Annotated in this window: 445 protein-coding genes, 6 tRNA genes, 2 pseudogenes and 1 riboswitch (2 of these 454 cut by a window edge); of the genes and pseudogenes, 239 read left to right on the top strand and 214 right to left on the bottom strand. The window is 71.6% G+C overall.

The window, feature by feature from the left end:
• Positions 1-235 carry the start of a cation:proton antiporter domain-containing protein gene (locus DEI88_RS14830; protein WP_220038138.1) on the bottom strand. 1,220 nt of this gene lie to the left of the window's left edge, so only the first 235 of its 1,455 coding nucleotides appear in the window; the start codon lies at positions 233-235; its stop codon lies off the left edge, out of view.
• A gap of 325 nt (positions 236-560) precedes the next feature.
• On the opposite strand from DEI88_RS14830, the gene DEI88_RS14825 reads away from it, so the two are divergent.
• The 16 genes and pseudogenes from DEI88_RS14825 to DEI88_RS14755 all read left to right on the top strand — a co-directional run bounded on the left by DEI88_RS14825 (position 561) and on the right by DEI88_RS14755 (position 17,358).
• On the top strand, positions 561-1,988 hold the full coding sequence (locus DEI88_RS14825; RefSeq protein WP_502866984.1) for an aldehyde dehydrogenase family protein: 1,428 nt from the start codon (positions 561-563) through the stop codon (positions 1,986-1,988).
• A complete protein-coding gene (gene rfaE2, locus DEI88_RS14820) occupies positions 1,985-3,538 on the top strand; it encodes a D-glycero-beta-D-manno-heptose 1-phosphate adenylyltransferase (RefSeq protein ID WP_111071852.1) in 1,554 nt (517 codons plus the stop codon). Before DEI88_RS14825 ends, rfaE2 begins: the two co-directional genes overlap by 4 nt.
• Positions 3,535-4,440 (top strand): glycosyltransferase family 2 protein, encoded by a 906-nt coding sequence (locus DEI88_RS14815; RefSeq protein WP_111010664.1) that lies wholly within the window; start codon positions 3,535-3,537, stop codon positions 4,438-4,440. Before rfaE2 ends, DEI88_RS14815 begins: the two co-directional genes overlap by 4 nt.
• A 77-nt stretch (positions 4,441-4,517) precedes the next feature.
• Positions 4,518-4,712, top strand: coding sequence for a DUF2795 domain-containing protein (locus DEI88_RS14810; RefSeq protein ID WP_111010710.1), 195 nt, complete (start codon positions 4,518-4,520; stop codon positions 4,710-4,712).
• A gap of 141 nt (positions 4,713-4,853) precedes the next feature.
• Complete coding sequence (locus DEI88_RS14805) at positions 4,854-5,294, top strand: MarR family winged helix-turn-helix transcriptional regulator (RefSeq protein WP_111010668.1); 441 nt, start codon at positions 4,854-4,856, stop codon at positions 5,292-5,294.
• 142 nt (positions 5,295-5,436) lie between these two features.
• Positions 5,437-6,081: an MBL fold metallo-hydrolase gene (locus DEI88_RS14800; RefSeq protein WP_111071851.1), complete on the top strand. Its 645-nt coding sequence runs from the start codon at positions 5,437-5,439 to the stop codon at positions 6,079-6,081.
• Positions 6,082-6,145: 64 nt separating this feature from the next.
• Positions 6,146-6,823, top strand: a complete 678-nt coding sequence (locus tag DEI88_RS14795) for an HAD family hydrolase (protein WP_111010670.1) — start codon at positions 6,146-6,148, stop codon at positions 6,821-6,823.
• Positions 6,735-7,103, top strand: a pseudogene (locus tag DEI88_RS16470) (DUF2382 domain-containing protein); the annotation flags it as partial. The gene DEI88_RS14795 and the pseudogene DEI88_RS16470, both read left to right, overlap by 89 nt.
• 20 nt (positions 7,104-7,123) lie before the next feature.
• Positions 7,124-7,309, top strand: coding sequence for a DUF2382 domain-containing protein (locus tag DEI88_RS14790; RefSeq protein ID WP_111071849.1), 186 nt, complete (start codon positions 7,124-7,126; stop codon positions 7,307-7,309).
• Positions 7,310-7,358: 49 nt separating this feature from the next.
• On the top strand, positions 7,359-7,847 hold the full coding sequence (locus tag DEI88_RS14785; protein WP_258370119.1) for a GNAT family N-acetyltransferase: 489 nt from the start codon (positions 7,359-7,361) through the stop codon (positions 7,845-7,847).
• 8 nt (positions 7,848-7,855) lie between these two features.
• On the top strand, positions 7,856-8,845 hold the full coding sequence (uriH, locus tag DEI88_RS14780) for a uridine-preferring nucleoside hydrolase UriH (protein WP_111025768.1): 990 nt from the start codon (positions 7,856-7,858) through the stop codon (positions 8,843-8,845).
• Between the two features lie 59 nt (positions 8,846-8,904).
• Entirely contained in the window at positions 8,905-9,879 is a 975-nt protein-coding gene (locus DEI88_RS14775; RefSeq protein ID WP_111071942.1) for a ribokinase, read from the top strand.
• Positions 9,880-9,937: 58 nt separating this feature from the next.
• Positions 9,938-10,900 carry an SDR family NAD(P)-dependent oxidoreductase gene (locus DEI88_RS14770; protein WP_111071848.1) on the top strand — a complete coding sequence of 321 codons (963 nt, stop codon included), beginning with the start codon at positions 9,938-9,940 and terminating at the stop codon, positions 10,898-10,900.
• Between the two features lie 161 nt (positions 10,901-11,061).
• Positions 11,062-15,498 carry an RHS repeat-associated core domain-containing protein gene (locus tag DEI88_RS14765; RefSeq protein WP_146246057.1) on the top strand — a complete coding sequence of 1,479 codons (4,437 nt, stop codon included), beginning with the start codon at positions 11,062-11,064 and terminating at the stop codon, positions 15,496-15,498.
• Positions 15,499-16,749: 1,251 nt separating this feature from the next.
• Positions 16,750-16,926, top strand: a complete 177-nt coding sequence (locus tag DEI88_RS14760; protein WP_181441208.1) for a hypothetical protein — start codon at positions 16,750-16,752, stop codon at positions 16,924-16,926.
• A gap of 183 nt (positions 16,927-17,109) precedes the next feature.
• Positions 17,110-17,358 carry a hypothetical protein gene (locus DEI88_RS14755; RefSeq protein ID WP_111010675.1) on the top strand — a complete coding sequence of 83 codons (249 nt, stop codon included), beginning with the start codon at positions 17,110-17,112 and terminating at the stop codon, positions 17,356-17,358.
• A 121-nt stretch (positions 17,359-17,479) separates the two neighbouring features.
• Here the strand turns inward: DEI88_RS14755 and DEI88_RS14750 are convergent, their stop codons facing one another.
• On the bottom strand, positions 17,480-17,695 hold the full coding sequence (locus DEI88_RS14750; RefSeq protein ID WP_111071846.1) for a hypothetical protein: 216 nt from the start codon (positions 17,693-17,695) through the stop codon (positions 17,480-17,482).
• A 24-nt stretch (positions 17,696-17,719) separates the two neighbouring features.
• On the opposite strand from DEI88_RS14750, the gene DEI88_RS14745 reads away from it, so the two are divergent.
• Positions 17,720-17,920, top strand: a complete 201-nt coding sequence (locus DEI88_RS14745; RefSeq protein WP_111036171.1) for a hypothetical protein — start codon at positions 17,720-17,722, stop codon at positions 17,918-17,920.
• A 1,403-nt stretch (positions 17,921-19,323) separates the two neighbouring features.
• Here DEI88_RS14745 and DEI88_RS14740 read toward each other — a convergent pair.
• Genes DEI88_RS14740 through DEI88_RS14730 form a run of 3 tightly spaced genes read right to left on the bottom strand, consistent with a single transcriptional unit; the run spans position 19,324 to position 21,314 of the window.
• Positions 19,324-19,446, bottom strand: coding sequence for a hypothetical protein (locus DEI88_RS14740; RefSeq protein ID WP_258368635.1), 123 nt, complete (start codon positions 19,444-19,446; stop codon positions 19,324-19,326).
• 42 nt (positions 19,447-19,488) lie between these two features.
• Positions 19,489-20,373 carry a glycosyltransferase family 2 protein gene (locus tag DEI88_RS14735; protein ID WP_258375023.1) on the bottom strand — a complete coding sequence of 295 codons (885 nt, stop codon included), beginning with the start codon at positions 20,371-20,373 and terminating at the stop codon, positions 19,489-19,491.
• Positions 20,374-20,432: 59 nt separating this feature from the next.
• Complete coding sequence (locus DEI88_RS14730) at positions 20,433-21,314, bottom strand: manganese catalase (protein WP_111010678.1); 882 nt, start codon at positions 21,312-21,314, stop codon at positions 20,433-20,435.
• Positions 21,315-21,687: 373 nt separating this feature from the next.
• Between DEI88_RS14730 and DEI88_RS14725 the strand changes: the two genes are divergently transcribed.
• Genes DEI88_RS14725 through DEI88_RS14715 form a run of 3 tightly spaced genes read left to right on the top strand, consistent with a single transcriptional unit; the run spans position 21,688 to position 23,620 of the window.
• Entirely contained in the window at positions 21,688-22,539 is an 852-nt protein-coding gene (locus DEI88_RS14725; RefSeq protein WP_111071844.1) for a hypothetical protein, read from the top strand.
• Complete coding sequence (locus DEI88_RS14720; RefSeq protein ID WP_111010680.1) at positions 22,536-23,030, top strand: phage holin family protein; 495 nt, start codon at positions 22,536-22,538, stop codon at positions 23,028-23,030. Before DEI88_RS14725 ends, DEI88_RS14720 begins: the two co-directional genes overlap by 4 nt.
• Complete coding sequence (locus tag DEI88_RS14715) at positions 23,027-23,620, top strand: DUF3618 domain-containing protein (protein WP_111010681.1); 594 nt, start codon at positions 23,027-23,029, stop codon at positions 23,618-23,620. The genes DEI88_RS14720 and DEI88_RS14715 overlap by 4 nt, the downstream gene beginning before the upstream one ends.
• Here the strand turns inward: DEI88_RS14715 and DEI88_RS14710 are convergent.
• Positions 23,574-24,020, bottom strand: coding sequence for a PqqD family protein (locus DEI88_RS14710; RefSeq protein ID WP_111013034.1), 447 nt, complete (start codon positions 24,018-24,020; stop codon positions 23,574-23,576). The genes DEI88_RS14715 and DEI88_RS14710 overlap by 47 nt on opposite strands.
• A 260-nt stretch (positions 24,021-24,280) precedes the next feature.
• Between DEI88_RS14710 and DEI88_RS14705 the strand changes: the two genes are divergently transcribed.
• The 9 genes from DEI88_RS14705 to DEI88_RS14665 all read left to right on the top strand — a co-directional run bounded on the left by DEI88_RS14705 (position 24,281) and on the right by DEI88_RS14665 (position 38,256).
• Positions 24,281-24,904, top strand: coding sequence for an arsenate reductase/protein-tyrosine-phosphatase family protein (locus DEI88_RS14705; protein WP_111071843.1), 624 nt, complete (start codon positions 24,281-24,283; stop codon positions 24,902-24,904).
• Positions 24,897-25,892 (top strand): LCP family protein, encoded by a 996-nt coding sequence (locus tag DEI88_RS14700; RefSeq protein ID WP_258374996.1) that lies wholly within the window; start codon positions 24,897-24,899, stop codon positions 25,890-25,892. The genes DEI88_RS14705 and DEI88_RS14700 overlap by 8 nt, the downstream gene beginning before the upstream one ends.
• A 1-nt stretch (position 25,893) precedes the next feature.
• Positions 25,894-27,360, top strand: coding sequence for a sugar transferase (locus tag DEI88_RS14695; RefSeq protein WP_111071842.1), 1,467 nt, complete (start codon positions 25,894-25,896; stop codon positions 27,358-27,360).
• Positions 27,360-28,154: a WecB/TagA/CpsF family glycosyltransferase gene (locus DEI88_RS14690; RefSeq protein WP_111071841.1), complete on the top strand. Its 795-nt coding sequence runs from the start codon at positions 27,360-27,362 to the stop codon at positions 28,152-28,154. The genes DEI88_RS14695 and DEI88_RS14690 overlap by 1 nt, the downstream gene beginning before the upstream one ends.
• A complete protein-coding gene (locus DEI88_RS14685) occupies positions 28,151-29,203 on the top strand; it encodes a glycosyltransferase family 2 protein (RefSeq protein WP_111049137.1) in 1,053 nt (350 codons plus the stop codon). Before DEI88_RS14690 ends, DEI88_RS14685 begins: the two co-directional genes overlap by 4 nt.
• Before the next feature lie 141 nt (positions 29,204-29,344).
• On the top strand, positions 29,345-31,030 hold the full coding sequence (locus tag DEI88_RS14680) for a tyrosine-protein kinase domain-containing protein (protein WP_111071840.1): 1,686 nt from the start codon (positions 29,345-29,347) through the stop codon (positions 31,028-31,030).
• Positions 31,027-31,938 (top strand): nucleotidyltransferase family protein, encoded by a 912-nt coding sequence (locus DEI88_RS14675; protein ID WP_111071839.1) that lies wholly within the window; start codon positions 31,027-31,029, stop codon positions 31,936-31,938. The genes DEI88_RS14680 and DEI88_RS14675 overlap by 4 nt, the downstream gene beginning before the upstream one ends.
• 1,615 nt (positions 31,939-33,553) lie before the next feature.
• Positions 33,554-37,012 carry an acyltransferase family protein gene (locus DEI88_RS14670; RefSeq protein WP_146246056.1) on the top strand — a complete coding sequence of 1,153 codons (3,459 nt, stop codon included), beginning with the start codon at positions 33,554-33,556 and terminating at the stop codon, positions 37,010-37,012.
• Positions 37,009-38,256, top strand: a complete 1,248-nt coding sequence (locus tag DEI88_RS14665; protein WP_111071837.1) for a PqqD family protein — start codon at positions 37,009-37,011, stop codon at positions 38,254-38,256. The genes DEI88_RS14670 and DEI88_RS14665 overlap by 4 nt, the downstream gene beginning before the upstream one ends.
• On the opposite strand, the gene DEI88_RS14660 is transcribed toward DEI88_RS14665, so the two are convergent.
• Positions 38,216-39,097, bottom strand: coding sequence for an NAD(P)H-hydrate dehydratase (locus DEI88_RS14660; protein ID WP_111071836.1), 882 nt, complete (start codon positions 39,095-39,097; stop codon positions 38,216-38,218). The two genes, DEI88_RS14665 and DEI88_RS14660, sit on opposite strands and share 41 nt — an antisense overlap.
• A complete protein-coding gene (locus DEI88_RS14655; RefSeq protein ID WP_111071835.1) occupies positions 39,084-39,845 on the bottom strand; it encodes a histidine phosphatase family protein in 762 nt (253 codons plus the stop codon). The genes DEI88_RS14660 and DEI88_RS14655 overlap by 14 nt, the downstream gene beginning before the upstream one ends.
• A 130-nt stretch (positions 39,846-39,975) precedes the next feature.
• Between DEI88_RS14655 and DEI88_RS14650 the strand changes: the two genes are divergently transcribed.
• The 3 genes from DEI88_RS14650 to DEI88_RS14640 are packed head-to-tail and all read left to right on the top strand — an operon-like array spanning position 39,976 to position 41,491.
• Complete coding sequence (locus DEI88_RS14650) at positions 39,976-40,560, top strand: RNA polymerase sigma factor (protein WP_111071834.1); 585 nt, start codon at positions 39,976-39,978, stop codon at positions 40,558-40,560.
• Positions 40,557-41,180: an Asp23/Gls24 family envelope stress response protein gene (locus DEI88_RS14645; RefSeq protein WP_146246055.1), complete on the top strand. Its 624-nt coding sequence runs from the start codon at positions 40,557-40,559 to the stop codon at positions 41,178-41,180. The genes DEI88_RS14650 and DEI88_RS14645 overlap by 4 nt, the downstream gene beginning before the upstream one ends.
• Positions 41,177-41,491: a hypothetical protein gene (locus DEI88_RS14640; protein WP_111013048.1), complete on the top strand. Its 315-nt coding sequence runs from the start codon at positions 41,177-41,179 to the stop codon at positions 41,489-41,491. Before DEI88_RS14645 ends, DEI88_RS14640 begins: the two co-directional genes overlap by 4 nt.
• A gap of 21 nt (positions 41,492-41,512) precedes the next feature.
• Here the strand turns inward: DEI88_RS14640 and DEI88_RS14635 are convergent, their stop codons facing one another.
• The 9 genes from DEI88_RS14635 to DEI88_RS14595 form a co-directional block, all read right to left on the bottom strand.
• Positions 41,513-41,644, bottom strand: a complete 132-nt coding sequence (locus DEI88_RS14635) for a hypothetical protein (protein ID WP_258370121.1) — start codon at positions 41,642-41,644, stop codon at positions 41,513-41,515.
• Positions 41,645-41,663: 19 nt separating this feature from the next.
• Positions 41,664-42,290, bottom strand: coding sequence for a hypothetical protein (locus DEI88_RS14630; RefSeq protein ID WP_111071832.1), 627 nt, complete (start codon positions 42,288-42,290; stop codon positions 41,664-41,666).
• Complete coding sequence (locus DEI88_RS14625) at positions 42,287-42,865, bottom strand: DUF6286 domain-containing protein (protein ID WP_111013050.1); 579 nt, start codon at positions 42,863-42,865, stop codon at positions 42,287-42,289. Before DEI88_RS14625 ends, DEI88_RS14630 begins: the two co-directional genes overlap by 4 nt.
• A complete protein-coding gene (locus DEI88_RS14620) occupies positions 42,862-43,251 on the bottom strand; it encodes a hypothetical protein (RefSeq protein WP_111036156.1) in 390 nt (129 codons plus the stop codon). Before DEI88_RS14620 ends, DEI88_RS14625 begins: the two co-directional genes overlap by 4 nt.
• Positions 43,248-43,439, bottom strand: coding sequence for a hypothetical protein (locus tag DEI88_RS14615; protein ID WP_111010714.1), 192 nt, complete (start codon positions 43,437-43,439; stop codon positions 43,248-43,250). The genes DEI88_RS14620 and DEI88_RS14615 overlap by 4 nt, the downstream gene beginning before the upstream one ends.
• A gap of 2 nt (positions 43,440-43,441) precedes the next feature.
• Positions 43,442-43,882, bottom strand: coding sequence for an Asp23/Gls24 family envelope stress response protein (locus tag DEI88_RS14610; RefSeq protein ID WP_111010698.1), 441 nt, complete (start codon positions 43,880-43,882; stop codon positions 43,442-43,444).
• Positions 43,883-44,031: 149 nt separating this feature from the next.
• Entirely contained in the window at positions 44,032-44,271 is a 240-nt protein-coding gene (locus DEI88_RS14605; RefSeq protein ID WP_111013052.1) for a toxin, read from the bottom strand.
• Positions 44,271-44,531, bottom strand: a complete 261-nt coding sequence (locus DEI88_RS14600; RefSeq protein ID WP_111013053.1) for a ribbon-helix-helix protein, CopG family — start codon at positions 44,529-44,531, stop codon at positions 44,271-44,273. The genes DEI88_RS14605 and DEI88_RS14600 overlap by 1 nt, the downstream gene beginning before the upstream one ends.
• 46 nt (positions 44,532-44,577) lie before the next feature.
• Complete coding sequence (locus tag DEI88_RS14595) at positions 44,578-45,282, bottom strand: phosphonatase-like hydrolase (RefSeq protein WP_258368639.1); 705 nt, start codon at positions 45,280-45,282, stop codon at positions 44,578-44,580.
• Positions 45,283-45,424: 142 nt separating this feature from the next.
• Between DEI88_RS14595 and DEI88_RS14590 the strand changes: the two genes are divergently transcribed.
• The 7 genes from DEI88_RS14590 to DEI88_RS14560 all read left to right on the top strand — a co-directional run bounded on the left by DEI88_RS14590 (position 45,425) and on the right by DEI88_RS14560 (position 52,990).
• Positions 45,425-46,609, top strand: a complete 1,185-nt coding sequence (locus DEI88_RS14590; RefSeq protein WP_258374994.1) for a TIGR03364 family FAD-dependent oxidoreductase — start codon at positions 45,425-45,427, stop codon at positions 46,607-46,609.
• A 172-nt stretch (positions 46,610-46,781) separates the two neighbouring features.
• A complete protein-coding gene (locus tag DEI88_RS14585; protein WP_111071829.1) occupies positions 46,782-47,942 on the top strand; it encodes an ABC transporter substrate-binding protein in 1,161 nt (386 codons plus the stop codon).
• A 3-nt stretch (positions 47,943-47,945) separates the two neighbouring features.
• Positions 47,946-48,896, top strand: a complete 951-nt coding sequence (locus DEI88_RS14580) for an ABC transporter permease (RefSeq protein WP_111071828.1) — start codon at positions 47,946-47,948, stop codon at positions 48,894-48,896.
• A complete protein-coding gene (locus DEI88_RS14575) occupies positions 48,893-49,840 on the top strand; it encodes an ABC transporter permease (protein ID WP_111071940.1) in 948 nt (315 codons plus the stop codon). Before DEI88_RS14580 ends, DEI88_RS14575 begins: the two co-directional genes overlap by 4 nt.
• Positions 49,837-50,910 (top strand): ABC transporter ATP-binding protein, encoded by a 1,074-nt coding sequence (locus DEI88_RS14570; RefSeq protein ID WP_111071827.1) that lies wholly within the window; start codon positions 49,837-49,839, stop codon positions 50,908-50,910. The genes DEI88_RS14575 and DEI88_RS14570 overlap by 4 nt, the downstream gene beginning before the upstream one ends.
• 260 nt (positions 50,911-51,170) lie before the next feature.
• The gene (locus DEI88_RS14565; RefSeq protein ID WP_111013057.1) at positions 51,171-51,467 is read left to right on the top strand and encodes a HigA family addiction module antitoxin; all 297 of its coding nucleotides are present in this window, start codon (positions 51,171-51,173) and stop codon (positions 51,465-51,467) included.
• Positions 51,468-51,586: 119 nt separating this feature from the next.
• Positions 51,587-52,990, top strand: coding sequence for an MFS transporter (locus DEI88_RS14560; protein WP_181441207.1), 1,404 nt, complete (start codon positions 51,587-51,589; stop codon positions 52,988-52,990).
• Between the two features lie 3 nt (positions 52,991-52,993).
• Here the strand turns inward: DEI88_RS14560 and DEI88_RS14555 are convergent, their stop codons facing one another.
• Together DEI88_RS14555 and DEI88_RS14550 are read right to left on the bottom strand one after the other, a co-directional pair.
• Positions 52,994-53,473, bottom strand: coding sequence for an NUDIX hydrolase (locus tag DEI88_RS14555; RefSeq protein WP_111036147.1), 480 nt, complete (start codon positions 53,471-53,473; stop codon positions 52,994-52,996).
• 142 nt (positions 53,474-53,615) lie between these two features.
• Positions 53,616-55,139, bottom strand: coding sequence for a hypothetical protein (locus tag DEI88_RS14550; RefSeq protein WP_111071825.1), 1,524 nt, complete (start codon positions 55,137-55,139; stop codon positions 53,616-53,618).
• A 224-nt stretch (positions 55,140-55,363) separates the two neighbouring features.
• Between DEI88_RS14550 and nagB the strand changes: the two genes are divergently transcribed.
• Positions 55,364-56,164, top strand: a complete 801-nt coding sequence (gene nagB / locus DEI88_RS14545; RefSeq protein WP_111013060.1) for a glucosamine-6-phosphate deaminase — start codon at positions 55,364-55,366, stop codon at positions 56,162-56,164.
• Positions 56,165-56,233: 69 nt separating this feature from the next.
• On the opposite strand, the gene DEI88_RS14540 is transcribed toward nagB, so the two are convergent.
• A complete protein-coding gene (locus DEI88_RS14540) occupies positions 56,234-56,656 on the bottom strand; it encodes an organic hydroperoxide resistance protein (RefSeq protein ID WP_111011529.1) in 423 nt (140 codons plus the stop codon).
• 81 nt (positions 56,657-56,737) lie between these two features.
• Positions 56,738-57,184, bottom strand: coding sequence for a MarR family winged helix-turn-helix transcriptional regulator (locus tag DEI88_RS14535; RefSeq protein ID WP_258370124.1), 447 nt, complete (start codon positions 57,182-57,184; stop codon positions 56,738-56,740).
• A 215-nt stretch (positions 57,185-57,399) separates the two neighbouring features.
• Here DEI88_RS14535 and DEI88_RS14530 point away from each other — a divergent pair, with 215 nt between their 5' ends.
• Positions 57,400-58,080 (top strand): hypothetical protein, encoded by a 681-nt coding sequence (locus tag DEI88_RS14530; RefSeq protein WP_111013061.1) that lies wholly within the window; start codon positions 57,400-57,402, stop codon positions 58,078-58,080.
• A gap of 75 nt (positions 58,081-58,155) precedes the next feature.
• On the opposite strand, the gene DEI88_RS14525 is transcribed toward DEI88_RS14530, so the two are convergent.
• Genes DEI88_RS14525 through DEI88_RS14510 form a run of 4 tightly spaced genes read right to left on the bottom strand, consistent with a single transcriptional unit; the run spans position 58,156 to position 62,919 of the window.
• Positions 58,156-59,349, bottom strand: a complete 1,194-nt coding sequence (locus DEI88_RS14525) for a MalY/PatB family protein (RefSeq protein WP_111071939.1) — start codon at positions 59,347-59,349, stop codon at positions 58,156-58,158.
• A 27-nt stretch (positions 59,350-59,376) separates the two neighbouring features.
• Positions 59,377-60,171 (bottom strand): copper homeostasis protein CutC, encoded by a 795-nt coding sequence (locus tag DEI88_RS14520; protein WP_258374993.1) that lies wholly within the window; start codon positions 60,169-60,171, stop codon positions 59,377-59,379.
• The gene (locus DEI88_RS14515) at positions 60,168-61,748 is read right to left on the bottom strand and encodes a M81 family metallopeptidase (RefSeq protein ID WP_111071824.1); all 1,581 of its coding nucleotides are present in this window, start codon (positions 61,746-61,748) and stop codon (positions 60,168-60,170) included. The genes DEI88_RS14520 and DEI88_RS14515 overlap by 4 nt, the downstream gene beginning before the upstream one ends.
• Positions 61,738-62,919, bottom strand: a complete 1,182-nt coding sequence (locus DEI88_RS14510; RefSeq protein WP_111013063.1) for an ROK family transcriptional regulator — start codon at positions 62,917-62,919, stop codon at positions 61,738-61,740. Before DEI88_RS14510 ends, DEI88_RS14515 begins: the two co-directional genes overlap by 11 nt.
• Positions 62,920-63,165: 246 nt before the next feature.
• Between DEI88_RS14510 and DEI88_RS14505 the strand changes: the two genes are divergently transcribed.
• The 5 genes from DEI88_RS14505 to DEI88_RS14485 are packed head-to-tail and all read left to right on the top strand — an operon-like array spanning position 63,166 to position 69,574.
• Entirely contained in the window at positions 63,166-64,980 is a 1,815-nt protein-coding gene (locus DEI88_RS14505) for a peptide ABC transporter substrate-binding protein (RefSeq protein WP_111071822.1), read from the top strand.
• On the top strand, positions 64,977-65,936 hold the full coding sequence (locus DEI88_RS14500; protein ID WP_111011523.1) for an ABC transporter permease: 960 nt from the start codon (positions 64,977-64,979) through the stop codon (positions 65,934-65,936). Before DEI88_RS14505 ends, DEI88_RS14500 begins: the two co-directional genes overlap by 4 nt.
• Before the next feature lie 43 nt (positions 65,937-65,979).
• The gene (locus DEI88_RS14495; protein WP_111011522.1) at positions 65,980-66,900 is read left to right on the top strand and encodes an ABC transporter permease; all 921 of its coding nucleotides are present in this window, start codon (positions 65,980-65,982) and stop codon (positions 66,898-66,900) included.
• Positions 66,900-68,621 carry a dipeptide ABC transporter ATP-binding protein gene (locus DEI88_RS14490; protein ID WP_111071821.1) on the top strand — a complete coding sequence of 574 codons (1,722 nt, stop codon included), beginning with the start codon at positions 66,900-66,902 and terminating at the stop codon, positions 68,619-68,621. Before DEI88_RS14495 ends, DEI88_RS14490 begins: the two co-directional genes overlap by 1 nt.
• Complete coding sequence (locus tag DEI88_RS14485; protein ID WP_220038136.1) at positions 68,618-69,574, top strand: ROK family protein; 957 nt, start codon at positions 68,618-68,620, stop codon at positions 69,572-69,574. The genes DEI88_RS14490 and DEI88_RS14485 overlap by 4 nt, the downstream gene beginning before the upstream one ends.
• Positions 69,575-69,577: 3 nt before the next feature.
• On the opposite strand, the gene DEI88_RS14480 is transcribed toward DEI88_RS14485, so the two are convergent.
• From DEI88_RS14480 to clpS, 7 genes are all read right to left on the bottom strand, one after another.
• Positions 69,578-70,741, bottom strand: coding sequence for an N-acetylglucosamine-6-phosphate deacetylase (locus DEI88_RS14480; protein ID WP_111071820.1), 1,164 nt, complete (start codon positions 70,739-70,741; stop codon positions 69,578-69,580).
• Entirely contained in the window at positions 70,738-71,226 is a 489-nt protein-coding gene (locus DEI88_RS14475; protein WP_258370141.1) for a YrdB family protein, read from the bottom strand. Before DEI88_RS14475 ends, DEI88_RS14480 begins: the two co-directional genes overlap by 4 nt.
• A 5-nt stretch (positions 71,227-71,231) precedes the next feature.
• Positions 71,232-72,089 carry a formyltetrahydrofolate deformylase gene (gene purU, locus DEI88_RS14470; protein WP_111013069.1) on the bottom strand — a complete coding sequence of 286 codons (858 nt, stop codon included), beginning with the start codon at positions 72,087-72,089 and terminating at the stop codon, positions 71,232-71,234.
• 60 nt (positions 72,090-72,149) lie between these two features.
• Entirely contained in the window at positions 72,150-73,487 is a 1,338-nt protein-coding gene (locus tag DEI88_RS14465) for an MFS transporter (protein ID WP_111013070.1), read from the bottom strand.
• A 198-nt stretch (positions 73,488-73,685) separates the two neighbouring features.
• The gene (locus DEI88_RS14460) at positions 73,686-74,117 is read right to left on the bottom strand and encodes a MarR family winged helix-turn-helix transcriptional regulator (RefSeq protein ID WP_111071819.1); all 432 of its coding nucleotides are present in this window, start codon (positions 74,115-74,117) and stop codon (positions 73,686-73,688) included.
• A 56-nt stretch (positions 74,118-74,173) separates the two neighbouring features.
• Positions 74,174-74,662 carry a DUF2017 family protein gene (locus DEI88_RS14455; RefSeq protein ID WP_111013072.1) on the bottom strand — a complete coding sequence of 163 codons (489 nt, stop codon included), beginning with the start codon at positions 74,660-74,662 and terminating at the stop codon, positions 74,174-74,176.
• Complete coding sequence (clpS, locus tag DEI88_RS14450) at positions 74,659-74,937, bottom strand: ATP-dependent Clp protease adapter ClpS (RefSeq protein WP_111011538.1); 279 nt, start codon at positions 74,935-74,937, stop codon at positions 74,659-74,661. The genes DEI88_RS14455 and clpS overlap by 4 nt, the downstream gene beginning before the upstream one ends.
• Positions 74,938-75,030: 93 nt before the next feature.
• Positions 75,031-75,116: riboswitch (ZMP/ZTP riboswitch) on the top strand.
• 35 nt (positions 75,117-75,151) lie between these two features.
• Here clpS and glyA point away from each other — a divergent pair.
• Positions 75,152-76,450, top strand: a complete 1,299-nt coding sequence (glyA, locus tag DEI88_RS14445) for a serine hydroxymethyltransferase (protein ID WP_284183573.1) — start codon at positions 75,152-75,154, stop codon at positions 76,448-76,450.
• A gap of 29 nt (positions 76,451-76,479) precedes the next feature.
• Positions 76,480-77,400, top strand: a complete 921-nt coding sequence (locus DEI88_RS14440) for a bifunctional methylenetetrahydrofolate dehydrogenase/methenyltetrahydrofolate cyclohydrolase (RefSeq protein ID WP_111036326.1) — start codon at positions 76,480-76,482, stop codon at positions 77,398-77,400.
• A 134-nt stretch (positions 77,401-77,534) separates the two neighbouring features.
• Here DEI88_RS14440 and galK read toward each other — a convergent pair whose 3' ends face one another.
• Both galK and galT read right to left on the bottom strand, forming a co-directional pair.
• A complete protein-coding gene (gene galK / locus DEI88_RS14435; protein ID WP_111036135.1) occupies positions 77,535-78,680 on the bottom strand; it encodes a galactokinase in 1,146 nt (381 codons plus the stop codon).
• Positions 78,677-79,780 (bottom strand): galactose-1-phosphate uridylyltransferase, encoded by a 1,104-nt coding sequence (gene galT / locus DEI88_RS14430; RefSeq protein ID WP_111011513.1) that lies wholly within the window; start codon positions 79,778-79,780, stop codon positions 78,677-78,679. Before galT ends, galK begins: the two co-directional genes overlap by 4 nt.
• Before the next feature lie 89 nt (positions 79,781-79,869).
• Here galT and DEI88_RS14425 point away from each other — a divergent pair, with 89 nt between their 5' ends.
• Positions 79,870-80,718 carry a DeoR/GlpR family DNA-binding transcription regulator gene (locus DEI88_RS14425; protein WP_111036325.1) on the top strand — a complete coding sequence of 283 codons (849 nt, stop codon included), beginning with the start codon at positions 79,870-79,872 and terminating at the stop codon, positions 80,716-80,718.
• On the top strand, positions 80,715-81,650 hold the full coding sequence (locus DEI88_RS14420; RefSeq protein WP_111071818.1) for an aldose 1-epimerase family protein: 936 nt from the start codon (positions 80,715-80,717) through the stop codon (positions 81,648-81,650). The genes DEI88_RS14425 and DEI88_RS14420 overlap by 4 nt, the downstream gene beginning before the upstream one ends.
• A gap of 48 nt (positions 81,651-81,698) precedes the next feature.
• On the opposite strand, the gene DEI88_RS14415 is transcribed toward DEI88_RS14420, so the two are convergent.
• The 3 genes from DEI88_RS14415 to DEI88_RS14405 all read right to left on the bottom strand — a co-directional run bounded on the left by DEI88_RS14415 (position 81,699) and on the right by DEI88_RS14405 (position 82,787).
• Positions 81,699-82,016, bottom strand: a complete 318-nt coding sequence (locus tag DEI88_RS14415) for a hypothetical protein (protein WP_111071817.1) — start codon at positions 82,014-82,016, stop codon at positions 81,699-81,701.
• Positions 82,017-82,298: 282 nt separating this feature from the next.
• Positions 82,299-82,502 (bottom strand): cold-shock protein, encoded by a 204-nt coding sequence (locus tag DEI88_RS14410; protein ID WP_111011681.1) that lies wholly within the window; start codon positions 82,500-82,502, stop codon positions 82,299-82,301.
• Between the two features lie 212 nt (positions 82,503-82,714).
• Positions 82,715-82,787, bottom strand: a tRNA-Lys gene (locus DEI88_RS14405).
• Positions 82,788-82,865: 78 nt separating this feature from the next.
• Between DEI88_RS14405 and DEI88_RS14400 the strand changes: the two genes are divergently transcribed.
• From DEI88_RS14400 to DEI88_RS14390, 3 genes are all read left to right on the top strand, one after another.
• A complete protein-coding gene (locus tag DEI88_RS14400; protein ID WP_111011682.1) occupies positions 82,866-83,495 on the top strand; it encodes a DNA-directed RNA polymerase subunit beta in 630 nt (209 codons plus the stop codon).
• A 611-nt stretch (positions 83,496-84,106) separates the two neighbouring features.
• Positions 84,107-84,709, top strand: a complete 603-nt coding sequence (gene sigK / locus DEI88_RS14395) for an ECF RNA polymerase sigma factor SigK (protein ID WP_111011683.1) — start codon at positions 84,107-84,109, stop codon at positions 84,707-84,709.
• Complete coding sequence (locus DEI88_RS14390) at positions 84,706-85,599, top strand: anti-sigma factor (protein WP_111071816.1); 894 nt, start codon at positions 84,706-84,708, stop codon at positions 85,597-85,599. The genes sigK and DEI88_RS14390 overlap by 4 nt, the downstream gene beginning before the upstream one ends.
• A 93-nt stretch (positions 85,600-85,692) precedes the next feature.
• Here DEI88_RS14390 and pstB read toward each other — a convergent pair whose 3' ends face one another.
• The 8 genes from pstB to DEI88_RS14350 all read right to left on the bottom strand — a co-directional run bounded on the left by pstB (position 85,693) and on the right by DEI88_RS14350 (position 94,868).
• On the bottom strand, positions 85,693-86,472 hold the full coding sequence (gene pstB / locus DEI88_RS14385) for a phosphate ABC transporter ATP-binding protein PstB (RefSeq protein WP_111013078.1): 780 nt from the start codon (positions 86,470-86,472) through the stop codon (positions 85,693-85,695).
• A 50-nt stretch (positions 86,473-86,522) separates the two neighbouring features.
• Positions 86,523-87,602, bottom strand: coding sequence for a phosphate ABC transporter permease PstA (gene pstA / locus DEI88_RS14380; RefSeq protein ID WP_111071815.1), 1,080 nt, complete (start codon positions 87,600-87,602; stop codon positions 86,523-86,525).
• Between the two features lie 16 nt (positions 87,603-87,618).
• Positions 87,619-88,569, bottom strand: coding sequence for a phosphate ABC transporter permease subunit PstC (gene pstC / locus DEI88_RS14375; protein WP_111036131.1), 951 nt, complete (start codon positions 88,567-88,569; stop codon positions 87,619-87,621).
• Positions 88,570-88,778: 209 nt separating this feature from the next.
• Positions 88,779-89,900 carry a phosphate ABC transporter substrate-binding protein PstS gene (locus DEI88_RS14370; RefSeq protein ID WP_111036649.1) on the bottom strand — a complete coding sequence of 374 codons (1,122 nt, stop codon included), beginning with the start codon at positions 89,898-89,900 and terminating at the stop codon, positions 88,779-88,781.
• Positions 89,901-90,106: 206 nt separating this feature from the next.
• Positions 90,107-91,057 (bottom strand): NUDIX hydrolase, encoded by a 951-nt coding sequence (locus DEI88_RS14365; RefSeq protein ID WP_111071814.1) that lies wholly within the window; start codon positions 91,055-91,057, stop codon positions 90,107-90,109.
• Positions 91,054-93,219, bottom strand: coding sequence for an RNA degradosome polyphosphate kinase (locus DEI88_RS14360; protein WP_111071813.1), 2,166 nt, complete (start codon positions 93,217-93,219; stop codon positions 91,054-91,056). Before DEI88_RS14360 ends, DEI88_RS14365 begins: the two co-directional genes overlap by 4 nt.
• A 91-nt stretch (positions 93,220-93,310) precedes the next feature.
• Complete coding sequence (gene mshD / locus DEI88_RS14355) at positions 93,311-94,186, bottom strand: mycothiol synthase (RefSeq protein WP_111071812.1); 876 nt, start codon at positions 94,184-94,186, stop codon at positions 93,311-93,313.
• On the bottom strand, positions 94,179-94,868 hold the full coding sequence (locus DEI88_RS14350; RefSeq protein ID WP_181434755.1) for a winged helix-turn-helix domain-containing protein: 690 nt from the start codon (positions 94,866-94,868) through the stop codon (positions 94,179-94,181). The genes mshD and DEI88_RS14350 overlap by 8 nt, the downstream gene beginning before the upstream one ends.
• A gap of 139 nt (positions 94,869-95,007) precedes the next feature.
• On the opposite strand from DEI88_RS14350, the gene DEI88_RS14345 reads away from it, so the two are divergent.
• The 3 genes from DEI88_RS14345 (at position 95,008) to ygfZ (ending at position 97,254) form a co-directional block, all read left to right on the top strand.
• Positions 95,008-95,283, top strand: a complete 276-nt coding sequence (locus tag DEI88_RS14345; RefSeq protein ID WP_111010526.1) for a hypothetical protein — start codon at positions 95,008-95,010, stop codon at positions 95,281-95,283.
• 247 nt (positions 95,284-95,530) lie between these two features.
• Positions 95,531-96,127 carry a heme-binding beta-barrel domain-containing protein gene (locus tag DEI88_RS14340; RefSeq protein ID WP_111010525.1) on the top strand — a complete coding sequence of 199 codons (597 nt, stop codon included), beginning with the start codon at positions 95,531-95,533 and terminating at the stop codon, positions 96,125-96,127.
• Positions 96,128-96,129: 2 nt separating this feature from the next.
• On the top strand, positions 96,130-97,254 hold the full coding sequence (ygfZ, locus tag DEI88_RS14335) for a CAF17-like 4Fe-4S cluster assembly/insertion protein YgfZ (protein WP_111071811.1): 1,125 nt from the start codon (positions 96,130-96,132) through the stop codon (positions 97,252-97,254).
• A gap of 104 nt (positions 97,255-97,358) precedes the next feature.
• Here the strand turns inward: ygfZ and DEI88_RS14330 are convergent, their stop codons facing one another.
• Complete coding sequence (locus DEI88_RS14330) at positions 97,359-98,132, bottom strand: class I SAM-dependent methyltransferase (RefSeq protein ID WP_111036655.1); 774 nt, start codon at positions 98,130-98,132, stop codon at positions 97,359-97,361.
• Between the two features lie 67 nt (positions 98,133-98,199).
• Between DEI88_RS14330 and DEI88_RS14325 the strand changes: the two genes are divergently transcribed.
• Entirely contained in the window at positions 98,200-98,943 is a 744-nt protein-coding gene (locus tag DEI88_RS14325) for a phosphoglyceromutase (RefSeq protein WP_111013084.1), read from the top strand.
• Positions 98,944-99,083: 140 nt separating this feature from the next.
• Here DEI88_RS14325 and DEI88_RS14320 read toward each other — a convergent pair whose 3' ends face one another.
• Both DEI88_RS14320 and phoU read right to left on the bottom strand, forming a co-directional pair.
• Positions 99,084-99,626: a P-loop nucleotide/nucleoside kinase family protein gene (locus tag DEI88_RS14320; RefSeq protein WP_220038135.1), complete on the bottom strand. Its 543-nt coding sequence runs from the start codon at positions 99,624-99,626 to the stop codon at positions 99,084-99,086.
• Between the two features lie 48 nt (positions 99,627-99,674).
• Positions 99,675-100,331: a phosphate signaling complex protein PhoU gene (phoU, locus tag DEI88_RS14315; RefSeq protein WP_111010556.1), complete on the bottom strand. Its 657-nt coding sequence runs from the start codon at positions 100,329-100,331 to the stop codon at positions 99,675-99,677.
• Positions 100,332-100,504: 173 nt separating this feature from the next.
• Between phoU and DEI88_RS14310 the strand changes: the two genes are divergently transcribed.
• The gene (locus DEI88_RS14310; protein WP_111013085.1) at positions 100,505-101,668 is read left to right on the top strand and encodes a sensor histidine kinase; all 1,164 of its coding nucleotides are present in this window, start codon (positions 100,505-100,507) and stop codon (positions 101,666-101,668) included.
• Positions 101,665-102,345 (top strand): response regulator, encoded by a 681-nt coding sequence (locus tag DEI88_RS14305; protein ID WP_111049103.1) that lies wholly within the window; start codon positions 101,665-101,667, stop codon positions 102,343-102,345. The genes DEI88_RS14310 and DEI88_RS14305 overlap by 4 nt, the downstream gene beginning before the upstream one ends.
• 259 nt (positions 102,346-102,604) lie before the next feature.
• Here the strand turns inward: DEI88_RS14305 and DEI88_RS14300 are convergent, their stop codons facing one another.
• Positions 102,605-103,141 carry a hypothetical protein gene (locus tag DEI88_RS14300; protein WP_146246054.1) on the bottom strand — a complete coding sequence of 179 codons (537 nt, stop codon included), beginning with the start codon at positions 103,139-103,141 and terminating at the stop codon, positions 102,605-102,607.
• A 241-nt stretch (positions 103,142-103,382) separates the two neighbouring features.
• Here DEI88_RS14300 and DEI88_RS14295 point away from each other — a divergent pair, with 241 nt between their 5' ends.
• From DEI88_RS14295 to rlmB, 4 genes are all read left to right on the top strand, one after another.
• Positions 103,383-103,865 carry a CarD family transcriptional regulator gene (locus DEI88_RS14295; RefSeq protein ID WP_111010518.1) on the top strand — a complete coding sequence of 161 codons (483 nt, stop codon included), beginning with the start codon at positions 103,383-103,385 and terminating at the stop codon, positions 103,863-103,865.
• 64 nt (positions 103,866-103,929) lie between these two features.
• Positions 103,930-105,186 carry a 2-C-methyl-D-erythritol 4-phosphate cytidylyltransferase gene (ispD, locus tag DEI88_RS14290; RefSeq protein WP_258375022.1) on the top strand — a complete coding sequence of 419 codons (1,257 nt, stop codon included), beginning with the start codon at positions 103,930-103,932 and terminating at the stop codon, positions 105,184-105,186.
• Positions 105,187-105,221: 35 nt separating this feature from the next.
• Positions 105,222-106,637, top strand: coding sequence for a cysteine--tRNA ligase (gene cysS, locus DEI88_RS14285; protein WP_111071809.1), 1,416 nt, complete (start codon positions 105,222-105,224; stop codon positions 106,635-106,637).
• On the top strand, positions 106,634-107,647 hold the full coding sequence (gene rlmB / locus DEI88_RS14280) for a 23S rRNA (guanosine(2251)-2'-O)-methyltransferase RlmB (RefSeq protein WP_111013088.1): 1,014 nt from the start codon (positions 106,634-106,636) through the stop codon (positions 107,645-107,647). The genes cysS and rlmB overlap by 4 nt, the downstream gene beginning before the upstream one ends.
• 15 nt (positions 107,648-107,662) lie before the next feature.
• Here rlmB and DEI88_RS14275 read toward each other — a convergent pair whose 3' ends face one another.
• The 3 genes from DEI88_RS14275 to DEI88_RS14265 all read right to left on the bottom strand — a co-directional run bounded on the left by DEI88_RS14275 (position 107,663) and on the right by DEI88_RS14265 (position 111,069).
• Positions 107,663-108,505: a potassium channel family protein gene (locus DEI88_RS14275; protein WP_258374990.1), complete on the bottom strand. Its 843-nt coding sequence runs from the start codon at positions 108,503-108,505 to the stop codon at positions 107,663-107,665.
• A gap of 63 nt (positions 108,506-108,568) precedes the next feature.
• The gene (locus DEI88_RS14270; RefSeq protein ID WP_111010515.1) at positions 108,569-109,852 is read right to left on the bottom strand and encodes a DUF4032 domain-containing protein; all 1,284 of its coding nucleotides are present in this window, start codon (positions 109,850-109,852) and stop codon (positions 108,569-108,571) included.
• Between the two features lie 116 nt (positions 109,853-109,968).
• A complete protein-coding gene (locus DEI88_RS14265) occupies positions 109,969-111,069 on the bottom strand; it encodes an ABC transporter ATP-binding protein (protein WP_111013089.1) in 1,101 nt (366 codons plus the stop codon).
• A gap of 272 nt (positions 111,070-111,341) precedes the next feature.
• Between DEI88_RS14265 and DEI88_RS14260 the strand changes: the two genes are divergently transcribed.
• Both DEI88_RS14260 and DEI88_RS14255 read left to right on the top strand, forming a co-directional pair.
• Positions 111,342-112,352 (top strand): DsbA family protein, encoded by a 1,011-nt coding sequence (locus DEI88_RS14260; protein WP_181441206.1) that lies wholly within the window; start codon positions 111,342-111,344, stop codon positions 112,350-112,352.
• A gap of 163 nt (positions 112,353-112,515) precedes the next feature.
• The gene (locus DEI88_RS14255; protein WP_111036659.1) at positions 112,516-113,454 is read left to right on the top strand and encodes a 2-deoxy-5-keto-D-gluconate 6-phosphate aldolase domain-containing protein; all 939 of its coding nucleotides are present in this window, start codon (positions 112,516-112,518) and stop codon (positions 113,452-113,454) included.
• Between the two features lie 31 nt (positions 113,455-113,485).
• Here DEI88_RS14255 and DEI88_RS14250 read toward each other — a convergent pair whose 3' ends face one another.
• The gene (locus DEI88_RS14250; protein ID WP_111010511.1) at positions 113,486-114,181 is read right to left on the bottom strand and encodes an NAD(P)H-hydrate epimerase; all 696 of its coding nucleotides are present in this window, start codon (positions 114,179-114,181) and stop codon (positions 113,486-113,488) included.
• 40 nt (positions 114,182-114,221) lie between these two features.
• Here DEI88_RS14250 and DEI88_RS14245 point away from each other — a divergent pair, with 40 nt between their 5' ends.
• The 3 genes from DEI88_RS14245 to DEI88_RS14235 all read left to right on the top strand — a co-directional run bounded on the left by DEI88_RS14245 (position 114,222) and on the right by DEI88_RS14235 (position 118,178).
• Complete coding sequence (locus DEI88_RS14245; protein ID WP_111071807.1) at positions 114,222-115,031, top strand: alpha/beta fold hydrolase; 810 nt, start codon at positions 114,222-114,224, stop codon at positions 115,029-115,031.
• 10 nt (positions 115,032-115,041) lie between these two features.
• The gene (locus DEI88_RS14240) at positions 115,042-116,073 is read left to right on the top strand and encodes an aldo/keto reductase (protein WP_111013094.1); all 1,032 of its coding nucleotides are present in this window, start codon (positions 115,042-115,044) and stop codon (positions 116,071-116,073) included.
• A gap of 230 nt (positions 116,074-116,303) precedes the next feature.
• A complete protein-coding gene (locus DEI88_RS14235) occupies positions 116,304-118,178 on the top strand; it encodes a glycoside hydrolase family 25 domain-containing protein (protein ID WP_111071806.1) in 1,875 nt (624 codons plus the stop codon).
• A gap of 38 nt (positions 118,179-118,216) precedes the next feature.
• Here the strand turns inward: DEI88_RS14235 and DEI88_RS14230 are convergent.
• Both DEI88_RS14230 and msrB read right to left on the bottom strand, forming a co-directional pair.
• Positions 118,217-118,289: transfer RNA gene (locus tag DEI88_RS14230), tRNA-Thr, on the bottom strand.
• Positions 118,290-118,333: 44 nt separating this feature from the next.
• Positions 118,334-118,738, bottom strand: a complete 405-nt coding sequence (msrB, locus tag DEI88_RS14225; protein ID WP_111010507.1) for a peptide-methionine (R)-S-oxide reductase MsrB — start codon at positions 118,736-118,738, stop codon at positions 118,334-118,336.
• A gap of 58 nt (positions 118,739-118,796) precedes the next feature.
• Between msrB and DEI88_RS14220 the strand changes: the two genes are divergently transcribed.
• The 7 genes from DEI88_RS14220 to DEI88_RS14190 all read left to right on the top strand — a co-directional run bounded on the left by DEI88_RS14220 (position 118,797) and on the right by DEI88_RS14190 (position 125,066).
• Positions 118,797-119,294 (top strand): GNAT family N-acetyltransferase, encoded by a 498-nt coding sequence (locus DEI88_RS14220; protein WP_111026293.1) that lies wholly within the window; start codon positions 118,797-118,799, stop codon positions 119,292-119,294.
• The gene (locus DEI88_RS14215; protein ID WP_111071805.1) at positions 119,281-120,468 is read left to right on the top strand and encodes a DUF2332 family protein; all 1,188 of its coding nucleotides are present in this window, start codon (positions 119,281-119,283) and stop codon (positions 120,466-120,468) included. The genes DEI88_RS14220 and DEI88_RS14215 overlap by 14 nt, the downstream gene beginning before the upstream one ends.
• A 108-nt stretch (positions 120,469-120,576) precedes the next feature.
• Positions 120,577-120,879 (top strand): DUF3263 domain-containing protein, encoded by a 303-nt coding sequence (locus DEI88_RS14210; protein WP_111010504.1) that lies wholly within the window; start codon positions 120,577-120,579, stop codon positions 120,877-120,879.
• The gene (locus DEI88_RS14205; RefSeq protein ID WP_111071804.1) at positions 120,876-121,436 is read left to right on the top strand and encodes a LytR C-terminal domain-containing protein; all 561 of its coding nucleotides are present in this window, start codon (positions 120,876-120,878) and stop codon (positions 121,434-121,436) included. Before DEI88_RS14210 ends, DEI88_RS14205 begins: the two co-directional genes overlap by 4 nt.
• A gap of 283 nt (positions 121,437-121,719) precedes the next feature.
• On the top strand, positions 121,720-121,923 hold the full coding sequence (locus DEI88_RS14200; protein ID WP_111010502.1) for a cold-shock protein: 204 nt from the start codon (positions 121,720-121,722) through the stop codon (positions 121,921-121,923).
• Between the two features lie 354 nt (positions 121,924-122,277).
• Positions 122,278-123,897 (top strand): chaperonin GroEL, encoded by a 1,620-nt coding sequence (gene groL, locus DEI88_RS14195; protein WP_111010501.1) that lies wholly within the window; start codon positions 122,278-122,280, stop codon positions 123,895-123,897.
• 254 nt (positions 123,898-124,151) lie between these two features.
• Positions 124,152-125,066 (top strand): endonuclease domain-containing protein, encoded by a 915-nt coding sequence (locus tag DEI88_RS14190; protein ID WP_111071803.1) that lies wholly within the window; start codon positions 124,152-124,154, stop codon positions 125,064-125,066.
• Positions 125,067-125,130: 64 nt separating this feature from the next.
• On the opposite strand, the gene DEI88_RS14185 is transcribed toward DEI88_RS14190, so the two are convergent.
• The 5 genes from DEI88_RS14185 to DEI88_RS14165 all read right to left on the bottom strand — a co-directional run bounded on the left by DEI88_RS14185 (position 125,131) and on the right by DEI88_RS14165 (position 131,444).
• Positions 125,131-126,816 carry a sensor histidine kinase gene (locus tag DEI88_RS14185; RefSeq protein ID WP_111010499.1) on the bottom strand — a complete coding sequence of 562 codons (1,686 nt, stop codon included), beginning with the start codon at positions 126,814-126,816 and terminating at the stop codon, positions 125,131-125,133.
• Positions 126,817-126,879: 63 nt separating this feature from the next.
• Positions 126,880-127,575, bottom strand: a complete 696-nt coding sequence (locus DEI88_RS14180) for a response regulator transcription factor (RefSeq protein ID WP_111010498.1) — start codon at positions 127,573-127,575, stop codon at positions 126,880-126,882.
• A gap of 118 nt (positions 127,576-127,693) precedes the next feature.
• A complete protein-coding gene (locus DEI88_RS14175; RefSeq protein WP_111013100.1) occupies positions 127,694-129,385 on the bottom strand; it encodes a DNA repair helicase XPB in 1,692 nt (563 codons plus the stop codon).
• A 48-nt stretch (positions 129,386-129,433) separates the two neighbouring features.
• Positions 129,434-131,197, bottom strand: a complete 1,764-nt coding sequence (locus DEI88_RS14170; RefSeq protein ID WP_111071802.1) for a helicase-associated domain-containing protein — start codon at positions 131,195-131,197, stop codon at positions 129,434-129,436.
• Positions 131,198-131,225: 28 nt separating this feature from the next.
• Complete coding sequence (locus DEI88_RS14165; protein ID WP_111010495.1) at positions 131,226-131,444, bottom strand: hypothetical protein; 219 nt, start codon at positions 131,442-131,444, stop codon at positions 131,226-131,228.
• 217 nt (positions 131,445-131,661) lie between these two features.
• Here DEI88_RS14165 and DEI88_RS14160 point away from each other — a divergent pair, with 217 nt between their 5' ends.
• On the top strand, positions 131,662-132,039 hold the full coding sequence (locus DEI88_RS14160) for a cold-shock protein (RefSeq protein WP_111013102.1): 378 nt from the start codon (positions 131,662-131,664) through the stop codon (positions 132,037-132,039).
• A gap of 2 nt (positions 132,040-132,041) precedes the next feature.
• Positions 132,042-132,743, top strand: coding sequence for a DUF3027 domain-containing protein (locus DEI88_RS14155; RefSeq protein ID WP_111071801.1), 702 nt, complete (start codon positions 132,042-132,044; stop codon positions 132,741-132,743).
• Positions 132,744-132,851: 108 nt separating this feature from the next.
• Here DEI88_RS14155 and serC read toward each other — a convergent pair whose 3' ends face one another.
• Positions 132,852-133,970, bottom strand: a complete 1,119-nt coding sequence (serC, locus tag DEI88_RS14150) for a phosphoserine transaminase (RefSeq protein WP_111071800.1) — start codon at positions 133,968-133,970, stop codon at positions 132,852-132,854.
• A gap of 128 nt (positions 133,971-134,098) precedes the next feature.
• On the opposite strand from serC, the gene DEI88_RS14145 reads away from it, so the two are divergent.
• From DEI88_RS14145 to DEI88_RS14120, 6 genes are all read left to right on the top strand, one after another.
• A complete protein-coding gene (locus DEI88_RS14145; protein WP_111010491.1) occupies positions 134,099-134,791 on the top strand; it encodes an iron-dependent transcriptional repressor DtxR in 693 nt (230 codons plus the stop codon).
• 355 nt (positions 134,792-135,146) lie between these two features.
• Complete coding sequence (locus tag DEI88_RS14140; RefSeq protein ID WP_146246053.1) at positions 135,147-136,310, top strand: C40 family peptidase; 1,164 nt, start codon at positions 135,147-135,149, stop codon at positions 136,308-136,310.
• Positions 136,311-136,649: 339 nt separating this feature from the next.
• Complete coding sequence (locus DEI88_RS14135; RefSeq protein ID WP_111010489.1) at positions 136,650-137,144, top strand: HNH endonuclease; 495 nt, start codon at positions 136,650-136,652, stop codon at positions 137,142-137,144.
• A gap of 179 nt (positions 137,145-137,323) precedes the next feature.
• The gene (locus DEI88_RS14130) at positions 137,324-138,796 is read left to right on the top strand and encodes an MDR family MFS transporter (RefSeq protein WP_111071933.1); all 1,473 of its coding nucleotides are present in this window, start codon (positions 137,324-137,326) and stop codon (positions 138,794-138,796) included.
• A 102-nt stretch (positions 138,797-138,898) separates the two neighbouring features.
• Positions 138,899-138,970 (top strand) — tRNA-Arg (locus DEI88_RS14125).
• Positions 138,971-139,250: 280 nt separating this feature from the next.
• Entirely contained in the window at positions 139,251-139,844 is a 594-nt protein-coding gene (locus DEI88_RS14120; RefSeq protein ID WP_146246052.1) for a hypothetical protein, read from the top strand.
• 127 nt (positions 139,845-139,971) lie between these two features.
• Here the strand turns inward: DEI88_RS14120 and DEI88_RS14115 are convergent, their stop codons facing one another.
• From DEI88_RS14115 to DEI88_RS13915, 41 genes are all read right to left on the bottom strand, one after another.
• Positions 139,972-140,136, bottom strand: a complete 165-nt coding sequence (locus tag DEI88_RS14115; protein ID WP_181441204.1) for a hypothetical protein — start codon at positions 140,134-140,136, stop codon at positions 139,972-139,974.
• Between the two features lie 44 nt (positions 140,137-140,180).
• Complete coding sequence (locus tag DEI88_RS14110) at positions 140,181-140,618, bottom strand: hypothetical protein (RefSeq protein ID WP_111071797.1); 438 nt, start codon at positions 140,616-140,618, stop codon at positions 140,181-140,183.
• Positions 140,619-140,629: 11 nt separating this feature from the next.
• Positions 140,630-141,118, bottom strand: a complete 489-nt coding sequence (locus tag DEI88_RS14105) for a hypothetical protein (RefSeq protein ID WP_111071796.1) — start codon at positions 141,116-141,118, stop codon at positions 140,630-140,632.
• Between the two features lie 8 nt (positions 141,119-141,126).
• A complete protein-coding gene (locus DEI88_RS14100) occupies positions 141,127-141,669 on the bottom strand; it encodes a hypothetical protein (RefSeq protein ID WP_111071795.1) in 543 nt (180 codons plus the stop codon).
• A 42-nt stretch (positions 141,670-141,711) separates the two neighbouring features.
• Positions 141,712-142,485, bottom strand: coding sequence for a M15 family metallopeptidase domain-containing protein (locus DEI88_RS14095; RefSeq protein WP_111071794.1), 774 nt, complete (start codon positions 142,483-142,485; stop codon positions 141,712-141,714).
• A 68-nt stretch (positions 142,486-142,553) separates the two neighbouring features.
• The gene (locus DEI88_RS14090; protein ID WP_181441203.1) at positions 142,554-146,315 is read right to left on the bottom strand and encodes a beta strand repeat-containing protein; all 3,762 of its coding nucleotides are present in this window, start codon (positions 146,313-146,315) and stop codon (positions 142,554-142,556) included.
• Between the two features lie 2 nt (positions 146,316-146,317).
• Entirely contained in the window at positions 146,318-147,769 is a 1,452-nt protein-coding gene (locus DEI88_RS14085; RefSeq protein ID WP_111071791.1) for a hypothetical protein, read from the bottom strand.
• Between the two features lie 3 nt (positions 147,770-147,772).
• Complete coding sequence (locus DEI88_RS14080; protein WP_111071790.1) at positions 147,773-148,747, bottom strand: hypothetical protein; 975 nt, start codon at positions 148,745-148,747, stop codon at positions 147,773-147,775.
• 13 nt (positions 148,748-148,760) lie between these two features.
• Positions 148,761-149,630 (bottom strand): phage tail family protein, encoded by an 870-nt coding sequence (locus tag DEI88_RS14075; protein WP_111071789.1) that lies wholly within the window; start codon positions 149,628-149,630, stop codon positions 148,761-148,763.
• Positions 149,627-152,377 (bottom strand): phage tail tape measure protein, encoded by a 2,751-nt coding sequence (locus tag DEI88_RS14070; protein WP_111071788.1) that lies wholly within the window; start codon positions 152,375-152,377, stop codon positions 149,627-149,629. Before DEI88_RS14070 ends, DEI88_RS14075 begins: the two co-directional genes overlap by 4 nt.
• A gap of 90 nt (positions 152,378-152,467) precedes the next feature.
• Positions 152,468-152,776 (bottom strand): hypothetical protein, encoded by a 309-nt coding sequence (locus DEI88_RS14065; RefSeq protein WP_111071787.1) that lies wholly within the window; start codon positions 152,774-152,776, stop codon positions 152,468-152,470.
• Positions 152,777-152,865: 89 nt separating this feature from the next.
• Entirely contained in the window at positions 152,866-153,309 is a 444-nt protein-coding gene (locus DEI88_RS14060) for a hypothetical protein (protein WP_111071786.1), read from the bottom strand.
• An 88-nt stretch (positions 153,310-153,397) separates the two neighbouring features.
• Positions 153,398-153,904 (bottom strand): phage tail tube protein, encoded by a 507-nt coding sequence (locus DEI88_RS14055; protein WP_111071785.1) that lies wholly within the window; start codon positions 153,902-153,904, stop codon positions 153,398-153,400.
• Positions 153,905-154,004: 100 nt separating this feature from the next.
• Positions 154,005-154,418 (bottom strand): DUF3168 domain-containing protein, encoded by a 414-nt coding sequence (locus DEI88_RS14050; protein ID WP_181441202.1) that lies wholly within the window; start codon positions 154,416-154,418, stop codon positions 154,005-154,007.
• Complete coding sequence (locus DEI88_RS14045) at positions 154,415-154,873, bottom strand: hypothetical protein (RefSeq protein WP_111071783.1); 459 nt, start codon at positions 154,871-154,873, stop codon at positions 154,415-154,417. Before DEI88_RS14045 ends, DEI88_RS14050 begins: the two co-directional genes overlap by 4 nt.
• A complete protein-coding gene (locus DEI88_RS14040) occupies positions 154,873-155,232 on the bottom strand; it encodes a DUF6093 family protein (protein WP_111071782.1) in 360 nt (119 codons plus the stop codon). Before DEI88_RS14040 ends, DEI88_RS14045 begins: the two co-directional genes overlap by 1 nt.
• 45 nt (positions 155,233-155,277) lie before the next feature.
• Positions 155,278-155,739, bottom strand: a complete 462-nt coding sequence (locus tag DEI88_RS14035; RefSeq protein WP_111071781.1) for a head-tail connector protein — start codon at positions 155,737-155,739, stop codon at positions 155,278-155,280.
• Positions 155,739-156,629, bottom strand: a complete 891-nt coding sequence (locus DEI88_RS14030; protein WP_181441201.1) for a P22 phage major capsid protein family protein — start codon at positions 156,627-156,629, stop codon at positions 155,739-155,741. Before DEI88_RS14030 ends, DEI88_RS14035 begins: the two co-directional genes overlap by 1 nt.
• Before the next feature lie 47 nt (positions 156,630-156,676).
• Positions 156,677-157,303: a hypothetical protein gene (locus DEI88_RS14025; protein WP_111071779.1), complete on the bottom strand. Its 627-nt coding sequence runs from the start codon at positions 157,301-157,303 to the stop codon at positions 156,677-156,679.
• 43 nt (positions 157,304-157,346) lie between these two features.
• Positions 157,347-158,189, bottom strand: a complete 843-nt coding sequence (locus DEI88_RS14020; protein WP_284183564.1) for a VG15 protein — start codon at positions 158,187-158,189, stop codon at positions 157,347-157,349.
• The gene (locus tag DEI88_RS14015) at positions 158,134-159,489 is read right to left on the bottom strand and encodes a phage portal protein (RefSeq protein ID WP_111071777.1); all 1,356 of its coding nucleotides are present in this window, start codon (positions 159,487-159,489) and stop codon (positions 158,134-158,136) included. The genes DEI88_RS14020 and DEI88_RS14015 overlap by 56 nt, the downstream gene beginning before the upstream one ends.
• Positions 159,489-161,264: a terminase large subunit domain-containing protein gene (locus tag DEI88_RS14010; RefSeq protein ID WP_111071776.1), complete on the bottom strand. Its 1,776-nt coding sequence runs from the start codon at positions 161,262-161,264 to the stop codon at positions 159,489-159,491. The genes DEI88_RS14015 and DEI88_RS14010 overlap by 1 nt, the downstream gene beginning before the upstream one ends.
• Positions 161,248-161,616, bottom strand: a complete 369-nt coding sequence (locus tag DEI88_RS14005) for a P27 family phage terminase small subunit (protein WP_111071775.1) — start codon at positions 161,614-161,616, stop codon at positions 161,248-161,250. Before DEI88_RS14005 ends, DEI88_RS14010 begins: the two co-directional genes overlap by 17 nt.
• 41 nt (positions 161,617-161,657) lie before the next feature.
• On the bottom strand, positions 161,658-162,230 hold the full coding sequence (locus DEI88_RS14000) for a bifunctional DNA primase/polymerase (RefSeq protein WP_111071774.1): 573 nt from the start codon (positions 162,228-162,230) through the stop codon (positions 161,658-161,660).
• A 277-nt stretch (positions 162,231-162,507) separates the two neighbouring features.
• Positions 162,508-162,723 carry a hypothetical protein gene (locus tag DEI88_RS13995; protein WP_111071773.1) on the bottom strand — a complete coding sequence of 72 codons (216 nt, stop codon included), beginning with the start codon at positions 162,721-162,723 and terminating at the stop codon, positions 162,508-162,510.
• 2 nt (positions 162,724-162,725) lie between these two features.
• Positions 162,726-162,947: a hypothetical protein gene (locus DEI88_RS13990; RefSeq protein ID WP_146246048.1), complete on the bottom strand. Its 222-nt coding sequence runs from the start codon at positions 162,945-162,947 to the stop codon at positions 162,726-162,728.
• A 17-nt stretch (positions 162,948-162,964) separates the two neighbouring features.
• Positions 162,965-163,201 (bottom strand): HNH endonuclease, encoded by a 237-nt coding sequence (locus DEI88_RS13985; RefSeq protein ID WP_146246047.1) that lies wholly within the window; start codon positions 163,199-163,201, stop codon positions 162,965-162,967.
• 77 nt (positions 163,202-163,278) lie between these two features.
• Positions 163,279-163,470 (bottom strand): hypothetical protein, encoded by a 192-nt coding sequence (locus DEI88_RS13980; RefSeq protein WP_146246046.1) that lies wholly within the window; start codon positions 163,468-163,470, stop codon positions 163,279-163,281.
• Between the two features lie 403 nt (positions 163,471-163,873).
• On the bottom strand, positions 163,874-164,866 hold the full coding sequence (locus DEI88_RS13975; protein WP_284183510.1) for an IS481 family transposase: 993 nt from the start codon (positions 164,864-164,866) through the stop codon (positions 163,874-163,876).
• 257 nt (positions 164,867-165,123) lie between these two features.
• Positions 165,124-165,951, bottom strand: a complete 828-nt coding sequence (locus DEI88_RS13970) for a hypothetical protein (protein WP_111072583.1) — start codon at positions 165,949-165,951, stop codon at positions 165,124-165,126.
• A gap of 287 nt (positions 165,952-166,238) precedes the next feature.
• Positions 166,239-166,721, bottom strand: coding sequence for a hypothetical protein (locus DEI88_RS13965; protein WP_111072582.1), 483 nt, complete (start codon positions 166,719-166,721; stop codon positions 166,239-166,241).
• A gap of 18 nt (positions 166,722-166,739) precedes the next feature.
• Positions 166,740-167,996, bottom strand: coding sequence for a replicative DNA helicase (locus tag DEI88_RS13960; protein WP_181441278.1), 1,257 nt, complete (start codon positions 167,994-167,996; stop codon positions 166,740-166,742).
• Positions 167,996-168,793 (bottom strand): phage replication protein O, encoded by a 798-nt coding sequence (locus DEI88_RS13955; protein WP_111072580.1) that lies wholly within the window; start codon positions 168,791-168,793, stop codon positions 167,996-167,998. Before DEI88_RS13955 ends, DEI88_RS13960 begins: the two co-directional genes overlap by 1 nt.
• A complete protein-coding gene (locus DEI88_RS13950) occupies positions 168,790-169,296 on the bottom strand; it encodes a hypothetical protein (RefSeq protein WP_111072579.1) in 507 nt (168 codons plus the stop codon). The genes DEI88_RS13955 and DEI88_RS13950 overlap by 4 nt, the downstream gene beginning before the upstream one ends.
• On the bottom strand, positions 169,293-169,769 hold the full coding sequence (locus tag DEI88_RS13945) for a hypothetical protein (RefSeq protein WP_111072578.1): 477 nt from the start codon (positions 169,767-169,769) through the stop codon (positions 169,293-169,295). The genes DEI88_RS13950 and DEI88_RS13945 overlap by 4 nt, the downstream gene beginning before the upstream one ends.
• Entirely contained in the window at positions 169,766-170,218 is a 453-nt protein-coding gene (locus DEI88_RS13940; protein ID WP_146246106.1) for a hypothetical protein, read from the bottom strand. Before DEI88_RS13940 ends, DEI88_RS13945 begins: the two co-directional genes overlap by 4 nt.
• Positions 170,219-170,276: 58 nt before the next feature.
• Positions 170,277-170,669, bottom strand: a complete 393-nt coding sequence (locus DEI88_RS13935; RefSeq protein WP_111072576.1) for a hypothetical protein — start codon at positions 170,667-170,669, stop codon at positions 170,277-170,279.
• Positions 170,669-170,935: a hypothetical protein gene (locus DEI88_RS13930; RefSeq protein ID WP_111072575.1), complete on the bottom strand. Its 267-nt coding sequence runs from the start codon at positions 170,933-170,935 to the stop codon at positions 170,669-170,671. The genes DEI88_RS13935 and DEI88_RS13930 overlap by 1 nt, the downstream gene beginning before the upstream one ends.
• Positions 170,936-171,104: 169 nt before the next feature.
• The gene (locus DEI88_RS13925; RefSeq protein ID WP_111072574.1) at positions 171,105-171,419 is read right to left on the bottom strand and encodes a hypothetical protein; all 315 of its coding nucleotides are present in this window, start codon (positions 171,417-171,419) and stop codon (positions 171,105-171,107) included.
• Positions 171,420-171,674: 255 nt separating this feature from the next.
• Positions 171,675-171,875 carry a hypothetical protein gene (locus DEI88_RS13920; RefSeq protein ID WP_111072573.1) on the bottom strand — a complete coding sequence of 67 codons (201 nt, stop codon included), beginning with the start codon at positions 171,873-171,875 and terminating at the stop codon, positions 171,675-171,677.
• A complete protein-coding gene (locus tag DEI88_RS13915) occupies positions 171,872-172,144 on the bottom strand; it encodes a helix-turn-helix transcriptional regulator (protein WP_146246105.1) in 273 nt (90 codons plus the stop codon). The genes DEI88_RS13920 and DEI88_RS13915 overlap by 4 nt, the downstream gene beginning before the upstream one ends.
• Positions 172,145-172,222: 78 nt before the next feature.
• Here DEI88_RS13915 and DEI88_RS13910 point away from each other — a divergent pair, with 78 nt between their 5' ends.
• Together DEI88_RS13910 and DEI88_RS13905 are read left to right on the top strand one after the other, a co-directional pair.
• Entirely contained in the window at positions 172,223-172,720 is a 498-nt protein-coding gene (locus DEI88_RS13910) for a helix-turn-helix domain-containing protein (RefSeq protein WP_111072571.1), read from the top strand.
• Positions 172,721-172,741: 21 nt separating this feature from the next.
• The gene (locus DEI88_RS13905; protein WP_181441277.1) at positions 172,742-173,116 is read left to right on the top strand and encodes an ImmA/IrrE family metallo-endopeptidase; all 375 of its coding nucleotides are present in this window, start codon (positions 172,742-172,744) and stop codon (positions 173,114-173,116) included.
• Here the strand turns inward: DEI88_RS13905 and DEI88_RS13900 are convergent, their stop codons facing one another.
• Positions 173,117-174,484: a hypothetical protein gene (locus tag DEI88_RS13900; protein ID WP_146246104.1), complete on the bottom strand. Its 1,368-nt coding sequence runs from the start codon at positions 174,482-174,484 to the stop codon at positions 173,117-173,119.
• 459 nt (positions 174,485-174,943) lie between these two features.
• Between DEI88_RS13900 and DEI88_RS13895 the strand changes: the two genes are divergently transcribed.
• The 3 genes from DEI88_RS13895 to DEI88_RS13885 all read left to right on the top strand — a co-directional run bounded on the left by DEI88_RS13895 (position 174,944) and on the right by DEI88_RS13885 (position 176,309).
• Positions 174,944-175,441, top strand: coding sequence for an ImmA/IrrE family metallo-endopeptidase (locus tag DEI88_RS13895; protein ID WP_146246103.1), 498 nt, complete (start codon positions 174,944-174,946; stop codon positions 175,439-175,441).
• Positions 175,428-175,901 carry a hypothetical protein gene (locus tag DEI88_RS13890; protein ID WP_111072566.1) on the top strand — a complete coding sequence of 158 codons (474 nt, stop codon included), beginning with the start codon at positions 175,428-175,430 and terminating at the stop codon, positions 175,899-175,901. Before DEI88_RS13895 ends, DEI88_RS13890 begins: the two co-directional genes overlap by 14 nt.
• A 153-nt stretch (positions 175,902-176,054) precedes the next feature.
• Positions 176,055-176,309, top strand: coding sequence for a DUF3263 domain-containing protein (locus DEI88_RS13885; protein WP_258375156.1), 255 nt, complete (start codon positions 176,055-176,057; stop codon positions 176,307-176,309).
• A 72-nt stretch (positions 176,310-176,381) separates the two neighbouring features.
• Here DEI88_RS13885 and DEI88_RS13880 read toward each other — a convergent pair whose 3' ends face one another.
• Positions 176,382-177,674: a tyrosine-type recombinase/integrase gene (locus tag DEI88_RS13880; RefSeq protein WP_258375155.1), complete on the bottom strand. Its 1,293-nt coding sequence runs from the start codon at positions 177,672-177,674 to the stop codon at positions 176,382-176,384.
• A 107-nt stretch (positions 177,675-177,781) separates the two neighbouring features.
• On the opposite strand from DEI88_RS13880, the gene DEI88_RS13875 reads away from it, so the two are divergent.
• The 12 genes from DEI88_RS13875 (at position 177,782) to nadE (ending at position 187,425) form a co-directional block, all read left to right on the top strand.
• Positions 177,782-177,876, top strand: a tRNA-Arg gene (locus tag DEI88_RS13875).
• 254 nt (positions 177,877-178,130) lie between these two features.
• Positions 178,131-178,562: a hypothetical protein gene (locus DEI88_RS13870; RefSeq protein ID WP_111072565.1), complete on the top strand. Its 432-nt coding sequence runs from the start codon at positions 178,131-178,133 to the stop codon at positions 178,560-178,562.
• Positions 178,559-178,771 (top strand): hypothetical protein, encoded by a 213-nt coding sequence (locus DEI88_RS13865; protein WP_111010487.1) that lies wholly within the window; start codon positions 178,559-178,561, stop codon positions 178,769-178,771. Before DEI88_RS13870 ends, DEI88_RS13865 begins: the two co-directional genes overlap by 4 nt.
• A gap of 108 nt (positions 178,772-178,879) precedes the next feature.
• Positions 178,880-179,128, top strand: coding sequence for an SNARE domain-containing protein (locus DEI88_RS13860; protein WP_146242886.1), 249 nt, complete (start codon positions 178,880-178,882; stop codon positions 179,126-179,128).
• 64 nt (positions 179,129-179,192) lie between these two features.
• Positions 179,193-179,810: a VanZ family protein gene (locus DEI88_RS13855; RefSeq protein ID WP_181441276.1), complete on the top strand. Its 618-nt coding sequence runs from the start codon at positions 179,193-179,195 to the stop codon at positions 179,808-179,810.
• Between the two features lie 327 nt (positions 179,811-180,137).
• A complete protein-coding gene (locus DEI88_RS13850; protein WP_111072563.1) occupies positions 180,138-181,091 on the top strand; it encodes a nucleoside hydrolase in 954 nt (317 codons plus the stop codon).
• Positions 181,092-181,206: 115 nt separating this feature from the next.
• Positions 181,207-182,550 carry an ABC transporter substrate-binding protein gene (locus tag DEI88_RS13845; RefSeq protein WP_111010484.1) on the top strand — a complete coding sequence of 448 codons (1,344 nt, stop codon included), beginning with the start codon at positions 181,207-181,209 and terminating at the stop codon, positions 182,548-182,550.
• A 7-nt stretch (positions 182,551-182,557) separates the two neighbouring features.
• Positions 182,558-183,559 (top strand): carbohydrate ABC transporter permease, encoded by a 1,002-nt coding sequence (locus tag DEI88_RS13840; protein WP_258375154.1) that lies wholly within the window; start codon positions 182,558-182,560, stop codon positions 183,557-183,559.
• Complete coding sequence (locus DEI88_RS13835) at positions 183,556-184,479, top strand: carbohydrate ABC transporter permease (protein ID WP_258372030.1); 924 nt, start codon at positions 183,556-183,558, stop codon at positions 184,477-184,479. Before DEI88_RS13840 ends, DEI88_RS13835 begins: the two co-directional genes overlap by 4 nt.
• Positions 184,476-185,435, top strand: a complete 960-nt coding sequence (locus DEI88_RS13830) for a ribokinase (protein ID WP_111072562.1) — start codon at positions 184,476-184,478, stop codon at positions 185,433-185,435. The genes DEI88_RS13835 and DEI88_RS13830 overlap by 4 nt, the downstream gene beginning before the upstream one ends.
• Positions 185,436-185,451: 16 nt before the next feature.
• Entirely contained in the window at positions 185,452-186,534 is a 1,083-nt protein-coding gene (locus DEI88_RS13825) for a LacI family DNA-binding transcriptional regulator (RefSeq protein WP_111036676.1), read from the top strand.
• A 54-nt stretch (positions 186,535-186,588) separates the two neighbouring features.
• Entirely contained in the window at positions 186,589-187,425 is an 837-nt protein-coding gene (gene nadE, locus DEI88_RS13820) for an NAD(+) synthase (RefSeq protein ID WP_111013127.1), read from the top strand.
• 347 nt (positions 187,426-187,772) lie between these two features.
• Here nadE and DEI88_RS13815 read toward each other — a convergent pair whose 3' ends face one another.
• From DEI88_RS13815 to DEI88_RS13805, 3 genes are all read right to left on the bottom strand, one after another.
• A complete protein-coding gene (locus DEI88_RS13815; RefSeq protein ID WP_220037261.1) occupies positions 187,773-187,913 on the bottom strand; it encodes a hypothetical protein in 141 nt (46 codons plus the stop codon).
• 148 nt (positions 187,914-188,061) lie between these two features.
• Positions 188,062-188,319 (bottom strand): hypothetical protein, encoded by a 258-nt coding sequence (locus DEI88_RS13810; RefSeq protein ID WP_111072561.1) that lies wholly within the window; start codon positions 188,317-188,319, stop codon positions 188,062-188,064.
• Positions 188,320-188,369: 50 nt separating this feature from the next.
• Complete coding sequence (locus tag DEI88_RS13805; protein ID WP_111072560.1) at positions 188,370-189,635, bottom strand: kynureninase; 1,266 nt, start codon at positions 189,633-189,635, stop codon at positions 188,370-188,372.
• Positions 189,636-189,832: 197 nt separating this feature from the next.
• Between DEI88_RS13805 and DEI88_RS13800 the strand changes: the two genes are divergently transcribed.
• The 3 genes from DEI88_RS13800 to DEI88_RS13790 all read left to right on the top strand — a co-directional run bounded on the left by DEI88_RS13800 (position 189,833) and on the right by DEI88_RS13790 (position 194,468).
• Positions 189,833-190,279: an MDR/zinc-dependent alcohol dehydrogenase-like family protein gene (locus DEI88_RS13800; protein ID WP_111072559.1), complete on the top strand. Its 447-nt coding sequence runs from the start codon at positions 189,833-189,835 to the stop codon at positions 190,277-190,279.
• 589 nt (positions 190,280-190,868) lie between these two features.
• The gene (locus DEI88_RS13795; RefSeq protein ID WP_111013131.1) at positions 190,869-191,165 is read left to right on the top strand and encodes a DUF4190 domain-containing protein; all 297 of its coding nucleotides are present in this window, start codon (positions 190,869-190,871) and stop codon (positions 191,163-191,165) included.
• Between the two features lie 141 nt (positions 191,166-191,306).
• Complete coding sequence (locus DEI88_RS13790; protein WP_258375153.1) at positions 191,307-194,468, top strand: GH92 family glycosyl hydrolase; 3,162 nt, start codon at positions 191,307-191,309, stop codon at positions 194,466-194,468.
• On the opposite strand, the gene DEI88_RS13785 is transcribed toward DEI88_RS13790, so the two are convergent.
• A complete protein-coding gene (locus DEI88_RS13785) occupies positions 194,419-195,492 on the bottom strand; it encodes a LacI family DNA-binding transcriptional regulator (RefSeq protein WP_258375152.1) in 1,074 nt (357 codons plus the stop codon). The genes DEI88_RS13790 and DEI88_RS13785 overlap by 50 nt on opposite strands.
• Positions 195,493-195,707: 215 nt before the next feature.
• Between DEI88_RS13785 and DEI88_RS13780 the strand changes: the two genes are divergently transcribed.
• From DEI88_RS13780 to DEI88_RS13760, 5 genes are all read left to right on the top strand, one after another.
• The gene (locus tag DEI88_RS13780; RefSeq protein WP_111072558.1) at positions 195,708-197,021 is read left to right on the top strand and encodes an ABC transporter substrate-binding protein; all 1,314 of its coding nucleotides are present in this window, start codon (positions 195,708-195,710) and stop codon (positions 197,019-197,021) included.
• 28 nt (positions 197,022-197,049) lie between these two features.
• Positions 197,050-197,928: a carbohydrate ABC transporter permease gene (locus tag DEI88_RS13775; protein WP_111010462.1), complete on the top strand. Its 879-nt coding sequence runs from the start codon at positions 197,050-197,052 to the stop codon at positions 197,926-197,928.
• A gap of 158 nt (positions 197,929-198,086) precedes the next feature.
• Positions 198,087-198,908 carry a carbohydrate ABC transporter permease gene (locus tag DEI88_RS13770; RefSeq protein ID WP_111072595.1) on the top strand — a complete coding sequence of 274 codons (822 nt, stop codon included), beginning with the start codon at positions 198,087-198,089 and terminating at the stop codon, positions 198,906-198,908.
• On the top strand, positions 198,908-200,284 hold the full coding sequence (locus DEI88_RS13765) for a glycoside hydrolase 5 family protein (protein WP_111072557.1): 1,377 nt from the start codon (positions 198,908-198,910) through the stop codon (positions 200,282-200,284). Before DEI88_RS13770 ends, DEI88_RS13765 begins: the two co-directional genes overlap by 1 nt.
• Before the next feature lie 22 nt (positions 200,285-200,306).
• Complete coding sequence (locus DEI88_RS13760) at positions 200,307-203,348, top strand: alpha-mannosidase (RefSeq protein ID WP_111072556.1); 3,042 nt, start codon at positions 200,307-200,309, stop codon at positions 203,346-203,348.
• A 72-nt stretch (positions 203,349-203,420) separates the two neighbouring features.
• Here DEI88_RS13760 and solA read toward each other — a convergent pair whose 3' ends face one another.
• Complete coding sequence (gene solA, locus DEI88_RS13755; RefSeq protein ID WP_111072555.1) at positions 203,421-204,638, bottom strand: N-methyl-L-tryptophan oxidase; 1,218 nt, start codon at positions 204,636-204,638, stop codon at positions 203,421-203,423.
• Between the two features lie 202 nt (positions 204,639-204,840).
• Between solA and DEI88_RS13750 the strand changes: the two genes are divergently transcribed.
• The 4 genes from DEI88_RS13750 to DEI88_RS13735 all read left to right on the top strand — a co-directional run bounded on the left by DEI88_RS13750 (position 204,841) and on the right by DEI88_RS13735 (position 209,785).
• Positions 204,841-206,388, top strand: coding sequence for an ABC transporter permease (locus tag DEI88_RS13750; RefSeq protein ID WP_111072554.1), 1,548 nt, complete (start codon positions 204,841-204,843; stop codon positions 206,386-206,388).
• Between the two features lie 161 nt (positions 206,389-206,549).
• On the top strand, positions 206,550-207,224 hold the full coding sequence (locus tag DEI88_RS13745; RefSeq protein WP_111036711.1) for an ABC transporter ATP-binding protein: 675 nt from the start codon (positions 206,550-206,552) through the stop codon (positions 207,222-207,224).
• 191 nt (positions 207,225-207,415) lie between these two features.
• Positions 207,416-207,799 (top strand): DUF2267 domain-containing protein, encoded by a 384-nt coding sequence (locus tag DEI88_RS13740; RefSeq protein WP_111036712.1) that lies wholly within the window; start codon positions 207,416-207,418, stop codon positions 207,797-207,799.
• 24 nt (positions 207,800-207,823) lie between these two features.
• Positions 207,824-209,785 carry a dipeptidyl-peptidase 5 gene (locus DEI88_RS13735; RefSeq protein WP_111072553.1) on the top strand — a complete coding sequence of 654 codons (1,962 nt, stop codon included), beginning with the start codon at positions 207,824-207,826 and terminating at the stop codon, positions 209,783-209,785.
• Positions 209,786-209,859: 74 nt separating this feature from the next.
• Here the strand turns inward: DEI88_RS13735 and DEI88_RS13730 are convergent, their stop codons facing one another.
• Complete coding sequence (locus DEI88_RS13730) at positions 209,860-211,224, bottom strand: MFS transporter (protein WP_111010456.1); 1,365 nt, start codon at positions 211,222-211,224, stop codon at positions 209,860-209,862.
• Positions 211,225-211,370: 146 nt separating this feature from the next.
• On the opposite strand from DEI88_RS13730, the gene DEI88_RS13725 reads away from it, so the two are divergent.
• Positions 211,371-211,859, top strand: a complete 489-nt coding sequence (locus tag DEI88_RS13725; protein ID WP_146242888.1) for a hypothetical protein — start codon at positions 211,371-211,373, stop codon at positions 211,857-211,859.
• Between the two features lie 31 nt (positions 211,860-211,890).
• On the opposite strand, the gene DEI88_RS13720 is transcribed toward DEI88_RS13725, so the two are convergent.
• Positions 211,891-212,841 carry a glycoside hydrolase family 16 protein gene (locus DEI88_RS13720; RefSeq protein ID WP_111072552.1) on the bottom strand — a complete coding sequence of 317 codons (951 nt, stop codon included), beginning with the start codon at positions 212,839-212,841 and terminating at the stop codon, positions 211,891-211,893.
• Between the two features lie 257 nt (positions 212,842-213,098).
• On the opposite strand from DEI88_RS13720, the gene DEI88_RS13715 reads away from it, so the two are divergent.
• The 9 genes from DEI88_RS13715 to DEI88_RS13675 all read left to right on the top strand — a co-directional run bounded on the left by DEI88_RS13715 (position 213,099) and on the right by DEI88_RS13675 (position 222,812).
• The gene (locus DEI88_RS13715) at positions 213,099-214,631 is read left to right on the top strand and encodes a carboxylesterase/lipase family protein (protein ID WP_111072551.1); all 1,533 of its coding nucleotides are present in this window, start codon (positions 213,099-213,101) and stop codon (positions 214,629-214,631) included.
• A gap of 34 nt (positions 214,632-214,665) precedes the next feature.
• Entirely contained in the window at positions 214,666-215,739 is a 1,074-nt protein-coding gene (locus DEI88_RS13710) for a PrsW family intramembrane metalloprotease (RefSeq protein ID WP_111072550.1), read from the top strand.
• A gap of 40 nt (positions 215,740-215,779) precedes the next feature.
• Positions 215,780-217,483, top strand: coding sequence for an adenosylhomocysteinase (locus DEI88_RS13705; RefSeq protein WP_111072594.1), 1,704 nt, complete (start codon positions 215,780-215,782; stop codon positions 217,481-217,483).
• Entirely contained in the window at positions 217,480-218,838 is a 1,359-nt protein-coding gene (locus tag DEI88_RS13700) for an amidohydrolase family protein (protein WP_349775204.1), read from the top strand. Before DEI88_RS13705 ends, DEI88_RS13700 begins: the two co-directional genes overlap by 4 nt.
• The gene (locus tag DEI88_RS13695; RefSeq protein WP_258375151.1) at positions 218,835-219,332 is read left to right on the top strand and encodes a cupin domain-containing protein; all 498 of its coding nucleotides are present in this window, start codon (positions 218,835-218,837) and stop codon (positions 219,330-219,332) included. The genes DEI88_RS13700 and DEI88_RS13695 overlap by 4 nt, the downstream gene beginning before the upstream one ends.
• Before the next feature lie 190 nt (positions 219,333-219,522).
• The gene (locus DEI88_RS13690; protein ID WP_111072548.1) at positions 219,523-220,164 is read left to right on the top strand and encodes a hypothetical protein; all 642 of its coding nucleotides are present in this window, start codon (positions 219,523-219,525) and stop codon (positions 220,162-220,164) included.
• A 100-nt stretch (positions 220,165-220,264) separates the two neighbouring features.
• On the top strand, positions 220,265-221,098 hold the full coding sequence (locus tag DEI88_RS13685; RefSeq protein ID WP_111072547.1) for an ABC transporter substrate-binding protein: 834 nt from the start codon (positions 220,265-220,267) through the stop codon (positions 221,096-221,098).
• 14 nt (positions 221,099-221,112) lie between these two features.
• Positions 221,113-221,979 carry an amino acid ABC transporter permease gene (locus tag DEI88_RS13680; protein ID WP_111013209.1) on the top strand — a complete coding sequence of 289 codons (867 nt, stop codon included), beginning with the start codon at positions 221,113-221,115 and terminating at the stop codon, positions 221,977-221,979.
• Positions 221,980-222,134: 155 nt separating this feature from the next.
• Positions 222,135-222,812, top strand: coding sequence for an amino acid ABC transporter ATP-binding protein (locus tag DEI88_RS13675; RefSeq protein ID WP_258368615.1), 678 nt, complete (start codon positions 222,135-222,137; stop codon positions 222,810-222,812).
• 120 nt (positions 222,813-222,932) lie between these two features.
• Here the strand turns inward: DEI88_RS13675 and DEI88_RS13670 are convergent, their stop codons facing one another.
• Positions 222,933-224,414, bottom strand: coding sequence for a DHA2 family efflux MFS transporter permease subunit (locus DEI88_RS13670; protein WP_111072546.1), 1,482 nt, complete (start codon positions 224,412-224,414; stop codon positions 222,933-222,935).
• 96 nt (positions 224,415-224,510) lie between these two features.
• Here DEI88_RS13670 and DEI88_RS13665 point away from each other — a divergent pair, with 96 nt between their 5' ends.
• Complete coding sequence (locus DEI88_RS13665; protein WP_181441275.1) at positions 224,511-225,167, top strand: TetR/AcrR family transcriptional regulator; 657 nt, start codon at positions 224,511-224,513, stop codon at positions 225,165-225,167.
• A 124-nt stretch (positions 225,168-225,291) separates the two neighbouring features.
• On the opposite strand, the gene DEI88_RS13660 is transcribed toward DEI88_RS13665, so the two are convergent.
• The 7 genes from DEI88_RS13660 to DEI88_RS13630 all read right to left on the bottom strand — a co-directional run bounded on the left by DEI88_RS13660 (position 225,292) and on the right by DEI88_RS13630 (position 231,853).
• The gene (locus DEI88_RS13660) at positions 225,292-226,272 is read right to left on the bottom strand and encodes an NAD(P)H-quinone oxidoreductase (RefSeq protein ID WP_111036695.1); all 981 of its coding nucleotides are present in this window, start codon (positions 226,270-226,272) and stop codon (positions 225,292-225,294) included.
• A gap of 24 nt (positions 226,273-226,296) precedes the next feature.
• Positions 226,297-226,995 carry a DUF6766 family protein gene (locus tag DEI88_RS13655; protein ID WP_111026258.1) on the bottom strand — a complete coding sequence of 233 codons (699 nt, stop codon included), beginning with the start codon at positions 226,993-226,995 and terminating at the stop codon, positions 226,297-226,299.
• Between the two features lie 40 nt (positions 226,996-227,035).
• Positions 227,036-227,917: an aldo/keto reductase gene (locus DEI88_RS13650; protein WP_111072544.1), complete on the bottom strand. Its 882-nt coding sequence runs from the start codon at positions 227,915-227,917 to the stop codon at positions 227,036-227,038.
• A 127-nt stretch (positions 227,918-228,044) separates the two neighbouring features.
• Positions 228,045-229,892: a gamma-glutamyltransferase family protein gene (locus DEI88_RS13645; RefSeq protein WP_258375150.1), complete on the bottom strand. Its 1,848-nt coding sequence runs from the start codon at positions 229,890-229,892 to the stop codon at positions 228,045-228,047.
• On the bottom strand, positions 229,889-230,434 hold the full coding sequence (gene soxR, locus DEI88_RS13640; protein ID WP_111010444.1) for a redox-sensitive transcriptional activator SoxR: 546 nt from the start codon (positions 230,432-230,434) through the stop codon (positions 229,889-229,891). The genes DEI88_RS13645 and soxR overlap by 4 nt, the downstream gene beginning before the upstream one ends.
• 46 nt (positions 230,435-230,480) lie before the next feature.
• Positions 230,481-230,993: a DUF6264 family protein gene (locus tag DEI88_RS13635; protein ID WP_111010443.1), complete on the bottom strand. Its 513-nt coding sequence runs from the start codon at positions 230,991-230,993 to the stop codon at positions 230,481-230,483.
• Positions 230,990-231,853 carry an HpcH/HpaI aldolase/citrate lyase family protein gene (locus tag DEI88_RS13630; RefSeq protein WP_111036696.1) on the bottom strand — a complete coding sequence of 288 codons (864 nt, stop codon included), beginning with the start codon at positions 231,851-231,853 and terminating at the stop codon, positions 230,990-230,992. The genes DEI88_RS13635 and DEI88_RS13630 overlap by 4 nt, the downstream gene beginning before the upstream one ends.
• Before the next feature lie 78 nt (positions 231,854-231,931).
• Between DEI88_RS13630 and DEI88_RS13625 the strand changes: the two genes are divergently transcribed.
• A complete protein-coding gene (locus DEI88_RS13625) occupies positions 231,932-235,756 on the top strand; it encodes an ATP-binding protein (RefSeq protein ID WP_111013152.1) in 3,825 nt (1,274 codons plus the stop codon).
• A 669-nt stretch (positions 235,757-236,425) separates the two neighbouring features.
• Here the strand turns inward: DEI88_RS13625 and DEI88_RS13620 are convergent.
• Positions 236,426-237,019, bottom strand: a complete 594-nt coding sequence (locus DEI88_RS13620) for a CDP-alcohol phosphatidyltransferase family protein (RefSeq protein WP_111013153.1) — start codon at positions 237,017-237,019, stop codon at positions 236,426-236,428.
• Between the two features lie 106 nt (positions 237,020-237,125).
• Entirely contained in the window at positions 237,126-237,623 is a 498-nt protein-coding gene (gene mscL / locus DEI88_RS13615) for a large conductance mechanosensitive channel protein MscL (protein WP_111010439.1), read from the bottom strand.
• Between the two features lie 146 nt (positions 237,624-237,769).
• On the opposite strand from mscL, the gene DEI88_RS16400 reads away from it, so the two are divergent.
• Positions 237,770-237,922, top strand: coding sequence for a hypothetical protein (locus DEI88_RS16400; protein ID WP_349775213.1), 153 nt, complete (start codon positions 237,770-237,772; stop codon positions 237,920-237,922).
• A gap of 62 nt (positions 237,923-237,984) precedes the next feature.
• Here the strand turns inward: DEI88_RS16400 and DEI88_RS16465 are convergent.
• Both DEI88_RS16465 and DEI88_RS13605 read right to left on the bottom strand, forming a co-directional pair.
• A pseudogene (locus tag DEI88_RS16465) lies at positions 237,985-238,077 on the bottom strand (FmdB family zinc ribbon protein); the annotation flags it as partial.
• 1 nt (position 238,078) lies between these two features.
• Complete coding sequence (locus tag DEI88_RS13605) at positions 238,079-238,669, bottom strand: 5-formyltetrahydrofolate cyclo-ligase (RefSeq protein WP_111010538.1); 591 nt, start codon at positions 238,667-238,669, stop codon at positions 238,079-238,081.
• 103 nt (positions 238,670-238,772) lie between these two features.
• On the opposite strand from DEI88_RS13605, the gene galU reads away from it, so the two are divergent.
• The 6 genes from galU (at position 238,773) to DEI88_RS13575 (ending at position 243,561) form a co-directional block, all read left to right on the top strand.
• Positions 238,773-239,663, top strand: coding sequence for a UTP--glucose-1-phosphate uridylyltransferase GalU (gene galU, locus DEI88_RS13600; RefSeq protein WP_111010437.1), 891 nt, complete (start codon positions 238,773-238,775; stop codon positions 239,661-239,663).
• A gap of 42 nt (positions 239,664-239,705) precedes the next feature.
• Positions 239,706-240,365, top strand: coding sequence for a GNAT family N-acetyltransferase (locus tag DEI88_RS13595; RefSeq protein WP_111010436.1), 660 nt, complete (start codon positions 239,706-239,708; stop codon positions 240,363-240,365).
• Between the two features lie 93 nt (positions 240,366-240,458).
• A complete protein-coding gene (locus DEI88_RS13590; protein WP_146246101.1) occupies positions 240,459-241,661 on the top strand; it encodes a DUF3040 domain-containing protein in 1,203 nt (400 codons plus the stop codon).
• Positions 241,662-241,744: 83 nt separating this feature from the next.
• Positions 241,745-241,817, top strand: a tRNA-Ala gene (locus DEI88_RS13585).
• 202 nt (positions 241,818-242,019) lie between these two features.
• Entirely contained in the window at positions 242,020-242,436 is a 417-nt protein-coding gene (locus tag DEI88_RS13580; protein ID WP_111072541.1) for a VOC family protein, read from the top strand.
• Between the two features lie 87 nt (positions 242,437-242,523).
• The gene (locus tag DEI88_RS13575; protein ID WP_111072540.1) at positions 242,524-243,561 is read left to right on the top strand and encodes an amidase domain-containing protein; all 1,038 of its coding nucleotides are present in this window, start codon (positions 242,524-242,526) and stop codon (positions 243,559-243,561) included.
• A gap of 77 nt (positions 243,562-243,638) precedes the next feature.
• On the opposite strand, the gene DEI88_RS13570 is transcribed toward DEI88_RS13575, so the two are convergent.
• Positions 243,639-244,955 (bottom strand): hypothetical protein, encoded by a 1,317-nt coding sequence (locus DEI88_RS13570; protein ID WP_258375149.1) that lies wholly within the window; start codon positions 244,953-244,955, stop codon positions 243,639-243,641.
• Positions 244,956-245,005: 50 nt separating this feature from the next.
• A complete protein-coding gene (locus DEI88_RS13565) occupies positions 245,006-245,461 on the bottom strand; it encodes a MaoC/PaaZ C-terminal domain-containing protein (RefSeq protein WP_258368596.1) in 456 nt (151 codons plus the stop codon).
• 127 nt (positions 245,462-245,588) lie between these two features.
• Here DEI88_RS13565 and DEI88_RS13560 point away from each other — a divergent pair, with 127 nt between their 5' ends.
• Positions 245,589-247,016, top strand: coding sequence for a maltokinase N-terminal cap-like domain-containing protein (locus DEI88_RS13560; protein ID WP_181441274.1), 1,428 nt, complete (start codon positions 245,589-245,591; stop codon positions 247,014-247,016).
• 65 nt (positions 247,017-247,081) lie between these two features.
• On the opposite strand, the gene DEI88_RS13555 is transcribed toward DEI88_RS13560, so the two are convergent.
• Both DEI88_RS13555 and DEI88_RS13550 read right to left on the bottom strand, forming a co-directional pair.
• Complete coding sequence (locus tag DEI88_RS13555) at positions 247,082-247,579, bottom strand: DUF2510 domain-containing protein (protein WP_181441273.1); 498 nt, start codon at positions 247,577-247,579, stop codon at positions 247,082-247,084.
• A 122-nt stretch (positions 247,580-247,701) separates the two neighbouring features.
• A complete protein-coding gene (locus DEI88_RS13550; protein ID WP_181441272.1) occupies positions 247,702-248,748 on the bottom strand; it encodes an LLM class flavin-dependent oxidoreductase in 1,047 nt (348 codons plus the stop codon).
• Positions 248,749-248,824: 76 nt separating this feature from the next.
• Between DEI88_RS13550 and DEI88_RS13545 the strand changes: the two genes are divergently transcribed.
• On the top strand, positions 248,825-249,181 hold the full coding sequence (locus DEI88_RS13545) for a TraR/DksA family transcriptional regulator (protein WP_111072539.1): 357 nt from the start codon (positions 248,825-248,827) through the stop codon (positions 249,179-249,181).
• A 236-nt stretch (positions 249,182-249,417) separates the two neighbouring features.
• A complete protein-coding gene (locus tag DEI88_RS13540) occupies positions 249,418-249,894 on the top strand; it encodes a TIGR02611 family protein (RefSeq protein ID WP_111010429.1) in 477 nt (158 codons plus the stop codon).
• Between the two features lie 154 nt (positions 249,895-250,048).
• On the opposite strand, the gene DEI88_RS13535 is transcribed toward DEI88_RS13540, so the two are convergent.
• Positions 250,049-251,338 (bottom strand): MFS transporter, encoded by a 1,290-nt coding sequence (locus DEI88_RS13535; RefSeq protein ID WP_111072538.1) that lies wholly within the window; start codon positions 251,336-251,338, stop codon positions 250,049-250,051.
• A gap of 117 nt (positions 251,339-251,455) precedes the next feature.
• Here DEI88_RS13535 and DEI88_RS13530 point away from each other — a divergent pair, with 117 nt between their 5' ends.
• Both DEI88_RS13530 and DEI88_RS13525 read left to right on the top strand, forming a co-directional pair.
• Positions 251,456-251,878, top strand: a complete 423-nt coding sequence (locus DEI88_RS13530; RefSeq protein WP_111026248.1) for an ArsR/SmtB family transcription factor — start codon at positions 251,456-251,458, stop codon at positions 251,876-251,878.
• Positions 251,875-253,569 (top strand): DUF7059 domain-containing protein, encoded by a 1,695-nt coding sequence (locus tag DEI88_RS13525; RefSeq protein WP_502866972.1) that lies wholly within the window; start codon positions 251,875-251,877, stop codon positions 253,567-253,569. Before DEI88_RS13530 ends, DEI88_RS13525 begins: the two co-directional genes overlap by 4 nt.
• 104 nt (positions 253,570-253,673) lie before the next feature.
• Here the strand turns inward: DEI88_RS13525 and DEI88_RS13520 are convergent, their stop codons facing one another.
• Together DEI88_RS13520 and DEI88_RS13515 are read right to left on the bottom strand one after the other, a co-directional pair.
• On the bottom strand, positions 253,674-254,537 hold the full coding sequence (locus DEI88_RS13520; protein WP_111013161.1) for an NAD-dependent epimerase/dehydratase family protein: 864 nt from the start codon (positions 254,535-254,537) through the stop codon (positions 253,674-253,676).
• Between the two features lie 555 nt (positions 254,538-255,092).
• Positions 255,093-256,121 carry an LLM class flavin-dependent oxidoreductase gene (locus DEI88_RS13515; protein WP_181441270.1) on the bottom strand — a complete coding sequence of 343 codons (1,029 nt, stop codon included), beginning with the start codon at positions 256,119-256,121 and terminating at the stop codon, positions 255,093-255,095.
• Between the two features lie 141 nt (positions 256,122-256,262).
• On the opposite strand from DEI88_RS13515, the gene DEI88_RS13510 reads away from it, so the two are divergent.
• Positions 256,263-258,830 (top strand): DEAD/DEAH box helicase, encoded by a 2,568-nt coding sequence (locus DEI88_RS13510; RefSeq protein WP_111072585.1) that lies wholly within the window; start codon positions 256,263-256,265, stop codon positions 258,828-258,830.
• 14 nt (positions 258,831-258,844) lie between these two features.
• On the opposite strand, the gene DEI88_RS13505 is transcribed toward DEI88_RS13510, so the two are convergent.
• From DEI88_RS13505 to DEI88_RS13485, 5 genes are all read right to left on the bottom strand, one after another.
• A complete protein-coding gene (locus DEI88_RS13505) occupies positions 258,845-259,753 on the bottom strand; it encodes a hypothetical protein (protein ID WP_146246099.1) in 909 nt (302 codons plus the stop codon).
• 138 nt (positions 259,754-259,891) lie between these two features.
• Positions 259,892-260,413 (bottom strand): ribonuclease H family protein, encoded by a 522-nt coding sequence (locus DEI88_RS13500; protein WP_111072536.1) that lies wholly within the window; start codon positions 260,411-260,413, stop codon positions 259,892-259,894.
• An 88-nt stretch (positions 260,414-260,501) separates the two neighbouring features.
• Complete coding sequence (locus DEI88_RS13495; protein WP_146242892.1) at positions 260,502-261,095, bottom strand: hypothetical protein; 594 nt, start codon at positions 261,093-261,095, stop codon at positions 260,502-260,504.
• Positions 261,096-261,148: 53 nt separating this feature from the next.
• A complete protein-coding gene (locus DEI88_RS13490; RefSeq protein WP_111072584.1) occupies positions 261,149-261,982 on the bottom strand; it encodes an aldo/keto reductase in 834 nt (277 codons plus the stop codon).
• Positions 261,983-262,257: 275 nt separating this feature from the next.
• Positions 262,258-263,466, bottom strand: a complete 1,209-nt coding sequence (locus DEI88_RS13485; protein WP_111036704.1) for an MFS transporter — start codon at positions 263,464-263,466, stop codon at positions 262,258-262,260.
• Between the two features lie 578 nt (positions 263,467-264,044).
• Between DEI88_RS13485 and nrdH the strand changes: the two genes are divergently transcribed.
• The 7 genes from nrdH to DEI88_RS16460 all read left to right on the top strand — a co-directional run bounded on the left by nrdH (position 264,045) and on the right by DEI88_RS16460 (position 269,804).
• Entirely contained in the window at positions 264,045-264,278 is a 234-nt protein-coding gene (nrdH, locus tag DEI88_RS13480) for a glutaredoxin-like protein NrdH (RefSeq protein ID WP_111010420.1), read from the top strand.
• A 65-nt stretch (positions 264,279-264,343) separates the two neighbouring features.
• On the top strand, positions 264,344-264,760 hold the full coding sequence (gene nrdI / locus DEI88_RS13475) for a class Ib ribonucleoside-diphosphate reductase assembly flavoprotein NrdI (protein ID WP_111010419.1): 417 nt from the start codon (positions 264,344-264,346) through the stop codon (positions 264,758-264,760).
• 17 nt (positions 264,761-264,777) lie between these two features.
• Complete coding sequence (gene nrdE / locus DEI88_RS13470; protein ID WP_111036705.1) at positions 264,778-266,883, top strand: class 1b ribonucleoside-diphosphate reductase subunit alpha; 2,106 nt, start codon at positions 264,778-264,780, stop codon at positions 266,881-266,883.
• 129 nt (positions 266,884-267,012) lie between these two features.
• Positions 267,013-267,987: a class 1b ribonucleoside-diphosphate reductase subunit beta gene (gene nrdF, locus DEI88_RS13465; protein ID WP_111010416.1), complete on the top strand. Its 975-nt coding sequence runs from the start codon at positions 267,013-267,015 to the stop codon at positions 267,985-267,987.
• Positions 267,988-268,614: 627 nt separating this feature from the next.
• Positions 268,615-268,863: a hypothetical protein gene (locus DEI88_RS13460; RefSeq protein ID WP_284183554.1), complete on the top strand. Its 249-nt coding sequence runs from the start codon at positions 268,615-268,617 to the stop codon at positions 268,861-268,863.
• Positions 268,864-269,128: 265 nt separating this feature from the next.
• Positions 269,129-269,515 carry a hypothetical protein gene (locus DEI88_RS13455; protein WP_284183553.1) on the top strand — a complete coding sequence of 129 codons (387 nt, stop codon included), beginning with the start codon at positions 269,129-269,131 and terminating at the stop codon, positions 269,513-269,515.
• 82 nt (positions 269,516-269,597) lie between these two features.
• Positions 269,598-269,804, top strand: a complete 207-nt coding sequence (locus DEI88_RS16460) for a GNAT family N-acetyltransferase (RefSeq protein WP_111072789.1) — start codon at positions 269,598-269,600, stop codon at positions 269,802-269,804.
• 87 nt (positions 269,805-269,891) lie between these two features.
• On the opposite strand, the gene DEI88_RS13450 is transcribed toward DEI88_RS16460, so the two are convergent.
• From DEI88_RS13450 to DEI88_RS13435, 4 genes are all read right to left on the bottom strand, one after another.
• Positions 269,892-270,293, bottom strand: a complete 402-nt coding sequence (locus DEI88_RS13450; RefSeq protein ID WP_111072790.1) for a cupin domain-containing protein — start codon at positions 270,291-270,293, stop codon at positions 269,892-269,894.
• Positions 270,290-270,583, bottom strand: a complete 294-nt coding sequence (locus tag DEI88_RS13445; RefSeq protein ID WP_111072791.1) for a carboxymuconolactone decarboxylase family protein — start codon at positions 270,581-270,583, stop codon at positions 270,290-270,292. Before DEI88_RS13445 ends, DEI88_RS13450 begins: the two co-directional genes overlap by 4 nt.
• Before the next feature lie 19 nt (positions 270,584-270,602).
• Positions 270,603-271,753 (bottom strand): IS3 family transposase gene (locus tag DEI88_RS13440; protein ID WP_111072811.1). Its coding sequence is split into 2 segments (ribosomal slippage): positions 270,603-271,486 and positions 271,486-271,753, totalling 1,152 coding nucleotides; the frame shifts between segments, so codons are not numbered across the junction.
• An 851-nt stretch (positions 271,754-272,604) separates the two neighbouring features.
• Entirely contained in the window at positions 272,605-272,859 is a 255-nt protein-coding gene (locus tag DEI88_RS13435; RefSeq protein WP_111027578.1) for a hypothetical protein, read from the bottom strand.
• Between the two features lie 485 nt (positions 272,860-273,344).
• Between DEI88_RS13435 and DEI88_RS13430 the strand changes: the two genes are divergently transcribed.
• Positions 273,345-273,830 (top strand): FAD-dependent oxidoreductase, encoded by a 486-nt coding sequence (locus DEI88_RS13430; RefSeq protein WP_220038193.1) that lies wholly within the window; start codon positions 273,345-273,347, stop codon positions 273,828-273,830.
• A gap of 31 nt (positions 273,831-273,861) precedes the next feature.
• Here DEI88_RS13430 and DEI88_RS13425 read toward each other — a convergent pair whose 3' ends face one another.
• Genes DEI88_RS13425 through DEI88_RS13415 form a run of 3 tightly spaced genes read right to left on the bottom strand, consistent with a single transcriptional unit; the run spans position 273,862 to position 278,128 of the window.
• Entirely contained in the window at positions 273,862-274,944 is a 1,083-nt protein-coding gene (locus DEI88_RS13425) for a class I mannose-6-phosphate isomerase (protein ID WP_111072793.1), read from the bottom strand.
• Entirely contained in the window at positions 274,937-277,027 is a 2,091-nt protein-coding gene (locus DEI88_RS13420) for a hypothetical protein (RefSeq protein WP_111072794.1), read from the bottom strand. The genes DEI88_RS13425 and DEI88_RS13420 overlap by 8 nt, the downstream gene beginning before the upstream one ends.
• A gap of 54 nt (positions 277,028-277,081) precedes the next feature.
• Positions 277,082-278,128, bottom strand: coding sequence for a LacI family DNA-binding transcriptional regulator (locus DEI88_RS13415; protein ID WP_111011384.1), 1,047 nt, complete (start codon positions 278,126-278,128; stop codon positions 277,082-277,084).
• A gap of 331 nt (positions 278,129-278,459) precedes the next feature.
• Here DEI88_RS13415 and DEI88_RS13410 point away from each other — a divergent pair, with 331 nt between their 5' ends.
• The 4 genes from DEI88_RS13410 to DEI88_RS13395 all read left to right on the top strand — a co-directional run bounded on the left by DEI88_RS13410 (position 278,460) and on the right by DEI88_RS13395 (position 282,713).
• Positions 278,460-279,497, top strand: coding sequence for an NAD(P)-dependent alcohol dehydrogenase (locus DEI88_RS13410; RefSeq protein WP_111050050.1), 1,038 nt, complete (start codon positions 278,460-278,462; stop codon positions 279,495-279,497).
• Positions 279,498-279,583: 86 nt separating this feature from the next.
• Positions 279,584-280,912 carry an extracellular solute-binding protein gene (locus DEI88_RS13405; protein WP_111072795.1) on the top strand — a complete coding sequence of 443 codons (1,329 nt, stop codon included), beginning with the start codon at positions 279,584-279,586 and terminating at the stop codon, positions 280,910-280,912.
• A gap of 2 nt (positions 280,913-280,914) precedes the next feature.
• Positions 280,915-281,814, top strand: coding sequence for a carbohydrate ABC transporter permease (locus DEI88_RS13400; RefSeq protein WP_111014174.1), 900 nt, complete (start codon positions 280,915-280,917; stop codon positions 281,812-281,814).
• Positions 281,814-282,713: a carbohydrate ABC transporter permease gene (locus DEI88_RS13395; protein ID WP_111011388.1), complete on the top strand. Its 900-nt coding sequence runs from the start codon at positions 281,814-281,816 to the stop codon at positions 282,711-282,713. The genes DEI88_RS13400 and DEI88_RS13395 overlap by 1 nt, the downstream gene beginning before the upstream one ends.
• Positions 282,714-282,760: 47 nt before the next feature.
• On the opposite strand, the gene DEI88_RS13390 is transcribed toward DEI88_RS13395, so the two are convergent.
• The 3 genes from DEI88_RS13390 to DEI88_RS13380 are packed head-to-tail and all read right to left on the bottom strand — an operon-like array spanning position 282,761 to position 286,589.
• Positions 282,761-283,231 carry a pyridoxamine 5'-phosphate oxidase family protein gene (locus DEI88_RS13390; RefSeq protein ID WP_111072796.1) on the bottom strand — a complete coding sequence of 157 codons (471 nt, stop codon included), beginning with the start codon at positions 283,229-283,231 and terminating at the stop codon, positions 282,761-282,763.
• Positions 283,228-285,756 carry a phosphoketolase family protein gene (locus tag DEI88_RS13385; protein WP_111072797.1) on the bottom strand — a complete coding sequence of 843 codons (2,529 nt, stop codon included), beginning with the start codon at positions 285,754-285,756 and terminating at the stop codon, positions 283,228-283,230. Before DEI88_RS13385 ends, DEI88_RS13390 begins: the two co-directional genes overlap by 4 nt.
• Positions 285,753-286,589 (bottom strand): universal stress protein, encoded by an 837-nt coding sequence (locus tag DEI88_RS13380; protein WP_111072798.1) that lies wholly within the window; start codon positions 286,587-286,589, stop codon positions 285,753-285,755. The genes DEI88_RS13385 and DEI88_RS13380 overlap by 4 nt, the downstream gene beginning before the upstream one ends.
• 114 nt (positions 286,590-286,703) lie before the next feature.
• Here DEI88_RS13380 and DEI88_RS13375 point away from each other — a divergent pair, with 114 nt between their 5' ends.
• The 11 genes from DEI88_RS13375 to DEI88_RS13325 all read left to right on the top strand — a co-directional run bounded on the left by DEI88_RS13375 (position 286,704) and on the right by DEI88_RS13325 (position 294,328).
• On the top strand, positions 286,704-288,395 hold the full coding sequence (locus tag DEI88_RS13375) for a GAF domain-containing sensor histidine kinase (protein ID WP_111072799.1): 1,692 nt from the start codon (positions 286,704-286,706) through the stop codon (positions 288,393-288,395).
• Complete coding sequence (locus tag DEI88_RS13370; RefSeq protein WP_111014169.1) at positions 288,392-289,015, top strand: response regulator; 624 nt, start codon at positions 288,392-288,394, stop codon at positions 289,013-289,015. The genes DEI88_RS13375 and DEI88_RS13370 overlap by 4 nt, the downstream gene beginning before the upstream one ends.
• Before the next feature lie 84 nt (positions 289,016-289,099).
• Complete coding sequence (locus DEI88_RS13365) at positions 289,100-289,252, top strand: hypothetical protein (protein ID WP_181434991.1); 153 nt, start codon at positions 289,100-289,102, stop codon at positions 289,250-289,252.
• On the top strand, positions 289,249-289,830 hold the full coding sequence (locus tag DEI88_RS13360) for a hypothetical protein (protein ID WP_111011393.1): 582 nt from the start codon (positions 289,249-289,251) through the stop codon (positions 289,828-289,830). Before DEI88_RS13365 ends, DEI88_RS13360 begins: the two co-directional genes overlap by 4 nt.
• Before the next feature lie 107 nt (positions 289,831-289,937).
• Complete coding sequence (locus DEI88_RS13355) at positions 289,938-290,243, top strand: Dabb family protein (RefSeq protein WP_111050044.1); 306 nt, start codon at positions 289,938-289,940, stop codon at positions 290,241-290,243.
• A 119-nt stretch (positions 290,244-290,362) separates the two neighbouring features.
• Positions 290,363-291,130 (top strand): MFS transporter, encoded by a 768-nt coding sequence (locus DEI88_RS13350; protein WP_111072801.1) that lies wholly within the window; start codon positions 290,363-290,365, stop codon positions 291,128-291,130.
• Positions 291,058-291,549 (top strand): MFS transporter, encoded by a 492-nt coding sequence (locus DEI88_RS13345; protein WP_111072802.1) that lies wholly within the window; start codon positions 291,058-291,060, stop codon positions 291,547-291,549. Before DEI88_RS13350 ends, DEI88_RS13345 begins: the two co-directional genes overlap by 73 nt.
• A 78-nt stretch (positions 291,550-291,627) precedes the next feature.
• On the top strand, positions 291,628-292,224 hold the full coding sequence (locus DEI88_RS13340; protein ID WP_111072803.1) for an ArsR/SmtB family transcription factor: 597 nt from the start codon (positions 291,628-291,630) through the stop codon (positions 292,222-292,224).
• A gap of 2 nt (positions 292,225-292,226) precedes the next feature.
• Positions 292,227-292,481, top strand: coding sequence for a hypothetical protein (locus tag DEI88_RS13335; RefSeq protein ID WP_111027567.1), 255 nt, complete (start codon positions 292,227-292,229; stop codon positions 292,479-292,481).
• Between the two features lie 134 nt (positions 292,482-292,615).
• Entirely contained in the window at positions 292,616-293,161 is a 546-nt protein-coding gene (locus DEI88_RS13330; RefSeq protein ID WP_111072805.1) for a YbhB/YbcL family Raf kinase inhibitor-like protein, read from the top strand.
• A 75-nt stretch (positions 293,162-293,236) separates the two neighbouring features.
• On the top strand, positions 293,237-294,328 hold the full coding sequence (locus tag DEI88_RS13325; RefSeq protein ID WP_111072806.1) for a sensor histidine kinase: 1,092 nt from the start codon (positions 293,237-293,239) through the stop codon (positions 294,326-294,328).
• Here the strand turns inward: DEI88_RS13325 and DEI88_RS13320 are convergent.
• Positions 294,307-295,866 (bottom strand): glycosyltransferase family 39 protein, encoded by a 1,560-nt coding sequence (locus tag DEI88_RS13320; RefSeq protein ID WP_146246126.1) that lies wholly within the window; start codon positions 295,864-295,866, stop codon positions 294,307-294,309. The genes DEI88_RS13325 and DEI88_RS13320 overlap by 22 nt on opposite strands.
• A 124-nt stretch (positions 295,867-295,990) precedes the next feature.
• Here DEI88_RS13320 and DEI88_RS13315 point away from each other — a divergent pair, with 124 nt between their 5' ends.
• Complete coding sequence (locus DEI88_RS13315) at positions 295,991-296,563, top strand: DUF2127 domain-containing protein (protein WP_111011401.1); 573 nt, start codon at positions 295,991-295,993, stop codon at positions 296,561-296,563.
• A 248-nt stretch (positions 296,564-296,811) separates the two neighbouring features.
• Here DEI88_RS13315 and DEI88_RS13310 read toward each other — a convergent pair whose 3' ends face one another.
• Complete coding sequence (locus DEI88_RS13310) at positions 296,812-297,477, bottom strand: response regulator transcription factor (protein ID WP_111014193.1); 666 nt, start codon at positions 297,475-297,477, stop codon at positions 296,812-296,814.
• 22 nt (positions 297,478-297,499) lie between these two features.
• Positions 297,500-298,126: a DedA family protein gene (locus DEI88_RS13305; RefSeq protein WP_111014159.1), complete on the bottom strand. Its 627-nt coding sequence runs from the start codon at positions 298,124-298,126 to the stop codon at positions 297,500-297,502.
• 89 nt (positions 298,127-298,215) lie between these two features.
• Between DEI88_RS13305 and DEI88_RS13300 the strand changes: the two genes are divergently transcribed.
• Together DEI88_RS13300 and DEI88_RS13295 are read left to right on the top strand one after the other, a co-directional pair.
• Positions 298,216-298,989: a COG4705 family protein gene (locus tag DEI88_RS13300; RefSeq protein WP_258368762.1), complete on the top strand. Its 774-nt coding sequence runs from the start codon at positions 298,216-298,218 to the stop codon at positions 298,987-298,989.
• Between the two features lie 37 nt (positions 298,990-299,026).
• A complete protein-coding gene (locus tag DEI88_RS13295) occupies positions 299,027-299,776 on the top strand; it encodes an ABC transporter permease (protein ID WP_111027557.1) in 750 nt (249 codons plus the stop codon).
• Between the two features lie 19 nt (positions 299,777-299,795).
• Here the strand turns inward: DEI88_RS13295 and DEI88_RS13290 are convergent, their stop codons facing one another.
• Positions 299,796-300,767, bottom strand: a complete 972-nt coding sequence (locus tag DEI88_RS13290) for a YncE family protein (protein WP_146246127.1) — start codon at positions 300,765-300,767, stop codon at positions 299,796-299,798.
• A gap of 370 nt (positions 300,768-301,137) precedes the next feature.
• On the opposite strand from DEI88_RS13290, the gene DEI88_RS13285 reads away from it, so the two are divergent.
• Positions 301,138-301,788, top strand: coding sequence for a LysE/ArgO family amino acid transporter (locus DEI88_RS13285; protein ID WP_181441300.1), 651 nt, complete (start codon positions 301,138-301,140; stop codon positions 301,786-301,788).
• Between the two features lie 27 nt (positions 301,789-301,815).
• Here DEI88_RS13285 and DEI88_RS13280 read toward each other — a convergent pair whose 3' ends face one another.
• Genes DEI88_RS13280 through DEI88_RS13265 form a run of 4 tightly spaced genes read right to left on the bottom strand, consistent with a single transcriptional unit; the run spans position 301,816 to position 305,502 of the window.
• A complete protein-coding gene (locus tag DEI88_RS13280) occupies positions 301,816-302,442 on the bottom strand; it encodes a response regulator transcription factor (RefSeq protein WP_111072813.1) in 627 nt (208 codons plus the stop codon).
• 38 nt (positions 302,443-302,480) lie between these two features.
• Positions 302,481-303,701 carry a sensor histidine kinase gene (locus DEI88_RS13275; RefSeq protein ID WP_111072809.1) on the bottom strand — a complete coding sequence of 407 codons (1,221 nt, stop codon included), beginning with the start codon at positions 303,699-303,701 and terminating at the stop codon, positions 302,481-302,483.
• A 20-nt stretch (positions 303,702-303,721) separates the two neighbouring features.
• Positions 303,722-304,573, bottom strand: a complete 852-nt coding sequence (locus tag DEI88_RS13270; RefSeq protein ID WP_258370242.1) for an ABC transporter permease — start codon at positions 304,571-304,573, stop codon at positions 303,722-303,724.
• Positions 304,570-305,502, bottom strand: a complete 933-nt coding sequence (locus tag DEI88_RS13265) for an ABC transporter ATP-binding protein (protein WP_111027554.1) — start codon at positions 305,500-305,502, stop codon at positions 304,570-304,572. Before DEI88_RS13265 ends, DEI88_RS13270 begins: the two co-directional genes overlap by 4 nt.
• A 244-nt stretch (positions 305,503-305,746) precedes the next feature.
• Between DEI88_RS13265 and DEI88_RS13260 the strand changes: the two genes are divergently transcribed.
• The 10 genes from DEI88_RS13260 (at position 305,747) to DEI88_RS13215 (ending at position 316,896) form a co-directional block, all read left to right on the top strand.
• A complete protein-coding gene (locus DEI88_RS13260; protein ID WP_111072810.1) occupies positions 305,747-307,102 on the top strand; it encodes a purine-cytosine permease family protein in 1,356 nt (451 codons plus the stop codon).
• A 115-nt stretch (positions 307,103-307,217) separates the two neighbouring features.
• On the top strand, positions 307,218-308,774 hold the full coding sequence (locus tag DEI88_RS13255; protein WP_111072478.1) for a hydantoinase/oxoprolinase N-terminal domain-containing protein: 1,557 nt from the start codon (positions 307,218-307,220) through the stop codon (positions 308,772-308,774).
• Positions 308,771-309,895 carry an S-methyl thiohydantoin desulfurase family protein gene (locus DEI88_RS13250; RefSeq protein ID WP_111072477.1) on the top strand — a complete coding sequence of 375 codons (1,125 nt, stop codon included), beginning with the start codon at positions 308,771-308,773 and terminating at the stop codon, positions 309,893-309,895. Before DEI88_RS13255 ends, DEI88_RS13250 begins: the two co-directional genes overlap by 4 nt.
• The gene (locus tag DEI88_RS13245) at positions 309,892-311,094 is read left to right on the top strand and encodes an S-methyl thiohydantoin desulfurase family protein (protein ID WP_111072476.1); all 1,203 of its coding nucleotides are present in this window, start codon (positions 309,892-309,894) and stop codon (positions 311,092-311,094) included. The genes DEI88_RS13250 and DEI88_RS13245 overlap by 4 nt, the downstream gene beginning before the upstream one ends.
• Positions 311,061-312,149 (top strand): DUF917 domain-containing protein, encoded by a 1,089-nt coding sequence (locus tag DEI88_RS13240; protein WP_111026326.1) that lies wholly within the window; start codon positions 311,061-311,063, stop codon positions 312,147-312,149. Before DEI88_RS13245 ends, DEI88_RS13240 begins: the two co-directional genes overlap by 34 nt.
• Positions 312,146-313,705: a PucR family transcriptional regulator gene (locus DEI88_RS13235; protein WP_258372052.1), complete on the top strand. Its 1,560-nt coding sequence runs from the start codon at positions 312,146-312,148 to the stop codon at positions 313,703-313,705. Before DEI88_RS13240 ends, DEI88_RS13235 begins: the two co-directional genes overlap by 4 nt.
• A 138-nt stretch (positions 313,706-313,843) precedes the next feature.
• On the top strand, positions 313,844-314,617 hold the full coding sequence (locus DEI88_RS13230) for an alpha/beta fold hydrolase (RefSeq protein ID WP_181441266.1): 774 nt from the start codon (positions 313,844-313,846) through the stop codon (positions 314,615-314,617).
• Complete coding sequence (locus DEI88_RS13225; protein ID WP_258370214.1) at positions 314,614-315,366, top strand: esterase/lipase family protein; 753 nt, start codon at positions 314,614-314,616, stop codon at positions 315,364-315,366. Before DEI88_RS13230 ends, DEI88_RS13225 begins: the two co-directional genes overlap by 4 nt.
• 156 nt (positions 315,367-315,522) lie before the next feature.
• Entirely contained in the window at positions 315,523-316,497 is a 975-nt protein-coding gene (locus tag DEI88_RS13220; protein WP_111072474.1) for an AraC family transcriptional regulator, read from the top strand.
• Between the two features lie 120 nt (positions 316,498-316,617).
• A complete protein-coding gene (locus tag DEI88_RS13215; RefSeq protein WP_111011159.1) occupies positions 316,618-316,896 on the top strand; it encodes a GlsB/YeaQ/YmgE family stress response membrane protein in 279 nt (92 codons plus the stop codon).
• 154 nt (positions 316,897-317,050) lie between these two features.
• Here DEI88_RS13215 and arfA read toward each other — a convergent pair whose 3' ends face one another.
• Together arfA and DEI88_RS13205 are read right to left on the bottom strand one after the other, a co-directional pair.
• Positions 317,051-318,586: an arabinosylfuranosidase ArfA gene (gene arfA, locus DEI88_RS13210; protein ID WP_111072473.1), complete on the bottom strand. Its 1,536-nt coding sequence runs from the start codon at positions 318,584-318,586 to the stop codon at positions 317,051-317,053.
• Positions 318,587-318,755: 169 nt separating this feature from the next.
• The gene (locus DEI88_RS13205) at positions 318,756-319,769 is read right to left on the bottom strand and encodes a LacI family DNA-binding transcriptional regulator (protein WP_111072472.1); all 1,014 of its coding nucleotides are present in this window, start codon (positions 319,767-319,769) and stop codon (positions 318,756-318,758) included.
• Positions 319,770-320,031: 262 nt separating this feature from the next.
• Here DEI88_RS13205 and DEI88_RS13200 point away from each other — a divergent pair, with 262 nt between their 5' ends.
• On the top strand, positions 320,032-324,702 hold the full coding sequence (locus DEI88_RS13200) for an Ig-like domain repeat protein (RefSeq protein WP_111072471.1): 4,671 nt from the start codon (positions 320,032-320,034) through the stop codon (positions 324,700-324,702).
• A gap of 126 nt (positions 324,703-324,828) precedes the next feature.
• Here the strand turns inward: DEI88_RS13200 and DEI88_RS13195 are convergent, their stop codons facing one another.
• The 4 genes from DEI88_RS13195 to DEI88_RS13180 all read right to left on the bottom strand — a co-directional run bounded on the left by DEI88_RS13195 (position 324,829) and on the right by DEI88_RS13180 (position 332,021).
• Positions 324,829-325,566, bottom strand: coding sequence for a class I SAM-dependent methyltransferase (locus DEI88_RS13195; protein WP_111072489.1), 738 nt, complete (start codon positions 325,564-325,566; stop codon positions 324,829-324,831).
• Positions 325,567-325,681: 115 nt separating this feature from the next.
• Positions 325,682-325,924, bottom strand: coding sequence for a hypothetical protein (locus DEI88_RS13190; RefSeq protein ID WP_111011163.1), 243 nt, complete (start codon positions 325,922-325,924; stop codon positions 325,682-325,684).
• Between the two features lie 265 nt (positions 325,925-326,189).
• The gene (hrpA, locus tag DEI88_RS13185) at positions 326,190-330,038 is read right to left on the bottom strand and encodes an ATP-dependent RNA helicase HrpA (protein WP_111072470.1); all 3,849 of its coding nucleotides are present in this window, start codon (positions 330,036-330,038) and stop codon (positions 326,190-326,192) included.
• A gap of 81 nt (positions 330,039-330,119) precedes the next feature.
• Positions 330,120-332,021, bottom strand: a complete 1,902-nt coding sequence (locus DEI88_RS13180; RefSeq protein ID WP_111072469.1) for a thioredoxin domain-containing protein — start codon at positions 332,019-332,021, stop codon at positions 330,120-330,122.
• Between the two features lie 166 nt (positions 332,022-332,187).
• Here DEI88_RS13180 and DEI88_RS13175 point away from each other — a divergent pair, with 166 nt between their 5' ends.
• On the top strand, positions 332,188-332,880 hold the full coding sequence (locus tag DEI88_RS13175) for a hypothetical protein (RefSeq protein WP_111072468.1): 693 nt from the start codon (positions 332,188-332,190) through the stop codon (positions 332,878-332,880).
• Positions 332,881-332,887: 7 nt separating this feature from the next.
• Here the strand turns inward: DEI88_RS13175 and DEI88_RS13170 are convergent, their stop codons facing one another.
• On the bottom strand, positions 332,888-333,433 hold the full coding sequence (locus tag DEI88_RS13170) for a TetR/AcrR family transcriptional regulator (RefSeq protein ID WP_111072467.1): 546 nt from the start codon (positions 333,431-333,433) through the stop codon (positions 332,888-332,890).
• Positions 333,434-333,526: 93 nt separating this feature from the next.
• Between DEI88_RS13170 and DEI88_RS13165 the strand changes: the two genes are divergently transcribed.
• Positions 333,527-335,056, top strand: coding sequence for a carboxylesterase/lipase family protein (locus DEI88_RS13165; protein WP_111072466.1), 1,530 nt, complete (start codon positions 333,527-333,529; stop codon positions 335,054-335,056).
• Here the strand turns inward: DEI88_RS13165 and DEI88_RS13160 are convergent.
• From DEI88_RS13160 to DEI88_RS13145, 4 genes are all read right to left on the bottom strand, one after another.
• Entirely contained in the window at positions 335,045-336,097 is a 1,053-nt protein-coding gene (locus DEI88_RS13160) for an NAD-dependent epimerase/dehydratase family protein (RefSeq protein ID WP_181441265.1), read from the bottom strand. The genes DEI88_RS13165 and DEI88_RS13160 overlap by 12 nt on opposite strands.
• A complete protein-coding gene (locus tag DEI88_RS13155) occupies positions 336,094-336,570 on the bottom strand; it encodes a GNAT family N-acetyltransferase (RefSeq protein WP_111072464.1) in 477 nt (158 codons plus the stop codon). Before DEI88_RS13155 ends, DEI88_RS13160 begins: the two co-directional genes overlap by 4 nt.
• 107 nt (positions 336,571-336,677) lie before the next feature.
• Positions 336,678-337,520, bottom strand: coding sequence for a sulfurtransferase (locus DEI88_RS13150; protein WP_111072463.1), 843 nt, complete (start codon positions 337,518-337,520; stop codon positions 336,678-336,680).
• 130 nt (positions 337,521-337,650) lie between these two features.
• A complete protein-coding gene (locus tag DEI88_RS13145) occupies positions 337,651-339,219 on the bottom strand; it encodes an MFS transporter (protein ID WP_111072488.1) in 1,569 nt (522 codons plus the stop codon).
• Positions 339,220-339,348: 129 nt separating this feature from the next.
• Between DEI88_RS13145 and DEI88_RS13140 the strand changes: the two genes are divergently transcribed.
• Positions 339,349-340,011: a TetR/AcrR family transcriptional regulator gene (locus DEI88_RS13140; RefSeq protein ID WP_181434938.1), complete on the top strand. Its 663-nt coding sequence runs from the start codon at positions 339,349-339,351 to the stop codon at positions 340,009-340,011.
• 110 nt (positions 340,012-340,121) lie between these two features.
• On the opposite strand, the gene DEI88_RS13135 is transcribed toward DEI88_RS13140, so the two are convergent.
• The gene (locus DEI88_RS13135; RefSeq protein ID WP_111072462.1) at positions 340,122-341,753 is read right to left on the bottom strand and encodes a dolichyl-phosphate-mannose--protein mannosyltransferase; all 1,632 of its coding nucleotides are present in this window, start codon (positions 341,751-341,753) and stop codon (positions 340,122-340,124) included.
• Between the two features lie 125 nt (positions 341,754-341,878).
• Between DEI88_RS13135 and rsmI the strand changes: the two genes are divergently transcribed.
• From rsmI to DEI88_RS13110, 5 genes are all read left to right on the top strand, one after another.
• On the top strand, positions 341,879-342,700 hold the full coding sequence (gene rsmI / locus DEI88_RS13130; RefSeq protein ID WP_111013991.1) for a 16S rRNA (cytidine(1402)-2'-O)-methyltransferase: 822 nt from the start codon (positions 341,879-341,881) through the stop codon (positions 342,698-342,700).
• 99 nt (positions 342,701-342,799) lie between these two features.
• Entirely contained in the window at positions 342,800-344,377 is a 1,578-nt protein-coding gene (metG, locus tag DEI88_RS13125; protein WP_111011175.1) for a methionine--tRNA ligase, read from the top strand.
• A complete protein-coding gene (locus tag DEI88_RS13120) occupies positions 344,374-345,303 on the top strand; it encodes a TatD family hydrolase (protein WP_111072461.1) in 930 nt (309 codons plus the stop codon). Before metG ends, DEI88_RS13120 begins: the two co-directional genes overlap by 4 nt.
• On the top strand, positions 345,300-346,181 hold the full coding sequence (gene rsmA, locus DEI88_RS13115) for a 16S rRNA (adenine(1518)-N(6)/adenine(1519)-N(6))-dimethyltransferase RsmA (RefSeq protein ID WP_181434940.1): 882 nt from the start codon (positions 345,300-345,302) through the stop codon (positions 346,179-346,181). The genes DEI88_RS13120 and rsmA overlap by 4 nt, the downstream gene beginning before the upstream one ends.
• Positions 346,182-346,277: 96 nt before the next feature.
• On the top strand, positions 346,278-346,724 hold the full coding sequence (locus tag DEI88_RS13110; protein ID WP_111072460.1) for a hypothetical protein: 447 nt from the start codon (positions 346,278-346,280) through the stop codon (positions 346,722-346,724).
• Positions 346,725-346,896: 172 nt separating this feature from the next.
• Here DEI88_RS13110 and DEI88_RS13105 read toward each other — a convergent pair whose 3' ends face one another.
• The gene (locus tag DEI88_RS13105; RefSeq protein ID WP_111072459.1) at positions 346,897-347,637 is read right to left on the bottom strand and encodes an SDR family oxidoreductase; all 741 of its coding nucleotides are present in this window, start codon (positions 347,635-347,637) and stop codon (positions 346,897-346,899) included.
• Between the two features lie 115 nt (positions 347,638-347,752).
• Here DEI88_RS13105 and DEI88_RS13100 point away from each other — a divergent pair, with 115 nt between their 5' ends.
• The 4 genes from DEI88_RS13100 (at position 347,753) to DEI88_RS13085 (ending at position 352,026) form a co-directional block, all read left to right on the top strand.
• Complete coding sequence (locus tag DEI88_RS13100; RefSeq protein ID WP_111072487.1) at positions 347,753-348,700, top strand: helix-turn-helix transcriptional regulator; 948 nt, start codon at positions 347,753-347,755, stop codon at positions 348,698-348,700.
• A 9-nt stretch (positions 348,701-348,709) separates the two neighbouring features.
• A complete protein-coding gene (locus tag DEI88_RS13095; protein WP_111072458.1) occupies positions 348,710-349,774 on the top strand; it encodes an ATP-grasp domain-containing protein in 1,065 nt (354 codons plus the stop codon).
• 203 nt (positions 349,775-349,977) lie between these two features.
• Positions 349,978-351,012: an LLM class flavin-dependent oxidoreductase gene (locus DEI88_RS13090; protein ID WP_111011180.1), complete on the top strand. Its 1,035-nt coding sequence runs from the start codon at positions 349,978-349,980 to the stop codon at positions 351,010-351,012.
• 78 nt (positions 351,013-351,090) lie between these two features.
• Positions 351,091-352,026 carry a 4-(cytidine 5'-diphospho)-2-C-methyl-D-erythritol kinase gene (locus DEI88_RS13085; protein ID WP_111011181.1) on the top strand — a complete coding sequence of 312 codons (936 nt, stop codon included), beginning with the start codon at positions 351,091-351,093 and terminating at the stop codon, positions 352,024-352,026.
• A 65-nt stretch (positions 352,027-352,091) separates the two neighbouring features.
• Here the strand turns inward: DEI88_RS13085 and DEI88_RS13080 are convergent, their stop codons facing one another.
• From DEI88_RS13080 to DEI88_RS13065, 4 genes are all read right to left on the bottom strand, one after another.
• The gene (locus DEI88_RS13080; protein ID WP_111072457.1) at positions 352,092-352,976 is read right to left on the bottom strand and encodes a LamG domain-containing protein; all 885 of its coding nucleotides are present in this window, start codon (positions 352,974-352,976) and stop codon (positions 352,092-352,094) included.
• Positions 352,973-353,932, bottom strand: a complete 960-nt coding sequence (locus DEI88_RS13075) for a S26 family signal peptidase (RefSeq protein WP_146246093.1) — start codon at positions 353,930-353,932, stop codon at positions 352,973-352,975. Before DEI88_RS13075 ends, DEI88_RS13080 begins: the two co-directional genes overlap by 4 nt.
• Positions 353,933-354,002: 70 nt before the next feature.
• Positions 354,003-354,650 carry a hypothetical protein gene (locus DEI88_RS13070; protein ID WP_111072455.1) on the bottom strand — a complete coding sequence of 216 codons (648 nt, stop codon included), beginning with the start codon at positions 354,648-354,650 and terminating at the stop codon, positions 354,003-354,005.
• A gap of 208 nt (positions 354,651-354,858) precedes the next feature.
• Positions 354,859-356,520, bottom strand: coding sequence for a glycosyltransferase family 39 protein (locus DEI88_RS13065; RefSeq protein ID WP_181441264.1), 1,662 nt, complete (start codon positions 356,518-356,520; stop codon positions 354,859-354,861).
• Between the two features lie 105 nt (positions 356,521-356,625).
• Here DEI88_RS13065 and DEI88_RS13060 point away from each other — a divergent pair, with 105 nt between their 5' ends.
• Positions 356,626-357,735 carry a ThiF family adenylyltransferase gene (locus tag DEI88_RS13060; protein ID WP_181441263.1) on the top strand — a complete coding sequence of 370 codons (1,110 nt, stop codon included), beginning with the start codon at positions 356,626-356,628 and terminating at the stop codon, positions 357,733-357,735.
• On the opposite strand, the gene DEI88_RS13055 is transcribed toward DEI88_RS13060, so the two are convergent.
• Complete coding sequence (locus DEI88_RS13055; protein ID WP_111072452.1) at positions 357,726-358,430, bottom strand: DUF4232 domain-containing protein; 705 nt, start codon at positions 358,428-358,430, stop codon at positions 357,726-357,728. The genes DEI88_RS13060 and DEI88_RS13055 overlap by 10 nt on opposite strands.
• 116 nt (positions 358,431-358,546) lie before the next feature.
• On the opposite strand from DEI88_RS13055, the gene DEI88_RS13050 reads away from it, so the two are divergent.
• From DEI88_RS13050 to DEI88_RS13025, 6 genes are read left to right on the top strand one after another with little or no spacing between them, the layout of a single operon-like run.
• The gene (locus DEI88_RS13050; protein WP_111011205.1) at positions 358,547-359,206 is read left to right on the top strand and encodes a winged helix-turn-helix domain-containing protein; all 660 of its coding nucleotides are present in this window, start codon (positions 358,547-358,549) and stop codon (positions 359,204-359,206) included.
• A complete protein-coding gene (locus tag DEI88_RS13045) occupies positions 359,203-360,474 on the top strand; it encodes a sensor histidine kinase (RefSeq protein WP_111072451.1) in 1,272 nt (423 codons plus the stop codon). The genes DEI88_RS13050 and DEI88_RS13045 overlap by 4 nt, the downstream gene beginning before the upstream one ends.
• A gap of 37 nt (positions 360,475-360,511) precedes the next feature.
• Positions 360,512-360,952, top strand: a complete 441-nt coding sequence (locus tag DEI88_RS13040) for a TOBE domain-containing protein (protein WP_111072450.1) — start codon at positions 360,512-360,514, stop codon at positions 360,950-360,952.
• Positions 360,949-361,767, top strand: coding sequence for a molybdate ABC transporter substrate-binding protein (gene modA / locus DEI88_RS13035; RefSeq protein WP_111072449.1), 819 nt, complete (start codon positions 360,949-360,951; stop codon positions 361,765-361,767). The genes DEI88_RS13040 and modA overlap by 4 nt, the downstream gene beginning before the upstream one ends.
• Positions 361,764-362,579 carry an ABC transporter permease gene (locus DEI88_RS13030; protein WP_258375143.1) on the top strand — a complete coding sequence of 272 codons (816 nt, stop codon included), beginning with the start codon at positions 361,764-361,766 and terminating at the stop codon, positions 362,577-362,579. Before modA ends, DEI88_RS13030 begins: the two co-directional genes overlap by 4 nt.
• Entirely contained in the window at positions 362,576-363,655 is a 1,080-nt protein-coding gene (locus DEI88_RS13025; RefSeq protein WP_111072448.1) for an ABC transporter ATP-binding protein, read from the top strand. Before DEI88_RS13030 ends, DEI88_RS13025 begins: the two co-directional genes overlap by 4 nt.
• Positions 363,656-363,709: 54 nt before the next feature.
• Here the strand turns inward: DEI88_RS13025 and DEI88_RS13020 are convergent, their stop codons facing one another.
• Positions 363,710-364,432 (bottom strand): SDR family oxidoreductase, encoded by a 723-nt coding sequence (locus DEI88_RS13020; RefSeq protein WP_111072447.1) that lies wholly within the window; start codon positions 364,430-364,432, stop codon positions 363,710-363,712.
• A gap of 128 nt (positions 364,433-364,560) precedes the next feature.
• On the opposite strand from DEI88_RS13020, the gene DEI88_RS13015 reads away from it, so the two are divergent.
• Positions 364,561-364,977 carry a MerR family transcriptional regulator gene (locus DEI88_RS13015; RefSeq protein WP_111072446.1) on the top strand — a complete coding sequence of 139 codons (417 nt, stop codon included), beginning with the start codon at positions 364,561-364,563 and terminating at the stop codon, positions 364,975-364,977.
• On the opposite strand, the gene DEI88_RS13010 is transcribed toward DEI88_RS13015, so the two are convergent.
• The 4 genes from DEI88_RS13010 to DEI88_RS12995 all read right to left on the bottom strand — a co-directional run bounded on the left by DEI88_RS13010 (position 364,952) and on the right by DEI88_RS12995 (position 369,717).
• Complete coding sequence (locus DEI88_RS13010) at positions 364,952-365,197, bottom strand: MoaD/ThiS family protein (protein ID WP_111072445.1); 246 nt, start codon at positions 365,195-365,197, stop codon at positions 364,952-364,954. The two genes, DEI88_RS13015 and DEI88_RS13010, sit on opposite strands and share 26 nt — an antisense overlap.
• On the bottom strand, positions 365,194-366,231 hold the full coding sequence (gene moaA / locus DEI88_RS13005) for a GTP 3',8-cyclase MoaA (RefSeq protein WP_111072444.1): 1,038 nt from the start codon (positions 366,229-366,231) through the stop codon (positions 365,194-365,196). The genes DEI88_RS13010 and moaA overlap by 4 nt, the downstream gene beginning before the upstream one ends.
• A 135-nt stretch (positions 366,232-366,366) precedes the next feature.
• Positions 366,367-368,142, bottom strand: coding sequence for a GH25 family lysozyme (locus tag DEI88_RS13000; protein ID WP_111072443.1), 1,776 nt, complete (start codon positions 368,140-368,142; stop codon positions 366,367-366,369).
• An 81-nt stretch (positions 368,143-368,223) separates the two neighbouring features.
• Positions 368,224-369,717 carry a glycosyltransferase family 87 protein gene (locus DEI88_RS12995; protein WP_146246089.1) on the bottom strand — a complete coding sequence of 498 codons (1,494 nt, stop codon included), beginning with the start codon at positions 369,715-369,717 and terminating at the stop codon, positions 368,224-368,226.
• 86 nt (positions 369,718-369,803) lie between these two features.
• Between DEI88_RS12995 and DEI88_RS12990 the strand changes: the two genes are divergently transcribed.
• A complete protein-coding gene (locus DEI88_RS12990) occupies positions 369,804-371,174 on the top strand; it encodes a molybdopterin-dependent oxidoreductase (RefSeq protein WP_111072486.1) in 1,371 nt (456 codons plus the stop codon).
• Positions 371,171-371,695, top strand: coding sequence for a hypothetical protein (locus tag DEI88_RS12985; protein WP_111037085.1), 525 nt, complete (start codon positions 371,171-371,173; stop codon positions 371,693-371,695). Before DEI88_RS12990 ends, DEI88_RS12985 begins: the two co-directional genes overlap by 4 nt.
• Before the next feature lie 94 nt (positions 371,696-371,789).
• Here the strand turns inward: DEI88_RS12985 and DEI88_RS12980 are convergent, their stop codons facing one another.
• From DEI88_RS12980 to DEI88_RS12960, 5 genes are read right to left on the bottom strand one after another with little or no spacing between them, the layout of a single operon-like run.
• Positions 371,790-372,494, bottom strand: coding sequence for a class I SAM-dependent methyltransferase (locus DEI88_RS12980; protein ID WP_258375142.1), 705 nt, complete (start codon positions 372,492-372,494; stop codon positions 371,790-371,792).
• Positions 372,491-373,165: a TIGR04282 family arsenosugar biosynthesis glycosyltransferase gene (locus DEI88_RS12975; RefSeq protein WP_111072441.1), complete on the bottom strand. Its 675-nt coding sequence runs from the start codon at positions 373,163-373,165 to the stop codon at positions 372,491-372,493. The genes DEI88_RS12980 and DEI88_RS12975 overlap by 4 nt, the downstream gene beginning before the upstream one ends.
• Positions 373,162-373,950, bottom strand: a complete 789-nt coding sequence (locus DEI88_RS12970) for a glycosyltransferase family 2 protein (protein WP_309146561.1) — start codon at positions 373,948-373,950, stop codon at positions 373,162-373,164. Before DEI88_RS12970 ends, DEI88_RS12975 begins: the two co-directional genes overlap by 4 nt.
• A gap of 5 nt (positions 373,951-373,955) precedes the next feature.
• Positions 373,956-375,203: an NAD-dependent epimerase/dehydratase family protein gene (locus DEI88_RS12965; RefSeq protein ID WP_111072440.1), complete on the bottom strand. Its 1,248-nt coding sequence runs from the start codon at positions 375,201-375,203 to the stop codon at positions 373,956-373,958.
• Positions 375,200-376,141 carry an MTAP family purine nucleoside phosphorylase gene (locus tag DEI88_RS12960; RefSeq protein WP_111072439.1) on the bottom strand — a complete coding sequence of 314 codons (942 nt, stop codon included), beginning with the start codon at positions 376,139-376,141 and terminating at the stop codon, positions 375,200-375,202. The genes DEI88_RS12965 and DEI88_RS12960 overlap by 4 nt, the downstream gene beginning before the upstream one ends.
• 114 nt (positions 376,142-376,255) lie before the next feature.
• Here DEI88_RS12960 and DEI88_RS12955 point away from each other — a divergent pair, with 114 nt between their 5' ends.
• The 5 genes from DEI88_RS12955 to DEI88_RS12935 all read left to right on the top strand — a co-directional run bounded on the left by DEI88_RS12955 (position 376,256) and on the right by DEI88_RS12935 (position 379,697).
• Complete coding sequence (locus tag DEI88_RS12955; protein ID WP_111072438.1) at positions 376,256-377,527, top strand: molybdopterin molybdotransferase MoeA; 1,272 nt, start codon at positions 376,256-376,258, stop codon at positions 377,525-377,527.
• Entirely contained in the window at positions 377,524-377,997 is a 474-nt protein-coding gene (moaC, locus tag DEI88_RS12950; RefSeq protein ID WP_111010923.1) for a cyclic pyranopterin monophosphate synthase MoaC, read from the top strand. Before DEI88_RS12955 ends, moaC begins: the two co-directional genes overlap by 4 nt.
• Positions 377,994-378,605, top strand: a complete 612-nt coding sequence (locus tag DEI88_RS12945) for a MogA/MoaB family molybdenum cofactor biosynthesis protein (RefSeq protein WP_111072437.1) — start codon at positions 377,994-377,996, stop codon at positions 378,603-378,605. The genes moaC and DEI88_RS12945 overlap by 4 nt, the downstream gene beginning before the upstream one ends.
• Positions 378,602-379,138, top strand: coding sequence for a molybdenum cofactor biosynthesis protein MoaE (locus tag DEI88_RS12940; RefSeq protein ID WP_502866971.1), 537 nt, complete (start codon positions 378,602-378,604; stop codon positions 379,136-379,138). The genes DEI88_RS12945 and DEI88_RS12940 overlap by 4 nt, the downstream gene beginning before the upstream one ends.
• A gap of 358 nt (positions 379,139-379,496) precedes the next feature.
• Positions 379,497-379,697, top strand: a complete 201-nt coding sequence (locus DEI88_RS12935; RefSeq protein ID WP_146242912.1) for a hypothetical protein — start codon at positions 379,497-379,499, stop codon at positions 379,695-379,697.
• Between the two features lie 668 nt (positions 379,698-380,365).
• Here DEI88_RS12935 and DEI88_RS12930 read toward each other — a convergent pair.
• Positions 380,366-380,935 carry a TetR/AcrR family transcriptional regulator gene (locus tag DEI88_RS12930; RefSeq protein ID WP_111014066.1) on the bottom strand — a complete coding sequence of 190 codons (570 nt, stop codon included), beginning with the start codon at positions 380,933-380,935 and terminating at the stop codon, positions 380,366-380,368.
• Positions 380,936-381,039: 104 nt separating this feature from the next.
• On the opposite strand from DEI88_RS12930, the gene DEI88_RS12925 reads away from it, so the two are divergent.
• Together DEI88_RS12925 and DEI88_RS12920 are read left to right on the top strand one after the other, a co-directional pair.
• Positions 381,040-381,933, top strand: a complete 894-nt coding sequence (locus tag DEI88_RS12925; RefSeq protein ID WP_111072434.1) for an SDR family oxidoreductase — start codon at positions 381,040-381,042, stop codon at positions 381,931-381,933.
• Between the two features lie 169 nt (positions 381,934-382,102).
• A complete protein-coding gene (locus DEI88_RS12920) occupies positions 382,103-384,031 on the top strand; it encodes an ABC-F family ATP-binding cassette domain-containing protein (RefSeq protein WP_111072433.1) in 1,929 nt (642 codons plus the stop codon).
• 116 nt (positions 384,032-384,147) lie between these two features.
• Here DEI88_RS12920 and DEI88_RS12915 read toward each other — a convergent pair whose 3' ends face one another.
• Positions 384,148-384,594: a hypothetical protein gene (locus DEI88_RS12915; RefSeq protein ID WP_111072432.1), complete on the bottom strand. Its 447-nt coding sequence runs from the start codon at positions 384,592-384,594 to the stop codon at positions 384,148-384,150.
• 3 nt (positions 384,595-384,597) lie between these two features.
• On the bottom strand, positions 384,598-385,092 hold the full coding sequence (locus DEI88_RS12910; protein WP_111072431.1) for a MarR family winged helix-turn-helix transcriptional regulator: 495 nt from the start codon (positions 385,090-385,092) through the stop codon (positions 384,598-384,600).
• 213 nt (positions 385,093-385,305) lie between these two features.
• On the opposite strand from DEI88_RS12910, the gene DEI88_RS12905 reads away from it, so the two are divergent.
• Positions 385,306-385,377: transfer RNA gene (locus DEI88_RS12905), tRNA-Gln, on the top strand.
• A 180-nt stretch (positions 385,378-385,557) separates the two neighbouring features.
• Here DEI88_RS12905 and DEI88_RS12900 read toward each other — a convergent pair.
• Both DEI88_RS12900 and DEI88_RS12895 read right to left on the bottom strand, forming a co-directional pair.
• Positions 385,558-386,961, bottom strand: a complete 1,404-nt coding sequence (locus DEI88_RS12900) for a glycoside hydrolase family 32 protein (protein ID WP_111072429.1) — start codon at positions 386,959-386,961, stop codon at positions 385,558-385,560.
• 36 nt (positions 386,962-386,997) lie between these two features.
• Positions 386,998-387,996 (bottom strand): LacI family DNA-binding transcriptional regulator, encoded by a 999-nt coding sequence (locus tag DEI88_RS12895; protein WP_111072428.1) that lies wholly within the window; start codon positions 387,994-387,996, stop codon positions 386,998-387,000.
• Between the two features lie 190 nt (positions 387,997-388,186).
• Between DEI88_RS12895 and DEI88_RS12890 the strand changes: the two genes are divergently transcribed.
• The 5 genes from DEI88_RS12890 to DEI88_RS12870 are packed head-to-tail and all read left to right on the top strand — an operon-like array spanning position 388,187 to position 392,375.
• On the top strand, positions 388,187-389,464 hold the full coding sequence (locus DEI88_RS12890; RefSeq protein WP_111072427.1) for an ABC transporter substrate-binding protein: 1,278 nt from the start codon (positions 388,187-388,189) through the stop codon (positions 389,462-389,464).
• Positions 389,461-390,426 carry a carbohydrate ABC transporter permease gene (locus DEI88_RS12885; RefSeq protein ID WP_111072426.1) on the top strand — a complete coding sequence of 322 codons (966 nt, stop codon included), beginning with the start codon at positions 389,461-389,463 and terminating at the stop codon, positions 390,424-390,426. Before DEI88_RS12890 ends, DEI88_RS12885 begins: the two co-directional genes overlap by 4 nt.
• Positions 390,427-390,431: 5 nt before the next feature.
• Entirely contained in the window at positions 390,432-391,238 is an 807-nt protein-coding gene (locus DEI88_RS12880; RefSeq protein WP_111072484.1) for a carbohydrate ABC transporter permease, read from the top strand.
• Positions 391,231-392,091 carry a carbohydrate kinase family protein gene (locus DEI88_RS12875; RefSeq protein ID WP_111072425.1) on the top strand — a complete coding sequence of 287 codons (861 nt, stop codon included), beginning with the start codon at positions 391,231-391,233 and terminating at the stop codon, positions 392,089-392,091. The genes DEI88_RS12880 and DEI88_RS12875 overlap by 8 nt, the downstream gene beginning before the upstream one ends.
• Positions 392,088-392,375, top strand: coding sequence for a putative quinol monooxygenase (locus DEI88_RS12870; protein ID WP_181441261.1), 288 nt, complete (start codon positions 392,088-392,090; stop codon positions 392,373-392,375). Before DEI88_RS12875 ends, DEI88_RS12870 begins: the two co-directional genes overlap by 4 nt.
• A 274-nt stretch (positions 392,376-392,649) precedes the next feature.
• Here the strand turns inward: DEI88_RS12870 and DEI88_RS12865 are convergent, their stop codons facing one another.
• Positions 392,650-393,591 carry a LysR family transcriptional regulator gene (locus DEI88_RS12865; RefSeq protein WP_111072423.1) on the bottom strand — a complete coding sequence of 314 codons (942 nt, stop codon included), beginning with the start codon at positions 393,589-393,591 and terminating at the stop codon, positions 392,650-392,652.
• A gap of 120 nt (positions 393,592-393,711) precedes the next feature.
• Between DEI88_RS12865 and DEI88_RS12860 the strand changes: the two genes are divergently transcribed.
• Positions 393,712-394,704, top strand: a complete 993-nt coding sequence (locus DEI88_RS12860; RefSeq protein WP_111072422.1) for a putative oxygenase MesX — start codon at positions 393,712-393,714, stop codon at positions 394,702-394,704.
• 19 nt (positions 394,705-394,723) lie between these two features.
• A complete protein-coding gene (locus tag DEI88_RS12855; RefSeq protein ID WP_111072421.1) occupies positions 394,724-395,758 on the top strand; it encodes a methionine synthase in 1,035 nt (344 codons plus the stop codon).
• A gap of 59 nt (positions 395,759-395,817) precedes the next feature.
• Here the strand turns inward: DEI88_RS12855 and DEI88_RS12850 are convergent, their stop codons facing one another.
• The 4 genes from DEI88_RS12850 to DEI88_RS12835 all read right to left on the bottom strand — a co-directional run bounded on the left by DEI88_RS12850 (position 395,818) and on the right by DEI88_RS12835 (position 400,012).
• On the bottom strand, positions 395,818-397,908 hold the full coding sequence (locus DEI88_RS12850; RefSeq protein WP_111072420.1) for a glycoside hydrolase family 76 protein: 2,091 nt from the start codon (positions 397,906-397,908) through the stop codon (positions 395,818-395,820).
• Between the two features lie 112 nt (positions 397,909-398,020).
• Positions 398,021-398,257, bottom strand: a complete 237-nt coding sequence (locus tag DEI88_RS12845; RefSeq protein ID WP_111014050.1) for a hypothetical protein — start codon at positions 398,255-398,257, stop codon at positions 398,021-398,023.
• Positions 398,258-398,421: 164 nt separating this feature from the next.
• The gene (locus DEI88_RS12840) at positions 398,422-399,330 is read right to left on the bottom strand and encodes an alpha/beta fold hydrolase (RefSeq protein WP_181441260.1); all 909 of its coding nucleotides are present in this window, start codon (positions 399,328-399,330) and stop codon (positions 398,422-398,424) included.
• Positions 399,331-399,430: 100 nt separating this feature from the next.
• Positions 399,431-400,012, bottom strand: coding sequence for a TetR/AcrR family transcriptional regulator (locus DEI88_RS12835; RefSeq protein WP_220038172.1), 582 nt, complete (start codon positions 400,010-400,012; stop codon positions 399,431-399,433).
• Positions 400,013-400,080: 68 nt separating this feature from the next.
• Between DEI88_RS12835 and DEI88_RS12830 the strand changes: the two genes are divergently transcribed.
• Positions 400,081-401,493 (top strand): MDR family MFS transporter, encoded by a 1,413-nt coding sequence (locus DEI88_RS12830; RefSeq protein WP_258375141.1) that lies wholly within the window; start codon positions 400,081-400,083, stop codon positions 401,491-401,493.
• A 60-nt stretch (positions 401,494-401,553) separates the two neighbouring features.
• Here DEI88_RS12830 and DEI88_RS12825 read toward each other — a convergent pair whose 3' ends face one another.
• Together DEI88_RS12825 and DEI88_RS12820 are read right to left on the bottom strand one after the other, a co-directional pair.
• Positions 401,554-402,006: an ester cyclase gene (locus DEI88_RS12825; protein WP_111072416.1), complete on the bottom strand. Its 453-nt coding sequence runs from the start codon at positions 402,004-402,006 to the stop codon at positions 401,554-401,556.
• A 109-nt stretch (positions 402,007-402,115) separates the two neighbouring features.
• A complete protein-coding gene (locus DEI88_RS12820) occupies positions 402,116-402,478 on the bottom strand; it encodes a DUF4267 domain-containing protein (RefSeq protein WP_111010937.1) in 363 nt (120 codons plus the stop codon).
• Between the two features lie 106 nt (positions 402,479-402,584).
• Here DEI88_RS12820 and DEI88_RS12815 point away from each other — a divergent pair, with 106 nt between their 5' ends.
• Positions 402,585-403,130: a TetR/AcrR family transcriptional regulator gene (locus DEI88_RS12815; RefSeq protein ID WP_111010938.1), complete on the top strand. Its 546-nt coding sequence runs from the start codon at positions 402,585-402,587 to the stop codon at positions 403,128-403,130.
• 86 nt (positions 403,131-403,216) lie between these two features.
• Here DEI88_RS12815 and DEI88_RS12810 read toward each other — a convergent pair whose 3' ends face one another.
• On the bottom strand, positions 403,217-404,152 hold the full coding sequence (locus DEI88_RS12810; protein ID WP_111010939.1) for a LysR family transcriptional regulator: 936 nt from the start codon (positions 404,150-404,152) through the stop codon (positions 403,217-403,219).
• A gap of 68 nt (positions 404,153-404,220) precedes the next feature.
• On the opposite strand from DEI88_RS12810, the gene DEI88_RS12805 reads away from it, so the two are divergent.
• Positions 404,221-405,108, top strand: coding sequence for an EamA family transporter (locus DEI88_RS12805; RefSeq protein ID WP_111072482.1), 888 nt, complete (start codon positions 404,221-404,223; stop codon positions 405,106-405,108).
• Between the two features lie 134 nt (positions 405,109-405,242).
• Here the strand turns inward: DEI88_RS12805 and DEI88_RS12800 are convergent, their stop codons facing one another.
• The gene (locus DEI88_RS12800) at positions 405,243-405,986 is read right to left on the bottom strand and encodes an SDR family oxidoreductase (RefSeq protein ID WP_111072415.1); all 744 of its coding nucleotides are present in this window, start codon (positions 405,984-405,986) and stop codon (positions 405,243-405,245) included.
• Positions 405,987-406,068: 82 nt separating this feature from the next.
• Here DEI88_RS12800 and DEI88_RS12795 point away from each other — a divergent pair, with 82 nt between their 5' ends.
• Complete coding sequence (locus DEI88_RS12795; protein ID WP_111072414.1) at positions 406,069-406,518, top strand: MarR family winged helix-turn-helix transcriptional regulator; 450 nt, start codon at positions 406,069-406,071, stop codon at positions 406,516-406,518.
• Between the two features lie 146 nt (positions 406,519-406,664).
• On the opposite strand, the gene DEI88_RS12790 is transcribed toward DEI88_RS12795, so the two are convergent.
• A complete protein-coding gene (locus tag DEI88_RS12790) occupies positions 406,665-408,464 on the bottom strand; it encodes a pectate lyase-like domain-containing protein (RefSeq protein ID WP_111072413.1) in 1,800 nt (599 codons plus the stop codon).
• A gap of 310 nt (positions 408,465-408,774) precedes the next feature.
• Here DEI88_RS12790 and DEI88_RS12785 point away from each other — a divergent pair, with 310 nt between their 5' ends.
• The 5 genes from DEI88_RS12785 to DEI88_RS12765 all read left to right on the top strand — a co-directional run bounded on the left by DEI88_RS12785 (position 408,775) and on the right by DEI88_RS12765 (position 413,710).
• Positions 408,775-409,593: an SDR family oxidoreductase gene (locus DEI88_RS12785; protein WP_111072412.1), complete on the top strand. Its 819-nt coding sequence runs from the start codon at positions 408,775-408,777 to the stop codon at positions 409,591-409,593.
• Between the two features lie 114 nt (positions 409,594-409,707).
• Entirely contained in the window at positions 409,708-409,872 is a 165-nt protein-coding gene (locus DEI88_RS12780; RefSeq protein WP_181441259.1) for a hypothetical protein, read from the top strand.
• Positions 409,873-409,928: 56 nt separating this feature from the next.
• Positions 409,929-410,855, top strand: a complete 927-nt coding sequence (locus DEI88_RS12775) for a glycoside hydrolase family 127 protein (protein WP_181441258.1) — start codon at positions 409,929-409,931, stop codon at positions 410,853-410,855.
• Positions 410,856-410,998: 143 nt separating this feature from the next.
• Positions 410,999-412,228 (top strand): glycoside hydrolase family 3 N-terminal domain-containing protein, encoded by a 1,230-nt coding sequence (locus tag DEI88_RS12770; protein WP_111072410.1) that lies wholly within the window; start codon positions 410,999-411,001, stop codon positions 412,226-412,228.
• 102 nt (positions 412,229-412,330) lie between these two features.
• Positions 412,331-413,710, top strand: a complete 1,380-nt coding sequence (locus tag DEI88_RS12765; RefSeq protein WP_111072409.1) for a hypothetical protein — start codon at positions 412,331-412,333, stop codon at positions 413,708-413,710.
• A 152-nt stretch (positions 413,711-413,862) separates the two neighbouring features.
• Here DEI88_RS12765 and fabI read toward each other — a convergent pair whose 3' ends face one another.
• Positions 413,863-414,630 carry an enoyl-ACP reductase FabI gene (gene fabI, locus DEI88_RS12760; protein ID WP_111072408.1) on the bottom strand — a complete coding sequence of 256 codons (768 nt, stop codon included), beginning with the start codon at positions 414,628-414,630 and terminating at the stop codon, positions 413,863-413,865.
• Positions 414,627-415,709, bottom strand: a complete 1,083-nt coding sequence (locus DEI88_RS12755; protein ID WP_111072407.1) for a hypothetical protein — start codon at positions 415,707-415,709, stop codon at positions 414,627-414,629. Before DEI88_RS12755 ends, fabI begins: the two co-directional genes overlap by 4 nt.
• Positions 415,710-415,863: 154 nt before the next feature.
• Here DEI88_RS12755 and DEI88_RS12750 point away from each other — a divergent pair, with 154 nt between their 5' ends.
• Complete coding sequence (locus DEI88_RS12750; RefSeq protein WP_181434960.1) at positions 415,864-416,574, top strand: SDR family NAD(P)-dependent oxidoreductase; 711 nt, start codon at positions 415,864-415,866, stop codon at positions 416,572-416,574.
• 24 nt (positions 416,575-416,598) lie between these two features.
• Here DEI88_RS12750 and DEI88_RS12745 read toward each other — a convergent pair whose 3' ends face one another.
• A complete protein-coding gene (locus tag DEI88_RS12745) occupies positions 416,599-417,444 on the bottom strand; it encodes a formate/nitrite transporter family protein (RefSeq protein ID WP_111010955.1) in 846 nt (281 codons plus the stop codon).
• Between the two features lie 148 nt (positions 417,445-417,592).
• Here DEI88_RS12745 and DEI88_RS12740 point away from each other — a divergent pair, with 148 nt between their 5' ends.
• The 6 genes from DEI88_RS12740 to DEI88_RS12715 all read left to right on the top strand — a co-directional run bounded on the left by DEI88_RS12740 (position 417,593) and on the right by DEI88_RS12715 (position 424,076).
• Positions 417,593-418,852 (top strand): ABC transporter substrate-binding protein, encoded by a 1,260-nt coding sequence (locus DEI88_RS12740; protein ID WP_111072406.1) that lies wholly within the window; start codon positions 417,593-417,595, stop codon positions 418,850-418,852.
• 37 nt (positions 418,853-418,889) lie between these two features.
• Positions 418,890-419,825 (top strand): carbohydrate ABC transporter permease, encoded by a 936-nt coding sequence (locus DEI88_RS12735; protein ID WP_375334635.1) that lies wholly within the window; start codon positions 418,890-418,892, stop codon positions 419,823-419,825.
• Positions 419,826-419,851: 26 nt separating this feature from the next.
• Positions 419,852-420,724 carry a carbohydrate ABC transporter permease gene (locus DEI88_RS12730; protein WP_111011000.1) on the top strand — a complete coding sequence of 291 codons (873 nt, stop codon included), beginning with the start codon at positions 419,852-419,854 and terminating at the stop codon, positions 420,722-420,724.
• Between the two features lie 104 nt (positions 420,725-420,828).
• On the top strand, positions 420,829-423,267 hold the full coding sequence (locus DEI88_RS12725; RefSeq protein WP_111072405.1) for a glycoside hydrolase family 31 protein: 2,439 nt from the start codon (positions 420,829-420,831) through the stop codon (positions 423,265-423,267).
• Between the two features lie 267 nt (positions 423,268-423,534).
• On the top strand, positions 423,535-423,807 hold the full coding sequence (locus DEI88_RS12720) for a hypothetical protein (RefSeq protein ID WP_111010958.1): 273 nt from the start codon (positions 423,535-423,537) through the stop codon (positions 423,805-423,807).
• Positions 423,804-424,076 carry a YlcI/YnfO family protein gene (locus DEI88_RS12715; protein WP_111010959.1) on the top strand — a complete coding sequence of 91 codons (273 nt, stop codon included), beginning with the start codon at positions 423,804-423,806 and terminating at the stop codon, positions 424,074-424,076. The genes DEI88_RS12720 and DEI88_RS12715 overlap by 4 nt, the downstream gene beginning before the upstream one ends.
• Before the next feature lie 312 nt (positions 424,077-424,388).
• Here the strand turns inward: DEI88_RS12715 and DEI88_RS12710 are convergent, their stop codons facing one another.
• Together DEI88_RS12710 and DEI88_RS12705 are read right to left on the bottom strand one after the other, a co-directional pair.
• Positions 424,389-425,300, bottom strand: coding sequence for a TIR domain-containing protein (locus DEI88_RS12710; RefSeq protein ID WP_181441257.1), 912 nt, complete (start codon positions 425,298-425,300; stop codon positions 424,389-424,391).
• A 611-nt stretch (positions 425,301-425,911) separates the two neighbouring features.
• On the bottom strand, positions 425,912-426,928 hold the full coding sequence (locus DEI88_RS12705; protein ID WP_111072402.1) for a LacI family DNA-binding transcriptional regulator: 1,017 nt from the start codon (positions 426,926-426,928) through the stop codon (positions 425,912-425,914).
• A gap of 48 nt (positions 426,929-426,976) precedes the next feature.
• Here DEI88_RS12705 and DEI88_RS12700 point away from each other — a divergent pair, with 48 nt between their 5' ends.
• Together DEI88_RS12700 and DEI88_RS12695 are read left to right on the top strand one after the other, a co-directional pair.
• Positions 426,977-428,866, top strand: coding sequence for a glycoside hydrolase family 2 protein (locus tag DEI88_RS12700; protein ID WP_349775203.1), 1,890 nt, complete (start codon positions 426,977-426,979; stop codon positions 428,864-428,866).
• A 249-nt stretch (positions 428,867-429,115) separates the two neighbouring features.
• Positions 429,116-429,847: an OBAP family protein gene (locus tag DEI88_RS12695; RefSeq protein WP_258375137.1), complete on the top strand. Its 732-nt coding sequence runs from the start codon at positions 429,116-429,118 to the stop codon at positions 429,845-429,847.
• Between the two features lie 301 nt (positions 429,848-430,148).
• Here DEI88_RS12695 and DEI88_RS12690 read toward each other — a convergent pair whose 3' ends face one another.
• From DEI88_RS12690 to DEI88_RS12645, 10 genes are all read right to left on the bottom strand, one after another.
• Complete coding sequence (locus DEI88_RS12690; protein WP_111072401.1) at positions 430,149-430,700, bottom strand: Lrp/AsnC family transcriptional regulator; 552 nt, start codon at positions 430,698-430,700, stop codon at positions 430,149-430,151.
• A 145-nt stretch (positions 430,701-430,845) separates the two neighbouring features.
• Complete coding sequence (locus DEI88_RS12685; protein ID WP_111072400.1) at positions 430,846-432,006, bottom strand: pyridoxal phosphate-dependent aminotransferase; 1,161 nt, start codon at positions 432,004-432,006, stop codon at positions 430,846-430,848.
• A gap of 44 nt (positions 432,007-432,050) precedes the next feature.
• Complete coding sequence (locus tag DEI88_RS12680) at positions 432,051-432,890, bottom strand: ATP-binding cassette domain-containing protein (RefSeq protein WP_111037333.1); 840 nt, start codon at positions 432,888-432,890, stop codon at positions 432,051-432,053.
• Positions 432,890-433,696, bottom strand: a complete 807-nt coding sequence (locus tag DEI88_RS12675) for an ABC transporter ATP-binding protein (protein WP_111011006.1) — start codon at positions 433,694-433,696, stop codon at positions 432,890-432,892. The genes DEI88_RS12680 and DEI88_RS12675 overlap by 1 nt, the downstream gene beginning before the upstream one ends.
• Positions 433,693-434,904, bottom strand: a complete 1,212-nt coding sequence (locus tag DEI88_RS12670; protein ID WP_111010975.1) for a metal-dependent hydrolase family protein — start codon at positions 434,902-434,904, stop codon at positions 433,693-433,695. The genes DEI88_RS12675 and DEI88_RS12670 overlap by 4 nt, the downstream gene beginning before the upstream one ends.
• A gap of 32 nt (positions 434,905-434,936) precedes the next feature.
• On the bottom strand, positions 434,937-435,689 hold the full coding sequence (locus tag DEI88_RS12665; protein WP_111072399.1) for an N-acyl homoserine lactonase family protein: 753 nt from the start codon (positions 435,687-435,689) through the stop codon (positions 434,937-434,939).
• Complete coding sequence (locus DEI88_RS12660) at positions 435,686-436,585, bottom strand: ABC transporter permease (protein WP_146244089.1); 900 nt, start codon at positions 436,583-436,585, stop codon at positions 435,686-435,688. Before DEI88_RS12660 ends, DEI88_RS12665 begins: the two co-directional genes overlap by 4 nt.
• Complete coding sequence (locus tag DEI88_RS12655; RefSeq protein WP_111010978.1) at positions 436,582-437,514, bottom strand: ABC transporter permease; 933 nt, start codon at positions 437,512-437,514, stop codon at positions 436,582-436,584. Before DEI88_RS12655 ends, DEI88_RS12660 begins: the two co-directional genes overlap by 4 nt.
• Positions 437,515-437,565: 51 nt before the next feature.
• Positions 437,566-439,185 (bottom strand): ABC transporter substrate-binding protein, encoded by a 1,620-nt coding sequence (locus DEI88_RS12650; RefSeq protein WP_111072398.1) that lies wholly within the window; start codon positions 439,183-439,185, stop codon positions 437,566-437,568.
• A 142-nt stretch (positions 439,186-439,327) separates the two neighbouring features.
• The gene (locus DEI88_RS12645; RefSeq protein ID WP_111072397.1) at positions 439,328-440,296 is read right to left on the bottom strand and encodes an amidohydrolase family protein; all 969 of its coding nucleotides are present in this window, start codon (positions 440,294-440,296) and stop codon (positions 439,328-439,330) included.
• Positions 440,297-440,376: 80 nt separating this feature from the next.
• On the opposite strand from DEI88_RS12645, the gene DEI88_RS12640 reads away from it, so the two are divergent.
• The 7 genes from DEI88_RS12640 to DEI88_RS12610 all read left to right on the top strand — a co-directional run bounded on the left by DEI88_RS12640 (position 440,377) and on the right by DEI88_RS12610 (position 448,467).
• The gene (locus DEI88_RS12640) at positions 440,377-441,171 is read left to right on the top strand and encodes an HpcH/HpaI aldolase family protein (protein WP_146246088.1); all 795 of its coding nucleotides are present in this window, start codon (positions 440,377-440,379) and stop codon (positions 441,169-441,171) included.
• 170 nt (positions 441,172-441,341) lie between these two features.
• Entirely contained in the window at positions 441,342-441,833 is a 492-nt protein-coding gene (locus DEI88_RS12635) for a DUF4126 family protein (RefSeq protein ID WP_111072395.1), read from the top strand.
• Positions 441,834-441,968: 135 nt separating this feature from the next.
• Positions 441,969-443,354: an MFS transporter gene (locus DEI88_RS12630; protein ID WP_111072479.1), complete on the top strand. Its 1,386-nt coding sequence runs from the start codon at positions 441,969-441,971 to the stop codon at positions 443,352-443,354.
• A 130-nt stretch (positions 443,355-443,484) separates the two neighbouring features.
• Entirely contained in the window at positions 443,485-445,029 is a 1,545-nt protein-coding gene (locus DEI88_RS12625) for a Mur ligase family protein (RefSeq protein WP_111072394.1), read from the top strand.
• 181 nt (positions 445,030-445,210) lie between these two features.
• Positions 445,211-446,686, top strand: a complete 1,476-nt coding sequence (glmU, locus tag DEI88_RS12620; protein WP_111010984.1) for a bifunctional UDP-N-acetylglucosamine diphosphorylase/glucosamine-1-phosphate N-acetyltransferase GlmU — start codon at positions 445,211-445,213, stop codon at positions 446,684-446,686.
• 8 nt (positions 446,687-446,694) lie between these two features.
• Positions 446,695-447,672 (top strand): ribose-phosphate diphosphokinase, encoded by a 978-nt coding sequence (locus DEI88_RS12615; RefSeq protein ID WP_111037352.1) that lies wholly within the window; start codon positions 446,695-446,697, stop codon positions 447,670-447,672.
• Between the two features lie 6 nt (positions 447,673-447,678).
• Positions 447,679-448,467 carry a putative protein N(5)-glutamine methyltransferase gene (locus DEI88_RS12610; protein ID WP_111037325.1) on the top strand — a complete coding sequence of 263 codons (789 nt, stop codon included), beginning with the start codon at positions 447,679-447,681 and terminating at the stop codon, positions 448,465-448,467.
• An 84-nt stretch (positions 448,468-448,551) separates the two neighbouring features.
• On the opposite strand, the gene DEI88_RS12605 is transcribed toward DEI88_RS12610, so the two are convergent.
• Positions 448,552-449,532, bottom strand: a complete 981-nt coding sequence (locus DEI88_RS12605) for an aldo/keto reductase (protein WP_111072393.1) — start codon at positions 449,530-449,532, stop codon at positions 448,552-448,554.
• Positions 449,533-449,690: 158 nt separating this feature from the next.
• Between DEI88_RS12605 and DEI88_RS12600 the strand changes: the two genes are divergently transcribed.
• Positions 449,691-450,722, top strand: coding sequence for an alcohol dehydrogenase catalytic domain-containing protein (locus DEI88_RS12600; RefSeq protein WP_111072392.1), 1,032 nt, complete (start codon positions 449,691-449,693; stop codon positions 450,720-450,722).
• A gap of 30 nt (positions 450,723-450,752) precedes the next feature.
• Here DEI88_RS12600 and DEI88_RS12595 read toward each other — a convergent pair whose 3' ends face one another.
• Entirely contained in the window at positions 450,753-451,856 is a 1,104-nt protein-coding gene (locus DEI88_RS12595) for a saccharopine dehydrogenase family protein (RefSeq protein WP_111072391.1), read from the bottom strand.
• Between the two features lie 91 nt (positions 451,857-451,947).
• Between DEI88_RS12595 and DEI88_RS12590 the strand changes: the two genes are divergently transcribed.
• Positions 451,948-452,532 carry a TetR/AcrR family transcriptional regulator gene (locus DEI88_RS12590; protein WP_111037321.1) on the top strand — a complete coding sequence of 195 codons (585 nt, stop codon included), beginning with the start codon at positions 451,948-451,950 and terminating at the stop codon, positions 452,530-452,532.
• On the opposite strand, the gene DEI88_RS12585 is transcribed toward DEI88_RS12590, so the two are convergent.
• A protein-coding gene (locus tag DEI88_RS12585; protein WP_309146653.1) for a molybdopterin-dependent oxidoreductase crosses the window boundary here: on the bottom strand, positions 452,519-453,682 show its 3' portion. It continues 567 nt past the right edge of the window; 1,164 of the gene's 1,731 nt are visible here — the last part of the coding sequence; the start codon falls outside the window, past its right edge — the gene reads right to left on this strand; it ends in the stop codon at positions 452,519-452,521. The genes DEI88_RS12590 and DEI88_RS12585 overlap by 14 nt on opposite strands.

Below are 453,682 nucleotides of genomic sequence, written 5' to 3'. Positions count from 1 at the left end.
GCATGCCGCCGTCGAAGAGGATGAAGACCAGCGCGACGCTGACGACGTGTTCGTCGAGCACGCGCGGAACGGTCTCGAGCACGGGGAAGAAGGACGACGCCGCGACCGCGGCGATGAGGAACAGCGCGGGCGACGGGACGCGGATGAGGGTGCTGAGGCGACTCGAGACGACGGCCGCGACCGCGGCGAGTCCGGCGAGCCCGACCGCCAGGGTGAACGCGTCGTCCGCGCTCACGGGCAGCGCTCGGCTCGTGGGGCGAGTGACATGGGATCTCCTCGGGAGGGTCGGTCGACGGATCGCCGACCAGTCTTCCCGGCACACCTCACGCGAACGCTCGTTCACCGTACTCCTCGCCCGCGCACCCGCCGGATGCGGACTCCAGGGCGGGCCGTGGTCGGGGGACAGGCGAGCCGAAGGGGGGCCGCGATCGCGGACAGTCCCGGGACGGAGGAGCAGTGTGGGTACGTGCGGACCGACGCCCGCGCGCGTCGACGATGACGGAACGCCCATGACCGTGCCTTCGGCCGGTCGTCCCCCTGACAGAGGAGCACCCTTGGCCCTGGACACCGTGATCGCCCCCTCCGAGCCCACCGTCGAGGACAGCCTCGCGCCCCGCGTGATCGAGGTGACGAACCCGCGCGACGGCAGCACCGCCTCCCGGGTCGAGGTCGCGAGCCCGGCGGAGATCGAGCAGGCGGTCGTGCGGGCGCGGACGGCGTTCGCGACCTGGTCCCGCACGGCTCCGGGGCAGCGTGGCGCGGTCCTCAAGGCCGCAGCGCTGCACCTGCAGGAGCGTGCCGAGGAACTCGCGGCGCTCAACACCCGCGAGACCGGCAAGGTCCCCGGCGACGCCCTCGGCGGGGTGCAGGCCGGCATCGACACGCTGATCCAGTACGCGGAGCTCGGCCCGCTGCACCGCGGCGAGGTCCTGCGGGGCTCGTTCGGCGCGACGGACACCGCCAAGCCGCACCCCCGCGGCGTGGTCCTCGCGCTGACGCCCTGGAACGACCCGGTCGCCGTCGCGTGCGGGATCCTCGGTGCCGCGATCGTCTCCGGCGACACCGTCGTGCACAAGGGGAGCGAGCGCTGCCCGGCCACGGCGGCCCTCCTCAACGAGATCCTGGCCGAGGCGCTGCCCGAGGGCGTCCTCGTCGGCATCACGGGTGACGCCGCGACGGGCGAGGCGCTGCTCGCCGAGCCCGGCATCGACGTCTACGCGCACGTCGGCTCGACCGCGACGGGTGACGTCCTCGCCGAGATGGCCCTGCGCACCCGTGCCCACGTCATCCGCGAGAACGGCGGGAACGACGCGCTCGTGGTCGACGCCGACGTCGACCCGGCGTGGGCCGCCGGTCAGGCCGCGCTCGGCGCGTTCGCCAACACCGGCCAGATCTGCACGAGCGTCGAGCGCGTGTACGTCCTCCGCGAGGTCGCGGACGCGTTCGTCACCGCGCTCGTCGCCGAGGCCGAGGCGAAGACCGCCGCCGACGCCGACGGCTACGGCCCCCTGGTCGACGAGCGGATGCGCAACGTGGTCCAGTCGCACGTCGACGACGCGGTCGCCAAGGGCGCCCGGGTCCTCACGGGCGGCAGCATCCCCGACGGCGCCGGCACGTTCTACCCCGCGACGGTGCTCGTCGACTGCACGCCCGACATGCTCGTCATGCACGAGGAGACCTTCGGCCCGATCGCGCCCGTGCAGGTCGTCGACGACTTCGACGAGGCACTGCGCCTCGCCGCCGACGACCGCTACGGCCTGGCCGCGACGGTCCTGACGAACGACATGGAGCACGCGCTCCGCGCCGGCGACGAGCTCCCGGTCGGCACCGTCAAGGTGAACGCCGTGTTCGGAGGCGCTCCGGGCGGCAGCGCCCAGCCGCGCGGTGCGTCGGGTGCCGGCTTCGGGTACGGCCCGCACCTGCTCGACGAGATGACGACGACCACGGTCGTGCACCTCGAATCGGCGCCGCGCCGGAGCGACCGGTGAGTGGGGACCTCCGCGTCGTCCGGGAGGTCGTGGACCGCACCCGGGACCGGCGACCGCTCGTCGTCGTGGTCGGGGACGTCATCCTCGACCGCTGGAGCGTCGGTGAGGCCGAGCGGGTGAGCCGGGAGGCCCCGGCGCCCGTCGTGCGCGTCACCGAGGTCATCGACGTGCCCGGTGGTGCCGCGAACACCGCCGTGAACGCGCGGGCGCTCGGCGCGGAGGTCCGCATGGTCGGCCTGATCGGCGACGACGAGGCCGGGAGGATCCTCCGCGCCCGGCTGGCGGCCGACGCTGTCGACGTGTCCGGTCTGGTGCCCGTCTCGCACGGCGTCACGACCTCGAAGGCCCGGGTCGTCGGCGGCGACCGGATCCTCGTCCGCGTCGACGAGATCGCCGATCCCCCGACCGAGCAGGACACGATCGCCCTCGCCCGGGCCGTGACCGCCGGCATCCGCGGTGCCGACGCGGTCGTGGTGTGCGACTACGGGCTCGGGACGACCCCGGAGGCCGTGGTCCCCGCGGTGCTGCGCGACCGTCCGGCCGCCGTGGTCGTCGACGCGCACGACCTCGGCCGCTGGCACGACCTGCACCCCGACCTCGTGACGCCGAACTGTGGCGAGGCCGAGCAGCTCCTCGGCCGTTCCCTCGGGCAGGGGTCCGCACGCCCCGCGGTCGTCGAGGGCCTCCGCGACGCCGTCCTCGCCGCGAGCGGTGCCCGGAACGCCATCGTCACGCTCGACAAGGACGGCACCGTGCTGCTGCCCGGCGACACCGCCGCTGACACCACCCCGGTCCGCACCCGCGCGACGCCGGCGTCCGAGCAGCAGGCGTCCGGCGCCGGCGACACGTTCTGTGCGGCCGTGTCCGTCGCGCTCGCCACGGGGACGCCCCTCGCCGACGCCGCCCGGTTCGCCCAGGCCGCCGCCGACGTCGTCGTCCGCGAGGCCGGCACCTCGATCTGCACCGCCGAGGCCCTGGTCGCCTCGGTCTCCGCCCCGGCCGACACGATCGTCGACCACGACGACCTGGCCGACGCCGTCGCCGCCGCCCGGGCCGCGGGCCGCCGCGTCGTGTTCACGAACGGCTGCTTCGACGTCGTGCACCGCGGTCACACCTCGTACCTGCGGCAGGCCCGTGAGCTCGGCGACCTGCTCGTCGTCGCGGTGAACGACGACGACTCGGTCCGCCGGCTCAAGGGGCCGGAGCGGCCGATCAACACGGCGGAGGACCGTGCGGGCGTCCTCGCGGCCCTCGCGTCGGTCGACCTGGTCACCGTGTTCCCGACCGACACCCCCGTGCCGCTCATCGAGCGCTTGCAGCCCGACGTCTACGTCAAGGGCGGCGACTACTCGCCCGAGATGCTCACCGAGACCGAGGTCGTCCGTGCCTACGGTGGCGAGGTCGTCATGGTCGACTACGTCGCCGAGCATTCGACGACCGACGTCGTCCGCCGCATCCGCGAGTCCGCGCGAGCGGCCGCCGAGCGCGCCGCGGCCGAGACGGTCACCGACGCGGACGACGCCACCACGGCGACGGAGGCGACCCCGTGACGGCCGCACGCTGGTCGGGCGAGTGGGGACGGGCCTCCCGGCCGGCACCGGAGCCCGTGGTCGACGTGCTCGTGCCGACCGCCGGACGGGTCACCGAGCTCGCCACGACGCTCGCCGGGCTCGCCGGGCAGGACGAGCCGACGTTCCGGCTCGTCCTCAGCGACCAGTCGGTCGACGGTGCGCCGCTCGCCGACCCGAGCGTGCAGGCGATGCTCCGCGTCCTGGAGGCCCAGGGCCGCCAGCCGCTCGTCCTGCGGCACCCCGAGCGGCACGGGCTCGCCGAGCACCGGCAGTTCCTGCTCGAGCACGCGACCGCGCCGTACGTGCTGTTCCTCGACGACGACGTGTGGCTCGAGCGCGACTCGATCGCCCGCATGCTCGACGCGATCCGGCAGCTCGGCTGCGGGTTCGTCGGGTCCGCGGTGCAGGGGCTGTCGTACCTCGACGACCGGCGACCGCACCAGCAGACGACGTTCGAGCGGTGGGACGGGCCCGTCGTGCCGGAGGTCATCCGGCGCGGCACGCCCGGCCACGACCGGTGGCAGCTCCACAACGCCGCGAACCTCGCCCACATCGCCGCGGACCTCGACGTCCCGCACGGCGGATGGGTGCCCTACCGGGTCGCGTGGGTGGGCGCGTGCGTGCTGTACGACCGCGCGGTGCTCCTCGACGCGGGCGGGTTCGACTTCTGGCGGGAACTCCCGACGGGCCACGCGGGCGAGGACGTCGTCGCGCAGTGGCGCGTGATGGAGCGCGCGGGCGGCGTCGGCATCGTGCCGTCGGGCGCCGTGCACCTCGAGTCCCCGACGACCGTGACGGACCGGTCGGTCGACGCGCCGGACGTCCTCCTCCCTCCGATCGACGCCGAGCAGGCGCTCGGTGTCGGACGACGGGAGCCCTGAGCCGCACCCGGTCCCTCCCGGGTGACGAACGGGTGGTCGTCCGACCATCCGGTGGAACGAACGACGAGGAGAACCCCATGGCAACGCCGAACCCGATCCAGATCCAGAAGTTCCTGAGCGGGATCGACTACCCCGCCTCGAAGGACACCATCGTCTCGACGGCCGAGAAGGAGGGCGCCGACGACGACGTGCTCAACGCGCTCAAGCAGATCCCGGACCAGGAGTACGACGCGCCGACCGCCGTGTCGAGCGCGGTGTCGGACGTCGACTGAGGCCGGTCCGCTCCGCGAGGGTGCACGACGCGCCGCTGCCGCTCATGGCGTGCGGCGGGTCGTGCACCCTCGTCGTGTCGGTGGTGGCGGGCCGTGCACCCTCGTCGCGCCGTGGTCGTCGGGCGCAGTACCGTCGGACCCATGGACCGGACCGACGACCGCACCGAGGAGCTCGCGGAGCGCCTCCGGGCGGCGATCGGGACCCTCGTCCGCATCGGTCGGGGTCGCGCCGACACGCTCTCGCCGGCCCACGCGGCCACCCTGGGTCACCTCGACCGTGAGGGTCCGATGACGACGGCCGACCTGGCGCGGCGCCGCGGCGTCCGCCACCAGGGCCAGAGCCGTACCGTCATCGAACTGGAGGCCCTGGGTCACGTCGCGCGCACCGCCAGCGCGACCGATGCGCGTGCGTCGGTCATCGGCATCACGGAAGCCGGACGGCTCGCGCTCACCGCGGACCGTCGGGCACGGACGTCGTGGATGGCGCGGGCGATCGACGCCGAGCTCGACCCGGACGAGCGGGCTGCGCTCGAGCGGATGCCCGAACTCCTCGCCCGCATCGCGCAGCACACCGACGGCTGACCTGCACCGCCCGCCTCCCCTCTGCGAGATCGCAGTCGTCGCCGCTTGGACGGTTGCCAGAACGGCGACGACTGCGATCTCCCGGGAGGAAGGTGTACAACATGGTTGTACACTTGACCGACGCCAACGACCAGGAGGACCCATGCGGCTCACGAAGTACAACCATGCGACCGTCGTGCTCGAGCAGGACGACGTGACGATCGTCATCGATCCCGGGACGTTCACGCCCGAGTCCGCCGAGCTCGTGCGTGGCGCGACGGCGGTGCTCGTCACGCACGAGCACTTCGACCACCTCGACACCGACGCCCTCCGCGCCGGGCTCGACGCCGCCCCGGAGCTCCGCGCCTACGTGCCCGAGGGTGTCGCGGACCAGATCGGCGGCGACCACGACGGCCGGGTCGTGACGGTCGGCGCGGGCGACACGTTCACCGTGGGCACCGTCGAGGTGCGGGTGTTCGGCGAGACCCACGCCGTCATCCACCCGGACATCCCGACGATCCCGAACGTCGGGTACCTCGTCGACGGCATCGTCTTCCACCCGGGCGACGCCTACCTCGTGCCCGGGGTCGCCGTGCCGACGCTGCTCATGCCGACGAGCGGCCCGTGGTCGCACATGCGGGAGGCCGTCGACTACGTCCGCGAGGTCCGTCCCGAGCGCGCCATCCAGATCCACGAGCTGCTCCTCAGCGAGCCCGGGCAGCAGTCGACCGTGCAGTTCCTCGGTGAGGACGGCCTCGGCGGCGTGCCGATGTCGATCCTCCCGGTCGGCAAGTCGGTCGAACTCTGACCGGGGGACGACGAGCCTGAGGACACTGACGACGGGGACGACGGTCGAGGAGTTGGCTCGGAGCATGACCGACGACCCCACGACCGCCGTCCTCTTCGACATCGACGGCACGCTCGCCGACTCGAACTACCCCCACGTGGACGCCTGGTGGCGTGCCTTCCACGCAGCGGGGCAGCCCGTCGACGCCTGGCGCATCCACCGCTGCATCGGCATGGACTCGTCGAGCCTCCTCGAAGAGCTCGTGGGCTCCGCGGACTCGGACGTCGCGAAGCAGGCGAAGGAGTTCCACACGGCGTACTACCGGGAGCACTTCCAGGAGCTGCACATCCTGCCCGGCGTGCACGACCTGCTCGAGGAGGTCGCCCGCCGCGGCCACAAGGTCGTCCTCGCGACGAGCGCGCCCGAGGCCGAGCTCGCCATCCTCCGCGAGCTCCTGCAGATCGAGGACACGATCGAGGTCGTGACGAGCGGCGGTGACGTCGAGCAGGCGAAGCCGGACCCCGGGATCATCCAGCTCGCGCTCGAGCGCTCCGGGGCCGATCCCGACCACGCGATCATGGTCGGTGACTCCAAGTGGGACGTCATCGCCGCGGGCCGTGCCGGCGTCGCCGCGATCGGCGTGCTGTCCGGCGGCATCTCCGAGGCGGAGCTCCGTGAGGCCGGGGCCGTGGCCGTGTTCGACGATCCGGCCGCGATCCTCGCCGGGATCGACGACAGCCCCATCGGACAGCTGGGGGCGTGACGACGTGACCGACGTCGACGCAACGCCGTACCCGGACGACCAGGACCCCATCGACGGGACCTCCCTCGCGGGACGCGCGGACCGCATCCTCGACCCGGGCGCTGATGACGTCGCCGTGACCCGGTCGGAGGAGCGGCTCGTCGTGCGCACGGAGGCCGTGCCGGTGCGCCGTGTGCGGATCCGCAAGGTGATCGTGTCCGAGGAGCGGACCGTCACCGTCACCGTGCGGCGTGAAGAACTCCGTGTGGAGGAGGAGCCGCTCGACGGGACCGACGTCGTCGACCGGGCACGGTCCTCCCGATCGGCTCGGCCGACGCACTCGAGCTGGTGTTGCACGAGGAGCAGGTGGAGGTCGTCACCCGCGTCGTCCCCGTGGAGCGCGTGCGCGTGGTCACGGACGTGGTGACCGAGCAGCGGTCACTCACCGAGACCGTCGGGCACGAGGAGGTCGACGTCGTCGACGAGGACCTGACCGACCGGCACTGAGCGGCGTGCGGGTCGGGAGGGCCGCCCGCACCTGCGAGGATGGTCCGTCGTGATCACCATCGAACGCGTCGCGTGGGAGGACCCGCGGGCCGTCGCGCTCCGCGCCGCCATGGACGACGACATGCACGCCCGGTACGGGGTCGGCGACGGCACCGAGGACCCGGCGCGCGCCGCCGAGCGGGAGCGTGCCCTCCACGTCGACCCAGAGACGGTCGTCACGGCGATCCTCGCGGTCGACGAGCGCGGCGAGGCCGTCGGGCACATCGCGGTGCGGTGGCTCGGGGACGAGCTCGAGCTCAAGCGCTTGATCGTGCTCGCGGCGGCGCGCGGGCAGGGTGCCGCCACGGCCCTCCTGGCCGAGTCGGAGGCCGTGGGGCGCGAGGTCGGCGCACACCGGCTCGTCCTGCAGACCGGTGACAAGCAGCCCGAGGCCGTCGCCCTGTACGACAAGACCGGCTGGCGTCGGATCCCGATCTACTGGGGTCCGTACGCGCGCACGATGCCGTTCTCGATCTGCTTCGACAAGCAGCTGGACTGAGGACGGCCATGCCCCAGAAGATCATCCTCGACTGCGACCCGGGCCACGACGACGCCGTGGCGATCCTGCTCGCCCACGGCAGCCCCGAGATCGAGCTCCTCGCCGTGACCACCGTCGTCGGCAACCAGACGCTCGCCAAGGTGACGCGGAACGCGCTCGCCGTCGCACGGATCGCCGGGATCACCGACGTGCCGTTCGCGGCGGGCGCGGACCGGCCGCTCGTCCGGACCATCGAGCACGCCGCCGACATCCACGGGGAGTCCGGGCTCGACGGGCCCGTCCTCCCCGAACCGTCGATCGAGCTCGACCCCCGGCACGCCGTCGACCTCATCATCGACACCGTCATGGCGCACGAGCCGGGCACGATCACGCTCGTGCCGGTCGGTGGTCTGACGAACATCGCGCTCGCCGTCCGCAAGGAGCCGCGGATCGTCGAGCGGGTCCAGCGGGTCGTCCTCATGGGCGGCGGCGTCCACGTCGGCAACATGACCCCCGTCGCCGAGTTCAACATCGCGATCGACCCCGAGGCCGCGCAGATCGTGTTCACGGCGGGCTGGGACGTCGTCATGGTCGGGCTGGACCTCACCCACCAGGCGCTCGCGACCCCCGACGTCGTCGCGCGCATCGCGGCACTCGGCACCGGGCCGGCACGGTTCGTCGACGAGCTCATGGGGTTCTTCGCCGACGCGTACCGCGACGTGCAGGGGTTCGACGCCCCGCCCGTGCACGACCCCTGCGCGGTCGCCCACGTCATCGACCCGACGATCGTCCGGGCCGTGCGGATGCCCATCGCCGTCGAGACCACCGGCACCCTGACCACCGGCATGACCGTCGCCGACCTGCGAGCGCCCGCGCCCGAGGACTGCCGGACCTCCGCCGCGCTCGAGCTCGACCGCGACCGGTTCTGGGACCTCGTCGTCGACGCACTCGAGCGGATCGGCGAGGGCGGCGTGGGGGACGCGGACCCGGTCGCCGTCGCCGACGGGATCGACGCGTGACGGGCCTCCCGGCCGACGGGGCGGACACGGTCGGCACCGCTGCTCCGGATCGGGACGTCCTGGAGGCCCGCGGCCGCGTCGTCGTGGTCGGCTCGCTCAACGCGGACCTGGTCGTCCGGACCGCGCGGTTCCCCCGCGCGGGCGAGACCCTCCACGGCGAGGACCTGCGGATCCTGCCCGGCGGCAAGAGCGCCAACCAGGCCGTCGCGGCCGGTCGGCTCGGCGGCGACGTCGCCCTCGTCGGCGCCGTGGGCGACGACGCGAACGGCCAGCTCCTGCGCGGTGCCGTGGCCGACGCCGGCGTGGACGTCGCCGGCGTGCGCGTGCTCGAGGGCAGCGCGACCGGCACCGCGGTCATCACCGTGGACGCCGCCGGCGAGAACACCATCGTCGTCTCGCCCGGGGCGAACGGGCGGCTGTCCGCCGCCGACGTCGACGCCGCCGACGGTGTGTTCGCGGGCGCGGCCGTGCTCGGACTCTGCCTCGAGGTCGAGATGGAGGTCGTGCTCGCCGCCGCGCGCCGTGCCCGCGACGCCGGGACCACCGTCGTGACGAACCTGTCGCCGTTCGGGCCCGTGCCCGAGGAACTCCTCGCGCTGACCGACGTGCTGCTCGTCAACGAGCACGAGGCCGCGCAGCTCGTGACGCCAGCGGGAGGCACCGCGGCGGACGCGGGGGCGGACGACGGCGCGGCGGACGGCGGTGCGGAGGACGTCGGGCGGCTCGCGGGCCTCCTGGCCGATCGCGGGGTCGACCGCGCGGTCGTGACCACCGGGAGTGCCGGGTGCGTCGTGCTCGACCGCGGCGCGGAACCCGTCCGCGTTCCGTCCGTCCGCGTCGACCCCGTCGACACGACGGGCTGTGGCGACGCGTTCACCGGCGCACTGGCGATGCGGCTCGCGGCCGGAGACGACCTCGTGACCGCTGCTCGGTTCGCGGTCGTGGTCGGCGCGTTCGCCGCCACCCGGCTCGGCGCGCAGTCGTCCTACCCGACACCGGAGGAGCTCGACACGTTCCTGGCCGACCACGCCTGAGACCGCGTTGTCCCCCGGGCGCTCAGGCGACCCCAGCCGGTTCGCGTAGACGAGCGGCATGACATCCAGGTTCCGAGGACAGGTCGTCGTGGTCACCGGGGCGTCGAGCGGCATCGGCCGCGCGACCGCCCACGCCTTCGCCGAGGCCGGCGCACACGTCGTGCTCGCCGCCCGGGGACGCGAGAGCCTGGAGGCCGCGGCCGAGGAGTGCCGGGCCCGCGGAGCCGAGGCGCTCGCCGTGCCCACCGACGTGTCCGACGCCGAGCAGGTCCGGGCGCTCGTCGCGGCGACCATCGCCCGGTTCGGACACATCGACGTGTTCGTCGGGAACGCCGCGCTGTTCGCGTACGGATTGTTCGAGCAGGTGCCGGACGACGCGTTCCGCCGGGTGGTCGAGACGAACCTGTTCGGGCACGTCAACGGGATCCGGGCCGTGCTCCCGCACTTCCGGGAACGCGGTCGCGGGACCTACGTGCTCGTCGGGTCGATCCAGTCGCTCCTGTCCGCGCCCTACCAGTCGGCGTACGTGACGAGCAAGCACGCGGCGCTCGGCCTGGCGGACGTCCTCGGCGACGAGTTCCGCGGGACGGACATCCACTTCCCGGCCGTCCTGCCCTCGACGATCGACACGCCGATCTACCAGCACGGCGCGAACTACACGAACCAGAACTCGTACCCCATGCCGCCGGTCATCAGTCCGCAGCGCGTGGCCAAGGCGATCATGCGTGCCGTCGTGCACCCGAAGCGGAACACGTACGTCGGGCTCGCGCAGGCCGCCCTCGTGCCGCTCGAGTTCGCGCTGCCGCCGCTGTTCCACGCCATCACCCGCCCCGCCGTCGAGATCTTCGCGCTCCGCGGGCACGCGGCACCGAGCGACGGCAACCTCTACGGTCCCGACGACGCGTCGAACGCGACCGACGGCGGGTGGCGCGCGAGTGCCCGGCGGAAGTGGGTGCCCGTCGTGCTCGGCGCCGCTGCCGTCGGGGTCGTCGCGCTCGCGGGCGGTCGTTCGCGGCGCTGACCGCGGGGCCCCGCCTGGTTCGACGCTGGTAGACCCTGACCCCCGGAATGGGGGATCATGACGATCGTTCATGTACCCGTACTGTTCGGAATGTTCTCGCTGGGACGCGCGGGGCTTCAAGGACGCGTCCGGCGATCGGGGTTCTGCCTTTGGGGGCATCCATGCGTGCGTTCGAGTCGTTGTCTGTTCGGGGTCGGATCGGCGCAGCGCTGGCGGTGCTCATCGCGTTGATCGCGGCGCTGTTGGTGGCGGTGACGCCCCCGGCTCCGGCACACGCGGATGCGACGGACACGGGGACTGGTGGTCGGTTCGTGGCGGCGTCGGGCCGGATCTTGGACACGCGGAGCGGGACGGGTGGGTACTCGACGGCGATGCCGGCGGGTGGGTACCGGTCGATCCAGGTGGGTGGCAAGGCGGGTGTGCCGACGTCTGGGGTGGGTGCGGTCGTGGTGAACGTCACGGCGGTGAACATGACCCAGCAGGGTGAGGTGCGTGGCCGGCCGGATGGTTCGACGGCGTCGGCGCTGATGCTCGTCTTCGATGGCGGTGGGTTGGGGACGACGTCGAACACGGCGACGATCGCGGTCGGTGACGACGGGACGATTCAGGTCGCATCGGACGTGGTGACGGATCTCGTGATCGACGTGCAGGGCTACTACACGGCGAACGATGACGGGACGGCGGCGGGCGGGTTCGTTTCGGTGCCGGGCACGCGGATCGTGGATTCTCGGAACGGCACGGGGGTGTCGAAGGCGCAGATCGCGGCGGGCAGTTCGGTGACGTTCCAGGTGACGGGCAACGGTGGTGTGCCGGCGGGTGCGTCGGCGGTCGTTGCGAACTTCATCGTGATCCCGGCGGCGAACGGCGGGTACATCACGCCGTATCCGGCGGGGACGAGCAAGCCGCAGCGGTCGTTGCAGTACGCGGCGGGTGTGCCGACGTCGCTGACGGCGCAGGTGGCGTTGAGCAGTGATGGCAAGTTGATCGTCGCGGATGATGTGAACGCGATCGATCTCGCGGTGGACGTGCAGGGGTACTTCACCGCGACGAACGGCGGTGGGAGCGTGTTCACGCCCGCCGCAGGCACGGTCTACGACACGCGGATCAGCCCGAACACCGCACTGGCGGGGCAGGAGACGCGCGCCATCCCGGTGTCGGGGCAGGCGGGTGTTCCGGCGGTCGGTTCGGGCGTCACCGCGGTCGCGTTGACGCTGACGGCGTTGCATGCCGCGAACAGCGGTGGGAACGCGACTGTGTACGCAGACGGCGCTGCGAAGCCGGCCACCACGTCGATCAGCTTCGCCGGTAATTCCATCCGGACGAACACCGTGATCGTGGCGGTCGGGTCGAACGGCAAGATCGATCTCGGCAACTACAGCTCGGACAGCACGGATTACGTGCTCGAGCTGCAGGGCTGGTACAACGCCTTGCCGACCGGGCCGAGCAAGACGGGCTTGACGGGTAAGCGGCCTTCGGCGACGAATCTGAGCTTCCCGATCGACGACCAGACGAGCGCCCAGGTCGACGTCGGCACCGGCAACCTCCTCATCGCGAACAAGTCATTGATCCTGCCCGGTGTGAAGGCGCCGACCAGCATCGGGGCGGCGTACAACTCCCGCGGCTGGCAGAGCGCGAGCAGTGTCAGCATCGACGCGAACCGGTGGGAGTACGCACTCGACGGCGCCGGGTCGCTCTCGGCCGGCAGCACCGGCGTCATCTACACCGGCGCCGACGGCTCCACATGGCAGTTCACGGCCAACAGCGACGGTACCTACACCTCCGTGGCGGGCCTGCAGGCCACTTTGGTGAAGACTTCCACCGAGTACAAGCTGACGTTCTGGACGTCGGCGCAGGTGGACCACTTCAACCTCAACGGGCAGCCCACGAGCGTCGTTGACAGCAACGGCAACACCGTGAAGATGACCTACAACGGTGCGACGCTCACCGGTGTCGTCACCAGCGCCGGGCCGAGCCTCGCACGTACCGCCGCCGTGTCCTACAGCAACGGCACCACGACGTTCACTCAGACCAACGGTTCCGCCACCCGCTCCTTGCACTACAGCAAGGACGGCAACGGGAACATCACCAGCTACACCGACGCCGACGGCGCCGTCACCAGCTTCGGCTACACCGGTCAGGACCTGACCTCGATCACGGCGCCGACCGGGGCGGTGACGACGATCACGTACGACAGCTCCGACCGCGTCACCGAGGTCGACCAGCAGAACACCTCGGCCGGTTCGCCCGGTACGTCGACGACGCGGCTGACGTACCCGTCGAGCTCGCAGACGCTGGTCGCCGGTCCGGACACGGACGCGACGCAAGCGGTGTCCGCGGTGCCGCACACGACCTACACCGTGGACAGCACCAACCACCTCGTCACGACCGCGGTTGACGCGGCGGGCCGCAGCCGCTCCGCGCAGTACAGCTCCGCGAACATGGCGCCGACGAGCTCCACGGTCGGCACCGGCTCAGGCGCGGGCACCAGTAACTACCAGTACAACGCCAACAGCGGGCAGTCGCTGACGCAGGCGCAGTCGCCCGGCGGCTCGTCGAGCTCCGCGACCTACCACAACACCGGCGCGACCGCCTACCTCCCGGACACGGTCACGGACGGCGCGGGGAACACGCAGAACCTCACGTACGACGGCCAGGGCAACATCAAGACCAGCAGCTCCGGTAGCGGCAGCGATGCGGCGACCGCCACGCTGACCTACAACAGCAACGGCACGGTCGCGACCGCCCTCGCACCCGGGAACGGCTCGAACACCACGAAGTACGGGTACACCAAGCCGGACGGGACGACCGACAACCAGCTCACCACCATCACCCCCGTCACGGGCGTCGGCCTCGGCACGAAGACGTACACCTACGACGCGTACGGTCGCCTCGCGACCGCAAGCGACGGTGCCACCGGCAGCAACGGCACCGCCCGCACCCAGACGTACACGTACGACAACGACGACCGGCTCCTGAGCACCGCCTACTCGGACAGCACCCCGACCGTGACCAACCGCTACGACGGGAACGGCAACCTCCTCACCGTCACTGCGCAGTCCGGCACCCAGACCAACACCTGGGACCAGCTGAACCACATGCTGCGGACGGTGAACACCGCCGGCGGCGGAGCCGAGAACTACAGCTACGACAAGGCCGGCAACGAACTCACCTCGAGCGACTCGTTCGGCACCTACGCGAACACGTTCGACGCGTCCGGCGTGCTCACCAAGACGACCTACCCCGCCAACGGCGGCACGCAGGCGATCAACTACAAGACCGACCCGGAGGGACGCCGCACCGACACCTGGCTGAACGCCAACGCGGACAACAGCACCTGGGGGGTGCACCAGCAGCAGGTCTACGACACCTCTGGTCGCGTCAGCGAGATCAAGGTCTACACGGGCACCGGGAACAGCGACAACAACCTCATCGAGGACACCCAGTACTGCTACAACTCCGCTACCGACACCAGCTCCTGCTCCACCGCGACCGGTACGGACAACGCGAAGCTGCAGTGGACGAAGGACCTCACCGACCCCGGTCAGCTGACCAAGTACAAGTACGACACCGCGGGTCGACTGCTCTCCGCGACCGAGTCCGGTGGCAGCAACGGCAACCTGACGAACACCTACACCTACGACAGCCGCGGCAACCGGCTCTCCGATGTGCACAGCGGTGACAACACCGACTCCCAGCACCAGACCTTCAACGCCGCGAACGAGACGACGAACACCGGGTGGACGTACGACGGCGCGGGGAACCGCACCGCCACCGACTCGGGTACGTACACGTACAACGCGGCCGAGCAGATGACGCAGAGCGACTTCCGCGCCACCACGACCACGTACACCTACGGCGGGTCCGACCAGAACGAGCTCCTGTCGGAGGCCACCGCCGGCGGTGACACGGCCAGCATCACCTACGGCAGGACCGATCCGCAGGGCCAGCCGGAGATCACCCAGTACGCCAAGGATTACGGCTCCGGCCACGTGTTCTCCGACCCCGTCACGGGTCAGCCGCTGCTGCTGACCAGTTCCCGTGGATCGAACAGCCTGTACCTCTACGACGGGCTCGGGAACCCCACCGCCGTGATCGCGTCCGACCCCAACAGCATCACTCCCGCGGCGTACTCGTACGACCCGTACGGGCTGTACAACCTCACCAGCAGCGAGGCGGGTGCGCCAGAGGTGTACGAGAACCCGTATACGTTCAAGGGTGGCATCACCGACGACACCACTGGCCTGACGAAGTTCGGCGCCCGCTGGTACGACGACTACTACGGCACCTGGACCCAGGAAGACACCCTCGACCAGCCCCTCGACCCGAGCAACGCCAACCGGTACGCATACGCCGGCGACGACCCCATCAATGGGACAGACCCGACCGGAGCAGCCGGCATCCCCATGAGTGGCTGCACGGCAAGTCTGCTGGGCCTAGGATTCGGTGCCATCGGGCTCGCGGGCGTCGCCGTGGCGGACGCGGCTGCAATTGTCGGGGGAGTAACGGCGCCAGCAGCAATAGGTATAACCTCTGCAGAGGTTGCGGGCGTAGGCGGTTGGGAAGTGTCGTACAACACTTGGCTTCAGAAGTGTGGCTGAAAGGAGCCCGATGCGTACAACCCTTCACGTAGCGCTGTATGTAGCGGTGGTTGCGTTCATTGGTGCTGCAGTTTTATCGCTGATAACTAGGCAAACGGTGGGGTCCATTGGATTTGGACTAGCGGCCGTTCTGCTTATCGCCTCTGAAATTTGGATTCGTAGTTCGAGGCGCAGCTGATTTCCATAGCTCAGCTGCCAATCGCAAGCCGAAGGCTGCTAGTGCTCAAGCTGAAACTCCAAAATCAGGGAATAGGCACACGCGGACCAATTGTGGAGAGACCTCTTTGCTGTCTCGGGATTTTGCATCATGGTCGCTAGCGCTGTCTGGTATTTACGTCAAGATCCCTAAGGGTGATGGTGGCGTTGTGAGGAATCCCGTAATCGTCTTCGTCGCCGATGTCATGATCCTGGCTGCTGGATTGGCGGTACCGCGACTCAACCCTTACGCCGGCCGCTGAGAGGCTTGTAGACCTCGGCTGCGCTGGGGTTGAGGTTGGTGCGGGTTCGTTGAGTTTCTAGGAGAGCGCTTGTGTTCGCAGCGGGGCTGGACCATCAGTGGTGGGTTCTCATAGCGTTACCAGTGGCGGCCGCCATAGGTTCGTCCATCAATATCTGGCGCAGGAAGAACAAGTCCTGAAGTCCGCAGAGCGCCCGACACTTGTCTTCCGTCCCAACCCAGTGTCGAGGTACGGAATGAGCGTTTGTTCATTCCTTGTGGCCGCGATAGGCGTGTTCACAGTCGTGGCGAACCGTCAACTCGTGGTGCTCGCCCTTGTGATGCTCATCCTCGGCGGCTGGGGTGGCAGCGCTTTCCTGTTCGCTCGAGTACGGTTGTTCTCGCGATACGCTCGATCAGTGGGATTCACCGGAGTCCGGACTATCCCCCGTGAAGCTGTTGTCGACGTGCAGGCGCTTCCCTTCATCGATTGGGTAGATGCAAAAGGCGTCCCGCGGCGATCCTGGCTCCTCACGTTCTTCGGCACGCCATCGGACGGATCGTCCAAGCAACAGCGCAGGACTGCCATCAGAGAACTCGAGGAATGACGGACGCATGAGTAGGTTGCTCGTCGTGACCCCTGTCGAGAGGCGATCCTGATCGAAGCGGCACCGAGCAGCGCCTCCGCAGACCATCGAGGGCTGGCTCGCGGGGCCCGCCCCTCCTCGCAAAGAGGCGTGGCGCGTGTCCCGACAGGTGCCCGGTTGCCGATTGGTACACGGAGGCCCGTGCGTCCAGCGTCCACCAGGATCCGGGTGAACCGACGACAGTCTCTCGAGTTCCTTCTCATCGCGCTTGTTGTTGTGGCGGCCGTGGGCCTCGGTTGGATGATCGCTCCTCTGGCGATTCCCCTTCAGGCGGGGATGTTCACCTGCTATGCGTTCGGATCGCTGCCGGGCATCATCGTCCTGTTCATGCCAGTTCCGCGCTGAGATGATCCAGACCGTCGGGTGGAGTAGACGCCCTAGGGCAAACGGACCGTGGTCAGCGGTGGCACGTCCCCGTGGTCCGAGTACCTGCCCTTCGGATACTCCTACGTCGTCACACAGTACTGTTCTCAGTACGACTGACTGCCGGTCTCCCTCGAGCGCCCTGTGAGTGACAGGACTGTGGCAATGAACAAATTCGTCGAAGTCTCCTTCCGTTACATAGCCCCCTTGCTCATCGCCAGCATGTCGACGATCTTCTTGTTCTCGTCCATCCGAGATATGCAGAATCATACCGGGGTGAAAAGCACTGAAGCGGCCGACGAGTGTGTTGTATGCTGCGTCGCGTTGGCCTTGTCAGTGGCGCTGTTCTTGATTGCGAATTTCACAAAGGCGCGTCATCAATGGCGACCACCGGTCGATGACGAGGAAGAGTGATCGGCGATCGTTCCGTCAACGTGCCGGTGGGGACCGCTATGGATGATCGCGAGCGCCGTCACAGGTGCTCTCTCACCCGCGTCGCTTCGAGCACTTCGCCGTACATTCACGTCGGCGCGGATCAGAACGAGCTGCCCAGCCAGACCACGCCGGGTGCGGACTCGTACACGTACGTGTACGGCATGAGCGGGCAGCTGCAGTCCCAGACCAGCAGCGCGCAGACGTCGTTCTTCTTCGACGATCCGACCGCGGGGCAGGTCCTCGACGCGATCAGCCCGGACCTGCAGGTGGGGTTGTACCTGGTGGACGGGATCGGGAATCCGGTCGGGATCCTCACCGCCGACGGCCAACGCGCCTACACGTGTCGTTCGACCCGTACGGGAACCGGACCGTCGTCAGCGGTGGCACGTCGCCGTGGTTCGAGTACCTGCTCTTCGGCTACAGGTTCGGGATCCGGATCACCGGTGACGGGCTCGTGAAGTTCGGTCTCCGCTGGTACCTTCCATCGCGGGCGGGTGGACGCAGGAGGAACAGTCGAGGGGCTGACAACTGGAGCTATTGACGGTGATCGCGGCGGTCAGTTGGCCAGGGACGCTGCCGATGGAGCAGAAACAGGAACGGTGACCGGTTTGCTTGGACCTGCCGGAAGAATCCTCCCGGAGTTCATCCGGGCATTCAAGTAGGAGTAGAACTTGAACCGTATTGCCGGCATCTACGGGATCATTAGTTTCGTCCTGCTAGCGTTAGTTCCAGTAGCGACGCCACGACCTTTATCATACGGGCCGTACTTTTGGGTCGGGGCAGTCCTATGCCTCGCTCTCGGAATCTTCTTCCTGCTGCGAGATCGAAAACTCAAGAGACGAAAATGACGCTTTTTTGGAGCGATGCGTCGCTGGAGCGGCGCGCCGCCATATCCTTTTGCGGGTGATGACCCCATCAATGCTATGGACCTGACTGGAAGATACAGCTTGCAGCACGCTCTGGTCGTTGCGAGCGCGACTGCGGTAGGTGCTGCACTTGGCGGTTGCGTAGCAAGATCCGCCGTAAGCATCTTCTCTGCGGAGGTGGCGGGATTACCTGATGTGACGGTGTTGCGCTCGTTCATCTGGGTCGGTGGAACCGCCTCCGCGGATCACGCGCCGCGGACGGGCGCGATGTGATGCCGGGCGGAGCGGGCATCGGCCTCAGCGTCGCCCCGTGGATGAGGGACGGCCGAGGCCCCGGATCCGTCCGGGGCCTCGTACTGCGCTCGGTCAGATCGTGGGCGAGTCCTCGTCCAGGTCCTCACCCTCGGCCTGCGAGGGCGCGTCCATGCCACCGTCAACGCTGGTACCTCCCCGTCGCGGGCGGGTGGAAGCAAAAAGACACCTTCGACGCACCCCTCGACCCCGGCAACGCCAACCGATACGCGTTTGTCGGCTGCGATCCCATCAACGGCTCGGCTCCCACCGGTCGTGTTTCGCAGTGCGGCCATGCCGTCACCGGTCCCGCGTTCTCGAGCCTCGGGCTCATCGCCTCCGGTGTCGGTATTGTTGGATCGGTTGCCGCTGAGATCCCGTCCCTCGGATGGTCGCCGGCGCTGGGAGTAGCCGGCGTCATTGGATTTGGAGCGTCAGCATACGGAGTGGCAGATGGGATCGGATCGGTGGCCAGTGCCTGCTAACGGAAGTAAGCGCTATAACTCAATCGTGTGCGCAATCCTCACGCCAGTTCTCGTGATCCTCGCAGTTTTCACCGTTACCTCTGTATCCACTGGGTGGGGTTCATGGGTTGGGTTTCTTACGGCGACGGTCGCGGTGGGAGCGGGGCTGACGTTCCTCCTCGTATTCGGGCCGGCGCAACTGAGGCGACGACGTTAGGCCAGAGTCTCAAGCTGCAGCAGTCCCCGTTCGGTTGCGGGTTCAACTCGGACCGACACGTACGAGGCCCCGGATCCGTTCGGACCCGGGGCCTCGTGCTGCTCGGTCAGATCGTGGGCGAGTCCTCGTCCAGGTCCTCACCCTCGGCCTGCGAGGGCGCGTCCATGCCACCGTGCGTGGTGGCGTCCGCCTCGTCCTCGCCGCTGGCTTCCGATGTCGTGCGGGCCATGTCGGCCTCCTTCCGTGTGACGGGACGTGTGCCCGTCGAGGGTCACTGCGACGCGGCCGTGGGGGCCGCGTCACCATCCCGATCATGGCCCGGAGTGGTGTCGGTGCCCCGCAGTCTCGGCTCGTGCTCAGGGAGGCCAGGAACCGAGGGGGTCTGACCAGCGGCGACTGGCGAGCCCGGCCACCCGACCGCGCGGCTCGGGACCGCGGGTGCGCGGAGCATCGTGAACCCGCGCCGGAACCACCGGTACCAGGGGAGTCCGGCGCGGCCGTGTGACCCGAGCGTATGGAGCGCCTTGCGCGTGCGGACCGCCAGCCCGCGGCGGTCCCGCAGCGGGTCGCTCGAGATCTCGGCGCGCAGCCCCGGATCGACGACGACGCGCCATGCCGGATCGAGGTGGAGGCTCAGGTCGACGTCGTCGTGGAGCGCCGGGTCACGACGGTCCACGCGTGCGGACACGCGGGTCCAGGCCGCGCGCGTGAACGCGGTGTTCGAGCCGAAGACCGGCGGTCGTGCGAGCGCGAGCCACATGAGCACGAAGTACGCCCGCATGTACGCGAGCTGCCAGAACGCGCGCGGGATCGGGCCGAGGTCCCGGAACCGCCCTGGTCCGGTCACCGCGACCACGCGCGGGTCCTCGAAGGCCCGGAGCGCACGGTCGACCCAGTCGGACGGCAGCACCGAGTCCGCGTCGACGCGGGCGATCACGTCGCCGGAGGCCGCGTCGTACCCGCGTGACGCGGCCGCCGCGATCCCCCGAACCGGCTCATGGAGCACGGTGGCACCGGCCGCGAGGGCGACGGCGACGCTGTCGTCGGTGCTGCCGTTGTCGACGACGATGACCTCGTCGACGGGCACGGTCTGCACCGCGACGGACGCGAGGCACCGTCGGAGCACGGAGGCGTCATCGAGGACGGGGACCACCATCGACACGTGAGGTCGACGGTGGTCCCCGTCACGGCGGCGGCGTCGGCCGCCGGAGCGCGTCACTCCTTGTTTCGCCGGTCCTGCGACAGGGCGGCCTTCTGCTCGACCTTGTTCGGGGTCGGGGTGGTGCCGTAGTAGCGGGCGTCGACCAGCGTGGGCGGGGGCATCGGCACCGAGGTGGTGGGCCCGTCGTGGTACGTGTACTCGCCCTTGCCGTCGAACGAGGGGCCGCTCGCCCAGCGTCCCTCGGCCGCGGCGGCGCCGTCGGAGAAGTTGAGGTACTGGTAGTTGACCTCCTGGTCCTCCTTCTTCTGCGCGAAGTTGCTCGGGACCGGGAAGTCCTCGTAGCCCTCTTCGCGGAGTTCGGCGGCGGCGGTCGCCCACATGTTCTGGTGCATGGTGTCGCGCGCGATGAGGAACGACAGCAGGTCGCGGATCCCGTGGTCGTCCGTCATGTGGTAGAGCCGAGCGGCCTGGATGCGCCCCTGCATCTCCGCGTTCTCGTTCGCCGTGAAGTCGGCGAGGAGGTTGCCACTCGCCGTGATGTACGAGCCCTGCCACGGGTTCCCGTTGCTGTCGACGGGGCGCGCGCCGGCACCGGCGACGATCGCGTGCTGGACGTCCATGCCTCCGATGACGGCGGCGACGGTCGGGTCGTCCTGCACGGCCTCCTTGGTGATGCCGAGCGGGGCCTTCTCGAGCAGCTGGGCGATCATCGTCGCGAGCATCTCGACGTGACCGAGCTCCTCGGCGCCGATCCCGAAGACGAGGTCCCGGTACTTGCCGGGGATGTGCATGTTCCAGGCCTGGAACTGGTACTGCAGCGCGACCGAGATCTCGCCGTACTGGCCACCGAGGACCTCCTGCAGCTTCCGTGCGTAGACGGCGTCGGGCTTGCTCGGCGTGGACTTGAACTGCAATTCCTGCTTGTGGAAGTACATCCTGTGTCTCTCCTTCAGCTCGCGTCGGTGCCGGGCGGGTCCCGGCGCTCACGACGCGTGGACTGGACGGTAGGCCGCGTTCCCTCGCCACCCATGCAGGTTGTCCCCCTCGGACGGGAGGTGCGGTACGCCCCCGCCCCGGCCCTCCCGTCCGGATCTCCGGGAGTCAGCGAGGCCCACCTGGGCGTCCGGGGGACGAATGGTGCGTCATCCGGCCGCCTCGTGGCGGCGGGATGGGCCCAGAACGGGGGACAAGATCCCTGTCCCACCCCTGAGAGTCCGAACGCTCCCAGGCGAGAACGCGCACGGTGGGTGACACGCCAGACCGGGATGACGCCTGTCCTCCCGGACCCGCGAACAGGGAAGGAACGTCATGAGCACATACCCACCGGAGAACGACATCCCGAACGACACCCCGATCTATGACCGGGCCGTGCCGACCGGGTCGCTCGCCGACGACGACCTCATCGACGACGAGCTCGTCGTCGACGACACGACGGACACCACCTACTCCGGCGTCCACGTCCCGTCCTACGGAACGGACAGCGCGAGCGACTCCGGCGGCTCCGGCAAGGCCGACGCCGCCAAGGGCGCAGCCCAGAACGTCGCCGGTGACGCCAAGCAGTCGGCCGCGCAGGTCGCGGGCGTCGCCAAGGAGCAGGCGTCCCGAGTCGCCTCGGAGGCCACGGACCACGCCAAGGAACTCCTCGGCCAGGCGACGTCGAGCCTCAAGGACCAGGCGGGCCAGCAGCAGCAGCGCGCCGCCGGCGGACTCCGCACGATCAGCGACCAGCTGTCGTCGATGGCCGAGAACGCCGACGACGGCATCGCGGGCAAGGTCGTCCGCGACCTCTCGAACCGCGCCGGCAGCGTCGCGGGCTACCTCGAAGGCCGTGACCCGGGCTCGCTGATCGACGAGGTCCGCTCCTTCGCGGCCCGTCGTCCGGGCACCTTCATCGCCATCGCCGCCGGAGCGGGCATCCTCGCCGGTCGCCTCACCAAGGCGCTGACGACGGAGATCAAGCACGAGAAGGAAGCCGAGGCCTTCGGTGGCGCCACCGGCGGCGACTCGTCCTCGTACGACGCCACGTCGACGAGCACCTACTCGACCGCCACCGACACGGACTACGGCACGACCGGCGCTGCGTACGGCACGACGGACCCGGTCGAGACCGAGTACGACCGCGGCACGGGTGCCGGGTACGGCACCGGAGGCGTGGCATGAGCCAGACCACCCCGGGTGGCGTCCCGGGCGGCGTGCCCGGCGCGGGCTACACCGCCGGCGCCACCGCTGCATCGCGACCGAACGAAGCCGCCGAGGAGCGCGCCGCCACGACGCCGCTCGGTGAGCTGCTGACGGACGTCTCGAAGGACCTGTCGAACCTGTTCCGCCAGGAGGTCGCGCTCGCCAAGGCCGAGCTGACCGAGTCGGCGAAGAAGGCCGGCAAGGGCGCTGGGATGTTCGGTGGAGCCGGTCTGACCGCGCTCTTCGCCCTCCTCTTCATCTCCATCGCCGCGTGGTGGGCCCTCGGGTTCCTCGTGAACAACGCCTGGTCGGCGCTCATCATCGCGGTGATCTACGGCATCATCGCCGCGATCCTCGCGATGCAGGGCCGCAAGTCGATGAAGGAGATCCAGGGCGCCCCGCAGACGGTCGAGACCGCCAAGGAGATCCCCGACACCCTCAAGCCGCACACCAACGGGAGGAACGCATGAGCACCCCAGACGAGATCCGCGCCGAGATCGAGCGCACCCGTGGCAACCTCGGGTCGGACGTCGATGCACTCGCCGACAAGGTGAGCCCGTCGTCGATCGCCCACCGCCAGACCGAGAAGGTGCGCGAGCGCATCGGCTCCGTCCGCGACAGCGTGATGGGCACGGTCGACGCCGCCAAGAGCAAGGTCCAGTCCGGCACGAGCAGCGCCTCGGGCTCCGTCTCGGGCGCCTCCGACTCCGCCAAGGGCGCTGCCCGTTCGGCCGTCGGCAAGGCCAAGGGCAACCCGCTCGCCGTCGGCCTCATCGCCTTCGGTGCGGGCTGGCTCGCCTCGTCCCTCATCCCGGCCTCCTCGAAGGAAGAGGACCTCGCCGGCCAGCTGAAGGACCAGGCCGCACCGCTCGTGGACAAGGCCAAGGGCGTGGGGCAGGACATCGCCTCCGACCTCAAGGACACCGCGCAGGAGCACGTGCAGGACCTCAAGGGCACGGCGCAGGACGCCGCGTCGACGGTCAAGGACGAGGCGCAGTCCTCGGCCTCGGACGTCAAGGACAGCGCCCAGAGCGCCAAGGACGACGTGCAGAACGCGTAGTAGTCCCGACGCTCCACCCCCACGGACCGGCCCGGGTGCCGTGGTCAGACCGGATGGTCTCGACCACGGCCCCGGGCCGGTCCGTTCGTGTGTCCGGGACGGGCTCGACCTCGACGAGCCCCGCGGCGGCGAGTTCCCCGAGGAACGCCGCCACCTGCCCCGCCACCGTCTCCGGGTCGACGTCCGGGTACCACCGCGCCACCCGGGTGGCCACGTCCTCGACGGTCGTGCCCTCGTCCAGCTCGGACCAGACGACCGCAGCGCTGCCGGCGAGCACGTGCAGGTCGCACCGTGCGGGATCGGTGACCACCACCCGCTCGGCGTCGCCGACCGCCGCGACCCGCGCCCGTCGGCGGACCCAGCGACGGGGCGGCCCTGCCGTCCGTTCGTCGTCGTCCATGCGGACCTCCCTCCTCGGCTGCGCATGCTAGCGCCGACCTCCCGGTCAGCCGTGGGCGCGCTCCGGGGGGTGAGTCCGCGCGCCGGGCCCTCATCACGGCCGCTCCGGTGAGCGGACGACGGCACCCGCGCCACGGGACGTGAACTGACGGGTGACCCGGTGCCGGGCCTGCCGGACGCCCATCGCGCACGCCCCTGATCGAGCCGCGTCGTGACCATACGGTCACCGCGACCGACCCGATCGAGGAGGGGATCGTCGCGATGACCACACCGCCGTCCACACGCACACGGCCGTCGCCGTGGGAGCGTGCCGCGCCGCCCGAGCCGAGCGACGGGCGGACGCGTGTCGTCGTGGTGTGCGCGGCGAACCTCGCGCGCTCCCCACTCGTCGAGCGTCTGCTGCAGGCCGAGCTCGACGCCCGGGCCCCTGGGCGCTTCGCGGTCTCGAGCTGCGGGGTGCGGGTGCTCGAGCGCGGCGCGATGGTGCCGGGTGTCCGCCGGATGTTGCGCGACCGGGGGCTGGACGCGTCCGGCCATCGGGCGTCACCGCTCCAGGCGACCCGGCTCCGGGGTGCGACACTCGTGCTCACGGCCGAGGAGGCCCACTCCGTCGCCGTGCTCGAGCGCGTGCCGGCGCTGCTCAACCGGACGTTCACCGTGCTCGAGTTCGCGGCGATCGCGCGTCACCACCGCGCACGGGGGCTCGACCCGGCGGGGCTCCTCCAGCGAGCGGGCTCCTTGCGGGCCGCGGTGACGGCGGAGGGCGGCGATCGCGATCTCATCGACCCGGTCGGTCCGGACCCGGCGCGTCTCGGGGCGCTCGAGGCACAACTCGGTGACGCCGTCACGGTGATCGCGGACGCGCTGGCGGCGACCCGTGGCTGAGCGGCGGCAGGTCCTACGACGGGTGTCGTTCGCGGTCGTGATCCTCGTCGTGCTGCCGCTCATCGCGGCGGCCGCGGTCGTGCTGCTGGTGCAGACCGGGTACCGGTCCGACGTCCGGACCCTCGACACCGACCCGTTCCCGAGAGGGGAGCGTCCGGCGGCGTCCCGGGCCTCCGAGAACGTGCTGCTCATCGGCTCGGACACCCGCGGACGCCTCGGCGACATCGCGGGCGGCGGTCCGACCGGGCAGCGCTCGGACACGCTCATGCTCGTCCACCTCCCGGCCGACGGCGACGACGTCCAGGTCATGTCGATCATGCGCGACCTCTGGGTGCCGATCCCCGGGCACGGCGAGGGCAAGGTGAACGCCGCGTTCTCCCTCGGCGGGGTCCCGCTGACGATCCGCACCGTGGAGGCGCTCCTCGACGTCCGCATCGACCACGTCGCGGTCGTCGACTTCGCCGGGTTCGCGGCCATGTCGTCGACGCTCGGTGGTGTCGACGTCGTGTCGCCCAAGGCCTTCACGAGCCGGAACATGCCGGGCTACCGGTTCACGGCCGGCGTCAACCACGTGGCCGGGCAGCGCGCGCTCGCCTTCGTGCGCGAACGGTACGCGTTCCCCGACGCGGACCACCAGCGCGTGCGCAACCAACAGTCATTCCTCCGCGGTGTCCTCGACCGCCTGGCCGACCGGGACGGCCTGCACGACCTCGGCCGGGTGCGGGCGTTCCTGGGTGCGACGGGACGGTCCGTGACGGTGGACCCCGGCCTCACGTTCACCCGCGCGGTGCGCATCGGCTGGCGACTCCGATCGGTCCGACCGGACGACGTGGCCTTCTTCACGCTGCCGACGCTCGGCAGCGGGACGAGCGCGGACGGTCAGTCGATCGTGCTGCAGGACCGGACCGCGGTCGCCGAGATCGGCAGCGCCCTGCGGCACGACACCCTCGGCGACTGGGTCGACCACCACCACACCGAGGAGCGGTGACGTGGCGCACACGATCGCGACGGCCGCGGTCGGCGGACACCGGGAGGCGCGGCCCGGCACCGCGACACCGCTCCCGACCCGGACGATGGCCGCCACCGAGGCCGTGAGTCTGCTCGCCGCGACCCTCGGATCGCAGTTCCTCCGCTTCGGGTTCGACGGGAACGGCGTGCAGATCGGGTTCGTCGGGCTCGACTACACCGAGTTCTCGGTGCTCCTGTCGGGGCTGTGGTTCGTCCTCCTCCTCGTCGTCCGGGCCGGGCGATCCCCCGAGGACCGCTTCGTGTCGTCACCCGGCGCGTTCCGCGACCTCACCCGCACCACGGTCGTCGTCGTGCTCGTGCTCGCCGTGTCCTCCGCGATCACGCAGACGGAGATCTCGCGGGGGTACCTGCTCGTGGCCGTCCCGCTCGGCCTCGTCGCGCTCGTCGCCGACCGGGTGGCCTGGCGCGCGTGGGTCCGTCGTGTGCGCGAGCGCGGCCGGATGTGCCGCTCGACACTCGTCATCGGTCCGTCCGACTCGGTGGCGGCCGTCCGTGACCTGGTCGACCGCGACCCGGGTGCCGGGCTCCGCGTCGTCCGGACGTTGGTCACCGACGGCCCCGTCGGGGCGAGTGCGCGCCGCGCCGGACCCGAGGCGCTGCACGCGCGCGTCGAGCAGCTCGTCGACGAGCTCGGCCCGGACGCGGTGCTCGTCGTCGGCGGTCACGGTGACGAGTTCGCGCGCGAGCTCTCCTGGGCCCTCGAGGCCGACGGTGTCCAGCTGCTCGTGGCGCCGCAGGTCGGACCGGTCGCGACGCAGCGCCTCCAGACGGTCACGCTCGCCGGGCACGCCCTGATCGCCGTCGAACCGCCCCCGCGGTCCGGCCTCCCGCACGTGGCGAAGCGGGCGTTCGACGTCGTGGCGAGTGCCCTGGGGCTCGTCCTCGCTGCGCCCTTCATCGTGCTCGTCGCCCTCGCGGTACGACTCGACAGTCCGGGGCCCGCGTTCTTCACCCAGCAGCGCGTCGGCCAGGGCGGACGGCCGTTCACGATCGTCAAGTTCCGGACGATGGTGCCGGGCGCGGACCGACTGCAGGGCGACCTCCGCGCCGAGAACGAACACGGCTCCGGACCGCTGTTCAAGATGCGGGACGACCCGCGCGTGACCCGGCTCGGCCGCCTCCTCCGGCGCTGGTCGGTGGACGAGGTCCCACAGCTCGTCAACGTCCTGCTCGGTCACATGAGCCTCGTGGGGCCGCGGCCACCCCTGCCGTCCGAGGTGGCGACGTACGGGGACCGGGCACGACGGCGCCTCCTGACGAAGCCGGGGCTGACGGGCCCGTGGCAGGTCGGGGGTCGCTCGGACCTCCCGTGGGAGGACGGCCTCCACCTCGACCTCCTGTACGTCGAGAACTGGTCCCTCATGGGCGACCTGGTCGTCCTGGCCCGGACGGTCGGTGCCGTCCTCCGCGCACGGGGAGCCTACTGATGGTGTCGGGACGCACACCGCTCCTCCGGGTCGCGCCCGACGCCGTCCTGCTCGCCGACGAGCCGCTGTTCCGGGGGGACGTGCGCGACCTCCTCGACGAGGTCGACCGGCGGCGGGGTACCGGTCGGACGCTCGTGACGACACCGAACGTCGACCAGGTGCTCGTGCTGCGGAACGACGAGGCGGCGCGCCGTGCGCACGCGCGGGCGGACCTGCGGACGGTCGACGGCCTCCCGATCGTCGCGTTGGCGCGACTGCTCGGCGACCACACCGTGCGTCGGGTCACCGGGGCGGACCTCCTCGTCGCGTGCAGCGCGGCCTCCGCCGAGCGGGGGTGGCGGATCGTCGTCACCGGTGGAGCACCGGGCACGGCGGTCCGCGCGGCGGAGCGACTCCGGACGCAGCACCCCGGCGCGGACGTCCGGGACGTGCCGTTCCCGGACCTCGTGGGCGGCGAGGACGGCGGCACGGTCGTCGAGCGGCTCCGGGCGATCCGCCCCGACGTCGTCTTCCTCTGCCTCGGGTCGCCGAAGCAGGAGGCGTGGTTCCTCCGGTGGGAGGACGCACTGCCCGACGCGGTCTACGTCGGCGCCGGCGCGGCGGTCGACTTCGCCGCCGGCGCCCGGCGCCGTGCACCCGTGCTCGTCCAGCGCCTCGGTCTGGAGTGGTCGTGGCGGCTGCTGCAGGAACCGCGCCGCCTCGCTCACCGCTACCTGGTCCGGGGCCCGGCGTTCCTGCTCGTGGTCGCGCGGTCGCTCCTGGCCGCACGCGAGCGTCGACCGGACCGGGCATGAGCGCTCAGCCCACGGATTCCGTGCCCGACGTGACCGTCGTCGCCGCGCTGTTCCGGCCCGGTCGGTTGCTCGACGGGTTCCTGGGCCGAGCCGCGGCCCTCCTCACCGCGGGCGTCGAGCTCGTCCTGGTCGACGACGGGTCCGGTGACGGCACCGCCGAGCGCCTCCGTCGGTGGGCGGTCGACCGCCCCGACGTGCAGGTGCTCGAGAACGCGACGAACTCCGGGGTGGCCGCGAGCCGCAACCGCGCCGTCCGGCTCGCCCGCGGTACGTGGGTGTGGTTCGTCGACCACGACGACCGGTGGGAGCCCGGAGCACCGACGCGGCTCCTCGACGCGGCGACCGACGACGTCGACCTCGTCGTGTGTCGGGCCGACTTCCGCACCGACCCGCTCCGCCCCGGCCGGATCGTCGACGGTGTCCCCGTGCCGCGCGTCGCGACCGGTCCCGAGGCGCTCGTCATGCTGCTCGAGGGCACCATCGACGGCTTCCTGTGGTCGAAGCTCGTCCGCCGCTCGGTCCTCGGGGACGCCCCCTTCCCGCACCTGCCGTCGCAGAGCGACGTCGCGGGTCTCGCCCCGGTGCTCGCCGCCGCGCGACGGGTCCGGTTCGTCCCGGACGTGCTCTACCACTGGGTCCACCGTCCCGGCTCGGTCTCGCGGTCCAGGACGCCCGCGCTCGACGCCCTGGAGGCCGCCCACGCCGCCGTCGTCGCGGCCGCGGACTCCATGGCGCCGGTCGACGCACCGGCGCTCGCCGACCCGGCACGCCGCGAGGAGCTCCTGACCTGGTTCACGTGCTGGTTCCGGTGCCGCGCGCTCGTCGTCACGCCGGGGCGCCAGCACGCGCCCTGGTCGGTCCGGCGCGCCGGGGTGCGTCGCGCCCGACGAGCCCTGCACGGTCGTCGGCTCGGTGGCGTCCATCTGCGGTCGACCTCGGTGTGGCTCCTCATGTGGGCGGTCCGCGTCGCACCGCTCCTGGTGGTCGGCGTGCTGCCCCTGCTCTTCGCGGTGCACGACGCCCGGGTGGCCGGACGGTCCCGCGGGTGAGGCCGCGTCCGTGGCGGGTGAGGCCGTGGGGGATCCCACCGCCCGGCGATCGCCGGGAACGTGCGTGCGCCCGGGCGGGCCACCCACGCCGGGACGGAGACTGCCCTGATCCCGCCCCGACCACGACCCGGAGGACCACGCATGGCTCCCGACGCACGTCCCGACGAGCGGACCTCCCGGACCCTGGGCGACTACGTGCGCATGTTCCGGACGTACTGGTTCGGCGCGGTGCTCATCGTCCTGGCCTGCGTCGCCGCGGCCGGTGCGTGGACGCTCACGCAACCGCGGGTGTACACGTCCGAGGCCTCCGGTTTCGTGCGGGTCGCGGGCAACGGCGACGCCAACCTCGACTACGCCGCCGACCAGTTGTCGAAGTCCCAGGCCGAGACGTACGTCGAGCTCGGTGGTTCGCTGGCGGTCGCGAAACGGGTGGTCCGGGCGACCGGCACCAGCGCATCACCGCAGGAGCTGCTCGGCCGCGTGCAGACCCGCCTGCCGGAGGACACGGCGATCATCGACGTCACCGCGAGCGGCGCGACCCCGCGCGAGTCCGCCGACCTCGCGGACGCGTGGATCGCGGGCATGGGGCGGCAGATCGCCGCGATCCAGTCGTCGGGGGAGGCGCTCGCCTCGGCCACGACGAAGCTCGTCCCGTTGGCCTCCGCCACCGTCCCGACGTCGCCGACGTCGCCGGACGTGCGCGCGGCGGTGACGCTCGGGGTGCTCGTCGGCCTGCTCCTGGCGTCGGTGTACGTCCTCGTGCGGCAGGCCCTCGACCGGCGCATCCGCTCGGCCGCCGCGATCGAGGCCGCGTTCGGTGTCCCCGTGCTCGGGACCATCCCGCTCAACCCCGCCCTGACCGACCACCGGCAACTCGTCGACGCCCTGCCGAACCGCACGCCCGAGGAGCGACGGGTCAACTTCGCGACGTCCGAGGCCCTCCGCGAGCTGCGCACGAACCTGTCCTACGTCCACGTCGACGAGCGCCCGAAGGTCCTCGTCGTCACGAGTCCGCTCCCGGGCGACGGCAAGTCGACGATCGCGGCGAACCTCGCCCGGTCCCTCGCCGTGACGTCCACCGGGCGGGTCGTGCTCATCGACTGCGATCTCCGGCGACCCGTGCTGTCGGCGGTCTTCGGCGTGGCCCGGGGCGCGGGCCTCACCGACGTGCTGTCCGGACGCGCGGACCTCGCCGACGTCATGCAGCAGACCGACGACGTCGGCAACCTGTGGATCGTCGGGTCCGGCCGCGTTCCACCGAACCCGAGCGAGCTGCTCGGGTCGCGGATGTTCCGGGACATCCTCGCCTCGCTCGGGGAACACGCGACGGTGGTCCTCGACGCGCCGCCGATCCTCGCCGTCACCGACGCCGTCGTGCTCGCGGCCGGTGCGGACGGCCTCGTGGTGACGGTCTCGGCGCAGGGCACCACGATCGACCAGCTCGGACGGGCGCTGCAGCTCGTGGCCCGGGGTGGGGGGACCGTGCTGGGTGCGGTGCTCAACCGGGTCCCGACGCGCGGGCAGGACGCGCGCGACTACGGCTACTACGGCGGCGCGTACTACGCGGGGGACGACGACGGGTCGGAGTCCGCTCCCGGCACGGACGGCGGCGCGGAACACGGCACGGACGGCGACGCGGAAGCGCGCGCAGCCCGCGGGGCCCGCGCCTCCGGCGGGTCCCGGCTCACGCCCTCCCTGCCCGACCGGGACGTCTCGGTCCCACACTCGCCCGTGGTGTCCCCGTACGATCCGTCCCTCGAGCTCCCCTCGCGGCGGAGCCGGCGGCGGGCGGCCGCGGTCGGTGGGACCGACGACACCCGGCCGTGAGGGCCGCAGCACGGCTGGACGCACGTGCCACCGTCGAGCTGGCGCACGCCGTCGTGGCGGACGCCGCGGCCGTCGCCGGTGTCCCGTTCCTGGTCCTCAAGGGTCTCGGCGCTCAGCACCACGGCCTCCAGGACCGACACCGGGTCCCGGCGGACGTCGACGTCCTCGTGCCACCGCGCGGCGTTCCGGTGATGACCGCCGAGCTCGAGCGCCGTGGGTGGCGCCGACGGCCCGCGGACGCGGACGACGTGACGTTCAGCCGCCACTCCGTCACGCTGTTCCGCAGCGGGTGGAGCTGCGACCTGGACGTGCACGACCGGTTCCCGGGCTTCGGGACGGACACCGACGCGGTGTTCGCCCGGCTCTGGAGGACCCGGTGCGCGCTCGTCGTCGCCGGGGCGTCCGTCCCGGTCCCGGACCTGCCCGAGGCGGTCCTCGTGCAGGCGCTGCACTGCCTCCGGAGCATCACCGTCCCCCGTCACGCGGAGGAGTACGCGCACCTCGTCGAGCGGACGGCCGGCGACGGGACCCCGGCCCTGCTCGCGCCGACCGTCCTCGACGCGGCCCGCGCGCTCGGCGCGGTGCCCGCGGCGCGGCCGTTCCTCACCGACGCGTTCGGCATCGAGCTCGACGACTGGGGTGTGCCCGACCTGCGGTGGCGCCTGCTGACGGCCGCGTCGTCACCCCACGCGCGGCGGCTGCTCGCGCTCGTCGAGGCGCCGTGGCGCGAGCGACTCCGCGTGGTCCGGGTCGCCCTGCTCCCACCACGGGAGACGCTGGAGAAACGGGGACTCGGAGGGCTCGACGGCCTCGGCCTCCTCACGGCCTACGCCCGCCGACTGTGGCGTGGCGTGCGGTTCCTGCCGTCCGCGGCCCGGGAGGCCCGACGCGCGCGGGACCGCGGCTGACGGTCCGGCGTCGGCCTGCTCGGGCGCCGCCTCCAGGCCGCCTCCGCCCGGCGCGTCGGCACGGTCGAGGCGGGGCAACGCGAACGTGAACGTGAGGAGGATCCCGGCCTGCAACCACACGAGGAGGTCGAACGAGAACCCCATCCCGAACCAGAGCAGGACGAGGGCCCGGCCCTGCGCGTCCGCCCGGACGGCCACGACGACGACCACGGCGAGGAACACGGCCAGGCCGACGACGCCGGTGGTGCCGAGCAGGTACACCGGGAGGTCGTCCACCACCTGCAGCCCGTACGTCGTCTCGATGAGGTGGTCAGCGAACAGCCGGGTCTCGCTGCCGAACCCGGTGCCCCAGAGCGACTCGGCCAGGGGACGGGCGAGCAACCGGGGGACCGCGGCGATCGAGGTCGAGCGGTGGATCCAGGAGCCGGAGGACAGGAGCTCGGTCGTGACCGTGGAGATCCCGAAGTCGAGCACGGCCACGATGCCCCCGACGATCGCCGTGAGGACCACGTTCCTGGCCCACCGGCCGATCCCGCGCCGGTGGACCGCGTGCAGGAGGACCCCGAGGACGGCGCAGAGGACCGCGCTGCGGGTACCGGAGAGGAACACGCCGACCGCGGCGACGAGGAGCGCGACGCTCCGGACGGCGCCGGACATGCCGATGCGGTTGCTCCACGCCACCACGACCGCGATCGCCTCGAACGTCCCGAACACGATCGGCTGCCCCATCGACCCCTGGCCGCGTTCCCACACGTCGCCCGTCAGGGGGTTCGGGCGGGAGACCCCACCACGCTGACCCCAGATGGGCGTGGCACCCGTGACCAGGTCGACGGCGGTCCACGCGACCTCGACGGCGGCGATGACGAGCACGGCGATGAGGACGATGCGGAGGCCGCGGGCGTCGAGGTGCGCCGTGACGAGGGCGACCACCACGGCGGTGCCGAAGTACACCGTGAGACGCGAGGTCGAGTACGACCCCGCGAGGAGGGCGCCGACGCCGATCCACACCCAGAGGGCGGTCGGGACGAGGAAGCGCGGCGCGGTCAGGTCCGACACCGCCCCGACCCGGACGACGGCGACGAGCAGGACGACCGCGCAGAGCGCGAAGGCCGGCACCCAGACGGTGCGCGGCGCACTGTTGTTGCCGACCACGGCCGTGACCGCGAGCGTGAGCACGAGTGCCCAGGCGCGCACGGTGGCCGCCGGCACGAGCACGAGGAACGCGACGACGACCAGGAGCCCGGCGGACGCGGCCAGGGCGAGGACGGTGACGGGTGGCACACCGTTTCCTATCGCCCCGGGAGCGCCGCACTCGCGCCCTCCCGAGGGCCAGCGGCCGTCCGGGAGGCCCGGATCACCGCCGCGGCCACCCTCCTGCCGCCGACATGGTCCGGGCCCTCACCGGCACGCCGCGGGTGGCATCGAGGCGGCGCACCGGGTGACGCGGCCTGCCGCCAGGTGAGTCCGCCCCGGGGACGGGTGACCGCGGAGGCGAACCGGGACCGCCCGAGTCCCGGGCGGCCGTGGCCGTGCCCCTCGGGACCGGGCGCGGGGACCGATCATCGGCGGGGTGCGACCGGCAGCGGGGTCGCCCGGGACGAGGGGCGGGGACGCGGTGACGGATCGACCAGGGAAGCGACGCGACGTCCAGGGACTCCGGGCGGTCGCGGTGCTCGCCGTCGTGGCGGACCACACCCTCCACGCACCGCGCGGCGGCTTCGTCGGGGTCGACGTCTTCTTCGTGATCAGCGGGTTCCTCATCACCGGGTTGCTCCTGCGTGAGCACGGGCGGACCGGGACGATCTCGATCGTCGGCTTCACCCGACACCGCATCCGGCGCATCCTGCCGGCGGCGGTCCTCGTGCTCGCCGTGACCGCCGCCGCGACGGCCCTGGTCCTCGGTCCGGCACGGTGGGACGCGGTGCGGTGGGACGCACTCGCGGCGGCCGTCCTCGTCGCGAACTGGCACTTCGCCGCCACGGGGACCGACTACTTCCAGGCAGACGGGCCGACCTCGCCGCTCCAGCACTTCTGGTCCCTGTCGGTCGAGGAGCAGTTCTACCTCGTGTGGCCGTGGGTGCTCCTCGGTGTGCTGACCCTCGCCGCGCGTCGGCGACCGGGCGTCCGCACCGGTCGGACCGCGGTGCCGGCGGCCGTGGCGGTCGCGGTGCTCGGCGCCGCGTCGGTCGCCTGGTCGGCGTACGAGACGGCAGCGTCCCCCACGGTCGCCTACTTCTCGACGCCCTCCCGGGCGTGGGAGCTGCTCCTCGGGGCGGCTCTCGCGGTCGTCGCGCCCGCACTCGAGCACCTGCCGACGGCCGTCCGGCACGTCCTGGCGTGGGCCGGACTCGCCGCGATCGCGACCGCGCTCGCCCTCACCGACGCGGACCGGGGATTCCCGATGCCCGGCGCCGTCCTGCCCGTGCTCGGTGCCGTCGCGGTCCTCGCCGCCGGGATCGGGCGGGACCGTCGGCGGTGGGCACCGCTCACCGATCGGGTGTCCGGGTCCCTCGGCGACCTGTCGTACTCGATCTACCTCTGGCACTTCCCCGTCGTCGTCGTGTTCGGGCCGTACCTGCTGTTCGTGCTCGGCGAGGACCGGCCGGACGTCCAGTGGGTCGCGGGTGTGCTCGCGCTCACCGCGGTGACGTCGGTGCTCGGGTACCACCTGGTCGAGCGGCCGGTGCTCCGGAGCGCGTGGCTCGCCGACCGGGCGGCGTCCCAGCGCCGGCGGCGGCCCTCCCGGCTCGTCTGGTCGGCGACGGCGATCGCGATCACCGGTGCCGTGGTGCTCAGCGCCGTGACCCTGAACGGCGCCCAGGGTGCGGTCGACGTCCGCACGGACGGTGCGGGCGCGGCTGCGGCCGACGGCGGATTGTCCGGCACCGCGTCCGGCGGGTCGTCCGGTGCGCAGGCCGCGCTCAGCCGCGCGATCACCGCCGCGCTGCGGGCCCGGTCCTGGCCGGCCAACCTGACGCCCTCGGTGTCCCGTGCCGCCGACGAGACCCTGCCCGGCAACACGGCGCGCTGCGGCTCGGCCGCTTGGCTCCCGGCCGCCGACTGCACGTTCGGCGACCCCGCTGCGCCGCACCACGCCGTGCTCGTGGGGGACTCCATCGCCCAGGCCTACGTCCCGGCGCTCGCCGCGATCCTCGGGACGGGGGACTGGTCGCTCCGGATCACGTCGATGTACGCCTGCCCCTTCATCGACCGCGAGGTCGGCAACGTCGCGAAGCAGACCGCCATCTGCGCCGACCGACGGGCGAAGGAGGTCCAGGTCGTCCGGGACACCGAGCCGGACCTGGTCGTCGTCGCGAACACGGTCGTCCGCGGAGCCGACCGCAGCACGGGCTCGACGACGAGCGCGGCCGCCTGGAACGAGGCGTTCCGCGCGGAGTTGGAGCAGATCCTCCCCGCTGCGGACCACGTCGTCGTGCTCGCCCCGCCGCCGCCCGACAAGGACATCGAGGACTGCTACAGCAACTTCGCCGGCCCGAGCGCCTGCGTGAGCTCGGTGTCGGCATCCTCCTGGTTGTCCATGGCCTCGGACCAGATCGTCCTGATGAAGGCGCTGCACGGGTCGTTCGTCGACACGCGCCCGTGGTTCTGCGACGACGACGGCGCATGCCCGGCGTTCGTCGGGAACCTGCTCGTCAAGAAGGACCAGGCGCACCCCACCGCGGCGTACGTCGAACACCTCACACCCGTCATCCGCGCCGCGCTCGAGCACGCGGGCGTCCTCGAGACCCCCGCGTCGTCATCGCCCTCACCGTCGGCCACGACCGCCGGAGCGTCCACGCCTGCCCCGGGTGACGACACGGGGGATGCGGACCGCGGGGACGCGACGCCCGGGGTGAACGCCAGGGACCCGCGGGCGACCGACGTCCGGTCCAGCCGCGGTGGCGCACTCCGTCGGTCGTACCGTCCCGCCATGACCACCACCGGCACGGCTCCCCACCGGCTGCTCCCGCGCGGCGCCGACCCGGGCACTGACCCCGGCGCGCACCACGGCCCGGACGCGGACCGGCGGCTCCGCGTGCTCCACGTCCTCGACGCCTTCACCGCGGGCGGCGCGCAGCGCGTCGCGCTCGACCTGGCCGCCTGGACGGGACGGCGCGGCGTCGAGAGCGCCTTCGTCGGCCGTCCGGGGCCCCTGGTCGACCGCGTTCCGCCGCGCGCCGACGTCCACGTCGTGACGGGCGCCGGCCCGCTCGCCGAACTGCTCGGCATCCGCCGCGCGGTGGCGTCCGTCCGACCGGACGTCGTGCACGCGCACCAACGCCGGGGCGCGCTGCTCGCGCGGATCGCGGTGGCCGGCACCGGCGCGCGCGTGGTCGAGCACGCGCACACCTGCCTGCCCCGCGCACGGATGCGGCACCTCTCGTTCCGGAGCGAACGGGTCTTCGCCGTCAGTGAGCAGGTCCGCCGGATGGTGCTCGACCTCGGCACGCCGGCGGACCGCGTCACGTTCGTCGGCAACGTGCCCTCCGCGCTGGTGGACGCGCCGGTGCGTCCCTGGGACGTCCACGCCCCGCTCCGGGTCCTCGGCGTCGGTCGCCTCACCGAGCAGAAGGACCCCCGCCGCTTCGTCCGGGTGGTCGCGGCCCTGGCCCGGCACCGTCCGGTCCGGGCGACGTGGCTCGGCACCGGTCCGCTCCGCGACGACGTGGTGTGGCTGGCGCAGGTGCTCGGCGCACCGGTCGCGTTCCCGGGTGCCGTCGACGACGTCACGGCGGCCCTGGACGCATCCGACGTGCTCCTCATGACCTCGGCTTGGGAGGGCCTGCCGCTCGTCGTGCTCGAGGCCTTCGCCCGCCGTCGGCCCGTGGTCGCGACCGCCGCGGTCGGGTCCCCCGGGGTCCTCGACGACGGCCGCGCGGTCGTGGTGCCCGATGACGCCGACGACGAGACCGTCGCCCACCGGGTGCTCGCCGCGATCGACGACCCAGCCGAGATCCACCGCACCCTCGCGGCGGCGGCCCGACATCTCGACACCGCCGCCCGGCCCGAGCAGGTGTTCGGCCCCGTGCTGTCCGCGTACCGCGCGCTCGCCGGGGCGGGAGACCGGCGGTGACCGGGCCCTCCCTCGGGGCGCTCAGCGTCGCGACCGTCGACGAGCCGATCGTCCTCGACGTCCTCGGCGCCCGGGTGGCGCTCCGCCTGCACGGACTCGACGAGGACGGCCGCGATCGCGTCCTCGCGGACTGGTCCTGGTGCCGGACCCCGCACCGCGCGTCGGCGACGTCGACGACGGTGCACGCCGTGCTCGCGGCACCGGCGCCCGCCCCCGGTGCCGCCGCGGTCCCGGACGGCACCTCCGGGGCCCCGGACGGGCCCGGCTCGATCGTCGTCCGGGCCGCGGACGTGGACACGCTCCGTGACCGCCTCGCGCGGGCCCTCACCCTGCACGCGATCGACGCCCGTGCCGCGGACCTCCTGCTGCTGCACGCCGCCGCGGTGTGTGATCCCGTGACCGGCGCGACGGTGGCGCTCGTCGGACGTTCCGGCAGCGGCAAGACGACGGCCGCGCAGGTACTCGGGCGCACCTTCGCGTACGTCACGGACGAGACGCTCGGCGTGCAGGACGACGGGACGGTCGTGCCGTACCCCAAGCCGTTGTCGGTGGTGCGGGCCGGATCGCCGAAGGCGCAGGTCGGGCCGGACGTCGCTGGTCTCGTCCGGTCGGCGGGACCGGCGCCCTGGCTCGCCGCCGTGCTGCTGCTCGATCGCGATCCGTCCCTGCCGTCGGCGCTGCTCGAACCCGTGCGCGTCACCGAGGTCGTCGAGCCGCTGTTCGGGCAGATCAGCTACCTGTCCCGCCGCGGACGTCCGCTGGCGCGGCTCCGGCGCCTCGTCGACGCGACCGGCGGCCTGCGGGTGCTCCGGTACGCGGAGGCCCGGGACCTCGCGCCGGTCGTCGGTGGCGTCCTCGCCGGCGTGTCGGGGCGTTCGGCGGCCACGCTCGGGGCGGTCCGTGCGGTCACCGAGGCGTCATCGTCCGGACTCGCCGATCCCGGGGCGTCCGTCCGCCGCGCCGCCGTCACGGACTGGGTCGGCGACGGGGACGACGTGCTCGTCCTGCACGCGGACCGGCTCCACGTCCTGCAGGCCGTCGGTGCCGCGGTGTGGACCGCGCTCGCCCGGCCCCGGTCCCTGGACGCCCTGGTGCGGCACGCGGTCGAACGGTTCGGCACCCCCGAGGGCGCGGACGCGTCGGTCCTCGTGGCCCGGGTCGTCGAGGAGCTCCGGGAGTCCGGGCTCGTGGAGACCGGTCCGGCTACGCCCCGTGCTCCACGAGGACCCGCGGCAGCTCCGTGACGAGTTCGCTCGCCAGGTAGCCCATCGGACCGACCTGCACGGCGAGTCGGTCCCCGGCCGCCGCGTGCACGTGGGTCGCCCACACGGCCGCCTGGACGGGGGTGGCCCCCCGTGCCGCGAGGCCCGCGATCGCGCCGGACAGCACGTCGCCGCTCCCGCTCGTGCCGAGACCACCGGTGCCGGTCCCCATGGCCCAGGTCGTGCCTCCCGGTTCGGCGATGACGCTCTGGCAGGAGACGACGGCGCCGAACCGGTCGGCGATCTCGGCGAGGTCGGAGGCCAGGTCGTCCTTGTCGACGTCGCGGCCGAGGAGGCGCCCGGCCTCCGACGTGTTCGGGGTCATGACGAGCCGCCCCCGGAGCGGCGCGAGGTGCTCGGCGACCGACGGGGCGACCCCGAGCGCGAACGCGTCGAGCACGACCACCGTGTCGTCACCGACCAGGCCCGGGAGGCGCCGCACGAGTTCCCGGGTCCCGTCCGGCTCGTCGAGTCCCGGCCCGAGCAGCACGGCGTCCGCGGCGGACAGGTCGTCGCCCGCACCGTCGAGCGCGTCGCCGCGGACGTGGCCGTCGTCGTCCTCGACGAGCGGGACCACCCCGGACTCCGGGATGGCGACGGCGACGTGGGGCGCGACCGACTCCGCGATGGCGAGGGTGAGCCTCCCGGCCCCGACGCGGAGCGCGGCGAGCGCGGAGAGCATGGCGGCGCCGGGCGTGCGCGCGGCCCCGCCGACGACGACCACCTGGCCGCGGCCGTACTTCGAGCCGCCCGGCTCGGGCAGCGGCCAGTCGCGCAGGACGTTCGGGGTGACGATCTGGGATGAGCGGTCAGCGGCCGGCATGGGCGTCCTCGCTTCCGCGGTTGGGGATCGAGCCCTCGTGCTCGGTGACGGGCGTGTCCAGGTCGTCGAGGTGACCGACCGCCGAGAACTCCTCGAGCCGCCAGGGGGCGCCGACGCGGTCCCGGGTCAGGCGCGTGAGCGACGCGTTCGCGACGGTGTGGGTCCGGGCGAAGCCGAGGAGGGCGGCCTCGTCCATCCCCGTGCAGATCGCGACCGTGAGCATGACGACCGCGTCGTGGGCGGCCAGGACGAGGCGCTGCACGTCGTGCTGCGCGTCGACGTCGTGCAGGACGGAGCGGAGTCGGAGCATCACGTCCACCCAGGACTCGCCGCCCGCGGGCCGGTGGTAGTACTTGCCGAGCCAGCGTCGCCGCTCCGCCTCGTCCGGGAACAGGTGGCGCACGCCGGTGCTCGTGAGCAGGTCGAGCACGCCGAGCTCGCGGTCGCGGAGTCGTTCGTCCACCTGCAGGACCGCGGGCACCTCGGCGGTGTCGAGGGCGATCCGGATCGTCTCCTGCGCGCGGTGGTACGACGACACCCAGACGGCGAACGGAACGCTGTCGACCTGCCGGTCGGTCAGCCCCGCCCCGAGCGCCCGTGCCTGCCGCTCGCCGAGCGGGCTGAGCGGCACGTCGGCGTCCCGGTGGTCCACGATGATGCGGTCCTGCCCGGCCCGCTCGGCCTCCGCCGCCGCGACGTTCGCCGTCGACTCGCCGTGCCGTACCAACCAGAGCTCCGTGACGTCCATGCGTCCCACCGTAGGCCGCGACGTCCGCCGGGGTTCCCGGCGCCCGGACAACCCGCCGGGCGGGTGGCAGCATCGGCCGGGAGGCGCGGCACCGGTCCGCCTCGCCCCTCACGACCGGAAGCGGGTGTGCATGGCCGACGCCCCCGATCCCGTCGTGGCCGTGACCCGACCGGTGGTCCTCGAGGACGTGGACGACGGACTCCTCGCCGAACGCGCCGGCGACGGGGACGTCCGCGCGTTCGAGGTCCTGGTCCGTCGGCACGGCCCGCTCCTCCGCGCGGTCGCGTTCCGCGCGCTCGGTCGGACGGACGAGGTGGACGACGTCGTGCAGGACGCCTTCGTCGCCGCCTGGCGACAACTGCCCACGATGACCGACCCGTCCGCGATCCGCGCCTGGTTGCTCCGGGTCGTCGCACGCCGCGCGGCGGACCGGCACCGGGCCTCCCGGCCGCACGGCGAGCTCGACGACGACGTCGCGCTCGAGGAGCAGGCGACCCCCCACCGGATCGTCGAGGCACGGTCGGCGACCGAGGCGATGGCCGCGGTGCTCGCCGACCTGCCGGAACGGCAGCAGCGGTGCTGGCTCCTCAAGGAGGTCGTGGGCGAGTCGTACGAGGAGATCGCGGAGGACCTGGGCGTCCCGGTGTCGACCGTCCGAGGGCTACTCTCGCGGGCACGGAGGACCATGATGAGCCGGATGGAGGCGTGGCGATGACCGATGCAGCGCCGCCCGACGACCCCGCCGTCCTGGCGCTCGAGCCGGACCAGCTCGACGGCCACAGCGTGGACGAGCTCGTCGACTACCTCGACCGCGGCATGGAGCCGCCGGATCCGGCCATCGACGACTCGCCCGCGTGCCAGAACGCGCTCGCGGCGATCGCGCGGCTCCGCGCGGTGTCGACCGCGCTCCTCGAGCAGGAGGGCCGGGTCGCGTCCGACCGGGACGACTCGTGGGTCGGGAACGTGATCGCCGCCATCACGACGGAGGCCCAGGCCGGTCGTGACGTGCCGCTCGCCCCCGCGGCGCCCACCGAACACGCCGCCCTCACCGAGGGTGCGATCCGTGCGCTCGTCCGTCGCGCCGCGGACGGGGTGGACGGGTTGGTCGTCGGACGGTGCTCCCTGCTGGGCGACGTCACCGAACTCGACGCTCCCGTGACCGTCAGCATCACCGCGTCGCTCGTCTGGGGGCGGTCTGTCCGCACGGCCGTGACGGCCCTGCGCCGGGCGGTCGCCCGGGAACTCGCCGCGCACACCGAACTGCGGGTGGCCGGGATCGACGTCGTCGTGCGCGACGTCCACGTCCCTCGGGACGGCCAGGAGGAGGACCGATGACCGGCAGCGGACGACCGGACCTCGAAGCCGAACTCGCGACCCTGGTGGGTGCGGTGCCCGGCGTCGAGCAGGTCTACCGTCGCGGCGTCGTCCGTGCGGCGGCGGCCGGTGCACGTCGACTGGTGGGCGCGGGGGCCACGGACGCACTGGTCGAGGTCAGCCGCGACGGAGTGACCATGACGATCGCCGTCGACGGGATCCGGCCGACCGTCGAGGTCGTCCACGCGGTCCACGACGCGGTCATGGAGCATCTGACGCAGGTCGGCCTCGCGGTCCCCGTGATCGTCGTGCGGGTCGGCCGGATCGGGTGAACGGACGACCCGCAGGGCGGGTCAGCGGCGGCGTCGGGACGCCGCAGCGCGGCGCTGCTTCGCCTTCGCCAGCGCGCGCTGGACCTGGGGGTCGCGCCGCGCGTGGCGGACGATCCCGACGATGACCGGCAGGTACCGGAGCAATGCGAACACGGGGGCCTCGTTCCTCGGGTCAGTCGACCCGTGTGGTCGCGGCGGCCATGCGTGCGCGGAAGCCGCCGGTGAGTTCGATGAGCGCGGGGACCTCGTGGCCGACCGCGCGGTCGAGCCGACGGAGTGCCGACTCGATGACGGCCTGCGCGTCGGTCGGGGCGACCCCGCGCCGGCACGTCGCCGCGATCCGCAGCACCGGAGTGCGTCGGACCCGGTACGTGGTGACGCTACTCGTGACGAGTTCCGGGCGTCCGGACAGCGCGTCGCCGAGCAGGTCGCGAGCGACCGCGGTGTCGATGACGATCCGGTCGCCCTCCTGCCCGGATGCCACCGCCTCGCCGCGGGTCTCGAGCAGCACCGACGTGTGGCCGCCGCCCTGACGGACGATGAACACGACGAGCAGCGCGACGACCACTGCGAGGGCGACGAGCACCGCGATCCCGATCCAGTCGGCGCGGGTCCCGGGGATCGTCGTCGCGGCGTACGCCTGGTCCAGGCCCCGCCGGACCCCGGGTGCGTCACCGCTCCAGGCGTGCGTGACGGCCGGGACCGCGCCGAGCAGGACCCCGACGAGCCCGAGCGCGACGAGCACGATGCCGACGACGAGGAGGAACAGCCGGTTGGCCGCGCGGTTCGTGGCGTTCATGCGCCCACCTTCCCGGTGCGTTCGATGGTGGTGCGCGACCGGAGGGGCGGACGCGCGTCGGAGCGGGCGATCTCGTCGTCGACGGCGGTGACCACGGCCTCCCGGTCGACCGGCAGACCGCTCGTGGGCGTGAGTCGGACCTCGGCGGTCCGGCGCCCGACGGTGACGAGGGTCGCGTCGGGGTCGACGCCCGCGGCGTCGGCGGCGCGGCGCGCGAGCGCCGAGGCGATCACGCGGTCGTCGACGACCACGACGGTGCGGTCGGAGTGGAGCGTGCGTCGCGGACGCCGGGAGGCCCGGAGTGCGACGACGACGAGAAGGACCCCGATGAGGGCCACCACCACGCCGCCGACGATGAGCCAGGCGGCGGCCACCGTGCTCGCGGCGACGAGGGCGGCGCCCATGTCACCCGGGGCGGCGAGCAGCGGCCGCATCCCGAGCATCGCCAGGACGACCTCCGTGCCGGCGTACGCGCAGGCCAGGATGACCAGCACGGCGGTGACGACGGCGGGGACGGCCTTGGACGAGTGCGTCTCGCGGCGGGCGACCCGTCGGAGCAGGTGGTCGGTGCTCATCGGACCCGCCGTTCTGTGCGGATGACCGCGCCGGTCAGATGGAGCGTGACCTGCGCGAGGTGCCGGCCGGTCAGCGCGGGGACACGGTCGCGCAGCGTGCGCTGCGCGGCGGAGCAGCGCTCGACGAGGCTCGGGGCGTCGTCGTCGGCGTCGAGCCCGCGGACGCCGATCGGCGTCCGCAGGATCGCGGCGAGGGCACCCTCTCGGTCCTCGAGGTCCACGTGGACGTGGTCGGCGTCCACGTCGAGCTCCTCCGCCGTCAGCGCGGCGACGACCCGGGACAGGGCGCGCGCGGTGACCCGGGTCCGCCCCGGCGTGTCGGTGCGGTCGGGTCGGACCCCGGTCGAGGTCCGACCCGCCGCGGCCGTGGCGGTGGCGGTCGTCACGAGGACGACCGCTTCCCGCGGACGGCGTCGCTCAGGGCACGGACGTCGAGCTTGCCCTCGGTGATCCGCCCGACGACGGCACCGATGGCCATCGCGGCCGCGACACCGATGAAGGGCCAGAACCCGGCCCAGATCCACACGATCGCCAGTGTCGCCGCGACGAGGATGCCGAAACGCGTTGCGGTCATCGTCACGCCTGCTGCTCGTCGTCGGCCGTCGGGATGTGCACGTCGGTGACCTTGACGTTCACCTCGGTGACCTGGAGCCCGACGTAGTCCTCGATGGCCCCGGCCACGGCGGTGCGGACACCGTCGGCGACGGCCTGCAGGTCGGTCGGGTACTCCGCGACGATGACGACGTCGGCCGCGACCTGGGTCTCGCCGACCTGGACGCTGATGCCCTGGCTGAGGTCGGTGTTGTTCGCCAGGCCGCGGATCGCGCCGATGGCACGGGCCGCTCCGCCGCCGAGCGCGAAGACGCCCGGGACCTCACGGGCCGCGATGCCGGCGATCTTCGCGACGACCGCGTTGTCGATGTCGGTCTTGCCGCCGACCGTGCCGGTGCCGGTCGAACTGAGCGTGGTGGCCGTCGCGGCCGTGGCGGGTGTGGTGGCGCTCGCAGTGGTGGCCATGGTGTTCCTCCCTGTCGTGGGTCCGGACGGACCCGCACTCCGTGGTGCTGCAGGGGAGTCGTGTCGACCGGACCGATCGTCACGTCCGGAGGGCTGGGAGATCGCTCACGGATCGGGGGACGTCGCTCGATCCCGCCGACCGTCCGGCTTCAGTCCACCAGGTCCAGGTATTGGGACCGCGCTGGCATGGCGTGGATGATCAGCTCGTTGCCGCTGTCGAATCGCAACACCACGATCTCCAGGAGTCGCGCGGCGGCGTCGAAACCCAGGCGGAACTCGCGGGCAGGGCTCTCGTCATCGAGCGGTGCCGCATAGACGTACCGCTCCGCCGCATGGACGGCGTCCGTCGCATCGATGCCGTGCTTCCCCGCGGAGCGGTGGACATCCACTAGGCGGCGTCGATCCAGGCGTGGACGGCGGCGCGGATGACCTCCGAACGGCTCAGGTGATCGTGCTCGGCTCGCTGGGTCAACGCCTGGAGGAGTGCCGCGTCCATCCGCACTGGCACGACCGTGCCCGGCCCGTCGCCCACCGGTCGACGCCCGCGGCGGCGGAGCTGTTCCAGCGGGTACCCGGCTTCCGCCTCGGTCGCCCATGCCTCGACCATCGCATCCGTGACCGGAACGCCGTCCACCGTCTCGTTCGACATGGCGTCATCGTATTACGGAATTCCTCCGTCCGCGGGACCGGGGTGTTCAGGCCACGCCGACCCGGGCCTCCCGGCCGGCGAGCAGCGCGGGCACGTCCGCGACGCCGTCGAGCACGTGGTCGTGGGGTTCGGCCTCGAGCTCCGCGCGGGACAGGGCGCCGGTGCACACGCCGACGGCGACCACGCCCGCGTTCCGGGCCGCCCGGACGTCGACGACGGTGTCGCCGGCAGCCAGGACCTGGCGCACGTCCTCCACGCCGAGCAGCTCCATCGCGTGGTGGATCATGTACGGCGCGGGGCGGCCGGCCCGGACGTCGGACGTCGTCACGACCGCGTCGACGGTGTGCGCCGGGCCCCGGCCGACGGTCCAGCCGAGCGAGGCGAGGAGCGACCCCACGACGGGTTCGTCGAACCCCGTGGTGAGCGCGACCCGGACGCCCCGCGCCCGGAGGTCCGCCAGCGCGGCCTCGACGCCTGCCATCGGGACGGGCGGGTCGGCGCGGTACAGGTCGTCGAGGGTCGCGCGGAAGGCGCGGAAGGTCGCGGACACGATCGACGGCGTCGGCTGCACGCCCCCGAGCTCGAGGAGGGCCGTGATCGCCTCCTCCTTGTCGGTGCCCATCCACCGTTGCAGGTCGGCGTCCGCGACGGGCGCGCCGGCATCCTCCACGGCGGATCGCAGGGCTCGGTACACCGCGCCCCGGTCGTCGATCGTCGTCCCGGCCATGTCGAACACCACTGCGCTGATCACGGGCAGAGCGTAGGGGAGCGCTGCGGCGCGGCGACGTCGCGCGCGTGAACGGCAGCCGAACGCGCCAGGGCCGGGATGAACCGTCGGTGAACGCCGCCGCGGACGGTCCTGCGACGCGGGCGCTCGCGGACAGGATCGGGCCGTGGACACGACGACGCCCGACCTGCACGACACCGCCTCCACCGCCTCGGGCGGCCGACCCGACCGGTACGACGTGGTGGTCGTCGGGGCCGGGGTCATCGGCCTCGCGCACGCCGCCGAGGCCGTCGACCGGGGGCTCCGGGTGCTCGTCGTGGAGCGCGACCACCGGGCCACCGGCGCCTCGGTCCGCAACTTCGGGCACGCGTGCGTGACGGCGCAGTCGGGCGACATGCTCGAGCTGGCGCTCGCCGCCCGTGAGCGGTGGCTCCGGCACGCCCACGACGGCCGCTTCCCGGCGGTCGCATCCGGCGCGGTGGCCGTCGCACGGAGCCGGGCCGAACTCGCGGTCCTGGAGGAGCTGGCCGCGTCGCGCGAGCCGGGTCAGGTCCGGCTCCTCGCCGCTCCGGAGACCGTCGACCGGATCGGTGGGGTCGGCGACCCGACGATCGTCGGCGGGGCGTTCCTCCGTGACGACGTCCGCGTCGACCCGCGCGCTGCCGTCGCGGGGCTCGCCGCACTGCTCGCGTCGCGCGGTGTCACGTTCCGGTGGGGCACCGCCTACCTCGGATGGGAGGACGGCCTCGTCCGCACCTCGCGCGGCACGGTCCGGGCGGACCGCACGATCGTCTGCGTGGGGCACGACGTCGACCAGCTGTACCCGGACCTCGCCGAGCAGCACGGGATCCGCCGCTGCGGCCTGCAGATGGCACTCGTGGAACCGCCCACCGGGCTGTCGATCACCCCGGCCGTGCTCACCGGCACGAGCATGCTCCGCTATCCGGCCTTCGCCGAGACCGCCGCGGCGACCGTGCTCCGGCAGGAGATCACCCGCGATCGGCCGGACCTCATCGCCATGGACGCGAACGTCATGCTGACGCAGCGGCCGGACGGCAGCCTGGTCGTGGGGGACAGTCACCGGTACGACGTCACGCTCGACCCGTTCCTCGACGAGGGCGTCAGCGAGACCCTGCTCCAGGACGTCGCGACGCTGCTCGGGGTCGGAGGGTTCCGGGTGCGGCAGCGCTGGATGGGCGTCTACGCGCACGCGCCCGAGCCGTACCTCGTCGCCCACCCCGCGCCCGGGCTCACGGTCGTCAGCGTGACGAGTGGCGTGGGCATGACGATCTCGCACGGGCTCGCGGCCCGCACGTGGGCCGGCCTGGAGGCGCTTCCCGCGCCCGTCTGACGGCCGCGGTCCCCGACACACACGCGCTGTTCCCCATCCGTTCACGGACGGGGCACGAGTGCGTCACCGCCCCGGGTCACGATGACGTTCGTCCAGCGGCCGGTACCCCACGTTCCGACTCCCACACCCGTCCCACCGTGAACGGCCGGTCGCCCCCAGGAAGGGAACACCCGTGCTCTCCAAGCGCTCATCCGCCGGCATCGCGCTGGCCGCCGCGGCACTCGCCGCCCTGACCGGTTGCTCCACCACGAGCAGCGCCGCGACCACCGACTCGTCCGGATCCGCCTCGGCCTCCGGTGACTGGTCGACGGCGACGTCCGCGTCGTCGAACGGTGGCATGGACGCCCTCGTCACGGCGGCCGACAAGGAGGGACAGCTCAACGTCATCACGCTGCCGCCCTCGTGGGCCAACTACGGCAAGATCATCGCCGGGTTCGAGAAGAAGTACCCGGGCATCACGATCAACTCCGCGAACCCGAACGGCTCGAGCGCCGACGAGGTCGCAGCGGCGAAGTCGCAGAAGGGCCAGTCCACCGCCCCCGACGTCTTCGACATCGGCACCGCCGTGCTCAGCCAGAACCTCGACCTCGTCGCGCCGTACAAGGTCGCGAACTGGGCGGACATCCCCACGGGGGACAAGGCCGCCGACGGCGGGTGGTACTACGACTACACCGGCCTCATGTCGATCGGGTACGACTCGTCCGTCATCAAGACCGCCCCGAAGAGCATGAGGTCGCTGCTCGGCTCCGCCTACAAGGGCAAGGTCGCGATCAAGGGCGACCCGACGCAGGCGAACGAGGCCGCGAGCGCCGTCTACCTCGCCGCGCTCGAGAACGGCGGCTCGGCGAAGGACATCCAGCCGGGCATCGACTACTTCGGCAAGCTCAAGGCCGCGGGCAACATGCTCAACGTCCTGCCGACGCAGGCCACCGTCAACTCGGGTGAGACCCCGGTGGTCGTGCAGTGGTCGTACAACAACCTCGCGTGGGGGCCCGCGGGCGGATCGGCCGGCAACCCGAACTGGAAGACGGTGATCCCGAAGGGCACCGCGCTCGGCAGCTACTACAACCAGGCGATCAACGTCGACGCGCCGCACCCGGCAGCCGCGCGCCTCTGGGAGGAGTACATCTACAGCCCGAAGGTGCAGAACCTGTACCTCGCGTCCGGCGCGTACCCCGCCACGCTCGCCGCGATGGAGAAGAACGGCACGGTCGACAAGGCCGTCCTGGCGAAGGTCGGCGACGCACCGAAGAGCCTCGTCCAGCTGTCGAGCACGGAGGCGGCGACCGCGGCCACCCTGCTGACCAGCACGTGGTCCTCGACGGTCCGCTGACCCATGGCCACCGCTGACGCGACCACGACCGCCACGCCGCCCCGTGCGGTGCAGGCGCACGGGGCCGCGCGGGGGCTGACCACCGCAGGCCGCGGCGCCGGGGGAGGACCCCGGCGCCGCGGCGTCGCGTGGCTCGGTCTCACCCCGTTCGCGCTCTACGTGCTCCTCTTCCTCGCCGTTCCCGCGGTCATCGCGGTCGCCAGCGGGTTCTCCACCGCCGCGGGCGTCCCCACGCTCGCGAACCTCCGGGCGTTCACCGATCCGTCGGTCCTGCAGGCCTTCGCCGGTTCGGCCGGGCTGTCCGCAGCGTCGGCGGTACTCGGCACGGCCATCGGCGCCGTTGTGTGCTGGGCGCTGACGACGCTCCGCCCCGACGGGCTCGTCCGGTCCATGGTCGACGCCGCGTCGAGCGTCCTGGCCCAGTTCGGCGGGGTCATGCTGGCCTTCGCGTTCATCGCCACGATCGGCCTCCAGGGCATCGTGACCGTCTGGCTCCGCGGCATCGGGATCGACATCAACGCGAACGGCCCGTTCCTCTACACGGTGGCTGGACTCGTCGTCCCGTACCTCTACTTCCAGGTGCCGCTCATGGTCTTGACGTTCATGCCGGCGCTCGAGGGTCTCGGCGTGCAGTGGGGCGAGGCGGCGGCGACGCTCGGGGCCTCCCGGTCCGTGTACTGGCGCCGGATCGCGATCCCCGTGCTCGCACCCGCGTTCTGGGGCAGCCTGCTGCTCCTGTTCGCCAACGCGTTCTCGTCGTACGCCACGGCCGCGGCGCTCATCGCCCAGGGCGGCATCGTGCCGCTGACGATCCGCCAGGAACTCACGAGCGAGACCATCGTCGGCGTGCAGAACGTCGCCGGGGTGCTGGCGCTCGGCATGGTCGTGGTCATGGTCGCCGTGATGGCGGGGTACTCCGCGCTCGAGCGTCGCGCCTCGCGGTGGCAGCGATGAGCTCGGCACGCGGGTACGGCCCCGCACCCTCGAAGACGGTCGGTACCGTCGTCCTGGTCGTCGTCGGGCTCGTGTTCGCGGTGCCGATCGTCGCGCTGGCGCAGTTCACCCTCCGGCAGGGTGCGGGGGCCGGGCTGACACTGTCGCACTACACGGCGCTCGCGGATCCGGTCAACCGGGCCACGTACCAGCCCCTGTTCGACGGCCTCGTGAACTCGCTCGTCATCGCGGCGATCACCGTCGGCATCGTCCTGTTCGTGCTCCTGCCCGCCCAGATCGTCACGACACTCCGGTACCCCCGGCTTCGGCGCGCGCTCGAGTTCGTGTGCATCCTGCCGATCACCGTGCCGACCGTCGTGCTCGTCGTCGGGTTCGTCCCCGTGTACCAGGTGATCGCGCAGGTCCTCGGGTCGGGTGCGTGGACGCTCGCCTTCGCGATCGGGGTGATCAGCCTGCCGTTCGCGTTCCGGCCCATCGCCACCGCACTCACCACGGTCGACGTCGTCGTGCTCGCCGAGGCCGCTCGATCACTCGGAGCAGGCTGGGCGACGGTCGTCATGCGGGTGCTCCTGCCGAACCTGCGCCGCGGCATCCTCGCCGCGTGCTTCCTCACCGTCACGGTCGTGCTCGGCGAGTACACGCTCGCGTCGTTCCTGTCGCGGACGACCTTCCAGACGGCGCTCGTGCTCATCCAGCAGACGGACCCGTTCGTCGCGGCGATCTTCTCGCTCGCCGCGCTCGTGTTCGGGTTCGTCCTGCTCGTCGTGATCGGCCGCGTCGGGTCGGCCCGACCTGGCGCGCGCCGCATCCGTCGTGGAGCAGGCGGCGCGCCCGGTGCCGGGAGCACGGGCACCGGGTCCAGTGGCCCGGCCGACGCCGCCCTGCGCTCGCACGTCCTCGACGGTGTCGCCGTCGCCGCCCCCACCTCCCAGGAGCCCGCATGACCCGCACCGCCCAGCCCACCCCCACGACGGCGAACCGCAGTGGGGCCACCGTCGAGCTCGACGGCGTCGTGAAGTCCTACGGCGCCCACACCGCGCTCACCGGGTTCTCGCTCCGACTCGAGCCGGGGGAGTTCGTCTCGCTGCTCGGACCGTCGGGGTGCGGCAAGACCACCGCACTCCGGGCACTCGCGGGTCTCGAGGCGATCGACGCCGGCACCATCCGCATCGACGGCCAGGACGTCGCGGCCGTGCCGGTGGAGCGACGGGACATCGGGATGGTGTTCCAGCAGTACTCGCTGTTCCCGCACATGACCGTCCGGCAGAACGTCGCCTTCGGGCTCGAGATGCGGAAGGTCCCCGCGGACGACCGGCGCCGCCGTGTGGTCGAGGCCCTCGACATGGTGCACCTCGCGGACCTCACCGACCGCTATCCGCACCAGCTCAGCGGCGGGCAGCAACAGCGCGTCGCGCTCGCCCGGGCGCTCGTCACGCGGCCCCGGGTGCTCCTGCTCGACGAGCCGTTGTCAGCGCTCGACGCCAAGGTGCGGGTGACGCTCCGCGACGAGATCCGTCGCATCCAGACCGAACTCGGCATCACGACGCTGTTCGTCACCCACGACCAAGAGGAGGCGCTCGCCGTCTCGGACCGGATCGCCGTGATGCACGGGGGCGGGATCGAGCAGATCGGGACGCCGGAGCAGCTGTACATGCGGCCCGCGACGGCGTTCACTGCGGACTTCGTGGGTCAGTCGAACCGGCTCCGCGGGGACCTCCGCGGAGGCGACGTGTTCACGTACGGGTTCTCGCTGCCGAGCATCGACCGCACCCTCGACGACGGGCCCGTGACCGCCTACGTCCGCCCCGAGGACGTCGTGCTCGCCCCGGACGGCGGCCTGTCCGGCGCCGTTCTCACGTCGAGCTTCCTCGGCTCGGTCCGCCGCACGACCCTCCGACTCGATGACGGCACGGCGCTCGTCGTCCAGCACGACGTCGCGCAGCGGCCGGTTCCCGGCGACGAGGTCCACGTCCGCCTGCTCGGGACGCCGGTCGCGGTGGCGCCGCTCGGTTGAACTGCGCCTGCGCCCGGGAGGCGCGGTGTCATCGCGTGCGGCGCCTCCCGTCCGCTGTGCTGCGGGCCATCGACGCCGTACCGCCGGAGCGCCCTGTGTCGGCGAGAGAGCCCGCGATCACGTGCTCCTGTTGGACGTCATCGACCGCGAGGGGCAGTGTTCGATCCGCGTCAACGATCAGTACCGGATCTGTTTCGTCTGGACGGCCGCAGGACCCTCCGATGTCCACATCGCCGACTACCACGAGCGAAGGAACACTGATGTCGAAAGCACATGACCCGATCACACCCGGGGAGATCCTGCGGACCGAGTTCCTCGAGCCACTCGGCATCACGGCGTACCGACTCGCGCAGGCGACCGGGCTCCCGCAGACGCGGCTGAGCGAGGTCATCCGGGGGAAGCGCCGTATCACCACCGACACTGCGCTCCGGCTGTCGCAGGCGTTCGGGCTGTCCGAGCGATTCTGGCTCAACATCCAGAACGACTACGACATCGAAGTCGAGCACGACGAGCACGACGACGAACTCGCCCGGGTCGAACGGCTCGTCCCGGCGTGACGTCGGAGGTCGTACCGCGCGTGGAGATCATGCCGAGCTGGAGGACCGGGCGATCCGCGGTGGGTGAGGACCTTCCGTAGCTGACGATCCAGATAGTTCGCAAAGCTAAACTAGCGACGGTGACCTCCTCCGCTGCCGCGCCCACCCTCAGCGCCCGGCGGCGGACCCTGGCCCTCGTCTCGATCCTCCTGTCGACCCTCACCGGCACCATCGACACCTCGATCGTCAACGTCGCCCTGCCGAAGCTCGCGACCGATCTCCACGTGGCGCCGTCCGAGACCGTGTGGGTCGCGACCGCGTTCCTCCTGGCCGTCGCCTGCTCGGTCCCGGCCACGAGTGCGCTCGGCGACCAGATCGGTCGCCGCCGGTTGTACCTGATCGGCGTCCCCGTGTTCACGTTGGCGTCCCTGGGCTGCGCGCTCGCGCCGACGCTCGCGGTCCTCGTCGCGTTCCGCGTCGTCCAGGGCATCGGGTCCGCGGTGGTCCTCGCCGTGGCGATCCCGCTGATCCGGCGCCTGTTCCCGCCGGAGCGCCTCGGACAGACGCTCGGGCTCAACGCGATGACGGTCGCCATCGGGACGTCGGCCGGACCGACGCTCGGAGGGTTGATCCTCGCCGCACTCCCGTGGCCGTGGCTCTTCCTCATCAACGTGCCGATCGGTGTCGCGTCGTTCGTGCTCGCGCTCGTCGTCCTGCCGAAGGGCGTGCCCGAGCGGGGCGACTACGACTGGCCCGGTGCCGTCTGGGCCGCGGGAGCGATCGCCGCGCTGCTCGTCGGCGTCCGACAGCTCGCCGCGGTCACGACCCTCTGGCACGCGCTGGTGCTCCTCGTCGTGTGTGCCGTGTGCGCGGTGCTGTTCGTGCGTCGTGAGCGGATGGCCGCCCGGCCGCTCATCCCGCTCGGCTTGTTCACCGGCCCGTTCAGTCTCACGGTCGGCACCGCGTGGGCGTCGTTCCTGGGGCAGGGCATCGCGTTCGTCGCCCTGCCGTTCCTGTTCCAGACCGCGTACGGGGCGAGCCCGCTCGAGTCGGCGCTCCTGTTCACGCCGTGGCCGCTCGTGATCGTCGTCGTGGCACCGCTGTCCGGGCGGATCGCGGACCGGGTCCGTCCGGCGGTGTTGGCCCTCACAGGCCTCGTCGTCCTGACGATCGGCCTCGTCATGCTCGCGCTGCTCGGGTCCGCGCCGCCGATCTGGCTCGTGCTCCTGTCCACCGCCGTGTGCGGCCTCGGGTACGGCACGTTCCAGAGCCCGAACAACCGGGACATGATGGCCGCCGCGCCCCTCCGCTACGCCGCGAGTGCATCGGCCGTCCTGAACACGAACCGAACCGTCGGACAGTCCGCCGGGTCGGCCGTCGTCAGCATCGCACTCGTGGTCAGTGGCGCCGCAGCCGGGTCGCTGGCAGCGCAGTCGTCCGCCGCCAGCGGCGTGCTGTGGGTCGCCGTGGTGGCGGCGGCCGCTGCGACGATCCTGTCCGCCGTCAAGCTCCGGGTGACCGCTGCCGTGCCGCTCGGACGCTGAGACTCAGGTCCGGAACACCGCGGCGGGATCGTCGCGCAGCGCGGCTGCCACCCGACTCCGCATGTCGTCCGACATGGCGGGGAGGTCCGACACCGGCGCCCAGGCAGCTTCCGTGTTCTCGCCGTCCGCCGGGAACGGCACGCCCGACACCCACCGGAACCGGAACACGATGTCGATGTACTGCGCGCGATCGCCGTTCGGGTAGGTCATCGGCGCGAGGGTCTGCACCATCGCCAGTCGCTCCGGCACGGCGACGACGTCGGCTTCCTCCAGGACCTCGCGTGCGGCGGCGACCGCGGGTTCCTCGCCGGGGTCGATGATCCCGGTCACCGGTGTCCAGGCTCCGGTGTCGGCACGGCGGACGACGAGGACCTGCTGCTCGTCGCCGTCGCCCCGCAGCACGACGGCGGTCACGCCCGTGAGCCAGAGCAGGTCGGTCCCGACCTTCTCGCGGAGCGCCAGGACGAACTCGGGAGTGGGCATGCCCCCACCGTAACGACCAGGGTGGCAGCGGGCGGACGTCCCGGACGGCCTGTGGACGACGAAGGGCCCGCCGTCCGATGTGGACGACGGGCCCCGCGTCGTGCCTCCCGTCCTGCGGCGGACCGCGGGACGGGAGGACCGACTAGCGTTGCGTGCGCCGGCGAGCGATCCGGAGACCGGTCACGCCGAGGCCGGCCATGAGCAGACCGAGGGCCCACGGCAGGGCCCGGGTCGTCTCGGAGCCCGTGAACGCGAGCTCACCCGTGGCGGTCGTGGCCGTGGGGGTGATCGCCGCGACGGTCGCCGCGTTCGGGACGACCTCGACGGGGAACGCCGTGCTGAACGCGTCGGCCGAGACGGTGAGGTGGTGGGTCGAGGCGTGCGGGAACGTGACGTCAGTGCCACCGAGGCCGTCGTCCGCCTTGACCACGTCGGAGGCGTAGTCCGACGTGACGGTCGGCTCGACGAAGGTGCCGTCTGCCTCGTCGACCTCGTTGCCGTACTGGTCGACGAGGCCACCCGCGACGACGAGGGTGCCGCCCTGGTGGATCGTCGGCGTACCGCCGTCGGTGATCGTGCCGACCGCCCAGGTGCTGCCGTCCGGGTCCTGCTCCACGACCGTGTCGACCTCGGTCGAGATGTGGCCGTCCGGGTCGATGATCCACGAGGTCGTGGTGTCGTCGTCGATCTTCCCCTTGTCGGTCGTGTAGACCTCGACGCCGTACGCTGCGGCGGCCTCGACGTTGACCTCGACGTACTCGGTCGACGTACCGCTGCCGTTGTCCGCCACGACGGTGAAGTCGTAGGTGGTGGCGAACTCCGGCGTGCCGCTGAGCGTGCCGTCCGCTGACAGGGTGGTGTGGTCGGGAAGCTGCGTGTCCGGGGTGTAGGTCGGGTCGTCAGCGGCGGCGTCGGCGTCGTCCTGGTAGAACCAGCCGACGCTGTAGGTCGGGGTGGGGTCGCCAGCGGCGCTGAAGACGTGGGACAGGCTCTGGCCCGCGACGACGGACAGCTCGAGCGGGTCGCTCTGCGAGGTGTGCTCGGAGAACTCGGCGGGGGCGGTGACCGCCGCTGAGGTCACGGTCGCGCTGTCCCCGTCGGTGTCCTCTGCCGTGACGGTGATCGTCGTGCCGTTCTCGGCCGCCGACGGCACGAAGGAGGCCGAGGTCCCGGTCTGGAGCGTCGTACCCGCACTGTTCGTCCACGTGAACGTGGGGGTGCCGGTGAAGCCCGTCACGGTCGCGGTCAGGGGCTTCCCCACCGTGGGGGCCGTGGTGCTCAGCGTCACCGTCGGGGCGGCGACCGGGGTCGGCACGGCCGGGCTCGCGGTGCTGCTCGGGTCCGTCGCGCGCGGTGCGCTCGGCGTGGCCGCGGGGTGGTGGCTCGGGGTGCTCGAGGGAGCCGGAGCGGCCGTCCCCGCCGTCGCGGTCGGGGCGTCGGTCGGCGTGGCCGATGCCGTCGGCGACGCCGAGCTGCTCGGCGACGGCTGGTCCGTGCTCGGCGTGGCCGGAGCGGTCGCGGCAGCGGTCGCGGTCGTCGTGTCGGTGAGCGTGTCGGCCGAGGCCGCCTGGACGCCGAAGACGCCGAGGCCGGTGGTGAGCCCCACGAGGGCGATGGTGGTGCCGACGGCGCAGGCGCGTCGGGTGCCGGAGGTGCTGCGGTGCACGGGTGTTCCCCCAGTTTTCGGTCCGCTGATGCGGACATGTGAATCGACCGAGAATGTCGGGCGTGCTCGGAGCGTAGCGGTATGGGGCCGCTGGCGGAACATCCGTCCAGCCATGCACCCGTTCTGGGGTCAGGACCCGCCGCGGGTAGCGCTGCTCGGTCGCGGGCGACGCTCCCCGATGGACCGCGTCACGGGAGGATCAGGCCGCATAGGCTGGGCCCGTCATGGAGATCATCATCCTGCCCACAGCGGTCGAGGTCGGCCGGATGGCCGCTGCGAAGATCGCGTCCGTCGTGTCCCGCAAGCCGTCCGCCGTGATCGGGTTGGCCACCGGGTCGAGTCCGCAGGACATCTACGCCGACCTCGCCCGGCGGGTGCAGGGCGGGGAGATCTCGTTCGCGCAGGCCCGCGGGTTCGCGCTCGACGAGTACGTCGGGATCCCGCTGGAGCATCCGGAGAGCTACGCCAGTGTCATCGCCCGCGACGTCGTCGGTCCGCTCGGGTTCGACCCCGCGCGGGTCCGGGTCCCCGACGGTCGTGCGGCGGACCTGGAGTTCGCGGCGAAGGAGTACGACGCCGCGATCCGCGCGGCCGGGGGCATCGACGTGCAGATCCTGGGGATCGGCGCGAACGGGCACATCGGGTTCAACGAGCCGACGTCCTCGTTCGCGTCCCGCACGCGCATCAAGACGCTCGCGCCGGCGACGCGCGCGGCCAACGCGCGGTTCTTCGACTCGGTGGAGGAGGTGCCGATGCACTGCATGACGCAGGGGTTGGGCACGATCCTCGAGGCGCGGGAGCTGGTGCTCGTGGCGCAGGGCGAGGGCAAGGCCGCCGCCGTCGCCGGCGCGGTCGAGGGTCCGGTCAGTTCGTTCGTGCCGGGGAGCGCCCTGCAGTTGCACGAACACGCGACGGTCATCGTCGACGAGGCCGCCGCCGCACAGCTGCAGCTCGCCGACTACTACCGCCACGTGTTCGCGAACAAGCCGGCGTGGCAGCGCTTCGACGAGACGCCAACACGCTGATCCGCAGCGGTCCGCTCCCCACCGCGGCTCGTGGCGGTGGGGAGCGGACCGTGCGGCGTCGACGTGGGGTCAGTCGTCCGAGACGCTGATCGTGACCTCGATGTTGCCACGCGTCGCGTTCGAGTAGGGGCAGACCTGGTGCGCCGCGTCCGCGAGGGCCTGTGCTGCGTCGTGCTCCATCCCGGGGATGACGACCTCGAGGTGGACTGCCAGCTGGAACCCGCCCTGCCCGTTCGCGCCGATCTGCACCCGGCCGCCGACGGTGGTGTCGGTGATGGAGACCTTCTGTGCCCGGGCGACGCCCTGGAGCGCGGAGTGGAAGCAGGCGGCGTACCCGGCGGCGAACAGCTGCTCGGGGTTCGCGCCGGCGCCCGAGCCGCCCATCTCCTTCGGGATCGCCATGTCGAGGTCGAGCGTGCCGTCGGTGGTCCGGACGTGGCCGTTGCGGCCTTCGCCGGTCGAGAGCGCTTCTGCGGTGTAGAGGGCGTCCATGGTGTCTCCTGTTCGTGGTCGTCACGCGGCGCGTGACGGGGGTGGGTGGGGCCTCCCGGCCGAGCCGGACGGGAGGCGCGGCTAGCGTGCGCCGGCCGTGGTCGCCTGCATCCCCGCCGTGACGCGGTGCAGGGTGTCGATGAGTCCACGTGCCGTGTCGAGGTCGATCGCCATCCCGCCTGCGATGCACCCGGGCACGTGGGCGAGGTCGGACTGCAGTGCCCGGCCGTGGTCGGTCAGCGCGATCTCGACGACCCGTTCGTCGGCGCGGCTGCGTTCACGCGTGACGAGGTCCGCGTCCGCCATGCGCCGCAGCAACGGTGAGAGCGTGCCGGAGTCGAGATCGAGGTGGTCGCCGAGCGCGCCGACCGTCAGGGGCCCGCGGTCCCAGAGGAGGACGAGCACGAGGTACTGCGGGTACGTGAGGCCCCAGGGGGCGAGGAGTGCGCGGTACGCCTGGGTCGTCGCCCGGGCGGCGTCGTAGATCGCGAAGCAGACCATCTCGTCGACGGGGGCAGGCGTGTCCATGACGTAAGTATTGCACGCAATACAGTTGTGACCGGCCGAACCGCATCCGAGCGATCGGAGAATTGCTCCGAGGCCGACCAATCCACCTCCGTGGGGGCGCCGAACTACCTGCACAGACCGAGCAAATGCTCGAAGCGCTCACCGGCCACCTGCGGCTGGTTCTCCACCCTCAATCAGGGTGTGTTCGGCGTGCCCACAGCAAGGGAGAAGTCATCATGCGTGGATTCACCAAGACCACCGTCACCATCGCCACCGCTGGAGCGCTCGTCGCCGGGCTCGGCGGCTTCGGCGTCAGCGCCGCGAACGCCGCGGCCCCCGCCGTGCACCTCGCCGCGTCGTCGTCGTCGAAGATCCCCGCCCCGGCCGCAGCCGTCCCCGAGATCAAGGGCGGCGACACCGCGGTCGCGCTCGACAGCGGCTTCATGAGCGCGCTGACCTCGCTGAAGCTCACCCCGGGCGTCAGCGGCTCGGCGAAGCTGTCCGGGTCGACCGTCTCCTTCCCGATCACCGGTGGCAGCGTCGTCTACTGGTCGCCGAAGAGCGACTACCGCCCCTACGTGCAGGGCCTCATCGAGCACGACGGCTCGGGCCTGACCCTCAAGGGCGGCTCGACCACCGTGACGCTCGAGAACTTCACCGTCAACCCCGGCAGCTCGAAGCTCTACGGTGACGTGCTCGTCAACGGCAAGCCCGCCGCGACGCAGGCCTACCTGTTCGCCCTGCACGGTGGGACGCTCAAGCCGCTGAAGCTCCAGGGCGACGACGCGATCCTGACCGGCACCACCGTGCACGTGTCGTCGGACGCCGCCGCGCTGCTCAACAAGACGTTCGGCACGACCGCCGTCAAGAGCAACCTCCTCGTGGGTGTCGCGACCATCACGGCGCAGATCAAGTAACACTCCCGGTCCTCCGGGGCATGGACGACGACGGGCCCGGTGCACACGCACCGGGCCCGTCGTCGTGTCCGAGGGTCAGCGCGCGGCGCCGGCCGTCGCGTCGCCGATCCGGCCGAGGGCCTCGCGCAGCGTCTCCTCGGAGCACCCGAAGTTGAGCCGGGCGTGCCCGATGCCGGGCGTGCCGAACTCCGGTCCGTGGCCCAATGCGACCCGTGCTGCGTCGACGAGCGGCGTCGCGGGGTCGTCACCCCACGGCGTGCCGCGGAGGTCCAGCCACGCCAGGTACGACGCCTGCGGTTGCCGGGAGCGCGCCCCCGGCACCACCTCGGGCAGGAGCTCGGCGAGCAGACGACGGTTCGCGACGAGTTCGCCGAGCAGGGTCTCGAGCCACGGCTCGCCGTCACGGTAGGCCGCCGTGCTGGCGAGGTACCCGAGGATGCTCGTCCGCCACTCGACCTCGCGCGGCAGGGCGTCGAACCACGCAGCGGCCCGGTCCGAGGCGCCGATCATCATGGCGCACTTGGTCCCCGCGATGTTCCATCCCTTGCTCGCCGCGGTCACCGTGACCCCGACCCGGGCCGCGTCGTCCGAGGCTGCGAGGAACGGCGTGAAGACCGCGTCGCTGTGCACGAGCGGCGCGTGGATCTCGTCGCTCACCACGACCGCGTCCCACTCGGCGGCGAGCGCGGCCAACGCGGCGAGGGCCTCCCGGCTGTGCACGAGACCGAGCGGGTTGTGCGGATTGCAGAGCAGCACCGTGTGCGCCCCGTCGGCGAACGCGCGGCGCACCCCGTCCAGGTCGATCCGCCAGCCGGCGGTCGTCGGGAACGGCGTCGCGTCGTCGTCGGCGTCCGACGGCGGCAGGAGCGGGACCTCGACCGCGATGCATCCGGCCTCGTCCACGAACTCCCAGAACGGCGGGTACACGGGCGGCATGACGACGACGCCGTCACCGGGCTCCGTCACCTGCCGGAGCACCTCGACCGCTGCGACGGACACGTCGGTGGTCGTGTGCACGAGGTCCGGCTCGACGCGCCACCCCCACCGCCGCTCGGCGAAGTCCGCGAACGCGTCCGGCAGTTCCCGAGAGGACCCCAGGTACCCGGTGTCGCCACCCTCGACGGCCGCGATCATGGCGTCGCGGACGGGCTCGGCGAGCGTGCAGTCCATCTCGGCGACGAACATCGGGATCACGTCCGGCGGGAAGTCGGTGTACTTGCCACTGGTGCGGGTCGCTCGCGCGTCGAAGGGCGAGATCATCAGGCTCATGCCCACAGCCTGGCAGGAACCCCGGCGTCAGCGCACCGCGTCGACCGCGGCCCGCGCCGCCGCCACGACGGCCGGGTCCGTGGCCAGGTGGGTGTCCTCGCCCGCGACGCCCATGGGCACGCGACTCCCTCGCGTCCCACGCCCGGCCACGAGCCGCTTCGCGGAGAGGTGCACGGCCGCCACACCCGCGTTCGCGAACGCGGGGACGTCCTGCGGTGCCACGCCGCTCCCCGCCATCACCTGCACCGGACCGGCCGCGGCGACCATCCGCGTGATGGTCGCGAGGCCCTGCGGCGCGGTCGCGGCACCACCCGACGTCAACACCCGCGTGACGCCGAGCGTCGGCAGGGTCGCGGCGGCGGCGATCGGGTCCGCGGCGTGGTCGATCACGCGGTGCACCGTGACCTCGACATCGGCCCGGACGTCCCGAGCCGCGCTCCGGAGCCGCGCGATCGTCGCGATGTCGAGCATCCCGTCCGGCCCGAGCGCCCCGACGACGACGCCCTGCGCGCCGGAGGCCACGACCGCCCGGACCTCGCGGATCATCGTGGCGATCTCGTCCTCGTCGTACACGAAGTCACCCGGCCGACACCGCACGAGCACGTGCGCGGGGATCCCGACGGTGACCACGGCCTCCACGAGTCCCTGCGCGGGGGTGACGCCGCCGAGCTCGAGCGCCGTGCAGAGCTCGACGCGGTCCGCGCCGCCATCGCGCGCGACGACCGCACCCGCGGCGGACGTGACCGCGATCTCCAGCGCTGGTCGGGCCTCCCGGCCGGGAGGCCCGACCACGGCTGCCGACGTCGGCTGCCGGTCGTTCACTCGTCCGGCCCGGTGAGCGGCACGTCCGAGGCCGGCAGGATGCGCGCCGACAGGTCCGGCTCGGCGGGGAAGGCCCGGTCGAACGGGAACATCGGGCGGCGGATGCGCCGGTGGCCGAGTCGCTCGAGGTCCTGGTCCACGCCGCCGGGGGTGAGGCCGAGCATCCAGTCGGCCGCCATGTCGTACAGCTCGGGCTCGAGGTACCCGATCTTGACGATGACGACGTCAGCCGACCGCGGGTCGAGGTCGAGGTCGGTGAAGTCGTGCTCGTGGTGGTACGGCTTCCGGAGCTCCGTGAGGATCGCGAACACGCTGCCCACCTGCAGGACGACCTCGGTGACGGCGTCCGGATCGCCGTGTCGGACGGCGTGCACCCGCCCGGTCATGGTCAGGGGTCCGGCGTGCCGGTCGTCGACCTCGGCCCCGGCCGTGACGGTCACGGTGGCGCCGACGCCGGCCGCGACGGCGGTACGGATCGCCTCCGGTCCGGGGACGCTGGCGTAGATGACGGTCGGACCGCTCGGTTCGGCGAACTCGGGTCGGGCGAGCAGCTCGGTGAGGCCCCACGTCATGTCGCCCGCGCCACCGGCGGTCGGGTTGTCGCCCGAGTCGGAGATGAAGTACGGGCGGGCGTCGGAGGCCAGCGCGGCGTCGAGGCACTCGGCGAACGAGCCGGTGGGCGCGACGAACGCGAAGTCCTCGCGGGCCTCCCAGAAGCTCCGGGCCAGGCGTTCGGCGCCCGCGGTGACGGCGTCCTCGTCCCATCCGGTGACCACGACGACGGCGCGGTTCCGTGGCTCGTCGGCCCACGCGTACCCGACCCAGATCGCGGCGTCGACGACGCCGTCGGTGGCCTCGACCTCCGGCACGCCGGCGTAGATGTGCGCGGCGGGCTCGATCCGCGTCGAGGTCTGCTCGCCGGGGAGCAGCACCGGCACCGGCACCCACGCCTTCACGGGACGGACGCGCGGGGCGGCCCCGCCGTCGGCGGCGTCGGTGGCGGACGGCAGGGTCGGCTGCGCGGCCAGCAGGTCGACCAGGTTGCGGACCGCCCGCTCCTTCGTGTCGAGGGCGTCCTCGTGCGGCGCCATCCGGTAGCACGTGATGAGGTCGGAGGCGTGGGCCAGCTCCCGCGACACGTTGCCGTGCAGGTCCATCGACGTCGACACGATCACGTCCGGGCCCACGACCTCGCGGATCCGTGCGAGCAGCACCGCCTCGGCGTCGTCGAGGCCCTCGACGGTCATCGCGCCGTGGATGTCGTACCAGAGGCCGTCGATCGCCCCGCTGCCGACGATGGCGTCGAGCCGGGTGGTGATCTCGCCGGCGAGCTCCTCGAACGCGTCCCGCGTGACGATCCCGCCGGGCAGTGCCTTGCCGACGAGCGCACCGCGCCACCGGGCGGCCTCGCGGAGCGGCTGCCCGGCGCGGAGGAACGGGTACCGGTCCATGGCCTCGTCGCCGCGGAGCGGGTGGAACGCCGGGGCCAGCGTCCGGGCCGGTGAGAACGTCGACGACTCGATGCCGAGTCCGGCGACGGCGATGACCGGGAGGGACGGGCTGGGTTCAGGGGACACGGATCCTCCGGTGGTGGTTGGTGGTGGATGCGCCGGCGACGGCGTCGAGGGTGGCCGTGAGGGCGCGTTGCAGGGCGAACTGCCCGGCGCCGACGAGGCCGGCGTCGGCCCCGAGCGATGCCCGCTCGATGGTGAGGTGCTGGGTGACGAGCGGGTGACATCCCTCGTACAGCTGGCTGCGCACGGCCGCGACGAAGGGTTCGACGGTCGAGAGGATGCCACCGAGGTACACCGCGTCGGGGTTGAAGAAGTTGACGTTGGCGGAGAGCACCTCGCCGAGGTACTTGCCCGCACGGCGGACGGCGCGGGTCGCGGCCGGGTGGGCGTCGGTCGCGAGCGCGACGACGTCCTGCGTGGTGGCCACGTCGACGTCGGACTCCTGCAGGATGCGCACGAGGGCCGCGCCCGACGCCACGGTCTCGAGACACCCGGTGTTGCCGCACGAGCACGGGGTGTCGCCGGCCGCGTCGATGCGCACGTGCGTGATGTCCCCGGCCGCGCCGGTCGCGCCCCGGTAGAGCCGGCCGTCGGCGATGATCCCCGCACCGATGGCCGAGCCCGCCTTCACCATGATCGCCTGGCGACGCTCCGGCGGCTGCACCGCGTGCTCGCCGACGGCCATGCAGTTCGCGTCGTTGTCGACGGCCGCCGTGACCCCGAACCGCTCGGCCAGCCAGGCGGCGACGGGGAACCCGTTCCAGCCCGGCATGCGGCTCGGCAGGTCGACGACGCCCGCCTCGACGTCGACGGGGCCCGGGAGGCTCAGCCCGACGCCGCGGAGCGCGCTCCGGCCCCGGCGTGTGGCCAGTTCCTCGAGCACCTCCGCCAGGCGTTCGAGCCCGGGGCGCGGCCCGTCGACCATGGCGAAGGGGATCGTGCGGACGTCACTGAGGCCACCGCCCGGCAGGACGACGCCGACCCGGGCGTGCGTGCCGCCGAGGTCCGCCGCGAGCGCGTACTCGTCGACGCCCCCGAGGCGGAGCACCTTCCGCGGGCGTCCGCCGGTCGACGAGCGGGTGCCCTCCTCGGCCACGAGGCCGTTCGCGATGAGCTGCCCGACCGTGAGCGACACGGTCGACGGCGCGGCGCCGAGGTGCGTGGCGATCTCGGTGCGGCTGGTCGCCTGTCCCGAGGCGATGAGCTCGAGCACGCGGGCACTGAGCTCAGCCACGGGACCGGTCCCGGGGACTTTCTCCAGACATGGTCGAACTATCTCCATCGAGGGTGGGGTGGTGGCGAGTGTACGGCCTTGCGCTGTCGCCCTGGCTTTCCGCAGTTCCGCAGAAACGCAGTTTTTACACGGCGGGACTTCTTTCTCCACCTCGTCAGGCCCTTGACTGTGCAGCAGCACGCGCCACCCCTCCCGATCCCCCTTCCACCCCTGGAGCCGACCGGCCCCGTTCGAAGGAGAACAGCAATGTCCACAGCACGCACCGGGCGTCCCCGCCGCCACTGGGCGCTCGTCGCGGGAGTCGCCGTCGCGGCGTCCGCACTGCTCGCCGGCTGCGCCGGTTCCGGCGGATCGAGCGCGTCGTCGGGTTCCGACACCATCGACTACGCCCTGCCCGCGAACTTCACGCCGAACTGGATCCTGCCGATCGGGACCGCGGCGCACCTCAACACGAACAACGGGTCGATCGCGTCGTCGCTCTGGGAGCCCCTCATCGCGTACGACGGCTCGACGGGCAAGATCGCCTGGAACAAGGCCGGCTCGATCGCCACGGCCGCGGACTTCGCCTCGGACGGCAAGAGCGTCACGATCACCCTCGGCGACCGCCACTGGAGCGACGGCAAGGCGATCACCTCGCGCGACGTCGAGTTCTGGTTCAACGTGATCAAGGCGAACAAGGCCGACTGGGCGAGCTACAACGAGGGCAAGGCGCCCGACAACTGGACGTCCCTGAAGACGATCGACGACCGACACTTCACGATCACGTTCGACAAGGCCTACAACGAGCAGTGGATGCTCGCGAACGAGCTGAGCCTCATCACCCCGCTCCCGCAGCACGCCTGGGACAAGACGAGCGCGAACGGCTCGGTGGGTGACGCCGACCGCACGACCGCGGGTGCGAAGCAGGTGTGGAAGTTCCTCAACGCCGCGGCGAAGGACATCTCCGGGTACGACTCGAACAAGCTCTGGACCACGATCTCCGGCCCGTACGCGATCGACTCGTTCTCGACCTCGGGCAAGGTCGTCCTGACCGCGAACAAGAAGTACGACGGCGGCGAGAAGCCCTCGATCACGACGGTCGACCTGCTGCCGTTCACCACGAGCGACGCCGAGACGAACGCGCTCCGCTCGGGCTCCGTCGACTACGGCTACATCAGTCCCTCGGACATCGACCAGAAGGCCTCGTTCACGTCGAAGGGCTACTCGGTCGAGCCGTGGACGGGGTGGGCGATCACGTACATGCCGTACAACTTCCACAACCCGACCATGGGTCCGGTGTACCAGCAGCTGTACGCCCGTCAGGCCGTGCAGATGTCGATCAACCAGCCGCAGCTGTCCAAGGTCGTGTTCAACGGCACCGCGACGCCGGGCTACGGGCCGGTCCCGCAGGCGCAGAAGTCCGACTTCGTCTCGTCGACCCAGACGGACAACCCGTACCCGTACTCCAGCAGCAAGGCGAAGGCCCTGCTGACGAGCCACGGCTGGACCGAGCAGAACGGCACGATGGTCTGCACCGACGCCGGGTCCGGGAGCTCGCAGTGCGGGGCCGGCGTCGCCAAGGGCACGAAGTTCCAGATGCAGGTGCTGTCGCAGTCCGGCTCGACCGTGACGGACAACATGATGAGCGCGATCCAGTCCTCGCTCGCCAAGACCGGCATCGGCTTCTCGATCAAGACCGCTCCGGTCAACACGGTCCTGTCGCAGACGCCGCAGTGCACCGCCGACCAGGACATCTGCAAGTGGCAGCTGTCGTTCTTCGGGACCGCCGGGAGCTGGTACTTCAACGCGTACCCGACCGGTGACTCGCTGTTCCAGACCGCCGGCAGCGCGAACTTCGGGAACTACTCGAACAAGCAGGTCGACCAGCTCATCTCGGCCAGCACCACGTCGACCGACTCGAGCGCGGTGCAGGACTACAGCGCGACGGTCGCGAAGGACCTGCCGGTGATCTGGCTGCCGAGCCCCGACTACCAGATCTCGGTCGTCAAGAAGGGCCTGACCGGGTTCGACCAGGACTCCCTGGCGAACTTCCACCCCGCGCAGTGGAAGTGGAGCAAGTGACCACTGCGCTCTACATCGCCCGGCGTGTGCTGCAGGCCGTGATCGTGGTGTTCATCGTCACCGTGATCGTGTTCTGCCTGCTGCACACGCTCCCCGGGGGTCCCGCTCGCGGGATCCTCGGGGCGAAGGCCACGAGCCTGCAGATCGCGCAGTTCAACCGCGAGCAGGGCCTCGACAAGCCCCTCGTCGTGCAGTACGTCTACTACCTCGGTACCTTGCTCCGCGGCGACCTCGGCTCCTCGTACACGCTGAACGAGCCGGTCACGCAGCTCATCGTCGAGCGGCTGCCGAAGACCCTGGTGCTGACGATCCTGTCGGCCGTCGTGGCGCTCGCCGTGGCGATCCCGCTCGGCATGTGGCAGGCCGTCCGGCGGAACAAGCCGGTCGACTACGTCGTCACGACCCTCGCGTTCGTGGCGTACTCCACCCCCGTGTTCTTCCTCGGGCTCGTCGTCATCGTGGTGTTCAGCCAGGTCCTGCCGTGGTTCCCCTCGCAGGCCCCGAACGGCAACACGCTCGCCGAGGTCTTCGCCGACCCGGCCGGTCTCGTCCTCCCGGTGGTGACCGGTGCCGCCGCCATGGTCGCCGTGTTCAGTCGGTACATGCGGTCGTCGACGCTCGAGAACCTCCAGGAGGACTACGTGCGCACCGCGCGGGCCGGCGGCGCACGACAGGGTGCGATCCTCCGACGGCACGTCCTCCGCAACTCGCTCACGCCGGTGATCGCGATGCTCGGGTACTACGTCCCGGTGCTCTTCGGCGGATCGCTCGTCGTCGAGCAGCTCTTCAACTACCCGGGCATGGGCCTGCTGTTCTGGAGTGCCGCGCAGTCGTCCGACTACCCGGTGCTCCTCGGCTGCGTCCTCGTCATCTCCGTGGCCACCGTCGTCGGCACGCTCCTGGCCGACGTCATCCAGTCGATCGTCGACCCCCGCGTCAGGGCGGCGACGGCATGACCGGCGACCGGTCCCCGAACCCCCGAAGCAAGGCAGGTCCCGCATGAGCGCCGTCCTCCAACCCGGGCAGACGCCACTGAGCCCGGACTCCGCCGCCGGGCCCGCCGTCGAGGTCGTCGGTGCCACCGGCTTCCGGATCGCGCTGCGCCGGTTCCTCCGCAACCGGCTCGCGGTCGTCGGCCTCGTCGTGGTCGTCCTGTTCGTGCTGTTCTGCTTCGTGGGCCCACTCGTGTACCCGACCGACCAGACGCACACCACGCTGTCGCAGGCGAACCTCCGGCCCGGCGGCGCACACCTGCTCGGCACCGACGCCGTCGGCCACGACGAGCTCGGTCGCCTGATGTACGGCGGGACCGTGTCGCTCCTCGTCGGTCTCGCCGCGGGGCTGCTCGCCACGGTCATCGGCACGCTCTGGGGTGCGATCGCCGGGTACGCGGGCGGATGGGTCGACGCGGTCATGATGCGCGTCGTCGACGCCGGCATCGCCATCCCCGCGCTGTTCATCCTGCTCGTCATCTCGGCGATCTCGACGCCGGACGTCCTCGGGCTCATCGTGATCCTCGGCCTCGTGTCGTGGCTCGTGCCGTCGCGCCTCATCCGAGCCGAGACCCTGACGCTCAAGAACCGCGACTACGTCCTGACACTCCGGGCGATCGGCGGCACGCACGCCCGCGCCGTCATGCGTCACGTGCTCCCGAACTCCGTGTCGACGATCGTCGTCGCCGCGACGTTCCAGGTGGCCGACGCGATCCTCCTCGTCGCCTACGTGTCCTACCTCGGCCTCGGCGTGCAGCCACCCGCGACCGACTGGGGTGGCATGCTCTCGGCGGGCCTCACCGCCGCGTACTCGGGCCGGTGGTGGCTCATCCTGCCGCCCGGCCTCGCCGTGATCCTCGTCGTCTGCGCGTTCAACGCGATCGGCGACGGGCTCCGGGACGCCTTCGACGCGAGAGGACGCGGCTGATGCCGACGACCACCCAGACGACCGTGCCGATCCTCGACGTCGAGGACCTCGACGTCACCTTCGCCACCGAGACCGGCGCCGTGCCCGCGGTGCGCGGGGTGTCCCTCCAGGTCCGGCCCGGCGAGACGCTCGCTCTCGTCGGCGAGTCCGGATCGGGCAAGTCCACGATCGCGCTCGCCGCGATGGGCCTGCTCGCCCCGAACGCCACGCCGAGCGGCCGAGCCGCGGTCGGCGGGACCGACGTCGTCGGCGCGTCCGAGCCGTCGCTCGCGGCACTCCGTGGCCGGACGGTGTCGATGGTCTTCCAGGAACCCGCGACCGCACTCGACCCGCTCACCCGGATCGGCGCCCAGATCGCCGAGGTGATCCGCAACCACCGGCAGGTCACGGCGGCCGACGCCGCTCGCGAGGCCGTCGACCTGCTCCGCCGCGTCGGCATCCCCGACCCCGAGCAGCGCGCCTCCGCGTTCCCGTTCCAGTTGTCGGGCGGCCAGCGGCAGCGCGTCGTCATCGCGATGGCCATCGCGAACGAACCGCGGCTCCTCATCGCCGACGAACCGACCACCGCACTCGACGTGACCGTCCAGGCCGAGATCCTGGAACTCCTCCGCCGCCTCGCCGTCGACACCGGCACCGGGGTGCTGCTCGTCACGCACAACATGGGTGTCGTCGCCGACTTCGCCGACCGCGTCGCCGTCATGCTCCACGGCGAGATCGTCGAGACCGGCAGCGTCGAGGACGTCCTCCTCCGACCGGAGCACGAGTACACGAAGCGGCTCCTCGCCGCCGTGCCGCGGCTCCTCGTGGCGGATCCGGACCGGCCCGCGCCCGTCCCGGACGACGCGTCGACGGTCGGGAGGGACGGCACGCCTCCGGTGGTCGACCTGCGGGACGTCGGGGTCGCCTTCGGTCGTGGCCGCCGCGCCGTGCAGGCCCTCGCCGGGGTCGACATCCGCGTGCACGCGGGGGAGACCGTGGGCCTCGTCGGCGAGTCCGGGTCGGGCAAGTCGACCGCGGCGCGCGTGGCGCTCGGTCTCGTGCTGCCCACCTCCGGGACCGTCGCGCTCTTCGGCCAGGACCTCCGCCGGACGCGAGGGCGTGCACGACGGGCCCTCCAGGGCGGGATCGGGGTGGTCCTCCAGGACCCGGTCGCGTCGCTCGACGCCCGGATGGCGGTCGGCGAGTGCATCGCCGAGCCGCTCCGCGTCCACCGCCGGGGCATGGGTGGTGCCGAACGGGACCGCCTCGTCGCCGAGGCCCTGGACGCCGTCCGGCTGCCCCGTGCCCTGGCCGGACGCGCGCCGCGCGAGCTCTCGGGAGGGCAACGGCAACGCGTCAGTCTCGCCCGGGCCCTCGTGCTCGGGCCGAAGCTCCTCGTGGCCGACGAACCGACGAGTGCCCTCGACGTCAGCGTGCAGGAGGCCGTGCTCGAGGTCATCACCGACCTGCAGCACGACCTCGGGTTCGCGTGCCTGTTCGTGTCGCACGACCTCGCCGTCGTGCAGCACTTCGCCGCACGGGTCGTCGTCATGCGCGGCGGGCGGATCGAGGAGCAGGGCCCCACCGGCCGGACGCTGCTGCACCCCGAGACCGACTACACGCGCCGGCTCCTCGCGGCCGTGCCGGTCCCGGACCCCGTGCTCCAGCGCCGCCGACGGTCGGAGCGACAGGCGGCGCTCGCCGCCGGCTCCGGAGGACCGGTCCCGGGGGAACGCGCGTGAGCCGCACGGACACCGCGGCCCCGGCCCTCCCGACCGATGCGCCACGTCGCCTGCTCGCCGGGATCGACGTCGGCGGCACGAACACGAAGGTGCTGCTGTGCACCGAGGAGCTCGTGGTGCTCGACCGGACCGACGTCCCGACACCGGCGCACGACGGCGGCGCTGCGATCGTCCGCGCGGCGGTCGCGGCGGTGGGCGCCTTGCTCTCGCGGCAGCACGGCACGCTCATCGGCGTCGGGGTGGGCGCGGCCGGTGTCGTCGACGCGGCGAGCGGCACCGTGCTCGTGACCGGCGACTCGTTCACCGGCTGGGCCGGCTTCGGGGTGACCGCAGCGATCGAGGCCGCGCTCGGCGTCCCGGCGACCCTCGACAACGACGTGAACGCGTTCCTCCGCGGCGAGGTCTCGGCCGGCGCCGTGGCGGGGGAGCGCGACGTGCTCGGCATGACACTCGGCACCGGGGTCGGCGGCGCCCTCATCCTGGCGGGCGAGCTGTACGACGGGCCCGGTGGTGCCGCCGGCGAGATCGGTCACGTCCCGGGGTTCGGCGACGCCCGGTGCACCTGCGGGCAGCGCGGGCACCTCGAGACCCTGGCGTCCGCGCGGAGCATCAGCGCGCGCTACGCCGAGCGCACGGGCCGGACCCGCCACGCGCACGAGGTCGCCGCCGCTGCCGAGGCCGGCGACGCCGACGCCCGTGCGGTGTTCGACGCCGCCGGGTGGGGGCTCGCGCGGGCGATCCTCCTGACCGCGGGGATCCTCGACGTCCGGACCGTCGTCATCGGCGGCGGGGTGTCCGCCGCGTGGGCGTTGCTCGAGCCGCCGATGCGCCGGGCGCTCGAGGCCGAACCCCCCGTCAGCGGTGCCGTCGTCCGGGTCGAGCGGGCCCGGCTGGGCAGCGACGCGGTGGCGCTCGGTGCGGCGTCGCGTGCCCGGGCACTCCTGGCCGGCTGACCGTCAGTCGGCGGAGGCCCCGGCCACCGGCACCCCCGCAGCCCACACCCCCGCGACGGTCCAGTCCCCGCGGAACGCGACGACGTCGGCCGCGTACCCGGGTGCCAGTCGGCCCAGGCGCCCCTCGCCGATGGCACCCGCGGGGACGGCCGTGAGCGCCGCGACGGCGTCGACGAGCGACACGTCGGTCTGCGTCAGCGCGATGCGGAGGGCCGCGTCCTGCGTCAACGTCGAGCCGGCGATGGTGTCCGAGCCGGCCACGTGCGCGACGCCGTCGGTCACCCGCACCCCCAGGTCGCCGAGCATGTAGTCGCCGTCGGGGGAGCCGGCGGCCGCCATCGCGTCGGTGATCAGGGCGACACGGCCGGGGGCGGCGCGGAGCAGGATCCGCGCGACCGCCGGCGCGACGTGGACGCCGTCGAGGATGAGCTCGAGCGTCACGCGGTCGTCGGCGATCGCGGCCGAGATCGGCCCGGGGGCACGGTGGTGGATCCCCGGCATGGCGTTGAAGGCGTGGGTGAGCATCGAGGCACCGAGGTCGAAGGCCCGCTGCGCGGTTCCGTGGTCCGCCGTGGTGTGCCCGACCGCGGCGACGACCCCGGCCTCCACGACGGCGGGGATCGCCCGCTCGGCGCCGGGCAGTTCCGGCGCGATCGTGATCTGGCGCAGGACCCCCTCGCCCGCGGTGAGCAGCGCGGCGACGGCGTCCGGCTCCGGGGGGACCAGGTACGCGGGGTGGTGTGCGCCGCGGTTGTCGGGCGACAGGAACGGTCCCTCGAGGTGCGCGCCGAGCACGAGTGGGTCCCGGGCGGCGAGCGCGCGGATCGCGGTGAGGTGGTCGACGAGGACCGGCACCGGGTTCGCCACGAGGCTGATCACCGACCGTGTCGTGCCGTGTGCACGGTGGACGGCGAGTCCCGTCGGGATCTGGTCCGGGTGGTCGTAGGCGCCGCCGCCCCCACCGTGCCCGTGGAGGTCGACGAACCCGGGCGTGATCGTGGCCGTGCCGAGGTCGACGACCTCCTCCGCTGCGGGGGCGTCCGGCCCGCTGCCCGTCGCTCGGATCGTGTCGCCGTCGAGCAGCAGCCACGGGTCCTCGACGATCCCGGACACGTCGACCGCGCGAGCGGCGCGGAGGAGCGTGGTCCGGGCCTCCCCGCCGGTCACGGTGCGGTCTCCCGGCGACCGACGACGATGCCCGACACCGCGGCGACGACGATGAACACGAGTCCGACCCACGGCCGGCCGATGGAGAGCCAGGCGCCGCCCGCGGCGACGATGAGCGCGACCTCGACGATCGTCTTGCCGACCGCGTCCGTCGGGATCGGGGACCGCGGCGAGCGGAAGAAGAACCACACGAGTGCGGCGAACACCGGCGCGCCGACCATGAACACGACGGCGGGGCTCGGGAAGGCCCACGAGATGTAGCCCCAGTACGCGAGCGAGAACAGGCCGAACACCATGACGGCCACCCGGACGACCGTCCAGACGTCGACGCGGGGGCGCGGCCGGGAGGCTCGGGGAGCCCCCGCCGCCGACGTGCGGCCCACGGCGGGTGCGGCGCGGCCTGGAGCGGGGGCGGCGTGGCCCGCGCCGGCTGCGGGCGGTGGGACGTCCTCCCAGTCGACGGGGGACTGCGGCGGGTTCGACATGTCGCTCACCGGAAGATGATCGTGCGGGAACCGCCGTCGAGGAGCACGCGGTCCTCGGCGATCCAGCGGACGGCCTGGGTCAGCGTGCGCGACTCCTCGTCCTGTCCGATGGACACGAGCTGCTGCGGCGTGCGGGAGTGGTCGACCCGGACGACGTTCTGCTCGATGATCGGCCCCTCGTCGAGGTCGCTCGTCACGAAGTGCGCCGTCGCCCCGATGAGCTTGACGCCCCGCGCGTGGGCCTGCCGGTACGGGTTGGCGCCCTTGAACCCGGGCAGGAACGAGTGGTGGATGTTGACCGCACGGCCGGCGAGCGCCGCGCACAGCTCGGGCGAGAGGATCTGCATGTAGCGGGCGAGCACGACGAGCTCGATGTCGTGCTCCTCGACGGCCTGGAGGACCCGCGCCTCCATGGCACGCTTGCTGGCGTCGTCGACGACCGCGCGGTGCTCGAACGGCACGGAGTAGAACGCGGCGAGCTCGCCGAGGTCCGGGTGGTTCGACAGCACCAGGGGCACCTCGATCGGGAGCTGCCCGTTCCGCTGCCGGTACAGCAGGTCGTTCATGCAGTGCCCGGCCTTCGACACGAGCACGAGCGTGCGCAGGGGGCGCCCGACGACGTCGAGCTGCACGGTCATGTCGTACCGCTCGACCACGGGGGCGAGCGCGGCCTCGAACGCCGCGCGCGAGACGGGTGCGAGCACCTGCAGCCGCATGAAGAACGTGTTCGTGTCCTCGCTCGAGAACTGCTGCGACTCGGTGATGTTCCCCTCGGCCGCGACGACGGCGCCGCTCACCGCGTGGACGATCCCGGGGCGGTCCTGGCAGACGAGGGTGAGTGTCCAGTGGGTCGGGTCGGTCACCCGCTCAGCGTATCGGGGCGAGCGGACGGCCCGGGAGGCGCGGCGCACGTCCGCTCCGGGTCAGCCCGCGGCGCTGCGATCCGCCCGCCGCAGTGCCCGGTCGAGGATCGTCAGTGCGGACAGCAGCAGTGCGACGCCGACGATCACCCATCCGAGCAGGTGCAGGTCCGGCGTGGTGGGGCGCTCGCCGAAGACACCGCCGATGAGGGACGACGCCGCGATCGCCCCGATGTACACGCTCGTCCGGGACAGACCCGCCGCGGTGCCGATGTACGACGAGGGCACCTGCCGGTACAGCGCCGCCTGGTTCGAGACCGACGCGAGCCCCTGCGGCACCCCGAACATGGTCGGCACGAGGGCGATGAGCCAGACCGGGCTGCCGGCGTGGAGGCCGAGGAGCAGCAGCCCGCCGACGACCGGGACCGTGGCTGCGATCACGAGTGGCGTCCGGACGCGGGTCCGTCGCGCCACGAGGAACGACACGACGCCGGCGATCACGGCGGAGGGCAGCTGGATGTACCCGGCCTGGTCGCTCGAGTAGCCGGCGACGTCCTGCACCCACTGCGAGAACCCGTACGTCATCGTGTACGCGACCATGTACACGAGGAACAACCGGACGTAGGTGCGGCTCAGCGCGCGGTTCGTGGCGAGGAGCCGTACGTCGATGAACGGCTTGACGGCCCGGAGCTCGCGGAGCACGAGCGCCACGAGCAGCGCGACGGCGACCCCGAGCAGCCACCAGAGGCCGTCGGACAGGTCGAGCAGGAACACGAGCAGCGCGGACACGGTCCCGGTCATGAGGAGCATGCCGGCGGGGTCGAGCGCGGTGAGCACCGGCACCCCGTCGTCGTGGCGGGGCCGCGACGCGTCGGACGGCAGCCACAGCCCCGCGACGACGAACCCGAAGGCGGCGAGGGGCACGTTGACGAGGAAGATCGCGTGCCACCCGAAGGCGGCGATGAGTGCGCCCCCGAGCGGTGGCCCGGCGGCCGCGGAGACCAGGGACGTGATCGAGAGCGCGCCGAGCACGAGCGGCGGGGTCGGCTTGCCGATGCGCTCGGACTGCTGGCGGAGTGTGGTCAGGGCGGCCGGGTAGGCGGACGAGGTCCCGATGCCGATGAGCACGCGAGCGGTGACGGCGCCCCCGAACCCGGTGAGGAACTCGGGCACGAACCCGGCGACGCCGACGATGACGAGCCCCGTGAGGAACACCTTCTTCGGCCCGAACCGGTCAGCGAGCTTCCCCATCGACGGCTGGGCGACGGCGCTCGCGAGGTACAGCGCCGCGACGAGCCAGATCGCCTGCGCGGACCCGATGCCCAGGTCGCGGGAGATCGGCGCGAGCGCGACGGACACCATCGTGGTGTTGATCGGGTTGAGGAGCGGCCCGACGAGCACCGGGACGAGGAGCTTCGGGCCGAAACCGGGGTGGCGCTGCCGTGCGGGGCCGGTGGTGGGGACGGATGCGGTGGACGCGGACGTGACGGCGGCTTTCGGTCGGTGCGGCGAGCGGGAGGTACGGCGAGCTGGAGGTGCGGGGAGCGAGCGGGCGGGGTGGCGGTGGAGCCAGGGCGTGAGCGCGGTGCGGCGCCGGCGTCAGGGGTCGACGAGCGACCCGAGCACGTCGACCGCGCGCTCGACGGCGGCGCGGTCCTCGGCCGGGAGGCCCGCGAGCCGGTCCGCGACGAGGCGCGTGCGGCTCGCGTGGGAACCGGCGCGGGCCTCCCGGCCGGCGGTGGTGAGCTGGACGAGCGCTCGCCGGCCATCCGTGGGATGCGGCTCACGGACGGCGAGACCGAGTTCGACGAGACCCGCGATCGTGGCACCCATCGACTGCGGGCGCACGCCCTCGGCGCGGGCGAGGTCCGCAGTGGTCTGCGGGCCGTCGCGGAGCAGGCGGCCGATCACGGCGGACTGGGTCGGCGAGATCTCGTCGGTCTTGGCGACGAGGAGCGTGCGACGGAACCGGCCGTGCACGGCGATGAGCGCCTCGGCGAGGTCGATGTCGGATGCGCTGCGCTCGGTCACGCGACGACGCTACGCCTGGGAAGCCAGCCTTGCAAGGCAGGCTTCCATTGTGGGGCTCAGTCCCCGTGCCCCTGCAGGGTGACGACGAGGTGTTCCTGCACGTAGCCGAGCCAGTCGTAGACGTCGCGGAGTCCGATCTCGCTCCCGACACCGTCCGGATCGGCGTCGGGGTCGTCCGGGTCGTGGTCGGTGATCCCGAGCCGCTCCGCGACGGTGAGCCGCAGGTCGGTGAGGCAGCGGAGCCACGCCTGTTCGGCCTCCCGGTCGAAGGGTCCCGACGCGCGGCCGGTCAACCAGTCGTGCACGATGCGGGCGTTCTCGGCCTTCTGCGTCTGCAGGTCGACGATCGTGTAGCGGCGGAACTCCGCGGACGCCTCGGGGTCGTCCGGGTACGCGACGGGGAACAGCCGCAGCGCGACCGGATCACCGGCCAGGTCCCCCTGCAGGATCTGCATGAGCTGCGCCGTCAGGCTCTCGAGCACGCTGCGCTCGCCCCGCGACAGCGTCAGATGCACGCCGTCGCGACGTCGGACGAACGGGATCACGTGGCGTCCCTGCCGACCGTCGCCTGCAGACCGAACCCGTGCATGGCCTCGACGTGGCGCTCCATCTCCTCGCGCAGACCGCGCGCGACGACCGCCCTGCCCTCGTCGTTCACCTGTCGCATGAGCCGTTCGGCCTTCTGTCGCGGGAAGCCGAAGTAGGTCTGGAACACGTACGTCACGTACGACATGAGGTTGACCGGATCGTCCCACACGACCGCGACCCAGGGCGCGTCCGAGCGCGTGCGCTCCCGGACGTCCAGGTCGGGCTCGAGCATCGTCACCCCTCCAGGGTCGCACGCGCCCGGTCGCTTCGCCCACTGCTCGTGCAGGCTCGGCCCTCGCGCCCGGGAGGCCTGCCTTGGTACGATCCCTGCTGTCGCGACTGGCGTTGGATGGGTCACCATCGGGGAGCGGCAACAGACACGGATCGCGGCCGTACGCCTGGGCCACGAGACCCGACCGTTCCGTGAACGACCACGAGGAGCCACCGTGTCCATCTCCGAGCCCAGCGCCGCCACGTCCGACCGCCTGCCGTCCACCTTCAACGCCCCGCTCGCCGAGGTCGACCCGGAGATCGCCCGGGTCCTCGAGCTCGAGCTCGGGCGCCAGCGCGATTACCTCGAGATGATCGCGTCCGAGAACTTCGTGCCCCGCGCGGTGCTCGAGTCGCAGGGCTCCGTCCTGACGAACAAGTACGCCGAGGGCTACCCGGGCAAGCGCTACTACGGCGGATGCGAGTTCGTCGACATCGCCGAGCAGCTGGCGATCGACCGGGCGAAGGCACTGTTCGGCGCCGCGTACGCGAACGTCCAGCCGCACTCCGGCGCCCAGGCGAACGCGGCCGTGCTGCACGCGCTCGCCTCCGCCGGGGACACCATCCTCGGGCTCGAGCTCGCGCACGGCGGGCACCTCACCCACGGCATGAAGCTCAACTTCTCGGGGCGGCTCTACAACGCCGTGGCCTACGGCGTCGACCCGGAGACCTTCGAGGTCGACTACGACGACATCCGCGCGAAGGCGCTCGAGCACCGGCCGAAGGTCATCATCGCCGGGTGGTCGGCGTACCCGCGGCAGCTCGACTTCGCGACGTTCCGGGCGATCGCCGACGAGGTCGACGCCAAGCTCTGGGTCGACATGGCGCACTTCGCCGGGCTCGTCGCCGCGGGCCTCCACCCGTCGCCGCTGCCGCACGCGCACGTCGTGTCCTCGACCGTCCACAAGACCCTCGCCGGGCCGCGGTCGGGCGTGATCCTGTCGAACGACGAATCGCTGTTCAAGAAGCTCAACTCGGCCGTGTTCCCCGGGCAGCAGGGCGGGCCGCTCATGCACGTCATCGCGGCGAAGGCCACGGCGTTCAAGCTCGCGGCCGAGCCCGAGTTCAAGGACCGCCAGGAGCGCACCGTCCGCGGCGCCAAGATCCTCGCCGAGCGCCTGACGCAGCCCGACGCCAAGGCAGCGGGCATCGACGTCCTGACCGGCGGGACCGACGTGCACCTCGTGCTCGTCGACCTGCGCGCGTCCGAGGTCGACGGCAAGCAGGCCGAGGACCTCCTCCACGAGGTCGGCATCACCGTGAACCGCAACAGCGTGCCGTTCGACCCGCGGCCGCCGATGGTGACCTCGGGCGTCCGGATCGGCACGCCCGCCCTCGCCACCCGCGGGTTCGGCGACGCGGAGTTCACCGAGGTCGCGGACGTCATCGCGGCCACGCTCATGCCGGAGCCGGACATCGCCGCGCTCTCGGCCCGGGTGAAGGCCCTGACCGCCGCGTTCCCGCTGTACGCGTGAGCGACACCGGCACGGCGGCGGAGCACGAGCTGCCGCCGCTCCCGCGCGACCGCTTCGACGCCGACGGCACGGCGATCCGGGTCGACGGCGCCGCGTTGGCCGCTCGCGTTCGGGGCGAACTCCGGACCCGCGTGGCACGACTGCACGAGCACGGCGTGCGCCCCGGACTCGGGACGATCCTGGTGGGCGAGAACCCCGGTTCGCTGTCCTACGTGGCCGGCAAGCACCGTGACTCGGCCGAGATCGGCATCGAGTCGGTGCGGATCGACCTGCCCGCGACGGCGTCGGCGGCCGACATCCGCGCGGCGATCCTGCAGATGAACGACGACCCCGCGGTCACCGCGTTCATCGTGCAGCTCCCGCTGCCCGAGGGCATCGACCCGACGCCGATGCTCGAGCTCATGGACCCGCACAAGGACGCCGACGGCCTCCACCCGACGAACCTCGGTGAGCTCGTGCTCGCGGTGCCGGGAGGCGCGGGGACGATCGACGCGCCGCTCCCGTGCACGCCGCGCGCCATCGTCGAGATGCTCCGCGCGTACGACGTCCCGATCCGAGGACAGCACGTCACGATCATCGGGCAGGGGCTGACCGTCGGACGACCCCTCGGGCTCCTCCTCACCCGGCTCGAGGCGACGGCCACGCTGACGCACTCGCTCACGTCCGACGTCGCGGCGGAGACCCGACGGGCGGACATCGTCGTCGCGGCCGCTGGTGTCGCGGGTCTGGTGCAGCCCGACTGGGTGCGCCCTGGTGCGGCGGTCATCGACGTCGGGATCACCCGCGTCGTCGACCCCGAGACGGGTCGGGCGAAGCTCCGTGGCGACGTCGACCCCGCCGTGGCGTCCGTGGCCGGGTTCCTGTCGCCGGTGCCGGGCGGCGTCGGGCCGATGACCCGGGCGATGCTCATGAAGAACGTCGTCGAGGCCGCCGAGCGCCACCGGCACTGAGCTCGCCGCGCCGGCCGTCGGCGTCGAACACGCCGATGCCGTTCGAACACCGGGATCCCCGTGTTCGAGCGGCATCACGCGGTTCGATCTCGCTGCTGGTCGGCGCCGTGGGAGCGTCGTCCCGACCGCCGGCGCTACGCGTCGTGCCGGGCACCCTCGTCGGCGTGCACGGTGAACACGGTGGGCGCCGTGTGCCCGGCCGCGGCGAAGGCGGCGGTGACCGCGTCCGCGATCGTGTCCCGGGCCTCCCGGTCGACGAGCGCGATGGCGGCGCCACCGAACCCGCCCCCCGTCATGCGGGCACCGACGGCGCCGTGCTCGAGCGCGGTCTCCACCGCGAGGTCGAGTTCGGCGACCGAGATCTCGAAGTCGTCGCGCATCGACGCGTGCGACGCGACGAGCAGGTCGCCGATCGCGCGTGGACCCTGCTCGCGCAGCGTGCGGACGGTGTCGAGGACACGCTGGTCCTCGGTGACGACGTGCCGGACGCGGCGGAAGGTCTCGTCATCGAGGAGCTCCTGCGCGCGGGGGAGGTCGTCGACGGACAGGTCGCGGAGCGCGGACACGCCCATCACCGAGGCCCCCCGCTCGCAGGACGCCCGACGTGCGGCGTAGCCCCCGGTGGCGTGGGCGTGCTGGACGTGCGTGTCGATGACGAGCAGCTCGAGCCCCGCGGCGTCGAAGCCGAGGTCGACGACCTCTGCCTCGAGCGATCGACAGTCGAGGAACACGGCCGCGTCCTGGCGGCCGAGCAGCGACGCCGATTGGTCCATGATGCCCGTGGGTGCCCCGACCGCCTTGTTCTCGGCCCACTGCCCGACGCGCGCGAGCTCCTGCCGGTCGAGGCCGAGGCCCCACAGCTCGTCGAACGCCAGCGCGACGCCGCACTCGATCGCGGCGCTCGACGACAACCCCGCCCCGACCGGGACCTCGGAGTGGATGAAGACGTCGAGCCCTGTCGCGCCGGACAGGTCCGCCCCCCGGTCCTGCAGGGCCCAGGCGATCCCGAACACGTACGCCGACCAGCCGTCCATGTCGGCAGGGTCGAGCGCGTCGAGTGAGCGCTCCTGCACGCCGCCCTCCGGGTCGAACGACGACGCGACGCGGAGCAGCCGGTCGTCGCGCACGCGGATGTCGGCGACGGTGCGGCGGTCGATCGCGAACGGCAGGACGTACCCGTCGTTGTAGTCGGTGTGCTCGCCGATCAGGTTCACCCGGCCCGGTGCCGAGTACCGCGTGGTCGGCTCCGCGCCGAAGACGCTCTGGAAGTCGGTGGTCATACGCGTTCGATCCCTCCTCGGATGAACTCGGCCTGGGCCTCGGGCACGACGTCGCCGATCCAGGCGCCCATCGCGGCCTCGCTGCCGGCCAGGTACTTGAGCTTCGTCTCCGCACGCCGGGGCGACGTGATCTGCAGCATCAACCGGACGGCGTCGCGGCCGATCGACACCGGCGCCTGGTGCCACGCCGCGATGTAGGGCGTGGGGGAGTCGTAGAGGGCGTCGAGGGCCCGTGTCAGGCGCAGGTGCATGTGCGCGAGCTCGTCCTTCTCGGCGTCGGTGAGGCCGGCGAAGTCGGGGACGTGCCGGTGCGGCAGCATGTGGATCTCGAGCGGCCATCGAGCGGCGAAGGGCACGAACGCCGTGAAGTGCTCGCCCGCGAGGACCACCCGGTCCGACGCCCGCTCGTTCGCCAGGTGCTGCTCGAACAGGTCCGGTCCGAAGCGCTCGATCGACGCCAGGAGGCGCTGCGTGCGCGGTGTCACGTACGGGTAGGCGTAGATCTGCCCGTGGGGGTGGTGCAGCGTGACCCCGATCGCCTCGCCGCGGTTCTCGAACGGGAACACCTGCTCGATGCCCGGCATGGCGGACAGTGCGGCCGTGCGGTCGGCCCACGCCTCGACGACGGTCCGGGCGCGGGACTCGGTGATCGACGCGAACGAGCCGCTCGTCTCCGGGCTGAAGCAGACGACCTCGCAGCGCCCGACGGACCGGTACGTGCGGTTGAGGCCGACCTCGGACAGCGCGGCCACCGACGGTGGCGCGTCGTCGGCCTCGAGGTCGGGACCGAACGAGGGTGACTTGTTCTCGAAGACGGCGACGTCGTACCGGCTCGGGATCTCCGACGGGTTCTCGTCCGTCTGGGGCGCGAGCGGGTCGAGGTTGGCCGGCGGCAGGAAGGCGCGGTTCTGTCGAGCCGAGGCGATCGACACCCACTCGCCCGTCAGGACGTCCTGCCGCATGTGCGCCGTGGCGGGACGGGGGTCGAGCACGCGCTCGTCGATGCGACGCTCGGCGGGCAGCTGCGTGTCCGCGTCGTCGAAGTAGATGAGGTCACGACCGTCCGCGAGGGTCGTCGCCCGCTTGGTGATCCCGCTCACTGGTGTTCCTTCCCATCGGTGGACACCGGGCAACCCTACTCCCGGACGAAGGATTGCGAAACGGAACGGAAGCAGACGAAACTGGTGTGATGACCGACCTGTCGCAGCGGGACCCCGACGCGGCGGAGCCGAGCGCGCTGCCGGCCGTCCTGCGCCACGACCGCATCGTCGAACTCATCGAGGAGGCACCGGGCCTCGTCCGGACCGCCGACCTCGCCGCCGCCGTGGGGACCAGTGCGGTGACCGTCCGCGCCGACCTCGCGACCCTCGATGCCGCCGGCCGGATCCGACGTGTGCACGGTGGTGCCCTGCGCCCGGCGCAGCCCGGGCGCGACGAACGCCCCTACGAGGAGACCGCGGTCGAGCACGCCGCCGCGAAGCGGGCGATCGGCCGGGCCGCCGCTGCCCTCGTCCGGTCGGGGGAGTGCGTCGTGCTCGACGTCGGCACCACGCCCGCCGCCGTCGCCGAGGAACTCGTCGCCCGCCGCGACCTCGTCGACGTCACCGTCGTCACGAACTCCCTGACGAACGCGCTCGTGCTCGAGCGGGCCGTGCCCCGGTTCACGGTCGTCGTGACCGGCGGCACGCTGCGTCCCCTGCAGCACTCGCTCGTCTCCCCGTTCGTCGGCACGGTCCTCCCGATGATCGCCGCCGACCTGGCGATCATCGGCTGCACGGGCGTGTCGGTCGAACGCGGCGTCACGAACGTCAACCTGCCGGAGACCGAGGTCAAGCGCCTGCTCGCCGGAGCGGCTCGGCGTACTGTCGTCGTTGCCGACGGGGCGAAGCTCGGTCGGTCCCACATCGGTGTGGTCGGTGCCCTCGACAGCGTCGACGTCCTCGTGACCGCCGGCGTGCGCGGGTTCGACCTCGCCCCCATCCGTGCCGCGGGCGTCCAGGTGCTCGTGGCGGACGATCCCGAGGAGGACCACGCATGAGCGGAGCACCCACCGGCGGCCAGTACCACCTGCGGCACGCCGGACCCGACGGTGTCGTCGAGGCCGACATCACCCAGGTCGCGGCCGGCATCCGGCAGCTCAGCGTGAACGGATTCGCGCTCACCGAGTCGTTCGGTCCGCACGAGATGCCCGCGGGAGCGTGCGGGATCGTCCTCGCCCCGTGGCCGAACCGCGTCGCCGGGGCGACGTGGCAGCTCGACGGCACGACCCAGCAGCTCGACGTCACCGAGCCGAAGTACGGCAACGCCAGCCACGGGCTCCTGCGCTACGCGCCCTACCGCGTCGTCGAGCAGACCGAGTCGACGCTGGTGCAGGAGGCGACGGTGTACCCGCAGCACGGGTGGCCGTTCCTGCTCGAGACCCGCGTGCATCACGAACTCGTCGACGACGGCCTGCGCGTCACGCACGAGATCGTGAATCGGTCCGATCGCCGTGCGCCGTTCGCCGTCGGCAACCACCCGTACCTGCGGGCGGGGGACGCCCCCGTCGAGGAGCTCACCGTCACCCTGGACGCCGCGACCCGGTTCACGACCGACGAGCACAAGGTGCCGGACGGCTCCGAGCCGGTCGACGGGACCCCGTTCGACCTCCGGGGTGGCCGCGTCGTGGGCGAGAGCGACCTCGACACCGCGTACACGGACGTCGCCGCCGACGCCGAGGGCGTGCGACGGACCACCGTCCGGGCGGCCGACGGCGACGGCGTCGAACTCTGGCAGGAAGCCTCGTTCCCCTACGTGCAGGTGTTCACCTCGCGCGAGTTCCCCCGCGGCGACGGTGTCGGGCTCGCGCTCGCGGTCGAGCCGATGACCGCGCCCGCGAACGCCCTCAACAGCGGCGAGGGGCTGCGCTGGCTCGAACCGGACGAAGCGTGGACCGGCAGCTGGGGCATCCGCCGGGTCTGGTCGCGGTAGCGGGAGCGGTAGCGCTCGCGGACGCGGGGGAGCGGGCGCGGGGGCGGCTCAGGCGCGGCGCATGCGGAGGGCCTCGACCGCGAGGGACTCGGACGGGTAGCGGCCGATCTCGTCGGCCCAGGCGGGGTCGTCCCCGCGGAGCGCCACGAAGGACTTGCGCTGCCCCTTGACGTACCCGAGCACGCGTGTGGGCGTGTGCACCTCGACGAAGTCCGCGCGGATACGACGCGTCGAGACCCGCGCGTTGCGGCGGAGCTCGTCGAGCAGGCGGTCATCGGAGAGCGCGAGGCGCCCCGTGGCCGGGGCCATCGCCCGTCGCGCTCCGCCGGTGGTGCTGGTGTGCGTGTCGTGGATGGGTTCGGTCACGGTGTACCCCGTTCGTCGTTGCTGGTGGTGCCGGTGTCGGGACCCACCTGGTGGATCCGCGAACGACGCTATCGGCGCCTCCCCCTCGAACCACTGAGCGGCAGCTGAACAGTGGACAAGATCAGCCGTGACAGCGCTGAGGAGCGCGTGTACCCCGCTGCGCCCACCTCGGGCGCGTCGCCCGAGGCGCGGGGACGCCGACCGTGCCCCGAGCGGACGCCGCGGGAACGACGAAGCGCGGGCCCCGATGAGGGACCCGCGCTCCGAACAGAGACCGGGAGGTCAGATGACGCGGATGTTCTCCGCCTGGAGCCCCTTCGGGCTGGTCGCGACGTCGAACTCGACGCGCTGGTTCTCCTCCAGCGAGCGGTAGCCGCCCGTCTGGATGGCGGAGTAGTGAGCGAAGAGGTCGCCGCTGCCGTCGTCGGCAGCGATGAAGCCGAAACCCTTCTCGGCGTTGAACCACTTGACGATGCCTGTAGCCATGACTGCGTTGTTTCCTTGTTCTGCTGGTGCGGTACGCGTCTGTTCTGCGCATCGACTGTCCGCCCAACCTACGGCATCCGGCCTGACAACGCGACGGTGGATCCGGTGGATGTGCGTATTTCATCTGCGGGTCACGGTCCCGTCACCCGGACGGAGACACGCGCCGCTGCCGCCACCACTCGGAGGAGCGCCCCGGATCGCGTTCGCGACGGTGGGCCCCGTGGGGCTCGAACCCACGACCCTCGGATTAAAAGTCCGGTGCTCTACCGACTGAGCTAGAGGCCCTCGCCCTCCAGCGTATCGGCCGACGGAGCGCCGTCCCACCTGACCACCGTGTCACCGGTCCCGCCTACACTGACGCCGATGCCACGCGACTACCACCGACCCGTGCAGTTCACCGCCGCCGAGTTCGAGGCCATCCAGGGCGGCAACGACCCGGCGCTCATCAACCGTGTCGCGCACGAGACCGCGACGGCGTTGGTGCACCGCGTCCGCACCGATCCGGACCCCGCCGTCGTCGAGCGCCTCGTGACCTACACGGACGTGCACGGGATCGACGCCCTCGCCGAGCTCTGGGCACGGGTCGGCGCCCACACCCTGCCCGGTGCGCTCTGGCGGATCTACCTCGTCCGCACCCTGATCCGGCAGAACCCGGACGAGGTCGCGTACCTCTTCGAGCGCGGCACCGAGGCGGTCTCGACGATCGACCAGGCCGTCGCGGGCGCGGAGCAACCGACCGGACCGGCCGAGATCGTCACCCTGGCGGACGAGATCCTCCGCGGCCTGTACACCGGCGACTTCGCGGTCGCGCTCGAGCGCGGAGCGGCGTTCTGCCGCCTGACGGCCGCCGGAGCGACGAGCGTCGCGGACGACGCCGACCTCACGGCGGAGGACCGAGCCAGTGAGCTCACCCGTCGTGCGTTGCGCCTGTCCGAACTCGCCGAGGACCTCGCTGCGGCCGCCGGGTTGTGGCGCCGCGACAGCCTCGACTGACCGCGCCGACGCGCCCGGGGCGCGCGCACGTCCTCTCTGCGTGAACACCCGACGGTGGCCAGGGCGCCTTCGCTACACTCGTCCACGTCGGGCCGCAGTAACCCCGGGCTCCAAAATTCGCCGCTCCGAGCGGCCTCGCGCCGAGAGGCGTTTCTGCGGTCCGGCGTCCACGTCACGACGGGCCCGGCGGTTCCCTCCGCCGGGCCCGTCGTCGTTCCCGCGACCCGGATCATCGGGCGTCCGGTGTCGACGACGATCCCGCTGGAGCCTGGGTGCGGGTGCGGGCGCAGGTGTCGACGGGGCCGCAGTCGTTCGACCTGCGCACTGTCGTGTCCGCCGCCCCGGACCTTCTGCCGCCCCGGACCTTCCGCGGCACCCCGCCGGAAGCCCGCCCAATCCGATCCGCGGGGGACGCCGAATCCCTGCTGTGACGGCGGGACGGCCGCTCACCACCGGAACCACCCCGTGCGACCCGGGCCGACGGCCCATTCCCTGCGGGTCGCACGGGGTCCGGTGCCGTCGCCGTCCAGCCGTCATCGACGTACCCGGAACCACCAGCGCGTCGTGGACAACGGCTGCGCTCCGACGCCCTGTGAGGAGGAAAACCTGCGATGCTGACTCTCGTGGAACGCGACACGAACGGCTACGAGGCCCCCTCGTCCCCACTCGTTGCGTCGCCTGACGAACTCCTCACACGCGTCGCCGCTGGCGATCAAGAGGCGTTCGGAGCCCTGTACGACCAGCTCTCGGGCCGCGTCATGGGGCTCATCACGCGGCTGCTCCGAGATCATGCCCAGTCCGAAGAGGTGACGCAAGAGGTCTTCCTCGAGGTCTGGCAGAACGCCAGCCGGTTCGACGCCGCGCGCGGTTCGGCCCCGAGCTGGATCCTGACGATGGCGCACCGACGCGCGGTCGACCGGGTGCGGGCCGCACAGTCCTCGCGTGACCGGGACACGAAGGTGGGCATCCGCGACTTCGAGACGGACTTCGACTCGGTGACCGAGTCGGTCGAGATCCGCATCGAGCACGAGCGGGTCAGCCGGGCGCTCGCCCGCCTCACCGAGTTCCAACGCCAGGCCGTCACCATGGCCTACTACGGCGGCTACTCGCACAGCGAGATGGCCGCGATCCTCGGTGTCCCGATCGGCACCGTGAAGACCCGTCTCCGTGACGGGATGATCCGACTCCGCGACGAGATGGGGGTGAGGTCATGACCGTCCGACCCGACGACGTGGCGCTCATGACGGGTTCCTACGCGACCGATGCGGTCGACGCCGTCGAGCGCGCTGCGGTCGACGCGGCGATGGCCGCATCCGACCCGGTGCGTGCCGAGGTGGACTCGCTCCATGAGACCGCACTGCTGCTGGCCTACGCGGTCGAGCCGGTCGAGCCGCCGCGCGACCTCCGGGCCGCGCTCATGGCGAAGATCGCCACGACGCCCCAGCTCCCGGCGCTGCCGGTCGATGACGCACAGGGCGGCTCGTCCGTGGGTGACCTCGCCGCCGCCGCGCCCGGCTCCGCACAGTCCGTCGCGCCGCAGCCGGTCGCCCGGGAGGCCCGGCACGCGGCCGTCACGGACGTCACCGCCGCCCCCGCCGGCACGGCGTCGGGGACCGCGCGGGTCCGCTGGTACCAGCGTCCGGCTCGCGTGGTCCTGGCCGCCGCCGCCGCGGTGGCCGTGATCGCCGGCGGCACCCTCGGGATCCAGTCGCTCGCCGAGCACGAGACCGGACCCGGACAGGGGCAGGTCCAGGCCTCGACGAAGCTCGACCAGATCTACGCCGCCGCGGACTTCCAGCGGGCGTCGACGACGGTCAAGGGTGGAGGCACGGCCACGGTCGTGTGGTCCGACCAGCTCCGCAAGTCCGCCGTGATCTTCAAGGGCGTCAAGGCCGCGCCCGCCGGCAAGACGTACGAACTCTGGTACATCGGGTCCTCGATCACGCCGGCGGGACTCGTCGGTTCGGTCGACGGTGGCACGACGAGCGCGGTGCTCTCCGGCGCCAAGGCGGCGGGCGACACCATCGGCATCACGGTCGAACCCGCCGGGGGCTCGAAGCAGCCGACCACGAAGCCGATCGTGGCGGTACCCACGAGCGCCTGACGACCAGGTCCAGGACGGACGGGAGGCGGTGCACCTGCTGGTGCACCGCCTCCCGTCATGCGCTCTGCCCCGCGGCGCGCGTGGCCGGGGGGATCACCCGAAGCGGCCCGAGACGTAGTCCTCGGTGGCCTGCACGGTCGGGTTCGAGAAGATGTTCGCCGTCTCGCCGTACTCGATGAGGTGACCGGGCTGGCCGGTGCCCGCGATGTTGAAGAACGCGGTCTTGTCGCTGACTCGGGAGGCCTGCTGCATGTTGTGCGTCACGATGACGATCGTGTAGTCCTGCTTCAGCTCCTCGATGAGATCCTCGATCGCCAGGGTCGAGATCGGGTCGAGCGCCGAGCAGGGTTCGTCCATGAGCAGGACGTCGGGCTGTACCGCGATCGCCCGAGCGATGCACAGGCGCTGCTGCTGCCCACCGGACAGGCCCATGCCGGGCTTGTCGAGGCGGTCCTTGACCTCGTTCCACAGGTTCGCGCCCTGCAGGGACTTCTCGACGATGTCGTCGGACTCCGAGCGGCTGATGCGCTTGTTGTTGAGCTTGACGCCGGCGAGGACGTTGTCCTTGATCGACATCGTCGGGAACGGGTTGGCGCGCTGGAAGACCATGCCGACCTGTCGACGTACGAGCACCGGGTCGACGCCGGGCGCGTAGAGGTCGTCGCCGTCGATGCGGACCTCGCCCTGCACCGTCGCGCCGGGGATGACCTCGTGCATGCGGTTCAGGGTGCGGAGGAACGTCGACTTGCCACAGCCGGACGGGCCGATGAAGGCGGTGACCGTCCGCGGCTCGATCGTCATCGAGACGTCCTCGACGGCCTTGAACTTGTTGTAGTAGACGTTGAGGCCGGAGACCTCGATGCGCTTGGACACGCTGGTTCCTTCTGGGGTGGGTGGTCGGGTGCCGGTTGCCGGGGGAGTGGCTACCGACCGATCTTGGGTGCGAAGACGCGGGCGATCAAGCGGGCGATGAGGTTGAGCAGCATGACGATGAGGATGAGCACGAGCGCTGCGGTCCAGGCGCGGTCGACGAACGGCACGGGGTTCGCGCCCTGCTGCGAGTACTGCGTGTACGCGAACACGGGCAGCGTCATCATCGGGTTGCCGAACAGGTCGTAGTTCATGCTCGTCGTGAAGCCGGCGGTGACGAGCAGGGGGGCGGTCTCGCCGATGACGCGGGCGATCGCCAGCATGACGCCGGTGGTGATGCCCGCGAGGCTCGTGGGCAGCACGACCTTGACGATGGTGAGCCACTTCGGCACGCCGAGGGCGTACGAGGCCTCGCGGAGGTCCATCGGGACGATCTTCAGGACCTCCTCGGTCGACCGGACGACGACGGGGATCATGAGGACCGACAGCGCGACCGACCCGATCGCGCCCGTGCGGGTGCCCGGCCCGACGATGAGCGCGAACAGCGAGTAGGCGAACAGCCCGGCGACGATCGAGGGGATCCCGGTCATGACGTCGACGAAGAACGTGATGCCACGGGCGAGCCAGCCGCGGCCGTACTCGACGAGGTAGATCGAGGTGAGGAGCCCGATCGGCACGCTGATGAGCGTCGCGAGCAGGGTGATCTCGACGGTGCCGACGATGGCGTGCAGTGCGCCGCCGCCCACGGTGATGACGTTGCGCATCGAGTACGTGAAGAACTCGACGTCGAAGCGGTGCAGCCCCTGGGCGATGACGGTCCAGAGCAGCGACACGAGCGGCAGCACGGCGACGATGAACGCGGTCGCGACGAGCGAGGTGACGAGCCGGTCGATCGCCTTGCGGCCACCCTCGACGATCCGCGAGATCACGACGATGAGGACGTCGAACAGGACGGTCCCGAGGAACAGTGCGCCGACGACGTTGAAGTCCGCGACGGTACCGCCCGCGTTGAGCAGGGCGAAGACGAGGCCGAAGGCGATCCAGCTGCCGGCGAGCAGGATCCAGGGGAACGGCTTCGGGAGCTTGCCCGACGCGTAGACGTTGCCGCGGGCGGGGCGGAGCGCGATGGTCATGGTTCTGGCCTTCCCGTCAGACGACGCGCTTGCGGACGATGAACCGCGCGGCGATGTTGATCACGAGGGTGATGGCGAACAGGATCAGGCCCGATGCGACGAGCGCGTTGAGCCGGACGCCGGACGCCTCGCTGAACTGCAGCGCGATGTTCGCGGCGATGGTGCTCGGGTTGAGCGAGGTGAGCACCTTCGGCGTGACGCTGTTCGACACGGACAGCACGATGGCGACCGCGAGTGTCTCGCCCAGCGCGCGCCCGAGGCCGAGCATGATCGCCGAGACCATGCCGGACCGGGCGAACGGGAACACCGACAGCCGGATCATCTCCCAGCGCGTGGCGCCGAGGGCCAGGGCGGCCTCCTCGTTGAGGCGCGGCGCCTGCAGGAAGATCTCGCGCATGACCGCGGTCATGATCGGGATCGTCATGACCGCGAGCACGATCGCCGCCGTCAGGATCGTGCGACCCGTGCCGGACACCTGTCCGGAGAACAGCGGGAACCAGCCGAGGGAGTGGTTGAGGAAGACGTAGAAGGGCTGCACGAAGCGAGCCAGGACCAGGACGCCCCACAGGCCGAACACGACGCTCGGTACGGCGGCGAGCAGGTCGATCACGTACCCGAGCAGGGCGGCCATCCGTCGCGGCGCGTAGTGCGAGATGAAGAGGGCGATGCCGATGGAGATCGGCGTCGCCATGACGAGCGCGAGGAGCGCCGCCCAGACGGTCCCGAAGACGAGGGGACCGACGTAGTCCCAGAAGCCCGTGGCGTCGTTCGGCAGGTCCCCGGGCTTGGCGGAGAACGCCGGGATGCTCTGCCAGACGAGGAACAGGGCGACGAGGGCGAGGACGAGGAGGATGAGCCCGCCGGCCAGGACGGTCGCGGTGGAGAACATGCGGTCGCCGATGCGGACGGTCGCACGCGGCTTCGGGGGCTGCACGGCCTGCGGCTGCGGTGCCGGGGCTGCGGACATGGGGCTCCTGTCGGGGAGGGCGCCGGGGGAGGCGTCGGGTGGGGTGTGCTCGGTGGCTGCGGGGCCGGGAGGAACGGTGCGGGTCGGGTGGACCGCGCGCCGGTCGGAGCCGCTCGCGGTCGGAGCCGCTCGCGGTCAGACCCGTGAACGGGTCCGGCCCAGACGTCCGGTCGGATGGGTGGTGACCGGGCGTCTGGGCTGACACGGTGTCACTTGATGGTGGCGACGGCCTTCTGGACCTTGCTCGCGAGGTCCGAGGACAGCGGGGCAGAGCCGGCCTGCTGCGCGGCGGCCTGCTGGGCGTCCGACGAGGCGACGTAGTCCAGGTACGCCGTGACGAGGCCGGCCTTGCTGCTGTCGCTGTACTGCTGGCACGCGATGGCGTACGAGACGAGCACGAGCGGCCAGGCGCCCTTCGCGGTGTCCTTGCGGTTGATGTCGATCGCGAGGTCGTTCTTCGCGCGGCCCGACACGACGTCGGAGTCCGCGACGACCTTGGCTGCGCCGTCGGCGCTGATCTTGGTGGCGGTGCCGCCGACCATGAGCTTGGCCTTCGAGAGGCTGCCGGCGCCGGAGTCGTCGATGTAGGTGATCGAGTTCGATGCACCACCCATGGCGCTCGCGACACCCGAGGTGCCCTGCGCGCCGTCACCGACCTTGTACGGGTAGGTCTGGCTCGGGGCGGCGTTCCAGACGTCCGACGCGTTCGCCGAGAGGTACTCGGTGAAGTTCTGCGTCGTGCCCGAGTCGTCCGAGCGGTGGATCACGTTGATCGAGGCGGACGGCAGCGACGCGCTCTTGTTGAGCTTGGCGATCGCCGGGTCGTTCCACTTGGTGATCGTGCCCTTGAAGATGCCGGCGACGGTCTCGGCGTCGAGCGTGAGGTTCTTGACGCCGTCGACCTTGTAGGCGATGGCGATCGGCGAGATGTAGATCGGCAGGTCGATGCCCTTGGTGCCGGTCTTGCACTCCTTGAAGTCGCCCGACAGCTCGGTGTCGGCGAGTGCTGCGTCGGAGCCGGCGAAGTCGGCGGCGCCGGAGATGAAGCTCGAGCGGCCCGCGCCGGAGCCCTGCGGGTTGTAGTTGACCGTCACGCCGGACGCCTTCGACTGGAAGCCCGAGATCCAGGTCGTCTCGGCGGTCCCCTGCGCGCTCGAGCCGATGCCGTTCAGGGTGCCGGAGAGGCTGGAGAGGTCCGCGCCCGTCGAGGCGGAGGACGAGGCGCTGGCGGAGCTGCCGCTGCCGCTGCCCTCGTTCGCCGCGCAGGAGGAGAGCACGATCGCGCCGGCGATCGCGATGGCCGCGACCGAACCGATTCGCTTGATGTTCACAGGGGTCCCTTCGGGGATGTCAGGTGCAGGGGCGGCCGGTGGGTGGCCGACCTGCGAGTGACAGTAAGGAAGGGAGGTGACGGGGACGACGCCGCTCGGTGAACGACGGGTGAACGAGCGGGGAACGGGATCGCGGGATCGTGCGGCGCGGTGCCGACCGCGCTATACGTGGATCCGTGTGTGCCCGCTCCGGCACCGCAGGCGCGTCAGTCGTGGACGCCGGACGAGTGGGTCTCGACGGCGATGAGCTCGTCGTCGGCGATGTGCAGCACCGCGAAGTCCCCGGTCGAGAGCATCGCGGCCCGGTGCAGGTCGAAGCGCGAGTCCTCGCCCGAGGTCGCAGCGGCGATGTGCGCGATGATGTCGGGGAGCACCGGGCCGTGCGAGCAGAGCACGGTGGTGCGTCCCTTCCGGAGCCGTTTGCGCACGACCCCCGGCACGTCGCTCTTGCCGTGCTCGTGGGCGTCCTGGCTGATGTCGGCGGTGCTCGTGACGCCGATCTTCGTCCGCGCCGAGAGCGGCTCGACCGTCGCCAGGCATCGCGCGGCCGTGCTGCTCACGATCTTCCGCGGGCCGAAGGCGGCGATCGCCGGCGCGACCTGCTTGGCCTGCGTCCGCCCGACCGGCAGGAGTGGCCGGGTGGCGTCGGGTCCGCTCCACTGGTGCCGCGGCGTGGTCTTGCCGTGCCGGAGGGCGATCATCGCGAACGTCCGGTGCTGGCCCACGGCGGCCCGTTCGGCGAAGCGGTCGAGGATGGCGATGTCGCGCTCGTACGTGAGCATCGACCGTGCGGCGTCGATGTCCACCCACTCGAGCGCGGCGACCTCGTCGTTCGGGTGGAAGGCCCCGGCCCGCTCGATCTCGGTGTCCTTGACCTGAGCCACCCAGTAGTGGACGACCTTGTCGCGGCCGTTCGGGAGCACGTACTCGGCCGTACCGATCGGAGCACCGAGGTGCACGCGGTAGCCCGTCTCCTCACGGATCTCGCGGACCGCTGCATGCGGCACCGACTCGCCCGGGTCCACCTTGCCCTTGGGGAACGAGACGTCCTTGTGGTGCTCGCGGTGGATCAGGAGCACCTGGGGGCCGCCCTCGTGCCGTCGCCAGCACACGGCACCGGCGGCGACCACGAGGCCGTCGGGTGTCGTCTGACTCATCGGGAGGAACGCTTCCGCGCTGAGATCTGGCGCATCAGGCTGTCCTGCAGGTCGAGTAGGGGTTCGCCGTCGTCGTCCACCGCGTGCCGGGTCCACTCGCCGTCGGACTCGAGGTGCCACGAGCTCGTGGTGTCGGCCATCGCGAGGTCGAACAGCCGCTCCATCTCGTCGATGTGCCGCGGCGCGGTGAGTCGGACGAGGGCCTCGACGCGGCGGTCGAGGTTGCGGTGCATCATGTCGGCACTGCCGATGTAGACCGCCGGGTCGCCGTCGTTGTGGAACGAGAAGACCCGCGAGTGCTCGAGGTACCGGCCGACGATGGAGCGCACGCGGATGGTCTCGCTGTAGCCCTCCATCGCGGGCTTGAGCGAGCAGATGCCACGGACCCAGATGTCGATCGGGACACCCGCCTGGCTGGCGAGGTACAGGGCGTCGATGATCTCCTCGTCGACCATCGAGTTCACCTTGATCCGGATGCCCGAGGCCTTGCCCGCGAGCGCGTTCACCGTCTCGGTGTGGATCCGCTTGAGCAGGCCCTTGCGGAGGTGGAGCGGGGCGACGAGCAGCCGCTTGAACTTCTTCTCGATCGCGTAGCCGGACAGCTCGTTGAACAGGCGGGTGACGTCCTTGCCGACCTGATCGTCGGTGGTGAACAGCCCCATGTCCTCGTAGATACGGCTCGTCTTCGGGTTGTAGTTGCCCGTGCCGATGTGCGTGTAGTGCCGCAGCCCGTTCTTCTCCTGGCGGATCACCAGGGCGATCTTGCAGTGTGTCTTGAGCCCGACGAGTCCGTAGACGACGTGCACCCCGGCACGCTCGAGCTTGCGCGCCCAGCCGATGTTGTTCTGCTCGTCGAACCGGGCCTTGATCTCGACGAGTGCGAGCACCTGCTTGCCGGCCTCCGCGGCGTCGATCAGGGCCTCGACGATGGGGCTGTCACCCGACGTCCGGTAGAGCGTCTGCTTGATGGCCAGGACGTTCGGATCGGCGGCGGCCTGCTGCAGGAACGCCTGCACGCTCGTGGAGAAGGACTCGTACGGGTGGTGGACGAGGACGTCCTCGCGTCCGATCGCACGGAACAGGTCGGGCTTCATGTTCGGCTCGTCGGGCTGCAGCTGCACCGCGGTGGTGGGCACGTGCCGCGGGTAGTGCAACTCCGGGCGGTTGATCTTGGCGATCTCGAACAGCCCGCCGAGGTCGAGCGGCGACGGCAGACGGAAGACCTCTTGCTCGGTGACGTCGAGCTCGCGGATGAGCAGGTCGAGGGTCACCGGGTCCATGTCCTCGGTGATCTCGAGGCGGATCGGCGGCCCGAACCGGCGTCGGAGCAGCTCGCGCTCGAGCGCCTGCAGGAGGTTCTCGGCCTCGTCCTCCTCGATCTCGACGTCCTCGTTGCGGGTGACGCGGAACACGTGGTGCTCGACCACCTGCATGCCGGGGAACAGGTCGTCCAGGTGGTTCGCGATGAGGTCCTCGAGCGGGATGAAGCGCAGCCGCCCCGACCCGTCGTCCGGGAGCTGCACGAAGCGCGGGAAGTTCTGCGGCACCTTGAGCCGGGCGAACTCCTGTCGCTCCGTCTTGGGGTTCCGGACCCGCACCGCGAGGTTGAGGGAGAGCCCCGAGATGTAGGGGAACGGGTGGGCCGGGTCGACCGCCAGGGGCATGAGCACCGGGAAGATCTGGTCGGTGAAGTACTCGTCCATCCGGACGCGGTCGGCCTCGACCAGGTCCGACCAGTTCTCGACGTGGATCCCCGCGGCGTCGAGGTCGGGCTTGAGCGAGTCGCGGAAGGCGTGCGCGTGGCGGTCCTGGAGCTCGTGGGCGTCGCGGGCGATGTCGGCGAGCACGTCGAGCGGGGCGCGGCCCACGTTCGTCGGCACGGCGATGCCGGTGTCGATGCGGCGCTTGAGCCCCGCGATGCGCACCATGAAGAACTCGTCGAGGTTCGAGGCGAAGATCGCGAGGAAGTTCGCACGCTCGAGCAGGGGAACCGCGCGGTCCTCGCCGAGTTCGAGCACGCGCTGGTTGAACCGGAGCCAGCTGAGCTCGCGGTCGAAGTACCGATCCGTCGGCAACGACTCGTGCTCGACGCGGACGATCTCGTCGAAGTCGTCGAGATCCGGGGTGACGGATTCGCCGTCCAGCTGCGGCTCGGTTTCCATGGACTCATCCTGCCATCCGGGTCCCCCACGCGGTGGTGGTGGGACGACCTCGTGGAGAACCCAGGGCGAACGGACGACGTGGAGGCGTCGGTCAGGGCGCCCCGTACTGCACGTCCACCGCGTGCTCGGTGAACCCGGTGCGACGGTAGAGCGCGAGCGCCGGGACGTTGTCGCCCTCGACGTAGAGCGCCGCCGCGGTGAGTCCCCGCCCGCGCAGACGCGCCATCCCCGCGCGCATGAGCACGCCGCCGATCCCCTGCCCCTGCAGGTCCGGGCGCACGGCCACGGCGTAGAACTCACCGATGCCGTCCTCGACCTTGAGCCAGCAGGAGCCGGCGAGCCGGGGGTCGTCACCGCGTCGGAGGAGGAGCAGGTCGGCAGCGTCGAACCACGGCTCGCGCTCGCGGTCGCGGAGGTCGTCGAGCGTCATCCGGCCCTGCTCCGGGTGGTGCGCGAACGCGGCGGCGTTGAGGTCGAGCCAGGCGTCCTCGTCGATGCCCGGGCGGAACGCGTCGACGTGCTGGTCGGCCGGGAGGCCCGGGTCGGCCGCGACGCGGACCTCGCCTCCGCCCGCCGCTGCGGTCCCGGCCCCTGCGCTCCCCTCCGTGAGTGGGGCGCGCAGCTGGAGCAGCCGGCGGACGGGGTGCCACCCGGCCCGGGCCGCGAGGGCCTGCGCCGCCGGTGCGTCGCCGTGGGCCCACGCGAGCGACGGAGCCGGTCGGACCGCGAGCGCACGGTCGACGAGCGCGGTCCCGATGCCGCGGCCCCGGGCCTCCCGGCCGACCGCGAGTTCGAGTTCGCCGTCGCGCAGCACCGCGGCCCCTCGGCCGTCGTCGTCGCTGAGGACGCGGGCGCGTCCGGCGCGGACGTCGACGAGGGTCTGGTCGGAGAACGGCGGTGCCTCGCCGTGGGCGGCGGCCTCGGCCGCGAGCGCCCGGACGAGGTCACCCGCTGCGGTGTCAGACACCGTCGCCGGCCAACCGGTCGGCGTCGTCGTCGTACACGTTGAAGCGGTAGCCGACGTTGCGGACCGTGCCGATGAGCGACTCGAGGTCCCCGAGCTTCGCGCGCAGGCGCCGGACGTGGACGTCGACCGTGCGCGTGCCGCCGAAGTAGTCGTAGCCCCAGACCTCGCTGAGCAGCTGCTCGCGCGTGAACACCCGTGAGGGGTGGGTCGCGAAGAAGCGGAGGAGCTCGAACTCCTTGAAGGTGAGGTCGAGCGGCCGGCCGCGCACCTTGGCCGAGTAGCTCGCCTCGTCGATGACGACGCCCGACGCCTGGATCTTCGACCCGGACTGCGCCTGGGAGGCCCGGCCCACGACGAGGCGGATGCGGGCGTCGACCTCGGCCGGGCCGGCGGTCTCGAGCACGACGTCGTCGATGCTCCACTCGCTGTTCACCGCGGTGAGTCCACCCTCGGTCACGACGAGCACGACCGGCGTGGTCGATCCGGTGGTCGAGAGGATCTTGCAGAGGGACTTCGCGCTCACGAGGTCCGTCCGGGCGTCGACGAACATGAGGTCGCTCGACGGCGCGTTGACCAACTGCGAGGCCTCGGCCGGGACATGTCGGATGCGGTGGCTCAGGAGACCGAGCGCGGGCAGCACCTCACCGGGCGCGGTCGAGGTGAGCACCAGCAGCTGGGCCACGGAACCTCCAGGACGGGTCGGGGCGGTCCTCCACATCCTAGTGACGCCCCCGGACGGACCCTGCGCCCGGTCCCGCTCGCGGTCCCGGTCCCGGTCCCGGCACCGTCCGCACGCCCCGCACCGGTGCGATGATGTGACGATGAGCGACACGACACGGACGAGCCGCATGACCACCCTGTCGGTCGTCCCGGTGTGGGTGCTCGCCGTGGTCGGGGCCGTCCTCGTCCTGCTGCTCGCGCACGAGGACCCCTTCGCCTGGATGCTCCTCGTGCTCGTGGGCAGCGTGCTCGTCGGCTTCGTGCTCCAGCTCGCGACCCAGACCAAGGACGGACTCGTGCTCCGCATCAGCGCGGCGTCGTCCGGGGCGTTCGTCGTGGTGCTCGTCGGGACCGTCCTGCTGCTCGTCCGAGCGTGACGGGCGCGACGGGCAGCACGGGCGCCACCGGCCGGACGGGGCCGACGGCCTGACGGATCGCCCGGCCTGCGGCTCGCCGTCCGCGCCGGACGCGGGAGCGTCAGGGCCGCCGCGTAGACTCCGGGCATGGATTCGCTGCTCCCGCTCGAGCTCTTCTACGTGGGTCTCCTCGGGCTCGCGTCGCTCGCCATCGCGTTCACATCGGTCGTCGTGCTCGTCAAGCTCTTCAAGGGTCAGCGCTGACCCGATGATCGACATCCCATCGAACCTCCCGGCCGAGCTCGTCCCGCTGTCCTGGCTCATCGGTGTGTGGGAAGGCACGGGCGTCGTGCACTACCCCGTGGGCGACGACGTCCGTGAGCACGAGTTCGGCCAGCGGGTCAGCTTCAGCCACGACGGCCTGCCCTACCTCAACTACTCGTCGTCCGCCTGGCTCCTCGACGAACGGCAGACGCCACTCACCGCCGAGATGGGCTACTGGCGGCTCGACCGTCCGTCCGAGCCGGGGGACCGCGGTCCCGCCATGCTCCTCGGCGAGGGCGCGATGCCGTTCACCACGGCGCGGAGTGTCGAGGCGCTCCGCAACAACGACGACGGCTTCGACATCGAGGCCTCGATCATCCACCCGACCGGCGTCAACGAGCTCTACGTCGGGCGCATCCACGGGCCCCGGATCGATCTGTCGACCGACGCCGTGATGCGCTCCTCGAACGCCAAGGAGTACTCCGCGGCGACGCGCATGTACGGCCTCGTCGAGGGCAAGCTGTTCTGGGCGTGGGACATCGCGGCGCTCGGGCAGGAACTCACCTCGCACGCCTCCGGGCAGCTCGCCCGGGTCGAGTGACCATGTCGAACGCCGACGGCACCACCTCGCCGGACCGGGAGGGCACCCCCTTCGCGACGCGGGACGGGTACATCGACGACGGCGCGGGTGTCGCGGCGCACTACGGCAACCCGCTCGGCGAACAGCGTCTGCTCGAGCGGGGCCGCGCCGTGGTCGACCTCGGCACGTACGGCGTCGTCACGGTGACGGGCCCGGACCGGCTGTCGTGGCTCAACTCGATGACGACGCAGCTGTTGCTCGGCCTCGCTCCGGGCGTCCCGACCGAGACCCTCGTGCTCGATGCCTCCGGACGGCTCGAGCACGCGGCGCGCGTCGTCGACGACGGCACCACCACCTGGCTCGTGACCGACCCCGGCGACGCCGCACCACTCGCGGCGTGGCTGACGTCGATGCGGTTCATGCTCCGCGTCGACGTGGCCGACCGGTCCGCCGAGCACCGGGTCGTCGGCGCCTTCGCGGACGCGCCCCTGGCCGCGGTCGCCCCCGTCGTCACCTGGACGGACCCCTGGGCCGCGATCGCCGTCGGCGGCTGGAGCTACGCCGACCCGTCCGACCACCCGGGCCGGGACTGGTCGCTCCGTCTCGCCGTGCTCACGCCCGCGGACGCTGCCGCGCTCGCCGCGTCCGACGTGCCCGTCGCGGGCACGCTCGCCCTGGAGGCCCTGCGCATCGCCGCGTGGCGCCCGCGTCTCGCGGACGCCGACGAGCGCACGATCCCGCACGAGCTCGACTGGATGCGTTCCGCCGTCCACCTCGACAAGGGGTGCTACCGCGGGCAGGAGACCGTCGCGAAGGTGCACAACCTCGGGCATCCGCCGCGCCGCCTCGTGCTCCTGCACCTCGACGGCTCCCAGGGGGTCCTGCCCGCGCCGGGCGCCGTGGTCCGGGCGCAGTCCGACGACGCCGAGGTCGGCCGGGTCACCGCGGTGGCGACGCACCACGAGCTCGGTCCGATCGCGCTCGCGGTGGTCAAGCGCACGGTCGACCCGACCGCGGTCCTCGTCACGGACGCCGAGGACACCGTGGTCACGGCAGCGCAGCAGGTGATCGTCCCGCCGAGCGCGGGGGCGACCGCGGACGTGCCCCGGATGCCGCGCCTCGGCGCGGTCCGTCGCCCGACCTCCTGACCCTCGTGCCGTTGTCGGTCCGACGGCGTCTCTGTGTCGGCGGCTGCGCACTCAGTCGGCCGCGGCTCGAAGGGCCCGGCGGCGGCGCGCTGATCCGGCCGCGCTCACGCCGGCGCGACCGCCGACCACGGCACGGTCACCTCGCCGAGGCGCCATCGGGTGACGCCGTGGAGGACCGGCCAGCCCCGGTCGCGCATCGCCCGGACGGTGGCGATCCACCGCTGGCGGGGCCCGTAGGTCCCGAGCGGCGCGGCGACCGCCCACGCGTGGTCGAGGTCCCGCAGGTAGTCGTGCACGCGCTCCCCGGGCACGTTCCGGTGGATGAGTGCCTTCGGCAGCCGTTCGGCCACGATCGAGGGGGCCTCGAGTCCGGCCAGGCGGAGCGACACCGTGAGGGTCTGCGGGCCGCCCCGCGTGACGTCGATCCAGCTCGCGACGCGGCCGACCTCGTTGCACGTGCCCTCGACCAGGACCCCGTCGGGCTGGAGTCGGTCGGTCATGAGCGCCCAGGCGGCCGGGACCTCGTCCTCGGCGTACTGGCGGAGCACGTTGAACGCGCGGATGACGGCGGGGCGACGACCCCGGGGCGTGGGTGTCTCGAACCCGCCGAGCCGGAACGTCACCCCGTCACGTTCGGCGAGCCGGGCGATCCGGACCCGCTCGGGCTCGATCTCGATCCCGGTGACCTCGACGTCGGGCCGGACTCGCACCAGGCGGTCCCGGAGTTCGAGCGTGGTCGTCGGGCTCGCCCCGTAGCCGAGGTCGGCCACGAGCGGATCGTCCGTGCGGCGCAGCACCGGGAGTGCGGCGATCCACCGGTCCACGCGCCGCAACCGGTTCGTGCCGGTGGTGCCGCGCGTGACGTTCCCGATCGGCATCCACCCAGGGTAGGGCCAGGGCGGGCTCGTCCGATCGGGCCTCCGGGCCGCTCGGTAGACTCCGGGCATGACCTCGACACTCGTCCTCCTGCGGCACGGCAACAGCGACTGGAACCAGAAGAACCTCTTCACCGGTTGGGTCGACGTGCGGCTCAGTGAGCTCGGCGAGCAAGAGGCGAAGCGTGCGGGGCAGCTCATCGCCGAGTCGGGGATCGTGCCCGACGTCCTCTACACCTCGGTGCTCACGCGGGCGATCCAGACGGCGGACATCGCCCTGCTCGAAGCCGACCTCGCGTGGCTGCCGGTCAAGCGGAACTGGCGTCTCAACGAGCGGCACTACGGCGACCTGCAGGGCAAGGACAAGGCGCAGACGCTCGAGCAGTACGGCGAGGAGCAGTTCATGGAGTGGCGTCGGTCGTTCGACGTCCCGCCGCCCCCCATCGCCGACGACGCCGAGTGGTCCCAGGCCCACGACCGGCGGTACGCGGGCCTCGGCGACGACCTGCCGCGGACGGAGTCGCTCGCGCTCGTGATCGACCGCCTGCTGCCGTACTGGCAGTCGGACATCGTGCCCGACCTCGCGGCGGGCCGCACGGTGCTCGTCACCGCACACGGCAACTCGCTCCGGGCGCTGGTCAAGCACCTCGACGGCATCTCGGACACCGACATCGCCGGCCTCAACATCCCGACGGGCATCCCCCTGGTGTACGAGCTCGACGACGAGCAGCGTCCGACCGGTCCCGGCCGGTACCTCGACCCGGACGCCGCCGCCGCGGGTGCCGCCGCGGTCGCCGCTCAGGGCAAGAAGTAGGGGCAGCTCCCGGCCTTCCCCCTCCCCGCCGAGATCGCACAACGCGCCGCTCACCTCCAGAGGTGAGCGGCGCGTTGTGCGATCTCGGCGCCCGGACGGGGCGGGTGCCCGGGCGGGCGGGCCGGCCGCAGGCAGGGCCGTCAGGCGCCGAAGTGTCGGCTGATCTCCAGCACCAGTTGCGCGACGTCGAGGGCCGCGCCGGTGTCGACCCGCACGACCGGCCCGAGCCCGACCGGCCCCGCGGCGGCCGCGTGCTCGTCCCAGAAGGCGAGCACGTCCTCCAGATCGCCGTGCGTGGGGTGCCGCAAGGGCGAGCCGGGGTCGTACCGGTCGCGCAGGCGTTCCTCGGCGACCGTCCGGTCGACGTCGCACCAGACCTCGACGAACCGCGGGAACCCGGCGCGCGCCAGCCCCGTCACGAGGTGCTCCCGATCACGCGTCGGGAGCCACACCGCGTCGAGCACGACGCCGGCTTCGACCGCCGCGGCCATGCCCCAGACGGTGTCCATCGCGACGCCGCCCAGTGCTCGCGACGTGATCATCGGGCCCGCGATGTCGGCGAGCGGTTCCTTGACGGCGTCCTTCGACAGGAGCGGGCATCCGAGCACCTCGGCCAGGCCGGCCGCGAGCGTGGTCTTGCCCGATCCCGGGAGTCCGTTGACGAGGATCGCGACGGCAGCCATACGACCATCCTCGCAGAGCCGGGTCGGCCGTCGGCCCGGCGGGTCCGGCTACTCGGCCGCCGCGCCCACCCAGTCGCCGGTCGCCAGGTACTGCACCTTCTTGGCGATGGACACGGCGTGGTCGGCGAAGCGCTCGTGGTACCGGCTGGCGAGGGTCGCGTCGACGGTGTCGATCGTCGCGCCCTTCCAGGTCTCCCCGAGCACGGCGTCGAACACGCTGGCGTGCAGCTCGTCGACCCGGTCGTCCTCGTCACGGATCTCCTCGGCGAGGGTGACGTCCTCGGTCAGGAGCAGCCGCGCGAGCTTGTCGGCCATCGCGACGTCCAGGGCGCCCATGTCGCGGAACGTGGAGCGGAGGCTCTTCGGGACGACCTTCTCGGGGAAGCGGTAGCGGGCGAGCTGCGCGATGTGCTCGGCCATGTCGCCCATGCGCTCGAGCGAGGCGCTGATGCGGAGCGCGCTGACGACGGTCCGGAGATCGCGGGCGACGGGGGCCTGGCGGGCCAGGATGTCGATCGCGAGCTCGTCGAGCGACTGGGCGGCGTGGTCGATCTTCGCGTCGTCGGCGATCACCTGCTCGGCGAGCGCGACGTCCGAGTCGTTGAACGCCGTGGTCGCGCGGTCGATCGCGGTCGCCACGAGCGCGGCGATCTCGGCGAGCCGCTCCTGGACGTCCTGGAGCTCCTGCTGGAACACTTCGCGCATCATGAGCCCTTCCGTCGGCACATCTCACCTGGTGCATCGTCGGCGGATGCCCGAACAGTGTCGGCCGTCCAGGTGAACGGACGGTGACGGCCGACTGAACGGTCGTCGCGGCACCCCCGGTCCTCCGTGGACCGGGGCTGGAGGGGTGCGCGTCCGTCCTTACACTGGCGTCCATGGACAACGCGTGGCTCGTGCCACTGTCGATGCTCCTCGGCGGTGTGTTCGGTGCGGGCGTCGTGGTGTTGGTGATCGCGGCGGAGCGGACCGCCCGGGCGGCCGACGTCGCCGAGCGGCACCTGCCGGACGGCGTCGCGGCGGTGATCGCGACGATGCACAACCCCGCGGTGGTCGTCGACCCGTCGAACACGGTGGTCGCGGCCTCGCCGCAGGCGCTCGTCGTGGGCCTCGTCGTGCGGCGGCGGCTCGTGCACGACGAGCTCGTCGACCTCGTGGACCGGGTGCGCCGCAGTGGCGAGAACGCGACCGAGGACCTCGAGCTGACCCGGGGGAGCCGCGACGCGGTCGGGTACCTCGGGTTCCGGGCGGCGTTGCTCGGGAACCGGTACGTGCTGCTCACCGCCGACGACCTCACCGAGAGTCGACGGATCGACGAGGTCCGTCGTGACTTCGTCGCGAACATCTCCCACGAGCTCAAGACCCCGATCGGTGCGATCGGCCTGCTCGCCGAGACCCTCGTCGCGGCGGCGGACGACCCGGAGCACGTCCGCCGGTTCGCCGCCCAGCTCGTGACCGAGTCCGAGCGGCTCGGCGCACTGACGAAGGACATCATCGAGCTGTCCCGGCTGCAGTCGCTCGACGTCGTCGAGACGAGCGAGGAGGTCGCCGTGGACGGCATCGTGCAGGCGGCGATCGACGCGAACTCGGTCGTCGCCGCGAGCCGCGACATCCAGATCGTCCGCGCCAAGAAGTCGAAGCTCCGGGTCATGGGCGACGCGGCGCTGCTCCAGGTCGCGGTCTCGAACCTCGTCGCGAACGCGGTCAAGTACTCACCGGACCACACCCGCGTCGGACTCGGCGTGCGGCGGGCGGACGGCTTCGTCGAGATCACCGTCACCGACCAGGGGGTCGGGATCCCGGAGGTCGACCTGGACCGCGTGTTCGAGCGGTTCTACCGGGTCGATCCTGCGCGGTCCCGGGCGACCGGCGGCACGGGCCTCGGGCTCGCGATCGTCAAGCACATCGTCGCGAACCACGGCGGCGACGTCCGCGTCTGGTCCCAGCCCGGCCGCGGATCGACGTTCACCATCCGGATCCCGGAAGCCGACCCCGAACTCACATCAGCCCTCGAAGAGCACCTGGAAGAGCAGCAATCGTGACCCACATCCTCATCGTCGACGACGAACCCGCCCTGAGCGACCCCCTGAGCTTCCTGCTGCAGCGCGAGGGCTACGAGACCACCGTGGCCGCCGACGGCCTCGCCGCACTCGCGCAGTTCGACGCCGTGACGCCGGACCTCGTGCTCCTCGACCTCATGCTCCCGGGGCTGCCCGGCACCGAGGTCTGCCGACAGATCCGGACGCGGTCGAACGTGCCGATCATCATGCTCACGGCGAAGGACTCCGAGGTGGACGTCGTCGTGGGCCTCGAGCTCGGTGCGGACGACTACGTCACGAAGCCGTACTCGACCCGCGAGCTCCTGGCCCGGATCCGCGCGGTGCTCCGGCGCCGCGTCGACGACGACCAGGCGGACAGCGGCGTGCTGCAGGTGGGCGCCATCCGGATGGACGTCGAGCGGCACACGGTCACCGTGGACGGCGCCGAGACGCCGATGCCGCTCAAGGAGTTCGAGCTCCTCGAGCTGCTCCTCCGGAACGCCGGGCGCGTCCTGACCCGCGGTCAGCTCATCGACCGCGTGTGGGGGTCCGACTACTTCGGGGACACGAAGACCCTCGACGTGCACATCAAGCGGATCCGCTCGAAGATCGAGCGGACGCCGTCCGTGCCCGAGGTGCTCGTCACCGTGCGCGGGCTCGGCTACCGCATCGAGGCCTGATCCGCCGGTCGCCGGCCGGGAGGGACGGTGCGGGCCCGACCCGCGCCTCCCGGCCGCGCGCGGCCCCGCCTGCCCGGCGCTGCGTCCGCGGCGCTGCCTGCGCGGCGCTGCCTGCGCGGCGCTGCCTGCGCGGCGCTGCCTGCGCGGCGCTGCGTCCGCGGCGGCCGGTCCGATCCGATCCCCGTTCGGCGGGGCGGACGACGCGGCGCCCCCGACCCGGAGGTCGGAGGCGCCGTCGGTGCTGCGGGACGTCGGACCGTCAGCCGACCGGCGTGGCCGTCGAGGTCGGCGTCGGCGTGAGGGTGGGGGTCTGCGACTGCTGCGGGGTGGGCAGGAGCGTGCTGTACTCCTCCATCGCGCCGTTCAGCACGGGGACCGAGATCGACTTGCCCGAGGCGCCGGAGTAGGTGAAGTAGACGCGGGCCAGCGAGCCGGCCTTCGAGTCGAGCTTCGGGAACACGACCTCCTGCGCGGTGGGGCTCGTGCTGCCGAGGTCCACCGAGGAGTTGCCCGGGATGACGACGGTCACGGACTGCCCCGCGTGGTCCTTCGGCTCGATCGTCACGGTGCGCTTGCTGTCCGCGTTGTTCACGAGCGACGCGACGAGCCGCGCCCGCTTGCCGTTCTTGGTGAGGAGGAGGGCGTTGCGCACGTCGACGGCACCGACGGAGGTGCTCACGCCGTCACTCGCGTTGTACCCCTTGGTGGTGCCGGCCTCGGTGAGGAACTCGCAGCCGGCGGTCCCGACGGCGATGGACGCCGCCACGGCGATGGACACGAGAACCCGAGCTCTCACACTTTCCTCCAGGAGTCACGATGCTTGACCGGTGGGACAGCCGTCATGGACGCATCCGAGCTTGGCGCGGTGCGGCTGGGGCCGCTGTCAGCGACCCGCGCGACACCGGATCGCAGCGGGCCCACGGCGACCCGCCCCATCCTAGCGATGGGCGGGGGCACTGCCCGTGCAGCCCCACCGGCCGCCCATTACTCGACAAATGCTTGTGGTAAACTGAAGGTCTCGGAACGGAGCTCAACACATGCAATTCGAGGTCGGCGAAACCGTCGTCTACCCCCACCACGGGGCGGCAACCATCTCTGAAGTCAAGACGCGGATCATCAAGGGCGAGGAGAAGGTCTACCTCAAGCTGCGTGTCACCCAGGGTGACCTGACGATCGAGGTGCCGGCGGACAACGTCGACCTCGTCGGTGTCCGTGACGTCATCGGCAAAGAGGGCCTGGACCGCGTGTTCGAGGTCCTGCGCGCCCCGTTCACCGAGGAGCCGACGAACTGGTCGCGCCGGTACAAGGCGAACCTCGAGAAGCTCGCCTCGGGTGACGTCATCAAGGTCTCCGAGGTCGTCCGCGACCTCTGGCGCCGCGACCAGGACCGCGGTCTCTCCGCCGGCGAGAAGCGCATGCTCGCCAAGGCCCGTCAGATCCTGATCTCCGAGCTCGCCCTCGCCGAGAAGACCGACGAGGACCAGGCCTCGACCGTCCTCGACGAGGTCCTCGCCTCCTGACGCATCCGTGACCCACCGGTCACCCACGACGGCGCCGACGTCCCATGACGTCGGCGCCGTCGCCGTGCGCGCGGTCGTCGTGGTCGCGGCGGGTTCGGGGACCCGGCTCGGGTTCGGCGTCCCGAAGGCGTTCGTGCCGGTCGCCGGCCGTCGGATGCTCGAGCGGGCGCTCGAACCGCTGTTCACGCTCGCCGAGCCCACGTTCGTCGTGGTCGTCGCTCCCGTCGAGCGGCTCGACGAGTGCCGTGCCCTCGTCGCCGACGTCGCCGGACCGGCGGTCGGCCACACGGCGGTCGTGCCGGGAGGCCCCGATCGCCACGCGTCCGTCGAGGCCGGCCTGGCAGCCCTGCCGGACTCCGTCGCCTCGGTGCTCGTCCACGACGCCGCCCGGTGCCTCACCCCGGCCGACCAGGTCGAGCGGGTGTTCCAGGCCGTGCGGACCACGGGCGCGGGGGTCGTCCCGGCGCTCCCGGTGACGGACACCGTGAAGCGCGTCGACGTCCTCGGTCCCGATGACGGCGCCGTCGTCGTCGAGACCGTGGACCGAGCCGCACTCGTCGGTGTGCAGACGCCCCAGGGGTTCCCGCTCGAAGCACTCCGGGCCGCGTACGCGTCCGCCGCCCGCTCCGAGACCGACGACGCCGGGGTGTTCCAGGCCGCGGGCGGCGTGGTGCACGTGGTGGCGGGTGACGCGGACGCCTTCAAGATCACGACCGCCTGGGACCTCCGTCGCGCGGAGGCCGTGGTCGCCGACCGCGGGGCGGACCGGCGGCCGTCGGATTCGCCTGGTCCGGGCCTCCCGGCCGGGGTGCCGGTGGCGGCGCGCGTCGGGCTGGGTGTCGACGTCCACGCGTTCGACGCCGCGGTGCCGTGCCGGGTCGGGTTGCTCGCGTTCCCGGATGAGCCCGGGCTCGCGGGCCACAGTGACGGGGACGCCGTGGCGCACGCGGTGTGCGACGCCCTGTTGTCCGCCGCCGGGCTCGGGGACATCGGCGGTCGGTTCGGGACCGACGATCCCCGCTACGCCGGCGCGTCGGGGACCGTGTTCCTGCAGGGGACGGTGGCGCTCCTGGCCGAGGCCGGTTGGGTGCCGACGAGCGTCAGCGTGCAGGTCATCGGGAACCGGCCGCGGATCGGTGCCCGGCGCGAGGAGATGCAGGACGCACTCGCGGCGGTCGTCGGTGTGCCGGTCGCGGTGTCCGGGACGACCACCGACGGCCTCGGGTTCACGGGCCGGGGCGAGGGGATCGCCGCCATCGCCACGGCGCTCGTGCACAGGGCGACGGGTGCCGACACCGTCCACACGGCGGCCGCCGACTGAGTCACGCGGACGGACGACCCCATAGTCTTGAGGCCGTGACCGTTCGCCTGTACGACTCCCGCGTGGGGGAGGTCGTCCCCTTCACGCCGCTGACCGACGGCCACGTGGGCATGTACGTCTGCGGTCCGACGGTGCAGTCCTCCCCGCACATCGGGCACCTCCGTTCGGCGCTGGTCTACGACCTCTGGCGGCGGTGGCTCGTGCACCGTGGGTACGAGGTCACGCTCGTCCGGAACGTCACGGACATCGACGACAAGATCCTCGACCTCGCGGCCGGCTCCGGCGAGGAGTGGTGGGCCCGCGCCTACCGGTTCGAGCTCGAGTTCGCGGCCGGCTACCGGGCGCTCGGGATCCTCCCCCCGACCTACGAACCGCGGGCCACCGCGAGCGTGTCCGAGATGCAGGCGATCATCACGCGCCTGGTCGAGCGCGGGCACGCCTACCCCGCGGCGGACGACTCGGGCGACGTCTACTTCGACACGGCGAGCTGGCCGGACTACGGAGCGCTGACGCACCAGCGTCGCGACGACATGGTGGACGCCACCGATGCCGATCCCCGGGGCAAGCGCGACCCGCGTGACTTCGCCCTCTGGAAGGGCACGAAGGCGGGGGAGCCCGCATCCGCGTCCTGGCCGTCCCCGTGGGGTGCGGGGCGACCGGGTTGGCACATCGAGTGCTCCGCGATGTCCCGGCGGTACCTGGGTGCGGCATTCGACATCCACGGGGGCGGCCTCGACCTGCGCTTCCCGCACCACGAGAACGAGCTCGCGCAGTCGACGGCGGCCGGTGACGCCTTCGCCACCCACTGGCTGCACAACGGCCTCGTCACGGTCGACGGCCAGAAGATGTCGAAGTCGCTCGGCAACTCGATCTTCGCGGTGGACTTCCTCGCGGCCGCGCGCCCCGTCGTGGTGCGGTACTTCCTGGCGTCGGCGCACTACCGCTCGACGATTGACCACCACGAGGGCTCCCTCGCCGAGGCCGAGGCGGCGTTCGAGCGCATCGCCGGGTTCCTGTCGCGTGCCCGCCGGCGCCTCGTGGACGAGCCCGTGCGCGTGGCCGCCGTCGTCCCCGACGCGTTCGCCGCAGCGATGGACGACGACCTTGCCGTTCCGCAGGCCCTCGCGGTGCTCCACGAGACGGTCCGGGCCGGCAACGCCGCGCTCGACGCCGACGACATCGCCGCGCTCGGCGCCGCCCACCAGCAGGTCACGGCCATGGTCGAGGTGCTCGGGATCGACCCGCTCGCCGACACCTGGTCCGCCGGCCCCGAGGCCTCGGACCGCGCCGCCGGTCCGCTCGCCCAACTCGTCGAGCGGCTCGTCGCCGAGCGCACCGCTGCCCGTGCCGCCCGCGACTTCGCCACGGCGGACCGCGTGCGCGACGACCTCGCCGCCGCCGGCATCACGATCGAGGACACCCCCTCCGGAACCCATTGGAGCATCGCGTGAAGAACACCTCCGGCAAGCGCAAGGGCCGTCCGGGCGCCGTCCGCTCCGGCCGCACCGGCAACAAGCAGGTCGGTTCGGGCGGGCAGGGGCGCCAGGCGCTCGAGGGGCGTGGCCCCACCCCGAAGGCCGAGGACCGGCCGTACCACCCCGCGGGCAAGCGCAAGGCCGCGCAGGAACGGCTCGAGACCGCCCGTCAGCGGCACGGTGCGTCGAGCGCGCCGCAGCCCCGCGCCTCCCGGCCGGCACCGCGGCGGTCGGGTGACGAGTCGGAGCTCGTGACGGGGCGCAACTCCGTGCTCGAGGCGCTCCGCGCGCGGATCCCGGCGAGCACGCTCTACGTCGCCGCCCGGATCGAGGTCGACGACCGCGTCAAGGAGATCCTGGCGCTCGCGACGCACCGCGGTGTGCCGGTGCTCGAGGTCATGCGGCCCGAGCTCGACCGCATCTCGGGCCACGACGCGGTGCACCAGGGCGTCGCGCTCAAGGTGCCGCCGTACGAGTACGCCCACGCGGACGACCTCGTCGACGCGGCCGAGCGTCGTGACCAGGTGCCGTTGCTCGTGGCACTCGACGGCGTGACGGACCCCCGGAACCTCGGCGCGATCATCCGCTCCACGGCTGCGTTCGGCGGCCACGGTGTCATCGTGCCGCAGCGCCGTTCGGTCGGCGTCACGGCCTCGGCGTGGAAGACCTCGGCCGGTGCCGCGGCGCGCATCCCCGTGGCGATGGCGCCGAACCTCACGCAGACGCTCAAGGCCCTGCAGCAGCGCGGGCTGTTCGTGCTCGGACTCGACGGTGACGGCGACGTGCAGCTCGACGAACTCGAACTCGCCGACCGGCCGATCGTCATCGTCGTCGGGAGCGAGGGCAAGGGCCTGTCGCGGCTCGTCACGGACACGTGCGACGCCGTCGTGTCGATCCCGATCTCGAGCGCCACGGAGTCGCTCAACGCCGGGATCGCCGCGAGCGTCACCCTGTGGGAGGTCGCCCGCCGCCGTCGACGGGCCTGACGCTCGGATCCGTCGTCACCGGGACTGCGCTGACGGAGGCGTCGTCCGCGGGGTCGGTGCGGGTGCGGCTGCGGCGGGTGCCGTTGCTGCTGGTGGGGCTGCGGAGGCCACTCCCGCGGTCGGTGCGGTCCGAGCGTCCGCGAGTTCGGCGCGCAGCGCGCGAATCTCGGCGGCGAGCTCGCGGACCTGCCGCTGGGTCACCGCCTGGCTCTCCTCGTCGCGGCGTCCGACCTGGTCGATGATCCAGCTCGCCAGGGTCGCCGTGACGACACCGATGAGCGCGATGCCGCCGATCATCACGGCGGCCGCGATCAACCGGCCCTCGGGCGTCACCGGCACGACGTCGCCGTAGCCCACCGTGGTGATCGTGACGAGCGCCCACCAGATCGCGGCGCCGAAGTCCGTGATCGTCGCGTGCGGGGCGTGGCGCTCGACGTCGAGCATCGCCAGTGCCGCGACGAACACGAGCAGCGCGGTCGTCACCGTCACGTAGATGATGACGCGGCCCCGGACCGCCGTGCCGGTGGTGCGTTGCAGGACCCGGAACAGCTGCACGAGGCGGAGGAGCCGCAGCGGGCGGAGCGTCGGGAGGGCGATCGCCGCGAGGTCGAGCAGGTGGTGGCGGAACCACCGGCCGCGGTGCTCCGCGAGGACGAGCATGACGACGTAGTCGACCGCGAACATCACCCAGGTGGCGTTGATGACGAGATCCGACGGCAGGGCGGCTGCGCCGTGCAGGTCCGCGAGCACCTGGACGGCGAACGCCACGAGGAACGCCACGGCGGCGACCGTGAGCGGCCACTGGCTCATGCGCTGCCAGCGGGCCTGGTCCCACACGCGCTGTTCCTCGGACGTCACGGTCCGACCGTATCGTCGGTGTCGACGCCCACGAGCCGTGTCGTCACCGGTGCACCGCAGCCCTCAGACGTTCGCCCGCCAGTCCTCGTCCTCGTCCTCGTCCTCGAGGGGCAGCGCGATCGAGTTCGTCGGCGGGTCGATGAGCATGCGCTCGTCGCGGCGGTGCCGCAGCACGTCGTTCATGTAGGCCGTGGTGGCCTCGGGCAGCGACACCGACCGCTGCTCCTGCTGCGCCATGTACCAGCGGTGCTCGAGGAGCTCGTGGAACACCTCGGCGGGTTCGAGCCGTCCGCGGAGCTCCCGGGGGATCGCCCGGACCACGGGTTCGAAGACGCGGGACACCCACTCGTGCGCGACCATCTCCTCGTCGAGTTCGTCGCGGCCGTTGCGGGCACGGTAGGCGTCGAGGTCGTTGAGGAGCCGCCGTGCCTGGTTCTCGCCGGCGTCGATGCCGGTGAGCCGGAGCAGTCGCCGCTGGTGGTGGCCCGCGTCCACGACCTTCGGCTGGATACGGACCTGCTGGCCGCCCTCGGTCGTGCGGATCGCGAGTTCCTCGATGTCGAACCCGAGGTCGTTGAGGCGCTCGACCCGGCTGTTGATGCGCCAGCGCTCCGAGGCGTCGAACTCCTCGGACCCGGTCAGTTCCTTCCACAGCGTCCGGTACTGGGCCACGATGCCGTCGGACACCGTGACCGGGTCCGCGTTCTCGTCGAGGCGACCGCCGGCCTCCAGGTCGAGGAGCTCGCCGGCGATGTTGACGCGCGCGATCTCGAGGTCGTTCTCACGCTGCCCGTTCGACAGGCCGCCGGGGTAGAGCTTGCCCGTCTCGGCGTCGACGAGGTACGCGGCGAACGCACCGGCGTCGCGGCGGAAGAGGGTGTTCGAGAGCGACACGTCGCCCCAGAAGAAACCGATGATGTGCAGCCGCACCAGGAGGACCGCCAGGGCGTCGACGAGGCGCGTCGCGGTGTCCGGCCGCAGCGTCTGCGAGTAGAGCGCGCGGTACGGGAGCGAGAACCGGAGGTGCCGGGTCACGAGGACCGGCTGCAGGGCCTCCCCGTCGCGTCCCACGCGGTTCGTGATGACGGCGACCGGGTCCACGCACGGGACGTCCATGCGCTGGAGCGTCCGGAGCATGTCGTACTCACTGCGGGCGAGCTCCTCGCTCGTCTCCTTGACCGCCACGACGTAGCCGCTGAGGTGCACGAACCGCACGAGGTGTCGCGAGATGCCCTTCGGCAGCGCGGCGATCGTGTCGTCGGGCCAGGCGTCGAGCGGGAGGTCCCACGGCAGGTCGAGCAGGCCAGGGTCGACGGTGGCGGCGGTGATGGACATCGAGTCGGGCACGAGGGGGTCGCTTTCGGTGGTGCAGGGTGCGGACGGTACGGTCTGGCCGAACGCCGGGAGCCTGCCGGCCCGCCTTCGTGGGGCGGTCCGGCAGGCTCCCGGTGGTGTCGGTCCGATCAGGCGCTGACGACGGCCTTGTCGCCGAGGCGCTCGCCCGACTCGGTGTCGAACACGTGCACGCGGCCCGGCTGGGCCGTGATGTACACGGTGTCGCCCGCGAAGGGGTGGTGACGGCCGTCGACGCGTGCGACGACGTCGACGCGGCTCCCGGCGGCCTCGCTGTGGCCGTACAGGTAGCCGTCGGCGCCGAGCTCCTCGACGACGTCGACCTGGACCGGCAGGCCCTCGCCCGACTGCGAGACGACAACGTCCTCGGGGCGGACGCCGATGGTGACGTTCGACGACTTGGCGTTGCTGAGGACGTCGCGGTCGACCGCGGCGACCGACGTGCCGAAGCGCACGCCACCGTCGGCGATGTCCGCCGGCAGGAGGTTCATGGCCGGCGAGCCGATGAACCCGGCGACGAACACGTTGTTCGGCTTCTCGTACAGGTCGCGCGGGGTGCCGACCTGCTGGAGGATGCCGTCCTTGAGGACCGCGATGCGGTCGCCCATGGTCAGGGCCTCGGTCTGGTCGTGCGTGACGTAGACGGTCGTGACCCCGAGCCGACGCTGGAGCGACGCGATCTGCGTGCGGGTCTGGACGCGGAGCTTGGCGTCGAGGTTCGACAGCGGCTCGTCCATGAGGAACACCTGGGGCTGACGGACGATCGCACGGCCCATCGCGACGCGCTGCCGCTGACCACCCGAGAGCGCCTTCGGCTTGCGCGAGAGGTACTGCTCGAGGTCGAGGAGCTTGGCCGCCTCGAGGACGCGGGTCGCGCGCTCCTCCTTGCCGACGCCGGCGATCTTGAGCGCGAAGCCCATGTTCTCGGCGACGGTCATGTGCGGGTACAGCGCGTAGTTCTGGAAGACCATCGCGATGTCGCGGTCCTTCGGCGGGATGTCGGTGACGTCGCGGTCACCGATGAGGATCCGGCCGTCGTTCACTTCTTCCAGGCCCGCGAGCATGCGGAGGGAGGTCGACTTGCCACAGCCCGACGGGCCGACGAGGACGAGGAACTCGCCGTCCGCGATGTCGAGGTCGAGGCCGTCGACGGCGGGGCGGTTGCCTCCGGGGTAGAGACGGGTTGCCTTGTCGTAGGTGACGGACGCCATGATGCGTTCTTGCTCCTTCACCGGCAGGTACGTGCCGGACGATCCGTAGTGAGGAACGGTGACCCTGAGGCCCCCGGATGGGCGACATCGACCATCGAGGGACATACAACACGGTTTCGCACGTCGGCGCCAGTGGCGCGGCCGTCGATGGGCCTCCCGACCACGGTCTCCCAGCCCACGCAAGTACACTTCCCAGGTCCGTCCGGGCGGTGCGGGAGGTACCGCGGACGACAGGAGGGCCGGAGGGGCCGGCCCGATCACGGAGGACCGGTATGACGAATCGTCCCGAGGGCGACGAGCCCGCCACGCGGAACGAGCGCCGCGCGGCTGCGAGGATCCGAGCACAACAGGCCAGGGCCCGCCAGAAGCGACGCCAGCGCGGTGTGCGCATCGGGCTGCAGGCGGGCCTCGTCGTCGTCCTCATCGCGATCGTCGCGGTCGTGTCGATCGTGCTCGTCCGCTCGGTGCAGCCGGCCGGTCCGGGGCCCGCGCACATGGCGGGCGGCGGCATCACCATCGGGCAGGGGCTGCGCGCGGTCGGAGCGGGGCGCGGTGACGCCGGCGGCGCGGGGCGTGCCACGTCGAGTGCGTCGGCGTCCGCCGGTTCGAGCGGCACCGCATCGGCGACGCCGAGTGCTTCGGCGACCGGGGACGCCTCGGGTGCGGTCGACGTCGCGGGCACCGTCCACATCACGATGTACATCGACTACCTCTGCCCGATCTGTGGCCAGTTCGAGCACGAGAACAACGCGTACATCCGGGGCCTCGTGACGTCCGGTGCCGCGACCGTCGAGATCCACCCCATCGCGATCCTGACGAACCGATCGCAGGGCACGAAGTACTCGCTCCGTGCGGCGAACGCGGCGGCCTGTGTGGCGAACTCGTCGCCCGACCAGTTCTTCGCCGTGAACCAGGCGTTGTACGCCGAGCAGCCCGAGGAGAACACGAAGGGCCTCGACGACGCACAGCTCCGACACCTCGTGGCGGGCGTGCACGGGATCCGGCACCTCGACGCCATCGAGCGGTGCATCGACACCCAGCGCTACGCCGCGTGGGTGGACGCGCGGACGAACGACGTCCTCACCCACGGGGTGCCCGGCACCGGGCTCCGGCAGCTCACCGGCACGCCGACGATCTTCGTGAACGGCAAGCGGTACGACTACAGCCTGCCGTTCACGAACGCCGAGTTCCGGACCTTCGTCGTGACCGCCGCGGGCAGCACGTACGCGTCCGGCGACGAGACGCCGGCGCCGACCCCGACTCCGACGTCCTCGGCTGGCTGACCCGATCCGCGGGCGGGCGAGCCGATCCTCGGGCGGGCGAGCCGACCCGCGGCCGGCCGCGCCGACCCGCGGCCGGTCGCGCCGACCCTCGGGCGGCTGCCAGGGCGACGGCGTTCGATCGGTGGAGGCGGGCCTCCCGGGCCGCGCCCGGAGGGAGCGCCACATGTCCACGTTCGACGACCGACCGCAGCTCGACGCGGAGCATCCCGTGTTCATCCTGGCGATGGACCACCGGGACTCGCTCGCCAAGCACACCTACCGGATCGCGTCCGGACAGCCCGACGACGAGGACGACATCCAGCGGATCCGGGACGGCAAGATGCTCGTCTACCGGGGGCTGCTCGACGCCCTGACCCGCGGAGCCGACCGAGAGCGCACCGGCGTGCTCGTCGACGAACGCTACGGCGCCGAGGTCGCACGGGCGGCCAAGGCCGCGGGACTCCAGCTCGCGATGCCGATCGAGGCGTCGGGCCACGACTTCTTCACGTTCGAGTACGGCGACGGGGACGACGGGCTGTGGATGCAGCACGTCGAGGAGTTCGACCCCGACCACGTCAAGGTCCTCGTCCGCGACAACCCGGACCTCGACGCCGACGAACGACGCGGGCAGGCCGAACGGCTCGCCGGCGTGACGAGCACCCTGCGCGACGCGGGCCGGTCGTTCCTGCTCGAACTGCTCGTCCCCGGCACGGACGAGCAGAAGGCGTCGGTCGAGGACTACGACCGGGACCTGCGCCCGTCGCTCACCGTCGACGTCATCGGGTTCCTGCAGGAGCACGGCGTGGAGCCGGACATCTGGAAGATCGAGGGCCTCGACCGCCGCGAGGACGCCGAGCGGGTCGTCGCCGCCACGAAGCAGGGCGGCCGGGACAGCGTGCAGTGCGTCATCCTCGGTCGGGACGCCTCGGAGGACGCGCTCGACCACTGGCTCTCGGTGGCCGCACCACTCGACGGGTTCGTCGGCTTCGCGATCGGCCGGAGCATCTGGGAGCAGCCGCTCGGCGACGTCCTGGACCGCGGCCTCGCCGAGGAGGACGCCCAGGACCTCATCGCCGTCACGTACCTGCGGTTCGTCGAGGCGTACCGGGAGGCGCGGGGCTGAGTCCCGCGGGGCGGGTGCGCTCCCGGTCGGGTCAGGTCCGGACGAGCGGCTCCACCGCGGCGAGGTCCGCGCCGATGCCGACGTCGACGAGCACGACGCGTCCCGCGAGGGCCCGCCCCGGACCGCGCAGCAGTCCCGCCTTGACGCCGCCGAACGTGACGGTCACGTCGGCCTCGAGCACGTGGTCGTCCGCGACCGCGCCCGTGTCGGGGTCGATGCCGCTCGGGACGTCCACGGCGACGACGGACGGAGCGCGCTGGTCCCGCGCGAGGTCCCGGATGACGCCCACGGCCTCCCGTGCGGGCGACCGGAGTGCCGTCGAGCTCGTCCGTCCGATGCCGAGCACGGCGTCGAGCACGAGGTCGGCCCGCAGCGCCGCCGCCCGCACCGTCTCGTCGTCGTCCGGGTGCTCGAGGAGGACCGCGCCGGCCTGCTGCGCGGCCGCCGCCCCCGCCTCGTGCACGCGCGACCCGAGGCACAGCACCTCGACGCGGTGACCGCGTGCGGCGAGCGCCGCACCGGCGAACAACGCGTCGCCGCCGTTGTCGCCGCTGCCGACGAGCAGGAGCACGGTGCGCTCGCCGTCGCCGGGGACGACCGCGGGGTCGCCGAGCAGCTCGTCGACCACGTCGGCGAGTCCGGCGGCGGCCCGCTGCATGAGCGGCTCGCCCGCGGCGAGGTGCGGCGCCTCGGCCGCCCGGATCTGGTCTGCGCCGTAGCCGTCCATGCCGCCACGATGCCACGTCGTCGGTAGCCTGGTCCGCGCCATGTCGCTCGTCCCCGAAGCCCCCCGTCCACGCGTCGTCGTCTCGCCGGACGGTCTCGACATCGCCACGTACGACCACGGCGACCCGGACGCCCCCGCGGTGGTCGCCGTGCACGGGTTCGCGTCCTCCGGGCTCCTCAACTGGCACGCGTCGGGGTGGACCCGTGAGCTCACGCGCGCCGGCCACCGCGTCGTCGTCGTCGACCAGCGCGGGCACGGCCGCAGCAGCAAGCCGCACCGGCCGCAGGAGTACTCGATGGACCTCCTCGTCGCCGACGTCACCGCGGTCGTCGACGCCTACCTGCTCGACGACGTCGCGTACCTCGGGTACTCGCTCGGGGCACGCGTCGGATGGCACACCGCGGACCGGATCCCCGACCGGATCAGCCGAGCGGTCCTCGGGGGCATCCCGGACGCGGATCCGATGCGACGGGTCCGGGTCGACCAGGCGCGGGCGTTCATCGAGCATGGCGAGCCCGTCGAGGACCGCGTGACGAACGCCTACCTGACCATGGCCTCCGGGGTCCCGGGCAACGACCTCCGTGCGCTCGTCGCGATGGTCGAGGGGATGCGGGACAGCGTCGAGCCCAGACCGGACAACGCGCCGACGCAGCCGTTGCTCCTGGCGGCGGGGAGCGAGGACGGCATCCTCGCGGCGTCGCAGCGCCTCGCGGCTGCGGCGCCGCGTGCCGAGTTCGTCGAGATCCCGGGCCGGAACCACTTCAACGCGCCGACCTCCCGAGCGTTCCGGGAGGCCGCGATCGCGTTCCTGCAGCGCACCCGCGCGGACGCGGAGGCCACCCAGGGCTAGCGTCCACGACATGGACTACAGACTCCTCGGTAACAGCGGTGCCGCCGTGTCGTCGTTGACGCTCGGCACCATGACGTTCGGCAGTGAAGCCGACGAACCCACCTCACGCACGATCCTCGACGCCTTCGTCGAGGCCGGCGGTACCTTCATCGACACGGCGGACGTCTACTCGGGCAACGAGTCCGAGCGGATCATCGGTCGCTGGCTCGCAGACCACCCGACCGAGGCGCAGCAGGTCGTCATCGCCACGAAGGGCCGGTTCCCCCAGGGCGACGGCCCGAACGACGTCGGCCTCTCGCGCCGCCACCTGACGCGGGCGCTCGACGCGTCCCTCGAGCGGCTCGGTGTCGACTACATCGACCTGTACCAGATGCACGCGTGGGACGCCCTGACGCCGATCGAGGAGACGCTCCGGTTCCTCGACGACGCCGTGTCCGCCGGCAAGATCGGCGCGTACGGGTTCTCGAACTACCTCGGCTACCAGATCACGAAGGCGGTCTACGAGGCGAAGGCGAACCACTGGGCTCCGCCCGTGACCCTGCAGCCGCAGTACAACCTGCTCGTGCGCGACATCGAGCACGAGATCGTGCCCGCGTGCCTCGACGCGAACATCGGTCTCCTGCCGTGGTCGCCACTCGCCGGCGGGTGGCTGTCCGGCAAGTACCAGCGGGACCAGGCTCCGACGGGTGCGACCCGGCTGGGTGAGAACCCGAAGCGCGGCATGGAGGCGTGGGAGGCGCGGAACGCCGACGAGCGCACGTGGGCCGTCCTCGGGGCGGTCGGCGCGGCCGCGGAGGCCCACGGCACGTCGTACTCGCAGGTCGCGTTGGCCTGGCTGCTCGCGCAGCCGGCCGTCACCTCGGTCATCCTCGGTGCCCGCACGGTGGAGCAGCTGCAGGACAACCTGGCGTCGGCGGACCTCGTGCTGACCCCGGAGGAGCTGACGGCGCTCTCCGAGGCGAGCACGCCCCGTATCGACGACTACCCGTACGGCACCGCCGGTGTGGCGCAGCGCGACCGGAAGCTGACCGGGGGCCGCTGAGCGTCCCCCTCGATACCAAGAATCCTCACAGGAAGCGGCGCGGCGTGGCTCGGAGACGTTGTCCGACGTCGATCCGCCTGTCATGCTCTCGGCATCGGTGGGCTGGTTACCCGCTGTCGCGCCGGTCGCTCTCCTGATCCGTGACCGGACGCACCACGAGGCCACGCGCGCTCCCCGGGGGCGGTGCGTGGCTTCGTGCCGTGCAGCGTCCACGTCGACCGAGGGGGACCATGCGGAGCGGACGCAGGCGTCCGGCCCGGCTCACCGCGTTGCTCGTGGCGGTCATCGGCGTGCTCGCGCTCGCCGTCGCGGCGGGTGTGGCCGTCGGGTCCGCACGGTCGTCCCACCTCGCGGCGGACGGGTCGTCCGGTGACCGGTTCACGCCGCTGACCCGCGCCCTCGTGTTCCGCGGCGACGTCGGCACACGACCCGTGGCGGTGCCGGTCGCTGGTCGCGCGGGGGTCGCCCCCGCGGCCGATGCCGTCGTCGTCGACGTCCGCGTCACGGCTCCGACGGACGACGGCTGGGTCCGGGTCACGCCGGCGGGGCAGGACGCACCGGTGGCCACACAGCGCGTCACGGCGGGCACGACCGTCACCGGGCTCGCGACGGTCCGTCTCGTCCACGGTCGCCTCCAGGTCGCGCTGTCGGACGGCTCCGCCTCGGTGTCGGTGATCGTGTCGGGGGCCTACACGAGCGCCGCGCAGGGATCGACGTACCAGCCGGTCGACACCACCAGGGCGTTCCGTGGCACGGTCGGCACGCATCCGGTCCGCGTTCCCGTGGCGGACGGCGTCACGGTGCCCAGGGGCGCCACCGCCGTCGTCCTCGAGGCCACCGTGGTGCACCCGACCGCGCCGGGGTCGTTGCGGGTCGGCCCGGCAGGACGCACGAACCGGATCGGCGTCCAGCAGTTCACGCGCGGGGCCGTCGCGGCGAACGCGGTCGTGGCCCAGCTCGACGACGGCGCCCTGTCCGTCGCGGTGTCGGCCGGCTCGGCCACGGTGACCCTCGACGTGCTCGGCGCGTACGCGCGCTCGGACTCCGGGGCCGTGTTCACCCCGATGACGGCCGTCCGGGCGTACACCGGCACGACGACGGGCGCCGCGACGCAGATCCAACTCGCCGGGGGCGCGGGCGTCCCGGGCGACGCGACCGCCGTGCTCGTCACCGCATCGCTCGAACGATCCGGCCCCGCCGGTGCGCTCCGGGTCGCCCCCTACGGCCGGGACGACGGCGGGGTCGCGCTGGCGTTCACCGCGGGCCGAGCCGTGGCGGGACTCGTGCCCGTCGCGCTCCGACAGGCGTCGGTGCAGGCCGTCGCGTCGGGAGGCGCGGCGACCCTCCACCTGGACGTCGCCGGCTACTTCACGGACGGCTCGGCGCCCTCCGGCCTCGGGAACGACGTCTCGTGGCCGCAGTGCCACCGGGCCCTGCCGGCAGGACAGGCGTTCGCGGTGATCGGTGTGAACGACGGGTCCGGCACCACGACGAACCCGTGCCTCGCCGCGCAGCTCGCCTGGGCGCGGGACTCCGCGGGCGGTGCCGGGCAGCCCCGTGCCGCGCTGTACGTCAACACGGCGAACCCGGGCCGCCACGTGCCGGGCGGTGGCTGGCCGACGTCGAACGTCGATCCCGAGGGGGCCAGGGTCACGAGCGTGTACGGCGTGTGCACGCCCGGTTCCGACGGCGTCGCCTGTTCGTACATGGACGGCTGGGACATCGCGGTCCGCGACGTCGTCGACCGGGGCGTGTCCCATCCGGCGGCGTACCGCTGGTGGCTCGACGTCGAGACCGGTGCCACGTGGCGGGACCCCGCCACGAACGTCGCGGTGCTCGACGGCATGACCGACGCGTTCGCCGCCCGGGGGATCGCCGTCGGGCTCTACTCGACCGGGTACCAGTGGGGGATCATCAGTGGCGGGACCACACCGAACAGCGCCCTGGCCTCGGCGCCGAGCTGGATCGCCACGGGTGAGACCCCGCTCGCCCGGGCGAAGGAGGCGTGCGCCGGGCCGGGCCTCGTCGACGGCGGGGTGGCCATGGTGCAGTACGTTGTCGGGGGTGTGGCGAGCGGACTCGACTTCGACTGGTCGTGCCGCTGACACCGCGGCAGACGGACACCGCGGACGCGGCTGATGGGGGCCGGCAGCGGGACTCGAACCCGCAACCCCCGTATTACAAGTACGGTGCGCTACCAATTGCGCCATGCCGGCTGGCCCGCCAAGTGTACCGACGAGCCGAGGTGTCGCGGTGGAGGTCAGTCCGCCGCGGGGGAGAACCCGAGCGAGATCGAGTTCATGCAGTACCGGTCGCCGGTCGGGGTGCCGAAACCGTCCGGGAACACGTGCCCGAGGTGCGAACCGCAGCTCGCGCAGCGGACCTCGGTGCGCACCATGCCGAGCGTGCGGTCCTCGATGAGCTGCACGGCCTCGGGGCGCACCGACTCGTAGAACGACGGCCACCCGCAGCCCGAGTCGAACTTGGTGCCGCTCTTGAACAGCTCCGCACCGCACGCCGCACAGGTGTAGACGCCGGCGCGCTCCTCGTCGAGCAGCTCACCCGTCCACGGGCGCTCGGTCGCGGCCTGCCGCAGCACGGCGTACTGCTGCGGGTCGAGTTCCTCACGCCACTCGGCGTCGGTCTTCTCCACGTTGTATGCCATGGGTTCCTCCTGGTCGTGACCGCACTCGTGACGCGGTCATGTCATTAAACTCGCACCGATGACCGAGCATTCCGTCCACCGTGGCCGGTGGGACGCCCTGACGACGGACGACCTCTACGCCGTCGTCCGCCTGCGCAACCGGGTGTTCGCGCTCGAGCAGCGCGTGACGGCCGAGGACTTCGACGGCCGGGACCGCGAACCGGAGACGGAACACTGGTGGATCCCCGGCGAGGACGGCGTCGCCCGCGCCTACCTGCGCTGCATCCGGCCCGCCGCGGACGAGGTCCAGCCGGCCGTCGACCTGCCCGCGACCCGGGTCATCGGCCGCGTGGCCACGGCCGTCGAGCACCGCGGACAGGGGCTCGCGCGTCGGCTCGTCGACGCCGTGCTCGCCGCCCACCCGGACGAGGCCTTCCTCCTCCACGCGCAGGAGTACGTCGCCGGCCTGTACGCCGCCGCCGGGTTCGTGCCGTTCGGCGAACCCTACGTCGAGGCGGGCATCCGCCACGTGGGGATGTACCGCGCGGCGGCGGTCGGGGACGATGCTGTCCGCTGACGCACCGGGCCGCGCGGAGCCCCCGCACCAGCCGGAGCCGGACGGCCCCGAGGCCACCCGCCGCCGCTACCGCCACCACGCCGAGCGCATGGTGACCGCTTCGCCGACCTCCGCCCGCTGGGCGACATCGATCGCCGAGGACGACGCCGCCGTCGACCTGCTGATCCGTGTCGCCCCGACCAAGCGGCAGCCCGAGCTGCTCTTCGCCGTCGCGCGCCGCCTGGGCGCCGACCCGACCGACCGGGAGGCCCTCCTCCGGCTCGTCCGCGACGCCCCCGACCGGCTGCTCGCCGAGCTGGCCATGTCCACGACCCAGACGAACGACCCCCGACGCATGGCGCCGGTCGTCCCCGTGCTCGCGGGCATCCCGGGGCCGCTCGCGCTCCTCGAGGTGGGGGTGAGCGCCGGCCTCTGCATCGTCCCGGACCACGCCACCGTCGACGTCGACCGCCTCGACGACACCGTCCGCGTCGCCGAGGCCGCGCGCGAGCCGGAGATCCCGCTCCGGTTCCAGATGCGTCCGGGACCCGCTGCTCCGTCCGACGGGAGGCGCGGTGCGGGCCGGTCCCGTGCCTCCCGGCCGTCGACGGATGACGCCGGGAGCCGGGCCGACGGGACGGGGCCGCGCCGGCCCTCCCAGCTCGACGTGGTGGCGCGGTTCGGGCTCGATCCGGCCCCGATCGACCTGCGGTCCCCCGGGGCGTTCGACCGGCTCGTCGAGTCCGTCCCCGTCGAGGCGACCGACCGTGTCGCGCTCATGCGGCGGGCCGCCGACGCCGTGCGGGCCGACCCGTACACCGCCGTCCGCGGGACCGCCCCGGACGACCTCGACCGCGCGATCGACCTGCTGCCGCGCGGGGCGACGCCCGTCGTGCTCACGCTCGGCACGCTCGTCTACCTGCCGGGCTCGGACCGGCAGCGCGTCGTCGAGCGGCTCCGGGACCGCGGGGTCCGCTGGGTGGCGATGGAGCGGACGGGGTCGCTCCACGACGTCGCCGCGACCCTGCCGCCCGTGGGGGAACTCGCCGAGCGGTGCATCGACCCTGCTGCTCCGTCGGCCTTCGCCACGGTCTCGCTCGACGGGGTCGCCCTGGCGCTCGCCGACGCCCACGGCACGACCGTCACGCCCCTCGGCGCGGACCCGTCCTGGATGCTCGGCGCACCGACGGCCTGATCGGTGTCTTTCCGACCTGCCAGGGCCATGCCAGGGTCCGGCGTGGATGCCGCCCTAGCATGACCGGAGGCCAGCCGACCGGCGAGCCATCCGACCAGGAGGACCGACGTGACCGGATCCCGGACCGACTCCGATCTCTCGGAGCTCGCACGGAGCATCCTCACGTTCGAGCACGATCGGGCGCGGCACGACCGGACGAAGGAAGCCGACATCCGCGTCCGCTTCGACATGTCGCCGGCCCGCTACTATCAGGTGCTCAACCGCGTGATCGACTCCCCGGCCGCGCTCGCCTACGATCCGCAGCTCGTGACGCGACTGCAGCGACTGCGCCGGGCACGGACCAGTGCCCGCGCCGCGCGGTCCTTCGCACCGCCTCGCGCCGACCGTGAAGGGCCCGCAGGACAGCCATGACGAGATACCCCCGAGACCGATTCGACGACGTCGCCGACGGCCCGAGGGTCGGGGCACACCGCGGTCTCCCGAGGCGCGGCCGTGGCTGGATCCTGGTGGCCTGGTCCGCGCTCGCCTGCGCGGTGCTCGTCGTGATCGGCATCGTCGTGCTCGAGGTCGCCAACAACAGCACGCAGTTCACCGACCCCGGGACGACCGGGTCGTCCGCGTCCGCGTCGGCCACGAGCGGAGCGTCGTCCTCGTCGACGACGGCCGCGACCGCCGCGCCGAGCGAGCAGCCGAAGACCATGACGCTCACGGTGCTCAACGGGACCTCCACCGCCGGACTCGCCGCCACCGGCACCGCGACGCTCGAGAACGCGGGTTGGGTGGTCGCGAGCGACGGCAACGCCGGATCCCAGGACGCCTCGCAGACGATCGTGTACTACCAGACGGATGCCGAGGCGGCGATCGCTCGCGGGATCGTCAAGACGCTCGGCGTCGGAACGGTTGCCAAGTCGTCGGCGTTCCCGAACGCGGCCGTCACCGTGGTGCTCGGCGCCGATTACGCCGGCTGACCCGCGACGGGCGTTCCGCCCCACTCGTCGTGCCGTTTGTTGCACGTTTGTTTCGGGCATGTTGAGTTCCGTCGGCCGGGATGAAGAAGTTGGTCCGCACCTCTTGTCGGCGGCGCGTCCGCCGATACGATCTGGAATTGGTCACCCCAGTGATCCGAGGGCGACACCGTGCCGGTGCCTCCACCGCGAAGACCCGGGTGAGGCAGGTATGCGCTCGGACCCGGCGGTCGCGGACCGGTCGCGCCGTCGTCAGTGGCAATGCAACACCGCAGGGAGCAAGAGAATGGCCAACGGCACCGTCAAGTGGTTCAACGCCGAGAAGGGCTACGGATTCATCACCGTCGACGGCGGGGGGCAGGACGTCTTCGTCCACTACTCCGCGATCGACATGAACGGCTACAAGGTCCTCGAAGAAGGGCAGGCGGTCACCTTCGACGTCGGCACCGGCTCGAAGGGTCCGCAGGCCGAATCCGTCCGACCGGCCTGACCTCGGTCGCCGGTCCGCCGGCGACGGTCGTCGACCACCACGCGTCCGAGCGCGTCGCCCCCGACGGGGCGGCGCGCTCGTCGTCGTGTGGAGGGGGCCCCGTGGTGGGGCCCCGACCGGGACTCCGGTGGTGGGGCCCCGACCGGGACTCCGGTGGTGGGGCCCCGACCGGGACTCCGGCGGCGGGGTCCGATGTCGGGCGATGGCGGGCCTCCCGGTCCGCGTCCCGGAACGCGGCATGCCGCGTGAGGTCGCTGTGTTGCACTCGACAGGTGCGAGTGCCAGAATCAGTTGGCACTCAGTTGTACCGAGTGCCAAGACCATTGCGACGTCCGGGAGGGACGAGGAACACACATGGCTAAGATCATTGCTTTCGACGAGGAGGCCCGTCGCGGCCTCGAGCGCGGCCTCAACACGCTGGCCGACGCCGTGAAGGTGACGCTCGGCCCGCGCGGCCGCAACGTCGTCCTCGAGAAGAAGTGGGGCGCCCCCACGATCACCAACGACGGTGTCTCCATCGCCAAGGAGATCGAGCTCGACGACCCCTACGAGAAGATCGGCGCCGAGCTGGTCAAGGAGGTCGCCAAGAAGACCGACGACGTCGCGGGTGACGGCACCACCACCGCCACGGTCCTCGCGCAGGCGCTGGTCCGTGAGGGCCTCCGCAACGTCGCCGCCGGCGCCGACCCGATCAGCCTCAAGAAGGGCATCGAGAAGGCCGTCGCGGCCGTCTCCGCCGCGCTCCTCGAGAACGCCAAGGAGATCGAGACCAAGGACCAGATCGCCGCCACGGCGTCGATCTCGGCCGCCGACAGCACGATCGGTGAGCTCATCGCCGAGGCGATCGACAAGGTCGGCAAGGAGGGCGTCGTCACCGTCGAGGAGTCGAACACCTTCGGCACCGAGCTCGAGCTGACCGAGGGCATGCGCTTCGACAAGGGCTACCTGTCGCAGTACTTCGTCACGGACCCGGAGCGCCAGGAGGCCGTCTTCGAGGACCCGTACATCCTCATCGTCAACTCGAAGATCTCGAACATCAAGGACCTGCTCCCGGTGGTCGACAAGGTCATCCAGTCGGGCAAGCAGCTCCTCATCATCGCCGAGGACGTCGACGGCGAGGCCCTGGCCACGCTCGTCGTGAACAAGATCCGCGGCATCTTCAAGTCCGTCGCCGTCAAGGCCCCGGGCTTCGGTGACCGCCGCAAGGCCATGCTGCAGGACATCGCGATCCTCACCGGTGGCCAGGTCATCTCCGAAGAGGTCGGCCTCAGCCTCGAGAACGCGACGCTCGACCTCCTCGGCCGTGCCCGCAAGGTCGTCATCACCAAGGACGAGACCACGATCGTCGAGGGCGCTGGGGACTCCGAGCAGATCGCCGGCCGCGTCCGCCAGATCCGCGGCGAGATCGAGTCGACCGACTCGGACTACGACCGCGAGAAGCTCCAGGAGCGCCTCGCCAAGCTCGCCGGTGGCGTCGCCGTCATCAAGGCCGGTGCCGCGACCGAGGTCGAGCTCAAGGAGCGCAAGCACCGCATCGAGGACGCCGTCCGCAACGCGAAGGCCGCCGTCGAGGAGGGCATCGTCGCCGGTGGTGGTGTCGCCCTCATCCAGGCCGGCAAGACCGCGCTCGAGGGCCTCGAGCTCACGGGTGACGAGGCGACCGGCGCGAACATCGTCCGCGTCGCGATCGACGCGCCGCTCAAGCAGATCGCGCTGAACGCCGGTCTCGAGCCGGGCGTCGTCGCCGCGAAGGTGCGCGAGCTCGAGTCGGGCTGGGGCCTCAACGCCGCGACGGGTGAGTACGTCGACCTCGTCGCTGCGGGCATCATCGACCCGGCGAAGGTCACGCGCTCGGCGCTGCAGAACGCCGCGTCGATCGCCGGTCTCTTCCTCACGACCGAGGCCGTCGTCGCCGACAAGCCCGAGAAGTCGGCGCCGGTTCCGGCCGACCCGACGGGTGGCATGGACTTCTGATCCACGCCTGACGGTTCCGAACGGGCCGCTCTCCTCCGGGAGGGCGGCCCGTTCGCCGTTCCTCCCTCCTCTCCCTCCGCCGAGATCGCATTTGTTGCCGGTTTGACCCACGGCACACCGGCAACGACTGCGATCTCGGCGGAGGGGGAGTCGGGCCAGGTGTCCGGTCCTCCACCGGGGGAGCCGGGCAGCGGCCGTCCACAGGTCGGGCGCGCACGTGCTCCGCGTTGCGGTACGGCCGGGAGGCTCGGCGCATGACGCGCACGCCGGCCCGCCTCCCGGATCCTTTCCTCGGTCAGGCCTTCCACACGGCTGATGCGGTCCGGAACGGGGTCACTCCGGGTCGGCTCCGTCGGGAGGACCTCGCCGCGCCGACCCGAGGCGTGCGGGTCCCTGCCGAGCTGGACCTGGCGGACCTCTCGGCACGGGTCGCCGCGTTCGGCCTCGTCCTCGGTGAACGGCATCACTTCAGCCACACCACCGCCCTCGCCCTCTGGGAGCTCCCACTGCCGCCCTGGGTCGTTTCCGACGCGACCGTGCACGTGAGCACGGTGGGGGACGGACCGGTCATGCGCCGCACCGGGGTGGTGGGCCATCGCGTCTCGCCACCGTTCGCCGATGTGGTGGCGTGTGCGGGCCTCCCGGCCAGCAGCCCGGTGGCGGCGTGGTGCGAGAGTGCGGGCCTGTTGGCCGAGCGTGACCTGGTGGTGATCGGGGACCACCTGGTCGCGCGGGCGCTCGCCGATCCGGAGCAACTCGAGCGCCGGAGTCGTGAGCGGCGGTCCCGGTGGGCACGGCGGCTCCGGGCCGCGGCCCATCGCGTGCGGCTCGGGTCGGAGTCCCCGATGGAGACGCTCATCCGACTCGTCATCGTCGACGCGGGATTCCCGGAACCCCAGCTCAACATCGACGTGCACAGCCCCGCCGGTCGATTCCTCGGACGGGTCGACCTCGCCTACCCGGACCTCCGGATCGGCGTCGAGTACGACGGCGAGCACCACCGGACGGATCGTGCCACGTGGCAGCACGATGCGACCCGGTCGAACGGCTTCGTGTCCGCCGGATGGCTGATCCTGCACGTCACCGCGCGTGACGTTGCCGACCCGACGGCGTTCCTCCTGCGACTGTCGGACGTGTTCCGCACCCGGGCGTCATCACCACTGCCGTGAGATCGCAGTCGTTGCCGCTCTGATGGACCTCAGAACGGCAACGACTGCGATCTCGCGAGAGGGGTCAGGGGGTGGGGGCGACGTAGTCGCGCGGGAGGAGGGGGAGCCACACGCGGAAGGTCGCACCACCGCCCGGGGTGTCGAACACCTCGACCTCGCCGTGGTGCGCCGCCACGATGCCGGACACGATCGCGAGCCCGAGGCCCGAGCCGCCGGTGTCCCGAGCGCGCGAGGTGTCGGCGCGCCAGAACCGCTGGAAGATCTTCTCGCGGATCTGCGGCGGGATGCCCTCACCGTGGTCGATCACGTCGAGGTGCGCCATGCCCCGGGCCTCGTCCACGCCGATCCCGATCTCGATGGGGTCGTCCTGCGGCGTGAACCGCATCGCGTTGCCCATGAGGTTCGTCACGACCTGGCGGATCTTGTTCTCCTCGGCGAGGACGACCGGCGGCCGCACGGGCAGGACGACGGTCGGCAGCGGGGCCGTGGTCGGCGCGGCCGGGCCGGACTCGATGCCGACGGGACGACCACGACGTGCGCGCAGCCGGGCGAGCGTCTGCCCCGCGAAGGCGATCGGCCCGGTGACGTTCGACGGCGGCGAGGTCGGGGACTGTCCGTTCCGCGCTCCGGGTGCCGCAGGACCGACCCACTGCGGCACGACCTGCGGGACGTTCTCGCCGGTGACGGAGTCGGCGAGCAGGACCTGGATCTCGCGGTCGGGGTTCGACGCCATCGTGTCGAGCGCCGAGTCCCGCGCGATGGCGACGAGGTCGACCGGCCCGAGCTCGAGCGGCTTCGACTCGTCGATGCGGGCGAGCTGCAGGAGGTCCTGCACGAGGAGCCCCATGCGCTGGGCCTCCTTCTCGATGCGCTCCATCGCCTGGGCGACGTCCTCTTCTTTCCGGAGGGCCCCCATCCGGTACAGCTCGGCGTACCCCCGCAGGGACACGAGCGGGGTCCGCAGCTCGTGCGATGCGTCACCGACGAAGCGGCGCATCTGCTCGATCGTGCGTTGGCGGTCCTCGAACGCAGAGTCGATGCGCTCGAGCATGACGTTGAGGGAGTGGTTGAGGCGACCGACCTCGGTGTTCGGGGTGTCCGCACCGAGGCGTTGCGAGAAGTCCCCCGCGGCGAAGCGTGCGGCCGTGGCCTCGACGTCCCGCAGCGGGTCGAACGTGGCGGTGACGAGCAGCTGGGTGAGCATGCCGCCGAGCAGGACGACCGAGATGCCGAACCCGAGGAAGATCACCGTGAACCGCGCGATGGTCGAGTCGGTGCCCTGGCTCGAGACGGCCGCGACGATCGTGTAGTGGTTGCCGGCGGCGTCGGTGGTCGGCGACGTCATCGCGAGGGCCCGCCACTCGTGCTGGCCCTTGTCGTCGACCACGCTGAAGGGGTGGTCGTCGTCGACGTGCGAGCTGCCCACGACCCCGCCGAGGTCCGGCGTGTAGTCGCTCTTCGTGTGACAGGCGATGCCGCCGTCGGGCTTGAGCACGGCGATGTAGGCCGCGCTCTGCAGGGTGACGTTGATCTGGCAGTAGCCCTCGACGCTCGTCAGCTTCTGGCCGTTCAGCGAGGTCTTCGTCGCTTGGACGTCGTTGTCGAGCTGCTTCATCAGGTAGGTGCTGAGCACCGTCATGGTGCCGAGCCCCGCGACGAGCAGCCCGAGAGTCACCAGGAGGACGGTGATCCCGGTGATCTTGGTCCGGAGCGAGATCTCGTTCCACCAGCGGGCGAGGCGTGTGTGCATGCTGCGATCACATTAATCGGCGCGACCCAGCCGCTGCTGGGATCGCGCCGATGACCTGCTGGATCAAGACGCCTTGGCGGCCTTGAGCATGTACCCGAAGCCGCGCTTGGTCTGGATGACCGGCTCGGCCGAGTACTGGTCGAGCTTGCGGCGCAGGTACGAGATGTAGGACTCGACGATGCCGGCGTCGCCGTTGAAGTCGTACTCCCACACGTGGTCGAGGATCTGGGCCTTCGACAGCACCCGGTTCGGGTTGAGCATGAGGTAGCGGAGCAGCTTGAACTCGGTGGGTGAGAGCTCGATCTGCGCCTCGCCGATGCTGACCTCGTGCGTGTCCTGGTCCATCGTCAGCTCACCGGCGCGGATGATCGCGTCTTCTTCGTCGTTCATGGTGCGCCGGAGGATCGCCTTGATGCGGGCGACGATCTCGTCGAGCGAGAACGGCTTGGTCACGTAGTCGTCGCCGCCGACGGTGAGTCCGGTGATCTTGTCCTCGGTGTCGTCCTTGGCGGTGAGGAACAGGATCGGCGACGTGTAGCCCGACGACCGGAGGCGCTTGGTCACGCCGAACCCGTTCATGTCGGGGAGCATGACGTCGAGGATGATGAGGTCCGGCTCTTCCTCGAGCACGGCGGAGATCGCCTGCGCACCGTTGCCCACCGCGCGGACGGCGAAGCCCGCGAACCGGAGCGAGGTGGTGAGGAGGTCGCGGATGTTCGGCTCGTCGTCGACGATGAGGATCTTCGGTCCGTCGGTCATGTGACTCAGTATCTGGTCGTGGCCTCTGGGTTGCCTGGGAACGGATGGGACGCTGTCTGACAGGACGACGGGATTTCCTGGTGCAGACGTCGAGGGGGCGATGACTGTCTGGATCTGCTCACGCGGCCGCTAGGGAATCGGCGTCGAGGATCGTGTACGCGTACCCCTGCTCGGCCAGGAACCGCTGCCGGTTCTGCGCGAAGTCCTGGTCGACGGTGTCCCGCGTGACGAGTGTGTAGAAGGACGCCGGGAGGCCGTCCTTGTTCGGGCGGAGCAGCCGGCCGAGCCGCTGGGCCTCCTCCTGCCGTGAGCCGAAGGAGCCCGACACCTGGATCGCCACCGTCGCGTCCGGCAGGTCGACCGAGAAGTTCGCGACCTTGGACACCACGAGCACGTCGATCGTGCCCTCGCGGAACGCCTGGTACAGCCGTTCGCGCTCGTCGATCGGGGTCGCCCCGGTGATCTCGGCCGCGTCGAGCTGCGCCGCGAGTTCGTCGAGCTGGTCGATGTACTGCCCGATCACCAGGATCTGCTCGCCGCGGTGCTTCTCGATGAGGTCGCGCACGACCGGGGTCTTGGCCGGCGAGGTCGCGGCGAGCCGGTACCGGTCGTCGTCCGTGGAGGCCGCGTACTCGAGGCGGTCCTCGTGGGGCAGGTCGATCCGCACCTCGTAGCACTCGGCGGGGGAGATGTACCCCTGCGCCTCGATCTCCTTCCACGGCGCGTCGTACCGCTTCGGCCCGATGAGCGAGAACACGTCACCTTCGCGGCCGTCCTCGCGCACGAGCGTCGCCGTGAGTCCCAGGCGCCGTCGCGCCTGGAGGTCCGCGGTCAGCTTGAACACCGGCGCGGGCAGCAGGTGGACCTCGTCGTAGACGATGAGGCCCCAGTCGAGGGCGTCGAGCAGGGACAGGTGCGTGTACACGCCCTTCCGCCGTGCGGTGAGGATCTGGTACGTCGCGATCGTGACCGGCCGGACCTCCTTGACGCTCCCGGAGTACTCGCCGATCTCGTCCGGGGTGAGCGACGTGCGGCGGAGGAGTTCGTCGCGCCACTGCCGCGCCGAGACCGTGTTGGTGACGAGGATGAGCGTCGTCGCCTTGGCGGTGGCCATCGCGCCCGCGCCGACCAGGGTCTTGCCCGCACCACAGGGCAGCACGACGACACCGGACCCCTGGGCGAAGAAGCTCTTGACCGCGTCCTCCTGGTACGCGCGGAGGTGCCACTCGGTCTCGTCGAGGTCGATCCGGTGCGGTTGTCCGGGCGTGTACCCGGCGAGGTCGTCGGCAGGCCAGCCGATCTTGACGAGCTCCTGTTTGACCTGGCCGCGCGCCCACTGCTCGAGCTCGACGGCGGTGTCCGACCGGCGGGCGCCGAGCAGCGGGGCGATCCGCTTCGAGCGGGTGACCTCGGCGAGGATCGACGGGTCCGATGCGGTGAGGACCAGCCTCGGCTGCTGCTCCAGCTCCTCCGTCGCGTCGTTCGCGATCGCCGGCGCGTCCGCCGGGTCCTCGCGGCGGATGACGAGACGGCCGTAGCGGCTGACGGTGTCACGGATGTCGACGACGACGCTCTGCGGGACCGGGAACTTGGCGAACCGCTCGAGCGTGTCGATCATCGCGTCGGCGTCGTGGCCCGCGGCGCGGGCGTTCCACAGCCCGAGCCGGGTGATGCGGTAGGTGTGGACGTGTTCGGGGGCGCGCTCGAGTTCGGCGAACACCGCGAGTTCGTGTCGCGCGTCCTCGGCCTCGGGATGCGCCACCTCGAGCAGCACGGTCCGGTCGCTCTGGACGATGAGTGGCCCGTTCATGACCGTCGAGCCTAGCCGCGCCGCGGACGAGACGTCCGGGTCGGTCGGTCAGGCGACGTGCTCGACCGCGACCACGAGGGACAGGGGCAGGGTCCGCTCGACGTCGGCGTGCGTGTCGCGGCCCCGGATCCGGCCACCGCTCACCGACGTCGGCACGATCGTGAACGGGGCCTCGGTGCCGTCGGGCATCCGCACGACGACGCGCACGGCCACCTTGCCGCGCACGGCCAGGTCGATCTGCCGTCCCATCCACTCCTGCGCGGGCTCCTGGTCGCCTCGTCGGGTCGCGGCGCGGAGGCGCTCCACGAGCTCGCGCGCCTGCTCCTCGGGTGTGCGCGCGGTCCGGCGACGAACGGGAGGCCCGGCCGCGTCCGCCACGCGGGCGGCGGGAGCGAGCACGGCCGGGTACCGCTGGTCCTCGAGCGCGGAGACCACGGACGAGGGCGGGTACGGGCTGACGAGCACCGTCGGGGACCGCCGGGCCCAGGCGAGTGAGCGCAGTTCGGCGTCGACGGACACCAGGTCGAGCTGCTCGGCGGGACCCCGCACCACGCTGCCTTGCTCAGCGGCGTGGTCGACGACGATGCTGCCGGCACGGGCGCTGACCTGCTCCACCAGGTAGCGGACCGGCTGGGGCACGTCGGCCGCCGAGAGTCGGCCGAGCGTGTCCAGGACCGTGGTTCCGTCGTACCCCTCGAGCAGTGCGCGGCGGACGCTGTCCTCGGAGATCCGGTAGCGGCTCGCGAGTCCCGGTGCCTCGACGTCGGCCACGGTGCGGAGTGCCGCGTCGTCGGCTGGTTCGAGCGGGCCGGGGGCGATGACGGTGAGGTCGTTCTGCAGGTACACGCCCGGCACGGTCGACGGCAGGTCGGCGCCGGCGTGGTCGATCGCCGCGGTGTCGTCGGTGGTCCGCGCCGCGAACAGGACGCGCCCCGTCGCGGTGACCACGCCGTCGACCGTGATGCCGAGGGCCTCCGCGGTCTCGGCGCTCCGCACGAGTTCCGCGGGGAGCCACTCCGCGCCGCCGGGGTAGGCCCAGCGCCCGAGGGCCTCGAGCCCACGCCAGTCGTCCGCGGCGAGGGCGAGGACCTCGACCACCGGATCACTCAGCGTCGCCCGCCACCGGACCACGAGCTCGACCCACCGGAGGGGCCAGGGCGCCACGAGCCAGCCGCGACCGTCGTCGGTGACGGTCCACGTCGGGCTCGTGGGATCGACGAGCGCGGTCTCGGCGAGCAGGGCCAGCAGGTCCGGGACCCGCACCGGGTCGGCCGCGGCGCGCTCGCCGAGGTGCCGCGCGAGCGGCGCCCCGATCCCGCCCTTCGCGAGCTCGTGCACCTCGTCCGCGGCGACCGCGCGGACCAGTTCGGCGAGTGACGTCAGGGTCGCGAACGCCGTCTCGGCGGCCACCGCGCGCACCCGGTCGACGTCCTGCGGGACGGGGGTCGGGCCTCCCGGCCGGGGAGCGTCGTCCGGTCGCAACTCCGGATGCTCGGCGAGTCGCGCGGCGACCGCGTCGTCGAGCTCTGCTCCATCGGTGAGGCCGAGTGCCACGGCGGGCGCGAGTGCCGCGGGGTCCGCGTCGGCGGGGTGCTGGAGGGCGGCGAGCGTCGCGCGCGGGAGTCGTGCCAGCGCACGGTCGATGACGTCGGGCGTCCGGAGGGCGTCCGCGAGGTCGAAGAAGTCGGCCACGGCCGACGGGCCATGTGCGGCGAGCGCCGCGCCGGGCAGGCGCCGCGCGGCGACGAGCGCGACGAGGTCGTCGTCGGGCATGGCCCGCAGTCGGGCGGCGAGGGCGGCTGCCGTCGTCATCGTCGTGTCCGTCCGCCCCGGAGCGGGGTCAGCGCGCGTCGTCCCGGTTCTCGCGTGCCCGCTTGGTCCAGTTGACCGCGAGCAGCGCGATGATGAGCAGCAGCCCGATCGGGAAGCCGATGAGCGGGAAGGCCTCGACCGTCGGCCAGATGCCCGTGCCGGGGATGGACCCGACCGTGAGCCACGCCACGATGAGCACGAGGAAGCACACCAGTGCGACCGCGATGATCCCCGCGATCATGTACATCAGAATGCGTTCGATACGATTGGCCACCGGGGGCTCGGGCGTCTGCGGGCGCTCCGGGGTCCTGGTCGACTGCGCAGGGCCGGTGGCCTGCGTCCGAACGGGACGCTGTCGCGCGGTTGATCGGGTCTTGGCCACCGGCTCAGGATAGTCGACACAGGATGATCGACAAGGAACGCCGTCCGCGGACACCGCGGACGTCAGATCGAGGAGTGCAGTCATGCCGACCGGCAAGGTCAAGTTCTACGACGAGCAGAAGGGGTTCGGCTTCATCACGGGCGATGACGGCGACCAGGTCTTCCTGCACGCGTCGGCGCTCCCGTCCGGGGTCACCACCGTCAAGGCCGGAGCGCGTCTGGAGTACGGCGTCGTCGCGGGCAAGCGTGGCTCGCAGGCGCTGTCGGTCCGCGTGCTCGAGGAGGGTCCGAGCCTCGCGAAGATCAACCGGCGCTCGGCCGACGACATGGCCGTCATCGTGGAGGACCTGGTGAAGGAGCTCGACCGCATCAGCGGCGACCTGCGCCACGGCCACTACCCGAAGAACGGGTCGCGGACGGCGGCCATCCTCCGTCACGTCGCCGACCAGCTGGACGCCTGACCGTGATCGAGGACCCAACGGGGCTCGCGCGTACCGCGCTGCTCGAGGTCACGCCCGAGGACACCGTCGGAGCGGTCGTCGGCACCGTGGACGAGGGCAACGGCGTGGTGTCGGTGCTGTTCGCCAACACGATGCCCGGCTACCCCGGATGGCGCTGGACCGTCAGCCTGGCGCAGGTCGACGGCGAGGACCCCACCGTGCTCGAGGTCGAGCTGATGCCCGGCGACGGTTCGCTGCTCGCGCCCGACTGGGTGCCGTGGTCGGAGCGGCTCGCCGAGTACCGGGCGACGCAAGAGGGCGATCCGGACGCCGAGGCCGGCGATGCGGAGGACCTGGGCTCGGACGAGGACGACTCCGACGACGACCCTGAGGACGACGACGAGGACGAGTCGGACGAGGACGACGACGACGCGGACGAGGACGACGAGGACCTGCTCGACGACGACGACGACGACGACGACGACGAGGACGACTCCGACGAGGACGACGACCTGGGCGACGACGCGTTCGACGGCGTGGACGTCGAGGAGGCCATCGCCGTCGTCGAAGGTGACGAGGACGACGAGGACTCGGACGAGGACGACGACGACGAGCCTGACGGGGACGGCGACGACGCGGACGGCGACGACTCCGACGACGACGACTCCGACGACGCAGGTCGCACCAGCGCTGGGCATGGCGAGGCGGCGGACGAGGCGGAGTGACGCCGGGCCTCCCGGCCGGATCGGACGCTGCGGCGACCTCTGGTCGGGAGGCGCACGACGGCCCCCGGGATCGGATCCCGGGGGCCGTCGTCGTCCGTCGTGCGGCCGTCAGCCGCGCAGCGCGGCCACCGTGTAGTCGATGGCCTTGATGAGCTGTCGGACGTCGTCGGGGTCGATCGCGGTGAACGTCGCGATGCGGAGCTGGTTGCGGCCGAGCTTGCGGTACGGCTCCGTGTCGACGATGCCGTTCTGCCGGAGCGCGGCGCTGACGGCCTTGGCGTCGATCGCGTCGTCGAGGTCGATGGTGGCGACGACCTGCGACCGGTGTGCCGGGTCGGCGACGAACGGCGTGGCGTAGTCGACGGACTCGGCCCACTCGTAGAGCGCGTTCGACGACTCCTTGGTGCGGATGTCCGCCCAAGCCAGGCCGCCGGACCCGTTGATCCACCGGATCTGGTCGTCGAGCAGCAGGAGGGTCGTGATCGCGGGGGTGTTCAGCGTCTGGTCGAGGCGCGAGTTGTCCACGGCGTTCTTCAGGCTGAGGAACTCGGGGATGTAGCGGTCGCTCGCGGCGATGCGCTCGACGCGCTCGATCGCGGCCGGCGAGAACAGGGCGAGCCACAGACCGCCGTCGGATGCGAAGTTCTTCTGCGGTGCGAAGTAGTAGACGTCGGCGGCACCGGTGTCGAACTGCACGCCACCGGCGGCGCTCGTGGCGTCGACGACGGTCAGCGCGCCGGGATCGCCGGCCGCGCGGACGACGGGGGCCATCACGCCTGTGGAGGTCTCGTTGTGCGGGTAGGCGTAGACGTCGACGCCCTCGACGATCTCGAGCTCCGACCGGGAGCCACCGGGCGCGGTGACGACGTGCGGGGCTTCGAGCCAGGGAGCGGCGACCGCCTTGGCGAACTTCGAGCCGAACTCGCCGAACGAGAGGTTCTCGGCACGGCGCTCGACGAGGCCGAACGCGGCAGCGTCCCAGAACGCCGTCGAGCCACCGTTGCCGAGCACGACCTCGTACCCGTCGGGGATGTCGAACAGCGTCGCGAGGCCCTCGCGAACGCTGCCGACGAGGTTCTTGACGGGCGCCTGACGGTGGCTCGTGCCGAGGATCGTCGCCCCTGCCGTCACCAGGGACTCGAGCTGCGCACCGCGGATCTTGGACGGGCCGCAGCCGAAGCGTCCGTCGGTGGGGAGGAGGTCAGCGGGGATGACGAGGTCTGCCATGGGTCGATCCTAGTGAGCTGGTATCCCAAGCCCGACGGGCGCACGACCCCCTGTGGAGCACTGTCCGGGCCGCGGCATGTGAACAAGTAGGCTGGAGGAGTTGTGCACGTGACAGGGGAGGCGTTCCGGTGACCGATCTCGTCGACACCACGGAGATGTACCTGCGCACGATCCTCGACCTCGAGGAGGAGGCGATCGTCCCCCTGCGCGCACGGATCTCGGAGCGACTCGGACACTCGGGTCCCACGGTCTCGCAGACCATCGCCCGCATGGAGCGCGACGGCCTGGTCGTCGTCTCCGGGGACCGCCACCTCGAGCTCACGTCGGAGGGTCGCCAGCGGGCCACCCACGTCATGCGCAAGCACCGGCTGGCCGAGCGCCTGTTGTCCGACGTCATCGGCCTCGACTGGGCCTTCGTCCACGACGAGGCCTGCCGCTGGGAGCACGTCATGAGCGAGCAGGTCGAGCGTCGGATCATCGAGATGCTCGGCCACCCGACCGAGTCCCCCTACGGCAACCCGATCCCCGGCCTCGACGAGCTCGGCGACGCCCCGGCCGGCCGGTTCCTCGACGGCGTCCGGAGCATCGTCGCCGCGACCGACGGCTCGTCGACGGTGAGCACGGGGACCATCCGCCGCCTGGGTGAACCCGTGCAGTTCGAGCCCGAACTCCTCGCGCAACTCCGTGCCGCCGGGGTCATGCCAGGACGGACCGCGAGTGTGCAGCGCGCCGGAGCGTACGTCGCCGTGCGGGTCGAGGGCGAGGACCAGGGCCTCGAGCTGCCGGTCGAGGTCGCACAGCACGTGTACATCGGCAGCTGACGGCCGGGGATGCCGTCCCCCTCGGCGTACCCCGAGCGGTGCGCTGCGGGGTACCGGGATCGGGGCGCCTACACGACTTCCGGCGGTCCCGCCCGCGCGGCGTCGGAACATGTCAAAACGGCCTCTGACCAGGCTATCTTGATCGAATCGTTACCAACTTGCTCGCAGGCCTCGACACCGTCGGAGGCGTTGCGTACACTCGACGAGTCCCGCAGAGCCTGGAAGCGAGCTGGCGGGAACCGTGGCAGGACGTCTCGAACCCGTCTCCTGCCTGATCGGAAACGATGACGAACGGATGGGGTTGCACCCGACGGCCTCGGTCGCGTGTGCAGTCGAGGCGCCGGAGACAACACTCTTGACGCAGACCGGTTCCACCACGGACGCCCAGCGAGCCGACACCACCACGGGTGCCGCCGCCCGTTCGACCGACATCCAGTTCGCGAGTCGCCGCGAGCGCCGCGCCGCCGAGGCCGCCGCCGCCCGCACGGGGTCGACCGCGCCCGTCGCACCGGTCACGGTCGCCGCGACGACTGCCGCGGCGTCCGAGCAGGCCATCGCCGATGCCGCACCCACCGCCGAGGCCACCCTCGTGGCGGCGACCGAGCCGGCCCCCAAGCCCGCCGTCGCGGCCGGCGCCGCCGTGGTCCGCTCCGTCGACCCGGAGCTCGAGACCCCCATCGCGCCGGTCACATCGTCGTTCGCCAAGTCCCCGGTCGCCACCGCCGCCCGCCGTGCCGCCGCCAGCCGCGCGGCGGTCGCGAGCAGCGCCTCCCGGCCAGCCGCGCGCGGGAAGCGCAAGGTCCTGCCGGTCGCCGTCATGACGATCACGGCGGGGCTCTTCGGCACGATGGCGCTCCCCGCCATCGCCGCGACCGCCCCGCAGCCGACCGCCGGCTCGCAGCAGGCCGTCGCCCAGGGCAACCTCCGCTCGGCGGACAGCCAGTCGCTCACCGTCGCGAACACCGCGGCGCTCGCCGACACCGTCCGCGACGGCTACACCGCGACGGCCCCGAAGGTCGTCGCCCCGAAGGTCACCGCGTCCACCGCGACGACGACGACCACGACGAGCGACACCGCCCTCGCCACGGCCCGCGCGCAGACCGCCGCCTCGTACGCCTCGTACACCGGTCCGAGCGCCGCGGACTACGTCGCGAGCCCGAAGTACCCGAGCTTCAGCCTGTCGCAGGTCGTCTCGGTCGCAGAGCAGTACATCGGCACGCCGTACGTCTACGGCGGTGCGACCCCGGCCGGTTTCGACTGCTCCGGCTACGTCATGTACGTCTACGCCCAGTTCGGCATCTCGCTGGCGCACTCCGTGCCGTTGCAGGACGCCGCCGGCACGACGATCCCGACCTCCGAGGCCCAGCCCGGTGACGTCGTGATCTTCAACACCGAGGCGCACGAGGGCTTCTACATGGGCAACGGCATGATCATGGACGCCCCGAAGCCCGGCGGCTCGGTCAGCATCCGCCCGATCTGGACGACCGACTACCACATCGTCCGCTTCGGCATCAAGTGAACGGACGGGCCCAGGCCCGCTGAACGCACCGGAAACCGGTCCACACGCTCTCGTGTCGGGCCGGTTTCTGGGTTAACCTGGCGACACGGTCCACTCGACCTCGAACGGGAGATCACATGCCAGCCTGCCGCACGACCCGCACCATGGGTCGGCGCGCGCACGTCGACATATGGTCGACCACGACCTGCCGCGTGCCCCAGCACGCGCCCGCGAACTGAGCACCGCCCACCAGGGCGGTGCTCTTCTGCTTCCGGGGTCGGGTCACCCGCTCGAGGACCGAGGGGACCGTGAGCAGCGTCGTCCGCCTGGAAGCCGTCCAGGCACGTCGGAAGGGACCCCATGCGCACTCTCGTCCTCAACGCCGGTTACGAACCCCTCGCGGTGATCTCGTTCCGACGGGCCCTCGTCCTGGTCATGAACCAGAAGGCCACCGTCATCACCGCCGACGCCGACCACCCGGTCTTCGGCTCGACCACGAGCTACGACCGGCCGTCGGTCATCGTCCTCACCCGGTACGTGCGCATCCCGCAGAGCCGGCTCGTCCCCGTGTCCCGCCGCGGGGTGCTGCGCCGCGACGGCAACCGCTGCGCCTACTGCAACCGGCACGCCACCACGATCGACCACGTGCACCCGAAGTCCCGCGGCGGTGCGGACTCGTGGGAGAACCTCGTGGCGTGCTGCCTGGCCTGCAACAACGTCAAGGGTGACCGCACCCCGCACGAGATGGGCTGGACGCTGCGCTTCCGCCCACGTGCTCCGCACGGCACGGCGTGGATCGTGCGCGGCATCGAGCGGCCGCAGCCGGACTGGGACGAGTACCTCGCCGCCGCCTGACCGGACGCGCGTCGGACGGGAGGGACGGGGCCAGCGGGTGCAGGGCCTCCCGTCCGGCGTGTCTGCGGAATGCTGAACCAGCGCTCGGAGTTGCCCCCGAGGTGTCTGCACCCTCTGCACCTCCTGCTCGCTCCGGCGTGGGCCTGCGCTCCGAGCGCGGCCCGATCCTCCTGGCCCTGATGCTCGCGACCGCACTGGTCGCCCTCGACTCCACGATCATCGCGACGGCGTCGTCGTCCATCGCCAAGGACCTCGGGCACTTCCAGCAGCTGCCCTGGCTGTTCTCGGTGTACCTGCTCGCGCAGGCGGTCTCGGTGCCGATCTACGGCCGCCTCGCCGACGTGCTCGGCCGCAAGCGCCTGCTGCTCGTCGGGATCGGCCTGTTCCTGCTCGGCTCGGTGCTGTGTGGCGCCGCGTGGTCGATGCCCGTCCTCATCCTGGCGCGGGTCGTGCAGGGCCTCGGCGCGGGCGCCGTGCTGCCGATCTCGATGACGATCACGAGCGACATCTACACGCTCGAGGAGCGCGCGAAGACGCAGGGCTACCTCGCCTCGGTCTGGGGCATCGCCTCGGTCGTCGGGCCGACCCTCGGTGGCCTGTTCAGCCAGATCGGCGCGTGGCGGTGGATCTTCTGGATCAACATCCCGCTCGCCATCGTCGCCGGCGTCATGCTCATCCGCGCCTACCACGAGCAGCGTGACGCGTCGCAGGACCGGCAGCGCATCGACTACCTCGGCGCGGCCCTGCTCGGCGGCGGGACGACCGCGCTCCTGCTCGGTCTGCTCGAGGGCGGGACGTCGTGGGCCTGGGACGCCCCCGCGTCGTTCGCGATCTTCATCGCCGCCGCGGTCCTCCTGGTCGCGTTCGTCGTGGTCGAGCTCCGCGTCGCGCAGCCGATCTTCTCGCTCGGCCTGTTGAAGCGTCGCGTGGTCGCCGCGTCCACGATCGCGTCGCTCATCATCGGCGTCATCGTGATGGGCCTGTCCACGTACGTGCCGATCTACGCGCAGGACGTCCTCGGGGCGTCGGCCCTCATCGCCGGGTTCGCGCTCGCGGCGCTCACCCTCGGATGGCCGATCTCGGCGTCGCAGGCCGGGCGCTTCTACCTGCGGTTCGGGTTCCGCGTCACCTCGGTCATCGGGTCGACGCTCGTGCTCATCGGTGCGGTGCTCACCATCACGCTCGCCGTGCACTCGTCGATCTGGCTCGTCGCCCTGTTCTGCTTCGTCATCGGCGCGGGCATGGGCCTGACCGCCGTGCCGACCCTGATCGCCGCCCAGTCGTCCGCCACCTGGAGCGAGCGCGGTGCCGTGACCGGCACGAACATGTTCGCCCGCTCGATGGGTTCGGCCATCGGCGTCGCGGTGTTCGGCGCGGTCGTCAACGCGCACGTGCAGCTCAACGCCGCCGGCGTACCCGAGGGCGCCGGGCTCATGACCGCGATGCACCTGGTGTTCGTCGCGATCGCCGCGATCGCCGTCGTGCTCCTGGTCGCCGTGCTGTTCCTGCCGGGGCACCGGCGGGCGGCGCAGGGCGGGGTGGCGTCTGCCGCCGGGGCCGCTGAGGACGCGGAGCCGGCGCTCGGCGCTGCGCCCGCGACCGCAGCTGCGCGGGCCGAGGCCGGGGCTGAGCAGCCGGTGGCGTCCGCGTAGGAGCCGCCCCACCCTCCACATCGATCGGACGGGAGGCGCGGCACCGGCTGGTGTCGCACCTCCCGTCCGTCCGTGGTGGGGCCGGTAGAATGGCTGGCGCCTGCCTCTGTAGCTCAATGGAAGAGCAGTTCCGTCCTAAGGAAATGGTTGCGCGTTCGAGTCGTGCCAGGGGCACCGAAGTAGCGGTGTTGGTGAAGGTTAGTGCACACAACAGTGCACACAGCAGTGATCCGTTCACGACGCGCTCGCCGCAGAAGTGATCTGCGGCGAGCGTCGCGTCCGCTGTCCCCGCTTCAGGGGGTGAGTCCCCGTCATGCTCGGCACTTATGCTTGCGCTGTGAAGATGACGGGGGTCGGCGCGACGGTGCTGATGGTGGCAGCGCTCCTGACTGGGTGCGCATCCGGACATGCGAACGCGGGGCCGACGCATCACCCACACCACCGTGCCGCCGAGGTGGCGACCGTTCAGCCCTCGCTGTTCACGCAGTGCGCGGACATTGCTACGTGGACGGAGAACGTGGCGGGCTCGGCGGATGCAGACGGCTCAGTCCATCCGTCGACGGCGGTGCTGTCGACCGGCACGAACCTCCTCGACCACGCGCGCCCAGAGACTTCGGACGGCCTGGCCGCCGCCGTGAGCGCCCTCGCCCAGCCCACCGATGTCGCCGACCTGTACAACGGCGCGATGGACCAGCTGTCGGCAGCATGCGCGAGTACGGGACTCGGTGACGGGTTCGAGAAGATCGGCGCTGCTGCCACGCCATCACCGACCCCGAGCTCGCCGGAGCACTACACGCTGTCCGTGACGGGTAGCGGTTCCGCGAACGTCGTGTGGACCACGGCGGATGGGTCACAGCAGCACGACGTCACGCTTCCTTGGACGACCACGATCCCGGACGACGGCACGGCGTACTACTCGATCGTCCTCGCTGGCACGTCGACCTCGGGTTCCGCCGCGACGATCGGTTGCTCGATCTCTGAGGACGGGACGACCTTCGCGACGAACACCTCGAGCGGGGCGTACTCCACCGTCTCCTGCTCGAAGTAGCCGCGCGCCACAACGACGAAGAGACCCCCAGAAGCCGCAGCCTGATGCTGTAGCCCCTGGGGGTCTCGTTGTCAGTGCCGGCCGGTCTTGCTCCGGCGCATGCAGTCGAACTCAGCTTGAGGGACGATCATCCCTGTTCGACGGTCGCGAGTGGGATCGCCGGGATCGGCTCGACGTTCGGGAGGAAGTCCTGCTCGAGTTCCAAGTCGAAGACGCCGTCGGACTCCTTCAACACGTCTGGAACGCCCTGCCCCTGGTCATCCGTCACCGGCAGCTCGACGGAATTCTCCATGGGTGGAGACTAGCGTTGTACGGGCGACGGAAGCCAGGGCTACGTCAGTGGCGGCCGCCCCTGCTGCGCCGCATGCGGTCGAACTCAGCGCGGGGAATGGTGCGGTCCATGTCGGGCCACTCGGGCAGCTGCTCGCGGCTGAGGCTGGCGCTCTCGAGCAGGAGGACGCGCAGCTCGCCGGCATGCTCTCGTGCCCGCTGCTCGTTCGCGACCGCGCGCTGGCGGTTCTCTTCTGCCCAGTCCGCGCGGGCCTGTGCTTCGTCCGCGCGGGCCTGCTGCTCGTCGGCTCGCTCGCGTTCGCGGGCGAGGTCCCGGAGGGCTTCGTCGCGCTGCAGCACGATGTCGACGCGGCGCTTCCCCTCACGGGGCGACACGCCTGCTCGGAGCTTCCCGACCACGGTCGCGACCGCTCGGATGACGGAGCCGATGCCGGCTCCGCCGCCGAGCGCTGCGATGAGGACGACGGGGTCGGTCCAGTGCATGCCCTTCCCCCCTAGTAGTACTGCCGGGTGACCGTGTTCTTCGTCCTCCGCCGAAGCGCTGCTCGGAACCAGACCGGGTCTCGGTCTCCGGGCTCGGAGGTGAAGATCACGAGCTCGGCGTAGCGACGAACCATGAACAGGGTTGCGACGACAGCCATGCCGAACGCGGCGAACGTGGCCTGCCCGGACAGAGCACCCGGGAACAGCACGACGGCGTACACCGCGGAGCCCCACCCGGCCGCGTTGTTGCCCACGTACTCGAGCGCCCACAGCCGGGATGCGCGCCCCGCGAGCGCCACCCATCCGGCGGTCATGAGCCAGGCGAAGAGCAGGATGATCCAGCGCTGACCGAGCAGGGTGTCGAACACGTACTGCGAGACGTTGCCGATCGCGAGGACGCCGGAGACGCCGACGAACCCGTAGGCGGCGAGGTCGATGAGCCAGAGCAGGCGTTCCCACCAGACGCGGCGCTGGTTGAGCTTGGGGTCGGTGGCGACCATCGGTCCCCCTACGCGGCGTGCTTCGGGGCGTCGGTGTCCGTCTGGTCCGGGTGGAACGCGGTGAGCCCGTTCGGGTCGACCGTCGTGGACGCGTCGGCCGGAGTGGTCGAGGCGGTGAGGCCGTCACCGGACACGAGTGCGGAACCCACGGACACGGACGTGATGACCGGGACGGTGCCGCTCGCGGTGCTGCCTGCGTCGATGGGGGCCGTACGGATCTGCACCCCGATCTCGGTCGCGATCGACTTCACGATCGCTGTCAGGACGATGATCACCTGTGCCCGCGTGATGTGCCCGGCGAGCGCGTAGGGCAGGACGATGGTGGCGACGACGCCGACGATCTCCGCGCCGGTCTTCGCGATGCCCTGCCACTTCGTGAGGACGAGGGGCAGCCAGTACGCGGTACCGGTGGTGGCGAGGACGACGACGATCTGCAGAACGGTGACGAGGGTCAGCAGGTTGGCCGCGTCGCCCGCGGCGGTGAACACGCCGAGGATCAGGGTGAAGAGGGACAGGATCGACGGGGCGAACTTCTTGAGCGTGAGTTCCATGAGGGAGGGCTTCCTTCGAGATTGGGAGGGGTGACGGGCGGATCAGGACGGGTGCGGGTAGTACTGGCCGTCGTTACCGAGGAACGTCCAGCCGTCGAGCGTCGAGGCGGGCTGCTTGCCGTACTTGATGACCTCGCCCTTCTTGACGAGGTCCTCGACGAGCGCGAGCTGCCGGGCGTTGAGGTTCTTGATGCCGCCCTGCCGCTCGGCGGGGTTCGGGTTCCAGATCCAGTTGTAGGTGCCGCCCTTGATGACGCTGTCCGGCGTGGGCGTGCTGATCAGGATGAGCTTCATGTCGTCTCCATCGATCGGTGCGGCGGCCGGCTTGACCGTCGCGGCGGGTGTTGCGGTAGGGGTCGGCGTCGTTCCCACGGGAACGAGCACGGACGCGCGCGAGCGGTAGGCGTTGAAGTGCCACCACTCGGACGTGCTGAAGGTGCGGCCGGTCCAGATGACGCCGTACAGCGGACCATTCGCGACAAGCCAGGCGTGCTCCGCTGCGGTGAGGGCTCGACCGCCGGGGCCACCGAGGTCCGCGGCTCCCGCACCGTTGGCGGGGTCGTGGGTGGAGTAGTACAGCGCCGCGGCGAGCGCTGCCCATGGTGACCCGTAGGTGAGGTAGTGCTCGTACGCGTCGCGGAGCATCTTCTGCCGGTCTCGGGATCGGATGGCTTCGTTGACGGTGAGGCGGTAGCCGTGCTGGGCGAGGAACAGGTTCAGCAGCCCGATGAGCTGCAGCCCGGCCGACTGCTCCATGTACTGCGGGATGCCGGCGAGCTCTTCGTACTCCGACGTGCCGACGTAGATGTTGGTCATCGCGTTCTTCCTTCGGGAACGGCGAAGGCCCCGCCTGGCGGGGCCTTCGCGTGGTTGGTCGGGTTGCGTCAGCCGATCCGGAGGATCGACGCGGAGACGACCGACGTGTCTGAGGCACCCGTCGTCTGGAACACGGACAGCCCGATCGATCGCGTGCCGTTCGAGTAGATCGGGATGGAGGTGGAGCAGGTGTCCTCACCGGTCGGCATGTCGGCCCGCCCCAGCGCGATCGACGATCCCGAGTCGTTGAGTTGCACGAACGTGCGCCCTGACGCCTTCTTCGTGCCCGACAGTGCCAGCATGATCTGCACCATGTAGAACCCCTTCGCGAGCACGAGGTAGTTCCCGGACTGCGTGACGGACTGACCCTGTCCCGTGTTGGTTTGGGTCAACGACCCGACGGTGGACTGGGATGCGTTCCCGAACGACTGCGTCGTGCGAGTTCCGTTCCAGATGTCCGCGAGCGGGAGCCCGTTGACGTCGAGCACCCTGTTGGTGAACACCTGGTTCGCGGCGAGGTCCTGATCGGTCGCGACTGCGATCGACTTCATCGGGACGGTCATGATGCCCGACGCGCTCGGCCCCACGGTGAGCAGGTAGTCGCCCGACCCATCCGGGTTGTCGGCCGCTTCGAGTCCGAGAGTGACGCCCCAGGTGGTCTTCTTGCCGGGCTCGAGCCGTCCGGCCACCTGGCCCGCGGTGTCCTGGTAGAAGATCAGTCCCTTGGACGTGGTCTCGGTGTGAGCCACGCCCTGCGCCGCGGTCCTGAGCGTCGCGCCCGTGATCGTGATGCCGTCGATCGCGCCGGCCGCGATCGACGACGCCGTGACGGCACCGGCCGCGATCTGGACCGAGGTGATCGAGTTCGCTGCGATCTGGTCCGCGCCGATGCTGCCGGCCTGGATCTGCGCGCCCGTGATCGTGTTCGCAGCGATCTGGCCCGCGGTGATCGTCGAAGCGGCGATGTTCGCGGCGGTGATGGTGCTCGCCGCGACCTGCGCGCCCGTGATCGTGCTCGCGGCGATCTGCGCCGCAGTGATCGTGTTCGCCTTGATGTTCGCTGCGGTGATCGTCGACGCCGCGATCTGGGTGCCGGTGATCGTCGCCGCGGCGATCTGCGCCGCCGTGATGGTGTTCGCCACCAGGCGGTCGCCGGTGATCGTGGTTGCGGCGATGTTCCCACCGGTGATGGTGCTCGCCGCGATCTGCGCCGCCGTGATGGTGCTCGCCGCGATCTGCGCCGCCGTGATGGTGTTCGCCACCAGGCGGTCACCGGTGAGGCTGGCTGCCTTGACCTCGTTCGCGGTGATCGTCCCGGCCACGATGTTGCCGGCGGTGATCGTCGTCGCGGCGATCTGCGCGCCGGTGATCGTGGAAGCGGCGATCTGCGCGGCCGTGATCGTGCTTGCCGCGATCTTCGCCGCGGTCACGGCGTTCGCTGCGAGGGCGTTCGTCGTGATCGCGCCGTCAGCGATGAGCGTCGCCGCCGTCCGCCGGTACACCTTGACCGCGCGGAGCTTGATGTTCGCGCCCGCCGCGCCCTGCAGACCGACGATGAACGAGCCGTACAGCGACCGGTCGTAGGTCGGGGCGGTGACGTTCACCGTGAAGGTCTGCTCCGACGTGGTGACCGACTGCGCAGCGCCTGCGCCGTTGGAGCTCGCGTTGTCCGACGACCGGTACACCCAGACCGTGGGTGTGACCGACGCCGCGACGTCGCTCAGCGCGTTGAACTGGAACACGAGCTGTTCACCCGGCTCGAACGGGATCGGGCCCCGCTGGTAGGTGAACATGAAGAACGACTGCGTCTTGTCGGTCCTCGAGAGGTAGCCGCCGCTGATCGCTGTCGTCGACCCGTAGATGTTCCCCGGGCTCGATGCGGTGAGGTTGACGCCCGTCACCTCGCTGATGGTGGCGAGGTTCTGGAAGTCACCGACCGCGAGCAGGTCCGCGGTGATCGTCCCCGTCTTGATCTGCGCGGCGGTGATCGTGTTCGCGGCGACCTCGGTGGCGGTGATCGTCCCTGCCGCGATCTGCGCTGCGGTGATCGTCCGGCCGGCGATGTTGCCGGCGGTGATCGTGCTCGCGGCGATCTGGGTCGCCGTGATCGTGCCCGATTTGATCGCGGCCGCGGTGACCGAGTTCGCCGCGAGCTCGGAGGCGGTGATCGCCCCAGCGGCGATGTTGCCCGCCGTGATCGTGTCGGCCGCGATCTCCGTCGCGGTGATCGTGCCCGCGGCGACCTCGCGTGCTGTGACGGTGTCGGCGACCATGTTCGCGCCGGTGATCGTCGCCGCAGCGATGTCCGCAGCGGTGATCGTGTTCGCCGCGATCATGTCAGAGGTGATCGTGCCGGACTGGATCCGCGCGGCCGCAATGAAGCCGGACGTGATCTTCCCCGCGTCGATGTTCGCGAAGTTGCCGTCCGCCAGCGTCTGGGGCTGGTAGCTCGTGCCGTCGGAGACGTAGGTCGCGGTGACGACCCCGGTCGACTTGTCCGGCACGACGCGGAACAGGTCGCCAGTTGCCGTGCCCGTCGCGGATGAGGGCACAGTGGTGCCCGAGCGGATCGCGTTCTTCCCGTTCGCCGTCGTCTGCGCCGCACTCGCTGCCTGCGAGGCTGCGGTCGCAGCTTGCTGAGCCGTACCGGCCGCCGTGTTCGCCGCCGATGCCGCCGACGCTGCCGCGGTCGCGACGCCGTCCGTGAACGCCACCCACTGGGAGTTGACGAGGTGCTTCGGGGTGTTCTTCGGGACGCCGTTCGCGTCGTTGCTGGTGTCGACCCAGACGGTGGTAGCGGTCGCGTTCGCCCCGGTCGGAGCGGTCGTCGCCCAGATCGTGTTGGTCCGCCCGTTCGCTGTGGTCTGAGCGGCAGCAGCCGCGTCGCCCGCTGACTTCGCTGCGGCCGCAGCTGCAGTCGCCGCGGATCCCGCGTTCGTCGCATCGGTCTGCGCGTGTGCGGCCGCGGTTGCGGCGTCTGTCGCGGCGTCGTTCGCTGCGTCGGCACCGGACTGTGCCTGCGCGGCCGCGTTGGACGCCGAGTCAGCCGTCGACTGAGCCGCGGCTGCCGCATCGGCGGCATCTCCCGCCTTCGTGGCCGCGTCAGCAGCTGCTTGCCCAGCTGCCCCGGCCTGCTGCCCAGCGGTGGTCGCCGCACTCTGCGCGCCATTCGCGGTGTCGAGAGCCGACTGCGCCTTCGTGCTGGCGTCCGACGCTGCCTGCGAGGCGGTCTGCGCGGCCGTCTGCGCTGCGCTTGCTGCCGTCGAGGCATCGGAAGCCGTTTGTAGGGCGTTCGCGGCGTCCTGCGACGCCTGCCGGCCCGCGGATGCGGCGTCGGCCGCGGCCGCGGTGGCGTCGTCGGCTGCGGACTGCGCCTGCGATGCTGCGGCGGCAGCTGCAGCGCCCTGGGTGGTGGCGTCCTGCGCCGCCTTGGTGGATGCGTCGCCGGCTGCCTGCGCTGCCGCGGCGTTGGTGAGGGCGGTCTGCGCGTTGTCGAGGGCGGTCTGCGCGTTCGCGAGCGCCGTGTCGGCGGCGTCCTGTGCTTCTGCCGCTGCCTCGAGTCCGTCGATACCGGCCTGTGCTGCCGCCTGCGCGGCGGCGTCGGCCTGCGCGGCGGCCGCGGTGACGGCCTCAGCGTTGGCGGAGATCGTTTCGGTGAGGTCGCTCCACGAGTCCGCGATGTCCGCGGCGGTGGACACGACATCGGCGATCGACAGATCGTCACCGGAGCCGTCCGATGGGACGGACGAGTTGCCGAGCTGCGAGGCGGTGCCGAGGGTGGTGACCTCGCGGCGGAGCTGGAAGATCAGCGCGGCGAGGTCAGCAGCCATGGTCAGCCTCCGTAGGTGAATGAGTCGGACCGCTCGAGCTTGAGTTCGGCGGTGGTGTCGGATGGCTGGGACCATCCGACGATGCGGTGTCGGATCTTGAAGTCGCCGACATGGGGGAGGGTGGCTTGCACGAGGATGTCGTCGCCGAGCTGCCACGACCCGATCCGCGCGTTGGTGTGGTCCCGGACCGTGATGGAGTCGACCTGTAGCACGTTGCGGTGCGCGCTGAGCTCCGCGGCGATGCGCTTGTCGAGCGTCCCCGAGCTCTTGACGTCCTTCGCGGAGAGCACGGTGACGCGGCGGAGTCGGCCATCTCGGACCGCGGTGGTGCGACGGAGGGATGCCGCCCCTTCACCTGCCCCGATGCCGATGACGCTGTTCGCGTAGTCGTCGCCGTCGGCGTCCGGCTCGAGCGGGAGCGTGATGTTCTCGCCCTGCACGAACCGGAGGTCGTCGCGGTATCGCCCCACCCGGGGGTAGGACACGACGATTTCGGTGCTGATGGCGTCCCGGGTGGCGTTCCACGAGTGCCGCTCGGTCCAGTCGAAGTTGTTGTCCGACGCCAGAGAGCGGATCTCATCGCCGACGTCGGGCGATTCCCACCATGAGAGGGTGTACGCGCCGCCGTCTTCCTTCTTCGTCGCGGCCGCGGCCTTCTTCGCTGCGTACGCGGCGTCGCTCGCGGCCTTCGCCTGCTTCACGACGGTCTCCTGCGCGTCGGCGGCCGCCTGGCGCTGGTCGATGACGTTCTGCTGCGCGTCGCATGCAGCCGACGCCTGGTCCGCCGACGCTTGCGCCGCGGCGATTTTCGCCTTGTCCTTCGTCTTCTTCGCCGCCGTGAGCGCTGCGTTCGCGGCTGTCCGCTGCGTCACCAGCGTGGAGTACTGCTTGCGGGCGTCGGTGGTGGACTGCCGCAGCGTGGAGAGCTTCGCGTTCTCGGAGGTGTAGGTCGCCTTCGCCGACGTGTAGTTGTCGGTTGCGGTCTGCAGGTCCATGGTCGAGAACGACCCGATTCGCAGCGGCGTGGACCCCGTCACGGTGATGCCGAGGTCCCCGTCGGGGAAGGACTGCACGTGCGCCCACAGGCGACGGACGATCTCGGCTGGGTCGATCTGGGCCAGCTGCCAGGCGTCGAGGAACGGGATCCCGTGGGGGTAGGTGCCCATCGACGAGACGCTGACGGTGCACTCCGAGCCCTTATAGGAGACCTCGGTCACGAGGCCGCGCCAGCGGATCTCGCCGTCCTCCTCGATGTTCAGGATCGTCCCGTACTCGTCGAAGAGCGGCTTCCCGTCCTCAGCGGTTGACCGTCCGAGGTCAGGCGAGATCGTCGCCTCGAACGACCCGGCGGCGGAGAGCTCCCAGGTGGGCGGCCGGCTGATGCTCAGGAGAGGCACATCGAAGTCGAGGAACGCCCTGGTCGTGGCTCGCTGTGCGATGTACCGAACCGTCACGGCTCAGACCGTCCTCTCGGAGAACGTCACCCGCAGGACGACCTGCGCGTTGGAGTCGACCTTGATCGTCCCCTTGTCGGGGGCCCGCTTCGCGTAGAGCGCGAGCTTCGCGGCCTGACCCTGGAACGCCTGCACGCTGCCCTGCGCGGCGACGAGCTGGGTGAACTTCGCGAGACCGTCGTCGGTGTCGAAGTCGTAGCCGACCTCGTCCCCGGTGAGGATCTTCGTCCCGCCCGTCGACGTCTCGATGTCGAACCGCCACGAGCCGTGGGAGTCCTTCGCGGTGGTCAGCGACGCGATGAACGCTTCGACCTGCACGTACGTCGCCCATGAGGGGATCGTGACCACCGGGGCGAACCCGGGCCACAGCACGTAGGCCGTGGAGGTGAGCTCGCTCGTGATCGTGCCGAGGTTGTAGTACGAGTCCGACTGCTGCCGCGGCCGCGCGACATTCCGAAGGTCGGTGATCATCGCCGCGGTGATCGTGCCCGTCGACGCGGGCAGGTCGATCCGCGCGAGGGTGACCGCGGAGTCGTTCTGGTGGCCAGCGAGATCCTGCAGCCGCTTCGTTCCTGCCGGGACGTTCGGCACGACGACGGTCTTCACGTACGCGGCGGTGGTGGGGTCGGCGGGCTCGTTGAACCCGGTGCCCTGCACGAACGGGTCCTGGACCTCGGCCACGAGCAGGTCCGAGCGTCCGCCCGCCGACGTCGTCGCGGCGATGGGCACGACGTCCTCGGTCGGGTTGCGGATCACGTACGTCTGCGAGGGCGATCCGGTCGCCCTGTTGATGACGAGCGCCGCGCCGGCCGAGACCCGGACGGACGTCCCCGGCACTGCCAGGGGCACCACCTTCAGGTCACCGGGCACGACGACGCCCTCAGCGCCGCCGGTCCCAGCGAAAGCGAGCACGCGGCCGACCTCGACGGGCACCTGCGCGCCGCCGCCGATCGCCCACGGGGTGTTGTCCCAAACCATGCTGTCTCTCCTGTCAGGGGCCTGTGTGGGCGTCGCGCCACCGGATGACGGCGCGGGGGTTGCCGAGCGCGGAAGCGCCCCGCATGACGAGCGTGTAGATGCCCGGGGGAAGCGAGGCGTCCATCAGCCGCGACGACGTGGACCGGACGTGGCCCGCCACGGATGCGCCCGCCTGCGTGATGGACCGCACCCATGGGCGGGTGTCGATCACGACCGGCGCGGAGTCGTCGACGAGCTGCAGATCGAAGGCGAACGCGAACTGCCCCAGCACCTCGAACCCGAGGCCGGTGGTGACCGGCCCGTAGAGCTCCACGATCGGCCAGGTCGCGACGTCGCCGGCGACCGTGAATGACACCGTGGCGTCCGCGCGATCACTGGTGGTCAGGGGGAACTCGAGCGGGAACGCGAAGCCACCGGAGTCGCCCGGGACGAGCGAGACCTGCGACGAGTGCTCGTCGCCGTACCAGAGCTTGTCCGCGGTCACGAAGTCCGCTTCGTACGTCATCAGCAGCGCTTCGGGACTGGCGTCCGAGGGAGCGATCTTCCGAGGGCGGCCGAACGCTGATCGGCCGCCCTCGGAGACGAGCTCAGCCATCGCGCCGGGGCTGCGTCGGATGCTGTCGCCGCCCCAGTACCGGACGATGTCGGCTTGACGCTGTGCGAGGTCCGCAAGGGTCGAGCCGCTGAGGCCGAAGGTCAGGCCGACCGTGCGCCCGCCGTGGAAGTCCTCGCCGAACTGCGTGCCGTCGTCGCGGGGGATGCCGGTGTCGTCGTTCGTGATGTCGTAGTCCCCGATGGTCGGGTACTCCCGCAGGTAGATCCCCGAGTCGTCCGTGAACTGGACGTCGGTGCCCGAGTACCGCAGACCCCAGTAGCCGGTCATGCTCGTCCGCCTCTCATCAGGGTCCGGTACTTGAACATCGCGTCGTCCATGTCGCGGCGCTGGTTGCCCGAGCTGAGGAACTGGAACGAGACCGCGCCAGCAGGGACAGACGGAGCTGCTGCCACCGGCTGGTGCGCGTAGAGCACCTGAGGTGGTGCCGGCACGTACGTCGGCACCACAGGTCCGCCCGACGCCATGCGCCCAGCCGTAGCCGGGAGCGTGCCCGCGTTGATCGCCTGCAGGAACGCCCGCCCGTACTTGTTCACCGAGGCGGTCTTGATTACGTACTCGCCGTTCGAAAGCCACATCGGCACGTCGTCCGATGTGCCCGTGCCCGGGCCGTAGACCGGACCGCCCGTGGCGAGCGTGCCCATGCGGCCGGTACCCGACTCAGCCCCGTTCAGGTCGGACAGCTCGGAACGGGCCTGGCGGATCTTCGCGAGCGTGGCGTCGAGCTGCGTGCTGTCCGAGTTGACCTTGAACAGCGTGCTCACCAGTGCGGGGACGGAGTTGACCTTGCTGCGGTACCCGTCCACCGCCCCGCCCGCGCCTCCCGCGTTGTTCGAGAACGTCGTCGCCCACTGCGTCGGCGTGCCGAGGATCTTGTTCGCGTAGTTCTGCGCTGCCTGGCCCGTGATCCCGTACTGACCGAGGGCCTTGATCAGCTCGTTCCGACCGTTCTGCATGGCCGCCGTCGCCTGCGTCTGCGACCCGGTCTGCGCGAACAGCTTGCCCGCGTAGTTCTCCGTGGTCTGGGCGATGGCGTCCACTGCTGCCTGGTTCTTCTGTCCGGCCGCCGTGGTGGTGTCGAAGTCGTCCTTCTGCGCGTTCAGCGCCTTCCCGTTGTCCTTCAGGGACTGCGCGGCGGTGTCGAGAGCGGCCTGAAAGTCGCGCTGAGCAGAGCGTGCGTCGAGGGTGGGAGACGTCAGGTTCTCGAGCGCGTTCGAGGTGTCGGTGATCGCCTGCGTCGCGTCCGTCGCTGCGGCCGTGACCCCTTGCAGCCCGCCCGAGGCGGTGTCGTCGGAGCTCTTGCTGTCGCCGGCAGCCTTCGCCTGGTCCTTGAACGCCTGCTTACCGCGGTCCAGCGACTCGGACAGCTTGGCGATGTTCTCGCCAGCCGTGTGAGCTGCCTCCGACTGTCCGGTGAAGATCCCCGTGAAGGTGTTCGTCTTGCCGATCTTCTTGAGAACCCCGTCGAGAGCGTCCCCACCCTTCAGCACCGCGTCGGTGAGGTCCTTCTGACTGACGCCAGCCTTCAGGGCGGCGGAGTAGGCGTTCTCGCTCGCGAGCTTCTGAGCCACCCACGTTCGCGAGTTGTCTGTCAGCGCCCCGGTCTGCTCATTCAGGGTTTCCTTGAACTCGTCGGCGTCGGCGGCGATCTTCGCCTGCATGTTGGCGTACAGCGAGAAGACGACCATCGCCCCAGTGACGCCAGCAGCCAGGCCACCGATGGCCCCTCCGGCTGACTTCGCCGAAAGGTTGAGCGTCGACATTGCCTCCTTCGCCGCTGCGATCTTGGGTACGAACCCGAGGAACGCAGCACCGCCGAGTCCCACCGCGGCTGTGACGATGCCGATGCCGAGAGCGACTTCCTTCACCGGTCCGGGTGCCGAGCCGTAGGCGCTTGCGAGTCCCGTGATGCCCTGCACCATGTCGCGGAGCACGCCATTCGAGGACGATCCGGTCTCGATGAGATCCGACTCGAAAGCGGCGCGCAGCTTCTTCAGGTCGCCGTTAAGGTTGTCCATCTTCCCGGCGGCCTGCTGGGCGGCGAAGCCGTTGTCGTTGACAGCGGCCGTCCACTTGTCGACCCCCTTCGCGCCGTCCTGCATGAGAACGGTCGCGGCGGTGATCTGTTCGTTCCCGAAGATCTGGCCGAGCGCCTGCTGCCGCGTTGCCTGGTCCAGACCGCCGAGGTGGTCCTTCAGCTGCTCGGCGACGCCGTTGAACCCGAGGAACTGGCCCTTGGTGTTGTAGACGCTGATGCCGTACTTGTTCATCACGTCCGCCGCCTGCTGCGACGGCGAGGTGAGTGACGACAGCATGCCGCGGAGCGACGTGCCGGCCTGGTCAGCGAGGATGCCGTTCTGCGCGAGCTCCGAGAGCGTGCCCACGGTCTGGTCGATGCTGATGCCGAGCGAGGAAGCGACCGGGCCGACGTACTTCAGCCCCTGTCCGAGATCCTGCACGGAGCCGAGCGCCTTGTCGGCTCCGGCGGCGAGCAGGTCGGCGATGTGCGGAACGTCCTGACCCGACAGCTTGAACTGGGTCATCGCGGAGGCAGCGATCGAGGTCGCCTCGGCGACGTCCATCTGGCCTGCTGCAGCGAGGTCGAGCGCGCCCTTCAGCCCGCCACCGAGCTGATCCTTCACCGAGACGCCGGCCTTGGTCAGCTCCGTCTCGGCCTCTGCCGTCTCCTTCGCGGAGAAGCCGATCCCCTGGCCCATGGTGAGGGCAGCCTGGGTGAGCTCCTTCATCTCGCCTGCCGTGGCGTGCGAGAGGGTCTGCACCTGCGACATCTGGGCGTCGAAGTCGGCGAACGTCTTCACGGCGAGCCCGACGCCAGCTGCCGCAACCGTGCCTACGGTGAGGAAGCCCTTCCCGAGACTGTCGATGGCCTCGCGCTTCTGCGCCAGCTTCTCGGTCTCCGACCCGAGCTCCCGCGTCTTCTGCGCGGCAGCCTGCATCCCCGAGATGTACCCGTTCACCTCCGCGACGAGGGAGACCTTCGTGGTGCGGTTCGCCATGATGTGGTCCTTCTCCGGGGATGGTGGGGTGCGCGGGCGGTAGGCCGGCGAAACGGGTCAGCAGGGGAGGTCAGCGCGAGGGCGGCGAAGCTAGCCCTCCACCCGATGCACGCGCCAGTGCATCGATCGCTTCTGCGCGTCCGAGAGCTTCTTGCCGTGCTTCTCGAAGTAGCTGTCCCGCGCCTGACTCAGCGCCAGCTCGGCGTAGTCGACGGTCGGGTACTCGCTTGCCTCGTAGTGCCAGCCGCCGTCGCGAGATGGATCGGCCTCTGGTGAGAGCGCTTCGGACATCGGCTGCCCGTGCGATCCCATGTCCCGTGCCTGTCGCTGGTGGTTCAGCAGTAGCGCGACTTGATGCTCGTCGAACTCCGGCTCCCGGTAGGTCGTCGCGCCGACCATCCGGCCCGTCTCCGGGTCGTAGGCGTACTCGACGAACTCGCGCGGCTCCCACCCCCACAGACGTGCAGGAGCGATGCCGAGACGGGTGGCTAGCTCGAGCTCTTCCCAGAGCCGCCCAGCGCTTTTTTTGCCGCGTCCAGCACCTCCGCGGGCGACTTCTCGTTCAGCGAGTAGACCGTGTCCGTGACCCGCTGGAAGTCGTAGCCGCCGAGTGCGGTGAGCAGGTCGTCCCACTGGTTGACCGGCTTCTTCGGGTCGGAGAGGTCGACCAGCAGCGGCACCTCGTTGTCGTCCTCGAGCAGCACGCCGGACCTGGGTGCGATGTAGAGGACCGCGGCGCGCAGGTTGTACCCGTAGAACGAATCCATCGCGACGCCGAGACGGGCCGGGGAGTGGTCGACGGCGTCCGCCCACTCCGGACCGCTGACCTTACGGAAGCGGAGCGTGTACGTCTTGCCGTTCAGCTGCACGTCGACATCGTCGGTCGGAGCCGGAGATGTCTTCGCCGCCTCGAGGTCTTCAGCGAACCCCATGAGTTGTGCCACCGTTCTCCACCGTGACGAGGGAACCTGGCCGGGGCGACGGTGGAACGCCCCGGCCAGGGGTTGTGCGCAGGGGCCGCTACTCGACGAGCTTGACCTTCGTCTGCGTCGGGGCGGTGATGTACATGCCCTGCGTGATGGTGTCGACGCCGTTCTCCGTCGGGGCGTCCGGACGCTGCACGCCCGCGATCACCGTGATGACGTCCACGACCTGGTCCGCGGCCCAGTCGGTGGCGTTGTCGAGCGCCTTCCGGCGGACGAACCAGCCGGCGGTGTCGCGCGGGTGGATCACGGCTGCCGAGCTCGGGTCCTCCGAGTCGACGTACTTGACCTCGAGCGTCTCGGTCGTCTTGCCGCCACGCGAGAGGTCCTGGCTTAGCGTGTAGCGCTTGTCCTCGACGGTTGCCTGGGTGATGGCGTGGGCGAAGCCGTCCGAGGTGTAGCTGTAGGTGACGTTCTTCGTGGTCGGCTTCCCGAGCGTCGCGACGGAGAGCGGGTTGACGTCCGCGCCGTAGGGCACGAACGCGATCTTGTGGCGACCGTCGGAAGCGGTGGACGCCGGGGTGGGGTCGAGGCCTTCGGCCATGGTGAATCTCCTTCGAGGTGAGGACCCCATGCGGCGGATCCACATGAGGGAGAGACCCGCGGCGCGGGCGATGATGCGGACGGCGAGTGCGCGCGTCCGTTCAGGCGGGGTCCGAGATCAGGTCGAACTCGGCGGCCGCCCAGTACAGGGGAGGGGTGAGGTCGCGGTCGTACTGCAGCGGCTCCGACACCTCGTGCGTGATGCGCCGGCAGACTCGGCCGTCGATCGCCGGGACGAACCCGAGCAGCTGCTGCATCACGGCGTCCGCGAGGACACGCACGTCGGACGGCACCTGCGAGACCGAGTGCACCGTGAACGTGTACGTCTCGACGTCCTGAGGTCCGGTGTAGCGGCCGACGGTGCGGCGTCCGCTGTTCGCCCAGACAGTCACGTAGCGGGTGCGGGGCGAGCCGTCGTCGTTCTCGTCGGCGACACCCTCGAAGACGCGGGGCGCGAGGTCGGCGTGCTCGCGAAGCCGTGCGAGGACGGCGTCGACATGCTCGGTGGCGCTCACAGGATCGTGTTCCTTCCCGTGATGACGGATCGCACGATGCCGCCGAAGGTCAGTGCTTGCTCGGCCTTCTGCAGCGCTTCGTCAAGCAGGCGTTCGAAGTTGGCGGACTCGGCCTCGAGGGCCTGGTCGCCGTAGTGACGGGGGGCGAAGTGGGGTGCGCCGTACTCGACGATGCCGCCGAACGTGCCCTGCTTCTTGTTCCGGTCAGGGCCGATCTCGCAGGAGAGGACCGTGCTGCCGAACCCCTGGAAGCCGACGAAGTCGTACCCGATGGACCCCGGGTAGGCGGCGAGGCCCTTCATCCCAGAGGCGCGGGACTTCCAGTCGTCGCGGACGTTGATCGCGGAGGTCTCAGTGGCGGCGCGGACGTAGGGTCCAGCACTCGATGCGACCTCCCCGAGTGCCTGCGCGAGCTCGTTCAGCTCGTGGAAGTCGACGGTGAACCCGTCGGCCATCAGCTGATCAGCTCCACGGGCAACCGGCGTGCTGTCGCCTGCGTCTCGAAGTGGACGCCGGTGATGCGGAGCTGCTTGCCCACGAGCGCTGCGTCGAGATCCGACGCCGTGATCGCCACGAGGTCGTTGACGCGCAGGTCACCGGTGCCGTCGATCGGTACGGACAGCACCGCCATCTGCTTGACGAGCAGCTGCGCGGCCGCGTCGACTCCGCTGGTGACACCGGAGACGAACCGGAGACGGCACTTGCCCTCCCAGACGGTCTCCATGGGCTGTTCGAGGTCGCCGGACGCGCCTCGCACGGGCTTCCCCGAGGGACGCTGCACGCGGCAAGTCGAACCCATCAGCTGCTCGGCCATTTGACGGCCGCGACGGGTGATCTGTGTTCCGCGCACAGCGCCCTCCTAGTACCAGGGGAACAGGACTTCTTCGGTCGGGGTCGGCACCCATCCGGGCGGGAAGCGATGCGGGGGAAGCCGGGTCGTGGTAATCGTCCCGAGGCCGCCGACGCCCGTGGTGCGGTAGCCGGCGAGCATCCGCTTCTCGGACGCGGTGAGGTACGCACCGGACTCGTCGACCTTCCAGCCCTCGCGGTAGTCGTCCACGCCGCCCGTGGTCTGCGCTTCCCGGTTCTCGTAGACCCGGCCGGCGCAGTAGAGGGTGACGAGCACGACGTCGTCGGGCATCGGGTCGACGAGCTCCCCGTCATCCCTGAGGAACGTCCGCCCTGTCTCCTTGCGGACCAGGGCGGACGCCATCCTCAGGCACAGCGCGGCGCGCTTCGCGTCGTCGCTGCCGTCCGCGATCGGCTCGCTCAGCCAGTCGCCGAGATCGGAGACCCCGGCGAGTGTCGCCGGGGTCCCCATCAGGACGCCATCGTGGCCGAGACCGCCCGGAGCGGGTCGAGGGTGGCCGCGCCGTAGAACGTGTCCACGACCGACTGGTCCTCGAGCTGCAGCGGGTTGTAGTGCTGGATCCAGCGGAGCGCGAACCCGTCCTGCGCGACCGTCGCCGAGTACGCGGCCCCCTGGGGCTGCTTCGACGGGCGGGTGACGTGCGCGAACGCGTCGCGGTGGTACCCGATGCCGAAGTCGTCCGGGAGGGACGGGTCGGCGACGATCGTGAACCCGAAGAGGTTCCCGATGGTCGCGTTGCGCAGCACGTCGCTGGTACCGGACTCGTTGACGCGCTGCAGCAGCTCGTCCTCGAGGGCGGCGGCCTCCATGTCCGCGCCGACGGCGAAGGTGCGGCCGACAGCCGGCACCTTGCGCTTGTTCAGCACGCCACGGGCGTGGATGAGGGCGCTCCGGAAGTTCGAGCCGTCCGGAGCGACGGCCGGGATCGCCTCGTCCGTGGCGATCGCCGTCATCTGCGCGACGAGCGGGGTGGCGAGCTCGTCGACCACCGACTCGGCCTGCGGGATCAGGACCTGCTGGGTCATGTCCTTCAGGGTGAACGTCTCGAAGTCGTCCGGGAGCCGGACGGCGTTGTAGACCTGGTCGTTGAGCTGCACCGGGTACCACTGCTGCCCGAGCTCGTTGAACTGGATCGCGTCGCGGTTCGTGCGGTTGGCCTTGGTGTAGACCTTCGCCTTCCCCGCCGAGACCGGCCCGAGCACGTTGACGGTCTGCCCGACACCCGCGACGAAGTCGGCGTTGAAGTCCTGGCGGACGGTGCGGGGCAGGAGGGACAGCCAGCGCAGGGACGCGAGGGTCGCCCGCGCGGCCTGGACCGGGGTGTAGAGGGTGTTGGCCACGATGGCCCCTTTCAGTTGAGAGATGAGCGCCACCGCGGTCGGTGGCACTAGCGGCGGAAGACGTCCTCCGCGAACTTGTCGACGTCGGCCGTGGGGTCGGTGTCGTCCTTGGTGGGGTCGCCGCCGCCACGCAGCTGCTGACGCGGCGTGTTCGTCGGCGGCTTCTTCGGGCCGCCGAACATGCCGAGCAGTTCTTCTGCGTCGGCGAGCAGTTCTTCCTCGGTGGTGCCCTTGAGTCGGCCGATCAGGCCCTCGGGCAGACCGTGCTTCAGGCCGACTCGGAGACGCAGGTTCTCGGCTTCCAGAGCCGTGACCTTCTCGCCGCTGCCGGCGTTCTCCTTGGCCTGTTGCTCGGCCTTCGCGGCGCGCTCCCGGAGGTTCTTGTTCTCCGAGTTCACCTTGCGGATCTTCTCGCGCACCTTGTCGGCGTCGAACTTGTCGGGATCCGGGTCCGTGTCGTCGCCGGCTCCGGTCTGGTCGCCCTCCTGGGACGTGCCCTTCCCATCGCCGTCGCCGTCACCGTCGCCCGCGCCGCCGTCCGTGTCGGTCGGCTTCGCGCCGTCGTCGCCGTCCACGAAGCGGATGCCTCGCAGCTCGAACGGCGACAGGCCGATGCGGGCCATGCCGTCACGGTCGCAGGACGTGAGTGTGGATCCACCGAGGATGTGCTTCATGCGTGCCCTCCTGGGGCTGTTCGGGCTGCCACCAGGGCAGCGATTACCCGTCCTGTCCGGACTGGGTGGTTCTCGTGTTCCGCACCGAAGGGGAGTCGCGGAAGTCACCGTTCGCGCGCATGCGAGGCAGCACGGATTCCTGGGTGCGGGCGAACCCGGCGGCGTTTGCCTGGCGGGCCGCCTGGTTGTAGGTGTCGATGAAGCCCTGCTCTTGCTTCGTCGGAATCCACTCGCCGTAGACGATCTCGGCGTGGCAACCGCAGTGGGAGTGGAAGTGCATCCCGTCGCCGGCCACAGGGTCGTCACCGGCCGAGGCGCGCGATCGGTAGACCGGGCCACGGGAGCAGAGCATCGCGCAGAATGCGCACGGGTTACCGTCGGAGACGCGCCGCCACCCGATGGCCTGCTGATCGTGCGACGTGGTCAGGTCGATGGTCTCGCGGCCACCCATCAGCACCTGGCGGCGCATCATTCCGGCGAAGCCGTTCCGAGCCGCAGCGAGCGCCGCGGACCCGGACATGCCCGACGCGACGAGGTTCTTCACACGGATGGGGCCAGCCACCAGGAGGATCTGCGCTGTCAGCGCCGAGTCGAACGCGGGTGTCACGATCGGCGACGCATCGGTCCCGATCTCGGCCGTCCGGTACGCGCTGATGTACGCCGACGTCGTCGCCACCGACTGGTCGTAGAACTTCGAAGCGAGGGCCGTGTTCATGGCGAGCCAGTCGATGCTCGAGGCATCGAGGTGGGCCTGTTGCAGCTGGTCCCAGAGGTTCAGGGACACGGCCGCGGCCTGCGCGGCGAGCTGCAGCTGCAGGACGCCGTTCGCCTCAGTGAGCGCTCGCCCCTCCGCCGTTAGGGCCACCGACTTGTCCTCCCAGCGCATCCGCGATCTTCTGGTTCGCGTCCGGGTTGGCGCGCTTGTACTCGAGCCAGGCGGCGGCGACGTCCGGCGTGACGCCGGGGATGCGATCCCACAGCTTCTCTGGCGGGACACCGAGCATTGTCGCGATCTTGCCGAGCGCGTCCGCGGCCTGAGCCATCGACCGGGACTGGTAGTCGGTCCAGTCGACGATGACGCTGAAGTCCCCGGCGTCGTCCTCGCGGCCCTCCACATGCGACGCGAGGCGCAGCGTCTGCGCGTGGGAGTCGCCGAACCCGACCTTCCGCTCGCCCGCCTTCAGGTCGAGCATCGCCCGCGCCTCGGTGATGGCGTCCGCGGAGAGGTTGATCATCTTCCCCGTGAGCGCATGCGCGGGCGTCTGCGACACGGCCGCCAGGGTCTCCACGTCGGTGTCGCCGGCCTTGATCAGTCCGTCCGGGGTGGTCTCGTCGAGCGTGCCGAACTGGACCCCCTCACCACCGGTGAGGATGTCGTTCTGGCGGAGCAGCAGCTTCCGCTTCTCCGCCTCGCTGTCGTCCTTCGGGTCCTCGAGGCCGGTCGCGGTGCGCACCTTCCACGACGAGTGGTGCTGGATGAGCAGCCGGTCGAACGTGGTCTTGTTGATGCGCTTCGCGATCGGGATGAACGGCTCCACCTCGCCAGGAGTGCGCCCCTCGAGGTCGATCTGATTCGAGTACCGGACCGCGGGGGTCACGCCGAGCCCGTGCACCTCGGTCTGGATGAAGGTGAGCTTCCCGTCCTCCATGCCGAGCGTGTAGACCGCCTCTTCGTCCACGACGATGCGGTGATCGCCGCGGACGCGGAGGTAGTACATCGGGTACTCGTCCTCGACGACGTCCTGGTAGACCGCGTGCATGTCCCGCGGGGAGTACCCGCGGATGACGGCGGCGCTCGTAGCCGATGCGCCGGTGCCGACGAGCCCGGGCAGCACCGTCGTGTAGGCGTACCCGTACGCCAGCGCTGCGCGGTGCAGCGCACGCTGGCGCGACTGCATCCGGTTCCGCTGCCACGGCAGCCACATCGCGTCGAGAGCGCGGCCGTTGGTCGACCGGACCGCCTCCGCGACGAGCTGCTGCGCGACCGTGGTCACGACGAGCGTGAGCCACGGGGTCTCCGCGAGGTCGCGCAGGTACTTCTCTTCGAGGTCGGCCTGCTGGGGCACGCGGACCTTCTCGGGGTCCCAGTGGTACCAGCGGTCGATGAGGTCGAGCCTCGTCCTCTCGGCCTGCCACTTCGGGATCAGGACGTTCTGGGCGAGATCCACCACGTCCGCGGGCTTCATCACCAAATCTGGCCCCTGCCCTTCTTCTGTGGTCGGTTGTTCAGGACGAGTCGGCGGACCATGCGGGCACCGACCATGCAGACGGCGAGGTCGATCTTGTTCTTCGACTCGCGGTGGTCCTTCGAGATCGACACGTACCCCTGCACCGGGTAGCGGCGAGCGTTGAGGACGTGGCGGCGGAGACGAGGGTCGGCGTCGTGGGTGAACGCTGCCGACTTGATCTCCTCGAGCGTGAACGCGACGGCCGAAGCGAAGTCGCGGGCGTTGTCCCGGGCGGACATGTCGTACATGACGGCGCTGCCCTTCCCGCCCTTGGTTCCCGACGCCCACACGCGCAGCTGGTGCCGGTAGCGCAGGTGCCACTCGTTGAAGAGTGGGTCCCAGTAGCGGTCCATGGTCTCGTCGTCCAGCACGTGCGACGGGTCCCCGAAGAACCCGACGACGCGGTACCGGTCGAACGCCGACTGCACTGCAGCATCGACAGCCTCGCGCGGTGCGAGCCAGCCGTCGCCGCGCTTCCCGGGCGGCCGCTGCCACATGTTGAGCGTGAACACGTGGCCGTCCGCCATCCGGCAGCCGACGAGCGCCGTGGCGTCATCCGACTTGGAGCAGTCGAGGAACAGCACGACCTCGTCGCCCTGTTCCACCTCGGTGTCCGGGGCTTGCAGCGGGTCCCACTCACCGGGCTCGGTCCACGCATCCTCGGCAGCGGTGATCTGGTTGTACCACTTGCGGCGGGACTCGCTCGGACTGTTCTGTGGGTTCGCGATCGACTTCTTGATGCGCCCCTCCGCGTCGAGCCAGACCGCGTCGCCGCGGACCGATGCGACCACCGACGGGGCCGCCTCGAGCGTGAGAGGGGCTTCGGGCGGTGCCTCGAGCGAGTCGTACATCACGCCGAAGTCCTCGAACGCTGCACGGTCGCCCACCGTCTGCTCGTACGCCTCGCGAGCTCGCTGCCCGACCGAGTCCTCACCCGGTCGGTAGGCGTTGCAGATGTCCAGCATGCGGGCGGGAGAGTCCTTCGCCGACTTCGCCGCGTTCCCCTCGATCGCGCCGGCCATGTCGTGGCCGCCGTTCGAGCCGTTCCAGTTCTGCGTCTCGTTCCGCACGATGAGCGTCGGTCGGCCACCCTCGATCGCCATGACCGAGGCCGTCACGGCTTCGATCTGGCGGGTGTCGCCCATCGCCCAGACGTTGAGCTTGCCGACCTGGATCCCGTAGCGCTTGCGGGCCTCCGCGCTGATCAGCGACGGGAACAGCTTCATCGTGTTCTGCGTCTGCTGCTGCGAGACCGCGACCATCTGGACCCAGGCGTTGGGGTTGTCCCGCCCGATCGGTCGGTCGCCGTCCCAGTGGTCGAAGAGGGTCGGGCCGCACAGGTGCCCGATGCCGAGCGTCCCAGCGACAGGGTCCTTGCCCCAGCCCTTGAGGCGCTGCAGGACGGCCGAGTGGTACAGGAACTGCCCCGACTGGTCCAGAGCGAAGAACCAAAGCAGGAATCGTGCCTGCTCCGGCGTGAACTGCCACGGGCCCTTCTTGCCCTGCAGCCACCGACCGCACCAGGCCATGAACTGCCAGCCGAGCGTGGCCTGCGGCAACCACCAGCCCGCCTTGTCGTCCCACTGCCAGGTCGGGCCGAGCTTCACCGGCTCCCACTGCAGGTCTGCCGGCGGCAGCGTGCGCTCGAGCATGTCCCGGTACCAGGACTCGATCTCGCGGAGCTCGTCGTCTTCGGAAGTCAGCAGCGCGGCGGCGTTACGCGCTCGCGCCATAGGGCACAGCCCATCGCGAGTTCGCCGCGGACCGGTGCTGGTTCGAGGCGGCCTTCTCGCCGTCGTCGGGGAGCTTCAGCCCCCGCAGCAGCTGCGCCATCGCGGCTCGGTGCTGCCGGAGCTCGGACACGAGCGGGTGCGGAACGAGCTGCCCCATGGATCCGCTCACGGTGAGCGGAGCGTCCACGAGCTCGTCTTCCATGCGCACGATCAGGTCAGCCTCAGCGCACGCGGCCCGCAGCACCTCGAGCTCGTCCTGCCTGAGCTCGTACTTCTCGGTCGTCTCCTTCCACAGCTTGCGGCCCTCGGCCTTCAGCATGCGGGGAGCGGGGTTGCGGGTGGTGCCAGCCATGGTGTCCTCCGGGGACGCGAACGTGCGCCACCGGGGCGCGGTTACAACGCCGGCACGACGAGTGGTGCCAGCTGCAGGGGAGCGCCGCGGAAGCGCCTGCCCGTGAGTGCGATGTACCGACCGACCGAGTACCACTCGATCGCTCGCACTCCGTCGCGCACGTTCCGCCCCGGCCCCTCAGGCAGCAAGCCGAACACGTGCAAGCCCTCGCCGGATCGGGACACCTCGACGTAGGTGCCGGGGTTGTCGGCCAGCACCTGACGGGCCCAGTCAGCGAGGTCGCCGTCGACCAGGCAGTGGTCGAGGTCGATGCAGCCGATTCCGTCGCCCAGCACGAACCCGATGCCCTCGCCCTTCGACGACGCCACAGCATCCGCATGCGACGACCACGTGCCCGGGTTCGTCGATGACGCCGACCGGCCGGTGGTCGTGACGGGGCGCTTCGTCTTCGTGAAGCGCACGAACCGCGGCCGCGACTTCATCTCGACGGGCAGGTTGCCGGCGTTCCGGGCTCGTCGGTGAGCCTTGAGGCGGCAGTTCGGCGAGCAGAATCGGGCCCCTGCGCGCATCAGCAGCAGGGAGGAACCGCACTCTCCGCAGCTGCTGGTCGTCATGGGACCAGTGTACCGGGTGAAACGGATAATCCCCGGAAACAAAGGGGAGTAGCGGCACCGGTTGGGGCCGCACAGACGAGGGATCGGCCCGCGAAATCGACCAATTCCGGGTCTGACCAGGGCTTTCTCTGCCGGAAAAACAGAGAGACGGTGCACGCAGGATCGGAATTGCTATCCGGCGGTTTTCGCTCCGCGACGCGGGGGAGTCGCCCCCCACCCGATGTACTAGTACAAATCCGAGGGGCTGTTCACGCTCGACCTCGATGTACTAGTACATTCACTCCGGGGCTTGGACGCCCTCGGGTGCCTGCTCACTGGCCTGGCCGTCGTCCTTGGGCTTCGGCTTGGCTCGCCTCGTCCGCTTGGGCTGGGCTGCAGTGGTCTGCTCAGCGTACCCGCTGGCGGTGAGGTAGTCAGCTGCTCCGCGTGTGACCTCGACTGTGTCGCCCGCGTCGTGTCCGCCGACGGGCATGGTGATCTTGACCGCGGGCATCGCTACTCACTCTCGGGCTGGTCGGGGTGGTGCAGCGTGGCCGCGGTGATGGTGCCCGCTCCGATGCGGGATGCGGTCACGGTGCCTGCGATGATGTGCTCGCCTCTGATGACGCATGCCGCCAGGTCACGAGATGTGATCGCTCCGGATGCGATTGCCTCGCCACTGATCACCCCGCCGTTGGCGAACCCGTGCGGCTCGTCCGCTGCTGCTGCTGTGCGCATGTCCGATCCCTCGCCTGTCATCGCTTCATGCCGGGGTGCGGCTCCTGCGGTCTGCGTCGGAGCTGCGCGTTCGTGGTGTTGCGGGCAGCGGACTCGCGTGCGGTCTTCGCCTTGTGGCACGGGCCAGACAGCCACTGCAGGTTGTCCATGCTGTGGTTGTCGCCCATCACGAGGTGGTCGGCGTCCGTGCCGATGCCGTCGCAGTCCGGCTCGTGGTGCTCGGCTTCACACAGTCCGCGGGCTCGAGTGCGCACCTGACGCCTGATCTCCTGCCAGTTGCTCGGTAGCCGGAGCCGCCGGTCGCTGGTGTGCCACGGCATCGAGTGCTCGCTCAGTCCTGCGTGGGTTCCACGCGGTCGTGGAACTGCTCGTGGGTCAGCTTGCTGTCGGGCAGGTTGGCGACGCTGCTGGCGCACCTGATGCAGTCGACGTCCATGGGCGCGTACGAGCCGTCTTCCGGACCGCTGATCGATCCGTCCGAGTTCTGCACGTTGGCGGGCACTGTTTCGTCGAAGCACTGCACGGTGGATCCTCTCGGACTACAGGGCGGGAGCGGTTACGAGGAAGACGCTGATGCCGGCGATGATGGTGATGAGGACGCAGATGATGATGACGGCGACGGTGTTGTCGCGAGGGTCACGCATGTTGCCTCCGATGAGGATTCCCCGTGGCTCGCACTGCTGCAGCCCGGTGTGTCAGTCGGTCGACGGGGAAGTGCTGGGCGCGCCGAGTGGGCAGGCGGACGGGCGTTCCCATCCCTCGACTGCCCACCCGGCACGGTGTGATCCGATCGGCTACCCGGTGCCCTCGGAGGATCGGTCCGGCCACGAGCGCGGAGCCAGCGCTGTGTGTGGTCCTGTGCGGCACGCCCCCGGAGATTCGAACTCCGGCGCTACGAGGTAGAAGCTCGTTGCTCTTCCGCTGAGCTAGGTGTACTGCCCAGGGAGGTTGGTCAACCGAGTGATCGGTGACCGGTTCCCGATGGCGGTGTGGGGCCGGTGGTGATTGTAGTGATGCAGCCATGCCGGGAGGGCGTTCCGGCGGGCGTGCTCGGTCGGGTAGTGCCGTGAGAACGCCCACCCGTCGGCGAGGGTGCGGTGGAAGCGTTCGATCTTCCCGTTGGTCTGCGGCCGATAGGGGCGGGTCTTCTTCGGCGTGATCTCCAGCTCAGTGCAGGCCTCGCGCCAGGCGTGGGACTTGTAGGCAGAGCCGTTGTCGGAGAGGACCCGCTCCACCCGGACACCGCGTGCGGCGAACCACGACACGGCCCGCCGTAGCACCCCGATCGCGGTCGCTGCTTTCTCGTCGTCGTGGATCTCGGCGTAAGCGACGCGGGAGTGGTCATCGATCACGGTGTGCACGAACGCGGTCCCGATCAGCGGGCCGCGATGCTTGCTGCGGCCCTTACCGGGCGTTGCTGACCGGTTCCGCCCACCTTGCTGTCGGCCGACGTAGCGCCAGCCGCCGCCATCGGGGATGTTGCCGAGTTTCTTCACGTCGACGTGGATCATCGCGCCCGGACGTTCGTGCTCGTAACGGCGCACGAGTTCGCCGGTGCGGATGTCGATGTGGTGCAGCCGGTTCACCCGACAGCGGGTCAGCACGGCGTGCACTGTCGAGGCCGGCATGCCGAGTTGCCCGCCGATCCCAACGGGACCGAGGCGCTTTCGCCAGCGAAGTGCGACGACCTTCTTCACCAGCTCAGGGCGGGTGCGGTTCGGGGACCGGTGCGGACGGGACGAGCGGTCATGCATGCCCTCGGCGCCCATGGCCGCATACCGGTCGGCCCAGCGCTTCGCGGTCGGCCAGGACACGTGGAAGAACAGGGCTGCGTGCCGGACTGGCCAGCCGTCATCGACGATCAGACGACCTATCCGGAGGCGTTGGCGTGGTGTCAGGGCAGCGTTAGCGTGGGACACGAGGACCTCCTGCGGAGAGTGTGTGAACTAGACAGCTCCACTCCACTGCAGGAGGTCCTTCTCACATCCCAACGACTACAGCGAGTCGTCGCAACACAACCAACGTCCCTGGGCAGTACAGCTAGGGGCGCATGTGCCCGGTGAGCGTCGCCGCCATCTGCGTCGGTCACCGGGCCGCTTAACGGCGAATGCCCGCGCCGTTTCCGGGCGGGCATGCGATGTCACGGACAGTATAGCGCCGCGCGACGGCGTCCGTGTCAAGCACCCTTCTGTGTGTCGTGTCGCACCTTGCCGCCGACGGTGCCCTTGAACAACGGGAACACCCCTGCGTCGGGCAGGTACTTCTTCGCGAGGCGGGCCTGCACCCGATCCGCCTTCCGCTTCGCCGCTCCGTCGGCGGTGCGCTGCCTCACCTCGTCGTCGTACTCGGCCTGCGTCCACTGGGTGTGGCAGGTGTCGCACTGGATCTGTGCCTCGCCGCCGAAGCGGTCGACTGGGTACAGCGCGAGGCGGCCCGAGCATCCGGGCTGTGTGCAGCTGACGTCGGTGTACCGAGCCTGCAGCTGCCGGGGCCACTGCGCTGCAGCCTGGTGGACCTCGCTCAGCTCTCGTGCGAAGTACGCGACGTCGTCGGGCGTCTGCCAGCAGATGGACTCGAGGTGCAGCGTCAGCCACGTCGCCAGGATCCCGGACTGGTAGCGCGCCTCCTGCGGACTGATCCCCGACGGGAGGCCGACAATGTTCCCGTGCCCGTTGCGCCAGGCGCGCGCTGCGGGGCCTGGTGCCTGGATGCGCAGCACCTGGGCCCAGTGGATCGCCCAGTGCGCGAGCCTGGCGTAGAGCTCGTTCGCGGCGCTGAACGCGGCCTCGTTCATCGGCAGGGGCGCGTCGGTGCGCTTCACGTGCACGCCGTCGCCTTCGGTCTGCCCGGACTTCATGGGTGTGATCGCGACGATGTGCTCGATCAGCTCGGGCGCGCTGTGTAGCGCGTGTCGTGCTCGTGTGTAGAAGAGCTCGCTGAAGTAGCCGCGGGCAGCGGGTACCTCGGGCCGGTCAGCGGCGGGGCGGGTGGTGGTGTCAGTCACGTGGTGTGGGTCCTTTCGACGTGAGGTGCCATCGGTGGCAGTTGGGGCAGTGGTAGGCGCGGCGCTCGGTCTTCGGCCGGTGCGAGCTGTCGCGGTGTCGGACTTCGGCGAGCGCCATGAGGGCGGAGACGCGGTCTCGGTACTTCCGCTTGCGGCAGCTCATGGCATCTCGCTGGTTGCGACACCGCGGAAGGTGTCGGGTGGAGGGTTGGATCCTTCGCACGAGGTGCACAGCCATCGGTTCGTGGTCGTGTCGCCGCAGTCGGCGCAGTCGGAGACCTTCGGGATCACTCGTGCTCCGGGCAGAGGACGGTCATGGACTCGCCCCTGCGGACGTTGGACGGTGTGTCGACCGGTGCGCCGCACTCGCTGCAGTGCAGGACGACGTGTCCGGTCAGGAGGTTGTGCCGCTTGGCGATGGCGGTTGAGTACGCGGCGTCGGCCGCGTAGTGCGCGCTGATCGCTGCGGTGTACTCCTGCCACCCCTCGGTGCAGTCGCTGGCGTAGTACCGCGCCTGCGCGTCACGCTCCCGGGTTGCTGCGGCGTCACGAGCAGCGCGGAGCGCTTCCAGAGGGACGCGTTCTTCGCTCGGAGACGGATCCGAGAGCAGTTCGGAGACCGCGTCAGTGAGCTTCCGGCGGAGCGGTGACATGTCCCGGCCGAGGAGGTGCCGCTGCGCTGCCTCGGGGAAGTTCCGGACGTTGAAGAGCACCGCGCCGACCGCGCTCTCGATCTGCTCGCGGGTCGGCGTCTGCGTGTGTTCGGTCATGGGCTGCTGTCCCTCTCGTCAGGCCGCGCGAGGCGCGGATGGGTCGGTGACCTGCGAGTGGGTGCCGTCCCACTGCAGGCGGATGATGCCGGTCTCGCCGTGGCGGTTCTTCGCGACGTCGAGGGTGATGTCGAACTCGTTGAGCGTCTGCGTCTGCGGGTCACGCTCGCGGTGCAGCAGGACGACGAGGTCGGCGTCCTGCTCGATCGCGCCGGACTCGCGGAGGTCCGAGAGCTTCGGCTGCCCGGACAGAGTGGCCTCGCTGTTGCGGTTGAGCTGCGACAGGGCGATGACGGGGACGTGGAGGTCCCGGGCGAGGATCTTCAGGCCGCGGGAGAACGACGCGACGGTCTCCTGGCGGCTCGTGCCCGGAGCGCCCTCCATGAGCTGCAGGTAGTCGACGATGATCCCCGACAGTCCGCCGTCGTGCGCGACCTGTCGTGCGTGCTGGCGGATCTCCGCGAGGCCCACGGACGAGCGGTCGTCGATCGCGACGCGGGGCGAGACCCGTGTGCGGTTTGTGCGGATGGTGTCGACGTCGCGCTCGGTGAGCCGGCCGTTCTTCATCCGGTAGAGGGTGATGTCGCTGTTCGCCGCGATGAACCGCTGGTGGAGCTCGTAGCGGCCCATCTCGAGCGACGAGAACGACACCCCGCCGTGCTGCGCGAGGCACTGTGCGAGGTTCTGAGCCACGACGGTCTTCCCGACGCCGGGGCGCGCGCCGAAGACGTACAGCGCGCCCGGGCGGAGGCCGCCGATCATCTGGTTGAGCTTCGGCCAGGGCGTGGGCACGAACTGCGCCTGCTCGGTCATGTACTGGACGGTCTCCTCGACGATGTCCTCGAGGTACGCGACCTTCGATGCGGTCGCGCCCATCGCGTCGTCCAGCAGCCCGTAGGCGAGCTCACGGATCTGCGCCTGGTCGACGTCCCCGCCGATGCTCTGCAGTCGAAGCCCGACGTCGTGCAGGCGACGGCGGAGCGCGTGCGTGGCGACGGTCTCGGCGTGGGTCTCGACGACGGCGTGCGCCCAGCCGGCCTCGTACGCCTGGTCGACGTAGGCGATGTCGATGCCGGGGATCGTCAGCATGGTGATGTGGTCGACCGGCAGGCCCTGCTCGTGGCGGAGGCGCAGCAGGTCGAACACGTCGCCGTGGCGCTTGTCGCGGAAGTCGCGCCCGGTGACCGCGATGCGGTCGAGCGCTCGTCCCTGGGTGTGCATGACCGCGCCCGTCACGGCGAGCTCGGCCCACTGGATGTCGTTGGTGTCGTTCATCATTCCGGTGGGGTGTATTCCTGTCGGCCCGCGTAGGCGGGCTGCTTGCTCATCTGCGGGTGGTCGCGCATGGCGTTCAGCCGCAGCTGGTCGTACTTCTCGCGGAGCTTCGACATCGAGAGGATGTTCGCCCGCCAGAAGGGGTCGTTCGTGGCCCAGCGGATCGCGCGGAGCACCTGGTCGACGGTGTGCTCGTCGCGGTCCAGCAGGAGACGGGCGGCGTCGAGGTTCTTCTTCGTCCGGGCTGGCTTCTTGCCGCCGTTCGCTTCGATCGCCTGCTCGAGCGCTTCGATGATCTGAAGGACGTCGGGTCGGGGAGTCGCGTCAGCGACTTCCGACGAAGAAGTCATGTCTTCAGTAGAAGGAACATCCCGTCGATCGACGGTGTCCTGATCGTCGATCGACGGCGTCATGATCGTCGATCGACGTGCTCCATTCCGTCGATCGACGGACTCGACTCCGTCACGGTCAACCACAGCGCGCCAGGACTGCGTCCGGTCGTAATTACCTCCCAGCCGGTGCTCGGTCGATTCGAGGAATCCTGCCCTCCGCATCGCGGTCGTGGCCTTGTAGACCTGGTCTGCGGTGAGACCGACTTCCTCGCCGATCTGCTCGTTGGACGCTCGCCACCAGGCGATCCCGTCGTCGTCCACGTAGCGCTGTGATCCGTCCGCGATGCGGAAGTGGATGCGCGTCCACACGAGGGCGTTGTTCGCGCCCCCGAGGCGCTGCACGAGGGCAGCGCGGACCATGACGAAGTCGTGTGCGGTGGTCTCGCTCTCCGGGACGCCTGTCACGCGGCGACCTCCCTCAGCACCTGCCTGGCGAGCAACGCGGCGACGTACGGGAACTGTGCTGCCGCGGGCGCAGACGGGATGTCTCCCCGGAGGTCGTGCACGGCGAGCTGCAGGACTGTCTGCAGGGCGAAGAGGATGCTGAACGGACGGATGCCGAGAGCGTTCGCAGGCCCGTCGGGGTCCTCTGGCGTGCGCACACGGTTCGCGGTGTCGACCATGTCGGTGACTGCGGCGAGCGCCGGAACGAGGTCGTCGAGCAGGTCCGTGGGGAGCGTCGCGGGAGAGAAGTCGACGACCTCGAAATTCAGGTGGAAGTCGCCTCCGTCGACCGTTCCGTACCCAGCTCGTGCGAGCTCGTGGCATGCGTCAATCGCATCGTCGCGCGTCCACCGGCCGGAGCTGGTGTCGAGCGCGTTGCCTGCTTCGACGCCTGCCGAGAGCAAGTCGGCGAGCGCTTCGCGAGCGCCCGCTGACAGGTGGCTGGTGATGACGACGTGGCTCATGCGGTGGGGCTCGCTTCCTGCTTCGGGCGGTACGCGAGGCGGACGGCGTAGGCGACCATGGCCTGCATGGCTTCCTCGGTGTCGAAGCGGGGCCAGATGTGGACGTGGATTCCGTTGGCGATGGGGACCCGCGAGAACACGGGGTCGCCGTTGTCGTACTGGAAGAGCTGGGGGACGCTCTCACGGGTGGGAACCCAGGTGCGGTCGGGAATGTCGAGTCCGAGCTGTTCGCACACGAGGCGTGCGAGGTCGTAGCGGAGCATGTCGAGGTAGCTGATCTCCTCGGCGTCCTCGTTCGCTCCCTCTGCTCCGAGCAGCCTGTCGAGGACCATGCCGGTCTGCTCGTTGACTCGGAGATACGCCGCCTTGATCGCGTCGAGGGGCGTGTTCGGCGTGGTGCTGATCGGCGGCTTCGGCACGATCGGCGTGAAGTGGCTGCTGTCGGGCTGGGGCTTGTTGTCGGTGGTGCTCATGCGTGTTGTCCCTTCTGGGCGGTGGAGCCGGTGGAGTTGGCGTCGGTGTAGGGCTGGCGCAGGTGCGCGAGCAGGTCGAGGACGGAGTCGTTGCGCCACGGGCTCGTGCTGTCGGTGTCGTTGACGTAGCGCGCCTCGTCGATGCGCGTGACGATCTCCCGGAGCAGGTCTTCGGCTGTCGGGTCACCTGCGAACCACGACTCGCTCTGCGGGGCGAGCAGCTGCGCCCACACGCGCTGCGCGCAGACCTGACACGCGGTGCGGGTGGCAGTCGGTGTGAGCACCGGGCGGATGCCATGACCGGACAGATACCGGCCGCACACCGAGCCGAGCGGGGCGTCCGACTCCGCCGCGAGGGCGAGCTGCGGCCGGAAGTAGTGCTCGGCGCGGGCACGGTGCGGGCGGGTCCAGCCCTCGGACTGGAAGGTCGACAGCGGGCGGGCGGGCATCAGCGGGTCCGTCGGTCGATCGCGGACACCCACTGCTGCGCGACGATCTCGTTGTCCGTCATCGGGTCACCTCCGACGTCGCGTCGATCATCAGCTCGAGCTCGAGCTGCGCGAAGGGGTCCGGCGCTTCGTCGCCCCGCTTCTGCCAGAAGAAGATCCGGCCGGTGGTGCGGTGCCTCCGTCGGAACCAGTGGTCGGGCATCCGAGCCCACCAGCCGCGGGGGAGCGCTGCGGCGAGCGCTTCGATGGACGTGCGCTCCTCGTCGGTGACGCCCGGGTAGACGAACACGACGAACGTCCTCCGGTCGGGATAGCGGTGGATCTCGCAGGTCCACCGGACCACGGCACCGTCGTCCACGGAGACGTGCACGCGGTGGGTCTTCGCGTCCTTCACGACCACGTCGTAGTCGGCGTACTTGCGGCGCTGCGCGGCCGTCGGCACGAACGGCATCAGCGGGTTCCCTCGAACACATCCGCGACGCTCATCCCGAGCGCCATCTGGGCGCACATCAGGTCGACGACCATGGGCCGCACGCCGAGCCAGATGCGGAGGGTACGGGCGAAGCTGATGCGGGCGCGTCGGGCGAGCGTGAGGGGGCCGATGTGCTGCGAGCGTGCCGCGCGGCGGACGTTGCTGCAGACGGTGAGTGTGGCGGTGCGGGCGTACCGCTGCCTCGAGCGCCGGAGCGCGCGGGCGGGGCTGGCTACGATGGGCATGAGGATGGCTCCTTGCTTCGGCCGGCTCGTGTTGCAGCACGAGCCGGCCGCTCTGGTCAGTGGGTGATGAAGTCGGCGAGCGCCGACACGGCGACCATGACGACGCCGAGTGCGGCGATCACGGTGAGGACGAGGGTCAGGCGTACGGACTCCTGAACGAGACGCCGGATCATGCGGCGCTCGCCGTGTACCCGTAGACGCCGACCGTCTTGCCGGACTTCGCGGACTTCTCGTCGCGGAGCCACTGCAGGCGGGGGTCGAGGCGCTGCACGTCCTTCCGGCGCTTCCGGACGGACTCGGGGTCGCAGTCGGGCCACCGCATGTGCTCGCGGCGTGCTGCGTACTCGGCCACGAGCTCGTCGTCGCGCATGGGGCGGATCGTGTAGAGGTAGGCGACCGCTTCGACGATGCGAGCGCGGGTCGCTGCCGCGGGTACCGCGGCGTGGGAAGTGGGTGGGTCGGACTCTCGGGCGTGCTCGGCCATGAGGTACCTCCGTTCGGTGAGTCGGTTCGTTCTGGTGCGGGTGGGAGCGAGGCGACGGGTTGTCCGGGCCATGGGGTGCCGTGTGCGCCTCGCTCAGCCCCTGGTGGGGCGGACGCTGTGGAGTTGCGCCGATCCGCGGCCTCTCGGGTTCCCCGTGGCTGACTCGGGTAGCGGATGCGACTGCCTGCCCGTGGGCGCGACGAGTAGTGCCCGGGTCAGCGCGAGCGCTGACGGGGCGGAGATGGTGGTGGGGGCCTAGTGCTTCTCGGGCAGGCTTCGGATGTAGGCGCGGACGTCGTCGAGGCGGAACTTCTGCCACTTGCCGCCGTCGTCGACCGGGATGAGCTTCTTCTGGGCGACGAGCTGCGAGACGCCCCACTCCGAGGTCGAGAGGAGGTGCGCGACGTGCTTCTTGAGCAGGAGCTCGGGCGGGTAGGAGATCAGCAGGTCGGTCACGATGCGGCCGCCACTCGGTCCGCTGCGACCGTCGAGTCCTGGCCCTCCTCGAACGGTGGGTTCAGGAGGTCGTGGATCGTCACGTCGAAGTGGTGGGCGATGTAGCCGGCCTCCTCGAGCGTGAAGGACGAGTGCCCGAGCAGTCGGCGCTTGAGGGTAGATTCGGCGATGAAGGTCTCCGCCGACAGGCTGGTGATGGACTCTCCGCGGCTAGCGAGAAGCGCCCGCACTGACCGGGAGACCTTGCGGCTCGGAGCGTCGTAGTTCATGTGGACTACGGTAACCCACTCGAACTACGACAGGTGCGAAATTGGACACGGCGTGTCAAAACTGACACCATTAGGATCGTGCCGAACTACGACATCAGTGACTTGACGAGGCTCGTGGCCTCCAACATCCGCGGACTCATGGCCCAACACGGCGTGAAGCAGGCGGACCTGGCCGCTTCCATCGGCGTCTCGCAGTCACAGTTGTCGAAGATGATCCGCGGCGTCCGCCCGATCGATCTCGACCAGCTCGACGGCATGTGCATGGCACTGGGCGAGGACACCGCTGCGGTGATCAAGCGAGCAGAAGAGACGCTGTCGAACTACGAGACGGTTCCGAACGCACGCCTTCTCTTCGTGGACGACGGGATCCGCCTTGAGGAACCGATCGACACGACCGGTTGGGGGAGCGGGCCCGTCATCCCGAGTCATCCGACTCGCGCATCGGCGCGCGGTGTCGATGTCGGTGCGCTCTCCGATGATGAGCTTCGCGACATCCCGCTACCAACCAAGCGGGACATGGACCTCGCGGCGGGCAACGACCGCACGACGGACGAAGAGGACGACGTCACACCGTAGGGGAAGGATCAGGGGGAGCTGTTGCTGAACTACGACCCGTACGACCACGCGGACGCCCTGGGGCTGCGTGTCGTACACCGCCGGCTCACCACCGGCACCGGGCTCTGGGTGCCCGACTGGAAGGTCATCTTCATCCAGGAGCGGCTGCGCCGTGTGCACGATCGCTCGGCGCTCGCGCATGAACTCGGGCATGCGTGCCTGGGTCACCGGGACGACCGGCCGAAGCATGAGGTCATGGCCGACCGATTCGCCGCGGAGAACATGATCAACCGCGACGAGCTGGTCGACCTCATGAAGTGGTCGCCGGACCCGTCCCGGTGGTCCCTCGAGCTGGGCGTTTCGACGCGGCTGATCCGTGTGTGGTGGAACCTGCACCACGGCGAGATGGCGGCCTAGTCACCCTCGGGTCGGACCGTACGGGCTCCAACCGTTCAAATAGGGCCGGAGGTCGTCCGGATTAGGTGAGGCGAACGCGGGAGCAGCGAGATCACGGAACGGGTCGAGCTCCTCAAGCGTGCTCTCCGCCAACTCGACCCAGCGCCCAAGTTCTTCCGATCCGCGTGTTGCGCGTCGACGAAGCTCGCCGACGAAGTCAGTGAGATCCTGGTACTGCCGCCAAGCGCTCGCGCGCTCGAGTACAAGCGCTCGCTGCTGCTGAAGCCGAAAGCGATCACGCGCTCGTGACATCGCCTGCTCCCACTGGCGCGCTCGGAGCTGCTCAGCCTCCTCAGCGCGACGTTTGCTTGCTAACGCCTCGAGTCGATGGACTTCGATGTAACGGAACACCTCACCCAGGCGATCCTCCACAGGCACGGTCCTCTTGTCGGGCCACTTGCTCGCGTCGAACGTTCCACCCACTCCTGAGACGCGCACCTCGAGTCGTCCGGTCGGCACGAACCAGTAGTTGCGATTGCGCTGCCACGTCGGCAGCTTCTGGATGGCGTCGTATCGCTTGCGGTCGAACTCGCCGCCTCGGTAGTAATCGAATCGCTCGCCACCGCGGCCGGCAATCTCTCGGACCTGCAAGCGCACGACGGTGTCGTGCGCATCGAGCTCCACGTGTCCACTCCACCCCGGCGCGTGCTCCCCGTGTCGTTGCTTGCGCTCGTCCACCTCGCGCGGGTCTCGCACCTTCATGCCCTGCTTCTCGGCGTGGCGAACAATGGCTTCGATGACCCGCGCTGCGCGGGGCAGGGACTCCTTCGTAACGAACTGGTCCGCTCGCACCTCGAGGAATCTCTTTGCTAGGTGACCGAGTCGCAAGCCCGGTTTCACCGACGCGACTTGAGGCTCCTCGACGAGGTCCCAGAACCAGTCGCGATACTCGAGCCGCAGCTTGTTGCGATCCCGCCAGTCTGGGTAGGTGAGGCGCAGCTCCTTGCCACGGGGGCGATGCTCGCTCTTGTTGAACCGCCAGACCAGCTTCGGGTAGTCCACATCGTCCTCGCGACCATCGACATCTAAGTCGCCACCAGCAGCGTCGAGACGGGTGCGTAGGTCGGCGACGGCGTCGTCCGCGGATCCCAAAGATTCTGCGAGGGTGGGCGTCAGTTGAGTAACACGTGCTGCACCCGCCTCGGTCACGGTCGCACGCCAGGAGGCTCCGTGCCCCTCGATGGACACCAATCCGCGACTCGCGAGCGCCTTCGCTGTGATGCGATGCGCGTAGTCACCGGGCGGGTAAGCGTCCTTCGGTGCGCCGTTCGCGACCCAGGTGAGGACGCGAACCTGCTTCTCGTTCAAGAAGTCACTGCTACGCGGCATGGGGACGATTCTCGAACGATACTGACACCGGATGCCACTGTTCAGGCCGAGGCGGGACGGTGCTTCACTGCGGCGCGCCAGACCCATGCCTCGAGCGCGCGCCCTCCGTACTCGAACCGGACGAGGACGGCGTCGGGCGTGCAGGACACGGCGACAGCGTCGACTCGAACCAGGAGGTCCGGTAACTGGATCCACGCGCGGATGGGTGCGAGCCCAGCACCTCTGCTCGGTCCACCGATCGCTTCGTCGGAGAGTGAGTACGGGGTGGCGAGCTCGGGCGGCTGGAAGCGGTCAGCACGACGAGATCCCATGAGACGCAAGTGTTGGTGTGACGACTGACACCGACCTCGTCGCAGGGCCGAGGGGCCCCCGTCCGGCGATTCGAGGCACGGTAGCGGATGGAACAGAAGAGCCGCTGCTAGCGTTGGAGACGACAGAGATGCGGGAGGGAGCACGGCCGTGGCGCTCGTAAAGGACGTTGCAAGAGCGGCTGCTCAACGTGCCCTCGACGACTACTGGGACGGAACGATCCCGGTCAACCCGGCCAGGATCGCGATGGATCTGGGCATGAACGTGTACCGGGCGTACCTCGCCGAGGACCAGTCGGGCATGATCCGCAAACTGGAAAACGAGCCGGCGGAGATCTTCCTCAACGCCAACGAACCTCCACTCCGACAGAACTTTACCTGTGCTCACGAGTTGGGGCATTGGTTCGAGCGGAGGAGCCAGAGCGACGAGGAGTACTCGTTCGTCGATCACCGCAACGCCACACCGAATGACGCTCATGAGTGGTTCGCCGAGCACTTCGCCGCGAACCTGCTGATGCCTACTCGCGAATTCATCACGGCTGCCGACCGCGGCCTCAGCGTTGCGGAGTTGTCCGACTACTTCGTGGTGTCGCAGCCAGCGATCCGCAACCGGCTCCGTGCGCTCAACATGCCCTATGGCGGACGGTGACGCCCTGGGGGACCCGCCTGACGACTGGGAGCCGGACCCCGATTACCTCCCGGACGGCTACGGCGACGAGCCTGAGGAAAACCTGCGGTCGGACGTGTCGAACGAGCTCGGACCGGACTGGGATGCCGACGGTGTCCGGATCGACCCAACCTCGACACCGGTCGACCAGTACGAACGAGCCCGCAACAAGCAGGCGCAAGAGGTCGCGGATCAGGCCGGGCAGAACACCCGATGGCGGCCCGTTCTCTTCTGGACGGTGTACGCGATCGTCCTTGCAGTCGCTGTCGTGAGCGTCGGCGGCATCATCGTCTACATGTTCGTCATGGGTAGGAAGGCCAGCCCCGTAGTGCTCAGCACATGGGCGGGCGGTAGCGTGGCACAGATCGTGGGGTTGATGCTTGTCATTACACGCCACCTGTTCCCGCAGACACACGATCCGATGATCCCGGGTAAGAAGTAGCCGCGTGGCCACGAAGAGCGGCCGCCGGAGGGTACGTCCGACGGCCGCTCACCTCATACCGTAGCGACTCGGCTGCCCGTGCGCCCGGTCCGGGTGCCGCCGTCATGCCGTGCGGGGTCGGGCATGTCGGTAGTCCGAGGGAGACTCCAGCTGATGACTGATCAGGAGATCCAGCTGCTGGACTTCGAGCAGGACCATCCTCGGAACGATCGACGCAAGGAAGCCGAGATCCGGACGACGTTCGGGTACTCCCCGGTGCGCTACTTCCAGATCCTCAATCGGCTGGTGAAGCGAGAGGACGCCGTGGCGGCGTACCCGATGCTGACTCGCCGCCTGCAGCGGATGACTGCTCGAGCGGTCCGGCTCCGTGCAGAGCGCCGATTCGCTACCCACCAGGGTGGTCGTTGACACGTCAACCCCACGAGATTGACGAACGGCTCGCCGTGGTGGGGGAACCACGACGAGCCGCCCGCGATCACCCTAGGCCGTGAGCGCGAAGTGGGATCCGAGCCGTTCCATCGCCTCGCGCGCTGCCGCTGACGTGACGTGCTGGTAGCGCCGGGTCACTGCCTCCGACTGGTGGCCGACGATCTCGCCGATGATCTTCGCGTCCACGCCGAGCTCCATGAGGACCGTTGCGGTCGTGTGCCGTGCCCAGTGCGTCGTCGGCACGTCGGATCCGGGTGCACGCTGCGCCTGCGTGATCAGGCCAGCTTCGAAGAGGATGTCGCGCCACTCCTGCTGGTCTTCCGCGGGCAGGATCGGACTGCCGTCGTCGTGACGCCAGATGAGGCCGTACGGGTTCGGCTTGTCGGCCGCCGCCGTGATGTCGGACCTGAGGGCTGCGGCGAGCGCCGGGATGAGCGGGACGTACCGTGGGCGGCCGGACTTCGGGCGGATGAGGCACAGCCGGCCGACGAGGTGCTGGTACTCGAAGCCGTACGGGATCTTGAACCGCTTCTCGGGGCAGGCCGCGCCACGTTTCCTGCCGCACTCCCATGTGCCGTCGTCGCGTCGTGCGCATCCGTGCTCGGACGGGATCTCGTCGAGCTGCCATTCGACGGCGAGCTCGGGGACCTCGGAGTCGAGGTTGAGGGATGTGATGCGCTGCCCGATGCGTTCGGACTGCCTGAGTCCGGCGAGCAGAGCGACCCACCAGCGAGCGCCCCCGGGCTTGTCGGCGGCCACCTTGAGGATGCGGAGCGCGTCCTCGGTGGACAGAGCGCCGCGGGTGGAGACTGCGGCCTTCGGTGGCTTGACGTCGTTCGCGACGTTGCGAGCGCAGAGCCCTTCGACGCGGGCCGCCTCGAGCATCCCGGAGAGGATGTTGTACGCCTTCAGGGCGGTCGACGACGACCGGCCGGAGTCGGTCACGTTCTTGATCATCGCGTGCACGTCGGAGGGCTTCAGCGTCGCGACCGCACGGCGGCCGAGCACGGGGTAGATCCAGTTCCGCGTGACCGACTCGTAGGACGCCTGCGCGTTCGGCTTCAGCTTCGTCTTCGTCACGGCGTCGAGCCAATGGTCGCCCCAGTCCTGGACCTTCTTCGTCTTGTCGATCGGGGCACCGAACGCGTCGATCTCGTGGAGCTTCGCCTTCAGCTTCTCCCGCGCGATCTCCGCGGTACGGCCGGTGGCGGACAGCTGCCGGCGGCGTCCGTCGGGCGTGAAGCCGTTGTCGACGACTGCGCGCCACAGCTTCCGGGACTCCATCCAGTAGAGACCTCCGTCGCCGTTCCCGCGGCGTCGACCCGCCTTCTTCTTGCCCGCCACGGGCCCTCCAATCCGGTGCACACACGGTGCACACAAGTAACCACAGTTGCTGCGCTTGTGGTTAGCGTAGTTCGCCCTGGCGACATCCGCATGATTCCGGGCATCCGGCCCCGATTTCACGCGAGTTGGACGCTCACGAGCGTAGCAGAATCGTTCCGTCCTAAGGAAAGGGTTGGGGGTTCGAGTCCCTCCAGGGGCACCACCGTCGTCGTCGCCGTGCCGGGATCGAAGGTCCAGCCAGCTCGGTAGCCGGGCCCTTGAGAGGTCCCTCCTCCTGCCCCCAGCGACCCCAGCACACCTCGTCCGCCGGTTTCTCCGACTGATCCGCGCGCTGCCCATGGCTCGCAGGCGCGCTTCCAGGCGGCGAGAGGAGGCTCGAGGAGCGGCCACCACAGATCCGCTCGGGATCCTCTCGAGCGCGAGCGTGCGGGAGCCGTCGACGGAAGCGGCGACATCATGACCGACACCCATCTCCAATCCCTGGCTCTCGCCGGCGTCGTGGCCTCTGGCCTCCCGACTCCGCTCCCCGCCTCGTCGGCGCGGTACACCGTCCCGGCGGTGTTCAACCGTCGTCCCGAACCCATGGAGGCCCAGGCGATCGCCACGAGCAGTGTCCGGAACGCCATGGCGACGGCGGGGTACCCCGAGGTCACGCTCGAGATCGCCGATCGTCGCCTCCTGATCGGTCACACCTCGTTGGACGAGCTCGAGCAGGGTCTCGCGGAGGAGATCGCAACGATGATCGATGAGATCAGCCGGAACGTGGCCGCGGAGAAGCAGCGACGGATCGATGTGGCACAGGGCGAGGCCGAGGACCGTGATGCGCGGGCGAAGGAAGTGACCCGCGCCGCGGAACGGATCTCCTTCACGCCCCGGGGTCGAGCGTGAACGACGTGTACGCGGTCGTGGGCGGCCGCGAGTACCGCCTCGACGTCGTGGCCGATGGCCGGCAGCTCGACTCGTTGGTCAACGACCCTGGTGTGAAGCACGTCGACCTCGACGGGGGCGGCACGCTCGTCTACCAGGGTGGGCCCGGTTGCCCGGTCGTCATCGTGCAGCGGCCCCAATCGCGCTCCACGGCCGACGTCCACCGGTAGGCGATCGACCGGGACCCCGCGATCCGCGCGTGGATCTTCTCGAGCCGAGCAGCACCGCGGCAGCCTCATCTCGAACCGCTCGCCCCCCGAGGATCGCGAGGACGAACCATGAGCGATCTGCCAGCCGGGACCGACGCGTTCCACGATCTGGCGTGGGTGGAAGCCGATGATGGTCTCGACGCGTTCCTCGGAGGACACCTCGTCGGCACGGTGACCCACGAGCAGGGCTTCGCGGCGCGTTCGATCGACGGGACCGTCGAGGGAAGTCACCACAGTGTGGAAGCAGCACGAGCCGAACTCGAAGGCTGGCTCCGATGGGTTCGCGCCCTGTCTGCGCAGCGCCGCAGGAACCATTGACGGCAGCTGCCACGACCTCCGCCCGCGCAGGCACAGCGCGAGCGTCGCCGATAGCCTGCCGTCCGTGGTTCCCGCGTTGCCCGTCGTCATCCCTGCCGCGATCGTCGTCTGGGTGCTCCTGTTGTGGCGGCTGCGGCAGCGCGACCGTCTGACCCTCTCGCGCACGATCACCGCTGGCGCCGCCTGCCTGTTCGGGATCGTGCTGCTCCGGTCGGTGCTGTTCCCCGCCCCGATCGTCCTCGGTGCGGAACGAGCCACGCTCCCGCCATGGCCGGTGTTCGTGCAACTCATCCCGGTGGCGACCGTGCCGCGCGACCCGTCGGGCATGGTCCTCAACATCGTCCTGTTCGTTCCGATCGGGGTGCTCCTGCCGTTCCTCGTCCGGGGATCCGTCATCCGACTCGGGACCATCGCGTTCCTGCTGAGCGTCACGATCGAAGTGGTCCAGCTCGTCGGCGACATGACCGTGAGCACGGGGCGTGTCGCCGACATCGACGACGTGATCGGCAACACCGTCGGGGCGCTCGTGGGGATCGCGGTCGTCCGCCTCCTGTCGCGCGTACCACAGCTCTCGCGCGTCGCGACGCCGTTCGTGTGGTGGCCGAGTCCGGACCCGAGGTCACCGATGCCCGGGAAGCGCGGAGCCTCAGCCCGCTCCCGGTGGGGATCAGGTCTGCACTGATGGATCGCGGTCGGGCGATCCGACCGGCGTGGCCGGATGAGCGACCCGAGCGATCATCGGGTCCGCTTTCCAGGGGCTGAGGCTGGGCGGCTCCTCCTCGGAGTTCGTGCCGAGGGGGCTCGGTCGGAGCTGGTGTGGAAGCGGTCCCCGGAGGAGACGGGATGGCCGAGCCCGCGCGACTGCGGTGATCGACCGGAGTGCGGACGCTGACGCCCATCGAGGTCTCTCGCCCGACCATTTCTAGATCACCCCTTGTCCGCGCCGCGCAACTCGTGTTAACTCGCAGTCAGGAAGCGACGCAACACGAGTTGAACAAGGGAGTTCGCGATGACTCGTCTCATCCTCGACACCGACCTCGCCATGGGTGCCCCGGGCAGCGACATCGATGACGGGTTCGCGCTCGCCCTCGCGGTGGCCGAACCCGAGATCGACCTCGAACTGGTCACCACCGTCAACGGGAACACCGACGTCGAGAGCGCCACGCTCCTGACGCTCGAACTCCGCCGTCGGCTGGGCATCGACGTCCCGGTCGTCAAGGGCGCCCCGACACCGCTCGTCCACCCGGAGCGCCGGCGTGAGCCGTCCCCCGAGGTCGTCAGCACGTACGGGGTCGGCCTGGAGCCCGACCCGGGCCACGCGGCGCACCGGATCATCGAGCACGTGATGGCGAACCCGGGCGAGATCACGATCTGCGCGATCGGGCCGCTGACGAACATCGCGCTCGCTCTCACGATGGAGCCACGACTGGCGTCGTCGGTCAAGGAGATCGTGATGATGGGCGGCGTGTTCCTCGGCACCATGGCCCACCGGAGCATGCCGGGCGAGTTCAACGTCTGGGTGGACCCCGAAGCCGCCGCGACCGTGCTGCGCTCCGGTGCACCGCAGCGGTGGGTCGGTCTCGACGTCACGTTGCAGGTCCGACTCACCCGCGACGACGCTCGTCGTCTCACCGACTCGGGCCGCGACTTCGCCGCCCTCGCGGGCGAATCGACGAACGCGTGGATCGACCACATCGCCGAGCGCGACCCGGGCGACCCGCGCAACCGGGATTCGTGCGCGATGCACGACCCGCTCGCCGTCGCGGCGCTGACGCACCCCGAGTTCCTCACCTGGGTCGACGCCGCGGTCGACGTCGTCACCGGCGACGGACTCGCGCGTGGCGTGCTCGTCACCGACCTCGGGCACGGGCCGGACGCACCCACGCCGAACTGCAGGATCGCGACCGAGGTCGACGTCGCCGCGTTCACCGACCACTTCCTGGGGCGCATCGCCGACCTCTGAGCCGTCGGAGCGCCAGCCCGGCACCCGCTCCGACCGCCGCCCGCACAACCGTCGTCCGCCCCGGGCGCCGGGCCGTTCACCGTACCCACGATCCGCACACCCAATGGAGGGACCAATGCGATCACACGTCCACCACGGCCGTCGTCGGCTGCTCGTCACCGCCGCCGGCGTCATCGCCGGCGCACTCGCCCTGACCGGATGCTCGAGCGGCGGGGGTGCCGCATCCTCCTCGGGGAGCTGGTCCATCCCGTCGAAGGACCCGAAGACCACCGTCAAGGTGCTCAGCATCCTCAGCCTCAAGTCCCCGGACAACATGCAGCCGGTCGTCGACGCGTTCGAGAAGGCACACCCGAACATCACGATCAAGTGGCAGACCGTGCCGTTCGACTCCCTCAACTCGACCGTCGACTCGCACGTGTCGAACAAGGGCGGCGACCCGGACCTCTACTGGGCGGACCAGCCGCGCATCGCCGCGCTGGCCAGCCGCGGTGAGGCCGAGGACCTGACGTCCCAGTTCGGCGGGTACTCGTCGTCGTTCGACAAGGTGTCGTACGAGACGGGCGTCCAGAAGGGCAAGCTGTACGCCCTCCCGATCGCGAACTCGACGCAGCTCCTGTACTACAACAAGGACCTGCTGGCGAAGGCCGGGCTCCCCACACCCTCCGCGTCCACGAGCAGCCGGATGACCTGGCAGGACCTGGCGTCCGACGCGCTGAAGGCCAAGCAGGCCGGCGCGCAGTACGGCATGACGTTCGGCCAGTTCGACCGCTACTACCAGCTCGAGCCGCTGTCGGTCCAGCTCGGAGGTTCGGTCGGGGCGGACGGCAAGGACAACCTGACGCCGGACTTCACCAACAGTGCGTGGGTGAAGGCGATGACGTGGTACCGCTCGATCTTCGCCTCGGGCGCGGCTCCGAAGGGCATGACCGCTGACCAGACCGACCCCGCGTTCCTCGCCGGCCAGGTGGCGTACTCGGTCGAGGGGCCCTGGCTCCTGCCGGAGCTCCAGGCGTCGAAGGTGCACTGGGGCGTGGCACCGATGCCCGCCTTCGCGGACAGCAAGCAGGTCGCGACGCCGACCGGTTCGTGGTCCGTCGCGATGAACCCCTTCAGCAAGCAGAAGGACGCCACCGCGGTGTTCATGAAGTGGCTCGCGGTCGACAACGGCTCGGGCTACATCCGCTACCGGAGCAACCCGGAGCTCGCCGCGAACGTCAAGGGCAAGCAGCTCTACTTCGACAAGCCCGTGTTCCAGTCGGCTGCAGGGGCCGACGCGGCGAAGATCATCAACCACGAGACGTCGCAGACCGCGGTGTCGCGCGTCAAGACGATCGGCTACATCGAGTTCGAGTCCATCATCAACCAGGCCTACTCGGACATCCGGAACGGGGCCGACCCGAAGCAGGCGCTCGACGCCGCGAAGGCGAAGCTGACGACCGCCTGGGCGAAGTACAAGTAGGCCGCCCGTGATCTCGACCACCGACACCACGACCGGGGCGGCCCGCACGCGCCGCCCCGGTCCCCGGACCGCACGCCGGGAGGTCCGCAACCGCTTCGGCACGCCCGTCCCGGTCCGGCGCCGCACCGGCCGCGCGGGCGCACGACGCGAGCTCGTCTGGGGCATCGTGTTCCTCGCCCCCGCGGTCATCGCCCTCGCCGTCCTGCGGGTCGCCCCGACGATCGACGCCGTCGGGTCCAGCCTGCTCAAGGCGTTCCCGGGCGGCCTCATCCCCCCGACCTTCACCGGACTCGGCAACTACGAGTCGCTGTTCGGCGATCCGGCCTTCCTGGCGACGGTCGGCCGCACGCTCCTGTTCAACGTCGTCATCAACCCGCTGCAGATCGTGGTCGCGCTCCTCGTCGCCGTGCTCCTCACGCAGCGGATCCCGCTCGTCGGGCTCTGGCGGACACTCCTCGTCGTGCCGGTGACGATCCCGATCGTCGGCTCCTGCATCGCGTGGGGCGCGGCGTTCAACCCGCAGGGGCCGATCAACGCTGCGATCACCGCGATCGGCGGCGGCACGCAGCCGTTCCTCACCTCGCCGCGGCAGGCGCTGGCCTGCATCATCATCGTCGCGTCCTGGATCGGCATCGGCTACTGGATGATGTTCCTGGTGTCCGGCATCCAGGCGATCCCGGGCGAGCTCTACGAAGCGGCCAAGCTCGACCGCGCCGGCCCCGTCCGGACGTTCCTGCGGATCACCCTGCCGATGCTCCGTCGACAGCTGCTGTTCGTGCTCGTCGCCGACACGGTCGCGAACTTCGTGCTGTTCGTCCCCGTGCAGCTGCTGACGAACGGTGGGCCGCAGGACAGCACCACGCTGCTCATGTTCGACGCGTACCGGACCACCTACGGGTACGGCAGCCAGAACCTCGGCTCGGCCGAGGTGATCGTGCTGACCGTGATCATGCTGGTGTTCGTCGTCCTGCAGTTCCGGCTGCTCCGCGAGGACGGAGAGGACGCATGACGGCCGACAGCGGCATGGTGGGCCTCCCGGCCGCGGTCGCGTCGACCGTGAGCGACGACGTCGCGTCACCCGGAGCACCCCGTCGGCGGCGGTGGTCGACGACCCGCTTCGTGCTGACGGTCGTCGCGATCGTCGTCAGCGCCGTCTTCATGCTCCCGGCGCTGTGGATCCTCATCGGGTCCTTCCGGCCGAACATGGACGTGCTCACGACCATGTCGCCGTTGACCTGGCGCCTGTTCGTCCCCTCGCGGGTGACGGTGCAGAACTACGTCGGGCTGCTCGTCCACGACGGCTTCGGCACGGCGCTCCTCAACTCGGCGATCGTGTGCATCGCGTCCGTCGTCGTCGGGATCCTCGTGTCCGCGGCCGCCGCGTACCCGCTCGCCGTGTACCGGTTCCGCGGACGGAACATCGTCTTCGCCGTCATCGTGATCAGCTTCATGGTCCCCTTCGAGGCGATCGCCATCCCGCTGGCGCAGCAGTTCACGGACTGGGGGCTCGGCAACAGCCTCATCGGTCTGATCCTGCCCGGGATCGGGAACGGCCTGGCCATCTTCAACCTCCGGCAGGCGTTCCTCGGCATCCCGGTTTCCTACCGAGAAGCCGCCATGCTCGACGGCGCGAGCGAGCCGAAGATCCTCTTCTCGTTGTACCTCCGGATGTCCGGTCCGGCGCTGACGAACTCCGCCCTGCTCATCTTCCTTGCGCAGTGGACCTCGTACCTGTGGCCGCTGCTGGTCGTCACCGACGACTCGAAGCAGCTCGCGCCGGTGGCGCTCGCGTCGACGTTCGGGGAGCACAGCGCGAACTACGGCGAGAACTTCGCGGGTGCCGTCCTGCTGTCGCTCGTGCCGGCGATCAGTCTCTTCATCCTGCAGCGGTTCTTCGGCCGGCTGTCGATCGGAAGTGGTGAGAAGTGAGCACGGAAGCGCCGGGATCCGCACACATCATCGTCGTCGGCTCGGCCAACCAGGACTACATCGTGCGGGTGACCGCTCCGCCCGCGCCGGGGGAGACGGTCCTCGCCCAGGACCTCCTGCGACAGCCCGGTGGCAAGGGAGCGAACCAGGCCGTCGCCGCGGCACGGCTCAACGGCGACGTGAGCTTCGTCGCCAGCGTCGGTGACGACCCGGACGGCACCGACCTCCTCCGCGGCCTGCGGAGCGAGGGCGTCGACACCTCGGAGGTCGAGATCATCGACCGCGGTCGGACGGGACTCGCGCTCGTGTCGGTGTACGACTCCGGCGAGAACGCGATCACGGTGGTGCCCGGCACGAACTTCGCGCTCACCGCGAGCCGCGTCGACCGGACGGTGCGACGCCTCGCGGCGGAGGCCGAGCGGGCGATCGTCGTCGTGCAGGCGGAGCTCCGACCGCAGATCATCGCGACGGCGCTCCGGGCGGGGGTGGAGGCGGGAGCGCGGTGCGTGCTCAACCTCGCTCCGTACCAGCGCCTCCCGGACGACCTGCTCGCGGTCTGCGACCCACTGGTGCTCAACGAGTCCGAGGCGACCGCGCTCGTCGGGCGGCCCATCGCAGATCCGGAGCAGGCCGCTGCGGCGGTCCGCACCCTGCTCGGCACCGCCCGTTCGGTGGTCATCACCCTCGGCGCGCAGGGCGCCTGCTGGGCCGACTCGGGAGGCGAGGGGCACCTCCCCACCACGCCACCGGACCGGGTCGTCGACACGACCGGCGCCGGCGACGCGTTCGTCGGTGCACTCGCGGCGACGCTCGCGCGCGGCGGCGGGCTCGGCGAGGCGACCGCGATCGGTGTGGCCGCCGGGACGTTCGCGGTCCGCACGCCCGGGGCGCAGTCCTCGTACCCGACGCTCGCCGACCTCACGACGGAGAGGGCCGTCACCGGACCGATCAGCTGACGCGGGAAGATCGACCATGCCAGTGACACGGTCGGACGTCGCTCGGGCTGCGGGGGTCTCGCCCGCCGTCGTGAGCTACGTCATCAACAACGGGCCGCGCCCCGTCTCCGCCACCACCCGCGAGCGGGTCGAGGCGGCGATCGCCGACCTCGGGTACCGACCGAACGCCATCGCGTCGTCGCTCCGCAACGGCAGCACCCGGTCGATCGGGTACCTCACGCCGAACCCCCGCGATCCGTTCATGGCGGAACTCGGGGAGTCGGTGGAGCGGCAGTTCAGCGCTCGGGGCTACCTCGTGCTCACCGGCAACACGTACTTCGACCGGGCACGTGAGGAGCGGTACCTGCAGTCGTTCATCGACCGCAACGTCGACGGCCTCGTGTTCGCCCCCGGTGTCTCGCTCGCCAGCACCCCGACGTGGCAGGCCGATCGCCCCGTGGTGAGTCTCGACGGAGCGGGGACCCATCCGGGCTGGTCGACCGTGAGCGCCCAGGACGCGTTGGACGCCGCGACCGCCGTCGGGCACCTGGTCCTGCAGCACGGGCACATGCTGGTCGCCTGCATCGCCGGGACGCCGCGGCTCACCAGCGAGGCGGAGCGCATCGCCGGGTGGCGCACCGCGACCGGGAGCGAGGGACTGCCCTCCGGACCGGAACTGCTCGCCTACGGGGAGATCTCGGAGGAGGGTGGGTACTCGGCCGCCATGCAGCTCCTGAGCAGTCACGGTCGTCCCTGGGTCGTCCACGGCCGCGGCCCCACCGCCGTCTTCGCCACGAACGACGCCCAGGCGGTCGGCGTCATCTCCGCCTGTGCGGAGCTCGGGCTCCGCGTCCCCGAGGACGTCGCCGTCGTCGCAGTGGGAGGCACGCGGATCGCCCCGTACACCGTGCCCCCGCTGTCGACGGTGCGGCAGGACGTCGAGCTGATCGCGGAACTCGCCGCCCGGCAGCTCATCGCAGGCATCGCGGACCCGACGGCTCCGGCAGCGCGCAGTCGGCTCCGTGGGAACCTCGTCGTCGGCCGGAGCTGCGGGTGCGAGCTCCTCGCCCCGTCGGCCGTGGACCACGGGACAACGACCGGGAGATCGACGAGCAGGTGACGCGGTTCGACTCGGCTTTCGTGCCGGCGGCGCCGACGGCGGGATACTGGTTCCGTGCGTGAACTCCAAGCGGCCATCGCCGCCGACCTCGACGTCCAGCCGGTCATCGACCCGGAGCAGGAGGTGGCGCGCCGTGTCGCCTTCCTCCGGGACTACCTGCTCGCTACCGGCGCCAAGGGCTTCGTGCTCGCGATCAGCGGCGGTCAGGACTCCTCGCTCGCCGGGCGTCTGTGCCAGCTCGCCGTCGAGTCGCTCCGGGCCGAGGGGCATCCGGCCGAGTTCACCACGGTGCGCATGCCGTACCGCGTGCAGGCCGACGAGGACGACGCGCAGCTCGCGCTCCGCTTCATCGCCGCCGACCCGGGCATCACCGTGAACATCGAGCACGGGGTCGACGGCGTCGTCCAGGACGTCGCCGAGTCGGGCACCGCCCTGAGCGACTTCGTCAAGGGCAACGTCAAGGCCCGCATGCGGATGGTCGCGCAGTACGCGGTCGCCGGGCAGCGCGGTCTGCTCGTCGTCGGCACCGACCACGCCGCGGAGGCCGTGACCGGCTTCTTCACGAAGTACGGGGACGGCGGCGTCGACATCACCCCGCTGACCGGCCTGACGAAGAGCCAGGGCCGTCAGCTCCTCGAGCACCTCGGCGCGCCGGCGCGGCTCTACGAGAAGGCGCCCACGGCCGACCTGCTCGACGACCTGCCCGGTCAGACCGACGAGGCGAACCTCGGCCTCAGCTACGCCGAGATCGACGCCTACCTGCAGGGGCACGACGTGCCCGAGGAGGTCGCCGAGGCGATCGAGACCCGCTACCGGGCCACCGAGCACAAGCGCCGCGTGCCCGCGACACCGTTCGACACGTGGTGGGGCGGGGCGAGCCCGCGTCCGTAGGGCGCGTCAGAGCTGGTCAGGCCGCGCACGACGAACCGTGTCGGGAACAGGAGGGGACATGCCGGTGGTCGATCGAGTGAGAGCAGTGAGCCTCGCGGCTGCGCCGGTGAGCCCTCAGCACGGCGCGGGCGTTCCTTCATGGCTGTTCGTCGCGGGGATCATCGTGGTGTTGGCCATCGCCGCCGTGCTCTTCGTCCGCTCGCGCGGGCGATAGCGCTGCGCCGCCGATCCGACTTCGGCCCTCTGTGAGAGACCGGGGTCTTCGAGCAAGGGACACGCAGTTCGGATCGACGCTCCGGCCCGGCTGCGTCGCGATGTCCGTCCGTCGTCCTTCGATGAACGGTGCCCTACCGTCGCCGCGGCTCCCGGTGGTAGTAGACCGTCATGGTGAGGTCATCCTCGCCGTCGGTCACCTTGCTGCTGAAGGTGACGCCCTGCACGTCGACGTCACCGAGGCTGTCGATGGCGTCGGCGAGCCGACGAAGCAACTCCGGGACGTGCCCTGCCCCTTCCCCTCGGGATTGCTCAGGGAGAAGCGGTTGATCGTCCAGCCCGCAGGGATCACGTCGGCAGCGTACTGGGACGCCGCAGCACTCGACGGCGTGGAGCGGGACGCGGTCGTCCGAGCGGCACCGGTCAGGAGGCCGGGACGGCCCGGCGCGCGAGAGCGAACGAGCGATGGAGCCGATGATGCTCGACGAGCAGACACACGAGGAGCACGGTGCCCGCGGCACCGAGGAACCAGAGGACCGATCGAGCGATCGCCCGGCGGTGGTCGACGGGCGGTCCGCAGCAACGGCCCTCGTGGATCGCGAGCGACGAGTCGATGTGTGCTGACGACCCGATGCGCGCGGCCGGGGTCGACCGGCCGTCGTCCGCGGTCTGTCCCGCCATGACACGCCCCCGGGGCTGACCGTACCGGGAACGACGCGGCGTGCGCGCTCCTACCGCCAGGCGAGCTCGGCGCGGATCGCCTCGACGGCCAGTCGGACCTCCGCGAACGTGGTCGACAGGGGTGAGAGGCCGAGCCGGATGCCGTTCGGGTTCCGGTGGTCGGGGATGACGTCCTGTGCCCAGAGCGCCGCGGTCACCTCGCGGAACGCCGGGTGCGTGATCGTCACATGGCTGCCGCGGACGTCGGCGTCGCGGGGGCTGGAGACGACGACACCGAACGGGGCGAGCAGGTCGTCGACGAGCGCGATCGCGTGTTCGGTGAGCGCGACGGACTTCGCGCGGACCGCGTCGATGCCGACCCGCTCGAGGAGGTCGAGCATGTCCTGCATCGCGAGCATGCCGACGACGGGCGGCGTCCCGCTGACGAGGCGGCGCACCCCCGGCGAGGGCGTGTAACCGTCAGCCATGCTGAACACGTCGGCGGCGCCCATCCACCCCTGGATCGGCTGCCGCAGGTCGGCCTGCAGCCGCTCGGCGGCATAGGCGAACGCGGGGGAGCCCGGGCCGCCGTTGAGGAACTTGTACGTGCAGCCGACGGCGAGGTCGACGTCGCACGCGTCGAGCGACGTCGGCACGACGCCGGCCGAGTGGCACAGGTCCCAGAGGACGAGCGCGCCCACCGCATGTGCCGCCGCGGTGATGCCGGGCACGTCGGCGATGACGCCCGAGCGGTAGGCGACGTGGCTCAGCACGACCACCGCGGTCGACGTGGACACGGCCTCCTCGACCTGCTCGACCGTCACACCGGTGACCGGGTCGGCCGCGATCCACCGCACCGAGAGCCCGCACTCGGCGGCGATGCCCTCGACAACGAAGCGGTCGGTCGGGAAGTCGTCGTCGTCGATGACGATCTCGGTGCAGTCCGGCCGCGCGGCCACGGCGGCGCGGATCGTCTTGTACAGGAGCACCGTCGTGGAGTCCGCGACGACGGTCTGCCCCGCCGCGGCGCCGAGGCACACGGCACCGATCCGGTCGCCGAGCTCGAGCGGGAGCGCCATCCACTGCTCGTCCCACGAGCGGATGAGGCGACTGCCCCAGTCGTGCGTCACGAATCGCTGCAGCCGCTCGGCAGTGGCGAGGAGCGGTCGCCCGAGCGAGTTGCCGTCGAGGTACGCGCGGACCTCGGTGCTCGGGACGAATGCGGCGACGTGTTCCGCGAGCGGGTCGGTGCGGTCGAGTTCGAGCGAGTCCGGTGCGGTCGCCCGCGGGGCGTCGCGTCCGACCCGGTCGTCGGCGACGGACGTCTGGTCGGTCATGTCAGGGACTCCTCGGCGCGGTCGGCGGTCAGGACCCGAGCGCCGCAAAGCCAGCGTACGGCGTCGCGGGGGGCCGCGCTCCGTCCCCGGGCCGTCCGGCCGACGCCGATGTGCGGTCGCAGCGGCCCGAGCCTCAGATCTGCCGGTAGATCGTCAGCGTCTGCTCGGGCTGGTCGGGCGGGCACTAGGAACGACGCATGCGCCAGGTGCTGGACACGCCCCGACCGTGTGCGGACCCGTTTGACGCCGGCCTGGCTGGACGCAACGCCTCCAGCCTCGAGCGGCTCGCCGCACTCGACCCGCGCGTGCGGACCGTCCGGTCCGTCGGCGACCGCGCTGCGGACGGGTCGGCGATCGCCGCGACGGTCGAGGGTGACGCCGACGTCGTGATCGACGCGCTCGGGCCGACACCGACCGCGGACCTCACGATGGCGGGCTTCGACGTGGTCCGCGTCGACGGCACGATGGTGCTGCTCGGCGGGGTGCGACAGACGCTCCCCGTGCCCTACGGCGAACTCATGCGTCGCCGGATCACGCTGCGCGGGAATGCGCATCGCCCGGTCCGGTTGTACCTCGTCAGGAACGACAGGAGCACCGATGCAGCGACCCGTGGTGGACCCACAGCAGCAGACCGACGAGCGTGAGGTCGTGAGCGGACGCCGGTTCGGCGCGTGGCACGGCCTCATCAACCACGGCGAGGAGCCGATCGCGCGACGCTGATCCGCGCGAGCACGGGCCCGGGCGGCCGGCGAGGAGCCGACCGCCCGGGCCGTGTCCGTCAGGGGTTGCCGGGGCCGTCCCCGATCTCGATCGCCCCACTCGCTGCGGGTCCGGTGCCGTGCGCGGGTGATCGCCGAGACCGACAGCACGGAGGTCGCGCCGGCACCGAGGGACCCCGTTGTGTACCACGGAGCGGCGGCGCCGAGGGCCGTCACCGCCTGCGGAGTCGAGGCCGTCGCGTCCTGCACGGGCTCGGAGTCCCCGGTCCGCCGAAGCGGCCCTCGCGGATCGCGAGCACGGACTCGTCCTGGTCAGTCGGTGTCTGTTCGGGCACGCGCACCACCCCCGCACGTGACGGTGACGCCGTGGTGCTCGCGCCGGTCGGAACGTCCCCCGTTGGCTGGCGAAGTCCCCCTCGCTGTACCCCGTTCGCTGAGAACCAGGAACGCTGCGCTCCAACCGGTGCTTTCCTCAGGTCATCTGACCGACCACGACACCGAGGAGCCCGATCCCATGGTCACCAACACCCAGCCCGAGCGGTACGGCACCGCAGACTCCGGACGGCGCAACGGCGTCGCCATCTCCGCACTCGTCATCGGCATCGTCGGCCTCGTCATCAGCTTCTGGGGCGTCCTCAGCCTCGTCGCCCTGGTCCTCGGCGTCGTCGGCCTGCGTCGCTCGCCGGCCAAGGGGGAGCGCGGTCACGGCCAGGCGATCGCGGGCATCGTCCTCGGCGTCATCGGCGTCGTGTGGGGCATCCTCGCGCTCGTCTTCGGCCTGCAGCACTACTTCTTCTTCGTCAACCACTGACCCCGCATGGGAGCCTCGCTCCCATGACACGGCGCCGGTCACCGCTCCGCGAGCAGACGTTCCGCATCGTCACGTCGCTCGTGGGGATGGTGGCCGGCGGTGGCCGCGGACGGGCCGTGCCCGGGCTCGTAGGCTGGCCCGATGCGAGCACTGGTGCGGAGCAGCGGTCCGACGACGACGGTGGCGGCGCGGAACGGGGTCGGGTTCTCCTCCGCCGAGGCGTACCTGGTGGAGCGACACGGCCCCGACCAGGCGGTCGCCGAGGTCCCGTTCGCGGCCGAGCGGCCGGTGGACGCGGGCGACCGGCTCACGTGGGTGTGGTTCCCGGAGCGGGTGCTGCCGGTCGGTCGCGCCGAGCCGACCGAGGCCGACCTCGACGGGTTCTGGGACGCGACCGCCTTCGCGCTCGACGTCGTGTTCACGGACGGCAGCCGTGCCTCCGCGTCGGCGCGTGACCAGTACGCGGTCCCGATGACGCCGGAGGCGCAGGACGACGCGCGCATGCTCTGGGTGGACCAGTGGAACCGCCGCACCGTCGACCTGACGCCGTTCGCCGGGCGCATGGTGGACCGTCTGGAGGCGCGGCTCGGCCGGGCCGACCGGGTCGCCGCCGACAGTGGGGCAGTACCGCTGCGTGGCTGGCTCGACGACGTGCGGATCGAGACGGCGCCGCCCCGGGCCTCCCGGCCGCTCGACCACGTCGTGACGACCCGCGGGACGCACGCGTCGTCGGGGTTCTCGCGCGGGAACACGGCGCCGCTCGTGGCGGTCCCGCACGGCGGCGTGTTCGGGCTACCCATGACCGACGCGTCCGACCCTCGCTGGCCGTACGCGTACCACGAGCACGTCGACGGCGACGGCCGGCCGGCGCTCCAGGCGTTCGCCACGTCCCACATCCCCTCGCCGTGGATGGGCGACCGCGGGGTGTTCCAGGTCATGCCGAGCCCGCTCGTCGAGCCGGACACCGACCGGGCGGCCCGGGCGCTGCCGTTCGACCGGGCGGACGAGCTCGCCGGCCCGCACCGCTACCGGGTGGCGTTCGACGGCGGGGTGACCGCGGAGATGACGGCGGGGGAGTTCGCCCTCGGGTTCCGGTTCACCTTCCCCGGGGAGCGTGCATCGGTCGTGCTCGACCACCATGGCGTCATCCGCTCGGCGTCCGTGCGGGTCGAGGACGGCGTCGGGGTGGTCGACGCGCTCCTCGACGACCGACCGCAGACGCCGCCGCACCACGTGCACCTGCGGGTCCACGGCGTGGTCACGGACCGGACGACGGTCGAGGACGGCCGGCTCGGCGGCTGGTTCGTCGTCGACGGCACGGCACCGGTCGACGTGCTCATCGGGATCTCGACGGTGTCGGCGGAGGACGCGGCCGCGAACCTGCGCGCTGCGGGCGACGTCGACGCCATGTGCGCCGAGGCCGAGCGGCGGTGGTCGGCGGCGCTCGCCACGATGTCGTTCGAGGGTGCCTCCGAGGACCAGCTCGTGTCGCTCTACTCGGGCCTGTACCGGCTGTTCCTGTACCCGAACACCGCCGGGGAGACCGCGCTGACCGGCGAGCCCCGCTACCGCTCGCCCTACGGCGCGGTCCTCGACACCCCCGTCCGCGACGAGCCCGGGCCCGAGGTCGGGTCGGGGCCGTTCACGACGACGAACGGGTTCTGGGACACCTACCGCACGGCGTGGCCGCTGCTCGCGCTCCTCACACCCGAGCGGACCGGGGCGCTCTCCGAGGGCTTCGTGCAGCACCACCGCGACGGCGGCTGGACGCCCCGCTGGAGCGCCCCCGGTGCCGAGGACGTCATGACCGGCACGACGAGTGACACCGTGTTCGCGGACCTCGCGGCCAAGGGCGTCCCGGGGTTCGACCTCGCGACGGCGTACCGGAGCGCGGTGCGCAACGCGACCGTGCCGTCACCGGACCCGCGTGTGGGACGCAAGGGGATCCTCCCGGGCGCGTTCCGCGGGTACGTGGACACCGACACGCACGAGGGGATGTCGTGGACCCTCGACGCGGCGATCAACGACTGGGGGCTCGCGGTCATGGCGCGGCTGCTCGCCGACCGCGCCGTGCCCGGTTCGTCGGAGGCGGAACGACTCGACGCCGAGGCCGAGTGGTTCGCCCGGCGGTCCCTGCAGTACCGGAACGTGTTCCACCCGGGGCTCGGGTTCTTCGTCGGCCGTCGTCCCGACGGGGACTGGCGGGTCGAGGGCGAGGCGTTCGACCCGGCGGAGTGGGGGACGGACTACACCGAGACGAACGCGTGGGGCACGATGGTCACCGCCCCGCACGACGGGGCCGGTGTCATGGCCCTGCACGGCGGGCCCGAGGGGCTCCTCGCCGCGATGGCCCGGTTCCGCGCCGCCGGCGAGACCGGTGCGACGGACCGTTCCGGCTCGTACGGGTTCGCGATCCACGAGATGACCGAGGCGCGGGACGTCCGCATGGGGATGCTCGGTCTGTCGAACCAGCCGGCGCACCACATCCCGTTCGCACCGATGTGGGCCGGCCGACACGACGACGCGCACGCGACGCTCCGCGAGTGCGTCACGCGCCTGTTCGTCGGTTCGGACCTCGGCCAGGGGTACCCGGGCGACGAGGACAACGGCGAGATGAGCGCCTGGTACGTGTTCGTCACGATCGGGCTGTACCCGCTCGCGCCCGCGACCGGGACCTACGTGCTCGTCCCGCCGACCGTCCGACGGACCGAGCTGCACCTGGGCGACGCGACGACGGTCGTCGAGGTCGCGGGGCCGTGCCGCGGCCCGTACGTGGCGTCCGTCACCGTCGACGGTGAACCGTGGGAGTCGGTGTCGATCCCGCACGCGGTGATCGCCCGCGGCGCGCACGTGGTGTTCACGCTGTCGGACGAGCCGCTCGGGTGGGCCGCCGGGTCGCGCCCGGTGTCGGCGTCCGAGCTCCACGGCTTCGCGGACACGCCCGCGGACGTCCTGCCGGTCGGCGCGTCGCCGGTCACCGACGACACCGGGCGGAGCGTCGTGCGGCTCGCCGAGGGGGAACACGTCGAGGTGCCGGTGTCCGTCGCGGCCGCGTCGCTGTACACCGTCACGGTGGCCGAGCCGGGGACGTACGGGTGGACGGTGGCGTGGGTCGACGCGGACGGCCGGGTCGCCACGGCGGACGAGCGGGTCGGCGAGGAGTTCGCCTGGGCCGCGCAGACCCGGGTGTTCCGGATCGCGGGCGGGGTCGAGCGCGGTGCGATCCGGTTCACGGCGTCGCGGCCGGTCGGGCTCACCCAGCTCGAGGTCGTCGCGGCCTCGCGGTCGACTCCCGGACGCTGAGCGTCAGGGCGGGGCCGGGGCGCGACGTCAGCGGGGTCCCGGCCTCGACCTGCTCGAGCAGCAGTCGGGCCGCACGCTCGCCGAGCTCGACGGTGTCGCGGGTCAGGGTCGTGAGCGCGGGCCGGACGAGCCGCGCCATGGCGGAGTCGTCGAACGACGCGATCGACAGGTCGTCGGGGACGGCGACCCCCATCTCGGCGGCGACTCCGAGCCCGGCGACGGCGAGCACGTCGTTGTCGTAGACGATCGCCGTGGGGCGGCGCGGGCCGACGAGCAGGGTCCGGGTGATCGCGGCGCCGGCGTCCGACGAGTAGTCGGTGGTGAACGACTCGGCGGACTCGAGCCGGGCCTCCCGGGCGAATCGCTGCAGCGCCGCGGCGCGCATGGCCGTGTGCTCGAACTGCGGTGGCCCGGCGACGTGCGCGATGCGGGTGTGGCCGAGCGCGTGCAGGTACCCGAACACGGTGTCCGCGGCGTCCGAGTCGTCGATCCACACGGTGGGCCAGGTGCCCGGCGGCGATGGATGCGAGCCGACGACGACGGCGGGCAGGCCGAGTTCGGCGAGCAACGCGAGGCGGGGGTCGTCGGCTCGCGGGTCGATGAGCACGACGCCGTCCACGCGGTGCCCGCTCCACCACTCGCGGTACGTCTCGAGCTCCTCGTCGACGTCACGCGCGACGAGGAGGTTCATCCCGACGTGGGTCCCGGCGAGGCCGAGCTGGATCCCGGAGATGAGGTCGCCGAAGAACGACTCCGTCCCGAGCGTGCGCGCGGGCCGGTTGAGCACGAACCCGATGGTGCCGGCGCGGGCGCCGCCGAGGGCCCGCGCGGCCGAGTGGGGACGCCAGTTGAGCTCGCGGGCGACCTCGAGGATGCGCGACCGGGTGGCCGCCGAGACACCCGGCCGGTCGTTCAGTGCGAACGAGACCGCTCCCGTGGACACGCCGGCCCGTGCTGCGATCTCGGCGATCGTCACCCGTTTCGGTTGCGGCATCGTCGCTGCACCGGCCCCCTCGTCGTCCACGCGCTCATCATGGCGGCACCCGCGCCCGTTGGCGAACGGCACCGCGCCCGGCGAGTGACCACCGGGTGTCGCCCCGGCGAACGACCGGGGACACGCCGCGGCTTGACTATAGCGCTTTAGTCCTTCATGCTCACCTGCAACAGCGGTAGCGATGCCGCGACTGATGGCGGATCTGAACCGCTTCAGTTGCTGCGGCGAACAAGGGAGTCCACGCAATGTCACGTCGTACCACCACAGCACCCACCTCCGGCCGGAGGCGAGCGACGTTCGCCGCAGGCCTGGCGACCGCCGCGGCGGCCGCGCTCGTCCTGACCGGCTGCTCCGCGGGCAGCAACAGCGGCGGCAGCAGCGCCGGCGGCGACGTCACCGGCACGATCACGCTCCAGACCTGGGCGCTGACGCCCAAGTTCACGGGGTACCTCAAGGGCGTGATCGCGGCGTTCGAGAAGAAGCACCCCGGCACGACCGTCAAGCTCGTCGACCAGCCCGGCGACGGCTACTCCGACAAGGTCCTGAGCCAGGCGTCGTCGAACACCCTGCCGGACGTCGTCAACCTGCCCCCGGACATCGCGCTGCCCCTGGCGAAGCGCGGGATCCTCGAGGACGTCAGCAAGGCCGACAGCTCGCTGCGGAGCACCTACACGGCGGGCTCGGTCGACGCCTACGACTACAAGGAGACGAAGGGTGGCGTGTACGGGTACCCCTGGTACCTCAACACGGACGTCGACTTCTGGAACAAGTCGATGCTCGACCAGTGCGGTCTCGACTCGTCGAAGCCGCCGGCGACCACGCAGCAGCTCTTCGTGCAGGCCAAGACCATGCACGAGCACTGCCCGAACGACTACCTGATGAGCCGCAAGCCCACGCTGAGCGACTTCACCCTCGCCGGCGTCAAGGTGCTCAACAGCGACGGCACGAAGTTCACGTTCGCCACGAAGAAGGCGGCGTCGCTCATCGACCAGTACGCCACCGCGTACCAGAACGGCTACATGCCGTCGTCGGTCCTCAACTCCGACTACCTCGGCAACTCGACCCTGTTCACGCAGGGCAAGGTGGCCTGGACGACGGGTGGCGCGTCCTCGCTCAGCGACTTCGAGACGAACAACCCGTCGCTCAAGAACGACGTCGTCGTCTCGCCGGCGCTCGACACCCCGCCGCTGTACGTACAGGGCCTCAGCGTGTCGCAGAAGTCGAAGCACCTCGCCACCGCGAACGCGTTCGCCCAGTTCATGACGAACGCCGCGAACCAGAAGGCCTTCGCCAAGCTCGTCAACATCTTCCCGTCGACGAAGTCCTCGCAGTCGGACCCGTTCTTCTCGAAGGACGACGGCACCGAGAACGGCACGGCCCGCGTCCTCGCGAACACGGCACTGAGGACGGCGAAGAACCTGACGCCGGTCGAGGCGAACGACTCCATGACGACGTTCCTCGACCAGCAGATCGCGCTCGCCATGAAGGGCCAGACCACGAGTATGAAGGCGCTGCAGACCGCGCAGACCAAGATGAACACCCTGCTCGCGAACGGCTGACGCCACCACCAGGAGAGGGAGGATCGCCATGCGAGCGAACCGTTGGTACACGCCGTGGATCCTGATCGCGCCGGCCCTGGTGTGGCTGCTCGTGTTCAGCTTCTGGCCGTCGATCAACACCGTGCGGCTGTCGTTCACGAACGCCAGCCCGCTCGGCGGGGTGAGCGCGTGGGTGGGCCTGAAGAACTTCAGCACCCTGCTCGCCGACCCCCAGGTGTGGCAGGCGCTGCTCAACAGCGTCGTCTACATGGCGATCTGCCTGCCGCTGCTGACGATCCTCCCGCTCCTCATCGCGCTCCTGGTCGAGAAGAACCTGCCCGGGATCGCGTTCTTCCGGACCGCGTACTACACGCCCGTCATCGCGTCGGCGGTGGTCGTCGGGCTCATCTGGACCTGGATCCTCGACGACCGCGGCGTGGTGAACGAGGTCGCTCAGAGCCTGCACGTCATCCAGGGGCCGCTCCCGTTCCTCACCGACCGATGGCTCGTGCTCTTCAGCGCGATCAGCCTGACGGTGTGGAAGGGCCTCGGCTACTACATGATCATCTTCCTGGCGGCGCTCGGGAACGTCGGCAAGGACCTGCACGAGGCCGCGGCACTCGACGGGGCCGGCGCCGTCCGCCGGTTCTGGAGCGTGACCATGCCGGGCGTCCGCGGCACCATGACGCTCGTCGGGATCCTCGTGTGCGTCTCGGCGCTGCGGGTGTTCTCGGAGCTCTACGTCCTCACCAACGGCAAGGGCGGCCCCGGCGGCCAGGACGAGTCGCTCGTCAGCCTCATCCAGGAGTACGCCCGCGGCTTCACCGGCAACCTCGGCTACGCGTCGGCCCTGAGCATCCTGCTCTTCGTCGTCACGCTCGTGCCGATGCTGGTCCTCGCACGCATCAACAACAAGGCGGAGCAGTGACGAACACGACGACGACGTCCGAACCGGTCGTCTCCGGAGACCGCGGGACCGCAGCGGACGCTGCGGGCGGCAGCCGCGCCTCCCGACCGGGAGGGACGGGACGGACCCGGCGCGTCGGTCCGGACGGGCGCCGCCGCCGGAGCCGCACCTTCGGCACCATGAGCACGAAGGAGAAGGTGTTCCGCTACGTGCTGCTCGTGGTGGTGCTGTTCATCACCATCGGGCCGTTCCTGTGGCAGCTGTCGACCTCGCTCAAGGGCGCGGGTGAGGACATCTACACGCAGACGCCGGAGTTCGTACCGAGCCAGCCGACGTTCCTCAACTACCTCAAGGTCGCCGACGCGATCCCCGTGTTCACCTACATCGGGAACTCGCTCGTCGTCGCCGCGCTCGACGTGGTCGGCAACGTCGTGTTCGCCACGCTCGCCGGGTTCGCCGTGGCCCGCCTGCAGTTCCGGGGCAAGAAGGTGGTGCTCGGGCTGTTCCTCGCGACGCTCGTGCTCCCCGGTGAGGTCACGATCGTCTCGCAGTTCGTCACGATCAAGGACCTCGGGCTCGCGGACTCGCTCGTCGGCGTCGCCCTGCCGGGGATGATCGCCGCGCTCAACGTGCTGCTCATGTACAACGCGTTCCGGCAGATCCCCGAGGAGATCGACCAGGCGGCCGTGATGGACGGCGCGAACTCGTGGCAGCGCCTCCGGTTCGTCGCGCTGCCCGCCGTGCAGGGCACGATCGCCGTCATCGCGATCTTCTCGTTCATCGGCGCGTGGGACGACTTCCTCTGGCCGCTCATCGTGCTGCAGACGCCGGACAAGCTGACCCTGACCGTCGGACTCCAGTACCTACAGGGCACGTTCTCGAACGACCAGCGCCTCATCGCGGCGGGCACGATGATCGCGTTCATCCCGATCGCGGTGATCTTCTCGGTGCTCCAGCGCTTCTTCTTCAAGGGCGTCGAAGAGGGCGGGGTCAAGGGCTGATGCGCTTCGGCGTCAACTACACGCCCGCCGAGGGTTGGTTCCACTCGTGGCTCGACTTCTCGCCGTCCGCGGTGGCGCGTGACCTCGAGCAGATCGCCGGCCTGGGCGTCGACCACGTCCGCGTGTTCCCGCTCTGGCCACTCGTGCAGCCGAACCGGACGCTCATCCGGGCGTCGGCGCTCGACGACGTCGCGACGGTCGTCGACATCGCTGCGTCGTTCGGGCTCGAGGTCAACGTCGACGCGCTGCAGGGGCACCTGTCGAGCTTCGACTTCGTGCCGTCGTGGCTCGAGAGCTGGCATCGTCGGAACGTGTTCACCGACCCGGACGTCGTCGCGTCGACCGCCGACTACGTGCAGGCGCTGTCCGCGGCGCTCGCCGGCCGGCCGAACCTGCTCGGCGTCACGCTCGGCAACGAGCTGAACCAGTTCGCGCACGCCCCGCACCCCACGCCGCACGCGGTGACCGACCGGGAGGCCGGGAACTGGCTCGCGACGATGGTCGCGGCGGCGCGCCGCGGGCTCGGCGCACCGGTGCCGGACGCGGTCCCGGCTCCGGGTCTCCCGTCCGGCGTCGGCCGGGAGGCCCGGCGCACGGCCGCCCCGTCCGTCACGGTCGCGCAGTACGACGCCGCCTGGTACGACGACGCGCAGCCGTTCGGTCCCGAGCACGCGGCCGAGCACGGCGACATGACCGTCACGCACTCGTGGGTGTTCAACGGGGCCGCCCGCGTGCACGGTCCGCTCGGCACCGGATCCGTCCGGCACGGCGAGTACCTGCTCCAGCTCGCCGCGGCCTGGAACCGGACCGCGGAGCGACCGAACTGGCTCCAGGAGGTCGGCGCCCCGACGAACGTGGTCCCGGTCGACGACGCCCCAGCGTTCCTCGAGGGCACGATCCGGCACGCGGTCGAGGTGCAGCAGCTGTTCGGCATCACCTGGTGGTGCTCGCACGACGTCGCACGGTCGCTCGCCGACTTCCCCGAGCTCGAGTACGACCTCGGACTCTTCACGAACGACGGACGCCGCAAGCCGACCGGCGAGCGATTCGCCGAGCTCGCCCGTGCGTTCGGCGACGGTGCCGGCGCGGCACTCGAGCGGCTCGCGCCGCCGGCGGACGCGCTCGTCCTCGACGACGTCCTGCCCGACGGCCGTCGCGCCCCGGACGTCCGCGCGACGGCCGCCCCCGGGGGCCGGTTCTCGCTCGCCTGGGTCGCGCTGGCCGAGTCGCTCGGCCGCGGACCGCAGGTCGTCCTGCGCTCGCGCGCGGGAGACTCCGGACTCCTGGCCGAACGCGGCATCCGCACGCTGCACGACGTCCCGGCGGACACCCGCGCCGTCCACACCGCGGTGGCGCACCCCGCCACGATGCCCTGACCACCTCATCCGGAAGGCACTGATGCACGACGACATCCCCCTCACCATCGGCCGAGCGCGCCGGGTCCTCGACGAACGGATCCTGCCGGCCGTGCACGCGACGGCGGTCCCGCTGACGGTCGAGTGGAACGAGCTCCCCGGCGAGCCGATCACCCCCGCCGAGGGCCTCGCGCTCGCCTACCGGCCGTACGAGGTCGGGACGCCGTGGGGTGCCGCGTGGGGGACCACCTGGTTCCACGTGACCGGGACCGTGCCCGAGCAGTGGGCCGGACGTCGGGTCGAGGCGCGCATCGACCTCGGGTTCGACGTGAACATGCCGGGGTTCCAGTGCGAGGGCCTCGTCTACCGACCGGACGGCAGCCCGGTGAAGTCGATCAACCCGCGCAACCAGTGGGTCCTCGTCACCGAGCAGGCCGAGGGCGGCGAGCTCGTCGACCTGTACCTCGAGGGCGCGTCGAACCCCGTGCTGCTCGACTACCACCCCTTCCTCCCGACGCAGGAAGGGGACATCCAGACGTCGTCGTCACGGCGGTTGTACACGTCGCGCCGTGTGGACCTGACCGTGTTCGAGGCCGAGGTGCACGAGCTCGCCCTCGACATCGAGGTGCTGCTCGAGCTCCAGGCCGAACTGCCCCAGGGGCCGCGACGGATGCGGATCCTGCAGGCGCTCGACGACGCCCTCGACGCCCTCGACCTGCAGCACATCCCCGAGACCGCGCCCGACGCCCGAGCGGCGCTCGCCGACGTGCTCGCGTCCCCGGCCGAGGCCTCGGCCCACCGGATCTCCGCCGTCGGGCACGCCCACATCGACTCCGCATGGCTCTGGCCCGTGCGCGAGACGATCCGCAAGGTGGCGCGGACCACCTCGTCGATGACGGAGCTCATCGACCAGACCGACGACTTCGTCTACGGCATGTCGAGCGCCCAGCAGTACGCCTGGATCAAGGAGCACCGCCCCGAGGTGTACGCGCGCGTCAAGGAGGCCGTGGCAGCGGGTCGGTTCCTGCCCCTCGGCGGCATGTGGGTCGAGTCGGACACCGTGATGCCGACCGGCGAGTCGATCGTCCGGCAGTTCTCGCAGGGTCAGCGGTTCTTCGAGCGCGAGTTCGGGATCCGGCCGAAGGGCGTCTGGTTGCCGGACAGCTTCGGGTACTCGCCGGCCCTACCGCAGCTCATGCGTCGCGCCGGGTTCGAGTGGTTCTTCACGCAGAAGATCTCGTGGAACCAGGTGAACAAGTTCCCGCACCACACGTTCCTGTGGGAGGGCATCGACGGGTCCCGCGTGTTCTCGCACTTCCCGTCCATGGACACCTACAACTCGCAGCTGTCCGGCTCCGAGGTCGCGAAGGCGTCGCGGCAGTTCCGCGAGAACCGCCTGGCGTCCGGGTCGATCGCGCCCGTCGGGTGGGGCGACGGCGGTGGCGGGACCACGCGCGAGATGACCGGCAAGGCCGCGCGCCTGGCGGACCTCGAGGGCAGCGCGCAGGTCGCGTGGGAGCACCCGGACGCGTTCTTCGAGCGTGCCCGCGGCGAGCTCGCGAACCCGCCCGTGTGGGTCGGTGAGCTCTACCTCGAGCTGCACCGCGCGACCCTGACGTCGCAGCACGGGACCAAGCAGGGGAACCGCCGCGCGGAGCACCTGCTCATCGAGGCCGAGCTGTGGTGCGCCACCGCCGCGGCCCGCACCGGGTTCGCCTACCCGTACGACGAGCTCGACGCCCTGTGGCAGCAGGTGCTCCTGCAGCAGTTCCACGACATCCTGCCCGGCACGTCGATCGCCTGGGTGCACCGCGAGGCCGTCGAGCAGTACGCGCGCGTCGCCGACGCCCTCGTGGCGATCATCGCGCAGGCCGTCCGCGCGCTCGTCGGCGAGGGGGACACCCCCGTCCTGGTGAACCCCGCGCCGTTCGCCCGGGGCGGGGCGCCCGCGCTCGGGGCGGTCGTCGCGGCCTCCGTGCCGCAGGTCGCTCCCGTCACCACCACGGAGGACGGCGACGCCCACGTGCTCGAGAACGACCTCGTCCGCATCACGGTCTCCGCCGAGGGGCTCGTGACCTCCGCGGTCGACCTCGGGTCCGGGCGGGACGCGATCGCGCCCGGCCAGGCGGGGAACCTGCTGCAGCTCCACCAGGACTTCCCGAACATGTGGGACGCGTGGGACGTCGACCGCTACTACCGCAACCGGGTCGAGGACATCCGCGGGGTCGACGAGCTGACCGTGTCGACCGGTGCCGACGGCGTCGCCCGGATCGTCGTCCGCCGGTCGTTCTCGGAGTCGTCGATCGAGCAGACGCTGTCCCTGGCGCCGGGGTCACGCACGCTCGAGGTCGCCCAGGTCGTCGACTGGCACGAGACGGAGAAGTTCCTCAAGGTCGCGTTCCCGCTCGACGTCCGCGCGGAGCACACGATCGCCGAGACCCAGTTCGGCGCGAACAAGCGCGTCACCCACAGCAACACCTCGTGGGAGGCCGCGAAGTTCGAGACGTCGATGCACCGGTACGTGCTCGCGGAGGAGCCGGGCTTCGGCGTCGCGCTCGTCAACGACTCGATCCACGGGTACGACATGACCCGGGACGCCGTCGACGGGGACGTCACGACGACGCTCCGGCTGTCGCTGCTCCGTGCACCGCGGTTCCCCGACCCCGAGACGGACCAGGGCGTGCAGACGCACCGCTTCGGGCTCGTCGTCGGGACGTCGGTGGCCGGTGCGACCGAGGAGGGCGTGCTCCTCAACCTCGACGCCCGGACCGTGACGGGCGACCACGGGTTCGACCCGCTCGTGACGGTGTCCGACGACCTCGTGCTGTCGAGCGTCAAGCTCGCGGACGACCGCTCGGGCGACCTCGTCGTTCGGGTGTACGAGCCGGCGGGTCGTCGTGCCCGCGGGACCGTGACCGTCGCCGCCGCCGTCTCGGCCGTCACCGAGGTCACCCTGCTCGAGGAGGCGATCGTCGACGCGGCGACCACCGGCGCGTCGAGCACCGTCGCGGCGACCGACCCCGCGACGGTCGACCTCGCACTCGGCGGCTTCGAGGTCCGCACGCTGCGGTTCACGCTGGGCTGAGGTCGGTGTCGGGCGGCGCGGTCCGGGGCTGACGACCGCGCCGCCCGCGGGCGGCCACGTCGGGCGGCGCGGTCAACGGTCGATGGCCGCGCTCGCCCGGGCCGCAGCGCGATCGAGCGAGAGGAACCCGATGTCGTACCGCGGCCGGACCCCGAGCGCGAGGTCTGCGAGCACCTCGCCGAGCACCGGCACGAACTTGAACGCGTGCCCGGAGCAGCCGGTCGCGACGAAGCACGCCGGCGCCCCGGGGAGCGCGCCGAGGATGAAGTCCTCGTCGCTGCTCATCGTGTACATGCACGAGTACGCGTCGAGGTCCGCGCCCGCGGCCCCGGGCAGGAACCGCTCGAGGACACCGCGGAGTTCGGCGACCTCGTCGGGGCGGACCACGCGGTCGATCGTGTCCGGGGTCGTGTCCTCGCCACCGTCGTGCCGGCCGATCTTGACGCCCTGCCCGTCGTGGTCCGGGAACCCGTAGTACAGGTGCCCGTCGTGCTGGATGGAGAAGCCCGGCATGGCGTCGGCCCCGAGACCCCGGGGGTCCGTCGGCGCGAAGTGCGCGACCACCTTGCGGCGGGCCACGATCCGGAGGCCCGTCGCGGCGAGCAGCTCGGGCGCCCATGGTCCGGCCGCCACCACGACCCGGTCCGCGCGGTAGGCGGCGACGTCGGTGCGGACGAGCGGGTGCGCTCCGAACGCGATGTCGACGACGCGTTCCGCGCGGAACTCCGCGCCGTGCTCCTGGGCGAGTCGGTGGTGGGCGCGGACCGTCGCCTCGGGGTCGACGAATCCCGCTTCCCGCTCGAGGACGCCCTCCCAGCCGTCGGCGACGCGGAATGCCGGGAACCGATCACGGATCGCGGTCGCCGTGAGGTGCTCGACGGGGAGTCCGTGCGCGCGGGCCGCGGCGAGGGTGTCCGCCACGAGGGCCTCCCCCCTCGGAGCGACGGCGAGCACGCCGCTCTCGGTCAGCAGACGGGTGCCGGACGCCTGCTCGAGTTCGTGCCACAGCCTCCAGGCGGCGGTCGTGAGCGCGACGTACTCGGGGCCCTCGGCGTACGCCTGCCGCACCAGGCGCGACCGGCCGTGCGACGAACCGTCGCGGTGACCCGGGAGGCGCGGGTCGAGTCCGAGCACCGTCGCACCCCGTGCGGCGAGGTGGTACGCGGCGGCCGAGCCGATGCCTCCGAGCCCGACGACGACCGTGCCCGGGACGCGGACCTCGGCGTCCGTGGCGCCGGAGCCCCCGGTCGCCCCGCGCGACCGACCGGTGGAGGGATGACCGACGTCCATGCGGTGATCATCGCAGACGCATCATGCCGCAGATCTGCCAGCCGACCCCGTCGTTTCTCACCGACCTCACTGGGGCCTCATCGAGGTCACCCGGAAGGCCGAGAGGTGGCGGCGAGGACCCGTTCGTAGCGTCATCGCAGTCGGCCCCGCCGTGCGACCGCACGAGCCGGAGACCAGGAGCCGACCCTGGCGAGGAGACTCCATGTTCACGACGTACCTGAGGCGCGAGCTCACGAACCGCAAGAAGCAGACCGTGATCATCGCGATCGGGATGGCGTTGGCCATCGCACTCGTGATCATCGTGTCGTCGATCTCGAGCGGTGTGAAGGCAGCGCAGTCCAGCGTGCTCGAGTCGGTCTACGGCGTCGGCACCGACATCACCGTGACGAAGACGGCGACCGCGTCGTCGAGCAAACCACCGAGCTTCGACTTCGGCTCGGGGTCCGGCTCGTCGTCGGGCTCGAGCGGGAAGACGAACCTGTCACAGTCGACCCTCTCCGTACAGCGGGGTACCTCGACGATGGCCGCGAGCACGGTGACGAAGGTCGCGAACACCTCGGGCGTCGCTGCCGCCACGGGCGTGCTGCAGCTGACCGAGAACTCGTTCTCGGGCTCGGTCTCGTCCGGCTCGTCGTCGGGCACCTCCGGCTCGTCGTCCTCGGGCTCGTCGTCCTCCGGCACCGCGGGGTCCGGCACCTCGGGCTCGGGCCAGTCGACCGACGGCGGTCCCGCGGGCGGCTTCGGCGGTGGCAGCTTCAGCGTCGACCAGACCACCGTCGAGGGCATCGCGACGTCGAGCACCACGGTCGGCCCGCTGACGAGCGCCGAGGTGACGAAGGGTCGGGCGCTCAGGGCTTCGGACGCCGGGAAGGACGTCGTCGTGCTCGACACGACGTACGCGAAGACCGAGTCGAAGACCGTCGGCGACACCATCTCGATCGGCGACACGACGTTCACCGTGGTCGGCATCGTCGCGTCGACGAGCTCGTCCTCGAGCACCCCATCGGACATGTACATCCCGCTCGACACCGCACAGGAGCTGTCCGGTGAGACCGGCAAGGTCACCACGATCTACGTCTCGGCGACCTCGTCCTCGAACGTCAGCAGCATCAAGACCGCGCTCGAGAAGAAGCTCACCAAGGCGACCGTCTCCACCGAGGCCGACCTCGCATCGAGCGTGTCCGGGTCCCTCTCGACCGCGTCGAGCCTCGTGTCGAACCTCGGCACCTGGCTGTCGATCGTGGTCCTCGCCGCCGCGTTCCTCATCGCCATCCTGTTCACGATCTCCGGCGTGAGCCGCCGCACCCGCGAGTTCGGCACCCTGAAGGCCATCGGCTGGTCCAACGGCCGCATCACGCGGCAGGTCGCCGGGGAGTCGTTCGTCCAGGGCATCATCGGCGGCGTCGTCGGAGCCGTCGCGGGCCTGGTCGGCATCCTCGTCATCAACGTCATCGCCCCCACCATCTCCGCCAGCGCCTCCAGCAGCACCAGCGCGGGTGGCCCCGGCGGGGCAGGACCCGGCAGCGCGGCGACGGCGGCGGCCGGTTCCGGCGCCGCGAACGGTGCGGCGAGCGCAGCCGGTCGGGCTGCGTCCTCGGCGACGGAGGTGGTCCTCCACGCCCCCGTGACGGTCGAGATCATCGTGGTCGCGATCGGGCTGGCGATCACCGGCGGACTGCTGTCCGGGGTGTTCGGCGGGTGGCGGGCCTCCCGGCTGCGTCCGGCGGCGGCGCTGCGGAGCGTGGCCTGATGACCGACAGCCGCACCCTGCCCATCAGCACCACGACCGATGACACCACGGAAGCAGGCGCCCCGATGACCACCACGACCGACGACACCACGGAGGCAGGGGCACCGACCACCACGGCACCCCGTACGGTCGGCACCGCGTCGGCCCACCCCTCGGCAGCGATGTACCAGCTCACCGGGGTGACGAAGCGCTACGCGCAGAAGGGCAAGCAGGTCACGGCTCTCGCGGGCGTGGACCTCGTGATCCCGAGGGGGCAGCTCGTCGCGATCCAGGGTCCGACCGGCGGCGGCAAGTCGACGCTGCTGCAGATGCTCGGCGCGCTCGACCGACCGACCTCGGGCGCGGTCCGGCTCGGCGGCCACGACCTCTCGACCGCAGGGGGTGCCGCACTCACCGACATCCGCGCGACCGAGATCGGGTTCGTGTTCCAGTCGTTCAACCTGATCCCCACGCTCACCGCGCTCGAGAACGTCGAGACGGCGTTCGCCGGCTCGCTGGCGCGGGTCGGGAGGGACGAAGTGCACCGACGAGCAACTGCGGCACTGCAGGAGGTCGGCCTGGGTGAGCGGCTGTCCCACCTGCCGGCCGAGCTGTCGGGCGGACAGCAGCAGCGCGTCGCGATCGCCCGGGCACTGGTGAAGGACCCGAGCGTGCTCCTCGCCGACGAACCCACCGGGGCGCTCGACGAGGCCACGCGCGACGAGATCATGTCGCTCATCGAGCGGCAGTGGCGGGACCGCGGGCTCACCGTCGTGATCGTCACCCACGACTCGTGGGTCGCCCGGCGCGCCGAGCGCCGGCTCCGCATCGAGCAGGGGCAGGTGCGCGACATCTGACACGGACCGCTGGTGCCCCCGTCTCGGTAGGGAGGCGGGGGCATCGGCACGCCGTGGGCGAGGCCCGCGGGACGGCGCCCGGACCTGAACGACACCGCAGGCGTCCCGACGACACTGCAGGGCACAACGACACCGTGGACCGGACGTCGCCGTCCCCGGCGGCGTCGTCGGAGCGAGAACGGCAGGGACCGATGGACGCCGGAGAGTTCGTGGACCTCGTGGCACAGCGAGCCGACATCACCCACACCCGCACCCGGGCTCGGCCCATCACGGACGCGACGCTCCTGACGTTGGCCGAGCGGCTCAGCGGGGGCGAGGCCGCCGACCTCGCCGCGGAGCTGCCCGAGGAGCTCCGCACGCCGCTCCTCCGCGACGGTGAGGCGTCCGAGCGGTTCGGGGCCGACGAGTTCTGCCGACGCGTGGCCGAACGGGCGGGCGTCGACGCCGACACCGCGCTCGAGGGTGCGACCGTCGTGTTCGCCGTCCTGCACGAGGCCGTGTCGAAAGGCGTGTGGGACCACGTGACGACCCAGCTGCCGAAGGAGTACGTCGCGCTCTTCCACCTGAAGGTCTGACGTCCCGTCTGCCACGATGGGCGCATGCCCGCAACGACGCCGTACGGCTCCTGGACCTCCCCGATCTCCGCAGCGGACCTCACCACGAACGGCCACCCCGTGTCCGGCCCGCGCTGGGTGGGCGACGAGGTCTGGTGGCTCGAGCTCCGCCCGCAGGAGGACGGCCGCTCGGCGGTCCGACGCCGCGACGCGTCGGGCGCGGTGGTCGACGTCCTGCCCGCTCCGTGGAACGCCGCGAGCCGCGTGCACGAGTACGGCGGTGGTGCCTGGGCGGCCGACGACCGGGGTGTCCTGGTGTTCGTCGAGTTCACCGACCAGCGCCTGTACGTGCTGGAGCCGGGCGCCCCGGAGCCCCGACCGCTCACGCCACTCGGGATCGACGGCACGCACCACCGGTACGGGGACGTGAGCCTGCGCGGGGACGAGGTCGTGGCGGTGCGCGAGACCCACACCCCGAGCGCCACGAAGACCGGCGAGAACACGACCGACATCGTCCGTGACGTCGTCGCCGTGCCGGTCGACGGCTCCGCGGCGACCGATCCCGCGGCGGTCCGCAGCGTCGTCGGCGGATCCGACTTCCTCGCCGCCCCGCGGTGGTCGCCGGACGGCCGACACCTGGTCTGGATCGCCTGGGACCACCCGCGGATGCCGTGGGACGGCACCGAACTCCGCGTCGCACCCGTCGACGACGACGGCGTCGCCGGCACGTGGCGGACGCTGGCCGGGTCGCCCACGGAGTCGGTCCTCCAGCCCGAGTGGCTCGACGACGACACGCTCGTCGCGATCGCGGACCCGACCGGCTGGTGGAACCTCGAGCGCATCACGCTCGACGGCGTCCGGACACCGCTGCACCCGGACGCCGCCGAGTACGGGGGACCGCTCTGGAGGCTCGGCACCCGCTGGTACACGCTGCTGCCGGACGGCCGCCTGCTCGCCACCCGCACCTTCGGGTCCACCTCACTCGTCGTGCTCGACCCGAGCGGCCAGCGGGACCCCGAGCCGATCGAGACGCCGTGGACGAGCATGGCCGTGGGCGAGGCCCGGGACGGCCGCGTCCTCGTGACCTCCGGTGCGTCGACAGTCGGTGCCGGGGCCCGGGTCCTCGACCTCGCGACCGGGGCCGCCGAGGACGTCCGGCTCGACGCGGACGACCTGCCCGACGCCCGGTACCTGCCGGTGGCCGAGCGCCGGGAGTTCCCGGGCGAGCGGACGGTGCACGCGATCGTGTACCCGCCGCGGAACCCCGACCACGTCGCCCCGCAGGGCGAACTCCCCCCGTACGTCGCGGTCGTGCACGGCGGTCCGACCTCGCAGGCGGTGGCCGCGCTCGACATGCGCATCGCGTACTGGACGAGCCGCGGGATCGGGGTGGTCGACATCGACTACGGCGGGTCGACCGGGTACGGCCGCGCCTACCGCGAGGCCCTGCGGGGCCAGTGGGGCGTCGTCGACGTCGAGGACACGATCGCCGCGGTGCGGGGTCTCGGGGAGGCCGGGCTCGCCGATCCGGCACGCCTCGCGATCCGCGGCGGCTCGGCCGGCGGCTGGACGGTCCTGTCCGCACTCACCCGGTCCGACGTGTTCGCCGCCGGGGTCTCGTACTTCGGGGTCGCGGAGCTCGAGCGGTTCGCGCAGGACACCCACGACTTCGAGTCGCGCTACCTCGACGGGCTCATCGGGCCCCTGCCGGAGGCCGCGGCGCTGTACCGCGAGCGCGCCCCCCTGCACGCCGTCGACCAGCTCCGCACGCCCGTGCTCCTGCTCCAGGGCCTCGACGACCGGGTCGTGCCGCCGTCGCAGGCCGAGCTGTTCCGTGACGCCATGCGGGAGCGGGGCATCCCGCACGCCTACGTCACCTACGCGGGCGAGGGGCACGGGTTCCGGAAGGCCGCGACCATCATCGACGCGACGGAGAAGGAGCTCGCGTTCTACGGGCAGATCCTGGGGTTCGCGACGCCGGGCGTCCCCGCGCTGCCGCTCGACTGATCGCGGGCGCGCGACGGGCGCCCGCGGGCGTGGTCGGGATGAGTGTGACCAGCCCGCGCCGTCCCTCCAGGCCGTCAGCCCACGCGCTCCGGGAGCCGCCCCTGCAGCGCGCGGGCGTTGAACTCGCCCGTGCTCGTGTCGTGCAGGCCACGCCCCGTCGTCTCCGGTGCCATGACCTGCGAGACGATCGCGCCGACCACGCAGATCGCCGCGGCGATGAGCATGCACGGTCCGATGCCGAGCGTCGTGATGCCCACCGGGAGCAGGAAGGTCCCCGCGGCGGCGCCGACGCGGCTGCACGCGGCGGTGAAGCCCACACCGGTCGAGCGGACCTCGGTCGGGAACACCTCGATGGGGTAGACGGCGGTGAGGTTGCCCTGCAGCGCGTTCATGAACGAGAACACGGCGAAGCACACGACGACGACCGCACCCGGCGCGCTGCCCCAGAAGCCGACCACGGCCAGGGCGACCGCCATGATCCAGAACGGCGGGATGAGCTGCGGGCGACGGCCGATCCGCTCGATGGTGAGCATCCCGACGAGCGCCCCGACGGCGGCCATGCCGTTGACGGTGATGGTGCCGGCCGTCTCGTTGTGCAGCGCGAGCGACTTGAGCACGGTCGGTGCGAACGTGAAGATCGCGAAGTAGGGGGCGACGTTGCAGGCCCAGAACACGGCGATGAAGGTCACGCGCTTCCGGTTCCCCGGCGCGAACAGGGCGCGGTAGCCGCCGGCCTTCTGCTCCTCGGAGCCGTAGTCCTCTTGCTCGTAGTACGCGCCGCCGCCGAGGCGCTGGTCGATCACCGCGCGGGCCTCCTGCTCCCGACCACGGTGCAGCAGCCACCGCGGGGACTCCGGGAAACCGATGCGGACGATGACGGTGACGATCGCCGGGAGGATGCTCGTCGCGAGCACCCACCGCCAGTTGAGGTGCCCGAGGTCGACGAGCGCGTACCCGACCACGACCGCGGCGAGGTACCCGGCGTACCAACACACGAGCAGCCCGGACAGGCGCCGTCCCCGGCTCTTCGCGGGGGCGAACTCGGCCAGCATCGCTGCGCCGATCGAGTACTCGGCGCCGATCGCGATCCCGAGCGCGATGCGGACGGCGAGGAGCTGCCAGGCGTCGGTCACGAATGCCTGCAGCAGGCCGAGGACGACGAACGCGATGATGTCGACCGTGAACACGGTCTTCCGTCCGAACCGGTCGGTCAGGAGGCCCGTCAGCGGCGCCCCGACGAAGATGCCGATGAGGGACGACGCACCGATGAGGCCCGCCTCCAGGGCGTTCACGTGGAGGGCCGTCGAGATGAGCGGCAGGACGACGCTGATGAGGCCGAGGTCGAAACCGTCCAGGCCCTCGCCCCAGGCGCAGGCGAACGTCATGCGCGCGAGGAATCCCTTCCGACGCTGCTCCGGGGTCCGTGTGGTGGTGCTCATGATCGCTCCTCGTCCGCCGGTCGGAGCACTCCCGCCCGGTACCCAGCGCATCGTACGGAGTGGTCGACCATCGGGTTCTCAGGTTCCGCCATGGGCCTCCGAGGTGTGGGATGGGGGCACCTGGACGTCCGACCGAGGAGGAGCCGATGCCCCGACGCCGCGGACCGCGAGCCGATTTGGCCGCCGCGCGCGACGACCTCTCGCCGGTGCTGCTCGACGGGGACGCGGGAGAGGTCGTCGCAGCGCTCGAGGCGTTCGCACATCGGATCGAGCTGCCGATCATCCGCCCGGACCGCCGTGACGAGCTGCCGGACGACGTGCGCTGCCCGGTTGCCGTCCTCGCCGTGCGGAACAGCGGGCGGCGTTCGTCGCTCCGCCGCGCCATCGACGTCCTCCGCGCGGTCGAGGCGCACCTGACGCCCGACGCCGTCGTCGTCGCGGTGTCGACGAGCAGCGCGGCGCGTTCGGCGCCCGCGCGGCTGCAGCGGCAGCTGTCGGCCGAGATCCTCTACCAGGTGCGTGCGGCCGTATCGCCCGCGGCGCCGCGGTCGGGGCGGTCGTTCCGCCTCCGGCTCGGACTGTCGGCGCTCGGCGCCGTGGGCGTCCAGGTGTTCCGCATCGCGCTGTCGGGCTGACCCCGCCGCGGCTCGTCCGCCGGCTCGGTCGTCACCGTGCCGGCGCGTACCGGACCCAGTCGACGACCATCTGAGCCGTCCGCGGCGTGCTCGCTGTCGGGTGCGGCACCGACCCGCCGATCGCGAGGCTGAGGATGAGGTCGAACTGTCCGTCGAACACCCACTTCAGGGCGCTGGGGGCGGTCGCCTCGGTGATGTCCGTGCCGACGACACCGTCCACGCTGATGACGACGTGCCCCGGCGACCGGGTGACCGAGTACGTGTGGAACCCCTTGCTCATCGCCTGGGTGTGCATGAGGATCCCGCCGGCCTGCACGTTGTGGTCCGGGTCGTCCTCGCCCGGGCCGTGCAGGAAGTGCGAGGTGCGGTGCGTGTCGATCGGGGCCTCGACGACGTCGATCTCGCCGCACTCCGGCCAGCCGACCGTGTCGACGTCGGAGCCGAGCATCCAGAACGCCGGCACGAGCGACCCGCCCTGCGGGACCTGGATCCGCGCGGAGACCGTGCCGTACCCGAAGGACGCCTTGCCGTGGGTCGTCAGCCGGGCGGAGGTGTACGGGGGACCGCCGTCGGGGCCGATGTCCGCCGTGATGACGAGGTGGCCGTGGCCGTCGAGCACCCCGTTCGACGCCGTGTAGGTCTGCAGCTCGTGGTTGCCCCATCCGCCCGCGCCGGTCTGGGCGCTCCAGTGGGCCGGGTCCGGAGCGGCACCCGCCGGTCCGTCGAACTCGTCGAACGACCCGGGCGTGGGGACGGCCTCGTCCTGGGACGGCGCGGGCTCCCCGGCCGCCGTCGCGGTGGCCGTGCTGGCGGCGGTGGACGAGCGGGCGTCGAACGTCGGGAGGGACTGCGCGCCACTCCGCGCGGGCGCGCACGCCGCGAGCACGAGCGCGAGGGACAGTGCGACGCCGACGGCGAGCGCCGGCCGGCGGGTGCGTCGGTGGTACGCGTGCGTTCGGGTCCGGTCGGCGCGCTCGGGCACGCCGTGGTCCCAGGGCGTTCGGGGCGCCCTGTCGTTCGAGTCCACGGAGACTCCAGGTCAGATGGCGGGTCGGGATCTGCGCGGCGGGTACAGCGCGACGGCCCAGCCGTTCGGGTCCTGTGAGGCTACCGCCGCCCCCGGTCGGCCCGACACCCCGCGGACGGGGGGTACCGGCAGTGCCCGGAGCGAGGTCGTCGTCGAGGCCTCCTGACCGGGGCGCGTCGCGCACCGGGACCGCGGCGTAGCGTCGACCGACGATGACCACGCCGACGTCCACGGAGCCCCTGACCGTCCGGACCACGGGCGGCGCCGTCCGCGGCCGCGAGCGGGACGGGATCCGCCGTTGGCTCGGCGTGCCGTACGCCGAGCCGCCGGTCGGGGAGCTCCGGTGGCGAGCGCCGCGCCGCGTCAGGCCGTGGGAGGGTGTCCGACCCGCCGTCGCGCCCGGCCCGGCCGGTCCGCAGCGCCCGCACCCCTACACGGGCGGCATCGCTCGGCGGTTCCCGCAGTCCGAGGACTGCCTGTACGTCACCGTCAGCAGTCCGACCGACGCGGACGGCCTGCCCGTGCTCGTGTTCGTGCACGGCGGCGCCTACCGGTCCGGCTCGGGCGGGACACCCGACTACGACGGCGGCGCCCTCGCCCGGCTCGGCGTCGTCCTCGTGACCGTCTCGTACCGGCTCGGCGTGTTCGGCAGCATGGACCTCCGCGTGCTCGGCGGCGACGGTGTGACCTTCGACGCGAACTGCACCCTGCGCGACCAGATCGCCGCCCTCGAGTGGGTCGCCGAGAACGTCGCCGGCTTCGGTGGGGACCCGGCCCGGATCACCGTGTTCGGCGAGTCCTCCGGCGGGAACTCGGTGACGACCCTGTTGGCCGCGCCGTCCGCCCGGCCGGTGCTCGCCGGGGCGATCGCGCAGAGCGCACACCCGATGACCGCGCACTCGCCCGAGAACAAGGCGGAGCACGCGCGCATGCTCGCGCGACGACTCGGACTCGACCCGGCCCACGCCGGGCGGGCGATGCGAGCGATGCCGGTGTCGCGCCTCCAGACGGTGGCCGAGGAAGTCGACGACGCGGTGACCCGGGAGTCCCCGCTCGTCGCCGTCATGTCGCCGACGATCGACGGCGACGTCCTGCCGGAACCCCCGCTCGCCGCCGCCCGGGCCGGGCGGACGGCGCCGGTGCCACTCGTGATCGGCACGAACCACGACGAGGCGTCGCTGTTCAAGCACGCGCGGACCCCGATCCTGCCGAACACGCGGGAGCGCGTCGAACGACTCGTGGCCGGCACGGACCCGGAGGCCTGGCAGCGCATCCGGCGGCTGTACGCCGACGACGCGGACCGGCCTCGCCGCGACTGGGTGGCCGCCGGCGGGGACGGCGTGTTCCACGTGCCGTCGATCGACATGGCCGAGGCGCACGCCGCCGCAGGCAACCCCACCTGGATGTACCGGTTCGACCACGCGTCGCCGCTCATGCGGCTCGTCGGGCTCGGCGCCGCGCACGGCACCGAACTGCCCTACCTGTTCGGGACCTTCCGCACACCGCTCGGGAGGATCGTGGCCGGCACCGACACGCCCGCGACCCGACGGCGGATCCACGAGGTCCTCGCCGGCTCCTGGACCGCGTTCGCGCGCGACGGCGTGCCGTCCCACCGAGGCTGGACCTGGCCCCGGTACACCGCCGAGGACCGGGCGACGCTCTGCATCGACCGCGTCAGCCACGTCGAGCGGGACCCGGACCGTCCGGTGCGCGAAGCCTGGAGCGGCGTGCACTACGAGTTCTGAGCGCTGTCCGCCCCCGCGGAGCACGATGGTGGGCATGGCCACCACCGACCCGGCGCGCACTGCGTTCGACGCACCGATCGACCCGGACTACGACGACGTCCCCCGACCGCACGCGCACCACCGCCACGGCTGGTGGTGGAAGACCCTGCTCCTCGGGCTGGCGCTGTGGCTCGTCACGATCGTCGTGACCGTGTTCACGCGGAACACGAACCTCGTGCCGACGATCATCCTGCTCGGCAGCTTCCTCGTGCCGTTCACCGTCGTGCTGTTCGTCATCGAGCGGGTCACGGGGACGGTCAGCACGATGCAGCTCATCGTCGCGTTCTTCGTCGGCGGCATCCTCGGCGTGCTCGGGGCATCCGTGCTCGAGGCGAACCTGCACCAGAACGTGTTCCTGTACATCGCCGTCGGGTTCGTCGAGGAGTTCGTCAAGGGCGTGCTCCTGCTCTTCGTCGGATGGCGGGTCCGGCCGAAGACCGCGCGCCAGGGAGCGCTGCTCGGCGCCACCGTCGGTGCCGGGTTCGCCGCGTTCGAGTCCGCTGGGTACGCGTTCAACGCGGCGATCACCCAGCAGGGCATCGACCTGTTCTCGCTGCTCCAGACCGAGGTCATCCGCGCCGTGCTCTCGCCGGTCGGCCACGTGCTCTGGACCGCGATCCTCGGGGCGGTCATCTTCGGCCTCGCTCACGGCAGCCAGCGCATCCGCTGGTCGTGGCTCGTGCTCGTGGCGTACGTCGGCGTGGCCCTGCTGCACGGGTTGTGGGACTCGACGAGCGAGATCGCGGCGCTCATCGCGCTGCTCGTCACCGGCAACGCGCGCATGGAACTCATGTACGGCACGCTCCCGCCCGGGTCCGCCGGTGCGGTGTCGGCGCTGACGAACGTGCTCTACCTGATCGGGATCGCGATCGTGTCGGTCGTCGGCGTCATCGTGCTCGTGGCGGTGCTGGTGCACTACCGCCGGCGGTACCCGCGGCCGAACCGACCGGCTGCCGGGTCCGGTCCCGAGGCCGCCTTCGGTGCCGCCCACCAGCAGGGCGGCGCCGTCGACCAGCGTGGCGATGACGACGGGTGGGGGAGCACGCCGCCGCCGCACGTCCTCCGCTGACGCGCCCGACCAGCGGCGGCACTGGTCCTACACTGACCGCATGCCGCCCGCGCACGACGCCGACCCGGACGTGCTCGCCTGGGCCGGCGCGGCCGTCCGCCGGTACGCGGCGGCCACGAACCTGCTCGTCGCCGGACGCCGGTTCCGCGTCGTGGGCCCCGGCCCCGACGCGTCGACACTCCGCGCCGTGCTCACCGCGATGGGCGCCCGACACGCGCCGGAGGGGCCGGTCGACCAGCTCTGGTGCACCGGCGACCCCGCCGAGAGCACCGCGGCCGTCGACGCGCACGGCGCCCCGCCCCGAGGCCGCACGCTGGTCGTGATCGACGCGGGTCGTCACGTCCCCGCAGTCGACGAGGACGCCTTCGGCCCGGTCGTCGTCGCGCGCCCCGGCGTGCTCGCGGTCCCGCACCACGCCGACGGCGTGTTCCTGGTGAGCACCGGACGGGAGCCGGAGCGTGACGCGTTCGCCGCCGAGCGCATCCGGTGGGCCGGTCGGTACATGCCGGTGAGCAGGGCGATCGCCGCCCAGCTCCGCGCCGACCGCGCGCTCGCCGGGGTCCGCGTCGGCGTCGCGATGGTGCTCGAGCCGAAGACGGCGGTCCTGTCGTTGCTGCTGCAGGACGCGGGGGCCGACGTCGTCGTCTACGCGCACGCGGACGAGACCGACGACGCCGTGGCGGCCGCGCTCCGCGACGCCGGCCTCGTCGTGTTCGCGTCGAGCACGGTCGACCTCGCGGGGCAGCGGCGGCTCGCCCTCGAGATGCTCGACCGCGAGCCGCAGATCCTGCTCGACGACGGCGCCCACGTCATCCGCCTCCTCCACGAGGCCCGGCCCGAACTCCTGCCCGGCATGGTCGGCGCGGCCGAGGAGACCACGAGCGGCCTGCGCCCCCTCCGAAGCATGGCGGAACAGGGTGCGCTGCGGCTGCCGGTCGTCGCGGTGAACGACGCGCGCGCCAAGACGCTGTTCGACAACCGGTACGGGACCGGGCAGTCCACGGTCTTCGCGGTGTTCGACCTGCTCGACGCCGTCCCCGCGCGCGATGCCGTGGCGCGGCTGCCGGCCGCGGGAGGCACGGCAGCCGTGATCGGGTACGGTCCGGTCGGCGAGGGGGTCGCCCAGGTCCTGACGGCGCTCGGGCTGCGCGTCGTCGTCGCCGAGACCGATCCCGTGCGGGCACTGCAGGCCGTGTTCGCGGGGTACGACGTCGCGCCCGTCAGGACCGCCGTCGCCGGTGCCGACCTCGTGATGTCGACCACGGGCGTGCGGGACACGGTGTCGCTCGACGTGCTGCGGGCGTGCGCACCCGACGCGGTCGTCGCGGTGGCGGGCGGGATCGACCAGGAGGTCGCGACCGACGATGCTCGCGCCGCCGGCAGCGTCCGCACGACCATCGCTCCTCGCCTCGAACGGATGACCGTGCCGGGCACCGAGCGCGCGGTGGTCCTCGTCGACGGGGGCGGGTGCGTGAACGTCACGGCGGCCGAGGGCAACCCGATCGAGATCATGGACCTGTCCTTCGCGGTGCAGCTCGCCGCGGTGCGGATGCTGCTCGAGCACGGGGCGGAGCTGCCCGTCGGCGTGCACCCGATCGACCCCGCCGCGGACGCCCGCATCGCCGCGGCGGCACTGGCCGAGCTCGGACTCGCCGTCGACTCGCCTCGCGGACCCGACCCCTACGGGGGCGCGCAGGGGCGGCCCTCCGACGTCCGCACCACGCGGTTCGGAGCCCCACCGTGAGCGCGTCGGTCACCGTGCACTCGGCGCACGTCGTGGTGCCGATGACCGCGCCACCGATCCTGGACGGTGCCGTCGCGGTCCGGGGCGACCGCATCCTCCACGTCGGCGAACGCGCCTGGGTCGTCGACCAGCTCGCCGCCCGTGGCCTGCTGTACACGGAGCGCCGCTGGCGCGGCGCACTCCTGCCCGGTCTCGTCAACGCGCACTCGCACCTCCAGTACACCGGCATGGCCGCGGTCGGCGCCGGCCGGTACCGGGGGTTCGAGGACTGGGCGGCGGCGTTCACCGCCGACTACGGCGGGCGCGAGCACGACTGGGGTGCCGACGCGGCCGAGGGGGCCGCGCAGTCCATCCGGGCCGGCGTCACGAGCATCGCGGACATCATCACCGACCTCGAGGCGGTGTCCGTCCTCGCCGACGCGGGGCTCGGGGGCATCGCGTACTGGGAGGTCATGGACTGGGAGAACGCCGCCTGGCAGGAGCGGGGGCGTGACCAGGTCCTCGGCGAACTCGAGCACATCCCGGAGCACCCGGGTGCCGGTCTGTCCCCGCACGCGCCGTACTCGCTCGACGTGGGCCCGTTGCTCGACCTGCCCGACATCGTGCGTCAGCGGGGACTCCGGTTGCACCTGCACCTGGGCGAGTCGGCGTTCGAGGCGGAACGCCGCGCCCTCGAACCCGTGCCGGGCCTCGCCGGCGTCGTCGGACTCGGCCGGGGCGCCGACTGGCACCAGGCGAACGTGCCGTCGTTCCGGGCGCTCCGCGCACTCGGCTTCGGCGCGAGCGCCACGACGTTCGTCGACCGGCTCGGGGTGCTCGGGCCGGACTGTCACATCGCCCACGGCGTGTACATGACCGCCGCCGACCGGGCGCTGCTCCGTGCGCGCGGGACCGCCGTCGCCCTCTGCCCGCGGTCGAACGCCGTCATCGGGCTCGACCCGCCGCCCGTCGCCGACTACCTGCGCGAGGGCAGCGCGATCGCGGTCGGCACGGACTCGCTGTCGTCGTCGCCCTCCCTCGACCTCATGGCGGACGTCGCGGCCCTGCACCGCATCGCGCGGAACCAGGGGTACGGCGCCCGCGACCTGCACGAGCGGTTGCTCGCGGCGGCGACCCTCGGCGGCGCGCACGCGATGGGCCTCGACGTCGGGCCGGACCGCGTCGGCCACCTCGCCGTCGGCGCACGGGCCGACCTCGCGGTGTTCGACGTCGACGCCCGGACCGTGGCGGACGCCCTCGCGGAACTCGCGGAGGACGGCGCCGGCCGGGCGAGGGCCACCGTCATCCGCGGTGTGGTCCGCGCCGTCGACGGGACCGTGCTCACCGCCACCCACGTCCCCGAGAGGACCCCGTGAACGACACCCCGCCCCGCCCCGGCATGGTCGCCCGCCGCACCGTCGCCGGTGACCGCGTCGAGTGGCTCGACGTCCCGCCCCGCGCCCGCGCCCTCGGCATGGAACCGCACCCCGAGGGCGGCTGGTACGTCCGCACCTGGACGTCGCCCGCCGTGGTGACGACGCCCGCGGGGGAGCGACCGGCCGCGACGCTCATCCACTTCCTCCTGCCACCGGGGGAGGCGTCGGCGTGGCACCGGGTGACCTCGGACGAGATCTGGATGTGGCACGGGCCGGACGCCGTCGTCCTCGAACTCGGCGGCAGCGGTGACGCCCCGGAGCCCGGCGCGCGGATCACCCTCGGACCGGACGCCGGGCGCGACCGTGTGAACGACGCGCAGGCGTTCGTCCGCGGGGGCGTGTGGCAGCGGACCCTGCCCGGCGAGGGCGAGGTGCTCGTCAGCTGCCTGGTGTCGCCGGGATTCGCGTTCGAGGACTTCACCCTGGCAACCTGACCGCGGCAGGCCGTCGGCCTGCCGGCCGTCGGCCTGCCGGCCGTCGGCCTGCCGGCCGTCGGCCTGCCGGCCGCCTTTCATCCGCCGAGATCGCACTCGTTGCCGCTTCGAGACCCTCCTGAGCGGCAACGAGTGCGATCTCGGCGGCGGGGAGGGTGCAGCCGGCCCCGCGACGTGGTGGAGTGGTGGGATGAGCACGACCTCGTGGCTGGAGATCGACCAGCAGAACGCCCGCCCCGACGCCGCCACCCTGGAACGGTCCCGCGCCGGACTCACCTTCCGGCTCCGGGAACCGACCGAGCCCGCGATCGAGGCCGTCCTCGCCGCGTTCCGATCGGTGATCGTGCGCGGTTCCGTGTTCGGGGCCGCGTTCGACGTGACGGGTGACGACGAGACGACCGCCTGGTACCTCTGCCGCAACCGCGTGGACGAGTACGGCCTCGTGGAGGCGCTCCTGACGTCGCCCGCGATGGCGGCCGCGCTCCCCGGCATCGACCAGGACGTCCGGTTCGACGCCGACACGTTCGAGGAGCGTGCGGCCGTGGAACTCGACGGCATGATCGCGAGCGCCCTCATCTGGGGCGGGTCGTCGGCCTCGTTCAAGGGTCGCGCCGCCGAGGCGAAGCGCATCGGCCGGGCCTTCAGCGACGCCCTCGTGGGGGATCGGTACGAGGACTTCCGCGTCGACGACTCGTTCCAGGCCTGGAGTGGGTGGTTCGACGACGTCGCCTGGGACTTCACGTGGGTCATCACGGACCGGCGGCGGAAGGTCATGACGGTGGTGTTCGTCACGGACGACGACGCCGAGGCCGATCCGCCGAGCGCCGGCTGACGACCGCGGGACGGAACGGCGCGTCATCAACTCGCGCCGGGCCTCCCGGCCCCGTACGATCCGCAGCACACCCCGCTCGCGACCGCCCCGGAGGCAGCCCGTGTCCCCTCGACGCCGACCCCGCACCCCTCGCCCACTCGTGGCGGTCGCCGCCGCGGTCGTCGCGCTCACCCTCGCGGCCTGCAGCGCCGGCGGCTCCGGCTCCGGCAGCGGGACCGTCACGGCCGGCAAGCTGACGGTCGCCACCGGCCAGCCCGCGTACTCGCCCTGGGTCGAGGGGAACAAGCCGCAGTCCGGCAAGGGGTTCGAGGCGGCCGTCGCGTACGCCGTCGCGCAGGAGATGGGCTACGCGAAGGACGACGTGGTCTGGAAGCGGAGCACCTTCGACAGCGCCATCGCCCCCGGTGCGAAGGACTGGGACATGAACATCCAGCAGTTCAGCATCACGGCGAAGCGGAAGCAGGCGGTCGACTTCTCGGCGCCGTACTACACGACCACGCAGGCGGTCGTGACGACGTCGGGGTCGAAGGCGGCCGACGCCACGAGCATCAGCGCGCTCAAGGGCCTCAAGGTCGGCGTCGCCACCGGCACCACGAGCTACGACGTCGCGAAGGACGCCCTCGGACAGCCGCAGGTGTTCAACTCGAACGACGACGCGGTCCTCGCGCTCAAGAGCGGACAGATCGACGCCGTCGTCACGGACCTGCCCACCGCGTTCTACGTCGCGTCCGCGGAACTGAAGAAGGGCGAGGTCGTCGGTCAGTTCCCCGCCTCGTCGGGCACGGGTGACCAGTTCGGCATCGTCCTGCCGAAGGGCTCGGCGCTGACGCCGAAGGTGAGCGGGGCGATCCGCGCGCTCAAGGCCGACGGCACGCTGCAGCGCATCACGACCAAGTGGCTGTCGACCGCGGTCGACGTGCCCGTCCTGCACTGATCGGGACGCGGTCCGTGACCACCACCCCGACCACCGTCGTCGCGGCGCCGAGCGAGATCGAGGTCGAGCGGCGGCTGTACCGGCGCCAGCGGGGCCGCCGCTCGGTGGCGGTGAGCATCGTCTCGTCGCTCGTGGTGGTCGCGCTCGTCTGGGTCGGCGTCGTCAACACCCCCGGATGGGCGGCCGTGCAGCAGTCGTTCTTCGACCCGGAGACGGCGGTCTCAGCCTTCCCCGACATCCTGCTCGGGCTGTGGCTCAACGTCCGGATCCTGTTCTTCGCGTCGATCGGCGTCGCCGTGTTCGCGACGCTCCTGGCCGTCGTCCGAGGGCTCCGGAGCCCCGTGGCCTTCCCGCTCCGGCTGCTCGCCACCGGGTACACGGACCTCTTCCGGGGCCTGCCGCTCATCATCGTGCTGTACCTGGTCGGCTACGGCGTGCCGGGGCTCGGTGTCTTCCCGCGGTTCCCCGCCGAGGTCTGGGGCACCATCGCGATCATCCTGACCTACTCGTCGTACGTCGCCGAGGTGCTCCGCGCCGGCATGGAGGCCGTGCACCCGTCCCAGCGCCTGGCCGCGCGGTCGCTCGGCCTGTCGCATGCGCAGACGCTCCGGCTCGTCGTCCTGCCGCAGGGGCTGCGGAAGGTCACCCCGGCGCTCATGAACGACTTCGTGTCGATGCAGAAGGACGTCGGGCTCGTGTCGATCCTCGGCGCGGTGGACGCCGTGCGGGCCGCGAACATCGCGCAGGCCGAGTCGTACGACTTCACGCCGTACTTCGTCGCGGGGCTCCTGTTCGTGCTCATCAGCCTGCCCCTCATCCGGCTCACCGACGCGCTCGCGCTGCGCCAGCAGCGGCGGGAGCAGAGCGGTGGTGCGGTGTGACCGCGGACGCGACGAGCGCGCCGGACACCAGCCGCTCCTCCCGGCCCGGTCGGTCCGGTTCGCCGGCCGGTCGGGAGGCTCGGCACCCGTCCGCCACCGACGCGCCGGTCCTCGAGCTCCGCGGCCTCCGCAAGACCTTCGGGGACACGGCGGTCCTGCGCGGCATCGACCTGGCCGTCGACCGGCACGACGTCGTCGTGGTCATCGGCGCCTCGGGATCCGGTAAGTCGACCCTGCTGCGGACGGTGAACCTGCTCGAGCCGATCGACGACGGCCAGATCCTGCTGCAGGGGCAGGACATCTCCGATCCCCGTGTCGACGTCGACGCCACCCGCGGACGCATCGGTGTCGTGTTCCAGCAGTTCAACCTGTTCCCGCACATGACCGTGCTCGACAACGTCACGATCGCAGCCCGCCGTGTCCACCGGATCCCGCGCGCCGAGGCCGAGACGACCGCGCGCCGGCTGCTCGACCGCATCGGCCTCGGGGCGTTCGCGGGGGCGTACCCGGACCGGCTCTCGGGCGGACAGCAGCAGCGCGTCGCCATCGTGCGCGCGATCGCCACCGACCCCGAGCTGCTCCTGCTCGACGAGGTCACGAGCGCCCTCGACCCGCAGCTCGTCGGCGAGGTGCTCGACCTCGTGCGCGACCTGAAGCAGGGCGGCTCGACGATCCTCATGACGACGCACGAGATGTCGTTCGCCCGCCGGGTCGCCGACCGCGTGGTGTTCCTGCACGAGGGGGCCGTGGCCGAGCAGGGGTCGCCCGACGCCGTGCTCGGGGATCCGCAGCACCCCGCGCTCCGGGCGTTCCTGGCGCGCGTGCAGCGCTGACCCGGTGCGCGGGCCGCCGGATCCCCTCACACACCCCTCCGCGAGATCGCAGTCGTTGCCGTTCTGGAAGGGTCCGAAACGGCAACGACTGCGATCTCGCCGAAGTGGGGGGGGCGGCGGTCAGGCGGCCGGGGCCGGGGCCGGGGCCGGGGCCGCGTCCGGGAGGACCGCCTGCGTCGGGAGCGCCGACTCCGCCTCCGGGGTGAGCGCCCCGCGGCGGAGCACCCCGCTCGGCAGGAAGAGGGCCAGCACCGCCGCCAGGAGCACCACGCCGGCGCCCACGACCACGGCGGGCTGGGCGGCCGACACGTACCCCGTCGGAGTGAGGTGGCCGCCCGCGCCCGTGAACACCGCGGTGAGGACGGCGATCCCGAGCGCGATCCCGATCTCGCGGAGCGTCGAGTTCGTGCCGGACGCCTTGGCGTGGTCCTCCGGGGGCATGCTCGCCAGGACCGCCGTGGACAGCGGCGCGAACACCAGGCCCATGCCGACGCCCGCCAGCAGGAAGCCCGGCAACAGCACGCCGTATCCGACGTCCGCGGACATCGTCAGTGCGATCTCGAACAGGCCCGCCGACAGGAGCACGAGGCCGCCGACGATGAGCGCACGGGTCCCGACGCGCGGGGCGATGAATCCCGTGAGCGGTGCGATGACCATCGGCGCGAGGGTCCAGGGCATCGTGGCGACGCCAGCCTGCAGCGGGGTGTTCCCCTGCACGATCTGCAGGAACTGGATGAGGATGAACACCGCGCCGAACGTGCCGAAGCTGAATGCGGTCGCGACGGCGTTCGCGAGCGTGAAGCCCCGGTCCCGGAACAGTCGCAAGGGGAGGAGCGGTGCGCTCGTGCGGGCCTCCCGGACGATGAAGGCGGCGATGAGCGCGGCGCCGGCGACCAGGGCGCCGACGACCTGCCCACTGCCCCAGCCTGCGTCGTTGCCACGGACGACCCCGAACACGATGCCGAGCACGCCGAGCCCGGCGAGGAGCACACCGATGACGTCGGCGCGGAGTCTCGCGCCGAGTGCGTTCGGGAGCGCGGCGAGCGCGAGCGGGACGGCGATGACGCCGACCGGCACGTTGAGCCAGAAGATCGCCTGCCAGTTCCAGCCCTCGACGACGGCGCCGCCGATGAGCGGGCCGAGCGCGACGCCCAGGCCGGACACGCCGCCCCACACGCCGATCGCGAGGGAGCGTGCGCGGTCGGGCACACTGCCGACGAGCAGGGTGAGCGAGAGCGGCATGATCGCGGCAGCACCGGCGCCCTCGAGCGCTCGGGCGGCGATGAGCGCGGTGGGGTCCCCGCTCACGGCGCACAGCGCGGAGGCGACCGTGAAGATCGCGATGCCGACCACGAACACGTGTCGACGCCCGAAGCGGTCCCCGATGCCGACGGCGAGCAGCATGAGGGCGGCGAACGCCAGGGTGTAGGCGTTCGTGATCCACTGCAGGTCCTCGACCGAGGCGCCGAGGTCCTCGTGGATGACGGGAAGCGCGCTCGTCACCACGAGGTTGTCGAGCGTGGCCATGAACATCGGGAGCGAGGCGGCGAGGATCGCCAGCCAGACCGGGATGCGACGGGTGGGTGGAGCTGAAGCGGTCATCGTTGCCTCCGCGGATCGTGTGCCGGCCGGGAGGCCCGACAGCAGTTGTAATCGGATGATCACAAACCGTAGTAATCGGTTGATACCATGTCAAGCGTGAGTCCCGCATCGTCCCCGACCGCTGCTGCGTCCGCTGGATCCGCCGCATCCCCCGCGACCCGGATGCCCGCGGCGGAGCGTCGCGTCCTCATCCTCGACATCGCGCGCACCGTGTTCGGGCGACGCGGGTACCACGGCACGACGACCGACCAGATCGCCAGCGCCGCGGGCATCAGCCAGCCCTACGTCGTGCGGATGTTCGGTACGAAGGAGAAGCTGTTCCTCGAGGTCCTCGCCGACACGCTCGACACCCTCATGGCGGCGTTCCGAACCGCCCTCGACGGCGCGGTCGCCCGCGGCGAGGACGAGCACGGCACGGCACGGGCGGTGGGCAACGCGTACCTCGACCTCGCTGCCACGCGCGGGTTCCACACGCTGCTGCTCCAGGCGTTCGTGTCGGGCGCCGATCCCGCGATCGGCGCCGCGGCACGAGCCGGGTTCCTCGAGATCTACCGGTTCCTCGTGCACGACGCGGGGTTCACGCCCGAGCGCGTGCACGAGTTCCTCGGCAGCGGCATGCTGTTCAGCGTCCTGCTCGGGATCGAGATGCCCGGCCTGTACGACACGGACGACGACGCCGCGGCGCTCATGCACGCGAGCTTCGGTGACAAGTGCGCCGCCATCGTCGACTTCGCGCGCACGCACGCGGACTGACCCGGCCCCGGCCCGGCCGGCCCGGCCCGGCCCTCCTCCGCGAGATCGCAGTCGTTGCCGCTCTGACCAGACTCAGAGCGGCAACGACTGCGATCTCACCGGATGGCGGGGGCGGCCGGAGGGGTCAGGGGGTCAGGAGGACCTTGCCGATCGTGGCGCCCTCCGCGACCAGGCGGTGCGCGTCGGCGGCCTGCGCCATGGGCAGCACGGTGTCGACGACGGGCGCGACCCGACCACGCTCGACGAACGGCCAGACCTCGCGACGGACCGAGGCGACGATCTCGGCCTTCTCCTCGGCCGGACGAGCACGGAGCGTCGTCGCGGTGACACTGGCGCGCTTCCGCATGAGGAGCCCGAGGTCGAGCGGGGCGTCCGGGGCCGAGCCCGTGCTGCCGATGACGACGAGATGGCCGTTCACCGCGAGCGCTTCGAGGTTCCGCTGCAGGTAGGTCGGCCCCACGATGTCGAGCACGACGTCGACCCCGGCGCCGTCGGTCTGCTCCCGCACGACGGTGACGAAGTCCTCGTCGCGGTGGTTGATGACGACGTCGGCGCCGAACCGCCGGGCTGCCTCGAGCTTCGGCGTGCTGCCCGCGGTCGCGAACACCCGGGCGCCGAGGGCATGCGCCCACTGGATGGCGTGTGACCCCATGCCGCTGCCGCCGCCGTGCACGAGGAGCGACTGCCCCGGGCGCAGGCCCGCGATCATCCCGACGTTCGAGTACACCGTGCACGCGGCTTCGGGCAGACCCGCGGCCGCGACGAGGTCGAGGTCGTCGGGGACCGGGAGCACTTGCGCGGCGGGGACGGCCACGAGCTCGGCGTACCCACCGCCGCTCAGCAGCGCGCAGACCCGATCGCCCACGTGCCAGTCGCTGACGCCCTCGCCGACCGCGGCGATCGTGCCGGAGCACTCGAGCCCCAGGATCGGCGAGGCACCCTGCGGCACCGGGTAGTGCCCCCGCCGCTGGAGCAGATCCGCGTTGTTGATGCCGGCGGCGGCGACGGCGATCAGGACCTCACCCGGACCGGCGACGGCGTCGGGGGCGTCGGACCAGACGAGGACGGCCTCGTCGCCGGGAGCGTCGAACGTGATGGCGTGCATGCGGTCGACGCTACGCCGGGCTCCTCAGCCCTCCGTGCCGGTGTCGTCCCGGGGCGCGGCCACCCGTTTCGACTGGGTCGAGCCGCGCTGCCGGAGCCACACGGTGGCCACGATCATGACCGAGATCACCATGAACTCCGATTGCCAGTTCTGCATCGACTCGAACCAGAACTGGCTCGTGGCGAGGTAGCCCCACCCGGAGACGACGGCGCCGCCGTGCTCGCGTTGGTCCTCGTTGTAGGCCGCAGCGCCGCCGAGGACGTGCCCCACGACGCTGCCGACGAACAGCAGCGCGAAGAGGATGAGCAGCGAGTTCTCGTACAACACGAGTGCCAGGCCCCCGCGCCGGACCGGCCAGGGGACACGAGCGTCGTCCCGGTGCTCCCGCGGGTCGTCGTCCTGCTCGGCCGCTTCGTCCAGGGGCTTCGACTCGCTCGACCCCCACTGGAACAGGAACGACGTCAACACGACGTACGACCCCATCTGGAGGAACTCGCTCTCCCAGTTCTCGAACGTCGCCTCGACGAAGTCCCCGCTCCGCAGGAACGCGCCGAGGGACTCCGCCGCCCGGCCGTGCTCGAGTGCGTCGGCGTTCGCGACGTGCCAGCCGCTGAACACCATTCCCGCGAAGAAGACGAGGAACGCGATCAGGTTGACGAGCAGCAGCCCGTTCCGTCGCGCCCACGTCCACTCCTGCGGCCGGTCACGCAGGAAGGCGCTCATGTCGTCCGCCGGGTTCCCGCGTGCCGACCGCGGAGCACGATCACGCCGCGGGTGCCTGCGCGGCGTCGAGGCGCTCGATCTGCTCGGGCCGCAGCTTGACGTCGGCCGCCCGCACGGAATCGAGGATCGACTGCGGTCGTGACGCACCCGGGATCGGGATGACGACGTCGCTCTTCTGCAGCTCCCACGCCAGTGCGATCACCTGCGGGGAGACGTCGTGCTCGCGCGCGACGATCGAGAAGGCCTCGTGGATGGCCCCGAGGTCACCGGCCGACGTGATGCCGCCGAGCGGAGCCCACGGCAGGAACGTGATGCCGAGCTCGTCGCACAGGACGAGTTCGACCTCGCTCGTGCGGAACGCCGGCGAGTACTGGTTCTGCACGGACACGAGCCGCCCGTCGAGGATCTCGTTCGCCTGTCGGATCTGGTCGACGTCGGCGTTCGAGATGCCCGCCATGCGGATGACGCCCTCGTCGAGCAGGTCGGCCAGGGCACCGATCGAGTCGGCGTAGGGCACGGCCGGGTCGGGCCGGTGGAACTGGTAGAGGTCGATGGCCTCGACGCCGAGGCGCTTCGCCGATGCCTTGGCGGCCTCCTTGAGGTAGGCCGGGTCGCCGTTCTGGGTCCACCGCTCGTCCGGCCCGGGGCGCAGGTGTCCCCCCTTCGTGGCGATGACGACGTGCGACGTGTCCCCGCCGTACTCCGCGATGGCCTTGGCGATGAGCGATTCGTTGTGCCCGACCTCGTCGTGGCCGCCCAGGTGGTAGGCGTCCGCCGTGTCGATGAGGGTCACCCCGGCCTCGAGCGCGGCGTGGATGGTCGCGATCGCGCGGCGTTCGTCCGGTCGCCCCTCGATGGACATGGGCATGCCGCCCAGACCGATGGCGCTGACGTCGGTGTCTCCGATGGTCCGTTGTCTCATGGCTCCAGCATGCGCCGCCCGCACCGAGCCGGTTCCCCGCGAGGCATCCCTGTGGATGTCGACAGCTCTCCGGCCCCGGTGGAGGGATCAGCGGTCAGCGGGAACGCGGCCGGCGACGAGCAGACCTTCAGCGCCCCGCGGCGTACGCCTGCTCGCCCCGCGGGTTGGCGGCGGCCGACAGGACACCGGTCCGTGGGTCGCGGCCGACGCTCGAGAGGCGACCGAGGGTCCAACCGCCGGCGCGCGTGACGACGTGCCCCCGGGCCTCCAGGCCGGCGATGACGTCGTCCCCGATCCGGTCCTCGACGACGATCCCCGCCGGCTCCCACGTGCGCGGCCAGAACGACCCCGGGAACGAGGTCGTGTGCAGCGCCGGGGCGTCGATCGCCTGCTGCGGCGACCAGCCGCCGACGATCGTCCGGAGCAGGTAGAGCAGCTGCCACTGGTCCTGCTGGTCACCGCCGGGGGAGCCGAGGGCGACGACGGGCTCGCCGTCGCGGAGCACGAGCGTCGGGGTGAGCGTCGTGCGCGGACGCAGCCCGGGACGGAGCGTCGAGGCGCTGCCCTCCTCGAGCCAGGTCATCTGCAATCGGGTGCCGAGGCAGAAGCCGAGCTCGGGGATCGTCGGCGAGGACTGGAGCCATCCGCCGGACGGGGTGGCAGACACGATGTTGCCCCAGCGGTCGACGACGTCGATGTGGCACGTGTCGCCGCGCGTCTGGCCGTCGGGGCCGACGTGCGGTTCCGCGCCGGCGAACGAGTCGACGGTGGGTTCCCCGACGCCCTCGGGGCGCTCGTCGAGCGCCGGCGGCAGGTACTCGGTGCGGAGCGGGGGCATGGCGCCGGCCGGCACGCCGGCGTCGCCCGGGCGGATCTCGGCGGAGGCCCGGTCAGCGATGAGCGCGCGTCGCTCGGCTGCGTAGGCCGCGGACAGCAGCCGCTCGAGCGGCACGTCGTGGTCGCCGTAGTACGCCTCGCGGTCGGCGAGGGCGAGCTTCTGCGCCTCGACGATGGTGTGCGCGCCCTCGACCGTCGACGGGTCGAGCAGGGCGTCGTCGAGCGGTTCGAGGATGGCGAGGGTCTGCAGCAGTGCGGGCCCCTGCCCCCAGGCGCCGGTCTTCGCGATGGTGTGGCCGCGGAACTCGAGCGTCACCGCGGGCTCGTACGTGGCCCGGAACCCGGCCATGTCCGCAGCCGTGATGACGCCCGCGTGGTCGGTGCCCGACGAGTGCCGGTGCGGCGTCCGGACGAACCGCTCGACGGCCTCGGCGACGAACCCCGACGCCCAGGCGTCCCGGGCCGCGTCGATCCGTGCCGACCGGTCCGCCGAGCCCTCTCCGGCGGCGACGAGCCGCTCGAGCACGTCCGCGTACGCGGTGTTCCGGACGACCTCGCCGGCGACGGGGATCCGGCCCTCGGGCATCCAGCGCTCGGCGGAGGACGGCCAGTGCTCCGTGAACAGGTCGGCGACGCGGCCGATCGTGTCCGCGACGCGGGCGGCGACCGGGTGGCCGTCGCGCGCGTACCCGATGGCGTAGGCCAGGACGTCGGCGAGGTCCCACGTGCCGTGGTCCCGGAGGAGCAGCAGCCACGCGTCGACGGCGGCGGGCACGGCGGCCGCGAGGGCGCCCGACCCCGGCACGAGTTCCAGACCCTCGCCGCGGTAGTGCTCGACGGTCGCACCGGCGGGAGCCGGGCCCTGCCCCATGAGCACGACGGGGGTGGGGTCCGCCGCGGTGGCGAACACCGCGGTCATGTCGCCGCCCGGGCCGTTGAGGTGCGGCTCGACGACGTGGAGCACGAACGCCCCGGCGACGGCCGCGTCGAACGCGTTGCCCCCGCGCTCGAGTACCGACTGCGCCGAGGCCGTGGCCAGCCAGTGCGTCGAGGCGCTCATGCCGTGCGTGCCCTGCAGGTCGGGGCGGGTCATGGTCGTGGGTGGGGTCGTGTAGGTCACGAGGTCCTTCCTGGTCATGCGGGCCGCTCGGTCGGTTCGAACCGTGCCGCGTTCGTGTCGGCGACGATGCCGGTGTCCCCGCCCGAGCGCGCCTCGTGCAGCCGCGACCCCGTGCGTACTCCGTGCAGCTGGTGCGGACCGGGGCCGGAGCGGGCGGCGCCGTCCCCGGGGTTGACGAGGGCGCAGCGGGTCAGCGACAGACAGCCGCACCCGATGCAGCCGTCGAGGTCGTCGCGGAGGGCCTCGAGCTCGCGGATGCGGGTGTCGACCGCGTCGGCCCATCGTCGCGAGAGCGCCGTCCACTCCGCCGGGTTCGGGGCACGGTCCGCGGGCAGGGCGTCGAACGCCTCGCGGATCTCGGCGAGGGACAGACCGGCTCGCTGCCCGGCGGCGAGGACCGCGAGCCGACGGAGCGTGTGGCGCGGGAACAGTCGCTGGTTGCCGGCCGTCCGTTCCGCCGTCACGAGACCGCGTTCCTCGTAGTACCGGATGGCCGACGGGGCGATCCCCGACCGGCGCGACAGCTCGCCGATGGTCAACAGGTCGGTCGCGGTCGGCACGCGTTCATCGTCGCACCGATCCGGCCCCTCGCGGTCCTGGGGGTTGTCAGGTCCCGCTCCCGCCGGGCCACGGAGAGTCACCGGCAGGGGTCGTGCCGCCGAGGTCGCCGAGTGCCGACGCGGACAGGACCCCGCCGCCGACGACGCATCCGACGGCCACCACGAAGCCGATCGCGGCGATCCACCACGAGCTCCGCCGACGGATCCAGGCCCACACCGCCAGGACGAGCGCCGCAACCCCGACGACGAACGCACCGCCGGCCGCGAGCGCGCCGCCGCCGACGAGCGCTCCGGTCGAGCACCCGCTCGCGGGGTGGCATCGCGGTGCCGAGGCCAGGACCGCGACGAGCGCGATCACGGCGGTCACGATGGTCATGACGCCGGTCGCGGCCAGCAACAGGACCGTCACCACCCGGTCGGCGATGCGCCCGACCGGTGGGATGAGCGAGGTGCCGCCCTGCTCCCACGCGATCCGGGCCTCCCGTTCGGCCTGCGTCTCCATGTGCGGCCGGGAGGCCCGGCTGCCGTCCGGCGCGCCGCCGTCCGTCCCCCCGGTCATCGGGGTTCCACCCCGAAGGCCTGCGCCAGGCGTTCGATCTTCTGTGCGCGCCCGAGCCGGGGCAGGTCGCTGCCGTCCCGGACCACGCGGTCGCGCGCCTCGAAGTCGTCGAGGAAGTCGCGGGCCCAGGCGACGTCGGCCGGCGTGGGCGAGATGACCTCGTTGATCACGGGCAGCTGGTCGGTGTCGAGGCACAGCTTGCCGGTGAGGCCGAGCGCCACCGCGACCTGCGCCTGCTCCCGGAGGATCGGGTGACTCGTGCCGACCGTCGGGCCGTCGATGGGGCCGGGCAGGTCCCCGACGCGTGACGCGACCACGAGCCGGGATCGCGGGTAGGCCATGGCCAGGGTGTCGGCGGAGGTACCGGTGTCGCGGCGGTAGTCACCGCTCCCGAACGCCAGGCGGAACGCGCCCTTCGCGCGGGCGATCGCCGTGGACTCCTCGATCCCGAGGGCCGACTCGACGAGCGCGACCACGGGGTGGGTGCCCCCGAGGCGGTGCCAGGTGTCGGTGACCTGTTCCGCGGCCTCCGTCTTGGCGAGGACCACGCCCCGCAGTCCGGGCAGGCCGCGGAGCGCCTCGACGTCGTCCGCCCAGAACGGCGTCGTGACGTCGTTGATGCGCACCCATGCCGATCCGCCGCCCGCGAGCCACGCGGCGACGGTGGCGCGGGCCTCCGGCTTGCGCTTCGGGTCGACCGCGTCCTCGATGTCGAGCACGACCTGGTCGGCCCGGGACCGCGCGGCGCGGTCGAAGCCGTGCTCGGCGGTCGCGGCGACCAGGAGCCAGGACCGGCTGATCTCGGCCGGGACGGCACGGCGTTCGGAGGTGGAGGTGCGCGGACGGTCGTCGATGGCCATGCGTCGTTGGTACCACACCCACCCCCGCGCGCCAGGGGCCGCGGGGGCTGCTGTGGAGGGTCGCGTGATCACGCTCGGATGTGTCGAAATCGGCGTTCATTGACGGTCGGGGCTCGGCGGGCCGCCTACAGTATCGGTGTGTGGCGTGTCGACAGGACTGCAGAGCGCGAGGACGACGTGGATGACGACGTCCGCGCCGATGACCTGCGCGCGCCCGAGCAGGTGACGAGCCCACAGCAGCTGAGCCTCGGGGACCCGCGACTCACGGCGGGGAACGCGGCCGAGCCCGTGTGGGACGCCTGGCGCGAGCAGCTCTCCGGTGTCGGTGGCACGTCCCCCCTCATCCACTTCTCGGATCACCCCCGGGCTCGCATCGAGCTCAGCACGACCCACCCGGGTGGTCTGGCACAGTTCATCACCGGCAAGACGACCCTGCTGTCGAGCCTCATCCGCGACGAGGTCGCGTTCCGCGCCGCCCGCATCGCCGCCGGGTTCGTCGAGGAGAAGGGCACCGAGCTCGCCACGGTGCGCGGGATCGACGCGGTCGAGCTCGGCATCGGCATGGTGGACTGGCGGCACGCCGACGTCGACCACCGCGGGCCGGTCCTCCTCCGGCCGCTCGCCATCCGCCGCCACGGGCGTGACTTCGAGGTCCGACTGCTCGGCCAGCCCGTCCTCAACCCGGCGCTCGCCGACGCCCTGCGCGACCAGTTCGGGATCGTGCTCGACGCCGAGGCCTTCGTCGCGCTCGCCCAGCAGGACGGCTCGTTCACGCCGAACCCGGTCATCGACCGCCTCCGCGGCCTCACCGCGCACCTGCCGCACTTCAGCGTGCACCCGCGCCTCGTCGTGTCGACGTTCGCCGAGGTCGCGTCGAGCATGGTCGAGGACACCCGCGACCTCTCGCACCCGGTGCTCGACGCCCTCGCCGGCAACCCGAGCGCCAAGTGGCAGGTCGAGCAGTCCTACCGGCCGGTCGAGCAGACGCCGTCCGACGAGCGCAGCCCCGAGACCGACACGCTCCTGCTCGACGCCGACGACGAGCAGGAGAACGTGATCGCGCAGATCACGGCGGGCAACTCCATCGTGGTCAAGACCCTGCCCGGCACGGGTGGCACCCAGACGATCGTCAACGCCCTCGGTGGCCTCGTCGCCGCGAACAAGCGCGTGCTCGTCGTCAGCCCGCGGCGCGCGACCCTGCGCGGCATCGCCAGCCGGTTCGTCGAGGTCCAGCTGCCCGGCGTCGCCGTCACCCCCGCGACCCTCCGGCGCGACCTCATCCGCGCGATCGGCCGCAACGAGAAGTCGACGAAGCCGAACCTCCGCGAGGTCGACGACGCGCTCGTCCGGCTCCGCAAGGTCCTGCTCGACTACCGCGGCGCACTCGGCCGCGTCGACCCGGCGTTCGGTGTCTCCGTGCTCGACTGTCTGGTCGAGCTGTCCCGCCTGTCGCTCCTCCCGGTCCCGCCCGCCACGACCGCGCGCCTGTCGCGGTCGTCCGTGGAGGCCATGGTCGACGGTCGCGCCCGCGTCGCCGAGACGATGGTGAGTGCCGCGAACCTCGGCGAGTTCAAGTACGGGCCGGACGACTCGCCCTGGTACGGCGCCCGGTTCGCGTCCAGCGCCGCCGCGCACAAGGCGCACCAGACCGCGCAGGGCCTGCACGCCACCGAGCTGCCGACGCTGCTGCAGCGCGCGAACGACCTCATCGGCTCGACCCACATGCGGCCGTTCACGACGATCGGTGAACTCGGCGTGTACCTGCGGCTCCTCACCGAGATCCGCGACACCCTCGACCGCTTCCTGCCTGTCGTGTTCGATCGCTCCGTGTCCGAGCTCGTCGCGGCGACGGCCCCGCGGGGCGAGGGTGCCCCGATGTCGGCGACGAACCGCCGTCGCCTCAAGAAGCTCGCCCGCGAGTACGTCCGTCCGGGCGTGCACGTGTCCGACCTGCACGAGGCCCTGACGCGGGTCCAGCAGCAGCGGGTCCTGTGGCAGCGGTACGTGGCGGCCGGCGTCGCCCCGGAGATCCCCACCGGCATCGCCGACGTCCAGGTGCTCTACTCGAACGTCGCCGAGGACCTCGCGCGTCTCGACGAGCCGCTCGGCAACACGTCCCGTGAGCGGCAGCTCGCCAACCTGCCGATCGACCAGCTCGTCGCGGACATCGGCGAGCTCGCGGCCGAGAGCGACGTCCTGCACAACCTGCAGGAGCGCACCGAGCTCATGACGACCCTGCGCGACCTGCAGCTCGAGCCGCTCATCACCGACCTGGCGAACCGCCACGTGCCCGAGTCCCAGGTGCCGGCCGAGCTCGAGCTCGCGTGGTGGCAGTCCTGCCTCGAGATGCTGCTCGAGGGCGACCGCGCCCTGCTCGGGGCGAACACCGACATGCTCGACCGCGTCGAGGCGGACTTCCGGCTCGTCGACGACGCCCACGCCGCCGGGGTGTCCCAGGGCCTGGCGTGGCAGCTCGCCGAGAACTGGAAGGTCGGCCTGGTCGACTGGCCGGACGAGGCCGCGCAGCTCAAGGCGCAGCTCCGGCAGCCCGCGATCACGTCGCGACTGCTGCAGGACTCCGCACCGCACCTGTCCCGCGCCATCGCGCCCGTGTGGCTCGCGTCGCCGTACGAGGTCCCGCAGATCGCCGACACGATGCCGTTCGACACCGTGATCCTCGTCGACGCCGGTGCCGTGACGATCGCCGAGACCGTCGGGGCGATCCGCCGCGCCAAGCAGACCGTGGTCTTCGGCGACCCGGTCACCCAGACGCCGTCCCCGTTCCGCATCGCGGTCGACCCGGACCACCGGGCGCTCCGCGTCGACGAGCAGACGCTCGACTCGCTGCACGCCGACTCCGCGCTGGCGAAGCTCTCGACGCTCCTGCCGACCCTGTCGCTCACCCGCTCGTACCGCGCCGGCGGCGAGGACCTCGCGGAGCTCGTGAACCGGCGCTTCTACGGGGGCCGCATCGAGTCCCTGCCGTGGGCGGGTTCGTTCCTCGGCCACGGCTCGATCGCGATCGACTACGTCGCCGAGGGCAAGGCCGTGCCGGACCCCGAGTCCGGCGCCGTCGAGAGCGTCGACGCCGAGGTCGACCGTGTCGTGCGGCTCGTCCTCGACCACGCCAAGAACCGGCCGACCGAGTCGCTCATGGTCATCACCGCGTCCGCCAAGCACGCCGTTCGTGTCGAGCAGGCCGTCCTCGCCGCCGTGCAGGGCCACAAGGACCTCACCGAGTTCGTGATCGGCGACCGCCCCGAGCCGTTCATGGTGGTGACGCTCGAGCAGTCCGTCGCCCAGAGCCGCGACCGCGTCGTGTTCTCGATCGGCTACGGCCGCACGCCCCACGGCCGCGTCCTCCGCGACTTCGGTCCGCTCGGCAAGCCCGGCGGCGAACGCCTGCTCGCCGTCGCGATGACCCGCGCCCGCCGGTCGATGATCATCGTCACGTGCTTCCAGCCGTCCGACATCGAGGCCGAGCGCATGGGTCACGGCACCGTCGCGCTCGCCGAGATCCTCGCGGAGGTCCGGGCCCGCACGAGCATGGAGTACGTGCCCGACGACAGCGACCCGCTGCTCGTCGACCTCGCCCGCCGGCTCGAGATGCGCGGCATCCCCGTGGCGCTCGGACACCGCGGCAAGCTCGGCCTCGTCGCCGCGCACGGCGGGGTCTGCGTGACGATCGAGACCGACGCGTCGCTCGCCAAGGGCTCCCTGCGCGAGTCGCTGCGCCTCCGGCCCGAGGTGCTCCGACGGCTCGGCTGGCACTACGTGCGCGTCCACGCCTTCCAGCTCTTCTCCGACCCGGACCGCGTCGCCACGACGGTCGCGCAAGTGCTCGGCGTCGACCGTGGTGCGACGCAGGAGATCGCGATCCCGCCGGTCCCGGCCCGGCAGTGACCGCGGGCTGGCCAGCGACCGCCGGCTGGTCCCGATGACCGGGAGGCGCGCCTCCCGACCGGCCGGACCGGTCACCCCAGGGACGGAACAGCTCCGCGGGAGCTGGGCGGCCCACGCTGACGTCCGTTCCGCCACGGGGGCGGAGGCCGTCGCCGCTGGCCCCGCGGGCGACCCGTCCGCCGTTGGTCCCGCGGGCGACCCGTCCGCCGTTGGTCCCGCGGGCGACCCGTCCGCCGGGCGGACGACGGGCGCACAGGACCGCACGTCTGACGGCGCCACGGCCGCTCATGACCGACGGCCGGGAGGCCCCACTCGCCGCCGCCGGGTCACGACCGCTCCGGCGCCGGGAACGGACCCGAACCCCGCGCCCGAGCCGGAGCGGCACGGCGCGGGGGAGAACGACGCGCGGCTGCTGGGCGATCGGCCGCCGCACTGGGGCTGAGGCGGCCCTCCCGCCTCCCGTGAGCCCTGCCGCCTCCCGGCTCCGCCCTCGCACGCCCGCCGTCGGACCGGGACGACGTTCAACGCGTCGCCCGACAACGGTCGTGTCGGCGGCGGAAGTCGGGGGATGGAACTGTGCGGCTCAGGTATCCAGGGGTGACGCGTCGATCGGGAAAGGGTGGCAGCGCTCGGCAGCGCGAGGAGACTGCCGTCCGCGCGGTGCCGACCTCAGCGAGCGGGGACGGCGTCGCCGCGGCGCTTCCGCACCATGGCAGCGGCGTACTGGGCGCCGGCGAGCACGTGCCCGACCGTGCCGAGGACGATGCACACGAGGGCGACGACGCGCACCCACGTGAGGTGTTCGGCGACCGACGTCGACGAGAACAGCAGCACGGGCAGCCCGACGAACAGCAGCGCCGAGCGGATCTTGCCCGTCCAGGTCACGTCGAGGTCTGGCGACCCGCGGAACAACGCGCTCGACATCGCGACGAGCACCAGGTCCACGACCACCACCACGGCGACGACGACCCACGGCAGGAGCCCGACGAGGACCAGCGACAAGACGATCGCGACGATCGACAAGCGGTCCGCCACGGGATCCAGCGCCTTGCCGAGTGCGGACTCCTGGTGGAATCGGCGGGCGATGAAGCCGTCCGCCCAGTCGGTGACCCCGAGTCCGACCAGCGACACGAGGCCCCACCCGGGGTGTCCCGCGACGACCAGTCCGACGTACACGGGGATGAGGACGAACCGGACGAGCGTCAGCAGGTTCGGCCAGGTCTGCCAGTCCGGACGGGCTCGCCTCCCACTGGTGTCCGCCATGGCGTCGGGCCTCTCGTTCGCCGTCGTGGCGAACCCGCCGGTCGCCCATCCACTCAGGATAGCGGCGGTGCCTCCGGCACCTGGGTGGCGAGCGATCGGCCGGGTCTCAGAGCTTCGTCGTGCCGCTGATGCCCGGTCCCGTCGGCGCGTCGGTGGGGGCGACGTGCGCGCCCGCGGCCTGACCGGTGATCCCCTGCTGCTGTCGGAGCAGGTCGCGGATCTCGAGGAGGACCTCGACGTCGGTCGGCGGGACGTCCGCCGGCGGCTGCTCGACGTCGTTCTCGACGCGCTTGAACGCGAGCTTCCTCAGGCGGTTGACCGGCAGCACGAGCGCGAAGTAGACGACCGCGGCCACGATGACGAACTGGATCACGGCGCCGAGCACGGAACCGAAGTGGAGCTCGGCGTGCGCCCCGCCGACTCCGGGGATCGTGAGGACCCAGGTGTGCTCGAGGCTCGACGCGTTGAACAGCGCCCCGACCGCCGGGTTGATCACCGCCGTGACGATCGTGTTGACGATCGCGGTGAACGCGGCGCCGATGACGACGGCGACTGCGAGGTCGATGACGTTGCCGCGGAGCAGGAACTCCCTGAAGCCCTTCACGGGACCCCCTCGTGTCCAGGTGTCGGCCCGCGCCACGGGGACCGGCCGGGCGTCCAGTCGACCGGCACGGATCACGCTACCGACGGAGCACGACTCAGGCCGCGCTGGAGCTCCCGGATGAGGACGACGACGGCGAGGACGAGCCTGTGGAGGACGAACCGGATGAACTCGACGAGGTCGAACCGGATGAACTCGACGAGTTCGAACTCGACGACGACGACTCGCTCGGCGTCGATCCGCCACCGGACTCGGACTTCGTCCCCGATGCCCCGGACGGCGACCGGGAGTCCGTGCGGTAGAAGCCGGACCCGTTGAACGTCACTCCGACGGGGCTGAACACCTTGCGGAGCACGCCGCCGCAGGTCGGGCACTCGGTCAGGGCCGCGTCCGAGAAGGACTGCTTGACGTCGAAGGCGGTACCGCACTCGGTGCAGCGGTAGGAGTAGGTGGGCACGTCAGCTCCGGAAGGTGAGGATGCGCGATGGGGTGATGATGCCGTCGACGGGCTGGTCGTGGCGCTCGCGAGGGACCTCGTCCACGTACTCCGCGTCGAACACCACAGCATAGACGGGCGGACGCTTGGCCATGGATCCGAGGGTCTTGTCGTAGTAGCCGCGCCCCCAGCCCATCCGCATGCCGGCTCGGTCCACGGCGGCCGCGGGCGCGAGGATGACGTCGACGTCGTTGATCGCGATCGGCGAGAGCACCTCGCCGACGACCTCGGGGACGCCCGCCAGACCCTGGTGCTCGGTCTCGCCGTCCCCCACGGCCCAGTCCAGCAGGCCGTCGTCCCGGGCGATCGGGAACAGCGTGCGGATGCCCGCATCGAACGCCCAGTTGAGGAACGGGCGGACGTTGGGCTCGTCGGACGACGGGAGGTAGGCCGACAGCGAGGAGATCGCCCGCTCCTCCACGAAGCGCTGGAGCGTGGCGGTGAGGTCCGTGGTGAACGCGCTCCGCTCCGACGCGGTGTGCATGCGGCGACGTTGCCGCAGCTCGGCACGGAGGGCTCGTTTGGCGTTCCCGATGTCGCTCTCGGCGCTCATGGCCACGAGCTTAACGGCTCGTCCCCGCGTGGCCATGTGTCCTCCACACGGTCCCCCATCCGTTAACGCCCGCGTCGTGGGGGCAGCGGATACGCTCGTCGCCATGGGTTTCCAGATTTCCAAAGCAGTGATCCCGGCCGCAGGGCTGGGGACGCGGTTCCTCCCCGCGACCAAGGCGATGCCGAAGGAGATGCTCCCGGTCGTCGACAAGCCCGCGATCCAGTACGTGGTCGAGGAAGCCGTCGACGCGGGCCTCCATGACGTCCTCATGATCACCGGTCGCAACAAGAACGCGCTCGAGAACCACTTCGACCACGTGTCGGAGCTCGAGGAGACCCTCCGCAAGAAGGGCGACCACGACAAGCTCGCCAAGGTGAACCAGTCGACGGACCTCGCCGACATGCACTACGTGCGCCAGGGCGACCCGCTGGGCCTCGGCCACGCCGTGCTCCGCGCCAAGATGCACGTCGGCCGCGAGCCGTTCGCCGTGCTCCTCGGCGACGACATCATCGACGCTCGTGATCCGCTGCTCAAGCGCATGATCGAGGTGCAGGACGAGAAGAACGCGACCGTCGTCGCCCTGCTCGAGGTCCCGGCGTCCCAGACACACATGTACGGCATCGCGACCGTCGAGGAGACCGACGAGGACGACGTCGTCAAGATCACCGGTCTCGTCGAGAAGCCCGCCCAGGGGGAGGCCCCCTCCAACCTCGCGATCATCGGTCGCTACGTGATCCGCCCCGAGGTGTTCGACGTCCTCGAGAAGCAGGAGCCGGGCAAGGGCGGCGAGATCCAGCTCACGGACGCGCTCATGAAGATGGCCGGCGCCGAGGAGTGGACGGGTGGCGTGTACGGCGTCGTGTTCCGTGGACGCCGGTACGACACGGGTGACAAACTCGACTACATCAAGGCGATCGTCCAGCTCGCCTCCGACCGCGACGACCTCGGCCCCGAGCTCAAGGAATGGCTCAAGGAGTTCAACGCGGGCGAGTAGCCGTCCCGTCCGGGACACCCGAACCAGGAACGCGATCCCCCGATGACGACCATCCCCACCCTGACGCACGGTCGGATCACCATCCGCCCGCTGCGCCTCCGTGACACCCGTGACCTCGACATGGCCCTGTCGATGAACCGGAGCTGGTTGCGGACCTGGGAGGCCACGAACCCGTCGGGACTCGTGTCGGCGGACGTCCGGGGGAGCATCCGGGCCCTGCAGGCGAACGCGCGTGCAGGGCTCGGCCTGCCCTTCGCCATGGAGCTCGACGGCCGGTTCGTCGGACAGCTCAACGTGTCGGGCATCAGCTACGGCTCGCTCGCCAGTGCGTCGATCGGTTACTGGGTGGTCGAGAGCGCCGCGGGGCACAACGTGACCCCGACCGCCGTCGCGCTCGCGACCGACCACTGCTTCCGTTCCGTCGGGATCCACCGGGTGGAGATCTGCATCCGTCCGGAGAACGCGCCCTCGCTCCGGGTGGTCGAGAAGCTCGGGTTCCGGTACGAGGGCCTGCGACGCCGGTACATCCACATCAACGGTGACTGGCGCGACCACTTCTGCTTCGCGCTCGTGGCCGAGGAGGTCCGCGAGGGCGTCCTCGACCGCTGGGTGCGCGGCGCCGTGCCCGCAGGCCAGGGCAGCGTGCCCGACCAGGCCCGTGAGGAGGCCGCGATGCCGATCGCGACCTCGCGCCGCGGCTGAACTCGTCCTCCACAACCCGAATCCGGCGCGACTCGCTCAACACGCGACGCGCAATGACCGATCGGCGCGCGGCCCGCCCATACCGTGTTCCCCGTGAGCATCGGGTCCTGGAGCGGAGGCATCGTCCTCCTCATCGCGGCGGTGCTGTGGCTCGTCTACCTCATGCCCTCGTGGCACGCGCGTCGGCAGTACCTCGCCACGGAGCGCAACGCGGTGCGTCTGCAGCAGACGCTCCGGGTCCTCGCACAGACCGCCGAACTCCCGGACGAGGTCCGCATCGAGATGAACGCCCGATCCCTGGCGGAGGCCCAGCGTGTGGCCGCGAGCGAAGAAGCCCGCCGCCGCGCCATCGTCCGAGCACACGAGGCCGCACGCCAGCGTGAGATCACGCGACGCCTGGCGGAGCAGGAGCCCGAGCTCGAGCGGGTCGCCGCGTCGCCGGCGCTCACCGCCCGCCGCATGCGTCGTTCTCGACTGGGGGCGACGCTCATCGGCTTCGTCGGGCTCGTGGTCACCGTGGTGACGCTCGTCGCCGCACCGGCGATGTGGCTCATGGCGCTCGCCGCCGCGCTCGTGGTCGTGGGGGCGGTGGCGGTCCTCGCGCAGCTCGCCGCCGTCGGCCGTGCCCGGATGCGCCGTGCCGCCGGTGTCGCCGCGGCGACCCGGGCACCCGCACCGCGAGCCCGGTCCGCACGGGCACGGAACGCCGCTCCGATCGACACCGCCGTTGGCACAGCGGAGACCGCACCGGCCGCCGAGGACCGGAGCTGGACGCCCGTGGAGATCCCCAAGCCGCTCTACGTGTCGCGACCGGACGTGGAGCGCGCCCGTGCGGAAGCCCGCCAGGCGGCCGAGGAGTCGTCGGCGGCGCTCGCCGCACGCCTCCGCGAGCGCGTCGCCGAGGCCGCTGCGGCCGCGGACGCGGAAGCAGCGCGACGCCGAGCAGAGGCAGCTGCGGTGGCCGCGGGCACGACCGACCCCGACCTCGCTCGGGTCACGCCGATCCGATCCGATGTCGAGGCCGCTGCGGCCGCGCTCGCCGAGCACGACCAGGCGACGCCGACAACGACCCTGGCCGAGCGGATGGGGCTGCGCGCTCCCGCCGCGGACGGGGCCGCTGGTGGACCACAGCCGGGAGGCTCGACCACCGCCACCCGGACCGCGGACGACCGGCGGCCGGAACCGGCTGCACCGTCGGCACCGCCGAGCAAGTACGCGGGTATGGGGATCATCGACGAGGACTCGTGGGAGCGCACGGACCTCGACGCGGTCCTCCGCCGCCGCCGCGCGGTCTGAATGCGGTCGCCCGGCCGGACCGATGTCGTGCCGGGCTCGATTTCGGATCGAGCCTGCTGCGGTGCTAGTCTTGCTGGGCACTCGGGGCTATGGCGCAGTTGGTAGCGCGTCTCGTTCGCAATGAGAAGGTCAGGGGTTCGAATCCCCTTAGCTCCACCGAGAACCGCACGGCGAGAGGCCCGGGTCCACCAGGATCCGGGCCTCTCGCCGTCTCGGCGGGTGGTCGTTCTGCACCTGTCGTCTCGGCATGCTCGTTCTGCGCTGCGGGCGATGGTGGTGGTGCGCAGCGGCCTCTGGCACCATGGGCGCACCGCGACGGGGCGCACGCCGCTCCACAGCCAGCACGCGAGGAGCGACGATGCCCACCGCACTCAACCCCTACATCGGTTTCCGTGACGAGGCCCGCCAGGCGATGGAGTTCTACCGCGACGTCTTCGGCGGCGACTTGACGCTGTCGACGTTCGGCGAGATGCACGCGAGTGAGGACCTGACCGAGCAGGACAAGGTGATGCACAGCGTCCTGGTGACCCCGCACGGCCTCCTGCTCATGGCCTCGGACACGCCGAACGGCATGGAGGCCCCGACAGGGTCCCGCATCAGCATCTCGTTGAGCGGCGACGACGGGCAGGAGCTCCACGGCTACTGGGACGGTCTGGCCGACGGGGCGACGATCATCGCGCCGTTGACCGCCGCGCCGTGGGGTGACGAGTTCGGGATGCTGACCGACCGCTTCGGCGTCACCTGGCTGGTGAACGTCACCGGTTCGCGGTCCTGAGCGGCGCCGGTCGTCTCGGGGTTCCAGATCTCGGGAACGGTGGGCCACCGGCGCATCCTCGGACGTATCGCTTACCCTGTCCGGACGATGACTGCTCCCGCCGCGCTCACCCGACGTTCCCTGTTCTCGCTGGCGGGTGTCGCCGGTGTCGGCCTGGCGCTCGCGGCGTGCACGGCGGACGATCGGTCCTCGGGGTCCGCGACGCACGGACCCACGACGGGCAGCGCGTCGACGGGCGCGGCGCACCCGGTCGCACGTGCGCTGTCGCCGGCGCAGGTGCCCTTGGCCGGCGGGGTCACCGTCACCGTCACGGGGTCCGGCCTGGCGCGGGTCGCGGGCGTGACGGTCGGCGGGCTCGCGGCACGGGACGTCCACGCGACGGGTGAGCGGGTGACCTTCACGGCTCCGCACCAGGCCTCGTACGCCCCGGGACACGCGGAGGTGGCGCTGTTCACTCGTGCGGTGGAGCCGGTGCCGTCGGCGAACGTGACGACGTCGGACGGCAACGGCAGCACGAGCAACGACGGCGTGAGCGGGGACACCGCCACGAGCGGCGCGACCTCGACCCCGACGCCCACCGCAGCCACCGCGGGAACGCCCGTCGCCACGACGACGCTGACGTACGCCGCGCTGACCGCCGTCGACCGTCAGCTCCAGTACGCGATGGCGCACTGGTCGAACTACAACCTGGCGGAGTACGGCAACATGAACGCGATCGGCGGCGACTGCGCGAACTTCGTCAGCCAGACGCTCGTCGCCCGCGGGTGGCAGCAGCGCGACGACTGGTACAACCACGACGCCGGGGCCGTGCACTCCGCCACCTGGACCTACTGCCCGTCGCTCGACCTGTGGTTGCAGACGAACGCCGCCGCCTTCGGGCTCACGCGGCGCACGCTGGACGAGCGCGCGAAGGTCGGGGTCGGTGACATCGTCATGTGGGACTGGAACGGCAACGGGTCACCGGACCACACGACGATCGTGTCCGAGGTGTTCCCGAAGCCCGACGGCACGGTGCTCATCAAGTCGGCGAGCCACAACGAGGACGGCCCCTACCGCGACCTCGACGAGATGCTCACCGTGCAGCACCCCGGTGGCACGGCCTGGTTCCACACCTTCGACGCGTAGGGGAACGCTGGCCGCCGAAGCGGGTCGGCGCATCGGCACAGGGCGGCGAACGCGCCGCACCACAACGGGGAGCCGGATCAGGGGAACCCGATGTACCAGATGAGCACGATCGCGATCGCCTGCAGCACCACGCCGACGACGGCGAGCACGACGGTGCGCCGCCGCGTCCGCACGAACAGGTCGGTCCCGAGCACGGGCGCGGCGGGCATGAGCAGCCGCACGAGGCTCTGCTGTGGCAGGAACACCGCGACGAGGTAGACCCCGTACGCGGCCACGAACCCGACCACCTCGGGCCCGAGCGCGCGCGTGCTCCGCCGGACGAGCAGCCACACCGCGGCGGCGATCACGGCGATCACCAGGACGAACCCGCCGTTCCCGAGCCACCGCCCGGCGAGCATGAACCACGGGGTCATCGGCACGAAGTGGACGTGGCCGACGTACCCGGTCCACCAGGCGAGCTCGCTGTCGAGGTAGGTGTCCGGCCGCCCGGTGACCGCGCTCGCGATGAACGGCCAGGCCAGACCGGCCACCGCGACCACGATCCCGGTGACGGCGAGGCCGAGGCGCGTGGTCCAGGGGACGCGGTGGATCCACCGTCGGGCGGGCAGGCCCCGGGTGCGCGATCGACCGGCCCGGACCTCGATGGCGACGAGGTGCACGGCGACCGCGACGGACAGCGCGAGGGCGCCCGGACGGGTGAACGCGGCGACCACGCCCAGGGCGGCCACGAGCGGGTACCGGCGTTGCACGAGTGCGAGCAACGCGCCCGCGACGAGCAGCAGGGACAGCGCCTCGGCGTAGGGCACCTGCAGCAGGAACCCGAGCGGCCCGAACACGAACAGGGCCGTGGCGCGCCGGGCCCGTCGGGACCCGGCGACGGCGCGGACGAGCCGGTAGAGCACGACCGTGCCGCCGGCGCCGCTGAACAGGGAGACGACGACGCCCGCACCCCAGAAGGACAGCCCGGTGACGGTCATGACGACACGGACGACGGCGGGGAACACCGGGAGGAACGCCCACGCGTTCGGCTCGACGTGCCCGTGGTGGTCCAGGGGGACGGACCGCGGGTACCCGTGCACCGCGACGGTCTGGTACCACCACGCGTCCCAGGAGCCGGAGAACGCCAGCAGACCGTGGGCGCCGCCGTGGCCCTCCGGCTCGTGTCCGGCGGCGGCCCCGACGAGCAGCACGCCGACGAGCAGCACGGTGCTCACCGCACGGGAGCCGACCCACAGCAGGAGCGGGGCGGTCCACCCGCTGTGCCGTCCCTCCAGGGCGATCCGGATCAGGCGGGCGAGCCGCCTGATCCGGAGCAGGCGGGCGAGCCGCCGCGGCCGGGAGGCCCCGCCCACGCCGTGGACGGCCGTGCTGACGGGCGTCGGCAGAGCTGGCACGACCTCGATGATCGCAGAGGCGCGACGGGCGCGCGCGCTCCGACGGGAGGTCACTCGATGGCGGCCTCGCGGGTGAGGACCATGACGTCCATGCGTCCGGTCTGCACGACCTCGCCGTGCTGGTTCCGGAGGGTCACGGTGCGCTCGACGATGCCGGTGCGGCCGGAGCTCGTGCGACGGGTGGACAGGATCTCGACCGTGCAGGTGAGCGTGTCACCGATGAACACGGGCGCGGTGAACCGCCAGCCGTCGATGCCGAGGAGCGCGACGGCGGAGCCCTCGAACACGCCGGTGCGGGCGATCAGCCCCAGGCACAGGGACGCGCCGAGCATGCCGTGGACGATGCGCTGGCCGTACCGCGTCTGCTTCGCGAACTCGACATCGGTGTGCACCTGGTTGTTGTCGTTCGTCCACGACGCGAACGACACGACGTCCGCCTCGGTGATCGTGCGACCCGGGGTCACGAAGGTCTGTCCGGCGGCGAGGTCCTCGAGGTAGTGCGGCACGGGGCCAGTGTCCCACGCGGGCTCCGACCTGCCGCGCTGCCCGCGTCCCGGGCCAGCCGGAGCCGACCACGGCCTCCCGGCGCGGACCAGGGAACCGCGCCGGTCCGTCCGGCGTACGCTCCGGCGCATGAGCGACGCAGCCCCGACCACCGCCGCGACGGACCCGACATCGACCTCGGAGCCGCGCGACGACCGCCGGGTCGACGCCCTGACCCACGAGGTCGTGGCCGCCTGGATGGCGGGGCAGCGCTGGTACGCCGCGAAGGGCCTCGACCCCGCGCTCCGGCTCATCGCCGCCCTCGAGGGGGAGGTCGACGGCGTCCGGGTCAGCACGCAGCTCGTCATCGACGACGCCCCGAGCACGCCCGTGCTCTACCAGGTGCCGCTCACCGTGCGGACCGAGCCGGTCGACGCGCTCGACGAGGTCCTCATCGCCACGGACGGCGAACGGTGGCTCTACGACGGGCCGCACGACGCCGCGTACGCACGGTGGCTGCTCGGGACGATCGACGGCGGCGCGACCGTGCAGGCCGACGGCGCCAGCGTGGAGGGGCAGCACCTCGCCGACATCGGCGCCGTGACCGCCGTCCGGGTGCTCCGCGGCGAACAGTCGAACACGTCCGTGATCTGCGACGTCGACGGTGGCGGCGGGCAGGTCATCGTCAAGGTGTTCCGGGTCCTGCACCACGGCGACAACCCGGACGTGACCTCCCAGGCCGCGCTCTCGGCAGGTGGCTCGACGCGCGTGCCGAGGTCGTTCGGGGCGCTCCGGGGCACCTGGCCGGACGTCGGGCGGGACGAGGGCACGGCGACGGGGCACCTCGCGTTCGCGCAGGAGTTCCTGCCGGGGCTCGAGGACGCCTGGCGCGTGGCGCTGCAGGCCGCGCAGGACGGCGTGGACTTCACCGAGCAGGCCCACGGTCTCGGGCAGGCGACGGCCGAGGTGCACGCGGTGCTCGCCGAGCAGCTCCCGACGGTCGCGGCCGGCGCCGACGAGATCGCCTCGGCGGTCGGGTCGATGCGGCAGCGGCTCGAGGTCGCCTCGGACGAGGTGCCCGCCGTCGCCGAGCACGCCGACGCGATCCGCAGGATCTACGACGCCGCCGAGGGTCTCGAATGGCCCCGGCTCCAGCGCATCCACGGCGACCTCCACCTGGGGCAGGCGGTCTCGTCGCCCGACCGCGGCTGGGTGCTCCTCGACTTCGAGGGCGAGCCGCTCCGGCCGATGCCCGAGCGGTCACGCCCCGACGTCACACTGCGGGACGTCGCGGGCATGCTCCGCTCGTTCGACTACGTCGCCGGCGCCCTGCAGCACGGCGACAACCCGACCGACGCGAGTGGCTGGGCGCACGATGCGCGCCGCGCCTTCGTGGACGGGTACATCGCGGCGTCCGGGACGGACATCCGTGCCCAGCGGACCCTGCTCGACGCGTTCGAGATCGACAAGGCCGTCTACGAGGCCGTGTACGAGGCGCGCAACCGTCCGGACTGGATCGGCATCCCGATCGCGGCCGTCGCCCGGCTCGTCGAGCGGTCCGCGCCGGACGCGGCCTGACGCCGCCCGCGGCCTGACGCGCCGTCTGGCCTGCCGTGCTGCCCGTGGCCGGACGCGCCGCCCGATCAGGCGGGGACGGCGCCCGTGAGCTGACTCGCGGCGAGCGCCAGGGTCATGATGCCGAGCACGGCGGCCGTGAACGCCATGCTGCGACCGGCGACCCGCCACACGCCCGTGGCTCGCGGGCGGGCGATGCCCACGATCGCGGCGAGCACCGCGAGCAGGCTGACGATCCCGAACGGGTCGACCACCAGGGCGAGCAACGCCAGCGCGAGCGAGCCCCAGCCGAACAGGCAGAAGCGCCGCGCGGCGTGCACGCTGAACCGGCCGCCCGGGGTGAGCGCGATCGATCCCGTGCGGGATCCGCACGCCCAGCCGTGCTCGTCGAGGTCCTGCGACGTCACCGAGAAGTGCGGGGCGACGGACTCGGGCGTCGTGGGGGCCAGTGTCCGGTCGGCCAGCGCGGGCGCCTGCGTGGCACTGCCCCACGTGCGACCGTCCCACCACCGCAGACGCGTCGCATCGGCGGGGTCGGGGAACCAGCCAGCAGCCGGCAGTGACACGGGGACGTCTCCTGATCCTGGAAGGGGTGGAACGCGATCGAGCCTACGAAGCGCGTCCCATCCGCCCCAGCCCCAGCACGAGTGTCGGCAGAAGGGGGGACAAACCGGACGGGAGGTACGGTTCAGGCCGCGCCCACGGCCTCCCGGTCCCAGCCGAGCTCGCGCCCGACGGCCTTGACGCCGGCGAGCAGGCGCGCGTTGAACTCGACGCCGAGCTGGTTCGGCACCGTCACGAGCACGGTGTCGGCGGCCGCGACGGCCGCGTCCTGGGCGAGCTCGGCGACGAGCTGCTCCGGCTCGCCGATGTACGAGCGTCCGAACCGCGCGAGGCCGCCGTCGAGGTGCCCGACCTGGTCCTGCCCCTCCACCTGCGCCCGGACGCCGAAGTAGTGGCGGGACTCGTCGTCGGTGATCGGGATGATGCTCCGCGACACGGAGACGCGCGGTGTGCGCTCCCAGCCGGACTCCGCCCACGCGTCGCGGAACCGCTGGATCTGCTCGGCCTGCAGCTCGTCGAACGGCACGCCGGTGTCCTCGGTCAGGAGGGTGGACGACATGAGGTTCATGCCCTGCTCCGCGGTCCACTCCGCCGTCGCGCGGGTGCCGGCACCCCACCAGATGCGGTCGGGGAGCGTGTCGGACAGCGGGAAGAGGGGCAGGGACCCCTCACGGCCGGTCATCTGCGGGTTCGCGTTCGCCATCGGCTGCCCGGCGATCGCCTGGCGGAAGATCGCGGTGTGCTGCCGGGCCATGTCCGCGTCGGTCTGCCCCGCCGCGGGCGCGTAGCCGAAGGACTCGTAGCCCGCGAGCGCCGTCTCGGGTGATCCCCGGCTCACACCCAGCTGCAGGCGGCCGCCGCTGATGAGGTCCGCGGCCGCGGCCTCCTCGGCCATGTAGAGGGGGTTCTCGTACCGCATGTCGATGACGCCGGTGCCGATCTCGATGCGGCTCGTGCGCGCCGCGATGGCGGACAGCAGCGGGAACGGCGCGGCCTGCTGCGGCGCGAAGTGGTGGACGCGGAAGTACGCGCCGTCCACGCCGACCTCCTCGGCGGCGACGGCCAGGTCGATCGCCTGCACGAGAGCCTCGCGGGCGGACCGCACCCGGGACCCCGGCACGTTCTGCCAGTGCCCGAAGGACAGGAACCCGATCTTCTTCGTCATGTGCATACGAACGCACGGACCCCGGCGAGCATTCCGGCCGGGAGGCACGCTGCGAGCCCGTCCCGCCACTAGCGTCGAGCAGGTGGCCGATGACGCATGGACGGACGACGACGCCCGGGCTGCCCTGCTCGCCGAGCGGGTCCGCTCACGCCGACTGCTCGGTGCCGTCGAGCGGAGCATGGACGACGTCGCATCTGCGCGGGACGGTGCGAACAGCGACGACGAGCACGACCCCGAGGGCGCCACGCTCGCCTGGGAGCGCGGGTCCCTCGGCGCGGTCCGCGACGACGCCCGCCGACGGCTCGAGCTCGTCGACGCCGCGCTGCATCGTCTCGATGACGGGTCCTACGGACGGTGCCTCGTCGGGGGCGAGCCCATCCCGCAGGCGCGACTCGCCGCCGTCCCCTGGGCGCGGACCTGCATCGCACACGCGGGCTGAGTCGCACACGCGGGCCGAGTCGCACACGCGGGTGGAGTCGCACACGCAGGCCGAGTCGCACACGCGGGTGGAGTCGCACACGCAGGCGGAGTCGCACGCGGGATGACCGGTCTGCTCCGGTGTCGCTCGTGGCGGGACCGCTCCCGGTGTCCGGTGCCGGGCCTCCCGGTCGTCGCGGGGGGACATCACCAGCCGCACCCCCGGGGTTTCCCAGCCGGGGTTCCTAGCCTCGAGCCATGGACGGCGACCGCGTGCACACCGACGGGGCCGACCCCCGTGCCGCGGACGACGATGGAGCGGCGCGAGCCCCCGGACAGGCGCTCGTCGCGGCGCCGGTACCGCCGAAGCGACATCGGTTCCACTGGTTCCGCGACGTGCGAGCGTGGATCCACGCGCGGCCCCACGTGCACTTCGTCTACCGCGTCCTCGTCGGGATCGTCGGCGGCCTCGTCATCATCATCGGGCTGGCGCTCGTGCCCCTGCCCGGGCCGGGCTGGCTCGTGGTGTTCATCGGTCTGACGATCCTGTCGAGCGAGTTCGCGTTCTTCCACCGCATCTCGACCTGGCTGCGCCGGAAGCTGCACGACTTCTGGGATCGGGTCCGTCGGCACGCGCCGTCCTCGCGGATGCGGGCTGCAGCCGACCGGGGCAAGGCGTCGGTGGACGCGGCGCACGACGACGCCCATCGGTCGATGGGGGCCTCGTCGCGCTGATCGCGCTGCCCCTCCCGCGCGCCGCTGCTGCTCCCGCGCGCCGCTGCTGCTCCTCCCGCGTTGAACCGCGCTTCGCCCTGTTGAACCGGGTTGTTCCGCGGTTCAACACGACGGAAGGCGGTTCAACCGGGCGGGATCCAGGTCGGGGGTGGCGTCAGACGGTGCGGATCGTCCCCGTCGCGATGCGCTCGACCTCGTCGGCGGCGGCCTGCTCGAGCGCAGCGGTCCGGGGCGACCGGAGCTGGGCAACGAGGGCGACGACCGCCGCGAGCACGACGAACCCGCCGTACGCGACGCTCACGGGCACGATCCCGACGCTCGGCTCGAACACCCCCGCGACGACGCTCGGTGCACCGAACGCCAGGTAGCTCGCGACGTAGATCGCCGACAGGAGTCCGGCCCGGTGCGCGGGGGACGCCGTGGCGAGCAGCATCCGCAGCCCTGCCTGGAACCCCGCCCCGAAGCCGACGCCCGCGATCACCGCGCCGACGACGACGCCCACGAGCAGGTGCGCGACGACGAACCCGAGCGTGACGACCGGCCCGACGACGAGCGCCACGAGGCCGAGCACGACCGCGTGACGGGCGTCCATGCGCTGGATGACGACCCCCGTCAGCGCACCGGTACCCGCGAACGCCGCGATGAACCCGCCCGCGGCCACGTGGTCCGTCACGCCGAACACCGCCGGCAGGAGGGACGGCACGATGGACAGGAACATCCCGCCGAGCGCCCAGCTCGACACGAGGGCGCCGACGACGCTGCGGAACAGGCGCTTCGACGACGCCGGGATCCCGAGGGTGGGGCGCAGGGACCGGAGCGCGCCGGGCTGCTTGCGGACGCGTTCCGGCACGACGACGAGGGTGGCCGCCGCGAGCACGAGCAGTGCGCCGAAGACGATGTAGACGAGTTGCTCGGGCAGCGGTGCCCACTCGACGAGCATGCCGCTCGAGAGCGCCCCGACCGCGAGGGCGATGGGCGGGACCGCGCCGTTGAGGACACCGGCGAGGGCAGGATGCCGTTCGAGTGAGTGATCGAGGAGCGCCGCACCGAGGGCCCCGATGAGCACGCCCACGAAGACGCCCTGCACGATGCGGGCGACGATGAGCATCGCGACCCCGTTCGCGAGCACGAAGAGCGCCATCGCGGCGACGACACCGAGCGCACCGACCGCGAGCACGGGCTTCCGGCCGACGTGGTCCGACAGCGCGCCGGCGGTCAACAGGCTGACGAGGAGCCCGGCCACGTAGATCGCGAACACCCCGGTGAGCATGAGCGGGCTCAGGTGCCACTCGGCCGCGTACACGGGGTAGATCGGCGAGGGGATGGCCGACGACGCGACGGAGATGAACATCATCGCCGCGACGATCCAGAAGGCGACGACCGAGCGTCGCGGCTGGGTGGACACGGCCTGTCCGTGGTCGCTCGTGCGCTCCGTCGGTGCCATGCCGTTCCTCCTGGTCCTCGGGCTCGCGCCGCGCGGTCGCAGTACGAGCAGACTCGTACTGTACTCCCAGTACGACCGGAGTCGTACTGCCCAGTACTGGGTGGTAGCCTTCCGCGCATGTCAGCAGCCGTCGCCGTCGCCCCCACCCCGGCACCGCTCCTGCCGCAGCCGGACCCGGACGCGATCGCGCTGCCGAGCGTGATGGCGGCACTCTCGGACCCCATCCGCCTCACCATCCTGCACCGGTACCTCGTCGACGGCGACGGATCCGAGCAGGCCTGTGGATGGGTGGGGATCGACCGGCCGAAGTCGACGCTGACGCACCACTTCCGGGTCCTGCGCGAGGCCGGCCTGCTCGAGCAGCGTCAGGACGGCCTCGAGCGACGCAGCCGCGTCCGGACCGAGGTCATCGCCGCGCGGTTCCCCGGCGTGCTCGACCTCGTCCGCACGTGGCAGGTCCCGCCCGCCGTGCTCCTCGAGGACCTGCCGCCGCTGCCCGCACCGCGCACCGCCGGCGCGCACACCCCGGCTCGCGCGTGACGACGCAGCACGCCCCCGAACTCGCCCCGGCGCCCGCCCGCCGGATCGTCCCCGACGCCGCACTCGCCCGTGCGCTCGCCGAGGACCTGCGCGACGCGGGGTACACCGTCGACGCCGTGGACGCGCTCTGGGGCACGGACGCCGCGGCCGCCCTGCACCGTGGCGACCGCGTCCCCGCGCTCCGGGCCCTGGACGCACGGCGACGCGCCGGCATGACGACCGGTGCCACGAACGACAGCGCGGACGACCGGGCACCGACCGCCACCGCGCCCGCCGCCACAGCGCCGACCGCCACCGCCACGCTCGCCACGTGCTTCGTGCTCGGCGTCGCCGTGCCCCGGACCGACGCGGACGCGGCCCTGCCCACCGCCGGCGTCGAGGCGCTCGCCGCCGCGGGCCTCCTGCGCGTCGTGGGCGACCACGTCGTCCCGGCGGTCGACCTCCGGCCCTACGCCTTCGTCGACGACGCCGGCGCGGGCAGCTGGTGGATCCTGTCCGACCTCGGCGAGGCCGTCCTCGGCGGGCCGCTCGGCGAGGACCACGTGCTCGGCGTCGGTGGTGCCACGATGACCCTGAGTGGCCTCATGGTGCCCGTCCCCGTCCGTCGCGTGCTCGATCTCGGCACGGGCTGCGGGATCCAGGCGATGCACGCGCGTCGCCACGCGGACCAGGTCGTGGCGACCGACATCTCGGAGCGGGCCCTCGCGATCGCGCGGTTCAACGCCGACCTCAACGGGCTCGACGGCATCGAGTTCCGCCTCGGGTCCCTGTTCGAGCCGGTCGCGGGAGAGCGGTTCGACCGCATCGTGTCGAATCCGCCGTTCGTCATCACACCCCGGCGCGACGACGTCCCCTCGTACGAGTACCGCGACGGCGGCATGGTCGGCGACGGCCTCGTCGAGACCGTCCTGCGCGGACTCGCCGAGCACCTCGAGCCGGGAGGCACGGCGCAGCTGCTCGGGAACTGGGAGTACCGATGGGGCCAGGACGGGCTCGACCGTGTCCGCGGCTGGTTCGACGACACCGCGTCGGTGCGCGACGTCGACGTCTGGGTCGTCGAGCGCGAGCAGCAGGACCCCGCCCGCTACGCCGAGACCTGGATCCGCGACGGCGGCACGCGACCCGGCACTCCCGCCCACGACCGACTCGTCGACGCCTGGCTCGACGACTTCGCCGCCCGACACGTCACCGCCGTCGGGTTCGGCTACGTCGTCGTCCGCCGACCGGACCCCGTGGCGGAGGCGAGCGGCGCGCCGAGCGGCGGTCGGGCCTCCCGGCTGCGGCGCTTCGAACGGATCGCGGACGCGCTCGGCAGCAACCCGACCGGCCTCGGCGCCGCGGTCGCACGGACGCTCGACGCCGTCGCGTGGTCGCGCGGGCACGACGACGAGGCCCTCGGGCGCGCGCACCTCGTGGTCGCCGGCGACGTGACGGAGGAGCGCCACTACTGGCCGGGCAACGACGACCCGACCGTGATCACCCTCGTGCAGGGCGGCGGATTCGCGCGGCGCGTGGACGCCGACACCGCGCTCGCCGCGTTCGTCGGTGCCTGCGACGGGGACCTGTCGGTGCGGGCGATCATCGAGGCGATCGCGGACCTCACCGGCGTCGGGGCCGAGGACCTCGCCGCCGATCTGCTGCCGCGCGTCCGTGCCCTGCTGCAGGACGGCCTCCTGCGCCCGCCCGCCTGACCTGCTCGGTCCCGTTCGTCCCGCCCTCCCCACCGCCGAGATCGCAGTCGTCGCCGTTCCGACGGTGGTCAGAACGGCGACGAGTGCGATCTCGCGGAACCGGCTCAGCGGCCGTCGCGCCAGCTGTACTGCGGGTCGTAGCCGATGAGCTCGCGGGCCTTGTCCGACGACAGGAGCGAGCTGACGCCGTCGATCGCGCTCTTCCGGGGGATGTCGGGGACGAACCGCTCGACGAGTTCGATCGTCGGCGTCGTCATGACGGTGTCCGGCGAGGCGATGATGAACGCCTCGAACCCGGTGAGGTCGCTCTCGACTGCCTTGCGAACGGCCTGGGCGCCGTCACGCGAGTCGATGTAGGACCACAGGTTGAAGATCTTCGCCTCGGGCTGCTCGTCCCACGGGTACGCGGGGTAGTCGGTCTCGTCCATGACGTTCGAGAACCGCAGGCCGATCATCTTGAGGGTCGGGTCCCAGCGGGTGAAGTGCCGCGCCATCTCCTCCTCCACGGCCTTGCCCAGCGAGTACGAGGACTGCGGGCGGACGGCGAACTCCTCGTCGACCGGCAGGTACGGCGGCTGGTGCTCGCCCATGGGGATCCCGAGCAGCGTCTCGCTCGACGCCCACACGACGTTCTTGATCCCCGCTGCCTTGGCCGCGTGGAACACGTTGATCGACGCCGTCACGTTGTTCGTGATGAGGGCGACGTCGGGCACGAGGCCCGGCGCCGGGATCGCCGCGAGGTGGACGACGGCGTCGACGGGAGTGTCGTACCGGTCGTCGAGCCCGATGAACGCGCCGAGCACCTGCCCGTAGTCGGTCAGGTCGGTGCGGACGAACGCGACGCCCTCGGGCTTGTCCGGGGACGGCACCCGGTCGAGCAGGACCACGTCGTAGCCGTGCGCGTCGAACTCGCGCACCACGGCCCTCCCGAGCTTGCCGCTGCCACCGGTCACCACTACGCGCGTCATCGCGCCTCCTCGTCGTCGAGTCCCACCGGGCATGGAGCCCGGTCGCGGCCCCAGGCCGCCCGTCCAATCATGCCCGGTCCTGCGCATTCCGGCTCCACCCGGAGAATCGGCCGCGTGATCTGGCTTTCGATGCGGTCGTATCAGTAACATGCACCTCGGTGGACACGGCTGGTTACCGTGACGCCCGCACCGTACGTGGTCGTTCGGAGCGCGCCGCAGCCTCCTGATCCGGCTGTCGGTGCCCCATCGGCTTCGGTGTGTCGATGCGCCCTCGTGGTCTCCACGAGGGCGCATCGTCGTGTTCGGGCCGCGGAGCGACGGAGAACAGCCAGGATGCGTACTGTTCCGCGATCGGACTGTTGACGGGTGACAAACGCACAGCGCGATGCGATCATGGACGCACCATCCCGTTCGGATCAGGGCCGGGATGGGCGCCTCGGCGGGGGAGGGGTCCTCACCACGCCGCCTCTCCCGCCGAGGTCAACCCCGGCGAGTGGCATTCCCTGATCGCCGGACGGTCCTGGTCCCCGTCGCCGGGTCGGGCGTCCGCGTCGCTCAGTCGGCGGGCGTCCAGCCCAGGTGCGGCACGATCCGGTCGGCGACGAGCGACAGGATCCGACGATGGGACGCGGCGTCGCCGTTGGCGGGCAGCGTGATCACGAGCTGGTCGGTCGCGGCGACCGCGGGGTCCCCGAGCAGCGCCTCCACGATCCGCTCCGGTTCGCCGGCCAGCACCTTGCTGAACCGGAACGGCGGGGTGCCGGAGCGCGGTCGACCCTCGTCGTCCATGCCCGCTGCGTAGCTCTCGATGAACTCGCGGTGCGTGGCGGCGTCGGCGTCGGTCTCGAACGGCACGACGATCCGACCGATCGCGACCCGGCCGGTCCGACCCGGGTGCGCCTCCGCCAGGCGTTCGCGGTACGCGACGATCTGCGCGGCCTGGGCGTCCGCGAACGGCGCCCCGGTGTCCTCGGTGTTGAGCGTCGACAGATGGAGGTCGAGCCCCCGCTCCGCGGTGCGCACCGCCGTGCCCGTGCTGCCGCCGCCCCACCACACGCGATCGAGCACACCGGCGCTGCGCGGCTCGACGACCAGGTCCTTGCCCGCCGGGATGCTCTCGTACCCGCCGCCGCTCGTGCCGAGGGCGTCGCCGCGGAGGGCCTCGAGGAGCCGCGCCGCGCGGGCCTCCGCTTCCTCGCGGAACGGACGGTCGACCGCGCCGAACAGCGGATCGAGCACCGGCCCGGACTGCGGGATCCCCGTGCTGATGCCGAGCTCGACGCGGCCACCGCTCAGGAGGTCCACGGTGGCGACGTCCTCGGCGAGCCGGATGGGGTCCTCGTACCGCATGCCGAGCACGGCGGTGCCGAAGCCGATGCGACGGGTGCGTTGTGCCGCCGCCGCGAAGAACGTCATCGGGCTCGTCAGGAACGGCTCGAAGTGCCGGCCGCGGACCCAGCCCGTGGCGTATCCGAGTCCCTCGGCGTGCTCGAACAGCTGCAGGCCGTCCTCGAGCGCGGCGGCCGCCCCTGCGGGCCCGCCGTGGTTCGGGACGAAGGACAGGAACCCGAGTTCGCGCAGCACGGACCCGAGCCTAACCCGTCCGGTCGTTGCGTTCGCATGGAAATGCGCGCGATCGGTTCGGCCGGACCGCACCCCGGTCGACGACGCTCGCGACGCTGGTGGCCGCCCGCCCCAGGCGGGATGCGGGAGGATCGACCCACCATGACCGACGTCACCGCCCCGGCACCCCTGCTCACCGTGCTCCCGCCGGCCGGTGACCCCGACGCCGTCTACGCCGCCTTCGCCGAGTGGGCCGAGTCCACCGGCCGTCCGCTCTACCTCGCGCAGGACGAAGCGCTCATCGAACTCGTCTCCGGCGCGAACGTCGTGCTGAGCACCCCCACCGGGACCGGCAAGTCGCTCGTCGCCGCCGGCGCGCACTTCGCCGCGCTCGCCGAGGGCAAGCGGTCGTACTACACCGCCCCGATCAAGGCGCTCGTGTCCGAGAAGTTCTTCCAGCTCGTCGACCTGTTCGGCCCCGAGAACGTCGGCATGGTCACGGGCGACTCCTCGGTGAACGCCGACGCCCCGATCATCTGCTGCACCGCCGAGATCCTCGCGAACACCGCGCTCCGGCAGGGCCCCGACGCCGATGTCGACGTCGTCGTGATGGACGAGTTCCACTTCTACGGCGAGCCCGACCGCGGCTGGGCGTGGCAGGTTCCACTGCTCGTCCTGCACCGTGCGCAGTTCCTGCTCATGTCCGCCACGCTCGGTGACATCGAGGCGATCGCCGAGGACCTGTCCCGGAGGACCGGCCGCGTCACCGCGCGCGTCACCGGGGTGTCCCGCCCGGTGCCGCTCGACTACGAGTACGTCATGACGCCCGTGCAGGAGACCGTCGAGGCGCTCCTGTCGGACGGCAAGGCGCCCGTCTACATCGTGCACTTCGCCCAGGCCGCGGCGCTCGAACGCGCCCAGTCCCTGACGAGCATCACGGTCGCCTCGCGCGAACGCCGTGACGAGATCGCCGCCGCCATCGGCGGCTTCCGGTTCAGCGCCGGGTTCGGCCAGACCCTGTCCCGCCTCATCCGCGCGGGCATCGGGGTGCACCACGCGGGGATGCTCCCGAAGTACCGGCGACTCGTCGAACAGCTCGCGCAGCGGGGCCTCCTGCCCGTCATCTGCGGCACCGACACCCTGGGCGTCGGCATCAACGTGCCCATCCGGTCGGTGCTGTTCACCGGCCTGACGAAGTTCGACGGCACGAAGATGCGACAACTCAGCGCGCGGGAGTTCCACCAGATCGCCGGTCGCGCGGGACGAGCCGGGTACGACACCGAGGGCACGGTCGTCGCCGAGGCGCCCGAGCACGACATCGAGAACGCCCGTGCCCTCGCCAAGGCCGGTGACGACCCGAAGAAGAAGAACAAGGTCAAGCGCAAGAAGGCCCCCGACGGGTTCGTGTCCTGGGGTGAGGCGTCGTTCCAGCGGCTCATCGCCGCCGAGCCCGAACCGCTCGCGTCCCGGATGCGCATCACGCATGCGATGGTGCTCGCGGTGGTCGGTCGCGGTGGCGACGTGTTCGGCGCCGTGCGCGACCTCGTGTTCGCGAACCACGAGCCTCCTGCCCGTCAGTTCGCGCTCGCGCGCCGCGCGCTCACGATCGCGCGGACGCTGCTCACCGCCGGCGTCATCGAGCGGGTGCCGGCCGGGAGGCCCGGGGAGCCCCCGACGGTCCGGCTCACCGTCGACCTGCAGCCGAACTTCGCCCTGAACCAACCCCTGTCGCCGTTCGCGCTCGCCGCGTTCGAGCTGCTCGACCCCGAATCGCCGACGTACGCCCTCGACATGGTGTCCATCGTCGAGTCCACGCTCGACGACCCGCGTGCGATCCTCGGCGCCCAGCAGTTCAAGGAACGCGGCGAGGCCGTCGCCGCCATGAAGCGTGAGGGCATCGAGTACGAGGAGCGCATGGAACTCCTCGAGGACGTCACCCACCCGCGGCCGCTCGCGGAGCTCCTCGAAGCCGCGTACGAGGCGTACGGCCGGGAACAGCCGTGGGTGCTCGACTTCGCCCTGTCCCCGAAGTCCGTCGTCCGCGACATGTTCGAACGCGCCATGACCTTCGGCGACTACGTCCGCTTCTACGGCCTCTCGCGCTCCGAGGGGCTCGTCCTCCGGTACCTCTCCGACGCCTACCGCGCGCTGCGGCAGACGATCCCGACCGAGATGCGGACGGACGAGCTCACCGACATCGTGGAGTGGCTCGGCGAACTCGTGCGGCAGGTGGACTCCTCGCTCGTCGACGAATGGGAGGCCATGGTCGCCCCGCACCTCGTCGGGGACGCGCCCGAAGCGGAGATCGCCCCGCCCGCGCCGAACCGCTTGACGACGAACACCCGGGCGTTCCGGGTGCTCGTGCGGAACGAACTGTTCCGGCGCGTGCAGCTCGCCGCGCTCGACGACGCCGAGGCCCTGGGGGAGCTCGACGCCGCCGCCGGCCACGACTGGCGTGCCTGGGACGCCGTGCTCGAGGAGTACTACGCGGAGCACGACAGCATCGGCACCGACGCCGACGCACGCTCCATGCGGTACCTCGTGCTCGACGAAGCGGGGCCCGGGCGGACCTGGCGGGCGCGGCAGATCTTCGCCGACCCCGAGGGCGACAACGACTTCGGGATCGTCGCGACCGTCGACCTCGACGCGTCGGACGAGGCCGGGGAGGCCGTGGTCCGCGTCACCGAGATCGGCCGGTTCGACGGCTGGACCGAGGTCGACGTCGACTGAGGTCCGTCCGGCGGTCAGCCCTGCGAGGGGGAGACCGCCTCCGACCGGCCGTTCGGGTCGAGGTTGAGCAGGTCGCCTTCGTCGAGCCAGTCCCGCTCGTGGAACCCGCTCTGCGGATTGAGCCACCGCAGCTGCGCGAGCGTGATCCCGAGGCGCTTCGCCACGGTCACCGCGCGGTCCCCGTGCGCGACGAAGTACTGCACCGGCTTGCCCGTGGCGTCCCGGACGATCGTGCCGTAGGCGTACGGGACCGCCGCTGCGATCGTGCCGATGTGGAACCCGGGGTACGGGGACGGCACGTGCCAGGTCAGGGGCGCGGCGGCGAGGACGTGGTTCGCCCACGACGGGATCGTGTTCGCGGCCGCCTCGGCGTCGGTGTTCAGGGGGATGAGCACCACGCTCCGGAGGAAGCTCGGGTCGTTCCCGGCCTCGGACAGGTCGTCCACGGTCGGCGGTTGTCCACCGGCGCCCCACTGGACCAGACCGATCGACGCGAGGTCGTAGCCGTCCCCCTGGTGCGCCACGCTCGGGCGGAACTCGAGCGACATCGGCTGGGACACCGTCGTCCGGAACCCCGACAGCTCGGCGGTGAACGTGCCGTCACCGTCCGAGACCACGCGCACGTGTGCGCATGTGTCGCCGCTGGGCGACGTGACGTCCGTCTCGGCGACCACCGTGCCGCGCGGGAGGGACGCGGGCTCGTGCTCGTCCACCGTGGTGTCGGGAGCCGTCGTCGTGCCTGCCGCTGGCTGTGACGGGTTCGCCGACGCGTGCGGACCGTGCGCGTGCGGACCGTGCGCATGTGGATCGTGCGGGTGCGGTCCTGGCGCTGCCCCATGACCGGCACCGAACACACTGCAGCCGGCGAGCGCGAACGCCGCCAGCGCCGTGACGGCAACGCCGCCGATCGCACGAGTCCCCATGGCTCCCCCCGTCAGCCGGAGCCTAACGGCTCGCGCGCGACCGGGACAACCGGCGAACGGAGGGCGCATCGCGGTCCTGACGTGGAGGGGCGGATCGCGGTCCGTCGTCCCGGTGGCGAGGCCGCCCCGGGTCGCCCCTCAGAAGAGCGTCGCGGGCGGCGTGGCCTCGGGTAACGGGGCGGGCTCGGTGACCTCGACCCCGGGCCACCCCGGCCCATGCGGGACCTCGGACCGACGCTGGTAGGCGGTCGCCGCGGCTCGGGCGCGAGTGTCGGCGGCCTCGTTCATCTCGTGGCCCACGTGCCCCCGGACCCACTCGAACGTGACCTTGCGGCCCTGCAGTTCGGCGTCGAGCTCCTTGATGATCTCGACGTTGAGCACCGGCTTGCCGTCGGCCTTGCGCCAGCCCTTGCGCTTCCAGCCGGCGAGCCACTCGGTGCAGGCCTTGATGGCGTACTGGCTGTCGCACAGGATGTGCAGCGGCTCGCCCGTGGCCTTGGTGGCACGCAGCAGCTGGAGCACGGCGGTCAGTTCGCCCTGGTTGTTCGTGGCGCTCGGCCATCCGCCCGCGGCCCACCGGTCGTCGTCCACGTACCAGGCCCAGCCGGCGGGGCCGGGGTTGCCGAGGGCGGAGCCGTCAGCGGCGGCGACGATCGTCACGGGACCTCCAGGTGCTAGCGAGTGCCGGACCACGGTACCCGACGTCGGCGGCGTGCCCCGGGCCTCCCGGCCGACCTGTGGATGACGATCAGGCGGGGCCGCGCTCGGCGGTCCGCAGCGCGGCCACGAGCGCATCACCGTCCGCGACGTCCCAGAACGCGAGCTCCTGCGGGCCGAACAGGCCGTCGAGCCCGGTGTTCCGGTAGACCTGGGCGTTCACCGCTCGGTTGCCGAACGTGCCTCCGGCGACGACGCTCGTCCACTCGACGCTGCAGTGCCTCCGGTCGCGAGACCACGACGTGGTGTGGTCCGTGCGACGGACCGGGGTCTCACGCGTCCGGCCCGCAGCCGTGACCAGCACTCGACGGTCCGTGATCGCGTATGCCGTGACCCGCTTGCGGTGTCGCTTGACGACGAACCGTCCGAGCAGCATGTGCAGTCCCACCAGGGCGAAGACCCCGCCGAAGAGGACGAAGAACCACGGGGCGCCGGACGACACCGCCGTTGCGAGCCAGAACGCGACGAACGCACACCAGATGATGCTGAAGGGCACGAGGAACGCATCGCGCCCGGTGAACAGGACCGACGGGTCCCCGCGACCGCTCCAGAGCAGGTGCTCGCCGGGTTCGAGCTCGCGCGTCACCTGGTCGCGGGCGCTCGGGTCATCACGAGGATCAGTCACGAAGACGACGCTACGGGCACCGGTGCCGACCCGCTCGCTGCATGAGCGAGCGCTCAGGCGACGCGGTCCGGATGCGACCCGATCCGCTCCCCGTTCTCGAGCGCCGCGATCGCCGCCATGTCGTCGTCGTCGAGTCCGAACCGGCCGACGTCGATGTTCGACGCGATGCGCGCCGGCGTGACGGACTTCGGCAGGACCACGACCTCCTGCTGCAGGTTCCAGCGCACGAGCACCTGCGCGACGGACACGTCGTGCTTGGCCGCGATGCGCGCCAAGGTCGGTTCGTCCACCAGGCGTCCGCGGCCGAGCGGCGACCAGGCCTCCGTGACGATCCCGTGCCGCGCGTGGAAGGCCATGAGCTCCGTCTGCGGCAGCCACGGGTGCCGCTCGACCTGGTTCACCGCCGGGAGCACGTCCGTCTCGTCGAGGAGCCGCTGCAGGTGCTCGACCTGGAAGTTCGAGACGCCGATCGAGGTCGCGCGCCCCTCGGTCCGGATCCGCTCGAGCGCCCGCCAGGTGTCGACGTAGCGGTCGTTCGCCGCCGCCGGCCAGTGGATGAGGTACAGGTCCACCCGATCGAGCTCCAACCGGTCGAGCGATGCGTCGAACGCCCGCATCGTCGCGTCGAACCCCTGGTTCGTGTTCCACACCTTCGTCGTGACGAACACCTCGTCGCGGTCGACCTCTGCGGTCCGGAGGGCCCGGCCGACCCCGGCTTCGTTGCCGTACATCTCGGCCGTGTCGACGTGCCGGTAGCCGACGTGCAGGGCCTCACGCACGGCACGCTCGGCCTCGTCGTCGGAGACCTTGTACACGCCGAGACCGACGGCGGGGATGGTGTTGCCGTCGAGCAGGGCGACGGTGGGGACGGTTGCGGGATCGACCATGCGGTCCATGGTGCCCGCGACGCCGTCCGCTGGTTCCGCTGGTACCCCTGGCCTCCTGCTGGTGCCGCTGGTGCCGCTGGTGTCCTTGGCCTCCCGTTGGTCTTCGACATCCCCGCTGTCGGACGACGCCCGCGACGTCGGTTCATGCGGGCGCGCAGATGCTCGTGGATACGACGACATCCCCCCTGTCCGACGACGCCCGCGGTGTCGAGGACAGGCGGGCCAGCGGGGAGTGGGGCCAGCGGGTGGCCCGGGCAGGCCGCGTGCGGGCGGGCTCAGGTCGTGGGCAGATCGACCGGCTCGGTGTCCGGGATCGGGGATGCGTCCCGCCCACGGAGGTCGGGCAACCACCGCCGGGCGAACAGCGGCACGAGCACCCCGACGAAGGCCGTGACCGCGCCGACCGCCAAGCCGCCGACGGCACCGTGCGCGTCGATGAGGAAGCCGGCCACCGCGGACCCGAGCGCGGCGCCGATGAGCTGCCCGGTCCCCATCCAGCCGTAGGCCTCGGCCGTGTCGCTGAACTTGACGGTCGACGACACCGAGCCGAACATGACCGCGAGTGCGGGGGCGATGCCGCCGCCGGCGATGAGCAGGGTCAGGCACAGCCACCAGAAACTCGGGTGGACCGTCGTGAGGACGAGCCCCACGAAGACGATGACCATCCGGATCCACAGTCCGTTCGGCGCGATCGGACGGTGCCCGAACGCCAGCCCACCGCCGAGCGACCCGATCGCGAACAGGGCCAGCACGATGCCCGCGTTCGGGCTGCCGTCACCGAACGCGCTCGTCACGCCGGCCTCCACCGCCGCGCACGCGCCGATGAGCAGGAACCCGGTGAACGTGGCGACGAGCACCGACGGGCGACGGAGCACCGTGCCGAACGCGCGCTTCGAGCGGGGGATGCGCACGCGGCCGACCTCGGGAGACGCGATGAACCAGATGCCGCCGACGACGAGGAACGCGATGGCGATCACGATCGCGAGCACGGTGCTGATCTGCGTCGCGACGAACGTCGTGATGACGGGGCCGGCCACCCAGATGAGCTCCTGCGCCGACGCGTCGAGCGAGAACAGCGGGGTCAGCTGCGCCGACGTCACCATCTTCGGGTAGATCGTCCGCACGGCCGGTTGCACGGGCGGCACGGCGAGACCGCCGACGAACCCGACGAGCATGTACAGCGGAACGGGCATGACGACGAACGCGACGGCGGCCATGCTCACCGCGCAGACCGAGGTCGTGAGGATGAGCACCGGCCGCATGCCCCACTGGCCCATCCACCGGCTGGTGAGCGGACCGGCGATGGCCTGTCCGATGCTCGAGGCGGCCAGGACGAGCCCAGCGGCGCCGTAGGAGTGCGCCACGCGCTCGACGTGGAGCAGGTACGCGAGCGACAGCATCCCGAAGGGGAACCGGGCGGTCAGCTGTGCCGCGATGACGCGGCCGACCCCCGGAGTCCGCAGCAGGTTCCCGTACGCGCTCACCGTCCTCAGTGTACGGACGCGACGGTGCCGGCCGGGAGGGTCGACACGCGCCGTGGAGGGCGGCCCGCCGTCCACAGATGGCCGGTCGCGCACCTCCCGGGGGCGACGACCGGCGGGGCCTCGGACGGTCGTCGGTTGCCACGTCGGAGCCTCCGTCCGCCACCTCCACAACGGGGGAGGGGGCATTGCCCAGGACCCGACGCGCGACACGCCGAACCGCGAATCCCACACCCTGTGGAACATGCCCTCCACCGTTGTGCACAGATGTCGGTGGCCGGGCGGAGACTGGCGGAAATCCGGGCCTCCGATGGGCTCCACCGGAATGCCCCACCTGTGGGGACTGTTGTGGAGAACTACACGGGTGTAACACTTCCTCTTGTGGTCGACTCCGGTGTCGGACACAAGATGTAGTATCGACCAGCCGGGACAGACCGGCCCCTCACGGGGCCGGAACGCCCCTCACCGGGGCCATCACGGACCGGCCGTCCGGACCAGGATCCGGGCCCACACGCACCAGTAGCAGCACACCGAGAACCACCGCCGGACAGCCCGTCCGGGACACCACCTCTGGGGAGATCATGGCCGTCACCGTCTACACCAAGCCGTCCTGCGTCCAGTGCACGGCGACGTACCGCGCGCTCGACAACAAGGGCATCGAGTACGAGGTCCACGACGTCTCCTCCGACCCCGCCGCGCTCGAGCACGTCAAGAGCCTCGGTTACCTCCAGGCGCCGGTCGTCGTGACCGACGACGACCACTGGTCGGGCTTCCGTCCCGACAAGATCGCCGGCCTCGTCGCCGAGATCGGCTGACCCACCGCACCCACCTGCAGGGCACCGCGCCCGCTCCTCGCCCGTCCACTCGTCGGAGGCGCGTCATGAGCCAGCTCGTGTACTTCTCGAGCGTCTCGGGCAACACGGCGCGGTTCGTCGACAAGCTCGGACGCCCGGCCGTCCGCATCCCGTTGTTCGCCAAGGAGCCCCCGCTCCGCGTCGACGAGCCGTACGTGCTCGTCCTGCCGACGTACGGCGGTGGCAACGGGCGCGGCGCGGTGCCCAAGCAGGTCATCTCCTTCCTCAACGACGAACACAACCGGTCGTTGATCCGCGGCGTCATCGTCGGCGGGAACACCAACTTCGGCGACGCCTACGGACTCGCCGGCGACATCGTGGCCGCCAAGTGCCACGTGCCCGTGCTCTATCGATTCGAACTCTTCGGGACCCCTGACGACGTGCAGGCGGTCAACTCAGGATTGGATGCATTTTGGACGCAGCAGTTGCAGACGTCGATCTGACGTCGCCCGCGACGGGGATGGACTACCACGCCCTGAACGCCATGCTCAACCTCTACGGTCCGAGCGGCGAGATCCAGTTCGACAAGGACCGCGAGGCCGCCAAGCAGTACTTCCTGCAGCACGTCAACCAGAACACGGTCTTCTTCCACAACCTCAAGGAGCGTCTCGACTACCTGGTCGAGAACGACTACTACGAGCAGGCCGTGATCGACCAGTACTCGCTCGAGTTCATCCAGCGGCTCAACGACCTCGCCTACTCCAAGAAGTTCCGGTTCCAGACCTTCCTCGGGGCGTTCAAGTACTACACGAGCTACACGCTCAAGACCTTCGACGGCAAGCGGTACCTCGAGCGCTTCGAGGACCGCGTCGTCATGACCGCGCTCGGGCTCGCCCACGGTGACGAGGACCTCGCGGTGAACCTCGTCGAGGAGATCATCGGCGGCCGGTTCCAGCCGGCGACCCCGACGTTCCTCAACACCGGCAAGGCCCAGCGCGGCGAGCTCGTCTCCTGCTTCCTCCTCCGCATCGAGGACAACATGGAGTCGATCTCGCGCGGCATCAACTCCGCCCTCCAGCTGTCCAAGCGCGGCGGCGGTGTCGCCCTGCTGCTCTCGAACATCCGCGAGGCCGGCGCCCCGATCAAGCAGATCGAGAACCAGTCGTCCGGGATCATCCCCGTGATGAAGCTCCTCGAGGACTCGTTCTCGTACGCGAACCAGCTCGGTGCCCGTCAGGGTGCGGGCGCGGTGTACCTGTCGGCGCACCACCCCGACATCATGCGGTTCCTCGACACCAAGCGTGAGAACGCCGACGAGAAGATCCGCATCAAGACGCTGTCGCTCGGTGTCGTCGTGCCGGACATCACCTTCGAGCTCGCCAAGAACAACGAGGACATGTACCTGTTCTCGCCCTACGACGTCGAGCGCGTCTACGGCATCCCGTTCGGCGACGTCCCGATGACCGAGAAGTACCGCGAGATGGTCGACGACCCGCGGATCAAGAAGACCAAGATCAAGGCGCGCGACTTCTTCCAGACGATCGCCGAGATCCAGTTCGAGTCGGGCTACCCGTACATCGTGTTCGAGGACACGGTGAACAAGGCCAACCCGATCAAGGGCCGGATCAACATGTCGAACCTGTGCTCGGAGATCCTCCAGGTCAACACCCCGACGACCTACAACGAGGACCTGTCGTACAACACGATCGGCAAGGACATCTCCTGCAACCTCGGGTCGCTCAACATCGCGCTGACGATGGACTCGCCCGACTTCGGCAAGACCATCGAGACCGCGATCCGTGGCCTCACCGCCGTGTCGCAGCAGTCGCACATCCGCTCGGTCCGCTCGATCGAGGACGGCAACGACAAGTCGCACGCGATCGGCCTCGGGCAGATGAACCTGCACGGCTACCTCGCCCGTGAGCGCGTCCACTACGGCAGCGACGAGGGCATCGACTTCACGAACATCTACTTCTACACGGTGCTGTACCACGCACTGCGGGCGTCGAACACGATCGCGATCGAGCAGGGCACCGCGTTCGAGGGCTTCGCCGACTCGAAGTACGCGTCGGGCGAGTTCTTCGACAAGTACACCGAGCAGGCGTGGGTCCCCGCGACCGCTCGGGTGCAGGCGCTGTTCGACGACGCCGGCATCCACATCCCGACCCAGGCCGACTGGGCCGCGCTCAAGGCCTCGGTCCAGGAGTACGGCATCTACAACCAGAACCTGCAGGCCGTGCCGCCGACGGGATCGATCTCGTACATCAACCACTCGACGTCGTCGATCCACCCGATCGCGTCGAAGATCGAGATCCGCAAGGAAGGCAAGCTCGGTCGCGTCTACTACCCGGCGCCGTTCATGACGAACGACAACCTGGAGTACTACACGGACGCGTACGAGATCGGCCCCGAGAAGATCATCGACACGTACGCGGCGGCGACGCAGCACGTGGACCAGGGCCTGTCGCTCACGCTGTTCTTCAAGGACACCGCGACCACGCGCGACATCAACAAGGCGCAGATCTACGCGTGGCGCAAGGGGATCAAGACGATCTACTACATTCGCCTCCGTCAGCTCGCGCTCGAGGGCACCGAGGTCGAGGGCTGCGTCAGCTGCATGCTGTAGCCGCCGGTCGCTGATCGCGACCACCTCCGGTCTGGAGGGACGGTGCCAGCCCGCACCGTCCCTCCAGACCGGCTCCCACCACCACATCCCATCCGCGCATCCCCACAACCCCCGAACGAGGAACCCACGTTGGTCGAGAAGCTGAAGCTCATCGATTCGGTCCAGGCCATCAACTGGAACCGCATCCAGGACGACAAGGACGTCGAGGTCTGGAACCGCCTCGTCAACAACTTCTGGCTGCCCGAGAAGGTGCCGCTGTCGAACGACGTGCAGTCGTGGAACACGCTCACGCCCGAGGAGCAGACGCTGACCATGCGCGTGTTCACCGGCCTGACGCTGCTCGACACCATCCAGGGCACGGTCGGCGCGGTCTCGCTGATCCCCGATGCGCTCACCCCGCACGAGGAAGCCGTCTACACGAACATCGCGTTCATGGAGTCGGTGCACGCCAAGAGCTACTCGTCGATCTTCTCGACCCTCGCGTCGACGCCCGAGATCGACGAGGCCTTCCGCTGGTCGGTGGAGAACCCGAACCTGCAGAAGAAGGCGTCCATCGTGATGGACTACTACAAGGGCGACGAGCCGCTCAAGCGCAAGGTCGCGTCGACCCTGCTCGAGTCGTTCCTGTTCTACTCGGGCTTCTACCTGCCGATGCACTGGTCGTCGCGCGCGAAGCTGACGAACACGGCCGACCTGGTCCGCCTGATCATCCGCGACGAGGCCGTGCACGGGTACTACATCGGCTACAAGTTCCAGAAGGGGCTCGAGCTCGTCACCGAGGCCGAGCGGCAGGACCTGAAGGACTACACGTTCTCGTTGCTCTACGAGCTCTACGACAACGAGGCGCAGTACACGCAGGACCTCTACGACGGCGTCGGCCTGACCGAGGACGTCAAGAAGTTCCTGCACTACAACGCCAACAAGGCGCTCATGAACCTGGGCTACGAGCCGATGTTCCCGAAGAACATCACCGACGTGAACCCGGCCATCCTCTCGGCCCTGTCGCCGAACGCCGACGAGAACCACGACTTCTTCTCGGGGTCGGGTTCGTCGTACGTCATCGGCAAGGCCGTGAACACTGAGGACGAGGACTGGGACTTCTGATCCCGAGCGCTCGCTGATCCGGCGGCGTCAGCGCCCCGCCGCTCCGAGCCCGAGTGTTGGATGGCACCCATCATCGGGTATTTGCACCAAACGTTGTAAATCGCCGCTCGTGGCACAACCGACTCTGGGTGACGTCATCCGAGATCGGGCGTAGGCAGCCGGCGAGCTCGAGCCAGGAGCACAGCGTCCTGCGGGCTGAGGGGAGAACGCACGTGGTGGTCGCGACGGTACAGCGCTGCGCGGCTCCTTGGTACTCGGACGCTCTCGAGGGGTCGGCACACGATCACGGTGGCACCCCACGGAATGTTCTCGCGGTTCGTCGATAAGCCTTGGGCCGCCCTTGTCGTCCGCCAGCTAACTTGTCCAACTGCCACTCAACGTGTCTGAAATACAAAGACGGACACGTTGTTTGGCAGCGCGGGCGGCGCACGTCCATAACGGGTCGGCCAAGCCTTCATTCGTCGCGAGGCGTCCGAATGGCGTGCGCCAACTGCAAAAGGTCGCGGACCACCTATGTGAGACGGGGCACGCCTTGGACTAGGGCGGCAGGAGTCGGGGCCACCTGTAAACATCAGGACGGCCACTGGAGGACCGGCTAAGGGACAGCGAAGTCCTACACTCCCCCTCGTGAGCAAACGCAGTCCGGAGCCACCCTTCTTCCGACGCCCGAAGCCCTATGCAGGCGAGGAAGTCTGGATCGTCCAGCACGACGATTCACCGCACAACACAGTCGTGGGCGTGTTCGCTACAGCCGACGAGGCAGACGCCTTCATGGACACGGTCAAGGATGACTACGAGAACGGCGTCATCTGCTCGAGTTTCCCGATTCCATATCGGTCCACCGATGGCGCCGTCCCGTACCAGGCTAAGGACTGATGTCGACGTTCAGCAGCCGATTGACTACCAGGCAGCGTCTCGACGCGAATTTGCGCTGGAGAGTGCGCCTTGTCTGGTCGCGATCGCAGGGACCTGCGTCACCACCGCCCACACAACCAAGACAAGGATGGCGAGGAACGCGGCACCCCTGCGGAAGGCGGAGTCGACCGTGATCGAGTCCAGGCCCGCTGTCCGAGCTTCAGCTGGGTGGCGGAGGCGGGACGTCTCCGTCGGCTAGTGTCTATCTACGTGAAAGGGGCCGCTCGTGGTCGATCCAAGGACGAATCTGATTCCCGGCCCGACTGCAAGATGGCTGCTGTTCGCGCGGGTGTGGATGTTCGGAATCTTCTTCGTCGACATGCTCACCATGCTCGCGTTCGCGATCTTCGACTTCTCGGCCCTGCGCAATCCTGCCTGGTACGTGATCATGTTCCCGCTGATCGTCGCCTTCGCCATCTCGAATGTCTACTACGCGGTGGTGAAGAAGCGAGAGCTCGCGCAGGGCTACACCACCCTGCCGATGGACTTCCCGAATACTGAAGTGCGCGATCCCGCGACAGGGAACGTGCTGAACGCTGCGGGCCAACCGCTTCCCGACGACTTCAGTCTCAAGCGCGCCCGGGCCGAGTACGCACGCTCCCAGGGTGTCTGAGACCTCAACGGCGGGACAACGCTGCTCGGCCCCGTTGGCGACTGATCGGATCCGGTCCACGCCTGTCACCAAGTAGGAGGCCCTGGCAGCAGCTGAAGCGGCGACACTTCTCGCCCTGGGCATCGGTGCTGCCGTCCTCTCATGGGTTCTGGATGAGGCCGCGAAAGCCCAGCGCGGAACGTTGCTGCAGGTACACAAGCTGAACGCACCAGCGCGCCGCTTGTACGAACGGCTCGGGTTCGTTCGGTTCGACGATACAGAGACGCATCACCTGCTTCGACGCGAGTGAATCCAACGTCCCGGCGAGGGATCGTCAAATGGAACGAGCGAGACCGCTGCGTTGCGCAGGGGTCTCGCTCGTTGGTGGTGGTGTGGGTCAGTGCCCGTTGAACTCGTCGTCGGTGATGTGTTCGAACCACGTCGTGGTGGTGGCGGGATCGTCACCGTTCTCGAGCATCGCGATGTGCTCCATGAACACTCCGGGCGCTGCTGCGTGGAAGTGTTCTTGGCCGGGCGGGGTGTAGATCGTCTGGCCGGGGTGCACGTCGATGATCTGACCGTCGCGTGTTCCGAAGCGGCCGATGCCCGCGGTGACGCGGAGGTACTGGCCCTTCTCGTGGGAGTGCCACGCTGTGCGGGCGCCGGGGGCGAAGCGAACGGTCGCGACGACCATGTGCTGCCCGTCCTCGTGGGGGAGCGCGATGGGGTCGAGCCAGACGTCTCCGGCGAACTGCTCGGGCGGGTTTTTCAAGGTTGGTGTTGCGGGCTCGGTGTTCACTGTTCCTCCGGTGCGAAGAGTTGCTTCGCGACGCCCATCGCTGCCATGCCGTTGGGCCAGCCGGCGTAGAGCGTCACGTGGGTGATGGCTTCGATCAGTTCGTCTTGGGTGACGCCGTTCTCGACTGCGCGGCCGAGGTGGAAGCGGAGCTGTTCAGTGTTCCCGCCGGCGGTGAGGACCGCGACGGTGATGAGGCTTCGGTCTCGTGCGGACAGTTCCGGTCGGTTCCAGACGTCGGCGAAGAGGACGTCATCGGTGAGTTCGGCGAGCTTCGGGGGGGACTGCTGCAGGTTTCGTTGACTCGTTGGTTTAGGCCGCGAGTGCGACCGATGGATTGATGATTGCTTCGTACTCGATCGGGGTCAACTTCCCGAGGCCCCGCTGCCGGCGTTTCCGGTGGTACGTGCCCTCGATCCAATGCACTATCGCCAGCCGGAGCTGCTCCCGACTGCTCCATCGATGGCGGTTCAGGACGTTCTTCTGCAGGAGCGCGAAGAAGGATTCCATTGCGGCGTTGTCCGCGCACGCGCCGACCCTGCCCATCGATCCCAGGAGCCCGGCATCCGAGAGCGCGCGGACGAACTTGTTGGAACGAAATTGGCTACCTCGGTCCGAGTGAACGACCGTTCCTGATGGGTTCCGGCGGGAGATCGCCATCTGCAACGCCGCGACCGCCAACGAGGAGCGCATCTGATCGCTGATGGAGTAGCCCACGATCCGGCGGGAACAGGCGTCCTTGATCGCGCAGAGGTAGAGCTTGCCCTCGCTGGTGTTGTGCTCGGTGATGTCCGTCAGCCAGAGCCGGTCCAGGTCCGGCGCGGTGAATGTCCGCCGGACTCGGTCATCGTGCACGGGAGGTCCGGCTTTCCGGGTCAGGCCCCGCTTCTTCGCATGCAGCGACCAGAGCCGCTGCTGCGAGCACAATCGCCACACCCGCCGCTCGGACACCTGGTGGCCGGCGGCTCGAAGGTCGTCAGCGAGGAACCGGTACCCGAACGTTGGGTCGTCGTGGTGGACGTCGACCGCGGCGTTGATCCAGTGCGCATCCGCCCAGTCCCGGTCCGTCACCGGGCCGCTTCGCCAGGCGTAGTACGCCTGCTTGGAGAACCCCAGCACCCGGCAGGTCACCGCGACGGGGATCCCGTCGACGGCCAGTTCGCGGACCAGCGGGTACATCATTTTGGGAGGTGCGCCTGGGAGAGATACGCCGCGGCGCGGCGGAGGATCTCGTTCTCCTGCTCGAGCAGCCGGTTCCGTTTCCGCAACTCCCGCAGCTCCGCGCCCTCGGCACTGGTGACGCCAGGCTTGACGCCGTCATCGACGTCCGCGCGACGGAGCCAGTTCGTCACCGTTCCTTCGGATATCCCGAAGTCCTTCGCGACCTGCGTCAACGGGATCTCGCCCCGACGAGCGACCGCGACAACGTCGCGTCGGAACTCCTCCGGATAGGGCCTGGGCATGATCAGCATCCTTCCACCGAGGACCGAATCCTCAGAGGTCAGGAGTCAACCGAACCTGCAGCAGTCCCGAATAACATATTAGTGAGGGTGTGCGCGGCATCAAAACGCCGGGCACACCCTCACTAATTGTTAGGCGTCACGGACCGGTCACTCCAAAGGAATGCAATCCGCTTGTGACGAGCATTCCAATCGGGAAAGATAGCACCATGACTAGACCGATGCATATTGCAAGCCCATTCGCCCACTCTAGCCGTAGCCCGCGGACATATAGAATGAGCAGGAGTAACGCGGCAATTGTTCCTACTGGGACTGCTATAGCTGAAATCAAAGCCCAGTTCGTGTCGCTCAGCGGCGAATAACCAATCGGGAGAACGGCGACATCGTTCAGCGCAAAGAGTGCGGAGACTGCGAGTGCCCAAGTTGCCTTGGTGGCAGCGTGAGGGACTGGGACCGACTGGTGCGCGGAAGACTCCGCCTGAAAGTCCGCCGGATACCTTGGTCTGCGACCCGCCCAGGCTGACCCGTCCCAGTACCGCACATACCACGGGTCCGGATCGTCGTACCAGCCCGGTTCCTGGTTCATGCACGTAGCATAGAGCCACTTGCTGTGGCGACCACTACGAGGCGCCAAAGCAGCGGCGGAGGCTCGGTTAGCGTATTTTGCGGTTCGATCCGAGCGCCCGACGATTCCGAAAGAGGCCTTGTAGATCCGACCAAAAGCTCCTACCTGCCGTTCCTGCAGGTCATTGTGCAACGCGCAGCCGCCGATGTCGGTCGGTGAGCACGGCTGGGGCCACAAGCGGGCCAGCGCGGCACCGTTTCGCACCATCTGAATGCCGTACGGCCCGGTGTCACCGCTCGCGGCCCTCATCGCCGCGATCGCGGCCACGGTCGTCCTGCTGCTGCTCGCGCTGCCCGGCTGCGCGCTCCTTCGCCTCAGGAGACACGCCGGCGTCCGGGTCGACACCGGCGGCGCGTATCGTGTCGCGCTCCCGCTCGGCACGCGTCCGGTCGGCCGCCTTCGTGACCTCGTTGGTGGCCGCCTTCGCCACACGACCGATCGCCCGGCCGACGTGACCGAACGCCTCTTCCCCTGCGTCGCTCATCGCGGCTCCTCCCTGTGTGACCCGCGGGCTCGCGGCAGTCGTCATGCCCTGCTTTGCGGCGCGAACGTCAGCGGCTGCCTGCGAGGCCCGCTGGGCCTCGCGCTGCCGGTCCTCTACCGTGGCCGGTGGCCGCGTCGTCAGCTTCGCGGCCTTCCCCGTAGCCGTGACCCGGGCGGCGAGCTGCCGATCTTCTGCTCACGGAAGGCTGCGGGGATCGCCTGGGTCTCGGCCGCGTCCACGCGGTACCGAGCCCGGAAGGTGTCCACCTCCGCAGCGAGACGGGTCCACTCGCCGCGGCGCTCGACGTCGGCGGGGGCGTCCCCGAGCTGCCGTGCGTCAGACAGCAACAAGTACGACCCAAGCTGGGTCGCCGCAACGTCACTCGAACAGGAACGTCTCGTTCCTGACGAAGCGCCCTCTACGCACTCGAGCCCGGAACGGGCTTCCTCGCACACCGGGAGGCCGGGAACGTCATCCACACCTACGTGATCTTGTCCCACCCGCTGGCATGGTTCGACGGCATCGACTTCGCCGACGCCGACGTCACTCGCGCCCGCATCGCTGCCGAGTTCGATGGATGGGCACCGGAACTCACCGCGCTCGTCACGGACAGCGACACGGCGCCCGTCCTCCGCAGCATCCACGAGCTCCCCGACCGGCACCGTTGGGTCCGGGTCCCGGGCGTGACACTCCTCGGTGACGCCGCGCACGTCACGGTGCCCGGTGGCGAGGGCGCGAACATCGCCATGCTCGACGGGGCGGAGCTCGGCGAGGCCATCGCCGCACAGCCGGACGATCTGGAGGCAGCGCTGGCCTCGTACGAGGCCGTCATGTTCGAGCGCAGCGAAGCCGAGGCCGCCGCCGCACATGAGACCGTGGATCTGGTGTTCGGCACCGGGGCTCCCCACGCACTGGCATCGCTGTTCGCTGGCGGCGACCCGGTCGGTGACGACGTGACGCAGTCGCGGTGAAGCGTCACGGCGCCCCCATCGGCGCCCGGACTCACGGCCGCGGCGGGAGCGCCCGGATGACGTCGAGCCCGGGGGAGAGCTCGACGTCGCCCACGGCGAACGGCACGAGCACCGTGTCACCCGCGGCGAGCGGGAGCGTGCCCGACCCGGACCCCATCGTCCCGCTGCCGCCGACGACCACGACGACCGCGAACGCCGCCGGCAGGCGCACGGGTTCCGTCGTGCGGATCCGTTCGGCGCGGAAGAACGGGTCCGCGGCGGGTGGGAACACGGAGGCGGTGGTGTCGTCCGGTGCGGCGGGGTCGCCGACCAGCCGGGCGACGTCCTCCGCGGTCCACGCGCGACGGTCGAGCGCCTGGAGCGATTCGTGCAGGTCGTTCCCCATGAGCGCCGTGGACGCGTCCAGTCCCGGGTAGCCGTCGTACTCGAGCAGGATCGACAGGTCCGCGGGCTGCTGCAGCTCCACGAGCGTGATGCCGGGGCCGATCGCGTGCGGCACCCCCGCGGGCACGAGCAACACGGACCCGGGCTGCAGCGGCACGCGGTGCATCGCGGCGAGCATCGCGCCGGCGTCCTGCTCCGCGAACCAGGCTGCGGCGTCGGCCTCGGAGACCTCGCGGGTGAACCCGAGGGACGCGTAGCCGTCGACGCCGTCCGCCACGGCGAGCACGATCCACGCCTCGGTCTTGCCGCGGGGCTCGCCGAGGTGGGTGCGGGCGTGGTCGTCGTCCGGGTGGAAGTGCACGAACAGGCGCTCCGCCGTGTCGAGCAGCTTGACGAGGAGCATCGTCTCGGCACCGAACCGGGCGACGTGCTCCGGGCCGAGGAACCCCTGGGGGTCGGCCCGGACGGCGTCGCGGAGCGTCAGTCCCGGCGCGAGTTCGGTGAGGCCCACGTGATCGGACCCGTGCACGGTCGTGACCGAGGCCACGAAGTCCTCGGGTGTGTACGGGTCCACCTCGGATTCGGGGAGGCCGCGGAAGCGCGCGATGCCGGCGCCGCCCCGGTAGGGCCGGGCTGGCGGCTGGTTCGCGGCGAGGCGGATGGGGGCAGCGGACCAGTCGGCTCCTGCAGCGTCGTCCGCTGCGTCGTGCGGCTCAGGTCGGTCAGGCAAGGTGCACCACCGCGTAGAGGTCGAGGGTCGGGATGGTCACACGCGCGACGCCGTCGGCGAGGTGCACGGGCGCGGTCTCGGGGGCGAGGCCCGGCCGGTGGACGGTCGCGGTCGTGATCGCGCGATCCGTGCGGACGCCGATCTCGAAGTCGAGCCGGCACTGGACGGCGTCGTCGGCCTCCTGGTAGTCGAAGTTGACGACGTGGACGGCGAGCGTGTCGTCGGGCAGCTGGTGGACGTTGACGGCCATCGCCTCATCGAACTCGCCGAGGACGTCCTGCGGTACCAGGTCGGGGATCGCGTGCACGTCGTCGAGGTGGGTCGTCCCGGCGTGGGTGAGCAGGGCCTCCCGGTCGACCGCCGGCAACTCGGTGCCGTAGGCGCCGTTGACCACGACGCGTCCACCCTGGTCGAGATAGCCGAGGAGCGCCTCGTGTTGGCGGGCGCTCATGTTCCACGCGTCCGGTACGACGACGGTCGCGTACGGGGCGAAGGTCGCTGCCACCGTGTCGTCCTGGCGGAGGCCCTCGTCCGGCAGGACGATCGCGTCGAAGGTGCGGCCGGACCGGCTCAGGCACTCGATGGTCTCCCAGTACGAGGAGGCGCGTGCGTCGACCGCCTCGACGGGCTCGAACCAGCGGCCGTCGTCGCTGAACATGTCCGAGTCCATCATCGCCCGCATGACGCTGGGGACGGAGTAGACGACGGCGGTGCTGTGCACGGAGACGTTCGACGTGACGGCGTCGAGACCGACGAGCGCCTGACCGGTCTCGACCGCCAGGTCCTTCGGCACCCAGTAGGAGTCCTTCACCTCGGTCCCGAGCCACGAGCCGTACGGCAGGGACATGTTCGCGCCCATCGCGTTCGCCTCGAAGATCGACAGGCGGAACAGGTCGTGGGCGCGTCCTCGCTGGATGCGGCGGAGCAGGTCCTCGGTGATGCCGCCGTACGGGTTCTCGACCGCGACGAGCGGACGTCCACGGCTCATCCCGACGCCGTGGCGGAAGTACCAGGGCTGCTGGTACTTCGTCTCGCGCATCTCCGTGACGAGCACGTCGACGTCGTCGACCATCGCCTCGTAGAACGGCGCGCAGTCGTAGAAGTTGCCGGCGACGCGGACCTGCTTGCCCTGCGACGCCGCGTACTCCTTCACGTACGAGGCGACCTCGTGGAACGTCTCGGTGATCGCGATCTGCAGGAAGCGGCAGTACTCGGCGTACAGCGGGTACGTCTGCGGGGCGGTGCCCGTCCGGTACCCCTGGTCGAGCAGCCACTGCCGGTAGTCGAACGTGGCGAGGTCGACCCCGGCGAGTTCCGTCGGGGGCGTGTCGAGGGTCTGCAGGTACGCCCGGAACCCCTTGACGCAGTCCTTGCAGAAGCAGCCGCCGTAGCGCAGGGCGAGCAGTGGCACGTCGGTCTCGTCGAGCTGGACCCCGGGCGCCCCGGCGTCGATCTGGACGCGGATGACCGCCTTGAGGTACTCGCGCCAGACCGGGTTGTTCCGGTCGGCGAGGTAGCAGGACTGGCCCGTGCCGTCGACCTCCACCCAGTGCGCGTGCAGGGGGCGGCCCTCGAGGTCGCGGGACACGACCTCCTCCCACAGGTCGGTGACCTGGTCGCCGTCGCTGTTGACGAGGCCGTCGGGGAAGTAGTGGCGGAACGGCTTCCAGTCGGCCGGTCCGGTGTCGGTCGAGAACTCGCGGAGGCCCATCGTCGTGCGCGTGCCGACGTCCCGCAGCTGGTTCTGGGCCAGCACGCGACCGTCCTCGACCTCGGCGGGGAACTCCCACGCCTGCGCCTCGAACACGATGCCGAACAGGTCGACGCCGCGCTCCTTCGTGTACGCGATGAACTCCGACTCGTTGACGTAGCCGTGCTGGCGGAACCGCTGCGGGATCGGCCCGAACGCCTCGTCCTCCAGGTACGGGAGGCTGATCACGCCGCCGCCGAGGCCGGCCCAGACGAGCATCGTCCCACCCATCTCGACGACGTCGTCCGCCATCGTGAGCCGCCGCGGGGGCATGCTCGGGTGGTAGCAGTGCTCGTTCGGGTACCAGCCGTCGAAGTAGATACCGCGTTCCATGTGTCGCTCTTCCTCCCACAGCGTCGTGGGCACGTGACGGGTCCGACCCGTCGGTCAGCTCCCGATGACGGGAGTGTCCATGAACCGGGCAGCGGCGCTGCGCCGGATGACCACGTCGACCGGGACCACCTGGGACCGCGTGTCGTCGTCGAGTGTGAGCACCATCCGCGCCGCCGACTGGCCCATGCCCCAGGCCGGCTGCGCCGCGACGGTGATCGCCGGGTCGACGAGGCGCGCCCACGGCACGTCGTCGAACATGACCAGCGAGAGGTCCTCGGGCACGCGGAGACCGCGGTCGCGGACCGCGGCCAGCACCGCCTCGCCGAGGATGTTGTTCGAGGCGAGGAGCGCGGTCGGCGGCACCGCCGAGTCGAGGAGGCGGATCGCGCTCGCGTAGGCGGTGTCCCGGGTGAACCGGGTGCGCACGACGAGCTCGTCGATCACGGGGACGCCCGCCTGCTCGTGGGCGAGCCGGTACCCCGCCTCGCGCTGGCTGCCCGTCGTGAGTTGGGAAGGCCCACCGAGGTACCCGATCCGCTCGTGCCCCAGGGCGAGGAGGTACTCCGTCAGTCGGCGGGCGCCCCCGAGGTTGTCCGCCAGGATGGACGGCACGTCGAGGTCGGCCATCGTCCGGTCGGCGAACAGCACGTTGATGCCGATCGCCCGCGCGGTCTCCCACGCGTCGAGGTTGCTCCCCGTGGGGAAGGCGATGATCCCGTCCACGCGTTGCTCGACGAGCAGGTCGATGTACTCCCGCTCGGTCGCCGGGTCCTCGCCGCTCGCGCAGAGGATCACGTGGCGTCCGAGCTCCTTGGCGCTCGCGAGGACCCCCTGGGCGAACTCCCCGTAGAAGTTGTTCGAGATGTCGGTGACGATGAGGCCGATGTTGTTCGTCGTCCGTCGTTTCAGGTCGCGACCGAGCGCGCTCGGACGGTAATGCAGGTCCTTGGCCGCCGCCTCCACCCGCTGGCGCGTGGCCGGGGCGACCGCTCCGACGTTCGAGAAGACCCGCGACACCGTGCCCATGCCGACGCCGGCCGCCTCGGCGACCTCGCGCATCGTGACCTGGCCCCGCTTGGGGCGTTGCGTGCTGTCGGTCATCCGTCGCTCCTCCCTGACGCGGCGCTCGCCGCGTGCCCTGCATAGCGCAGAGCGACAGGGACGACGTCCCGAGCGGGGGCAGCGGCGTTGCGTGGCATCGCGTCCCTCCTCGGGTAGGCAACAGAAAGTGGAACCGTTTCCACATCGAACAGTAGGAGGATCGCGTTGGCGCTGTCAATGGTGGCGGGCTCGGAGGCCCGATTCCGCCATATTTCTTGGCCAGAGGAGTTGACAACCCTCGGCGCGCGTGCGCATTGTTGGAACCGTTACCACTCAGCATCGATGCTGTGAGGGTCCGAGGAGCCGCGATGGCGCGGCCGGAGAGGTCCACATGACTGCACCATCCGCCTCCGTCGCGGAGCACATGCGGGCGAGCGTCCTGCACGCCCCCGGCGACGTCCGTGTCGACACCGTGCCGGTGCCCCGACTCGATCCCGACCAGGTCCTGGTCCGGATCGCCGCCGTCGGCGTCTGCGGCTCGGATGTCCACTACTTCCACGAGGGCCGCATCGGCTCGTTCGTCGTCGAGCAGCCGATGATCCTCGGGCACGAGTCGGCGGGCACGATCGTCGCCGTCGGGGCCGCGGTCTCACCGGACCGCGTCGGCGAGCGCGTGTCGATCGAGCCGCAGCGCGCCTGCCGACACTGCGACCAGTGCAAGCACGGCCGCTACAACCTCTGCACCTCGATGGAGTTCTACGCGACGCCGCCGATCGACGGCGCGTTCGCGGAGTACGCCGCCATCCAGACCGATTACGCCCATCCGATCCCGGACACGATGTCGATCGAGGCCGCGGCGCTCTGCGAGCCGCTCAGCGTCGGCATCTGGGCCAACCAGAAGGCGCAGACCGCGCCCGGGAGCTCGGTGTTCATCGCCGGGGCCGGGCCGATCGGTGTCATCGCCGCGCAGGTCGCTCGCGCGTTCGGTGCGACGCGGATCATCGTCAGCGACCCGGTGGCCGAACGCCGGGAGGTCGCACTCCGCTTCGGCGCGACGGAGGTCGTCGACCCGATGGTCGTCGACGTCGCGACCGCCGACTACGAGGTCGACGCCTTCATCGACGCGTCCGGCGCCGAACCCGCCGTCCGCGCCGGCATCCACGCCGTCGCGCCCGCGGGTCGTGTCGTCCTCGTCGGCATGGGCGCGGACGAGATCCGGCTCCCCGTGTCCCGCATCCAGAACCGCGAGCTCGTCGTCACCGGGGTGTTCCGGTACGCGAACACGTGGCCGATCGCCATCCGGCTCATCGCAGCCGGGCTCGTCGACGTGGACGCACTCGTCACCGGTCGGTTCGGCCTCGACGAGGTCGAGGCCGCGCTCGACGCGGCGACGCGCCCCGACACGCTCAAGGCCGTCGTCGTCCCCTGATCTCCCGTCGCCCGTTTCGTGGCCTCGGCCCGTCCATCCGGACGTCCCCGCAACACACCATCCCGAGACTCCTGAGGAGTACCCCCATGAAGATCCCCGCATCGTCGCGGCCGATCACCCGCGGACGACTGATCCGCCGGACCGCCGCCACCGTCGCCGCGGCAGCCGTCGCGATCTCCCTCGCCGCGTGCAGCGCCGGCGGCAGCGGCTCGTCCAGCAGCGCCATCACGGCCTGGAGCACCACCGCCGACAAGCCGAACATCCAGCCGTCCATCGCGACGTGGAACAAGGCGCACCCCGACCAGAAGATCACCGACTCGTACTTCGGCACGAACGACTTCAAGGACAAGATCCGCACCGCGATCAACTCGCCGCAGGCACCCACGCTCGTCTACAACTGGGGCGGCGGCACGCTCAAGTCGTACGTCAAGGCCGGGCTCGTCAAGGACCTCAGCAGCGACCTCAAGTCGGACACGTCCTTCACCGACAAGATCGTGCCCTCGATCGCGGACACCGGCAAGGTGAACGGCAAGACCTACGCGATCCCCGCGAGTTCCACCGCGCCCGTGGTCCTGTACATGAACAAGGACGTGCTGCAGAAGGCCGGCATCAGCGAGGCTCCGGCCACCTGGGACGACCTGCTCAAGGACGTCAAGAAGCTCCGCGCGGCCGGGGTGGCCCCGATCTCGCTCGGTGGTCAGAGCAAGTGGCCGTACCTCATGTACATCGAGTACCTCGTCGACCGGATCGGCGGCCCTGCTCCGTTCCAGGCGATCCTCGACAACAAGCCGAACGCCTGGTCCGACCCCGCCGTGATCCAGGCCACGACGATGATCCAGCAGCTCATCAAGGCCGGGGGCTTCGCGGACGGGTTCGCGTCGGTGTCTGCCGACACGAACGCCGACCTCGCGCTCATGGTGACGGGCCGCGCGGGCTTCCTCCTCCAGGGCACCTGGGCCTACTCGGGTATCTCGTCGATCGACCCGAACTTCGTCAAGAGCGGCAAGCTCGAGGTCGCACCGTTCCCCGCGGTCTCCGGCGGCAAGGGCGACCCGGAGGACATCGCGGGCAACCCCTCGGTCTACTGGTCGGTGTCGTCCAAGGCGTCCGCCGCCCAGACGAAGGCCGCGCTGCACTACGTGACCAAGAGCGTCTGGAACGACTCGTACGTGAACACGATGATCGGGCAGGGGCAAATCCCGCCGGTCACCGGGGTGTCGTCGAGGCTCAAGGGCGACTTCGCCAAGCAGGCGGAGCAGATGATCACGGACGCGCCGCACTTCCAGCAGTCCTGGGACCTCGCGCTCAGCCCCGCCGCCTCGACGGAGTTCTGGACCCAGCTCGACCTGCTCTTCAACCAGTCGGAGACGCCGAAGCAGTTCTCCGACCACATGAACACGACCATCGGCAAGTAGGCATGCGCACACGGAACGGTGGGGCCGTCATCGACGGATCGGCCCCGAGCAGTTGGTTCGTCATCCCCGCACTCGCGATGTTCCTGGCGTTCGCGATCATCCCGCTGGTGATCGCGCTGGGCCTCAGCTTCACGAGTTGGGACGGCCTCACCGCTCCCGTGTTCAACGGGATCCGCAACTGGATCACCCAGCTCGGCGATCCACTGACCTACCACGCGCTGTGGCTCACGCTGCAGGTGATCGTGATCTCGTGGGTGATCCAGACGCCGATGAGCATCCTCGTCGGGGTCTTCGTGTCGGGCAAGCAGCGGTACCGCGCCGTCCTCGCCGCGCTGTACTTCCTGCCCCTGATCCTGTCGTCGGCCGCGATCGCGATCGCGTTCAAGGCGCTGCTCGACCCGAACTACGGCGTCGGTCACGCGTTCGGGTTGCCCGCGCTGTCGAAGGACTGGCTCGGCAGCCCCGCCACGGCGCTGTACGTGGTGATCTTCGTCATCGCGTGGCAGTTCATCCCGTTCCACTCGCTGCTGTACCAAGCCGGCGCGCGCCAGATCCCGGCGTCCCTCTACGAGGCGTCGCAGATCGACGGGGCCGGACGGGTCCGCCAGTTCTTCAGCATCACGCTGCCGCAGCTCCGGAACACGATCATCACGTCCTCGACGCTCATGATCGTCGGGTCCCTGACCTACTTCGACATCGTGTACGTCCTCACGCAGGGCGGCCCCGGGTACGCGACCCGGATCCTCCCACTCGACATGTACCTGACCGGCTTCTCCGCCAGCGACCTCGGCGACGCGAGCGTGCTCGCCGTCATCCTCGTCGTCATCGGATTGGTCATCGCGCTCGCACTCACCCGGTTCAGCGGGTTCAACCGCATGACCAGCGAGCAGGAAGGCGCCTGATGGCGATCGCAAGCGTCCGGGACACCGCCGTGGGCGGATCCACCACGACCCGCACGAACGGCGCCGGTCGGCCACGGCGCACACGGGCCAACCGGAACGTCGTCGGCGCGGTCGCGGCCTGGGTCTGGCTCGCCGTCGTGCTCCTGCCGATCTACTACGTCGTGATCACGAGCATCACCGCGCAGGGCTCGTACTACACGCGGAACCCCCTCGCGCCGCCGACGCACCCGACCCTGGCGAGCTACGCGCTCGTGCTGCAGTCCGGCTTCGGCGTCTACTTCGCGAACAGCGTGATCGTCTCGCTCGTCACCGTCGTCGTGACGACCGCCGTCTGCCTGCTCGCGGCCTACGCGATCGTGCGCTCGCGGCGGTGGATCGTCCGGAGCACCTACTCGCTGTTCCTCCTGGGCCTGGCGATCCCGCTGCAGGCGACCGTCATCCCGCTGTTCTTCGTGCTCGGCCGCGTCGGCCTGTACGACACGCTCGCCGCGGTGATCCTGCCGTCGATCGCCTTCGCGATCCCGATCACGGTCCTCATCCTCGTCAACTTCATCCGCGACATCCCGGGGGAGCTGTTCGAGGCGATGCGGGTCGACGGTGCGGGGCAGTGGGCCATCCTGTGGCGCCTCGTGCTCCCGCTGTCGCGGTCGTCCATCGCGACGGTCGCGATCTACGACGCGCTCCAGGTCTGGAACGGGTTCCTGCTGCCCCTCGTGCTGACGCAGAGCGACGACAAGCGCGTCCTGCCGCTCGCGCTGTGGAACTTCCAGGGGCAGTTCAGCATCAACGTGCCGGCGACGCTCGCGGCGGTCGTGCTCTCCGCGCTGCCGATCCTGGTGCTGTACCTGCTCGCGCGGCGGCAGCTCGTCGCCGGGCTCACCATGGGCGCGGGCAAATGAGCGCGCGCTGACCGCAGTGGCCGCGCGCGCTGACCGCAGCGTCCGCGTCAGGGCGCGGCCTGGTCGAACAGGCGCCCGGTGACGGTCGTCGGTTCGATGACCACCGTCGCGATCTTCGGCGTGGGCAGCATCGACCGGAGTCGCCCCGCCGTGCCGTCGTTCGCCTGGGTCGTGCGGGCTGGCCCGCGGACGACGACGCTCCAGGCGGTCCACCCGTCGTGGTGGTCGACCTCGAAGACGAGTTCACGTCGGTCGGCCACGGCGGCGAGGATCGCGTGGCTCGAGGTCGCGAAGACGATCTGGCGGTCGTCGGAGAGGTGGTTGACGGGCAGGATCTCGATGCTCTCGTCGGTGCGGAACGCCACCCGCCCGGTGCTCGCGTCGCGCAGTCGGGTCCAGCACTGGTCCGGATCGAGGACCAGGACGAGCTCCTCGACCGGTGCGGTCGACGCGTGGGCGCCGGGCCGGTCGGAGGTGCGGGTCGGGACGGGCTCGGGGTCGTTCCGGTGCTCGCTCACTCGTTGTCACCACCCGTGGCAGCAGTGGCCGAGACGGTGTCGACACCGACGTTCGCCGAACGGACCGCGGCGGCGTCGTGGTGCGCGTCACCGTCGTCGGTCCAGGTCCAGTCGGCGACCTCGGGGATGTCCTCCCCGTGCTCCCGGGTCCAGGCGCGGGCAGCCATGCGGGCGTCCTGCATGCGCTGACGGAGTCCGGCTGAGCGGGACGCGAGCCCGGGAACGCGGTCGAGCACGTCGATGACGAGGTGGTACCGGTCCACGTCGTTGAGCATGACCATGTCGAAGGGCGTCGTCGTCGTGCCCTCCTCCGTGTAGCCGCGGACGTGCAGGTTGCCGCTGCCGTGTCGGCGGTACGTCAGTCGGTGGATGAGCCACGGGTACCCGTGGTAGGCGAAGACGACCGGCTTGTCGGGGGTGAACACGGCGTCGAACTCGGCGTCGGACAACCCGTGCGGGTGCTCGCCCTCGCTCACCAACCGCATGAGGTCGACGACGTTGACGACCCGGACCCGGAGCGACGGGACCTCGCGGCGGAGGATCGACGCGGCCGCCAGGGTCTCGAGCGTCGGGACGTCGCCGGCGCACGCGAGGACCACGTCGGGCTCCTCGCCGTCGACCTCGGTGCCGGCCCAGTCGAAGATGCCGAGGCCGCGGGTCATGTGCGCGATCGCCTCGTCCATGGGGAGCCAGTTGAACGTCGGCTGCTTGCCCGCCACGACGACGTTGACGTAGTCGACGCTCCGGAGGCAGTGGTCGTACGTCGAGAGCAACGTGTTGGCGTCGAACGGCAGGTACACCCGAACGATGTCTGGCTTCTTGTTGACGACGTGGTCGATGAAACCCGGGTCCTGGTGCGACAGCCCGTTGTGGTCCTGGCGCCACACGTGCGACGACAGCAGATAGTTGAGCGACGCGATCGGCCGCCGCCACGGGATGGTCTTGCTCACCTTGAGCCACTTCGCGTGCTGGTTGAGCATCGAGTCGACGATGTGGATGAAGGCCTCGTAGCTGGTGAACAGTCCGTGCCGTCCGGTCAGCAGGTAGCCCTCGAGCCACCCCTGGCACTGGTGCTCGCTCAGCATCTCCATGACGCGGCCCGCGCGCGCGAGGTGCTCGTCCGACGGCACCACCTCGGCGTCCCACTGCTTGTCGGTCACGTCGAGCACGGCGTTCAGGCGGTTCGACGCGGTCTCGTCGGGGCCGAAGATCCGGAACGTGTCCGGATTCGCGAGGACGACGTCGGCGAGCCACCGACCGAGGACCCGGGTGGACTCGTCGATGGAGCCGCCGTGCGTGGGGACGTCGACCGCGTAGTCGCGGAAGTCGGGCAACACGAGGTCCCGCTTGAGCAGCCCGCCGTTCGCGACGGGGTTGGCGCTCATCCGCCGGTCGCCGGTCGGGGCGAGCGCCGTCGCGAGTGCGACGGGCCGGCCCTCGTCGTCGAACAGCTCCTCGGGTCGGTAGGAGCGAAGCCAGCCCTCGAGCACCTGCAGGTGTTCCTCGGTGTCCCGGGCGCTCGCGAGCGGCACCTGGTGGGCACGCCAGCTGCCCTCGGCGGGCTTGCCGTCGATCTCGGCGGGGCACGTCCAGCCCTTCGGTGTGCGCAGGACGATCATCGGCCAGGCGGGGCGGCCCTCCAGGGTGCCCGCGGCGGCTGCGGCCTTGATCTCGGCGACGTGGTCGAGGACCCGGTCGAGGGTCTCCGCCATCCGGCGGTGGACCGCCCGCGGGTCCTCGCCGTCGAACCCGCCGGACACGACGTAGGGGGTGTGGCCGTACCCGCGCATGAGCGACAGCAGCTCCTCCTCGGGGATCCGGGCGAGCACGGTCGGATTCGCGATCTTGTACCCGTTGAGGTGCAGGATCGGGAGCACGACGCCGTCGTGGAGCGGGTCGATGAACTTGTTGGAGTGCCAGCTGGTCGCCAGGGGGCCGGTCTCGGCCTCGCCGTCGCCGACGACCGCGGCGACGAGGAGGTCCGGGTTGTCGAAGGCGGCGCCGTACGCGTGTGACAGGGCGTAGCCGAGTTCCCCGCCCTCGTGGATCGAGCCCGGGGTCTCGGGTGCCGCGTGGCTCGGGATGCCGCCGGGGAAGGAGAACTGACGGAACAGGTGCCGGACGCCGTCCTCGTCCTGCCCGATCCGTGGGTAGACCTCGGTGTAGGTGCCGTCGAGGTAGGCGTTCGCCACCATGCCCGGGCCGCCGTGCCCCGGCCCCGTGACGTACAGCGTGTCGAGATCGCGTTCCTGGATGGCCCGGTTCAGGTGGGCGTAGACGAAGTTGAGTCCGGGGGTGGTTCCCCAGTGACCGAGGAGGCGCGGTTTGACGTCGTCACGGGTGAGCGGCCGTCGGAGCAGCGGGTTGTCGAGCAGGTAGATCTGCCCGACGGAGAGGTAGTTGGCGGTCCGCCACCACGCGTCGAGGCGGTCGATCGTGGGCTCGTCCACCTCCGCTCCGTTGCCGCGCCGGAAGGCGACCTCGGTCGCCGTGGTGTCGGTCCTGCTGATGGTCGTGTCGGTCATGCGTTCTCCTCGATGGGGTCCGGTCGAGTGGCCGCACCACTCGCTGCCGCGGTCGCGACGAGGTCGCGGTGGCGGGTCACGAGCACGGGTGCGGTCAGGTTGATGAGCACGTCGTGGAGCACCGCGCCGACGTACCCGGCCGGCGCCTGGGCCGGATGGCGCGCGCCGATGACGAGGAGCGCGTGCCCCAGCGCGACATCGAGCAGCATGGGCGCCGCTGGACGGGAAGCGGTGCGCGCGGACACCTCGAGGAGCGGGTGGGCGTCCTGGACGCGTCCGCCGGTGGTGCCGAGCGGGGTGCCGTCGTCGCCGGAGCCGTCGGGTTCGAGCGCCCGGACGAGCACGAGTTCCTCCTCACGGTGTTCGGCCTCCCTGGCCGCGGTCTCGCACACGTGCGCCGCCCCTGCACCGCCGCCGACGCCCGCGACGACACCGCGACGGAACCGCAGGTCCGTGTCCGGGACGACGACGACCGAACAGCGCGCGCCAGCCGCGAGGGCGAGCGCCCGCGTGCCGAGCGCCCGGCCGTGCAGGTGACCCGTCTTGTGCGTGCCCACCACGAGGAGGTCCTCGTCCTCGGCTACCCCGAGCAGGGCGGCCACGACGTCGTCCCCGTCGATCCGCAGCAGCGACACCCCGACGTCGCGACGGCGGGTGCGAGCACGGGTGACCGCGGCCTCCAGGTCCGGGTCGGAGGGTGGGCCGTCCGGAACCGTGCGGACGTGGGCGAGCACGACGGACCCGTGGTCGCGCGCGGCGCGGTCGAGCGCCCAGTCCAATGCGCGTCGACTCGGCCGCGAGTCGTCGAACCCGACGATGTACCGCTCACCCATGTGCCGCCTCCTCCTCGATGGTCCGTGCTGTGGCGGACCGGACCCAGAGACCAAGGTCCCGGCTCCCGCGGCTGCGCCGCCCCGTAGGGTGAGGGGGCGAGCGAGAGGACCGGCGTGGGGCAGGAGCAGGACCGACTCGAGTTCCCGAACGCGCCGCGGACGGCACTCGAGCGCACCATCGGCGACCTCGTCGATCGCGCGAACGAGGTCCTCGCGACCCAGGGGCGTCTCCGGCAGCTCCTCCGCGCGAACCGGCTCGTGGTCGAGGAGCTCGACCTGCCCGTCGTGCTCCGGCGCATCGTCGAGGCCGCGGTCGAACTCGCCGGCGCCCGCTACGGTGCGCTCGGGGTAATCGCCCCCGACGGCACCCTCGAGCAGTTCGTCCACGTCGGGATGTCCGACGCGGAGGTCGCCGCGATCGGGGACCTCCCCCGCGGCCGGGGGCTGCTCGGCGCGATCCTGACCACCACGACCCCGACCCGGCTCGAGCACCTCGCAGCGGATCCCCGAGCAGCCGGGTTCCCCGAGCACCACCCGCCGATGGAGGCGTTCCTCGGGGTGCCGATCCGCGTGCGGGACGAGCTGTTCGGCAACCTGTACCTGACGCGGGAGTCCGGCGTGTTCAGCGAGGAGGACGAGGAACTCGTGGCCTCCCTGGCCGCCAGCGCCGGCGCGGCCATCGACCACGCGCGCCTCTTCGACGAGTCCCGACGCCGCCAGCGGTGGTCGGTGGCGCTCGCCGACGTGACGACCGCGCTGCTGTCGTCCGATGCCGTCGACGGCCTCGGCGTCGTCGTGGACCGCGTCGCCCCGCTGGTCGACGCCGATCTCGCCTGCGTGCTGGTCCCGGACAACACGGGCTTCCGCGTCGACGGCGCCCGCGGGGTCGACGCACGGGATCTCGGAGCGGTGATCGAGGACGCCGACGACACGATCGCCGGCCGGTCCATCGAGAGCGGGCACGTCACCACGGGCGACCTCCGCGAGGACTCCGTCGACTGGCCGGACGGACTCCGATGGGCCGCCGCGGTGCCGTTCGCCGCGACGGCCGCCCCGCTCGGAACGCTCCTGCTCGCGCGTCGAGCAGGACGCCCGCCGTTCGCCAGCTCCGAACTCGACCTGGCGTCGGAGTTCGCGGCACAGGCCAGCGTGGCGCTCGAGCTCGCCCGCGGACGGCTCGACCGGCAGGAGCTCCAGCGCATCGAGGACCGGAGTCGGATCGCGCGTGACCTCCACGACCACGTCATCCAGCGGCTGTTCGCGGCGGGCCTGACGCTCCAGAGCCTCGAGCCCGCGGTCCCCGCGACCGTCCGTCAGGAGTTCGCGGACCAGATCGACGCCATCGACACCGCGATCGCCGAGATCCGCACGGCGGTGTTCGCGCTGAAGACACCGCCCCGCACGGCCCCGACCACCATCCGGCACCGCGTCCTCGACACGATCGCCGAGGTCACGCCCATGCTCGCCGGGCCGCCGAGCGTCACCTTCGGTGGGCCGGTGGACGCGCTCGTCCCGGACGAACTCGCCGACGACGTCGTCGCGGTCGTCCGGGAATCGCTGACGAACGTCGGGCGCCACGCGCGCGCCTCCACGACCGACGTCCGCGTGCTGCTCGAGGACGACCACCTGACCGTGCTCGTCGAGGACGACGGCCGCGGGCTCGGCCGCCCGGGCCGGGCGAGCGGCACCGCGAACCTCGCCGCACGGGCTGCCGCCCGCGGCGGCCACTACGCGCTCGACGGCCGCGACGGAGGCGGCACCACGATGACCTGGCGGGTCCCGGTGACCGAGGGGGAGGGAGCATGACGATCCGCGTGTTCCTCGTCGACGACCACGAACTCGTCCGGCAGGGCGTGGCGCGGATCATCGACGCGCAGCCCGACCTCGAGGTGGTGGGCGAGGCCGAGACCATCGGCCGGGCCGTCCCGCGTATCGCCGCGACCCGGCCGGACATCGCCGTGCTCGACGTCCGCCTGCCGGACGGCAGCGGCATCGACCTGTGCCGGACGGTGCGCTCGGCCAATCCGGACCTCCCGTGCCTCATGCTCACCGCCTACGACGACGACGAGGCGACGACGGCCGCGGTCCTCGCCGGAGCGAGCGGGTCCGTTCTCAAGGACATCCGTGGGAACAAACTCGTCGAGGCGATCCGCCGTGCCGCCTCGGGTGAGACCCTCTTCCCGGCCGACGCGGGACGGCGCGTGCGCTCCGCGGTCGTCCCCGCGAGCCCCGGCTCCGACGCGGGACTCACCCGGCGTGAGCAGCAGATCCTCGACCTCATCGTCGAGGGCCTGACGAACCGGCAGATCGGCGAACGACTCCACATCGCCGAGAAGACCGTGAAGAACAACGTGACCGTCCTGCTCGGCAAGCTGCATCTCGAGAGTCGGACGCAAGCGGCCGTCTACGGCGTCCGGCGCGGCTGACCGTCCCGGGCCTCCCGGTCGTCCCGACGCGGTCGGGACCAAATGCCCTCCTGCACCAGCCGGTCCTGGCGGGACCCTGGTTCCATGCCCGAGCGCGACGAGGTCCGACGACTCCCCACCGACGAGTGGGAGCGCCTGAAGCGCGACGCGCGCGAGCGCGCGGAGCACCGGCTGGCGGCCCAGCGCCGCGGCGGCAGTGACAGCGGGCAGCACACCGACGGAAGGCAAGAACCGTGAACCGCACCGTACTCGACCGACTCCTCTCCGCGAGCGGCGCGGTCATCGCCCTCGTCCTGCTCCTGGCGGGTGTCCTCATGACCTGGGCGCACGTGTACGTGCACGACCAGGTGCGGGACCAGCTCGTCGCCGAGAAGATCCAGTTCCCGGCGAAGGGCAGCGACGCGCTGAAGAGCAAGGACATCGGTCCGTACCTCAACCGCTACGCCGGACAGCAGCTCGAGACCGGCGCACAGGCGAAAGCCTGGGCCGACCACTACATCGCGGTCCACCTGCGGGAGATGACCGGCGGGAAGACGTACTCCGAACTGTCCGCCGAGGCGCAGGCGCACCCGAAGGACGCCGCACTCGCCGCCGAGGTCGACACCGTGTTCCGCGGCGAGACCCTCCGCGGCCTGCTCCTCAACGCGTACGCGTTCGACACCATGGCCACGCTCGCGCTCATCGGCGCGGTCGTCGCGTACGCCGGCGCCGTCGTGATGGCGGTGCTGGCACTGCTCGGACTCCGTCACGCCCGCCGGTACGCCGACGCCGCGGCGAGGCGCCCATCGGCCGAGGGCCGGGCGGCGGCCGTCTGAGCGGTTGCTGGCTCCGCTGCGTGCCGCATCGAACACCCCTGTTCGCACACAACAGGATGCTGCGGTGCAGGCCGAGCGTCGGAGCCCCGACGCCGTAGCCTCGACCCATGTCTGAGATCGTCCACGTCGTCCTCGTCCAGTGGAGCGGGGACCACGCGTCATCCGAACAGCGCGCCGCGGAGCTCGTCCGGCAGCACCTCCCCGGCATCGACGGGGTGACGTCGGTCGATGCCGGACCCAGCGTGAGCAGCGAAGGGCTCGAGGGGCGGTTCGACTGGATGCTCGTCGTCCGGTTCCGGGACCGCGCCGCGCTCGACGGCTACCTGCCGCACCCCGACCACCAGCCGGTCGCCGCGTTCCTCGGCGGGGCGAGCGCCGACCTGGTCGTGTTCGACATCGAAGCGGGGTCCTGACCCCGGCCGGAGCACCGCACCCGCCGCACCCGGGACCGCGCCGCACCCGCCGCGGACCCGGTCCCCATCGCGCCCCGCTCGCCCGGACCGCACCCCACCGACGGAATACCATCCGCCGTATGGTTTCCCGTCCCCTCCCGCCGATCGTGCCCCTGGCCGTCATCGTCGGCATCTCGCCGTTCGCGACGGACATGTACATCCCCGCGCTGCCTGCGCTCGCGAGGGACTTCGGGACCTCCACGAGTGCCGTGCAGGTGTCGCTCACGGCGTTCCTGGTCGCGTTCGCGGTCGGTCAGATCCTCGTGGGACCGCTCAGCGACTCGGTGGGGCGCCGGTCCATCCTCCTGGGCGGGACCGGCCTGTTCGCGGTGGCGTCGTTCGCCTGCGCCGTCGCCCCGGACAACGCCGTGTTCGTGATCGCGCGCGTGGTCGAGGGCCTGGGTGGTGCCGCCGGCGCGGTCGCGGGGCGCGCGGTGGTCACCGACGCCGCGCCTCCTGCCGACCGTCCACGCATCTACGCGGCGCTCGCCGCGATCAACGCCGTCGGACCGGTCGTCGCGCCCCTGGCCGGTGGCGCACTCCTGCTCGTCGGTGACTGGCGGATCATGTTCGTCGCGCTCGGGGTGCTCGGCCTCGTCCTCTTCGCGATCGTGCTCGTCCGCATCCCCGAGACCCTCGCGCCGCAGGACCGGTCGTCGGGAATCGGTCTCGGCGCGAACCTCCGCCGGATGGGGACGTTGCTGGCCATCCCGCGCTTCGACTGGTACCTCGTGCGACGATCGGCTTCTTCGCCTACATCTCCACGAGCTCGTTCGTGTTCCAGTCCGAGTTCGGGTTCAGCGAGACCGGGTACACCGTCGTCTTCGCCGTCGACGCCAGCTGCATGATCCTCACCACCCTGGCGTTCCGGCGGCTCGTCCGACGCTGCAGCGAGGACGCGCTCCTGACGACGGGACTCGTGGTCGGTGCCCTCGGCGCGGTCGGTGTGCTCGTCAGTGCACTCGCAGGCCTCGGGCCGATCGTGGTCTGGGTCTGCCTGGCGGTGGTGACGGGTGCCTGGGGCTTCGTGATCACCGGGTCCACGACGCGGACGCAGGCCCTCGGTGCGGCCTTGCCCGGTACCGCCGCAGCGCTGCAGGGTGGCATCAGCTTCGGGCTCGGCGGCCTCGGCACACCGCTGGCCGGGTGGTTCGGGGGGACGGCGGTCGCGATGGGGGCCGTGATGGCGACGGGGATCGTCATCGCCGCGGTCGTTCAGGTGGCTGCATCGGCCCGTGCCGGAGCATCCGGAACCCGACTGGGCTGACCGCAACGACACCACCGCAAAGGAGCCACTGCAAAGAAACCATTGCAAAGAGCACTTTGCAAAGGTATCTTCGGAGTCATGGCGACGAACACCCCCGAGCCCCGCGTCCTGCGGGTCGAGGCCCTCAAGGCCCTCGCGCACCCCGTGCGGACCCGGCTGCTCAACGAGCTCGCCTCGCACGGCCCGGCCACGGCCACCGCGCTCGGCGCCAGGATCGGCGAGTCATCCGGATCGACGAGCTACCACCTGCGCCAGCTCGCCAAGCACGGCATCGTCGAGGAGGCACCCGAACTCGGCAGCGGCCGTGACCGCTGGTGGCGGCGCTACGCCGGCCCGCTCGAGTTCGGCGACCACGGAACCGACCAGAGCCGGGCGGAGCGCACGGCCACCGTGCTCGCGAGCATGAGCTTCCAGGACGCGACGGCCGAGTTCATCCGCGACGCCCTCGCCTCGTCGGACGACCTGCCCGAGGCCTGGCGCGACGTCAGTGACTTCTCGACCGCCTGGCTCCTCATGACCCCGGACGAACTCGCCGAGCTCGACCGGGGGATCAACGACCTCATCGGTCGGTACCTCCGCGCCAACGACCCGGCCTCGCGCCACCCCGACCCGGCTGCGCGTCGGGTGTTCGTCAACTACAACCTGTTCCCCGTCCTCGACGTCCCCAAGGAGTGACCATGAACGCGACCGTGCCCGTCACGTCCGTCCACCCGGTCGAACGAGCCGCCCACCGCATCGGGCTCGGGCTCGTCCACTGGAGCACCGCCCGCGCGGATCGCCGCGCACGCCGTCTCGCACGCGTCGCCGTGACGACCCCCGCACCTCGGGTCCTCCACGAACGCGCCGCCGTCCTGCACCACGCGTCGCTCGACCGGGAGGCCCGGGAGCGGTCCTGGGAGCGGCTCGCCTCGGCGCAGCCCCGGCTGCGCTGACCGCGGACGCAGACGCGGACCGGCACGCGGACCAGGACGGCACCGCGGATGCGACCGCGGACGCGGACGCGGCTCGGGCCCGCGCGGCATGATCGATCACGGGGCGGGCCGACCGCCCACCGAGGAGGACGAGCATGACCGACAACCACCCGTTCCGACGCCTGCCCGAGGTGCCCGCGTTCACCGTCGCGAGTGACGACGTGCAGGACGGCCAGGAGTTCCGGCCCCCGCAGTGGTCGGGGATGATGGGCGTCCCCGGCGGCGAGGACGTCTCGCCCCAGCTCACGTGGAGTGGCGCTCCCGAGGGCACGAAGAGCTTCGCGGTGACCATGTACGACCCGGACGCCCCGACCATGTCCGGCTTCTGGCACTGGGCCGTGGCGAACATCCCGGCCGACGTGACCACGCTGCCGCCCGGAGCGGGGGCTGCGGGCGGGGCGGGCCTCCCGGACGGCGCGATCCAACTGCAGAACGACGCCCGGGCGCCCCAGTTCGTCGGGGCGGCGCCGCCCGCGGGCCACGGTCCGCACCGGTACTTCATCGTCGTGCACGCGCTCGACGTCGCGGACATCGGAGTGCCGGCCGACGCCACGCCCGCCTACCTCGGGTTCACCATGTCGTCGCACATCCTCGGCCGGGCGACGCTCGTGGCGAGCGCGGAGACGCCGGGCGAGGCGTAGGCACGACCCCGCCGCCGTCTTGGTGGATCCTGGGGGCGGCGGGTCGACCGTCGAGGTGACGGAAGGAGCGGTCCCGTGGGCGTGTGGTGGTCGTCGGTGCACGAGGTGCTGGTCGATCGGCTCACGCTCGGCACCGACGGGGTCCGGGGCCGGGTGTCCGGCCGGCGCGACCAGGACCCGGATCGCCTCGCCTCGCGGCGGTCCGCCGTCCGCATCGGGCTCCAGGTCGCCGTCGTGTCGGCGGCGCTCGTGGCGTCCATCATCCTGCTCGTCGTCGTGTACGTGGTCTGGCAGCTGACCCCGCAGCAGCAGCACGAGTACCACGGCCCCGAGGACGTGCACGTCTACCTCGACACGATCGACCTGACGATCGCGGTCGTCGGCGTCGGCGGGTTCGCGGTCGTGCTCGCCGGGATCGCGACGTGGATCATCGCCCGGCGGGCGGTCCGTCCCATCACGGAGGCGTCGCGGATGCAGCGCACGTTCGTCGCCGACGCGAGCCACGAGCTCCGCACGCCGTTGACCGTGCTCAACGCGCGCGTGCAGCAGCTCGAGCTCCGCATGGACGCGGACGATCCGCGTCACGGGATCGTCGAGGAGCTCCAGGCGGACACCCGCGTGCTCATCGACATCGTCAACGACCTGCTCGAGGTCGCGGCCGGGAGGCCCGGGGAACACCCGATGACACCGCTCGGACCCGAGTTGGCCGGTGCCGCGAACGACATGGGCGTGCTCGCCGACGCGCGGGGTGTGCGCCTCGACGTCGGCGACAGCGACGCGGTCGTGTCCCTCCCGTCGACACAGCTCCGGCGCTGCATCGTCGCGCTCGTCGACAACGCGATCGGGCACACGCCGACGGGCGGGACCGTGACCGTCACGACGGAGCGCGCCGAGCGCTGGGTCGCCATCCGGGTCCGCGACGAGGGCCCGGGGATCACGGGGATCGCCCCGCGGCGGGTCTTCGACCGGTTCGCCCACGGCAACGCGGCCCGTGCGGCCGGCTCGCGGCCGACCGGTACGACTCGGTCGGGCTACGGCATCGGCCTCGCGCTCGTGCGGGACATCGCGGTCCGGGCGGGCGGCGAGGTGCGGGTGGAGCACACGGGCGCGGACGGCACGGTGTTCCTCCTGCAGTTGCCGCTGGCTCAGCGCACGGCGCGGACGTAGCGGACGACCTCGGTGCTCGCCCGGACCCAGGTGCCGTCGACGCGGTAGCCCTCGGGGGCCAGGGCTGCCGAGACGGTGCTCCGCTCGTCGTGGGCCGTGCCCGTCAGCAACCAGACGACCCGTGCGCCGTCCGCGGTCCGGCCGATGTCGGCGATCGGACGCTGCGTCTCCCACAGCCCCGCCGACGCGGAGGCCGGGCGGACGAGCAACGGGTCCCGGAGGCCGCGGAACGCCCTCGGGTACGTCTCGGCGATGATCCGCGACGTCGCGAGGGGGTGTCGATCGACCGGCCCGTAGACGACCGCGTCGACCTGCCCGGCCGGTTCGTGGGCCCGCTCCGAGCGGACGAGCCGGGCGACCTGGTTCCACGCCGAGTCGTCCTTCGCGGTGACCGTCCGCTGCTGGACCCACGTCGGGGCGGTCAGCGCGACCGCGAGGAGGAGGACGCCCGCGGTGACCCGGGCGAAGAACCGGTCCGGGAGCGCGGCGACCGGGAGCGCCATGCACAGCGCCACCGCCGGAGCGCCGAAGGACACGTAGCGCGGGGAGTACAGCGGGTTCGTCACGAGTGACGCGGCGATGAGCCCGACCGTCGGCACCGCCGCCCACGGCAGCGCGACCGCGAGCAGGGATCGGCCGCGCGCGCAGGTCAGCCCGACCGCGACGCCGGCCACCGCCAGCAGCCAGCCGAACACCGTGAACGCGGGGTTGAGTGTGAACCACTGGGTGACCACGACCTCCTCGACCGTGTGGCGGCTGATGTGCTGGATCCAGTCGATCTGCGCCGACTGCGTCGCGGAGGCCCGGGCCAGCGGCACGAGGGCCACGACCGTCACCGCAGCGGCGAGGAGCCAGCAGCGCAGCGCCCGCTGCGCCCCGCGGGTCCGGGCGGTCCGGCGGGCCAGCGGGACCGCCGCCGTGACGCCGTGCCCGACGGTCACGAGCACGAGGTAGAGGAACACCGCCCCGCCGAGCAGCGACACCGCGACGTACCCGACCCACCACGGCCAGGAACGGAGGCCCGTGACGCTCCGCCGGTGCGCGGCGAGGAACAGGATGGTCGCCGCCACCGCGAGCAGCGTGCCGAGGGCGAACGAGCGCCCCTCGGTGCCCATCCACGTGACCCGCGGGAGCAGTGCGAAGAGAGCGCCCGCAACCACGCCGGTCCTGAGGTCGACGAGCATCCGGCCGAGCACGACGAGGAGGGCCGCCGCCGCACCGACCGCGACCGCGGACGGCAGCCGGAGCGTGAACGGAGCGTATCCCGCGACGACGAACCACAGGTGCATGAGGCCGTAGAAGGTGGCGTGCACGACGTCGACGTGCTGGACCTCGCGCGCGAGCGCCGGCCAGGGACGGGTCGCGGACACCACGGTCGCGGCTTCGTCGTACCAGACGGACGGGACCCAGTCGAACGCGACGGCGATCACCGTGGCGGTGAGCCCGACCACGACCGGCGGCAGCCAGGCGCGGTGGCGAGGGTCGAGTCGGATCGTGCGGGCGTCGATGGACCCGCCACGGAGCGGCACTGTGGACATGAAGACCTCCGGACCTCAGGCTGCGTCGCGCCCTCCAAGGAAGGACCCAGCAAGCCGGACGCCTGCTGGGAGTTCCCTGAGCCCTCTTGGCGCTTTCTGGGCAGCGGGTCTCGATGCTGGAGTCATGGACAGCACGCGAACGGGACGAGGCCGGATCCTCGATGTGGTGTTCCTCGTCGGGATCGCCCTCAAGGGCATCGACGGAGCGGCCGAGCTGCTCCTGGGCTTGCCGCTGCTGTTCCTCCGCCCGGCACAGATCAGTGCCGTCGCCCACCTGCTCACCGCGCACGAGCTCGCACAGGACCCGCACGACCTCATCGCGCACCTGATCCTGCACGGTGCCGCGGCACTCGGCGCCGACGCTGCCCTCTACGCCGCCGTCTACCTCGTCGTGCACGGCCTCGTGAAGGTGGTCGTCGTCATCGCGCTGGTCCGCGGCTCCGAGCGCGTGCACCCCTGGGCGATCGCTGCGCTCGCCGCGTTCCTAGTCGCCCAGCTCGTCGAGATGGTCGTGCACCCGTCACTCGGGGTCGGGGTGCTCTCGGCGTTCGACGCAGCGATCATCGTGCTCACCTGGCGCGAGTGGCGGCAGCACCGGACCCTCCGCGACGCCCTGTACGGAGCCGTGCCCGCACTCGCGCGCCGTCGCACCCGTCGCCGTGCAAGCGGGGTGGAACCCATGGTGCGGGCGCGCTAGCGTCGCTCCATCGGGTGTTCACCCCCCGGCGGAGGTCTGGGCCTGGGCGCCCGACCTCGACGCCCGACCGACCGGGTTCGCGAACGTCGCGCGCGTGGCGCAGGAGGACGGGCACGCCGGTGTCGTCCTCAACCCCGCCGGCGACCCCGCGCCGCTCCGGCTGCAGGCCTTCGCCGATCGCTTCCCCCTGTCCTGAGGTCCGCCCTCGGACCGGCCGGGCTGTCGGTCCCGGCTCCGCCCGGTGACGCTCAGGGTGTGCCGATGCGGTACCCCACCCCACGAACGGTGGCGATGAGGTCCCGGTCGGTCTTCCGGCGCACGTAGTGGACGTACGTGTCGACCGTGCCGAGCTGCTCGCCCTTGTCGAACACGGCCGTCAGGATGTGCGCCCGCGAGAACGTGCGCGTCGGCTCCCGGGCCAGCAGGCGGACGAGCGCGGTCTCGCGTTCGGTGAGCCCGATCCTCCCGGCGTACGGCGAGGTGATGGTGCCGGTCTCCGGGTGGAGGGTCCACCCGCCGATCGCGATCGCCTCGCCCTCGGGCGCGTAGTCGCGCGTGAGGGCGCGGAGCCGGGCTCCGAGTTCCGCGAACTCGAACGGCTTGACGAGGTAGTCGTTCGCCCCGGCGTCGAGGCCGGACACGCGGTCGTCGAGCGAACCGAGCGCGGTGAGCATGAGGATCGGCGTGCTGATGCGGCGTCGGCGGATCTCCTCGACCACGGCCACGCCGTCCATCCCCGGCAACCTGCGGTCCACGACCATGACGTCGAAGTACCGCTCGACGGCGGCCGTGACCGCCTGCTCGCCGTCGGTCACGAGGGTGACGTCCCAGTCCGCACCGAGCACGTCGGCGACGATCGGACCGAGGCGCGCGTCGTCCTCCACGAGCAGGAGGCGCGGTGCCGGCTCCGTCATGCCCCGATCCTGGCCGTCGGCGTCACCGGCGCACCGCACGCCGCGCCGCACTCCGCTTCCGGAGCACCCCGATGACGACGGGGAGGACCGAGACGACCACCACCACGACCATGAGCGCGTCGATGTTGTGCGCCACGAACGGGATGCCGCCGAGGAGCACCCCGACGACCGTCAACACCGCCACCCAGCCCACGCCGCCGATGGTGTTCCAGACGATGAACCGTCGGTAGTGCATGGCCGCGGCGCCGGCGGCGAGCGGCACGTACGTCCGGACCACGGGGACGAACCGCCCGAGCACGAGCGACAGGCCGCCGTACCGGACGAAGAACGCCTCGGCCTCGCGCAGGCGCGCACGCTTGAGCACCCGCGCGTCCTCGCGGAACAGCCGACGCCCGAACCGACGCCCGAGGACGTAGCCGACCTGGTCGCCCGCGATCGCGGCGAGGGACCCGACGACCGCGACCTGCCACGGGGTGATGCCGAGTGCCGAGGCCAGGATGGTCGCGGTCAGGATGAGCGAGTCGCCCGGGAGGAACGGGAACAGCACCCCCGACTCCACGAACACGAGCACCGCGAGGCCGACGAGCACCCACGGCCCGAACGCGTGCAGGATGGAGGCGGCGTCGAACAGGTGGATCGCGAGGGGCACCGGCCCATCCTCCGGGTGCGGCTCCCAGGAACGGCCAAGACCGACGCTCCCTTGGTGGCTTCTTGGACCGGGCGTGTGATCGTCACGGCATGCTGCGGAACAAGGTGCCCGAGATCACCCTGCTGTTCTGGGTGACGAAGATCCTGACGACCGGCATGGGGGAGACGCTGTCGGACTTCCTCGTCGGCCACGTCGACCCCGTCGGCGCCGTGCTCGCGACCGCCGTCCTGTTCGCCGCCGCGATCGTGGCCCAGTTCACCGTCCGCCGGTACGTGCCGTGGCTGTACTGGCTCGTCGTCGTGCTCGTCGGCGTGCTCGGGACGATGATCGCCGACTTCACCCACGTCGTCGCCGGCGTCCCGTACCTGGTGTCGACGTCGGTGTTCCTCGTGCTCCTCGTCGCCGTGTTCGTCACGTGGCGGGTCGTCGAGGGCACCGTCGACGTCCACGCGATCGACACCCGCCGCCGCGAGGCCTTCTACTGGGCGGCGGTCGTCGCCACGTTCGCCCTCGGGACCGCCGCTGGCGACCTCGTCGCGTCGCGGTTCCACCTCGGGTACCTGCTCGGCGGGGCGGTGTTCGTCGCGGCGATGTGCGTGCCGATCGCGCTGTACCTCGGGCGGGCGCTCGCCGCCGTGCCCGCCTTCTGGGTCGCGTACGTCCTGACCCGGCCCGTCGGGGCGTCCTTCGCCGACTGGGGCGCCGTGTCGTCCGCGCGCGGCGGTCTCGGGTTCGGCACCGGACCCATCAGTGCGGTGCTCGCCGTGCTCATCGTCGTGTGCGTCGCGGTGCTCAGCGTGCGTCAGAGCCGACGGGCCGACCTCGACACCCGGGAGTGGCCGGCCGACAGCCTCGCGCCGTGACCCACGTCGGCAGCCACGCACGCTACGGTCCCAGGTCATGACCTGGTCCTCGGACATCGGCCCGAGCCTCCTCGGCGTCGGCGTGCTCGTGGTCGTCGCGACCGTCGTGCTGCTGCTCGTGCGGGCCCCGAGTCCCGTCGCGCCGGCGCTCGCCGTCCTGCGTGGCGCGCTCCAGCTCGCCGTCATCAGCGTCGTCCTGAGCGGGGTCATCCACGACGTCCGGTGGGTCGCGGCCGCCCTGGTCGTGATGTTCACGGTCGCGGTGAGCACGGCCTCCCGACGGCTCGGCCCGCTGCGAAGGACGGCGCCGATGGTGGCGTCCGCGATGGGTGCCGGGATCCTGCTGTCCCTCGCCGTCGTGTTCGTGACGGGCGCGATCGCGTTCGACGCGCGGTACGCCCTGGCGATCGGCGGGATCGTCGTCGGCAACGCGATGACCGTCGCCACGCTCGCCGGACGCCGGTTCCTCGAGCTCGTCGACGACCGGTGGGAGGAGGTCGAGGGCTGGCTCGCGCTCGGTGCACCGCCCCGGACGGCCACCCGGGACCTCGCCCGTCGGGCGGTGCACGCGGCGCTCATCCCCTCCACCGACCAGACGCGGACGACCGGACTCGTGACGCTGCCCGGCGCGTTCGTCGGGGCGATCTTCGGCGGGGTCTCACCGGTCGAGGCCGGCCGGTTCCAGATCGTCGTCCTCGCGGCGATCATCGCGACCGGGGCCGTGACCGCGGCGATCATCGTGCGGTGGCTCGGGCCCGTGCGGACGCGCCCGGCGGCGCCGCGCTGACGCGGTCGCCCGGCGCGGGTCAGCGGAACGCCGACGCCGGGATGACCTGCAGCTGCGAGTCCGCGTACCCGCCGACGTACAGGTCGCCGGTCGCCGGGTCCCGATCGAACGACACCGGCTGGCGGACCGTCGGCACCGTCCGCACGAGCTGCGGTGCGCCGTCGGCACGGACGCGGAGCTGCGCGATCTCGTCGGTGTTCGCGAGCGCGGTGTAGATCGTCCCCGTCGCGGCGTCGGCGCGGATCCAGAAGGCGCGGCCGGGGACGGCCGCGCGACCGAGCGCCCGGGGTGTCCCACCGATGTCGTACGTGAGCACCGCGTTGCCGCGCACGTCGCAGACGGCCACCCGGTCCCCGCCGATCGGCACGACGTGGCTCGGGCCCGCGCCGGCGGGCAGGGCGGCGACGAGCCGCAGCGTCGTCGCGTCGTAGACGAACAGCAGGTTCGCCGCGACGTCGACCACCGCGACCCGGTTCCCGACGGCTGTGATGCCACCGGGTTGGACGGGCTGCGTGAAGTGCGCGACCGTCCGTCCGTTCCGCAGGGCCCGGACGCCATGCCCGAACTCCTCGGTGACGAACGTGGTGCTGTTCACCCGCACCGCCTGGTGCGGGTGCCGGCCCGTCGACGCCGAGCTGACGAGGTCGAGTGACGGCAGCGCCAGCGTGTAGAGACGATCGCGGTCCTCCGCGGGGAGCAACAGGGGACCGTCGGGATCGGCGAGGTCGATCATCCGAGCGGAGCCGGGCACGGCCTTGGTCGTGACCGCGCCGGTGTCCATGTCGTAGCGGACGAGGCGGTCCTGCTTCCGCTCGGCCAGGTACACGGTGTGCACGGAGTCGGCCACCGCGACGCCCCAGGGGTGGGCGCCGGCGGGGAGTGGGACGACCCGGCCGGCCGGCGTGACGGGCGGTGGCGGCGCGTCCCCCGGTTCCGCTGCCTTCGTGACCGCGTGGCCCCGGTAGCCGGTGCGGGCGTGCGTGGCGGACACGGACGGAGCGGTCGACCCCGAACAGGCGGCGAGCACGGCCACGAGTCCGCACGAGACGAGCACCGCCAGCACGGCGCCGGGTCGACGACCACGGCGTCGCGGACACCGGTCGCGCGAGGGCCCCGGTGTTCGCCCGGACGGTCGGCTCGAGGCGGCGCTCGCGGTGTCCATCGGTCCACCCTGCCCGCCTCGGCCGCACGTCCGCCGAACGAGGGCGGCGGGCCACCGCCGTCCCACGTCGGCGCACGACCGCTCGTCGACCCGCCCACGTCTGACGACGCGGTCCACACCGGGAGCCCGACGGGGCCAGACGCACCCGGGCACCGGAGCGCGCTGTACTCGGGGCGGTCCCGCTCCTACCGTGAGGGGCATGACGATCGCGGCCACGGTCCTCCCGGCGCTGAACGGGCTGGGCACCGGACTCGCGCTCATCGTCGCCATCGGCGCGCAGAACGCGTTCCTGCTCCGCCTGGCCGTGACCGCACCCCGACGCGTCGTCGCAGCAGCCGTGGGGATCTGCGCGGGGTCCGACGCCGTCCTCATCCTGGCGGGGGTGCTCGGCGTCGGCGCGGTCGTCGAGCGGGCGCCGGTCGCTCTCGTCGTGGTGCGGTTCGTCGGTGCGGCGTTCCTCCTGACCTACGGGGTGCTGGCGGCACGCCGGGCGATCCGGCCGGCGGGGGACGCCCTCGACGTCCGCGCGGTCGGCACCGGCGACGGGACCACCGCGGGGACCGCTCGGCGCGCGGTCCTGACGATGCTGGCGTTCACGTGGCTCAACCCCCACGTGTACCTCGACACACTCGTGTTCCTCGGGTCCGTCGCGAACGAGCAGGGCGTCGACGAACGGTGGTGGTGGGTCGGCGGCGCGGTGGCCGCGAGCTGCTGCTGGTTCTCGGCGCTCGGGTTCGGGTCCCGGATGCTCCGCCCGGTGTTCGCCCGACCGGGGGCGTGGCGCGTGTTCGACGCGTGCATCGCGGTCGTGATGGTCGCGTTCGGGGTGCGGTTGCTGCTCGGGGCGTGATCCGGCGCGCGGGCGTCGGACGACGGCTCAGCCGAGCAGCCACCCGTTGTCCGCCGCGATCCGCAGCGCCTCGGTGGCGTTCCGCGCCGCGGTCTTGCCGATCGCAGCGCTGAGGTGGTTCCGCACCGTGCCCTCGGACAGGTGCAGCTCCGCGGCCACGCCCGCGACGGTCGGCGCCGTGCGGAGGGCGATGAGGACCTCCGTCTCGCGTGCGGTCAACGGCGAGGGGCCGGCGGCGAGCGACTCCGCCGCGAGCACCGGATCGACGACGCGGAACCCGGCGGCCACCCGGCGGACGGCGTCGGCGAGCTGTTCCGCGGGCGTGTCCTTGACGACGAACCCCGACGCGCCGGCCTCGAGCGCGCGGCGCAGGTAGCCCGGTCGGCCGAACGTGGTGACGATGAGCGAGCGGCAGGACGGGAGGGTCGTGGCCAGGTCGCGTGCCGCCCGCAGCCCGTCGGCACCCCGCATCTCGACGTCGAGCAGGGCGACGTCCGCGCCCGCCGCCCGTGCCGCATCGACGACCTCGTCCCCGCGGCCGACCTGGGCGACGACGCTGATGTCCGATTCGAGCGACAGCAGGGACGCGAGCGCGCCGCGGACCAGGGCCTGGTCGTCGGCGAGGAGGACCCGGATCGTCGACGAGCCGGGCATCGCCGCCGACGCCGTCACGCCGGTCGTCTCCGCGGCGCTCACCGACGCCCCCGCCCGACCCGGAGCAGGAACCCGCCGAGGTCGCTCGTCCCGGTCGTCATGGTCGCACCGACCGCGTCCGCACGCTCGCGGAGTCCACGAAGCCCGTTGCCGCCGAGCGGTGCACCGACGGGCGCGACCCCGTCGGCCAGGTCGTCCGACGCACCGGCGCCGTCGTCCTCGACGGTGATCGCGCTGCGGGTCAGGGTGACCCGAGCGCGCGTGGCGGCGGCGTGCCGGACGACGTTCGTCACGCCCTCGCGGAGCACCCACGCGAAGAGTGACCTGCTGTCGGCCACGACGGCGTCGGCGTTCGTTGGGAGGTCGGCGTCGATCCCGGCGGCCTGGAGCGCTGCCCGGGCGGACACGAGCTCGGCGTCGAGGTCGGCCTCGCGGTACCCGCTCACCGCCTGCCGGAGACCCTGCAGGGCCTCGCGGGCGAGCCGTTCGACGTCGGCCATCTCGGCGCGCGCGGCGGCGGGGTCGCGGTCCACGAGCCTCCCGGCCAGCTCCGACTTGATCGCGACCACGGTGAGGGAGTGGCCGAGCACGTCGTGGAGGTCCCGCGAGAACCGGGCCCGTTCCTCGACGACGGCGAGACGGGTGATCTCGTCCTGCGCGACGCCGAGTTCCTGCTCGGCGGCCCGCTGGCGCCCGAAGAAGGTCATCGACGCGCCGATGGACACGGTCACGAGCGGCGCGAACAGCAGGCCGTCGTTCGAGCTCACGTCCCATCCGGCGATGCCGCAGATCACGACCTGCGCGGCAGCGATCGCCAGGATGGCCACCGCGGCCACCCACATCCGCACCGCGACGAACCCGACCAGGGACGCGAGCAGGAACCACGTCCACATGGCGACGGCGCCGAGCGGCACGAGGGGCAGGACGCTCAGCAGGGCGAACGTGCTGAGGACGACGATGCGGCCGGGCAGCCGTCGTCGCCACATGAGCTCCGGCGCGACGAGGTACGCCACGTAGACCACGGCGAGCACGACGCTGTCGACCACGTGCTTGCGGACCGAGCCGCCGTCCGTGAACACCGCGAGGACGAGGAGCACCTGCCACGCCAGCCCGAAGAACGCCCCCGGGTACCAGCGACGACGGGCCGTCCGGAGGTCGCCCTCCGCCATGCCCGGCGCGCCGGACCACGGGAACGACCGGGAGGTGCGGCGTACGTCCTCCGTGCGCCGCACCTGGGTCGTCTGGGTCGCGTCCGTCACGCGATCCAGCGTAGGTCCGGTCACTGCCGTGCGGCGTCGCGGCGGTAGCGCCAGACGACGACCGCGGCGAGACCGAACGCCCAGGCCGCCAGCACCAGGGCGGGTTCGAGCATGCTCCCGTCCGCGCCGGCGCCCATCTGGCCCATCCGGTCGAGCCAGTACGACGGGACCCCGTGCGCGAGGGTGCTCATCCACGACGGCATGATCGACAGCGGGACCCACAGGCCGCCGAGGATCGCGAGCCCCATGAACACGACCATGAACAGCGGCTGTGCGAACGAGGGGCGGGCGAACTGCCCGATGAGGATCGCGATGAGGGCGAACGGCACCACCCCGGCCCACACGCCGACGCCGGCGACGAGCCAGCGGCCGGGTGCGAGGTCGGCGTGCAGCGCGAACACGGACACGAGCGTCACGACGACGATGCCGAGCGCGGCGACCGCCATCGCGGCGATGACCTTCGACACGAGGAACCCGACCCCGGACAGCGGGGTGATCCGCAGCTGCCGGTTCCATCCGATGGACCGTTCCGTGACGATCGTGAACGCCTGCCCGAGTGCCGCCATCATGGCGCCGTACGACGCCATCTGCAGCGTGGTGACGACGAGCCACGGCAGCTTCGTCGCGGGGTCGACCTGACCGCTCGACCCGTAGGCGGACCCGAACGCCAGGAGCATCACCACGGGCACCGCGATCGTGAACACGAGCGACCGGACGTTGCGGAGCTGCCGCTTGGCCTCGAGGGCGACGTACCGGATCGGCAGGCGACCCCGGGTCCGGAGCGGGACGGGAGCGGTCAGGGCGTCGTCGGTGGGCGAGGTCGCCGCGGTGTCGGTGACCCGAACCGGCGTGGAGGGGATGGACGTGCTCATGATCGGGCTCCGGTCGTCTCGGCGGACGACGGCTCGTCCGTGGTGCGGGTGAGGGCGAGGAAGGCATCGTCCATCGTGGACGGCACCACCTCGATGTCGTGCGCGGCGGGGAACGCCGCGAGCAGGGCGCGCAGGGTCGTGTCGGATCGGTCGGTGACGAGCGTGACCGTGCCGTGCCGTTCCTCCAGACCGCTGACGCCGGGCAGACCGCGGAGCGCGTCGTGGTCCGCGGGGCCGACCCCGGTGAACCGGATCGTCCGGGCGGCGGCGATCGCCTTGATCTCGGCGGGGGTGCCGTCGGCGACGATCCGTCCGGCGCGCATGATCACGATCCGGTCGGCGAACGTGTCGGCCTCGTCGAGGTAGTGCGTCGCGAACACGACGGTGCGGCCGGTGTCCGTGAACTCGCGCATCGAGGACCAGAAGGTGTGCCGGGCCTCGACGTCCATCGCCGCGGTCGGCTCGTCGAGCACGAGCAGGTCCGGGTCGGACACGACGGCCACCGCGAACCGGGCGCGCTGGAGCTGCCCGCCGGACAGCTTGTTCACGCGGCGGCCCGCGATCTCAGTGCAGCGCGCGCGGCGGAGTGCCTCGTCGACGGACATCGGGGCCCGGTGGGCGCTCGCGACCAGGGCGACGGAGTCCCGGACGGTGAGGTCGGGCAGGAGCGCACCGCCCTGGAGCATCGCACCGACGCGGCCGTCGACGATCGCGTCACGCGCCGCGCCGCCGAAGAGCCGCACGCTGCCCGCCGTCGGGGTGGCGAGCCCGAGCGCGAGGTCCACCGTGGTCGTCTTGCCGGCCCCGTTCGGGCCGAGGAGGGCGACGACCTCGCCCCGGTGGATCGTCAGGTCGACACCGTCGACCGCGGTCACCGCACCGAACCGCTTGTGCAGTCCGGCCAGCTGGATGATCGGCGTTTCGTTCATGCGGCCAGCGTGGCGGAACCGCGGGCGCGGGACGTCTGCGGTCCGTCATGGATCCAGCGTGACATTCGTCATGGTGCGGAGGCGGTCGGGTCGAGGTCGGGGCGGTGTGCACCTCGCACCGGTTCACACCCCGGTAACGACATGTTGCACATGGTCGGCCGGTGTCCGGACTCCTAGCGTTGGCGCAACCCCGCGCCGGCGACGCACTCCGCGTTCCGGGCCCGTCCGACCCGAGGAGCCACAGATGGCCAGCGACACCGCAGCTTCGGCACCACCCGTCTCGTCATCGTCGGCGACGGTCGTCGTCGACGACTACTCCCTCCGCCGTGTGCCGCAGTCCGCCCGCTACGGGTGGTTCCAGGTGGCCGTGCAGCGGTTCGGGCAGATCTCGGCCCTGTCGCAGTTCCTGCTCGGGGCGACGCTCGGCTTCGGCATGAGCTTCTGGGCCGCGTTCTGGGCGATCACGCTCGGCGCGGTGATCCTCGAGATCGTGTCGGTCTTCGTCGGCGTGATCGGGGTCCGCGAAGGCCTCAACACCTCCGTGATCGCGCGGTGGACCGGGTTCGGCAAGGGCGGCTCCGCGCTCGTCGGGCTCGCGATCGGCATGAGCCTCATCGGGTGGTTCGGGATCCAGTCGGGCGTCTCGGCGTCCGGGCTCGTGGCGATCCTGCCGATCCTGCCGGCGTGGGCGTGGTCGCTCGTGTTCGGCCTGCTCGTCACGGCGATCGTGCTCCGCGGGTTCCACTCGATGCAGTGGCTGGCGAACATCACCGTGCCGCTGTTCCTGGTCCTCGTCGGGTGGGCGATCACCGTCGAGCTGAGCAAGCACTCGATCGCGGAGCTCGCCGCCAAGGCCCCGGCCGGTCCGCACATGGGCTTCGTGGCGGGCACGACGCTCGTCGCCGGCGGGTTCATCGTCGGGGCCGTGATCACCCCCGACATGACCCGGTTCAACAAGAGCACCGGCGACGTCGTCAAGCAGACGCTCCTCGGCGTGACGCTCGGCGAGTACGTGATCGGCCTGGCGGGCGTCCTGCTCGCCCACGCGGTCGGGTCCTCGGACATCACGCGCGTGATCACGTCGTCGGTCGGCTGGGTCGGCGTGCTCGTGATCCTCCTCGGCACGTTCAAGATCAACGACTGGAACATCTACAGCTCGAGCCTCGGCGTCACGAACTTCATCGACGCCGTGTTCGGTCGGCAGGTCAACCGCGGCGTGGTCACGCTCGTCATGGGCGTCGTCGGCTCGGTGCTCGCGGCGGTCGGGTTCCTGGGCGCGTTCACGCCGTTCCTCACCGTCCTCGGCGTCGTGTTCCCCCCGATCGCCGGGATCATGGTCGCCGAGTACTTCGTCGTGAAGACCTGGCGCCGCGAGCTGAGCGCCGCCGCGGACGTCCCGGCGACCTCACCGACGTGGGTGCCGATGACGCTCGTCGTGTGGGCCATCGCGGCCCTGATCGGCTACTTCGTCACGATCGGCATCCCCTCGATCAACTCGGTCGTCATCGCGTTCGTCCTCTACGTGATCGCCGGCAAGGCCGGCCTGGTCCGCGGCGTCGGGGTCAGCCACACGGAGACCGCACCGGTCCCGGCCCGCTGAGCCCGGGCCTCCCGGCCGGGAGGCCCGCCCCCGGCGCCGACGGGACCGCGCCACCCGCGCCCACCCCGCCCACCCGCACCACCCACGCACCACCAGCACCACCGAAGGGAACCCCATGCGCATCGGCATCGACGTCGGCGGCACGAACACGGACGCGGTCCTCATGGACGGCAGCACGGTCGCCGCGGCGGTGAAGCGCTCGACGAGCGCGGACGTCACGTCCGGCATCGTCGCCGCGCTCGCCGGCCTGCAGGAGCAGCGGGCGTTCACGTCCGAGGACATCGACGGCGTGATGATCGGCACGACGCACTTCATCAACGCCCTCGTCGAGGCGCGGGGACTGGCCCCGACCGCGGCGGTCCGGCTCGGGCTGCCGGCCACCGCGTCGTTGCCGCCGTTCACGGACTGGCCCGAGCACCTGGTCGGCGCGGTCGGCGCACGACCGTTCCTGGCGCACGGCGGCCACGAGTTCGACGGTCGGACGATCTCCGAGCTCGACCCGGACGAGCTCCGGCGGCACGCGGCGGCGGTCGGTGCCGCCGGGATCCGGTCGGTGGCGATCTCGTCGGTGTTCTCGCCGATCAACGACGAGTTCGAGCAGCGCGCGCAGGAGATCATGGCCGCCGAGCTCGGTCCGGACGTGGCGTTCTCGCTGTCGAGCGAGATCGGCCGCATCGGACTGCTCGAGCGCGAGAACGCCACGATCATCAACGCCGCCCTGCGGGAGCTCGCCGAGCGGATCGTCGACGGCCTCGCCGCGTCGGTGACCGGCAGCGGCATCGACGCCCCGCTGTTCCTCAGCCAGAACGACGGCACCCTGATGGACGTCGAGTACGCCCGTCGCTACCCGGTGGCGACCTTCGCGTCCGGCCCGACGAACTCCATGCGCGGCGCCGCGGTGCTGTCCGGGTTCGACACGTGCGCGGTCGTCGACGTCGGTGGGACGACGAGCGACGTCGGGGTCCTGACCGCGGGATTCCCGCGCGAGGCCACGGGCGAGGTCGCGGTCGCGGGGGTCCGGACGAACTTCCGCATGCCGGACGTCCTGTCCATCGGCATCGGCGGCGGGTCCCGCATCCGCGAGGACGGCGCCCTCGTCGGCCCGGACTCGGTCGGCTACCGGCTCGCCGAGGAGGCGCTCGTGTTCGGCGGGACGACCCTGACCGCGACGGACGTCGCCGTCCGTGGCGGCCGCGGCGTGATCGGCGACGCCTCGCTCGTCGCCGGGGTGTCCGACGCCGTGGCGCAGCGCGCGCTCGGGGTGATCGCCGCCCGCGTCGCCGACGTCGTCGAGCGGATGCGGACCTCCTCGGCGCCCCTGCCGGTCGTCGCGGTCGGCGGCGGCTCGGTGCTGCTGCCGGACGAGCTCGAGGGCCTCGGCGTGGTGCACCGGCCCGAACACTTCTCGGTCGCGAACGCGATCGGCGCCGCGATCGCACAGGTGAGCGGCGAGATCGACAAGGTCTACGCGATCAGCGAGGGCAAGCGGGCGAGTGTCGTCGACGACGCCCGTCAGGAGGCCGTGGACCGGGCGATCGCGGCCGGCGCGGACCCGTCCACGGTCGACATCGTCGACTTCGACGAGGTCCCGATTCCGTACCTGCCGGGCAACGCGACACGGATCCGCGCCAAGGCCGTCGGCGACCTCGCACTCGGGGCGCTCGTCCGATGAGCGCGATCGACACCACGCCCGTCGCTCCGCTCACCGTGATCGGCGAGGACTGCTCGGCGCTCGCCCGCGGCGCCGCGATCCTCGGCACGGGCGGTGGTGGTGACCCCTACATCGGCCGCCTGCTCGCGGAGGCCGCGGTCCGGCAGCACGGGCCGGTCCCGGTGGTGCAGATCGAGGACCTGCCCGACGACGCGGTCGTGCTCGCCGTCGCGATGATCGGCGCGCCGACGGTCATGGTCGAGAAGCTGCCGTCCGCCACGCAGTTCGCCGAGGCGGTGCGCAGCCTCGCCGCCTACCGCGGCGTGACGCCCACGCACCTGGCCTGCATCGAGGTCGGCGGGGTGAACTCGACGACGCCGATCGTCGCCGCCGCGGAGCTCGGTCTCCCCCTCGTCGACGGCGACGGCATGGGTCGTGCGTTCCCCGAGGTCCAGATGGTCCTGCCGACGCTGTCGGGCATCAGCGCGACGCCGATGTCCCTGTCCGACGAGAAGGGCAACACCGCGGTGTTCGACACGATCGACAACCGCTGGGCGGAACGGTTGGCCCGCACCGCCACGGTCGAGATGGGCTGCTCGGCGATCACGTCGCAGTACGCGATGTCCGGCGCGGAGATGAAGGAGTCGTACGTCCGCGGCAGCCTGTCGCTGTGCGTCCGGCTCGGCGAGGCCCTCGTCGACGCGCGTGCCGCGAACGAGGACCCGGTCGCCGCGGTCGCCGACGTCCTCGGCGGCCAGGTCGTGTTCGCCGGCAAGGTCACCGACGTCGAGCGGAAGACCGTCACCGGGTTCGCGCGCGGTACGGCCCACATCGCCGGGATGGCCGACGACACCGGACGGGAGGCCGTGCTCCGGTTCCAGAACGAGCACCTGTTCGTCGAGGTGGACGGCCGCGCCCGCGCCACGACACCGGACCTCGTCATCACGCTCGACGCCGAGACGGGGGAGCCGATCACGACCGAGGGGCTCCGCTTCGGCGCCCGGGTCCGCATCGTCACGGCGCCGGCTGACGCGCGCTGGCACAGCCCCGCAGCGCTCGAACTCGCCGGTCCGCGGTACTTCGGGTACGACCTCGACGCGGTGCGCTTCGACGGCACGACGAGCCCGGGAGTGCGCGCGTGAGCTGGCAGCTCGGCATCGAGGACCTCCCGGACCTCGCCCGCGGCGCCGCGCTCCTCGGCACGGGCGGCGGCGGGGACCCGACCATCGGGATGCTGCTCGTCCGCGCCGCGATGCAGGAGCACGGCCCGGTCACGATCCTCGACCCGGACGAGCTCGACGACGACGCCTTCGTGATCCCCACCGCGCAGATGGGCGCCCCGACGGTCGTGCTCGAACGCATCCCGGCCGGCCCGGAGCCCCTCGGCGCCCTGCGGCGACTCGAGGCGCACCTGGGACGCACCGCGACCGCCACGATGCCCATCGAGTGCGGGGGCATCAACTCGATGATCCCCCTCCTCGTCGGCGCGACCGGGGGCCTCCCGGTCGTCGACGCCGACGGCATGGGGCGCGCGTTCCCCGAGCTCCAGATGGAGACGTTCTCGGTGTACGGCGTGCCCGGATCGCCGCTCGCGATCAGTGACGAGCGCGGCCACGGTGTCGTGATCGAGACCGGGCACGACAACCGGCAGATGGAGTGGCTCGCGCGCGGCGTCACGATCCGGCTCGGCGGCGTCGCCTACATCGCCGAGTACGCCATGACCGGCCGGCAGGTGCGCGACACCGCGGTCCCGCGGACCCTGTCGCTCGCGCTGGCGGTCGGCCGGGCCGTCCGGCACGCACGGGAGGCCCACCGCGACCCCGTCGCGGAACTCGCCACCGCGTTCTCCCGCACCATCTACACCCACCTGCGCGAGCTGCACGAGGGCAAGGTCGTCGACGTCGAGCGGCGCACGATCGAGGGGTTCGCGCGTGGACGGGCGACGATCAGCGGCGCGGCCGGCGACGTCGAGATCGTGTTCCAGAACGAGAACCTCGTCGCCCGTCGCGGTGACGAGCTCCTCGCCGTCGTCCCCGATCTCATCTGCGTGCTCGACGCCGAGACCGCGGAACCGATCACCACCGAACGGCTCCGGTACGGGCAGCGGGTCCGCGTCGTCGGCGTGTCGACGCCCGCGCTCATGCGCACGCCCGAGGCGCTCGCCGTGTTCGGGCCGGCCTGCTTCGGGCTCGACGACGCGTTCACGCCCGTCGAGGTGCTCCATCCACAGGGGGCCGTCGGGGACGTGCGTCCACCGATGTGCTCGGCGGCGGGGGCGGACGCGGCGCCCGATGGGAGCATGGAGCCATGGACGGAGGCGACGGGCACGGTCAGCGCGTGACGCGCCTCCAGGCCGGCGACGTGCCCGCGTTCGGGCGTGGTGCCGCCCTGCTCGGCTGCGGTGGCGGCGGTCGCGTCGACCACACCGTCAGCGCCATCCGGCGCGTCGGCCCCGGCTTCGGGGTCCCCGTGTTGTCGCTGGACGACCCCCGACTCGAACGGGTCGCGGCGGTGGGCCTCGTCGGCTCGACGACCGTGCTCGAGGAGAAGATGCCGAGCGGCCGCGAGCTCCCGGACGCGCTCGCCGCCGTCGAACGCTGGACGGGCGACCGTGCCGACGCGGTCCTGCCGGCCCAGATCGGCGGCGTGACCGGGCCGGCGGCCGCGCTCACCGCGCACCTGGTGGGGCGGCCGCTCGTCGACGCCGACCTCGTCGGCCGGGCGACCCCCCGCCTCGACCAGCTCACGTTGTTCGCCGCCGGAGCACTGCCGGTCACCGCGGCCGCAGCCACGAGCAGCGGCCTCCGGATCGTCGTCGACGCGCCGAGTCCCGGCGACCTCGAGACCGTCTGGCGTGAGGCCGTGTCCCACAGCGGTGGCTGGGCCGCGTTCGCGATCGGGCCGGTGCCCATCGCCGCGCTGCGTGCACGAGCCGTTGCGGGGAGCGTCACACGTGCCCTGCGGACGGGGCGGGCGCTCGCCGCTGCCGCGGACCCCGAGGCCCTGGCGCGGGCGGTCGGCGGGCGGGTCGTCGCCCTCGGCCGCGTCGTCGACGTCGACCGCGCGGGTGACGCCATGGCGTTCGTGCACAGCACCACCGCGATCGTGGACACCCGCACGGGTGCGGTCGCCCGGATCGAGGCCGGGAGCGAGTACGTGCACTGCCTCGTCGACGGCGAGCCCGTCGCGAGCACCCCGAGCCTCATCGTCGTGGTCGACGCCCGGTCGCTCGACCCCGTCGCGGCGGATCGCATCCGCACCGGGGACGAACTCGCGGTGCTCGTGCTGCCCGGCGCCGACTGGTGGTGGGCCGATCCCGTGCGACTCGGCCGCGTCGCGCCCCGGGCCTACGGGGTGGACGCCGACGTCGTGCCCGAACCGGCGGGCGTGCGGTGATCCCGCTCCGCGAACTGCTGGCGATGCTGTCGACCGCCACGTCCGAGGTCCGGCTCCTCGCGGGGCCGGACGACCCCGGTGTCGCGCGGGTGCTCGGACTCGTCGGAGCGGTGGACGTCGTCGGTCGCGAGCTCTCCGGCACGGCCGGCGGTGACGGGTGCGCCGTGGTGCTCCTGACACCGGTCGCCCGGTTCGACGCGCGGTTCGACGTCCTCCTGCGGCGCGCCGCCGGCGTCGGGGTCCGCACGCTCGTCGTCCGGCCGGACCCCGCCGCCGTCCCGGACTCCGCCCCGACGCCCGGCCCGGGGACCCGTGCGCTCGCCGACCGCCTCGGTGTGGCCGTGCTCGCCACGGACGACGCGTGGTCCACCTCCGTCCGCCTGCACGAACTCGTCGGCACAGGAGAGGCCCCGGCAGCCCGTGCCGCGGTGGCCGTCGCGCGGATCGGGCTCGAGGCCGGACCCGACCTCGACGACCTGTTCCGGCAGCTCGACCGCCAGCTCGGCGCACCCGTGCGCTTCCTCGACGCCGCCGGCCGGCCGCTCCGCGGACCCGGGGTCGGCGCCGGGGCCGTGCGGATGCTCGCCCGCGCCGCCGGCGGCAGCGACCCCATCACGGTCACGGACGGCGACGAGACCCTCGTGCTCGTCCCCGTCGGGACGGGCATCGGCGCGCGGGCGTGGCTCGGCGTCGGGCTCACCGCGCCGGTCCGAGCCGAACGCACCACGATGGCCGTGGCGCTCCGGGTGGCCGCGGTCGCCGTCGGACACCGGCTCGTGCTCACCCGGCTCGACGACGAACGCGACGCCCGCTACCGCACCGCGATGCTCGACGAGCTCCGCGCGGCGGACGGCAGCCCGGAGCCGGGCCTCGTGCAGCGGACGCTCGCGGCGGGGTGGCAGCTCGACGCCTGGCACGTCGGCATCCGTGTGGTCACCCGGCACCCCGTCGACCAGGTCGCCCTCCGCGGCGAGGTCGAGGTCGCCATGGCGGCCGCCGGGCTCGAGGTCGACGTCGTCGAACAAGGTGATGGATGGGCGCTCTGGACGTCGGACCTCGACGAACCGGACCACCTACGGATCGGTGCCGTCGCCACCGCCGTCCGCCGTGCGCAGGCGGCGCTCCGCCCCGGGCTCGACACCGCCGTCGGCGTCGGCAGCGTGCAAGCGGGGCTCGTCGGGCTCGTCCGGACCCTCGGCGAGGCGACCGATGCCGCCCGGCTCGCCGGTGGCCGGCCGGAGTCGGGGCACTTCGTCCACGTGGACCGACTGGGCCTCGCGCAGCTCCTGCTCGCGTGGACGGAGACCGACACGTTCCTCCCGGCCGCGGAGCAGTTGCTGGCACCGCTCGAGCGCGGCGGCGGCGCACTCCGGGTCACCCTCGCCGCCTACCTCGACGCGGAGTCGTCGCTCGCCGAGACCGCCGCCGTGCTCGGCGTGCACCGCAACACCGTCGCCGACCGCATCGCACGCGTCGAGCGGCTGCTCGCGGTCGACCTCGCCGATCCCGAGACCCGGCTGGCGCTGCACCTGGCGACCCGCGTTCGGCGGGAGTGACCGCCGGGGCTCAGGACGCGCGACGGCTGGTGCTCCTCCACGTGCAGCGGTTGATGCACGCGCTGGTGGGGAACGCCGAGGACGACGCTGATGTCGCGGATGGTCATCCCGTCGGGCGTGCCGCGTAGCGTGATCTCCATGCGCCCACTCGTCGAGACCGTCGACGTCGAAGGGTGTGTCCTCCGGCTCCGCACCCTGGCCCCCGCCGGCCGTGCTCGGGACACCCTGGCGCCGACGATCGTCCTGGTGCACGGGATCGGCATGTCGCACCGGTCGTTCAAGCGCGTGCAGCGGGTGCTCTCGCGCTCGTACCGGACGATCGCGGTCGACCTGCCCGGCTTCGCCGACTCCCCGTCTCCCGATCGCCGACTCGAGATCGAGGACCTCGCCCGACTCGTCATCACCGCGCTCCGCGCCTGCGACGTCGAGCAGTGTCTGGCGATCGGGCAGTCGATGGGCACGCAGGTCGTCGTCGGGATGGCACTCCAGGACCCGGGCTTCGTGACGTCGGTGGGGCTCATCGGCCCGGTCATCGACGACCGGCGGCGGACGCTCCTGCAGCAGGGGTTCTCGCTCGCGGTCGACGGCATCCGCGAGCGGCCGGCGATGAACGCGACGCTCCTCACCGACTACCTCCGGAGCATGCCGACGTACCTGCGGGAGCTCCGGGTGATGATGCGGTACCCGACGCTGCGGTCGGTCGCTGCGCTCGAGGTCCCCGTGCTCGTGATGCGCGGCACCGAGGACCCGGTCGCCCGCCGCGGCTGGGCCGCCCGTGTCGCCGGGGTCGCGCGAGAAGCCGCGTTCATCGAGCTGCCCGGACCGCACCACGTGCAGGACGCCCACCCCGGTGCCGTCGCGGCGATCGTCGACGAGTTCATCCGCGTCCAGACCGTGGGGCAGCTCCGGTGACGGGCGCGACCGGGTGGCGGGACCGGGAGGCGCGGAGCACGCCCGACCCACCTCCCCGCCTGGCCGTGCACCTGCGCGACGCGCGATGGTTCCTGCTCGACTGGTGGTACGCGGCGGTGTGGCAGCTGCGGAGCCTCGGGCCGACGACGGCCGACGACTACCGGAGCGGTGACCGCCAGCCGATCGTCGTGGTGCCGGGCGTGTACGAGACGTGGCACTTCATGCGGCCCCTCATGGACGCGCTGCACGATCACGGGCACCCGGTGTTCGTCGTGACGGCGTTGCGGCACAACCGGCAGTCGGTGCGCGCCGGTGCCCGACTCGTGATGGACCAGATCCGCGCCGAGGACCTCCACGACGTGCTCCTCGTCACCCACAGCAAGGGCGGACTGATCGGCAAGTACGCGATGACCCTGCTGGACGGCGGTGGTCGCGTCGACCGGATGGTCGCCGTGTCGGCCCCGTTCGGCGGCTCGTCGTACGCACGGTTCGCGCCGAACGCGACGCTCCGGGCGTTCTCGGTGCACGACCCGACCCTGGCCGCGCTCCTCGCGGACGTGCACGCGAACGGCCGGATCACGTCGGTCTACGGCGTCTTCGACACGATGATCCCCGAGGGCAGTGCCCTCGTCGGGGCGAAGAACGAGCGCTTGCCCGTCGGCGGGCACTTCCGGATCCTCAGCGATCCGCGCACCTACCGGGCCGTGCTCGACGCGGTCGACCCGGCGGTGTCCTCGGAGCCGCAGTGACCTGGCCGCAGGTGCTCCCGATGGGCGATCGGTCCTCGCGATGACGGCCCGGTGACCGTCCGATCATCCGCAGAGCGCGGGCAGTACGGAGTCTGGCCGAACAGTGCGCGTACGGAATTGCCGAACCCTGCACAGCACCGTGATGATGAGCGGACGATGGAAGGAACCGCCCGTATCACCCGGGAGCGCAGGGTCGCGACGAGCCAGGACGTCGAGCAGGCGCGGGTGTTGTTGCAGACCACGCACCACGCCGTCGGCTGGGACGTCCAGGCCGACCCCGACGGCCGGCCGTTCGGTTTCCGACACACCGTCACCGGGACCGGACTGCTGTCGCTCGCGTCCACCCGGCTGACCGGGATGGTGTCGGGCGAACTCGAGACGTCGGCCGACGAGTACGTCGTCGCGTGGCTCAAGGAGGGCAGCGGCTCCATCGCTGGGCTCGACGTGTCCGAGGGCGAACCCGTCCTCTACCCGACCGGGTCGTTCCCCTTCCGCTACGACGGCTTCGACAAGGACCTCCTCCACGTGGATCGGTCGATCGTCGAGGAGGTCGCGGCGGAACGCGGGGGCTGGGCTCCGGGACCGCTCGGGTTCGACCACGACCACATCCCCACGGGCGACGCGCGCTCGGCGTGGTGGGCCATGGTGCGGCAGGTCGCGGTGACGCTCATCAGCGGTCCCGCGACCGTGACGCTCGACGCGGAGCGCGCGCTGGCGCGGACGGCTGCGGAGGGCCTCCTGGCCGCGTTCCCGCACTGGCCGGTCGTGCCGGCGACGGACCCCGACGGGGTCGGGACGGCCGCGGAAGCCCGGGTCGCTGCCGCCGAGCGCTTCATCCGCGAGCACGCCACGAGCCCGATCGGCATCACCGACGTCGCCGCCGCGGCCGGGATGAGCATGCGCGGGCTGCAGGAGGCGTTCAACCGGACGCACGGGATGACGCCCACCACGTACCTCCGTCGCGTTCGGCTCAGCATGGTGCGGGACCGGTTGCTCGCGGCCGACCACCGCACGGACACCGTCGCCGAGATCGCGGGCGCGCACGGATTCGGCCACAAGGGACGCTTCGCCGCGGCCTACGCCGCCGAGTTCGGCGAGGCCCCGAACACGACGCTGCGCCGCGACGGCTGACCCGACGCGGCGCACGGCGGCGTAACACGTCGGGCGGATTCGGAGTTGACTCAGGTGCTGATCACCGCTACGGCGAACCCGCCGTGGCGTAGCGGACTAACGCAACACCAGGAGGACCTCTTGATCGGTCTCATCATCAGCTTGATCATCATCGGCCTGATCGCCGGTGCGCTCGCCCGCCTCATCATCCCCGGCCGGCAGTCGATGGGCATCATCGCGACCATCGTGCTCGGCATCATCGGCTCGTTCGTGGGTGGGTTCCTCGGGTTCCTCATCTTCCAGCACGACCCGATGGACGGCTTCTTCCAGCCTGCCGGGATCATCGGGTCGATCATCGGCGCGGTCATCGTGCTGTTCATCTACACGCGGTTCGCGGGGCGCGGGGCTGCTCGCCGCTGACCACCGGTCGCCGGGCTCCCGGTCCTCCGGAGCCTCGAAATCGCAGAACATGCCGCTCACGTGTGAACGTGAGCGGCATGTTCTGCGATCTGGCCGGTGGTTTCGGCACGGTGGCCGGGGCCAGCCGGGGCCAGCCGGGGCCAGCCGGGGCCGGTCAGGCCTGGGTGACCTCGACCTCCAGGACCGCCCACGACAGCGGCGGCAGGGTGGTGCGGAGCGCGCCGTCCTGGACCGACGCCTGCAGCGGTGTGAGGCCGACGGCGTCCTGCGCCGCCTCGGTGTTCGCGGTGAAGCGGTCCCCGCCCTCGGGGATCGTCAGGACCTCGGCACGCGTGACCTGGCCGGCCGTGAAGCCGCGGAGGGCCACGGTGACGTCCGACGCCTCCTCGAGACCGCGGTTGGCGACGAACACCGCGACGCGCCCGCGATCGGCGTCGTACGTGACGCTCGCGTCGACGACGTCGGCGTCCCCGTACTGGGACGAGGCGAACCGGTCGCTCCGGACGACGGTGCGGAGGATGTCGCCGCGGGCGAGTTCCGCGGTGCGGGCGAACGGCCAGTAGATGGTCTGACGCCACGCGGGACCGTTCTCCTCGCTGCGGATCGGCGCGATCACGTTGACCAGCTGGGCCTGGTTCGCGATCGTGACGCGGTCGCCGTGGCGGAGGAGCGAGTTGAGGAAGGTACCGACGACCACCGCGTCGGTGACGTTGTACTGGTCCTCGATGAGCCGCGGGTGCTCGCGCCACTGGGCCTTGCCGACGACGTGCGGCTGGTCCTCGGTCTCGAGCCCACGCTGGTACCAGACGTTCCACTCGTCGAACGAGACGTTGACGACCTTGGAGGACTGGCGCTTCGCCTTGACCGCGTCGGCCGTGGCCACGACGGACTCGATGAAGTAGTCCATGTCGTTCGCGCTCGCGAGGAACGACAGCGCGTCGCCGTCGTGCTCCTGGTAGTACGCGTGCATCGAGATGTAGTCGACCTCGTCGTAGGCGTGCGACAGGACCGTGTACTCCCAGGACCCGAAGGTCGGCATGTGCGAGTTCGACGAGCCGACCGCGACGAGTTCGATCGTCGGGTCGACGAGCTTCATCGCCTTGCCGGCCTCCTGCGCCAGGCGGCCGTACTCGTCGGCGGTCTTGTGGCCGATCTGCCAGGGGCCGTCGAGCTCGTTGCCGAGGTTCCACACGCGGATGTCGAACGGCTCCTCGGCTCCGTTGGCGCGACGCTTGTCCGACCACTCCGTGCCGCCCGGGTGGTTCGCGTACTCGACGATGGCACGGGCCTCCTCGACGCCGCGGGTGCCGAGGTTGATGGCCTCCATGACCTCGACCCCCGCCTCCTTGGCCCAGGCGGCGAACTCGTGCAGACCGAAGGCGTTCGTCTCGACCGTGTGCCAGGCGCCGTCGAGCCGGCGGGGACGCTGCTCGACGGGGCCGACCCCGTCCTCCCAGCGGTAGCCGGAGACGAAGTTGCCGCCCGGGTAGCGGACGATCGAGACGCCCATCTCGCGGGTGAGGTCGAGCACGTCACGGCGGAACCCGTGTTCATCGGCGTTCGGGTGGCCGGGCTCGTAGATCCCGGTGTAGACGCATCGGCCCATGTGCTCGACGAACGAGCCGAACAGTCGGCGCGGAACGGGACCGACGATGAACTCGCGGTCGACGGTGATGGTTGCGGTGGACATGCGCGATGTGGTCCTCACGTCGTCGTGTGGTGGTGGTCGCTCCCGTTTTACATCGTTGTAACTCGCCTCCACAAGCCGCCGTCGGCGCGTCGTGCCGACGGTGGCGAGCGTTGGGGGTCGCGCTGGGCCGCGCGTCCCGGCCGGCCGGCCCGCTCATCCGGCGGGGGTGTCAGCCCCGGCGCGCGGCGACGCTCGCACGCTCGACGATGTGGTGCGGCACGACCTGCACGATCCGCGGCGCGTCGGGGTCCTCGATCCGGCGTTCGAGCGCGGTCAGGGCGGCCTCGGCGATCGCGCGCTTGTCGAACGAGACGGTGGTCAGCGACGGCACCGCGAACGAGGCCTCCTCGATGTCGTCGAACCCGACCACCGAGACGTCCTCGGGCACGCGGACGCCACGGTCGGCGAGGACGTGGAGCACACCGAGCGCCATGGAGTCCGTGAAGCAGAACACGGCGTCCGGCGACCCGTGCTGGTCGAGGAACCGGGACATCGCTGCGGCGGCGGCCGAGGTCGACCACGATCCGACGGCGATCGACAGGGTCGGGTCCTCGGGTAGGCCGGCCTCGCGGAGCGCCGCGCGGTGCCCCTCGTGTCGGGTCTCGCTCGAGGCGGTGCGGAAGGAGTCGTCCGAGGTGCCGAGCAGCACGATCCGTCGATGCCCGGTGGCGATGAGCAGACGGCCGACGTCGCGGCCGGCCGCGAAGCTGTCCACGTGGACCTGGTCCACGTCCTGCGGCTCCACCTCGCCGATCACGACGGTCGGCGGCAGACCCCGCCCGTTCGCCACGACGCTCTCGCCGAGGGTGACCGGATTGAGCACGAGGCCGTCGACCAGGTGGGCCCGCGCCCGCGAGATGAGGTCGATCTCGCGCGCGGGGTCCGACCCGGTCTGGTCGATCTGGACCGCCCAACCGTGCCCGCGCGCCAGCTCGACGAACGCACGGGCGAGCTCGGCCGAGTAGGACGTCCCGAGGTCGGGCAGTGCGAGCGCGATCGTGCCGGACCGGCCGTTGCGCAACCCCCGCGCCGAGAGGTTCGGGACGTAGTCGAGTTCGGCGAGGGCCGCCTCCACCCGTTGCCGGGTGTCGGGGCGCACCGGAACACCGCCGTTGATCACGTTGGACACCGTCTTTGGCGACACCCCGGCGAGGGCGGCCACGTCCCGCACCGTCGGACGCATCGCCGTCGAGCCTATCGCCCGCGGGGACCCGGAACGGCGCGCGCGTGAGCGCGGCTCAGACCCGGGCCGTCCATTCTCTGAGCGGTCGACCAGCTCCCGTGACCCCGCTCGGTCCTCCACGCGGGGGACGTGCCCCGCACTGGGGGTCTCGATGCAGGTGAATGGAACCGGCGGCGTCAGTACCTTGGGAGGACTCGGAACCCCGGCATCAGCCGCTGCGACCGAGCCGACCCGAACCCCCTGATCCGACAGGACCGCTGCCGTGTTCGCTGCCGCGACCGCGCGCCATCGCGCGCGCCCGAAGAGCGCCCGCCGCCTCGCCGTGCTCGGCGTCGCACTCATGCTCGGCGGTGTGTCCGTCGGGCTCGCCACGACCGCGGCGGAGGCGGCGACCACGACGGCGACGACGCAGTACGCGCAGGAGGCGTTCACGGGCCCCTCGATCGCGGACTCGGGTTCCTTCATGAAGCCGACCCTGCCCGGTGGGACGAACATCGCCTGTCTCACGGCGGGGACGGACACGTCGCAGACCCCGGTCCCGGGCTGCGCCACCACGGCCGTCGACAGCAGCAACGGCGCGCTCCGCCTGACGGACGCGACGGGGACGAAGGTCGGCGGCGTGGGAGCCAAGGGCGCCGTCCCGATCGCCCAGGGCCTCGACGTGACGTTCGACTCCTACCAGTACGGCGGCAACGGCGCGGACGGCATCGCGTTCTACCTCGCTGCCACCGACCCCTACGCGCCGAAGCCGCCGACCCAGACCGGTCCGACCGGTGGATCGCTCGGCTACAGCGCGAACCACGACTACGGCTCGACGGCGAGCGGCCTGCCCTACGGGTACCTCGGGCTCGGACTCGACGCGTACGGCAACTACAAGACCACGACGTACAGCGGGACGAACTGCACCACCGGAGTCGCCTCGAACACCACGAACGGCAAGGCGAACGTCACCGTCCGCGGCCCCGGCAACGGGACGGTCGGCTACTGCTACATCGCGAGCTCCCAGCCCTCGGGTGCCCTGACCGAGGCCACGGTGTCCAGCCGGACCGACGCGGACGTGCCCGTCGAGATCGTCGTGAACACCTCGACGGCGACGGTGATGTCGAAGGGGATGACGGGTGCGAACGGCACCTCGGTCCTGCCGAAGACCGCCGTCCCCGCGGGCAACTGGGCGATCGTGTACGACTCGATCGGCGCCACCGCTGGACCGCAGACCCTCATGGGCACCCTGCCGAACGTGACCACCTCCGGTGCCACGTTCCCCGCCAGCTGGATCGATCCGTCGACCGGGTACCCGTACAAGCTCACCTACGGGTGGGTCGGGTCGACCGGCGGCTCCTACGACGTCCACGAGGTGAACCAGTTCACCGCGACCTCGCTCACGGGCGCGGTGCCGCAGCTCTCGGCCACGGCGTCCGTGTCGGACCCCTCGCCACAGCGCGGCGACAGCGACATCTACACCGTCACGCCGGCCGTCGCCGCGAGCGGCGGTGCCGAGCAGGGCCTCGTCAAGGTCACCACCCGGTTCGACGCGGGTGCGACGCCGAACGCTGCGGGTGGTTCGGACGGCACCTGGAGCTGCGCGACGGACCCGTCCGACTCCAGCGGTCAGACCGTCGCGTGCACGGACTCCTCGGCCGCCGGCACGCAGCCCGGCACCGCCCTCCCCGCGATCCACATCCCGTACACCGTGAGCGGCGCCGTCGGCACGACCGCCACGATCACCTCGACCGTCGCGTCGACCGACGCCCTCACCACCGCGTCCGCCCACGCGACCGCGACGGTCGCGCACGTCCCGACGGCCCTTCAGGTCTCGGCCTCGCCGGCCTCCATCACGGCCGGGGGTGCCACGACGGTGACGGCCGCCGTCACCACGACCGGCAGCCCGAGCAGCACGATCACGGCCGCGACCGGCGCCGTGACGTTCACGCAGGGCGGCACGACCGTGTGCAGGGCGGTCCCCGTCGCGAACGGCACCGCGTCGTGCTCCGTCGTCGAGGGCGCCGCCGGTCCGCACGTCGTGACCGCGACCTACTCGGGCGACACCACACGATCCGGGTCCACGGGCACGGCGTCCGTCGACGTCGCGCTCCGCTCCTCGGCGTTCACCGTCGGCGCCTCACCGGCTCAGACCACGCGCGTCGGCGTCGAGCCGACCTACAGCGCGACCGGGCTGCCCTCGGGTGCGACCGGGACCGTGACGTTCCTCGTCGACGGCACCGCCGCCTGCACCGCCGACGCGAGTACCACGACGCCCTCGTGCACGCAGCCCACCACGCTGGCGCTCGGCGACCACGTCGTGACCGCGCGGTACTCCGGCGACGGCGCGACCGCCGCCTCCACGGCCACGAACACCGCGACCGTGCACGTCGGCCAGGCAGCCACGAGCTCGGCCACGACCGTCGACGGTCACACCACCGCGACCACGACGTACGGTGACGTCCCCACGTTCGCCGTGACGGGCCTCCCGTCCGACGCCGCGGGCACCGTGTCGTTCCGCGACCCGTCCGCGGACACCGGGTCCGCCGACGCGCCCGCGCTGTGCCAGGTGACGCTGCCCGACACGTCCTGCACGCCGACGAGCACGCTCGACGCCGGTGCGCACCGCATCGTCGCGACCTACGCCGGCACGACCGACGGTGACTACGCCGGCGGCACGTCCTCCGTCGCGACGCTCACGGTCGACCGGGTACAGGCCGTCCCGATGACCACCACCGTGAGCGACCCGACCCCGACCTTCGGCGACGAGCTCACCCTGTCGGCGACGGGCACACCCGCCGCAGCCAGCGGCACCATCGCGTTCACCGACGAGAGCGGCGCCCCGCTGTGCACCGTGCACCTGCCCGCGACCTCGTGCACCACGACCGCGCTGGCCGCCGGGGACCACACGGTCAGCGCGAGCTGGGACGGCGACACCGACCACGTGGGCGGTTCGAGCGACCCGGTCGCCGTGCACGTGGCGAAGGCCACCGCCGCCATCGGCGTGACGGCCGACGGCCACACGAGCGACGCCGACACCGTGACCTACGGGACGACCGCGCGCCTGACCGCCACGGGCCTCCCGAGCGGCGCCGCCAACGACAGCGTCATCCGGTTCGCGACGACCGGTGGCACCGTGCTCGGCACGGCCACGGCCGGGAGGCCCAGCATCGACACCGACGCCGCCCTCACCGCCGGCAGGTACCAGGTCATCGCGCACTGGGTCGGCGACGACGACCACGAGGCCGTCGACAGCCCGGTCGTGACGCTCGTCGTCCAGCGCGCCACGACGGCGATCGGGGCGACCATCGACGGCGGCAGCACGAGTTCCGTGGACTACGGCGACACGGCCGCGCTCGCCGTGACGGACCTGCCCGCCGGTGCGTCGGGCACCGTCACGTGGGCGACGAGCGACGGGCTGGCGCTCGGCTCGGCGGACGTGCGCGACGGCTCAGCTGCCACCACGGTCACACCGTCGACCCTGCACGAGGGCAGCTACGCGATCACCGCGACGTACACGGGCGACACCGACCACGTCGGCAGCACGAGCCCGGCGGTCCAGCTCGTCGTCGCCGCGAGGTCGAGCAGCATCACCGCGAGCGTCAGCGACGACCATCCCGTCCACGGCACGCCGGTCACCCTGACCGTCGCCGGCATCGCTCCGGGTGCCACCGGGACCGTGACGTTCACCGACGACGACCACCAGGTCCTCTGCTCCGTGCAGCTCCCCGCGCTCTCGTGCACGACCTCGGCCGCGCTGGGCGCCGGGACCCACACGGTGACGACGACGTTCGTCCCGGGCGACGACGACCACGCGCCCGCCACGGCGACGCAGACCCTGACGATCACGGTCGCCAAGGCGCCCACGGCCGTCGCCGTCGTGCCGGGCAGTGGTGGCACGGGCGCCGGGGGCGGGAGCGGCAGCGGGACCGGGAGCGGCAGCGGGAGCGGCTCGGGTGGCGGCGGCGCGGGCGGCGGCAGCGGCGCTGGCCTCGGCACGATCGACACCACCTACGGCACCGGCGTGGTGTTGACCCCGACCGGGCTGCCCGCCGGCGCCACGGGCACGGTCACGTTCACCGACGACGCCGGCACGACCCTCTGCACCGTGCAACTCGGGCGCGCGACGAGCTGCACCACGGTCACCGACCTGCCGACCGGCACACACCAGGTGACGCCCGTCTACTCGGGTGACGCCGATCACGACGGCTCGACCGGCACGCCCATCACCATGCACGTGGCGCGGGCCGCGACCGCGGTCACGGTGCACGCTGCAGCGTCGAGCACCACGTGGGGCGACACGGTCACCCTGACGATCGGTGGCCTGCCCGCGCACGCCACCGGTACGGTCACCCTGCGCGTCGACCACCGGGTGCTCTGCACGCTGACGCTCCCGCACAGCACGTGCTCGACCGCGGGCATCGTGCCCGGCTCGGACACGGTCGCGGCAGCGTACACGGGCGACGACTCGTACGGACCCTCGTCGGCGACGACGGCGATCGTCGTGACGGCGATCCACACGGTCGAGCCGATCGTGGTCCCGTCGAAGGCGAGTGGGTCCTTCACGGCCACCTGGAAGCCGATCCCCGGTGCCACGGCCTACCGGATCGTCGTCTCCGCGAGCAGCGACCTCGCCCACGCGGTCGCGTCGCGCACCCTCGGTGCCGGTGCCACGACTGCCGTGTTCACCGGCCTCGACCCCGACACGACGTACTCGTACCGGGTCGAGGCGCTGAACCCCGACGGCGTCGTGCTCGGCATCCACGACGCGGTCGCCCGGACAGCGGTCGCCGCGGTCGTGTCCGTCGGGCAGCTCGCGTTCACCGGGTCGGACATCGCGGTCGGCATGGTCGGCCTCGGCGCGCTGCTCCTCGTGCTCGCCGGCGCCCTGCTCGTCACCGCGAACCGGCTCCGGGAGCGGCGGCCGGGCCCGATGCGGAGCGGTACGGTCTGACCCTGCGTCCCCGGCGGTCGGGTCTCCCCGTCGCCGGGGCGCGTGCCGACGACGAGTGTGTGGTCGGACGACCGCGCACTCGTCGTCCGTGCGCGCGCGTTCCCGCGTCTTCGTTCTCGGGCGTCGCTACCGGGAGGCGCGGTGCGCGTAGGTCACGTAGGGCACCGCGATCACGTCACCGGAGAGCGCGGGGTCACCGTCCAGGAGGTCCTCGATCCGACCGAGCACGGCCTGGCGCTCCGCCGCCTCGAGCGTGCTCACGTAGCTCCGGGACGCCACCATCGCCAGGAACTCCTCCCGGCTCTGCTCGTGCACCCAGCGGACCTCGTGCCGCTCGTGCCTGGCGAACGGCGGCGCGAACGCCGGGTGCTCGACGCCCATCACGCGCTCACCCGGCTGGTGCATGAGGGCGCTAATGCGCGCGACCCACGGCACGGTCTCGTCCCGGAGGTTCCAGACGAGCCCGAGCGTGCCGTCCGGCCGGAGCACCCGGCCGATCTCCCGCGACGCCGCGACCGGGTCCATCCAGTGCCACGCCTGGGCCACGACCACGGCGTCGGCCCAGTCGTCCTCCAGCGGGATCGCCTCGCCCGTGCCCTCGAGCACCGGTACGTCCGGGAGCACCCGCGCGAGTGCAGTACGCATACCGGGATCGGGCTCGACCGCGAGGACCTCGGCGGCGAGCGTCGTCAGCACCCTCGTCGCCTTGCCGGTCCCGGCACCGAGGTCGACCACGCGCGACGCGCCAGGCGGCAGCACCCAGGCGATCGCTTCGGCGGGGTAGCCGGGACGCCCCCGTTCGTACACGTCGGCGACGGCGCCGAAGGACAAGGCGTTCCGGTCATGGTGCTCGTCGTGCTGCATGCCGACAGCCTCGCACGTGGTCACGCGACCGGAGCGGCCGGTCGGACGCCCTGAACCACCGCCCGCTCGGTCGCCCCGGTCGTGCTCGCACGCTTCGTGGCGGACGCGGCCGCGCTCAGTCGAGGACCGGTTGGCCCACCGCGATGCGCCGAGCGTCGTCACGCAGCCGACGGAACTCGGCGATCGCCTCGTCGTCGGAGATGACGGCTGCCTCGAACCGGTCGCCGACGGCCAGCAGCCGGAGCCGCTCCCGCGCCGCCTGCGCGGGATCCATGCTGGACGCGTCGTCGATCGCCTCGTTCGCCTCGAGGCGCGCGAGCAGTGTGGCGCGGTTCCAGCGGTGCAGTGCGAAGGCCATCTCGGTTCCGTTCCCCGTAGCGGAGCTCGACAACGTCCGCGCACGGACGCCGCCCGACCACCGGGCGTGCTCATCACGCTAGACCGACTGGACGGCCGGACAGTCGCTCGGCGGCGAAGACTCGGTGACCGCACGGCCCGACGTAACACCCCCGAAAGACGCGGACACATGCCGGAAAAAGCGGGGGTCGTGGCGGCGCTCCGACGGGGGGCACGGGTCCCCAGAACGGCCGACACTGCAGGTCGCCCGGCACGCCGATCGGGGTTCAGACCGACGCGAGCACCTTCGCGATCCGCTGCAGGCTCACCGTCTCGGCGGGCCGGAGCTCTTGGGCGAACAGGGAGATCCGGAACTCCTCGAGCATCCACCGTGCGTGCACGAGCTCGGCGGGCGCACCGGGCTGCGGCGGGAAGGTCCCCCCGGCCTCGAGGTACCGGGTCGTGGCGGTCTCGACGTCCCGCAACCAGGCGCGGTCCCGGCCAGGGTTCTGCTGGAGCTTCGCCACCCGGGCCTCGACACCCTGCAGGTACACGCGGAGTCGACGCAGCCGGTCGATGCCCGTCGCCGCGACGAAGCCCGGGAACACGAGCCGTTCCATCTGCTGCCGCATGTCCGTCAGTGCCGGGAGCAGGGCCATCGACGTGGCGGCCTTCAACGCGCGCTCGGCACCACGCCACGCCGTGAGGACGGCCGCGACCTCGGACACCGCTCCGAACATGGTGTCCACCACGGTCGCCGACACGGCGTCCCGGGTCGCCTCGAACACCGCACGCGTGAACACCAGCCCGTCCGGGTGCCGTCGCCGCACGCCGGCGTCCACCACCGCCGCGAGGACGTCGTCGAAGAGCGCCGTCGTCGACGGGTACGGACTCGTCGCGAGGGCGAGCTTCTCCTGCGCGGTCAGGTGCGACTGGATGTAGCTCACCGGACTCGGCACGGCGAGCATGACGAGCCGACGGACCCCCGCTGGCATCTGCACCGCCCGGTCTGCTGCCGTCGCGAGCAGCCGGACCGCCACCGACTTCCCCTCGTCGACCAGTGCCGGGTACGCGCGGATCGTGCCGTCGGCCTGGCGAGTGTCCAGCACCTGGGGCAGGTCGGCCTCGGGCCAGGTGGTGAGTCCGGAGCGCTCGGCGGTCCCGGGGACCGGAGCCGCGCCTCCCGATCGGGAGGGACGGCTCGCCGCCCGCGCGACGCTCGCCTGCGTCCGCTCCTTGAGCTGCTCCTGCAGCGTCCCGAGCGCCTTGCCGGACCCGACGCGGCGGCCGCGCTCGTCGACGACCGTGTACGTGGGCAGGAGGTGCGGTGGCACGCGCTCCATGTCGAAGTCGGCCTCGGTCACCGGCACGTGCACCATGCGCTGGATCGCCGCGGCGAGCGTCGAGCGGAACGACTCGGTCGGCTCGGCCGGCGCGTCGTCCGGCAGCACCGCCACGAGCTTCTCCGCCCAGTCGGCCGCGGGCACCACGTTCTTGCGGATCTGCTTCGGGAGCGCCCGGATGAGCGCCGTCACGAGTTCCTTCCGCAGCCCCGGCACCTGCCAGTCGAAGCCGTCCTCGCGCATGCGGGGGAGCAGCGGCAGGGGCACCTGCACGGACACGCCGTCGTCCTCGGCGCCCGGCTCGAACCGGTAGCGGAGCGCCAGACGCTGGTCGCCCTGTCGCCACTGCGTCGGGTACTCGGACTCGTCCTGCGCAGCCTCGGCGGCGGACTCGTCGAGCAGGTCCTCTCGGCGCATCGTCAGCAGGTCCGGGCGGTCCCGGCGCTCTCGGCGCCACCAGCCCTCGAACCCCCGGGTCGTCGCGACGTCGGCGGGCACCCGGGCGTCGTAGAAGTCGAACACGCGCTCGTCGTCGAGCAGGATGTCGCGGCGGCGGGTGCGCTCCTCGAGTTGCTCGAGTTCCTTCCGGAGCCTGCGGTTCGCCCGGTCGAACGCCTGCGGGGAGTCCCACTCGCCCTCGACCAGGGCATGCCGGATGAACAGCTCGCGTGCGTGCACCGGGTCGATGCGGGCGTACTGCACGCGCCGTCGCGCGACGATCGGCACGCCGAACAGCGTCACGCGCTCGTAGGCCACGACGGCGCCCTGTTTCTTCTCCCAGTGGGGTTCCCCGTAGGTGCGCTTGAGGAGGTCCCCGGCGAGCGGTTCCGCCCAGGCCGGGTCGATCCTCCCGACCGTGCGCGCGAAGAGGCGACTCGTCTCGACGAGTTCGGCGGCCATCACCGCATCCGGCTGCTTCTTCGCCAGCACGCTCCCGGGGAACAGGACGAAGCGGGTGTTGCGCGAACCGAGGTAGTCGCGCTTCTCTCGGTCCCGCAACCCGATCTGACTGAGCAGGCCCGACAGCAGCGCGCGGTGGACGGCGTCCGGGTCGTCCTTGCGTTCCGTCCCGACGTGCACCCCGACCTGCTTGGCGGCCCGTGACAACTGCCGGTACAGGTCCTGCCACTCGCGGATCCGCAGGTAGTTGAGGAACTCGGAGCGGACCTCGCGGCGGAACGCACTCGAGCTGAGCTCCGTCTGCCGGTCCTCGATGTGGTTCCAGAGCGTCAGGAGGGTCAGGAAGTCACTCGTCGGATCGGAGAACCGTGCATGCAGCTGGTCGGCACGGGCCCGCTGCTCGAGCGGGCGTTCCCTCGGGTCCTGGATGCTCAGGGAGGCGACGATCGCGATGACCTCGCGGCCGACGCCCTGCCGGCCCGCCTCGAGCACCATGCGTCCGAGGCGGGGGTCGATCGGCAACCGGGTCAGCTGCTGGCCCGTGCGGGTGATCGCGCCCTGCTTGTCCACGGCCTGGAGCTCGCGGAGCAGGTCGAGGCCGTCCTTGACGCCCCGCGAGTCCGGGGGTTGCAGGAACGGGAACGCGCCGATGTCGCCGAAGCCGAGCGAGATCATCTGCAGGATCACCGCGGCCAGGTTCGTGCGGAGGATCTCGGGGTCCGTGTACTCGGGGCGGCGGGCGAAGTCGTCCTCGGAGTAGAGGCGGATCGCGATGCCCGGGCTCGTGCGGCCGGACCGGCCCGACCGCTGGTTCGCGCTCGCCTGCGAGATCGCCTCGATCGGCAGCCGCTGCACCTTCGCACGTGGGGAGTACCGCGAGATGCGCGCGGTGCCGGTGTCCACGACGTATCGGATCCCGGGCACGGTCAAGCTCGTCTCGGCGACGTTCGTCGCGAGCACCACGCGCCTGCGGACGCCCGGCGTGCTGCTCCGCTGGAACACGCGATGTTGGTCCGCCGCGGACAGCCGCCCGTACAGCGGCAGGACCTCGGTGCCCGGGTACCGCTTGCCCTCGATGGCGTCCTGGGCGTCGCGGATCTCGTTCTCGCCGGACAGGAACACGAGCACGTCACCGGGTTCCTCGCGCGCCAGTTCCTCGAGCGCGTCCGTGATGCCCTGCAGGAAGTCGCGGTCGTCGGGGGAGCCGACGCGGGTACTCCGCCCGGCGTCACCGGTGCGTGCGTCGTCCTCGTCGAGCTCGGCGTCCACGTCGGCGTCGGCGTCGGTGCCGTCCTCGGCGACGAGGGGCCGGTAGCGGATCTCGACCGGGAACGTCCGGCCCGAGACCTCGATGATCGGAGCCCCGTCGAAGTGCCGGGAGAACGACGCGGGGTCGATCGTCGCGCTCGTGATGATCACCTTGAGGTCGGGGCGCCGCGGCAACAGCCGCTTCAGGTACCCGAGCAGGAAGTCGATCGTCAACGACCGCTCGTGCGCCTCGTCGATGATGATCGTGTCGTAGCGCTGGAGGTCGCGGTCGTGGTGGATCTCGTTGAGCAGGATCCCGTCGGTCATGAGCTTGACCCGGGTGTTCGCCGAGACCTTGTCGGTGAACCGCACCTGGTACCCGACGAGGTCGCCGAGGTCGCTCCCGAGCTCCTCGGCCACGCGCTCCGCGATGGTCCGCGCCGCGATCCGCCGTGGCTGGGTGTGTCCGATGTGCTCGCGTCCGAGTTCGAGGCAGATCTTCGGCAGCTGCGTCGTCTTGCCGGACCCGGTCGCGCCGGCGACGATGACGACCTGGTGGTCGCGGATCGCGGCAGCGATGTCGTCGCGCCGCTGCGACACGGGCAGGTCCGGCGGGTACGAGATCGCGATCGGGGTGGTCGGCATGAGCCCTCCAGTCTACGTCGCGTGGCTCCATCCGGGGCCCGCAGGGTCGTGCCGACCTGCCGTGGCCGGGGAGCGGTCGGGTCAGGCGGACAGGCTCGCTGCGAGTGCGTCGATCGTCCGCGCCGGTAACGCGCAGACCATGTCGTGACACACGTAGGCCGCGGGGGCGAGCGCATCGCGGTCGACGAACAGCTCGAAGCCCGCAGCGGCGAAGGCACGGGCCTGCTCGGGTGTCACCACCGCGACGAGCGTGCCGGGACGTCGCTCGGCCACGCCGCGCCGGGCCATCGGGTCGTCGGGGTGCTCGACCACCACGACGACCTCGCGACTCGGTCGGCCCAGTTCGAGCGCGAGCCCGAGTGCATCGGCGTGGCCGAGGGGTTGCCGCAGTCCGTCGTTCGCCCGGCCAGCGACCAGCTGAGCGGCGATCGAGCCGTACCGGGAGTCGCCGGTCAACTCCGCGAGGCGGGCAGCTGCACCCGCGAGTCCCATCGAGCCGCTCCGCAGCGCCGTCTGGGGTTGCTCGCCGGCATCGGTGCCTGCGGCCGCGAGGACCGGATCCGCACCCACCACCACCCGAGCCCGGCCCGCGTCGTCGAGCGTGACGGCATCGTCGACGATGGTCCGCGCCGCCATCGCGTACCGGGCTTCTCCGCTGGCGAGCGCGAGCTCGGCCAGCCCCTCGGCGAACAGCCCGATGTCCTCGAGTGCGGGCCCCGCGGCGGAGGGACCCCGGGGCGTCGAGGACCGGATGACGACCGCACCGTCGCGGACGTGTGTCGCGAGGAGATGGTCAGCGGCGCTGCGAGCGTCCTCGATCATGGTGGGATCCGCGAGCGCCGCCCCGGCGATCGCGAGGGCACGGATGGCGAGTCCGTTCCAGCCGGTGAGCACGTGGTCGTCGAGCGGCGGCGGGTCGAGCCGAGCGCGACCCGCGGCGTCCTCGCGGTACCACGCACCCTCGACGCGTCGGCCGTCGATGGTGCTCTCGCTGTCCTGCGCCGCGACGAACACACCGTCCGCCGTCCGCAGCACGGCGTGCAGGAACCGGGCGATGCCGCGCGCGAGCTGCGGGGCGATGCCGTCGGGGCGATGTCGGGCGAGGGCACCAGCGGTCGCGAGCAGCCCCGCGTTGTCGTACAGCATCCGCTCGTAGTGCGGCACGCTCCAGTCACGCCGGGTGGCGTAGCGGAAGACGCCGCCGTCGAGGGGGTCGAGGAGGTCGGACCCGGCGATCGCGGTCAGGGTTCGTTCCGCCAGGTCGAGCGCCTGCGCGTCGCCGTCGGCACCGGCATCGACGAGGAACTCGAGCAACGGCGCGTTCGGGAACTTCGGGGCCGACCCGAAGCCACCGAACTCCCGGTCCTCTGCCTCCGCCAGTCGGTCCACGACCGCGTGCACCGCCGACGGATCCGGGAGGGTCGTGGCGGGGCCGCCCCGAGCCTCCGAGCCGGCGTCGTCCGCGCCGCCACCCGCCTGTGACTGTGCAGTGATGGCGGCGGCGATGCCGTCGGCGTTCTGGTCGACCTCGTCCCGCCGGTCCGTCCAGGCCTCGCGCACCGCGCCGAGCACCTGCCGGAACGAGGGGTGCCCCTGCACGGGTTCGGGCGGGAAGTAGGTGCCCGCGTAGAACACCCGGCCCCCCGGTGTCATGAAGACGCTGAGCGGCCAGCCGAGGTTCTGGGTGAACGCGCTCGCGCCGATCATGGCGCTGGAGTCGACGTCCGGGCGCTCTTCGCGGTCGACCTTGACCGACACGAAGTCCCGACGGAGTTCGTCGGCGATCGCCGGGTCGGAGAACGACTCACGGGCCATGACGTGGCACCAGTGACAGGTGGCGTAGCCGATCGACACGAACACGGGGACGTCGCGCTCCGCGGCCTCGGCGAACGCCTCCGTGCCCCACTCCCGCCAGTCCACGGGGTTGTCGGCATGGGCTCGCAGGTAGGGACTGACGGCGGTGCCGAGACGGTTGTCGCTCATGGGCCCAGCCTTGCACCGAGGCCGCGCGCGTGGTCCCAGGCCGTCCCGGCTGTGGAGAGTGCCCGCTTCCGGTTGACGTTGTGGACGTCACGCAGGGAATCGAGGAGGGCTGCCCCCGGTGCCCCGTCCGATCCTCGGGGCACCACGCTGTCGGTACAGTCGCCCTGTGCCGACTGCGGATGACGACGGGGACGCCCTCGACGCGCAGCTTGCCCCGCTGCACCCCCGTACGCCTGCGCGCATCCGGGAGTGGTTGCTGCCGTCGGTCCTGCTCGGCCTCGCGGCGGCGGCGGTCATCGTCGGTGTCGTCACGATCGGTGCGCGCGGCGGGCTCCACGCGCTCGGATGGGCCACGGTCACGGCTGCCGTCCTGGTGATCGTCGACGCCGTCACGCTCGGTGCGCTCGGTCATCGCGCCTGGCTTCGCCTCACGCCTCGTTCGGTCGGGGTCTACCTGCGCTTCACGGTCTCCTCGCGCGCGGGCGTCGTCGCGGTCGCGTTGGTCCTCGGTTCGCTCGCTGGCCTCGGGATCGTTCTCTACCCGGCCGCGGTCATCGGGGTCTCCGGCCTCCGCGCCCGCCCATTGCCGCTGGCGCGCGAGGCGGCCGAGCTCGAGCGTCGGCTCCGTCGGACCACCACCCGAGCAGCCCTGCTCAACGCCGTGATCATGATCGTGCTGCCGGTGACCCTCGGCCTCGTCGTTCGGGCCCAGAGGACCGCTCCGAACCTCATCGAGCAGGCCTGGACCGTGCAGGCCGTGATCCTCCCGGCAGTGGGGCTCGCGCTCGGGGCGTGGGCACTGCTCCGCCTGCGCGCGTCGGACACCCGCGCGCACGTGGAGGACGCGCCCGACCACTGAGCGCCGATCAGGAGGCACCGAACGGCACGAAGGACCGAGCAGCACGTGCCCACTCGGTGTCGAGCGTCCCGACGTCGAGCGCGGCGAGGGTGTTCATGAGCATCCCGAGGCCGATGAAGGTCTTGACGGGCACGTCGCCCAACTCCGACCGTTCGGCCACGGTGTTCCAGAGGCGGCCGAACGCGTCCTGCATCGCCGCCCGGACGGTCGGGTCGGCGCACGCCGCGAAGCCCTGCATCTGCAACAACAGCCGGTCCCGGTCCCCGAGCATCTCGACGTAGGCGTCGCCCATCGCCGTCAGGGCCTCAGCACCGGTGCGTCTCGCTGCCGCTGCGACCATGCCCTCGGTGAGGCGGTCGCAGGCGGCGACGACGACATCGATGAACAGGGCGCGCTTGTTGCCGAAGAGCCGGAAGACGTACGCCTCGCTGATGCCGACCTCGCGCGCGATGGTGTCGATCGACACCCCGTGCAGTCCCGAACGGGCGAACGCCACGGTCGCTGCTCGGCGGATCTGATCGCGTCGTTCGTCGGCGGTTCCGCGACCGGCCATGGCGTCCTCCTGGAGTCCGTGCTGTCACTTGTGTGAGTGGTCGCTCACACGTAAGTTGTAAGTGACCACTCACAGTACCGTGGAGGAGCAGCGATGGAACAGAACGAGCAGGCGGAACACGTCGTCCACGTGTCGGGCGGCAGCATCCGGGGGACCGCCGAACACGGCATCCGACGGTTCCTCGGCGTGCCGTACGCCGCCGCTCCGGTCGGCCGGAACCGACTCCGACCGCCGCAGCCGGTCGTCCCGTGGCAGGGCGTCCGCGACGCCACCGTGTACGGCCCGACGGCGCCGAAGGGGAGCTACCCGGCGCCCGTCGTGCCGATCCTGCCCGAGGTGACGATCCCCGGCGACGAGTGGCTCAACTGCAACGTCTGGACGCCAGTCGGCGCGGACCGCCTCCCCGTGTTCGTGTGGATCCACGGCGGGTCGTTCCTCCAGGGCTCCGGCTCGCTGCCGGAGTACGACGGCACCGCATTCGCCCGCGACGGCATCGTCTGCGTCACCATCAACTACCGGCTCGGTGCCGAGGGATCCCTCGTCACGGAGGACGGCTCGCCGAACCTCGGCATGCAGGACCAGGTCGCCGCGCTCCGATGGGTTCGGGACGAGATCGCGCGGTTCGGCGGTGATCCCGACCGGGTCACGATCGCCGGGGAGTCCGCCGGTGCAGCATCCGTCGCCACCCTGCTCACGATGCCGTCCGCACGCGGCCTCTTCGCCGCGGCCGTGATCCAGAGCGGTGCCGGCAGCCAGCTGCTCCCGGTCGAGGAGGGACGGGCACTGACCGACGCGCTCGCCGCGGACCTCGGGATCCCACCGACCACCGCGGCGCTCGCCGCAGTCCCGTCCGACACGCTGGTGGAGGCCGTGAGCGGCGTCGTCGCCCGCGCCAGCGCCGGCGGATGGGGATCGATCCCACGTGGTGGTGTCCCGTTCGCGCCCGTCATCGACGGCGACCTGGTGCCACTCCGGCCTGTCGACGCGGTCCGTGCCGGGATCGCCGCGGACGTCCCCGTCCTGCTCGGGACGACCCGGGACGAGTACGAACTGTTCGCGCGGCCCGCGGGACTCGTCGACGCGACGGACGACGCGGGGCTCCGTGCCGCTGCCGAGCGGTGGGGGCTGCCAGCGGAGGGCCTCGACGTGTACCGGCGGAGGCGACCCGGGGCGACGCCGGGCGAGCTGCTCGTGGCCGTGGGCGGCGACCAACGGTTCCGGATGCCGACGGTCGCCCTGGCCGAGGCGCTCGCGGCGCGCGGCGTGGAGCAGAGCGCCACGACAGCAGCGCAGGGGTCGTCCGGGACCTGGATGTACCGGTTCGACGCCGTGGACGCCCGCGACAACGACGGCCTCGGCTCGTGCCACGCCGCGGACACGCCCTTCGTGTTCGAGACAGTGACGCTTCCGGAACTCGCCCCTCGGATCGGACCGCATCCGTCACAGCGGGCCGCGCGCACCGTGCACGACGCCTGGGTGACGTTCGTGCGCACCGGGCGCGCGCCGTGGCGTCCCTACGACCTCGATCAGCGGACCACGGCCCTGCTCGCGGACACGATCACCGAGGTCGACGACCCGGACGGTGACGAGCGACGGGCGTGGAACCCGGCGTCACTCGCGTAACGACAAGAGCGTGAGTGCCGCGTCCTCGGGGCCGTAGTCGAACAGGCGCTCGAAGAAGGGATCGGTGGCCCAGGGGACGTCCCCGTCGGCGGGTGTCGACTGCGCCACCTCGACGAGCCAGTCGACCTCGGGCAGGACGGCGTCCTCGAACCGGGGCGGTTGCCAGCCGAGGGTGCGGGCGGCCGAGGTGTCGAGCACGACCGGCGAGGGCGTCCACCACGGACTGCGGCCCGTGAACGCGGAGGTTTCCTGGTCGAGCAGGACCTCCTCCCACCGGTGTCCGAGGTGTCCGGCGATCGTCCGGACGACGTCGAGGACTGTCGGAGCCGGCTCGTCCGCGACGTTGAGGATCCGGCGATCCGGCGCGTCGGCGACGAGGTGCACCAGGCTGGCGACACCGGCCGCGGCGGTGGTGTGGTCGATGCTCATCCCGCCGTCGGCGAGGGCGATGTGGGGCCGATCGTCGAGCACCCGCCGGACGACCCACCACTCGCGCGGCCGGCCGATCCCGACCCCGTACACCTTCGACGGACGCAGGACCGTCACCGGGGCCCCGTGGTCGAGCAGGACCTGTTCCGCGGCCACCTTGTTCGCCGCGTACCCGTCTCGGGAGGTCGGGTCGCCCTCGCCCGCGGGGACGGTCGGCTGGGCCTCGGTGATCGGCACCGGGAACACCGGACGTCCGAGTGAGTTCGCGTGGCGACCACGCTCGTCGGCGTACACGGCCTTCGTCGAGAGCAGCACGGTCGAGGCGACGTCCGGCAGGTACGGCGCGAGTTGCCTGGCGTCCGTGGCGGTCGCCGCGACGCCGTCCACGAGCAGGTCGGCTCCGTCGCGGAGGACGTCGCGGAGCAGCGCGCCGTCCCGTCGATCTCCCGGGACGAAGCGTGCACCACGGGCGACGAGCGCATCGGCCGCCGCACCGCCCCGTCGTGCCACCACGTCGACCTGCCAGTCGTCGGTCGCGTCGAGCAGCTGCCGGACGATCGCCGACCCGATGCCCCCGGTGCCGCCGAACACCACTGCGCGGCGCGCGCTCATCGTGCCGCTCCCGGTGCCATGTCGTAGGTGATCCACGGTGTGGCCGTGGCGTGGGCGTCGTACAAGGACCGCGCCGTCGCGTTGTCGGCAGCGGTGATCCATCGGACCACGGACGCACCCCCGTCGGCCGCGACCGACCGAGCCCGGTCGAGGAGCATGCGGCCGAGCCCGAGTCCGCGGTGCTCCGCGGCGGTGAAGAGGTCGTCCAGATAGAGCCCGAGTGTCGCGCTGGCGGGCCGCGCGAACCAGCGCAGGTCGGCCAACGCGCCGAGGGTCCCGTCCGGCCTGGACGCCACGAGGCCGAAGAGTCCGTGGTCGCCCCGGACGATCCACTGCCAGGTCCGGTCCACCACCGCGTCGTCGTGGTCGAGGCGGTAGAACGTGCGGTACCCGCGGTAGAGCGCCCGCCACGGTGCCTCGTCCTGGGGCTCGACCGGGCGAACAGACCAGGTCGTGGTCGTCGTGCTGTGCATGGCGTCACGGTATCCCGTGCCGTCCCCACGGTCGGACCGCTGCCCGGTCCCTGTGGACCGGACCGGGCCTCCCGGCCGTCGGGAGGGGGAGCGAGCCACCGGCAGGATCAGGAGGCGACCGGCTCGGGCGCCCGCGACCAGTCCGCCAGGGAGCCGTCGTAGACCTGCACGTGGTCGTGACCGAGGACCGTCAGGGCCAACGCGTCGACGCAGGCGGCGGTACCGACACCGCAGTAGGTCACGACCTCGGGGGCGTCGAGCACGGGGGCGAAGACCGTCGACAGGGTCCGCGGGCGGAGGAAGGCGTTCGTGTCCTCGTCGATGACCCGGTCGATGGGGATCGCGGTCGTCCCGGGGATGAGCTCGGGTACGGCGGGACCCAACTCGCGCTCGTCGGCGGCGCACACCAGGGCGGCTGGCTCCGACCCGTCCACCGCGCGCTCGACGCGGTCGCGGTCCGCCCACATCGGTCGCTCCTCGGTCGCGAGGAACGTCGACGACCGCGGAGCGAGCGCCCCGAGGCGGATCGGGCGCCCCTCGCGCGACCACTTGCCGAACCCGCCGTCGAGCACGGCCACGGTGTCGAAGCCGAACGAGCGGAACAGCCACCAGAGCCGCGAGGCCCACTCGCCCTGGGCGGCGTCGTAGACCACGACGGTCGATCCGTTCGAGACGCCGAGCGCCGAGACGGCGCGCTCGAACCGCGCCACGTCCGGACGGGTGAACGGGATGGCCGCTCCGGGAGCGCTGAGGTCGTCGACGAGATCGGCGAACACCGCACCCGGCACGTGGCCGTCCTCGACGTACGCGTCGTGCGCGGACTCCCAGCGCGTGTCGCGGCCGATGCCCGACGTGCGCACGGTCGCGTCGATCACCACGAGGTCGTCCGACCCCAGGTGGTCGGCGAGCCACTGGGTCGACACCAGGGGCGACGTCAGGAGCGGGGACATGCCGACAACATAACCCGCACCCACTGACGCTCCACAAGCTCCGGCAACACGCCGAAACGCGGGGTCATCCGGCGTCGTGGACGCTCGGACGACCCCGCGTCGTCAGCGGCGACGAGCGCCGGGAGTGTGATCAGTGCGCGGCGGTCGGGATCGAACCCGTGATGTCCGACGACGCCGCCTGCAGCTTGGCCAGGCGCACCCGCTGTCGGTTGATGATCAGACCGCCCGCCAGTGCCACGAGGACGAGCACGCCCGACGAGATGAAGAACGCCGTGTGGTAGCCGTCGAGGGCCGCGCGGGCCTGGTCGAGCTGGCTGCCCTTCGTCCCGGTGAGCTGGTCGCGCACGACGTCGGCGAAGATCGTCGACAGCAGCGCGGTTCCGATCGACCCGCCGATCTGCTGCATCGTGTTCACCATCGCCGAGGCGACGCCGGCGTCCTGTCGGGCGACTCCCGAGGTGGCGGTGGAGAACGCCGACGAGAAGATCAGGCCCATGCCGAGACCGATGACGATGAGGCCCGGGAGCACGACGGGCGCGTACGCGCTGTCGAGCTGCGTCCGGGTGAGGAGCAGCAGACCGACTGCCGCGACCAGACCACCGATGAAGATGAGCACCTTCGGCCCGACGCGCGGGAGCAGGCGGGTCCCGAGGATCGTCGAGCTGAACATGATCGACAGCGGCATCGGCAGGAACGCCAGGCCGGTCTTGAGCGACGAGAACCCGAGCGTCTGCTCGAGGTAGTACGTCAGGAACAGGAAGATGCCGAACATGCCGATGGCGACGAGGCCCATGGCGAGCAGCGAACCGCCGCGATCACGGTCGAGCACGACGCGGAGCGGCATGAGCGGGTGTGCGACACGGGTCTCGATGAGGACGAAGAGCGCGATGAGGACCACGCCGGCGGCGAGGCAGACGTAGGTCAGGCCGTCGTTCCAGCCGTTGGTCTCGGCGTTCGAGAACCCGTAGACGATGCCGACCAGGCCGGCCGTGATCGTGACGACCCCGAGGTAGTCGATGCGGGGCCGCGGTGCGGCGACCGGACGCGGGATGAACAGCAACGCGCCGACGAACGCGAACGCCGCGATCACGAGGTTGACGTAGAGGCACCAGCGCCACGAGGCGTACTCGGTGAGGACGCCGCCCAGGAGCAGACCGATCGCGGCACCCGATCCGGCGATCGCGCCGAAGATGCCGAAGGCGCGCGCACGTTCCTTCATGTCGGTGAACGTCGTGGTGAGCAGCGACAGGGCCGCGGGTGCGAGCAGTGCGCCGAAGACGCCCTGGAGCGCGCGGGCGGCCACGAGCAGCCCGAACGTGCCCGCGAGGCCGCCGAGCATCGAGGCGAGGGCGAACCCGATGAGCCCGATGATGAACGTGTTCTTCCGGCCGAAGAGGTCCGCGAGTCGCCCGCCGAGCAGGAGCAGGGAGCCGAACGCGAGCGAGTAGGCCGTGACGACCCACTGGCGCTGGTCGGTGCCGAAGCCGAGGTCCTGCTGCGCGGACGGCAGGGCGATGTTCACGATGGTCGCGTCGAGCACGACCATGATCTGCGCGATGCCGATCACCGTCAGGACGATCCAGCGGTGGTCCTTCTTGTCGATGGGCGAGGGGTTGCGGACCCCGCCCTCGGTGCGGCGCGCCGCACCCGCGGTGCTCGTGGGCACCGCCCCGGTCGTCGCCGTCTGTTCTGACGTCATGATGGCGTCCTCCGTCACTCGGATGCAGTGGATGTGGAGGCGCGCACCGTCGGACGCCTCGCTCAGTGTAGAGCGAAACGGATGCGCCGCATCCGCTTATTCCCAGAAATCGGGATTAACGTTCCCGACATGCCCACCACGTCCCATCCGGACCGGGAGGCGCGACCACTCCGCGCGGATGCCCTGCGGAACCGAGAGCGCATTCTGGCCACCGCGCGACGGCTCTTCGCCGAACGAGGGCTCAGCGTGACGCTCAACGACGTCGCGCACGAGGCGGGCGTGGGCGTCGGCACGGTCTACCGACGGTTCCCCGACAAGCACGCCCTCGTGGACGCCCTGCTGTCGGCGAAGTTCGAGACCCTGTCCGCGCTGGTGGAGCGCGCCGCCGCCTGCCCCACCGGACGCGAGGCCATGCGCGCCTACCTGCTCGGCGCGCTCGAGTTACGCGCGAGCGACCGGGCACTGGCCGACGTGATCGTCCGGGCCCACCCCGCGTCGCCCGCGCTGCGACGGGACCGGGACCGGATCGACGCGGAGATGACCGCGCTCGTGGATCGCGCCCACCGCGAGGGCGCGCTGCGAGAGGGCTTCCAGGCGCGTGACGTGCCGATGCTCGTCGTCATGGTGGGTGCCGTGGCCGACCGGACCCGCGCCTGCGACCCGGACCTCTGGCGCCGGTACGGGCAGATGCTCATCGACGGGGTCTGCCCGCCCGCCGTCGAGTCGCCGCTGCGCGGGCGCCCCCTCGAGCGTCAGGAGCTCGAGCTCGCGCTGAACGCGGCTCCGGCCTGACTGCTCAGTGCCACCTGACCGCTCGGGGCCCCCTGACCGGTCAGGGTCCCCCGACCGCTCAGGGCCCCCGACCGCTCAGGGCCCCCGACCGCTCAGGACCCCCGGACCGCTCAGAGCCAGGACGAGAACCAGTAGTGCGACCGGACGAAGTCCCACGAGGTCTGCGTCGCCGTCCACATCGGGTACCAGTACGCGGTGGCCGCGCTCGCCACGGCGAGGTACACGATCACCCAGACGATCGCCCGGGTCCGCCTCGGCCGGGGATCGTCCCGTGACCCGAGGAGCATCGCCAGCACGGCGGCCAGTCCGATGACGAGGTAGGGCTCGAAGGCGATCGTGTAGAACTGGAACACCGTGCGCCCGGCGTACAGGAGCCACGGCAGGTACCCGGCGGCCACCCCGAGCAGCACGTACCCGGCCCGCCAGTCCCGCCGACGCACGAACAGCACGAGCAGCACCACGGCCGCGATGACCGCCGCGTACCAGATGAACGGGTTCGCGATGTCGGTGATCGCGGCTCCGCACCGCTCCGACGCGCAGCCGTCCTGCCCGAGGTCCGTGCCCTGGTAGTACATGCTCGTCGGGCGCACCATGAGCAGCCACGTGAACGGGTTCGCCGCGTAGGCGTGCGGCGTGTGCAGGGTGATGTTGAAGCCGTAGATCTCGGTCTGGTAGTGCCACCAGTTCTGCACGCTGGTGGGGACCCACGCGAGCAGACCGGTCCAGCGGTGCCCGCCGTTCTGGATCCAGGTCCGGTCGTACCCGCCCCGCGTGAGGAACCAACCGCTCCACGACGCCAGGTAGACGACGGCCGCGACCGGGACGGTCAGCAGGAACGTGACCGGTCCCTGCCGGAGGACCGCGCTGCTGCTCCAGAACTCGATTCCCGCACGACGCCGCATCATCATGTCGGTCAGCACGCTGTACACGGCGAAGAACGCCAGGAAGTACATGCCCGACCACTTCGTCGCGGTCGCCAGGCCACAGGCGAGTCCCATGGCGAACAACCAGGGCCGGAACCACAGTGACGGCCCCCAGAGGGTGCTCCGCCCGGCGTCCTCGCGGCGCGTCAGCCATCGATCGAGCCGCTGTTCCGTCCACCGGCGGTCGAGCAGGAGCGCCCCGAACCCGAGCAGGGCGAAGAAGCCGACGATGCCGTCGAGCAGGGAGACGCGGGACATCACGATCGCCTGGCCGTCGATCGCCATGAGGAACCCGGCGAGGGTGCCGACGAGGGTCGACCGGAACAGGGACCGGGCGATGACGGCGACGAGGAACACCGTCGCGATCCCCACGGCCGCGACCGTGATGCGCCATCCGACCGCGTTCGCCCCGCCGAACAGGAGCTCGCCGAGCCCGATGAGGTACTTGCCGAGCGGCGGGTGTGCGATGAACTCCGCGACGTCGGTGTAGATGCCGGTGGCGCCGCCCGCGAACCGCTGGTCCGTCGTGGGGCCGTCGTTGCCCACGTCCGCCGGCCACGAGCCCTCGTACCCGAGGTGGACGATGGACCAGGCGTCCTTGACGTAGTAGGTCTCGTCGAAGACCAGGGTGTCCGGTCGGCCGATGTCCCAGAGGCGCAGGACCGCGGCGAGCAGCGTGACAGCGAGCGGACCCGTCCATCGCCAGATCGCGACCCGCGTCGACGTGGTGAGCACGCGTGCCCACCAGTCGTCGAGTCGTGATCCGCGGGGACGATCGAGGTCGCGCGGGGAGCCGCGTTCGGCCAGGTCCGTCGTCACCCCAGCATCCTAGGGAAGCGGCATCGGGCCTCCCGGGTCCGGATCCTGTGACGGTGGACAGGAGCGGCCTGTGGAGGACGAGGCGGATGGTGAGCGGTCGGTCGCCCGCGCGGGATGATGGACCGGTGATCGTGCTCGCGGCGACTCCCATCGGCAACCTCGGCGACGCCTCCCGGCGCTTGGTCGAGGCCCTCGCCAACGCCTCGGTCGTAGCAGCCGAGGACACGAGGACCGCCGTCCACCTGATGCGCGCCCTCGGTGTCGAGAACCGGCCGCGCCTCATCGCCCTGCACGAGCACAACGAGCGGGACCGTGCCGCGGAGGTCGTGGACCTCGCCCGCGACGACGACGTGGTCGTCCTGACCGACGCCGGCATGCCGGCGATCAGCGATCCCGGGTTCCCCCTCGTCGCCGCGGCGGCGGCCGCCGGCGTGACCGTCACCGCGATCCCCGGGCCGAGCGCCGTGCTCACCGCGCTCGCCGTGTCCGGGCTGCCCACCGACCGGTTCGCCTTCGAGGGCTTCCCGACCCGCAAGCAGGGTGAACGGCGTCGCGTGTTCGCCGCGCTCGCCGGGGAACCGCGCACGCTCGTCTTCTTCGAGTCACCCCACCGCGTCGCGGACACCCTCGCCGACATGGCCGACGCGTTCGGTGCCGACCGCCCCGCTGCCGTCTGCCGCGAACTCACCAAGCTGCACGAGGAGGTCCGGCGCGGGCCGCTCGGCGAGCTCGCCGCCTGGGCGGCGGACGGTGTCCGTGGCGAGATCTGCGTCGTCGTGGCCGGCGCTCCGTCCGCGGAGGGTCCGGTCGACCTGGAGGCGGGGGTGCGGTTGGTCCTCGAGCGCGTCGCCGCCGGCGTCCGCATGAAAGAGGCATCGGTGGCGGTCGCGCAGGCCACCGGACTGTCGCGCCGCGACCTCTACGAGGGCGCGCTCGCGGCCCGCTGACGGGAGGCCCGTCCTCCACGTCCGCGCCCGGTCACGCCGGTCTCCACAGGGGTCCCGGGCCACCGTCACCTGATGGGACGCGCCCGTAGGATGGTCCGCATGTCCGACGGCACCGCGTTCTCCATCACGACGCCCATCTTCTACGTCAACGACGTGCCGCACATCGGGCACGCGTACACCGAGGTCGCGGCGGACGTGCTGGCGCGGTGGCACCGGCAGCGTGGCGACGACACCTGGCTGCTGACCGGCACGGACGAGCACGGACAGAAGATCCTGCGGACGGCGTCCTCGCACGACGTCACCCCGCAGGCGTGGGCGGACCGTCTCGTGGCCGAGGCCTGGAAGCCCCTGCTCGACACCGTCGACATCCGGAACGACGACTTCATCCGCACCACGGACGACCGGCACGTGCGCGGGGTCACCACGTTCCTGCAGAAGTTGTACGACGACGGCTACATCTACGCCGGCGAGTTCGAGGGCTTCTACTGCGTGGGGTGCGAGGAGTACAAGCAGCCGAGCGACCTCGTCCCCGGCACCGGAGCCTACGAGGGCCAGCAGGTCTGCGCGATCCACTCGATCCCGGTCGAGGTGCTCGCTGAGCGGAACTACTTCTTCCGCATGTCGGACTTCGAGCAGCCGCTGCTCGACCTCTACGCGTCGAACCCCGAGTTCATCCAGCCCGAGAGCGTCCGCAACGAGATCGTGCAGTTCGTCAAGCAGGGCCTTCGTGACCTCTCGATCTCGCGGTCGAGCTTCGACTGGGGCATCACGATCCCATGGGATTCGGACCACGTGCTCTACGTCTGGTTCGACGCCCTGCTCAACTACATCACCGCGCTCGGCTACGGCAGCGACGACGACGAGGCCTTCCGTCGCCTGTGGCCGAGCGTGCACCTGGTGGGCAAGGACATCGCCCGGTTCCACGCCGTGATCTGGCCCGCGATGCTCATGGCCGCCGGGCTCGAGGTCCCGAAGCGCGTGTTCGGCCACGGGTGGCTGCTCGTCGGCGGCGAGAAGATGTCGAAGAGCAAGTTGACCGGCATCGCCCCGTCCGAGATCACCGACACGTTCGGGTCGGACGCCTTCCGGTACTACTTCCTGCGCGCGATCACCTTCGGGCAGGACGGCAACTTCAGCTGGGAGGACATCGCGGCGCGCTACCAGGCCGAGCTCGCGAACGGCTTCGGGAACCTGGCGTCGCGCATCGTCGCGATGCTGGGCCGGTACCACGACGGCGTCGTGCCCGAGCGGGCAGCGCTCACCGACGCCGACCGTGCGATCGACGAGCTCGCGGTCTCGGTGACCGAGCGAGCCGACGCCGCGATCGCCGGGTTCGCCCCGCACGAGGCGATCGCCACCGTCTGGGAGCTCGTCGACGCGCTGAACGGCTACATCACCGAGCAGGAGCCCTGGGCGTTGGCGAAGCAGCCCGACCAGCGTGAGCGTCTGGGCACGGTCCTCACGACGGCACTGCGCGGCCTCGGGACGGTCGGAGTCCTCCTCGCGCCCGTGGTTCCGAAGGCGGCCGATCGACTCTGGGCTGCGATCGGAGCGGGCGGTTCGATCAGCGATCAGCGCATCGACCGCGCGTGGGAGTGGGCGGGCGCCGAGCGCGTCGTCCCGCTCGAGGCCGGGCTGTTCCCGCGCATCGAGACCTCGGAGCAGGGCGCAGCGTGAGCTCGTCCGACGCCCACGTCCGCGCGCGGGGGAGCGACGGTGCCGGGCAGAAGCGTGACCTCAGTTATCCGCCGCTGCCCCCGGCGCTCGTCGTGCCCGTGTACGACAACCACACGCACATGGAGATCGCGGACGGGGTCGGTGACGGCGGGGACGGGCCGATCGAGTACCGCGAGCACCTCGACCGCGCCTCGAGCGTCGGGATCCGGGGGGTCGTGCAGGTCGGCACGGACCTCGAGACCTCCCGCTGGTCCGCCGAGATCGCCGCCCGAGAACCGCGCGTCCTCGCGGCGGTGGCGCTCCACCCGAACGAAGCGCCCGAACTCGAGCAGCGGGGCCTCCTCGACGAACACCTCGCGGGCATCGACGCGCTCGCTGCCCTGCCCCGCGTCCGTGCCGTCGGCGAGACCGGGCTCGACTTCTTCCGCACGGGTCCCGAGGGGCGCGACGCCCAGGTGCGCTCGTTCGAGGAACACATCGCGATCGCCAAGCGGCACGGGCTGGCCCTCCAGATCCACGACCGTGACGCTCACGACGTGGTCGTCGCGACGCTCGACCGCGTCGGTGCGCCCGAACGCACCGTCTTCCACTGCTTCTCCGGTGGCCCGGACCTCGCGCGGCTCTGTGCCGAGCGGGGTTGGTACATGTCCTTCGCGGGCACCGTGACGTTCAAGAACGCCGAGGCCCTGCGCGAGGCGCTCCGCGTCGCCCCGCGCGACCGGATCCTGATCGAGACCGACGCGCCGTTCCTGACCCCGGTGCCCTACCGCGGTCGCCCGAACGCGCCGTACCTCGTGCCGCTGACGCTCCGCTCGATGGCCGAGACCATCGGGACCGACCCCTCGATGCTCGCGGCGCAGATCTCGTCCAACACCGAGATCGTGTACGGGCGGTGGGACCACGAGCCCGTCACGGTGAACGAGTGAGCGAGGCTCCCGGCCCGTCCCGTCCCGGTGCGTTGCTCGGCCCCGCCGAGATCCGCGACCTCGCGGGCCGCCTCGACGTCACACCGACCAAGAAGCTGGGCCAGAACTTCGTCCACGACGCCAACACCGTCCGCCGGATCGTGGCCGCCGGTGGTGTGCACGCCGACGCGATCGTCCTCGAGGTCGGTCCCGGGCTCGGGTCGCTGACGCTCGGCCTCACCGAGACCGGAGCCGACGTCCTCGCGGTCGAGATCGATCGGCGCCTGGCGACGCAGCTGCCCGACACGGTCCGGATGCTCCAACCCGAGGCCCGGCTCCGCGTGGTGCACCAGGACGCCCTGACGCTCCGGGCCGGGGACCTGCCGGACGGCGCGCGGCCCACGCACCTCGTGGCGAACCTCCCGTACAACGTCTCCGTTCCCGTGCTCCTGCACCTGCTGCCGACGTTCCCGACCATCGGTCGGGCGCTCGTCATGGTGCAGGCCGAGGTCGGGTACCGGCTCGCCGCGGACCCGGGATCGAAGGTCTACGGATCGCCGAGCGTCAAGGCGGCCTGGTACGGCTCGTGGCGCATTGCCGGGCAGGTCAGTCGGCAGGTGTTCTGGCCGGTACCGAACGTCGACAGTGTGCTCGTCGGCTTCGAGCGCCATGAGGAACCGGGCGACGAGACGCTCCGGGCCCAGGTCTTCGCCCTCGTCGACGCAGCGTTCCAGCAGCGGCGGAAGATGCTCCGACAGAGCTTGTCCGCACTCCTCGGTGGGAGTGCCGGAGCATCCGACGCCCTCACCGCTGCGGACATCGAGCCGACGCTGCGCGGCGAGCAGCTCACGGTCGACGACTTCACGCGCCTCGGTCGCACGGTGCTCGCCGCCGCGTAGGGCTCAGCCGATCCCTCCGTGGCACCACCCACGAACCGGGTCCGATCTCGACGGCGATGTGGTGCACCACCAGCCGCCGAGGAGTTCTCTGGAACCATGCCGAAGACGAAGCAGCAGGTGTCCGCCAAGCCCATCAGCCCTGAACTCCACGGCCGCATCGACTACGGGTTCACGGCCGCGAACCTGTTCCTGCCGGGCGCGCTGGGCCTCCGTCCGGGCGCTCGTCGCCTGTTCCGGTTGTTCGGGCTGGTGCAGGGCGGCCTCAACGCGGTGACCGATCAGCCGTCCGCCGCGGTCCCCGCCGTCCCGTTCGCGGTGCACGGTGCGATCGAGAAGAACAGCGGGCTGCTCTACGTCCTGCTGCCGCTGATCACCGGCGTGCTCAAGGACCGTCGCGCCCGCCGCTTCTGGTTCCTCAGCGGCATCGCGCTGGTGGTCGTCTACAACCTCACCGACTGGAGCTCGTCGAGCGGTGCGGTGTACCCGCCGAACACCAAGGTCACGCCGGCCAAGAAGGCGAAGGCGGCGAAGAAGCGCCGCTGACCCGAGCGCTGTCGATGCGCGCATGTGACGACGGAGCGCGTGTCGAACGACAGCGGGATCGTCGCCGCATGCACCCGCATCCGATGTGCGTGCATGTGGCGACGAACCCGTCGGGGAACGACAGCGGGATCGTCGAAACGAGGCGGTTCCGCTGGGCAGACGCCGGTAGGGGTCAGTGGCCCGCGACCAGGGCCCGGATGAGGTCCGCCTGGTTCCCGTTCCGCTCCGCCCAGCGCAAGGGCAGGACGTTCTCGACCAGGACCTCCGCCCCGGCCCCGGCCGCGAGGAGGGCGACGACCTCGTCGAGGAACGCGTCGAGGGGCATGCCGCCGAAGTCGGCGCCGCCGAGCAGGTCCGTGGCGACGGCCGGCGGCACGAGCTCGAGCACCTCGACGCCGGAGTTGGCGAGCTGTGCCCGGAGCGACAGCGTGTACGAGTGCACGGCCGCCTTGGTCGCGCTGTAGGTCGGTGTCGCGGCGAGCGGGGTGAACGCGAGCCCGGACGACACGGTCATGAGCGTCGCGGCCGGCCGCGTGAGCAGGTGCGGCAGGACGGCGTCGACCAGGCGGATCGTGCCGAGCAGGTTGGTGGTGATCGTCGCCTCGGCAGCGGCGATGTGCGCAGGATCACGGAGGTCCTCGGGGCGCATGATCCCCGACATCGTGACGACGGCGTCGAGCGAGGGGTGCCGCTCGACGACGGTCCGCACGGCCGCGATGATGGAGGCGGGGTCGTCGACGTCGAGCACGACGGTGTCCAGGCGCGGATCGTCCGCCGCAATCTCCTCGAGGAGGGCCCGGCGACGACCGCCGACGACCACGGTGCTGCCCGCGTCGGCGAGGCGTCGTGCGAGCCCGAGGCCGATGCCCGAGGTCGCGCCGGGGATGAAGACGGTGCTGGTGGTGATGTCCATGCCCTGAGGATCGCGGAGTCCGGGCTGGCGGGGCAGAGCGCTTCGATCGGGGGATCGGCGATCCCTGGTCGCGGACGCGTGTGGGTGCGAGGATCACGGGGTGGAACGGGACGGCGTGGACAGGGACGGGCTCGCGGACTTCCTTCGGCGCCGGCGGGAGCGCATCCAGCCCGAGGACGTCGGCCTCGGTGCCGGTCCGCGCCGCCGGACGCCGGGCCTCCGGCGTGACGACGTTGCCGCGCTCGCCGGGATGTCGACGGACTACTACACCCGGCTCGAGCAGCAACGCGGTCCGCAGCCGTCCGAGCAGATGCTCCAGGCGCTCGCCCGGGCCTTGCGGCTGACCGTGGCGGAGCGGGACCACCTGTTCCACCTCGCCGGGCACAACGCCCCGGTGCGCGTGCGGCGTGCCGATCACGTGGCGCCGCCGTTGCTCCGGGTGCTCGACCGCCTCGACGCGGATCCGGCGATCGTCGTGAGCGACCTCGGGGAGACACTCGCCGAGAACCGCCGGGCCGTCGCGCTGCTCGGGGCGACGGTGGGGCTGCCGGGGCCCGAGCGGTACCAGGTGTGGCGGTGGTTCCTCGGTCGGGAGCGCGAGCGCTACGCCCCGGAGGAGCACGAGCGGCAGGCGCGCATCCAGGTCGCCTCGCTCCGGGCCGCGGTGGGGGCGGCCGGCCCGGGTGACCGCCGTGCGCGGGAACTCGTCGCGGGGCTGACCGCCCGGAGTCCGGAGTTCGTGGCGGTGTGGGAGCGACACGAGGTCGCCGAGCGGTTCACGGACCACAAGACCTTCCTGCACCCGGAACTCGGGCGACTCGAGGTCGACTGTCAGGTGCTGCTCACCGAGAACCGGGCGCAGGCGCTCCTGGTGTTCACCGCGGAGCCCGGTACCGAGGCGGCAGACCGGCTGGCGCTGCTCGGCGTGCTCGGCGAGCAGCGGTTCGGCCCGACCCCGTCCGAGGGAACCGAGACCCCTGCCCGGACGGCAACGGGGCAGTCAGCCCCTCCGCGGTTGCCTACTGTGACGACCGGCGTGGCGCGCGCAGGGGACCGTGCCTAGGCTGTTGCGGTGAGCACTCCCCGTGTGTACGTCATCCACGAGAACCCCGAGTGGTTCCCACCGCTCGCCGCTGCGTTCGAGGCCGAGGGTGTCCCGGTCGAGGAGCTCCTGCTGACGGACGGCTCCATCGACCTCGCCGCCGATCCTGCGCCGGGCGTCTACTGGTCGCGCATGTCCGCGTCGAGCCACACCCGCGGGCACGAGCACAGCAAGGAGTACACGCGCGCCGTCCTCGGCTGGCTCGAGCGTGCTGGCCGCTCGGTCGTCAACGGCAGCCACGTGCTCGAGCTCGAGGTCAGCAAGGTCGCGCAGCACGGCCTGCTCCGGAACGCCGGGTTCGACGTGCCGCGCACGACGGCGGTGTTCGGTCACCGCGACCTCGTCGCCGCCGCCGAGCGCTTCGTCGCCGAGGCGTCGACTCCCGGTGCGCCGTTCATCACGAAGCACAACCAGGGCGGCAAGGGCCTGGGCGTCCGGCGGTTCGACACGGTGGCGGAGTTCGCGTCGTACGTCGAGAGTCCGGAGTTCGAGGAGCCGGTCGACGGCATCACCCTCATCCAGGAGTACCTGGTCGCGCGTGCGCCGTTCATCACCCGCGTCGAGTTCGTCGGCGGTCGGTTCGTCTACGCCGTCCGCGTCGACACGAGCGCCGGGTCGTTCGAGCTCTGCCCGGCCGATGCGTGCGAGGTCCCGCTGCCCGGCCAGGCGGCGCAGCCGCAGAGCGGCCCCGCCCAGACGGGCACGGCGCAGACCGGCACCGAGCAGACGTTCGCGGGAGCGGCGTGCGACGTGCCGACGGCCGGCCAGCCGAGCGCGTTCTCGATCCGCTCCGAGATCACGGCCGGGTCCGAGATCGTCCAGCGGCTCGAGGCGTTCCTGGCCGACCAGCGCATCGGCGTCGCCGGCATCGAGTTCATGGAGACCGTCGACGGTCGGACCGTCGTCTACGACATCAACACGAACACGAACTACAACCCCGCGGTCGAGGAGACGAGCCCCGTGTCGGGGCCCCGCAGCATCGCGCGCTACCTCGGCGCGCTCCTCGCGAGCGAGCAGGCCCTGCTCGCCGTCTGAGCATCGCACCGGCTCCTTCCGTTCGCACCGCCGCATCGCGGTGTTCGAACGGAAGGCACCGGTTCGGCCGCTCCGACCCGCGACCACCGCGACCCGCGACCACCGCGACCCGCGACCACCGCGACCACCCCGGGAGGCACGGCGCCGGCCCGACCGGCACCGCGCCTCCCGACCGTCCCACCCCAACGAACCGGAAGAACCACGTGCGATTCGGATACTGGACCCCGCTGTTCGGCGGCTGGCTCCGCAACGTCGAGGACGAGCAGATGCCCGTCACGTTCGACTACGTCAAGCGCCTCGCCCAGCGGGCTGAGCAGATCGGCTTCGACCTGACGCTCGTCCCCGAGCTCAACCTCAACGACATCAAGGGCACGGCCGCGCCGAGCCTCGAGGCGTGGGCGCTCGCGGCGGCGATCGCGGCGACGACCGACCGCCTCGAGATCATGGCGGCCATGCGCCCCGGCTACCACCTGCCCGCCGTCACGGCGAAGCAGGCCGCGACGATCGACGACATCTCGAACGGTCGGTTCACGTTCAACGTCGTGAGTGCCTGGTGGGCCGAGGAGGCCAAGCAGTACGGCGGGATCTTCTCGGAGCACGACGACCGGTACCGCCGCACCGCCGAGTTCGTCGAGATCATGAAGGGCATGTGGACGGAGACGCCGTACTCGTTCCACGGGGAGTACTACGACATCGAGAACGCGCACCTCGAGCCGAAGCCCCGCGTGCAGCCGCGCATCTACGCCGGCGGTGAGTCCGAGGCCGGCAAGGCGAGCATCACACGCTATGCCGACGCGTACGTCACGCACGGCGGCACGGTGGATGAGCTGCGCACGAAGATCGACGAGATGAAGCAGCGTCGCGTCGACGCCGGACTGCCGCCGTTCGAGGCGTTCGGCATGGCCGCCTACGCGATCGTCCGTGACACCGAGGCGGAGGCGCAGGCCGAGCTCGCCCGCATCACCGACGTGCAGCACGGGGCCGCGTACGAGTCGTACCAGGACTTCATCTCGAAGTCGCAGCTCGAGCGCGTCCCGAGCCTGGAGGACTACTCCGTGTCGAACCGTGGCCTGCGGCCGGGGTTCGTCGGGACGCCCGAGCAGGTCGCCGAGCGGATCCGGGCGTTCCAGGACGCCGGCGTCGACACGCTCCTGCTGCAGTTCTCGCCACAGCTCGAGGAGATGGAGCGGTTCGGCGAGCAGGTCATCCCGCTCGTGGCCGGCACCACCGCGGGCTGACGGGCACGGCCGCGCCGTGCCACCGCGGTGCCCCTCGGGGTCGCGCGGTGGCCATCGCGACCGATATAGGTTGGGTCCATGACGTCGCTCGCCGCACCGACCCGGGTGCGGACGCGCGCGCCGGGCAAGATCAACGTCTACCTGGCTGTCGGCACGCTGCTGCCGGACGGGTACCACGACGTCGCGACGGCGTACCAGGCCGTGTCGTTGTACGAGGACGTCGTCGCCGAGGCGGCCGACGACTTCACCGTGCGGTTCACCGGCCCCATCGACACGTCGGCGGTCCCGGTGGACGAGACGAACCTGGCACTGCGGGCCGCCCGGCTCGTGGCGGAGCGCGCGGGCTACCGCGGCGGGGTGCACCTGACGATCGAGAAGCAGGTGCCCGTCGCCGGGGGCATGGGCGGCGGTTCCGCGGACGCGGCGGCGACGCTCCTGGCGGTCGACACCCTGTGGGGCACGTCGCTCGGTCGCGACGAACTCCTGCGGCTCGCGGCCGGGCTCGGCGCGGACGTGCCGTTCGCGTTCTCCGGCGGCACCGCGATCGGCACCGGGCGGGGCGACGAGCTCAGCCCGGCCCTGGCCTCGGGGCAGTTCCACTGGGTGCTCGTGCTCTCGGACGAGGGACTCTCGACGCCCGCGGTGTACACCGCCCTCGACGAGCATCGCGACCGCTACCGCGCCGACATCACGCCCGTCCGGGACGCCCCCGTCGTCGAGGCGAACGTGCTGCAGGCGCTCCGGGCGGGCGACGCCGAGCTGCTGGCCGACTGCCTCCACAACGACCTGCAGGCTCCGGCGATGCGGCTGCAACCCACGCTCGCGCGCACGCTCGAACTCGGTGAGCGCGCCGGCGCTCTCGCGGGCATCGTGTCCGGGAGCGGCCCGACCGTCGCGTTCCTGGCCGCGGACTCCGACGCCGCGCTCGACCTGCAGGTCGAGTTGAGTGCCGCCGGGCTGACCGTGGTGCGGGCCACGGGTCCGGTGCACGGCGCGCGCGTCGTACCGCGGTAGCCCGAGCCCGAGCCCGAGCCCGAGCCCGAGCCCGAGCCCGAGCGCGAGCGCGAGCCCGTTGCGCCTCAGTTCCCGGTCACCAACTTGCCCGCGGCGTAGTGGGTCGCGACCTGTTGCGCGGTGAGCACCGTGGTGTACACCGCCGCGTACCGCATGGCACCGTTCACGTACCAGGCGGAGCCGGAACCCACCCAGCTCCCGGACAGGCTGTCGTACCCGATCCGCCAGTACCCGCCTCCGTCGTCCTCGGCTCCGGTGTACGCACTGTTGCTGGCGACGAGCGTCCCGTCGAGGTAGAGCGCCATGCCGGTGCTCGGACTCTGCGTCGCGACCACCTGGTGCCAGGCCCCGTCCGCGTAGTCGACCCCCGCTGCACTGGTCACGATCTGGTTCCTGCTGCTGTAGGTGGCGAAGGTGACCCCGCCGTCGGTGTTCACGTAGACGGCCCGGTCCTCCAGTCCGGACGTGCCGGTCCGGGCGGTGCCGAACCCGATCAACCGGCCGGCTGCCGTGGCCGTGCGGAACCAGACCTCCTCGCTGTAGGTGGCCGGTGGCGCCGTCTTCGTCGGCATCGACACGTAGCTCGTGGACCCGTCGAGGACGTACGCGCTGCCACCGTCCCTCGGGCAGGCGATGGGCGTCTCGGTGCTCGTGGTCATGCTGCCCTGGTACGTGCCGTCGTTCCCGTGGCCGGACACGTCCCGGGCGGTGGTCGAGCCGGCGCCCTCGGTCAGCGGGTACTGGAACAGCGCCGAGCCGGCGTCGACGGTGAGCGCGTCCGGACAGTGGAAGTACGGCGCCGTCCTCGCGGTGTCCGCGGGGTCCGTGATCGCCGCGGTCCACCCCGAGGTCGTCCCGGGCGCCGCGACACCGACGGCGGCCGCGGCGGCGAGCGCCGCGGCGACGAGGGGCCACCGCCGTCGGGGTCGCTCGCGGTGCCGGGGGGTCATGTGTGGAGTCCTCGGGTCCGGCGGTGGCGGCGCGGGCCCGCTTCGTCGCCCGGGAGGCCCACCACGAGTGTCCAGAGCAGCGGCACCGCACACAGGGCCACCGCGAGCACCCATCCCCAGGGCGGCAGGTGCAGCGCGGTCGTCAGGTGGTAGGCCGCGTGCTGAGTGGCGAGGACGTGCGTCGGCAGGGTGAGGTGCCCGACCTGCCCGGCGACGAGGTCGACGTGCGCACCGGTCGGGGCGGCGACCCGGACGGGCAGCATCCCGGTGGACACGACGGTCGCCTCCGTGCCGCCCGACACGGTCGCGGTCTGGAGCACCGTGGTCCCGACGAAGGGGCGGAGGACGAACGCGACGCCGGAGAGCAGGACGGACACCCCGAGGACGCGGGCAGCCGATCGGTACGTCGGCCGACGGACGCGGCTCGTCACGAGCCAGAGCGCCACGAGACCGACGATCAGCAGGGGCAGTGCACGGACGAGCCATCCGACCCCGGGCAGGATCGTCCGGACCACCCCGACCACGTCGGTGGCGCGGAGACGCCAGGGGTCGACGGCGCCGTTCGCGTCACCACGCGTCGTGATGCGTCCGTGGTGGATCGCGACGATGCGGTGCGTGTACGTCTCGGCGGCGGCGGTCGGCGGGTGGAACGTGACGACGTCGCCGACGCGCAGGTCGGTCGCGGCGGCGGGGACGGTGAGGACGAGCGTGCCGACGGGCGCGGCCGTGCCCATGGACGGCGTCTCGACGACGAACCACCGACCGCCGGTGGCGTGGAACGCCGTCGCTGCGACGACCACGACAGCGATGATCGCGAGCAGGACGCCGGTGAGCGCTCGCCGTCCGGTCCGACGACGACGGCGAGTGATGGCCCGGAGGCCGTGGACGGCCCTGCTGCCGCGCACCGCCCGGACGCCGTCGACCGCCCGGACGGCGCGGACGTGCGTCGCGGTCATGGCGGTCGCCTCCACGGCTCGGGAGGGGCGGGTCCGGCAGCGGGACCCGCCGCGTCGGACGGGGTGGGGGCTAACTGGCGTACGACCAGGTCAGCGGGACCGTGGCCTGGAGGCCCTGGTAGCTGTTCCCGAGGGTGCTCGGCAGCGAGACGGCGAAGCTGAAGGCCGTGGACGAACCGCCCGGGACGGCGGGGAGCGAGAACGGCGTGGTCGTGGTGCCGAGGGCGGCGAGGGTGCCCGAGAACACCGTGGTGTTCGCGGTCGTGTTCTTGACGACCACCGTCATCTGCGAGCACAGGTCGTTCGCCGTGCCGTTGACGGAGCCGTTCGCGAGCTGCCCGCAGGAGCCTGGGGTGAGGGTGAACGTCCGGGCGGCGGCCGATCCGGTGTTCTTGATCGTCATCGCCGTGGTGACGGTGTCGCCGGGCACCATGGCGGCCCCGCCGAACTGGTCGATCGACGTGCAGGTCGCGGTGTTCGTCGAGACGGAGCCGCCGTCGGTCGAGGTGCACGTCGCCGCGTTCGCGCCGGTCGTGGACTCCTGCATCACGAGGGTGCCGGTGACGGCCGTGTCACCGCTGTTCGTGATCGACGCGACGAACCCCGACAGGGTCCCGGACATCGAGAACGCGAGCAGCACGGCGGCGAGCACCCCGGTGCCGATCGCGAACCACGTGAACCGGATGCGTTTCGGGCTGGTGGGCAGGACGTGGGACAACAGCGGGCTCCTCGGGTCGGATCGGGTCGCGCGCGGTGTACCCCGTCAGGATGGATCGTCGGACGCAGGATCGGGCTGCGGAACGACGCCCCGACGACGACACCGTGCGGCCCCATCAGTCTGAGCGGTTCTCGAGAACTCTGAGGCCCCCAATGCGGGGGACGCGGTTGTACCCCGAACGATACCGACCAGGCGGTTTGCCGCCGGATCAGTGCCCGGTGCGCTTGTACTCGGACACGATGACGGTGCCGGTGCGCCACGTGCCGGCGACGTGGAACCCACGACCTTCGAGTGTCGCGGTGAGCGCCGGGCGGACGTCGCGGGACGGCGCCCCGAGGAACCACACCGTGTCGATGTCGCCGAGACGGCGGGGCACCGTCGTGGCGACGTCCCCGTTCGTGTCCCAGAGCCGACCGGTGGCGGGGCCGCTCGTGACCGCGGCCAGGTCGGTCATCCCGGCGAAGGCCCGCGGGTAGGCGTCGCGGATGATCTGCGTCGTCGTCGTCGGGTGGTGCCACACGCTGCCGTAGACGACACCCTCGTCCGCATCGGGAGCGAACGAGCGCTGCCGGCTCACGATCGCGGCGGCCTGCGCCCAGTGCGAGTCCTGCTTGGCGTACGGGGTCTTCACGGCCACCGCGGCGGGCACGGCCAGCGCGACGAGCAGACCGACCGCGACGAGGGCGGGGACTCGCGGGCGGATCGACGTCAGGCCGAGGGCGATGAGCACCGCGACGAACGGCAGGCTCAGCGTGGCGTACTTCGGCGAGTACAGGTGCTCCCCGAGGGCCGTCGCGCCGACGAGGAGTGCCGTCGGGACGACGACGACGGGCAGGGTGACCCGCACCGCCTGGGCACGCAGGGCCTCCCGGGCGGTCCGGGCGGTGGCGCGACGTCGCGCGCCACGCAGGCCGAGGACGACGCCGGCCGCCATCGCGACCCAGGCGGCGGTCGCGAACGGGACCGACCCGGGGAACCACGCCGTCGTCGACACCTGGCGCACGGTGCCCGGCCCGATCCCGGCGATCCAGCTGACCTGCTCCGACTGGCCCGTGGCGACGGCCACGAACGGCACGACGGTGACGGCTGCGCAACCCGCGGCGATCGCCCACGCGCCGAGGACGTGCCGCGGCACGATCGGCACGGGGGCGGAACCGCGATGCGTCATGGGTGCGGCGCGGGCGGCTCGGAGGTCGGCGAGGCGCGTCCACGCGAGCGCCACGGCGTGGGCGACGACGACGAGCGACAGGTAGACGTTGAACACCACCGCGACCGCGGCGAGGACCCCGTACGCGACCCACCACCGCCGCCCGGTGCCGTGCCGCGTGCGTCGCACCGCGGTGAGGCCGACCAGTGTCAGGCCCACCGACAGCGCGGTGATGGTCGCGTAGGGGCGGCCCTCGACGCCCGCCCAGGCGACGCGGGGGAGGAGCAGGAACACGACGCCCGCGACGACGCCGACCCGGCGACCGGCGATCCGACGGCCGAGCGCGACGACGAGCCCGGCGGCGAGCCCGACGGCGAGCGCGCTCGGGAACCGCAGCGTGAACGGGGTGGAGCCGACGAGGCGGAACCAGACGTGCATGCAGGCGTAGTAGAGCCCGTGCACGGCGTCGACGTGGTGCAGTTCGCTCCAGAGCTGCCCCCAGGTCCGGGTCGCGCTCGTGACGGTGGCGCCCTCGTCGTACCAGAGGGACGGCACCCAGGCGAAGGCCGCGGCGAGCAGCACGCCGAGCGCCGCGATCGTGAGCTCCGGCGAGCGGGCCGAGGCGATCGACAGCGTGCCGGACAGCCCCCGGACGGACCGCCGGAGGGACGGGACCCCGGTCGGCCGCTGGATGCTGATGGCACCGGTCTGCGGAGCACTCACGGCCCGGACGATACGCAGCCGCACTGGCAGCGCGCCGGGGTGTTCGCGCCTTCGCCGCTGAGAGTTCACACTCGTGTCCCCGGGGTGGACGCAGATAATGACGGGGTGCGTCCGATCGTCGAACCGGCTCCGACCGTCTCCGCTGCCCGTCGGCGCCTCGGCTCACGGACCGCGCCGCTGCCCGGGGTCGGGGACGAGGGCATCCGCCGCCTCGCGGCCGCACGCGTGCTCGTCATCGGTGCAGGCGGCCTCGGGTCGCCCGTCGTCGCGCTGCTCGCGGGGGCCGGTCTCGCGCGGCTGACGGTCGTCGACCCGGACGTCGTCGACCCGTCGAACCTCGCCCGGCAGACGCTCTACACGGCCGCCGACGTCGGCCGCCCGAAGGCACGCGTCGCGGCGGACCGGGCGCACGCCGTCGACCCCGAGACCGAGACGGTCGCCGTCGTCGCCGAGTTCGCCCCCGACATCGTCGCGGGGCACGACGTCGTGGTGGACGCCGCCGACAGCGTCGTCGTCACCCGCGCCGCCTCCGAGGCCTGCGCTGCGGCCGGCGTCCCGCTCGTGTGGGGCAGCGCTCTCGGCTCCGACGGGCAGGTGTCCGTGTTCTGGGACGCCGCTCCCGACGGTGCCGCGGTCGACTTCCACGACCTGCACCCCGACCCGTTCGACGACGACGGCTCGTGCGCGCTCGACGGCGTCGTCCCGGCGCTCTGCGGCGTGGTCGGGTCGGTCATGGCCGGACAGGTGTCCGCGCTCGTCACCGGCGTCGGGGACCCCCTGCTCGGCCGGGTCGTCACCGTCGACGCCCGCACGTGGCGCGCCGTCGAGAGCCCGCTGCGTCGTGGTCCGGCGTCGCGACGTCCGTCGAGCCTCCCGGCCGCGCAGCGTGCGTCCGCGCCGCGGATCGCGCCCGCCGCCCTGGAGGCCCGGCTCGCCCTGCGCGCGCAGGGTCGCGACGACTTCGTGCTCGTGGACGTCCGCACGGACGCCGAGCTCGACGCGACGGGCGTGGTCCCCGGGGCGGTGCGACCGGACGACGTCCCCGCGGACGCCGAGGTCGTCGTCTACTGCGCCCGTGGCCCGCGCGCGGACGCGTGGGCCACGGCGAACGGCAACGGTCGGACCGTGACCGTGCTCGACGGCGGCATGACCGCGTGGCTGGCCGAGGCGCGGACCACCGCCGAGCGCCCCGATCGGGGTGGCGCTCAGGGGTAGGGGATGAACGCGTCCACGCTCATCTGCACGTCCTTCGTCGAGGAGCAGGCGGTCCCGTCGCCGGCCGAGCCGCCACCGCGGAGGAAGATCGACGTCCTGCTGCCCGGCGGGTAGACCCGGAGGCCGTCCGGGTGCACGGGCTTGCACTCCGCCGGGTCGAACACGGCGGCGTCCGCGATGTCGATGTAGGCCTGCGCCGCGGCGCCGTGCTGCAGCGTGACCGTGGGGTGCGGGACGCCGCGGTCGAGCTTGGCGGGGGCGCCGATCTGCGTGCCGTTCCCGTCGCCCACGTACGAGACGCCGGGCCAGCCCTGCAGCGTGCAGCTCGTGGCACCCGTGTTCGTCAGGATGATCGCCACCCGCTGCTGGCTCATGCCCGAGCCCGTCCCGGGCTGTTGACCGTCGCGCTCGCCCGTCTTTGCCGACAGCTGGCTCGACGTGCACGTCGAGGCTCGGGTGCCCGGCCCGGACCTGGCCGCCGTCGTCGCCGGTGCGGGAGCGGACGGCGTCGCGGTCGCGCCGCTGGCGGCCGGTGTCGTCGTGACGGTCGGCGTGACGGTGGAGGTCACCGTGGCGGCGGTGTGGTGGTGGGGCCCGGAGGTCGTGCCGGCGGCGCATCCCGCCAGGGGGACCGTGACGAGCGTGGCCGTCGCGGCGGCGATGAGGACGCGGTGCCGTGTTCGCAGGTGTTCCATGCGTCCGACTTTGCCCGGCCGAGCGTGAGGTGGTGATGAGATGGTCACCGGCCGGTCTCACGACTTCCTCATCTCGGTCCTGCGAAGGTGTCGCTCGGAGTCGGAGGGACGTGGACGTGCGGTTGCTGCTGCTGGAGGACGATCTCGACCTGGCCGCCCGGATCCTCGACGGACTTCGGCGGGCCGGGTTCGCGACCGACCACGTGACCGACCTCGCCGCCGCCGACGAAGCCGTCGCGGTGACGGCGTACGACGGCCTCGTGCTCGACCGCACGGTCCCCGACGGTGACTCGCTCACGTTCCTCCGCGCGTTGCGGCGCGCGGGCGACACCGTCCCCGTGCTCGTGCTGACGGCCCGCGACACCGTGGAGGACCGCGTCGACGGGTTCCACGAGGGCGCGGACGACTACCTCGTCAAGCCCTTCGCCTTCGCCGAGCTCGAGGTCCGTCTGCGGGCCCTGACCCGGCGCGGGGCGGCGCTCCGCGTCCCCGTCCTCCGTGCCGGTCCGGTCGTCATGGACGTGCCCCGGCACGAGGTCACGCACGACGGCGTCCTCCTGAGTCTGACGCCCAAGGAGTTCGGGGTCCTCGAGATGCTCCTCACCGCCGACGGCGCCGTGCTGTCCCGGAGCGCGCTGTTCGAGGGGTGCTGGGACGAGCGCAGCGATCCCCTGTCGAACGTCGTGGACGTCGTGATCGCGCAACTCCGGCGGCGGCTCGGCGAGCCGGACCTGATCGAGACCGTCCGCGGCGTCGGCTACCGGATCCGATCATGAGGACGCGCGAGGTCGCGATCGGGTCCCGACCGAGCCCGGCGGCCCGGCGGCGGCTCGAGCGGATCCGCTGGAGCATGACCCTGTTCTTCGCGCTGACGACCGCGGCCTGCATGGTGGCGCTCGCGGTGTTCTTCGCCGCGACGGACGCCGCCGCGCGCCATCGGGTCGACGACGGCCTCCGCACCCAGGCCCGCCTGGTGTCCGAGGGTGTCACGCACGACGGCCGGTCCTTCAGCTTCGCGACAGGGACGACGCCCGCGTCGGGCGCCGGCTTCGCCGCGATCGGGACGATGCCGGCGGGGTTCGTGGACGCGAGGGGCATCGAGTACGCCTCGCCGCGGCAGTCGTCCCTGCCGTCCTCGGCGGTGATCAGCGCGATGTACGCCGGCATGCGGCGCGCGCACGCGTCGGTCTTCCAGACGGTGTCCGGGCGGAACGGGGTCGCGATGCGGTGGGTGGCGCGGCCACTCGACCCATCGGACGTCGCGATGACGATGGTGGGTGCTCCGGCCGCGGCGCCGTTCAGCCGTCGGACACTCGTGCTGGGGCTCGTCCTCGCGGTCGCCGTGCTGGTGCTCCTGGGGACCGTCACCGGGCACGTGCTCTCCGGTCGCGCGATGCGTCCCGCCGTGCGGCAGGTGGAACGGCAGGAGCAGTTCCTCCGCGAGGCCGCGCACGAACTGCGGACGCCGCTCGCGACGCTCGGCCTCATCGCGGAGTCCGGCGTCCGGCATCCTGACACCGCGGACCAGGCGCTCCGGGACCTCCAGGGTCGGCTGGAGCGGATGACCGGCGTGGTGACGAGCCTGCTCGCTCGAGCGCGGTCGGAGTCCGGTGGCGAGATCGACCGGCGGCTGCTCCGACTCGACCAGCTCGTCGAGGTCACGATCGACGAACTCGGCCGTGGTGACCTCGTGTCCGTGGACGCCGTGCCGACGGTGGTGCGGGGGAACGCGGACCTCGTGGAACACGCGGTCCGGAACCTCGTCGAGAACGCCGTCCGGCACACGGACGGCCCGGTCCGCGTGACGGTGCGCGACCGGTGCTTCGCGGTCGCCGACTCGGGCAGCGGCGTTCCGGAACGCCTCGCCGGTCGTGCCGACGGCGCCGACTCCGGTGTCGCCAGCGGACCTGGCGTCGGCACCGGTACCGGGCTCTCCATCGTCCGGTGGGTCGCCGACCTGCACCACGCGGCGCTGCGGTTCGAGGGGCGGCCCGGAGGCGGGCTCGTGGTCAGCCTCGAGTTCCCTACCGGCGACACGCGCTGAGCATCGGGGCGGTACCTGCGCCTAGGATCGCAGCATCATGACGCAACTGCGGATCCGCGACGCTGCCACCTACCTCGGCGTGAGCGACGACACCGTCCGACGACTCGTCGACGGCGGGACGTTCACCCGCGCCACGGACGACGCGGGCCGGGCGGTCATCGACGGCCGTGAACTCGCGCGGTACGCCAAGGAGCGCAGCACGGCGCTCGCCGACCCCGCGTCGGGTGTGCAGAGCTCCGCGCGCAACCGGTTCGTCGGGATCGTCACCGACGTCGTCACCGACCGTGTGATGGCGCAGGTCGAGCTCCAGTGCGGGCCGCACCGCGTCGTGTCGCTCATGAGCGCCGAGGCGGTGCGCGACCTCGGCCTCGAGGTCGGGTCCGTCGCCGTCGCGTCCGTCAAGGCGACCATGGTCGTCGTCGAGGCCCCCGCGCCGTCGGTCACCGCCGACGCCGCTGCCCGGGAGGAACCCGCATGACCCGTCCGTCGTCCCGCCTCCGCCTCGGCGCGGCCGCCGCGCTCGCCCTCGTCGGCACGCTCGCCCTCGCCGCGTGTTCCTCCGGCGGAGGATCCGGCTCGGCCACCCCGGCCGCCAGCGCCTCGGCCAGTGCCGGCCCGACGGGCACGCTGACCGTCTACGCGGCCGCGTCGCTGCAGCAGACCTTCACGACGCTCGGCAAGCGGTACGAGGCCGCCCACCCCGGCGCCCACGTCACGTTCTCGTTCGGTGGGTCGAGCGACCTCGTCAGCCAGATCCAGGCGGGCGCGCCCGCGGACGTGTTCGCATCCGCCGACGAGACGACCATGGGGACCTTGAAGAGCGGCGGCATGATCGCCGGGGCGAGCCACGACTTCGCGACGAACGTGCTCGAGATCGCGACCGCCCCGGGCAACCCGAAGCAGGTGTCCTCGTTCTCCGACCTGGCGAGCTCGTCCCTCCAGGTCGTCGTCTGTGCGACGCCCGTGCCGTGCGGCGCAGCGACGGCGAAGGTCGAGTCCGCGACCGGCGTCACCCTGCACCCCGTCAGCGAGGAGCAGTCCGTGACCGACGTGCTCGGCAAGGTGGAGGCCGGGCAGGCCGACGCCGGCGTCGTCTACACGACCGACGTCCGGGCGGCGGGGTCGAAGGTGCACGGCGTCCCGTTCAGCGCGAGCGCGAAGGCCGTGAACACCTACCCGATCGGCGTCGTCCAGGGCACCGCGCACAAGGCCCTCGCCGCGTCGTTCGTCAGCTACGTCCGCTCGACCGCGGGCGAGCGGGTGCTGCGGGACGCGGGGTTCGGCAAGCCGTGACCGACGGGCTGCCGCGGCGTGCCGGGACCCCTCGCGCCGCCGTCCCCTGGTGGCTCCCGGTCCCCGCCGTGGTGGGCGGCCTGTTCGTGATCGTCCCCGTCGTCGCGATGACGGGATCGGTCGACTGGTCGACGTTCGGCCACCTCGTCACGACGCCCGCGTCGCTGACCGCGCTCGGGCTGAGCCTCGGCACCGCGCTCGCCGCGACCGGCGCCGCGTTCCTGTTCGGGTTCCCGCTCGCCGTGCTGTTCGCCCGGTCCGACGCGCGATGGGTCGGGGTCCTCCGCGCGGTCGTGCTGCTGCCGCTCGTGCTCCCACCCGTCGTCGGTGGGCTCGCGCTCCTCGCGGCGTACGGCCGGATCGGCCCCGTCGGCGGGTTCCTCGCCGCACACGGCGTCCGGATCGCGTTCACCACGGTCGCGGTCGTCATCGCGCAGACGTTCGTCGCGATGCCGTTCCTCGTCACGGCGATCGAGGGTGCGCTCCGGGCCGGTGACGGCCGGGCCGAGGCGGTCGCCGCGACGCTCGGTGCCGGACCCGCGCGGGTGCTCGTCACGATCACCGCGCCACGGGCGGTGCCGGGCATCCTGTCCGGCCTCGTCCTGTGCTTCGCGCGGGCACTCGGGGAGTTCGGCGCCACGCTCACGTTCGCGGGCAGCCTGCAGGGCGTGACGCGCACGTTGCCGCTCGAGATCTACCTGCAGCGCGAGATCGACCCCGACACGGCGGTCGCCCTGGCGCTCGTGCTCGTCGCCGTGGCGATCGTCGTCATCGGAGCGTCGTCCCTGCTCGGTCGTCGGGCGATCGCGTGACCGCCACGGTCCTCCGGTTCGGCGTGACGGCACGGGACGTCGTGGTCGACCTGACGATCGCCCCCGGCGAGGTCGTCGCGCTCGTCGGCCCGAACGGCGCCGGCAAGTCGACGGTCGTCGGGGTCGCCGCGGGACTCGTCCGCGCTGACGCCGGTGAGGTCCTGATCGCCGGGCAGCCCGTCGTCCGCGGACGTCGCTCCCTGGTCCCCGTGCACCGCCGCGGCGTCGGGCTCGTCGGGCAGGACCCCGTGCTGTTCCCGCACCGCTCCGTGCTCGAGAACGTCGCGTACGGGCCCCGAGCCACGCGCCTCGGCCGACGCGCCGCACACAGGCGCGCGCTCGCCGCACTGACGACGGTCGGGGCCGAGCACCTCGCCACCCGCTGGCCGTCGTCGCTCTCCGGCGGCCAGGCACAGCGGGTCGCGGTGGCCCGGGCGCTCGCCACCACACCCCGCCTGCTCCTGCTCGACGAGCCGACGTCCGCGCTCGACGTGGAGGCGCAGCGCGAGGTCCGCCGGGCGCTCGCCGCCGTCGTCCGGAGCGGAGACGCGAGCGCGGCGGGCGGGACGGCCGTGCTGCTCGTGACGCACGACCCGCTCGAGGCGATGGCGCTCGCGGACCGCGTCGTCGTCCTCGAGCGCGGCCGTGTCGTCGAGGACGGACCCGTCGAGCGGGTGCTCCGACGCCCGACCTCCGCGTTCGGCGCCGCGTTCTCGGGCCTGACCCCGGTCCACGGACATGCCGTGGTCGGCGGGATCCGGCTCGCTGGCGGCGAGGTCCTGCACGCCGACGCGGTCGACGCCGGACCCGGAGCGGCGGCGCTCGCCGTCTACCACCCCACCGCCGCGCGGCTCGGGAGGCCCGGTGAGGTCCGGACCGGTCCGCCGTCCGGCATCGTCCGGCGCGTCGATCGGATCGAGCCGCGCGACGGGCTCGTCCGCGTGGTCGCGGGGGAGTTCGTCGTGGACGCCACCGTCGCGGCCGTCACCGCGTCCTCCGTGCGGGTCGGGGCGGAGGTGACCGTGGGCCTCCCGGCCGACGAGGTCACGGTGTTCCCGTCGTCGCCGGGGAGGTGACGGTCGGACGGGTCGCCCCGTCCGGCGACCACGGGCACCGCCACGCGCCTGACGTCAGCCGGCCATCGACGCGAGCTGGGCGTAGAAGACCGCCGGGTCGCCGGCGAGCGACGCCTTCACCATCGCGCTCCAGTCGTCGACGACGACCTCGATCGAGCCGGCGGCGAGTCCGTCGAGGGAGGCCCGCGGCACGTCCCGCGGATCGATCATGGGGCCGTCGTACCCGGACATGATGTCGGTGTCGGCGGCGCCGAGGTGGACGCCCTGCACCAGCGTGCCCTGGTCGGCGAGTTCGAGGCGGATGCCGTTCGTCATGTTCCACTCGGCGGCCTTCGCGGCGCCGTAGGCACCGGAGGCAGGGCCGAACGCGAACCAGGACAGCGCGGACAGGACGTTCACGATCGCACCGCCCCCGTTCGCGGCCAGGACCGGGGCGAACGCACGGACGACGTCGAGGGTGCCCCAGAAGTGCGTGTCCATCTCGCGGTGGATCTCGGCGAGGTCGCCGGTCACCAGGCTCGCGCCGGTCGAGATGCCCGCGTTGTTGACGAGCAGCGTCACGTCCCGGGCGGCGTCCGCGGCGGCGATGACCGAGGCGTGGTCGGTGAGGTCGAGGTGCAGGGGGACGACCCGCGGGTCGTCGACCTCGAGCGCCTCGATGCGTCGTGCGGTCGCGTAGACCGTGCTCACGCCGCGGTCGAGCAGTTCGAGGACGAACTGGCGGCCGATGCCGCGGTTCGCTCCGGTCACGAGGGCGGTCTGTCCGGTGATGTCCATGCTGGTTCCTCCATCTGGTGGCGGGCTCGATCGGCACCGCCGGAGCTACGCTAGGAGTTGACGTCGACGTCAAGGGCAAGTGGCGACCGCCACCCGCCCACCAGCGGTGTCCGAGGAAGGGGCGTCCGATGCGCATCGGCGAGGTCGCACGGCGAGCAGGGGTCAGCCCGAGGGCGCTCCGCTACTACGAGGAGCAGGGGCTGCTCGCGTCGATCCGCACGGCGAGCGGCCAGCGCGTCTACGCGGAGTCCGCCGTCGAGCGGGTGCAGCTGATCCAGCAGTTCTTCGCCGCGGGGCTGTCGAGCCGGACGGTGCTGCAGCTGCTGCCGTGCGTCGACAGCGGGGCGTCGTCGCCCGAGGCGTTCGCCCTGCTCGAGTCGGAGCGCAACCGGATCACCGAGGCCATGGCGTCCCTCGGCGCGGCGCGCGACGCGCTCGACCGGATGATCGACATCGCGTACCACCCGACGCCCGAGCACTGCCCCGCGCTCCGTGAGCGGTCCGAGGAGTCCGAGAGCGTCAGCCCCCGGCGAACGGCGGCATGACGTCGACGAGCTCGACGCCGACGAGGGGCGTCGCGGCGTCCTTCGTCGACACGCCGTCGACGAGGTAGGAGCAGCGACCCCGCAGGGCGGCCCAGCGCTCGGCGTCCTCGACCGGGACTGCGTCGAGCGCGTCGCCGAGGGTGCGGGCGTCGACGTCGAACGCGTCGCGTCCGACCGCCGCGCGTGCCGCCGCGAAGAACCGGATGCGCGTCACGCTCATCCGCCGATCGCGCTCATCGAGCGGGCCGGCTGCACGAAGTCCGCGCGGTCGACGCCGTGGTCCCGCGGCTTGGCCCACATCGCCCGCTGCCAGATGGCGACGACCTCGTCGTCGTCGGCGCCCGCACGCATCGCGGTGAGGACGTCGGTCTCCTCGTCCGAGAACAGGCAGCTTCGGACCTTGCCGTCGGCCGTCAACCGCGTCCGGGTGCAGTCGGCGCAGAACGACTCCGTCACGCTGGCGATGATCCCCACCGCGCCGAGGTGCCGTCCGGCGCTGCCCGCCACGCTGCGCTCCGCGACGTCGTAGCGCTCGGCCGGGGCACCGTCACGCGGTGCGGCGTGCGGCGTCAGGACGACGTGCTCGGCGAGGAGCTCCCGGACCTCGGCGGCGGTGACCATCTCGGCGCGGTCCCACGTGTGCCCAGCGTCGAGGGGCATCTGTTCGATGAACCGGAGTTCGTACCCGCGCTCCAGACACCAGGCGAGCAGGTCGGCGGCGTGGGTGTCGTTCACCCCGCGGAGGAGCACCGCGTTCACCTTCATCCGCAGCCCGGCGGCGTCCGCGGCTGCGATGCCCTCGAGCACCCGCGCGAGGAACGGCCGCCGGGTCACCGTCGTGAAGGTCTCGGAGTCGATCGTGTCGAGCGAGACGTTGATGCGGTCGAGGCCGGCGTCGGCGAGGGCTTGGGCGCGCGAGGCCAAGCCGATCGCGTTCGTCGTCAGCGACAGCTCGGGACGATCGGGCAGCGCCGCGCATCGAGCGACCACGTCGACGAGGTCCGCCCGGAGCAGGGGCTCGCCGCCCGTGAACCGCACCTTGCGCACGCCGAGTCGTGTGGCCCCGAGGCCGACGAGCCGGGCGATCTCCGCCGCCGTCATGATCGCGTCGCTCGGCGAGACCGGGAGGCCCGCGGCCGGCATGCAGTACGTGCACCGCAGGTTGCACCGCTCGGTCAGCGACACCCGGAGGTCGATCGCACGCCGACCGAAGCGGTCGACGAGACCGGTGTGCGGCATCCCCAGCATGACCATGACGTCAGCCTACGTCGCGGTCCCGGCGGCGCTGTCCCAGCCGCGACGGCCAGGAGGCCCGGCCCTGCGCTGCGTGCGCGGGGCCGGGCCTCCTGGGCGACCGCCCGACCAGGTGGGTCGGAGCGGGTCAGCGTGTCAGCGTCCGGACGTGTGGGACTCCCAGACCGCCTTCGTGCCCTTGTAGAGCACGAGGTTGCCGTCGTCCTGCATCACCAGTCGCGTCGCGCCGGACTTGCTCGACTTCGTCGACCACAGCGCGGACCCGGCGCTGTTGTAGAGCACCGTGTTCTGGTCGGCCTGCAGGGTCAGCGTGGTGCCGCCCTTCTTCGACGTCTGGGACGCCCAGGTCGCCTTGCCGCTGCTGTAGACCACGACGTTGCCGTCCGCCTGCACGATGAACTGCTTCTTGCCGTTCTGGGACAGCAGGTACTGGCCGGCGGTGAGCGTCGAGGTCGGCGTCATCGTGTCGCGGCCGTTGCGGCCCGTGTGCCAGTACAGCGTGCTGCCGTTCTCGAGCCGCAGGTCCCCGTTGTCCTCCATGGTGAGCTTGTTGGCCGGCTTGTTCGAGGTGTGGCTCTCCCAGATCGCCTTGCTGCCCAGGTACACGACGAGGTTGCCGTCCGCCTGCATCTTCAGGTAGGCCCCGGGCTTGCCGCTCGTGCCGCTCGACCACAGCGCGCGGTTCATGCCGTAGACGACCAGGTTGCCGTCGGCCTGCATGTTCAGCGTGTACTGCTTGTTCGCCGACGTGATGCCCTGCCCACTGTTCAACTGCGCGCCCGCGCTGAGGGAGCTGCCGACCGTGGTCACGGCCGGGATCGCCGGCGCGGAACCGCCGCCACCGGTCGCGAACTGCCGCAGCTGGGCGAGCGTGCCGTTGTAGACGTCCTGGTCGCCGGCGAACACCCCGGCGTCGGCGTACTGCCACATGGCGTACTTCGTCCAGCTCGCGGGGAGCGTCCCCGCCCCGGACGACAGGCTGCTCGGGTAGCGGGCGATGAACAGCGGGCTGCCGCTGAACGCCGCGCTGTTGCCCGTGCACGTCTTCCACCAGTCGGTGGTCGAGTAGATCGCCGGCAGGACGCCGGTCTTCGCCTTGATCGTGTTCGAGAAGTCCCGGATCCACGACACCATCGCCGAGGCGCTCAGGCCGTAGCAGGTGTTCGTGCCGTCGGTGCCGGTGTAGGGGTCGTACTCGATGTCGAGCAGCGGGGGCAGCGTCCGGCCGTCCGCGCTCCAACCGCCGCCGTGCGCCGCGAAGTAGGTGGCCTGCGTCGCGCCGCTCGACTTGTTCGGAACCGCGAAGTGGTACGCCCCGCGGATGAGTCCGGCGTTCGTGGCGCTGGTCCACTGCGACGCGAACTGGCTGCTCGTGTAGGAGGTCGACTCGGACGCCTTGATGTACACGAACCGTGCACCCTTGTTGTAGGCGGACGACCAGTTGATGCTGCTGTTCGTCTGCCACGCGCTGATGTCGAACCCGTCGGTGCCCGGGACCGCTGACGAGTTCGCCGCGTTCGCGTGCATGAGGCCGCCGGACACGTTCGCGCCGGTGTTCGCCGCGATCGTCGAGCCCATCGTGTGGTTGCCCGCGGCGTTCATCTCGGCGAGCGACGGGTCACCCTCACCCGTGGCCGACCCGTCGGCGCTCGCGGGCGCCGTGGCGCTGGCGGAGGCGGTGGCGCCGGCGGTCGCGGCGGCGCTCCGCGACGCCGACGCGCTCGCGGACGGCGTCGCCGGCACGGCGGCCGTCGGCGAGGCGGACGGCGTCGCCGCCGTGCCCGCGGTGGTGGTCGTGGTGGTGGCGCTGGTGCTCGTGGTGGCCGTGCTGGTGGCTGCCGCCGCACTGGTGACGGTCAGCAGCGGGCCGCCGAGGACGACGGCCGTGCAGGCTGCCGCGGCAGCGACCACCCCTGAGAATTTGCTGGGTCGCAAGTCGGAACTCCCTGATCATGGGCGGTTCCCTCTGCCGCCCCAACGGTCCGGATGAGCCTAAACGAGCCGGTCCGGATCCGAACCCCCCGGAACGGGGGCGTGGCGTTCGGGGGACAAACGGGCGCGCCAGCGTACCCAGTCCGAACGCGGTGTCCGCACCAGCGTTCCGACGAGCACGAGCGCCGCCGCCGCCGCGAGGGTCCACCGGAACGTGTCGACCGACGGGTGCAGTTGCCGGACCGTGATCGCGAGTCCGACCGCGAGCCACTCCCACCGCCCGGACAACACGACGAACGGCACGAGGAGCAGCGCGTACCAGGGGTAGCGGGGGCTCACGGCGAGCAGGGTCACCCCGATCACGAGCACCTCGCCGCTCCACGGCCGGGCGGGATCGGCGACGCGCCAGGCGACGACCGCTGCCAGGAGCACGACCACGCCGACGACGACGATCGCCGCGTTCCCGTGGGCGACCAGCGACACGAGGGCGAACCGGGAGCCGTCGTCGTAGCCCTCCTCGGACAGGTACCCGGGCAGGTAGCCGAGCACGCGGAGGCCCGTGGTCGCCACGTACGGCACGTACAGCACCGCGAACACCGCGACCCCGACGAGCAGCGCCCACCACGAGCGGCGGCGTCCGAGGAGGGCCGGGTACGCGATCGCGGGGATGAGCTTCGTGCTCGTCGCCGCACCGAGCGCGATCCCGCCCCACACCGGACGGCCCAACGCGACGAGCACCGCGCCGACCGTGACGAGCGCGGCGCCGAGGACGTCGACGTGCGAGTTCGTCACCGCCTCGGACGCGACCAGCGGGCACCACGCCCACAGGGCCGCCCAGCGGAGGTCGGCGCGGGCGCGCCGCAGCACGAGGAGCAGGCCGACGGTGACCCCGAGCGACACGGCGAGGCCCGCGACCTGCATCGGCCAGTACGTCGCCGTCACGGGCACCAGGCTGCGGACCAGGGCGAACCAGAGCTCGGCCATGGGCGGGTAGATCGTCGGTACCGAGGGCCGGTTGATCGGCGTGCAGAGGCGCGCGTCCGTGGCGGTGTCGTGGGCGGTCTGGATGCGGTCCCCCGGGCAGTACGTGGGGCCGGTCGGGCTCTGCACCACGTGTGGGGTCGGGTGCCCGAAGAGCCAGTCCGGCCGGATGCCCGCGAGCACGTGGGACGACGGCGTGTGCGCGTAGGGCGACAGACCGTGCAGCTGCACGATGCCGTCCCACGCGTACCGCGCGCTGTCCGAGCTCGTGTCCGGCGGCCCGGCCAACGCCGCGACCCCGACGACCACGGCGCCGCCCAGGACGACCGCCGCCACCGCGCGCCGCGGCACCGCGCGGAGCAGCAGGACACCGAGCACGAAGACCGCCCAAGCGATGCAGGTCCACGTGACGAATGGAGTGCGATGACCCGGACGGAGGAACCCCAGATGCGTGATGCCCCAGGCGATGACGCCCGCGAGCACGAGCACGGTGACCGCGGCCGGGAGCGTGGCGAGCACGGCGCCGAGGCGGATGGGACGCTCAGTGCTCGTGCGGCGCGGGGCTCGGGGCATGGTGCGACGAGCGTAGTGGGACCCGAACGCCGCACATCCGGCGGTTCCACGGCGAGCGGCGTCGTCGGGCTGCCAGGATGAACGCCGTGCGTCGGCTGCTCCGTGACCTCCGCCGTGGCCTGGCGTCGCCGAACCGCAACGCCCGGTCCGCGGTCGTGCTCGGGCGCCTGCTCGGCATCGCGTTCCTCGTGTGCTTCGCGACCGGACTGTGGAGCCACTTCCTGCAGGACCCGCTGCCCTGGATGACGTTCCCCACGCGGCCGGCCCGGCTCTACCAGTTCACGCAGGGCCTCCACATCACGACCGGCATCGCGATCATCCCGCTCCTGTTCGCCAAGCTGAACACGGTCATGCCGGCGCTCGTCCAGGACCCCCCGCTCCGTGGGCCGCTGCACCTGCTGGAACGGGCCTCCATCACGGTCTTCGTGTCGGCGGCGGTCGTCCAGGTGCTCACCGGCCTCGTCAACACGTACCAGTGGTACCCGTGGCCGTTCTCGTTCCGGCAGACGCACTACGCGCTGTCGTACGTGCTCATCGGCTCGCTCGCGATCCACATCGGCGCGAAGCTCCCGCTCATCGTCCGGTACTGGCGTGCGCGGGACTCCTACGACGCCGAGGGCCGGTTCGTCGTCGACCCCGCCGTGCGCAGCGAGCTCGTGCCGGATCCGGTGCCCGCGGGCGACGGCGCCGCGCCGGCTCGCGCGGGCTCCGGCCGGGAGGCCCGGCAGTCGTCCGCCGCGCCGACCCGCGGGGTCACGGGCCGACTCCTCCGGTGGATCGACGCGGACCCCGGAGGTCCGCGAGGCCGCGCGGGGGACGGCGACCTGCCTCCGGCCGCATCGCAGGACGGACGCCGGCAGCGCCTGGCGCGCCGCGGGCTCTTCACCGCCGTCGGTGGCGCGGTGGCCGCGGTCGTCGTCCTCACGGTCGGGCAGTCCTCCCGCCTGGGCGAGCCGTTCACCCTCTTCGCGCCGCGGCAGCGTGGGCTCGGCCCGGCCGGCCTGCCCGTGAACCGCACCGCCCACGCCGCCGGGGTGACCGAGACCGCCCGCGCGGGGGACTGGGGGCTCACGGTGTGCGCGAACGGCGTCCGCAAGCGCTTCTCGCGGGCGGACCTGCGGGCCATGGACCTCGTCACGGTCGAGCTGCCGATCGCATGCGTCGAGGGATGGAGCCAGATGGCGACCTGGCGCGGCGTCCGCATCCGCGACCTCGTCCGGGCCGTCGGGGCCCCGGCGGCCAGCACGCTGCGGGTCACGAGCCTCGAGCGACACGGCGGGTACCGCGTGATGGAGATGGGCGCGGAGTACGCCGCCGATCCCACGACGCTCGTCGCGCTCGAGGTCAACGGCGCGGACCTCCCGCTCGACCACGGCTACCCGGCACGGATCATCGCGCCCGGCCGGCCCGGGGTGCTCCAGACGAAGTGGCTCTCGAGCATCGAGGTGACCTCGTGAGCACCGCGCCCACCACCGCTCGGGGCGTCCGGATCGCCCGGCTCGTGCTCGTGCTCGTCGGGGTCGCGGTCCTCGCGTTCGGCTCCTGGACCCTCGGGTCCGTCGAGCGGCCGCACAAGGCGGTCGGGCTCCTGTGGTGGCTCATCGGCGCCGTGGTGCTCCACGACGGGGTGCTCTCGCCGTTCGTCGTGCTGGTCGGGGTGCTGCTGCGGAAGGCCGGGCGACGTCTGCCCGGGTGGACGCTCGTCGTCGTGCAGGTCGCCGTCGTCGTCGGAGCGGTGCTCGCCCTCGTGGTGCTGCCCGAGATCCAGGCGACGCACCACGAGAAGAACCCGACCGTGGTGCCGTTCGACTACACCCTCCGGCTCGTGCTCGCCGAGGTCGTGCTCGGGGTCGTGGCGGTCGGCGCGGTCGCGGTGGGCCTCCGCGGCGCCCGGCGCCGCCGCGTCGGCGGGGTCGGCGCCTCCGGCCCTGCCGGTGCCTCCGGCCCTTCGGGCCCGGCCGGCCCCGGCCTCCCCTGACCGCGAGATCGCAGTCGTTGCTGCTCTGGGCGCCTCCAGAACGGCAACGACTGCGATCTCGCGGAAGGGGACGGAAGGGGGGCGGTGCAGTCGATCAGGAGCGGCGGAGTTCGCAGAACGACCGACCGGCGACCGTCCAGCGCTGCGACTCCCTGAGCCCGGCGACGCGGGCGTCGCGGCGGAGCGCACGCTGCCCGACCTCGGCCCAGGGGAACTCCGAGCTCGTCCGGCCGTCGGCGTCCACCACGCGGGCGTCGTAGGTGCGGTCGGCGTCCGGGTCGGCGTTCGTCTCGACGATGATCCGACCGCCGGGGCGCACGATCGCCCGGCACCGCTCGAGCAACGCCGCGGGGTCCCCGCCGATCCCGATGTTGCCGTCGATCACGAGCGCGGTGTCCCAGTGGCCCTCGTCGGGCACGGGGTCGAACACGGAACCCTGGATCGCGCGGCCGCCGGCGTGCTGGGCGATCGAGACCGCAGCCGGGGAGACGTCGACCCCGAGTGCGGGGATCCCGAACCGGCCCGCCGCGACGAGCATCCGCCCGGGGCCGCAACCGATGTCGATGAGCGGACCGTCGACGACCTCGAGCAGGGACAGGTCCACCTCGTCGGCGGGAGCGTTCCAGCGGCCGACGTCGAACGTCACGTCGTGTCCCGGGCGGTCGGGGTCGCGGAGCCGGATGTGGCCGTCGGTCGCGAGGGCCTGCGCGTACGGCTCGTCGCCGCCGGCGCCGAACGCGGCGTCGCGGTCGTCGCCTCCGTGGCTGCCGCCGGTGGTGAGCATCGTGTCGGTGGTCATCGCCGTGCCTCCTCGAGGTCGCGTCCGGCGTCCGGGTCGTCCTCGCGCACCGCGGCGAGCGCCGCCGCGAACCGGGACTCGGGCGCGAGCGTGGCAACGGTCTCGGCGTCGGCGATCGTGTCGACGTCGAGGAGCTCGTCGAGCAGACCGACGCGCAGCCCGGCGGCGCGGAGCCGGTCGAGCTGCACCGCGCCGGTGTCGTCGCGGGACATCGGGACGCCGCGGACCAGGTCGCCGCGCGGCTCGCGGAGCCACAGGCCCCAGAACCCGCCGTCCGCGGCCGGTCCGAACCACGCGTCGTGGTCAGCGCCCTCTTGGCCGTCGGTGCCGCGGACGAACACGGGGGCGACGTGCGTCGGAGTGAGCTGCGGCGTGTCCATGCCGACGAGCAGGGTGGCACCCTCCACGGTGTCGAACATGGCCGCGAGTCGCTCGTCGAGGTCGCCCCGCACCTGGTGCAGGACGTCGAAGGACGCCGCGGCGGCGGGGACGTGCTCGCCGTCGAACAGGAGCACCCGTCGCTCGGCGGGCATGGCGAGCACGGCGGCGATCGTGTCGTCGAGGCTCGCCGCGGCGACCCGGGCCGCCTCGACCGGCGAGAGCGCAGGCGAGAGCCGCGTCTTCACACGGCCGGGCACGCACTCCTTGCAGATGAGCACCACGGTCGTCACGCGCGCACCTCCGTCGCGTCCGCTCCCGCCGACTGGACGCCCGTCGACCGGTCGGGAGGCGCGGCAGCGGTCCGCGCAGCGGTCCCGTCGTCGAGGTGGGTCGGTCGGGCGGGGTCGAGCCGGTCCTCCCGTCGGTACCGGCGGAGGAGCCGTGACATGTCGCGGATGGCGTTGACGGTGCCGCGCAGAGTGCCCGTGACCTTGCTGTCGCCGATGCGCTGCGCGTACCCGATGTCCGACTCGTCGACGCGCCATCCGGCGCGGTGCGCGGCGAGGACCATCTCGAGCGGGTAGCCGCTCCGCCGGTCCTGGAGGTCGAGGGCGACGAGACCCTCGCGGTACATCGCCCGCATCGGGCCGAGGTCGTGCAGGCGGTACCCGGTGGCACCGCGCATGAGCCGGGCGAGGACGACGTTCGCGAACCGCGCGTGCGGGGCCCAGGCGCCGGACCCGGTCGGACGTCGCCGGCCGAGAGCCAGGTCCGTGCGGCCCTCGGTGACCCGTGCGACGAGCGGGACGAGGTCCATCGGGTCCATCGAGGCGTCGGCGTCGCAGAACGCGATGACGTCGGCGGTGGCGGCGGCGACCCCGGCAGCGCAGGCCGACCCGAACCCGCGTCGGGGCTCCGTGACGACGAGCGCCCCGTGCGCGCGGGCGACCTCGGCGGACCCGTCGGTCGAGCCGTTGTCCACCACGATCGCGCGGTATCCATCGGGCAGGCGGGTGAGGACGCTGGGCAGCGCCTCGGCCTCGTCGAGGCAGGGGAGGACGACGTCGACGGTCATGCCGGTCATTCGGTGCGGGCCGGGAGATCGATGGGAGGCTCCTCCGAGCCGCCCTGATCGTCCTCGCTCGTGCCCGCGGTGGCGTCCGTCGGAACCGCGGAGGCCTCCGTCGACACCGTGGCGGCGTCCGTCGTGCTCGGGGTGGTGTCCCTCGGAACCGGGGCCCGGAGTGGCGCCGAGGCGAACTCGCGCATCCCGGCGACGAACTCGACCTGCGCCGACCAGCCGAGCTCCCGCGCGATGCGGGCCGACGACGCCGTGACGTGCCGGACGTCGCCGAGCCGGTACTCCCCGGTGACGACCGGCTGGGGCCCGTCCGGACCGGCGATCGCGGCGGCCATGTCACCGATCGTGTGGACGTGGCCGGAGCCGACGTTGTAGGCCGCGAAGCTGTCCGGCGACGCGGTGCGCGTGGCGGCGATGGCGGCGATGTTCGCGTCCGCGACGTCGGCGACGTGCACGAAGTCGCGGCGCTGGCCGCCGTCCTCGAACACACGGGGTGCCTCGCCCCGGGCGATCGCGGACCGGAAGAGCGATGCGACGCCGGCGTACGGCGTGTTCGCGGGCATGCCCGGACCGTAGACGTTGTGGTACCGCAGGGCGATCGCCCGGCCACCGGTGGCCCGTGCCCACGTCGACGCCAGGTGCTCCTGCGCCGCCTTCGTCTGCGCGTACACGTTCCGGGGGTCGAGGGCGGCCGACTCGTCGATGAGCTCCGGCACGAGCGGGTGCCCGTCCGGCCCGATGGGCTCGAAGCGGCCGGCGTCGAGGTCCTCGCGGCGGCGTGCGGGCGGGCGCGCCGGGTCCCCCGAGGAGGTCCGGTAGGCACCCTCGCCGTAGACGACCATCGAGCTCGCGACGACGAACCGGTCGACGCCCGCGCGGTCCATCGCGGCGAGGACGGACGCCGTCCCGACGTCGTTGCTCGACACGTAGTCCGGGGCGTCCTGGAAGTCCACGCCGAGCCCCACCTTGGCGGCCTGGTGGCACACGACGTCGATGCCCACGAGTGCGGCGTCCACCACGTCGGCGTCGCGCACGTCGCCGCGGACGACCTCGACCCCGAGCGCGTCGAGCTCCTCGACCAGGCCCGTCGGATCGCCGTGGACGTCCGGGCGGAACGAGTCGAGCACGCGCACCGCGGAGCCCGCGGCGACGGCGCGCCGCACGATCTCCGAGCCGATGAAGCCCGCGCCGCCGGTCACGAGCAGGTGCTCGCCGTGCGGCCGGGAGGCCGTGGTGCCGTCCGTCATGCCCGGACCGCCCGCGCCATGACCGACGCGGACGCCTCGGCCGGCACGAGTTCGCGCGGGGTGTGGTCGTCGGGCACTGCGCCGACGATCGCCTCGATCGCGTGGACGATGACCGCGTTCGCCGCGGCGAGGCGCTCCATGACGAGGTGGTGCGTCACGGCGCCGGTGTCGTCGGCCGGCGCCGCGTCGGCCCCTGCGTCGGCGGCCGGTGCGTCGGCGGCCGGTGCGTCCTCGGCCGGTGCGAGCCCGGCGTCGGCGTCCGTCACGAACGACAGGTTCACGGTCCCGATGCCGAGCTCGGCGGCGAGCTGCACCTCGGGTGACATCGTCATGTTGATGGTGTGACCGCCCGCCTCGCGCATCCACACGGACTCGGCGCGGGTCGAGAACCGCGGGCCCTGGATGACGACACAGGTGCCGGTCGGCTGCAACGGCACACCGAGATCGGTCAGCGCCCGCACCGCGATGCGCCGCAGCACGGGGTCGAACGGGTCGGCGAACGACAGGTGCTGGACGCCGCCCTCGTCGAAGAACGTGTCCTGCCGCCCCCACGTCCGGTCGACGACCTGGTCCGTCACGACGAAGGTCCCCGGCGGGTACTCGGGGTGCAGACCGCCCACGGCCGAGCTCGACACGATCGCGCGCACGCCGAGGGACCGCAGCGCCCAGACGTTCGCCCGGTACTCGATCCGGTGCGGCGGCACCGAGTGCTCCCGCCCGTGCCGGGTGAGGAACGCGACCCGGCGCCCCGCCATGGTGCCGACGGTGATCGGACTCGAGGGGCGCCCGTAGGGGGTGTCGACCTCGATCTCGGTCGCCGTGCCCTCGGCGAACAGCGAGTACAGGCCGGACCCGCCGATCACGCCGATGGGCACGGCGTCGGTCGGTGTGCTTGCAGAGTCGGCGTGGGGATCGTCGAGCGGGGTGGAGCTGTCCACGTGGTGGCGTCCTTCCGGGGGCAGAGCGAGGTCCCGGTTACGCTATCGGCAGACGTTCGGCTGACGTTAGGCATGTCTCCAGCAGCCCGGACGATCCGGACGACGAGGAGCACGATGCGCACCATCGAGGACCACCGGCTCGCGATCGCGGACCTCGTCGCCCCCGTGCTCGCGGCACTCGCCGTGGCGCCGGGCGGCCGGGAGGACCGCCTCGTCGACGACCTCGCCGCGGAGCCCCTCGCCGGGCACGCCGCCCGCGTCCTCGCCGTCGGCATCACCGCCCCGATCGACCTGCCGCCGTTCGACAACAGTCAGATGGACGGGTTCGCGCTCCGCGCCGCCGACGCCGGCGTCCCCCTCCGCGTGGTGGCCCCGATCGCTGCCGGCGCCGCCCCGCTGCCGCTCGCGCCCGGTACGGCCGCGCCGATCATGACCGGGGCGGCCGTCCCCGCGGGTGCCGACGTCGTCGTGCCGGTCGAGGCGGTCCCGCCCGGCCGGTTCCCCGCCGCGCTCGACCTGCCGTCCGTGACCATCGCCGAGCCACCCGCGGTCGGGACGTTCGTGCGGCGACGGGGGTCGGACCTCCCGGTCGGCGGGGTGCTCGCGACCGCCGGGGCGGCGTGCACGCCCGCCCTGCTCGGTCTGCTCGGCGCCGCAGGGGTCGAGCGGGTGACGCTCGTCCGGCGACCACGGGTCCTCGTCGTGTCGACGGGCTCGGAGGTCGCACCGCCCGATGGTGCCGGCGGTGCCGGTGCCGACCGCGGGGGCGTGGCGGGCGCGACCATCGGCGACGCGAACGGTGCCGCGCTCCGCGCCGCGCTCGCCGAGGTGGGCGCGGAGACCCGCGCGGTCCGGGTGCCCGACGACGTCGACCGGTTCCGGGGCGCGGTGACCGCGGCCGTCGGCGACTGGGCCGACCTCGTCGTCACCACGGGCGGGATCAGCATGGGTGCGTTCGAGGTCGTGCGCGAGGCCCTGGAGCCCGCCGGACTCACCGTGACCGGGGTCGCCATGCAGCCCGGCGGGCCGCAGGCGTTCGGCTCCGTGCCCTTCGGCCACCGGGCGGTCCCCGTCGTCGCGTTCCCCGGCAACCCCGTGTCGGCCCTCGTGTCGTTCGAGGTCTTCCTGCGCCCCGTGTTCGCCCGCCACGCCGGCCTGCCCGACCGTCCGGCCGAGTCGTTCCCCGCCGGAGAGGCCGCCGCGTCACCGTCCGGGAAACACCAGATCCGACGGGGCAGGGTGGAGGACGGCACGATCCGCTTCGTCGGCGGACCGAGCTCCCACCTGCTCGCGCACCTCGCCGAGGCGACGCACCTCGTGCACGTCCCCGTCGGCACGGACACCGTGTCGCCGGGCGACGTCCTGACCACCTGGAGGATCCGATGACCGACGCGCTCTCCCACGTCCGCCCCGACGGCTCGGCGCACATGGTCGATGTCTCGGGGAAGGACGTCACGACCCGGTCCGCCACGGCCACGGCGACGCTCGTCACCCGACCGGACGTCGTCGCCCGCATCCTCGACGGCACGCTCCCGAAGGGCGAGGTCGTCGGCACCGCCCGCATCGCGGCGATCATGGCCGTCAAGCGCACGAGCGACCTCATCCCGCTCTGCCACCCGCTGCCGATCAGCGGCGTCGAGGTCGAGGTCACGGGGCAGGACGACCGGGTCGTCGTCACCGTCGCCGTCCGCACCACCGCCCGCACCGGCGTCGAGATGGAGGCCCTCACCGGCGCGAGCGTCGGGGCCCTGACCGTCTACGACATGGTCAAGGCCGTCGACCGCAGCGCCGTCGTCACGGACGTCCGGGTGCTCGAGAAGCACGGCGGCCGCTCGGGCGACTGGAGCGCGTCGTGAGCGGGGACGTGCCGGCGACCGGGGCACCGACGCCGGCGAACGCCGCCGGGGCCGATTTCGGGACCGGGGCTGCGGCCGGAGCCGGGTCCGGGACGTCCTCCGCCGGTCGCGGCCGCGGTGCCGTCGTCGTCGTGTCCACCCAGGCCGCCGCGGACGAGTCCCTCGACACCACCGGCCCCGTGATCTGCGACTGGATGCGGCAGCGCGGGTTCAGTGTCGAGAGCGCTGTCATCGTGGCCGACGGCGGCCCGATCGCCGACATCGTCGCGGCCGAACTCGCCGGCGGCGCCAGGATCGTCGTGCTCACGGGTGGCACCGGTGTCACCCCGACCGACCGCACGCCCGAGGCCGTCGCGCCGTTCATCGACCTCGAGATCCCCGGGATCATCGAGGAGCTCCGTCGGCGCGGGGCCCAGGCATCGACCCGCGCCCTGCTCACCCGCGGTGTGGCCGGCCTCGCCGCGGGCGGGACCTTCGTCGTCACGCTGCCCGGGTCGCGCGGGGGTGTCCGCGACGGCCTCGACGTCATCGACGGCGTGCTCGACCACCTGCTCGACCAGGTCGCCGGCGAGGGACACGCGCCCCGCGGTGCCGGAGGTGCGTCGTGAGCGACGAGCGCGGCGGGGCGCACGCGGCCCCGGGCCTCCCTGTCGATGGTGCTGACCGAGCCGGGTCCGGTGGCGGGGGCGAGCCGGGCCTCCCCGACGTCGTCGTGCGCGCCGACGTCGTCGTGCGCGCCGACGTCGTCGACCGCGCGATCAGCGTCGGCGAGCTGGAGGCCGTGGTCCCCACCGACGCCGACGGTGCGGTCGTGACCTTCGCCGGGGTCGTGCGCGACCACGACGGCGGCAAGGGCGTGCACGCGCTCGGGTACGAGGCGCACCCCACGGCCGCGGCCGTCATCGCGCGGGTTGCCGGGGCGGTCGCAGGGGAGCACCCCGGTGTCCGGATCGGGGTCCTGCACCGGGTCGGGGACCTCGTCGTCGGGGACGTCGCGCTCGCGGCCGTCGTGGCGTCACCGCATCGGGCCGAGGCCTTCGCGGCGTGCTCCGCGCTCGTCGACCGGGTCAAGGACGAGGTGCCGATCTGGAAGCACCAGCGGTTCACCGACGGGACGGACGAGTGGGTGGCGGCGCTGTAGCCCCCGCCCGCCCCACCCTTCCGCCCCGGACCCCCTTCCGCCTGATTTCGACGAACCGATCGTCGTCCGGCATCGGGTTCGTCGTTGCATGCCCCGGCAGATGCTGCGTCTGTCCACACCGACGACCTGGTCGTCGTCCGACAGCTGATCCGTCGTTCGGGAGCACACCACGTCCTCCGTGGCGGCGCGTCCTCTCCGCTCCGGAACGGACGGGCGAGGTCAGCGGCCAGCCGCGCCCCACCCCTCGTCCGCTCGCGGCTGTCCGATGTACGACATACACGCGATGCTGGGGTGCCGCTGTTCGCGGCATAGGCTCCATCGCGATGAGGGCCAGGGGGTCTGGTCGCGGGGGAGTGACATGGAACCGGGAACGCTCGACACGGTGGTGGTCGAAGAACTGACGGCGGAGCAGGGGCGGGCGATGGTGGACGAAGCCGTGCGCGAGACGCTCGGCATTCCGCTCGAGACCTTTCGGGCACGGCTCGAAGCTGGTGCCTACGACGGCATCGACGACGATCAGATCATCCGCCTGATCCTCATGCTTCCGTTCGCTGATTGACCCGTGGCAGCACGGACACCAAGGCAGGCCGTCGAGCGGTTCATGGAGCCGCTGCGTCGAGCCGTTGCCTGCTTGCCCACCGCTGCGAAGATCACGACCGGCGAGGCGCCGAGTGACCCGGGCCGAACGAGAGCCTGGGACCTCAACGGCGGCAAGGGTGTGGACCTCGGGAGCGGCATGCGCTTGGACGCGCAGATGCACTATCTGCTCCGACAGCGCCCGGGCGGGTGGAGCGTGTCGACGTCCGCCTACCGGTACCGCTTCGTCCTGCGCGCGGAAGAGGTGTTCCTGATGCACTGGCACCCCGATGGTCGGAGTACCTACCGACTTCCGCACCTCCACCTGCAGTTGGGCGGGAGCCGCGAGGTCGTGAAGGAGCATCTGCGAACGCCGAGGATGTGCTTCGAGGACGCGATCGAGTGGGCGATCCTCCTCGGCGGAGTCCGACCAGGGCGGGACGACTGGGAACGCGTCCTCGAGACCGGGAGGCGGGACCACCATCGCGCGCGCCGGTGGTGCCTCGATCCGGAAGGCGAGCTCGAGCGCTTACGCTGCGCCGGACCTCGTGTTCCTGGCCGCGCTCGGGTCAGTCGTCGTCCGACGGGTGCCGCGAGGCCGCTCGCCGCGTTGCGATCCGGTTCAGGACAGGTGCGGCGCAGGGTGCGACGCTAGTCCGCGGCGTGGAGTGCGTCGAGCTGCTCGAAGCGTTCTCGGGCGATCTCGGGCACCGAACGGGTCTCGTCGTCCGCGATCCACTGCTCGAACGCGAGTCGGAACACCATCGTGCCGGTTTCGGCCGCGAGCGTCGCTGTGGGTTCGTCGACGTCACGGGCGCGCAGTGTGTCACGCATGGCACGGGACAGCGCCGCCATCTTGAGGAGCTCCCGCTCGTACAGGCCGGAGTTTGCCAGGATGACGCCCTGTCGGCGGCGGGAGAACGCGCGGTGCTCGTCCTCGAACCAGGACCCTCCCGTGATCACCGCGAGGCGGACCGCCTCGAGCGGCGTGGTGTCCCGAGGCGCTCCGGCGGCCGCGTCGACGAACGCCGCTTGGAAGTGCTCCTGCCCGGCGAACAGGACCTCGCGCTTGTCCGCGAAGTGGCGGAAGAACGTGCGCTCGGTCACCCCGACGGCAGCGGCGATCTCGGCGACGGTCGTCTCCTCGATGCCCTGCTGGGCGAAGAGCTCGAGGGCAGCGTCGCGGAGCCGATCCCGCGTCCCGGGTGTCCATCGAACCATCCGACGATCATACTGATGACAGCGACTGACTTCGGTGCTACTGTCCATGTCAGACACTGACATCGAGGGTCGCGGCGCGTCCGCGACCGGGAGGAGGCCACGCCATGCGCGCCTTCATCACAGGAGCATCGGGCTGGATCGGGACCGCAGTCACGGACGAGCTGATCGCGAACGGACACCAGGTCATCGGCCTGGCACGATCGGACGCCTCAGCCGCGAGCCTCGAGGGCAAGGGAGCGGAGGTCCTCCGCGGCGACCTCGACGACCTCGACGCCCTCCGCACCGGCAGCCAGCGCGCCGACGCCGTCATCCACCTGGCGAACAAGCACGACTGGTCGGACCAGGCCGGGACGAACCGGACCGAGCGTGCGGCCGTGCAGACGATCGGTGACACGCTCGTCGGCACGGGCAAGCCGTTCCTCGTCGCGGCGGGCGTCGCCGGGCTGACCCCCGGGCGTCCTGCGACCGAGGCGGACCCGAACCCGAGCCACGGGCCGGACGCACCGCGCGGCGGGACGGAGAACCTCGCGCTCGAGTTCGCGGAGCACGGCGTCGTCCCCGTGAGCCTGCGCTTCGCGCCGTCGGTGCACGGGGCCGGGGACCACGGCTTCGTCAAGATCATCGCCGACGCCGACCGTCGTGCTGGATCGGCCGCGTACATCGGCGACGGCGAGCACCGCTGGGCAGCCGTCCACGTGCGGGATGCCGCGCGGGCCGTGCGTCTCGGCCTCGAGCAGGCCACGCCGGGCCTCGTTCTGCACATCGTGGCGGAAGAGGGCGTCCCCACGAAGGCGATCGCGGAGGCCATCGGCGGTGCGGACGGCCTCCCCGTCGAGTCGATCGACCCCGCGGCGGCGCAGGAGCACTTCGGCTTCATGGGGATGTTCTTCGGCATGGACCTGTCGGCGAGCAGCACCCGTACGCAGGAGGTCCTCGGCTGGACACCGACGGGTCCGACGCTCGTCGAGGACATCGCGTCGGGCGGCTACGCGGCCTGACGCACGGGAACCGCGCATGCCGACGACAAGTGCGCACGCGCCCGCATGCGCACTTGTCGTCGGGACCCGCACTTCGGGCCGCGCTCGGGACGCTCGCTCGGGAGCGTGCACGAACGGGAGGAGCGGGGCCGCGACCGCGCGCACGGCCCCGTCCGCCTACCCTCAAGGGGTGGCACATCTGCTTGGCGCTGAGAACCTGCACCTCGAGTACCCGACGCGCGTCGTCTTCGACAGCGTCTCGCTCGGCATCGACGAGGGCGACCGGATCGGCGTCGTCGGACGCAACGGCGACGGCAAGTCGACGCTCATGAGCCTGCTCGCACAGCGGATCGAGCCCGACGGCGGCCGGGTGACCCAGCGTCGCGGCGTGACCGTCGGGTTCCTCGACCAGCGCGACGACCTGCCCGCGGGCGAGACCGTCGGCCACGTCGTGGTCGGTGACCTCGCCGAGCACGAGTGGGCCGGGGACGCGCGCATCCGCGATGTGATCAGCGGACTCGTGGCGGACGTCGACTGGGACGGCCTGGTCGACGACCTGTCGGGCGGCCAGCGGCGTCGGGTGGCGTTGGCGCGCCTCCTGGTCGGGGACTGGGACGTGCTGTTCCTCGACGAGCCGACGAACCACCTCGACGTCGAGGGCATCGCCTGGCTGGCCGAGCATTGCCGCAAGCGGTGGGCGGCGAACCAGGGCGGGCTCGTGGTCGTCACGCACGACCGGTGGTTCCTCGACGAGGTCTCGACGACGACGTGGGAGGTCCACGACGGCATCGTCGAGCCGTTCGAGGGCGGGTACGCCGCGTACGTGCTGCAACGGGTGGAGCGGGACCGGATGGCCGCCGCGACCGAGTCCCGCCGACAGAACCTCATGCGGAAGGAGCTCGCGTGGCTGCGCCGCGGCGCGCCGGCCCGCACGAGCAAGCCGAAGTTCCGCATCGACGCAGCGAACGAGCTCATCGCCGACGTCCCGCCCGTGCGCGACACGGTCGCCCTGTCGCAGATGGCGACCGCGCGGCTCGGCAAGGACGTCGTCGACGTGCTCGACGCCGGCGTGCAGTGGCCCGAGGCGCCCGAACCCGTGCTCGAGCACGTCGAGTGGCGCATCGCACCGGGGGAGCGGACCGGGATCCTCGGCCCGAACGGTGCGGGCAAGTCGACGCTGCTCGGGCTGGTGTCCCAGAAGATCCAGCCCACGAGCGGCAAGGTCAAGACCGGCAAGACCGTGCAGATCGCGATGCTCGACCAGCAGCTCGCCGACCTGCAGCAGTACGCCGAGGACCGCGTGCGCGAGGTCGTCGGCCGCAAGAAGACCACGTACGTCGCCGACGGCAAGGAGATGACGCCGTCGCAGCTGCTCGAGCGTCTCGGGTTCTCGTCGGCCCAGCTGTCGACCCCCGTGAAGGACCTGTCCGGCGGGCAGAAGCGGCGCCTCCAGCTCATGCTCATCCTGCTCGACGAGCCGAACGTGCTCATCCTCGACGAGCCGACCAACGACCTCGACACCGACATGCTCGCCGCCATGGAGGACCTACTCGACTCGTGGCCCGGCACCCTGCTCGTCGTCTCGCACGACCGGTACCTGCTCGAACGGGTCACCGACCAGCAGTACGCCGTGCTCGGGCACCGGTTCCGGCACCTGCCCGGTGGGGTCGAGGAGTACATGCGGCTCCGTGCGGCCGGGTCGGCCGCGCCGCGGGACGCGTCCGCCGCGACGGCGCGGGTGGCTGCGGCGGCCGGTGCGGGCGCGCGCGGGGGCGCCGGTTCCGCGGGTGCCGGTGGCGCTGTTGCCGGTTCGGCTGGTGTCGGTGCGGCGGGTGCCGGTTCGGCGTCGGCCGGGAGGGACGGTGCGGGCCCGGCGGCGGGCCTCCCGGCCGTCAGCGGTGCGGACCGGCGGGCCGCCGAGAAGGAGATGTCCTCGCTCGACCGGCGCATCGCCCGCGCAGGGCAGGACCGGCAGCAGGTGCTCGACGCGTTCGCGGCGCACGACCAGGCGGACTACGCCGGGCTCGGGGACCTGCAGGCGAAGCTCGCGGCGGTCGATGCGGAGCTCGAGCAGCTCGAGACGCGGTGGCTCGAGGTCGCGGAGCTGCTCGGGGCGTAGGGGCCGGCCGGGCGGGCGCGACGCGGTTCGGCACGACTGCGCGTGCCGACGACAAGTGCGCCGCGCTGACGACCGCGCAGTTGTCGTCGGGGCGCGCAGTCCGGCCCGGAGCCGGCTCAGGCCCAGGGGTCGTGCACCCAGTCCGGCAGCGGGCGGCGCTGTCCCCACGCGAAGGGGCTCTCGGCGACGAAGTCCTGCACGTCGTTGGCGAAGCGCCAGGCGAACTGTGCGTCGGACTCGTCCTCGACGAGGGGCACCCCGACGCCGTGCCCGGGCACCGACATCGCCAGGACGTAGTCGTTCCCACCCAACCGGCTGTCGGATCGGACGGGGGCCGGGCGCGGAGGGACGGCCTCCCGGTCGGGAACGAACCCCGCGCCGATGTGGACCGGTTCGCCGTCGGAAGGCGTCGCGGGCATCGCGGGGAGTCGCCGCGTCCAGGTCTCGCGCCGCTCGAGCTGCACATGGACCAACGCGCGCTCGTCCGGCGTGAGCATCGCGTCGAGCACCGGCTCGACGACCCGCGGAACCGTCTCGGTCAGGAACGACTGGACCGTGCGCACGGCTCAGTCGCCCAGGCTGATGCTCAGCGAGCGGAGCAGCCCCGCCAGCTGCGTCCGGTCGGTGGGGGAGAGGTCCGCGAGGATCGCAGCCTCGGCCTCGACCAGTCCCGCGATCGCGGCGTCGACCGCCGTCCGACCCTCGGGCGTCAGCGTGACGAGCACCCCTCGGCCGTCGCTCGGGTCCGTCCGCCGCTCGACGAGCCCGCGGTCCGCCAGGCGGTCCACGCGATTCGTCATCGTGCCGCTCGACACCAGCGTCTGCTGCAGCAGCGCCTTCGGGCTCAGCTCGTACGGCTCACCCGCGCGGCGCAGCGCCGACAGGACGTCGAACTCCCACGACTCCATGTCCCCGGCCGCGAACGCCGTCCGCCGCGCGCGGTCGAGGTGCCGGGCGAGCCGCCCCACCCGCGACAGCACGTGCAGCGGTGTGAAGTCGAGGTCCGGTCGCTCGCGATGCCACGCCGCGACGATGCGGTCGACCTCGTCCTCCTGCGGCATCCGTCCATCATGGCAGCGGTGGCGGCGGACGGGAGGGACGGCGCGGGCTGGTGGTGGGCCTCCCGGCTGGCGGGGGGTCCGGTGCGCCACCGGACGGGAGGGACGGCGCGGGCTGGTGGTGGGCCTCCCGGCCGGCTGATGGTGGCGCTGGTCGGCACGCGCACGGGGCGGCGGATGCTGCATGGGATGATGTCGGGGCGCCCTCGGGCGTGGTCCGCCTTGGTGTAACGGCAGCACATCAGCCTTTGGAGCTGTGGGGTCCGGGTTCGAATCCTGGAGGCGGAGCCGGCCGCACAGGGGCGGAGGGGTGGGGCGATCGGTCCGTCGGCCGGATCACTTTGATATTTCCCGCAGTTAGGGCGGCCGGGTTGACCGCGGCAGCCGGAGGCCTGGCGACCGCCCACCCAGCCAGGAGGCGCGGTACGGGCCTGCACCGCGCCTCCCTGCCGAGCCGGAACCGGCCGTCTACGCGTCTGCCAGGGACCGAGCGGCGGCGAATGCGGCGACCGTGACGCCGCGGACGTCGACGGAACCGTCGACGACCTCGACAGAGATCCCCGATCCGCGCCGATCGTACATCCGCGCGTTCAGCGCAACGTCGCCGACGTAGATGGTCGCGATCGATTCGTCGACGACGATGCGGACGCTGATGTCGGCGCCCGACTCGATCGTGATCGGTCGGTCGTGGCCCCGCGCGTCGTACCGGAACCACGGGTAGTTCGGGACCTTATCGAACCGCAGCTGCTGCTCGCCGGGCGCGATGGTGAACGCGTAGGCGTCGCCGGTCGCGGCCTCCGCGGCGATCCGGAACGAAACCGACCGGGTGCCCGCCGCGACGGAGATGGTGGCCTCAACCGAGTACGTTGAACCCGGGGCGTCGGCGAGGTGCGCCGCGGCGCGGCCGTCCTCGCGGGACACAGTCGCCGCCGGCAGTGGATCGGCGGGCGGGAATGCCGCCGCGACACCCTCCGGGATCCCGACGCCGAGCGATCCGTCGGCGCGCTGGAGGACCTCGTGCACGACGAGCGTGCCGCCCCACTGCTCGGCGCCGAGGTCCTGCTCGCCCTCCTTCGTCGGCACCCAGCCGAACAGGTATCGGTGCTCGCCGTCCGAGGCCGACCGGGCGGCGTAGTAGGTGCGGCCGTCGAACGCGTCGTCGACCGGAGCCGACCAGGGTCCGAACATGGACCGGCTCATGCGGTACACGGTCTTGCTCCGGTCGCTGTACTCGGTGGTGAGCAAGTACCACCAGTCGCCCATCTGGAACAGGTCCGGCATCTCGTGCATCGAGTACAGGTCGGGTGCCCAGAAGTCGCCCTGGAACTCCCAGGTCTCGAGATCCGGGCTCGAGAACCAGACGGTGCGGCCGGTCTGCACCCGCTCGCCGGGGAGTCGGCCGCCGAGGATCATCACCCAGCGGTCGTGTTCCTCGTCGCGGAGCACGAACGGGTCGCGCCAGTCGTCCTGGTCGTACCCGGGCTGCGGGACGGCGATCTGCGTCCCGGTCTTCTCCCAGTGCACGAGGTCATCGCTCGTCGCGAGCATCATCACCTGCGCGGCCTTGCCGAGCGCCGGGTAGTCGCGGTTGTAACCGGTGTACATCGCGTGGAAGCGGCCGTTCGCTTCGAACACGCTCCCGGCGAAGATGAACTGGTCCTGCTCGTCGTCGCCGCCGCGGGGGATGACCTCGCCGAGGTCCTCGTAGTGCACGAAGTCGGTGGTGCGGGCGAGTGCCCAGCCGAACGGCTCCCCGAACGGGATCGGACGTCGGGTGTCGCGCTGGTGGAACAGCTGGAACGCGCCGCGGGCGTACAGGGGCATGCAGTCCCCGAACCAGGTGCCGGGGAACTGGTAGTAGACGTTCGGCAAGGGTGAACTCCTTCGTCGGTGGTGGTTGCCGGTTGGTCAGGAAGCGGAGCGGGCGAGCGCTCCGCGCTCGATCAGGGCGGTGCTCACCCGGGTCGTAATCGGTGAACCGCCGTCGCCCGCGAGTCGGCGGAAGAGCGTCTGCGCGCCGACCCGGCCCATCGTGTCGACGTCCTGAGCGACGACGGTGACACCGCCGCGGACGACGTCCGCCAGCGGGAAGTCGTCGAACGCGACGAGGTCGGGCTGGTGCCAGTCACCGATCGCCTCGAGCAGCGTCATCGTCGCGACGGAGTTCGCGCTGAACAACGCGGTCGGCGGGTTCGGTGACCGTCGCCAGAACTCGAGCTGCTGCCGGAGTCGACGGACGTCGGGGATCGCTCGGTAGACGAGCCGCTGATCGAGCGCGATCCCGGCGTCGACCAGGGCAGCGCAGTACCCGTCGTAGCGCTCCTGTTGTGTGAAGAGCTCGTCGGAGTCGCCGACGAAGGCGATCCGCCGGTGTCCCGCCGCGACGAGCCGCGCGGTGCCGGTGGCGGCTCCGCCGGTGTTGTCGGAGAGCACGGCGTCGGCGGGTAACCCGGAGCCGAGCCGGTCGAGGAGCAGGACCGGCACCCCGCGGGCGATTCGGGTCAGGTAGCGGATCGAACCGCCGGCGGGGACGAGCACGATGCCGTCGACCTGCCGCGAGACGAGGGACTCGATCGCCGCGCGCTCGCGCGACGCGTCGCTGTGCGTCAGCGTGATCGTCAGCGTCGATCCCTCGTCGGCAGCGACGGTTTCGACGGCCTGCGCGAGCCGGGACTGGACGGGCTCGGCGATCTCCGGGCAGACGAACCCGATCGACCGGGTCACCGACTTGCGGAGCACCCGTGCCGCGGCGTTCGGCCGGTAGTCGAGCGCCGCGATGGACGTCTCGATCCGGATCCGGAGGGCATCCGAAACGTGTCCCTCGTCGTTGATGACGCGCGACACGGACTTGAAGCCCACGCCGGCGTGCGCCGCCACGTCGCGGATCGTGGGTCGTCGTTCGAGCATGATCCGGACGATAACCCTGACACCGTTGTCAAGGCGCAACAGTGCCGAAACTCGCCGTCATTCCGCGTGATTCCGGGCCTTTCCGCGTCAGAGCGGGCTTCGTCCCGGGTCGGGACGTCCATATGGTGGCAACGGTGTCGGGTGCGACGCGGACACGGTGGTCCGTGCCTCCCGGACGGAAAGGTCAGCGATGGAGCGACGACAGTTCCTCGTGGGAGCGGGCAGCCTCGGGCTGCTCGGGCTCCTCGCCGCCTGCGCCAGCCCGAGCGTTTCCGCGGGCTCCGGCGAGGTGGCGTTCTTCAACGACGTCCCGACGTGGAGCCCCGGGTTCCAGTCCGCGAACAAGTACCTGAAGACGCTCGCCGGTGCCACGTTGGCCCCGCGGTCCGTCCCGACCAGCGCCTCGTACCAGCAGGTCATCCAGTCGCAGCTGCAGACGACGAACCCGCCGGACGTCGCGAAGTGGGGCAGCGGCTACCAGCTGCAGGACATCGCTCGGACCGGCGCTCTGTACCCGCTCGACGACGTCTGGAAGGAGTCGATCGCGAATGGCTGGGTCCCCGCCGGCCTGCAGGACATCTTCCGCTACCACGGCGCGACCTATGCGATGCCGCTGCAGCAGGGGTACTACGTCATGTTCTACAACGTGCAGCTGTTCGACAGGCTCGACATAACGGTGCCGACGACCTGGGACGAGTTCATCACCGCCTGCACGACCCTGAAGTCCGCGGGCGTCACCCCGATGGGCGCGACCCAGGTGAACTCGTGGCCGATCGCGGTGTGGATGAGCGTGTTCGCGCTCTCCTACGACGCCCAGTGGTACGAGGACCTCTGCGCGAACCGCGCGAAGTGGTCCGACCCGAAGGGCATCGCGTTCCTGAACCTCTGGAAGGAGTGGATCGACAAGGGCTGGTTCACCTCGGCGGACAGCGTCATCGACGACTTCCCGGCGATGCTGCAGAAGCAGACGATCGGTATGTTCGCCGAGGCCGTGAGCTGGGAGACGCAGTCGATCGACGGGACCGGACTGAAGCCCACGAGCGGATACGACACGTTCATCCTGCCGAACATGGACGGCTCCGCGACGACGTCGATCATCACGGAGACGGCGGGGCTCATCGTTCCGCGAAAGGGCGTCAACCGTGGGAAGACCGTCGAGATCCTCCGGCACTGGCTGGACCCGCGTCCGCAGCGGCAGTGGTCGGACTTCCTGTCCGGCAGCTCCGCGAACCCGCAGGTGGCCTGGTCGAACGCGCCGAGCCGGCGGATCCAGAAGATCGTCGAGGAGTCCGGGCTGAAGATCGCGAACCGGTACTACGAGAACTCGCCGCCCGCGCTGATCAACGGCAACCTGCAGGACCTCGGTGGCTTCATGGCCTCGCCCGGGTCCGTCTCGACGCTCGCGTCGAGCATGGACTCGCGCGGCGACACCGAGTGGGGCTACTGGCACGAGGAGACCGCAGCATGACCGCCATCGATCCGACCCGCGAGGACGCGGGATCCGACCGGCCTGGAGGCACGGTGCCGGTCGCCGACTCCGGCTTCCGACCGTCGCGGTGGAACTCCGCCGTGTCCCGCCGACCGCGGAGCAGCGTGCTCGCCCGCGCCGGGTTCCTCGTCCCCGCGGTGGTGCTCGTCGGCGTGTTCGCGCTCGTCCCCGCCGTCGCGACGATTTGGCGCAGCTTCTTCGACGACCGGTTCACGAACCCGGCATTCGTCTGGTTCGGCTCGTACGCCCAGGTGCTCGGGGACCCAGCGATCCTCCGGTCGCTGCTCAACACCGTCATCTGGCTCGTCGGGACCGTCATCATCCCGGGCGGACTCGGCCTCGCGATCGCGGCGATGACGAACGCGACCCGCTGGGGGCGGTACGCGCGGCTCGCGGTCGTGCTGCCCTACGCGCTGTCGGGTTCGGCGGTCGCGATCGTGTGGAACGCGATGCTGCAGAACGACGGCGCGATCAACACGGCGCTGTCCGCGTTCGGCCTGCACGGGGCCGGCTGGCTGCTGTCCTGGCCACTCGACACGGTCTCGCTCATCGTCGCGAACTCCTGGCAGGCGACCGGCGTCGCGGTGATCCTCTACCTCGTCGGTCTCCAAGGCGTCCCGCGGGAGACGATCGAGGCCGCGGCACTCGACGGCGTCTCCGGGATGCGACGGTTCTTCGCCATCGTGTTCCCGCAGATGCGCGCCACGACGGCCGTCGTCCTCGGCATCAGCCTCGCGAACGGGCTGAAGTCATTCGACCTCATCTGGGTGCTCACGCAGGGCGGTCCCGGCCGGCAGACCGAGACGCTCGCGGTGAGCATGTACTGGCAGAGCTTCGTGCTCCAGCGTCCCGGCACCGGCGCCGCCATCGCCGTCATCCTGTCCGTCATCGTCGTCGGGGTGTCCATCACGTACCTCCGACGCCAGCTCAGCGATCGGTGAACCTCATGCGAATCGTCCGCGACGTCGTCGTCGTCGTCCTCTCCGCACTCTGGCTCGTCCCCACGTACCTGCTCGTCGTGAACGCGTTCTCGTCGACGAAGTCCTACACCGGGCAGGTCGTCTGGTGGCCGAGCGGGTTCGCTCTGTTCCAGAACATGACGACCGCATTCCAGACCGCAGACTTCGGCCCGGCGATGCTCCACTCGCTGCTCTACGCGGTCGTCTGCGGCGTGCTCGCCGTGCTCGTGGCGTCCCTCGCCGGCTTCGCGGTCAGCGCGATCCCCGGGCGCGGGCGGGTGTTCTGGTTCTGGCTGATCTACGCCGGGTCCCTGTTCCCACTCCAGGCGTTCCTCCGCCCGCTGTTCACCGGGTACGCCGACACAGGGCTCTACGACAGCCAGCTCGGCCTGTTCCTCATCTACACGGCGACGTGCGTCCCGTTCTCGTTCTTCATCATGCGGAACCACATGATCACGCTTCCGCCCGAGATATCCGAGGCTGCGCAGCTCGACGGCGCGAACTGGTGGCGGGTGTTCTCGCAGTTCTACCTGCCGCTGTCGAGATCTGCGCTCGCCGCCGCGTTCATCTTCCAATTCGTCTGGGTGTGGAACGAGCTGCTCTTCGGCATCACGCTGTCGTTCTCGACATCCGTCCGGCCGGTCATGGCGGCGCTCGCCGGGCTCCAGGGCTCCTACGGGACCGTCGGGCCGCCGGTCGTGCTCGCGGGTGCGCTGCTCGTGTCGCTCCCGACGCTCATCGTGTTCCTCGCGTTCCAACGGATGTTCGTGCAGGGCTTCAAGACGAATGTCTGAGGTCACCGTTGTGGGTGAGGCGCTCGTCGACGTCGTGGCGCGCGGCACCGTCTCCCGGGTACCCGGCGGGGGCCCGATGAACGTCGCCGTCGGGCTCGCCCGGCTCGGGCACGCGACGCGGCTCGTGACCTGTCTCGGCGAAGACGAGGACGGCGCATCGGTTCGAGCGCACATCGAGGCGAACGGCGTCGACCTCGATGCGGTCCCGATCGCGCGCACCTCGACGGCCGTCGCGACGATCGCTGCGGACGGGTCGGCCTCCTACCGGTTCGACCTCTCCTGGTTGCCGGGTCGGATCGAAGTGCCGGCGTCGACGGCGGTCCTGCACGTCGGGTCGATCGCGGCGGTGCTCGGACCGGGCGCCGCGGACGTGCGGGAGATCGCTCTGCGCCGCCCGGGTGACACACTGCTCACCGTCGACCCGAACGTCCGACCGACCATCACACCCGACCGGGCGGCCGTCCTCGGGTGGCTCGAACCGCTCCTCGACGCGGCGGACGTCGTGAAGCTGAGCGACGAGGACGCCGCGTGGCTCTACCCCGGCGACCCCGTGGACCGCGTGCTCGACCGGATCCTCGACGGCCCCACACGGCTCGCCGCGGTGACGACGGGTGGGGCCGGGTGCGTCGTCGCCACACCGTCGGAGCGGATCGCGCTCCCGGCCGCCCCGGCGTCGGTCGTCGACACCATCGGCGCCGGCGACTCGTTCATGGCCGGGCTCGTGCACGCGCTACTCGTCGCGGGCGGCACCGCGTCGTCGTCGGCGATCGGGTCCTTCGCGCTCGCGTGCGCGGCGATCACCGTCGGTCGGCACGGCGCGAACCCGCCGACACTCGCCGAGGTCGCGTCGTGATCGCGCTCGTCGCCCGCTTCACCGCGCGTGAGGGGTCCGAGACCGAAGTCGCGTGGCGCATCGGCGCGCTCGGCAAGCTGGTCCGGTCCGACCCGGGGACGGTGCAGTTCCGGGCGTTTCAGGACCGGGACGACGCGCGGCGGTTCGTGGTGTGGGAGCAGTACGAGGACGAGTCCGCGTTCCGCGAGCACATCGCGATGCCGCACGTCGTCACGTTCAACGGGTTGCTCCCGCCGCTCATCGAGGAGCCGTCCTCGGTGCTCGAATTCCTCGGCGAAATCTGAATCGCAATCTCAGCGGGAGACTGGCGCGGAGCGCAGGGGTGCGGAGCCCACGGATTGTGTCCGCAAATCACGAATGAAGCGTCGCGATCGTGCGGGCAAGACGGCATGGGGCGACCGGGCTGAGCTTCGGGCTCGGTGGGGTCGTGGAACAGATCCCCGAAACCCGTGGAACGGCCGCCAGCGCTTGGATCCGCGGACCTCGCCACCACTGGTATCCGCGAATAGACCGAACACTCCGCCGGCCGCAGCTCGTGTCGCGCGCGCCGAGTGCCTCCTAACCCAGCACGGCCACCCCGAATCCGCTGACCACCGCCCGCACCTCCGCCAGGTAGCGCTGTGCCTGCTCGGTGAGGGGGATCGAGGCGTGGGCGATCCACCCGATCTCGATGCGCTCGTCGACGTCGAGCGGGACGGCGACGATCGCGGGGTCGAGGTCGTCGCTGATGATGCCCGTCGAGATCGTGTACCCGTCGAGCCCGGTCATGAGGTTGAAGATCGTGGCCCGGTCGGACACCCGGATCTCCCGCTTGCTCGACAGGGTGGAGAGGATCTCCTCGGCCAGGTAGAAGGAGTTGTTCGCACCCTGGTCGAACGTGAGCCGGGGGAGGTCGGCGAGGTCGTCGAGGGTCGCGCGCGCTCGGGACGCCAACGGGTTCCCCCGAGCCACGAAGATGTGCGGCTCGGCGATGAAGAGCGGGTGGAACGCGAGTCCCGCGTCCCGGAGCAGTTTGCCGATGACGTTCTGGTTGAACGTGTTCCGGTACAGGATGCCCACCTCGCTCCGGAGCGTCCGGACGTCCTCGATGATGTCCCAGGTGCGGGTCTCGCGCAGCGAGAACTCGTACTCGCCGGCGTCGGTCGCCTCGACCATCCGGACGAACGCCTCGACGGCGAACGAGTAGTGCTGTGTGGACACCCCGAGGAGACGGCGCGACGGCGGCCGACCGACGTACCGCTGTTCGAGGAGCGCGACCTGCTCGACGACCTGCCGGGCGTACCCGAGGAACTCGACGCCGTCGGTGGTGAGCACGACCCCACGAGCGGAGCGGACGAGGAGCGCGCGGCCCACGCGGGCCTCCAGGTCCTTCATGGCCGCGGAGAGGGTCGGCTGGGCGACGTAGAGGATGTCGGCCGCCGCGCTGATCGACCCCTCCGCCGCCACCTCGATGAAGTACCGGAGCTGCTGCAGGGTGATGTCGTTCGCTGTCCGTGGCACAGGCGCAGCCTATGGCAAGCCATCGATGGAGCGAGTTACCCGATGGCCGGGTGCTGCCGCCACCATGGAGCCACCGACCTCCCCGGCTCATCGGCCGCGCAGCTCCCGGATGGACCGCACATGACGAACGACCCCAGGTACCGCATCACCACCACCCCCTTCGACGAGCACTACACGCCCTCGGACACCTCGAGGCTGACCACGAACTTCGCGAACCTCGCCCGCGGCGAGCACCGTCAGCAGAACCTCCGGAACGTGATCGCGATGATCGACCGCCGGTTCAACGAGCTCGCGACGTGGGACAACCCGGGGCGGGACCGGTACCGCGTCGAGCTCGAGATCGTGTCGGTCACGGTGCAGTTCACCGCCGACGGCGACGACGGGGAGTTCCCGCTGCTCGAGATGCTCGACGTCCAGATCGTCGACGAGCGCACGGGCGAGCGTCACCAGGGCATCGTGGGGAACAACTTCTCGTCGTACCTCCGCGACTACGACTTCGCGGTCCTGCTGCCGTCGGTGAACGGGTCCGCCGCGGCCCCCACCGTGCCGGACGGCTTCGGCGACCTCCACGGGCTCCTCTTCCGGGACTTCACCGGATCAGCCGCGTACCGCGAACGCTTCTCAGTGCATCCCGTGATCTGCATCAGCGTCTCGACGAGTCAGACGTACCGCCGGACCGAGAACCACCATCCGGTCCTCGGCGTCGAGTACGAGCGCGACGGGTCCTCGCTGACCGACGAGTACTTCGGGCGGATGGGGCTGCAGGTGCGCACCTTCATGCCGCGCGGAGGAGCAGCGCCGCTCGCCTTCTACTCCCGCGGCGACCTGCTCAACGACTACTCGAACCTCCAGCTCATCGGCACGATCAGCACGATGGAGACGTTCCAGAAGATCTACCGGCCCGAGATCTACAACGCCAACTCGGCCGCCGGCAGCATCTACCGCCCGCGCCTCGACCACCAGGACCACGCTCGGACGGACATCGCCTACGACCGCGTCGAGCGCAGCCAGCTCGCGATCACGCAGGGGCGGTACGCGGAGGAGCACTTCGTCCGGCCGCACCGAGAACTCCTCGCCCGCTGGGCGGCCCGTTCGACCACTCCCACCCGCTGACCACCAGAGGACCGTGACCATGAACGCACTCCTGCCCACCTCGATCGTCGGCAGCCTGCCGAAGCCGTCCTGGCTCGCCGAGCCGGAGCGGCTCTGGTCCCCCTGGGAACTGGAGGGCGCCGCACTCATTGAGGGCAAGCAGGATGCACTGCGGGCCGCCGTTCACGAGCAGGAGCGGCGCGGCATCGACATCGTCAGCGACGGGGAGCAGACGCGCCAGCACTTCGTGACGACGTTCATCGAACACCTCGACGGCGTCGACCTCGAGCGGAAGGCGACCGTCCGCATCCGCGACCGGTACGACGCGAGCGTGCCGACGGTCGTCGGGGCCGTGAGCCGTCAGCACCCGGTGTTCGTCGACGACGCCGCGTTCCTCCGCCAGCAGACCGACCGGCCGATCAAGTGGGCGCTCCCGGGTCCGATGACGATGGTCGACACGCTGGCCGACCGCCACTACGGCAGCCGGGAGGCGCTGGCGTGGGAGTTCGCGACCATCCTGAACGAGGAGGCCCGGGAGCTCGAAGCGGCCGGGGTTGACATCGTCCAGTTCGACGAGCCCGCGTTCACCGTCTTCCACGACGAGGTGCGGGACTGGGGCGTCGCTGCGCTCGAGCGCGCGGCGGAGGGCCTCCGTGCGGAGACGGCCGTGCACATCTGCTACGGCTACGGCATCGAGGCGAACACCAGCTGGAAGGCGACCCTCGGTCCGGAATGGCGTCAGTACGAGACGTCGTTCCCGCTGCTGCAGCAGTCCAGCATCGACATCGTGTCGGTGGAGTGCATCCACTCCCACGTCCCGATCGAGCTCATCGAACTGCTCCGCGGCAAGAAGGTCATGCTCGGGGCCATCGACGTGGCGAGCGACGTCGTGGAGACCCCCGAGGAGGTCGCCGACACCCTCCGCCGCGCGCTCGCGTTCGTCGACCCGGAGCGACTGGTCCCCAGCACGAACTGCGGCATGGCGCCGTTGTCCAGGACGGTCTCGCTCGACAAACTGAGCGCGCTCGCGGCCGGTGCTGCGATCGTCCGTGGCGAGGTCGCCGTACGCCCCTGACCCGCGGGCCCCGACCGGGTGTCGGTGTGGGGGAGGTCATCGGTCGCGGCCGCGGCGCGTCAGCCGGCCGTCGTCAGCGCCCCCTTGTCCGTCCCGAGCGCGAACACGTGCAGCAGCCCCTGGTCGGCGCGGGTCGGGAGCGTCACCGACGCGAGCGTCTTGCCGGCCTCCAGTGCGATCTGCGTCGTGGAGAGGTGCGTCCCGAGCCCCTGCGACGACCCGCCGGTGCTGTTGCGGTACTGCGTGGAGGCGGCGGTGCCGTTGCCGAGTGACGGGCTGCTGGCGGTCCAGTCGGTGAACCCGAGTGTGGCCTGCTGCGTGGTGCCGTCGGTGTAGGTGAGGGTCAACGGACCGGTCGAGGGACCGTTCGTCGCCGAGCCGATGATGCCGAGCTCGGTGGCTCCCGCGATGGCCGGGACCGCGAGGACCTGGCCGGCGGCGACGATGTTGTCCGGCTGCCCGGGGGTACCCGCCCAGTCGTACTGGATGCCGTCACTCGTGACGGTCGCGCCCGGCGTGAGCCCGCCGGCGGCCAGGGCCTGCGCCGAGTAGCTGAACCCGTACCCGTCGAGGTCGGCCGTCGCCTGCGCGCTGTCGTCGGAGATACCCGTGTTGTCGTAGTACGGAGCCAGGTCGCCGGGCCGGGCCACGAGCACCGACGTGGTCACCGACGGGACCGCACCGGCCGTGCTGGAGAAGGCGAACGTGACCTGCTGGTTGCCGTCGGTGGTGCCTCCGGTGATCGAGACGGGCGTGCTCGCGGTGCCGCCTGCGCGGACGACGAGGGTGCCGGATGTCGGGCGGACGGTCAGTCCGGCCGGGGCCTTCGCCGTCCAGTGCACGATCTGAGCGCGGCCTTCGACCGACTGGACACTGAGCGTGGTCGTGCCCGACGTGCCGGGTTGCACGGCCACGGAGGACGGGTTGGTCGAACCGGTCGCGGCGTAGACGGGTGCGCTCTTCGCGAGCAGGGCGTAGATCTCCACCATCGGCGCCGTCTGGTTCACGGGCGACTCCCCGCCCGAGGCGTCGGGGTCGTTGAACAGTCCGTTCGACTGGCGGTCCTCCACCCATGCGGTGTCGGCGTAGGCGGCCGCCATCCGCGCGTAGCTCGGGTCGTGGTTGATCGCGGCCAGCCCGAACAGGTTCCGGAAGAAGATCGCGTTGAACACGTCGGGCTGGTGGTACAGGTTCCGGTTCGTGCCGTAGTAGCTGACCGAGGCGGCGGCGGTCTGTTCGGCCTGCTGCAGGTAGGTGCGGTTCCCGGTGCTCTCGTAGAGCAGCGTGCCCGCTCCGATCATCGTCCCTTGGTTGTAGCTCCAGAGGGTCTGGTCGATGCTCCCGTCCGGGCTGATGTGGTCGTAGTACATCCCGTTCGCGTTCATCATGCAGCCGCGGGCCCAGTTGTACATGCGGGTCGCCCACGTCAGGTAGTAGGGGTCACGGGTGACCTGGTAGATCTCGAGGCCCACCTCGGCGTTCGGGGCGTTGGAGATCGTGTTGCGCGGGGAGTCCGCGGTGTCCTCCCACATGACCCCACCCGGGCACGCGCCGGTCGAGTCGGTGTCCCACCCGCTGACCGCGAACTTGAAGACGCCCTCGGCCTGCGCCAGGTCCCGCTTCTGGTGGTCGATGGCGTACTGCTGCAGGAAGTCCAGGCCGACCCAGGCGTTGTCGTCGTAGTAGGTGGGCTGGTCGGGGCCGAGCGGGGGCAGCACGCCGGACGCGTAGGCCGGCGGCTGGGCGGCACCGGTGGGGCTGGTCTCGTGCGTGTCGTGGTAGGCCTGGATCCCCTGGTCTCGGGCCTGCAGGTCCCGGGCGTAGCGGGCTCCCACCCCGGGCAGCGATGCCACCGCATCGGTCGCGGCGAAGCCGTTGACGTCGTCCCAGAGGTAGCCGTACGGCTCGCGGGCGTCGCTGCTCACGTACAGCTTGTGCGCCGGGTCGTAGAGGTTCGCTTGCAACGCCTGGTAGGTCTCGACGGCGCGCTGCGTGTCCACGGGGTTCTGCTTGCTGGCGACCCCCGGCGGGAAGTGGTCCGGGGCCGGAGCGGCGAATGCCGCCGGAGCTCCTCCCAGAACGGCGAGGACGGCGGCGGTGGCGGTACCCGCCACGATCGCCCCTGCTCGGTTGCGTGCGCTTCGCTTCACGGTGGCTCCCTCGCTCCGGTCATCGTCGACGCGGAGATCGTTCCAGACGCTAACCGTCCACGCGCGAGCGCGTCAAGGAGGCCCCTCACCAGCGCATCACACCTGCCGCGACTCAGAACGGGCCGCCGAGGAGGAACGGCACCATCGGCGCCACCGCGATCACGAAGAGGATCACCGTGACGACAGCTGCGGCGACGATCGCGATCCCGCCGACCAGCACTGCCGAGAGCCCAGCGAGGGCTGCGAGACGAGCGGGGGTGCTCGTCTCGTGCACGTCCTGGGTCCCTCGTCCGAAGAGGTCGAGCATCGGATCCCCGGGGGCCGTGTCGATCGGCGTGGTCGTGTCCATGCTCGGAGTGTCAGGGGCGACGCCGTGTCCGAGCGTCGGTCGGGCGAGTGATGTCCGTGTGTCCCGGTCCTCCTGACGGCCGATCCCCGGCTCGACACCCTCCTTCGCGCGGGTTGCGGGCGCTCGGAGCGGGGAGCGCCGGTCGCCACGCGCGCTCCGCCCGCTCACTCGGACGCGAGGAACGCCGCGACCGCCGCCGCGACCTGCTCCGGTGCGCCGTGGTTCCACGGGCCGTCGTGGCCGAGCCCGTCGAGCTCGACGTGCTGTGCGTCCGGGAGGACCGTGGCGACTCTGCGGGCCGCCGCGCGCAAGAACGCGGGGCTGGCGGTCCCGGAGACCACCAGCACGGGCTTCCGGACCGTCACGTACTCGTCGAGGCGTCCGTCCACCTGCGCGACGTCGTGGAAGTCGTACCGGACGCCGGGCAGCAGCGACCGGAACGTCGGACCGCCTCGCCGGACGACGGCGTCGATCGCGATGACGAGCCGCGACGCGACGCGGGCGATGACGCGGGGCATCCGGCGGATGACGGCCGGCGCGGTCTCGGCGACGAGGAGGGAGTCGATGAGTGCGCTGGCCAGGTCGCCGCGCTCGATCTCCCCGGCGAGCCGGCGGACCCCGGCGCGGTCGATCCCGTCCTGGTAGAAGGGCGGCTCGTAGACCGCCGCCGCACGGACCCTGGGCAGGGTGCGGGCCGCTTCGAGGGTGATCACGGCTCCGGAACTCAAACCGAAGACGGCTGTCGCGCCGGTCGCGGCGAGGACCGCGTCGACGTCCTCGACGTCGCGGGCGATGTCGTGGTCGGCGCTGTAGGGGCGAGGGCTCAGGCCGCGCCCGCGCCGGTCGACCGAGTGGACCGTGTACGCCGTCGACAGCGCTGCCGCGAAGCGTCGGTAGGCCTGCACGTCGGCCATGGCGCCCTGCACGAGGATGACTCCGGGGCCACTGCCCTGCGAGAGGAACCCGATCGCCGTGCCGTCGGCCGACGTGACGGTCCGCGTAACGACATCGGTCCGAGCCCGCGAGCTCCCCGCGCCGGTGCCGCCCCGTGCGCCGACCACCACGTACGTCATCCGTCCTCCAACTCCTCGCCACGATTCCCGCATCAGCATCAGCATCAGCATCAGCATCAGCATCAGCATCAGCATCAGCATCCGCGTCGGGCGCATGCTGTCACTCCCGCACGAGCGGGAGCCAGATGTCGTCGACGATCTCCACGATCCGGCGGTCCGGCAGTGGCTTGAGCGACATCACGAGGTCGTGCCGGACCAGGTCGGACGGCAGCGAGGCGACCCCGTCCGGCCAGTCCCGCGCCGGGATCTCCCCGCGGGCGGCGGCCCGCTCGAGCATCACCCGACCCATGCTCGAGCGCCCGCCCAGCAGTCGTTCGCGGAGGTCCGCCGGCGACAGTCCGGTCTCGGCGTTGATGCTCGCCATGTAGACGCTGATCGCGGCCATGAACCCCGAGCGGTAGGCGTTGAAGTCGCGGAGTGCGTGCAGGACGTCGCCCCGGAGCGAACCCGTGTCCACGAGCTCACGCCGCGAGAACAGACCGCCGTGCTGCAGTGCCGCGAGCACGAGGTCCACCTTCGCGGGCCAGCGCCGGTAGAGCACCGGTTTCGACGTGCCTGCCCGTGCGGCGACGCCCTCGAAGGTGAGCGCGGGGTACCCGACCGCCTGCAGCTCCTCCCACGCGGCGTCGAGCAGGGCCTCCTCGAGCTCGGGTCCGCGGCGACGCGTCTTCACAAGATCCACTTGCGTATCTTACCGCGGACGGATACGGTCGTGCTCGTTAAGAAACGCTCGCGTATCCAAGGAGCATCGTGGACCGGAACCTCTCCAGACTCGCCATCGCACTCGTCGTCGGGGCGATGGCACCGCTGTTCGACTCGACGATCGTCAGCGTCGCCCTGCACACCCTGAGTCACGACCTGCGCGTCAGCGTCGACACGATCCAGTGGGTGAGCACGGGCTACCTCCTCGCGATGGGCGTCACCGTCCCGATCGTCGGGTGGCTGCAGAACCGTGTCGGCGGACGCCGCCTCTGGATGGCGTCGCTCGTCGTGTTCCTCGTCGGCAGCGTCCTCTGCTCGCTGGCGTGGGACGTCAGCAGCCTCATCGGGTTCCGGGTCGTCCAGGGCGTCGGCGCCGGTGCCATGATGCCCCTGCTGACGACCCTGCTGATGCAGGCGGCGGGCGGCCGGAGCGTCGGGAAGCTCATGTCGATCGTGTCGCTCCCCACCGCACTCGGCCCGATCCTCGGTCCGGTCATCGGCGGACTCATCCTCGGTGCCGGCAGCTGGCCGTGGCTGTTCTGGGTCAACGTGCCGTTCGCCGTCGTCGGTCTGGTCCTCGCCTGGCGGTTCATCCCCGCGGACGGCCCCACCGGCAAGGCCAGGCTCGACGTCGTGGGGCTGGTGCTCCTCTCGCCCGCCGTCGTCGGCATCCTGTTCGCGCTGAGCAACGCGAGCCGGACCGACGGGTTCGCCCGCTTCGACGTCTGGGCGCCACTCGGTGCCGGCCTCCTGCTCCTGGTCGCGTTCTGTCTCTGGGCAGCGCGCCGCCGCGACGCCGCCCTCGTCGACCTCGCCTTGCTCCGACACCGACCCCTCGCCGCCGCCGCGACCCTGATGTTCCTGATGGGCGCTGCGCTCTACGGCGGCATGCTGCTGCTCCCGCTGTCGTTCCAGGAGCTGCGCGGCGCGGACGCGCTCGATGCTGGGCTCCTGCTCATCCCGCAGGGCGTCGGGTCCCTGCTCAGCCGCTCTCTCGCCGGGCGGCTCACCGACCGGATCGGTGCTCGCACCGTCGCGATCGTGGGCTTCGCGATCGTGCTCCTGGCGACGATCCCGTTCGCCTTCGCCGACGGATCGACCAGCTCATGGTGGATCGGACTCGTCCTCGTGGTCCGCGGCCTGGGGCTCGGCGCGGTGATGATCCCGATCATGGCCGTCGGCTTCGTCGGACTGGCCCGCCCGGAGATGCCGCACGCCAGCACGATCACCCGCCTGTCACAGCAGCTCGGTGGCGCATTCGGTACGGCGGTCCTCGCGGTCGTGCTCGCCGGTGCCGCAGCCGGGAACGACGCGGCTGCGGCATTCCAGGAGGCGTTCTGGTGGGCGATCGGGGTCACCGCGTTCGCCACGGTGATGGCGGCGCTCCTGCCGGGACGCCGACCCGTGCCGCCGGCGCCCGGCACGCTGGCCCCGCAGCCGGCCGGAGCGTCGGTCGAGTGACACGAACAGGAGGGCACGAACGCACCCGGTGCGTTCGTGCCCTCCTGTTCCCGGCGCGGCTCAGCCCCAAGCAGCGGGCGTGGGCGCGTCGACAGGGGCGTTCAGCTGGGCCATGAGGCCGGCGAAGTCCTCGAGGTGCCAGGTGGCGACGATCCTCCCGTCGCGGACCTGGTGCATGTCCATGGTGCGCATCTCGATGCGCTTGCCGGTGGGCTCGTGACCCATGAACGCACCCTGATGCGTCCCCGAGACGGTGTTGCGGACAGCGACCCTGTCGCCCTGGACGATGACGTCCTGGTGCTCGACGCTGTAGTCGGGCATCGCATGACGGAACAGCGCGATCTGTGCGGCCATGCCGGCCGGGCCCTGCTCCTGGCCCGGGGCGAGGGGGAGGTCGATCCAGTCCTCCGCCAGGACCTCGTCGTACACGGAGGTGTCACCCGTGCGGAAGGGCTCGTAGAAAGCCAGGACGATCTCGGCGGTGGTGGTGTCGTGCTCGTTCGTGGTGCTCATGGGGTCCGGACCTTTCGTGGCGGTGGTGTGGGTGTTGGTGGTGGGAGAGATCAGGCGGCGGAGTGGGTCGACCGGCCGCCGGGCCGTGTCGGACGATGCGGCGCCGAGGTCACGCGAGTGCCAGGACGAGGCCGGCGATGACGAGCAGCAGCGCCGTGGTGCCGTGGACGCTGAGGGCCTGGCGGAGGGTGCCGCCGTTGGTGACGACGATGATCGCGTCACCGATCGGGGTGATCGCCGCAGCGAGGAGCGCCCAACCGAAGACGTGCGGTCCGGCGACGGCGAGGACGACCAGGGGCACGATGCCCGAGGTGATGTCGCGGACCCCCTTGATGCTCGTGAATGCGCGCCGACGGTCCTCGGCGACGCCGAACCCCGCTGTGGCGATCGCCGGCGCGATGAGGAAGCGGCCGCCGATGAAGAGGATGAAGAGGCATCCGGCGATGGCGACGGAGAAGGCTGCGATGAACACGAGTGATTCCTTTCGTGTTAGATAACGCTGATCTGCAATGACCGTAGCGCTTCTCGCCGACGATGTCTACCGGTGTTATCTAACTTCGCTCTGCTACTCTCGGAGCATGTCCCCACGACCAGCACCGGACCTCGACCACCGGCGCGACGAGATCGTCAGCGCCGCCCGCCGCGTCGCGGAAGCCGAAGGGTGGGAGGCGGTGACGATGCGCCGTCTCGCTGCCGAACTCGGTGTCACGCAGCCCGTCATCTACTCCGCGTTCGCCGGAGGCAGGCAGGCGCTCATCGACGCCGTGGCCCTCGACGGCTTCGGCGAACTCGCGGCAGCACTCGAAGCCGCTCCTGCCGAGCCGTTGCCGCGGATGCAGGCGTACCTCGACTTCGCCGTCGGCCGACCCCGTCTCTACGAGGCGATGTTCTCGATGCCGTCCGGGCTCGAGTTCGGCTCGGGATCCGTTCCCGATGCGCTCCGACGTGGGTTCGCCGCGATCAAGGCGGCGTTCCCCGCTCCGGACGACACGGCGGCCGAGGTCGCGTGGGCCACGGTCCACGGGCTGGCGACGCTCGAGATCGGCGGGCGCCTCCCAGCGGTGCGATCGCGTGCCCGGCTCGACCACGCCCATCGAGTACTCACCGGGAGCTCGGGCCTGTGATGAACGACGCGAGGCGCGCCTCCGCGCTCTGCGGCGTCGCCGTGGCCATCAATGCTGCGGCCCGGCCCCGCTCCGGAGACCTCGACTCAGGGACCAACTGACGGTCGAGATCCAGCGGCTGACAACGGGAACGGACCACCCACTCGACGGTCGTTCGTACCGGAGATCGGATCGGCGAGGAGCCCCCGAGCCTTCTCGATCAGCGCAGCGAGGGCGGGAGGTGCCGACGCTCTTCGCCACGCCATCAGCACTTCGATCGGGGGAGCGTCGCGAACGAGCCGGAACGTGACCCCGGTTCGAGCGTGCAGTGCGGCAGTGGCCTCCGAGGTCATCCCGGTCACCTGACCGGCGGCCACCAACGTCAGCCAGTCGTCCACGTGCCGGGTGTCACGGAACGCCGCCGGGGCCGAGATGCCTGCCCAGAGGTCGGCTGTTGTGGTCCCGGTGCGCAGATCGATGCCGACGGTGCGGCCAGCGAAGTCGGCCAGGGTGACGCTCCGGCGTCGCGACAGAGGATCGTCGGAGGCGAGGGCCGCGAAGCGTCGCTCTGTGCCGATCGGAGCCGAGTCGAAGCGAGGATCATCGACAGGACGACGCAGGATCGCGACGTCGACGCCGCCCTCGGCAAGCCCCGCGGTCGGGGTGTTGCTCTGCACGAACGAGAGTGCCGGCTCGAGGTGCTCTGCCGCCCATTCGCGCTGGAACCTCGTCGTGTGTCGGCCGAGGGCCGACCATGCATACCCGATGCGGACCTCGGTGCTCGCGCGCGGAGTGAGGTCGCGCAGCGATTCGACCTCGTCGAGGATGCGGCGGGCGTGATCGACCACTCGTCGTCCCTGCGGCGTCAGCTCGAGCGAGCGCGTCGTCCGGCGCACGAGCGAGAAGCCGAGCGCCGCCTCGAGGGCTTGCACCGCTCGTGAGACAGAGGCCTGCGAGACGTGGAGATCGATGGCCGCGTCGGTGAAGGTCCCGGTCGACACCAGCGCCACGAGTGCGCGCAGCTGAACCAGAGTCACGTCCATGCGTCCAGCGTATAGATCGTCGTGGTCTGCATTTCCCGATCGCGCAGCCGCGAAGCACTGTGTTCACCATGACGGGAGAAGTGGTGACATCGAGCGGTTCGGTCAAGGTGCCGGGAGGGGCGGTCCTCGCCCTGCTCGGCAGTGCCGTGAGCAACCAGGTCGGAGCGGCACTGGGGGATCTCGCCTTCGCTCGTGTCGGGCCGCCGGGCGTCGTGGCCGTGCGGCAGCTCATCGCCGCGATCTCGCTCACCGCCCTCGCGCGACCGAACCTCGCCCGGATGTCGCGGGCGCAGTGGTGGCCTGCGCTGTCGCTCGGTGGGGTGTTCGCCGTGATGAACCTCAGTCTGTACACCGCCATCGGGCGGATCGGGCTCGGCCTCGCCATCACGCTCGAGTTCCTCGGACCGGTCACCGTGGCCCTGGTCGGTGCACGGTCGTGGCGGGTGGCCGGTTGCGCGGTGGGTGCGGGCGCGGGTGTGGTCCTGTTGGTGTCTCCCGGTCCGTCGACCGACTGGATCGGCGTCGCGCTCGCCTGCACCGCGGCCTTGTGCTGGGCCGCGTACATCGTGCTGAACCGGGTCGTGGGGAGCCGGCTTCCGGGCCTCCAGGGACCTGCCGTGGCGAGTTGCGCGTCTGCGCTGGCCTCCCTGCCGATCCTGCTGTCGCTGCTCCTGACCGGGCGGTTCGACGTCTCCACCAGCGTGCTCTGCACGGCAGTCGGCGTCCTCTCGTCTGTGGTCCCCTACGCCACCGACGTGGTGGTGCTCCGTCGGATCCCTCAGTCGTTGTTCGGGATCGTCATGAGCCTCAACCCGGTCGCCGCTGCTGCCGTGGGGCTGATCGTGTTGGGGCAGCAACTCGCTCCGTGGCAGTGGGGCGGGATCGTGTTCATCGTCGCCTCTGACGTCGTGGCCGTGGCCAGGTCCGGACCTCGTTCCCGTCCTCGCAGCCGCTGAAGCCCCTCCTGTGCGGCGACATCGCCACGAGGGATCGGCAGGGGCGGGGAGCAGCAGGTGCTTCGCTCGAGCCCGTTCGACGAGCACGTCCCTCTCCCGGCTCGTGGCCCGGAGAGGGACGTGGAGCAACGCGCTCAGGCCGTCTGCGCCAGTTCGGTCACGAGCGCGCGGGCCTCGCCGCTGGAGCCCAGGGGCACGGCACGGCTGGGGACGTCGGCGGCCCGGGAGAGCGCGATGGCCACGTCGCCGACCTCGCCGGCGGACACCTGCTCCGGCTCGCCGTCGACGAATCGGGTGCGGACGGGGCCGAGGACCAGGGCGTGGATCCTGCGGTCCGGCGTCTCGGCGGCCAGGACGCGTTGCATCATCAGCAGCGCGGCCTGCTCCATGCTCACCAGCCCGCTCCCCGGGACGGGGAACGTGGCGGACTGGCCGACGACCACGGTGTACGCGCCGAGTCCGCTCAGCCGCGGCACGATCGCCCGTGCCAGCGCCATGTGCGCGGTGGCGAGGCCGGTGAACGCGGCCCCCCAGTCGTCCTCGCGGATGCCGGTCAGGGGGCCGCCCTGCCACCATCCGCCGACCGGCACGACGACGTCGTCGATCCCGCCGAGCCGCTCGGTCATCTGTCGGCCGAGCTCGTCCGCTCCGATGAAGGAGGTGTAGTCGTGCGTCGGGAGGTGCAGCAACGGCGAGACCCCGAGATGGCCGAGTGCAGCGCGCAGCTCCGTGCCCCGCTCGTCCGAGCGAGTGGGAACGACGACATCGGCGCCGGCATCGAGGAACGCGCGGACGACACCTTCGCCGACGCCGCCGGTTCCGCCGGGGACCAGGACGCGCCGACCGGCGAGTGAAGCGGGGGATGGGGTGAATGGCATGAGAACTCCTTGGTCCGACCAATGTTGGTGGCACCAACGCTAACACCGATTCGTTGGCCGTACCAACTGATAGTCTCGGTGCATGTCGGTTGATCCTCGACCTCCTCACGCGCTCCGCACCCTCGTCAGCTGGCAGGCCGCACGGGTGGCGACGATCGGTACCCGCCTGACCGCTGCGCGCATGCCGCTCGAGGCGCGTTCGGACTTCGCGGTGCTGTCCGCGCTGCAGGAGTACGGCCCGCTGAGCCAGGCGGACATCGGCAGGGTGCTGGGTCTGGACCGCAACAACGTCAACGGCATCGTCGTCCGGCTCGACGCCGACAAGTCCGTGCTCCGGACCCCCGACCCGGCGGATCGACGGCGGAACATCGTCACGATCACGGCGAACGGCGGGGAACGACTCGCCGATCTCCGAACGCAGGCCGACGCCGTGCAGGACGAGCTCCTCGCAGCACTGTCCCCCGCCGATCGCGACGCTCTCGTCAGCCTCCTCGGCGATGTGCTGGCAGCCCATCCGGCGCAACCAGCGTGACGTCGTCCTGACGGTCCCGCGGGGGAGGCGCGGAGAGCGCCCTCGAGCCGGTCGCGCGCTCGTCGAATCCGGCAGCACGACCGCCGAGCCACCGATGGCCGGGAGCGTGTGCTCCCGGCCATCGGCGTTCGATGGTGCCCTGGACCTTACTGAGCGGTCCCGTTGGTGTAGGTGGTGACGGTCTGCGGCTGCCCCGTGTTCGCGCTCGTGGCGGCGGGCCCCTGGCCGTCGATCACGTGGTCGATCGTCCCGGCGTTGCTGTTCAGCGCGACGGTCGTGAGGTCGTGCATGACGACCCCGGGCGTGTTCGGCACCTCGAACGACTGCGTCGCGTGGAGCGTCGGGTCGACGTTGGTGTAGATGTAGCTGCCGAGGCCCCACGCTTCGTGCGTCCGGACGTCGTCCGCGACCTTGTACGCGGCGTACCCGTTCACCCCGTCGTGCTGCCACGCGGCCTGGTTCGGGGCGTCGTACGGGAGCTCGTTCTGGAAGAACACCGTCCGACCGCGCTCACCGTTCCAGATGACGTTGTCCTTCTGGTAGTGCTCGACGAACAGGCCGGTCGCGGTGACGTCATCCCCGTTCACGACGACGCCGGTGTCGGCCGTGTTCACGGTCCAGCCGACGGAGCCCGCCACGCCGTGGTCGGCGCGCCAGGCCCAGATGTCGTCGAGGATCGTGTCGTCGCTGTTCACCTCGAGGCTCGTCGTGGCCTTGCCGACGTGGGGGCCGCCCACGCGGAAGAACACGTCCTGCAGGGCAGTGGGGTCCGTGGCGCTCGCCACGTGCTTGCCGCCCTTGTCGTGGCCCGTGCCGACGCGGAGCAGCGCCGGGGAGTTCACGGCACCGGCATCGAACGTCAGGCCGGCGATGTCGACGCCCTGCACGTCGGCGACGGTCATCGGGACGGCGCCGTTCTGGGCGGTCAGCGTGGCCATGCCGAGCCCGAGGACGACCGTGTCCGCTCGCTTGACGGCGATGCTCTGTGCGACGTCGTAGACGCCGGGGGTGACGAGCAGGTCCTTGCCCTGGGCGAGTGCGGAGTTGATCTTCGCGATGGAGTCCGACGGGTGGGCGACGAAGAAGCTGCTCAGCGGCAGCGACTGCCCGGGCGTGTGCCCGGTGGCCCACGTCGTCCCCGCCGAGTTCGTTCGCGCGCTGGGCACGAACACCCGGTAGGCGCCGTTCGCGTCGACGTAGAGGTACGGCTTCTCGCGCGATGCCGGTGTCGTCGCCAGCGTCGTGTAGGGCTGCTGGGGGAACGACTGCGCCGGCGCGTTGACGTCGCCGGAGAACACCTGGTTCCACACGCCGTTCGACCAGCCGGCGCCGAGGTCCGAGTTGCGGACGTAGAACTGCTGCTGCGATCCGTTGAGCGCCCCGCCCTGCAGTTCGGAGTCGGCGACGAATCCACCGCTCGCGTAGTTCGGGTTCTCGCAGTACGGCATGAACGTCGTGTAGTCCTCGACGTGGACACGGCGCATCGGCGCCGCCTGGGACACCGCCCACATCTCGCTGCCCGTGTGGCACGCGTCCGCGGTCGGGACGACGTGGATCGTCAGGTTGGAGACCGATCGCCAGAACGTGTCGAGCGCGCCGCTGCCGTCGGTACCGGTCGCGGTCACGCCCCCGTTGATGGTGACCCCGGACGGGTCCTGCCCGAGACCGTCGACCTCGGTGTAGTAGCCCACGCGGATGTCGAGCGGGTTCGTGCTCGATCCGTACGTTCCGGGCTCGAACAGCAGCGCGTACCGCTGCGAGCCCATCTCGTTGGCGGACTGCTGGGCGTACACGGCGTCGACCTTCGCCTGGATGTCGGCCTGCGGCATGTCGGGGGAGAACACGACGACGTTCGGCCCGAACGCCGAGGACGGCGGGGTCGGTGCGGCGATCGCGGTCTGGGTGGTCGCGAGGACGCCGAGGGTGGCGGCCCCGACGGCGATCACGGCACCGACGAGGCGACGGCGTGACCGCCTCGTCCGGAGCGTGTGTGTCGGTGAGGAGGGCATCGTTGACCAGCTTCCGTTGCAGCGGCGGCATCGCCGTCCGCCCGCGGACAGCAGGGTCCTCGGGGCGGGCGCCATCGGCCGCCTGGGTGAAGAGTGTGAGCACTGTATCAACGCCCTGGTCGGTATGGACACCGGTCGGCTCCGAGGACCAACGCCGGAGTGGGCAGCGGCAGACGCAGCAGCCCGCCTGAGTGCCGTCCCCGGAGCCGGAGAACGATGGAGGCCCTGACCACGAAGGAGAACACGTATGAGCAAGGTCTGGTTCATCACCGGCGCGTCCCGGGGCTTCGGACGCGAGTGGGCGGAGGCCGCCCTGGAACGCGGCGACAGCGTCGCCGGGACCGCCCGCAACCCGGACGACGTCGTCGCACTCGCCGAGCAGTACCCGGACACGTTCCTCCCGATCCGTCTCGACGTCACCGACCGTGACGCCGACTTCGCGGCGGTGCAGCAGGCGGCCGAGCGCTTCGGGCGCCTCGACGTGGTCGTCAACAACGCCGGCTACGGACAGTTCGGGATGATCGAGGAGATCAGCGAGCGGGAGGCGCGCGCCCAGCTCGAGACGAACCTGTTCGGGGCCCTCTGGGTCACCCAGGCGGCGCTCCCGATCATGCGCGAGCAGCGGTCGGGCCGCATCATCCAGGTGTCGAGCATCGGCGGGATCAGCGCGTTCCCGATCACCGGCATCTACCACGCGTCGAAGTGGGCGCTCGAGGGGTTCAGCCAGTCGCTGTCCCAGGAGGTCGCCGGCTTCGGCATCACGGTCACCCTGATCGAGCCCGGCGGGTTCTCCACGGACTGGTCCGGCCCGTCGTCCTCGACGAGCGCTGAGATCGACGCCTACGCCGACGTCCGGGAGGCCCGCAACGCGAGCCGTGCCGCGGCCAGCGCGGGCGACCCGGCCGCCACCCGTGGGCCGATCCTCCGGATCGTCGACGCCGAGGAGCCGCCGCTGCGCGTCTTCTTCGGGTCGGCGCCGCTCGGGATCGCCGAGAAGGACTACGCGAGCCGACTCGAGACGTGGCGCGCATGGCAGCCGGTCGCCGAGGAGGCGCACGGCAGCTGAGCGCCGGTGCCCCGGCGCGGTCCTCCACGCCGCGCCGGGGCTGTGCAGGCTGACCGGTCACCGCGTTGTGCTCCTGATCAGGAGGCTCCCGACCTACCAGACGAGTCCGTCGAGATGGTTGTGACCGGACAGCAGGTGGGCGACGCGACCCCACGCCACATCGCGCACCTCGGGGTCGGGATGATGTGCGGCGATCGCGAGCTCCACGAACAGGTCGTGGACGTCCAACTGTTCGCGGAGGTGCTCGCGCTCGAACAGCTCCGGGTAGGCGCCGTGTAGCCAACCGGGGACCTCGGCGAGCGATGGCCCGTCGAGCCCTCGAGCGTCGGGCGTCGGTGGGAACTCGGACGGTCGAGCGCACCAGCGCAGGATCGTCCGACGACGCCGGGATCTTCGGACTCGAACCCCACTTCGGGTGCTGCACCGCCAACCTCCACCAGGGGTGGCCGAAGTTCGTGTCGCACCTGTGGCTGCGCGACGCGGACGGGCTGCGGGTCGTCGCCTACGCGCCGTCCGCGATCGCGACCGAGGTGGACGACGATGCGGTGTCGATCGTCGTGGACACCGAGTACCCGTTCGACGAGACCGTGAGGATCCGGGTCGCGACCTCGCGCACGACGCCGTTCGCCCTGCGGCTGCGCGTCCCGTCGTGGGCGCAGGGCGCCGAGTTGACGGTCGGCGGTGTCCGTGTGGCGATCGGATCGCCGGGGGCCGATGCGGGCCTCCCGGTCGTGGACGGGTACGTGACCCTGGAACGCGACTGGTCGGCGACGGGGGACGTCGTCCTCGTCCTGCCGATGCGGGCCCGGGTCGTCCGGCGCGAGCGTCAGGCCGCCGCGGTGCGGCTCGGGCCGCTGACGATGGTGTACTCGCCGGGAGAGCGGTGGGTGGAGCACGACGGGGCGCCCGGCATCGGCGAATGGGAGGTGCACGCGCGCGGGTCGTGGAACTGGGCGCTCGCCGAGGTCCGCGACGCTGCGGGATGGCGGGTGACCCGCGGTGCAGTCCCGGCTGCCCCCTGGTCGTTGGAGGACCGGCGGCGTGCGCCCGTCGTGCTGCACGCCCCGGGTGCGCGCGCGACCGAGTGGCGGATGGCCGGGGCACAGGCGGACACGGCGCCGTTCAGCCCGGTGCTCGACCACGGACCGGACGACGACCTCCGTCTCGTGCCGTACGGATCGGCTCGGCTGCGGGTCACCGAGTTCCCGGTCATCGGGAACTGGCGGGACATCGACGATCCGGACGAGCCGACGGAGCGGTGATCGGGGCTCGGAGGCGTGAGGGCTGCGCCTCCGAGCCGCCGACGCCGAGGGGTTCGAGGTCGTGGTCGATCTGCCGGCGGAGTTCGGCCGGCTGCCGTGCGCTCAGCCGGTCCCGCGCCGCGCCGCCTACCATCGCCCACGTCATGTCCGTGCCCGCCTGCTCCGTCGTCCGCCGCCGGGCACGCCCGTTCCTCGCCGCCGCGACCACGCTCGTCGTCGCGTCGGTCCTCAGCGCGTGCGTCGGTCCGTCCACGCCGGGAGGCCCGTCGCCGCGATCCTCCCGGCCCGCCTCCGCCTCCCCGTCGCGCCCCACAGGGACCCCGACTCCGACGCCGACCCCCGACCCGCTCGCCGGCCTGACGCTCGAGCAACGCGTCGGGCAGCTGTTCATGGTGGGCACCCCGGCGACCGCGGCGGGCGCCCAGGCGCTCGAGGCGGTGCGGACGCACCACGTCGGCAACGTGTTCCTCTCCGGCCGCTCGACGTCCGGCACGGCCGCGACCGCCGCCGCCGTCCGGCAGGTCACCGATCTGGTGTCTGACGACACCACCGCGGGACTGCCGATGTTGGTCGCCACGGACCAGGAGGGCGGGCAGGTACAGGTGCTCCGTGGCCCGGGGTTCTCGGACATCCCGGACGGTCTCGCCCAGGGCGCGATGCCGCCGGCCGCGCTGCACGACGACGCGGTGACGTGGGGGCGGCAGCTCGCGGCTGCGGGGGTGGACCTCGACCTCGGGCCGGTGGTGGACCTCCTGCCCTCGCCGGCGACCGCGGCGGCGAACCCGCCGATCGGGCGGTACCGCCGCGAACTCGGCTTCGACCCGGGCACGATCACGGGCGCGGCCGACGCGTTCCGCGGGGGTCTGCAGGCGGCCGGCGTACAGAGCGTCGTGAAGCACTTCCCGGGACTCGGGAACGTGACGGGCAACACGGACTACACGAGTGGTGTCACCGACAGCGTGACGACCGCCGACAGCCCGTCCGTGCAGGTGTTCCGCGACGAGGTGCACGACGGTGCCCGGTTCGTCATGACCTCGACCGCGTACTACTCACGCATTGATCCCTCGATGCCGGCCGCGTTCTCGCCGACGGTGGTCCAGGGCCTGCTGCGCGGCCAGCTCGGGTTCGACGGCGTCGTGGTCACCGATGACCTCTCGACCGCCGCGCAGGTGCAGCAGTGGACCCCGGCGCAACGCGCGGTCCTGGCGATCCAGGCGGGATCGGACATCGTGCTCGCCTCCGCCGACCCGAGCGTGGTCGACCCGATGGTCGACGCGGTCGTCGCGAAGGCCCGGACCGACGCGTCCTTCCGGCAGCAGGTCGACGCGGCCGCGCGGCGCGTCATCCAGGCCAAGCAGCAGTCGCTCGGCTGACGTCGCGTGCGCTCGCGGCGCGTGATCGTGCGGTCGGCGGGCCAGTCGGGCCTGCGATCTGGTTGCATGAGACGCTTCCTCGACGGCCGGAACCGGAGATCCATGTCCCTCCCTGAACACCACGTGCGACGACCGTGGACCCCGGCGGTGGTCGGCCTGGCCGTCGCCGTCCTCCTGATGGCCGCGGCAGTGTTGATCCCGAGACTGACCGGCTGGCGCGTGCACGTCATCGCGTTCCCTCCCCTGCACGCGCACTGGGACCCGCGGGTCGGGCCGGGGACACTGCCGGCGGTGGCGCTGGCGGTGCTCGGGGTGGTGTTCGCACACCGGGTGGCCGCTCGGGCGCGCTGGGCGGTGCTCGTGCCCGGCGCGTATGCGGTCACGCTGGCGTGGTTCGCGGCGCTCGCACTGGTCGACGGCTCCCACGGCATCGGTCATGTCCTCGACACCCCGTACGAGTACATGGACACGGCGCGGGCCGTGGCTGGGCATCCGTTCGCCCAGACCCTCCACGGGTTCATCCCACGCATCGTGGGCGGCCCGGGCAAGTGGCCGGTCCACATCGCCGGGCACCCGCCCGGGGCGTTGCTCTTCTACGTGGTCCTCGTCCGGCTCGGGTTCACGACCGGCCTGGCGGCGGGCTGGATGACCTTGCTCGTCGCGGCGACGACGCCGGTCGCGGTGCTGCTCACCCTGCGTACCCTCGGCGCCGATTCCGCCGCCCGCCGTGCCGCCCCGTTCCTCGTCCTCGGTCCCGCAGCGGTCTGGTCGGCCGTCTCCGCCGACGCGGTGTTCGCTGCGTGCGGTGCCTGGGCGGCCTGTCTGTTGGCGCGCTCGGCGACGAGCCGGCGCGGCGGGGCCGCCGCCGCGTGGGGTGTCGCAGCGGGACTGCTGTTCGGGTACAGCGTCATGCTCTCCTACGGGCTGCCCTTGCTCGGCGTCCTGGCGGTGGGGGTGCTCGTCGCGGCACGTTCGTGGCGACCACTCGTGTGGGGGCTGCTCGGTGCCGTCGCGGTCGTCGGGGCGTTCGCGCTGTGGGGGTTCGCCTGGTGGGAGGCGTACCCGGTCCTCCGCGAGCGGTACTACAACGGCGTGGCACACAAGCGTCCGTTCGGGTACTGGGTCTGGGGTGACCTCGCCGCGTTCGCCTTCAGCGCCGGACCGGTGATCGGGCCTGCCGTCGCACAGACGCTCGTGCGCGCGCGCGCGGTGCTGCGCGGTCACGGCTGGATCGGTGTGTACCGGCGGCTCCCTCGGGCGGCCGTCGTCCCGGTGGTCCTGGCGCTCGCCGGCGCCGGCATGGTGTTCCTCGCCGACGTGTCGGGGATGAGCAAGGCCGAGGTGGAGCGCATCTGGCTGCCCTTCGTGCCGTGGGTGCTCGTCGGGACGGCGTTGCTCTCACCCCGCTGGCGATGGGCTGGCCTGGTCGTCCAGGTCCTGACCGCCCTCCTCGTGCAGCACACGCTCGACACGGGATGGTGAGACGGCGCTCGAGACCACGCGAAGCGGCCTGCGAGGGGTAGCATCGACCTGTCCGCGGCGTTCCCCCCAACTCCGCGGATCCGCCCCGGCGGGCTTCCCCCGAGTCCGCCGGGGCATTTCCACGTCCCGGCCGGGTCGACCTCCGGCCCCGGTCAGTACTCGACCGCGTGGAACCCGCCGTCGGCGTGGACGATCGACCCGGTCGTGGCCGGCAGCCAGTCGGAGAGCAGCGCGACGACCGTCCTGGCCACGGGGGTCGCGTCGGTGCGGTCCCAGGCGAGCGGCGCACGGTCCTCCCAGAGCCCGTTCACCTGGTCGATGCCCTCGATCGCCCGCATGGTGAACGAGTCGACGGGCCCGGCGGCGACGAGGTTGGTGCGGATGCCGCGCGGACCGAGGTGCAGCGCGAGGTACCGGTTCACGGACTCGTACGCCGCCTTGGCGACGCCGGCCCAGCCGTAGACGGGCCAGGCACGGGAGGCGTCGAGCGTGCACCCGACGACGCTCGCGCCCGCGCCGAGCAGCGGGTCCGCGCCGCGGACGAGCGATTGCAGCGAGTACGCGGAGACCCGGAACGAGTGGGCGACGTCGTCCCACTCGGCATCGCTGAACCCGTCGCCGACCACGGACGGCAGGCTCGCCGAGATGCAGTGCACGACGCCGTCGAGTCGGTCGGTGTGCTCGCGGAGTCGGTCGGCCAGGAGGCCCACGTCGGCCGGTTCCTCGGCGTCGAACTCCACGACGGGCGCGGTCGTCGGCAGCCGTCGTGCGACGGCCTCGGTGATGCGACGGCGCCGCCCGAACCCGCTGAGGATCACGGTGGCGCCCTGCTCCTGCGCGATCGCGGCGCTGCGGAACGCGATCGAGGACTCGGTGAACACGCCCGAGACGAGCACGGTCTTGCCGGCGAGGAGGCTCACGAGCGTGCCTCGAACGACAGCAGCAGGTACCGGCTCGCCGCCGCGGTGCGGTCCACCCGCGCCGCGCGGACGCGGAACCGGGCGGGGGAGGCGTCGTCGCGGACGAGTCGCACGTCGTGCGTGGCCGCGTCGTGGTCGACGCTCCGACGCGCGGCGGCGACGAACTCCTCGAAGGCGGGACGGTCCTCCGCGAGCGCGAGCGAGGCGATGTCGCCCTCGAACGGCTCGTGGAGCCCGAGCCGCCCCCAGCTCGGCGACGTCATGAACGTCGACGACTGGAGGCAGTCGACGGCGGCGTACGCGACGTCACCCGCGAGCGCGAAGTAGGCGCGGGCGAACTCCGCCGCGTCGACGATGTCGAGACCGGTCGTGCGGTACGTGCTCGGCTTCGGGACCTCCCGCGTGAACCCGTAGGCGTAGAACACGCCCGGCCGGTCGGGCAGGACGGTCGACGTGCCGACGAGAGCCAACTGCTTGCGGCCGGGGTTCGGCGTGTCCGGGCGGGTGACGGCACCGAAGGTGAGGAGCTGGTGCACCCCGTTCGCGGCCGCGAGCCCGGCGTCCACCGTCGTCTTCACGCGAGCACGCTCCTCGTACGGCAGGAGTCGCGTCAACCAGTCGCCGACCGGACCCCGGCTCGACTGGACCTCGTCCGGCGTGAACTCGTGCAACCGGTACAGGTCGGCGTCCCACTGGGACGACGTCGACCCGACGTTGTTGCCGGACGTGTCCACCGTCCACTGCCAGGCACCGATGAGCGGCGGCTCCGGCACGGGGTCGGCGGCCGGGACGAACACGCCGTACGCACCCGTCACGTGCGACCGGTCCGGCGTGATCACGGGCCGGGCGTCGACCTGGTACGCATCGCCCCCCAGATGCACGATGCGTCGCAGGGCCGCGCCCGACCCGATCACCTCGGACAGTGCGGGGAGCAGCACCTCGCGCGCGCGGCGGTCCAGGTTCCGCCGAGGGCTGACCCCGGCGTGCTCCTGGTCACCGACCGCGAGCAGGGTCGTGACGGCACCGAAGTGATCGACGACGACCCACCGGCCGACGGGATCGACCTCGGTGTTCGCCATCCTGTGCCTCCGCGCTCGGGATCCCGGGGCGGGCACGGCAGGGCCGGACCGAGCGCGTCCGCGCCCCAGAACGTCCAGCCTGAGCCGCTGTCCAGCGGCCATGCTCACGAGGCATCCGCCCCGCACGAACAGGACCGTAGCAGATAATCGACCCGTGCAGACCGACGTCGAACCGCTGTCCGTGATCGTGTTCGGGGCATCGCGGGGCATCGGCGCCGCGACGGCCACGGCGTTCCTCGAGGCCGGCCATCGCGTCGTCGGCACGCACCGTGGTTCGGGCGTCCCGTCCGGTGTCGTCGGGGTCGAGGCCGACATGCGCGACGAGGGATCCGTGGCGGACGCGGTGCGCACGGCGGTGGAGCACGGACGGCTCGACGTCGCGGTGGTCAACGCCGCCGTCGCACCGCAGGAGCTCCTGGTGCGGATGACCGCGGCGTCGATCCGCGAGGTGCTCGAGGTGAACCTGGTCGGGGCGATGCTCGCGACGAAGCACGTGGCGAAGGCGATGAACCGGCAGCGGTCGGGCTCGATCGTGCTCGTGTCGTCCGAGAGCGCGCGCGTCGGCATCCCGGGCAGCAGCCACTACACGGCGTCGAAGGCCGCGCTCGAGGGTTTCATGCGGTCGGTCATGTGGGAGTACGGCCCGCGCGGCATCCGGATCAACGCCGTCGCACCGGGCCCGACCGAGACCGACATGCTCGCCCCGATGACGGACGAGCACCGTCGAGCCCTCCTCGAGCGGATCCCGCTCGGGCGGGTGGGGCGTCCCGACGAGATCGCGGACGTCATCCGGTGGGTGGCGCAGAGCACGTTCCTCAACGGAGCGGTCGTGCCCGTGACCGGCGGCGAGGGCTTCGGGGTCTGACCCCGCACCCGACCACCGGGTGCGTCAGTCCGCCTGCTGGTGGGAAGCGCGATCCGGGTGGTCGTGCGAGGTCTGTCGCCGACCCTGCATCAGCTCCTTCGTCCGGAGCAGCCGGAGTGCCGTGACCAACACCAGGCCGCCGAGCAGGTTGAACAGCAGCGTGTACCCGAACCACCCCAGCCACTGTCCGTACGTGATGTCGACACCGCTCTGGATCGCGCCGAACACCAGCAGCGAGTCGAGGATCGAGTGGAACAGCTGGAGGCCCGCGAGCAGGAACCCGCCGGCCACGGCGGCGACGAGCTTGGCCGGATCGGAGTCCGTGCCCTGCTGCATCCGGGTCATCAGGGTGATGGTGCTGCCGCCGAGCACGGCCAGCACGACGCTCTGCAGGTCGAACGGGGCGTCGATGTAGTGGTGCGCGGCCTCGCTGAGCGTGGGGTGCCACTGGGGGAACGCCTGGACGACGAGCCACATGAACACCCACCCGCCGACGAGGTTCGCGACGAGGGTGCCACCCCACAGCTTGAGGAGTTGCAGCAGGCTCCCCTCGCGCGCGACGACGGCCGCGACGGGCATGAGGAAGTTCTCGGTGAACAGCTCGCTGTGCGCGAGGTGCAGGGCGATGAACCCGATGCCGAACGCGAGTCCCGCGAGCAGGTGGCTCCCGGTCTCGGTGAGGACCGCGAGGTAGGCCATCACGCCGAGGCCGACCTCGAGACCACCGAAGAACCCGGTGATGAGCACCGCCCGCACGGTCCGCTGCAGCCGTTCCGCGCCCTCCTCGATCGTCGCCTCGAAGGACTCGAGGAGTTCGTCCTCGACGGGCGCGTCGGTGGAGCCGAGTTCGCGGCGTCGATCGTCGGTCATGCTCCGGAGGGTAGGCGGCCTCCCTGGTCGGACGGGACGGACCCCGGCGGCCACCGCTGAGCGGCCCGCTTGACACCGGATTTTGAGCGCTATAAATTGGCGCGCACGCCGCAATCAAGGGAGATGTCGCGTGTCCCGTCCTGTCTCAGTGAGCCGCCGGTCCTTCCTCGTCGGCTCCACCGCACTCGCTGCGCTCGGTCTCGCCGGCTGTGCCGCGCCCGGTGCCGGCGGCGGCACCACGCACCTCCGGTTCTACGAGCAGAAGCAAGAGGTCATCGCCTACTTCGACACGCTGCTCCGCCAGTTCGAGCGGGAGCGGCCGGGCATCTCGGTGGTGCACGACTCCACCAACGTGATCGCCCCGCAGTTCGTGCGCGGTGCCCCGGCGGACGTCGGCTGTTTCAACGACAACCTCGAGCTCGCCCGGTACATCAAGCGCGGCGTGCTCAGCGACATGTCCGACCTGCCCTCGGCCCGGACCGTCCGCACCGACATCCGCTCCCTGACGGACCAGTACGCGACGTACCCGGGCCGGACGAGCGTGCTGCCCTACTCCCTCGCGGCGGCCGGCGTCATCTACAACAAGAAGATCTTCGCCGACCACCACCTGCCGGTGCCCGAGACGTGGTCGCAGTTCGTCGACGTCTGCAAGGAGCTCAAGAAAGCCGGGATCACCCCGATCTACGCGACCGACAAGGACACGTGGACCCTGTGGCAGGGCCTGTTCGACTACTCGGTCGGCAGCCTCGTCGACACGGGGCGGTTCTTCCGGCGGATGAAGGAACTCGGCACGGACGTCGGACCCGACTCCGAGGTCTCGTTCGAGAAGACCCTGGCGGTCCCGATGGAACGCGCCAAGACGATCTCGACGTTCTTCAACCCCGACCACGCCGTCCGCTCGTACGCCGACGGCAACCTGGCGTTCGGCAAGGGCCAGGTGGCGATGTACCTGCAGGGGCCGTGGGCCCTCGGGCAGATCGCGCTCGTCGACAAGCGCCTGTCGGTCGGGACGTTCCCGCTGCCCGTCTCCGAGGACCCGGCGGATCGCAAGGCCCGGGTGAACATCGACCTCGGCCTCTACATCCCGACCGCGACGGCACACCGCGAGGAAGCTCGCGAACTCGTCGAGTTCCTCATGCGTCCGTCGGTCATCGACGCCTACAACCAGGACAACCTGGCGTACTCGACACGGAAGGGCGCGCCCGCGCAGCAGGACGAGCGGGTGGCGGGCCTCCAGCCGTTCGTCGACCGGGCGGCGTTCTACCAGGGCGCGGGGACGTTCATGCCGAACTCGATCCCGCTCGGCAACTACCTGCAGTCCGCCACGCGGAGCGGGAACTTCGACGGCATGCTCCGCCAGCTCGACGCGGACTGGCGGCGCCTCGCCGGACGGGACGCACTCGTATGACCCCCATGACGATGTCCGACCTCGACGAGGAGCGATCGTGACCCTGCAAGCACCCCTGTCGGACCGAACCGCCGATGAACTGCCGCCGAGACCGTCGACCCGGCCCGCTCGGCGGCGGCGCGTCGACCCGATCTACGCCCTGTTCCTGTTCCCGGCGCTCGCGCTGTTCACCGCGTTCGTCGTGGTGCCCGCCGTGATCGGCATCTTCTACAGCTTCACGAACTACGTCGGGTACGGCCGGTGGTCCTTCCTGGGGCTGCGGAACTACACGACGCTGTTCACGGATCCGAACATCATCGCCTCGTACGGCTTCACGCTCGGGTTCGCGGCGGTCACGGTCGTCGTCGCGCAGGTGATCGCCCTGGCGCTGGCCGTGGCGCTGTCGCGGCGGATCCGGTTCGCGGCGCCGCTGCGGAGCGTGTTCGTCATCCCGATGGTGATCTCCGGGATCGTCGTCGCGTACGTGTTCAACTACCTGTTCTCGAACTCGCTGCCGGCCCTCGCCACCGCGGTCGGGTTCCACCCGCTCGAGCAGAGCATCCTCGGCAACCCGGACCTCGCGTGGCTCGCCATCGTGATCGTGTCCGCCTGGCAGACGATCCCCGGAGCCCTGCTCGTGTACACCGCCGGCCTCACGGCGATCTCGGACGACCTGTACGAGGCGAGCGCGCTCGACGGCGCCAGCTCCTGGAAGCAGTTCCGCTCCATCACGCTGCCGCTCATCGCCGGGTTCATCGTCATCAACACGGTGCTCGGCGTGAAGGGCTACCTCGGCGCCTACGACGTCATCGTCGGCCTGACGAACGGTGGCCCGGGCACCGCCACGAGCAGCGTCGCCATGACGATCTTCGGCGGCTTCACGGGCGGCGACTACGCGTACCAGATGGCCAACGCCACGGTGTTCTTCATCGTCACCGTCGTGATCTCCGTCGCCCAGCTCCTCGTCACCCGCGGAAGGACCATCCGACTGTGACCTCTGTCGACCTCCACCACGACCAAGTGGCCGGCTCCAGCGCCGGCCGCCCCACCACCACGCGTCGGCGTCGTCGGCTCGGTCGCACGAACTGGCCGCTGACCGTCCTGCTCATCCTGGCGTCGCTGACGGTGCTCGCCCCGCTGTGGGTCACGCTGTCGATGGCGTTCAAGACGAGTGCCCAGTCGGTGGACGGGAACGCGTTCTCGTTCCCGGCGCCGTTCAACCCCGCGAGCTTCGTGCAGGCGTGGCGGCTCACGCACTTCCCGGTGTCGTTCGGCCTGTCGCTCGGCGTCGCCGCGATCACGGTCGTCCTGACGCTGTTCCTCAGCTCGCTCGCCGCGTTCGCGATCGCCCGCAACTGGGACAAGCGGATCTACCGCTGGTCGCTGTACTACCTGCTCGCCGCGCTGTTCCTGCCGTTCCCGGTGGTCGCCCTGCCGCAGATCCAGCTCACGGCGTTGACCGGCCTCGACAACCCCGTCGGCGTCGGCATCCTGCACGCGATGTTCCAACTGTCGTTCAGCGTGCTGCTCTACTCGGCGTACCTCCGCTCGCTGCCGATCGAGCTCGAGGAGAGCGCCCGCATCGACGGCGCGACGACGTGGCAGATCTTCTGGCGCATCGTGCTGCCGCTGCTCGGTCCGATGAACGCCACGGTCGGCATCTTCGCGTTCCTGGCGTCGTGGAACGACTTCATGATGCCGTCGCTCATCACCGCGGACCCGAGCCTGCAGACCCTGCCGGTCGTGCAGAACATCTTCCAGAGCCAGTTCGGCACGAACTACAACGTCGCGTTCGCGTCGTACCTCATGGCCATGGCGCCGACGATCGTCGTGTACCTGTTCGCCCAGCGCTGGGTGATCAGCGGCGTGACGCAGGGCGCCGTCAAGCACTGACCGACGCGCGCCGTCGAGCACCGACCGGCGGGTTCCGCCCGGGAGGCCCACCCCACCGCACACGGGTACCGTCACGCCCGACCACCCCACCGACCTGGAGGACCATGTCCGACTCCGTCACGCAGCCCACGTCCGACGCCGCGCCGACCGCGCTGCCCGTCATCCGGCCGCTGCCCGGTGCCGCGCCGCGGGCGCGCGACGACCAGCAGGTCCACGGCGACGGCTGGCGCATCACGGTGCTCACCGACGGGCTGTTCCGCGTCGAACGGTCGACTGACGGCGGGTTCGAGGACCGGGCCTCCACGTTCGCGATCCGCCGCGACCTGCCGGCGGTGCCGTTCGACGTCGAGCGGTCCGGCCGGGGCGTCGTCGTGACGACGGCTCGGGCACGGCTGCGGTACGACGGCGGCCCGTTCTCGGCGAGCGGGCTGCTCGTCGAGATGATCGGCGCGGACACCGGCCGGTGGCGGTACGGCGAGCCGACGCGGGACCTCGGCGGGACGGCGCGGACGCTGGACGACGTCGACGGCCGGACGGACCTCGAACCGGGCGTGGTCGCGCCCGACGGCATCGCGGTGGTCGACGACGCCGCCTCGTTCCTGTTCGAGGACGACGGCTGGGTGGGCGTGCGCGGCGCGGACCGCGAGGACCTCTACGTGTTCGCGTACGGCCGCGACTACCCGGCCGCCGTCTCGGCGCTGTACGCGGTCTCGGGGCCGCCGACGCGCCTCCCGCGATGGGCACTCGGCAACTGGTGGAGCCGGTACCACCCGTACACGGCCGACAGCTATCTGGCGCTCATGGACCGGTTCGACGACGAGGGCGTCCCGTTCTCCGTCGCCGTGATCGACATGGACTGGCACCGCGTCGACTCCGTGCCGTCGCGGTTCGGGAACGGGTGGACCGGCTACTCGTGGGAGCGCTCGCTGTTCCCCGACCCGGAGGCGTTCCTCACCGCCCTGCACGAGCGCGGCATGCGGACGACCCTGAACCTGCACCCCGCCGACGGTGTCCGGGCGTTCGAGGACGCCTACCCGACGATGGCGCGGGCGCTCGGTGTCGACCCGGAGACGGAGCGCCCGCTGCCCTTCGCGCCGACGGACCGCGCGTTCCTCGAGTCGTACTTCCGCGACCTGCACGACCCGCTCGAGGACCAGGGCGTCGACTTCTGGTGGATCGACTGGCAGCAGGGGCGCACCTCCGACCTGCCGGGGGTCGACCCGCTCTGGGTGCTCAACCACTTCCACCACCTCGACGCCGCCCGGAACGGCGGCCCGGGGATGACCTTCTCGCGGTACGCGGGGCCCGGCAGCCACCGGTACGCCGTCGGGTTCTCGGGCGACGCGGTCGTGTCGTGGGCGTCGCTGGCGTTCCAGCCCGAGTTCACGGCGACCGCCGCCAACATCGGCTACGCGTGGTGGAGCCACGACATCGGCGGGCACACCCGCGGCGTGCGCGACGACGAGCTGGCGACGCGCTGGGTGCAGTTCGGGGTGTTCTCGCCGATCATGCGGCTGCACTCCGCGAACAACCCGTTCATCCGCAAGGAGCCGTGGTCGTTCCCGCCGGAGCACCGCGCCGCGATGGACGACGCCCTCCGGTTCCGCCACCGGATGGTGCCCTACCTGCACGCGATGAACCACGCGGCGGCGGCCGGCACCCCGCTCGTCCGGCCGATGTACCACCTCGAGCCGCGCCGGAGCGAGGCTTACCGCGTCCCGAACGAGTACGCGTTCGGCTCCGAGCTGCTCGTCGCGCCGATCACCGAGCCGCGCGATCCCGCCTCGCTGCTCGGGAGCGTCCGAGCCTGGCTGCCTGCCGGGACCTGGACCGACGTGTTCACCGGGACGGTCTACCGCGGCGACCGGAGCCTCGCGTTCCACCGGCCGACCGCGTCGATCCCCGTGCTCCTGCGGGCCGGCGGGATCCTGCCGCTCGACGCGGGTCCCGACCTCGACGCGACCCGGAACCCGAGCGAGCTCGAGGTGCTCGTCGCGCCGGGGGCCTCCGGGACGTTCGTGCTGGCGGAGGACGCCGAGGACGACGACGCGGGCGCTGCCGCCGCCGGTCCGGCCGTCCGGACCGAGCTCGCCTGGGACCTCCCGACCCGCACGTTCCGCATCGGGCCCGCGGAGGGCCGGGGCGACCTGGTCCCGCCCGTCCGGGCGTGGACGCTCACCGTCCTCGCCGCCCTGCCGGACGGCCCGGTCACCGTCGACGGCGACGAGGTCGCCGTCACCGGGGTGGACGGGCGCTGGAGCGTGATCGCGACCGTCCCGTCCGACGTCGGCGCCGTCGTCCGCATCGCGGGGGAGGTCCGGGTCGGCCCCGACCGACGTGCCGCGGCCCGCACCGTGCTCGCCGACGCGCAGATGGGCAACCCCGAGAAGCTCGAGGCGTGGGAGATCGTCGCCGCTGACCGGCCCGTCGTGGACCGGCTCGCGGAGCTCGATGCCGTGGCGCTGCCGCAGGCGGTCCGGGCCGCGCTCACCGAGTTGCTCGGGGCGGTGGTCGGGGAGGTTCCGCCGGGCGATGTGTCCTGAGCGAGCTCCGTTGTTCTGGAGGCCGGCCGGCTTGCGGGTACCGCTGACTTCACTGCGAGAGGTCGCGGAGTCCCTACGTGAGACCGCCTGCGCCCCGGTCGGCGCGGGGAGTCCGAGCCGGCGGGCGGCCCAGCGGGAAGTTCGCTGGACGACCGGCTTGCGGGACGAAGCAGCACCAGTCGTAGCCTGAGCACCCCTGGGCTGGTAGCGGGGTGGATGTGTCGCGTAGACTTACGTCAGACAAAACTCTATTGTCGCGGAGGGACGATGGTCGTCGAGGTGCATCCCCGGGTGGCCCGTCGGCATCCTGAAGTGACGGATGACGAGGTCCGGGAGGCGTTCGAGAACTCCCTCCGGTTCGCGCCGCGGATGGCCACCGACCCGATGCAATGGGTCGGTGTCGGAGTCACTCATGCAGGCAGGCTCCTTGAGTACCTGGCCGTGAAGCCAGATGATCCTGAGGACTGGCTGATCTTCCACAGCATGGACGCGACGACGAAGGTGAAGCAAGAGGTCGGACTCGAAAGGAGAAGGCGATGAAGACGTACAAGACAAAGGGCACCACGTTCACGGACGCGGACCTCGACCGCTGGGCCGACGAAGCCGACGCGGGGTTCCCCAACGCGCAGTTCGGTCCGTCGCATGCCGGGAGCCCGGCGCGACCCGGACGACCAAAGACGCTCGGTGACGACGTCACCCGCATCACCGTTCGCGTGAACAGCCGAGAGCGGAGCATCTTGAAAGCGAAGGCGGATGCTCGGCATCTCAGCACTTCCGCGCTGCTTCGCGAGATGATCAACAACCTCTGAGATTGAACGAGAACGCCGCGCCTCGTGCGTGATGCATAAGGCGGTGCGTTCTGCGTTTGCGGCAAGGGAAGGACTCAAACCAGCTGCACTCTCCTTCCCGGCCCCAAAGGTGGACGCGCCTGCCGGCGATGGCAGCGGGCGTCGACCGCAATACTCGGGTGACGCGCTTGAGTGCGGCAGGCTGGCGCGTACAGGCCCGCGTTACTGATCCCGGCCCGAAGACGGCTTCCCGTGCACAAGTCGCGTGCAAGCTGCCCCTGGCAGAGCGAGCCTCTGTTCCGTGGCTGCGCGTTGCCTTTCCTCGCTCACCGCTTAGATCACCTTGAACGGCCCGGCGGTGTGATCGACGAGGTTGGGCTTGTGTCTCACGGGTGCTTTCGCCGATGGGAGACGCCCAATCAAGTCGGCTCTGCTGTCGTATTCGCCGTTGAGCTTCACCCAATTGAAACCGTCGATGTCGCTGAGGGAGCGGGTCGGTTCTGACTGAATGAAGATGGTCCGGTCCGGTGCTATGCCGAACGCCATGCCGGCCTCGAGGATGACGTTCTGACGCGCCTGGCCCTGAGGCTTCTTATCGGGGTCGTGATCTGAATTGGCATAGGCGTCCTTGACCCTGCCGAGGTCATCCGGAGAGAAGATGACGACGATCGCGGCGGCGTTCGTGATCCCGGCGAGGACGATGTCATACGTCGTGGGTTGAGGCTTTCCCGTTGCGCGGACGGCGTCCGACCAGGTCATCATTTCCAGGCCACAGAACGTGAGGAATTGGTCGACGACCTTCACTGGGCGATCGTCTCGACCATGGACGACAAACACGGAGCGATTCCCCGGCGCCGGTGTGGGGGAAGACGTGACGGTAGGGCTCGGGGAAGGGGCGGCCTGAGCCATCGGTGCTCCTGAAGATTTGTAGCCGTCGTCGGTCAACACGATCCCGCGGGGTATGAGCACTTTCTGTTCCAGCACCTTGTAGTCCTCGTCCTCGAGTAGCCGATCCGAATGTGTCGGAGTGACGAAGAGGTAATCCAGCATGTCGAGGACGAGCTGGTCAGTGTCCGGTTGATCGAAGATGTGCCTGATGATCGCCGTAGCGCGCTGGTCTTTGTTCGAGGCGCCCTGAGCCACGCTGCTGAAGCCCAAGCCCGCTTCGTAGATGTCGAGGCCTCCGTGGCTCTGAAACTTGGACAGAACGACCGCCAGATGACGTCGATCGATCGTCTTGAACACTTGCGAAGGCATAGGAGCACCTTACGGTTCGCCAGGACATACCGCCGACGGCGGCGCCGTGGAGTGGTGGCGGAGGCTGCTGCTGCACACGGTCGCTAATGGGCTGGCGGCATCGTTGCCGCTTTCTTGTGACGATCGACTGCTCAGACGCCGTCAGTCAGCTGTCGAGGGCGAGGATCCAAATGACGAGTAGTAGGGCCGCGACGACGACCAATCCGATCCCGGACCAGAACCAAGGAGCGCTAGGACCACGCTCCGCTCTGGCCCGACCGAACCCCTGCTCTCGGACGGCCAGCACGACGGCACGACCGATCAGTCCGAACCCAGCCAGCGCGATGATCATGAGTCCCGACCACGTCCACCACGAAAAATCCACACCATCAGGATGCCGGAGTCTTCGAGCATCAGCCGAATGTGTACACGCCGCTCCGGGCGTTCGTCGATGCCGACATCACCAAGTCCGAGGCCAAACACCGAATCGGGCCGTTCAGGCGGAGCGATGAGGTGCCGGCAGCCGTCGACGTGTTCACGGGACGGGCGGGGCGACGCTCGTCCGGGTGAGGTCGTGGATGAGGAGGCTGGCGGCCGCAGGCGCGCGGCTGGCCAACCCGTCAGGCGTCAGGCGCCGGAGCGCTCTCGCGCACGAGGATGCGGTGCCCCACCGTGTGGTGTGCCCCGCCCTGGTGCGCGCCGTCGAGTTCCCGGAGCACGAGGTCGAGCGCGCGCTCCGCGAGCCCGTGCGTGTCGGGGGCGACCGAGGTCAGGCTCGGGTCGGTGCTCGCGCCGAGCTCGATGGCGTCCCACCCGATGACGGCGACGTCGTCGGGGACGGCGATCCCGTGGCGGCGGAGCGAGCGGAGGGCGCCGATCGCGGCGAGGTCGTCGCGGCAGAGCAGTGCGTCCATCCGCAGGCCGGCGTCGAGCGCCGCGTCGAGGGCCTCCTCGGCGCCCCGCGCGTCGCCGACGTCGCGGGGGACCAGGAGCGTCGGGTCGTCCGGCAGGCCTGCCCCGGCCAGTGCGCGCCGGTACCCCTCGAGTCGGAGGGTCGAGGTCCGCGAGGCCTCGCCGACCTCGTGCCCGAGGAACGCGATGCGCCGTCGACCGAGGCCGAGCAGGTGGGCGACGGCGTCCTCGGCGGCGGCGACGTTGTCGATCGCGACCTGGTCCGAGGTGGTGGGTTGCGGGTCCTCGCCGAGGAACACGACCGGCATGCCGCGCCGCATCGCGTCGAGCTCGCCGGCGCTGAGCATCTGGGGGTGCATGACGAGGGCGTCGATCGTGCCGGCCTCACGGTCGGCGAGGACCGCGCGTTCGCCCTCGGCCGTGCCGCCCGTCTCGATGAGCAGCAGCCGGTAGCCGTGCGACTCGGCGACGCGAGCGAACACGTGGGCCAGTTCGGCGAAGTACGGGCGGCGGAGGTCGGGGAACGCGAGACCGAGCATCCGGGATCGTCCGGTGGCCAGGCTCCGGGCGAGTCCGTTCGGTCGGTAGCCGAGTTCGTCGATGGCCGCCTGCACCCGCGCGCGCATCCGCGGACTGACGTGCTGGTACCCGCGCACGACGTTCGAGACCGTCCCGATCGAGATGCCGGCCCGGTCCGCCACGTCCTGCAGGGTGACGCGATCCATGGGGGAAGGGTATCGCCACGCGCGTTTGAAGCGGTATAAATTCGACTCGTGCACATCGATGACGCTGTCCCGACGACGCCCGCTTCCTCGTCCCCGGCCGTTCCGCCGGTCGCCGCGCCGACCCTCCCGGTCGCGAGTCGGCAGGACGGCACCCATCCGCGACCGCAGCTCATCCGCGGGCGATGGGCCTCCCTCGACGGCACCTGGTCGTTCCGCCACGACGACGCTGACGCAGGCCTGATCGCGGGCTGGACCGCGGGCCTCCCGGACGCCGGTGTGATCACCGTGCCGTTCCCGCCGGAGTCGGTCGCGTCGGGCGTGGACGAGCCGGGGTTCCACCCGGTGGTCTGGTACGCGCGGAGCATCTCCGCGGAGGATCTCGAGCGTGCCGGGCGTTCGGCCGAAGCGTCGCGGGTGCTGCTGCACTTCGGCGCGGTGGACTACCGCGCGAGCGTCTGGATCGACGGCGCACTCGTCGGGATGCACGAGGGTGGGCACACGCCGTTCACGATCGACGTCACCGCGTCCGTGGACGACGGCCGGACCCACACCCTGGTCGTCCGTGCCGAGGACGACCCCCACGACGTCACGCAGCCCCGCGGCAAGCAGGACTGGCACGAAGAGCCGCACGCGATCTGGTACCGGCGCACCACCGGGATCTGGCAGACCGTGTGGCTCGAGGCCGTACCGCCCGTGTCTGTCCAGGCGCTGCGGTGGGTGCCCGCGGGTGCGACCGCCGTCGCGCTCGGCGTCCGCCTGCGCGGCGCGGCACGGGCCGGCGCACGGGTGCGCGTGGCACTCCGCTGGGAGGACCGTGGCGAGGACCTCGGGACGACCGAGGTCACGGTGCCCACCGCCACCGACACGGTCGACCTCGTCCTGCCGATCGCCCGGCAGGTGAACGGGCAGGCCGAGGACGAGATCCGCTGGAGCCCGGAACACCCCAGGCTCCTCGACGCGACGGTCACCCTGCTCGACCCCGCCGGCGCGGTGCTCGACGCGGTGTCCTCGTACCTCGGGCTCCGGACCGTCGCGGTCGACCGGGGGGCGTTCCTGCTCAACGACCGGCCCTACGACGTCCGGAGCGTGCTCAACCAGGGCTACTGGCCGGACTCGAACCTCACCGCGCCCTCGCCGGAGGCCTTGCGGCGCGAGGTCGAGCTCATCAAGGAGCTCGGGTTCACCGCGACGCGGATCCACCAGAAGATCGAGGACCCCCGGTTCCTGTTCTGGGCGGACCGCCTCGGCCTCCTCGTCTGGGGCGAGGCCCCGGGTGCGTACGCGTTCACCCCGACGGCGGTGCAGCGGCTCATGCGCGAGTGGATGGACGCCGTGGAACGGGATGTGTCGCACCCGTGCATCGTGACGTGGGTGCCGCTCAACGAGAGCTGGGGCATCCAGCACGTGCCGCAGGACCGCGCCCAGCAGGCGTACTCGCGCGCCCTCGCCGACGTGACCCGGGCGCTCGACCCGTCACGGCCCGTGATCTCGAACGACGGCTGGGAGCACACCGCGTCGGACATCCTGACCGTGCACGACTACGAGGGTGACGGTGCCGTCCTCGCCCGCACCTACGCCGACGCGGCCGCCCGGACCGCGGTGCTGTCCGGCATGGGACCCGCCACCCGGCGGATCCTCGTCGACGGCGTGGAGGACCAGGGCCAGCCCGTCATGCTCACCGAGTTCGGGGGCGTGCAGTACCAGCCGGGCGCACGGCGCGAGGACGGGTGGGGCTACACGGCCGCGACCGACGGCGACGACTACCTCGACCGCGTCACGGCGCTGTACGACGCGATCCGGGCGAGCACGTTCCTGGCGGGCTCGTGCTACACGCAGCTGACGGACACGCTGCAGGAGACGAACGGGTTGCTCACCGCGGAGCGCGAGCCGAAGGTGCCGATCGAGCGGATCCGCCGCGCGGTCACCGGGCGCGGCTGAGCGCCCCCGCCCCGCCGCACCCCAGCCCGACCTCCGCCCGCCGACCACACACCCCCGAAAGACCGCCCGTTCCCGACACCGCGGCGGTCGCACGACAACGGGGGAGTCGGCGGCGGATGCACCGGAACGGGCGCCCCCGCGGGTCCGAGTCCTGGGCCGGCCCGGCGACGACCCCCGGCGCGCCCTGGGGCGACGCGCAGGCAGCGCGGAGTGCGATGAGCAGGAGTTCCGAGCCCGAGGAGATGCATCGTGCCCCTGAATCCAGCTGTCGCGAACCGCTCGACCGGTGTCGTGCCTCCCGGCCGGCCCGGCGGGTTCGAACTCGCCCTGCTCGACCGCGGCGCCGACGTCCTGCAGACCACCGCACCGTTGGCCGGGTTCGACGTCTACGTCGTCGGTTTCCACTGCGTCAAGGGGAAGCCGGACCTGCAGATGGAGGCGCACCACTTCTGCAAGGTGGTGAACGCGGACATGCTCCAGTGCGTCCTCTTCGACGGCAACACGCGCGACGCGAACCTGATCGGCATCGAGTACATCGTCTCCGAGGCGTTGTACGGAACGCTCCCCGAGGAGGAACGGGCGGCGTGGCACCCGCACAACCACGAGGTGTTCTCCGGGGAACTCGTCGCGCCCGGACTGCCGGTCGCCATCGAGACGGAGCTGATGGGGCACCTCGTGAACTCGTACGGCAAGACCTGGCACACCTGGCACAGCACGCCGATGGGGGAGCACCCGGCGCAGCCGTTGCCCCTCGGCGACCCGATGCTCATGTGGTCGTTCAACCGCGAGGGCGAGGTCGACGAGGCCCTGCGTCGGGACCGCAACGCCGCGATGCACACGGACCCCGAGCCGCGGAAGGCGTCCCGGGCGAAGTACCTCGACCGGGCGCATCCGCAGCGGGGGGTCGGGACGATGCGCGACGCCTTCAGCGGGACGAGTCCGACTCCTGGCGTGGTCGACGCGCAGGACGGGCGCCCCTGACCCGCTGGCCGCGCTGCCCCTGCTGCGCCGGTGTGGCGAGGAGCAACGACGTCACCGACCGCGGCATGTCCGCCTGCGTGCCCTGGCTCACTGACGTGTCGTTCTCCGGGCCACACCCGCGGACCGCATCACCGGCGGGAGCGCCCGGCGCAGAACCGGACCGTCGTGTCGTCCACGCGACTGGTGACGATGACCGTCGGGGGCAACGACGTGGGTGACGTGGCCGGGCTCATGATGTGCCGGAGCGCGTCGCCCGGTGGGGCCGGGCGCGTTCGTCGGGGGTGGCCCGGCTCGGTGCCCGTCACTCGTCGCGCAACACCCCGGCCCCGCGGTAGTTCCCGAGTCCGAGGAACGTTTCGACCCGCTGCACACCAGGGATCTGCCAGATCCGAACGAGGAGGACCTCCTGCAGGTGGGCGTGGTCACGCAGGCGGAACTTGGCGATGAGGTCCCACTGGCCCGTCACGATGTCGAGGTCCTCGAGCTCCGGCATCTCGACGAGGCGCTCGATGATCGCACCGAGGTCGGCACCGGCGGCGGCGGTCATCGGGATGTGCACCGACATGGAGTAGCCGAGGGTCGCCCAGTCGATGTCGAGCGTGTAGGCGCGGATGACGCCGAGGCGTTCCAGTCGGGCGATCCGCTCGCCGATCGCGGGGGCGGAGAGCGCGACCTCGCGGGACAGGGCGCGCTGGGAGCGCCGCGAATCGTCGGCGAGCGCCCGGAGGAGGGCGTGGTCGAGGTCGTCGAGTGGGACCTTCGCCGTCGGGCGCTGGATGAGCTGCGCGAGCTTCGAGCCGGCGGGGGCCTCGTCGTCGTCCGGGCCGGTCGCTTCGGTGCTCGAGGTGCTCATCCGCTCTCTTCTCCTCGCGTCCCCCGGCAGCCTAACCGGGGAGACCGGCAGCCTAGCCGGGGCGCACTGCCGTCCGGCCGGGGACCCTTGCGGCCCGACCGGTGCGCCCGAAGCCCCGTCCGGCCCCGGACCCCGATCCCCACGGTCACCGGGCGGTGACCGACCGGGCGTCGATGGCGGCCCCGATTCGGTCGATCGCCTCGACGACCGCGTCGACGCCGTTGGCGATCGAGATCCGGACGTGCCCCTCGCCACCGCTGCCGAAGGCGGTGCCGGGGGCGACGGCGACGCCCGCGTTCGCGACGAGTGCGCGCGCGAACGCGTCACTCCGGAGGCCGGACGCCGACACGTCGACCCAGAGGTAGAACGCCCCCTCCGGCCGGAACGCGGGGATGCCGCGTTCCTCGAGCGCGGCGAGCGCGGTGTCCCGTCGCATCCGGTAGGCGGCGCGCATCGTCGTGACCACGTCCTGCGGACCGGTCACGGCCTCCAGGGCGGCGTACTGCGTCGGCATCGCGACGCACGACAGCATCGCCTCGTGCGCGTTCGACAGCGTCGAGACGACCGCCTGCGGCAGGGCGAGGTACCCGATGCGCCATCCGGTCATCGCGTACGTCTTCGAGAAGCTGTAGACCGATATCACGGAGTCGGTCTCGTCGAACACCGCGGTGGAGACGTGCGGGCGGTCGAAGGTGAGCTCGTCGTAGCACTCATCCGAGACGATCCAGAGACCGTGGCCGTTCGCCCAGGCGACCACCTCGGCGAGCCGATCGGCGTCGAACACGGAGCCGAGCGGGTTCGAGGGTGCGTTCAGCACGATCGCCCTGGTGCGCGGCGTGACCCGCGCCTCCAGGTCGGCGACGGTGGGCAGGTAGTCGTCCTCGGCGCGCAGCCGGTAGCCGACGCTCGTCGCGCGGAGGAGCCGGCACATCATCTGGTAGTTCGGCCACCCGGGGCTCGGGACGAGGACCTCGTCGCCCGGGTCGACCAGCCCGACGAGTGCCACGTAGATGCCCTGCACCGCGCCGGACGTGACGAGCACCTGCTCGGCGCGGGTCTCGAACCCGTTCCGCGTCCGGATCTTCTCGGCGAGCGCCTCGCGCAGCTGCGGGATCCCCGGCGTGACCGAGTACTTGGTGGCACCGGCGGCGGCGGCGCGGGCGGCGGCCTCCACGACGTTCGGTGGTGTGGGGAAGTCGGGCTCGCCGAGCTCGAGTCGGATGGTGTCCGGTCGGGCGAGCGCGAGGTCCATGATCTCGCGGATCCCCGATCTGGGCATGGTGCTGGTGCTGGCTGGGATCTGCATGGGCGGAGCGCTGTTCCTTCGGTCGGTTCGTCGCGGGGAGCGAGTCAGGAGGCCGACCCGACCGGGCGGGCCGCACGGCGTGCTCGTGCCTTCGCCAGGGCCGTGTCGGTGGTCGGTGCGGCGGCGAGCAGTTCCTTCGTGTACTCGTGCTGGGGCGCCCGGTAGATGGACGTCTTGTCGGCGACCTCCACGATCTCACCGTGCCGCATGACGACGACCGTGTCGCTCATGTACCGCACGACGTGGAGGTCGTGGCTGATGAACAGGTACGCCAGCCCGTGCTCAGCCTGCAGACGCTTCAGCAGTTCGAGGATCTGCGCGCGGATCGAGACGTCGAGGGCGCTCGTCGGCTCGTCGGCGATGATCAGCTGCGGCGAGCTGGCGAGGGCGCGTGCGATGTTCACGCGTTGGCGCTGCCCGCCGGAGAGCTGCATCGGTCGACGCCGGGCGTGGGACGCGGGCAGCCCGACGTCCTCGAGGAGCTCGGACACGCGGTCGGCGATCCGGGCGCGCGGGACGATGCCGTGGACGACCAGCGGTTCCGCGAGGATCGCACCGATCGTCCGCCTCGGGTTCAGGGAACTGAGCGAGTCCTGGAACACCATCTGCACGCTGCGGCGGAGTTCCGCGAGCGACTCCGCGCTCTGGTCCACGGTCCTGCCGCCCAGGACGATGCGGCCGGACGTCGGTCGTTCCAGGCCGACGATCGTCCGCGCGACGGTGGACTTCCCGCTGCCCGACTGGCCGACGATGCCCACGGTGGTCCCGGCCTCCACGGACAGTGAGACGCCCCGGACCGCCTGCACCCCCTCGCCGCGCCGGAACAGGCCGCGGGGCGTGAAGGTGACGACGAGGTCGTCGACCCGGAGGAGTGGGTCGCTCATCAGGCGTCCTCTCGTTCGAGTGCCCGCACCGTGTCGAGCAGTGCGCGGGTGTACGGGTGCTGCGGCCTCGAGAACACGTCGTCGACCTCGCCCTGTTCGACGATCTCGCCGTACCGCATCACCGCGGTGACGTCGGACAGGCCGGCGACGACGCTGAGGTCGTGGCTGACGAGCATGAGTGCGAGGCCGAGTTCCGCGCTGAGGTCCTGGAGGAGTTCCAGCACCTGGGCCTGCACACTCACGTCGAGCGCCGTGGTCGGTTCGTCCGCCAGGAGCAGCACGGGGTTGCAGGAGATCGCCATCGCGATCACGACCCGCTGGCGCATCCCGCCGGAGAACTCGTGCGGGTACGCGGTCAGCTTCGCCCGCGCCGACTGGATCCCGACCCGCTCGAGCAGGTCGACCGCACGGTCGTCCGCTGCTGCCCCGGAGAGTCCGAGGTGCAGCCGGAGCGACTCGCGGAGCTGCGAGCCGATCGTCCGCGTCGGGTTCAGGGCGCCGAGCGGGTCCTGGTAGACGAGACCGATCTCCCGCCCGCGGATCGGCCGCATGGCCCGGTCGCCGAGCGTGACGAGGTCGCGACCGCGGAACAGGATCTGCCCGGTGACCCGGGTGCCGCGGGGGAGCAGGCCCAGGATCGCGAGGCACACCGTGCTCTTGCCGGAACCCGACTCGCCGACGAGTCCGAGCGTCTGGCCCGGGAACAGGTCGAAGTCGATGCCCGCCACTGCTGCGTTCCCCTCGGCGGTCCCGGGGAACACGACGCGCAGATCGCGGACGGACAGCAGGGGCTCGGTGTCGCTCATGCGCGCACGGAGTCGAGCGCGAGCTCGTCGCGGACCACCGCGCCGGCCTTGGCGACGAGCAGCACGTCCCGGATCGCCCCGATGTCCGCCGTGGGATCGCCCTCGACGAGGAGCAGGTCGGCGGTCTTGCCGACCTCGATGGTGCCGAGGGTGTCGAGCACGTCGAAGTTCTCGGCAGAGGTCAGGGTCGCGGCGACGAGCGCCTGCACGGGGGTCATCCCGTACTCCACCATGAGCCCGAGCTCGACCGGCACCTCGGTGTGCGGGTTGTGGGGCGTCCCCGCGTCGGTCCCGCACGCGACTCGGACACCGGCCTCGACCATCGCCCGGAACCCTGCGACCGATGCGTCGGACTCCATCCGTGCTTTCCGGTACACCGATGCGGAGACGGTCTCGGGGTTCGTGACGATCCGGTTCACGGCCACCAGGGTCGGGACGATGATCGTGCCGCGCTCCAGGGCGAGCTCGATCGCCTCGTCGTCGAAGAAGCAGGCGTGTTCGATCGAGTCGAGTCCCGCCCGGATCGCGTTCTTGACGCCGGGGCCGCCGATCGCGTGGCTCGTGATCCGCTTGCCGGCGTTGTGCGCCTCGTCCACCGCCGCACGCAGCTCGTCGACGTGGAGTGCCGTCTGCAGCGGCGTGACGCCCTCGGTGAGCACCCCACCGGTGGCCATGATCTTGATGAAGTCGGCTCCGGCGTGCAGCTCGGCCCGCGTCGCCTGCGCGACGCCCCACGGGCCGTCAGCCTGACGTCCGATGGAGTGCCCGTGGCCACCGGTCATCGTGATCACCCGGCCGGCGGCCTTCACCCGCGGCCCCGGAACGTAGCCCGACGCCACGATGTCTCGCAGCTCGATCGCGATCCCGTCGATGGACCCGCAGTCGCGCACGTTGGTGACGCCGGTCTGCAGCGTCTCGGCGAGGTTCACCACCGCCTGGACCGTGCCGTACGTCGAGGAGCCGGTCAGGGTGCCCCCGTCGTGGACGCCGTCGCCCATGAGGTGCACGTGGCCGTTGAACAGGCCCGGGAGGAGCGTGCGTCCCCGCCCGTCACGCACCACCCACCCGTCGCCGGGGGCGGGCGCCTGGTCGGCGGGGCCGACCCAGTCGATCGTGTCGTCCCGCACGAGGACGGATTGGTGCTCGACGACGCCGGCGGCGCGCGGGTCGAAGACGGTGACGTCGGAGACGAGGAGGTGGCTGGTCATGGCGGGTCCTTGCGGTCGAGGGCGGGTGGCGGTCACCGGTGCCGGTACGGGGCACGCGGGAAGTCGGCGACCTGGTCGGGGTCGTGTCCGTACAGGAGGCGCGCGCCGCCGGCCTCGAGGTCGCGGAGGCGCGCGGCGCTGGCACGCGCCTGGTCCGGGTCGGCCATGGCCTCCCAGTTGTCGAGGTCGAGGTTGTCCTGCAGGTAGATCGCGTCACCGCAGATGACGAGGTCGCCCTCCTCGGGCAGGTGCACGATCACCGACTGGTGGCCGGGCGCGTGGCCGGACGTCACCACGATCTCGACGCCCGGCAGGACCTCGCCGCCGCCGTCCAGCAGCTCGTAGTGGAGCTCCGGGAGGTTCCAGTACTGGTTCGGGAAGCTCGGGTTGTCGAGGGCGTACGCGTGGTGCTCGCGCTGGGCGAGGAACGTCGCGTTGCGGAACTGGTGGTTGTTGCCGGCGTGGTCGAAGTGCAGGTGCGTGTTGATCACGACGTCGATCTGCTCCGGCTCGATGCCCAGCGCCCGGAGTCGCGCGCCGATGTCGTCCTCGGGCGCCATGACCGGCGTCAGCAGGCGCGCGAAATCGGTTCCCGCCCAGGTGAGGTCCGGGTCGGTGACGTGGTCGCGGCTCATGCCGGTGTCGATGAGGAGCAGCCGTCGGTCGTCGAGTTCGACGAGGTACGACGACACCGGGATCGAGAACTTCTCGTCGTGCAGGTGGCCCGGCGTCACGACGCCGTGGGCGCACCAGCAGGTCCCGAGGGGGAGGATCACGAGGTTCATGCGACGGGCTCCGTGCTCGGCTGCAGGTCGGCCCGGGCCGCGGACAGGCGCTTGGCGAAGAAGTCCCCGAGGAAGTTGGCGATGAGGATCGTCAGCGTGATCGCGAGGCCCGGTGCTGCAGAGATCCACCACGCCTGGTCGAGGTACTGGGTGCCGGCCCCCAGGTCGGCTCCCCACTCCGGCGTCGGCGGGGCGACCCCGAACCCGAGGAAGTTGAGGGCGGCGGTGAGGAGGGTCGTCCACCCGATCGCGCTCGAGACGAGCACGACGACCTCGACCAGCACGACCGGGAGCACGTTGCGCATCATGACCCGCAGCGGCGACGCGCCGACGACGATCGACGCCGCGATGTACTCCTCGGACCGGATCCGCTGCGTCGAGCCGTACACGACACGGGCGAACACGGGGATGAACGAGACCCCGACCGCGAGGATCGTGCTCGGGACGCCCGTGCCGCCGATCGTGATGATGATGAGCGCGAGGAGCAGGCCCGGGAACGCGAGCAACACGTCCATGACCCGCATCGAGATCCCGCCCCGGATCCCCCCGACGTATCCCGCGAAGAGCCCGATGGGCACCCCGACGACCGCGGCGAGCAGGGTGGAGAGCGCGGCCATCAGCAGGGTCAGCCGTCCGCCCCACAGCGTGCGCGACAGGACGTCGCGACCGAGGTGGTCGATGCCGAACGGATGCGCCAGGGTCGGTGCGCTCCGCGCCAGCCCCACCGCGGTCGTCGGGGACGCCGCCGCGAGGACCGGGGCGAGGAGCACGAGGAGCACGAGCAGCGCCGCCGCTCCGCAGACGACCGCACCGCCGACGTCGACCCGTCGTGGCCGGGGCCGACCCGGGGTCGGGGTTGCCGCTTCCGTGACGTTCTCCACTGCTGACGTCGTCATGCCGTCCACGCCTTCCGGACACGCGGGTCGAGGAGGCCGTGGCTCACGTCGACGAGGATGTTGATCACGATGTAGCAGACGGCGATGAACAGGACGATGCCCTGGATGCTCGGGATGTCCTTGAGCTGGATCTGCGAGACGAGGTAGTTCCCGATCCCCGGCCGACCGAAGATCACCTCGGTGGCCACGGCGCCCGCGAGCAGGTTGCCGATCTGCAGGCCGATGATGGTGGTCACCGCCGAGATCGCGTTGCGGAACGCGTGCCGTGAGAGCAGCTGCCAGCTCGAGAGGCCCTTGCTCCGCGCCACGATGACGTAGGGCTGCTGGTACACGTCGATGAGCGCGCTCCGCAGCATCCGCGTGATGATCGCGGCGAACCCGAGTCCGAGCGACAGCGCGGGCAGGACGAGGGCCTGCGGACCGCCGACCCCGAGTGCGGGGAGCCACTGCAGCCGCACGGCGAACAGCAGGATGAGCAGCTGGGCCAACCAGAAGTACGGGACCGCGAGACCGAGCACCGAGAACCCGGTCGCCAGCCGGTCGCCGATCGACCCGGGCCAGAGGCCGCCGACGACGCCCGTCGGGATCCCGACCACGAGCGCGACGGCGAGCGCCGAGCCCGCGAGGACGAGCGTCGACGGGAGGCGGCTGCCGATCTGCGCCGCCACCGTGCCGTGCGACACGTAGGAGTACCCGAGGTCACCACGGAGGAGGCCACCGACGTAGATCCCGAACTGTGCGATCCACGACCGGTCGAGGCCCATCTGGTGCCGCACCTGCGCCACCCGGGCGGGCGAGGCGTTCGTCCCCATGAGCACGATCTGCGCCGGGTCACCCGGGATCAGTCGCAGGATGAGGAACACCAGGACGACGACGCCGAAGAGCACCGGGATCGCGACGAGGACCCGTCGTCCGAGGAACCGCGCCATGTCAGCCCCGATCCCTCGCGTCCGGTGCGACGGACGCGACCGCCGCGGCGCTCACTTGCCGACTCCGGCGTAGTAGGCGTCGCCGTCGGGCGTGGACGCCAGCCCCGTGATCCCGTTGGTGACGTAGATCGCCTTGAGGTCGTAGACCGGGATGAAGGCGGCCTGCTTGTTGATCTTCCTGAACACGGAGGCGAATGCGGCGTTCCGGGCGGTCGTGCTCGTGGTCGCGTCGGCCGCGTCGATCTGCTTGTCGAGCGACGCACTGCAGGAGTGGGACCAGTTGAACCCGCTCTTCACCTGCGCGCAGGTGAACACCGACTTGATCATGTTCGGGTCGAGGGACCAGAAGAACCAGCTGGCGGTGTTCGAGCCGCCGTTGTTGTACGTCTGTCCCACGGTCGGGAACGCCTGGTCGCTCAGCTTGGCCGTGATGCCCACCGACGCGAGTTGGGACTGGACGAGCGTCGACATGTCGTCGAAGCCGAAGTTCGCGATGTTGATCATCGAGATCGTCAGGGTCTTGCCGTGCTTCTGGCGCTTCCCGTCGACCATCTTCCAGCCGGCGCGGTCGAGCAGCTTGCCGGCCTCCTTCTGGTTGTACGAGAACGCGCTGCCCGCACTCGCGTACCCCGGGGTGGCGCGGGTGACCACGCTCGTCGCGAGCTTGAACTCACCGGCGAACAGCGTCGAGATGATCGACTTCCGGTCGATGGCGTGGGCGATCGCCTGGCGGACGAGCGGGTCGTTCGTCGGTGCCTTGTCGACGTTGAGGAGCCACCCGTAGGGCATCCCGGCCGCGGCGACGGTGGTGGTCCGCTTGCCGGCCTTCTTCGCGCTCGCCACGTCCTGCGGATCCAGTCCGTCGGCGACCTGCACCTCGCCCGTCTTCAGTGCGTTGTTCTGCGACGTCGGGCTCGTCAGGATGCGGAACGTCAGCGAGGACAGCTTCGCCGCCCCGGAGCCGAACCGCTTGGGACCCCAGTCGTACTTCGCGTTGCGCGTGAGCTTGACCGACGACCCGCTGGTGAAGCTCTGGAACGTGAAGGGCCCGGTGCCGACCGGGTGCTGCCCGTAGTCCGCCCCGTACTTCTTCAGCGCCGTCGGGGAGTCGATGCCGAACTGCTCACTCGCGACGAGCGTGTTGAACGCCGGGTAGGAGCTGGTGAAGTCGACCTTCACGGTGTACGGGTCGACGACCGTCGTGCCCTTGTACGGGCCGAGCGAGGTGACCGCGCTGGCCGACTTCGTCGCGGGGTCCGCGATGTGGTCGAAGGTGGCCTTGACGGCGTTCGCGTCGAACCGGGTGCCGTCCTGGAACGTCACGCCGTGCCGGAGGTGGAACGTGTACTCCGTGGCATCGGCGTTCGCCGTGTACGAGGTCGCCAGCCCGGGCTCGTACTTCTTCGAACCCGAGAACCGCCAGATCAGCGGGTCGAAGATCTGCGCGTCCACCTTGACCGAACCGACGAGGCCCGTCTGCCCGGGGTCGAGCGTGTCCGGGTTCTGGCTGAGCGCGACGGTGAGCGCCTTCGGCGTCTTCGACGAGGTGCTCGCGTTCGCGACGGCGGTGCCGCCCGCCGTCCAGCCGGCGAGCAGGGCACCGACGCCGAGGGCTGCGACGCCCATGCTCGCGATTCGCGCACCGCGTCGTTTCGAGGGGTGGGAGGACATGGGTGCTCCTTGAGGTCGGGTGGTGCTCAGCGGGAGGTGACGTTTCGTAAGCGAGTCAAGTCGGAGTAGTTGTGTTCGGCAAGTAGCAGCGCGTTTCGCTTTTCGAACGTTTTGTTTCCGGCGGATTACGCATTGCGATTGCTCAAGACTGCACGCCCACGGACGCGAGCGGGATCCGGTAGACGCGGGAGGCGGTGCCGCAGAACAGCGCGACCTGCTCGTCGGCGCTCAGGTGCGCGGCTGCGCGGCGGTACTGGTCGAAGGCCTCGGCGTAGGTGATCCCGCGGATCCCGCCGACCGGGAAGTCGCTCGCGATCATGCTGCGGCCCCCGCCGAACCGGTCGAGGACGTGGCGGATCAGCGGTTCGGCGTGCGCGTATGTCGGTTCAGGGAGGTAGCCGTGTACCGACGAGACCTTGATCACCACGTTCGCGGCGGTCGCGAGCAGGGCGACGTCGTCCCGCCACCGCGCGAGGCCATCGGGGCTCTGGTCGATCGGGCTCGCGATGTGGTTGACCACGATCGTCAACGACGGGTACGCGGCCGCGAGCTCGACGACCTCGTCCGCCTGCCACGGGTAGATGAGGAGGTCGAGCGCCAGACCGAGTTCCGCGATCACCGGAAGGGCTGCCCGCCACGAGGGGCGTCGACTGATCTCCGCCTCCGCCATCATCGTGTTCTCCGGGTCGGGGTTCCACGCGATCGTCTGCCGGATCGACACGACCCGTTCGAACGCGGCCTGCTCCCGGATGAGCTGCTCGGTGTCGGGTCGTTCGAACGGCACGGCGGCGACGTACCGGATCGCCAGGTTGTCGGACTTGTCGAGGGACTCCAGCCACCGCGTCTCGTTCACCGGGCTGTCCTCGGCGTCCCAGAGCGCCTCGATGTGCACCGACGCCACGACGTTCTGTCCGTCGATGTCGCGGCGGTAGTCGTCGAGCACGTAGTCGTGCTTGAGCGAGTCGAAGAGGCCCTTCGGACCGAAGCTCCCGCCGGGCATCAGCCACGGGTAGTGGTCCCCGGCGAGGTCCCACATGTGGAAGTGCGCGTCGATGACCGGACCGTCGTAGAGCGCCTGAGCGTCAGGCGTCACCGCGTTCTGCATTTTCATGGGGCAAGTATCAGGGCGGCACGGGCTTCCGGCCGCAAGTCTTCACGCGCTGGAAACATGCCATCTGGAAAGCTGATGGCGTGACAACGAGGACGATGCACAGCGCCGCGACGACGTCGGACGATCCGCTCTGGGGTCTGTGGTCGAACTACGCGAGCCCCCGGGTGGTCGGTTCGCTCGCGGCCTCCGGGGCCCCGTGGATCTGCGTCGACGAGCAGCACGGGTACCCGCCGGACGACCTCGCCGCGACGATCGGCGCCGGGCTCGCACGTGACGTCACGATGGTCGTCCGTGTCGCCTGGAACCGGCCGGAGCTGATCGGCCGCGCGCTCGACGCAGGCGCGAGCGGGATCATCGTCCCGATGGTGGAGGACCCGTCCCAGGCGCAGAGCGCGGCCCGTGCATGCCATTACCCGCCGCTCGGCGCCAGGAGCTTCGGGCCCGCCCGCCGTGCGTTCGGCGTGGAGGCGGCGTACGGCGGACACGCACCCGAGGACGAGCCGCAGTGTCTCGTCATGGTGGAGTCCGCCGCCGCATTGACCCACGTCGAGGAGATCGCCCAGACGGAGGGCGTCGACGGGATCTTCGTCGGGCCGTTCGACCTCGCGCTGGCCCTCGGCGTCGCGCTCGACGACCTCCTCGCCGACCACTCGTCGTCCGCGCCGCTCGTCCGGATCGCCGCGGCCTGCCGTCGAGCGGGGATCCTCGCCGCGGCGTACGGCGGCACGCCCGAGCGGGCGCGGGTCCTCGCGGCCCACGGGTTCGGGCTCGTCGTCGCCGGGACGGACGACGGGATCCTCCGCGACGGCTGGGCCGGCATCCGCGCCGGACTCGCGGCCGGTGCGGAGGAGCGCGGAGCGACCGGCGCCCGCTGACGGTCCACACGGCCCCGACGCCCGGTGACCGCGTGCCGGGCGCTGGATGGTGCCGCCGCAGCCCGCTCGGTCGCCGCGTTCCACGTCACCCGTCGGCGGGCTGGGTCCCCGTCGACCCGCGGTCGGTAGCCTCGCGCGAGGACCACATCCGCCACCACGAGGAGCCCACCATGCCGAGCACCACCACGCTGTCCATCCCGGCCCGGGCACTGCTGCTCGGCGTGTTCACGGGCGCCCGGTCCGCCACGCCCCTCGCGGTCCTCGCGCTGCAGCACGATCGCCCCTCGCTCCAGGGTGCCTGGCAGCAGTGGCCCGTGTTCCGCTCGCCCGTCGGCCGAGGCGCCCTCGTCGCCTCGGCGGCCGGGGAACTCGTCGCCGACAAGCTCCCCGTCACGCCCAGTCGGCTGAAGCCCGGGGCGCTCCTCGGACGCGTCACGGCCGGTGCGATCGCCGGCCTCGTCATCGGGAGCGTGGGCGGCAGCAGTGTGTCGCGCCTCCAGACCGCGGTGCTCGGTGGCGTCGGCGCGGTGATCGGGAGCTACGCGGGCTACCTCGGCCGCACGGCCCTCGGCTGGGTCAGCGGCCTGCCGGACCCGGTCGTCGCGCTCGTCGAGGACGCGATCACGGTCGCGGGGGCGACCGCGGTGGTCACCGCCGACTGACCGACGGACGGGAGGGGCGGGGCCAGCGGCTGCGCCCCTCCCGTCCGGCTCCGGTCGGCTGTGTCAGCGCGTGCGATCGCCGCCGACCGCCAGCGCCGCGACCCGCGCGACACCCGGCTCCGCTACGGTTCGCCCATGGCAGCAACGGCGCCCCCGCAGCGCACCGACCGGCGTGGCCTCGTCGCGTGGGCGCTCTGGGACTGGGGGTCGGCCGCCTTCAACGCCGTCGTCACGACGTTCGTCTTCAGCACCTACCTGGCCAGTCGCGCGTTCGTCGACCCCGCCCTCGTCGCGCACGAGCACGGTGCGGCCGGGCGGCGGGCGGTCGAGGCAGCCCTCGCCCACAACGCGACCGTGGTGTCGGTCGCGCTGACGATCGCCGGCGTCGTCGTCGCGCTCATCGCACCGGCGATCGGCCGGTTCGCCGACGCGTCCGGGCACCGGAAGCGGTCCGTGCTGCTCGCGACGATCGGCATCGTGCTGAGCATCGGGTGCATGATGTTCGTCGCGCCCGCCCAGCCGTACCTCGTGCTCGGGGCGTCCCTCCTCGGCATCGGCACGGTCGCGTACGAGATCGCCAGCGTCGGCTACAACGCGATGCTCGGGCAGGTCGCCCCCGAGGGCCGGACCGGCCGGGTGTCCGGCATCGGCTGGGCCGCCGGGTACTTCGGGGGCATCGTGCTGCTCGTCGTCCTGCTCGTGCTGTGCATCCAGGACTTCGGCTCGCCCGACCGCGCGGGACTGCTCGGCCTGCCGTCGACCGTGGCGGGTGGGGAGTGGAGCGTCCGGGTCGCGATCGGCATCGCCGCGCTGTGGCTCGCGGCCTCGTCGGTGCCGCTGTTCGTCGTCGTGCCCGAGGCCACCCGCGGACCGGCGCGGCGCAGCGGCGTCCTCACCGCCTACGCCGACCTCGGCCGCGACGTCGCCCGACTGTGGCGCGAGCGGCGCGACCTCCTCATGTTCCTCGTCGCGAGCGCCGTGTTCCGCGACGGCCTCGCCGCCGTGTTCACGTTCGGGGCGATCATCGCCGCGCAGGTGTTCGGGTTCTCGTCGTCCGAGGTCATCCTGTTCGCGATCGCGGCGAACGTCGTCGCGGGCATCGCCACCGTCGTGTCCGGACGGCTCGACGACCGCTTCGGCTCGCGCGCGCTCATCCTCGCCGCGCTCGTCGGACTCGTCGCGTGCGGCACGGGCGTCCTGTTCATCGGCACCGCGCAGCAGGGATTCTGGGTGCTCGGCCTCGCGCTGTGTCTGTTCGTCGGCCCGGTGCAGTCGTCGAGCCGCGCCTACCTCGCGCGCCTCGCGACCCCCGGGCGCGAGGGCGAGCTCTTCGGTCTGTACGCCACCACGGGCCGGGCGGCGAGCTTCCTGGCACCCGCGCTGTTCGGACTCGCCGTGACGATCGGCGGATCCACGCGGTTCGGCATCCTCGGCATCGTCGCGGTGCTGCTCGCCGGGCTCGTGCTCATGCTCTTCGTCCGGGTGCAGCGCGCGCAGCCGGCATCCCTCGGGCGGGCCTGAGCCGCAGTCGGGTGGGAGGGGGCAGCACGCGTCCCCCTCCTCGCCGTCGCCTGAACGGCACGTACCCCGACCCGCACCTCTCCGGCGTAGCGTCGCGCTGTCCTGAGCCACGACGACGAGGAGTCGACCGGTGTCCGATGCGTTCCGGCCCCGCAACCCGACGGGCACCGCGCTCCGTGCCGTCGCCGAGGTCGTCGGCGCGACCACGCCGACCGCCGTCCCCGACGACCTGCGCGTGACCGGCGTCGCCGTCGAGGACGGCGAGGTCCGCCCCGGGGACCTGTTCGTCGCGATGCCCGGTGCCCACACGCACGGCGTCCGGTTCGTCCCGGCCGCGTTGTCGGCGGGGGCCGTCGCGGTCCTCACCGACGCGGCGGGTGCCGAGGCGCTCGCGGCGTCGACCGTGCCGGTCCTCGTCGTGCCGTCACCCCGCGCCGTGCTCGGTCGGACGGCGGCGGTCGTGTTCGGGACGTCCACGCCGTCCGCGACGCTGTTCGGCGTCACCGGCACGAACGGCAAGACGTCGAGCGTGTACCTGCTCGACGCGGTCATGCGCCGACTCGGGTGGCGGACCGCGCTGACGTCCACCGCCGAGCGCCACGTGGGCGACCGGGTCATCGCGAGCCGGCTGACGACCCCCGAGGCGAGCGAGCTCCACGGGTTCCTCGCCGCGGCCCTGGAACACGGTGCCGACGGCGTCGCCCTCGAGATCAGCGCGCAGGCCCTGTCCCGGCACCGGGTGGACGGGGTGGTCGTCGACGTCGCCGGGTTCACGAACCTCAGCCACGACCACCTCGACGAGTACGCCGACCTCGACGCGTACCTGGCGGCCAAGGCGCTCCTGTTCCGCCCCGACCGATCGCGGCGCGCGGTCGTGTCGCTCGACTCGGCCGCCGGTGTGCGCATCGCGGCGTCCGCCGAGGTCCCCCTGACGACGATCACCTCGCGCCCGGACACGGCCGCCGACTGGCACGTCACCGTCCTCGAGCAGCGCCCGGACGCCACGCGGTTCCGGCTCGACGGCCCCGGGGGAGCGACCGTCACCACCGAGGTGCCCCTGCTCGGCGTGCACATGGCGGCGAACACGGGACTCGCGATCGTCATGCTCGCCGCCTCGGGCGTGCCGTTCCCGGACCTCGTGCGCGCGGTCGGCGCTCGGCTCGACGTCGACGTCCCCGGGCGCATGGCGGACGCGTCCGCGGCCACCGGGCCTCGGGTCTTCGTCGACTTCGCGCACACCCCCGACGCGTTCGAGAAGAGCCTCATCGCGATGCGGGCGTTCACGGCCGGGCCGCTCGTCATGGTCGTCGGCGCCGACGGGGACAAGGACCCGACCAAGCGCGCGGGCATGGGCGAGGTCGGGGCCCGGCACGCCGACGTCGTCATCGTCGCGGACCACCACCCCCGGCACGAGGACCCGGACGCCATCCGCGCGGCGATCCTCGCCGGCGCGCGCGGGGCGGGCACCGACACGACCATCCTCGAGATCGCCGATCCGCCCACCGCGATCCGCGCCGCCCTCCGCCACGCGGGAGCGGACGGGGCCGTGTACTGGGCCGGCCCCGGGCTGACCGACTACCGCATCATCGGCGACGCGCACGTCCCCTACTCGTCGTACGAGGACGCCGCGGTGGCGCTCGCCGAGGCCGGATGGGGCGTCGGCGTCGAGGCCTGAGGCGGCGGCGCGGCCCGCGGGGCCTGGACCGGGTCCGGGAGGCCCGGCAGCGGGTTCGGGAGGGGTGGAACTGACGCTCGTCGGTTGACCGACGGCATGTCGGCCGGGAGGCGCGGCACCGGACCCGACGCCGGGCCCGTGTGTCGTCCCTCCCGGCCGCGAACCGGGCCAGGATGGGAGCATGACCGACCAGCCGATCGCCGTGGTCGTCCTCGCCGCCGGGCAGGGCACCCGCATGAAGTCCGCGACCCCCAAGGTGCTCCACCGGCTCGCCGGACTCCCGCTCATCGCCCACGTGCTCCGCACCGCGGAGTCCCTCGCACCGGCGCACGTGGCGGTCGTCGTCCGGCACGAGCGCGAGCGCGTCGCGGCCGAGGTGACCGAGCGCATGCCGGACGCCCTCGTCGTCGACCAGGACGACGTCCCCGGCACCGGCCGTGCCGTCGAGGTGGCGGTCGCCGCGCTCCCGGCCGACTTCGACGGCGTCGTCGTCGTGCTCAGTGCGGACGTGCCGCTGCTCGACGCGGCGAGCGTCCGGGCCCTCGTGCAGCAGCACACCACCGCGGGCGACGCCGTGACCTTCGTCAGCGCGATCGCGCCCGACCCGACCGGGCTCGGACGGATCCTCCGCGACGAGCGGGGTGCGTTCACGGGGGTCGTCGAGCACAAGGACGCCACCGACGAGCAGCGCATGATCACCGAGGCGAACGCGGGCATCTACGCGTTCGACGTCGCGCAGCTCCGCGCCGTCCTGCCGTCGATCGGCACCGACAACGCGCAGGGCGAGAAGTACATCACCGACGCGCCCGCCCTCATCGCCGCCCGGGGTGGTCGCATCGACGTCCTCACCTTGTCCGACCCGTGGCTGGTCGCCGGCGTGAACGACCGCGCCCAGCTCGCCGACGCGGGGCGCGAGCTCAACGCCCGGATCGTCCGCGCGCACCAGCTTGCCGGCGTCACGATCAAGGACCCGGCGACGACGTGGATCGACCTCGACGTCACGATCGAGCCCGACGCCGAGATCCTGCCGGGCACGCAACTCGAGGGGGCCACGGCGATCGCGGCCGGCGCGGTCGTCGGGCCGGACACGACGCTCCGCGACACCGAGGTCGGGCCCGGGGCGACCGTCGTCCGGACCGACGCGACGCTCGCGGTCGTCGGCGCCGGGGCGACCGTCGGGCCGTTCGCGTACCTCCGGGCCGGGACGTACCTCGGCGACGACGGCAAGATCGGCACCTTCGTCGAGACGAAGAACGCCCGCATCGGCCGCGGCAGCAAGGTGCCGCACCTGTCGTACATCGGGGACGCCGAGGTGGGCGAGGGCTCGAACATCGGCGCGAACACGATCACCGCGAACTACGACGGCGTGCACAAGCACCGCACCGAGGTGGGCTCCCACGTCCGCACCGGCTCGCACAACGTCTTCGTTGCCCCGGTTAGGATTGGGGACGGGGCGTACACGGGAGCGGGAACGACGGTCCGCAAGGACGTCCCCGCCGGCTCGCTCGCCATCAGCTACGCCCCGCAGCGCATCACCGAGGGCTGGGTCGAGGAACATCGGCCCGGAACCCCTGCTGCCGAGGCCGCTGCGGCCGCGGGGGCACGACGCGCGTCCGCCCCATCCCCCCAGAGCGCGACCCCGCGGGTCGAGGAGTGAGCACACAGGTGTCCGGAATCAAGATGACCGGCCAGAAGCGACTCGTGCTGGTGTCGGGCCGAGCGCATCCGGAGCTCGCCGAGTCGATCGCGGACGAACTCGGGCTCGACCTCGTCCCGACGGACGCCCGGACCTTCGCGAACGGCGAGCTCTACGCGCGGTTCGACGAGTCGGTCCGCGGCTGCGACGCGTTCGTCATCCAGTCGCACACCGCGCCCATCAACGAGTGGCTCATGGAGCAGCTCATCATCGTGGACGCGCTCAAGCGGGCCTCGGCCAAGCGGATCACGGTCGTCGCGCCGTTCTACCCGTACGCCCGTCAGGACAAGAAGGGCCGCGGGCGTGAGCCGATCTCGGCCCGCCTCGTCGCCGACCTGTTCAAGGCCGCCGGCGCCCACCGGATCATGAGCGTCGACCTGCACGCACCGCAGATCCAGGGCTTCTTCGACGGTCCGGTCGACCACCTGTTCGCGATGCCCGTGCTGCTCGAGCACTTCCGGCAGCTGCTCGACCCGGCGACGCTCACGGTCGTCTCGCCCGACATGGGCCGCGTCCGCGTCGCCGACATCTGGAGCGAGAAGCTCGGCGCGCCGCTGGCGATCATCCACAAGCGCCGTGACCCGCTCGTGCCGAACCAGGTCACGGTCCACGAGATCGTCGGGGACGTCTCGGGCCGCTGGTGCCTGCTCGTCGACGACCTCATCGACACCGGCCGGACGATCGCCAAGGCGGCCGAGGCCCTCAAGGCGAACGGGGCGGTCGGCGTCGTGGTCGCGGCCACGCACGCGGTGTTCTCCGACCCGGCGACCGAGCTGTTGCAGAGCGAGTTCATCGACCAGGTCGTCGTCACCGACACCCTCCCGCTCGCGCCCGACAAGCGCTGGGACCGCCTGACGATCCTGCCGATCGCGCCGCTCATCGCCCGCGCCATCCACGAGGTCTTCGACGACGGCTCCGTGACCTCGATGTTCGACGGCGCAGCGTAGCGGCGCATGGCCGACCACGACCCGGCCGCGCACCGCGCCCTGACCGCCCGACTCCGCGCGGCCGGCAGCGTGTTCGCCGAGGACGAGGCCACGGTCATCCTCGACGAGGCGGACGGCGACGCGGTCCGGCTGCGGACCCTGCTGCAACGGCGCCTCGCGGGCGAACCGCTCGAGGTCGTCGTCGGGTGGGCGTCGTTCTGCGGGCACCGGGTCCGGGTGGTGCCCGGCGTGTTCGTGCCCCGTCGGCGGACCGAGCTCGTCGTCGAGGAGGCCGCCCCGTTCCTCCAGGTCGGCGACAGCGTCGTGGACCTGTGCTGCGGCGTCGGCGCGATCAGCGTCGGCCTCATCGTGACGGTGGGGCTGCTGGACCTCGTCGCGGTGGACATCGACCCGGACGCGGTCGAGGTCGCGGCCGAGAACCTGGCCGGCCGTGCCGTGGCCGTCGTCGGCGACCTGTTCGAGCCGCTGCCGGACCGCCTCCGCGGCGCCGTCACGGTCGTGGCGGTGAACGCGCCCTACGTGCCGACGGACGCCATCGCGCTGATGCCGCCGGAGGCGCGTGAACACGAGCGCCGCGTCGCGCTCGACGGCGGCGCCGACGGGCTGGACGTGCACCGGCGGATCGCCGCGGGCGTCGGCGAGTGGCTCCGCCCCGGCGGCGCCGTCGTCATCGAGGTGAGCGCAGAACAGGCAGACGCATCCGCCGCGCTCTTCACGGCCGCCGGCCTGGAGGCGCGGATCGCTCGAGACGAGGACCGTGACGCCACGGTCGTCGTCGCCGTCCGCCCCGCCTGACCCCACCCCCGCGAGATCGCAGTGGATGCCGTTCTCAGGGTGGCCTGAGCGGCAACGACTGCGATCTCGCGGGATGGGTCCGGGTCAGAAGAACGTCGGCTGGCGGGCCACGTAGTGCTCCTCGAGCGCCGCTGCCTCGTCGTCGGTCAGGTGGACGTCGAGGGCAGCCGCGGCGTCCTCGATGTGGTGCACCTTGGTGGCGCCGACGATGGGCGCGTCCACGACCGGGTTGCGCAGCACCCACGCGAGCGCGACCTGCGCCATGCTGACCCCGCGCTCATCGGCGATCCGCGCCACCGCGTCGACGATGCCCTCGTCCGAGTCGAGTCGGACGGGGTTCCCCTTCGGGTCGCGTTCCGGCTCGTCACCGGCGCGGGCGGTGTTCTGCTCGCTCCACGGGCGTGCCAGCTTGCCGGCCTGCAGGGGACCCCACGGGATCGACCCGACGCCCTGGTCCGCGAGGAGCCCGAACATCTCGCGCTCCTCCTCGCGCTGCACGAGGCTGTACTGGTTCTGCATGGACACGAATCGCGTCCACCCACCGAGGTCCGCTGCGGCCTGCAGCTTGGCGAACTGCCACGCCCACATGCTCGACGCACCGATGTAGCGCACCTTGCCCGCCTGGATGACGTCGTGCAGGGCCTCCATCGTCTCCTCGACGGGGGTGTCCGGGTCGAACCGGTGGATCTGGTACAGGTCGATCCAGTCGGTGCCGAGTCGCTGCAGCGACTTGTCGACCTGCTCCAGGATCGCCCGACGGCTCAGTCCGGACTCGCCGGGGCCCGGGCCCATCTCACCGAACACCTTCGTGGCCAGGACGACGTCCTCGCGGCGGGTGTACTCGCGGATCGCCGCGCCGGTGACCTCTTCGGAGCTGCCGCGCCCGTAGACGTTCGCGGTGTCCCAGAAGTCGATGCCGAGCTCCACGGCCTTCCGGAAGATCGGCTCCGCCGCGGCGGCGTCGAGCGTCCAGGTCTGCTGCTCGTTGCCGTTGCCGAAGCTCATGCAACCGAGGGTGATGCGGCTGACCCGCAGGCCGGTCGGTCCGAGGTGGGTGTACTCCATGCGGTCGTCTCCTGACGTCGTCGTCGTGCTCCCCTGTGTACACGCCGCACCCCTCCGCGAGATCGCAGTCGTCGCCGTTCTGCGGGCCTCCAGAGCGACGACGACTGCGATCTCGCGCAACGGGGCACGCCGCCCGTCGGGGCTGCGAGGATTGGCGCATGCGCGCAGTCCGGTACGACGCCTTCGGTGCCCAGCCCTCCGTCGTCGAGGTCGACGCCCCCGCCTGTCCGCCCGACGGCGTGGTCGTCCAGGTGGCGGCGACGGGCGTGTGTCGCAGCGACTGGCACGCATGGCGCGGACACGACGACTCGGTGCACCTGCCGCACGTCCCCGGGCACGAGTTCGCGGGCGTCGTGGCCCAGGTCGGTCCGGACGTCCACGAGCACCGCGTCGGTGACCGGGTGACCGCGCCGTTCGTGTTCGCCTGTGGCACGTGCGACGAGTGCCGCGCCGGGGCGACGCAGGTGTGCACACGGCAGGAGCAGCCGGGGTTCACGCTGCCCGGGTCGTTCGCCGAGCAGGTCGTGGTGCCGCACGCCGACCTCAACCTCGTGCCGCTGCCCGACGCGATCGGGTTCGTCGAGGCCGCGGGGCTCGGTTGCCGGTTCGGCACGGCCTACCACGCCGTCCACGCGCGCGGGCGGGTCCAGACGGGGGAGTGGGTCGCCGTGTACGGCTGCGGCGGGGTCGGGCTCTCGACGATCGTCGTTGCGCTCGCGGCGGGGGCCCAGGCGATCGCGGTCGACGTCGCTCCCGCGGCGCTCGAACGGGCCCAGGCGCTCGGCGCCGTGACCGTGCCGAGCGGACCCGACGCCGTCGAGCGGGTGCGCGCGCTCGCCGGGGGCGGGGTCCACGTTTCCTTCGACGCGTTCGGCAGCCGGAGCACGTCGAACGCGGCGATCGAGAGCCTCCGCCCACGGGGGCGTCACGTCCAGGTCGGGCTGCTGCTCGGCGCCGAGGCCGAGCCCGCCGTCGCGATGGGCCGCGTCATCGCCCAGGAGCTCGAGCTGCTCGGGAGCCACGGGATCGCCGTCGCGGAGTACGCGGCCATGCTCGCCGCGATCGTGTCGGGGCACCTGCGGCCGGACACCACGGTCGGCCGGACCATCGGGTTCGAGGAGCTGCCCGCCGCGCTCACCGGACTCGACGGACCCGCCGCGGTGCCGGGGATGACCGTGGCGGTGCTCTGACCCTGGCGGCCGGTGTCGTCGACACCCCGCTCACGCAGGCGCGTCGACGACGACGCCGCCAGCGGCGACCGCCAGGTCGGCGCCGAACACCACGCCGGGCGTCGCAGCGCCCGGTCGGCCTTCGCCCTGGAGGAGCCGTGTCGCGACCTCGACGGCGGCTGCGGTCGTGAACACGGACGCGTCACCGAGCCGCAGCCAGCCCTCGCGCACGCGGCCGTCCGGCCACTCGACCCGTGCGTGGCCCCACGACGACGCCCGAGGGCGAGGTCGGTCCTCGAAGCGGATCGCGGACAGGCGCCCGACGACGAAGCGCCGCACGGGGGCGATCCGGAACAGGGCGGTCGCGAGCGGGAGGACGGCGCGCACCGCGGGGTTCGCGGGGACGAGGGCCGAGGCCGCGACCACGTCGTCCGCGTCGCTCGCGAGCCAGGCCGCGAGCAGTTCACCGCTCGCGCCGCTGCCGGCGCCGACACGGTCCCCGTCCGGCGTCGTGATGGTCCGGTAGTCCGTGACGACCCGTCGCGTGCGGACGAGTCGACCGTCCTGGACCTGCGCTCCGCCGAAGGCAGCGACGTCCGCGATGGACTCCGCCAGGGCGCTGCCGAGGGTCCCGGCTTCGGTCGCCACCGAGGCGATCGCGTCGACCCGGACGCGCCGCGGCCGGGGCTCGCCGTCGCACAGGCGCACGACGACGCTCTCGACCGCGACCACCCCGAACCCGGCGCCGGGCACGAGGACCTGTCCCGCGACTGCCGCGCGACGGTCCTGCCGCAGGACGTCGTCGACCGCGGCGTACTCGTTCGACAGGTCGAGGTAGTGCGTGCCGTGTGGGAGCGCCCGGACGACCGGGAGCGCGGTCCGCGTGAAGGGGCCCACGGTGTTGACGACGACCCCGGGTCGTTCCCGTCCGATCGCCGCGAGGAGGTCGCTGAACCCGCCGACGACCATCCGGGGACTGCTCGCGGCCGGGCCGTGTCGCTCGGAGGCGACGGCGGACAGGGCGTCCCGGACCTCCTCGAGCCGCGCTCGGTCCCGCGCTGCGAGCACCACGGCGACACCGCGGGCGTGGAGCTCCGCCGCGATCGCCCGTCCGGTGCGCCCGGTGGCCCCGAGGACCATGACCTCGTCGTGCATGTCGTGCTCCGCCCGTCCCGCGTGCCTCGATGACACGTCGTGTCGTCACGATACACGTGATGACACGACGTGTCGTGAGTAGGATCGACGGGTGGCTCGATGGGATCCGGATGCACGAGCGCGCCTCGAGCAGGCCGCGCTCGAGCTGTTCCGTGAGCAGGGGTTCGCCGCGACCACCGTCCCGCAGATCACCGCGCACGCCGGCCTCACCACCCGGACGTTCTTCCGGCACTTCGCCGACAAGCGCGAGGTCCTGTTCGGGTTCGAGGACCAGTTCCCCGCGGTGGTGGCCGAGCTGCTCGCCCAGGCGCCGCCGGACCTCGCGCCGATCGCCCTCATCGCGGCGGGGCTGGAGACCCTGGCCGAGACCCGGTTCCAACCCCTGCGCGAGTACCTGCTCACCCACCGTGCGGTGGTCCGGAGCGACGAGCGCCTGCGCGAACGCGAGCTGACGAAGCATGCGGCGCTCGCCCGGGCCGTCCGTGCCGGGTTCGTCGAGCGCGGCGAGGACGACCTGTCCGCCACGCTCGCCGCCGAGGTCAGCGGTGCCGTGTGGTGGGTGTCGCTCGACCGCTGGCTCGACGAGGACGGTGACCGCGCGTTGGTCGCGGTCGTCCGCGAGACCATGGCGCGGTTCCTCGCGATCACGGGCGGCGGCGACCTCAGCTCGCGGTGACGCCCACCGAGTGCCAGCCGCTCGCCCCGTTCGGTGCCGGCGCCCGCTCGACGCTCGTCTGCACCGTGCCGTCCGCGCTGATCGCCCGGACCGTCAGGGTGTGCGGCCCGTGCGTCGGCGTCCAGTCGCGGAGCACCCACTGCCGCCAGGTGTCCGCGGACACCGAGTCCGCGAGCTCGGCGTCGCGCCATGCTCCGTCGTCGACGCGGACCTGCACGCCCCGCACGCCGGTGTGCGGCTGCCACGCCACCCCGGCGACGGCGACCCGCTCGCCCGCGCGCACCGTGCCTCCAGACCGTGGCGTGTCGATCCGCGACTCGAGCTTGACCGGCCCGTGCGCGCTCCACCCGCGGGGTGTCCAGTAGCCCTCGGCGTCGGCGAACCGCGTGACGGTGAGCTCGGTCACCCACTTCGTGGCGGACACGTAGCCGTACAGGCCGGGGACCACCATGCGGACCGGGAACCCGTGTTCGGCGGGCAGCGGCTCGCCGTTCATGCCGACCGCCAGGATCGCGTCCGTGCCGGCGTCCTGCAGCACGTCGAGGGGTGTGCCCGCGGTGAACCCGTCGACGCTCCGCGAGAGCACCATGTCCGCCGACGCGTGCGGGCCGGCCTCGGCGAGCAGGTGCCGGATCGGGTACCCGAGCCAGAGCGCGTTGCCGATGAGGTCGCCGCCGACCTCGTTCGAGACGCAGCTCATGGTGGCCATGTGCTCTTCGAGCGGCCGGGCGAGCAGGTCGGCGAACGAGATCTCGACGTCGTGGTCGACCATGCCGGTGATCCGGAGCTTCCAGGTGTCGGGATCGACCGATGGCACGCGCAGCGCGGTGTCGATCCGGTAGAACTCGGCGTTGGGGGTGACGTACGGCGTGATCCCGTGCACGCCGAGACTCGCGCCGGCCGGGACCGCGCGCTCGTGCACGGCCGGTGTCGGCAGGTGGACGGCGCGCTTGACGGCCGCTGCGGCGGAGCTCGCCGCGTCGACGACGCGCGCGCCGGCCCCGACGACGAGCGCGGTGACGCCGAGGGTCAGCGTCCACCCGAGGAACGCCCGGCGTTGCACCGCGGGGGAGCCCGTCATCGTGCTCGCTGCGGTCGGGGTCGCGTCCTGCTCGGCGGCGGCGTCCCACCGCCGGAACCGCTGCATGCC

It is taken from the genome of Curtobacterium sp. MCBD17_003 (genome assembly GCF_003234885.2).
Classification (GTDB): Bacteria; Actinomycetota; Actinomycetes; order Actinomycetales; family Microbacteriaceae; genus Curtobacterium.
The sequence above is the reverse complement of the archived record's forward strand: the minus strand, read 5'-3'. Positions and strand labels throughout refer to the sequence as shown.

Coding starts and splice junctions, on each gene's coding strand:
- DEI88_RS14810 (WP_111010710.1), top strand. CDS start 4,518: ATGGCAACGCCGAACCCGATCCAGATCCAGAAGTTCCTGAGCGGGATC.
- DEI88_RS14805 (WP_111010668.1), top strand. CDS start 4,854: ATGGACCGGACCGACGACCGCACCGAGGAGCTCGCGGAGCGCCTCCGG.
- DEI88_RS14800 (WP_111071851.1), top strand. CDS start 5,437: ATGCGGCTCACGAAGTACAACCATGCGACCGTCGTGCTCGAGCAGGAC.
- DEI88_RS14795 (WP_111010670.1), top strand. CDS start 6,146: ATGACCGACGACCCCACGACCGCCGTCCTCTTCGACATCGACGGCACG.
- uriH (WP_111025768.1), top strand. CDS start 7,856: ATGCCCCAGAAGATCATCCTCGACTGCGACCCGGGCCACGACGACGCC.
- DEI88_RS14770 (WP_111071848.1), top strand. CDS start 9,938: ATGACATCCAGGTTCCGAGGACAGGTCGTCGTGGTCACCGGGGCGTCG.
- DEI88_RS14765 (WP_146246057.1), top strand. CDS start 11,062: ATGCGTGCGTTCGAGTCGTTGTCTGTTCGGGGTCGGATCGGCGCAGCG.
- DEI88_RS14755 (WP_111010675.1), top strand. CDS start 17,110: ATGAACAAATTCGTCGAAGTCTCCTTCCGTTACATAGCCCCCTTGCTC.
- DEI88_RS14740 (WP_258368635.1), bottom strand. CDS start 19,446: ATGGCCCGCACGACATCGGAAGCCAGCGGCGAGGACGAGGCGGACGCC.
- DEI88_RS14735 (WP_258375023.1), bottom strand. CDS start 20,373: ATGGTGGTCCCCGTCCTCGATGACGCCTCCGTGCTCCGACGGTGCCTC.
- DEI88_RS14730 (WP_111010678.1), bottom strand. CDS start 21,314: ATGTACTTCCACAAGCAGGAATTGCAGTTCAAGTCCACGCCGAGCAAG.
- DEI88_RS14725 (WP_111071844.1), top strand. CDS start 21,688: ATGAGCACATACCCACCGGAGAACGACATCCCGAACGACACCCCGATC.
- DEI88_RS14720 (WP_111010680.1), top strand. CDS start 22,536: ATGAGCCAGACCACCCCGGGTGGCGTCCCGGGCGGCGTGCCCGGCGCG.
- DEI88_RS14715 (WP_111010681.1), top strand. CDS start 23,027: ATGAGCACCCCAGACGAGATCCGCGCCGAGATCGAGCGCACCCGTGGC.
- DEI88_RS14710 (WP_111013034.1), bottom strand. CDS start 24,020: ATGGACGACGACGAACGGACGGCAGGGCCGCCCCGTCGCTGGGTCCGC.
- DEI88_RS14705 (WP_111071843.1), top strand. CDS start 24,281: ATGACCACACCGCCGTCCACACGCACACGGCCGTCGCCGTGGGAGCGT.
- DEI88_RS14690 (WP_111071841.1), top strand. CDS start 27,360: ATGGTGTCGGGACGCACACCGCTCCTCCGGGTCGCGCCCGACGCCGTC.
- DEI88_RS14685 (WP_111049137.1), top strand. CDS start 28,151: ATGAGCGCTCAGCCCACGGATTCCGTGCCCGACGTGACCGTCGTCGCC.
- DEI88_RS14680 (WP_111071840.1), top strand. CDS start 29,345: ATGGCTCCCGACGCACGTCCCGACGAGCGGACCTCCCGGACCCTGGGC.
- DEI88_RS14660 (WP_111071836.1), bottom strand. CDS start 39,097: ATGCCGGCCGCTGACCGCTCATCCCAGATCGTCACCCCGAACGTCCTG.
- DEI88_RS14655 (WP_111071835.1), bottom strand. CDS start 39,845: ATGGACGTCACGGAGCTCTGGTTGGTACGGCACGGCGAGTCGACGGCG.
- DEI88_RS14650 (WP_111071834.1), top strand. CDS start 39,976: ATGGCCGACGCCCCCGATCCCGTCGTGGCCGTGACCCGACCGGTGGTC.
- DEI88_RS14645 (WP_146246055.1), top strand. CDS start 40,557: ATGACCGATGCAGCGCCGCCCGACGACCCCGCCGTCCTGGCGCTCGAG.
- DEI88_RS14640 (WP_111013048.1), top strand. CDS start 41,177: ATGACCGGCAGCGGACGACCGGACCTCGAAGCCGAACTCGCGACCCTG.
- DEI88_RS14630 (WP_111071832.1), bottom strand. CDS start 42,290: ATGAACGCCACGAACCGCGCGGCCAACCGGCTGTTCCTCCTCGTCGTC.
- DEI88_RS14625 (WP_111013050.1), bottom strand. CDS start 42,865: ATGAGCACCGACCACCTGCTCCGACGGGTCGCCCGCCGCGAGACGCAC.
- DEI88_RS14615 (WP_111010714.1), bottom strand. CDS start 43,439: ATGACCGCAACGCGTTTCGGCATCCTCGTCGCGGCGACACTGGCGATC.
- DEI88_RS14610 (WP_111010698.1), bottom strand. CDS start 43,882: ATGGCCACCACTGCGAGCGCCACCACACCCGCCACGGCCGCGACGGCC.
- DEI88_RS14600 (WP_111013053.1), bottom strand. CDS start 44,531: ATGTCGAACGAGACGGTGGACGGCGTTCCGGTCACGGATGCGATGGTC.
- DEI88_RS14580 (WP_111071828.1), top strand. CDS start 47,946: ATGGCCACCGCTGACGCGACCACGACCGCCACGCCGCCCCGTGCGGTG.
- DEI88_RS14575 (WP_111071940.1), top strand. CDS start 48,893: ATGAGCTCGGCACGCGGGTACGGCCCCGCACCCTCGAAGACGGTCGGT.
- DEI88_RS14570 (WP_111071827.1), top strand. CDS start 49,837: ATGACCCGCACCGCCCAGCCCACCCCCACGACGGCGAACCGCAGTGGG.
- DEI88_RS14565 (WP_111013057.1), top strand. CDS start 51,171: ATGTCGAAAGCACATGACCCGATCACACCCGGGGAGATCCTGCGGACC.
- DEI88_RS14555 (WP_111036147.1), bottom strand. CDS start 53,473: ATGCCCACTCCCGAGTTCGTCCTGGCGCTCCGCGAGAAGGTCGGGACC.
- nagB (WP_111013060.1), top strand. CDS start 55,364: ATGGAGATCATCATCCTGCCCACAGCGGTCGAGGTCGGCCGGATGGCC.
- DEI88_RS14540 (WP_111011529.1), bottom strand. CDS start 56,656: ATGGACGCCCTCTACACCGCAGAAGCGCTCTCGACCGGCGAAGGCCGC.
- DEI88_RS14535 (WP_258370124.1), bottom strand. CDS start 57,184: ATGGACACGCCTGCCCCCGTCGACGAGATGGTCTGCTTCGCGATCTAC.
- DEI88_RS14530 (WP_111013061.1), top strand. CDS start 57,400: ATGCGTGGATTCACCAAGACCACCGTCACCATCGCCACCGCTGGAGCG.
- DEI88_RS14525 (WP_111071939.1), bottom strand. CDS start 59,349: ATGAGCCTGATGATCTCGCCCTTCGACGCGCGAGCGACCCGCACCAGT.
- DEI88_RS14505 (WP_111071822.1), top strand. CDS start 63,166: ATGTCCACAGCACGCACCGGGCGTCCCCGCCGCCACTGGGCGCTCGTC.
- DEI88_RS14495 (WP_111011522.1), top strand. CDS start 65,980: ATGAGCGCCGTCCTCCAACCCGGGCAGACGCCACTGAGCCCGGACTCC.
- DEI88_RS14490 (WP_111071821.1), top strand. CDS start 66,900: ATGCCGACGACCACCCAGACGACCGTGCCGATCCTCGACGTCGAGGAC.
- DEI88_RS14475 (WP_258370141.1), bottom strand. CDS start 71,226: ATGTCGAACCCGCCGCAGTCCCCCGTCGACTGGGAGGACGTCCCACCG.
- clpS (WP_111011538.1), bottom strand. CDS start 74,937: ATGCTCGAGCCCGACCTGGACGTCCGGGAGCGCACGCGCTCGGACGCG.
- galK (WP_111036135.1), bottom strand. CDS start 78,680: ATGACCACCGACTTCCAGAGCGTCTTCGGCGCGGAGCCGACCACGCGG.
- DEI88_RS14425 (WP_111036325.1), top strand. CDS start 79,870: ATGACCGACCTGTCGCAGCGGGACCCCGACGCGGCGGAGCCGAGCGCG.
- DEI88_RS14420 (WP_111071818.1), top strand. CDS start 80,715: ATGAGCGGAGCACCCACCGGCGGCCAGTACCACCTGCGGCACGCCGGA.
- DEI88_RS14410 (WP_111011681.1), bottom strand. CDS start 82,502: ATGGCTACAGGCATCGTCAAGTGGTTCAACGCCGAGAAGGGTTTCGGC.
- DEI88_RS14400 (WP_111011682.1), top strand. CDS start 82,866: ATGCCACGCGACTACCACCGACCCGTGCAGTTCACCGCCGCCGAGTTC.
- sigK (WP_111011683.1), top strand. CDS start 84,107: ATGCTGACTCTCGTGGAACGCGACACGAACGGCTACGAGGCCCCCTCG.
- DEI88_RS14390 (WP_111071816.1), top strand. CDS start 84,706: ATGACCGTCCGACCCGACGACGTGGCGCTCATGACGGGTTCCTACGCG.
- pstA (WP_111071815.1), bottom strand. CDS start 87,602: ATGACCATCGCGCTCCGCCCCGCCCGCGGCAACGTCTACGCGTCGGGC.
- pstC (WP_111036131.1), bottom strand. CDS start 88,569: ATGTCCGCAGCCCCGGCACCGCAGCCGCAGGCCGTGCAGCCCCCGAAG.
- DEI88_RS14365 (WP_111071814.1), bottom strand. CDS start 91,057: ATGAGTCAGACGACACCCGACGGCCTCGTGGTCGCCGCCGGTGCCGTG.
- DEI88_RS14360 (WP_111071813.1), bottom strand. CDS start 93,219: ATGGAAACCGAGCCGCAGCTGGACGGCGAATCCGTCACCCCGGATCTC.
- DEI88_RS14345 (WP_111010526.1), top strand. CDS start 95,008: ATGAGCGACACGACACGGACGAGCCGCATGACCACCCTGTCGGTCGTC.
- DEI88_RS14340 (WP_111010525.1), top strand. CDS start 95,531: ATGATCGACATCCCATCGAACCTCCCGGCCGAGCTCGTCCCGCTGTCC.
- ygfZ (WP_111071811.1), top strand. CDS start 96,130: ATGTCGAACGCCGACGGCACCACCTCGCCGGACCGGGAGGGCACCCCC.
- DEI88_RS14330 (WP_111036655.1), bottom strand. CDS start 98,132: ATGCCGATCGGGAACGTCACGCGCGGCACCACCGGCACGAACCGGTTG.
- DEI88_RS14325 (WP_111013084.1), top strand. CDS start 98,200: ATGACCTCGACACTCGTCCTCCTGCGGCACGGCAACAGCGACTGGAAC.
- DEI88_RS14320 (WP_220038135.1), bottom strand. CDS start 99,626: ATGGCTGCCGTCGCGATCCTCGTCAACGGACTCCCGGGATCGGGCAAG.
- phoU (WP_111010556.1), bottom strand. CDS start 100,331: ATGCGCGAAGTGTTCCAGCAGGAGCTCCAGGACGTCCAGGAGCGGCTC.
- DEI88_RS14310 (WP_111013085.1), top strand. CDS start 100,505: ATGGACAACGCGTGGCTCGTGCCACTGTCGATGCTCCTCGGCGGTGTG.
- DEI88_RS14295 (WP_111010518.1), top strand. CDS start 103,383: ATGCAATTCGAGGTCGGCGAAACCGTCGTCTACCCCCACCACGGGGCG.
- DEI88_RS14265 (WP_111013089.1), bottom strand. CDS start 111,069: ATGGCGTCCGTCACCTACGACAAGGCAACCCGTCTCTACCCCGGAGGC.
- DEI88_RS14260 (WP_181441206.1), top strand. CDS start 111,342: ATGACGAATCGTCCCGAGGGCGACGAGCCCGCCACGCGGAACGAGCGC.
- DEI88_RS14255 (WP_111036659.1), top strand. CDS start 112,516: ATGTCCACGTTCGACGACCGACCGCAGCTCGACGCGGAGCATCCCGTG.
- DEI88_RS14250 (WP_111010511.1), bottom strand. CDS start 114,181: ATGGACGGCTACGGCGCAGACCAGATCCGGGCGGCCGAGGCGCCGCAC.
- DEI88_RS14245 (WP_111071807.1), top strand. CDS start 114,222: ATGTCGCTCGTCCCCGAAGCCCCCCGTCCACGCGTCGTCGTCTCGCCG.
- DEI88_RS14240 (WP_111013094.1), top strand. CDS start 115,042: ATGGACTACAGACTCCTCGGTAACAGCGGTGCCGCCGTGTCGTCGTTG.
- DEI88_RS14235 (WP_111071806.1), top strand. CDS start 116,304: ATGCGGAGCGGACGCAGGCGTCCGGCCCGGCTCACCGCGTTGCTCGTG.
- msrB (WP_111010507.1), bottom strand. CDS start 118,738: ATGGCATACAACGTGGAGAAGACCGACGCCGAGTGGCGTGAGGAACTC.
- DEI88_RS14220 (WP_111026293.1), top strand. CDS start 118,797: ATGACCGAGCATTCCGTCCACCGTGGCCGGTGGGACGCCCTGACGACG.
- DEI88_RS14215 (WP_111071805.1), top strand. CDS start 119,281: ATGCTGTCCGCTGACGCACCGGGCCGCGCGGAGCCCCCGCACCAGCCG.
- DEI88_RS14205 (WP_111071804.1), top strand. CDS start 120,876: ATGACGAGATACCCCCGAGACCGATTCGACGACGTCGCCGACGGCCCG.
- DEI88_RS14200 (WP_111010502.1), top strand. CDS start 121,720: ATGGCCAACGGCACCGTCAAGTGGTTCAACGCCGAGAAGGGCTACGGA.
- groL (WP_111010501.1), top strand. CDS start 122,278: ATGGCTAAGATCATTGCTTTCGACGAGGAGGCCCGTCGCGGCCTCGAG.
- DEI88_RS14190 (WP_111071803.1), top strand. CDS start 124,152: ATGACGCGCACGCCGGCCCGCCTCCCGGATCCTTTCCTCGGTCAGGCC.
- DEI88_RS14185 (WP_111010499.1), bottom strand. CDS start 126,816: ATGCACACACGCCTCGCCCGCTGGTGGAACGAGATCTCGCTCCGGACC.
- DEI88_RS14180 (WP_111010498.1), bottom strand. CDS start 127,575: ATGACCGACGGACCGAAGATCCTCATCGTCGACGACGAGCCGAACATC.
- DEI88_RS14175 (WP_111013100.1), bottom strand. CDS start 129,385: ATGAACGGGCCACTCATCGTCCAGAGCGACCGGACCGTGCTGCTCGAG.
- DEI88_RS14170 (WP_111071802.1), bottom strand. CDS start 131,197: ATGACGACGGCAGCCGCCCTCGCCGCCCGACTGCGGGCCATGCCCGAC.
- DEI88_RS14165 (WP_111010495.1), bottom strand. CDS start 131,444: ATGTACATGATCGCGGGGATCATCGCGGTCGCACTGGTGTGCTTCCTC.
- DEI88_RS14160 (WP_111013102.1), top strand. CDS start 131,662: ATGCCGACCGGCAAGGTCAAGTTCTACGACGAGCAGAAGGGGTTCGGC.
- serC (WP_111071800.1), bottom strand. CDS start 133,970: ATGGCAGACCTCGTCATCCCCGCTGACCTCCTCCCCACCGACGGACGC.
- DEI88_RS14135 (WP_111010489.1), top strand. CDS start 136,650: ATGCGCACTCTCGTCCTCAACGCCGGTTACGAACCCCTCGCGGTGATC.
- DEI88_RS14130 (WP_111071933.1), top strand. CDS start 137,324: ATGCTCGCGACCGCACTGGTCGCCCTCGACTCCACGATCATCGCGACG.
- DEI88_RS14115 (WP_181441204.1), bottom strand. CDS start 140,136: ATGGAGAATTCCGTCGAGCTGCCGGTGACGGATGACCAGGGGCAGGGC.
- DEI88_RS14110 (WP_111071797.1), bottom strand. CDS start 140,618: ATGCACTGGACCGACCCCGTCGTCCTCATCGCAGCGCTCGGCGGCGGA.
- DEI88_RS14105 (WP_111071796.1), bottom strand. CDS start 141,118: ATGGTCGCCACCGACCCCAAGCTCAACCAGCGCCGCGTCTGGTGGGAA.
- DEI88_RS14100 (WP_111071795.1), bottom strand. CDS start 141,669: ATGGAACTCACGCTCAAGAAGTTCGCCCCGTCGATCCTGTCCCTCTTC.
- DEI88_RS14095 (WP_111071794.1), bottom strand. CDS start 142,485: ATGACCAACATCTACGTCGGCACGTCGGAGTACGAAGAGCTCGCCGGC.
- DEI88_RS14090 (WP_181441203.1), bottom strand. CDS start 146,315: ATGGCTGCTGACCTCGCCGCGCTGATCTTCCAGCTCCGCCGCGAGGTC.
- DEI88_RS14080 (WP_111071790.1), bottom strand. CDS start 148,747: ATGGTTTGGGACAACACCCCGTGGGCGATCGGCGGCGGCGCGCAGGTG.
- DEI88_RS14075 (WP_111071789.1), bottom strand. CDS start 149,630: ATGACCGGCTACTGGGGTCTGCGGTACTCGGGCACCGACGTCCAGTTC.
- DEI88_RS14070 (WP_111071788.1), bottom strand. CDS start 152,377: ATGGCGAACCGCACCACGAAGGTCTCCCTCGTCGCGGAGGTGAACGGG.
- DEI88_RS14065 (WP_111071787.1), bottom strand. CDS start 152,776: ATGGTCGGCGCGACGACCTACCGGGAGCCGGAGTTCGACGAGCATCAA.
- DEI88_RS14060 (WP_111071786.1), bottom strand. CDS start 153,309: ATGGGGTTCGCTGAAGACCTCGAGGCGGCGAAGACATCTCCGGCTCCG.
- DEI88_RS14055 (WP_111071785.1), bottom strand. CDS start 153,904: ATGGCCGAAGGCCTCGACCCCACCCCGGCGTCCACCGCTTCCGACGGT.
- DEI88_RS14045 (WP_111071783.1), bottom strand. CDS start 154,873: ATGGCCGACGGGTTCACCGTCGACTTCCACGAGCTGAACGAGCTCGCG.
- DEI88_RS14040 (WP_111071782.1), bottom strand. CDS start 155,232: ATGGCCGAGCAGCTGATGGGTTCGACTTGCCGCGTGCAGCGTCCCTCG.
- DEI88_RS14035 (WP_111071781.1), bottom strand. CDS start 155,739: ATGGGGACCCCGGCGACACTCGCCGGGGTCTCCGATCTCGGCGACTGG.
- DEI88_RS14025 (WP_111071779.1), bottom strand. CDS start 157,303: ATGAAGCACATCCTCGGTGGATCCACACTCACGTCCTGCGACCGTGAC.
- DEI88_RS14020 (WP_284183564.1), bottom strand. CDS start 158,189: ATGCGCTGGGAGGACAAGTCGGTGGCCCTAACGGCGGAGGGGCGAGCG.
- DEI88_RS14015 (WP_111071777.1), bottom strand. CDS start 159,489: ATGAAGCCCGCGGACGTGGTGGATCTCGCCCAGAACGTCCTGATCCCG.
- DEI88_RS14010 (WP_111071776.1), bottom strand. CDS start 161,264: ATGGCGCGAGCGCGTAACGCCGCCGCGCTGCTGACTTCCGAAGACGAC.
- DEI88_RS14005 (WP_111071775.1), bottom strand. CDS start 161,616: ATGGCTGGCACCACCCGCAACCCCGCTCCCCGCATGCTGAAGGCCGAG.
- DEI88_RS14000 (WP_111071774.1), bottom strand. CDS start 162,230: ATGACGACCAGCAGCTGCGGAGAGTGCGGTTCCTCCCTGCTGCTGATG.
- DEI88_RS13995 (WP_111071773.1), bottom strand. CDS start 162,723: ATGCCCGCGGTCAAGATCACCATGCCCGTCGGCGGACACGACGCGGGC.
- DEI88_RS13990 (WP_146246048.1), bottom strand. CDS start 162,947: ATGCGCACAGCAGCAGCAGCGGACGAGCCGCACGGGTTCGCCAACGGC.
- DEI88_RS13965 (WP_111072582.1), bottom strand. CDS start 166,721: ATGACCGAACACACGCAGACGCCGACCCGCGAGCAGATCGAGAGCGCG.
- DEI88_RS13960 (WP_181441278.1), bottom strand. CDS start 167,996: ATGAACGACACCAACGACATCCAGTGGGCCGAGCTCGCCGTGACGGGC.
- DEI88_RS13950 (WP_111072579.1), bottom strand. CDS start 169,296: ATGAGCCACGTCGTCATCACCAGCCACCTGTCAGCGGGCGCTCGCGAA.
- DEI88_RS13945 (WP_111072578.1), bottom strand. CDS start 169,769: ATGAGCACCACCGACAACAAGCCCCAGCCCGACAGCAGCCACTTCACG.
- DEI88_RS13940 (WP_146246106.1), bottom strand. CDS start 170,218: ATGCCCGCCCGCCCGCTGTCGACCTTCCAGTCCGAGGGCTGGACCCGC.
- DEI88_RS13935 (WP_111072576.1), bottom strand. CDS start 170,669: ATGCCGTTCGTGCCGACGGCCGCGCAGCGCCGCAAGTACGCCGACTAC.
- DEI88_RS13930 (WP_111072575.1), bottom strand. CDS start 170,935: ATGCCCATCGTAGCCAGCCCCGCCCGCGCGCTCCGGCGCTCGAGGCAG.
- DEI88_RS13925 (WP_111072574.1), bottom strand. CDS start 171,419: ATGGCCGAGCACGCCCGAGAGTCCGACCCACCCACTTCCCACGCCGCG.
- DEI88_RS13915 (WP_146246105.1), bottom strand. CDS start 172,144: ATGAACTACGACGCTCCGAGCCGCAAGGTCTCCCGGTCAGTGCGGGCG.
- DEI88_RS13900 (WP_146246104.1), bottom strand. CDS start 174,484: ATGCCGCGTAGCAGTGACTTCTTGAACGAGAAGCAGGTTCGCGTCCTC.
- DEI88_RS13890 (WP_111072566.1), top strand. CDS start 175,428: ATGGCGGACGGTGACGCCCTGGGGGACCCGCCTGACGACTGGGAGCCG.
- DEI88_RS13885 (WP_258375156.1), top strand. CDS start 176,055: ATGACTGATCAGGAGATCCAGCTGCTGGACTTCGAGCAGGACCATCCT.
- DEI88_RS13870 (WP_111072565.1), top strand. CDS start 178,131: ATGACCGACACCCATCTCCAATCCCTGGCTCTCGCCGGCGTCGTGGCC.
- DEI88_RS13860 (WP_146242886.1), top strand. CDS start 178,880: ATGAGCGATCTGCCAGCCGGGACCGACGCGTTCCACGATCTGGCGTGG.
- DEI88_RS13850 (WP_111072563.1), top strand. CDS start 180,138: ATGACTCGTCTCATCCTCGACACCGACCTCGCCATGGGTGCCCCGGGC.
- DEI88_RS13845 (WP_111010484.1), top strand. CDS start 181,207: ATGCGATCACACGTCCACCACGGCCGTCGTCGGCTGCTCGTCACCGCC.
- DEI88_RS13835 (WP_258372030.1), top strand. CDS start 183,556: ATGACGGCCGACAGCGGCATGGTGGGCCTCCCGGCCGCGGTCGCGTCG.
- DEI88_RS13825 (WP_111036676.1), top strand. CDS start 185,452: ATGCCAGTGACACGGTCGGACGTCGCTCGGGCTGCGGGGGTCTCGCCC.
- DEI88_RS13810 (WP_111072561.1), bottom strand. CDS start 188,319: ATGGCGGGACAGACCGCGGACGACGGCCGGTCGACCCCGGCCGCGCGC.
- DEI88_RS13805 (WP_111072560.1), bottom strand. CDS start 189,635: ATGACCGACCAGACGTCCGTCGCCGACGACCGGGTCGGACGCGACGCC.
- DEI88_RS13800 (WP_111072559.1), top strand. CDS start 189,833: ATGCGCCAGGTGCTGGACACGCCCCGACCGTGTGCGGACCCGTTTGAC.
- DEI88_RS13795 (WP_111013131.1), top strand. CDS start 190,869: ATGGTCACCAACACCCAGCCCGAGCGGTACGGCACCGCAGACTCCGGA.
- DEI88_RS13790 (WP_258375153.1), top strand. CDS start 191,307: ATGCGAGCACTGGTGCGGAGCAGCGGTCCGACGACGACGGTGGCGGCG.
- DEI88_RS13780 (WP_111072558.1), top strand. CDS start 195,708: ATGTCACGTCGTACCACCACAGCACCCACCTCCGGCCGGAGGCGAGCG.
- DEI88_RS13775 (WP_111010462.1), top strand. CDS start 197,050: ATGCGAGCGAACCGTTGGTACACGCCGTGGATCCTGATCGCGCCGGCC.
- DEI88_RS13770 (WP_111072595.1), top strand. CDS start 198,087: ATGAGCACGAAGGAGAAGGTGTTCCGCTACGTGCTGCTCGTGGTGGTG.
- DEI88_RS13765 (WP_111072557.1), top strand. CDS start 198,908: ATGCGCTTCGGCGTCAACTACACGCCCGCCGAGGGTTGGTTCCACTCG.
- DEI88_RS13760 (WP_111072556.1), top strand. CDS start 200,307: ATGCACGACGACATCCCCCTCACCATCGGCCGAGCGCGCCGGGTCCTC.
- solA (WP_111072555.1), bottom strand. CDS start 204,638: ATGGACGTCGGTCATCCCTCCACCGGTCGGTCGCGCGGGGCGACCGGG.
- DEI88_RS13750 (WP_111072554.1), top strand. CDS start 204,841: ATGTTCACGACGTACCTGAGGCGCGAGCTCACGAACCGCAAGAAGCAG.
- DEI88_RS13745 (WP_111036711.1), top strand. CDS start 206,550: ATGTACCAGCTCACCGGGGTGACGAAGCGCTACGCGCAGAAGGGCAAG.
- DEI88_RS13740 (WP_111036712.1), top strand. CDS start 207,416: ATGGACGCCGGAGAGTTCGTGGACCTCGTGGCACAGCGAGCCGACATC.
- DEI88_RS13735 (WP_111072553.1), top strand. CDS start 207,824: ATGCCCGCAACGACGCCGTACGGCTCCTGGACCTCCCCGATCTCCGCA.
- DEI88_RS13730 (WP_111010456.1), bottom strand. CDS start 211,224: ATGAGCACCACCACACGGACCCCGGAGCAGCGTCGGAAGGGATTCCTC.
- DEI88_RS13725 (WP_146242888.1), top strand. CDS start 211,371: ATGCCCCGACGCCGCGGACCGCGAGCCGATTTGGCCGCCGCGCGCGAC.
- DEI88_RS13715 (WP_111072551.1), top strand. CDS start 213,099: ATGACCACGCCGACGTCCACGGAGCCCCTGACCGTCCGGACCACGGGC.
- DEI88_RS13710 (WP_111072550.1), top strand. CDS start 214,666: ATGGCCACCACCGACCCGGCGCGCACTGCGTTCGACGCACCGATCGAC.
- DEI88_RS13705 (WP_111072594.1), top strand. CDS start 215,780: ATGCCGCCCGCGCACGACGCCGACCCGGACGTGCTCGCCTGGGCCGGC.
- DEI88_RS13690 (WP_111072548.1), top strand. CDS start 219,523: ATGAGCACGACCTCGTGGCTGGAGATCGACCAGCAGAACGCCCGCCCC.
- DEI88_RS13670 (WP_111072546.1), bottom strand. CDS start 224,414: ATGACCGCTTCAGCTCCACCCACCCGTCGCATCCCGGTCTGGCTGGCG.
- DEI88_RS13660 (WP_111036695.1), bottom strand. CDS start 226,272: ATGCACGCCATCACGTTCGACGCTCCCGGCGACGAGGCCGTCCTCGTC.
- DEI88_RS13655 (WP_111026258.1), bottom strand. CDS start 226,995: ATGAGCGCCTTCCTGCGTGACCGGCCGCAGGAGTGGACGTGGGCGCGA.
- DEI88_RS13650 (WP_111072544.1), bottom strand. CDS start 227,917: ATGAGACAACGGACCATCGGAGACACCGACGTCAGCGCCATCGGTCTG.
- DEI88_RS13645 (WP_258375150.1), bottom strand. CDS start 229,892: ATGACCAGGAAGGACCTCGTGACCTACACGACCCCACCCACGACCATG.
- DEI88_RS13635 (WP_111010443.1), bottom strand. CDS start 230,993: ATGACCGGGGGGACGGACGGCGGCGCGCCGGACGGCAGCCGGGCCTCC.
- DEI88_RS13630 (WP_111036696.1), bottom strand. CDS start 231,853: ATGGCCATCGACGACCGTCCGCGCACCTCCACCTCCGAACGCCGTGCC.
- DEI88_RS13625 (WP_111013152.1), top strand. CDS start 231,932: ATGTGTCGAAATCGGCGTTCATTGACGGTCGGGGCTCGGCGGGCCGCC.
- DEI88_RS13620 (WP_111013153.1), bottom strand. CDS start 237,019: ATGGCGGACACCAGTGGGAGGCGAGCCCGTCCGGACTGGCAGACCTGG.
- DEI88_RS13605 (WP_111010538.1), bottom strand. CDS start 238,669: ATGAGCGCCGAGAGCGACATCGGGAACGCCAAACGAGCCCTCCGTGCC.
- galU (WP_111010437.1), top strand. CDS start 238,773: ATGGGTTTCCAGATTTCCAAAGCAGTGATCCCGGCCGCAGGGCTGGGG.
- DEI88_RS13595 (WP_111010436.1), top strand. CDS start 239,706: ATGACGACCATCCCCACCCTGACGCACGGTCGGATCACCATCCGCCCG.
- DEI88_RS13580 (WP_111072541.1), top strand. CDS start 242,020: ATGCCCACCGCACTCAACCCCTACATCGGTTTCCGTGACGAGGCCCGC.
- DEI88_RS13575 (WP_111072540.1), top strand. CDS start 242,524: ATGACTGCTCCCGCCGCGCTCACCCGACGTTCCCTGTTCTCGCTGGCG.
- DEI88_RS13560 (WP_181441274.1), top strand. CDS start 245,589: ATGAGCGACGCAGCCCCGACCACCGCCGCGACGGACCCGACATCGACC.
- DEI88_RS13550 (WP_181441272.1), bottom strand. CDS start 248,748: ATGCACATGACGAAGAAGATCGGGTTCCTGTCCTTCGGGCACTGGCAG.
- DEI88_RS13540 (WP_111010429.1), top strand. CDS start 249,418: ATGGACGGCGACCGCGTGCACACCGACGGGGCCGACCCCCGTGCCGCG.
- DEI88_RS13535 (WP_111072538.1), bottom strand. CDS start 251,338: ATGGCACCGACGGAGCGCACGAGCGACCACGGACAGGCCGTGTCCACC.
- DEI88_RS13530 (WP_111026248.1), top strand. CDS start 251,456: ATGTCAGCAGCCGTCGCCGTCGCCCCCACCCCGGCACCGCTCCTGCCG.
- DEI88_RS13520 (WP_111013161.1), bottom strand. CDS start 254,537: ATGACGCGCGTAGTGGTGACCGGTGGCAGCGGCAAGCTCGGGAGGGCC.
- DEI88_RS13510 (WP_111072585.1), top strand. CDS start 256,263: ATGACCGACGTCACCGCCCCGGCACCCCTGCTCACCGTGCTCCCGCCG.
- DEI88_RS13505 (WP_146246099.1), bottom strand. CDS start 259,753: ATGGGGACTCGTGCGATCGGCGGCGTTGCCGTCACGGCGCTGGCGGCG.
- DEI88_RS13490 (WP_111072584.1), bottom strand. CDS start 261,982: ATGGTCGATCCCGCAACCGTCCCCACCGTCGCCCTGCTCGACGGCAAC.
- nrdH (WP_111010420.1), top strand. CDS start 264,045: ATGGCCGTCACCGTCTACACCAAGCCGTCCTGCGTCCAGTGCACGGCG.
- nrdI (WP_111010419.1), top strand. CDS start 264,344: ATGAGCCAGCTCGTGTACTTCTCGAGCGTCTCGGGCAACACGGCGCGG.
- nrdE (WP_111036705.1), top strand. CDS start 264,778: ATGGACTACCACGCCCTGAACGCCATGCTCAACCTCTACGGTCCGAGC.
- DEI88_RS13435 (WP_111027578.1), bottom strand. CDS start 272,859: ATGAGCGACGCAGGGGAAGAGGCGTTCGGTCACGTCGGCCGGGCGATC.
- DEI88_RS13420 (WP_111072794.1), bottom strand. CDS start 277,027: ATGGAACGCGGTATCTACTTCGACGGCTGGTACCCGAACGAGCACTGC.
- DEI88_RS13415 (WP_111011384.1), bottom strand. CDS start 278,128: ATGACCGACAGCACGCAACGCCCCAAGCGGGGCCAGGTCACGATGCGC.
- DEI88_RS13410 (WP_111050050.1), top strand. CDS start 278,460: ATGACTGCACCATCCGCCTCCGTCGCGGAGCACATGCGGGCGAGCGTC.
- DEI88_RS13405 (WP_111072795.1), top strand. CDS start 279,584: ATGAAGATCCCCGCATCGTCGCGGCCGATCACCCGCGGACGACTGATC.
- DEI88_RS13400 (WP_111014174.1), top strand. CDS start 280,915: ATGCGCACACGGAACGGTGGGGCCGTCATCGACGGATCGGCCCCGAGC.
- DEI88_RS13395 (WP_111011388.1), top strand. CDS start 281,814: ATGGCGATCGCAAGCGTCCGGGACACCGCCGTGGGCGGATCCACCACG.
- DEI88_RS13385 (WP_111072797.1), bottom strand. CDS start 285,756: ATGACCGACACGACCATCAGCAGGACCGACACCACGGCGACCGAGGTC.
- DEI88_RS13380 (WP_111072798.1), bottom strand. CDS start 286,589: ATGGGTGAGCGGTACATCGTCGGGTTCGACGACTCGCGGCCGAGTCGA.
- DEI88_RS13370 (WP_111014169.1), top strand. CDS start 288,392: ATGACGATCCGCGTGTTCCTCGTCGACGACCACGAACTCGTCCGGCAG.
- DEI88_RS13365 (WP_181434991.1), top strand. CDS start 289,100: ATGCCCGAGCGCGACGAGGTCCGACGACTCCCCACCGACGAGTGGGAG.
- DEI88_RS13355 (WP_111050044.1), top strand. CDS start 289,938: ATGTCTGAGATCGTCCACGTCGTCCTCGTCCAGTGGAGCGGGGACCAC.
- DEI88_RS13350 (WP_111072801.1), top strand. CDS start 290,363: ATGGTTTCCCGTCCCCTCCCGCCGATCGTGCCCCTGGCCGTCATCGTC.
- DEI88_RS13340 (WP_111072803.1), top strand. CDS start 291,628: ATGGCGACGAACACCCCCGAGCCCCGCGTCCTGCGGGTCGAGGCCCTC.
- DEI88_RS13335 (WP_111027567.1), top strand. CDS start 292,227: ATGAACGCGACCGTGCCCGTCACGTCCGTCCACCCGGTCGAACGAGCC.
- DEI88_RS13330 (WP_111072805.1), top strand. CDS start 292,616: ATGACCGACAACCACCCGTTCCGACGCCTGCCCGAGGTGCCCGCGTTC.
- DEI88_RS13320 (WP_146246126.1), bottom strand. CDS start 295,866: ATGTCCACAGTGCCGCTCCGTGGCGGGTCCATCGACGCCCGCACGATC.
- DEI88_RS13315 (WP_111011401.1), top strand. CDS start 295,991: ATGGACAGCACGCGAACGGGACGAGGCCGGATCCTCGATGTGGTGTTC.
- DEI88_RS13310 (WP_111014193.1), bottom strand. CDS start 297,477: ATGACGGAGCCGGCACCGCGCCTCCTGCTCGTGGAGGACGACGCGCGC.
- DEI88_RS13300 (WP_258368762.1), top strand. CDS start 298,216: ATGCTGCGGAACAAGGTGCCCGAGATCACCCTGCTGTTCTGGGTGACG.
- DEI88_RS13295 (WP_111027557.1), top strand. CDS start 299,027: ATGACCTGGTCCTCGGACATCGGCCCGAGCCTCCTCGGCGTCGGCGTG.
- DEI88_RS13285 (WP_181441300.1), top strand. CDS start 301,138: ATGACGATCGCGGCCACGGTCCTCCCGGCGCTGAACGGGCTGGGCACC.
- DEI88_RS13280 (WP_111072813.1), bottom strand. CDS start 302,442: ATGCCCGGCTCGTCGACGATCCGGGTCCTCCTCGCCGACGACCAGGCC.
- DEI88_RS13270 (WP_258370242.1), bottom strand. CDS start 304,573: ATGAGCACGTCCATCCCCTCCACGCCGGTTCGGGTCACCGACACCGCG.
- DEI88_RS13265 (WP_111027554.1), bottom strand. CDS start 305,502: ATGAACGAAACGCCGATCATCCAGCTGGCCGGACTGCACAAGCGGTTC.
- DEI88_RS13260 (WP_111072810.1), top strand. CDS start 305,747: ATGGCCAGCGACACCGCAGCTTCGGCACCACCCGTCTCGTCATCGTCG.
- DEI88_RS13255 (WP_111072478.1), top strand. CDS start 307,218: ATGCGCATCGGCATCGACGTCGGCGGCACGAACACGGACGCGGTCCTC.
- DEI88_RS13250 (WP_111072477.1), top strand. CDS start 308,771: ATGAGCGCGATCGACACCACGCCCGTCGCTCCGCTCACCGTGATCGGC.
- DEI88_RS13240 (WP_111026326.1), top strand. CDS start 311,061: ATGGACGGAGGCGACGGGCACGGTCAGCGCGTGACGCGCCTCCAGGCC.
- DEI88_RS13230 (WP_181441266.1), top strand. CDS start 313,844: ATGCGCCCACTCGTCGAGACCGTCGACGTCGAAGGGTGTGTCCTCCGG.
- DEI88_RS13220 (WP_111072474.1), top strand. CDS start 315,523: ATGGAAGGAACCGCCCGTATCACCCGGGAGCGCAGGGTCGCGACGAGC.
- arfA (WP_111072473.1), bottom strand. CDS start 318,586: ATGTCCACCGCAACCATCACCGTCGACCGCGAGTTCATCGTCGGTCCC.
- DEI88_RS13205 (WP_111072472.1), bottom strand. CDS start 319,769: ATGCGTCCGACGGTGCGGGACGTGGCCGCCCTCGCCGGGGTGTCGCCA.
- DEI88_RS13195 (WP_111072489.1), bottom strand. CDS start 325,566: ATGCAGCACGACGAGCACCATGACCGGAACGCCTTGTCCTTCGGCGCC.
- DEI88_RS13190 (WP_111011163.1), bottom strand. CDS start 325,924: ATGGCCTTCGCACTGCACCGCTGGAACCGCGCCACACTGCTCGCGCGC.
- hrpA (WP_111072470.1), bottom strand. CDS start 330,038: ATGCCGACCACCCCGATCGCGATCTCGTACCCGCCGGACCTGCCCGTG.
- DEI88_RS13180 (WP_111072469.1), bottom strand. CDS start 332,021: ATGAGCGACAACCGTCTCGGCACCGCCGTCAGTCCCTACCTGCGAGCC.
- DEI88_RS13170 (WP_111072467.1), bottom strand. CDS start 333,433: ATGGCCGGTCGCGGAACCGCCGACGAACGACGCGATCAGATCCGCCGA.
- DEI88_RS13165 (WP_111072466.1), top strand. CDS start 333,527: ATGGAACAGAACGAGCAGGCGGAACACGTCGTCCACGTGTCGGGCGGC.
- DEI88_RS13160 (WP_181441265.1), bottom strand. CDS start 336,097: ATGAGCGCGCGCCGCGCAGTGGTGTTCGGCGGCACCGGGGGCATCGGG.
- DEI88_RS13155 (WP_111072464.1), bottom strand. CDS start 336,570: ATGCACAGCACGACGACCACGACCTGGTCTGTTCGCCCGGTCGAGCCC.
- DEI88_RS13150 (WP_111072463.1), bottom strand. CDS start 337,520: ATGTCCCCGCTCCTGACGTCGCCCCTGGTGTCGACCCAGTGGCTCGCC.
- DEI88_RS13145 (WP_111072488.1), bottom strand. CDS start 339,219: ATGACGTCAGAACAGACGGCGACGACCGGGGCGGTGCCCACGAGCACC.
- DEI88_RS13140 (WP_181434938.1), top strand. CDS start 339,349: ATGCCCACCACGTCCCATCCGGACCGGGAGGCGCGACCACTCCGCGCG.
- metG (WP_111011175.1), top strand. CDS start 342,800: ATGTCCGACGGCACCGCGTTCTCCATCACGACGCCCATCTTCTACGTC.
- DEI88_RS13110 (WP_111072460.1), top strand. CDS start 346,278: ATGCCGAAGACGAAGCAGCAGGTGTCCGCCAAGCCCATCAGCCCTGAA.
- DEI88_RS13105 (WP_111072459.1), bottom strand. CDS start 347,637: ATGGACATCACCACCAGCACCGTCTTCATCCCCGGCGCGACCTCGGGC.
- DEI88_RS13085 (WP_111011181.1), top strand. CDS start 351,091: ATGACGTCGCTCGCCGCACCGACCCGGGTGCGGACGCGCGCGCCGGGC.
- DEI88_RS13080 (WP_111072457.1), bottom strand. CDS start 352,976: ATGACCCCCCGGCACCGCGAGCGACCCCGACGGCGGTGGCCCCTCGTC.
- DEI88_RS13075 (WP_146246093.1), bottom strand. CDS start 353,932: ATGACCGCGACGCACGTCCGCGCCGTCCGGGCGGTCGACGGCGTCCGG.
- DEI88_RS13055 (WP_111072452.1), bottom strand. CDS start 358,430: ATGGAACACCTGCGAACACGGCACCGCGTCCTCATCGCCGCCGCGACG.
- DEI88_RS13045 (WP_111072451.1), top strand. CDS start 359,203: ATGAGGACGCGCGAGGTCGCGATCGGGTCCCGACCGAGCCCGGCGGCC.
- DEI88_RS13040 (WP_111072450.1), top strand. CDS start 360,512: ATGACGCAACTGCGGATCCGCGACGCTGCCACCTACCTCGGCGTGAGC.
- modA (WP_111072449.1), top strand. CDS start 360,949: ATGACCCGTCCGTCGTCCCGCCTCCGCCTCGGCGCGGCCGCCGCGCTC.
- DEI88_RS13020 (WP_111072447.1), bottom strand. CDS start 364,432: ATGGACATCACCGGACAGACCGCCCTCGTGACCGGAGCGAACCGCGGC.
- DEI88_RS13015 (WP_111072446.1), top strand. CDS start 364,561: ATGCGCATCGGCGAGGTCGCACGGCGAGCAGGGGTCAGCCCGAGGGCG.
- DEI88_RS13010 (WP_111072445.1), bottom strand. CDS start 365,197: ATGAGCGTGACGCGCATCCGGTTCTTCGCGGCGGCACGCGCGGCGGTC.
- moaA (WP_111072444.1), bottom strand. CDS start 366,231: ATGGTCATGCTGGGGATGCCGCACACCGGTCTCGTCGACCGCTTCGGT.
- DEI88_RS12995 (WP_146246089.1), bottom strand. CDS start 369,717: ATGCCCCGAGCCCCGCGCCGCACGAGCACTGAGCGTCCCATCCGCCTC.
- DEI88_RS12980 (WP_258375142.1), bottom strand. CDS start 372,494: ATGACCACCGACACGATGCTCACCACCGGCGGCAGCCACGGAGGCGAC.
- DEI88_RS12970 (WP_309146561.1), bottom strand. CDS start 373,950: ATGACCGTCGACGTCGTCCTCCCCTGCCTCGACGAGGCCGAGGCGCTG.
- DEI88_RS12965 (WP_111072440.1), bottom strand. CDS start 375,203: ATGACGGACGGCACCACGGCCTCCCGGCCGCACGGCGAGCACCTGCTC.
- DEI88_RS12955 (WP_111072438.1), top strand. CDS start 376,256: ATGCGCACCATCGAGGACCACCGGCTCGCGATCGCGGACCTCGTCGCC.
- moaC (WP_111010923.1), top strand. CDS start 377,524: ATGACCGACGCGCTCTCCCACGTCCGCCCCGACGGCTCGGCGCACATG.
- DEI88_RS12935 (WP_146242912.1), top strand. CDS start 379,497: ATGGAACCGGGAACGCTCGACACGGTGGTGGTCGAAGAACTGACGGCG.
- DEI88_RS12930 (WP_111014066.1), bottom strand. CDS start 380,935: ATGGTTCGATGGACACCCGGGACGCGGGATCGGCTCCGCGACGCTGCC.
- DEI88_RS12925 (WP_111072434.1), top strand. CDS start 381,040: ATGCGCGCCTTCATCACAGGAGCATCGGGCTGGATCGGGACCGCAGTC.
- DEI88_RS12910 (WP_111072431.1), bottom strand. CDS start 385,092: ATGCCGCAGGAGGACGAGGTCGACCGCATCGTCGCGGCGTGGCATCGC.
- DEI88_RS12895 (WP_111072428.1), bottom strand. CDS start 387,996: ATGCTCGAACGACGACCCACGATCCGCGACGTGGCGGCGCACGCCGGC.
- DEI88_RS12890 (WP_111072427.1), top strand. CDS start 388,187: ATGGAGCGACGACAGTTCCTCGTGGGAGCGGGCAGCCTCGGGCTGCTC.
- DEI88_RS12885 (WP_111072426.1), top strand. CDS start 389,461: ATGACCGCCATCGATCCGACCCGCGAGGACGCGGGATCCGACCGGCCT.
- DEI88_RS12880 (WP_111072484.1), top strand. CDS start 390,432: ATGCGAATCGTCCGCGACGTCGTCGTCGTCGTCCTCTCCGCACTCTGG.
- DEI88_RS12875 (WP_111072425.1), top strand. CDS start 391,231: ATGTCTGAGGTCACCGTTGTGGGTGAGGCGCTCGTCGACGTCGTGGCG.
- DEI88_RS12860 (WP_111072422.1), top strand. CDS start 393,712: ATGACGAACGACCCCAGGTACCGCATCACCACCACCCCCTTCGACGAG.
- DEI88_RS12855 (WP_111072421.1), top strand. CDS start 394,724: ATGAACGCACTCCTGCCCACCTCGATCGTCGGCAGCCTGCCGAAGCCG.
- DEI88_RS12845 (WP_111014050.1), bottom strand. CDS start 398,257: ATGGACACGACCACGCCGATCGACACGGCCCCCGGGGATCCGATGCTC.
- DEI88_RS12840 (WP_181441260.1), bottom strand. CDS start 399,330: ATGACGTACGTGGTGGTCGGCGCACGGGGCGGCACCGGCGCGGGGAGC.
- DEI88_RS12825 (WP_111072416.1), bottom strand. CDS start 402,006: ATGAGCACCACGAACGAGCACGACACCACCACCGCCGAGATCGTCCTG.
- DEI88_RS12815 (WP_111010938.1), top strand. CDS start 402,585: ATGTCCCCACGACCAGCACCGGACCTCGACCACCGGCGCGACGAGATC.
- DEI88_RS12810 (WP_111010939.1), bottom strand. CDS start 404,152: ATGGACGTGACTCTGGTTCAGCTGCGCGCACTCGTGGCGCTGGTGTCG.
- DEI88_RS12805 (WP_111072482.1), top strand. CDS start 404,221: ATGACGGGAGAAGTGGTGACATCGAGCGGTTCGGTCAAGGTGCCGGGA.
- DEI88_RS12800 (WP_111072415.1), bottom strand. CDS start 405,986: ATGCCATTCACCCCATCCCCCGCTTCACTCGCCGGTCGGCGCGTCCTG.
- DEI88_RS12795 (WP_111072414.1), top strand. CDS start 406,069: ATGTCGGTTGATCCTCGACCTCCTCACGCGCTCCGCACCCTCGTCAGC.
- DEI88_RS12785 (WP_111072412.1), top strand. CDS start 408,775: ATGAGCAAGGTCTGGTTCATCACCGGCGCGTCCCGGGGCTTCGGACGC.
- DEI88_RS12780 (WP_181441259.1), top strand. CDS start 409,708: ATGGTTGTGACCGGACAGCAGGTGGGCGACGCGACCCCACGCCACATC.
- DEI88_RS12770 (WP_111072410.1), top strand. CDS start 410,999: ATGTCCGTGCCCGCCTGCTCCGTCGTCCGCCGCCGGGCACGCCCGTTC.
- DEI88_RS12765 (WP_111072409.1), top strand. CDS start 412,331: ATGTCCCTCCCTGAACACCACGTGCGACGACCGTGGACCCCGGCGGTG.
- DEI88_RS12755 (WP_111072407.1), bottom strand. CDS start 415,709: ATGGCGAACACCGAGGTCGATCCCGTCGGCCGGTGGGTCGTCGTCGAT.
- DEI88_RS12745 (WP_111010955.1), bottom strand. CDS start 417,444: ATGACCGACGATCGACGCCGCGAACTCGGCTCCACCGACGCGCCCGTC.
- DEI88_RS12725 (WP_111072405.1), top strand. CDS start 420,829: ATGTCCGACTCCGTCACGCAGCCCACGTCCGACGCCGCGCCGACCGCG.
- DEI88_RS12720 (WP_111010958.1), top strand. CDS start 423,535: ATGGTCGTCGAGGTGCATCCCCGGGTGGCCCGTCGGCATCCTGAAGTG.
- DEI88_RS12715 (WP_111010959.1), top strand. CDS start 423,804: ATGAAGACGTACAAGACAAAGGGCACCACGTTCACGGACGCGGACCTC.
- DEI88_RS12705 (WP_111072402.1), bottom strand. CDS start 426,928: ATGGATCGCGTCACCCTGCAGGACGTGGCGGACCGGGCCGGCATCTCG.
- DEI88_RS12690 (WP_111072401.1), bottom strand. CDS start 430,700: ATGAGCACCTCGAGCACCGAAGCGACCGGCCCGGACGACGACGAGGCC.
- DEI88_RS12685 (WP_111072400.1), bottom strand. CDS start 432,006: ATGCAGATCCCAGCCAGCACCAGCACCATGCCCAGATCGGGGATCCGC.
- DEI88_RS12680 (WP_111037333.1), bottom strand. CDS start 432,890: ATGAGCGACCCACTCCTCCGGGTCGACGACCTCGTCGTCACCTTCACG.
- DEI88_RS12675 (WP_111011006.1), bottom strand. CDS start 433,696: ATGAGCGACACCGAGCCCCTGCTGTCCGTCCGCGATCTGCGCGTCGTG.
- DEI88_RS12670 (WP_111010975.1), bottom strand. CDS start 434,904: ATGACCAGCCACCTCCTCGTCTCCGACGTCACCGTCTTCGACCCGCGC.
- DEI88_RS12665 (WP_111072399.1), bottom strand. CDS start 435,689: ATGAACCTCGTGATCCTCCCCCTCGGGACCTGCTGGTGCGCCCACGGC.
- DEI88_RS12660 (WP_146244089.1), bottom strand. CDS start 436,585: ATGACGACGTCAGCAGTGGAGAACGTCACGGAAGCGGCAACCCCGACC.
- DEI88_RS12655 (WP_111010978.1), bottom strand. CDS start 437,514: ATGGCGCGGTTCCTCGGACGACGGGTCCTCGTCGCGATCCCGGTGCTC.
- DEI88_RS12650 (WP_111072398.1), bottom strand. CDS start 439,185: ATGTCCTCCCACCCCTCGAAACGACGCGGTGCGCGAATCGCGAGCATG.
- DEI88_RS12645 (WP_111072397.1), bottom strand. CDS start 440,296: ATGAAAATGCAGAACGCGGTGACGCCTGACGCTCAGGCGCTCTACGAC.
- DEI88_RS12635 (WP_111072395.1), top strand. CDS start 441,342: ATGCCGAGCACCACCACGCTGTCCATCCCGGCCCGGGCACTGCTGCTC.
- DEI88_RS12630 (WP_111072479.1), top strand. CDS start 441,969: ATGGCAGCAACGGCGCCCCCGCAGCGCACCGACCGGCGTGGCCTCGTC.
- glmU (WP_111010984.1), top strand. CDS start 445,211: ATGACCGACCAGCCGATCGCCGTGGTCGTCCTCGCCGCCGGGCAGGGC.
- DEI88_RS12610 (WP_111037325.1), top strand. CDS start 447,679: ATGGCCGACCACGACCCGGCCGCGCACCGCGCCCTGACCGCCCGACTC.
- DEI88_RS12605 (WP_111072393.1), bottom strand. CDS start 449,532: ATGGAGTACACCCACCTCGGACCGACCGGCCTGCGGGTCAGCCGCATC.
- DEI88_RS12600 (WP_111072392.1), top strand. CDS start 449,691: ATGCGCGCAGTCCGGTACGACGCCTTCGGTGCCCAGCCCTCCGTCGTC.
- DEI88_RS12595 (WP_111072391.1), bottom strand. CDS start 451,856: ATGCACGACGAGGTCATGGTCCTCGGGGCCACCGGGCGCACCGGACGG.